The organism is Castellaniella hirudinis (assembly GCF_042651965.1).
In the GTDB taxonomy this organism is placed as follows: Bacteria; Pseudomonadota; Gammaproteobacteria; order Burkholderiales; family Burkholderiaceae_B; genus Castellaniella; species Castellaniella hirudinis.
In genome coordinates, this window is record NZ_JBHSDY010000002.1 from 167,702 (window position 1) to 627,170 (window position 459,469).

The 459,469-nt window shown below is 66.3% G+C and carries 402 protein-coding genes, 7 tRNA genes, 4 pseudogenes and 2 riboswitches (2 of these 415 cut by a window edge); of the genes and pseudogenes, 180 read left to right on the forward strand and 233 right to left on the reverse strand.

The window, feature by feature from the left end; translation table 11 throughout:
* The 3 genes in view from uvrA to ACFO0J_RS03055 are tightly spaced (each overlapping or abutting the next) and all read left to right on the forward strand, a layout consistent with a single transcriptional unit that may run on beyond the window.
* Positions 1-5,545 carry the 3' portion of an excinuclease ABC subunit UvrA gene (gene uvrA / locus ACFO0J_RS03045; RefSeq protein WP_376811582.1) on the forward strand. 146 nt of this gene lie to the left of the window's left edge, so the window shows 5,545 of its 5,691 coding nt (coding positions 147-5,691); the start codon falls outside the window, past its left edge; it ends in the stop codon at positions 5,543-5,545.
* Positions 5,545-6,687, forward strand: coding sequence for an aminodeoxychorismate synthase component I (locus ACFO0J_RS03050; RefSeq protein ID WP_376811583.1), 1,143 nt, complete (start codon positions 5,545-5,547; stop codon positions 6,685-6,687). Before uvrA ends, ACFO0J_RS03050 begins: the two co-directional genes overlap by 1 nt.
* Positions 6,657-7,445 carry an aminotransferase class IV gene (locus ACFO0J_RS03055; RefSeq protein ID WP_376811584.1) on the forward strand — a complete coding sequence of 263 codons (789 nt, stop codon included), beginning with the start codon at positions 6,657-6,659 and terminating at the stop codon, positions 7,443-7,445. The genes ACFO0J_RS03050 and ACFO0J_RS03055 overlap by 31 nt, the downstream gene beginning before the upstream one ends.
* Here the strand turns inward: ACFO0J_RS03055 and ACFO0J_RS03060 are convergent.
* Complete coding sequence (locus tag ACFO0J_RS03060; protein ID WP_376811988.1) at positions 7,442-8,329, reverse strand: tRNA threonylcarbamoyladenosine dehydratase; 888 nt, start codon at positions 8,327-8,329, stop codon at positions 7,442-7,444. The genes ACFO0J_RS03055 and ACFO0J_RS03060 overlap by 4 nt on opposite strands.
* Positions 8,330-8,439: 110 nt before the next feature.
* Here ACFO0J_RS03060 and ACFO0J_RS03065 point away from each other — a divergent pair, with 110 nt between their 5' ends.
* From ACFO0J_RS03065 to purU, 4 genes are read left to right on the forward strand one after another with little or no spacing between them, the layout of a single operon-like run.
* Positions 8,440-9,093 carry a gamma-glutamylcyclotransferase gene (locus tag ACFO0J_RS03065; RefSeq protein ID WP_376811585.1) on the forward strand — a complete coding sequence of 218 codons (654 nt, stop codon included), beginning with the start codon at positions 8,440-8,442 and terminating at the stop codon, positions 9,091-9,093.
* A 36-nt stretch (positions 9,094-9,129) separates the two neighbouring features.
* Positions 9,130-9,762 carry a pyridoxamine 5'-phosphate oxidase gene (gene pdxH, locus ACFO0J_RS03070; RefSeq protein ID WP_376811586.1) on the forward strand — a complete coding sequence of 211 codons (633 nt, stop codon included), beginning with the start codon at positions 9,130-9,132 and terminating at the stop codon, positions 9,760-9,762.
* Between the two features lie 6 nt (positions 9,763-9,768).
* A complete protein-coding gene (locus ACFO0J_RS03075) occupies positions 9,769-10,299 on the forward strand; it encodes a flavin reductase family protein (protein ID WP_376811587.1) in 531 nt (176 codons plus the stop codon).
* A 58-nt stretch (positions 10,300-10,357) separates the two neighbouring features.
* Positions 10,358-11,206, forward strand: coding sequence for a formyltetrahydrofolate deformylase (gene purU, locus ACFO0J_RS03080; protein ID WP_376811588.1), 849 nt, complete (start codon positions 10,358-10,360; stop codon positions 11,204-11,206).
* A 31-nt stretch (positions 11,207-11,237) separates the two neighbouring features.
* Here the strand turns inward: purU and ACFO0J_RS03085 are convergent, their stop codons facing one another.
* From ACFO0J_RS03085 to mog, 7 genes are all read right to left on the reverse strand, one after another.
* Positions 11,238-11,690, reverse strand: a complete 453-nt coding sequence (locus tag ACFO0J_RS03085; RefSeq protein WP_376811589.1) for a MaoC family dehydratase — start codon at positions 11,688-11,690, stop codon at positions 11,238-11,240.
* A gap of 211 nt (positions 11,691-11,901) precedes the next feature.
* Positions 11,902-12,984: an L-threonylcarbamoyladenylate synthase gene (locus ACFO0J_RS03090; protein WP_376811590.1), complete on the reverse strand. Its 1,083-nt coding sequence runs from the start codon at positions 12,982-12,984 to the stop codon at positions 11,902-11,904.
* Entirely contained in the window at positions 12,977-14,152 is a 1,176-nt protein-coding gene (locus tag ACFO0J_RS03095) for a 5-(carboxyamino)imidazole ribonucleotide synthase (protein WP_376811591.1), read from the reverse strand. Before ACFO0J_RS03095 ends, ACFO0J_RS03090 begins: the two co-directional genes overlap by 8 nt.
* Positions 14,149-14,658, reverse strand: coding sequence for a 5-(carboxyamino)imidazole ribonucleotide mutase (gene purE, locus ACFO0J_RS03100; protein ID WP_376811592.1), 510 nt, complete (start codon positions 14,656-14,658; stop codon positions 14,149-14,151). Before purE ends, ACFO0J_RS03095 begins: the two co-directional genes overlap by 4 nt.
* Positions 14,655-15,542, reverse strand: coding sequence for a phosphoribosylaminoimidazolesuccinocarboxamide synthase (locus ACFO0J_RS03105; RefSeq protein ID WP_376811593.1), 888 nt, complete (start codon positions 15,540-15,542; stop codon positions 14,655-14,657). The genes purE and ACFO0J_RS03105 overlap by 4 nt, the downstream gene beginning before the upstream one ends.
* A gap of 6 nt (positions 15,543-15,548) precedes the next feature.
* Positions 15,549-16,613 (reverse strand): class II fructose-bisphosphate aldolase, encoded by a 1,065-nt coding sequence (gene fba / locus ACFO0J_RS03110; RefSeq protein ID WP_376811594.1) that lies wholly within the window; start codon positions 16,611-16,613, stop codon positions 15,549-15,551.
* 121 nt (positions 16,614-16,734) lie between these two features.
* On the reverse strand, positions 16,735-17,361 hold the full coding sequence (mog, locus tag ACFO0J_RS03115; protein ID WP_376811595.1) for a molybdopterin adenylyltransferase: 627 nt from the start codon (positions 17,359-17,361) through the stop codon (positions 16,735-16,737).
* Positions 17,362-17,406: 45 nt separating this feature from the next.
* Here mog and ACFO0J_RS03120 point away from each other — a divergent pair, with 45 nt between their 5' ends.
* Together ACFO0J_RS03120 and ACFO0J_RS03125 are read left to right on the forward strand one after the other, a co-directional pair.
* On the forward strand, positions 17,407-18,321 hold the full coding sequence (locus ACFO0J_RS03120) for a Rossmann-fold NAD(P)-binding domain-containing protein (RefSeq protein ID WP_376811596.1): 915 nt from the start codon (positions 17,407-17,409) through the stop codon (positions 18,319-18,321).
* Positions 18,322-18,325: 4 nt separating this feature from the next.
* Positions 18,326-19,135 carry a TOBE domain-containing protein gene (locus ACFO0J_RS03125; protein WP_376811597.1) on the forward strand — a complete coding sequence of 270 codons (810 nt, stop codon included), beginning with the start codon at positions 18,326-18,328 and terminating at the stop codon, positions 19,133-19,135.
* Positions 19,136-19,144: 9 nt separating this feature from the next.
* Here ACFO0J_RS03125 and ACFO0J_RS03130 read toward each other — a convergent pair whose 3' ends face one another.
* The 3 genes from ACFO0J_RS03130 to modA are packed head-to-tail and all read right to left on the reverse strand — an operon-like array spanning position 19,145 to position 21,332.
* The gene (locus ACFO0J_RS03130; RefSeq protein WP_376811598.1) at positions 19,145-19,843 is read right to left on the reverse strand and encodes an ABC transporter ATP-binding protein; all 699 of its coding nucleotides are present in this window, start codon (positions 19,841-19,843) and stop codon (positions 19,145-19,147) included.
* The gene (modB, locus tag ACFO0J_RS03135; RefSeq protein WP_376811599.1) at positions 19,840-20,538 is read right to left on the reverse strand and encodes a molybdate ABC transporter permease subunit; all 699 of its coding nucleotides are present in this window, start codon (positions 20,536-20,538) and stop codon (positions 19,840-19,842) included. The genes ACFO0J_RS03130 and modB overlap by 4 nt, the downstream gene beginning before the upstream one ends.
* 44 nt (positions 20,539-20,582) lie before the next feature.
* Positions 20,583-21,332 (reverse strand): molybdate ABC transporter substrate-binding protein, encoded by a 750-nt coding sequence (gene modA / locus ACFO0J_RS03140; RefSeq protein ID WP_376811600.1) that lies wholly within the window; start codon positions 21,330-21,332, stop codon positions 20,583-20,585.
* 206 nt (positions 21,333-21,538) lie between these two features.
* Between modA and xerD the strand changes: the two genes are divergently transcribed.
* Together xerD and ACFO0J_RS03150 are read left to right on the forward strand one after the other, a co-directional pair.
* Positions 21,539-22,468 carry a site-specific tyrosine recombinase XerD gene (xerD, locus tag ACFO0J_RS03145; RefSeq protein ID WP_376811601.1) on the forward strand — a complete coding sequence of 310 codons (930 nt, stop codon included), beginning with the start codon at positions 21,539-21,541 and terminating at the stop codon, positions 22,466-22,468.
* Positions 22,469-22,493: 25 nt separating this feature from the next.
* On the forward strand, positions 22,494-23,006 hold the full coding sequence (locus tag ACFO0J_RS03150; RefSeq protein ID WP_376811602.1) for an aminoacyl-tRNA deacylase: 513 nt from the start codon (positions 22,494-22,496) through the stop codon (positions 23,004-23,006).
* On the opposite strand, the gene ACFO0J_RS03155 is transcribed toward ACFO0J_RS03150, so the two are convergent.
* The 7 genes from ACFO0J_RS03155 to ACFO0J_RS03185 form a co-directional block, all read right to left on the reverse strand.
* Complete coding sequence (locus ACFO0J_RS03155; RefSeq protein WP_376811603.1) at positions 23,003-24,292, reverse strand: amidase; 1,290 nt, start codon at positions 24,290-24,292, stop codon at positions 23,003-23,005. The genes ACFO0J_RS03150 and ACFO0J_RS03155 overlap by 4 nt on opposite strands.
* 13 nt (positions 24,293-24,305) lie before the next feature.
* Complete coding sequence (locus ACFO0J_RS03160) at positions 24,306-25,205, reverse strand: allantoinase PuuE (protein WP_376811604.1); 900 nt, start codon at positions 25,203-25,205, stop codon at positions 24,306-24,308.
* The gene (locus ACFO0J_RS03165) at positions 25,202-26,641 is read right to left on the reverse strand and encodes an ABC transporter substrate-binding protein (RefSeq protein ID WP_376811605.1); all 1,440 of its coding nucleotides are present in this window, start codon (positions 26,639-26,641) and stop codon (positions 25,202-25,204) included. The genes ACFO0J_RS03160 and ACFO0J_RS03165 overlap by 4 nt, the downstream gene beginning before the upstream one ends.
* The gene (locus ACFO0J_RS03170) at positions 26,628-27,128 is read right to left on the reverse strand and encodes an ureidoglycolate lyase (RefSeq protein WP_376811606.1); all 501 of its coding nucleotides are present in this window, start codon (positions 27,126-27,128) and stop codon (positions 26,628-26,630) included. Before ACFO0J_RS03170 ends, ACFO0J_RS03165 begins: the two co-directional genes overlap by 14 nt.
* Positions 27,129-27,156: 28 nt before the next feature.
* Positions 27,157-28,452, reverse strand: coding sequence for a TRAP transporter large permease (locus ACFO0J_RS03175; RefSeq protein WP_376811607.1), 1,296 nt, complete (start codon positions 28,450-28,452; stop codon positions 27,157-27,159).
* The gene (locus ACFO0J_RS03180) at positions 28,449-29,063 is read right to left on the reverse strand and encodes a TRAP transporter small permease subunit (RefSeq protein ID WP_376811608.1); all 615 of its coding nucleotides are present in this window, start codon (positions 29,061-29,063) and stop codon (positions 28,449-28,451) included. Before ACFO0J_RS03180 ends, ACFO0J_RS03175 begins: the two co-directional genes overlap by 4 nt.
* A 72-nt stretch (positions 29,064-29,135) precedes the next feature.
* Positions 29,136-30,182, reverse strand: coding sequence for a TRAP transporter substrate-binding protein (locus ACFO0J_RS03185; protein WP_376811609.1), 1,047 nt, complete (start codon positions 30,180-30,182; stop codon positions 29,136-29,138).
* A 135-nt stretch (positions 30,183-30,317) separates the two neighbouring features.
* Here ACFO0J_RS03185 and ACFO0J_RS03190 point away from each other — a divergent pair, with 135 nt between their 5' ends.
* Positions 30,318-31,247: a LysR substrate-binding domain-containing protein gene (locus ACFO0J_RS03190; RefSeq protein WP_376811610.1), complete on the forward strand. Its 930-nt coding sequence runs from the start codon at positions 30,318-30,320 to the stop codon at positions 31,245-31,247.
* A 10-nt stretch (positions 31,248-31,257) separates the two neighbouring features.
* Here the strand turns inward: ACFO0J_RS03190 and ACFO0J_RS03195 are convergent, their stop codons facing one another.
* The 6 genes from ACFO0J_RS03195 to ACFO0J_RS03220 all read right to left on the reverse strand — a co-directional run bounded on the left by ACFO0J_RS03195 (position 31,258) and on the right by ACFO0J_RS03220 (position 51,175).
* Positions 31,258-32,796, reverse strand: a complete 1,539-nt coding sequence (locus tag ACFO0J_RS03195) for a cyclic nucleotide-binding domain-containing protein (RefSeq protein ID WP_376811611.1) — start codon at positions 32,794-32,796, stop codon at positions 31,258-31,260.
* A 59-nt stretch (positions 32,797-32,855) separates the two neighbouring features.
* Positions 32,856-32,930 (reverse strand) — tRNA-Arg (locus ACFO0J_RS03200).
* Positions 32,931-33,041: 111 nt separating this feature from the next.
* Entirely contained in the window at positions 33,042-34,940 is a 1,899-nt protein-coding gene (locus ACFO0J_RS03205) for a bifunctional diguanylate cyclase/phosphodiesterase (RefSeq protein WP_376811612.1), read from the reverse strand.
* An 18-nt stretch (positions 34,941-34,958) separates the two neighbouring features.
* On the reverse strand, positions 34,959-35,642 hold the full coding sequence (locus tag ACFO0J_RS03210; protein ID WP_376811613.1) for a transglutaminase-like cysteine peptidase: 684 nt from the start codon (positions 35,640-35,642) through the stop codon (positions 34,959-34,961).
* A gap of 349 nt (positions 35,643-35,991) precedes the next feature.
* Positions 35,992-41,454: a retention module-containing protein gene (locus tag ACFO0J_RS03215; protein WP_376811614.1), complete on the reverse strand. Its 5,463-nt coding sequence runs from the start codon at positions 41,452-41,454 to the stop codon at positions 35,992-35,994.
* A gap of 250 nt (positions 41,455-41,704) precedes the next feature.
* Positions 41,705-51,175 carry a retention module-containing protein gene (locus ACFO0J_RS03220; protein WP_376811615.1) on the reverse strand — a complete coding sequence of 3,157 codons (9,471 nt, stop codon included), beginning with the start codon at positions 51,173-51,175 and terminating at the stop codon, positions 41,705-41,707.
* A gap of 465 nt (positions 51,176-51,640) precedes the next feature.
* On the opposite strand from ACFO0J_RS03220, the gene ACFO0J_RS03225 reads away from it, so the two are divergent.
* Both ACFO0J_RS03225 and ACFO0J_RS03230 read left to right on the forward strand, forming a co-directional pair.
* Positions 51,641-53,551 carry a hypothetical protein gene (locus ACFO0J_RS03225; protein ID WP_376811616.1) on the forward strand — a complete coding sequence of 637 codons (1,911 nt, stop codon included), beginning with the start codon at positions 51,641-51,643 and terminating at the stop codon, positions 53,549-53,551.
* 59 nt (positions 53,552-53,610) lie between these two features.
* Complete coding sequence (locus ACFO0J_RS03230; RefSeq protein ID WP_376811617.1) at positions 53,611-54,498, forward strand: hypothetical protein; 888 nt, start codon at positions 53,611-53,613, stop codon at positions 54,496-54,498.
* Positions 54,499-54,631: 133 nt separating this feature from the next.
* Here ACFO0J_RS03230 and ACFO0J_RS03235 read toward each other — a convergent pair whose 3' ends face one another.
* From ACFO0J_RS03235 to ACFO0J_RS03260, 6 genes are all read right to left on the reverse strand, one after another.
* Positions 54,632-56,419 (reverse strand): retention module-containing protein, encoded by a 1,788-nt coding sequence (locus tag ACFO0J_RS03235; RefSeq protein WP_376811618.1) that lies wholly within the window; start codon positions 56,417-56,419, stop codon positions 54,632-54,634.
* A 200-nt stretch (positions 56,420-56,619) separates the two neighbouring features.
* Complete coding sequence (locus tag ACFO0J_RS03240; RefSeq protein WP_376811619.1) at positions 56,620-57,267, reverse strand: response regulator transcription factor; 648 nt, start codon at positions 57,265-57,267, stop codon at positions 56,620-56,622.
* 11 nt (positions 57,268-57,278) lie between these two features.
* Positions 57,279-58,565, reverse strand: a complete 1,287-nt coding sequence (locus tag ACFO0J_RS03245) for an HlyD family type I secretion periplasmic adaptor subunit (protein WP_376811989.1) — start codon at positions 58,563-58,565, stop codon at positions 57,279-57,281.
* A 77-nt stretch (positions 58,566-58,642) separates the two neighbouring features.
* Positions 58,643-60,835 (reverse strand): type I secretion system permease/ATPase, encoded by a 2,193-nt coding sequence (locus tag ACFO0J_RS03250; protein ID WP_376811990.1) that lies wholly within the window; start codon positions 60,833-60,835, stop codon positions 58,643-58,645.
* A gap of 13 nt (positions 60,836-60,848) precedes the next feature.
* Positions 60,849-61,070, reverse strand: a complete 222-nt coding sequence (locus ACFO0J_RS03255; RefSeq protein WP_376811620.1) for a hypothetical protein — start codon at positions 61,068-61,070, stop codon at positions 60,849-60,851.
* A gap of 128 nt (positions 61,071-61,198) precedes the next feature.
* On the reverse strand, positions 61,199-62,683 hold the full coding sequence (locus tag ACFO0J_RS03260) for a TolC family outer membrane protein (RefSeq protein ID WP_376811621.1): 1,485 nt from the start codon (positions 62,681-62,683) through the stop codon (positions 61,199-61,201).
* 588 nt (positions 62,684-63,271) lie between these two features.
* On the opposite strand from ACFO0J_RS03260, the gene ACFO0J_RS03265 reads away from it, so the two are divergent.
* From ACFO0J_RS03265 to ACFO0J_RS03275, 3 genes are read left to right on the forward strand one after another with little or no spacing between them, the layout of a single operon-like run.
* On the forward strand, positions 63,272-64,165 hold the full coding sequence (locus ACFO0J_RS03265; RefSeq protein ID WP_376811622.1) for an AEC family transporter: 894 nt from the start codon (positions 63,272-63,274) through the stop codon (positions 64,163-64,165).
* A gap of 20 nt (positions 64,166-64,185) precedes the next feature.
* Complete coding sequence (gene tsaE, locus ACFO0J_RS03270; protein WP_376811623.1) at positions 64,186-64,692, forward strand: tRNA (adenosine(37)-N6)-threonylcarbamoyltransferase complex ATPase subunit type 1 TsaE; 507 nt, start codon at positions 64,186-64,188, stop codon at positions 64,690-64,692.
* Positions 64,659-66,029 (forward strand): N-acetylmuramoyl-L-alanine amidase, encoded by a 1,371-nt coding sequence (locus tag ACFO0J_RS03275; protein WP_376811624.1) that lies wholly within the window; start codon positions 64,659-64,661, stop codon positions 66,027-66,029. Before tsaE ends, ACFO0J_RS03275 begins: the two co-directional genes overlap by 34 nt.
* Positions 66,030-66,038: 9 nt before the next feature.
* On the opposite strand, the gene ACFO0J_RS03280 is transcribed toward ACFO0J_RS03275, so the two are convergent.
* Positions 66,039-66,683, reverse strand: coding sequence for a VTT domain-containing protein (locus ACFO0J_RS03280; RefSeq protein WP_376811625.1), 645 nt, complete (start codon positions 66,681-66,683; stop codon positions 66,039-66,041).
* Between the two features lie 27 nt (positions 66,684-66,710).
* On the opposite strand from ACFO0J_RS03280, the gene mutL reads away from it, so the two are divergent.
* Both mutL and miaA read left to right on the forward strand, forming a co-directional pair.
* Entirely contained in the window at positions 66,711-68,660 is a 1,950-nt protein-coding gene (gene mutL, locus ACFO0J_RS03285) for a DNA mismatch repair endonuclease MutL (RefSeq protein ID WP_376811626.1), read from the forward strand.
* Positions 68,661-69,596: a tRNA (adenosine(37)-N6)-dimethylallyltransferase MiaA gene (miaA, locus tag ACFO0J_RS03290; RefSeq protein WP_376811627.1), complete on the forward strand. Its 936-nt coding sequence runs from the start codon at positions 68,661-68,663 to the stop codon at positions 69,594-69,596.
* Between the two features lie 29 nt (positions 69,597-69,625).
* On the opposite strand, the gene ACFO0J_RS03295 is transcribed toward miaA, so the two are convergent.
* The 3 genes from ACFO0J_RS03295 to purM form a co-directional block, all read right to left on the reverse strand.
* Positions 69,626-70,114, reverse strand: coding sequence for an NfeD family protein (locus tag ACFO0J_RS03295; RefSeq protein WP_376811628.1), 489 nt, complete (start codon positions 70,112-70,114; stop codon positions 69,626-69,628).
* 18 nt (positions 70,115-70,132) lie between these two features.
* Positions 70,133-71,044 (reverse strand): SPFH domain-containing protein, encoded by a 912-nt coding sequence (locus ACFO0J_RS03300; RefSeq protein ID WP_376811629.1) that lies wholly within the window; start codon positions 71,042-71,044, stop codon positions 70,133-70,135.
* An 87-nt stretch (positions 71,045-71,131) separates the two neighbouring features.
* Positions 71,132-72,181 (reverse strand): phosphoribosylformylglycinamidine cyclo-ligase, encoded by a 1,050-nt coding sequence (gene purM, locus ACFO0J_RS03305; RefSeq protein WP_376811630.1) that lies wholly within the window; start codon positions 72,179-72,181, stop codon positions 71,132-71,134.
* Positions 72,182-72,261: 80 nt separating this feature from the next.
* Here purM and hda point away from each other — a divergent pair, with 80 nt between their 5' ends.
* From hda to ACFO0J_RS03330, 5 genes are all read left to right on the forward strand, one after another.
* A complete protein-coding gene (gene hda / locus ACFO0J_RS03310; RefSeq protein WP_376811631.1) occupies positions 72,262-72,963 on the forward strand; it encodes a DnaA regulatory inactivator Hda in 702 nt (233 codons plus the stop codon).
* Positions 72,960-73,664 carry an HAD family hydrolase gene (locus ACFO0J_RS03315; RefSeq protein ID WP_376811632.1) on the forward strand — a complete coding sequence of 235 codons (705 nt, stop codon included), beginning with the start codon at positions 72,960-72,962 and terminating at the stop codon, positions 73,662-73,664. Before hda ends, ACFO0J_RS03315 begins: the two co-directional genes overlap by 4 nt.
* 222 nt (positions 73,665-73,886) lie before the next feature.
* On the forward strand, positions 73,887-75,251 hold the full coding sequence (gene pcnB / locus ACFO0J_RS03320; RefSeq protein ID WP_376811991.1) for a polynucleotide adenylyltransferase PcnB: 1,365 nt from the start codon (positions 73,887-73,889) through the stop codon (positions 75,249-75,251).
* Entirely contained in the window at positions 75,248-75,724 is a 477-nt protein-coding gene (locus ACFO0J_RS03325) for a 2-amino-4-hydroxy-6-hydroxymethyldihydropteridine diphosphokinase (RefSeq protein WP_376811633.1), read from the forward strand. Before pcnB ends, ACFO0J_RS03325 begins: the two co-directional genes overlap by 4 nt.
* A 67-nt stretch (positions 75,725-75,791) precedes the next feature.
* On the forward strand, positions 75,792-76,301 hold the full coding sequence (locus ACFO0J_RS03330) for a dihydrofolate reductase (RefSeq protein WP_376811634.1): 510 nt from the start codon (positions 75,792-75,794) through the stop codon (positions 76,299-76,301).
* Between the two features lie 16 nt (positions 76,302-76,317).
* On the opposite strand, the gene ACFO0J_RS03335 is transcribed toward ACFO0J_RS03330, so the two are convergent.
* From ACFO0J_RS03335 to apbC, 12 genes are all read right to left on the reverse strand, one after another.
* Positions 76,318-76,536 carry a tautomerase family protein gene (locus ACFO0J_RS03335; protein WP_376811635.1) on the reverse strand — a complete coding sequence of 73 codons (219 nt, stop codon included), beginning with the start codon at positions 76,534-76,536 and terminating at the stop codon, positions 76,318-76,320.
* Positions 76,537-76,623: 87 nt separating this feature from the next.
* On the reverse strand, positions 76,624-77,700 hold the full coding sequence (locus ACFO0J_RS03340) for a PDDEXK nuclease domain-containing protein (RefSeq protein WP_376811636.1): 1,077 nt from the start codon (positions 77,698-77,700) through the stop codon (positions 76,624-76,626).
* A gap of 241 nt (positions 77,701-77,941) precedes the next feature.
* Positions 77,942-80,821 (reverse strand): aminomethyl-transferring glycine dehydrogenase, encoded by a 2,880-nt coding sequence (gcvP, locus tag ACFO0J_RS03345; RefSeq protein ID WP_376811637.1) that lies wholly within the window; start codon positions 80,819-80,821, stop codon positions 77,942-77,944.
* A 54-nt stretch (positions 80,822-80,875) separates the two neighbouring features.
* Positions 80,876-81,247, reverse strand: a complete 372-nt coding sequence (gcvH, locus tag ACFO0J_RS03350) for a glycine cleavage system protein GcvH (RefSeq protein ID WP_376811638.1) — start codon at positions 81,245-81,247, stop codon at positions 80,876-80,878.
* A 62-nt stretch (positions 81,248-81,309) separates the two neighbouring features.
* Positions 81,310-82,392 (reverse strand): glycine cleavage system aminomethyltransferase GcvT, encoded by a 1,083-nt coding sequence (gene gcvT, locus ACFO0J_RS03355; protein ID WP_376811639.1) that lies wholly within the window; start codon positions 82,390-82,392, stop codon positions 81,310-81,312.
* 42 nt (positions 82,393-82,434) lie between these two features.
* Positions 82,435-82,539: riboswitch (glycine riboswitch) on the reverse strand.
* 12 nt (positions 82,540-82,551) lie between these two features.
* A riboswitch (glycine riboswitch) is annotated at positions 82,552-82,647 on the reverse strand.
* A gap of 107 nt (positions 82,648-82,754) precedes the next feature.
* The gene (locus ACFO0J_RS03360; protein ID WP_376811640.1) at positions 82,755-83,939 is read right to left on the reverse strand and encodes a CaiB/BaiF CoA transferase family protein; all 1,185 of its coding nucleotides are present in this window, start codon (positions 83,937-83,939) and stop codon (positions 82,755-82,757) included.
* 22 nt (positions 83,940-83,961) lie between these two features.
* Positions 83,962-85,308 carry a BaiN/RdsA family NAD(P)/FAD-dependent oxidoreductase gene (locus tag ACFO0J_RS03365; RefSeq protein WP_376811641.1) on the reverse strand — a complete coding sequence of 449 codons (1,347 nt, stop codon included), beginning with the start codon at positions 85,306-85,308 and terminating at the stop codon, positions 83,962-83,964.
* Positions 85,309-85,369: 61 nt separating this feature from the next.
* Positions 85,370-87,634, reverse strand: coding sequence for an Orn/Lys/Arg family decarboxylase (locus tag ACFO0J_RS03370; protein ID WP_376811642.1), 2,265 nt, complete (start codon positions 87,632-87,634; stop codon positions 85,370-85,372).
* A gap of 15 nt (positions 87,635-87,649) precedes the next feature.
* Positions 87,650-88,213 carry a dCTP deaminase gene (gene dcd / locus ACFO0J_RS03375; protein WP_376811643.1) on the reverse strand — a complete coding sequence of 188 codons (564 nt, stop codon included), beginning with the start codon at positions 88,211-88,213 and terminating at the stop codon, positions 87,650-87,652.
* Positions 88,214-88,293: 80 nt separating this feature from the next.
* Positions 88,294-91,890: a translocation/assembly module TamB domain-containing protein gene (locus ACFO0J_RS03380; protein ID WP_376811644.1), complete on the reverse strand. Its 3,597-nt coding sequence runs from the start codon at positions 91,888-91,890 to the stop codon at positions 88,294-88,296.
* On the reverse strand, positions 91,887-93,743 hold the full coding sequence (locus ACFO0J_RS03385) for an autotransporter assembly complex protein TamA (RefSeq protein ID WP_376811645.1): 1,857 nt from the start codon (positions 93,741-93,743) through the stop codon (positions 91,887-91,889). The genes ACFO0J_RS03380 and ACFO0J_RS03385 overlap by 4 nt, the downstream gene beginning before the upstream one ends.
* Positions 93,744-93,817: 74 nt before the next feature.
* Positions 93,818-94,903, reverse strand: a complete 1,086-nt coding sequence (gene apbC, locus ACFO0J_RS03390) for an iron-sulfur cluster carrier protein ApbC (protein ID WP_376811646.1) — start codon at positions 94,901-94,903, stop codon at positions 93,818-93,820.
* Positions 94,904-95,086: 183 nt separating this feature from the next.
* Between apbC and ACFO0J_RS03395 the strand changes: the two genes are divergently transcribed.
* Complete coding sequence (locus tag ACFO0J_RS03395; protein ID WP_376811647.1) at positions 95,087-95,356, forward strand: hypothetical protein; 270 nt, start codon at positions 95,087-95,089, stop codon at positions 95,354-95,356.
* Between the two features lie 174 nt (positions 95,357-95,530).
* Here ACFO0J_RS03395 and ACFO0J_RS03400 read toward each other — a convergent pair whose 3' ends face one another.
* Complete coding sequence (locus tag ACFO0J_RS03400; protein WP_376811648.1) at positions 95,531-95,668, reverse strand: hypothetical protein; 138 nt, start codon at positions 95,666-95,668, stop codon at positions 95,531-95,533.
* Between the two features lie 313 nt (positions 95,669-95,981).
* Between ACFO0J_RS03400 and ACFO0J_RS03405 the strand changes: the two genes are divergently transcribed.
* From ACFO0J_RS03405 to ACFO0J_RS03415, 3 genes are all read left to right on the forward strand, one after another.
* Positions 95,982-96,851: an Nmad3 family putative nucleotide modification protein gene (locus tag ACFO0J_RS03405; RefSeq protein WP_376811649.1), complete on the forward strand. Its 870-nt coding sequence runs from the start codon at positions 95,982-95,984 to the stop codon at positions 96,849-96,851.
* On the forward strand, positions 96,851-97,558 hold the full coding sequence (locus ACFO0J_RS03410) for a hypothetical protein (protein WP_376811650.1): 708 nt from the start codon (positions 96,851-96,853) through the stop codon (positions 97,556-97,558). The genes ACFO0J_RS03405 and ACFO0J_RS03410 overlap by 1 nt, the downstream gene beginning before the upstream one ends.
* A 113-nt stretch (positions 97,559-97,671) precedes the next feature.
* Positions 97,672-99,606, forward strand: a complete 1,935-nt coding sequence (locus ACFO0J_RS03415) for a tetratricopeptide repeat protein (protein ID WP_376811651.1) — start codon at positions 97,672-97,674, stop codon at positions 99,604-99,606.
* Positions 99,607-100,057: 451 nt separating this feature from the next.
* On the opposite strand, the gene ACFO0J_RS03420 is transcribed toward ACFO0J_RS03415, so the two are convergent.
* Positions 100,058-103,834, reverse strand: coding sequence for a hypothetical protein (locus tag ACFO0J_RS03420; RefSeq protein WP_376811652.1), 3,777 nt, complete (start codon positions 103,832-103,834; stop codon positions 100,058-100,060).
* Positions 103,835-104,030: 196 nt separating this feature from the next.
* Positions 104,031-104,346 (reverse strand): annotated as a pseudogene (locus ACFO0J_RS03425) (helix-turn-helix domain-containing transcriptional regulator).
* Between the two features lie 49 nt (positions 104,347-104,395).
* On the opposite strand from ACFO0J_RS03425, the gene metG reads away from it, so the two are divergent.
* A complete protein-coding gene (gene metG / locus ACFO0J_RS03430) occupies positions 104,396-106,465 on the forward strand; it encodes a methionine--tRNA ligase (RefSeq protein WP_376811653.1) in 2,070 nt (689 codons plus the stop codon).
* Positions 106,466-106,490: 25 nt separating this feature from the next.
* Here the strand turns inward: metG and kch are convergent, their stop codons facing one another.
* Positions 106,491-107,702, reverse strand: a complete 1,212-nt coding sequence (gene kch / locus ACFO0J_RS03435; protein ID WP_376811654.1) for a voltage-gated potassium channel protein — start codon at positions 107,700-107,702, stop codon at positions 106,491-106,493.
* 81 nt (positions 107,703-107,783) lie between these two features.
* Between kch and ACFO0J_RS03440 the strand changes: the two genes are divergently transcribed.
* Positions 107,784-108,677, forward strand: coding sequence for a cation diffusion facilitator family transporter (locus ACFO0J_RS03440; protein ID WP_376811655.1), 894 nt, complete (start codon positions 107,784-107,786; stop codon positions 108,675-108,677).
* On the opposite strand, the gene fhuF is transcribed toward ACFO0J_RS03440, so the two are convergent.
* Both fhuF and cadR read right to left on the reverse strand, forming a co-directional pair.
* Positions 108,625-109,404 (reverse strand): siderophore-iron reductase FhuF, encoded by a 780-nt coding sequence (fhuF, locus tag ACFO0J_RS03445; protein ID WP_376811656.1) that lies wholly within the window; start codon positions 109,402-109,404, stop codon positions 108,625-108,627. The genes ACFO0J_RS03440 and fhuF overlap by 53 nt on opposite strands.
* A 127-nt stretch (positions 109,405-109,531) precedes the next feature.
* On the reverse strand, positions 109,532-109,963 hold the full coding sequence (cadR, locus tag ACFO0J_RS03450; RefSeq protein WP_376811657.1) for a Cd(II)/Pb(II)-responsive transcriptional regulator: 432 nt from the start codon (positions 109,961-109,963) through the stop codon (positions 109,532-109,534).
* 135 nt (positions 109,964-110,098) lie between these two features.
* Here cadR and ACFO0J_RS03455 point away from each other — a divergent pair, with 135 nt between their 5' ends.
* The gene (locus tag ACFO0J_RS03455; protein WP_376811658.1) at positions 110,099-112,321 is read left to right on the forward strand and encodes a heavy metal translocating P-type ATPase; all 2,223 of its coding nucleotides are present in this window, start codon (positions 110,099-110,101) and stop codon (positions 112,319-112,321) included.
* 9 nt (positions 112,322-112,330) lie between these two features.
* Positions 112,331-113,230 (forward strand): LysR substrate-binding domain-containing protein, encoded by a 900-nt coding sequence (locus tag ACFO0J_RS03460; RefSeq protein WP_376811659.1) that lies wholly within the window; start codon positions 112,331-112,333, stop codon positions 113,228-113,230.
* A gap of 95 nt (positions 113,231-113,325) precedes the next feature.
* On the opposite strand, the gene ACFO0J_RS03465 is transcribed toward ACFO0J_RS03460, so the two are convergent.
* From ACFO0J_RS03465 to tkt, 5 genes are all read right to left on the reverse strand, one after another.
* The gene (locus ACFO0J_RS03465) at positions 113,326-114,168 is read right to left on the reverse strand and encodes a bifunctional allantoicase/(S)-ureidoglycine aminohydrolase (RefSeq protein WP_376811660.1); all 843 of its coding nucleotides are present in this window, start codon (positions 114,166-114,168) and stop codon (positions 113,326-113,328) included.
* A gap of 226 nt (positions 114,169-114,394) precedes the next feature.
* Entirely contained in the window at positions 114,395-115,198 is an 804-nt protein-coding gene (locus ACFO0J_RS03470; protein ID WP_376811661.1) for an META domain-containing protein, read from the reverse strand.
* 97 nt (positions 115,199-115,295) lie between these two features.
* Positions 115,296-116,483, reverse strand: a complete 1,188-nt coding sequence (locus tag ACFO0J_RS03475) for a phosphoglycerate kinase (protein ID WP_376811662.1) — start codon at positions 116,481-116,483, stop codon at positions 115,296-115,298.
* A gap of 120 nt (positions 116,484-116,603) precedes the next feature.
* A complete protein-coding gene (gap, locus tag ACFO0J_RS03480) occupies positions 116,604-117,614 on the reverse strand; it encodes a type I glyceraldehyde-3-phosphate dehydrogenase (RefSeq protein ID WP_376811663.1) in 1,011 nt (336 codons plus the stop codon).
* A gap of 15 nt (positions 117,615-117,629) precedes the next feature.
* Complete coding sequence (gene tkt / locus ACFO0J_RS03485) at positions 117,630-119,675, reverse strand: transketolase (protein WP_376811664.1); 2,046 nt, start codon at positions 119,673-119,675, stop codon at positions 117,630-117,632.
* A 130-nt stretch (positions 119,676-119,805) separates the two neighbouring features.
* Here tkt and ACFO0J_RS03490 point away from each other — a divergent pair, with 130 nt between their 5' ends.
* Positions 119,806-120,528, forward strand: coding sequence for a 16S rRNA (uracil(1498)-N(3))-methyltransferase (locus ACFO0J_RS03490; RefSeq protein WP_376811665.1), 723 nt, complete (start codon positions 119,806-119,808; stop codon positions 120,526-120,528).
* 4 nt (positions 120,529-120,532) lie between these two features.
* Here the strand turns inward: ACFO0J_RS03490 and ACFO0J_RS03495 are convergent, their stop codons facing one another.
* From ACFO0J_RS03495 to ACFO0J_RS03510, 4 genes are all read right to left on the reverse strand, one after another.
* On the reverse strand, positions 120,533-121,000 hold the full coding sequence (locus tag ACFO0J_RS03495; RefSeq protein WP_376811666.1) for a barstar family protein: 468 nt from the start codon (positions 120,998-121,000) through the stop codon (positions 120,533-120,535).
* Entirely contained in the window at positions 120,997-122,271 is a 1,275-nt protein-coding gene (locus ACFO0J_RS03500) for a patatin-like phospholipase family protein (RefSeq protein ID WP_376811667.1), read from the reverse strand. Before ACFO0J_RS03500 ends, ACFO0J_RS03495 begins: the two co-directional genes overlap by 4 nt.
* Positions 122,246-124,540, reverse strand: coding sequence for an NADP-dependent malic enzyme (locus tag ACFO0J_RS03505; RefSeq protein ID WP_376811668.1), 2,295 nt, complete (start codon positions 124,538-124,540; stop codon positions 122,246-122,248). The genes ACFO0J_RS03500 and ACFO0J_RS03505 overlap by 26 nt, the downstream gene beginning before the upstream one ends.
* 150 nt (positions 124,541-124,690) lie before the next feature.
* Positions 124,691-125,596: a hypothetical protein gene (locus ACFO0J_RS03510; RefSeq protein WP_376811669.1), complete on the reverse strand. Its 906-nt coding sequence runs from the start codon at positions 125,594-125,596 to the stop codon at positions 124,691-124,693.
* A gap of 67 nt (positions 125,597-125,663) precedes the next feature.
* Here ACFO0J_RS03510 and ACFO0J_RS03515 point away from each other — a divergent pair, with 67 nt between their 5' ends.
* Complete coding sequence (locus ACFO0J_RS03515) at positions 125,664-126,827, forward strand: pyridoxal phosphate-dependent aminotransferase (RefSeq protein WP_376811670.1); 1,164 nt, start codon at positions 125,664-125,666, stop codon at positions 126,825-126,827.
* 44 nt (positions 126,828-126,871) lie between these two features.
* Here the strand turns inward: ACFO0J_RS03515 and ACFO0J_RS03520 are convergent, their stop codons facing one another.
* On the reverse strand, positions 126,872-127,777 hold the full coding sequence (locus ACFO0J_RS03520; RefSeq protein WP_376811671.1) for a lytic transglycosylase domain-containing protein: 906 nt from the start codon (positions 127,775-127,777) through the stop codon (positions 126,872-126,874).
* A gap of 80 nt (positions 127,778-127,857) precedes the next feature.
* Between ACFO0J_RS03520 and ACFO0J_RS03525 the strand changes: the two genes are divergently transcribed.
* On the forward strand, positions 127,858-129,402 hold the full coding sequence (locus tag ACFO0J_RS03525) for a UbiD family decarboxylase (protein WP_376811672.1): 1,545 nt from the start codon (positions 127,858-127,860) through the stop codon (positions 129,400-129,402).
* Between the two features lies 1 nt (position 129,403).
* Here the strand turns inward: ACFO0J_RS03525 and ACFO0J_RS03530 are convergent, their stop codons facing one another.
* From ACFO0J_RS03530 to ACFO0J_RS03645, 24 genes and pseudogenes are all read right to left on the reverse strand, one after another.
* Positions 129,404-129,763, reverse strand: coding sequence for a hypothetical protein (locus tag ACFO0J_RS03530; protein WP_376811673.1), 360 nt, complete (start codon positions 129,761-129,763; stop codon positions 129,404-129,406).
* Entirely contained in the window at positions 129,760-130,188 is a 429-nt protein-coding gene (locus ACFO0J_RS03535; RefSeq protein WP_376811674.1) for a phage holin family protein, read from the reverse strand. The genes ACFO0J_RS03530 and ACFO0J_RS03535 overlap by 4 nt, the downstream gene beginning before the upstream one ends.
* Positions 130,189-130,204: 16 nt before the next feature.
* Positions 130,205-130,528, reverse strand: coding sequence for an ElaB/YgaM/YqjD family protein (locus ACFO0J_RS03540; RefSeq protein ID WP_376811675.1), 324 nt, complete (start codon positions 130,526-130,528; stop codon positions 130,205-130,207).
* 130 nt (positions 130,529-130,658) lie between these two features.
* On the reverse strand, positions 130,659-131,297 hold the full coding sequence (upp, locus tag ACFO0J_RS03545) for a uracil phosphoribosyltransferase (protein WP_376811676.1): 639 nt from the start codon (positions 131,295-131,297) through the stop codon (positions 130,659-130,661).
* A gap of 64 nt (positions 131,298-131,361) precedes the next feature.
* A complete protein-coding gene (locus tag ACFO0J_RS03550; RefSeq protein WP_376811677.1) occupies positions 131,362-132,546 on the reverse strand; it encodes an acetyl-CoA C-acyltransferase in 1,185 nt (394 codons plus the stop codon).
* Positions 132,547-132,557: 11 nt separating this feature from the next.
* Positions 132,558-133,874, reverse strand: a pseudogene (locus ACFO0J_RS03555) (3-hydroxyacyl-CoA dehydrogenase); the annotation flags it as partial.
* 35 nt (positions 133,875-133,909) lie between these two features.
* Entirely contained in the window at positions 133,910-134,302 is a 393-nt protein-coding gene (locus ACFO0J_RS03560; protein ID WP_376811678.1) for a RidA family protein, read from the reverse strand.
* Positions 134,303-134,367: 65 nt separating this feature from the next.
* Positions 134,368-134,841: an acyl-CoA thioesterase gene (locus ACFO0J_RS03565; RefSeq protein WP_376811679.1), complete on the reverse strand. Its 474-nt coding sequence runs from the start codon at positions 134,839-134,841 to the stop codon at positions 134,368-134,370.
* A complete protein-coding gene (locus ACFO0J_RS03570) occupies positions 134,838-137,171 on the reverse strand; it encodes a bifunctional salicylyl-CoA 5-hydroxylase/oxidoreductase (RefSeq protein WP_376811680.1) in 2,334 nt (777 codons plus the stop codon). The genes ACFO0J_RS03565 and ACFO0J_RS03570 overlap by 4 nt, the downstream gene beginning before the upstream one ends.
* Before the next feature lie 144 nt (positions 137,172-137,315).
* Positions 137,316-137,828 carry a flavin reductase gene (locus tag ACFO0J_RS03575; protein WP_376811681.1) on the reverse strand — a complete coding sequence of 171 codons (513 nt, stop codon included), beginning with the start codon at positions 137,826-137,828 and terminating at the stop codon, positions 137,316-137,318.
* 30 nt (positions 137,829-137,858) lie between these two features.
* Positions 137,859-138,602 (reverse strand): SDR family NAD(P)-dependent oxidoreductase, encoded by a 744-nt coding sequence (locus ACFO0J_RS03580; RefSeq protein ID WP_376811992.1) that lies wholly within the window; start codon positions 138,600-138,602, stop codon positions 137,859-137,861.
* A gap of 28 nt (positions 138,603-138,630) precedes the next feature.
* Positions 138,631-138,987: an IacB protein gene (locus tag ACFO0J_RS03585; RefSeq protein WP_376811682.1), complete on the reverse strand. Its 357-nt coding sequence runs from the start codon at positions 138,985-138,987 to the stop codon at positions 138,631-138,633.
* A 50-nt stretch (positions 138,988-139,037) separates the two neighbouring features.
* A complete protein-coding gene (locus tag ACFO0J_RS03590; protein WP_376811683.1) occupies positions 139,038-140,198 on the reverse strand; it encodes an acyl-CoA dehydrogenase family protein in 1,161 nt (386 codons plus the stop codon).
* Positions 140,199-140,541: 343 nt separating this feature from the next.
* Positions 140,542-142,134: an ATP-dependent acyl-CoA ligase gene (locus tag ACFO0J_RS03595; RefSeq protein ID WP_376811684.1), complete on the reverse strand. Its 1,593-nt coding sequence runs from the start codon at positions 142,132-142,134 to the stop codon at positions 140,542-140,544.
* Positions 142,121-142,864 carry an ABC transporter ATP-binding protein gene (locus tag ACFO0J_RS03600; protein ID WP_376811685.1) on the reverse strand — a complete coding sequence of 248 codons (744 nt, stop codon included), beginning with the start codon at positions 142,862-142,864 and terminating at the stop codon, positions 142,121-142,123. The genes ACFO0J_RS03595 and ACFO0J_RS03600 overlap by 14 nt, the downstream gene beginning before the upstream one ends.
* Positions 142,861-144,642: a branched-chain amino acid ABC transporter ATP-binding protein/permease gene (locus tag ACFO0J_RS03605; RefSeq protein WP_376811686.1), complete on the reverse strand. Its 1,782-nt coding sequence runs from the start codon at positions 144,640-144,642 to the stop codon at positions 142,861-142,863. The genes ACFO0J_RS03600 and ACFO0J_RS03605 overlap by 4 nt, the downstream gene beginning before the upstream one ends.
* The gene (locus ACFO0J_RS03610; RefSeq protein ID WP_376811687.1) at positions 144,639-145,694 is read right to left on the reverse strand and encodes a branched-chain amino acid ABC transporter permease; all 1,056 of its coding nucleotides are present in this window, start codon (positions 145,692-145,694) and stop codon (positions 144,639-144,641) included. Before ACFO0J_RS03610 ends, ACFO0J_RS03605 begins: the two co-directional genes overlap by 4 nt.
* 39 nt (positions 145,695-145,733) lie before the next feature.
* Entirely contained in the window at positions 145,734-146,918 is a 1,185-nt protein-coding gene (locus ACFO0J_RS03615; protein ID WP_376811993.1) for an ABC transporter substrate-binding protein, read from the reverse strand.
* A 78-nt stretch (positions 146,919-146,996) separates the two neighbouring features.
* The gene (locus ACFO0J_RS03620; protein WP_376811688.1) at positions 146,997-148,163 is read right to left on the reverse strand and encodes an ABC transporter substrate-binding protein; all 1,167 of its coding nucleotides are present in this window, start codon (positions 148,161-148,163) and stop codon (positions 146,997-146,999) included.
* Positions 148,164-148,191: 28 nt separating this feature from the next.
* Complete coding sequence (locus ACFO0J_RS03625) at positions 148,192-149,019, reverse strand: cyclase family protein (RefSeq protein ID WP_376811689.1); 828 nt, start codon at positions 149,017-149,019, stop codon at positions 148,192-148,194.
* Between the two features lie 20 nt (positions 149,020-149,039).
* Positions 149,040-150,293, reverse strand: coding sequence for an SDR family NAD(P)-dependent oxidoreductase (locus ACFO0J_RS03630; RefSeq protein WP_376811690.1), 1,254 nt, complete (start codon positions 150,291-150,293; stop codon positions 149,040-149,042).
* On the reverse strand, positions 150,290-151,456 hold the full coding sequence (locus tag ACFO0J_RS03635; protein ID WP_376811691.1) for a thiolase family protein: 1,167 nt from the start codon (positions 151,454-151,456) through the stop codon (positions 150,290-150,292). The genes ACFO0J_RS03630 and ACFO0J_RS03635 overlap by 4 nt, the downstream gene beginning before the upstream one ends.
* Before the next feature lie 46 nt (positions 151,457-151,502).
* Positions 151,503-153,065, reverse strand: coding sequence for an indolepyruvate oxidoreductase subunit beta family protein (locus ACFO0J_RS03640; protein ID WP_376811692.1), 1,563 nt, complete (start codon positions 153,063-153,065; stop codon positions 151,503-151,505).
* A gap of 28 nt (positions 153,066-153,093) precedes the next feature.
* Positions 153,094-155,343 carry a thiamine pyrophosphate-dependent enzyme gene (locus tag ACFO0J_RS03645; protein WP_376811693.1) on the reverse strand — a complete coding sequence of 750 codons (2,250 nt, stop codon included), beginning with the start codon at positions 155,341-155,343 and terminating at the stop codon, positions 153,094-153,096.
* A 188-nt stretch (positions 155,344-155,531) separates the two neighbouring features.
* Here ACFO0J_RS03645 and ACFO0J_RS03650 point away from each other — a divergent pair, with 188 nt between their 5' ends.
* Positions 155,532-156,017, forward strand: coding sequence for a MarR family winged helix-turn-helix transcriptional regulator (locus ACFO0J_RS03650; RefSeq protein WP_376811994.1), 486 nt, complete (start codon positions 155,532-155,534; stop codon positions 156,015-156,017).
* 7 nt (positions 156,018-156,024) lie between these two features.
* On the opposite strand, the gene ACFO0J_RS03655 is transcribed toward ACFO0J_RS03650, so the two are convergent.
* The 7 genes from ACFO0J_RS03655 to dacB all read right to left on the reverse strand — a co-directional run bounded on the left by ACFO0J_RS03655 (position 156,025) and on the right by dacB (position 163,507).
* Positions 156,025-156,495, reverse strand: a complete 471-nt coding sequence (locus ACFO0J_RS03655) for a MarR family winged helix-turn-helix transcriptional regulator (RefSeq protein WP_376811694.1) — start codon at positions 156,493-156,495, stop codon at positions 156,025-156,027.
* A gap of 97 nt (positions 156,496-156,592) precedes the next feature.
* Positions 156,593-158,203, reverse strand: a complete 1,611-nt coding sequence (locus ACFO0J_RS03660; protein ID WP_376811695.1) for a benzoate-CoA ligase family protein — start codon at positions 158,201-158,203, stop codon at positions 156,593-156,595.
* 172 nt (positions 158,204-158,375) lie between these two features.
* The gene (locus ACFO0J_RS03665) at positions 158,376-159,542 is read right to left on the reverse strand and encodes an acyl-CoA dehydrogenase family protein (protein WP_376811696.1); all 1,167 of its coding nucleotides are present in this window, start codon (positions 159,540-159,542) and stop codon (positions 158,376-158,378) included.
* A gap of 1 nt (position 159,543) precedes the next feature.
* The gene (locus tag ACFO0J_RS03670; protein WP_376811697.1) at positions 159,544-160,398 is read right to left on the reverse strand and encodes an enoyl-CoA hydratase family protein; all 855 of its coding nucleotides are present in this window, start codon (positions 160,396-160,398) and stop codon (positions 159,544-159,546) included.
* Positions 160,391-160,972 (reverse strand): MarR family winged helix-turn-helix transcriptional regulator, encoded by a 582-nt coding sequence (locus ACFO0J_RS03675; RefSeq protein ID WP_376811698.1) that lies wholly within the window; start codon positions 160,970-160,972, stop codon positions 160,391-160,393. The genes ACFO0J_RS03670 and ACFO0J_RS03675 overlap by 8 nt, the downstream gene beginning before the upstream one ends.
* A 64-nt stretch (positions 160,973-161,036) precedes the next feature.
* Entirely contained in the window at positions 161,037-161,807 is a 771-nt protein-coding gene (locus ACFO0J_RS03680) for an SDR family NAD(P)-dependent oxidoreductase (protein ID WP_376811699.1), read from the reverse strand.
* Between the two features lie 245 nt (positions 161,808-162,052).
* Complete coding sequence (gene dacB / locus ACFO0J_RS03685) at positions 162,053-163,507, reverse strand: D-alanyl-D-alanine carboxypeptidase/D-alanyl-D-alanine endopeptidase (RefSeq protein WP_376811700.1); 1,455 nt, start codon at positions 163,505-163,507, stop codon at positions 162,053-162,055.
* A gap of 184 nt (positions 163,508-163,691) precedes the next feature.
* On the opposite strand from dacB, the gene queA reads away from it, so the two are divergent.
* The 5 genes from queA (at position 163,692) to secF (ending at position 169,277) form a co-directional block, all read left to right on the forward strand.
* On the forward strand, positions 163,692-164,765 hold the full coding sequence (queA, locus tag ACFO0J_RS03690) for a tRNA preQ1(34) S-adenosylmethionine ribosyltransferase-isomerase QueA (protein ID WP_376811701.1): 1,074 nt from the start codon (positions 163,692-163,694) through the stop codon (positions 164,763-164,765).
* A complete protein-coding gene (gene tgt / locus ACFO0J_RS03695) occupies positions 164,762-165,898 on the forward strand; it encodes a tRNA guanosine(34) transglycosylase Tgt (RefSeq protein ID WP_376811702.1) in 1,137 nt (378 codons plus the stop codon). The genes queA and tgt overlap by 4 nt, the downstream gene beginning before the upstream one ends.
* A gap of 120 nt (positions 165,899-166,018) precedes the next feature.
* Positions 166,019-166,360, forward strand: coding sequence for a preprotein translocase subunit YajC (gene yajC, locus ACFO0J_RS03700; RefSeq protein ID WP_376811703.1), 342 nt, complete (start codon positions 166,019-166,021; stop codon positions 166,358-166,360).
* A gap of 64 nt (positions 166,361-166,424) precedes the next feature.
* On the forward strand, positions 166,425-168,296 hold the full coding sequence (gene secD / locus ACFO0J_RS03705; RefSeq protein WP_376811704.1) for a protein translocase subunit SecD: 1,872 nt from the start codon (positions 166,425-166,427) through the stop codon (positions 168,294-168,296).
* Between the two features lie 45 nt (positions 168,297-168,341).
* A complete protein-coding gene (secF, locus tag ACFO0J_RS03710) occupies positions 168,342-169,277 on the forward strand; it encodes a protein translocase subunit SecF (protein WP_376811705.1) in 936 nt (311 codons plus the stop codon).
* A 137-nt stretch (positions 169,278-169,414) separates the two neighbouring features.
* Here the strand turns inward: secF and sorU are convergent, their stop codons facing one another.
* Together sorU and sorT are read right to left on the reverse strand one after the other, a co-directional pair.
* Positions 169,415-169,756 carry a SorU family sulfite dehydrogenase c-type cytochrome subunit gene (gene sorU, locus ACFO0J_RS03715; protein ID WP_376811706.1) on the reverse strand — a complete coding sequence of 114 codons (342 nt, stop codon included), beginning with the start codon at positions 169,754-169,756 and terminating at the stop codon, positions 169,415-169,417.
* 30 nt (positions 169,757-169,786) lie between these two features.
* Entirely contained in the window at positions 169,787-171,022 is a 1,236-nt protein-coding gene (gene sorT / locus ACFO0J_RS03720) for a SorT family sulfite dehydrogenase catalytic subunit (RefSeq protein WP_376811707.1), read from the reverse strand.
* A 262-nt stretch (positions 171,023-171,284) separates the two neighbouring features.
* Here sorT and miaB point away from each other — a divergent pair, with 262 nt between their 5' ends.
* Genes miaB through lnt form a run of 5 tightly spaced genes read left to right on the forward strand, consistent with a single transcriptional unit; the run spans position 171,285 to position 176,896 of the window.
* Entirely contained in the window at positions 171,285-172,754 is a 1,470-nt protein-coding gene (gene miaB, locus ACFO0J_RS03725; RefSeq protein ID WP_376811708.1) for a tRNA (N6-isopentenyl adenosine(37)-C2)-methylthiotransferase MiaB, read from the forward strand.
* A complete protein-coding gene (locus ACFO0J_RS03730) occupies positions 172,751-173,815 on the forward strand; it encodes a PhoH family protein (protein WP_376811709.1) in 1,065 nt (354 codons plus the stop codon). Before miaB ends, ACFO0J_RS03730 begins: the two co-directional genes overlap by 4 nt.
* The gene (ybeY, locus tag ACFO0J_RS03735) at positions 173,805-174,290 is read left to right on the forward strand and encodes an rRNA maturation RNase YbeY (RefSeq protein ID WP_376811710.1); all 486 of its coding nucleotides are present in this window, start codon (positions 173,805-173,807) and stop codon (positions 174,288-174,290) included. Before ACFO0J_RS03730 ends, ybeY begins: the two co-directional genes overlap by 11 nt.
* 52 nt (positions 174,291-174,342) lie before the next feature.
* Positions 174,343-175,224: an HlyC/CorC family transporter gene (locus ACFO0J_RS03740; RefSeq protein ID WP_376811711.1), complete on the forward strand. Its 882-nt coding sequence runs from the start codon at positions 174,343-174,345 to the stop codon at positions 175,222-175,224.
* Positions 175,214-176,896, forward strand: coding sequence for an apolipoprotein N-acyltransferase (gene lnt / locus ACFO0J_RS03745; protein ID WP_376811712.1), 1,683 nt, complete (start codon positions 175,214-175,216; stop codon positions 176,894-176,896). The genes ACFO0J_RS03740 and lnt overlap by 11 nt, the downstream gene beginning before the upstream one ends.
* Here lnt and ACFO0J_RS03750 read toward each other — a convergent pair.
* From ACFO0J_RS03750 to ACFO0J_RS03765, 4 genes are all read right to left on the reverse strand, one after another.
* Positions 176,851-179,730 (reverse strand): EAL domain-containing protein, encoded by a 2,880-nt coding sequence (locus tag ACFO0J_RS03750; RefSeq protein ID WP_376811713.1) that lies wholly within the window; start codon positions 179,728-179,730, stop codon positions 176,851-176,853. The two genes, lnt and ACFO0J_RS03750, sit on opposite strands and share 46 nt — an antisense overlap.
* Before the next feature lie 227 nt (positions 179,731-179,957).
* Positions 179,958-180,034: transfer RNA gene (locus ACFO0J_RS03755), tRNA-Asp, on the reverse strand.
* A 20-nt stretch (positions 180,035-180,054) separates the two neighbouring features.
* Positions 180,055-180,130, reverse strand: a tRNA-Glu gene (locus ACFO0J_RS03760).
* A 25-nt stretch (positions 180,131-180,155) separates the two neighbouring features.
* Positions 180,156-180,231, reverse strand: a tRNA-Ala gene (locus tag ACFO0J_RS03765).
* 376 nt (positions 180,232-180,607) lie between these two features.
* Here ACFO0J_RS03765 and bioB point away from each other — a divergent pair.
* From bioB to ACFO0J_RS03780, 3 genes are all read left to right on the forward strand, one after another.
* The gene (bioB, locus tag ACFO0J_RS03770; protein WP_376811714.1) at positions 180,608-181,594 is read left to right on the forward strand and encodes a biotin synthase BioB; all 987 of its coding nucleotides are present in this window, start codon (positions 180,608-180,610) and stop codon (positions 181,592-181,594) included.
* Complete coding sequence (locus tag ACFO0J_RS03775) at positions 181,582-182,508, forward strand: EamA family transporter (protein ID WP_376811715.1); 927 nt, start codon at positions 181,582-181,584, stop codon at positions 182,506-182,508. The genes bioB and ACFO0J_RS03775 overlap by 13 nt, the downstream gene beginning before the upstream one ends.
* 189 nt (positions 182,509-182,697) lie before the next feature.
* Positions 182,698-183,717, forward strand: a complete 1,020-nt coding sequence (locus tag ACFO0J_RS03780; RefSeq protein ID WP_376811716.1) for a BMP family protein — start codon at positions 182,698-182,700, stop codon at positions 183,715-183,717.
* Between the two features lie 5 nt (positions 183,718-183,722).
* Here the strand turns inward: ACFO0J_RS03780 and ACFO0J_RS03785 are convergent, their stop codons facing one another.
* Positions 183,723-185,114 carry an MFS transporter gene (locus ACFO0J_RS03785; RefSeq protein WP_376811717.1) on the reverse strand — a complete coding sequence of 464 codons (1,392 nt, stop codon included), beginning with the start codon at positions 185,112-185,114 and terminating at the stop codon, positions 183,723-183,725.
* Positions 185,115-185,195: 81 nt separating this feature from the next.
* Here ACFO0J_RS03785 and moaC point away from each other — a divergent pair, with 81 nt between their 5' ends.
* From moaC to ACFO0J_RS03810, 5 genes are read left to right on the forward strand one after another with little or no spacing between them, the layout of a single operon-like run.
* Entirely contained in the window at positions 185,196-185,690 is a 495-nt protein-coding gene (gene moaC, locus ACFO0J_RS03790) for a cyclic pyranopterin monophosphate synthase MoaC (protein ID WP_376811718.1), read from the forward strand.
* Complete coding sequence (locus ACFO0J_RS03795) at positions 185,668-185,922, forward strand: MoaD/ThiS family protein (RefSeq protein WP_376811719.1); 255 nt, start codon at positions 185,668-185,670, stop codon at positions 185,920-185,922. The genes moaC and ACFO0J_RS03795 overlap by 23 nt, the downstream gene beginning before the upstream one ends.
* Before the next feature lie 18 nt (positions 185,923-185,940).
* Positions 185,941-186,411, forward strand: coding sequence for a molybdenum cofactor biosynthesis protein MoaE (locus ACFO0J_RS03800; protein WP_376811720.1), 471 nt, complete (start codon positions 185,941-185,943; stop codon positions 186,409-186,411).
* Positions 186,408-186,944, forward strand: coding sequence for a molybdenum cofactor biosynthesis protein B (gene moaB / locus ACFO0J_RS03805; RefSeq protein ID WP_376811721.1), 537 nt, complete (start codon positions 186,408-186,410; stop codon positions 186,942-186,944). The genes ACFO0J_RS03800 and moaB overlap by 4 nt, the downstream gene beginning before the upstream one ends.
* 2 nt (positions 186,945-186,946) lie before the next feature.
* Positions 186,947-188,155 carry a molybdopterin molybdotransferase MoeA gene (locus ACFO0J_RS03810; protein WP_376811722.1) on the forward strand — a complete coding sequence of 403 codons (1,209 nt, stop codon included), beginning with the start codon at positions 186,947-186,949 and terminating at the stop codon, positions 188,153-188,155.
* On the opposite strand, the gene mobA is transcribed toward ACFO0J_RS03810, so the two are convergent.
* The 5 genes from mobA to ACFO0J_RS03835 form a co-directional block, all read right to left on the reverse strand.
* Positions 188,152-188,727: a molybdenum cofactor guanylyltransferase MobA gene (gene mobA / locus ACFO0J_RS03815; protein ID WP_376811723.1), complete on the reverse strand. Its 576-nt coding sequence runs from the start codon at positions 188,725-188,727 to the stop codon at positions 188,152-188,154. The genes ACFO0J_RS03810 and mobA overlap by 4 nt on opposite strands.
* 190 nt (positions 188,728-188,917) lie before the next feature.
* Positions 188,918-190,003 carry a GTP 3',8-cyclase MoaA gene (gene moaA, locus ACFO0J_RS03820; protein ID WP_376811724.1) on the reverse strand — a complete coding sequence of 362 codons (1,086 nt, stop codon included), beginning with the start codon at positions 190,001-190,003 and terminating at the stop codon, positions 188,918-188,920.
* Between the two features lie 42 nt (positions 190,004-190,045).
* Complete coding sequence (locus ACFO0J_RS03825) at positions 190,046-190,507, reverse strand: universal stress protein (protein ID WP_376811725.1); 462 nt, start codon at positions 190,505-190,507, stop codon at positions 190,046-190,048.
* A gap of 71 nt (positions 190,508-190,578) precedes the next feature.
* The gene (locus ACFO0J_RS03830; RefSeq protein ID WP_376811726.1) at positions 190,579-190,941 is read right to left on the reverse strand and encodes a protein tyrosine phosphatase family protein; all 363 of its coding nucleotides are present in this window, start codon (positions 190,939-190,941) and stop codon (positions 190,579-190,581) included.
* Between the two features lie 8 nt (positions 190,942-190,949).
* Complete coding sequence (locus ACFO0J_RS03835; protein ID WP_376811727.1) at positions 190,950-191,825, reverse strand: ChbG/HpnK family deacetylase; 876 nt, start codon at positions 191,823-191,825, stop codon at positions 190,950-190,952.
* Between ACFO0J_RS03835 and ACFO0J_RS03840 the strand changes: the two genes are divergently transcribed.
* Positions 191,785-192,177: a GtrA family protein gene (locus tag ACFO0J_RS03840; RefSeq protein WP_376811728.1), complete on the forward strand. Its 393-nt coding sequence runs from the start codon at positions 191,785-191,787 to the stop codon at positions 192,175-192,177. The genes ACFO0J_RS03835 and ACFO0J_RS03840 overlap by 41 nt on opposite strands.
* On the opposite strand, the gene ACFO0J_RS03845 is transcribed toward ACFO0J_RS03840, so the two are convergent.
* Together ACFO0J_RS03845 and ACFO0J_RS03850 are read right to left on the reverse strand one after the other, a co-directional pair.
* Complete coding sequence (locus tag ACFO0J_RS03845) at positions 192,137-193,783, reverse strand: ArnT family glycosyltransferase (RefSeq protein ID WP_376811729.1); 1,647 nt, start codon at positions 193,781-193,783, stop codon at positions 192,137-192,139. The genes ACFO0J_RS03840 and ACFO0J_RS03845 overlap by 41 nt on opposite strands.
* Complete coding sequence (locus ACFO0J_RS03850; protein ID WP_376811995.1) at positions 193,780-194,865, reverse strand: glycosyltransferase family 2 protein; 1,086 nt, start codon at positions 194,863-194,865, stop codon at positions 193,780-193,782. The genes ACFO0J_RS03845 and ACFO0J_RS03850 overlap by 4 nt, the downstream gene beginning before the upstream one ends.
* 185 nt (positions 194,866-195,050) lie before the next feature.
* Here ACFO0J_RS03850 and ACFO0J_RS03855 point away from each other — a divergent pair, with 185 nt between their 5' ends.
* The 3 genes from ACFO0J_RS03855 to ACFO0J_RS03865 are packed head-to-tail and all read left to right on the forward strand — an operon-like array spanning position 195,051 to position 197,242.
* Positions 195,051-195,473 carry a group III truncated hemoglobin gene (locus ACFO0J_RS03855; RefSeq protein ID WP_376811730.1) on the forward strand — a complete coding sequence of 141 codons (423 nt, stop codon included), beginning with the start codon at positions 195,051-195,053 and terminating at the stop codon, positions 195,471-195,473.
* Positions 195,451-196,755 (forward strand): NnrS family protein, encoded by a 1,305-nt coding sequence (locus ACFO0J_RS03860; protein ID WP_376811731.1) that lies wholly within the window; start codon positions 195,451-195,453, stop codon positions 196,753-196,755. The genes ACFO0J_RS03855 and ACFO0J_RS03860 overlap by 23 nt, the downstream gene beginning before the upstream one ends.
* 25 nt (positions 196,756-196,780) lie before the next feature.
* Positions 196,781-197,242, forward strand: a complete 462-nt coding sequence (locus tag ACFO0J_RS03865; RefSeq protein WP_376811732.1) for an RrF2 family transcriptional regulator — start codon at positions 196,781-196,783, stop codon at positions 197,240-197,242.
* 187 nt (positions 197,243-197,429) lie between these two features.
* Here the strand turns inward: ACFO0J_RS03865 and ACFO0J_RS03870 are convergent, their stop codons facing one another.
* The 7 genes from ACFO0J_RS03870 to serA form a co-directional block, all read right to left on the reverse strand.
* Positions 197,430-198,176, reverse strand: coding sequence for a peptidylprolyl isomerase (locus ACFO0J_RS03870; RefSeq protein ID WP_376811733.1), 747 nt, complete (start codon positions 198,174-198,176; stop codon positions 197,430-197,432).
* Positions 198,177-198,192: 16 nt separating this feature from the next.
* Positions 198,193-198,879 (reverse strand): respiratory nitrate reductase subunit gamma, encoded by a 687-nt coding sequence (gene narI / locus ACFO0J_RS03875; protein ID WP_376811734.1) that lies wholly within the window; start codon positions 198,877-198,879, stop codon positions 198,193-198,195.
* A gap of 10 nt (positions 198,880-198,889) precedes the next feature.
* Positions 198,890-199,588 carry a nitrate reductase molybdenum cofactor assembly chaperone gene (gene narJ, locus ACFO0J_RS03880; RefSeq protein WP_376811735.1) on the reverse strand — a complete coding sequence of 233 codons (699 nt, stop codon included), beginning with the start codon at positions 199,586-199,588 and terminating at the stop codon, positions 198,890-198,892.
* 13 nt (positions 199,589-199,601) lie between these two features.
* Entirely contained in the window at positions 199,602-201,143 is a 1,542-nt protein-coding gene (gene narH, locus ACFO0J_RS03885; RefSeq protein ID WP_376811736.1) for a nitrate reductase subunit beta, read from the reverse strand.
* 11 nt (positions 201,144-201,154) lie between these two features.
* A complete protein-coding gene (locus tag ACFO0J_RS03890) occupies positions 201,155-204,910 on the reverse strand; it encodes a nitrate reductase subunit alpha (RefSeq protein ID WP_376811737.1) in 3,756 nt (1,251 codons plus the stop codon).
* Positions 204,911-204,965: 55 nt separating this feature from the next.
* Complete coding sequence (locus tag ACFO0J_RS03895; RefSeq protein ID WP_376811738.1) at positions 204,966-206,396, reverse strand: NarK family nitrate/nitrite MFS transporter; 1,431 nt, start codon at positions 206,394-206,396, stop codon at positions 204,966-204,968.
* Between the two features lie 107 nt (positions 206,397-206,503).
* Entirely contained in the window at positions 206,504-207,703 is a 1,200-nt protein-coding gene (gene serA / locus ACFO0J_RS03900; RefSeq protein WP_376811739.1) for a phosphoglycerate dehydrogenase, read from the reverse strand.
* 200 nt (positions 207,704-207,903) lie between these two features.
* On the opposite strand from serA, the gene ACFO0J_RS03905 reads away from it, so the two are divergent.
* The 8 genes from ACFO0J_RS03905 (at position 207,904) to ACFO0J_RS03940 (ending at position 217,569) form a co-directional block, all read left to right on the forward strand.
* Complete coding sequence (locus tag ACFO0J_RS03905) at positions 207,904-208,842, forward strand: helix-turn-helix domain-containing protein (protein ID WP_376811740.1); 939 nt, start codon at positions 207,904-207,906, stop codon at positions 208,840-208,842.
* 183 nt (positions 208,843-209,025) lie between these two features.
* On the forward strand, positions 209,026-209,571 hold the full coding sequence (locus tag ACFO0J_RS03910) for a TRAP transporter small permease subunit (RefSeq protein WP_376811741.1): 546 nt from the start codon (positions 209,026-209,028) through the stop codon (positions 209,569-209,571).
* A complete protein-coding gene (locus tag ACFO0J_RS03915) occupies positions 209,568-210,896 on the forward strand; it encodes a TRAP transporter large permease (RefSeq protein WP_376811742.1) in 1,329 nt (442 codons plus the stop codon). The genes ACFO0J_RS03910 and ACFO0J_RS03915 overlap by 4 nt, the downstream gene beginning before the upstream one ends.
* A 76-nt stretch (positions 210,897-210,972) precedes the next feature.
* Positions 210,973-212,019, forward strand: coding sequence for a TRAP transporter substrate-binding protein (locus tag ACFO0J_RS03920; protein WP_376811743.1), 1,047 nt, complete (start codon positions 210,973-210,975; stop codon positions 212,017-212,019).
* Between the two features lie 74 nt (positions 212,020-212,093).
* Positions 212,094-213,476 (forward strand): glutamine synthetase family protein, encoded by a 1,383-nt coding sequence (locus ACFO0J_RS03925; RefSeq protein WP_376811744.1) that lies wholly within the window; start codon positions 212,094-212,096, stop codon positions 213,474-213,476.
* Between the two features lie 39 nt (positions 213,477-213,515).
* Positions 213,516-214,901 (forward strand): aldehyde dehydrogenase family protein, encoded by a 1,386-nt coding sequence (locus ACFO0J_RS03930; RefSeq protein ID WP_376811745.1) that lies wholly within the window; start codon positions 213,516-213,518, stop codon positions 214,899-214,901.
* Positions 214,902-214,913: 12 nt separating this feature from the next.
* Positions 214,914-216,089, forward strand: a complete 1,176-nt coding sequence (locus tag ACFO0J_RS03935) for an iron-containing alcohol dehydrogenase (RefSeq protein WP_376811746.1) — start codon at positions 214,914-214,916, stop codon at positions 216,087-216,089.
* Between the two features lie 19 nt (positions 216,090-216,108).
* Positions 216,109-217,569, forward strand: coding sequence for a M81 family metallopeptidase (locus tag ACFO0J_RS03940; protein ID WP_376811747.1), 1,461 nt, complete (start codon positions 216,109-216,111; stop codon positions 217,567-217,569).
* 39 nt (positions 217,570-217,608) lie between these two features.
* Here the strand turns inward: ACFO0J_RS03940 and hisN are convergent, their stop codons facing one another.
* Positions 217,609-218,409 (reverse strand): histidinol-phosphatase, encoded by an 801-nt coding sequence (hisN, locus tag ACFO0J_RS03945; protein WP_376811748.1) that lies wholly within the window; start codon positions 218,407-218,409, stop codon positions 217,609-217,611.
* Positions 218,410-218,629: 220 nt separating this feature from the next.
* Between hisN and ACFO0J_RS03950 the strand changes: the two genes are divergently transcribed.
* The 4 genes from ACFO0J_RS03950 to ACFO0J_RS03965 are packed head-to-tail and all read left to right on the forward strand — an operon-like array spanning position 218,630 to position 223,187.
* Entirely contained in the window at positions 218,630-219,649 is a 1,020-nt protein-coding gene (locus ACFO0J_RS03950; RefSeq protein ID WP_376811749.1) for an ABC transporter substrate-binding protein, read from the forward strand.
* Between the two features lie 51 nt (positions 219,650-219,700).
* Positions 219,701-220,711 carry an ABC transporter ATP-binding protein gene (locus tag ACFO0J_RS03955; RefSeq protein WP_376811750.1) on the forward strand — a complete coding sequence of 337 codons (1,011 nt, stop codon included), beginning with the start codon at positions 219,701-219,703 and terminating at the stop codon, positions 220,709-220,711.
* 15 nt (positions 220,712-220,726) lie between these two features.
* Positions 220,727-222,421, forward strand: a complete 1,695-nt coding sequence (locus ACFO0J_RS03960; RefSeq protein WP_376811751.1) for an ABC transporter permease subunit — start codon at positions 220,727-220,729, stop codon at positions 222,419-222,421.
* Between the two features lies 1 nt (position 222,422).
* The gene (locus ACFO0J_RS03965) at positions 222,423-223,187 is read left to right on the forward strand and encodes a DeoR/GlpR family DNA-binding transcription regulator (protein ID WP_376811752.1); all 765 of its coding nucleotides are present in this window, start codon (positions 222,423-222,425) and stop codon (positions 223,185-223,187) included.
* A 57-nt stretch (positions 223,188-223,244) separates the two neighbouring features.
* Here ACFO0J_RS03965 and ACFO0J_RS03970 read toward each other — a convergent pair whose 3' ends face one another.
* Both ACFO0J_RS03970 and ACFO0J_RS03975 read right to left on the reverse strand, forming a co-directional pair.
* Positions 223,245-223,889 carry a GGDEF domain-containing protein gene (locus ACFO0J_RS03970; RefSeq protein WP_376811996.1) on the reverse strand — a complete coding sequence of 215 codons (645 nt, stop codon included), beginning with the start codon at positions 223,887-223,889 and terminating at the stop codon, positions 223,245-223,247.
* Between the two features lie 18 nt (positions 223,890-223,907).
* Positions 223,908-225,062, reverse strand: a pseudogene (locus tag ACFO0J_RS03975) (7TMR-DISM family protein); the annotation flags it as partial.
* 272 nt (positions 225,063-225,334) lie between these two features.
* Between ACFO0J_RS03975 and ACFO0J_RS03980 the strand changes: the two are divergent.
* Positions 225,335-226,048 (forward strand): ferredoxin--NADP reductase, encoded by a 714-nt coding sequence (locus tag ACFO0J_RS03980; RefSeq protein WP_376811753.1) that lies wholly within the window; start codon positions 225,335-225,337, stop codon positions 226,046-226,048.
* Between the two features lie 112 nt (positions 226,049-226,160).
* Positions 226,161-228,320, forward strand: coding sequence for a 5-histidylcysteine sulfoxide synthase (gene ovoA / locus ACFO0J_RS03985; protein ID WP_376811754.1), 2,160 nt, complete (start codon positions 226,161-226,163; stop codon positions 228,318-228,320).
* On the opposite strand, the gene ACFO0J_RS03990 is transcribed toward ovoA, so the two are convergent.
* From ACFO0J_RS03990 to ACFO0J_RS04010, 5 genes are all read right to left on the reverse strand, one after another.
* Positions 228,317-231,154: a bifunctional diguanylate cyclase/phosphodiesterase gene (locus ACFO0J_RS03990; RefSeq protein ID WP_376811755.1), complete on the reverse strand. Its 2,838-nt coding sequence runs from the start codon at positions 231,152-231,154 to the stop codon at positions 228,317-228,319. The two genes, ovoA and ACFO0J_RS03990, sit on opposite strands and share 4 nt — an antisense overlap.
* A gap of 90 nt (positions 231,155-231,244) precedes the next feature.
* Positions 231,245-231,904: a GntR family transcriptional regulator gene (locus ACFO0J_RS03995; RefSeq protein WP_376811756.1), complete on the reverse strand. Its 660-nt coding sequence runs from the start codon at positions 231,902-231,904 to the stop codon at positions 231,245-231,247.
* Positions 231,904-233,211 carry a C4-dicarboxylate transporter DctA gene (gene dctA, locus ACFO0J_RS04000; RefSeq protein ID WP_376811757.1) on the reverse strand — a complete coding sequence of 436 codons (1,308 nt, stop codon included), beginning with the start codon at positions 233,209-233,211 and terminating at the stop codon, positions 231,904-231,906. Before dctA ends, ACFO0J_RS03995 begins: the two co-directional genes overlap by 1 nt.
* 247 nt (positions 233,212-233,458) lie before the next feature.
* The gene (locus ACFO0J_RS04005; protein WP_376811758.1) at positions 233,459-235,486 is read right to left on the reverse strand and encodes a TonB-dependent copper receptor; all 2,028 of its coding nucleotides are present in this window, start codon (positions 235,484-235,486) and stop codon (positions 233,459-233,461) included.
* Positions 235,487-235,591: 105 nt separating this feature from the next.
* A complete protein-coding gene (locus ACFO0J_RS04010; protein ID WP_376811759.1) occupies positions 235,592-236,002 on the reverse strand; it encodes a DUF2946 family protein in 411 nt (136 codons plus the stop codon).
* A 232-nt stretch (positions 236,003-236,234) separates the two neighbouring features.
* Between ACFO0J_RS04010 and ACFO0J_RS04015 the strand changes: the two genes are divergently transcribed.
* From ACFO0J_RS04015 to ACFO0J_RS04025, 3 genes are read left to right on the forward strand one after another with little or no spacing between them, the layout of a single operon-like run.
* Entirely contained in the window at positions 236,235-237,035 is an 801-nt protein-coding gene (locus ACFO0J_RS04015; protein WP_376811760.1) for an amino acid ABC transporter substrate-binding protein, read from the forward strand.
* Between the two features lie 37 nt (positions 237,036-237,072).
* Positions 237,073-237,753 carry an amino acid ABC transporter permease gene (locus ACFO0J_RS04020; RefSeq protein WP_376811761.1) on the forward strand — a complete coding sequence of 227 codons (681 nt, stop codon included), beginning with the start codon at positions 237,073-237,075 and terminating at the stop codon, positions 237,751-237,753.
* Positions 237,750-238,505, forward strand: a complete 756-nt coding sequence (locus ACFO0J_RS04025) for an amino acid ABC transporter ATP-binding protein (RefSeq protein WP_376811762.1) — start codon at positions 237,750-237,752, stop codon at positions 238,503-238,505. The genes ACFO0J_RS04020 and ACFO0J_RS04025 overlap by 4 nt, the downstream gene beginning before the upstream one ends.
* Positions 238,506-238,519: 14 nt before the next feature.
* Here ACFO0J_RS04025 and ACFO0J_RS04030 read toward each other — a convergent pair whose 3' ends face one another.
* Positions 238,520-239,413: a DMT family transporter gene (locus tag ACFO0J_RS04030; protein WP_376811763.1), complete on the reverse strand. Its 894-nt coding sequence runs from the start codon at positions 239,411-239,413 to the stop codon at positions 238,520-238,522.
* A 151-nt stretch (positions 239,414-239,564) separates the two neighbouring features.
* On the opposite strand from ACFO0J_RS04030, the gene ACFO0J_RS04035 reads away from it, so the two are divergent.
* Together ACFO0J_RS04035 and ACFO0J_RS04040 are read left to right on the forward strand one after the other, a co-directional pair.
* Positions 239,565-240,959 (forward strand): aminotransferase-like domain-containing protein, encoded by a 1,395-nt coding sequence (locus tag ACFO0J_RS04035; protein WP_376811764.1) that lies wholly within the window; start codon positions 239,565-239,567, stop codon positions 240,957-240,959.
* Positions 240,960-240,984: 25 nt separating this feature from the next.
* Positions 240,985-241,767 carry a uracil-DNA glycosylase gene (locus ACFO0J_RS04040; RefSeq protein ID WP_376811765.1) on the forward strand — a complete coding sequence of 261 codons (783 nt, stop codon included), beginning with the start codon at positions 240,985-240,987 and terminating at the stop codon, positions 241,765-241,767.
* Here the strand turns inward: ACFO0J_RS04040 and ACFO0J_RS04045 are convergent.
* Together ACFO0J_RS04045 and ACFO0J_RS04050 are read right to left on the reverse strand one after the other, a co-directional pair.
* The gene (locus ACFO0J_RS04045) at positions 241,708-242,922 is read right to left on the reverse strand and encodes a GGDEF domain-containing protein (protein WP_376811766.1); all 1,215 of its coding nucleotides are present in this window, start codon (positions 242,920-242,922) and stop codon (positions 241,708-241,710) included. The two genes, ACFO0J_RS04040 and ACFO0J_RS04045, sit on opposite strands and share 60 nt — an antisense overlap.
* A gap of 3 nt (positions 242,923-242,925) precedes the next feature.
* Complete coding sequence (locus ACFO0J_RS04050) at positions 242,926-244,164, reverse strand: GGDEF domain-containing protein (protein ID WP_376811767.1); 1,239 nt, start codon at positions 244,162-244,164, stop codon at positions 242,926-242,928.
* Positions 244,165-244,268: 104 nt separating this feature from the next.
* Between ACFO0J_RS04050 and ACFO0J_RS04055 the strand changes: the two genes are divergently transcribed.
* The 6 genes from ACFO0J_RS04055 (at position 244,269) to ACFO0J_RS04080 (ending at position 247,697) form a co-directional block, all read left to right on the forward strand.
* A complete protein-coding gene (locus ACFO0J_RS04055; RefSeq protein ID WP_376811768.1) occupies positions 244,269-244,748 on the forward strand; it encodes a YbaK/EbsC family protein in 480 nt (159 codons plus the stop codon).
* Positions 244,749-244,818: 70 nt separating this feature from the next.
* On the forward strand, positions 244,819-245,514 hold the full coding sequence (locus tag ACFO0J_RS04060) for an AzlC family ABC transporter permease (protein ID WP_376811769.1): 696 nt from the start codon (positions 244,819-244,821) through the stop codon (positions 245,512-245,514).
* Positions 245,507-245,836, forward strand: coding sequence for a branched-chain amino acid transporter permease (locus tag ACFO0J_RS04065; RefSeq protein WP_376811770.1), 330 nt, complete (start codon positions 245,507-245,509; stop codon positions 245,834-245,836). Before ACFO0J_RS04060 ends, ACFO0J_RS04065 begins: the two co-directional genes overlap by 8 nt.
* A 57-nt stretch (positions 245,837-245,893) precedes the next feature.
* The gene (locus ACFO0J_RS04070) at positions 245,894-246,376 is read left to right on the forward strand and encodes a YajQ family cyclic di-GMP-binding protein (protein WP_376811771.1); all 483 of its coding nucleotides are present in this window, start codon (positions 245,894-245,896) and stop codon (positions 246,374-246,376) included.
* Between the two features lie 149 nt (positions 246,377-246,525).
* Positions 246,526-246,903 carry an MbcA/ParS/Xre antitoxin family protein gene (locus ACFO0J_RS04075; protein WP_376811772.1) on the forward strand — a complete coding sequence of 126 codons (378 nt, stop codon included), beginning with the start codon at positions 246,526-246,528 and terminating at the stop codon, positions 246,901-246,903.
* The gene (locus ACFO0J_RS04080) at positions 246,900-247,697 is read left to right on the forward strand and encodes an RES family NAD+ phosphorylase (protein WP_376811773.1); all 798 of its coding nucleotides are present in this window, start codon (positions 246,900-246,902) and stop codon (positions 247,695-247,697) included. The genes ACFO0J_RS04075 and ACFO0J_RS04080 overlap by 4 nt, the downstream gene beginning before the upstream one ends.
* Here the strand turns inward: ACFO0J_RS04080 and ACFO0J_RS04085 are convergent.
* Entirely contained in the window at positions 247,694-248,308 is a 615-nt protein-coding gene (locus tag ACFO0J_RS04085; protein ID WP_376811774.1) for an FMN-dependent NADH-azoreductase, read from the reverse strand. The genes ACFO0J_RS04080 and ACFO0J_RS04085 overlap by 4 nt on opposite strands.
* A gap of 117 nt (positions 248,309-248,425) precedes the next feature.
* Between ACFO0J_RS04085 and ACFO0J_RS04090 the strand changes: the two genes are divergently transcribed.
* Together ACFO0J_RS04090 and ACFO0J_RS04095 are read left to right on the forward strand one after the other, a co-directional pair.
* A complete protein-coding gene (locus ACFO0J_RS04090; protein ID WP_376811775.1) occupies positions 248,426-249,409 on the forward strand; it encodes a LysR family transcriptional regulator in 984 nt (327 codons plus the stop codon).
* A gap of 83 nt (positions 249,410-249,492) precedes the next feature.
* The gene (locus ACFO0J_RS04095) at positions 249,493-249,843 is read left to right on the forward strand and encodes a GFA family protein (RefSeq protein WP_376811776.1); all 351 of its coding nucleotides are present in this window, start codon (positions 249,493-249,495) and stop codon (positions 249,841-249,843) included.
* Positions 249,844-249,859: 16 nt separating this feature from the next.
* On the opposite strand, the gene ACFO0J_RS04100 is transcribed toward ACFO0J_RS04095, so the two are convergent.
* From ACFO0J_RS04100 to ACFO0J_RS04110, 3 genes are all read right to left on the reverse strand, one after another.
* Complete coding sequence (locus tag ACFO0J_RS04100) at positions 249,860-252,577, reverse strand: AAA family ATPase (protein WP_376811777.1); 2,718 nt, start codon at positions 252,575-252,577, stop codon at positions 249,860-249,862.
* Positions 252,574-253,698, reverse strand: a complete 1,125-nt coding sequence (locus ACFO0J_RS04105; RefSeq protein ID WP_376811778.1) for a metallophosphoesterase family protein — start codon at positions 253,696-253,698, stop codon at positions 252,574-252,576. Before ACFO0J_RS04105 ends, ACFO0J_RS04100 begins: the two co-directional genes overlap by 4 nt.
* Before the next feature lie 76 nt (positions 253,699-253,774).
* Positions 253,775-254,200: a VOC family protein gene (locus ACFO0J_RS04110; protein ID WP_376811779.1), complete on the reverse strand. Its 426-nt coding sequence runs from the start codon at positions 254,198-254,200 to the stop codon at positions 253,775-253,777.
* Between the two features lie 230 nt (positions 254,201-254,430).
* On the opposite strand from ACFO0J_RS04110, the gene ACFO0J_RS04115 reads away from it, so the two are divergent.
* A complete protein-coding gene (locus ACFO0J_RS04115; protein WP_376811780.1) occupies positions 254,431-255,507 on the forward strand; it encodes a permease in 1,077 nt (358 codons plus the stop codon).
* Between the two features lie 34 nt (positions 255,508-255,541).
* Here ACFO0J_RS04115 and ACFO0J_RS04120 read toward each other — a convergent pair whose 3' ends face one another.
* A complete protein-coding gene (locus ACFO0J_RS04120; RefSeq protein ID WP_376811781.1) occupies positions 255,542-256,453 on the reverse strand; it encodes a LysR family transcriptional regulator in 912 nt (303 codons plus the stop codon).
* A gap of 133 nt (positions 256,454-256,586) precedes the next feature.
* On the opposite strand from ACFO0J_RS04120, the gene ACFO0J_RS04125 reads away from it, so the two are divergent.
* The 4 genes from ACFO0J_RS04125 (at position 256,587) to ACFO0J_RS04140 (ending at position 259,933) form a co-directional block, all read left to right on the forward strand.
* Positions 256,587-257,474, forward strand: coding sequence for a pirin family protein (locus tag ACFO0J_RS04125; RefSeq protein WP_376811997.1), 888 nt, complete (start codon positions 256,587-256,589; stop codon positions 257,472-257,474).
* 109 nt (positions 257,475-257,583) lie between these two features.
* Positions 257,584-258,213, forward strand: a complete 630-nt coding sequence (ycaC, locus tag ACFO0J_RS04130) for an isochorismate family cysteine hydrolase YcaC (RefSeq protein ID WP_376811782.1) — start codon at positions 257,584-257,586, stop codon at positions 258,211-258,213.
* A 137-nt stretch (positions 258,214-258,350) separates the two neighbouring features.
* A complete protein-coding gene (locus ACFO0J_RS04135) occupies positions 258,351-258,884 on the forward strand; it encodes a DUF2165 family protein (protein ID WP_376811783.1) in 534 nt (177 codons plus the stop codon).
* Positions 258,881-259,933 carry a CobW family GTP-binding protein gene (locus ACFO0J_RS04140; protein WP_376811784.1) on the forward strand — a complete coding sequence of 351 codons (1,053 nt, stop codon included), beginning with the start codon at positions 258,881-258,883 and terminating at the stop codon, positions 259,931-259,933. Before ACFO0J_RS04135 ends, ACFO0J_RS04140 begins: the two co-directional genes overlap by 4 nt.
* On the opposite strand, the gene ACFO0J_RS04145 is transcribed toward ACFO0J_RS04140, so the two are convergent.
* From ACFO0J_RS04145 to ACFO0J_RS04155, 3 genes are all read right to left on the reverse strand, one after another.
* A complete protein-coding gene (locus tag ACFO0J_RS04145) occupies positions 259,930-260,973 on the reverse strand; it encodes a DUF72 domain-containing protein (protein ID WP_376811785.1) in 1,044 nt (347 codons plus the stop codon). The genes ACFO0J_RS04140 and ACFO0J_RS04145 overlap by 4 nt on opposite strands.
* 75 nt (positions 260,974-261,048) lie before the next feature.
* Positions 261,049-262,260, reverse strand: coding sequence for an MFS transporter (locus ACFO0J_RS04150; protein WP_376811786.1), 1,212 nt, complete (start codon positions 262,258-262,260; stop codon positions 261,049-261,051).
* Positions 262,261-262,297: 37 nt separating this feature from the next.
* Entirely contained in the window at positions 262,298-262,750 is a 453-nt protein-coding gene (locus ACFO0J_RS04155) for a VOC family protein (protein WP_376811787.1), read from the reverse strand.
* A gap of 141 nt (positions 262,751-262,891) precedes the next feature.
* Here ACFO0J_RS04155 and ACFO0J_RS04160 point away from each other — a divergent pair, with 141 nt between their 5' ends.
* Positions 262,892-263,557, forward strand: coding sequence for a TetR/AcrR family transcriptional regulator (locus tag ACFO0J_RS04160; RefSeq protein ID WP_376811788.1), 666 nt, complete (start codon positions 262,892-262,894; stop codon positions 263,555-263,557).
* Positions 263,558-263,630: 73 nt separating this feature from the next.
* Positions 263,631-264,158: a GNAT family N-acetyltransferase gene (locus ACFO0J_RS04165; RefSeq protein WP_376811789.1), complete on the forward strand. Its 528-nt coding sequence runs from the start codon at positions 263,631-263,633 to the stop codon at positions 264,156-264,158.
* Between the two features lie 29 nt (positions 264,159-264,187).
* Here ACFO0J_RS04165 and ACFO0J_RS04170 read toward each other — a convergent pair whose 3' ends face one another.
* Together ACFO0J_RS04170 and ACFO0J_RS04175 are read right to left on the reverse strand one after the other, a co-directional pair.
* Positions 264,188-265,228 (reverse strand): zinc-dependent alcohol dehydrogenase family protein, encoded by a 1,041-nt coding sequence (locus tag ACFO0J_RS04170; RefSeq protein WP_376811790.1) that lies wholly within the window; start codon positions 265,226-265,228, stop codon positions 264,188-264,190.
* Between the two features lie 106 nt (positions 265,229-265,334).
* Positions 265,335-265,754, reverse strand: a complete 420-nt coding sequence (locus ACFO0J_RS04175) for a helix-turn-helix domain-containing protein (protein ID WP_376811791.1) — start codon at positions 265,752-265,754, stop codon at positions 265,335-265,337.
* Positions 265,755-266,293: 539 nt separating this feature from the next.
* Here ACFO0J_RS04175 and ACFO0J_RS04180 point away from each other — a divergent pair.
* The 9 genes from ACFO0J_RS04180 to ACFO0J_RS04220 all read left to right on the forward strand — a co-directional run bounded on the left by ACFO0J_RS04180 (position 266,294) and on the right by ACFO0J_RS04220 (position 275,557).
* On the forward strand, positions 266,294-266,722 hold the full coding sequence (locus ACFO0J_RS04180; protein WP_376811998.1) for a DUF2946 family protein: 429 nt from the start codon (positions 266,294-266,296) through the stop codon (positions 266,720-266,722).
* Positions 266,723-266,786: 64 nt separating this feature from the next.
* Positions 266,787-267,323 (forward strand): YcnI family copper-binding membrane protein, encoded by a 537-nt coding sequence (locus tag ACFO0J_RS04185; protein WP_376811792.1) that lies wholly within the window; start codon positions 266,787-266,789, stop codon positions 267,321-267,323.
* Positions 267,324-267,377: 54 nt separating this feature from the next.
* Positions 267,378-269,036: a copper resistance CopC/CopD family protein gene (locus ACFO0J_RS04190; protein ID WP_376811793.1), complete on the forward strand. Its 1,659-nt coding sequence runs from the start codon at positions 267,378-267,380 to the stop codon at positions 269,034-269,036.
* Positions 269,037-269,072: 36 nt separating this feature from the next.
* Positions 269,073-271,175 carry a TonB-dependent receptor family protein gene (locus ACFO0J_RS04195; RefSeq protein ID WP_376811794.1) on the forward strand — a complete coding sequence of 701 codons (2,103 nt, stop codon included), beginning with the start codon at positions 269,073-269,075 and terminating at the stop codon, positions 271,173-271,175.
* Positions 271,176-271,286: 111 nt separating this feature from the next.
* Complete coding sequence (locus tag ACFO0J_RS04200) at positions 271,287-273,401, forward strand: TonB-dependent receptor family protein (RefSeq protein WP_376811795.1); 2,115 nt, start codon at positions 271,287-271,289, stop codon at positions 273,399-273,401.
* A 13-nt stretch (positions 273,402-273,414) separates the two neighbouring features.
* Positions 273,415-274,017 carry an SCO family protein gene (locus ACFO0J_RS04205; RefSeq protein WP_376811796.1) on the forward strand — a complete coding sequence of 201 codons (603 nt, stop codon included), beginning with the start codon at positions 273,415-273,417 and terminating at the stop codon, positions 274,015-274,017.
* Between the two features lie 21 nt (positions 274,018-274,038).
* Positions 274,039-274,527, forward strand: coding sequence for a copper chaperone PCu(A)C (locus tag ACFO0J_RS04210; RefSeq protein WP_376811797.1), 489 nt, complete (start codon positions 274,039-274,041; stop codon positions 274,525-274,527).
* 14 nt (positions 274,528-274,541) lie between these two features.
* Complete coding sequence (locus tag ACFO0J_RS04215; RefSeq protein ID WP_376811798.1) at positions 274,542-275,060, forward strand: copper chaperone PCu(A)C; 519 nt, start codon at positions 274,542-274,544, stop codon at positions 275,058-275,060.
* Between the two features lie 20 nt (positions 275,061-275,080).
* Complete coding sequence (locus tag ACFO0J_RS04220) at positions 275,081-275,557, forward strand: copper uptake system-associated protein (RefSeq protein WP_376811799.1); 477 nt, start codon at positions 275,081-275,083, stop codon at positions 275,555-275,557.
* Between the two features lie 592 nt (positions 275,558-276,149).
* Here the strand turns inward: ACFO0J_RS04220 and ACFO0J_RS04225 are convergent.
* Together ACFO0J_RS04225 and ACFO0J_RS04230 are read right to left on the reverse strand one after the other, a co-directional pair.
* Entirely contained in the window at positions 276,150-277,055 is a 906-nt protein-coding gene (locus tag ACFO0J_RS04225; RefSeq protein ID WP_376811800.1) for an NAD(P)/FAD-dependent oxidoreductase, read from the reverse strand.
* Between the two features lie 24 nt (positions 277,056-277,079).
* Positions 277,080-277,298: a hypothetical protein gene (locus tag ACFO0J_RS04230; protein ID WP_376811801.1), complete on the reverse strand. Its 219-nt coding sequence runs from the start codon at positions 277,296-277,298 to the stop codon at positions 277,080-277,082.
* A 107-nt stretch (positions 277,299-277,405) separates the two neighbouring features.
* Between ACFO0J_RS04230 and ACFO0J_RS04235 the strand changes: the two genes are divergently transcribed.
* The 12 genes from ACFO0J_RS04235 to hisI all read left to right on the forward strand — a co-directional run bounded on the left by ACFO0J_RS04235 (position 277,406) and on the right by hisI (position 286,581).
* Positions 277,406-277,807, forward strand: coding sequence for a Fur family transcriptional regulator (locus ACFO0J_RS04235; protein ID WP_376811802.1), 402 nt, complete (start codon positions 277,406-277,408; stop codon positions 277,805-277,807).
* 48 nt (positions 277,808-277,855) lie between these two features.
* Positions 277,856-279,085, forward strand: a complete 1,230-nt coding sequence (zigA, locus tag ACFO0J_RS04240) for a zinc metallochaperone GTPase ZigA (RefSeq protein ID WP_376811803.1) — start codon at positions 277,856-277,858, stop codon at positions 279,083-279,085.
* A gap of 15 nt (positions 279,086-279,100) precedes the next feature.
* Positions 279,101-279,592 carry a SufE family protein gene (locus tag ACFO0J_RS04245; RefSeq protein ID WP_376811804.1) on the forward strand — a complete coding sequence of 164 codons (492 nt, stop codon included), beginning with the start codon at positions 279,101-279,103 and terminating at the stop codon, positions 279,590-279,592.
* Between the two features lie 11 nt (positions 279,593-279,603).
* On the forward strand, positions 279,604-280,527 hold the full coding sequence (gene folE2, locus ACFO0J_RS04250; protein ID WP_376811805.1) for a GTP cyclohydrolase FolE2: 924 nt from the start codon (positions 279,604-279,606) through the stop codon (positions 280,525-280,527).
* A complete protein-coding gene (locus ACFO0J_RS04255) occupies positions 280,524-281,660 on the forward strand; it encodes a CobW family GTP-binding protein (RefSeq protein ID WP_376811806.1) in 1,137 nt (378 codons plus the stop codon). The genes folE2 and ACFO0J_RS04255 overlap by 4 nt, the downstream gene beginning before the upstream one ends.
* A 64-nt stretch (positions 281,661-281,724) precedes the next feature.
* The gene (locus ACFO0J_RS04260) at positions 281,725-282,669 is read left to right on the forward strand and encodes a DALR domain-containing protein (protein ID WP_376811807.1); all 945 of its coding nucleotides are present in this window, start codon (positions 281,725-281,727) and stop codon (positions 282,667-282,669) included.
* The gene (gene yidD / locus ACFO0J_RS04265; RefSeq protein ID WP_376811808.1) at positions 282,666-282,911 is read left to right on the forward strand and encodes a membrane protein insertion efficiency factor YidD; all 246 of its coding nucleotides are present in this window, start codon (positions 282,666-282,668) and stop codon (positions 282,909-282,911) included. Before ACFO0J_RS04260 ends, yidD begins: the two co-directional genes overlap by 4 nt.
* A gap of 95 nt (positions 282,912-283,006) precedes the next feature.
* Entirely contained in the window at positions 283,007-283,153 is a 147-nt protein-coding gene (ykgO, locus tag ACFO0J_RS04270; protein ID WP_043548342.1) for a type B 50S ribosomal protein L36, read from the forward strand.
* Positions 283,153-284,274, forward strand: a complete 1,122-nt coding sequence (locus ACFO0J_RS04275) for an NAD(P)/FAD-dependent oxidoreductase (RefSeq protein WP_376811809.1) — start codon at positions 283,153-283,155, stop codon at positions 284,272-284,274. The genes ykgO and ACFO0J_RS04275 overlap by 1 nt, the downstream gene beginning before the upstream one ends.
* Positions 284,268-285,302 carry an arsenic resistance protein gene (locus ACFO0J_RS04280; RefSeq protein WP_376811810.1) on the forward strand — a complete coding sequence of 345 codons (1,035 nt, stop codon included), beginning with the start codon at positions 284,268-284,270 and terminating at the stop codon, positions 285,300-285,302. The genes ACFO0J_RS04275 and ACFO0J_RS04280 overlap by 7 nt, the downstream gene beginning before the upstream one ends.
* On the forward strand, positions 285,299-285,859 hold the full coding sequence (locus tag ACFO0J_RS04285; protein ID WP_376811811.1) for a gamma carbonic anhydrase family protein: 561 nt from the start codon (positions 285,299-285,301) through the stop codon (positions 285,857-285,859). Before ACFO0J_RS04280 ends, ACFO0J_RS04285 begins: the two co-directional genes overlap by 4 nt.
* A 182-nt stretch (positions 285,860-286,041) precedes the next feature.
* The gene (gene hisI / locus ACFO0J_RS04290; RefSeq protein ID WP_376811812.1) at positions 286,042-286,581 is read left to right on the forward strand and encodes a phosphoribosyl-AMP cyclohydrolase; all 540 of its coding nucleotides are present in this window, start codon (positions 286,042-286,044) and stop codon (positions 286,579-286,581) included.
* 437 nt (positions 286,582-287,018) lie between these two features.
* Here hisI and ACFO0J_RS04295 read toward each other — a convergent pair whose 3' ends face one another.
* The 4 genes from ACFO0J_RS04295 to ACFO0J_RS04310 are packed head-to-tail and all read right to left on the reverse strand — an operon-like array spanning position 287,019 to position 293,233.
* A complete protein-coding gene (locus tag ACFO0J_RS04295; RefSeq protein ID WP_376811813.1) occupies positions 287,019-287,381 on the reverse strand; it encodes a DUF2149 domain-containing protein in 363 nt (120 codons plus the stop codon).
* The gene (locus tag ACFO0J_RS04300) at positions 287,378-287,980 is read right to left on the reverse strand and encodes a MotA/TolQ/ExbB proton channel family protein (protein WP_376811814.1); all 603 of its coding nucleotides are present in this window, start codon (positions 287,978-287,980) and stop codon (positions 287,378-287,380) included. The genes ACFO0J_RS04295 and ACFO0J_RS04300 overlap by 4 nt, the downstream gene beginning before the upstream one ends.
* 1 nt (position 287,981) lies before the next feature.
* Positions 287,982-288,650 carry a hypothetical protein gene (locus ACFO0J_RS04305; protein WP_376811815.1) on the reverse strand — a complete coding sequence of 223 codons (669 nt, stop codon included), beginning with the start codon at positions 288,648-288,650 and terminating at the stop codon, positions 287,982-287,984.
* Positions 288,647-293,233 carry a cobaltochelatase subunit CobN gene (locus tag ACFO0J_RS04310; protein ID WP_376811816.1) on the reverse strand — a complete coding sequence of 1,529 codons (4,587 nt, stop codon included), beginning with the start codon at positions 293,231-293,233 and terminating at the stop codon, positions 288,647-288,649. The genes ACFO0J_RS04305 and ACFO0J_RS04310 overlap by 4 nt, the downstream gene beginning before the upstream one ends.
* 270 nt (positions 293,234-293,503) lie before the next feature.
* On the opposite strand from ACFO0J_RS04310, the gene ACFO0J_RS04315 reads away from it, so the two are divergent.
* Positions 293,504-295,786, forward strand: coding sequence for a TonB-dependent hemoglobin/transferrin/lactoferrin family receptor (locus tag ACFO0J_RS04315; RefSeq protein WP_376811817.1), 2,283 nt, complete (start codon positions 293,504-293,506; stop codon positions 295,784-295,786).
* Positions 295,787-295,879: 93 nt separating this feature from the next.
* Here ACFO0J_RS04315 and ACFO0J_RS04320 read toward each other — a convergent pair whose 3' ends face one another.
* A complete protein-coding gene (locus tag ACFO0J_RS04320) occupies positions 295,880-296,326 on the reverse strand; it encodes a Fur family transcriptional regulator (protein WP_376811818.1) in 447 nt (148 codons plus the stop codon).
* 259 nt (positions 296,327-296,585) lie between these two features.
* On the opposite strand from ACFO0J_RS04320, the gene ACFO0J_RS04325 reads away from it, so the two are divergent.
* The 3 genes from ACFO0J_RS04325 (at position 296,586) to ACFO0J_RS04335 (ending at position 299,406) form a co-directional block, all read left to right on the forward strand.
* Positions 296,586-297,623 (forward strand): metal ABC transporter solute-binding protein, Zn/Mn family, encoded by a 1,038-nt coding sequence (locus tag ACFO0J_RS04325; RefSeq protein ID WP_376811819.1) that lies wholly within the window; start codon positions 296,586-296,588, stop codon positions 297,621-297,623.
* 182 nt (positions 297,624-297,805) lie between these two features.
* Positions 297,806-298,432: a DUF1007 family protein gene (locus tag ACFO0J_RS04330; RefSeq protein WP_376811820.1), complete on the forward strand. Its 627-nt coding sequence runs from the start codon at positions 297,806-297,808 to the stop codon at positions 298,430-298,432.
* Positions 298,433-298,452: 20 nt separating this feature from the next.
* Positions 298,453-299,406 carry a nickel/cobalt transporter gene (locus tag ACFO0J_RS04335; protein WP_376811821.1) on the forward strand — a complete coding sequence of 318 codons (954 nt, stop codon included), beginning with the start codon at positions 298,453-298,455 and terminating at the stop codon, positions 299,404-299,406.
* A gap of 169 nt (positions 299,407-299,575) precedes the next feature.
* Here the strand turns inward: ACFO0J_RS04335 and ACFO0J_RS04340 are convergent.
* Positions 299,576-299,649 (reverse strand) — tRNA-Gly (locus ACFO0J_RS04340).
* 84 nt (positions 299,650-299,733) lie between these two features.
* On the opposite strand from ACFO0J_RS04340, the gene trmB reads away from it, so the two are divergent.
* The 4 genes from trmB to bfr are packed head-to-tail and all read left to right on the forward strand — an operon-like array spanning position 299,734 to position 302,152.
* Positions 299,734-300,486: a tRNA (guanosine(46)-N7)-methyltransferase TrmB gene (gene trmB, locus ACFO0J_RS04345; RefSeq protein ID WP_376811822.1), complete on the forward strand. Its 753-nt coding sequence runs from the start codon at positions 299,734-299,736 to the stop codon at positions 300,484-300,486.
* Positions 300,483-301,424: a prolyl aminopeptidase gene (pip, locus tag ACFO0J_RS04350; protein ID WP_376811999.1), complete on the forward strand. Its 942-nt coding sequence runs from the start codon at positions 300,483-300,485 to the stop codon at positions 301,422-301,424. Before trmB ends, pip begins: the two co-directional genes overlap by 4 nt.
* Positions 301,425-301,443: 19 nt before the next feature.
* Positions 301,444-301,644 (forward strand): sulfur carrier protein ThiS, encoded by a 201-nt coding sequence (gene thiS / locus ACFO0J_RS04355; protein ID WP_376812000.1) that lies wholly within the window; start codon positions 301,444-301,446, stop codon positions 301,642-301,644.
* 43 nt (positions 301,645-301,687) lie between these two features.
* Positions 301,688-302,152, forward strand: coding sequence for a bacterioferritin (gene bfr, locus ACFO0J_RS04360; protein WP_376811823.1), 465 nt, complete (start codon positions 301,688-301,690; stop codon positions 302,150-302,152).
* Here bfr and ffh read toward each other — a convergent pair whose 3' ends face one another.
* On the reverse strand, positions 302,153-303,568 hold the full coding sequence (gene ffh, locus ACFO0J_RS04365; protein WP_376811824.1) for a signal recognition particle protein: 1,416 nt from the start codon (positions 303,566-303,568) through the stop codon (positions 302,153-302,155).
* Positions 303,569-303,663: 95 nt separating this feature from the next.
* On the opposite strand from ffh, the gene ACFO0J_RS04370 reads away from it, so the two are divergent.
* The 5 genes from ACFO0J_RS04370 to ACFO0J_RS04390 are packed head-to-tail and all read left to right on the forward strand — an operon-like array spanning position 303,664 to position 306,648.
* Positions 303,664-304,515: a cytochrome C assembly family protein gene (locus tag ACFO0J_RS04370; protein WP_376811825.1), complete on the forward strand. Its 852-nt coding sequence runs from the start codon at positions 303,664-303,666 to the stop codon at positions 304,513-304,515.
* Positions 304,508-304,756, forward strand: a complete 249-nt coding sequence (locus ACFO0J_RS04375; protein WP_376811826.1) for a PP0621 family protein — start codon at positions 304,508-304,510, stop codon at positions 304,754-304,756. The genes ACFO0J_RS04370 and ACFO0J_RS04375 overlap by 8 nt, the downstream gene beginning before the upstream one ends.
* Complete coding sequence (ampD, locus tag ACFO0J_RS04380) at positions 304,753-305,415, forward strand: 1,6-anhydro-N-acetylmuramyl-L-alanine amidase AmpD (RefSeq protein WP_376811827.1); 663 nt, start codon at positions 304,753-304,755, stop codon at positions 305,413-305,415. Before ACFO0J_RS04375 ends, ampD begins: the two co-directional genes overlap by 4 nt.
* Entirely contained in the window at positions 305,375-305,797 is a 423-nt protein-coding gene (locus ACFO0J_RS04385) for a VOC family protein (protein WP_376811828.1), read from the forward strand. Before ampD ends, ACFO0J_RS04385 begins: the two co-directional genes overlap by 41 nt.
* 26 nt (positions 305,798-305,823) lie before the next feature.
* Positions 305,824-306,648: an isocitrate lyase/PEP mutase family protein gene (locus ACFO0J_RS04390; RefSeq protein ID WP_376811829.1), complete on the forward strand. Its 825-nt coding sequence runs from the start codon at positions 305,824-305,826 to the stop codon at positions 306,646-306,648.
* Between the two features lie 79 nt (positions 306,649-306,727).
* Here the strand turns inward: ACFO0J_RS04390 and ACFO0J_RS04395 are convergent, their stop codons facing one another.
* From ACFO0J_RS04395 to ACFO0J_RS04445, 11 genes are all read right to left on the reverse strand, one after another.
* Positions 306,728-306,871 (reverse strand): hypothetical protein, encoded by a 144-nt coding sequence (locus ACFO0J_RS04395; protein ID WP_376811830.1) that lies wholly within the window; start codon positions 306,869-306,871, stop codon positions 306,728-306,730.
* 25 nt (positions 306,872-306,896) lie between these two features.
* The gene (locus tag ACFO0J_RS04400) at positions 306,897-307,526 is read right to left on the reverse strand and encodes a Fic/DOC family protein (protein ID WP_376811831.1); all 630 of its coding nucleotides are present in this window, start codon (positions 307,524-307,526) and stop codon (positions 306,897-306,899) included.
* Between the two features lie 103 nt (positions 307,527-307,629).
* On the reverse strand, positions 307,630-308,865 hold the full coding sequence (locus ACFO0J_RS04405; RefSeq protein ID WP_376811832.1) for a cyanate transporter: 1,236 nt from the start codon (positions 308,863-308,865) through the stop codon (positions 307,630-307,632).
* A gap of 2 nt (positions 308,866-308,867) precedes the next feature.
* A complete protein-coding gene (locus tag ACFO0J_RS04410; RefSeq protein ID WP_376811833.1) occupies positions 308,868-309,341 on the reverse strand; it encodes a nucleoside deaminase in 474 nt (157 codons plus the stop codon).
* Positions 309,342-309,374: 33 nt separating this feature from the next.
* A complete protein-coding gene (locus tag ACFO0J_RS04415; protein ID WP_376811834.1) occupies positions 309,375-310,043 on the reverse strand; it encodes an ankyrin repeat domain-containing protein in 669 nt (222 codons plus the stop codon).
* A gap of 221 nt (positions 310,044-310,264) precedes the next feature.
* The gene (locus tag ACFO0J_RS04420) at positions 310,265-311,542 is read right to left on the reverse strand and encodes a TRAP transporter large permease (protein ID WP_376811835.1); all 1,278 of its coding nucleotides are present in this window, start codon (positions 311,540-311,542) and stop codon (positions 310,265-310,267) included.
* Positions 311,539-311,994 carry a TRAP transporter small permease gene (locus ACFO0J_RS04425; protein WP_376811836.1) on the reverse strand — a complete coding sequence of 152 codons (456 nt, stop codon included), beginning with the start codon at positions 311,992-311,994 and terminating at the stop codon, positions 311,539-311,541. Before ACFO0J_RS04425 ends, ACFO0J_RS04420 begins: the two co-directional genes overlap by 4 nt.
* Before the next feature lie 146 nt (positions 311,995-312,140).
* Positions 312,141-313,115 carry a 2-hydroxyacid dehydrogenase gene (locus ACFO0J_RS04430; protein ID WP_376811837.1) on the reverse strand — a complete coding sequence of 325 codons (975 nt, stop codon included), beginning with the start codon at positions 313,113-313,115 and terminating at the stop codon, positions 312,141-312,143.
* 53 nt (positions 313,116-313,168) lie between these two features.
* A complete protein-coding gene (gene ilvD, locus ACFO0J_RS04435; RefSeq protein WP_376811838.1) occupies positions 313,169-314,854 on the reverse strand; it encodes a dihydroxy-acid dehydratase in 1,686 nt (561 codons plus the stop codon).
* A 71-nt stretch (positions 314,855-314,925) separates the two neighbouring features.
* Complete coding sequence (locus ACFO0J_RS04440) at positions 314,926-315,951, reverse strand: TRAP transporter substrate-binding protein (protein ID WP_376811839.1); 1,026 nt, start codon at positions 315,949-315,951, stop codon at positions 314,926-314,928.
* Between the two features lie 147 nt (positions 315,952-316,098).
* The gene (locus ACFO0J_RS04445; protein ID WP_376811840.1) at positions 316,099-317,229 is read right to left on the reverse strand and encodes a CaiB/BaiF CoA transferase family protein; all 1,131 of its coding nucleotides are present in this window, start codon (positions 317,227-317,229) and stop codon (positions 316,099-316,101) included.
* Between the two features lie 304 nt (positions 317,230-317,533).
* Here ACFO0J_RS04445 and ACFO0J_RS04450 point away from each other — a divergent pair, with 304 nt between their 5' ends.
* From ACFO0J_RS04450 to ACFO0J_RS04470, 5 genes are all read left to right on the forward strand, one after another.
* Entirely contained in the window at positions 317,534-318,148 is a 615-nt protein-coding gene (locus ACFO0J_RS04450; protein ID WP_376811841.1) for a cysteine dioxygenase family protein, read from the forward strand.
* Positions 318,149-318,161: 13 nt separating this feature from the next.
* Entirely contained in the window at positions 318,162-318,893 is a 732-nt protein-coding gene (locus ACFO0J_RS04455) for an enoyl-CoA hydratase/isomerase family protein (RefSeq protein ID WP_376811842.1), read from the forward strand.
* 148 nt (positions 318,894-319,041) lie between these two features.
* Positions 319,042-319,869, forward strand: coding sequence for an IclR family transcriptional regulator (locus ACFO0J_RS04460; protein WP_376811843.1), 828 nt, complete (start codon positions 319,042-319,044; stop codon positions 319,867-319,869).
* Between the two features lie 39 nt (positions 319,870-319,908).
* Positions 319,909-320,781: a fumarylacetoacetate hydrolase family protein gene (locus ACFO0J_RS04465; RefSeq protein ID WP_376811844.1), complete on the forward strand. Its 873-nt coding sequence runs from the start codon at positions 319,909-319,911 to the stop codon at positions 320,779-320,781.
* Between the two features lie 30 nt (positions 320,782-320,811).
* Entirely contained in the window at positions 320,812-321,579 is a 768-nt protein-coding gene (locus ACFO0J_RS04470) for an SDR family NAD(P)-dependent oxidoreductase (RefSeq protein ID WP_376811845.1), read from the forward strand.
* A 19-nt stretch (positions 321,580-321,598) separates the two neighbouring features.
* Here the strand turns inward: ACFO0J_RS04470 and fghA are convergent, their stop codons facing one another.
* Both fghA and ACFO0J_RS04480 read right to left on the reverse strand, forming a co-directional pair.
* The gene (fghA, locus tag ACFO0J_RS04475) at positions 321,599-322,438 is read right to left on the reverse strand and encodes an S-formylglutathione hydrolase (protein WP_376811846.1); all 840 of its coding nucleotides are present in this window, start codon (positions 322,436-322,438) and stop codon (positions 321,599-321,601) included.
* Positions 322,425-323,543 (reverse strand): S-(hydroxymethyl)glutathione dehydrogenase/class III alcohol dehydrogenase, encoded by a 1,119-nt coding sequence (locus tag ACFO0J_RS04480; RefSeq protein ID WP_376811847.1) that lies wholly within the window; start codon positions 323,541-323,543, stop codon positions 322,425-322,427. Before ACFO0J_RS04480 ends, fghA begins: the two co-directional genes overlap by 14 nt.
* Positions 323,544-323,954: 411 nt before the next feature.
* On the opposite strand from ACFO0J_RS04480, the gene ACFO0J_RS04485 reads away from it, so the two are divergent.
* Complete coding sequence (locus ACFO0J_RS04485; protein WP_376811848.1) at positions 323,955-325,016, forward strand: tetratricopeptide repeat protein; 1,062 nt, start codon at positions 323,955-323,957, stop codon at positions 325,014-325,016.
* 16 nt (positions 325,017-325,032) lie between these two features.
* On the opposite strand, the gene ACFO0J_RS04490 is transcribed toward ACFO0J_RS04485, so the two are convergent.
* Positions 325,033-325,836, reverse strand: coding sequence for a DeoR/GlpR family DNA-binding transcription regulator (locus ACFO0J_RS04490; protein ID WP_376811849.1), 804 nt, complete (start codon positions 325,834-325,836; stop codon positions 325,033-325,035).
* Positions 325,837-325,927: 91 nt separating this feature from the next.
* On the opposite strand from ACFO0J_RS04490, the gene ACFO0J_RS04495 reads away from it, so the two are divergent.
* The 5 genes from ACFO0J_RS04495 (at position 325,928) to ACFO0J_RS04515 (ending at position 330,450) form a co-directional block, all read left to right on the forward strand.
* Positions 325,928-326,569 carry a TIGR00725 family protein gene (locus tag ACFO0J_RS04495; protein ID WP_376811850.1) on the forward strand — a complete coding sequence of 214 codons (642 nt, stop codon included), beginning with the start codon at positions 325,928-325,930 and terminating at the stop codon, positions 326,567-326,569.
* A 97-nt stretch (positions 326,570-326,666) separates the two neighbouring features.
* The gene (locus ACFO0J_RS04500; RefSeq protein ID WP_376811851.1) at positions 326,667-327,440 is read left to right on the forward strand and encodes an ABC transporter permease; all 774 of its coding nucleotides are present in this window, start codon (positions 326,667-326,669) and stop codon (positions 327,438-327,440) included.
* A gap of 21 nt (positions 327,441-327,461) precedes the next feature.
* On the forward strand, positions 327,462-328,526 hold the full coding sequence (locus tag ACFO0J_RS04505; protein WP_376811852.1) for an ABC transporter ATP-binding protein: 1,065 nt from the start codon (positions 327,462-327,464) through the stop codon (positions 328,524-328,526).
* 4 nt (positions 328,527-328,530) lie between these two features.
* The gene (locus tag ACFO0J_RS04510) at positions 328,531-329,613 is read left to right on the forward strand and encodes an extracellular solute-binding protein (protein ID WP_376811853.1); all 1,083 of its coding nucleotides are present in this window, start codon (positions 328,531-328,533) and stop codon (positions 329,611-329,613) included.
* Between the two features lie 9 nt (positions 329,614-329,622).
* Positions 329,623-330,450, forward strand: a complete 828-nt coding sequence (locus ACFO0J_RS04515; protein WP_376811854.1) for an ABC transporter permease — start codon at positions 329,623-329,625, stop codon at positions 330,448-330,450.
* Between the two features lie 18 nt (positions 330,451-330,468).
* On the opposite strand, the gene htpG is transcribed toward ACFO0J_RS04515, so the two are convergent.
* Both htpG and ACFO0J_RS04525 read right to left on the reverse strand, forming a co-directional pair.
* Positions 330,469-332,373 carry a molecular chaperone HtpG gene (gene htpG, locus ACFO0J_RS04520; RefSeq protein WP_376811855.1) on the reverse strand — a complete coding sequence of 635 codons (1,905 nt, stop codon included), beginning with the start codon at positions 332,371-332,373 and terminating at the stop codon, positions 330,469-330,471.
* A gap of 150 nt (positions 332,374-332,523) precedes the next feature.
* Positions 332,524-333,438 (reverse strand): LysR family transcriptional regulator, encoded by a 915-nt coding sequence (locus ACFO0J_RS04525; protein ID WP_376811856.1) that lies wholly within the window; start codon positions 333,436-333,438, stop codon positions 332,524-332,526.
* A gap of 98 nt (positions 333,439-333,536) precedes the next feature.
* Between ACFO0J_RS04525 and ACFO0J_RS04530 the strand changes: the two genes are divergently transcribed.
* Positions 333,537-334,898: a nucleobase:cation symporter-2 family protein gene (locus ACFO0J_RS04530; protein ID WP_376811857.1), complete on the forward strand. Its 1,362-nt coding sequence runs from the start codon at positions 333,537-333,539 to the stop codon at positions 334,896-334,898.
* Between the two features lie 65 nt (positions 334,899-334,963).
* Positions 334,964-335,491, forward strand: a complete 528-nt coding sequence (locus ACFO0J_RS04535) for a nucleoside deaminase (protein ID WP_376811858.1) — start codon at positions 334,964-334,966, stop codon at positions 335,489-335,491.
* Between the two features lie 39 nt (positions 335,492-335,530).
* On the opposite strand, the gene ACFO0J_RS04540 is transcribed toward ACFO0J_RS04535, so the two are convergent.
* Complete coding sequence (locus ACFO0J_RS04540; protein ID WP_376811859.1) at positions 335,531-336,703, reverse strand: mechanosensitive ion channel family protein; 1,173 nt, start codon at positions 336,701-336,703, stop codon at positions 335,531-335,533.
* Between the two features lie 185 nt (positions 336,704-336,888).
* On the opposite strand from ACFO0J_RS04540, the gene ACFO0J_RS04545 reads away from it, so the two are divergent.
* Entirely contained in the window at positions 336,889-338,895 is a 2,007-nt protein-coding gene (locus ACFO0J_RS04545) for a methyl-accepting chemotaxis protein (protein WP_376811860.1), read from the forward strand.
* Here ACFO0J_RS04545 and ACFO0J_RS04550 read toward each other — a convergent pair.
* On the reverse strand, positions 338,892-339,524 hold the full coding sequence (locus ACFO0J_RS04550) for a LysE/ArgO family amino acid transporter (protein WP_376812001.1): 633 nt from the start codon (positions 339,522-339,524) through the stop codon (positions 338,892-338,894). The two genes, ACFO0J_RS04545 and ACFO0J_RS04550, sit on opposite strands and share 4 nt — an antisense overlap.
* A 115-nt stretch (positions 339,525-339,639) precedes the next feature.
* Between ACFO0J_RS04550 and ACFO0J_RS04555 the strand changes: the two genes are divergently transcribed.
* Positions 339,640-340,587 carry a LysR family transcriptional regulator ArgP gene (locus ACFO0J_RS04555; RefSeq protein WP_376811861.1) on the forward strand — a complete coding sequence of 316 codons (948 nt, stop codon included), beginning with the start codon at positions 339,640-339,642 and terminating at the stop codon, positions 340,585-340,587.
* Here ACFO0J_RS04555 and ACFO0J_RS04560 read toward each other — a convergent pair.
* Both ACFO0J_RS04560 and ACFO0J_RS04565 read right to left on the reverse strand, forming a co-directional pair.
* Complete coding sequence (locus ACFO0J_RS04560) at positions 340,544-342,190, reverse strand: thiamine pyrophosphate-binding protein (protein ID WP_376811862.1); 1,647 nt, start codon at positions 342,188-342,190, stop codon at positions 340,544-340,546. The two genes, ACFO0J_RS04555 and ACFO0J_RS04560, sit on opposite strands and share 44 nt — an antisense overlap.
* Positions 342,191-342,334: 144 nt before the next feature.
* Positions 342,335-343,516 carry an NAD(P)/FAD-dependent oxidoreductase gene (locus ACFO0J_RS04565; RefSeq protein WP_376811863.1) on the reverse strand — a complete coding sequence of 394 codons (1,182 nt, stop codon included), beginning with the start codon at positions 343,514-343,516 and terminating at the stop codon, positions 342,335-342,337.
* Positions 343,517-343,732: 216 nt separating this feature from the next.
* Here ACFO0J_RS04565 and amaB point away from each other — a divergent pair, with 216 nt between their 5' ends.
* The 6 genes from amaB to ACFO0J_RS04595 all read left to right on the forward strand — a co-directional run bounded on the left by amaB (position 343,733) and on the right by ACFO0J_RS04595 (position 349,652).
* On the forward strand, positions 343,733-345,235 hold the full coding sequence (gene amaB / locus ACFO0J_RS04570) for an L-piperidine-6-carboxylate dehydrogenase (protein ID WP_376811864.1): 1,503 nt from the start codon (positions 343,733-343,735) through the stop codon (positions 345,233-345,235).
* 204 nt (positions 345,236-345,439) lie between these two features.
* The gene (locus ACFO0J_RS04575; RefSeq protein ID WP_376811865.1) at positions 345,440-346,378 is read left to right on the forward strand and encodes an arginase family protein; all 939 of its coding nucleotides are present in this window, start codon (positions 345,440-345,442) and stop codon (positions 346,376-346,378) included.
* A 53-nt stretch (positions 346,379-346,431) separates the two neighbouring features.
* Positions 346,432-347,217 (forward strand): ABC transporter substrate-binding protein, encoded by a 786-nt coding sequence (locus ACFO0J_RS04580; protein ID WP_376812002.1) that lies wholly within the window; start codon positions 346,432-346,434, stop codon positions 347,215-347,217.
* A 43-nt stretch (positions 347,218-347,260) separates the two neighbouring features.
* Entirely contained in the window at positions 347,261-347,953 is a 693-nt protein-coding gene (locus ACFO0J_RS04585) for an amino acid ABC transporter permease (RefSeq protein WP_376811866.1), read from the forward strand.
* A 13-nt stretch (positions 347,954-347,966) separates the two neighbouring features.
* The gene (locus tag ACFO0J_RS04590; RefSeq protein WP_376811867.1) at positions 347,967-348,722 is read left to right on the forward strand and encodes an amino acid ABC transporter ATP-binding protein; all 756 of its coding nucleotides are present in this window, start codon (positions 347,967-347,969) and stop codon (positions 348,720-348,722) included.
* A gap of 84 nt (positions 348,723-348,806) precedes the next feature.
* Positions 348,807-349,652 carry an IclR family transcriptional regulator gene (locus ACFO0J_RS04595; RefSeq protein ID WP_376811868.1) on the forward strand — a complete coding sequence of 282 codons (846 nt, stop codon included), beginning with the start codon at positions 348,807-348,809 and terminating at the stop codon, positions 349,650-349,652.
* Between the two features lie 20 nt (positions 349,653-349,672).
* Here the strand turns inward: ACFO0J_RS04595 and mgtA are convergent, their stop codons facing one another.
* Entirely contained in the window at positions 349,673-352,438 is a 2,766-nt protein-coding gene (gene mgtA, locus ACFO0J_RS04600) for a magnesium-translocating P-type ATPase (protein ID WP_376811869.1), read from the reverse strand.
* 732 nt (positions 352,439-353,170) lie between these two features.
* On the opposite strand from mgtA, the gene ACFO0J_RS04605 reads away from it, so the two are divergent.
* Genes ACFO0J_RS04605 through ACFO0J_RS04620 form a run of 4 tightly spaced genes read left to right on the forward strand, consistent with a single transcriptional unit; the run spans position 353,171 to position 357,468 of the window.
* On the forward strand, positions 353,171-354,202 hold the full coding sequence (locus ACFO0J_RS04605) for an iron ABC transporter substrate-binding protein (RefSeq protein ID WP_376811870.1): 1,032 nt from the start codon (positions 353,171-353,173) through the stop codon (positions 354,200-354,202).
* A 50-nt stretch (positions 354,203-354,252) separates the two neighbouring features.
* Complete coding sequence (locus ACFO0J_RS04610; RefSeq protein WP_376811871.1) at positions 354,253-355,749, forward strand: ABC transporter permease; 1,497 nt, start codon at positions 354,253-354,255, stop codon at positions 355,747-355,749.
* Between the two features lie 7 nt (positions 355,750-355,756).
* Positions 355,757-356,791, forward strand: a complete 1,035-nt coding sequence (locus ACFO0J_RS04615; protein WP_376811872.1) for an ABC transporter ATP-binding protein — start codon at positions 355,757-355,759, stop codon at positions 356,789-356,791.
* Between the two features lie 35 nt (positions 356,792-356,826).
* Positions 356,827-357,468 (forward strand): trimeric intracellular cation channel family protein, encoded by a 642-nt coding sequence (locus ACFO0J_RS04620; protein WP_376811873.1) that lies wholly within the window; start codon positions 356,827-356,829, stop codon positions 357,466-357,468.
* A gap of 60 nt (positions 357,469-357,528) precedes the next feature.
* Here the strand turns inward: ACFO0J_RS04620 and ACFO0J_RS04625 are convergent, their stop codons facing one another.
* Complete coding sequence (locus ACFO0J_RS04625; protein ID WP_376811874.1) at positions 357,529-358,158, reverse strand: MiaE family protein; 630 nt, start codon at positions 358,156-358,158, stop codon at positions 357,529-357,531.
* Positions 358,155-359,405 (reverse strand): MFS transporter, encoded by a 1,251-nt coding sequence (locus tag ACFO0J_RS04630; RefSeq protein ID WP_376811875.1) that lies wholly within the window; start codon positions 359,403-359,405, stop codon positions 358,155-358,157. The genes ACFO0J_RS04625 and ACFO0J_RS04630 overlap by 4 nt, the downstream gene beginning before the upstream one ends.
* A 134-nt stretch (positions 359,406-359,539) precedes the next feature.
* On the opposite strand from ACFO0J_RS04630, the gene ACFO0J_RS04635 reads away from it, so the two are divergent.
* The gene (locus tag ACFO0J_RS04635; protein WP_376811876.1) at positions 359,540-359,914 is read left to right on the forward strand and encodes a hypothetical protein; all 375 of its coding nucleotides are present in this window, start codon (positions 359,540-359,542) and stop codon (positions 359,912-359,914) included.
* Between the two features lie 10 nt (positions 359,915-359,924).
* Here the strand turns inward: ACFO0J_RS04635 and ychF are convergent, their stop codons facing one another.
* The gene (gene ychF, locus ACFO0J_RS04640; RefSeq protein WP_376811877.1) at positions 359,925-361,016 is read right to left on the reverse strand and encodes a redox-regulated ATPase YchF; all 1,092 of its coding nucleotides are present in this window, start codon (positions 361,014-361,016) and stop codon (positions 359,925-359,927) included.
* Between the two features lie 125 nt (positions 361,017-361,141).
* Positions 361,142-361,678 (reverse strand): isochorismatase family protein, encoded by a 537-nt coding sequence (locus ACFO0J_RS04645; RefSeq protein ID WP_376811878.1) that lies wholly within the window; start codon positions 361,676-361,678, stop codon positions 361,142-361,144.
* A gap of 214 nt (positions 361,679-361,892) precedes the next feature.
* Here ACFO0J_RS04645 and ACFO0J_RS04650 point away from each other — a divergent pair, with 214 nt between their 5' ends.
* The 6 genes from ACFO0J_RS04650 (at position 361,893) to ACFO0J_RS04675 (ending at position 368,139) form a co-directional block, all read left to right on the forward strand.
* Positions 361,893-362,795: a LysR family transcriptional regulator gene (locus tag ACFO0J_RS04650; RefSeq protein WP_376811879.1), complete on the forward strand. Its 903-nt coding sequence runs from the start codon at positions 361,893-361,895 to the stop codon at positions 362,793-362,795.
* A gap of 207 nt (positions 362,796-363,002) precedes the next feature.
* A complete protein-coding gene (locus tag ACFO0J_RS04655) occupies positions 363,003-364,061 on the forward strand; it encodes a TRAP transporter substrate-binding protein (protein ID WP_376811880.1) in 1,059 nt (352 codons plus the stop codon).
* A gap of 76 nt (positions 364,062-364,137) precedes the next feature.
* A complete protein-coding gene (locus tag ACFO0J_RS04660; protein ID WP_376811881.1) occupies positions 364,138-364,758 on the forward strand; it encodes a TRAP transporter small permease subunit in 621 nt (206 codons plus the stop codon).
* Positions 364,755-366,038 (forward strand): TRAP transporter large permease, encoded by a 1,284-nt coding sequence (locus tag ACFO0J_RS04665; RefSeq protein WP_376811882.1) that lies wholly within the window; start codon positions 364,755-364,757, stop codon positions 366,036-366,038. Before ACFO0J_RS04660 ends, ACFO0J_RS04665 begins: the two co-directional genes overlap by 4 nt.
* A gap of 29 nt (positions 366,039-366,067) precedes the next feature.
* Complete coding sequence (locus ACFO0J_RS04670) at positions 366,068-366,754, forward strand: DUF2848 domain-containing protein (RefSeq protein WP_376811883.1); 687 nt, start codon at positions 366,068-366,070, stop codon at positions 366,752-366,754.
* 32 nt (positions 366,755-366,786) lie between these two features.
* A complete protein-coding gene (locus ACFO0J_RS04675) occupies positions 366,787-368,139 on the forward strand; it encodes an amidase (protein ID WP_376811884.1) in 1,353 nt (450 codons plus the stop codon).
* A 32-nt stretch (positions 368,140-368,171) separates the two neighbouring features.
* Here the strand turns inward: ACFO0J_RS04675 and ACFO0J_RS04680 are convergent, their stop codons facing one another.
* From ACFO0J_RS04680 to ACFO0J_RS04715, 8 genes are all read right to left on the reverse strand, one after another.
* Positions 368,172-368,960 carry a CPBP family glutamic-type intramembrane protease gene (locus ACFO0J_RS04680; protein WP_376811885.1) on the reverse strand — a complete coding sequence of 263 codons (789 nt, stop codon included), beginning with the start codon at positions 368,958-368,960 and terminating at the stop codon, positions 368,172-368,174.
* A gap of 10 nt (positions 368,961-368,970) precedes the next feature.
* On the reverse strand, positions 368,971-369,570 hold the full coding sequence (gene pth, locus ACFO0J_RS04685; RefSeq protein ID WP_376811886.1) for an aminoacyl-tRNA hydrolase: 600 nt from the start codon (positions 369,568-369,570) through the stop codon (positions 368,971-368,973).
* Positions 369,571-369,669: 99 nt separating this feature from the next.
* The gene (locus ACFO0J_RS04690; RefSeq protein ID WP_376811887.1) at positions 369,670-370,275 is read right to left on the reverse strand and encodes a 50S ribosomal protein L25/general stress protein Ctc; all 606 of its coding nucleotides are present in this window, start codon (positions 370,273-370,275) and stop codon (positions 369,670-369,672) included.
* A 112-nt stretch (positions 370,276-370,387) separates the two neighbouring features.
* Complete coding sequence (locus ACFO0J_RS04695) at positions 370,388-371,338, reverse strand: ribose-phosphate pyrophosphokinase (protein ID WP_376811888.1); 951 nt, start codon at positions 371,336-371,338, stop codon at positions 370,388-370,390.
* A gap of 102 nt (positions 371,339-371,440) precedes the next feature.
* Positions 371,441-371,517 (reverse strand) — tRNA-Gln (locus ACFO0J_RS04700).
* A 5-nt stretch (positions 371,518-371,522) separates the two neighbouring features.
* Positions 371,523-372,425, reverse strand: a complete 903-nt coding sequence (gene ispE / locus ACFO0J_RS04705) for a 4-(cytidine 5'-diphospho)-2-C-methyl-D-erythritol kinase (RefSeq protein ID WP_376811889.1) — start codon at positions 372,423-372,425, stop codon at positions 371,523-371,525.
* 19 nt (positions 372,426-372,444) lie between these two features.
* The gene (locus ACFO0J_RS04710) at positions 372,445-373,101 is read right to left on the reverse strand and encodes an outer membrane lipoprotein LolB (RefSeq protein ID WP_376811890.1); all 657 of its coding nucleotides are present in this window, start codon (positions 373,099-373,101) and stop codon (positions 372,445-372,447) included.
* Entirely contained in the window at positions 373,098-374,873 is a 1,776-nt protein-coding gene (locus ACFO0J_RS04715; RefSeq protein WP_376811891.1) for a tetratricopeptide repeat protein, read from the reverse strand. The genes ACFO0J_RS04710 and ACFO0J_RS04715 overlap by 4 nt, the downstream gene beginning before the upstream one ends.
* 84 nt (positions 374,874-374,957) lie before the next feature.
* On the opposite strand from ACFO0J_RS04715, the gene mutM reads away from it, so the two are divergent.
* Positions 374,958-375,785: a bifunctional DNA-formamidopyrimidine glycosylase/DNA-(apurinic or apyrimidinic site) lyase gene (mutM, locus tag ACFO0J_RS04720; protein WP_376811892.1), complete on the forward strand. Its 828-nt coding sequence runs from the start codon at positions 374,958-374,960 to the stop codon at positions 375,783-375,785.
* A 41-nt stretch (positions 375,786-375,826) separates the two neighbouring features.
* On the opposite strand, the gene ACFO0J_RS04725 is transcribed toward mutM, so the two are convergent.
* Complete coding sequence (locus tag ACFO0J_RS04725) at positions 375,827-376,177, reverse strand: RidA family protein (protein WP_376811893.1); 351 nt, start codon at positions 376,175-376,177, stop codon at positions 375,827-375,829.
* A 45-nt stretch (positions 376,178-376,222) separates the two neighbouring features.
* Positions 376,223-377,635: an FAD-binding oxidoreductase gene (locus ACFO0J_RS04730; RefSeq protein ID WP_376811894.1), complete on the reverse strand. Its 1,413-nt coding sequence runs from the start codon at positions 377,633-377,635 to the stop codon at positions 376,223-376,225.
* 121 nt (positions 377,636-377,756) lie between these two features.
* Between ACFO0J_RS04730 and ACFO0J_RS04735 the strand changes: the two genes are divergently transcribed.
* Entirely contained in the window at positions 377,757-379,142 is a 1,386-nt protein-coding gene (locus ACFO0J_RS04735) for a phosphomannomutase/phosphoglucomutase (protein ID WP_376811895.1), read from the forward strand.
* 55 nt (positions 379,143-379,197) lie between these two features.
* Here the strand turns inward: ACFO0J_RS04735 and ACFO0J_RS04740 are convergent, their stop codons facing one another.
* From ACFO0J_RS04740 to ACFO0J_RS04785, 10 genes are all read right to left on the reverse strand, one after another.
* Positions 379,198-379,998 carry an HpcH/HpaI aldolase family protein gene (locus ACFO0J_RS04740; RefSeq protein WP_376811896.1) on the reverse strand — a complete coding sequence of 267 codons (801 nt, stop codon included), beginning with the start codon at positions 379,996-379,998 and terminating at the stop codon, positions 379,198-379,200.
* Between the two features lie 19 nt (positions 379,999-380,017).
* Complete coding sequence (gene hpaH, locus ACFO0J_RS04745) at positions 380,018-380,872, reverse strand: 2-oxo-hept-4-ene-1,7-dioate hydratase (RefSeq protein WP_376811897.1); 855 nt, start codon at positions 380,870-380,872, stop codon at positions 380,018-380,020.
* Positions 380,859-381,245, reverse strand: a complete 387-nt coding sequence (locus ACFO0J_RS04750) for a 5-carboxymethyl-2-hydroxymuconate Delta-isomerase (RefSeq protein ID WP_376811898.1) — start codon at positions 381,243-381,245, stop codon at positions 380,859-380,861. The genes hpaH and ACFO0J_RS04750 overlap by 14 nt, the downstream gene beginning before the upstream one ends.
* A 103-nt stretch (positions 381,246-381,348) precedes the next feature.
* The gene (gene hpaD, locus ACFO0J_RS04755; RefSeq protein WP_376811899.1) at positions 381,349-382,200 is read right to left on the reverse strand and encodes a 3,4-dihydroxyphenylacetate 2,3-dioxygenase; all 852 of its coding nucleotides are present in this window, start codon (positions 382,198-382,200) and stop codon (positions 381,349-381,351) included.
* A 44-nt stretch (positions 382,201-382,244) separates the two neighbouring features.
* The gene (gene hpaE / locus ACFO0J_RS04760) at positions 382,245-383,699 is read right to left on the reverse strand and encodes a 5-carboxymethyl-2-hydroxymuconate semialdehyde dehydrogenase (protein WP_376811900.1); all 1,455 of its coding nucleotides are present in this window, start codon (positions 383,697-383,699) and stop codon (positions 382,245-382,247) included.
* 12 nt (positions 383,700-383,711) lie between these two features.
* Positions 383,712-384,482 carry a fumarylacetoacetate hydrolase family protein gene (locus tag ACFO0J_RS04765; RefSeq protein WP_376811901.1) on the reverse strand — a complete coding sequence of 257 codons (771 nt, stop codon included), beginning with the start codon at positions 384,480-384,482 and terminating at the stop codon, positions 383,712-383,714.
* Positions 384,479-385,144 (reverse strand): fumarylacetoacetate hydrolase family protein, encoded by a 666-nt coding sequence (locus ACFO0J_RS04770; protein WP_376811902.1) that lies wholly within the window; start codon positions 385,142-385,144, stop codon positions 384,479-384,481. Before ACFO0J_RS04770 ends, ACFO0J_RS04765 begins: the two co-directional genes overlap by 4 nt.
* A 32-nt stretch (positions 385,145-385,176) precedes the next feature.
* Positions 385,177-386,502, reverse strand: a complete 1,326-nt coding sequence (locus tag ACFO0J_RS04775) for a TRAP transporter large permease (RefSeq protein WP_376811903.1) — start codon at positions 386,500-386,502, stop codon at positions 385,177-385,179.
* The gene (locus ACFO0J_RS04780) at positions 386,499-387,059 is read right to left on the reverse strand and encodes a TRAP transporter small permease (protein ID WP_376811904.1); all 561 of its coding nucleotides are present in this window, start codon (positions 387,057-387,059) and stop codon (positions 386,499-386,501) included. The genes ACFO0J_RS04775 and ACFO0J_RS04780 overlap by 4 nt, the downstream gene beginning before the upstream one ends.
* Positions 387,060-387,077: 18 nt before the next feature.
* Complete coding sequence (locus tag ACFO0J_RS04785) at positions 387,078-388,097, reverse strand: TRAP transporter substrate-binding protein (RefSeq protein ID WP_376811905.1); 1,020 nt, start codon at positions 388,095-388,097, stop codon at positions 387,078-387,080.
* 133 nt (positions 388,098-388,230) lie between these two features.
* Here ACFO0J_RS04785 and hpaR point away from each other — a divergent pair, with 133 nt between their 5' ends.
* Positions 388,231-388,698 carry a homoprotocatechuate degradation operon regulator HpaR gene (hpaR, locus tag ACFO0J_RS04790; RefSeq protein ID WP_376811906.1) on the forward strand — a complete coding sequence of 156 codons (468 nt, stop codon included), beginning with the start codon at positions 388,231-388,233 and terminating at the stop codon, positions 388,696-388,698.
* Between the two features lie 14 nt (positions 388,699-388,712).
* On the opposite strand, the gene ACFO0J_RS04795 is transcribed toward hpaR, so the two are convergent.
* From ACFO0J_RS04795 to gabD, 9 genes and pseudogenes are all read right to left on the reverse strand, one after another.
* On the reverse strand, positions 388,713-389,828 hold the full coding sequence (locus ACFO0J_RS04795; RefSeq protein WP_376812003.1) for a glycosyltransferase family 4 protein: 1,116 nt from the start codon (positions 389,826-389,828) through the stop codon (positions 388,713-388,715).
* 255 nt (positions 389,829-390,083) lie between these two features.
* Positions 390,084-391,109, reverse strand: a pseudogene (locus ACFO0J_RS04800) (glycosyltransferase); the annotation flags it as partial.
* Positions 391,106-392,230 (reverse strand): glycosyltransferase family 4 protein, encoded by a 1,125-nt coding sequence (locus ACFO0J_RS04805; protein WP_376811907.1) that lies wholly within the window; start codon positions 392,228-392,230, stop codon positions 391,106-391,108. The pseudogene ACFO0J_RS04800 and the gene ACFO0J_RS04805, both read right to left, overlap by 4 nt.
* Positions 392,231-392,292: 62 nt before the next feature.
* Positions 392,293-393,420 (reverse strand): glycosyltransferase family 4 protein, encoded by a 1,128-nt coding sequence (locus ACFO0J_RS04810; RefSeq protein ID WP_376811908.1) that lies wholly within the window; start codon positions 393,418-393,420, stop codon positions 392,293-392,295.
* A 45-nt stretch (positions 393,421-393,465) separates the two neighbouring features.
* Entirely contained in the window at positions 393,466-394,809 is a 1,344-nt protein-coding gene (gene murJ / locus ACFO0J_RS04815; RefSeq protein WP_376811909.1) for a murein biosynthesis integral membrane protein MurJ, read from the reverse strand.
* A gap of 38 nt (positions 394,810-394,847) precedes the next feature.
* Entirely contained in the window at positions 394,848-395,873 is a 1,026-nt protein-coding gene (locus ACFO0J_RS04820; protein WP_376811910.1) for an SDR family oxidoreductase, read from the reverse strand.
* A gap of 9 nt (positions 395,874-395,882) precedes the next feature.
* A complete protein-coding gene (gene tviB, locus ACFO0J_RS04825; protein ID WP_376811911.1) occupies positions 395,883-397,157 on the reverse strand; it encodes a Vi polysaccharide biosynthesis UDP-N-acetylglucosamine C-6 dehydrogenase TviB in 1,275 nt (424 codons plus the stop codon).
* A gap of 43 nt (positions 397,158-397,200) precedes the next feature.
* Positions 397,201-398,283 (reverse strand): MraY family glycosyltransferase, encoded by a 1,083-nt coding sequence (locus ACFO0J_RS04830; protein WP_376812004.1) that lies wholly within the window; start codon positions 398,281-398,283, stop codon positions 397,201-397,203.
* A 241-nt stretch (positions 398,284-398,524) separates the two neighbouring features.
* Complete coding sequence (gabD, locus tag ACFO0J_RS04835; RefSeq protein ID WP_376811912.1) at positions 398,525-399,979, reverse strand: NADP-dependent succinate-semialdehyde dehydrogenase; 1,455 nt, start codon at positions 399,977-399,979, stop codon at positions 398,525-398,527.
* 111 nt (positions 399,980-400,090) lie between these two features.
* Here gabD and ACFO0J_RS04840 point away from each other — a divergent pair, with 111 nt between their 5' ends.
* Both ACFO0J_RS04840 and gltS read left to right on the forward strand, forming a co-directional pair.
* Positions 400,091-400,876 (forward strand): IclR family transcriptional regulator, encoded by a 786-nt coding sequence (locus ACFO0J_RS04840; RefSeq protein WP_376811913.1) that lies wholly within the window; start codon positions 400,091-400,093, stop codon positions 400,874-400,876.
* Between the two features lie 27 nt (positions 400,877-400,903).
* Positions 400,904-402,172 (forward strand): sodium/glutamate symporter, encoded by a 1,269-nt coding sequence (gltS, locus tag ACFO0J_RS04845; RefSeq protein WP_376811914.1) that lies wholly within the window; start codon positions 400,904-400,906, stop codon positions 402,170-402,172.
* Between the two features lie 310 nt (positions 402,173-402,482).
* On the opposite strand, the gene coq7 is transcribed toward gltS, so the two are convergent.
* From coq7 to ACFO0J_RS04875, 6 genes are read right to left on the reverse strand one after another with little or no spacing between them, the layout of a single operon-like run.
* Positions 402,483-403,190 carry a 2-polyprenyl-3-methyl-6-methoxy-1,4-benzoquinone monooxygenase gene (gene coq7, locus ACFO0J_RS04850; RefSeq protein ID WP_376812005.1) on the reverse strand — a complete coding sequence of 236 codons (708 nt, stop codon included), beginning with the start codon at positions 403,188-403,190 and terminating at the stop codon, positions 402,483-402,485.
* A 24-nt stretch (positions 403,191-403,214) separates the two neighbouring features.
* On the reverse strand, positions 403,215-403,811 hold the full coding sequence (locus tag ACFO0J_RS04855; RefSeq protein WP_376811915.1) for a hypothetical protein: 597 nt from the start codon (positions 403,809-403,811) through the stop codon (positions 403,215-403,217).
* The gene (locus ACFO0J_RS04860) at positions 403,804-404,439 is read right to left on the reverse strand and encodes an SCO family protein (RefSeq protein ID WP_376811916.1); all 636 of its coding nucleotides are present in this window, start codon (positions 404,437-404,439) and stop codon (positions 403,804-403,806) included. Before ACFO0J_RS04860 ends, ACFO0J_RS04855 begins: the two co-directional genes overlap by 8 nt.
* A gap of 18 nt (positions 404,440-404,457) precedes the next feature.
* Positions 404,458-405,039 carry a c-type cytochrome gene (locus tag ACFO0J_RS04865; RefSeq protein ID WP_376811917.1) on the reverse strand — a complete coding sequence of 194 codons (582 nt, stop codon included), beginning with the start codon at positions 405,037-405,039 and terminating at the stop codon, positions 404,458-404,460.
* Positions 405,036-405,668, reverse strand: coding sequence for a cbb3-type cytochrome c oxidase subunit II (locus ACFO0J_RS04870; RefSeq protein ID WP_376811918.1), 633 nt, complete (start codon positions 405,666-405,668; stop codon positions 405,036-405,038). The genes ACFO0J_RS04865 and ACFO0J_RS04870 overlap by 4 nt, the downstream gene beginning before the upstream one ends.
* 2 nt (positions 405,669-405,670) lie before the next feature.
* Positions 405,671-407,344, reverse strand: a complete 1,674-nt coding sequence (locus tag ACFO0J_RS04875; RefSeq protein ID WP_376811919.1) for a cbb3-type cytochrome c oxidase subunit I — start codon at positions 407,342-407,344, stop codon at positions 405,671-405,673.
* 226 nt (positions 407,345-407,570) lie between these two features.
* On the opposite strand from ACFO0J_RS04875, the gene ACFO0J_RS04880 reads away from it, so the two are divergent.
* Positions 407,571-407,993: an OsmC family protein gene (locus ACFO0J_RS04880; protein ID WP_376811920.1), complete on the forward strand. Its 423-nt coding sequence runs from the start codon at positions 407,571-407,573 to the stop codon at positions 407,991-407,993.
* 3 nt (positions 407,994-407,996) lie between these two features.
* On the opposite strand, the gene ACFO0J_RS04885 is transcribed toward ACFO0J_RS04880, so the two are convergent.
* From ACFO0J_RS04885 to ACFO0J_RS04900, 4 genes are read right to left on the reverse strand one after another with little or no spacing between them, the layout of a single operon-like run.
* A complete protein-coding gene (locus ACFO0J_RS04885; protein WP_376811921.1) occupies positions 407,997-408,968 on the reverse strand; it encodes a thymidylate synthase in 972 nt (323 codons plus the stop codon).
* Complete coding sequence (locus ACFO0J_RS04890) at positions 408,965-409,783, reverse strand: HpcH/HpaI aldolase/citrate lyase family protein (protein WP_376811922.1); 819 nt, start codon at positions 409,781-409,783, stop codon at positions 408,965-408,967. Before ACFO0J_RS04890 ends, ACFO0J_RS04885 begins: the two co-directional genes overlap by 4 nt.
* A gap of 29 nt (positions 409,784-409,812) precedes the next feature.
* Positions 409,813-411,339, reverse strand: coding sequence for a fumarate hydratase (locus tag ACFO0J_RS04895; RefSeq protein WP_376811923.1), 1,527 nt, complete (start codon positions 411,337-411,339; stop codon positions 409,813-409,815).
* Positions 411,336-412,103 carry a crotonase/enoyl-CoA hydratase family protein gene (locus ACFO0J_RS04900; protein WP_376811924.1) on the reverse strand — a complete coding sequence of 256 codons (768 nt, stop codon included), beginning with the start codon at positions 412,101-412,103 and terminating at the stop codon, positions 411,336-411,338. The genes ACFO0J_RS04895 and ACFO0J_RS04900 overlap by 4 nt, the downstream gene beginning before the upstream one ends.
* A gap of 104 nt (positions 412,104-412,207) precedes the next feature.
* On the opposite strand from ACFO0J_RS04900, the gene glyQ reads away from it, so the two are divergent.
* From glyQ to gloA, 7 genes are all read left to right on the forward strand, one after another.
* The gene (glyQ, locus tag ACFO0J_RS04905; RefSeq protein WP_376811925.1) at positions 412,208-413,101 is read left to right on the forward strand and encodes a glycine--tRNA ligase subunit alpha; all 894 of its coding nucleotides are present in this window, start codon (positions 412,208-412,210) and stop codon (positions 413,099-413,101) included.
* Positions 413,102-415,243 (forward strand): glycine--tRNA ligase subunit beta, encoded by a 2,142-nt coding sequence (gene glyS, locus ACFO0J_RS04910; RefSeq protein ID WP_376811926.1) that lies wholly within the window; start codon positions 413,102-413,104, stop codon positions 415,241-415,243. It abuts the gene before it with no gap.
* On the forward strand, positions 415,240-415,794 hold the full coding sequence (gmhB, locus tag ACFO0J_RS04915; protein WP_376811927.1) for a D-glycero-beta-D-manno-heptose 1,7-bisphosphate 7-phosphatase: 555 nt from the start codon (positions 415,240-415,242) through the stop codon (positions 415,792-415,794). Before glyS ends, gmhB begins: the two co-directional genes overlap by 4 nt.
* Positions 415,791-416,522 carry a lysophospholipid acyltransferase family protein gene (locus ACFO0J_RS04920; RefSeq protein ID WP_376811928.1) on the forward strand — a complete coding sequence of 244 codons (732 nt, stop codon included), beginning with the start codon at positions 415,791-415,793 and terminating at the stop codon, positions 416,520-416,522. Before gmhB ends, ACFO0J_RS04920 begins: the two co-directional genes overlap by 4 nt.
* On the forward strand, positions 416,509-417,360 hold the full coding sequence (locus ACFO0J_RS04925) for a M48 family metallopeptidase (protein ID WP_376811929.1): 852 nt from the start codon (positions 416,509-416,511) through the stop codon (positions 417,358-417,360). The genes ACFO0J_RS04920 and ACFO0J_RS04925 overlap by 14 nt, the downstream gene beginning before the upstream one ends.
* 115 nt (positions 417,361-417,475) lie before the next feature.
* Positions 417,476-418,420, forward strand: coding sequence for a universal stress protein (locus tag ACFO0J_RS04930; RefSeq protein WP_376811930.1), 945 nt, complete (start codon positions 417,476-417,478; stop codon positions 418,418-418,420).
* A gap of 39 nt (positions 418,421-418,459) precedes the next feature.
* Positions 418,460-418,855, forward strand: coding sequence for a lactoylglutathione lyase (gene gloA / locus ACFO0J_RS04935; RefSeq protein ID WP_376811931.1), 396 nt, complete (start codon positions 418,460-418,462; stop codon positions 418,853-418,855).
* A 38-nt stretch (positions 418,856-418,893) separates the two neighbouring features.
* Here gloA and rsmA read toward each other — a convergent pair whose 3' ends face one another.
* Genes rsmA through ACFO0J_RS04950 form a run of 3 tightly spaced genes read right to left on the reverse strand, consistent with a single transcriptional unit; the run spans position 418,894 to position 423,619 of the window.
* A complete protein-coding gene (gene rsmA, locus ACFO0J_RS04940) occupies positions 418,894-419,727 on the reverse strand; it encodes a 16S rRNA (adenine(1518)-N(6)/adenine(1519)-N(6))-dimethyltransferase RsmA (RefSeq protein ID WP_376811932.1) in 834 nt (277 codons plus the stop codon).
* On the reverse strand, positions 419,727-421,250 hold the full coding sequence (locus ACFO0J_RS04945) for a peptidylprolyl isomerase (RefSeq protein ID WP_376811933.1): 1,524 nt from the start codon (positions 421,248-421,250) through the stop codon (positions 419,727-419,729). The genes rsmA and ACFO0J_RS04945 overlap by 1 nt, the downstream gene beginning before the upstream one ends.
* Positions 421,247-423,619, reverse strand: coding sequence for an LPS-assembly protein LptD (locus ACFO0J_RS04950; RefSeq protein ID WP_376811934.1), 2,373 nt, complete (start codon positions 423,617-423,619; stop codon positions 421,247-421,249). The genes ACFO0J_RS04945 and ACFO0J_RS04950 overlap by 4 nt, the downstream gene beginning before the upstream one ends.
* 164 nt (positions 423,620-423,783) lie before the next feature.
* On the opposite strand from ACFO0J_RS04950, the gene ACFO0J_RS04955 reads away from it, so the two are divergent.
* The 3 genes from ACFO0J_RS04955 to ACFO0J_RS04965 all read left to right on the forward strand — a co-directional run bounded on the left by ACFO0J_RS04955 (position 423,784) and on the right by ACFO0J_RS04965 (position 426,471).
* Positions 423,784-424,833, forward strand: a complete 1,050-nt coding sequence (locus ACFO0J_RS04955; RefSeq protein WP_376811935.1) for an aminoglycoside phosphotransferase family protein — start codon at positions 423,784-423,786, stop codon at positions 424,831-424,833.
* Positions 424,833-425,600 carry a nucleotidyltransferase family protein gene (locus ACFO0J_RS04960; RefSeq protein WP_376811936.1) on the forward strand — a complete coding sequence of 256 codons (768 nt, stop codon included), beginning with the start codon at positions 424,833-424,835 and terminating at the stop codon, positions 425,598-425,600. Before ACFO0J_RS04955 ends, ACFO0J_RS04960 begins: the two co-directional genes overlap by 1 nt.
* Before the next feature lie 148 nt (positions 425,601-425,748).
* A complete protein-coding gene (locus ACFO0J_RS04965; protein WP_376811937.1) occupies positions 425,749-426,471 on the forward strand; it encodes a hypothetical protein in 723 nt (240 codons plus the stop codon).
* Positions 426,472-426,525: 54 nt separating this feature from the next.
* Here ACFO0J_RS04965 and glnQ read toward each other — a convergent pair whose 3' ends face one another.
* The 7 genes from glnQ to ACFO0J_RS05000 form a co-directional block, all read right to left on the reverse strand.
* Entirely contained in the window at positions 426,526-427,254 is a 729-nt protein-coding gene (glnQ, locus tag ACFO0J_RS04970; RefSeq protein WP_376811938.1) for a glutamine ABC transporter ATP-binding protein GlnQ, read from the reverse strand.
* Entirely contained in the window at positions 427,251-428,090 is an 840-nt protein-coding gene (locus ACFO0J_RS04975) for an ABC transporter permease subunit (protein ID WP_376811939.1), read from the reverse strand. The genes glnQ and ACFO0J_RS04975 overlap by 4 nt, the downstream gene beginning before the upstream one ends.
* A 105-nt stretch (positions 428,091-428,195) precedes the next feature.
* A complete protein-coding gene (glnH, locus tag ACFO0J_RS04980) occupies positions 428,196-428,951 on the reverse strand; it encodes a glutamine ABC transporter substrate-binding protein GlnH (RefSeq protein WP_376812006.1) in 756 nt (251 codons plus the stop codon).
* Between the two features lie 190 nt (positions 428,952-429,141).
* Positions 429,142-429,927: a MetQ/NlpA family ABC transporter substrate-binding protein gene (locus tag ACFO0J_RS04985; RefSeq protein WP_376811940.1), complete on the reverse strand. Its 786-nt coding sequence runs from the start codon at positions 429,925-429,927 to the stop codon at positions 429,142-429,144.
* 28 nt (positions 429,928-429,955) lie between these two features.
* Positions 429,956-430,612 carry a methionine ABC transporter permease gene (locus tag ACFO0J_RS04990; protein WP_376811941.1) on the reverse strand — a complete coding sequence of 219 codons (657 nt, stop codon included), beginning with the start codon at positions 430,610-430,612 and terminating at the stop codon, positions 429,956-429,958.
* The gene (locus ACFO0J_RS04995; protein WP_376811942.1) at positions 430,609-431,622 is read right to left on the reverse strand and encodes a methionine ABC transporter ATP-binding protein; all 1,014 of its coding nucleotides are present in this window, start codon (positions 431,620-431,622) and stop codon (positions 430,609-430,611) included. Before ACFO0J_RS04995 ends, ACFO0J_RS04990 begins: the two co-directional genes overlap by 4 nt.
* 332 nt (positions 431,623-431,954) lie before the next feature.
* Positions 431,955-432,030 (reverse strand) — tRNA-Lys (locus ACFO0J_RS05000).
* A gap of 122 nt (positions 432,031-432,152) precedes the next feature.
* Between ACFO0J_RS05000 and ACFO0J_RS05005 the strand changes: the two genes are divergently transcribed.
* Positions 432,153-432,986, forward strand: a complete 834-nt coding sequence (locus ACFO0J_RS05005; protein WP_376811943.1) for a metallophosphoesterase — start codon at positions 432,153-432,155, stop codon at positions 432,984-432,986.
* Here the strand turns inward: ACFO0J_RS05005 and ACFO0J_RS05010 are convergent.
* Positions 432,964-435,099 (reverse strand): glycoside hydrolase family 31 protein, encoded by a 2,136-nt coding sequence (locus tag ACFO0J_RS05010; protein WP_376812007.1) that lies wholly within the window; start codon positions 435,097-435,099, stop codon positions 432,964-432,966. The two genes, ACFO0J_RS05005 and ACFO0J_RS05010, sit on opposite strands and share 23 nt — an antisense overlap.
* Positions 435,100-435,287: 188 nt before the next feature.
* Positions 435,288-437,126: a bifunctional tRNA (5-methylaminomethyl-2-thiouridine)(34)-methyltransferase MnmC2/FAD-dependent 5-carboxymethylaminomethyl-2-thiouridine(34) oxidoreductase MnmC1 gene (gene mnmC, locus ACFO0J_RS05015; protein ID WP_376811944.1), complete on the reverse strand. Its 1,839-nt coding sequence runs from the start codon at positions 437,124-437,126 to the stop codon at positions 435,288-435,290.
* Between the two features lie 107 nt (positions 437,127-437,233).
* Between mnmC and ACFO0J_RS05020 the strand changes: the two genes are divergently transcribed.
* The 4 genes from ACFO0J_RS05020 to mgtE all read left to right on the forward strand — a co-directional run bounded on the left by ACFO0J_RS05020 (position 437,234) and on the right by mgtE (position 441,321).
* Positions 437,234-438,073, forward strand: a complete 840-nt coding sequence (locus ACFO0J_RS05020; protein ID WP_376811945.1) for an inositol monophosphatase family protein — start codon at positions 437,234-437,236, stop codon at positions 438,071-438,073.
* Positions 438,070-439,272, forward strand: coding sequence for a M20 aminoacylase family protein (locus tag ACFO0J_RS05025; protein WP_376811946.1), 1,203 nt, complete (start codon positions 438,070-438,072; stop codon positions 439,270-439,272). The genes ACFO0J_RS05020 and ACFO0J_RS05025 overlap by 4 nt, the downstream gene beginning before the upstream one ends.
* Positions 439,273-439,427: 155 nt before the next feature.
* Positions 439,428-439,820 (forward strand): acyl-CoA thioesterase, encoded by a 393-nt coding sequence (locus ACFO0J_RS05030; RefSeq protein WP_376811947.1) that lies wholly within the window; start codon positions 439,428-439,430, stop codon positions 439,818-439,820.
* 13 nt (positions 439,821-439,833) lie between these two features.
* Positions 439,834-441,321, forward strand: a complete 1,488-nt coding sequence (gene mgtE / locus ACFO0J_RS05035) for a magnesium transporter (RefSeq protein ID WP_376811948.1) — start codon at positions 439,834-439,836, stop codon at positions 441,319-441,321.
* Between the two features lie 442 nt (positions 441,322-441,763).
* Here mgtE and secA read toward each other — a convergent pair whose 3' ends face one another.
* Complete coding sequence (gene secA, locus ACFO0J_RS05040; RefSeq protein ID WP_376811949.1) at positions 441,764-444,526, reverse strand: preprotein translocase subunit SecA; 2,763 nt, start codon at positions 444,524-444,526, stop codon at positions 441,764-441,766.
* A gap of 92 nt (positions 444,527-444,618) precedes the next feature.
* Positions 444,619-445,707 (reverse strand): M23 family metallopeptidase, encoded by a 1,089-nt coding sequence (locus ACFO0J_RS05045; RefSeq protein ID WP_376811950.1) that lies wholly within the window; start codon positions 445,705-445,707, stop codon positions 444,619-444,621.
* Positions 445,708-445,731: 24 nt separating this feature from the next.
* Between ACFO0J_RS05045 and ACFO0J_RS05050 the strand changes: the two genes are divergently transcribed.
* Positions 445,732-446,190, forward strand: a complete 459-nt coding sequence (locus ACFO0J_RS05050; protein ID WP_376812008.1) for a DciA family protein — start codon at positions 445,732-445,734, stop codon at positions 446,188-446,190.
* A 172-nt stretch (positions 446,191-446,362) separates the two neighbouring features.
* Here the strand turns inward: ACFO0J_RS05050 and lpxC are convergent, their stop codons facing one another.
* The 11 genes from lpxC to murF all read right to left on the reverse strand — a co-directional run.
* The gene (gene lpxC, locus ACFO0J_RS05055) at positions 446,363-447,286 is read right to left on the reverse strand and encodes a UDP-3-O-acyl-N-acetylglucosamine deacetylase (protein WP_376811951.1); all 924 of its coding nucleotides are present in this window, start codon (positions 447,284-447,286) and stop codon (positions 446,363-446,365) included.
* 260 nt (positions 447,287-447,546) lie between these two features.
* Entirely contained in the window at positions 447,547-448,716 is a 1,170-nt protein-coding gene (gene ftsZ, locus ACFO0J_RS05060) for a cell division protein FtsZ (RefSeq protein ID WP_376811952.1), read from the reverse strand.
* Between the two features lie 76 nt (positions 448,717-448,792).
* Positions 448,793-450,019 carry a cell division protein FtsA gene (ftsA, locus tag ACFO0J_RS05065; RefSeq protein ID WP_376811953.1) on the reverse strand — a complete coding sequence of 409 codons (1,227 nt, stop codon included), beginning with the start codon at positions 450,017-450,019 and terminating at the stop codon, positions 448,793-448,795.
* Positions 450,016-450,819, reverse strand: a complete 804-nt coding sequence (locus ACFO0J_RS05070) for a cell division protein FtsQ/DivIB (protein WP_376811954.1) — start codon at positions 450,817-450,819, stop codon at positions 450,016-450,018. The genes ftsA and ACFO0J_RS05070 overlap by 4 nt, the downstream gene beginning before the upstream one ends.
* 15 nt (positions 450,820-450,834) lie before the next feature.
* Positions 450,835-451,776 (reverse strand): D-alanine--D-alanine ligase, encoded by a 942-nt coding sequence (locus ACFO0J_RS05075; RefSeq protein ID WP_376811955.1) that lies wholly within the window; start codon positions 451,774-451,776, stop codon positions 450,835-450,837.
* On the reverse strand, positions 451,773-453,179 hold the full coding sequence (gene murC / locus ACFO0J_RS05080; protein WP_376811956.1) for a UDP-N-acetylmuramate--L-alanine ligase: 1,407 nt from the start codon (positions 453,177-453,179) through the stop codon (positions 451,773-451,775). Before murC ends, ACFO0J_RS05075 begins: the two co-directional genes overlap by 4 nt.
* Positions 453,176-454,249, reverse strand: coding sequence for an undecaprenyldiphospho-muramoylpentapeptide beta-N-acetylglucosaminyltransferase (gene murG / locus ACFO0J_RS05085; RefSeq protein WP_376811957.1), 1,074 nt, complete (start codon positions 454,247-454,249; stop codon positions 453,176-453,178). The genes murC and murG overlap by 4 nt, the downstream gene beginning before the upstream one ends.
* The gene (ftsW, locus tag ACFO0J_RS05090; RefSeq protein WP_376811958.1) at positions 454,246-455,454 is read right to left on the reverse strand and encodes a putative lipid II flippase FtsW; all 1,209 of its coding nucleotides are present in this window, start codon (positions 455,452-455,454) and stop codon (positions 454,246-454,248) included. The genes murG and ftsW overlap by 4 nt, the downstream gene beginning before the upstream one ends.
* Entirely contained in the window at positions 455,454-456,992 is a 1,539-nt protein-coding gene (gene murD, locus ACFO0J_RS05095; RefSeq protein ID WP_376811959.1) for a UDP-N-acetylmuramoyl-L-alanine--D-glutamate ligase, read from the reverse strand. The genes ftsW and murD overlap by 1 nt, the downstream gene beginning before the upstream one ends.
* Positions 456,989-458,161: a phospho-N-acetylmuramoyl-pentapeptide-transferase gene (gene mraY / locus ACFO0J_RS05100; RefSeq protein WP_376811960.1), complete on the reverse strand. Its 1,173-nt coding sequence runs from the start codon at positions 458,159-458,161 to the stop codon at positions 456,989-456,991. The genes murD and mraY overlap by 4 nt, the downstream gene beginning before the upstream one ends.
* Positions 458,151-459,469, reverse strand: the 3' end of a protein-coding gene (gene murF / locus ACFO0J_RS05105; protein ID WP_376811961.1) for a bifunctional UDP-N-acetylmuramoyl-L-alanyl-D-glutamate--2,6-diaminopimelate ligase MurE/UDP-N-acetylmuramoyl-tripeptide--D-alanyl-D-alanine ligase MurF. Its footprint extends 1,468 nt past the window's final position; 1,319 of the gene's 2,787 nt are visible here — the last part of the coding sequence; its start codon lies beyond the right edge, outside the window — the gene reads right to left on this strand; its stop codon occupies positions 458,151-458,153. Before murF ends, mraY begins: the two co-directional genes overlap by 11 nt.

The following is a 459,469-nucleotide window of genomic DNA, read 5'->3' on the forward strand; positions in this document are numbered from 1 at the left end:
AGGCCAGCGCCGCTACGTCGAGACCTTTTCACCCTATGCGCGTCAATTCCTGGACCGCATGGACAAGCCCCAGGTGGACCGCATCGAAGGCATCCTGCCGGCCATCGCCATCGATCAGGTCAACCCGGTGCGCAATTCGCGCAGCACCGTGGGCACGATGACGGAGTTGAATGACCACCTGAAGCTGCTCTACGCCCGTGCCGGCCACCTGCCTTGCCGCAACTGCGCCCGGCCGGTCATATCCGACGACCCGGCCGGCATCCGGCGTCAACTGGACGGCCTGTGCGCCGCCCGCGATCCCCGCCTGGTGATCACCTTCCCGGTTTCGGTGCCCGCCAATTTCACCGAGGACGAGGTGCGCGGCTTCCTGGAGCAGCAGGGCTACACGCGCATCCACCGCCAGGACGAACCCGCGCCCGGAGCCGATGCGGCCGCCGGAAAAACGACCGTGAAAGCCGCCGGCAAATCCACCGGCAAGCGCAAGGCAAGCGATCCCGGCCGGCGCGTGCTGCACGTCGTGCAGGACCGCTTCCGCCTGGGCAATGCGGAGTCCGCACGGGTGGACGAAGCGCTGGAAACGGCGCTGCGCCAAGGCAACGGCAAACTCGCCGTCCACGCCCTGTTCGACGAAGGCGAGGAAGAATGGCGCTTCAGCGCCGGCCTGCACTGCGCGCAATGCGACATCGACTACAGCACGCCGCTGCCCAGCACCTTTTCCTTCAATTCCCCGCTGGGCGCCTGCGAGCACTGCCGGGGGTTCGGCCGGGTGATGGGCATCGACTACGGCCTAGTGGTGCCCGACGAGACCCGCAGCCTGCGCGACGGCGCGATCAAGCCCTGGCAGACCGCCAGCTACAAGGAATGCCAGGTCGAGATGGAACGCTACGCCCCCCAGGCGGGCGCGCGCCTGGACGTGCCCTGGCGCGACCTGACGGACGCAGAACGCGGCTGGGTGATCGGCGGCGCGCCCGACTGGAAGGGCGGGATGTCCGCCTGGAAACACCAGTGGTACGGCGCGCAACGTTTCTTCGACTGGCTGGAATCGCGCGCCTACAAGATGCACGTGCGCGTGCTGCTGTCGAAATACCGCAGCTACACGCCCTGCCCCCACTGCAAGGGCGCGCGGCTCAAGCCCGACGCCACGCTGTGGCGCCTGGGCCGGGACCAGTCCCCGATCCCCGGCACGGCCCGTTTCCTGCCGGTGCATGCCCACTGGACGCCCGAACAACTGGCCGCCCTGCCCGGCCTGGGCCTGCACGATCTGATGCGCCTGCCCCTCTCGCGGGTGCGCGACTGGTTCGACCGCATCGAACTCGGCCGTTCGCTGGACGACGCCCTGACCGAACTGCTGGACGAGGTCCGCGCCCGCCTGCGTTTTCTGTGCGACGTCGGCCTGGGCTATCTGTCGCTGGACCGCCAGAGCCGCACCCTGTCGGGCGGCGAGGTCCAGCGCATCAACCTGACCACCGCGCTGGGCACGTCCCTGGTGAACACGCTGTTCGTGCTGGACGAGCCGTCCATCGGCCTGCACCCGCGCGACATCCACCGCATCGTCCAGGTCATGCACCGGCTGCGCGACCACGGCAACACCCTGGTGGTGGTGGAACACGATCCCCAGGTCATGATCGCCGCCGACCGCATCCTGGACGTCGGTCCGGGGCCGGGCGAACGCGGCGGGCACATCGTCTTCGACGGCACGCCGGCCGAACTGTCCGTCGCCGACACACTGACGGGCCGCTACTTCGGCGGCCGGATGCGCATCGAATCGCCGCGCCCCCTGCCGGTGCAGGACAACACCCCGCGCCTGCTGCTGCAAGGCGCCCGCGCCAACAATCTGCAAGGCGTGGACTTTTCCCTGCCGCTGGGCCGGCTGGTGTGCCTGACCGGCGTGTCCGGCTCGGGCAAGTCCACCCTGGTGCAGGACGTGCTCTATCCCGCCCTGCTCAAGCGCCTGGGCCGCGCCACCGAGGCCCCCGGCGAATACGCCGCCCTGCTGGGCGCGGAACGCATCGCCGACGTGGTGATGGTGGACCAGACGCCCATCGGCAAGACGGCGCGCTCCAACCCCGCCAGCTACGTCGGCGCCTTCGACGCCATCCGCAAGCTGTTCGCCGCCGCCGCGCTGTCGCAGGAACGCGGCTATACGGCCGGCACCTTCAGCTTCAACACCGGCGACGGCCGCTGCCCCGGCTGCGGCGGCACCGGCTTCGAACACGTGGAAATGCAGTTCCTGTCGGACGTGTACCTGCGCTGCCCGGACTGCGACGGCCACCGCTTCCGCCCCCAGGTCCTGGAAGTCCGCATCGAACACCTGGGCCGCAGCGCCTCGATCGACGAGGTCCTGGACATGACCGTGAGCGAGGCGCTGGACTTCTTCAAGGGCCTGCGCGACGTGCAGTGGGGCCTGGCGCCCCTGGCCGACGTGGGCCTGGAATACGTGCGCCTGGGCCAGCCGGTGCCCACGTTGTCGGGCGGCGAGGCGCAGCGCCTAAAGCTGGCCGGACACCTGGCCGAGGCGGCGCGTTCGCGCGCGCCCCAGGGGGCGTTGAAGGGCAGCCTGCTGCTGTTCGACGAGCCCACCACCGGCCTGCACTTCGACGACATCGCCCGCCTGATGCGGGCCTTCCGCAAGCTGCTGGCCGCCGGCCATTCGCTGCTGATCATCGAGCACAATCTGGACGTGATCCGCGCCGCCGACTGGATCGTGGACCTGGGGCCGGAAGGCGGCGACCAGGGCGGCCGCATCATCGCCCAAGGCACGCCGGACGAGCTGATGCGCCATCCGGATTCGCACACGGGGCAGGCGCTGGCGGATTATGCGAAGCAGATCGACAGCCCTGCACTGGTCCTGAACGAGCCGGCCCCGCGCCTGCCGTCGGCATCGGCCAGCCCCGACATCCACATCCTCAACGCCCGCGAGCACAATCTGAAGGGCATCGACGTGCATATCCCGCGCGACGCCTTCACGGTCATCACCGGGGTGTCGGGCTCGGGCAAGTCCACGCTGGCCTTCGACATCCTGTTCAACGAGGGCCAGCGGCGCTACCTGGAATCCCTGAACGCCTACGCGCGCGCCATCGTGCAGCCGGCCGGCAAGCCGGACGTGGACGCGATCTACGGCATCCCGCCCACAGTCGCCATCGAGCAGCGCACCAGCCGGGGCGGACGCAAGTCCACCGTCGCCACCATGACGGAGATCCACCATTTCCTGCGCCTGCTGTACGTGCGCCTGGGCACCCAGATGTGCCCGGACTGCGACGTGCCCGTGGCGCCGCAGACGCCGGAGCAGATCGTCGCGCAACTGCTGCGCGACCACACGGGCGAGCACATCGGCCTGCTGGCGCCGCTGGTGGTGGCGCGCAAGGGCTATTACACCGACCTGGCGAAATGGGCGGCCTCGCACGGCCACACCCATCTGCGCGTGGATGGTGAATTCATCCCGGTCAGCCCCTGGCCGCGCCTGGATCGCTACCAGGAACACACCATCGAACTGCCCGTCAGCGACCTGATCGTGGACGTGCGCGACGAAGCCGGCCTGCGCGAGGCCGTGCGCGCCGCGCTGGCGCTGGGCCACGGCAGCTTCCGCGTGCTGGCCGGCCTGACCGCGCCCGGCCCGTCGTCCCTCGAAGCGCGCCGCGCCGCCGGCCTGGCGCCGGATCCGCGCCTGCTGACTTTTTCCATCAAGCGCGCCTGCCCGAACTGCGGCACCAGCTTCCCGGAACCCGATCCGCGCCTGTTTTCCTACAACTCGCGCCACGGCTGGTGCCCGGGCTGCTTCGGCACCGGCCTGCAACTGAGCGGCTTCACCGAGGATCAGACCGGCGAGGAATCCGTCTGGCTGGACGAGGCCACCGGCCTGCCGCAGCCCTGCTCCCAATGCCAGGGCCAGCGTCTGAACCGCGTGGCGCGGGCCTTCCGCTGGCGCGACCGCTCGATCGCCGAACTGGCCTCGATGCCCGTCAGCGACGCCCAGCGCTTCTTCCTGGGCCTGGGCGCCCAGGGCCGCGAGGCCGAGATCGCCCGCGACATCCTCACCGAAATCCGCGGCCGCCTGAACTTCATGATGGACGTGGGCCTGGGCTATCTGGCCCTGGACCGCGCCGCCCCCACCCTGTCGGGCGGCGAGGCCCAGCGCATCCGCCTGGCCGCGCAGCTCGGCTCGAACCTGCAGGGCGTGTGCTACGTGCTGGACGAGCCCACCATCGGCCTGCACCCGCGCGACAACCGCATCCTGCTGGACGCGCTGACGCGCCTGGAAGGCAACGGCAATACCCTGGTGGTGGTCGAACACGACGAGGACACCATCCGCCGCGCCGGCCACGTGATCGACATCGGCCCGGGCGCCGGGGTGCGCGGCGGCATGGTGGTCGCCCAGGGCACGGTCGAGGAAATCACCCGCAATCCGGCCTCGGTCACCGGGCGCTATCTGCGCGAACCGCTGGTCCACCCCATGAACGGCCGGCGCGCCGTGGACGCCGCCACGCCCAGCCTGGACATCGAGGACGCCACGCTGCACAACCTGCGCCAGGCCAACGCGCGCATCCCGCTGGGACGGCTGAACGTCGTCACCGGGGTGTCGGGCTCGGGCAAGTCCACGCTGGCGCGCGACGTGCTGCTGGACAATCTGGCCCGCCGCGTCGGCCAGCGCCAGACCGGCCCCTGGCAAGGCTGCCGGACGATCCACGGCTGGGAAGCCATCGACCGCGTGCTGGAGGTCGACCAGACCCCCATCGGCAAGACGCCCCGTTCCTGCCCGGCCACCTACGTGGGTTTCTGGGACGACATCCGCAAGCTCTACGCGGGCACGCGTGAATCGCGGCTGCGCGGCTGGACAGGTTCGCGCTTTTCCTTCAACACCGGCGACGGCCGCTGCCCGGAATGCGAAGGCCAGGGCATGCGCACCATCGAAATGAGTTTCCTGCCGGACGTGAAGGTGCCTTGCGACGCCTGCCACGGCGCGCGCTTCAACCAGGAAACCCTGGGCGTGCAATGGAACGGCCGCAGCGCGGGCGACGTGCTGCGCATGGAAGTCGATGACGCCATCGGCCAGTTCTCCGCCCACCGCCGCATCGCCCGCGCGCTGCAACTGATGCAGGACGTGGGCCTGGGCTACCTGACGCTGGGCCAGCCCTCGCCCACGCTGTCCGGCGGCGAGGCCCAGCGCATCAAGCTGGTCACCGAACTGACCAAGGCGCATCTGGACGAAGGCGTGATCCGGACCGGCCGCGCCTCGCGCGTGCCGCACACCCTGTACGTGCTGGACGAGCCCACCGTGGGCCTGTCCACGGCGGACGTGGAAAAGCTGATCCGCGTGCTGCACCGGCTGGTGGACGCCGGCCATACGGTGGTCGTCATCGAACACAATCTGGACGTGATCGCCGAAGCCGACTGGATCGTGGACCTGGGCCCCGAGGGCGGCGACCAGGGCGGCCGGGTGGTCGCCCAGGGCAGCCCCGAAAAACTCTGCGCGGGCGAAACGCACACGGGACGGATCCTGGCGGAGTTCCTGGCCTCCGGAGGCACGCGCCGCGCCGGAGAGTCCTGATGTCCTGCCTGTTCGAAGACCGGCTGGCGGGCCGGTCGCTGCGCCTGTCGGACCCGGTGGACCGGATCGCCGTCCACCGCCGGGAGGACCTGCCCGCCGCCTGGGACGCCATCGAAGCCGCCCGGCAGGCGGGCCATTGGGTCGCCCTGCTGCTGGACTACGAGTTGGGCGAGTGGCTGGAACCGGAGGCTGCCGGCGCGGCCGGTGACGGGGCGCGCGACGCCCTGCCCCGCCTGACAGCGCTGGTGCATGCCCGGGGCGAGTGGGGGCCCTGCGCGGGGACGGATGCGGCGGACGGCCTGGCCGACGCCCAAGGCCGGCCATGGCGGCCGAATCCGCAGCCGGGCACATCCCGCGAACGCCACGCGCAGGCCATCGAGGCCATCCGCGCCGGCATCGCCCGGGGCGACTACTACCAGATCAACTACACCCTGCCGCTGCACCTGGACTGGCCGCCGGGCCTGGACCCCGCGCAGGTCTACGGCTATCTGGCCGAACGCCATCCCGTGGCCCACGCCGCCTGCATCCAGGACGGCGAACGCTGGATCCTGTCGCTGTCGCCCGAGCTGTTCGTCGCCCGCGAAGGCGCGCGCCTGCGCGTGCGGCCGATGAAGGGCACCGCCCCGCGCCACGCCGATCCGGCCTGGGACCGGCAGGCCGCCGAGGCGCTGCAGCGCAGCGCCAAGAATCGCGCGGAAAACCTGATGATCGTGGACCTGCTGCGCAACGACCTGGGCCGCATCGCCGTGCCCGGCAGCGTGCACGTGCCGGCCCTGTTCAGCCTGGAGGCCTATCCCTCGGTCTGGACCTTGACCTCGACCGTCGAGGCCGAGGCGCCGGACGTGCCGCTGGCCGAAGTGATGCGCGCCCTGTTCCCCTGCGGCTCCATCACCGGGGCGCCGAAGATCGCCGCCATGCAGGCCATCCGGTCGCTGGAAGCGCGCCGGCGCGGCATTTATTGCGGCAGTGCGGGCTGGCTGGCGCCGGACGGGGACTTCTCCCTCAACGTCGCCATCCGCACCATCGAACTGCGCGGCGGCCGGGCCGGGTTCGGCGTAGGCGGCGGCATCGTCTACGATTCCCAGGCCGACGAAGAATGGGAGGAATGCCTGTGGAAAGCCCGCGTCCTGAATCCGGAGTGAGCCGGGCCGGTCCAGCCGGGCAGCCCGGTTCGGCCCCGCCCGCGCCCCCCGCCGCCGAGATCCGGCGCCTCGCGCCCGATCTCATCGAAACCCTGCGCCTGGAACAAGGCCGCATCGCGCTCTGGCCCGGACATCGGGCGCGGCTGCTGGCTTCGGCCCAGGCCCTGGGCTATCCGCTGGATGCCGCCACGCTGGAGGGCTGGATGGCCGGGCGGATCCGGGACCTGGATGCGGGCGAAGCGGCCGTCTCGCGCCCCGACACGGACACGCCCCCCGCCAGCGCGCCGCAACGCCTGCGCCTGCTGCTGGCCGCCGACGGCCGCTTGTCCCTGGAGTCCGCCCCCCTGCCGCCGACCGCCGAACCGGTCCGTCTCGCCTGGGCGGCGGACGTTCTGGGGCCGGATGCCGTGCTGGACGCACGCGATCCCTGGCTGCGGCACAAGACCACCCACCGCCCCCGATTCGCGGCGGCGCAGGCATGGCTGCACGCCCGTCCCGAGTATTTCGACCTGATTTTCTGCAACACCGCCGGAGACGTGTGCGAAGGCAGCCGCAGCACGATCTACGTCCGGGACGTGGACGGCGCCTGGCTGACTCCGCCCCTGGCCAGCGGCCTGCTGCCCGGCGTGCGCCGCCAGGCCTTGCTGGACGCAGGCGCCGCGCGCGAAGCCCGGCTCAGTCCGGCCGACCTGCGTCAGGCCACGGCGTTGCAGGTGTCGAACGCCTTGCGCGGTTGTCTGGACGCGCGATTGAGCTAACGCCCCGCCGCCAGCCCCTGGCGCAAGGCCCAATCGGCCGCCGCCATGCCCATGGTGGCGGTGATCGCCACGGCCGAGCCATAGCCTGCGCAGGACAGGCCTTGCGGCGCGGCAATGGGCGTGACGGAACCCTGGTCCGCCGCCGCGTCAGCCGTGCCCCCCGCCGGCGCCGCCCCGCGCGCCCAGGCCGAAGGCAACACCACCGGCTGATCGAACCACAGGCAGTGCACCCCCATGCGCGGCACGCGGTGGCGCGGCTTGCCGCCCGCCGCCCCGCCCTTGGGGTAGCCGTGGCGCTGGCGCAGTTCCTGGCGCACCCGGCCCAGCAGCGCGTCGTGCGTCACGACGGACAGATCCCCGGCCCGCAAGGCCAGCGGGTCCGTTTTGCCGCCTGCACCGCCGCACACCAGCACCGGCCAGCCCGCCGCGCGGGCGCGCAGGATCATGGCGATCTTGGCCGCCACCTGGTCGGTGCAATCCAGCAGCACGCCGGGCGGCCCCGACAGGATCGCGTCCACATTGTCCGGACCGATGAAGTCATCGACGCATTCGACGCAGCAGCCGGGGTTGATGTCGCGGATACGGTCCGCCATCGCGGCGACCTTGGCCTGCCCCAGCGTGCTGCCCAGGGCGTGGACCTGGCGGTTGATGTTGGATTCGGCCACATGGTCCAGATCCACCAGCGTCAGCGCCCCCACGCCCGAACGGGCCAGGGCTTCCGCGCACCAGGCGCCCACGCCGCCGATGCCGGCCACGATCACGCGCAGGTCCGCCAACGCCAGACGGGCGCCCTCGCCATACAGGCGATCCAGACCGCCAAAACGGCGCGCGGCGTCCGTCTCGGCGGCGGCATCGGTGGAATCGGCAAGCAAGGGATCGTGCATCACGGCGGCGCGGAAAACGCGTGGAGAAAAGGAATCCTCCATTTTAGCCAGGGACGTCCCCCAGCAAGTCCGCTACAGTCCTCTACAATAGGCCAGTCTCTTCTCCATCCATGCCGCCCACCCCCGTGAACATGCCCGCCGCCCGCGCCAGCCAGCTTCCGCCCCCGCCGGAAGCCTTTCACTTGCGAGACACGGCCTGGCACCGGGCATCCATCAAACAGCACCTGCAACACTGGGACGGCCATTCCGACCTATGGGTGTTCGGCTACGGGTCCCTGATCTGGCGGCCGGAATTCGATCATCTGGAAGCCCGCCGCGCGCGCATCCACGGCTATCACCGCGCCCTGTGCCTGTGGTCGCGCATCAATCGCGGCACCCCGGAGCAGCCCGGCCTGGTCTTCGGCCTGGATCTGGGCGGCTCCTGCGAAGGCACCGTCTACCGCATCGCCGCCGCCCGGGCCTACGACATTCTGCTGCCTCTGTGGCAGCGAGAAATGCCCAGCGCGTCCTACGTGCCGCGTTGGCTGAACTGCCAGACCGCAGCCGGTCCGGTCTCCGGCCTGGTCTTCACCATGGACCGCCGCGACGAGGGCTACGTGACGGGCCTGTCCGTCGACGAGATCGTCGCCATCGTGCGCCAGGGGCGCGGACGCTACGGCCCCTGCACCGAATACGTGCTGCAAACCGCCGACGCCCTGGAGGCCGCCGACATCACCGACCACCGCCTGCGCACCATTGCGCAGGCGCTGCGCCGCCCCCTTTGATACGCTTTCCTTGACGCCTTTTTCGACCGAAACACCATGTCCATCGCCGATATCCGCCAGACCTACCAGAAATTCGAACTGCTCGAATCCGCCGCGGCCGCCGACCCCTACGCCCAGTTCGACCAGTGGTTCCAGCAGGCCCTGCACAGCGAGGTACGCGAGCCGACCGCGATGACGCTGGCGACGGCGGACGTGGCCGGCCGCCCCTCGGCGCGCATCGTGCTGCTGAAAGGCTTCGACGCCCAGGGTTTTGTGTTCTACACCAACTACCAGTCCCGCAAGGGCTCGGAGCTGAGCGCCAACCCTCAGGCGGCGCTGCTGTTCTTCTGGCCGGAACTGGAACGCCAGGTCCGCATCGAAGGTCCCGTCAGCCCCGTCTCGGCGGAAGAGTCCGACGCCTACTACGCCAGCCGCCCGCTGGGTTCGCGCATCGGCGCCTGGGCCTCGCCCCAGAGCCGGCCCATGACCCACGAAGCCCTGGCCGAACGCGTCGCCGAACTGAGCCGCACGCTGGGCGACGATCCGGCCCGCCCGCCGCATTGGGGCGGCTACCGGCTGCAGGCGACCCGCGTCGAATTCTGGCAGGGCCGGCCTTCCCGCCTGCACGACCGCCTGGTCTACGCGCGCGACGCCGAAGGCGACTGGGCGCTCGACCGCATCGCCCCCTGAAGCCCCATGCGCTCTCCCCCCAAGTCCGCCGATTTCCCGGCCCTGTTCTTCCGCTCGGCCCTGGGCCGGTTTCCGACCGGCGTCACCGTCGTCACGGCGCAGCATCCCGGCACCGGCGCCCCGCTGGGGCTGACGATCAGTTCTTTCAGCTCGGTCTCGCTGGAACCGCCGATGGTGCTGTGGACGCTGACGCACACGGCCGCGTCCCTGGCGGCCTTCAAGGCGCTGGACCGCTACGTCATCCACGTGCTGTCCGCCGGACAGGTCGATCTGGCCCGGCGCTTTGCCAAGGGGCCGCAAGACGAACGTTTTGCCGGGCTGGAGCTGGATCACGCGCCCAACGGCACGCTGATGCTGGCGGACACCCGCTGCGCCGCCTGGTTCGAATGCCACAACACCCAGCGCCATGAGGCCGGCGACCACACCATCTTCGTCGGCCAGGTGGAACACTGCCACCGCCAGTTGCTGTCGCCGCTGATCTATCACGCGGGCGACTTCGAACTGACCCCCGGCAGTGAACCGCTGTCCCGCAACTGAAGCCCGACCCGCCCCTGACCGCAGCCCGGGCCGACCCCGCGCTGCCCCGACACCCATCATGCACGACTACATCCTGACTCTTTCCTGCCCCGACCGCATGGGCATCGTCCATACCGTCAGCGGCTGGCTGCTGACGCATCACGGCAATATCGTGCATGCTCAACAATTCGGCGACCCGGATTCGTCACGCTTCTTCCTGCGCGTGCATTTCGCCCTGCCGGCCGCCGAGCCGGTCGAGTCCCTGGCGGCCGATTTCGCCGGCATCGCCGAGCGCTTTGAAATGCAATACAAGTTCCACGACGCGGCCCGCAAGACCCGCCTGCTGGTGCTGGTCAGCCGCCAGGGGCATTGCCTGAACGACCTGCTGTTCCGGGTGAGCGGCGGGCAGATGCCTGCCGAAGTGGCCGGCGTGGTGTCGAATCATGCGGATTTCCGCGCGCTGGCCGCATCCCACGGCCTGCCCTTCCATCATCTGCCCGTGACGGCGGACACACGCGCCGCGCAAGAAGCGCAGATCCTGGACCTGATCGAGCGCGAACAGGTCGACCTGGTGGTGCTGGCGCGCTATATGCAGATCCTGTCGCCGGCGCTGTGCCGCGCCCTGGAAGGCCGCGCCATCAACATCCATCACAGTTTCCTGCCCGGCTTCAAGGGCGCGCGGCCCTATTACCAGGCGCATGCGCGCGGCGTGAAGCTGATCGGGGCGACGGCGCACTACGTGACCGAGGACCTGGACGAAGGCCCCATCATCGAGCAGGACATCGAACGCGTCGACCACGCCATGGGTCCGGCGGATCTGACGCACATCGGCAGCGACATCGAATCCGTGGTGCTGTCGCGCGCGGTGCGCTGGCACGTCGAGCACCGCATCCTGCTGAACGGCCACCGCACGGTGGTGTTTCGCTAGGGAGCCTCGTCCCGAAGCGACCCGGCCTGGCTCAAGCCGAGCCGGACGTCGTTTCCAGCTCGAACAAGTTGGTCACTTCGACCTCAAACACCTGGGCCTCGTCCTGGTTGAACAGGCGCCAGGTCCAACGGATGATGCCCAGGTCAGAGCGCGTGGACGACACGCGCTTGGAATCCACCGTCGCTTCCAGCCGCAGCCGGTCGCCCGGGCGCACCGGGTGCATCCAGCGCAGGCGATCCAGGCCCGGCGAGGCAAAGCATTCGGAATCGTGCAGGACGGCCTCGACGGCCATGCGCATGGCCAGCCCGCAGGTCATCCAGCCGCTGGCGATCAGGCCGCCCCAGCGACCCTCGCGCGCACGTTCGGCGTCGGTGTGAAACCACTGGGGGTCGTAGGCGCGGGAAAAAGCCAGCATCTCGGCCTCGTCCACGGTGACCGGGCCGTGATGAATCACCAGGCCAGGTTCGAAATCCTTGAATTTCATCGAAAAATGCTCCGGAAAGCGGAAAGAAATGCCCCCACGCTGCGCCCTTCGGGCTTGCTGCCCCCCGAGGGGGTGCTTTTTGCCTTAGGGCGGCCTGGCGGCAAAAAATGCCCCCACGCTGCGCCCTTCGGGCTTGCTGCCCCCCAAGGGGGCACTTTTTGCCTTGGGGCGGCCCGGCGGCAAACGATATAACCAGCCGTTGAGTGTAGCCTCAATCGAAGGCGGCCGACGCGCGCGTGATCCGATCGTTGATGCCCTGCCAGTCAGGCCCGGCCGGCGGCCGCTGCAGCAGGATGCGGTCGTAGCCGGCCTCGTCCAGTTCGCGCAGCAGCGCATACAGGCGGCGCGCATACACGACGGGATCGGCGGGCAGCACGACCCACTCGGCCCCGGCGGGCGCTGCACCCGGCGCGGCGCCCAGCACCACAGCCGCCACGCGGCGGCTGCCGGCCCCCGGAATGCGCGCACCTCCGACCCAGGCAGCCAGATCGCCCGCCGTCACCAGGGACACCGGCGTGCGCGGCGCATAGTGCGCCTTGAGCGAACCCGACACCCGGGGCGCCGCCGCATCCGGCAAGGCCGGCGCCACGCCCAGCACCTCGGCGATCTGCGCAGCCGTCACGTGTCCGGGGCGCAGCAGCACGGGGCCGACGCCCTGATCGAGACGCGACAGGTCCAGAATGGTGGATTCGATGCCGACGTCCGAGGCGCCGCCTTCCAGGATCATCAGCGCATGGCTGTCCAGGTCCGGGAATTCGCCGCGCACGTGATCGGCGCGCGTGGGCGAGACCTGGCCGAACTGATTGGCCGAGGGCGCCGCCACCCCGCCGAAGCCATGCGGCTTGAGCGCGGCAAACGCATGCAGCAAGCGCTGCGCCACCGGATGCGAAGGGCAGCGCAGGCCGATGCTGTCCTGACCCCCGCTGACGGCATCCGGGATGCGGGCCGCGCGCGGCAGGATCAGGGTCAGCGGCCCCGGCCAGAAGGCCGCCATCAGCAGCCGGGCCTGAGGCGAAATCGAAGCCGCCCAATAGCCCGGATCGGTGTCCGGCGACAGATGGACGATGACGGGATGGTTGGCCGGCCGCTGCTTGGCGGCGTAGATGCGCGCGATGGCTTCGGGGTTTTCGGCGTCGGCGCCCAGGCCGTAGACGGTCTCGGTCGGGAAGGCCACCAGCCGGCCCTGGGCCAGCCGCTGGGCGGCTTCCAGGATCTGATCAGGGCCGGCTTCGGCCGGAGGCGCATCCGAACGCGGCGCGGCCGCGTCTCCCGCGTCCGAGCGCGGATCAGGCATCGGGCAGCCCCAGCACGGCCGACACCCGGGCGATGCGCTCGCGCAGTTGCGCGGCGTCCGCCCCGAGAATGTTCACATGGCCCATTTTCCGGGCGCGGCGCGCCTGGGATTTGGCGTACAGGTGCAGGCGCGTGCCGGGCACCGCCAGCACGCCCGCCCAGTCCGGCTCGCACTGCCGGTCCTGCGCGTCAAACCACAGATCGCCCAGCAGATTGAGCATCGCAGCCGGCCGCAGCGACTCGGTATCGCCCAGCGGCAGACCGGCCATGATGCGCGCCTGCTGCTCGAACTGGCTGACCAGGCAGCCGTCCTGGGTGTAGTGGCCGCTGTTATGGGGGCGCGGCGCCATTTCATTGGCCAGCACACGGCCGTCGCGCAGCACGAAGAATTCCACGCACAGCACGCCGTGGTAATCCAGGTGCCGGGCCAGGGACAGGGCATGGCTGCGCGCTTGACCGGCGACGTCGGACGGCACGGAACCATCCGCGACCGACAGCGCCAGAATGCCGTCACGGTGGGCATTGCGCGAAGGCGGATAGCTGACGGCGCGGCCCTGCAGGTCACGCGCCACCACCACCGAAATTTCATAATCCAGCGGCTGCAAGGCTTCCAGCACGCAGGGCACGCCGTGCAGCGCCTGGAAGGCCTCGTTGGCCTCGCCGCGCGAGGCCACGCGGACCTGGCCTTTGCCGTCGTAGCCCAGGCGAGCGGTCTTGAGAATGCCCGGGAACAGCGCGTCGGGACAGGCGTCTACGTCGGCTGCGGACTGGATGGCCGCATGCGGCGCCACCGGCACGCCGGCGGCCTGGATGTAGGCTTTTTCCGCCAAACGGTCCTGGGCCACCGCCACCGCGTCGCCTGAAGGCGTCGTGATGCGCGACTGCGCCAGACGGCGCAGGCTGTCGGCCGGGACGTTCTCGAATTCCGTGGTCACGGCGGCGCAGCGCTGCGCCAGGCGGTCCAGCCCGGCCGCATCGTCATAGGCGGCGCGGATGTGCTCATCGGCCACCATGCCCGCCGGACAGGTCGCGTCGGGGTCCAGCACGGCCACCCGGTAACCCAGGGCCTGAGCCGCCTGGCAGAACATGCGGCCCAACTGGCCGCCGCCCAGCACGCCCAGCCAGGCGCCCGGAGACAGCGACGTCGCCGTGTCCACAGCCCCGCTCATGACGCCTCCGGCGGCACGGCCATGGCGCGCGCGACACCGGTCTGGCGCGCGCGGTAGTCTTGCAGTTTCTGCAGCAGGGCCGCGTCCGTCATGGCCAGGTTGGCCACCACATGCAGGGCGGCGTTGGCCGCGCCCGCCTCGCCGATAGCGAAGGTGCCGACCGGCACGCCGCGCGGCATCTGCACGATGGACAGCAGGGAATCCTCGCCGCGCAGGTAGCGCGAAGGCACGGGCACGCCGAACACCGGCACCGGCGTCAGCGCCGCCATCATGCCGGGCAGGTGGGCCGCGCCGCCCGCCCCCGCGACGATGGCGCGCAGACCGCGCGCCACCGCCTGGGCGCCATAGTCGACCATGTCCAGCGGCATGCGATGCGCGGACACGACCCGGGACTCATAGACGATGCCGAATTCGTCGAACACCGCCGCTGCGTGGCGCATCACGTCCCAGTCGCTGGACGAGCCCATGATGAGGCCGACCGCCGGGGCCTGGGCGCCCTCGCTCATTTCACCCCCTGGGTCAGCCGGTCCAGGGCTTCGCGGTACTTGGCCGCCGTGCGTTCCAGCACGTCGGCGGGCAGGCGCGGCGCCGGGGCGGTCTTGTCCCAGTCCTGGGTTTCCAGCCAGTCGCGCACGAACTGCTTGTCGAAGGACGGCGGGCTGATGCCCACGGCGTAGCCGTCGGCCGGCCAGAAGCGCGAGGAGTCCGGCGTCAGCACTTCGTCCATCAGGTGCAGCGTGCCGCGCGCGTCCAGGCCGAACTCGAACTTGGTGTCGGCGATCAGAATGCCCTGGCTGCGCGCGTATTCGGAGGCCTCGGCGTACAAGGCCAGTGTGACGCGGCGCAGTTCCGCGGCCAGGTCGGCGCCCACCTGGGCGACCACGTAGTTGAAATCGACGTTCTCGTCATGCTGGCCGAATTCGGCCTTGGCCGCAGGCGTGAAGATCGGTTCCGGCAGGCGTTCGGCCTGACGCAGCCCCGGCGGCAGCGCGATGCCGCAGACTGCGCCGGAGGCCTGGTAGTCCTTCCAGCCCGAACCGATGATATAGCCGCGCGCGACGGCTTCGACCAGAATCGGTTCCAGGCGCTTGACCACCATGGCGCGCCCGGTCACCTGGTCCCGTTCACCGGGGGCGACCACGTCTTCCGGGGCGATACCGGTGACGTGCGTGGGAATCAGGTGCCCCAGGCGCCCCAGCCAGAATCCGGTCAGGGCCGTCAGGACCTGGCCCTTGCCGGGGATGGGGTCGTCGAGAATCACGTCGAAGGCCGAGATCCGGTCGGTGGCGACGATGAGCAGCTTGTCTTCGCCCACGGCGTACATGTCGCGGACCTTGCCGCGCCCCAGCAGGGGCAGCGACTCGATGTTGGATTGGAGCAAGGCCTTCATGGGGATTTATTTCACCAATTGCTGGAGTTCGCCGGACGCGTAGCGCGCGGCCATGTCGGACAGCGGGATCGCCTTGATCTTGGAGGCGTTGCCGGCGGTGCCGAACTGCTCATAGCGGGCCAGGCAGACCTTTTTGGCGGCCTCGCGGGCCGGCTTCAGGTATTCGCGCGGGTCGAACTTGGCGGGGTTTTCCGCCATGAAGCGGCGGATGGCGCCCGTCATGGCCAGGCGGATGTCGGTGTCGATGTTGACCTTGCGCACGCCGAACTTGATGGCTTCCTGGAGTTCTTCCACGGGCACGCCGTAGGTTTCCTTCATGTCGCCGCCGAACTGGCGGATCTCGGCCAGCAGTTCCTGGGGCACGCTGGAGCTGCCGTGCATCACCAGGTGGGTGTTGGGCAGGCGGGCGTGGATTTCCTTGATGCGCTGCACCGACAGGATGTCGCCGGTGGGCTTGCGCGTGAACTTGTAGGCGCCGTGGCTGGTGCCCACCGCGATGGCCAGGGCGTCCAGCTGGGAACGCTTGACGAAGTCGGCGGCCTGCTCGGGATCGGTCAGCAGTTGCTCGCGGGTCATGGTGCCCTCGGCGCCGTGGCCGTCTTCCTTGTCGCCCTTCATGGTTTCCAGGGAGCCCAGGCAGCCCAGTTCGCCTTCGACGGTGATGCCCAGCTTGTGGGCCATCTTGACGACCTGCTGGGTCACGTCCAGGTTGTATTCGTAAGAGGCGATCGTCTTGCCGTCGGCCATCAGCGAGCCGTCCATCATGACGCTGGAGAAACCCAGGTTGATGGCGCCCTGGCACACCTCGGGCGACTGGCCGTGGTCCTGGTGCATGACCACGGGGATGTGCGGATAGGAATCGACCGCAGCCTGGATCAGGAGCTTGAGGAAACCCTCGCCCGCGTATTTGCGCGCACCGGCCGACGCCTGCATGATCACGGGGCTGTCGGTCTGGGCGGCGGCCTCCATGATGGCCTGGACCTGCTCCAGGTTGTTGACGTTGAACGCGGGGATCCCGTAGCCGTGCTCGGCCGCGTGATCGAGGAGTTGACGCATGGAAACCAGGGCCATGGCTGGACCTCCAGAAAGAGTGGATAGTGAAAAAACCGGATTCCGGGATTTTAAGGCGGAACGGGAATCAGTGCTGGCGCACGGGACGCCGCCGGCGAACGCCCCGTCCAACGGATCCGGATCAGCCTGAACGCCGCGCGGCCTTGGGCCGGAACGCCCGCACCACGGCGTCATGCGTCTCGACATAGGGGCCGCCGATCAGATCCAGGCAGTACGGCACGGCGGCGAAAATGCCGGGCACCTGGACGGCGCCGTCCTCATCGCGCAGGCCTTCCAGGGTTTCCCGGATGGCCTTGGGCTGGCCGGGCAGATTGATGATCAACGCGGCGTGGTCGGCCAATTCACGGATCACCGCCACCTGACGCGACAGAATCGCCGTGGGAACGAATTTCAGGCTGACCTGGCGCATCTGCTCGCCAAAGCCGGGCATCTCGCGCGTTGCCACGTCCAGCGTCGCCTCGGGCGTGACGTCGCGCCGCGCCGGACCGGTCCCGCCGGTGGTCAGCACCAGATCGCAACGCGCTTCATCCACCAATTCGCGCAGCGTGGCGGCAATGCCGGCCCGCTCGTCCGGGATCAGCCGGGCGATCACTTGCGGCGGCCGCGTCAGGGCGGACGCCAGCCAGTCCTGCAAGGCGGGAATGCCCTGATCCTGATAGACGCCGGACGAGGCCCGGTCGGACACGGACACCAGCCCCACGATCAGTTCATCGGGGTGGCTGCGGCGCAGCGGGAAGGAATCGCTCATGGGATAGACTGTCTGAAGATGGAAACCCATACATTCTATTAGGCAGTGAACACAAACACTCTGCTGCTCGTCGGCGGCGACCTGTGCGCCCGCACCGCAAACGTCCTGGACCCGGACGCCTGGACCTGCATCGGCCTGCGGCGACGGGCCATGGCGGCCGCGCCCGGCGCCCGCATCCGCTGGCTGCGCGCCGATCTGGCCGATCGCGCCGTCCTGGCCGGGACGCTCACGGCCACCCCCATCACCCATCTGCTGTACGCCCCTGCGCCCGATGCGCGCACGCCCGAAGCCTACGCCCGCGCCTATCCCCTGGGCCTGCGGGCGCTGCTGGACGCCCTGCCCGGCCTCGACCGGCTGCAACGCTGCGTGCTGGTCGATTCGACCGCCGTCTGGGGGCCGGACACGGCGGGCATCCATCCCAGCCGCGATTCGGCGCGGGCCGATCCGCCTGCCGGCCCGTGGGTGGATGAGGACACACCCGCGACGCCGGCCGATTTTCGCGGCGCGGCCATGCTGGAAGCCGAATCCCTGCTGCACGCCCGGCTGCCCGGGCGCGGCGTCGCCCTGCGCCTGTCGGGCCTGTACGGCCCCGGGCGGCTGCGCCTGATCGACGGCCTGCGCGCCGGACGGATCGCCGCGCCGGACGGCCCGGGCCACTGGGCCAATCGCATCCACGTCGACGACGCGGCGCGGGCCTGCGCCCATCTGCTGAGCCTGGACGCGCCCCGGTCCTGCTACATCGGCACCGACGACCGCCCGATGCCCACGGCGGACCTGTACGACGCGCTGGCACGGATGGCAGGCGGACCGTCCCCCGCCCGGGAACCCCGCCCGCCCGAAGGCAAGCGCCTGTCGAACGCGCGGCTGCGGGCCAGCGGCTGGACGCCCGCCTGGCCCGACATGCTCGACGGCTATGCGGCCTGCCTGGCTGACGAGCGCCCCGGACCTGAAATACACTGACCTCATGCCGAACATGCCCTCTACGTCATCACTCGAACTCAGCACGACTCTCAGCCTGCGCAGCGGCGACCAAAGCTGGGGCACGGAACGGCGCATGGCCCTGCTGGCGGCCATCGGCACCGAAGGCTCGATCAGCGCGGCGGCGCGCAAAGTCGGACTCAGCTACAAGGCGGCCTGGGACGCAGTGGACCTGATGAACAGCCTGGCCGGCGATCTGCTGGTCGAGCGCGTCACGGGCGGCAAACGCGGCGGCGGCGCGCATCTGACCGAGCGGGCGCGCGAACTGATCGCCTGGTATCAGGCGGCGCAGGCGGAACATCAGCGCTTCATGGAAAACCTGACGCGTGTGGGCCCCAACGGCGCCCGCCATCTGGATCTGCTGCATCACATGACGCTGCAGACTTCGGCCCGCAACTGCTACGAGGGCACCATCGGCGCCATCGAGTCCGGCCGCATCAATGACCGCATCCGGCTGGACCTGGGCGAAGGCGTGTCCCTGAATGCCACGCTGACCCACGCCAGCACCGAACGGCTGGGCCTGGCCGAAGGCCGGCGCGCCCTGGCATTCCTGAAAGCCCAGGCCGTACGCATCCGCCCGCAGGCGGCCAGCGCCGCGGATCTGAACCTCTGGACCGGTCTCATCGACCATCGCACGGATGACGACACGCTGGCGGAGATCAGCCTGGACATCAACGCCAAGGTCCGCATCACCGGGCTGGCCGCCCCCGGCGCCCCTCGCGGCAGCCTGCTGGCCGGCACCACCGCCACGGCCTGTTTCCAGGCCGCCGACGTGCTGATCGGGACGCTGGATTGAGGCGACGCCTCAGGCCCCTACGACCCGCTCAACCTGCTCCGCACTCCCCTGAATTTCCCCGTGGGCGATGTGGAACACCTCATCCGCCAGCGCCTGGACATCGGCCTGGTCATGCGTGATCAGCACGGTCGGGATGTCGATGTCACGCTGCAGTTGCGCCAGTTCTTCCCGCATCCGCACCCGCAGGCCGGTGTCCAGGGCCGACAGGGGCTCGTCCAGCAGCAACAGGCCCGGATCGGTCGATAGCGCGCGCGCCAGAGCCACGCGCTGACGCTGGCCGCCCGACAATTCGGCCGGATAACGGTCCAGCAGCGTGGTCAGGCCGAAGGCCCGCACCCAGCGCTGCGCCGGCTCCGGCAGATCGCGGCGGCCGTGCAGGTTCAACCACCCCCGCCGCAGGCCAAAGCCGATGTTCTGCCGCACCGTCAGGTGGGGAAACAGCGCATAGTCCTGGAACAGATAGGCCAGCCGCCGGGCGCGCGGCGGCACGTCCACCCCCGCCCCGGCATCGAACAGGACACGGCCGGCGACCTCGATCCGGCCCCGGTCCGGGCGCAACAGCCCCGCAATGGCCTGCATCGTCAGACTCTTGCCCGACCCCGACGGGCCGAACAGCGCCACGCGCCGGGCATCGGTGCGCCAGCGCGGCCGCAGCAGGAAACCCTCATCGCCGCCGACGCGGCATTCGATCTCGACGGACAGACTCATGACGCACTCCGGCGCGCGGACCGTCCCTGGCGACCGCCGCGCCCGCCGGGCATCAGCCAGGACGCCAGGCACAGGATCACGACGCAGGTCACCGACGTGACCAGCACCAGGACGTTGGCCGTGTCGTCATTGCCGGCCTGGACCGCCTCGTAGATGGCGATCGACAGGGTCTGCGTGCGCCCTGGAATATTGCCGGCCACCATCAGCGTTGCGCCGAATTCGCCCAGCGCGCGCGCAAAGGCCAGCAAGACCCCGGCCAGAATGCCGCGCATCGCCAGCGGCAGGCTGACGCGGAAGAACACGGCGGCCGGCGACACCCCCAGCACGGCAGCAGCCTGCTCCAGGCGGTGGTCCACGTCCAGAAACGCCGCGCGCGCAGCCTTCAGCACCATCGGAAACGCCACCACGGCGGCGGCCACCACCGCGCCCTGCCAGGTAAAGACCAGCTCGATCCCATACGACTGCAGCCACTCACCCAGCCAGCCGCGGCGGCCGAACAGCACCAGCAGGTAATAGCCGGTCACCGTGGGCGGCAGCACCATGGGCAGGGTCAGAAAGGCGTCGACCACGTCGCACCAGTGCGAAGACCAGCGCGACAGCCCCCAGGCCACCGCAATCCCGCCGATCGTCGCCAGCACGGTCGCCCAGCCGGCGACTTTCAGCGACAGCAGCAAGGGGACCCAGATACCGTCCATTGAAACGACCCGCCCTGTTTCAGATCAGACTGAGGCCGGCCTGCTTACGGCTTGGCGAAGCCATAGCGGGCCAGCACGGCCTGGCCGTCGGCCGACATCACGAACTTCAGGAAATCCGCGGCCTCCGGCGCACGGCCGTCGCGCTGGACCAGGGCGATCGGGTAGACCACCGGCGTGGGCGTCTCGATGGCCTGGACGACCTTGACCTTGTCCTTCATGATCGCGGCGTCGGTGGCGAAGACGAAGCCGGCATCGACCTCGCCGCGCTCCACATAGCTGAGCACCTGGCGCACGTTCTCGCCCAGGATCTCATGCGCCTTGACCGTGTCCCAGGCGCCGGCCTTTTCCAGGGCGGCCTGGGTGTAGCGGCCCACCGGCACAGAGGCCGGATTGCCCAGCGCGATGCGCGTCACGCCGTCCTTCTTCAGGTCGGCCAGCGACGCGATGCCGCGCGGATTGTCGGCCGGCACCACCAGCACGACTTCGTTGCGCACGAAATTCACCCGGGTCGCGGGATCCACGGCCTTGGCGGCCTCGGCCTTGTCCATGGCCTTCTGGTCCGCCGAAGCGAACACGTCGGCGGGCGCGCCTTCGGTGATCTGGCGCAACACCACATCCGACGCGCCGAAGGTCGTCAGCACCTTGGTCCCCGGGTGGGCGGTTTCGTATTGCGTCGCCAGTTCCTTGAACGCATTGGTCAGGCTGGCAGCCGCCGACACCAGGACTTCACCGGCGAAGGCCGGCATCACCATGCTGGTCAGGGCGCACGCGGCCACCCAGGTACGAATCTTCATGCAGAGCTCCTTTGGTTTCGATCTTCGTCATCGTCACAGTCCGCCCGGTCCCGGGATCCGGGAAGACACCGGGCAGGCAAGGCGTTCATCGTAATATATATAGGTATATTCCGCTATTCAGTCTGCGTGATGATTGATATTGGACAAGCGCGCCCGCCTCGCGGCCTGCGTGCCGCCCGGATCCGTCAGGCGGGTAAAATCCCTCCATGCCCAAGACGGACGCCCTTGCAAAACGGGCGCAGCCCTCCCCCTTCCCGACGATCGACACTTTCCTGGACGCCTTGTGGCTGGAGGACGGTCTGGCGGACAACACCCTCGCCGCCTACCGGCGTGACCTGAGCGCCTTCGGCACGTGGCTGCGCACCGCGCATGGCCGTCCGCCCGAAGCCGCTCGGCAGGAAGACATCCAGGCCTGGCTGGCCGCCCAGCACCGGCAGACCAAGGCCAGCACCGCCAACCGTCGCCTGGCGGCCCTGCGGCGCTTCTTTCTATGGGCGATGCGGCGCGGCCTGTGCGCCGAAGACCCCTGCCTGGGCCTGCGCAGCGCCCGGCAGCCCGCCCGCTTCCCCAAGACCCTGTCCGAAGCCCAGGTCGAAGCCCTGCTGGCCGCGCCGGACGTGGACGCCACGCTGGGCCTGCGCGACCGCGCCATGCTGGAAACCCTGTACGCCACCGGCCTGCGCGTCAGCGAACTGGTCGGCCTGGCCGTCCAGGACCTGAGCCTGAGCGACGGCGTGGTGCGCGTCGTCATGGGCAAGGGAGGCAAAGACCGCCTGGTGCCCCTGGGCGCCGAGGCCCTGCACTGGATCGAGCGCCACCTGCGCGAAAGCCGGCCCGCCATCCTGGGCGCGCGCCCCTGCGACGCCCTGTTCGTCACCGCCCGGGGCGCCGCCATGACGCGCCAGGCCTTCTGGCTGCTGATCAAGAAATACGCCCTGCAGGCCGATATCCGCGTGCCCCTGTCGCCCCACGTCCTGCGCCACGCCTTCGCCACCCACCTGCTGAACCACGGCGCCGACCTGCGCGTCGTGCAAATGCTGCTGGGCCATGCGGACATCTCCACCACCCAGATCTACACCCACGTCGCCCGCGAACGCCTCAAGACCCTGCACGCGCAACACCATCCGCGCGCGTGAGAGGCCGCACCCGCAAGGATTCCCCATGTCCAAGATCAAACACACCTCCGAGACCCCTGCGACCCACTGGCTACGGCAGCAGAAGATCCCCTTTGGCGAGCACCCTTACGATTACGTCGATCACGGCGGCGCGCGCGAGGCCGCCAGCCAGTTGGGGGTGCCGCTGCATCAGGTCGCCAAGACGCTGATCATGGAAGACGAGCAGGCCCGGCCGCTGGTCGTGCTGATGCACGGCGACTGCGAGGTGTCCACCAAGAACCTGGCCCGCCAGACCGGGGCCAAGAAGATCGCGCCCTGCTCGCCCGACACGGCGCAGCGGCATTCGGGCTATCAGGTCGGCGGCACCTCGCCCTTTGCGACGCGCAAGCGCATGCCCGTCTGGGTCGAGGCCGGCCTGCTGGATTACGACACGGTGTACCTGAACGGCGGACGGCGGGGCTACCTGATCAGCGTGGCGTCCAGTGTGCTCAGCGGGGCGCTGGGCGCCAAGCCCGTGACGGTGGCTTTGGGCGACGAAGGGCAAGCGCCCGGGGCCTAAGCGCCGCCCGACAGGCGCCGCTCGGCCCAGCGGGCCAGACCCAGCAGTTGCTCGTCCCGACCCGGCGCGCCCACCCACTGGATGCCCAGGGGCAGGCCCGAAGCCCCCATGGCCGTGGGCAATGCCAGACACGGCAGCCCCAGCAAGGTCCAGGCGCGGTTCATGACGGAATCGCCCGCATGGCTCAACGTCGCCGGCGCCTGTCCGCAGGCGCTGTAGGTCAGGATGGCATCGTACTGGGCGAATACCCGGTCCAATTGCCGGCGGCCCCAGGCCGCCCGGTCCAGGGCCTGACGATAATCCGCCCAGGCATGCGACCAGCCGCGCGCCAGGCGCCCTCTCAGGGCGGGACTGAGCAGATCCGGATGAGCGTGCTGCTCCGGCAGCAGGGCGCGGGCCGCCTCGAACTCCATCACCAAGGCCTGGTCGCTCGCCAGATGCTCCAGTGCCTCGGGCAGCTCGACCCTGGACAGGCGCGCGCCGGCCGCCGCCAGCCGCTCGGCCGCCTCGTGCAGGTGCGCGACGGCGTCGGCCTGGGCATGAGCTTGCAGAAACCCAGGACAGAAGGCTATCCTCGGACCATGCACCGACACTGCCGACGCCGCCGGCATCGACAAGGGACGGTAGGCCAGGACACCGGCCAGCAAGGCCACGTCATCGACGCTGCGGGCCATCAGGCCGATGGTATCCAGGGATTCGGCCACGGACTTCAGGCCGGCGCGATTGATCAGGCCAAACGAAGGCTTGAAACCGACGATGCCGCAATAGGCCGCGGGACGGATCGTGGAACCGCCGGTTTGCGTGGCCAGGGCCAGGGGCACCATCTGCGCGGCCACGGCGGCGGCCGAACCGCTGGACGAGCCTCCGGGCGTGTGATCCGGGTGGTGCGGGTTGCGCGTGGACGCGGGCGTGACGTAGGCGAACTCCGAGGTCGCGGTCTTGCCCAGAATGATGGCGCCCGCCCGGCGGGCGGCCGCCACGCAGGCGGCGTCCAGCCCGGGACGCGCACCGGCATGGATGGGGGACTGGCAGCGCGTGGGGAAACCCTGGACGTCCAGCACGTCCTTCACCCCCAGCGGCAGGCCATGCAAGGGACGCGTGGCGGGCAGGCGGTCGCAGGCGCGGGCCTGTTCCAGGGCCTGGCTCGCCTGGACCTCGACCCAGGCATGCAGATGCGGCTCCCGCTCGGCGATGCGCTCCAGGCACGCGGACACCAGGCGTTCGCTGGTCAGGGTTCCGGCGCGCAAGGCCGCCAGGGCCTGCGTGGCCGTCAATGCGATCGGCATGGCGGACTCCCGGTCAGGCAGGCGGATGCAGGCGATGCCAGTGCCGGGCGATATCGATGCGCCGGCAGATCCAGACATGCTCATGCTGACGGACATAGTCCAGGAACCGGGCGAGGCCGGCCGCCCGGCCCGGATGGCCGACCAGCCGCATGTGCAGCCCCACCGACATCATGCGAGGCTGCTCCCGGCCTTCTTCGTAGAGCATGTCGAAGGAATCGCGCAGGAACGTGAAGAAGTCCTCGGCGGTGGCGATGCCGCTGCGCACGAACTTGCCGTCGTTGTGCGCCTGGGTATAGGGGATGACCAGCCGGTGCTCGCCGTCCGCCATCCGGACCCAATACGGCAGTTCGTCCGCATAGCTGTCCGAGTCGTACAGAAACCCGCCGTGCTCGGCCAGCAGGCTGCGGGTATGTTCCGTCGGCGCATAGCGGCAGTACCAGCCCGCCGGTCGCTCCCCCAGGCTTTTTTCCAGCGAGGCGACCGCGCGGGCGATGTCATGCGCTTCCTGTTCCCGGGTCCGGCCCTGGGGCGGCGTCCAGCGCCAGCCATGGCTGCACACGTCGTAGCCGGCCTCGCGGATGGCCTGCGCCACGGCGGGATTGCGCTCCAGCGCCAGGGCGCAGGCAAACACGGTGGCAGGCATCCGGCGTTCGCGCAGCAGGCGCAGGATGCGCCAGATGCCGACGCGGCTGCCGTACTCGAACATCGATTCGGCGGCCATGTCCCGTCCCGGCAGGCCGCTGCTGCTGACTTCCGTCAGGCCCAGCTCGGATCGCGCGTCGCCGTCGGGATACGAGGCTTCCGAACCCTCTTCGTAATTCAGGACGATGTTCAGTGCCAGGCGCGCGTCGCCCGGCCAGCGGGGATCGGGCGGCTTGCCGGCGTATCCCACGAAATCGCGTTGGTTCGTCATGTCTTCCTTGTGGCAGAAAGGCCGGCGTCGTCCACACGGACGCCGGCCAGGTCCCAGTAGCTCAGCGGGTGCGCCCGGAAGCCGCTCACGCCAGGCCGCGTTCCCGCCAGCGTATCCGATCCGTAGAGCACGATCACCGGCACGTCCCTGGCCAGAATCTCTTGCGCAGCGGCATACAGGCGGTCCCGCTCTACGGGGTCGACGGCATGCCGTGCCTGCGCGACCAGTTCGTCCAGCGCCGGATTGCTGTAGCCCGTGCTGTTGAAACTGCCCCCGGTGCAGAACTCACGGGAAAACAGCATGTCCGCATGGGCGCGCGTGCCCATGCCCTGGAAGGCGATCTGCCAGTCCGTGTCGCAATAGACCATCGGCCACCAGGGCGGATCGTCGTAGCCGCGCATGTCCAGGCGCAGGCCCAGGGGTTCCAGCATGGCGCCCACGTCGCCCGCCACAGCGGGCATGGGCGACACCCGGGTCATGACGCCTTGCAGGATCTCGCTCCCGCCCGCCGCCGAAGACCGATCACCCGCCGGACGGGCCGCCTCCGCCGGCACGGGCGCATGATCCTCGCCCCAGACCGCCGACGTGGCCCGGCCGTGGGGGCCCGCATACCGCTCGACCAAGGCCTGGCGGTCCAGGGCGCGCGCCACTGCGCGGCGACGTTCCGGGTCATCGAAAGGCGGGCGGCGGCAATTCATGGCCAGCGTCAGCCGCGTGCTGGAACGCGCGTGCGTGATGGCCGCCAGGCCCGCATCGCGCAGACGCCCGGCCTCGGCCGCGGGCACGACCTCCATGACGTCGAAGTCGCCGGATTCGATCAGCCGGGTGCGCGCGCCCCCGTCCGGCGCCCAGGTGACGAGCAGTTCGTCCACGTGGATGTCGTCGGCGTTCCAGTAATCCGCAAAGCGCTGCAGACGCAGATGGCTGCCGCGCACCCATTCGACCAGACGGAAGGCGCCCGCGCCGCAGGGTTGCAATGCAGTGTCCGCCACGAGATGGCAGCGGCCCGCCAGGTGGTGCAGAAAGGCGGGCCAGGGCCGGTGCAGTTCGAACACCACCTCGTGGTCGTTCAGGGCGCGCACGGCGCGCAGCGGCTCGAAATCCCGGGGCAGCACCGACCCCGTGCGCGAATCGAGGATCCGCTCGAAATTCCAGACGACGCTCCGGGCATCCACGGCGCTGCCGTCGTGGAAACGCAGGCCCTCGCGCAAGATGAAGCGGTAGACGCACTGATCATCCGACACGCGCCAGGCACTCGCCAGTTCCGGCTGGATCTGCATCTCGTGATCGAGACGGACCAGATTGGGGCAGATCAGCTTGAGCACCGGCGTGGCGGCGCTGGAATCGGACAGGCGGGTGTTCGGATCCAGCGACACCATCTCGTGCAGGCTGACGAGGCGCAGGCGCCGCGCGTCCCCCACGTCACTCTTGAGCACGGCGGACCTCCTGCAGCATCACTTCCACCGGCACTTGCAGGCGGGTGTATTCCGTGTCGTCCCCCTGATGCGTGCGGCCCAGGATCACCGCCACCTCCGTGTGGCTGTCGATGCTGGTGAAGGCATAGTGCCACACCGCCAGGCGGTAGACGACGCCCTGGTTCGGCGCGCAGATGAAGGCGCGCAGCGTGGATAGATCCAGCGCGCCGTCCGGCGTGGAGCAGGCCACCACGACCAGACTGCGGGTGACGCCGCCCAGCGGGATGAAGGTCTGGGGAGAATGCGGATGCCGCTCCAGCAGGTCCACGTGGATCACGGGCTCGTCGACATGCGGGAGCCGGTTGACCGTCATGCCGAAGCGGACGTCGGCACGCGGCGCGTCGAACGGCACGGCCATGGGACGCCGGGGCGCGTCGCCCGCATGCTCGATGACTTCTCCATAGGGCGCGAAGGCGCCGTCGGACAACAGTTGGGGTTGCAGGCGCATGGCCTGGTTCGAAAGATGTCTCATGCGTTTAGGTGAACAGTTGATGGGGCAGCCACAGCACGATGCCCGGGAAATAAATCAGCAGGGCCACCAGCAGCAGCATGGCCAGGACAAAGGGCAAGGCACCGATGTAGACGTCGGTGATGTGCCCCCTGCTGAGGCGAATGTTCTGAACCACGAACAGGTTCAGCCCGACCGGCGGGGTGATCAGGGCCATCTCCATCATCAGGACCATGAAGATGCCGAACCACAGGGGATCGAAGCCCAGGCTGACGACCAGCGGCACCACCACGCCGACGGTGGTGACCATCATGGCGATGGCCTCCAGGAAGCAGCCCAGCAGCAGGTAGAAGACGACCAGCGCCCAGATGGTGACCATGGGCGACAGGTGCAGGTCGCGCACGTACTCGGACAACATCTGGGGCACGCCCGCCATGCTGAGCGCGAAGTTCAGCACGAAGGCGGCCATCACCACCAGGATGACCATGGCCGTGGTGCGCAACGCCGCCAGGAACGCGCCGTGCAGCATGGCGATGGACAGCGTGCGATTGGCGGCGGCGATCACCAGGGAGCCGACGACGCCGGCGGCGGCGGCCTCGGTCGGCGTGGCCCAGCCCAGGTAGATGCTGCCCATGATCAGGCAGAAGATCAGCGCCACCGGCAGGATGTCCAGCAGCAGTTTCAGGCGCTGCGCCAACGCCAGCGCCTTGCGCTCGTCCTTGGGGGCGACGTTCTTGAGCAGCGACATCACCACGATGATGCCCATCATGATCAGCGTCAGGACGAGCCCCGGCACGATCCCGGCGGCAAAGAGCTTGCCGACCGAGGTTTCGGTCAAGGCGCCGTAGACCACCATATTGATGCTGGGCGGAATCAGGATGCCCAGGGTGCCCCCGGCCGCGATCGACCCCAGGACCAGGCGTTCCTGGTAGCCCAGCGACTTGAGCGTAGGCAGCGCCACCGTGCCGACGGTGGCCGCGGTCGCCACGCTGGAGCCCGACGTGGCGGCGAACAGGGCCGAGGTCACGATATTGGTGTGCAGCAAGCCGCCGGGCAGCCAGCGCAGCCAGGCGGCCAGCGCCCCGTACATCCGGTCCGCCACCCCGCTGCGCGTCAGGATCTCGCCCAACAGGATGAACAGCGGAATCGCCACCAGCAGGAACTCGTTCATCGTGTTCCAGAGGATGTTGCCCATCATATTGGGCAGGATCTGCAGGGTGAAATAGTCGCTGACCAGCGCCGTCATGAGGATGGCGCTGGCGACGTGAATCCCCGTCATCAGGAACAGGGTCAGGCCGACCAGATAGAACAGTCCGAGGATCATGGCTGGCCTCCCGTCCGGGCGCTCATGCGCGCTTGCGCCAGGGCCACTTCCTGCTCGATTTCTTCATCGAGGTTGGCCGACCCGAATTCACGGACCACCGTCTGCCAGTCGCCGGCCAGCAGCTTGAGCAGCGCACGCAGGGCATGCACCCCCAGCGTGAAGCAGAACCACGTCAGCGCGCCGGCCCACACGCCCTGAGGCACCGCCAGCGGCGTGCGCAGCGGGCTGATGGCCAGGGCCCGCATCTGGTGCGAGGTCTGGACCACCTCGATCGCCTTGAGCATCAGCAGCACGGCGACCAGCAGCAGGAGAATCTGGGTGACGACGTCGAAAAAGGCGCGCAGCTTCAGGGGGAAGACCTGGGTCAGCACGTCGATGCGGATGTGCGCGCGATCGTACATGGCCTGGGCGAAACCGATGGAGGCGCAGATGGCCAGGCAATAGCCGCCATATTCGTCCACGCCCTGGAAGGAATAGTTGAACAGTTTGCGCAGCAGCACATTGACTGTGATGGCCACGGACAAGGCCAGCAAGGCCCAGCCGGCGACCAGGCTGACGCGGCCGGTCAAGGCATTCAAAGCCTGATCCAGCCGATCAATGAATAAACGCATGAGAACTTCCTGGTGAAAAAGGCGGCGCCCGCGGACCGGCCGACGGCAGGCTTGCAGGCGCCGCGCAGTGGACTACGGCTGGATGCCGGCGGCGGCGCCGATCGTCTTGAACCAGTCGTCGCCGCAGGTGCTTGAAGCGGCATTGCAATCCTGCAGCCACAGCGGGATCAGGTCGCTCTTGAGCAGATCGTTCACCCGTTGCTGGTCAGCCGGCGTGCTTTTGACCAGGGTCATCTTGCCGAGCTTGCCGTCGCACGGCGTGCGGCCGATATTGCAATTGATGCCGTTTTCATGGCTTTCGCGGCCCATGGCCCACAGATCACCTTCCAGCTTCTTCAGTTCCCCGGCCAGCGAGGCCTGCTGTTCGGCCGACAGCTTGTCCCAGAACGCCTTGCGGGCCACGTGCAGCACCGCGCCCGCGCCCCCCACGGGAATCGGCAGCAGGCTGTCGGACACCTCGAACCAGTCGTTGCTATTGCCGTACTGGCTGCCCGTGACGGCGCAATCCACCACGCCCTGCATCAGCCCCTGATAGACCTCGGGGCCGGCCAGGGTGACGCTCGCGCCGCCCAGGCTTTCGACCAGCTTGGCGCTGAGCGCGCCGCTGACCCGCACCTTCTTGCCGCGCAAGTCGTCCAGGCTTTTGACCTGGCCCTTGCAATACAGGATCTGGAACGGAAAGGACCAGGTCGTCAGCAGCTTGGCGTTGAAGCGGGTGTCGAGTTCCTTTTCCAGCACGGGCTGGTAGGCTGTCAGGTTGCGCTGCAGGTCACCGAAGGTAAAGGCCGCCCCCGGCAGATCGGCGCCCATGAGCACCGGCGCCTCGCCGCTGACGAAGGAAATCTGGAACGACACGATGTCGAAGGCGCCGCTTTGCAAGGTCCGCAGGGACTCGAAGCCTTTCAGGCCCAATTCGTCGATGGTGCGGAAATTGGCCTTGAACTGCCCTTGCGTGCGTTCGCCGATCTTTTCCCAGAAGGGGCGTTCCAGCTTCTGTGACTGGGGCTGATTGCCGTACCAGCCGAGGACGCGGACGTTCGTGACGTCGGCGGCCCAGGAGGCGCTGGCGAAGAGGGCTCCGCACGCCAAAGCGGTCAGGGCTTTTCCAAAGAACTGCATGATTCTGTCTCCTCGTGGCTGCGTGGTGGTGAATGAAAAAACGTAGGGATACCGCAGCGATCACGGCCATTTTATGGATGCTGATAAAATAAACAAGTATTAATTTTTTCCAATTCAGAATAGGTTTTACTTATAGTGAATCTGCGACTTCTGGAAATCTTCAGGGCGGTCATGCAAAGCCACACCACCCTGGGCGCCGCCCGCGTGCTGCAAATCTCGCAACCGGCGGTCAGCACGGCCATCCGCCAGCTCGAGGCGCAGCTGGGCCTGGCGCTGTTCGATCGCCGGGCCAACAGGCTGGTGGCCCGCGACGAGGCCAAGATCCTCTACGAGCAATCGGATTCCATTTTCCTCATGCTCCATACGCTGTCGCAGACGGCTGAAGAACTGAAGGAAAACCGATACGGTCACGTGCGCGTGGTCGCGACGCCGCAACTGGGGCATACCGTCCTGCCGATCGCGATCCAGGACCTGCTGGCGCAACGCCCGAACGTCAAAGTGTTCTTCGACGTGCGACGCTCGTACACCGTGGTCGAGAAGGTGGAATCCGGCGCCGCCGACCTGGGCCTGGCCATCGCCCTGGAGCCCGAGCTGAGCAGCAGCGTCCAGATGATCCCCATCGCCTCGATCGGCATGGTGTGCGTCATGCGCGACACGCATCCCCTGAGCCAGGCGTCCGTCCTGCGGCCCGCCCAACTGGCGGAGCACGCCTTGATCGGCCTGGAGATGGGGTCACGACTGGGTCCGCTGGTGCGGGGGGCTTTCAAATCCGAGCAGACCCCCTACCGCGTCAACGTGGAAGTGCGCTATTCCGAGACCGCCTGCCTGCTGGCTAAAGCGGGGGCCGGCATCGCCATCGTGGATACCTTCTCGGCCCTTGCGCACGCGCAGCCCGGCTCCGACCTGAAGATCATCCCCTTCCAGCCGGACATCCGGCTGGATACCTGGGCCATTCTGGCGAAACATCGGACGGCATCCCGGCTGACGATGGCGCTGGTGGATTCGATCCAGCAATGCACCCGCCAGTTCCTGGATCAGGCCGTCAGCCGGCATCTGCTGACGTGACCCGCCCCCCTCAGGCGATCCCGAAAAAATGGCGGATACGGGCCAGGATCGCCGCCCCTTCGGCGCGCTCGGCGGGGGCGGCCGCAGGCGCTTCGTTGCGCAAGGCCTCCAGTTCGAGACTGCGGCGGGCCAGCAGTTGCGCGAACATCTCGGCCAGCGCCGGCCGCGATTCCAGGATGCTTTGGAAATCCGCCTTGAACAGGGCATAGCAGACCATGGGGCTGAGCGCCCTCAGGGACGCCCTGCGGGGATCGCCCGTCATCAGGCTCATCTCGCCGATCACGTGACCCGGCCCCACCTCGGCCAGCAAACGCTGCCGCCCCTGCGTCTCCAGCCAGACCGCCGCCCGCCCTTTGAGCACGATATACAGGCAATCGCCCTGCTCTCCCTGGCGGACCACCAGCCCTCCCGGGACGAAAGGCATGGTCTTCAGCCGGCGGGCCAGATCGAGCCGTTCACCGTCGGTCAGGGGCTGGAACAGGTCGACGTCCCGCAGGCATTGCACGCGCGCGTCCAGTTCGTCCGGCGCGCGGCCGGCTTCAGTCGAGGCGGATGCCCGGGCCGTCCCATTCAGGGTCCTGACAGGCGCCGCCAGCGACCAGCCCCGGCGCACAAAGACGGCCTGCACATGCTGCCGCACCCATGAATCGGTGCCGGCCGGGGCACGGGGATCGGTCAAGCCATACCGGACGGCATACGTGATCCGCCCATCGGTCAAATCGGCGATCTGGCATCGGGGCGCGGGATCACGGGCGACCGCGGCGGATTCGGCCTCACGCAGGACGCGCTCCACCTCGGTGATCACCTCGGAGGCCAGGACAGACGCCTCCGCATGGAACATGATCATGCGCTGGCGCACAGGCACCGATGGCCCCCCCACCAGCTTGACGTGTCCCTTCATGAGCTGACTGTTGGGGATCAGCAGCATCTCGCCCGCGATGGTGCGCACCGCCGTGTGGCGCCACTGGACCTGGACGACCTCGCCCGCGATCACCTCGCCTTCGAAGTCCGCCAGTTCGAGCCAATCACCGATATGCAGGGAATGATCCAGTTGCAAGGCCACCCCGGACAGGATATTGCCCAGCGTGTCCTGCATGGCAAAAGCCACCACCGCGGTCAGCACGGCCGTGCCGGCCACCAGCCCGCCCAGGTCCAGCCCGGCCTGCGACAGCCGAAGCAGTCCCCAGCCCACATACGCGAACAGGATCAGCAGTTCTTCGAGAATGCGCGGCGGGTGGACGTGCAGCCGGGGCAGCAAACCGCGAAAAATGGTCAGCCCCATTTGCCGGATCAGCCACAAACCCAGCAGCAAGACGGCAGTTCCCTGCAAGGCCCGCGCCAGCGGGGCGTCCTGCGCGGTCAGTGCCACCGCACTGCCCAGCAACAGCAGCACCACCAGCAGCAGCACCAGCACGGTCCACGACGGCATGCGCCGCGCGACCCGGCCCAAAGCCAGACCGAGCACGAGGGAAAGCGCGAGCAACCAGAGGTCGGAGGGCGCCCAGAGCGTGGAAAAATGATGCGCGACGGCAGACACAAAAGCCATCATCCACGGGCTCCCTGAAATGTCTGCCGACCGCCGAGAAGCCGGCGCCTGCGGCAGAAATTTGGCGCCTCCGGCAGGAATCGAACCTGCAATCTTCCCTTAGGAGGGGAAAGTTATATCCATTTAACTACAGAGGCTGCAGAGACTCGGCGCCGAATGCCCAAGAAGCGCAACCGCCCGGAAAGACAGCCGCATCGGCGCAAGCTGCGCGATTATAGTCTACGCCCCAGCCCCCAGGACATCACGCCCTACGACCCCGCGGCCAGATCCACCACCGCGCCGATCTCGCGGGCGGTTTCCTGGACGGCCTCCAGCAGGCGGCGGGCGCCCGGACTGGCGGCCTGCGCGGCCAGCAGATTGCCCGACACGCGGATGTATTCGGGCCGGATCTCGTGCAGATACAGCAGCGCCTCGGGCTGCTCGGCAAAGCGCCGCAGGCCCAGGCGCACGCCGTGTTCGCGCAGCATCGCGGCAAACGCCACCACCTGGGCGCGATGCGCCACCAGGCCGTAGGAATCCAGATCCATCAGCAGGCGGGCGCTCTGGTCGGGCGCCTCGACCAGCAGGCCGGCGACCTCGCCGCGGAATTCCTCGTTCAGGATCGAGGCCAGCGACACGCGCAGCACCAGATCGCCCGGATGCGTGCGCAACCAGCCCAGGCCCAGGCTGACGGCCCGGGCATCGCAGTCCGCAGACAGCCCCAGGCGCACGGCCGGCGGCATGAACAGATAGCCCGACAAAGGCTCGGACGCCCCCGGCTCATGCAAAGTCAGCAGGCCCTGCACGCGGTCATCGGAGATCGTGGACACATCGCGCTGGGTCACCAGCGCAAACCAGCCCTCGTCCAGCGCATTGCGCAGCAAGACGCGCCAGGCCTGCTCGCCGCCGCCCCGGGCGCCCGTCACGCTGCGCAGGTCTTCGCCCGGCACGTATTCCACATTCGTATGGCCGGCGCTTTCGGCACGCATCAAGGCCTCGTCCAGGCGCGACAGCACATCGCTGAGCCCTTCACCTGACTCGAAATCCGTCAGCACCATGCGCCAGCGGCACAGCCCCGCCTGACCCAACTGGATGCGCTGGGCCTGCAGGATCTCGCCCACGGTCTGCGCCACGCGCACCGCCACCGGACCCGGCATCATCGGCATGATGAAGGCGAAGTCCGACCCGTTCAGACGCGCCAGCCAGGCCTGCTGCCCCAGCCGTTCGCGCAGCACCTCCAGCACCAACTGGCCCATATTGCGCAGCCACTGGTCCACCACCTGGCGGCTCATGGTCTGGTTGATCGACTGCAGATCGCACTGGCGGAACAGCATCACGTGGCCGCCCTCGCCCTGCCCGGGCGTGGACTGCTCCAGCAAGCGGCGCAGCTCGTTGATGAAATACTTGCGATTGGCCAGGCCCGTCACCGTGTCCTGGTTCAGCTCGAGTTCCAGCGATTCGATGCGCGACTGATGTTCGGCCGCCGTCGCCCGCACCTGTTCGTGCGTGCGGGCGATGATCTGGGAGACCTCGCGCAATTCCAGCATCGCAGGGTGGCGCACCGGCGGCAGCTCGTCGCCCGTCGATGCCTGCGCCATGGCCTGGACCCGCGCCGTCACATCATCCTGCAGCGCCCGGCGCAGCCAGCGCATCAGCATGACCACGAACAGCCCCCACAGAATGCCGGCCCCGACCGTCAGGGTCACGATCCGCGCAGTGCTGTCCCACAAGGCATTGCGCGCGTAGGCATCGTTCGCCTGCAGCCGGATCACGCCCAGTTGAGACCAGCCATTGGTCACCTGGCGCTGGGCCTCGTGCCGTTCCAGGGGCAACAGATGGCTGAACCAGTCCGGCGCCGTGACTCGGTCGTCGCGACCGTCCTCGATCTCGCGACGGATCAGGATCCGGCCCGTGGGATCCAGAAATTCCACCACCCGGAACTGGCCGCTGTCGAACAACACGGAAATCAGCAGTTCACGCACCGTCGGGTCCTGGTTGGACGGCTGCGACAAGGTCAGCGCCAAAGAGGTCGCGGTGGCATCGCTCTGTCCCTGGAGCTGAGCGTCCAGATACTGGCGCGCCGAACCGATACTGAACAAGGTCGCCCCGACCAGGATCACCAGAATCGCCAGGGTCACACTCAACAGCAGTTGTCTCAACAGGGACATGACATTCCTTTCATTCCATCACGGCTGAAAACCTTCGGTCCGCATGCGGGACAACAGATCCCGCCACCGGCCGATGCCATCCACCGAAGACCGCTTCCCACCGGGCATGTACACCCCCTGGGCATTGAAACTGAACACCGGCGTCAAGTCCGGCCGATTGTGTGCGGGCTGCATCCGATCCACCAGACTGTCGAGCACCAGGGGCTCGGCCTGAGGCTGTGGATAATAGCCCAGCACCATGTGGGCGATGCTCTGGCTGCCGATCTGGGCGCGCACATAGACGAAGCGCAGCTTTTCGGGCGCCACGCCCAGGTACAGCAGAGAAAAATATTTGCCGATCACGTAGTCCTCGCAGTCCCCCGCGCCCTTGGACAGCGATTGCAGCGGCGTGGCCCAGTAATCCACCTGGCCCCAGACCGTAATGTCCTCGCTGCCGATCAGGGTGTTGTTCCAGAAGCTGTTGACCATGCGCAGCTTTTCCTGCTCGTCCAGCCCTGCGGCCTGGGCCAGCATGGCTTGCCAGGACTCCACCGCGCGGCTGGCCTTGGCGCCGTAGTGCTGGCGTGCATAGGACACCAGCGCCCCCGGGTCGAACGTCACCGCCGGCGCCGGCCCCCAGGCCAGCGCCAGGAACAGGACCAGTACCGTCAACCCCCAGGACAGGGCACGGACCCTGGCAGCGGTCGGCTGGCAATAGGACATGCACGGATTTTGATACAAATAGGTGCAATAGAAAAGAGGCGATGCAACAATTCCACGTTTGTCGCAAGGATACTACCGGTGCAACGGGGGGCTTGACATTGTCGTTGACGACAATGGAGGGATGGGACGCGAGCCCGGCGTGGTCCGACGGGTGGGGTTAGAACGGCATCTCCAGCGAGATGCCTGCGCAATTCGCCCGAGGAGCCAATTGCCGTCCTGCCCCCTTCTCGAAGCGAGATCAAGCCATGGTGGAAACGGATGTGCCCGCATGAAGCGCCGGGCCCACATGTAAAACGCCCGCTCTCCGGGAGAATCCGGAAAACGGGCGAAAGAGTGACGGAATAACGATTTAGCCCTGATCGACCTTCAGCTTGCCGTCATTGATCAGGCTGTTGATGAGCTGGGCCTGCGTATCACCGCCATGGCCGACCGTCAGGTCGATGTTATCGATGACGATCTGCTGGGTCACGTGATCGGCCGCCGTCCCGTCCGCGTTGACCTTCACGTCGATGACGGTCTTGCTGCCGTCGCCGCTGATGTGCAGGTACTGCGTCAGGTCGCCATGATCGCCCGGCGCAGCGCCGTCGGTGTGGCCCTGCAGCAGATCGCTGAGATCCAGCAGATCCTTGCCATTGGCGCTGGCCGCATCCACGCCGAAATCCTTGACGCGGTCCACTGCCATCGGCTGCCCGGCCTCGGCCTGGTCGCCCAGCTTCCACACGAACACATCGTCGCCCGCGCCGCCATAGAGCGTGTCGTTGCCGGCCCCGCCGATCAGGGTGTCGTTGCCACCCTGGCCATAGAGGGTGTCGTTGCCCGCGCCTCCATCGAGGGTGTCGTTCCCGCCTCGGATGTCGCCCGGCACGTTGAACTGATCGGAATGATCCTTGATGTAGTCATAGATGTCCTGGTTCGTCGCATCGTGACCCAGATCGGCCTTCAGGTACGCCTTCAGCGCATCCAGGCCCGAGCCGTCCGGCAGGTTGTCCGGACGGCCCGCCCACGACAGATTGTCGGTGTTGATGACGTCGCCGAACAGGATGTCGTTGCCGTCGCCGCCCGACAGGGTGTCGTTGCTGACCGGCAGCGGATCGGTGCTCGAAGACCCTCCCTGCAATGCAGCCTCAAGTTGAGCGGCGTTATCAACAATATCCACCTGACCGGTGTTGGCCTGAATCCACTGACCATCGTCAAGTTGAACCCACTGCTTTTGCCCAGTCGAATCCGTATTATCGAAGAACTTGAGCAGATCCTCATTGATCCCAGAGCCAATGCCGATCGCATGAATCTCACCGTAGTTGGAGACCCTCTGGAAATCATCCAAGGCATTATTGACGTCGGAATAATCAGTGTAGTTCCCACCCCAGTTCCCCGAGCCGCTATTGCTGGACGTCGGATTGCCATCCGTCAAGAAGAACGTCAGATTTTTGTAGCTGGGGTCCGAAGGCAGCGACTGAAACCAGTCTCCAGCCTCCTTGAAAGCATCCTCATAGTTGGTTGCTCCATTAGCCGCCAAAGCATCAATCTTGGCAATCAACGCAGCCAGAGACGTAGAGTCCAGATCCTTAAACACATAGCCCGACTGCCCATAGCTCGGCGTAACATCCCTCGCGTCACTGTTAAAGTCAATCAGAGCGACATTAACCTTGCCATCATGATTTACAAGCTGCGCAGCGAGGTTCTTCAGAGCATCCTGGACGAGTTCCATCCGGGAAATAGGCTGGTCTTCATAGTGGCTGGTATCGACCCAGGTCTTATTCTTCCCCTTGCCACTCCAATATCCATCCTCCACCCAGACTGGCTTAGTCTGGCCGGAATCGCTACTCATCGACCCAGAAGTATCCACCACTAGCGCGATGTTGTAGTTCTGACCTGGTTGGACCGTCGTCTTAACACCACCAGCATCGCCCAGCAGGATATCGGCGCCAATACTCCCATTCAGCGTGTTCTGCTCATTGGTACCAGTCACCAGCTTGTCGCCGACCAGGTGGATATCCACCGTCGCGGTATCCATGCCACCCTTGCCGTCGGAGACCTGCACCGTCAACGTGTCGGTCTGCTCCTTGCCGAACAGGTCACCCACCTTCGAACCATCGACCCGGACTTCTCCGGTCGCAGCATCGATGCTATAGGCGCCACTCCCGTTTCCACCGGTGATCTGGTAGCTCAACGCATCCCCATCGACATCGTGCGCCTGCACCGCGCCCACGGTCGCCGAGCCGTCATGCGGATCCACCCCCGTGAAGGCGTAGGCGTCGCTGTTCGGCGGCGTATCGGTCGTGTCGGCACCGCTGAGGAATTCCGGCGCAGTATTGACGGCAATCGACACATGCCCCTGCGCGCCATCACCATCCGCATCGGTGATCTGGTAGTTGAAGTCGATATGACCGTCCGCAGTCCGATCCATGGCCTGGTATTGGTAGAACTCCCATTGGCCGGTCGCGGGCGTGAGCTTGATCTCATAAACCAGGTGCCCGTCCGCGTCCTTCCCAACGATGGTATTTCCATCGGCGGAAACCGTGCTGAACACAGCACGGCCATCGGCTGTTTTCAGCCCTGTTTCCGCGCTCGTCAGGTTCAGATCGCCCGGACCATCCGCACCATAGCTGAGCGCGATGTGGCCGGTTGCGTAGGCGATGGGATGCGTGTCCTCGGAGCCGAGGAACGTAATGCTCTTGACCGCAAAATCGCTATTGTCCTTGTGAGCCGCGGACTCACCATTATCCAGGGCCTTGAAGACGATCTTGTCGAATCCGCCGTCCTGCACCTGGAAATTGGCGGCATAGTCCCCACTGCTCGTATCAGAGGAAAATTCCTGGCTGGAGACCAAGACGCCATCCCGATAGAACAATGCAACACCGCGTTCAAGTTCACCACCGAACATCTGGGAGAACTCGACCGTGACACCATAGGCCACCTTGTTGCCAGACAACTCAACCGTCAATTCCTCGGAAGCGCCTTGATCACCCACCTTGCGATAATCGACCTCGCCATCAAGGGCAAAATACGGTTCGTTGCTGCTCTTGACACCCAGGCCATTGCTGTTTTGATAAACATTCGCGGCGCCCAACGTCAGATTAGTGCTGGACGTAAAACCCACCGCCGACACCGTGACGGCACCATTATCAAAGCTATAACCAGTCTTGGAGCCTCCATACCCGGAAAAATCGACTTTCCCAGTGTAGATATCGGGAATGTCCACATTCGTGGTCTGCACGGGAGCCGGGTTTTCCACCACAGCCGGCATATCGTCCTCAATGCGCACCGTGATCGTCGTGCCTGCACTCAGATCCCCATCGGATACCGTCACCGGAATCTTCAGGTCAATCACATCCTCCACGCTGTTCTCAGGATGATCCAGCGTATCGTGCAGCGTCACCGTGTAGCCGCGGGACGCGCCTGTGTCGCCGGCGGTCAACTGGACCGTAAGCACCTCATGGTAATCGCCGCCATTGAGCGTGCCGGTGTAGCCGACCAGCTTGCCGCCCACGTTGGTCCAATGCACCGGGAGGCCATGCGAGGTCAGGTCCGCAATCGCCGCGCCGCCCGAACCCGGGCCTTGCGCCGCGGCCACCGCCGTGCCGAGGCTGAGCGTCAGGCTCGAGACCGGCGTATCCGGATCGCCCACGGTGATCGTGCCCGCGAAGGTCGCCGAACTGGCATGATCCCCATCGGGGCTGCCCGTGCCGTCGGCGATGCCGCGCGGCAGCGATTCCTCGGTCACGACTGCATGGACGCCCTGCAGATCCGGCGCATTCGGCACCACGATCGTGGGCGCGTCGTTGGCACCCTTGATCGAGAAGCTGACATCCTTGGTGACGGTGTCGCCGTCGCCGTCCTCCAGCGTGTAGCTGAATTTCACGTTGATCGTATCGCCGTCATTGAGCGCCTGCGTGGCCGGCTTGGTGTTGTCCAGCGTGAACTTCCACGTCCCGTCCGCGTTCTGATCCAGATGGCCGTAGTCCGACAGGTTCACCGTCGCACCGCCCTTGGTCGCCACCGCCGTGCCCCAGGCCAGCGCACCGCTGGCCGCCGCGCCGTCGGCGCCGTAATGACTGCCACTGCCCGCGCCCAGGACGCTGCCCTCGACATGGTCGGTCGCGGCATTCTCCGTGACCGTGCCGACGTTCAGGTGATTCTCCGCCGTGGGCACATCGTCCGTAATCTCGACCGTCAGGCCCGCCGTGGCTGCATCGCCATCGCTGTCGGTGACCTTCACCGTGAAGTCGTCGCTCTCCACCGCACCGTCGACGTCGGTCGTCGCCGAGGTCAGCGTGTAGCTGTAGCTGTACACGCCGCCAGACAACGTCACCGTCAGCGTGCCGTGCGCACCCTGCACCGTGCCGCCAGCGGTCACGTCCACCGGACCGTCCTTGCCCGTGATCTCGACCTTGCCGATCGCGTCGTTGCCCGTGTTGATGTTCAGCGTGCCGCTCGTCGTCTTGCTGTCGCCAGGCGCGGAACCATCGGCCAGGCCCGATTCGAGCACCGTGCCCGTGCCGGGCTGCGCAGCCGGATCGCTCGGCGTGACCTCGATCTCCGGCTTGGAGTCCGCCACCAGATTGATCGTCACCTCCGCCACCGACGGATCCCCGTCAGCGTCCGTGATCTCGTACTTGAACGTGACCTTGCCTTCCTCGCCCGCCGCAGGCGTATACGTGAAGGTGCCGTTGTCGTTGTAGACCAGTTCGCCCTTGCCGCTCAGGCTGCCGTCCACCAGCTTCACACCCGTTGCCAGGTCCACGTCATCGGCGCCACCCTTGTCGTTGGCAAACACGTCGACATCGACCGCCGTATTCTCAGCCCCCTGATCCACCTCATCGGCAACCGCCTGAGGCACCGTATCCGTAATGTTCGCCACCAGATCAGACGACACGGTCCGGCCCTGGGTATCCACCACAGTGATCCCGATGGTATCCAGGACCGACTCGCCATCTCCCTGGCGATGATCCTGCCAGCCGTCGGAAGTATAGCGATAGCTGACTTCGCCCGTGCTGGGGTTATAACCGGTGATCACCAGCAAGCCACGGTCAGTGTCGATTTCGATCGGGGAGCCGGATGCGGCCAGCAACTGAGCCAGAGTGACCGTCAGGGTGGTACCTGCCGGAGCAACTGCACCGCCATCCGTTCCGGTTTCAGCGGAAAAATTGAATATCAAGGCCTGCAGGCCGCCAGCAGCACTGAAGCTAAACGAGCCGACCACCCCGTCTACTGCTTCAGTCTTGTCTTCAGAGATCGTGAAATTACCCGGAGTCGCGGTCGGCTCGTTGTTCGCATCAGGAATCTCGATAGTCGGAGCGGGAAGCAACGCCGCCGCAACACCATCGTCCCCCGCAGCCGCCCCGCCCAGCAGCACGAATTCAGGCGTTTCCACGCCCGGTCGCGGATAGGCCAGGCCCAGGGGCGTGGTGGCCTCGACCACGCTGGACAAGCGGGTGAAGCTGTCGCCGCCGCCACCGCCGCCGGTCAGCACCGCGGCGGTCGGATCCAGGAGGGCGAACGGGTCCTGGCCCGCGTCCAGCGCGGCCAGAATCTGGTCGGCCACAGTGTCGGCTGGCGGCGTCACCGCATTGTCAGCCGGCTGCGGCTGCGCGGCAGCCAGATCGTCGGTGACCAGCATGTCGGCATTCTGACCGACGATGACCGGCGGCACGCCGTTGGCCTGCAGGGTCACGCTGGCGCCCTCGTTCGTCAGGATGTGCGCGTTGACCGGCACGCGCATGCCTTCGTGCAGCGCAATCATGGTGCCATCGGATGCGCGCATCCAGGCTTGGCCGGTGACGTGGGTGATCAGAACGGTATCGGTTGCCATTTTTATTGAGTTCCCAGTGGTGAATTCGGTTGCGCCTGCCTATCCGCGAAACGTGTACTGGCGGCGAGCATGAATCTGGATGTTACGCATGTGCCCACGCACTTTATATTGGCGGGAAAGACAATACAGGGCAGGACTTGACTGCAGAAAAGCAAAGATATGTCAAAACTGCGGCCAGGGAGAGGGCAGAAAAATCGCCCGCACCCCGGGGCTGGCCGGAATGCGGGCGAAGGACTGACTGTAGAGTGGTTTAGCTGTTGTGATCCACGTTCAGTTTGCCCTGCTGGATCAGGCTGTTGATCAAGCTGGCTTGCCCTTCAGGCGAAGCCAGGTCATGGCCTGTCGTCAAATCAGCGCGGCCCTCCAGCACAATTTGCTGGTCATAGCCATTTCCCGCAGCGTTCAGGGTGCCGTGTGAACTGACGTTAATGACCGCGTTATCGCCATCCTTGGAGATATGCAGATACTGGGTCAGATCTCCTGAGACCGTGCCATCGACACCTACCGTCAGATGGGCCTGTTCGCCTTGCAGCAGTTGACTCAGATCCAGCACGTCCTGGTGGGACTTATCGGTATCGCCCTGGATGCCATACGTATCGCCCTTGCCGAAATCCGTGATCGTATCGACCGGAATCGGGCCGGTGACCGGGCCATGGCCGCCATCCGCCCACTGATCCCCCAAGGTCCAGACGAAGGTATCGTGGCCATCGCCGCCGATCAGGGTGTCGTTGCCGGCACCACCATGCAGCACGTCGTTGCCGGAGCCGCCATACAGGACATCGTGGCCGGCGCCGCCATGCAGCTCGTCGTTGCCGCCCTGCCCGAACAGGACGTCATCACCGTCACCGCCGAACAGTTTGTCGTTGTGATCCGACGGGTCAGATGCACCGAATTTTTCCAGATTCGCCTGGATAAACTCGTAAACCTGAGCGTTGCTGGGGGCCACTCCGTCATGCGCCTGAGTCAGGTAGTCCTTCAAGACATCCAGGTTGTTCAGGGTTTCGTCCGCAGGCTTGTCCTTGCCGGCCCAATCGAGCCAGGCCACATTCAGTTCGTCGCCGAACAGGATGTCGTTGCCGTTGCCTCCGTACAGCGTGTCGGCGCCCGCACCGGCATGCGTGCTGTCCTGGAAGCCCTTGTCCAGGGCATTCAGGAGGGCCTGCATGCTGTCGTCCTTGGAGTCATCGACGATGGTGACTTCGCCGACTTGGCCAGTCAGCGTCGTTTTGCTTCCGCTATTGGGATTACCGCTATCGTCCATGACGATGCTGCCCAGCGTCGTGCTGCCGGACTCGGTTGTGTTGTCGAAGAACCGCAGTTGATTTTCGGAAACCCCGGCGCCGATGCCGATGGCATATACATCGGTCCCGGTGTGCGTCAGCAAGGACTTATAGGCATCGATACCAGCTTTCATATCGTGCGTATACGTTTCCGTTTCGTAGGAGCCGTGGCCGGGATGCGGACTATTCGTCATCGTCGGATCGCCGTCCGTCAGGAAGAAGGTCAGGTTTCCGTAGCCGTCCTTGGCATGAACACCAGCGCCTGTCGTCTTGCCGAACCACTGTTCCGCCGCCTGGAACGCCGCTTCGTAGTTGGTGTAATAGCCAGGATTGACGCTGCTCACAGTCAGATTATCGATAGCGTGCTTCAACTTGGCCAGATTGCCGGCTTCATCGTCCCCATTGAGGACGACCGTCACGGGCGTGGCGGCCCTGCTGCCGAACCCGATCAGCGTCACGATCAGTTCGCCGTCGTGCGCCGCCAGTTTGTCGGCAAAGCCTTCCAGCGCCTGTTTGGCGATTGCCAGACGATCGATGTCCTTGCCGTTTTTGCCGGCGTTGTTTTCCTGCATGCTATAGGACAGGTCGACCAGCAGAGCGACGTTGTAATTGCCCCCCGGCACCGGTTCGCCCGGCACCATGCCGCCGGGATCGCCGATCAGGACATCGTGAGAATCCGCCCCGCTGCCGGAACTCGGCAAGGTATCGTTGCCCGACGTGCCGACTGTCTCGGTGTAGTGATCGATCGTGGCGGGGACGGTCGTGGTCGCCTCATCGCTGTTGGCGGACTCGACCGACGTGACGCTGGCGGTGAGGCCGGACAAATCGGGCGCGCCGCCACCTGATCCGGTGGGCGCCGTCAGGTGCAGATCGCTGAGATCCGTACCGGCAGGGAACGTCCAGGTGTGTCCAGCACCAGCCGTACCGACAAGCTGCCCATCCCCATCGACAAACGAAGCACCGTCCGGCAGGCCCTTGATGGTGATCGGCGTCAGATGTTCACTGCCGTCCGTATCGGACAGCGCGGCGGACAGGTTGACGTCGTAGGTGGCGTGGCCGTCGGTGGTGTGGGTTGTGGTTTTGATGTCATCACCAATCGTTTTCCCATCACCGAAGACAAGCGCCTCGATGCTTTTCAGCTCGATATATGCGCCGGTACTCCTGTCAGTGACTTTGTAATCCCACTGATCATTCTTATGGGGATAGTCGATCTCGTACTGATCACGATCCTTGGTGAAATAAACGACGTCGTAGCCTTTCTTGCCATCGATTTTTCCATCGGCACCATTACTGGCTTCTTTGATGTCCCCATCGACGACAAAGATATTGCTGTACTTGGTGCCTTGAATCGTATTTGTGCCCTGGTTCTGATCACTGTTCGGATAATCAATGGTCGGCATATCGTCCACGATGTTTCCGTCAGGGCCGATACTGAATGATTTGTCTCCGAACTCAACCAAGGTCGTCTTGCTGCCCTCCGTGATCACCGGCTCGCTCAGCGAGAAGTGCAGTACGGGCGCATCCGCCACCGGGGTGATGTCGATGGACAGCGTGGCGGTGTCGCCCACGGGGTTGCCGTCCGAACCAACCGCCCGATAGCCCAGTTGGGCATAATCGTTGGCCGAATCACCGGTTACGCCGCCGGACTGGTTGGGTTCAGGCACGAAGCGCAGGCTCGTGCCGCTGGACAGATCGCTTTCCTTGAACTGATCGCCGGCCTTCACATTGAACCAGTCCGTGCCATTCGTGGAATACTGCAGCACGCCATGCTCAGGCAACGATGTGATGCTGACGGCCGGATCGTCGCCGCCGTTGGCGACGTGGAAGCTGTCCCAATTCAGCCCGATGATCGTGTCTTCGTTCGCACTGATTTCGCTGCTTTCGACGGTGGGCGGCTGCTCGGTCAGACCCTTCAGATTGATCTCGATCCCCGTGTTCACCGAATCACCGTCGCCATCGGTCACCACGGCGCCCAGGTCGAGGGTGATGTCGGTATCCGTGCTGGAGCCCGAAGTGACGGTTTCATAACCGACACTCATGCCCGTAATGGCATAGACCGTCGCATTATTGGCCCCGCTCAGCGTCACGGACGTGATTTCCGTCGCATTCATCCCGGCTGGGAGATCCTTCACATCAATAACGATCGAAGCGCCGTCGGCAGACGGAATGATGGTGATCGGATGCGCCGTGTCTCCATTGACAATGACGCTGACCCGCTCACCCGCTTGCAGATCAAACGTGGTGAACTCCACGTGCGTGATCTGGTTTCCACCATTGGGATTGAACGTGAAGGTCAGGCTTTCAGCAGAGCCTCCATCATGATTAATGAAGTTATTCCCGTCGCCATGCACGGTGACGCCCAATTTCCCATAGGCGATATAAGGATCAATCGTCTGGCCCGGCCTGTTGGCGTCCGCAGCACTCAAATTCACCGTGAACGGGCCATCCGCGCCAAGAGTGATCTGGTTATACACCCCGTCGGCAATGCCACTGAAAGTGAAGTCCTGCGTGTGCGACTCGGAGGCGGCCGCGGCCGGCAGCGGATCGATGACCCCCTGCACCGTCACGGTATAACTGCCATGATCACCCGCCCCGCCCGTCAGGCTCGGGGTGATGGTCAGCACCGCAGTCTGGCTGGCATCGCCTTCCTTGACGGCGATGACGCTGCCGTCATCCTTTGCAACCCAGACCAGATTCGTGCCGTCAGAGGTCAACTGCACATCGGCGTCACCGACATGCGCCGTGACAGGCTGGCCATTCAGTGACGCGCCATCCTTGCCTGTGATCGCCACGGTGGCGTTTTCAAAGTCGGCGCCGACGGAAATGCCCAGGTCGCCGGTGGCTGCGCCCTCTCCGTTCTGCACATCCACGATGGTGCTGCGATCGAAGTCGGCATCATTCGGCCCCTTGAGCAAGATCGGGCTGTCGTCCTCGATACGCACGATGATGTCGGCCGTGTCTGACTTGCCCGACGTCGGATCGAAGACCGAAACCGGGATTTTCAGGTCGATGATGTCTTCCTGGTCATGGCCCTGGTGATCCAGGGGCTGGAGTTGCGTGACTTCGTAGCCAGTCACCACGCCATCGGTCTTCGTCAGTTCGACCTTGATGACCCAAGAGGATTCGTTCGTCTCGTCGTTGCCCGTATAGGCGACCAGCGTGCCTCCCACCAGCGCCCACGAAACCGGCTGGCCGTGGGACTGCAGCGGATTCCCCGCAGAGAAGTCGCCCGTATTGATGCCACTCGACTGAGTCGCGTCGGCATAGCCCCAGGAGGCGGTCACATTCGCGCCCAAAGAGACGACCAGGCTCGATACGGGGGTATCTGGATCCCCCAGAATGAGCGACCCCGTGGCGGTTTGCTCGCTGGCCTGGTCCGGATAGGGATACGGCGAGGGCGTCGGATACTGGCCATTCGTGTCGTCGGGGTTGCCATGGGCCAGGGCCTCGTCCGTGACCATGGAGTCCGTGACGCTGATGGTCGGCGCCGCGACCGGCATGCCGATGGTGACCGTACCCGGCGTTGGATCGCCGTCGGCATCCTTGACGATATAACCGAACGGCAAGGTTTCGACCGGTTTCCCATCCGCGCCGCGCAGGGTCTGGTAGCCGAAATATTCCCAGGAACCGTTTTGCGTCAAGATCAGTTGGAAGGCAACCGTACCGGCATCGCCGTAAGTGCCGGTCAGAACGGTACCGCCTTCATTGGGCGTCAGGATCAGTTGCGTCAAATGGGCGGCATCTGCCCCCACGTAAAGGGCCTGCGCGGCAGCAGCCCAGGCCAGGCCACCGGCGCCATCGGCACCATAGGCGAAGTTGAGGTCGCCCCCCGCATGCACAACGGCCCCCGGCGGCGGCCCGTCGAAGGTGATGGTCTTGATGCCGAAGTCGCTGTTGTCGCCCCGGTTGTCCTTGCCATTGCCGTTGTCGGTGGCCTTGAATACCAGCGTGTCGAATGCACCGAACGTGTCGGTATGCAGCAGGCCGGAAACATAGTTGCCGTCCGGATCCGTCGAGCTGAACGACTGTTCACCGACCTTCTCGCCGCCCCGCCAGAACTCGACCACGCCGGACTCTTTTTCGCCGCCGAAGAACATGGAAAATTCAACTTGGGCGCTGTAAGCGACCTTGCCGTCGGGCAGCCTGACCGTCAGGGTTTCGGAATTCGCAGTGCCGTTCTCCAGGACACGATAATCAATCTCGCCCGGCAGGGTGTGGTAGGGGTCGGCCGTACTTGCCACCCCCACGCCGTTGCCGTCCTGAAAGACTTTGGCGTCTTCAAGACCCACATCCGCCGCAGACTTGAATCCCTGGGCCGACACCGTGATCTCGGCATCACCAGTGCCCGTGAATTTCATGCCGAGGTCGCTATCCCCGTCACGAGTACCATTCGTGGTGAAATCGACGGTCCCCACATAGACATTGGGGATATTCGCAGACGAGGCCTGGGCAACATCGCTGTCATAGGTTTGCGGGCTGTCGTCCTCGACGCGGACGGTGATGGCAGACTCCGTCACGCCGCCCTGGCCGTCGCTGACCGTGATCGGGATGTTCAGGTTCAGGACGTCTTCGGCCGCACCCTCCGTGATCGGGTGGTCGATGGCGCCCTTCAGATCCACGGTATAGGTGTAATGGCCGTTCGGCTGCCCGTCAGTCGCCCCCTGAACCAGCGTGATTTCGATGATGTCCTGACGCACGCCATCGATCATGACGTAACCGCTCAGGGTATGACCGTCGGCAGCGGATTCCCACTGAAGGGGCTGTCCGTGGGAGGTCAGGGCTTGCACGGCCCCGCCCACATCACGTGTTGCCACGACACCGGAACCGTCTCCCAGGGAGACCGACACATTCGACAATGCCGTATCGACGTCCGCGACGGTGAACGTGCCGGACGCCGTCGGGCTATCGGTCTTGTCGCCGCTCAGCGTATCGTTGCCGATGGCGTCATCAGGGCCATCCTTGATGCCGTTGTCGTAGTTGCCGGCATCCCGCGTCAGGCCTTCTTCGGACACGACCGCCTTCGCATCGTCACCGTCATTGCCGAAGGTAATTGTCGGCTTGTCGTTGGTGCCCTCGATCTTGATGGTCAAATGGGCGGTCGAGGTATCACCGTCGGAATCCGTCAACGTGTAGTCGATGGTGAAGGTCCTGGTTTCCCCCTGGGCCAGCGCCTGGGTCGCACCCAGGCTGTTGTCCAGATTGAAGGACCAGGTACCATTGGGGTTGACCTGCAGCGTACCGTAGTTTGAAAGCAGATCGCCGCCATCATCCGCCGCTGCGGCGGGATCGCCCCAGGTCACCAAATGGCCGGAGAGGATGCTGGACAAGCCGCCCTTCGGGCCGTCCGCGCCCCAGCCGGCGGAATCCACATCGTTAAAGACCTTGCCTGCCAGCAGATTGGCAATGACATTGCCCTCCAGGTGCGTACCGTGGATGCTGCCCTCGGAGCTTTCGATCAGGGTGCCGCCGTCCACGTTCACGGCCTTGGGACTGTCGTCCTCGACATGGACGTTCAGATAGCCGGTGGTCGAATTCGTGGCGGTCCCGGAACTGTCGGTGACGATGACGGGGACTTTCAGGTCCAGCACATCTTCACCGGCGGCACCTTCGCCTGCGATCGGGTGCTTGACCGGAGCCAGCAGATCGACGGTATAGGAGTAGTTGCCATCGCCATCGGGGCCGCTCAGCTTGACCTCGATCACGGGTATGCGGGGGAGGTGCAGGAATCCCATGGGATCCAAGGGGTTCGGCACACTGCCCACCAGGGTGTGATCGCCGTCCAGAGCCCAGGATATCTTCTGCCCGCCCGAGTACAGATCATCCGGCAGACCAGCCGTGGACAGTTTCACCGTCAGGGTGTCGTGCGCGTCCGCATCGCGAACCTGGAAGGAGCCGGAGGTGTGAGCACTGTCAGAGTGGTCGCCCGGGGTGCCCTGCTCGTCCGGCAGGCCATTGCCATGCAGCGGCAGCAGCCCCGCGCCCAGGCCTTCTTCAGAAACGAAAGCGTTGCCTTCGGCCTTGCCCGTGTCGTCAAAGGTAATCGTCGGCCGGTCGTTGCGGCCCTCGATCTTGACAGTCAGGGTCGAGGTGGAGGTGTCGCCGTCGTTGTCGGTAATCGTGTACGAGACCGTGAAGGTCTTGACCTCGCCTTCGCCCAGGCCCTGGGTATGCGCACTGGTGTTGTCCAGTTGGAAAGACCAGATTCCTGCAGGCCCCAGTATCAACTGCCCGTACTGCGACAGCGTGTCGCCGCCATCCACCGGCTCGCCCTGTGCGTTGACCTCGGACGCATCATTGCTATTCCAGGCAAATGCATGCCCATGGCTGTCGCCGCCGTCCGCGCCGAAGCGATCATTGAGCAGCACATCGCCGCCCCGGAGACCCGCCCAGCCTTCATCCCCCTGAACCAGCAGACGGCTGAAGTCGGCCGCAGCCTGCGGCGAATCGTCCTCGATGCTGACTTTGAGTTCGCCCTTCGTCGTGTCGTGGCCATCGTACACATTGATGGGCACAACCAGGCCCAGCGCATCCTCGCCCTGAAGCGGATGATCGACCGGTTCGAGGAGTTTGACGTCGTATTGATAGTGACCGTCGGATTCCTTGGTCAGCGTGATCTTGATCACGTCGCGCGCACCAAAGCCATGGCCGATGTGTCCCGTCAGGATCTGCCCATCAGGCGACAGCGACCACCGAACCGTCTGGCCGTCCGATGTCAGGCCCGGATCGGGATTCAGCAAACCCAGGGTGACCGTCAGAGGATCACCGTCCACGTCGGCCACGGTAAAGTGGCCGGACGACTTGGCATCGTCGGTGGTATCCGTGGAACCGGGGGCATGGTGATCGTCCGGCAGGCCCGCGCCATGCGGATTACCCGCACCAATGATGTGGCCCAGCGGGTGAGCGGGGAGTCCTTCTTCGGAAACGGCCGTACTGGCGTCGGCACCGTCATTGCCGAACGTGATCGTCGGTGCGTCGTTGGTGCCGGTGACCTTGATCGTCAGGGTCGTCGTCGACGTATCACCGTCGGCATCGGTCAGGGTGTAGGAGAAGACGTCGCTTTCTTTCTGACCCTCGCCCAGCTTCTGAACGTCAGCGTGACGCTCATCGGCAGGATCAGTGACCAGCTTGTAGGTATAGGAACCATCGTCGTTCAGGGTCAGGTCGCCATACGTGCCCTTGATGACAGTCCCCTCACCGCCACTGACATCTGCGCCAGATGTATCGCCATGCGTGACGCCCGTCACACTCACCGCATCGGCGCCCCGCGTATCGGCGCCTTCATGACCGGCGCCCGTGCCCTCGATGACATTGCCTTCGACCGACGTCACACCATCCTCGGTCACGCTGGCCTCGTCGGGCTGCGCGACGGGCGCGGTGTCGACGATGGCGGCGTCGATCTGGCCGGTGGCCGTACGCGGCGGATCGTAGTTGTCCACCACCGTAATGCCGATGGAATCCAGCACGTACTGCTGGCCCGTCCCGGGGAAGATGAGGGCGTCTTCGGGATGCGTCACAGCACCGTCGGACCAGTAGGTGTAATCGATCGTTCCGGTGTCCGGGTGGTATGCGGTCAGATGCAGCAGACCGAGGTCGGTGTCGATCACGATGGGCTCAGCGCCCGGAAGCGCCAGCGCCGCCAGTTGTGCAGCCGTGACGACCTGCGTCGGTGCTTCTCCTGCCTCGGGGGCAAAGGAGAACTCCAGCCGATTCAGTCCGGCGGCGGCGGAAAAGGAGAAATGCCCCTGAGCGCCCGTATGGTCGCCCGCATCGCTTGCCACAGCCATGGCGAACGGCGCCGGATTCCCGCCGGGTTGCGGCTGGTAGGTGTTGTTTTCGAACAAGCTGACGGTGCCCGGGCGGACGCCGGGCCCGTCGCCCTCAGGCTGATCATTCTGGTCCGGGATGTTCAGCGTCGGACCAGCAGGAATCAGCGGCGCCGAAACAGCAACCGCATCATCCCCCGCCGCTGCGCCGCCCAGCAGCACGAATTCCGGCGTCTCCAGACCCAGGCGCGGATAGGCCAGGGCCAAAGGTGTGGTCGCTTCCGTGATGCCTGCCAGGCGCGTGAAGCTGTCGCCGCCGCCACCGCCACCGGTCAAGGTCGCGGCGGTCGGGTCCAGGATGGCGAACGGGTCCTGACCGGCGTCCAGCGCGGCCAGCACCTGATCGGCCACGGTGTCGGCCGGCGGCGTCACGGCGTTGTCGGCCGGTTGCGGCTGCGCGGCAGCCAGATCGTCGGTGACCAGCATGTCGGTGTTCTGGCCGATGATGACCGGCGGCACGCCGTTGGCCTGCAGGGTCACGCTGGCGCCTTCGTTCGTCAGGATGTGCGCGTTGACCGGCACGCGCATGCCTTCGTGCAGCGCAATCATCGTGCCATCGGATGCGCGCATCCAGGCCTGGCCGGTGACGTGAGTGATCAAGACGGTATCGGTAGCCATGGTGAAGTCCTCTGTATGAATCCGTAGGGCCAGTCAGTGCGCGATATGCGCAGATGCGGCGAGCATATGTTCGAATCCTACGCGGGAGCCAGGGGGCTTCGTATTGGCGGAAAAGACAATAAACGTCAAGGAACGGCTCAGTAGAAACCCTGGTCGTTCATGGTCGGAGTCCAAGCGCAGAAACCTGGCTGTGCGGTCAGGTTTCCTACGATCAATGGCAGGCGGAACATTCGGAAAAGGTCTTGAACATCATGCCTGCGCAGGCCGCCGTTCAGCGCATGGGGGATCAATCCCGAAACACGTCTTCCAGCGTCGCGGCGTCCAAAATATTCAGCGGGTTAATCCTAAATAGCTTTTATGTATCAAAACGAAAAAAATAAGACTTTGTGAAATTGAATTCCCACTCTTGTCTGCCGCTCATCCACAGGCGGGCCACGCGTCAGCGCACCGTCAAGGAGATGAACCATGAAATGGACTACCGCCCTTGGGTATGCAGGACTGTTCGCGATCGGCCAGGCTCATGCCGACGTCACATGGGAAGTGCAGAACCGTTTTCCGCTGTTATCGAATACAGCATTCAGTGATCTGGTGGCATTGACGCAGGCAAATCCCGACCAGATCGCCCGCACGATCGCAACGGCTGATCGGTCCGACTTTAAATTTGCACGAAACACCGCATGGTTTCCCGAAGTTCAAACCTATATCACCCGGCAGGTATTGGCTGAAACTGCGCATATCAACGCCAAAACCAGTCTGAGCGGCCCCTCCTGCCAGTGGGAGCTGAGGGCGCAGAATGGCGATCTCGTCGCTCACGTCCAGGCTGCCTGTGCAGCAGAGATCAACATCCCTCAGCCCCTCCGGCTCAGCCAGCCCTACACCCTGCGGGTCACCCAGGACGAGTCCAAAGCAAGCGAATCCGCCGATATCCAGATCAACCCCAAACTGATCATCGCTCTCGGCGACTCATTCGCATCCGGCGAGGGCAATCCTGATCTACCCGCCAAACTCAACAGAACCTCGAAGGTGCCGAACCACGACTGGGCGATCGTCAAAGAACACAATGTGATGCCCACTTCATTGATCAAGCGCTCGGCAGAATGGTGGGACACGAACTGTCATCGATCGCTACGATCATGGCCCGCTCTAGCCGCCCTGCGCCAAGCGATCATTGATCCCCATACCGTCGTTCAGTTCGCATCCTTCGCGTGTTCCGGCGCCGAGGTCATCGACGGATTTCTGCTACCGCAGAAAAACCCGCCCGGCATGGAGCCGATGAAACCGATCGAGGGGGAACGCAACAGAAACCAGTGGCTGCGCAGCTCCCAGCAAAACGCACTGGCCCGGTTCCTATGCCAGGGACAAGAACTGCAATCAACCCTCGTGGCACAGCCCAAGGTACTGGGCGGCTATTTTGATACTTACTACGAGCGGCGCGCTGGCGCCGCCGCTGAAAACACCACGACCCGAATCACGTGCCTCGATCCCCGCCCCGTCGACACCCTCATGGTCCAATTCGGGGGAAACGACACCGGATTCTCCGGCATCGTGAAGTGGATTCTATACAGCGAAATAAACTATCGCGGCATCGCACGTATCTTGGAAGGCAGGGTGAACAAAAGCATTCGAGATGAACTCCGTCCGATCGAGCCGAAAACCACACTCGAACACATCCGGCTGCTCGATCCTCTGTATCGGCAGCTAGCCAATGAGTTGGAGGTATTGAAGATTCCGTGCTCGGCCGTCCACGTCATGGGATACACGACTCCCCTGCCCGGTATCCCTCTACCGGTGCCGGACAGCCAAAAACCGGCTCTGACAACATTATTGAAAGCGTGTAACGCACGCACACGAGACGGTAATCTGCCACTTCAGGCCCTGATCGCAGAAAAACTGGACAACCACCTGATCGCCCCACGGCATGATGGCGCCTATATGGGCATCAGCCCCAGCCGATTGATCACTGCGGTCCAGGATTACGTGAATCCCCTGATCAAAGCCCAACAGACTGCCGCGAGAAACCACGGGTGGAACTTCCATCTTCCAGAAACCGATCTGCCGGAACAAGACTGGGGTTTCTGCGCGGGCAGCCTCGAATGCCGGCAGGCGGGCGACCAGTGTCCGTTCGGCGACCGTGTCCGCTGGGCCTATCCTGAAAAGGAAGAACCTTGGGACAAGCAATCCCTCCCGCTGCCGCACCCTGCCGATTTCAAACCCTACGATCCCGATCGGCGGCGCGGCTTCCGGTACGGGATTGACGCAATGCTGACCTCGATCCGGTTACGCCAGACAGACCATACGGTCCTTGAGGACTGGCTCTACGGCATCGCTCACCCAACAGCAAGCCTGCACGCCAAATTGGCGGATCTCATCGAATAAAGATCCGCACTACCCAGCCCCTGCTGGTTCAAAGATGCTTCACCCAGAAGGAGATCACCATGATCCGTCCAGCCCTGGTCATCGCAATGTCATGTTTCCTGCTTACCGGCTGCGGCACCGCCCGCAAGCATCTTTCCGAGGGCTATGGCGTGCCGGATCTGGCCTCGGCCGACTTGAATCTGCAAGACACCCTGGTCCAGAAATTGACCACGCAAGGGGAAGGAGGCCAAGCCGCTTTGGTCGACAAAGGCTGTTTTGGCACCCCGGCCGCTCCGGATCAAAACCGCGGCACCTGCACGGCGCAAAGAAACCAGGCGATTGCGACGCTGATGCTGGCTTCGGACCAGATCTGCATGACACACCGCAGAAGCATTTACGGCAATGACGCCATTGCCAATACCGCGCTGGGCACATTGACCAATCTGTTTGCCGGAGCGGCGACCATCGCCACCGGCGAAAACCCCAAGACCATTTATGCCGCGCTGGCGCTGTTCTTCAATTCCGAGCGATCCCTGGTCAACGAGACGGTCTATAAACAGATGCTGGCTACGGCCATCGATCAGAAAATTGAGGACACCCGCAAAACCAAACGTGATGCGCTGAAGCTCTCTTTGGTCAAAGATATCTCGGACTATCCCATGCAAAGCGCGCTCACGGACATGATTGATCTGCACAACTCGTGTTCTTTCATGGAGGGCCTGAGACTTGCCCTGCAAGACGGCACAAGAACCCCGACCAAGGGAGAAAGAATTCTGGCCTTGAAACAGACGCTTGCCAGCATCGCCAACGAAATGACGGCCGCCTGCAAAGGGCAAGCTCCGGCAGCCGATCCCGGCGCACAAGCAAACCAGAGAGCCGATCAAACGCTCTGCACGGCGGCCGAGAAACGCTATAACACTGCCTCAAACGCCCTGAGCACGCTGGAGTCTTCGGCTGCGACGCCTTGATGCCTAGGTCTCGCCTGGCATCGGAGGCATGGGGAAAGGCGAGAGACAGGGTGCCAGGCGCGTCACAAGAAAATCCGCCCGCGCCCGGGAACCCAGGGACGGGCGGATGGCCAGCGCGGGATCGTCACTCCGATCAGTTGCTGTCGACCTTCAGTTTGCCGTCGTTGATGAGGCTGTTGATGAGCTGGGCTTGCGTGTCGTCGCCGTGACCCGCCGTCAGATCGACATCGTCGATGACGATACGCTGGTCGTGACTATCCACCACATGCCCCGTTGTACTGACGTCAATGACGGTGGAATGCCCGTCCTCTCCCTTGGAGATATTCAGGTACTGGGTCAGGTCAGCGTCATCCGTATGGCCTTTCAGCAAGTCGCTGAGATCCAGCGTATTCGTACCTTGGGCGCCATCGCCTGTGCCGAAATGCACGACACGGTCCTGGGTGGGATCGGTGTGGCGATTCTGGTCGCCCAGGGTCCAGGCGAGGACATCGTCCGTGCTGCTGCCTTCACGGCCCCGGGATGCCAGGAGACCCGCATCGCGGTGATCACCGGCATCGTCAGGAACGGCCGCGTCCAGACTCGCCAAAGAGGCTTCATGAGGCTCAGCCGCAGGGGACGGATTCGCATGACTGCCGTGCTGCACGATGGAAACATCATTGCCGATGGAGAAGCTGTCACCGACATTGCCCGCACCGACGACGATCCGCGTGATGGAGTGCCCCTCTTCAGCATCGATCTGCAGGCGACCGTTGATCAGGTCCTCCAGTGTGTAATGCTTCACGGCCGCAGGCAGGTCATCCCCGTCATAAAAGACGGCGATCCGCACGGATTCTGCAGCATCCAGACCAATTATGCTGAAACTCACCTGGGTGATATTCAGCGTGTCGCCGTCCGCCTCCGGCAGAAATTCCAGTGCCAGTTTTTCACCATACTGGCCGTCATCGTCGGTCCCGGGCGAGTCAGGGGTGTTCTCGATCGACAGGTCATTGAACCAGTCGCCACGCCCCTGGTTCATGACGCCGATGCTCCGCAGGTCCTGGCTGATATGAACCATGGCCTGCAAGTCGTCGCCGGGCTGATTATTGACATCGTTCGGTTTGTCCCAGTAGGAATGGCCTTTGTTGAAGACATCCTCCGGTCCATCGGAACGATCCTTGAACGCCATCAACCGCAACACGACGCCGTCTTGCGGTTTGGTTTTCAATACATAGTCGTACAGGGTCGTGCCTTTCTCGAAGGTCAGATCGGTCGATGTGCCGCCTTCGTTGCCGCCGCCTTCGTTGCCGCCGCCTTCGTTGCCGCCGCCTTCGTTGCCGCCGCCTTCGTTGCCGCCGCCTTCGTTGCCGCCGCCTTCGTTGCCGCCGCCTTCGTTGCCGCCGCCTTCGTTGCCGCCTGGAGCGCCGTCGCTGTCACCAGCGCCGGCCGCAACCGCTTCCGCGCCCGCGACGGCTCCGCCCAACAGGGTGAATTCCGGCGTGTCCACACCCGGACGCGGGTAGGCCAGGTCCAACGGGGTTACAGGCTCGATGAGGCTGGTCAGGCGCGCGACGGAAGATCCGCCGCCGCCACCGCCGGTCAACACGGCAGCGGTCGGGTCCAGAACCGCGAAAGGATCCTGGCCGGCGTCCAGTGCGGCCAGGACTTGAGCCGCGACCGCATCAGCCGGCGCCGCCACGGCATGATCGACCGGCACGGGATCAGCCTGCGCCAGATCCGCCGTCACCAGCATGTCCGTGTTCTGCCCCAGGATGACCGCCGGAATACCGTCAGCCTGAAGGATGATGGACGCGCCCTCGTCCGTCAGAATGCGGGCGTCGACGGGCACGCGCATGCCTTCCCGCAACGCGATCAGCGTGCCATCGGAGGTGCGCATCCAGGCTTTGCCTGTGACGTGGAGGATCTGAATCGTATCGGTAGCCAAAGAAATTCCCTGCAAAATGAATGCTTGGTAAACCACCGGGTTGTACCCGACCGTACCGTTTTATAAGGGTTAATACTAATAACCTCAGGAAAAACTGCCTATTGGCTGAAACGACAGGGTAGAAAGCACGATCTCGCGCGCAAAATGAGAAGCGCGGGACAAGCCCGCGCTCCGCATTCCGTTCACATCCGACACCAAGCCTAAACCCCCACGCCCTTCGCCGCTCCCTGGGTTGCAGTCTGGTCGATGCCGTGCACCCGCAGGGCCAGCATCAGGCGGTCGGTGACGCCCAGTTTCTCGAAGATGGCGGAGATGTGCGCGCGCACGGTGCGTTCGGTGATGCCCAGGACATCGGCGATGGACTGGTTGGAGTGGCCCAGGGCGACGTAGCGGGCGACGTCGCGTTCGCGCACGGTCAGGTCGCGCGCCCAGTCCTGGTTGGGTTCGGGCACTGCCTGGCCGATCTGGCTGAGCATGCGCGACAGCATGCTCTTGCCGACCCAGATCTCGCCGCCCATGACGTGGCGCAGGACGCGGTCCAGGCCGGTGAGCGGCATGTAGGCGTGCACATAGCCGGCTGCGCCGGCGACCAGGGCGCGCCGGCCCTCGGGGTCGCCGGGGTGGCTGCTGGCGACGACGACCTGCAGGCCGGTCGGCACGTCCGGGATGTCGGAACCGGCCTTGGGCAGCAGGCGGGCGTCCATGACGACCAGCACGCCGCGCCGTCCCCAGGGCGCCAGGTCGGTCAGGCGGTAGCCGCGCGCGGGCGCCCAACCCAGCCCATCCAGCCCGGCCCAGTGCTGGTACAGCGCATCATCGGCGGTCAACAACAGAACCGGTATCGTCATTGCGTATCCTCTCAGCGTTCGCGGAAGGCGTTGGAGTGCGCGCGCAGCACGGGTTTGAGCAGGTACTGCATCAGTGTGCGCTTGCCCGTCAGGATGTGGACTTCGGCCATCATCCCGGGGATGATGGGCCGTTCGTCACTGCCGACGTAGGCGGTTTCCGTACGGACCTTCACGATGTAATAGGAATTTCCCTTTTCATCGGTGATGGAGTCGGCGCCGATTTCCTCGACGTGGCCTTGCAGGCCGCCGTAGATGGAGAAATCGTAGGCCGTGAATTTGACCTCGGCCTTTTGTCCCGGATACAGGAAACCGATGTCGCGCGGATTGACCCGCACTTCGAGCAGCAGGGTGTCGTCCGACGGGACGATTTCCATGATGTCCTTGCCAGGCGTCACCACGCCGCCCACCGTGTTGGCCGTCAGGGTCTTGACGGTGCCGTTGACCGGCGAACGGATGTTGGACAGGGTCACGCGATCGACCAGGGCGACCTGGCTTTCCAGCAGGGCGGACAGTTTGGCGCGGGCGTCGGACAGGTCGGTGCGCGCCTGGTTGCGGAAGGTGACCTCGGTTTCGTTCAGCTTGGCCTCGGCCTCTTGGATCGAAGCATGGATCTTGTCGATCTGGGCGGCGGCGGATTTTTCTTCGCCGCAGAAGCGCGCGACGTCGCGCTGCAGGCGCAGCAAGTCCACCTGGGACACGGCGCCGCTGGACAGCAGCGGCTTGGTCATGGAGTACTCGCGCGAGGCCAGGGCGCAACTGGTGGCGGCCTGGTCGCGGTTGGCGATGGTGGAGCGCAGTTCCTGCTGGCGCTGATTGAGCTGTTCGCGGGCGACTTCCAGGTTGGCCTGCAGTTCTCGGACGCGGGCCTGCCAGACGTTGCGTTCCTGTTCGGCCAGGGCCGGCGCCTGGGCCTGGACGTCCTCGGGCGCCTGGTAGGGCGTGTCGGTGGCGATGGCTTCGAGGCGGGCGACCTTGGCCTTCAAGGCCAGGGACTCGGCGCGGTTTTCCCCCAGCGACGAGGAATAGCGCGTGGGGTCGATGCGCAGCAGGACCTGCTCTTTGGCGACCTTGTCACCGGGACGCACCAGGATTTCCTGGACGACGCCGCCGTCCAGGCTCTGGATGACCTGGACCTGGCGCGAGGGCACGACCTTGCCTTCGCCGCGCACGACCTCATCGATGTCGGCGGTCGAGGCCCAGGCGATCAGCACGCCCACGGTCAGCAGCGACATCCAGATCAGCATGCGCGAGCCGCGCGTGCGCTGCTGGCTGAGCGCCCAGGTGGCGTCGCCGATCATGTCGGCGCGGCCGCCCTCGTGCTTGGGGGCGAAGGACCGGCGCAGGCTGGAGAGAAAATCGGGCAGCATTCCCATCATCAGCTCCTGCGGGCGCCGCCGATGCGGCCCTGGCGCAGGGCCTCGACCACCTGGGCCTTGGGACCGTCGGCCACGATACGGCCATGGTCGATGACCATCAGGCGGTCGACCAGGTCCAGCAGAGACGTGCGGTGCGTGACCAGGATCAGGGTCTTGCCCTCGCTGGCGGCCCGCAGGCGGGTCTTGAGCTGGGCTTCGCTCTGGTGGTCCATATTGCTGCTGGGTTCATCGAGCAGCAGGATCTGTGGATCGTTGACCAGGGCGCGAGCGATGGCGATGGACTGGCGCTGGCCACCCGACAGGGAATCGCCGCGCTCGCCGACGATCATGTCGTAGCCTTCGGGATGACTGGCGGCGAACTCGTCCACGCCGGCCAGTTGGGACGCGCGCAGGACATCTTCGTCCGTGGCGAACGGCGAAGCAATCGTCAGGTTGTGCTTGAGCGTGCCGTAGAACAGCACCGGGTCCTGGGGCACGTAGCCGACGGCGCGGCGCACGTCGGCCGGGTCGATCTGGTTCAGGTCGATGCCGTCGATCAGGACGGCGCCGGACGTGGGCGCATAAAGCTTCAGGATCAGTTTTTCAAGCGTCGTCTTGCCCGAACCGATGCGGCCGATGATGCCGATCTTTTCACCGGGCTGGAAGCGGAAGCTGACGTTGTCCAGCGCCGCAAGCGAACTGTTGGGATAGGCGAAGGTGACGCCCTGGAATTCGATGCCGCCCTTGAGCACGGGTCGCGGCATGAAGGAGCGATCCGCCGGGCGCTCGACCGGCATGCCCATGTAGTTGTCGATGGACTTCAGGGATGCCTTGGCATTGTGGTACTGCATCATCAGGCCGACGACCTGCCCCAGCGGCGCCAGGCAGCGCCCGGAAATCATCGAGGCCGCGATGATGCCGCCCATGGTCATGCCTTCCTGGACCAGGTAGACGCCCACCACGACCACGGAAATATTGACCAGTTGCTGGCAGGTCTGCACGAAGCTGACGGTGACCGAGGAGGTCAGCTTGATGTGCGCGCCCAGTTCGGCCAGCCAGCGGGTGGATTCTTCCCACATGCGCTGGGTATGGCTCTGGGCGTTCAGGGCCTTGACGGTTTCCATGCCGTTCAGGGCCTCGATCAGGCCGGCGTTGCGCTGCGCCCCGGCCTGGAAGGTTTCGAGGGTCATTTTCTCGACCCGTGCCAGGGAGAACAGCGACACGGCCAGGATCACGACGATGGCCACCAGGGGCGGCAGCACCATCCAGGGCGAGATCCAGGCCAGCACGGCCAGGAACAGCAGCACGAAGGGCAGGTCCACCAGCGTGGTCAGGCTGGCCGAGGCGATGAAGTCGCGCACGGATTCAAAGGAGCGCAGGTTCGAGGCAAAGGACCCCACGGACACGGGCCGGCTTTCCATGCGCAGGTCCAGGACCTGTTCCATGATGCGCGAGGACAGCTCGACGTCCACCCGCTTGCTGGCGATGTCCACGACATAGGCGCGGATCGCGGTCAGCACCAGGTTGAAGACCATGGCCAGGGCGATGCCGATGGTCAGCGCCCACAGCGTTTCGACGGCGCTGTTGGGGATGACGCGGTCGTAGATGTTCATCGTGTACAGCGGCATGACCAACGCGAAGATGTTGATCAGCACGGCGGCGGCCACGGCGTCGCGGTAGAGCTTCCAGTTGCCCAGCATCGCGGCCCAGAACCAGTGGCCGCTGCGCGCCTTCATATGGGCGTCCTGGGTGCGGTCTTCGGTGCGATAGCGCGGCTGCACGAAACAGGCCAGGCCGGCATATTCGGCTTCCAGTTCGGCGCGCGGGACTTCGACGGGTTCGGCCGCCTCGGGGTAATGCACCAGGTAGTGGTCGCCGCGCTCCAGGATCAGCACGCAGGCGCGCTGGTTCTTGAGAAACAGGATGGCCGGCATGACGCTGCGCGACCAGTTGCCCAGGGCGCGGCGCACGATGCGGGCGCTGCACTGGGCGCGGCCGGCGGCGCGGCCCAGCAGGGACGGCGTCAGGCGCTGGTCGACCAGCGGCAGCCCCGAGGACAGTTGCTGGGCGGTGCAGGGCCGCCCCAGCAGCCGGGTGATCAGGGCCAGGCTGGCCAGCAGGGAATCATCATGCAACTGATGCGGCGTGGCGCCCGGCAGTTCAGGCGCCGGGGCAGCGCCCAACGGTTGGGAAGCTTCGGGTTGAGCAGCCATGGCGGCAGCGGCATCAGAAGAGGGCATCGTCGTCGGAAATCAGGTTCAGCGCGCCTTGCAGCCGCTGGCGGGTGCGCTTGCGTTCGGCAAGCTTTTCCAGCGCCTGGGGCGGCAGGTCGGTCAGGCGCAGGGCCCCGTTGGCGATCAATGCGTCGATCAGATCTTCCAGGACGCGGATGAATCCAGCGTCCAGGTCTGAGAGATCCTGTTTGAAACGATCCTGATCGGAGGCCATCGGCGTTCCCCTATGCGGCAGGGAAAGCCGGGCCGCCGCGACTGCGGCGGGCGACCGGACCTTCACCTTCTGTCCGGGCTGCGAGGCCCGGGCATTGCTTGCTATGACAAAGACAAAGTCTTTGAAACTTAGTTCCAGCCACTGGCCTTGCCGGGCTTGCCCGCGGGGGCCAGCACGGGCGGCTTGAGGCCGGACTGGTAGTTGACCTGGACGGGCTGCAGGTTGCGGAGGTCGGACAGCGGCGTCACGCAGGCCTTGAGGATCTCGTCCGGGAATTCGAGCTTGGCGGCTTCGTCAGGCTTTTCCTGGTAGGGGTCGGCCAGACCCAGCGCCGGCAGCACCTGGTTGGACAGCGCCAGCCAGCGGTATTCGGCCGTACGCAGATCGTAGATCCCGTTGGTGAGCGCGCGCCGGGCATCGAACAGTTCGTTTTCGGTGTCGAGCAGGTCCAGCAAGGTGCGCTGGCCGATCTTGAATTGTTGCATGTAGGCAACGCGCACTTGGGCGATGTCGCGTTCATGCTGTTGCAGGAAGGGCATCTGCTGGCGCAGGCGCACGACGTTGTTCCAGGAGATGGCGAGTTCCTGCTGGACGTTGCGGCAGGTGTAATCGCGCACGTCCCGGGCCGCATAGGTCTGGGCCGCGGTCTGGCGCACGCGCGCCGTGTCCGCGCCGCCGCGGAACAGGTTGAACGACGCCATCAACTGGACGTTGGAGCTGCGCGTGCTCTCGTCGTTGGTGTAGGGCGGATCGGAGCGGTCGCGGCCGGTCGCGGCGCGCAATTCCAGCGTGGGGGAGAAGCGGCCCTGCGCCGAAGCCTTGCCGCGTTCGGCCGCCTGGACCAGCGCCTGTTTCGCCAGCACGGTGGGGCTGACGCGCACGGACTGGGTGAAATCGGTCGGGTTCGTGGGCAGCGAGCCGGCGACGTCAGGCGCCTCGGCCAGGGTCTCGGCCGGGACCTGTCCGACGACGCGCTGGTAGCGCTGGGTGACGTCGTTCAGGTTGCCCGCGGCCGTCATGAGATTGGTCTGCGCCAGAGCCAGGCGGGCCTGGGCCTGGACCTCGTCCACCCCACGGCCGACGCCCGAAGAACTGCGCTCGGAGATCTGGCCCAGGATGTCTTTGTGCAGGTTGTAGTTCTGCTGCGCCAGGTTGACCTGTTCGCGATAGCGCTGGACGTCCAGGTAGGCCTGGACCGCCTGCTGGGCCAGATCGTCGACCGTGGCCTTCAGGGTGTAGTAGTCGGCCAGCTTTTCAAAGCCCAACTGGCGCACGTCGTTGATCGTGGAAAAACCGTCGAACAGCAACTGGCGCAGGGACAGGCTGTAGCCGTTGCGGTTCCAGTCGGTGGAGCCGTTGTTGCTGGTGCTGCCCCGGTATTCACGACCCGTCCAGCCCTGCAGATTGACTTCGGGCAGCAAGGCGCCGCGGCGGACCTTCTGGCCTTCGAGGCCGGACTGGAAGTTGTGGAATTGCGCGCCGACCTCGGGATTGTGGAGGACGGCCGTCTCGACCGCCTGGGTCAGCGTGGCATTGTCGGCAAAGGCTGCGGGGGCGAATACAACGGCAAGCGCCGTCCAAAGGACAGACAACGTCGTTTTATGGCTGGTCATGTTCAATGCTCCTGAACTCGGGAACCAGGACGGCCCTGGGGCCGCCGCGTCTTGTTTGAGAATTACGCACCCGGATCGCTCACAAAGGAGAGCGCCTGGAATCGGTACGGGTGCTGGCACCATGATCGACGGATTGAGGGCGTCGAAGACCGATGATGCCGTGCCTATGGGAAGACGGTGCAACCGCCGCAACGCATCAGTATCGGATATGCATGGGAGTAGACATGACTCGATCCAATGGCAAGTCGGAGCCCCTGGCTTCCGGCCAGAGTTCTTGAAGCATGAACTTGCGTCTTGGTACGTTTCAGAATCAAAACGTAGGGACATTGTACGAATCTGAGGCAAGTGTGACTAGTATTGACTTCGATCAAAACCGCGTAATTGACATTATTTAAGGGTATATCCCATGCCGAGTGCCTGGAATTAAAGGGTTCAGGCGCGGTTTCAAAGACTCACGCCGTGTCCAGGGCAGCCGTCCCGGCCGGCGGCGCCTCCGCGCACGGATGCCGCGCAAGCCACGTACAATCGTGTCAGTCCTCCCGGCATGCCGGCCTCGTCCGACACGCCGGTCCCGCCCTGCCGCCGCCCATGTCCGTCATCCTGCTCATCCTGCCCGATTTCCTGCTGATCGCCCTGGGCTGGGTCCTGCTGCACCGCCTGGGATTCGACCGGGCTTTCTTCGCCGGGGCGGAAAAGCTGGTCTATTTCATCCTGTTCCCCGCCCTGCTGTTCCATTCGATCACCCGCACGCCGTTGGATCTGGGCAACACTACGGTGTTGCTGGCCGCCACGGTCGGCGTGATGCTCGGCGGCATCGCCCTGGCCTGGCTGGGCCGCCTGGTCGTGCGCCCGGACCCGGCGGCGCACGCCTCGGTCGCCCAGTGCGGCTTTCGCTTCAACACCTATCTGGCCCTGTCCCTGGCGGGCGGCCTGCCCTGGCCGGGCGCGCAGACGACCATGGCCGTGTTCGTGGGCTTTGCCGTGCCGATCAGCAATATCGGCGCGGTGCACGCCCTGGCCACCCGGCACGGCGGGGGCGCGCTGCGGGAAATCGTCCGCAACCCCTTCATCCTGGCCACGCTGGCCGCGCTGGCCTGCAATTTCCTGCGCGTGCCCATCCCCCACGTCCTGGACGTCGCGCTGGGACGGCTGGGGGCCTGCGCCCTGGCCATCGGCCTGCTGTGCGTGGGCGCCACCCTGTCCCTGCAGGGCGGACGCGCCCATGCGCCGCTGATGACCTGGATGGTGACGGCCAAGCTGGTCCTGCTGCCGCCGATTGCGCTGGCGCTGGCCTGGGCGCTGGACCTGTCGGCCGGCGAGCGGCTGGTGCTGGTCCTGTTCAGCGCCCTGCCCACGGCTTCCTCGGCCCACGTGCTGGCCGCCCGCATGGGCGGCGACGGCCGGCTGGTGGCGGTCACCATGTCGATCGGCACGCTGCTGTCGGCCGTGACCCTGCCGCTGTGGCTGGACGCCGTGTCTTGAAACCTGGAAGGCTCATCCCGATGACGACCCCGTTCTCCTCGATTGACTGGTCCCTGCCGGACGAAGACGCCACCGTCGCCCTGGCGCAACGCTTGGCTGAACAGGTCTGCGGCCGGACGCCGGACGGCCCCGCCGCCGGAGGCCGCATCCATCTGCGCGGCGAGCTGGGCGCGGGCAAAACCAGCCTGGCGCGCGCCCTGCTGCGGGCCGGCGGAGTGACCGGCCGAATCAAGAGTCCCAGCTACGCGCTCCTTGAAAGCTATAACGTTTCTAACTTATACTTCTATCACTTTGATTTCTATAGATTTAGCGATGCGCATGAATGGCGGGACGCGGGTTTCGACGAACTGCTGGCCGAAAACGCGGTCGTCCTGATCGAATGGCCCGAGCAAGCCGGCACGCGTCTGCCGCCCCCGGACCTGGACATCCGCCTGGAATACGCCGGCACCGGTCGACACGCCCGCTTGACCGCCTGCAGTGAAAAAGGACAACAATGGCTGACGCATCTGGACACGCCACGCCGATGAATACCCCCGCCGTCCCCCTGCGGCGCAAGATGATCGCGGGCGGCGCCGCCCTGTTGCTGCTGCCTGTCGTGCCGCGCCTGGCGCGGGCCGCCACCATCCTGGCGGTGCGGACCTGGCCGGCCGACGAATACACGCGCGTGACCCTGGAAATGGACACCGAGCTGAAGGCCGAGCACTTCACGCTCGACAACCCGCATCGCCTGGTGGTGGACATCGAGGGCCTGCGGCTGAACCCCGCCCTGAACGATCTGGTGTCCAAGATCCGGCCCAACGATCCCTACATCAGCACCGTGCGCGCGGGCCAGAACCGCCCCGACGTGGTGCGCCTGGTGTTCGACCTGAAGCAGGACGTGGCGCCGCAGGTCTTCACCCTGAAGCCGATCGGTGAATACAAGTACCGCCTGGTGCTGGACCTGTACCCGAAGGTCGCGCAGGACCCCTTGATGGCCCTGCTGAAGGACGCGGACAACGACCCGCTGGCCGGCATCCTGGAAAGCCTCGCCCAGAACAGCCCCACCGAGGCCCCCATCCCCTCGGTCGAAGGGCAGAAGCTGCCGCCGGTCGTCGCGCGCAAGCAGCCCGACGAGCCCACGCCGCCGCCCCAGCCGCGCGCAGCGCCCGGCGTGCGCACCGGCCGGCCGATCCTGATCGCGCTGGATCCCGGCCACGGCGGCGAAGACCCGGGCGCCATCGGCAAGCGCGGCACGCGCGAAAAAGACGTCGTCCTGCAGATCGCGCACCGGCTGAAAAAACTGATCGACGCCCAGCCGAACATGCGCGCCTACCTGACCCGCGACCGCGATTATTTCGTGCCGCTGAACGTGCGGGTGCAAAAGGCCCGCCGCGTACAGGCGGACCTGTTCATCTCCATCCACGCGGACGCCTGGATCAAGCCCTCCGCACGCGGCTCATCGGTCTGGGCGCTGTCGCAAAACGGCGCCACCAGTTCCGCCGCCCGCTGGCTGGCGAAAAAGGAAAACGACGCCGACCTGATCGGCGGAGTGAACCTGGGCGCGCACAACGCCCAGGTGGCCAAGGTGCTGCTGGACCTGTCCACGGGCGCGCAGATCAACGATTCGATCCGGGTCGGCACCCAGGTCCTGGGCGAGATCGGCAAGATCAACCAGTTGCACAAGAACCGCATCGAACGCGCCGGTTTCGCCGTGCTGAAGGCGCCGGACATCCCCTCGATCCTGATCGAGACCGCCTTCATCAGCAACCCCCAGGAAGAACAGCTGCTGCGCACCGCAGCGCACCAGCAGCGCATTGCCAATGCCGTGCTCAGCGGGGTCAAGGATTATTTTTCGGCGCAGCCCGCGCTGGCGCGGCGAGACTGAGGCGGGTGTTCAAGCCTCTCCGGTCTTCTTGCTGCGCAGCAGCTTCCATAGCACGCCACCGACCGCCGGGACGGCGGCCGCCCCCACGCCGATCAGCACGATGGTGTTGAGGTGCTCCTTGATGATGGGCACGTTGCCGAAGAAATACCCCAGGGTGATCAGGCCGGCGACCCAGATGACGGCGCCCAGGGCGTTGTAGAACTGGAAAGTCAGCCAGCGCATGGCCGCGACCCCGGCCACAAAGGGCGCAAAAGTCCGGAACAGCGGCAAAAACCGTGACAGCACGATGGTCTTGCCGCCGTGCTTTTCATAGAAGGCGTGGGTTTTGATCAGGGCCTTGCGGTCCAGAAAGCGATAGTCGCGTGAAAAAACCTTGGGACCGATGAAACGCCCCACCTGGTAATTGACGGTATTGCCCAGGATCGCGGCCGCGATCAGGATGCCGCCCATCAGGACCGGGTCCAGCAGGCCGGAGGCGCCAAAGGCCCCGGCGATGAACAACAGCGAATCCCCAGGCAGGAACGGCAGCACGACCAGCCCCGTTTCGCCAAAGATGATGCAGGCCAGAATCAGGTAGATCCAGGCGCCGTATTCGGCCACCCAGACGCCCAGGTGCTGGTCGATGTGCAGGATGAGTTGGAACAGTTCAGCCATTTGGACTTGCTCACTATAATCGTTTTCATGATACGAACCATTGCCGCCCTGCCCGACGTCCTGATCAGCCAGATTGCTGCGGGCGAAGTCATCGAACGCCCCGCCTCCGTGCTGAAGGAACTGCTGGAAAACGCCTTGGATGCGGGCGCCCGGGCCGTGGAAATCCGCCTGGACGGCGGCGGCATCCGCCGTATTTTAGTCGCCGACGACGGCCACGGGATTCCGCCCGATCAAATGCACCTGGCGCTGCAACAACACGCGACCAGCAAGATCACGTCCCTGGCGGAACTGGAATCGGTCGCCACCATGGGATTCCGGGGCGAGGCCCTGGCCTCGATCGCCTCGGTCGCCCAGTTGACCCTGACGTCCCGCACCGATGGGGATACGCAGGCCTGGCAGATCACCGCAGGCCAGACGGAACCGACCCCGGCGGCGGGGCCCGTGGGCACGCGCGTGGACGTGCGCCAGTTGTTCGATCACATCCCCGCGCGGCGCAAGTTCCTGCGCAGCGATCAGACCGAATACGGCCACTGCCTGGGCGCCGTCGAGCGCATCGCGCTGGCGCACCCCCAGGTGGCCCTGCGCCTGTTCCACAACGACAAGCCGCAGCGCAACTGGCCGGCCACCGACATCCACGGTCGCATCCGCGACGTGCTGGGCGAGGAATTCACGACCCAGAGCCTGCCGGTGTCCGCTGAACAAGGACTGGTCGCACTGGAAGGCTGCATCACGCGCCCGACCTTCGCCCGCAACCGCGCCGACCGGCAATACCTGTATGTCAACGGCCGCTTCGTGCGCGACCGCACGGTGTCGCACGCGGTGCGCCAGGCCTACGCCGATGTGCTGCACGGCGACCGCCAGCCGGCTTTCGTGCTGTTCCTGACGCTGGACCCGGCCGGGGTGGATGTGAACGTGCATCCGGCCAAGCACGAGGTGCGCTTTCGCGACAGCGGGGCGGTGCACCGCTATGTCTCCCAGACCCTGGGCGAGGCCCTGGCCGGGCGCGGCGGCGCCGCCGTGGACGGTCCGGTCGATGCGCCGCCTGCGCCGACGGATGGGGATGGGGATGCGGCTGTCGAACGGGCGCCGGACGAACGGGCGCCGAACGATTCAGCGCCGCGCACCGCGCCGCCCGCAGCAGATGCGGCCTGGGCGCCTGCCGCGCCCGCCCGGTCCGGCACGACTTTTTCCAGTGCTTCGGGTGCTGCCCGCCCCGCATCCCCCTACCCCGCCCGGATCCCGGTTCAACAGCGTTTTCCGCTGAACGACCGGATCTCGGCCCAGGACTGGCGCAAGCTGTACCAGCCGCTGGACGGGGCGGACGCGGCGGACGCGAAGCAAGAAGCCCCTGCTCCGAACCGTGCGACACCGACTGATCCGGCCCGGGAAGACGATCACCCCCTGGGCATGGCCCTGGGCCAATTGCACGGCATCTACATCCTGGCCCAGAACGCGCGCGGCCTGATTCTGGTGGACATGCACGCCGCGCACGAGCGCGTCGTCTACGAATCGCTGAAGCTGGCCCTGGATCAGGCGCCCCTGCCGGCGCAGGAACTGCTGGTGCCGGTGGTGTTCACCGCCTCGGAAGTCCAGGTGGCCACCGCCCAGGCGCACCAGGACACGCTGGATGCCCTGGGCCTGCGGATCCGCGCCACCGGCCCGGCCTCGCTGGCCGTGCGCGCCGTGCCGGCCCTGCTGGCGCGAGGCGACATCGAATCCCTGGCGCGCGGCGTGCTGGCCGACGTCGAGCGCATCGGCCATTCGGCCCGGCTGACCGAGCAGCGCAACGAACTGCTGTCCACCATGGCCTGCCACGGCGCGGTGCGCGCCCACCGGCGGCTGACGATCGACGAGATGAACGCCTTGCTGCGCCAGATGGAACACACCGAACGCGCCGACCAGTGCAACCACGGCCGTCCGACCTGGTTCCAATGGAGCCTGGGCGATCTGGACAAGCTGTTCATGCGGGGGCAGTAGGTGCCCCCTGTCCTGATCTGCCTGGCCGGTCCGACGGCCTCCGGCAAGTCCGCCGCCGCCCTGGCCCTGGCCGAACGCCGGCCCATCGAACTCATCGTGATGGACTCGGCGACGATCTATCGCGGCATGGACATCGGCACGGCCAAGCCCACGGCCGAGGAACAGGCGCGGGTGCCGCACCACCTGCTGGACATCCGCGACCCGGTGCAAGCCTATTCCGCCGCCGAATTCGCCCGGGACGCCGCCGCGCTGGCGCAAGACATCCGCGCGCGCGGCCGCATCCCCCTGCTATGCGGCGGCACCATGCTGTACTACAAGGCCCTGCGCGAAGGCTTGAACGACCTGCCCGAGGCCGACCCGGCCATCCGCCGCCGACTGGACGAAGAAGCGCTCGAACGCGGCTGGCCCGCCCTGCACGCCGAGCTGGCGGGCGTAGACCCCGTCACGGCCGCCCGGCTGGCGCCCAATGACAGCCAGCGCCTGCAACGCGCGCTGGAGGTCTGGCGCGGCAGCGGCCGGACCCTGAGCGACTGGCTGACCGAACCGCCGCGCCCCGCCCTGCCCGGCTGGCGCTTCGAAACCATCAGCCTGGAACCTTCCGACCGATCCGTCCTGCACGCGCGCATCGCACAGCGCTACCAGGCCATGATAGTCGCGGGCCTGCTGGACGAAGTCCGCGCCCTGCGCACGCGCCCGGACCTGCATCCGGGCCTGCCCTCGATCCGCTGCGTGGGCTACCGCCAGCTCTGGGACCACCTGGACGGTCGCGCAAGCCTGGACGAAGCGGTCGAACAGGCCATCGCCGCCACCCGCCAACTGGCCAAACGGCAGATCACCTGGCTGCGCTCGCTGCCGGAACGCAAGACCGTTGATTGCCTGTCGGATCGGGCGGCGGCTGAAGTCGCACGGCACTGCGCCCGGATACTGGGCGACTGATCGCCGGGCGACTGATCAAGTGAGACTGATCAGTTGCTTGTCGGCTCAACCAGGAACTTGCCGTCCTGGTAAGCCAGAATCACCACGAACTGGCCTTCCTTCAAGGGATGCCGGGAAATGACCCCATAGGTCGTATCCTCCAGCCGGATCCTGCCGAGACAGCCGGGCTGCGATGCTTGATGCGCATCTGCAAACACCTGAACAACCTGAACGTGTCGCCCTGCGTACTGCGAGAGACCGGCATTCAGTGCGGAGGGAGCCGCTTGCCGCGCACGATTCTGCAGATAGATGCCGGCCAGCACCCAGCCGAACAGGGCGACCACGAAAATAATGATCTGGACCGCCAGCGGAACACCGGGAAGGTCGGCGAATGCAACGACGGAAACGCCGGTTGTGATCAGCCCGCCGCCGACCCAGAACAAATAGACCCCGGGGACGATGAGCTCGAGGCCCATGACAATCACGCCCAGGATCAGCCAGATCCACGGATTGTTGAAAATCACGTTCAAGAATTCCATGAATCTGATTCCGTCCGCTTATTTTCCGGCGGTCTTCAGCATTTCCGCCACCCCGGCAATGGCGCCCGTGACACCGCCGGCCTCCAGGGGCATGAGCACCAGCTTGCTATTGGGCGAAGAGCCGATCTCCTGGAGGGCGGCCACATATTTCTGGCCCAGGAAATAGTTGATGGCCTGCTGATTGCCTTCTTGCAAGGCTTTCGAGACGACTTCGGTTGCCCGGGCTTCGGCCTCGGCCTCGCGCTCACGGGCCTCGGCATTGAGCACGGCGGCCTCTTTCTCGCCCTCGGCGCGCAGCACGGCGGCTTGCTTTTCACCCTCGGCCTTCAGCACCTCGGCCTCTTTGCGGCCATTGGCTTCCGTCACCAGGGCGCGGCGCTTGCGCTCGGCCGTCATCTGCAAATTCATGGCTTCCTGCAACTCGGACGACATGCTCAGATCGCGGATTTCGATGCGGGTGATCTTCACCCCCCACGGCGCGGTCGCTTCGTCCACGGCTTCCAGCAGCCTGGCATTGATCATTTCACGATTGCTGAGCATGTCATCGAGCTGCATCGAGCCCAGGACGGAGCGCAGGTTGGTCGTCGTCAGATTGACGATGGCGGTGGTCAGGTTGTCGATCTGGTAGGCCGCTTTCGCAACTTCGTCGATTCGATAGAACACGACCCCGTCAGCCGTCACGGCGACGTTGTCCTTCGAGATGACGCTTTGAGAAGGCACGTCCAGCACGGATTCCATGACGGTCAGCCTTTTGCCGATCACGTCGATGAACGGCACGATCAGGCCCAGGCCGGGATCCAGGGTCCGGGTGTAGCGGCCGAAACGCTCGACCGTCCATTTCTGCCCCTGGGGAACGACCTTGATACCGGCGGAAAACGTCGCCATGACCACGATGGCCAGGACGACGAGAAAAATAAGGGAACCGCTCATGGATGACTCCAAAGTTCAAAACGACACGCCGGGATACGGCAGTGCAGTAAACGGCGGTGCAGATGACCGCCGTCCAGCGACGTCCTGTCAATCGACGATCGTCTGCGCGCCGCCTTCGGCGCGGGGCTTGATTTCACCCAGCGTGTAGACGGTTTCGCCCTGGGCGCGCAGGGTGGCGGCGACAGCGTCGGCCTGGGCCGGGTCCACCACCAGCACCATGCCGATGCCGCAGTTGAAGACGCGCGCCATTTCCTGGTCGGCCACGCCGCCCTGGGCCTGCAGCCACTGGAACAGGGCCGGCCATTGCCAGGCGTCGCGGTGCAGGTGGGCGCACAGGTCGGCCTTGAGGATGCGCGGCACGTTTTCCAGCAGGCCGCCGCCGGTGATGTGGGCCAATCCCTTGATCCCCGCGCCGTGGGCCGCCAGCGCAGCCAGCACGGACTTGACGTAGATGCGGGTGGGTTCCATGACCACGTCGCCCAGGGGGCGGCCGCCCAGGTCCTGGTCGGGACGCGCGCCAGCATGCTGCAGGATCTTGCGCACCAGGGAATAGCCGTTAGAATGCGCGCCGCTGGAAGCCAGGCCCAGCACCGTGTCGCCGGCCCGGATACCCGCGCCGTCGATGATCGCGGATTTTTCGACCGCGCCGACCGCGAAACCCGCCAGGTCGTATTCGCCGTCCGGGTACATGCCCGGCATTTCGGCCGTCTCGCCGCCGATCAGGGCGCAGCCGGCCAGTTCGCAGCCGCGCGCGATGCCGCCCACGACGCTGGCCGCCGTGTCCACGGACAGCTTGCCGCAGGCGAAGTAATCCAGGAAGTACAGGGGCTCGGCGCCCTGGACCAGGATATCGTTGACGCTCATGGCGACCAGATCGATGCCGACGGTGTCATGGCGCTGCCATTCGAAGGCCAGGCGCAGCTTGGTGCCCACGCCGTCGGTGCCGGACACCAGCACCGGTTCGCGCAGGTGGCGCGGAATCTCGAACAGGGCGCCGAAGCCGCCGATCCCCGCCATCACGCCGGGGCGCATGGTGCGGGCGGCCAGGGGCTTGATACGGTCGACCAGCGCGTCGCCGGCATCGATATCGACCCCGGCATCGCGGTAGGTCATGGAGGGAGAGGTGCCTTGTGTCATGAGAAAAACCGCCGAATGTGCAAGAATTGCAGGTTTGGATGCCTGAAAACCTCTGATTTTACGATGAAGTGCCATTGTGTATGACACAGCAACTGTTGCTCGACATTCTGCCCGGCACGATGCCGTCGCTGGACGGTTTCGTGGCCGGCGCGAATCAGGCCGCGCTGGGGGCCGTGCGGGGGCTTGAGCCCGGCCGCGCCGTGTACCTGTGGGGCGGCGTCGGCTCGGGACGCAGCCACCTGCTGCGCGCCCGCGCGCAGGGCGAAGGCTGCCATTACCTGGACGCGCGCGCCCCGGCGCAACGGCTGCACGCCCTGGCCACCGACGAAGACCAGACCCTGTCCCTGGTGGCGGTGGACGACGTCGCCGACCTGAACCCCGCCGCCCAGGCGGCGCTGTTCGCCCTGTTCAACCGCTGGCGCACCGCCGCCGGCACGCCGGGCGCCTTCGCCCTGCTGACGGCGGGCGACCGCGCGCCCCTGACCATGCCGCTGCGCGAGGATCTGCGCACGCGCCTGGGCTGGGATCTGGTCTATCGCCTGGAGCAATTGTCCGACGAGGATCGCGCCCAGGCCTTGCGCGACCGCGCCCAGCAACGCGGGCTGCAGTTGTCCGACGAAGTGCTGCACTGGATCCTGACCCGCTGCGACCGCGACATGGAACGCCTGACGGCGCTGATCGACAGCCTGGACCAGTATTCCCTGGCCCGCCACCGCCCCATCACCCTGCCCCTGCTGAAAGACCTGCTGGCCGACGCGCCGGCCACCCCGAGGAACCCATGACTGCGCCGACCCACCTGGCCCTGTTCGACCTGGACCACACCCTGCTGCCCTTCGACAGCGACTATCAATGGGCCGAATTCCTGGCCCGCACCGGCCGCGCCGGCGATCCGGAAGCCGCCCGCCGCCGCAACGACGACCTGATGCGCCGCTACAACGAGGGCACGCTGTCCGCCGAAGAAGCCGCCGACTTCATGCTGGGCCTGCTGCGCCTGGGCCGGCCCGACGAACTCGACCGCTGGCACCTGGACTACATGGCCGAGGTCGTCGAACCGGGCATCCTGCCCGCCGCACGCGCGCTGGTGGCGGAACACCAGGATCGCGGCGGACTGTGCGCCATCGTCACGGCGACCAACGCCTTCGTCACCTCCCCCATCGCCCGGGCGCTGGGCTTCGACCACCTGATCGCCACCCTCCCGCAGCGCGACGCGCAGGGCGGCTACACCGGCCGTATCGAGGGTACGCCCAGCTTCAAGGCGGGCAAGGTGCTGCGTGTGCGCCAGTGGCTCCAGGACCTGGGGCTGCAGTTGGAAGACTTCGACGAATCCTGGTTCTACAGCGATTCCATGAACGATCTGCCCCTGCTGGAAGCCGTGACCCATCCAGTGGCCACCAATCCCAGCCCGGCGCTGCGCGAAACCGCCGCCGGCCGGGGCTGGCGCGTCCTGGATCTGTTCGGCGATCTGCAAGACGCGAAATCCTGACACAAAAAGCCCCCACGCTGCGCAGGCTACGCCCGCTTGCATCCACCTCGCGGCCTGCATGCCGCTCGGATTCGCCAGGCGCAGGCCAGTCCGCAGGGGCTGCCCTGCGTCCCGGCTCATCCCCCCGAGGGGGCGCGTTTTACCTTGGGGCGGCCCGGCGGTAACCCCCCCCACGCTGCGCCGGCGAGGACATGGGTGCAACAAAGCCTTAAAATACGCGCCATGCTCAAGCAGACCATCAAGAATTTCGTCTCGCGCCTGTTCGCGACCCCGCCCAGCGGCCCGGTGCGCCTGTCGCGCGACACGCACGGCATCGACCGGCGCCTGGTGTCGCGCCATGCCATCAAAGTCTGCGAAGTCCTGAACCAGCACGGCTTCGACGCCTACATCGTCGGCGGCGCGGTGCGCGACCTGATCGTCGGCCTGGAACCCAAGGACTTCGACGTCGCCACCAACGCCACGCCCAATCAGGTGCGGCCGCTGTTCCGGCGCGCCCGCATCATCGGCCGGCGCTTCCAGCTGGTGCACGTGGTGTTCGGCCAGGAAATCATCGAGACCTCGACCTTCCGCGCGCCGTCTTCCGGCAACCAGAAGACCGACGAGCACGGCCGCATCCTGAGCGACAACGAATTCGGCACCCACGAAGAAGACGCCGCGCGGCGCGACTTCACCATCAACGCCCTGTACTACGATCCCCTGAAGGAAGAAGTCATCGACTTCCACCAGGGCGTGGCGGACCTGAAGAACCGCGTGGTGCGGATGATCGGCGACCCGGAAACGCGCTACCGCGAAGACCCGGTGCGGATGCTGCGGGCGCTGCGCTTCCAGGCGAAACTGGGCGCGCGCATCGACCCGGCCACCGACGCCCCGATCAGCCGGCTGGCGGCGCTCATCGAACACGTCCCGGCCTCGCGCCTGTTCGACGAAACGCTCAAGCTGCTGACCTGCGGCCACGCCATGGACTGCCTGCGCGAACTGCGCCGCTCGGGCCTGACGAAAAGCCTGATCCCGCTGATCGACCGCATCTTCGAAGAAGACGGCGGCGAAGCCTTTGTCGAAATCGCCCTGTCGCGCACCGACGCGCGGGTGCGCGCGGGCAAACCCATCAGCCCCAGCTTCCTGTTCGCCGCCCTGCTGTGGCGGCTGGTGCAAAAACGCTGGACCGCCCTGGTCGCCCAGGGGATGCAGCGCAACGAGGCCCTGATCAACGCCGCCGATTCGGTGATCGAGGCCCAGATGGACAAGCTCGCCATCCAGCGCCGCCACCAGGCCGACATGCGCGAGATCTGGCTGATGCAGGCCCGCTTCGAGCGCGCCACAGTGCGCTCGATCTGGCGCATGATGGAACAGCCGCGCTTCCGCGCCTCCGTGGACTTCCTGCAATTGCGGGCCGAGGCCCGTGAGGTCGACAGCGTCCTGGCCCAATGGTGGATGGACCTGTCCGACAGCAGCGACGATCGCCGTTCGCAGATGATCGACACCTGGCAAGCCGGCCACGCAGGCGCCCGCCGCGCCGGTTCCGGCACACGCAAGCGCCGCCGCCGTCGCAGTCCCTCTGCAGACGCCGGCGCCCAGCCCGCGGAATGACCGCCTCGGCCTATATCGGCCTGGGCGCCAATCTGGGCGAAGCCGCCGCCACGGTGCAACGGGCCGCGGCTGAACTGGCCGCCGTGCCGGGCGTATCCGACCTGCAGCTTTCGTCCCTGTACGGCACCGCGCCGGTGGATTCCTCCGGCCCGGACTACGTCAACGCCGTGGCCCGCCTGGACACGACGCTGCCGCCGCTGGCGCTGCTGGCGGCGCTGCAGGCCATCGAACAGCGCCACGGCCGGGAACGCCCCTACCGCAATGCCCCGCGCACCCTGGACCTGGACCTGCTGCTGTACGGCGACCAGACCATCGCCCTGCCCGAACTGACCGTCCCTCACCCGCGCATGCACGAACGCGCCTTCGTCCTGCGGCCGCTGATGGACCTGGCGCCCGGTCTGGTGCTGGCCCAGGGTGGCCTGGCCGATCTGCTCGAGCAATGCGCGGACCAGGCCGTCCGGCGCCTGGATTGAGGCCGCGCCGGGCCGCAGGCGTGCGTGGTTTACACTGGCGCGCATGTTTCCCCGGAGAGCACCTGCCATGCCGTCCCATCCCCTCCTGCGCCTGATCGTCGCCTACACCGACGCCCGCGTCATCGGCCGCGACGGCGGCATGCCCTGGCATCTGCCAGCCGATCTGGCGCACTTCAAGCGCAGCACGCTGGGCCATCCCATCATCATGGGGCGCAAGACCTGGCTGTCCCTGGGACGCCCCCTGCCCGGCCGGCGCAATCTGGTGCTGAGCCGCGATCCGGCCTTTGCCGCATCCGGCGCCGAATGCTACGACACCCTGGACGCCGCCCTGACCGGTTGCGCGCAGGCCGATCTCGTCTGCGTCATCGGCGGCGAGCAGATCTTCCGCCTGGCCCTGCCGCTGGCCGACGAACTGATCGCCACGGAAATCCACGCCGACCTGGAAGGCGACACCTGGTTTCCCGAACTGCCCGCCGGACACTGGCAGGAAGCCGAACGCCTGCCGCAGCCGCCCGAAAACAGCCTGGCCTACGATTTCGTCACGTACCGGCGCGTGCCGGGAACGAAAGCCGCCTGAACGCGGCGGCGAGCCTTCAACCGCCCGACGACGCCTTGGCGCGCGCCCGGATCACCGTCACCGGTTCACCCGCGATCCCCCAGTTGTCGGTATCGACTTCGTCAATGACCACAAACGTGGTCTTGGGGTTCTTGCCCAGCACGTCCACCAGCAACTGAGTGGCCCCCTCGATCAGACGGGTCTTCTGTTCGGCGGTGACGCCTTCGCGGGTGATCTTGATGTTGACGTAAGGCATGGGGCCGGTCTCTGTGGTGAATTGAAAAGGGGTGGTATCGAGCCATACACGCGGATCGCGCAAGGCCCGGACCTATCGCATGGTAGGTTAGCGCGTTTCTGAGTCAATATCTTTCTTCCGCTGCTCAATTCGCACACGCGCCCGCTCGGTCGCCTGCTGCAACCGTTTACCCATCACTGCACGAGGCGGCAAGGTCGTCAGATACTCGGCAACGTGGATACCTGATTTGTCCAGCTCCAGCAATTCGATCTGCTCGCGTTTCTTGCCAGTGCAAAGGATGATCCCCAACGGCGAAGCTTCTTCGGGCTCGCGTTCGTGCTTGTCCAGCCAACGCAGATAAAGCTCCATCTGCCCTTTGTAGGCCGCCTTGAACTCGCCAATTTTCAACTCCACCGCCACCAGTCGCCGCAGCTTTCGGTTGTAGAACAACAGATCAAGGTGGAAATCCTCGTCGTCGATCTGAATACGCTTTTGCCGTGCAACGAAGGAAAACCCCGCGCCCAACTCCAGCAGGAAAGCTTCCATTTCGCGGATGATGGCCGCCTCAAGGTCGGTTTCCTGCCAGCTATCCCGCAGGCCCAAGAAATCGAGGATGTACGGATCGCGCATCACCAGTACCGGCGTCATGCGCTGTGCGTCGCGCAGGGTCGCCAGCTCCTGCGCTATGGTCGCTTCCGGCTTTTGGGACAGCGCCGTGCGCTCGTACAGCATCGAGTCGATGCGCTCACGCAGCGTCCGCACACTCCAGCGTTCGGCGCTCGCCATCTGTGCATAGTAGTCCCGCTGGAGTGGTTCCTTGAGCGCCAGCAGCATGACGAAATGGGACCAGCTCAATTGTCGCGACAGTGTCGCGACAATTGGCTCCTCCGGGAAAGTAATGGCGAACTTGACCATCCGGCGCAGGTTCTTCTCTCCAAATCCACGTCCATAGTCCAGGGAAAGTTGCGTAGCCAGGGTCGGCAGGATTTCTTCGCCGTACCCGGCACGCTGCCCCGCCAACACTTCCGTATGGATCCGGTGCCCGATGCGCCAGAACAGCAGGGTCAGTTCCGCATTGATCATCGAGACGGCACGTTGCCGTGAGGCCTCGATCAGTGTCCGGATGTCGCTCAGCAGCGCCGACGACGCTACTGGTGACGTCATGGATTCCTTGCGCTTGCTCATACCTGTACCCCCAGTGCTCGTACGCTCGTGTTTGCGATCTGACCAACCAAATCATCCCAAACATGAACTTACTGCACGAACCCAGATGCGGTGTTGTGGGGTGAGACAAAACAGTCTCCAGGCCGCATGCTCGCTTACTGCCAGCCCAATAAAAAAACCCGGCGGTCCGCGCAATACGGAACTCGCCGGGTGGGGGAATGCGATCGGCCCGGGCCTGTGAAGGCCGGGCCGGGGACAGCGGTCAGGCCGTGACGGGCTCGGAGGTGTAGGCCTCGATCGGCGGGCAGGCGCAACTGAGGTTGCGGTCGCCCCAGGCGTTGTCTACACGCGCGACGGGCGGCCAGTACTTGCGCGCCGCCATGCCGGGCAGCGGGAAGGCGGCCTGTTCACGGGAGTACGGGTGCGTCCAGTCCTGCACCAGCAGCGTGGCCGCCGGGTGCGGGGCGTTGACCAGCACATTGTCGTCAACCGGCTGCTCGCCGCGTTCGACGGCGGCGATTTCCTGGCGGATGGCGATCATCGCGTCCACGAAGCGGTCCAGTTCCTCCAGGCCTTCGGACTCGGTCGGTTCGACCATCAGCGTGCCGGCCACCGGGAAGCTCATGGTGGGGGCATGGAAACCGTAGTCCATCAGGCGCTTGGCGATGTCCTCGGCGCCGATGCCGCTGCTGTCCTTGATCGGGCGGATGTCCAGGATGCACTCGTGCGCCACCCGGCCGTTGGCCCCTGCGTACAGGATCGGGTAGTGCGGCGCCAGGCGCGTGGCCAGGTAGTTGGCGTTCAGGATCGCCACCTGGGTCGCACGACGCAGGCCTTCGGCCCCCATCATCATGATATACAGGGTCGAGATCGGCAGGATGCTGGCCGAACCGAAGGGTGCGGCCGACACCGGGCCGGACTGGCCCGCCGGCAGACGGCCGTCCTCGCCCACGACACCGGGCAGGAACGGCGCCAGGTGCGCGCGCACGGCCACCGGGCCGACGCCCGGACCGCCGCCGCCGTGCGGGATGCAGAAGGTCTTGTGCAGGTTCAGGTGCGACACGTCGGAACCGAAGCGGCCCGGCTGGGCGACACCCACCATGGCATTCATGTTGGCGCCGTCCAGGTAGACCTGGCCGCCGGCTTCGTGGATCAGGTCGCAGATTTCCGTGACCGTGGTCTCGAACACGCCGTGCGTGGACGGGTAGGTGATCATCAGCGCGGCCAGGCGATCGCCGACCTGGGCGATTTTCGCGCGCAGATCCGTCATGTCGATGTTGCCGTTGTCGTCCGACGCCACGACCACCACGTCCATGCCCGCCAGATTGGCCGAGGCCGGATTGGTGCCGTGCGCCGAGGCCGGGATCAGGCAGATGTTGCGCTGGTGCTCGCCGTTGGCCTGATGATAGCCACGGATCGCCAGCAGACCGGCGAATTCGCCCTGGGCCCCGGAATTGGGCTGCAGGCTGACGCGGTCGTAGCCGGTGATTTCGCACAGCGCGGCGCACAGGCGCTCGATCATTTCCTGGTAGCCCTGCGCCTGACCGGCCGGGGCGAAGGGGTGCATATGGCCGAATTCGGGCCAGGTCACCGGGATCATTTCCGCCGTCGCGTTGAGCTTCATGGTGCAGGAGCCCAGCGGGATCATGGTGCGATCCAGCGCCAGATCCTTGTCGGCCAGCATGCGCAGGTAGCGCAGCATGTCGGTTTCGGACTTGACGCGCGAGAAGGCCGGGTGCGTCAGGATGGCGCCCTGGCGGCGCAGGGCCGCCGGGATGCCGTCGGTCTCGGCCGAGAAATCGGGCACGACACGCGCCACGCCCAGGCCGGTCGCCAAGGCGCCGACCAGGGTCTCGATGTCCTGAGCGCTGACGGTCTCGTCCAGCGACAGGGCGACGTGCGTATCGTCCACGCGGCGCAGGTTCATGCCGCCGTCCACCGCCGCATCCAGCACCGCCTGGGTGCGGGCGCCGGTTTCCAGGTGCAGGGTGTCGAAGAAGGTGTCGTTGACGACCTTGACGCCCATGGCGCGCAGCGCGCCGGCCAGTTGACCGGTGTGACCGGCCACGCGGCGGGCGATGCGGGCGATGCCCTGGGGACCGTGCCACACCGCATACATGGCGGCCATCACGGCCAGCAGCACCTGCGCGGTGCAGATGTTGGAGGTGGCCTTTTCACGGCGGATGTGCTGTTCGCGGGTCTGCAGCGCCAGACGCAGGGCCTGTTCGCCGCGCGCGTCCTGGGACACGCCCACCAGGCGGCCCGGCAGGTTGCGCTTGTAGGCGTCCTTGCAGGCCATGAAACCGGCGTGCGGGCCGCCGTAGCCCATGGGCACGCCAAAGCGCTGGGCCGAGCCCACCGCGATGTCGGCGCCCCATTCACCCGGCGGCGTCAGCAGCGCCAGGGCCAGCAGGTCCGTGGCCACGGCGACGATGGCGCCGGCGGCATGGGCCTTTTCGGTCAGGGCGCGGTAATCCGCCACGCCGCCCAGGCTGTGCGGATACTGCAGCAGCACGCCGTAGCAGTCCGGCAGGCCGTCGGCTTCGTCGCCCACCACCAGTTCGATCCCCAGGCCGGCCGCGCGCGTGCGCAGGACTTCGAGGGTCTGGGGATGGATATGGGACGACACGAAGAAGCGGTCGGACTTGGCGCGCGAAACGCGGCGCGCCAGCGTCATGGCCTCGGCGGCCGCCGTGGCTTCGTCCAGCAGCGACGAGTTGGCGATGTCCAGCCCCGTGAGATCGGCAATCATGGTCTGGTAGATCAGCAGGGCTTCGAGGCGGCCCTGGGAGATCTCCGGCTGGTACGGCGTGTAGGCCGTGTACCAGGCGGGATTTTCCAGAATGTTGCGCAGGATCACGTGCGGCACATAGGTGCCGTAGTAACCCTGGCCGATGTAGCTGCGCAGGACCTGATTGCGGCCGGCGACGGCCTTCAGGTCCGCCAGCGCCTCGACCTCGCTCAAGGGACCGGGCAGGTCCAGATACGGGGCTTCGGACAGGATGTTTTCCGGCACGACCTCGCCGATCAGGGCGTCCAGGCTGGTGGTGCCGATGGCCGCCAGCATGGCGCGCTGGTCGGCTTCGGACGGCCCGATGTGGCGGGCGATGAATTCGGAATGCGTGGCGGAATCGCGCGGCATGGAGATCTCCGGGGTGAAACCGAGTGAATCAGAAAATGAAGGGCGCGACGGGGATCAGGCCTGGGCCTCGTAGGCGGCGGCGTCCATCAGGGCGTCGGCGTCGGCGGCGTTGTCGGGCTTGATCTTGAAGATCCACTGCTCATAGGCGGCTTCGTTGATCAGCGCGGGCTGGTCATTCAGGGCCTCGTTGAAGGCGACGATCTCGCCGGCCACCGGCGCGTAGATGTCGGAAGCGGCCTTGACGGATTCGACCACGGCGGCGGTGTCGCCGGCAGCCAGATGCGCGCCGACCTGGACGTCGCCGACGAAGACCAGGTCACCGAGTTGATCCTGAGCGTCGTCGGTGATGCCGACCAGGAAGCAATCGCCGTCAGCCTTGACCCATTCGTGGGAGGCCGTGTATTTGCGGTCGTTGGGAATGGACATGATGTACCCCGTTGTCAGTGATGGAGAATGGAATGGAAGAAAAAAGTGCGATCAGATTTCGATCAGACCAGGGCCTGGCCGTTGCGCACGAACGGCGGGCGCACGATTTCGGCGGGCAGCCACTTGCCGCGGATTTCGACCTCGGCTCGGTCGCCCGGCGCAGAACCGGCCGGCACGCGGGCCAGGGCAATCGAAAAGCCCAGCGTGGGCGCCATGGTGCCGCTGGTGAGTTCGCCTTCGCCTTGGGCGGTGCGGATCTTCATGTGACCGCGCATGATGCCCCGGTCGAGCAGCTTCAGGCCGACCAGTTCGCGGGCCTTCGAGGCGGCCTGCAAGGCGGCGCGGCCGATGAAGTCGCGGGACTCGTCTTTCATCGAAACAGTCCAGGCCAGGCCGGATTCCAGGGGGTGGACGGTCTCGTCCATGTCCTGTCCGTACAGATTCATGCCGGCTTCCAGGCGCAGCGTGTCGCGCGCGCCCAGGCCGCAGGGGCGCACGCCGGCTTGCGCCAGGGCGTCCCAGAAGGCCTTGACGGCAGTGGCGGACAGGACGATCTCGAAGCCGTCCTCGCCGGTATAGCCGGTACGCGCCACCAGGGTGTTTTCATCGATCAGGGTGCCGGTGAAAGGCTTGAGGTCCTGGGTGGCGGGCTTCCAGTCGGGATGCACGGACCAGACGGCCTCGCGGGCGGCGGGGCCCTGCACGGCCACCATGGCCAGGTCACGCCGGGCGGCGACGGTCACGCCGAAATCGGCGGCCTGTTCGCGCATCCAGGCGAGGTCCTTGTCCGCCGTGCCGGCGTTGACGACCACGCGCCAGCGCTCCGGGGCGAAGAAATAGACGATCAGGTCGTCGATCACCCCGCCGTCGGGACGCAGCATGCAGGAATAGATGGCCTTGCCGGGCTGGCCGGCGATGCGCGACACGTCATTGGCCAGCAGATGGCGCAGGTAGTCCTGGGCGCGTTCGCCGGTGACGTCCACGTTGAGCATGTGGGACACGTCGAACATGCCGGCCGCTTTGCGCACGGCGTGGTGCTCTTCGAGCTGGGACCCGTAGGCCAGGGGCATGTCCCAGCCGCCGAAGTCGACGATCTTGGCGCCCAGGGCGACGTGGGTTTCGTACAGGGGGGTTTGCGCGGGCATGAAAACTCCGGACGAGAAAAAAGGGCGGCAAGGCAATGCCGGCAACGCCCTTCTGTCCTTTTGCCTGAGAGTTGCCCCAAACCGCAGGGGGTTCACCTTCGGCGCCCGCCCCCGGTCAGGGGAACGGATCTCTCCAGAATGCTGCGATGCGATGACGGCATCATGCGGATGGTACGGGGTGCCTGAGCGATTCTGGGCGAATTGCGCCTTCGGCGGCCGCCCGATGGACAGGCGGCGCTCTCCCACCCGCATCGGGTGACAGCAAGGAGGAAGCATACTCTGAAACCGGGGGATTCAACAATCGCCCCGACACCTTGGAAAACCCTGTGGAGTCCGGGCGACACTGCGCCCCGGAAAGGCGGTTAAGCGAAGCCCTGTTCCCGCCAGCGTGCCCGCGTGTCCGCGTCCACGCCCAGCCGCTCCAGCACGGCATCGGTGTGTTCGCCCAGCGCCGGCGCCGGCCGGTCGATGCCGCCCGGGGTGGCGGACAGTTTGGGCACGATGCCGGGCACCTGGCAAGGCGTGCCGTCGGGCAGCGGCTGGTCCAGGATCATGTCGCGGGCGCGGTAGTGCGGGTCGGCGGCGATGTCGGCAATGTCGTAGATGCGCCCGGCGGGGATGCGCGCAGTGTTCAGGATCTCCAGCACTTCGTCCTGGGTGCGGGACGCCGCCCAGTCGCCGATGGCGCCGTCGATGACGGCCACCCGGGCCACGCGCCCGGCGTTGTGCGCCAGGGCCGGATCGTCGCCCAGGTCCATCCGGCCGATGGCCTGCATCAGGCGGCGGAAGATGCTGTCGCCGTTGCCGGCGATCAGCACGTAGCCGTCGCGGCAGGCGTAGGCGTTGCTGGGGGCGATGCCCGGCAGGCTGCTGCCGGCCGGCTGGCGGACCTCGCCGAACACGGCGTATTCGGGCAGCAGGCTCTCCATCATGTTGAAGACCGATTCATACAGCGCCACGTCGATCATCTGGCCCGTGCCGTCGCGGTCGCGGGCGCGCAGCGCCAGCAGCACGCCGATGACGCCGTGCAGGGCCGACAGGGAATCGCCGATGGACACGCCCACGCGCACCGGCGTGCGGCCCGGTTCGCCGCTGAGATGCCGCAGGCCGCCCATGGCCTCGGCGACCACGCCGAAGCCGGGCCGGTCGCGGTAAGGGCCGGTCTGGCCGTAGCCCGAGACACGCAGCATGATCAGGCGCGGGTTAATCGCGTGCAGTTCGTCCCAGCCCAGGCCCCAGGATTCCAGGGTGCCGGGCTTGAAATTCTCGACCACCACGTCGCATTCGGCCGCCAGGCGGCGCACCACATCCTGGATTTCCGGCTGGCGCAGGTCCAGGGTCACGGACTGTTTGTTGCGCGACTGCACCTGCCACCAGACCGAGGTGCCCTCGTGCAACAGGCGCCAGTTGCGCAAGGGATCGCCCTGCCCCGGCGGCTCGATCTTGATGACCTCGGCGCCGAATTCACCCAGCATCTTGGCGGCGAACGGTCCGGCGATGAGCTGGCCCATTTCCAGCACCCGGATGCCGTGCAGGGGTTTGTGCATGTCCGTCCTCCGATGACGATGGCTATGTCACGGACGATTCTAGCGCCCGCCCGCAGGCCGCGCCCGAGGCCCAGGCCCACTGGAAGTTGTAGCCGCCCAGCCAGCCGGTGACGTCCACCGCCTCGCCCACCACGTGCAGGCCCGGGCAGCGGCGCGATTCCAGGCTGCGCTGGTCCAGTTCGTCGGTGTCCACGCCGCCGCTCATGACCTCGGCTTTTTTGTAGCCGGCGGTGCCCGTGGGCCACAGCGTCCAGCCGTGGATGCGTTCGGCCAAGGCGCGCAGGCGGCGGTCGGGCGCGTCGGCCAGCCGCAGGCCGGCCAGGCCGGACAGGTCCTGCGCGTCCATCGGCGCCAAGGCCGCGTCCCCTGCCCCGCCATCGGTCGGATGGCCCGCGGCCTCCAGCCAGGTCTCGGCCAGCCGCCGGGGCCAGGATTGGGCCAGCGCGGCGGCCACGGTCTGGCGGCCGCCCGACTTGGCCGCCACCAGGGCGTCCCCCATGTCCAGGCCGGGCGACAGGTCGATGCGGATCGGGTCGCCCGGACGCCAATGGCTGGAAATCTGCAGGATGCCCGGCCCCGACAGGCCGCGATGGGTGAACAGCAGGTCTTCGAGGAATTCGGCGCGGGGCGGGCGGCGGGACCGCTTTGCCCGGCCCGAGGACGCGGCCGAACCCGCGCCGGGCGTACTGCCTTGCGGTGCAGCGTCCTCGTGCGACAGACGCACCTCCAGGGACACCCCGGCCAGGGCCGCGTAGGGCCGCCACTGGTCCGCGTCAAACATCAGCGGCACCAGCGCCGGGCGCGGCTCGATGATGCGCAAGCCGAATTGGCGTGCGATCCGCAGGCTGAAATCGGTGGCGCCCAGTTGCGGAATCGCCAGACCGCCGGTGGCCAGCACCAGCCGCGCGGCCCGGATCGGCCCCGCGTCCGTATCCAGGCGGAAGCCGTCCGTTTCCCGCGCCACGGCCTGGACCGTGCAGGGCATGCGCCACTGCACCCCGCCCGCGTCGCATTCGCGGCGCAGTACCTGGATGATGGACTCGCTGGAGTCGTCGCAGAACAACTGGCCCCGGTGCTTTTCATGCCAGGACACGCCATGTGCGCGCAGCAGGTCCAGGAAGTCGCCCGGCCCGTAGGCCCGCAGGGCGGAACGGCAGAAATCGGGATTGCGCGACAGGAATTGCGCCGGGGAGGCGCCCAGGTTGGTGAAATTGCAGCGCCCGCCCCCGGAAATGCGGATCTTTTCCGCCAGCCGTTCGGCGTGGTCGATCAGCACCACCCGCAGGCCGCGCTGGGCCGCCACGGCGGCGGTCATCATGCCGGCGGCGCCGGCCCCGATGACGGCGACATCGAAAGGGGCGCGGCTCATGCGGCCGCCCCGGCTGTCACCGCACCGACCGCCGGCGCGTCAAATCCGGTACGCACAGGAATCAGGCGCCTTCGCGGATGCAGTCCACGTAGTAATGCCGCTTGCCCTGCTCGTCAGTCTCGTAGGCCAGCCCGTGCACGTCGGTCTCGAAGCCCGGGAACTGCTGATTGAATTCCTGGGTGAACTTCAGGTAATCGACGATGTCGCGGTTGAAGCGCTCGCCCGGAATCAGCAGGGGGATGCCCGGCGGATAGGGGGTCAGCAGCACGCCGGTGACGCGGCCTTCCAGTTGGTCGACCGGCACGCGCTCGACCTCGCGGTGGGCCATGCGCGCATAGGCGTCGGCCGGCCGCATGGCCGGCACCATGTCGCTGAGATACACGCGCGTGGTCAGGCGCGCGAAATCGTAGTGGCGATAGGCCTCGTGGATTTCCTGGCACAGGTCGCGCAGCCCCATGCGTTCGTAGCGCTTGTGCGAGCGGCTGAATTCCGGCAGCACCCGCCACAGAGGCTGGTTGCGGTCGTAGTCGTCCTTGAACTGCTGCAGGGCGGTCAGCAGCGTGTTCCAACGGCCCTTGGTGATGCCGATGGTGAACAGGATGAAGAAGGAATACAGGCCGGTCTTTTCCACCACCACGCCATGCTCGACCAGGTAGCGCGAGACCAGCGCCGCCGGGATGCCGGAATCGGCAAAAGTGCCCGAGATGTCCAGCCCCGGCGTCACCACCGTGGCCTTGATCGGGTCGAGCATATTGAAGCCTTCGGCCAGATCGCCGAAGCCGTGCCACTCGTCGCCCGAGCCCAGCACCCAGTCTTCGCGGTTGCCGATGCCTTCGGCCACCAGGCGGTTGGGCCCCCAGACCTTGAACCACCAGTCGTTCTTGCCGAATTCGGACTCGACCTTGCGCATGGCGCGGCGGAAATCCAGGGCCTCGCGGATGGATTCCTCGACCAGCGCCGTGCCGCCCGGGGGTTCCATCATGGCCGCCGCCACGTCGCAGGACGCAATGATGGCGTACTGCGGCGAGGTCGAGGTGTGCATCAGGAACGCCTCGTTGAACAGATTGCGGTCCAGCTTGCGGTCCTCGGAATCCTGGACGACGATCTGCGACGCCTGCGACAGGCCCGCCAGCAGCTTGTGCGTGGAGTGCGTCGCATAGATCATCGTGTCCTTGCTGCGCGGCCGGTTCGGGCCGATGGCGTGCATGTCCTCGTAGAACTCGTGGAAGGCCGCATGCGGCAGCCAGGCCTCGTCGAAATGCAGGGTGTCGATTTCCGAGCCGAGCTTTTCCTTGATCATCTCGACGTTGTAGATCACGCCGTCGTAGGTGCTCTGGGTCAGCGTCAGGATGCGCGGGCGCTTGTTGGCGGCCTCGCGGGCGAAGGGATTGGCCTCGATCTTCTTGCGGATGTTCTCGGGGTCGAATTCTTCCAGAGGGATCGGGCCGATGATGCCCAGGTGGTTGCGCGTGGGGCGCAGGAACACCGGGATGGCGCCGGTCATGGTGATGGCGTGCAGAATCGACTTGTGGCAGTTGCGGTCCACCACCACCACGTCGCCCGCCGCCACGTTGGCGTGCCAGACGATCTTGTTGGACGTGGACGTGCCGTTGGTGACGAAATAGCAGTGGTCGGCGTGGAAGATGCGCGCCGCATTGCGTTCGGATTCGGCCACCGGGCCGGTGTGGTCCAGCAACTGGCCCAGTTCGTCCACCGCGTTGCAGACGTCGGCGCGCAGCATGTTCTCGCCGAAGAACTGGTGGAACATCTGGCCCACGGGGCTTTTCAGGAAGGCGACCCCGCCCGAGTGGCCGGGGCAGTGCCAGGAATAGGAGCCGTCCGAGGCGTATTCCAGCAGTTCGCGGAAGAACGGCGGCGGCAGGCTGTCCAGGTAGGCGCGGGCCTCGCGGATGATGTGGCGCGCGACGAATTCCGGCGTGTCCTCGAACATGTGGATGAAGCCGTGCAGTTCGCGCAGGATGTCGTTGGGGATGTGCTGCGAAGTGCGCGTTTCCCCGTACAGGTAGATGGGGATGTCCTCGTTGCGGAACCGCAGTTCGCCGATGAAGGCGCGCAGGTTCTTGATCGCGTTGGCGACGTCTTCGGGGGAATCCTCGTCGAATTCCTCGTCGTCGATCGACAGAATGAAGGCGCTGGCGCGGCTTTGCTGCTGCGCGAACGAGCTGAGGTCGCCGTAACTGGTGACCCCCAGGACCTCGACGCCCTCGGCCTCGATGGCCGACGCCAGGGCGCGGATACCGAAGCCCGAGGCATTCTCGGAGCGATAGTCTTCGTCGATGATGACGATGGGAAAACGAAATTTCATGTCAGCAAGCGACCGCTAGGTGCGCGGCAGGGTGACCCCCTGCTGGCCCTGATATTTGCCGCCTCGGTCGGCGTACGAGGTCTCGCAGACCTCGTCGCTTTCGAAGAACAGCATCTGGGCGCAGCCCTCGCCCGCGTAGATCTTCGCCGGCAGGGGGGTGGTGTTGGAAAATTCCAGCGTCACGTGGCCTTCCCATTCGGGTTCCAGCGGCGTGACGTTGACGATGATGCCGCAGCGGGCATAGGTGCTTTTGCCCAGGCACACGGTCAGGATCGTGCGCGGAATGCGGAAATATTCGACCGTGCGGGCCAGGGCGAAGGAATTGGGCGGAATGATGCACACGTCGCCCTTGAAGTCCACGAACGACTTTTCATCGAAGGCCTTGGGGTCGACGATGGTGGAGTTGATGTTCGTGAAGATCTTGAATTCGTCGGCGCAGCGCACGTCGTAGCCATAGCTGCTGGTGCCGTAGCTGACGATCCGCTGGCCGTTGACCGAGCGCACCTGGCCGGGTTCGAAAGGTTCGATCATGCCGGCCTGCGCAGCGCGCTGGATCCAGCGGTCGTTTTTGATGCTCATGGACGCCCTCTGCTCAAAGTTGCGGTATTTTAAGGCACATCCACGGCGTGCGGCGCGCGCGGGCCGTGCCAGGTCCACGCTTAATCCATCGAGAACCAGCGATAGACCAGCGCCAGGCCGCTGACGGTGCCCGTGGTGACCTCAGCCTGCAGGCCGCGCATCAGCCGATAGCTGAGCCGCGCCACCGTGCCGGTCTGCGCCATCGCCTGCTCCATGCTCAGCCGCAGGTCGTCGGTCAGGCGCTTGCCGGCCAGGACGAAACGCTGCTCGATGGGGCTGGCGCCCGCGTCCAGGCCGCTGACCACGTTCTCGACCGGCAGAATGCTGCCGGTGCTGCCCAGTTCGCCCGATCGCATGCTCAGTTCGTCCAGGCCAAAGCGTTTATAGAACGGCTCGCCGCCCGACAGGAAAGAACTGCCGACCGAGAAGAGCAGCGACATGTCCGCGCCGCCCTGGTCCGGGCCGTGGCCCAGCAGCAGCCAGGACAGTTTTTCGGTTTCGCTGACCTCGGGGATCGACATCAGGTCGATGCGCGGACGCCGGGCGGTGCCGGCCACCCGGACGCCGGCCTGGACCGCCACGTCGGTGCGCAGAGCCTGGATGTCGAGCACGGGATTGGCCACGTCGCCCTGAAAGGTGATGGTGCCGCGCCGCAACTGCAGGTGCTGGCCGTAGGTATTGATCGCGCCGCCCCGGGTCCGCAACTGGCCCAGCGCCGTGAGCTTGCCGGCTTTCATGTGCAGGTCCATGCTGCCGATCAGCCCCGAATCCAGGCCGAAGCCGGTCAGGTAGAAACGCGGCCCCAGATCGACCGTCAGGTCGGCCCGCAGGTCCATCGGCGGCGATTCGGGCGGCGCCGCGTCCTTGGCCCCCGGTTTCAGGATCACCACGTCGCCGTCCAGGGACGGGATGGCGTTGAGCATGTCCAGGTCGAACCAGCCGGCGTCGGCCGTGATCTTTCCGCCCAGCTGGATTTCAGGCAGGGTCGCCTCGATCTGGAGGTCGCCGCTGATCATGGCGTAGCGGTCGGACCGCTGCAGGATCGGATAGCGCCGGAAGGCGATGTTCACCCGGCCCTGACTTTCGAGCAGATCCCAGTCGCCCGACAGATCCAGGGCGCCGTTCTGGGCGTCGGGATTTTCCGCAACCCAGGTGGCGGTCCGCCACTCCTTGGGGGCCACCCGGCGCACCGCCGGGAAGCGCAGGTGCTCCAGCAGCACCTGCGTCCCGTCGAAACGGGCCTGCAGGGTGCCGTCCAGCAGCCGCACGCCCTGGTCGGCGATCAGCAGGCGCAGCCCGTCGCCGCGCACCGGACCGGACAGTGTCCAGCGGCCGTTGGGCAGGCTGCGGCCCTGCACGTCGGCCTGCAAGGTCCCGCCGACTTCCATCTCGCCGCCCAGCAGCAGGTTCAGCCAGGCCAGGTCCTGGGACTCGGCCTCGAAACGCAGATGCTGCTCGTCCTGCTGCCGCAGCGCCAGCCCCCCGCCCGGGGTGGCATGGATCGGCGTATCGGCCCGCAGGCGCATGCGGCCCATTTTGCGGGTGCTGACCTGGAGGTCGGCATCGGCGCGGCTCAGGCCCTCGCCGATGCGCCGGATGACGATGTCCAGGCGGGCGTCCTGCAGGCCCAGCTGAATGGGCACGTCGCCGGGCACGATCAGATCGCCGCTGCGGCGGATCAGATGCAGTTCGCCGGCCAGGGCGCCGTCGAATTTCAGGTTCCAGTCCAGGCTGGCGTCCAGGCGGCTGCGGCGCGCCTGTTCGGACAGCTCGGTGCGCACCCCGCCCGGCTGCGTACCGCCCTGGCCCAGCCAGGCCTGCAGCCGGGTGATGCGATCCGGGGTGAGGGTCAGGGGATCGATCGCGCCGCGCGTTTCCCAATGGCCGGGGCCGCCGGCCGAGGCCTGGTGGCGCAGGCTGAGCAGGGATTCGCCGTCCAGCGCCAGCCCGAGGACCGCCTGGCCGACCTGCCAGCCGCCTTCGGCGTCGAGCGCCAGCGGCACCGCCGCCCGGCTGTCCAGGACCAGGCCGGCATGCTCGGCCCGCAGCGTGCCGATCTGGCCGCGCCAGCCCTGCGCCTGCGTCCAGCCGCCGCCAAAAGCCAGGTCCAGGCTCATGGGCGCCTGGCCGGGCACGCCGGCGCGGGCGTCCGGCGGGGTGTAACGGGCCTTCAAGCGCCCCCGGTGATCGGTCAAGGGGCCGGCCACGTCGAAATCCAGGTCCGCGCCGCCCGGCAGGCCGGGCCACAGCGCCGCCAGGGCCGGCAGCCTGGCCTGCAAGGTCAGCTTGCTTGTCTGTGCCGATGCATCCCCTGCGGCGCGGATGCGATCCGGTCCGAGCGCCAGATCGGCATCCAGGCCTGCCGCCTGAATCCCCAGCACATCCACCGGACCCGCCGCATTCGCGTCGAACAGCACGCCGCCCACGCGCGACAGGCGATCCAGCCGGATCTTGCCCGACAAGGGCTGGCCGTTCCAGCGATTGGGGCCGTCGAACGCCAGGCTCAGCCCCAGGTCATGCAGCCGCTGCCCGGCATCCAGGCGGGCGCGCAGCTCGCCTTGCAGATTGAGCAGCGACGGCCCCAGGTCCGATGGCAGCCAGGGATCCGGGCGCAAATCGCGCACCGCCCACCGGGCCTGGATCGACCTCAGGCCGTCCGCATCCGGCGCTTCGGGGGTGACCGCGAGCGTCACCCGGGTGTCGCCCGGCAGGCTCACCTCCACCTGCGCCGCGCCCAGCGGGAAGGACTGGCCGGGCTGGATGTCGGCCGAGGCCTGCAAGCTCATGCCCTCGCCCTGCCCGCTGGCCTGCAGATGCAGGGCCTGCAAGGTCCCGGCCAGGCGCAGGTCCAGATCGACGCGGCAGGTTTCTTCGGCGGGATCGTTGATTTGCTGGCTGCCGGTTTGCTTGCCGTTGGTTTGCTTGCCGTCCGCTTTGGCGCTTCCGGCTTTATCGCCATGGGCCGCCGCACCGCCGGCCGCCAGCAAGCGCCGCAGGCAGACCGGCGATTGCGCGCTGCGATCCTGGGCGGAACCATGCAGATTGAGCTCGAAGGGCCAGGGCGCCGCCAATCCGCGCAAGGCCAGGTTGCCGTCCAGCTTCAGCAGCGTGTTCTCGTGCGCGGCCTGCAACTGGTCCAGCGTCACGGTCGCCGTGTCGGCGTCCAGCGTCAGGGCGGTCGAGACGGACAACAGATCGACGGGCAGCGGCTCGCCATCGATGCGCAGGCCCAGCCCCCCCAGCGCCAGCCGGTCCACCCGCAGGCCCAGCGGCAGCGCCGGCATCCGGAAAGGTTCGGCGGAGGCATCGGGCGCGTCGGCAGCCGGCGTGGTGCGCACGTCCACGTCCACACGCACGGCCGACAGGTCGTTGATGTGCAGGCGGCGATCCAGCAGTTCCGGCCAGAGCGCCTTGAGATGCAGCCCGACCACGCGCACGTCCACGTCGGGCAGCGCGATCGACAGGCCCTCGACGTACAAGCCGTTCACCAGCGTGCCGCGCACGCCGTAGGCCTCGCCGCCCAGTTGACTGGCCGCCGTACGCAACAGCCAGCGGGTGCCGGTGGCGCTGGACACGCACCAGGCGGCGAAACCGATGGCCAGCAGCAGCGCCAGCACGATAGGCGGCAGCCCCCAGAGTCCAAAGGCCCGCAGGCCGCGCCCGATACGCCCCTTCAAAACGCGATCCCCAGGGAGAATTGCAGCCGCAGGCGGCGGTCTTTCTGCGCCCAGGCCAGGTCGACATAGAACGGCCCGGCCGGCGTGCGCACCGCCAGGCCGGCCCCATAGCCCAGATGCCAGTCGAACTGGCCGAAGGATTCGGCCGCGTCCCCCGCGTCGATGAACAGATTGGCGCCCAGCACGTCGGCGAAATAGTGCGTGTATTCGATGCTGGCCACGCCCAGCACGGGCGCGCCGATGATGGCATCGCCGCGTTCCAGCCCGATGCTCTGATACCGGTAGCCGCGGATGCTGCGCGACCCGCCGGTGCGCCAGGAAAAATCCTGGGGCAGACGATTGGTGTGCGACCAGACCTTGCCGATTTCGCCGCGCACGGTCAGCACGTCGCGCTCGCCGATCGGCCACCACTGCTGGGCGCGCAGACTGCTGCGGTAGAACTCCTTGCCATCGTCCAGGGTGGTGCCCACGCCCAGGCCGAACTCGACCAGATTGCCTTCACGGGGGTCGTATTTGGAATCCACGTCACGGCGCAGCCACTGCCAGGTGGCCGCCCAACTGGGGACCTCATAGCGCGAATAGCCGGAAATACGGGTCTTGTCGTAGGCGACCAGCCCGCCCCAGCGCACCTCGTATTCGACGCGGCTGCTGCCGGCCGCCTTGCGCGTCTGGCTGCGTTTCCAGCCCAGGCCGGTGCGGCTGGTCTCCAGGCCCTCGATGTCCGAATGTTCGTACAGCACGCCGAAACTGTCTTGATTGCCGTCCATGCTTGGCGGCAAATGCACGTCGAAAAAGGCGCGCTGCCGGTTCTTGTCCACCCCGGCGCCGGTCTCGATCCAGACCGGCAGGCCATAGACCACGTTCTGGCGGTACAGCCCCTCGACCCGCACGCCGTGGTCGCTGTCCACGCCCAGCGAGCCGCTGGCGTAACGGGCGGGGCCTTCGGTCACCTGGACGCGCACGGGCAGCGTGACGGGATCGGTGCCTGTGGGCCGTACGGGTTCCGGCGCTGCGGCGGGCGCGGCCGCGCCTTTTTGCGCGTCCTTTTGCGAGCCCGGCGGCGTGTCGTCCGCGCCCTGCATCGGCGCCGTGCCATCGTTCAGGGTGACGAAGGCGCCGCGAAAAAAGGTGGTGGACTGCAGGGCCTGCTGCCAGTCCTCCAGGCGCGTCTGGTCGTAGGCCTCGCCCGGATCGTAATTCACATAGCGCCGGATCAGGGATTCGGGCACCCGCTTCAGGCCGACGATCTGGAGCTCGCCCAGCCGCACCGGCGGCCCGCTGTCGAGTTCGACGTCCAGGTCGGCCTTGGCCGCCTCGGGATCGACCGCCGCCCGGGTGTGCGCGTAGCGCGCATAGTAAAAATCCTGGCGCGAGGCTTCGTCCAGCAGTTCGGTCTTGGCCCGGCTCCAGTCGTCGTTGATGAAGGGCATGCCCTGCTTCAGCAACCAGTCGTCCCGCAAGGCCTGGCGGCGGGATGCGTAGGCATCCCCGGCCAGCGCGCCGTCAAAGCGCAGCCCGAGCTGGCGCACCCGGGCGCGTTCGCCGACATCGATCGTGATGTCCCAGAATTCACCGCCGTTCGCCGCGCCCGGCGTGACGTCCAGCGTCACGGTCGCGCCGAAATAACCCTGGGTCTGCAAAGCGGCCTGGGCGGCTTCCCAGGCGCGCCGCCGCAGGCGCGAGACCTCGCGCACGTCCTGATCCTCGGTCAGACGCGTGATGGCGCCGACCGCATTGGTAATGGCCTGTAACACCTTGGGCGGCGCACCGCCCGGATCGATGATGACTTCCGGCGGCGCCGCCAGCGCGGGGGCGCAGGCGGCGATCCCCAGGCCGAGCAACGCCCGTCGCATCCCGGGGAGGCGCCGGCCGGACCCGCCCGGCCGATGCTCCCTCCTGACGAATCTGGTCAGCGCCCCCTGAAGCATCAGCTCGTGCGCGCCACGACCCGGGGCCGCGAACCGGAATCGTCCAGCGGCTGTCCGGCCACGTGGATGGCCAACTGGCGGGCGATCTCCTGGTAGCGGCGCGCGGCCTCGCCGTCGGGCGAAGCGACGACGCTGGGCCGGCCGGAGTCGGTTTCCTGGCGGATGTCGAGCTGCAGCGGCAAGGCGCCCAGCCAAGGCAGGTGATAGGTCGACGCCAACTGACGGCCGCCGTCCTGGCCGAAGATCGGCTCGGCATGCCCGCAGTTGGAGCACACATGAACGGACATGTTTTCGACGATCCCCAACACCGGGACATCCACCTTCTGGAACATGATCAGGCCCTTGCGGGCATCGGCCAGGGCCAGGTCCTGGGGGGTGGTGACGATGACCGCCCCCGTGAGCGGAACCTTTTGGGCCATGGTGAGGGCAATATCGCCCGTTCCCGGAGGCATGTCCACGATCAGATAATCCAGATCGTTCCAATTCGTAAGCGACAGCAACTGCGTCAGCGCCTGCGTGACCATGGGGCCGCGCCAGATCGCCGGTCCGTCGTCGTCCATCAGAAAACCGATGGAATTGGCCTGCAAGCCGTGGCCCATCATGGGCTCCATGCTCTTGCCGTCCGCGCTTTTCGGCTTGCCCGACAGGCCCAGCATGATGGGCACGCTGGGGCCGTAGATGTCGGCGTCCAGCAGGCCGACGCGCGCGCCCTGGCTGTGCAGCGCCAGCGCCAGATTGACGGCTGTGGTGCTCTTGCCGACCCCGCCCTTGCCCGAGGCCACGGCGATGATGTTGCGGACATTGTCCAGGGGGCGCAGCCCGCGCTGCACCGCGTGCGCGGCGATCCTGGCCTGGAAGGCCAGCTTGCCCAAGCGCGCACCGCCCGCGTCCAACGCGGTCCGGATGGCGGCCCCCAGGGCCTGCTCGCCATTGAACAAGGGATAGCCCAGGGTTACAGTGATATCAAAGGCATCGCCCGCAGCGACGATCTGCAGATCGGGCTCGGTCACCGCCAGCGTTTTCCGGGTATCGGGGTTGATGACCCTGGACAGGATCGCGCGGATGTCCTGTATCGTGGTAGCCATAGCAATTCGGGTGAAAACAGTCGAAACCAGAAGCATAGCGGATTCCCCTGGAAATCCGCCGATTGACCCCAATATGGATAGGCATGGAGTATCTTCCGGAACCGGCCGGATGCTGCGCCCGCCCGTCCGGCGCCCGCTCGTGCCTCACGCGCAACTTTTTCCGGCCACAGGAGTCCAAGCCTTATGAACCTGATCCAACAAATCCTGCGCGCCATCCTGTTCCTGGTCCTGGCCTTCTTCGGCCTGGTGATGGCGTTTGTCTTCATGGCCTCGACCGCCCTGGCGATCGGCGTGCTGTACATCGTCGCCCGGCTGAAGGGCCGGCCTTTTGGAGTGAAAGCGTATTGGGCGGAGCGCCGTCGTCCGACCATGCCGCCTGGCGCCTGGTCCCGGACGGCTCAACCGGCACGGGAGCGGGACGTGACGGATATTGAGATGCGGGAGATTCCGTGATCGACGGGTGTCTCTCTTTTAGACGCTTTGGCTGCGTTAGCTGCTTACGCCACTGAGGCGACCGCTACCGTCCACTGAAACGGCCCCTGCAGAAGCAATCTGCAGGGGCCGTTCGTTTAATCCGAGCTTGGGGCGGTGCTGCTCAAACGCGCCCGCAAGCAAGACGACAGAATGTTACTTGTCGGAGCCTTGCTCTTTCTTGTCTTGCTGATTTTCGCTGGATTCGGAGTCTTGATCGGATATCTTTGGGGCCGCCCAGTTCAGCGGCGGCGCGACGATATCTTTCCAGGCAACACGTTTAGGTGCGGTCATGGTTTTCTCCCAAAGCAACGTGGCAGCACACTGTGTGCCGCCACTATTGCTGTATAAAATATCAGTATTTTTGGGTTATGTCAAATTGGAGAGCGGATTGGGGAGATTACCAGGAGCTCATTTCATCATGCACGATGGCTGCTATCGGCCAGGAGGGGTCATTCAAAGAAAAAGAGTTGCACCGCTAGAACGGCTATATCGATTCCAAAAGCGGACAGACGAGTACGCCGGACATCCGGCATACTGCAATGGTCCCGGACTGCTGATGCCCGTTCGGTGGAGGTTTCCATTTCTCTTTATCTTCTGATTGACGATGAAAATTTGCTTTTCCCGGAAAGGCTTCGATTCGCAATACGGGCGGATTGCTAGTCCGATTCTTCCTGATGGCCGTCTAGTGCCTCTCCCGATCCCGGCCGCACATGACGATCTCACGATGAAAGACATCAAACTGACCAGCGTGGACATAGACGTGGACGGCCTGCTCCATGACCTGTCGGGCGGCCGCTTGTCTATGGAGACCCACATACATCTGGATCCCGATCTTTCTCGGGCATCAGACCAGCGACTGCCTGGGTGGCGGCCGGCGCTCGGTCAGACCGGTGCGGCGCACGGACATCTAGCCCGTCAAAAATTCGGTGCGGGAGACGTATTCCTATTCTTCGGGTGGTTCCGAAAAGTCGAACGAGTCGGTGGTCGCTGGCGATATGCGGCTTCAGCGCCGAACCTTCACGTAATGTTTGGCTGGCTCGAAGTCGCAGAAGTGCTTCCCATTGTGACTCAACGCGAAGATTGCCTGAGGCGGCATCCGTGGATTGCGGCCCATCCTCACGTGGCAAAACCCGACCATTACGACAGCGATTTGAACAATTTGTATGTCGCCGGTACAGCTTCAAGATATGTAAATCGTGCCTCGTTCGGTGCGGGGCAGTTCCCGTATTTCAAGGATGCTCTTCGTCTTACGGCAGCCGGAGGCTCACGGACGCTGTGGCGCCTACCGGGTTGGTTCCTGCCTGACAGCACTCGGCCTCCGCTGTCATACCACCCTGCGGGTTCACGATGGGGGCATGATGACCAAGGCGTGCTGTTGCGCTCCGCCGCAAAAGGGCAGGAGTTTGTGCTCGACGCCGACCATTATCCCGAGGCAGAGCCCTGGTTAAGGAACCTGCTGGAGGAAGCTATCTGATGCTCTACTTCGTCTATCTACGTCGACCCTCTGGCGATAGCGATCTGCGCCGAGATCCGTTCTGGGAGTTTGGCAGCTTCGGGCAGACCGGCTGTCATCGAACTAACCTGATGCACCCCACCAGCAGTCCGCTGACGATTGGCGATAGGCTCGTCTTTTTGCAGGGGGGCAGTAGCGAAATACGTGTTGTAGGGCTGACGCCACCGATTGCGGTCAAGCGCGGCCAGAAACCGCTCAACGTGACGTGGGACCGGGCCTATAGGCCGTTACCTTATGCGATGGCGCCGGTGCTCATGGACAACAGTGGGTATACGGACTTTCCAGCTGTCGCGCGCATTCTCGAAAATACCAATCGAACCACCAATTGTGCGAAAGTGGCGAGTCGCCTTCGTAGCCGCAGCTCCCCAGTCAATTGGGACCTGCAGGAGCAACTGCTGAAGTGGTTCTCTCAAGACTCGCTACCAACGATCTCTCACTACCTGGAGGCGATAGATATGGTCGAGTCGAAATGGGTACAGAACGGTCTTGCTGCCGGATGGGCCTCCCCACAGGAAAGGGCACTTCGATTTGCTGAAGCAAGTGGTGTCTATTCAGACTTCATCGAGAGCGACGAACAAGCACTTCCTACCGCAAGAATCGGCGCTACCCGAAATAGTTGCGAGTTGGCAGATCCACAACGCAAAAAATTGCGAACTCGGTGCAGGTGAGCAGTTCCGGCGCAGTATCCGAGCCTGGCTACGGCTGATGCAATCATGCTTTTGACAATGACGATCGATGGGGCTGGAACGCATCGCCAGCCGCCCACAATAGACAGACACTTATGAATCCGTTCGACGAACTGCCGCGCCGTGATCAGAACCATGAAATAGAGGACCAAGCTCTCGCTGCCTTCCAAAAGCGGCTGGCCGACAGCGGTTGTTTTATCCTTCAGGCGTCTGACCGCAAGGACTACGGCACAGACTGCCAGATTGAGGTCGTCGCGAGCGGTCTGGCGACAAACGTCCGGGTGCATGTTCAGGTGAAAGGTACAGCCCGGAACCTAAATGCTGACGGGTCGCTCAGCGTTTCCGTCGAGCGCGCGAACCTGAACTACCTGCTGATGCAGCCCTACAGTTTCTACGCCTGCTACCACGTTCCGACGGGTACGTTGCGCATCTGCCTAGCCGACGCTGTCCTGCAGCAATACGAGCACAACGGGCGTTCATGGACGGACCAAAGCTCGGTCACCGTCACCTTCACGCGCGAGATGACGATCGATCGATTGTGTAAGGTGGCCGCGCTCGCGCGGTCCGGCGCCAAGTCTTCGAGGGACCGTCGAGTCGCTCAAACCTCCGCCGGTCCTAAAGACTTACAAAACGCCATCCTGGACGCCGCACCGGAGGTCCACGTCCCGGAGGATCAGCTCCAAGCGGCGACGCTACTGCAGCAGCTTTATGACCAGAATGCAGACGACGTGATCAGCGCAAACTTCGAGCGGTTCGCCGCAGCGCTCGGCGCTGATCACGACTTCATGAGCATCCCCTATATGTCGGAGATCAATCTCGGCATGGCGCGCCGAGATTGGCATCCTGAGCGGATCGTCGAAGGCATCGCGTTTTTCCAGCGGCAACTCGCAAGTGGCCGCTTTCTGGCTGCCAGCCTGCATTACACCATTGGAAATGCGTATTCGGCGGTTCCTGACGATGAGCAGGCCAAGTTGGCCTATCAAACCGCCCTTGCAGATCCGGGACTTATAGACGACTCCGAGTTGGCGGCCCTGATCCACAAGAATCTAGGCTCAAGCTTCGAGCGACTCGGCGATCAAGATTCGGCCATTGAGCACTATTGTGAAGCGCTGCGGCTAGATTCGAATCTGGCCGAGGCCCACTATGCCATGGGCAACCATCTCGTTCGGATCGGCCATTACAAGGACGCTTTGAATCACTTCGATCAAGTCGTATTCGTAGATCGCAATCAGGGGCGGATGACGGCGGTTTCCGGATGGCGCGTCAACGTCTTGTTCAACCTCGACCAGGGAGCAGCAGCATTCCGCGAGATCAATGCCCTAATCGGTCAGGCCGACCACTACGAATGGATTTGGCCGTGGTGCCTGCGACTGGTAGCGAGTTTCGGCCGCACCACGATCAACAACGCAGTGCAAGCTCGTGCCTTCTGGCAGCGCTACGTCCAAATCCATCCTGACAGCTCGCAAGGGCGATGGGAGCTGTTAATGAGTAACTTATACTTGCGAGGGCAGGGTTATGACCTCAAGAAAACCTACGCCGAATTCAGGAATGAATTCGACCGTCATATCGCTCACGTCAGCGCGGATGACGCCGCATTGCCGTGGGATCGCCTGGGCCATTGGGCGCAGGAGAATGGGGACTGGGCGGAGGCTGAACGCTGTTTCCGCAAGGCCTACGATCTCGAAGGCGGCCACTATGGCTATTGCCTTGGAACAGCGCTGAACTTTTTAAACCGCTTTGACGAAAGTCTACCGGTTCTCTTGGAACAGGCCAAAACGCTCCAGCCGGACGCAATGAGTTGGTTTCAGGTCGGAGTGGCATACGCGCATCTTGGGCAGGCGGAACAGGCGATCGACGCCTTACATCGGGCGGTCACCCTAGATCCCGAATATGCTGTGGCAATGTTCGAGCTCGGCGGTGTGCATTGGAACAGTGGCGACCATGCAAAGGCGAAGCAGATTTGGTCAGTGGCCTGTGAACGCTTTCCTGACCACGAGCTCGTCTCTCAAGTGAAGACACTTTTGCAGTGAGCAGACTCTATCGCTCGCGAGCAGGTGGCGAAAAGCGACGTTCTTGGAAACGGAATTCGCAGCAGGATGTGGCGTTATGTCACGGAACACCATGCCCCGGCGTGCGGACCAGTGTCAAAGTATCTGCATAGCGGTCGCTACATCGGATTGGCTCGGGAACGCTTTTCCCGGCAAGCGCGGGAACAATACTAGCCTCAGCGCACAGGCCCATCCAGTGCTGACGCCGACACACCATCATTTGTCAGATTCACAGGCTCGCCACCAACGGCCGTTTGGCTCCAGAAAGCGGTCATCTCTACAACCGTGGTGAGGGGCGGCTATGGGTCGAAACCGGCTATTCGCCCAGCGCGAAGCTGTGAGGAAGAAATGCAAAGGGCGGCGGGCCTGGCCTAAGCCTGCGCGAAAGCCGCGATCGGCGTCAGAGCCTCGCTGGGGACGCACGGATCAGCAGCTATTCGAAACTCTGCTCGCCTTCCAGATCGCGCTTGCTCTCATGTTCGATCCAGCGTTCGAGTTCAGGCAGCATGTCAGTAACCCATTGCCGAACTTCACCTCCAAAATTGTCACCCAGCGTTGTGATAGCCGCGCGACGCTGAACCAGGATATCGGCGAGCGAGCCGCTCCAGCCGCGCGGATGTAGCCGTGACCAAATATCACCGAGGAACGCCCGCTTGTCTGGCGCGTGGCCCAATATTTCCAGGAAGAGCGTGGAGACACCATTCTCCTCTTCGCCCTGCTGCCGCTTGAACATGGGGATGCATTCGCCGAGCAGCGGATAGCGCCGATCCGGATCGATATTCGCCCACTGAACAAGGGTCTCGGAGCCGACATCTTCCACAGGCGTGCCAAACTCGTGGTCCCTCTCAAGCAGCCTCCGATTTCTCGGCCCGAGTTCGGGGAGCAGGAATTCGTCGAGTGCTATCAGGGGATTGGTCTCGAAGATCGCCTTCAGGACATAACCAAGATCGTAGGATGAGAGATAGGCAGTCTCCAGTCGGGCCCGTACGCGAGCGCAGATTTCCCGTAATGTCGCCTCTCCATCAGGTCCGGCGCAGCAGACCTGAATAACGGTATGCAACCCAAAATAGCGTAACGACGGCTGCTTTCCGAAGTCAGCGCGCAGTAGCAGCTCACGGCCAACAGCGATCAAGGATGGCGCGCGTTGATGGCCTTCTTCTCGATCGCGGTAGAAGTGCATTTGCAATATGTCGAGCGCGATCTCGACGCCGTCGGCTAGATTGCCGATGTCGGTGAGCAGCGGGCCAAGTGCGTCGGGTGGAGACTCTACGACACTGCCATTGGCGATGCTTTGAAAATTCTGCGCCGAAAGGACGCCACGTTTGATCGCACGCCGAAGCCGCGCTATGCCTTGGGTATCGATAGCAACACGTGCCTGAAGATACGGCAGACTCGCGGCGAGATCGGGATTCTGGATCACATTCTCTAGCGTAGTGTTGGCAAAGGCCGAATCCTTGGCGTGCGCGCCATGGATAAACCCGCCCAGCACCGTCGCATTCCGGCTGTCCGCCTCGGCGGCGGAGAAGAGGTCCAGCAGTTCCCGCCACATCGCATCAAGATCGGCGGCACCATCCGACAGGCCAATGCCGCATTCATAGGTGCGCTGCGGATTTTGTTCGACTAGCAATTCGGCGATGAAGACAGAGCGCGTCTCCGGGTCGTGCGCGAGTGCGGTACCGATCTCTTTCGCTAGCTGAGAGGCGCGCTCATAGGGTTTCATGACGTCGCCTTCATCCGTATCGCCATCAGCGACATCCCAACCGAAACTGCTGCGCCCAAGTACGACCGCACGGGCCTGATGGAGAAGATCGGTGGGTTTCAGGCGTTCGATGAGCGCCACGAGACGGGTGCGCACCTCATCCGGCATCGCGTCGCCCTCGAAGCGCAGCGCTGTGCGAAAGCCGATCCACCCCTCAATCCAAGGTCGCTCGGAAGAAAAGTGGGTCGCTGCCCGTTCGAGCGCATCGTGACAGGCGCTGAAGCGCCACAGCCCTCTTACGCTGTGGGCAAGGTGGTCCCTTGCGTTATCGATCATTGGCGAGAGCTCGACCGCCAGGTTGACCGCGCTGTTGTACCAGGCCCAGATGTCACCATAGGTCGGCGGGTGCCAGCCATAGTCCCGTGACCGGGCGCCGAAGTCGAAGTCGCTGGATGAACTGAAATGGTGCGCCTTCAGCAGCGCATCGAGGGCGACGCCGGCGCAGCGCGCCAAAGCCGGATCACCCGATTGCGCGAACCGGCGGACGAGCGCTCGCCGCTGATCTGGCAAAGCTTTGGTGCCGGACAGGTGCAGGTGAAACAGCTCGGCGAACATGTCCAATGCCGAGTTGTTGTGGTGGTCGGGCGATTCAGCGGAAAGGAACAGCGCAAGCAAGGTTGCCGCGCGGTCAAACAGCGGCGGATCGTAAGCGAGGAGCTTTATCAACCGTATCCATTGCCACCGGTTGCTCGACTGCGGATCAAGTATCTCGCCGCCATTTGGGCTGGCAATATCTCGCTCGATCCTCGCGAGCACGGCATCGGGCGCGACTGGGGCAATGTTGGCGATGATCTGAACGCCGTCTTCTCCCAATGCCGCAAGATCGCCGAGTGGCCCGTCGGCACGGAGCCAGCGCTCGACCGCGGCCCGCGCCTCGGCGCTGTCGTGCAGATAGCCAAGGCGGCGCGAAAGGGACTTTTGCATCCGCGCTGTAAGCGACGCACAGAAGCGATCGAAATTGGCTGGCGGTATGCGTTCAAGGGCGAACCCGGCGAGTGGATTGGCGATCGCATGCGGCAGGATGGCGCGCCACCGTCCCCGCAACTGCGCGATCCCTCGCTGTCGAAGCGCGTTCAGCGCCGCATATATCGCCGCCACAGGAACACCGCGAATGGAGGCGACCCGCGCAAGTTCACCGCCCTCCGAAGTGTCCTCGCCATCGATCGAATAGAGCAGGGCAAGATCTTCGGCAGTGGAAAGCAGATCCCGGTCAGGCTCGTTGCGCTGATGAAAAATCCGCTCGAAGAGGTCGCGACTCTTGAGTTTTCCCAGAGTTTCGCCTTTTCCGAGCGTTTCGGCGAGCGCGCGCGCCACGCGGAAGTTGCCGTCGCTAAACTCCGATATGGTTCGCCGGTCGACCTGCGTCACATTGGGGAAGGTCTTTTCTAGCCACAGCTCTACCATCTCGGGTGATGCTGATTGCAGGCGAAACACCTCGGTATGCTCGGGCTCGTCGTCGCGAACATCATATTCGACAGTTAAGAGACTGACTTGGCTCCCAGCTTCAGAACAGATGCGGGCTAGTTCACTGTGCGTCGCAGGGTTACAGTTGTCGACGATCAGAATCGCGCGTTGCCGTGCGATTACCAACTGGCGCGCCATGTCTCGTGCGGTCGGGTAAGTCTCCGCCGAATAGTCGGTATAGACGGCAAGCCCAGGATCGAGCGGCGCCTCGCCCACACCATCCTCGAACAGTGCCTGCACGAGACGTGTCTTTCCAAGGCCGGACAAGCCGATCAGCCGGATACATTGGCGAGCTTTGGTCAGAGAGACGCGAAGTCGGGCGATACCTTCGCCGATGGTGAGTTGCTCGCGGTCGCTCGTTCTCTCATCGGTTAGGCAGGCCTTGTCGTTGAAGAGGTAGGGCGTCTCTTCGCTCACACCGACGCCGCACCAATCGCCGATGTTGCTCCAGCCCGACATACCGATGCCGAGTCGCGTGCGGACCCAAGCGGCGATTCCGGGATAGTGATTGACCCAGGTCGCCAGCCGCTCACGATCGTAGAAGTCGCTATGCAACTGTCCGGCCTCAGGTAGATCGTCGAGCTGCGCCCGGATCGCATCGCGACGATCGTTCAGCGGCTTGTCTGCGACCGATCCTTGCGCGCTGACGATGATGTAAGCGCCGGAGCGAGCGGCGAGTTCAGCGATGACCGGCCGTAATACGCCGCGAGGACGCATCTCATCGCGGATTGCGCCCGCCGGCATGTCGGGCTTTTTTACCTGAAACCCTGTGTGCTGGCGCGGCACGAAATCAGGCCTCGGCAGTACGGACGGGCACTCAACCCGGACATCAAGCCCGCCATCGGCCGCATCCTGATTGCCGCCAGAGGTTACCGACGAACTGGGGCAATCCTGAGCCCGCAATTCTGCCAAGGCGAGACGTGCGACGAGTGTTCGCAGATCGGCATCATTGAGGTCGGCAACTTGTGCGCCAGTAATTTCGAACATCGTCCTTCAATCCCCGTTCATCAAGTATAGGAGAGCATGTGGGAGAACAAAGAGCGGTCAAGCGATAGTTGGCCCGCCACGGCCGAAACCGAACTGCCAGTTGATCTGTCGCCACGCATGATACCTGCGACTGGCTTGCTGAGCTGACGTAGGTCGCCTTGGTGGTCGCCGAATGTCAGCTCCTGGCCGATTCGAGTCATCCCCCACACTCAGACTCAGCAAACCCCGCCGGTCGTACCGCCAACCGCAGCTCTCTCGCCTTCAAAATCGCAGTCAAGCTGCTCAGCACAGGATTCCCCTTGGCGAACAACGTCCGACAAAGCTGCGTTAGATTCAAATGTGCCTGCTCTGCCACCGCCAAACGCCTGAGCAAGCTGACGCAACACGGTCAGCAATTCCGCCTGATCGCCATCCTCCAGGATACAGATGGTCACATCCAAGGTCAGCGCCGGATCGTCACGGCACAACTCAGCATCGCTTCGGTCCCTCGGCCACCCACCCGCCCACCCCACACCCCGCCTGATAGAATCAACCCTTTGCCCTTTTCCCTCTTCCCACCCCATGTCGCGCACGATCTTCGTCACCACTGCCCTGCCCTACGCCAACGGTTCTTTCCACATTGGCCACATCATGGAATACATCCAGGCGGATACCTGGGTGCGGTCCATGCGCATGGCGGGGCACACCGTGCATTTCGTGGGGGCGGACGACGCGCACGGCGCGCCGATCATGCTCAAGGCCGAGGCCGAGGGCATCACGCCGCAGGCGCTGGTGGGCCGTTACGCGGCCGAGCGGCCGAAATACCTGAACGGTTTCCACATCCGGTTCGACCACTGGCACAGCACCGACACGCAGGAAAACATCGAGTTGTCGCAGGACATCTACCGCGCGCTGAAATCCGCCGGTTTCATCGACACCCGCGAGATCGAGCAGTTCTATGATCCGGTCAAGGGCATGTTCCTGCCGGACCGCTACATCAAGGGCGAATGCCCGCGCTGCCATGCCAAGGACCAGTACGGCGATGCCTGCGAGGTCTGCAGCGCGGTCTACAGCCCGACCGAGCTGATCGAACCCTATTCGACGCTGACCAAGGCGCGGCCGGTGCTGCGCACTTCGGAACATTTCTTCTTTCGCCTGTCCGATCCGCGCTGTGCCGCCTTTCTGCAGCAATGGACGACGGGCACGCGCAAGGACGGCACCGCCCGGCTGCAATCCGAGGTGCTGGGGAAGACGCGCGAGTGGCTGGGGACGGCCGAAGGCGCCGAGGCCAATCTGGCCGACTGGGACATTTCCCGCGATGAGCCGTACTTCGGCATTCCCATCCCGGACGCGCCGGGCAAGTATTTCTACGTCTGGCTGGACGCGCCGGTGGGCTATCTGGCCTCGCTGAAGGCCTACTGCCAGAAGCAGGGCCTGGACTTCGACGCGCTGCTGGCGCCGGACGGCGACACCGAGCAGGTGCACTTCATCGGCAAGGACATCATTTATTTCCACGCGCTGTTCTGGCCCGCGATGCTGAAGTTCTCCGGCCGCAAGATTCCGGACATGCTGCACGTGCACGGTTTCATCACCGTCAGCGGCGAGAAAATGTCCAAGAGCCGGGGCACGGGGATTTCCCCGCTGCGCTATCTGGAAATCGGCATGGACGCGGAATGGCTGCGCTATTACATCGCCGCCAAACTGAACGCCCATGTCGAGGATCTGGACTTCAACCCGGACGACTTTGTCGCGCGCGTCAACAGCGATCTGATCGGCAAGTACGTCAACATCGCCAGCCGGGCGGCGACCTTCATCACGCGCCATTTTGACGGCGCCCTGGCCTACACGGGCGACACCGATGCGCTGCGGGCCGAACTGCGCGACTGCGCCGAACAGGTCCGCGCCGACTTCGAGGCGCGCGAGTACGGCCGCGCCATCCGCCGCATCATGGCGCAGGCCGACAAGATCAATCAGGCCTTCGACGCGGCCCAGCCCTGGGTGCTGGCCAAGGGCTTCGCCCAGGCCGAACCCGCGCAGCAGGCGGCACTGCAGGACATCTGCTCACGCGCGCTGGCCGGCTTCGAAGCCCTGTCGGTGATGCTGACGCCGGTGCTGCCGGCCCTGACAGAACGCGTCGCCCGCGAACTGTTCGGCCATGACCGCACCTACGTCTGGACCGACGCGGGCGAACTGCCCGCGCGCATCGCCGCGTTCAAGCACCTGATGCAGCGCGTCGATCCGGCCCTGCTGGACGATCTGTTCGAACCGCCCCAGGCCCCGGCCACGATCCCGGGCGGCGAACCCATCGCAGAAACCATCGACATCAAGGATTTCGGCCGCATCGACCTGCGCATCGCGCGCATCGTCGAATGCACGGAAGTCGACGGCTCCGACAAGCTGCTGCGCCTGTCCCTGGACGTGGGCGAAGGCCGCCTGCGTCAGGTTTTTTCAGGCATCAAGTCCATGTACAAGCCCGAGGACCTGACCGGCAAGCTGACCGTGCTGGTGGCCAATCTGGCGCCGCGCAAGATGCGCTTCGGCGTGTCCGAAGGCATGGTGCTGGCGGCCAGCCACGCTGACGAAAAGGCGAACCCCGGCATTTACGTGCTGGAACCCTGGGAAGGCGCCCAGCCGGGCATGCGGATCCACTAAAGCCTGTTCACCAACCTCGATCCGGTCACACCGGATCGGGCGTCTTCTCCCCAAACAGCAGGCGGGTGATCAGGGCTTCGTCGATGGGTTCGCCGCTCAGCGTGCGCGCCAGGATCTCGCTGCCGAGCGCCTGCAGGGAAATCACGATATCGGGATTGACGCGGCGGATCTTGCTCAGGTGCAGGGGCGAATTCACCAGCGCCACCAGCTTGGTATCCGTCCCGCCCGCTTCGCGGCCCGCCATGACGATGAAGGCGTTTTCCGAGTCATCCTGGCGCAGCGCCAGGATGTAGCGGGCATGGGCTGCGCCCGCCTTCAGCAGGACGGCGGTCTCCGACGCGTCGCCTTCCAGCAGATCGGCGTCCTGGGGATACGGATGCCCCTCCATGGACGGCACGATCACCGTCACTTCGTGGCCGCGCTGGCGCAAGGCGGCATGCAGGCTTTGGGCCAGAGGACTGCCCCCGGCCAGAATGATGTGATTTTTACGCATGCTGTGTGAAACCCTTTCGCGCATCAGCCGCCGGACGTTGCCCCCGATCAAAGGTCCGACCACGGCGCTGATGGAGGTGGCGAAGACCGTGATCCCCAGAATGATGATGGAAACCGTGAACAGCCGCGCGGCATCGGTATGCGGGCTGATGTCTCCATAGCCGACCGTCGACATGGAGACGATGGAAAAATACAGCGCCGTCACCGGGTCGCGCACCGGCGGCGAAAACTCTTCACCCAGATACAGGACGCCGAACACGGCATAGACCAGCAGGCTGGCGACGCTCAACACCGCGAACAGGCTGCCCGCCGTCAGGCTGGCCCGATCGAAATACCGCCAATACCCGATCAGCGTCGCCGCCAGCACGACGGTATAGGCCACCAGGCCGACGTGGCCCTGGCCGTACCACATCGCATAGCTGCCCATCAGGGCCAGCAGGAGCAGGCTCATGGTCCAGGCGATCCGCGCCCGGTACAGGAGACCGACCGCCATCACCTGCACCCCGGCGCCCAGCACCAGCCGCGCCATCTGCGCGATCCCTCCCGAATCGAGGAACGCGGTCACGCCGGCGCCGTCGCGGACCTGTAATGCCTGGAGCACGCCCTGCGTGCCGACGGTGCGCCAGAACGGCTGCAGGAACAGATAGCCGTCGAACGCAACCAGCGCGGCGACCAGCCAATGCCAGGGAAACCGGCGCATCAGGCGCACGCCGCGCGCCAGGGCAGGACGAAAAGAAAGCCGCATGCGGACCGCGAATCCATAGGGCTGATCGGGCACTCAGTGTACTGCACACTTTTTCCAGAGCCGCCCTTTATACTGCCAGGCATGTCCCCTCTTCCCAACAGCCACATCGAGACGCCGGACCGCCAGGCGGCCGCCCGGCGCAGCACCTGGGTCAGCGTCTGGGTCAATCTGGTGCTGACGGCCGCCCAGTTGGTCGTCGGCCTGTTCGCCCATTCCCAGGCCCTGGTCGCCGACGCGATCCACTCCTTGTCCGATCTGGTGTCCGACGGCATCGTGCTGATCGCCAACAAGCACAGCGCCAAGGCGCCCGATGCCGACCACCCCTACGGGCACCTGCGTTTCGAGACAGCGGCGACCCTGGCGATCGGCGTGATCCTCATCGCAGTCGGCCTGGGCATGCTGTGGGGCAGTTTCGAACGCCTGCAGAATCCGTCGCTGATCCCCACCGTCCATTCCGTCGCGCTCTACACGGCGCTGTTTGCGCTGCTGGCCAAGGAAGGGCTGTTCCGCTATCTGTTGCAGGTCGCGCACCGCGTGCGCTCCACGCTACTGGTGGCCAATGCCTGGCATGCCCGCTCGGACGCGGCCTCGTCCCTGGTGGTGGCGCTGGGGGTGGGCGCCAATCTGGCGGGCCTGCCGCTGGCCGACCCCCTGGCCGCCCTGGTGGTGGGCCTGATGATCGCCCGCATGGGCTGGAAGTTCTCCTGGCAGGCCTTCAATGACCTGGTGGATCGGGCGGCCGACGACGACACCGAGCGCGCCATCCGCGAACGCATCCTGGGCACGCCCGGCGTGCGCGGCATCCACGATCTGCGCACCCGCAAGATGGGCGACATGATCTGGGTGGAGGTGGACATCGAAATGGACGGCCGACTGACGATCGAGGCCGGCCACGCCATCGCCGTCGAAGCCCGGCAGCGCGTCATGTCCGATCTGCCGGTGCTGGATGTGATGACGCACTTCGACCCTGTCTAGGACGGGCCGGGCTGGGGCAGTTTTCGCACAACTCGGCGCCCGGCAGCAGATAGTAGAGACAGCAGATCTTGCGCACGCGACGAGCGCCCTCCCCGCCCGGCGCGGGACCGGGCTCGTAGCGCACGGGCCGCTCCACGGGGTTCGGGCTGCCATCGGCCAGCAAGGGGGACTCCAGCAGCGCATCGAACGCCCGCAGCATCTGTGCGCACACGCCGGGATGCGGGCGCAACTGCGTCACCAGGTATTCAAGCAGATTGCCCAGATTGCTCCAGAACACCCGGGGCGACGCACCGGATAGATCGGCCAGCGCGTCGATCAGCGGACGCGCCTGCCACACGACGCGCTCGCAGGCGGCGCGGGCCGCCTCGGGTGAAAACGCCGGCACCGGCGTCTCCCAGGCCAGCCCGCAGGTTCTGTGGATCGGCGACAACTGCACGGCCCGCAGTCCCGGCGCGCACCGATGCAACAGCAGGGCCGCCACCAGGGGCGGCAGCACAGCCCAGAAATGCCAGCGCGACCAGAGCGAAGCGATGGCGCGGCCATCCCCGCCGGGGTGGCCCTCGGCGGCGGCGAAATCATCCAGCAAGGCCGCCAGCGTGTCCGGGCGCAGCAATTCGCACGCGGGCAGCCAGCGGCCATCATCCCGACGGCCGCTGGCCAGGAAAGGCAACAGGGGGGCGAGCGCCCCGTCCTGTTGCAGCTTGTGGATCAATTCGCTCGTCTGCATCAAAACTGATCATTCATACTGAGCGCGACGCTGCGCCCCGCGCCAAAGTAGCAGAACTCCAGCGAATTGCACGCAGCGACGTATTTCTTGTCGAAGACGCTCATACCCGAAGCCGCCCGGCGAAGCGTCAGCCCAGATGCGTACTCCGCACAGGCCCCTCCACCGTCTCCATGCGCGTCAATCCCTGCACAATCCCGCAGGCGTCGACCGGCTGCTCGGCGCGGCATTGTTCCCGCAGCCCGACCAGTTGCTGCTGCAGATCCTGCAGTTCGCGCAGACGTACGTCGACGTGCGCGATGTGCTCGTCCAGCAGGTGATTGATGGGGCCGCAGTCGTGCGCCGGATGATCGATCATGTCCAGCAGCGCGCGGATTTCATCGTGCGCCATGTCCAGCCCCCGGCAGTTGCGGATGAAACGCAACCGTTCCAGATGCGCCGGGCCGTACTGCCGGTAGTTGCCTTCGCTGCGAGCGGGCGCGGGCAGCAGGCCGGCTTTTTCATAGAAACGGATGGTCTCGGCGGAACAGCGGGCGGCCTGGGCCAATTCACCGATTTTCATGGTCATTTCCTGTGTGATGCGCATCCGGATGCGGAGGCCGGAACCGAACCGTGGGCACCCCGCGCATCGAACGCTTGACCTTGTAGCAACTACAAGGTGTGTACTGCCATCATAGATCGCAGCCAGAAACCTGTCATGCCACACGACCACGCACATCACCATCCCCCGGACACCGCCTGCTGCCACGGCCATGACGCAGGTCATGCCCACCCGCACGGCGCACAAAACGCAGACGCGCCCCCCCTGGCGCCCGCCGTCGCGCAAGGCGCCGATCTGCGCACCGAACTGCGCATCCTGCAGATGGACTGCCCCACCGAAGAAGCGCTGATCCGCCAATCGCTGGGCGCCCTGCCCGACGTGCGTTCGCTGGACTTCAACCTGATGCGGCGCGTGCTGACCGTGGTCCACGCGCCCGAGGCGCTGGACACCATCCTGCAGGCGATCCGCGCGCTGGGCTTCACGCCCGAACAGGCCGGCGAGGCCGGACCGACGGCCGAAGCGGCCGAAACACCCGAATCCTGGTGGCCGCTGGCGGCCTCGGGTGCGGCGGCGCTGGCCGCCGAGGCCGCCCACTGGGTCGACGCCCCCTGGGCCGTCCCCGCCGTCCTGGCGCTCCTGGCCATTGCGGGCTGCGGCCTGGTCACCTATCGCAAGGGCTGGACCGCGCTGCGCCACGGCCAGTTGAACATCAACGCCTTGATGAGCATCGCCGTCACCGGCGCGCTGATCCTGGGTCAATGGGCCGAGGCCGCCATGGTGATGGTGCTGTTCACCCTGGCCGAACGCATCGAGGCGCGCTCGCTGGACCGCGCCCGCCGCGCCGTGCAGGGCCTGATGCAGCTTGCCCCGGACCAGGCCTCCGTGCAGCAGGCCGACGGCAGTTGGCGCGACATCCCTGCCAAATCCGTGTCCCCGGGCGACCTGGTGCGCACCCGCCCCGGTGAACGCATTGCGCTGGACGGACAGATCGAATCGGGCCGTTCGGCCGTGGACCAGTCCCCCATCACCGGTGAAAGCCTGCCCGTGGACAAGACGACCGGCGACCCGGTCTACGCCGGCACCATCAACGGCACGGGAGAACTGCACTACCGCGTCCTGGCGACTGCGGGCGAATCCACCCTGGCGCGCATCATCCGGGCCATCGAGTCGGCGCAATCGGCGCGCGCGCCCACGCAGCGCTTCGTGGACCGTTTCGCCCGCATCTACACCCCGCTGGTGGTGCTGCTGGCCATCGCCATCGCCGTCCTACCGCCCCTGCTGGGCCTGGGCGGCTGGTACGAATGGGTCTACAAGGCGCTGGTCCTGCTGGTGATCGCCTGCCCCTGCGCCCTGGTGATCTCGACCCCGGTGTCCATCGTCAGCGGCCTGGCGGCCGCGGCCCGCCACGGGGTGCTGGTCAAGGGCGGCGTCCACCTGGAACAGGGGCGACTGCTGCGCTGGATCGCGCTGGACAAGACCGGCACCGTCACGCACGGCCGGCCGGCGCTGACCGACGTGGTGGCGCTGGATACGGCCGACCCCGTACGCAGCCATGCCCTGGCCGCCGCATTGGCGGGCCGATCCGACCACCCCGTGTCCCGGGCCGTGGCGCAAGGCCTGGACGCCGGCCCCGGCACGCCGGTCGAGGCCTTCGAGGCGCTGGCCGGGCGCGGCACCCGCGGCCTGGTCGACGGCCGCCCGCACCTGCTGGGCAACCACCGGCTGATCCACGAACGCGGCCTGTGCTCGCCCGAACTGGAGGCCCGCCTGGAAGCCCTGGAACGCCAGGGCAAGACCGTCGTGCTGCTGGCCGACGAGCATCGCGCCCTGGCGCTCTACGCCGTCGCCGACACGGTCAAGCCCGACAGCGCCGCCGCGATCCAGGACCTGCACGCGCTGGGCGTGCGCACCGCCATGCTGTCGGGCGACAACCCGCACACCGTCGCCGCCATCGCGGCCCAGGTCGGCATCGACCGCGCCGAAGGCAATCTGCTGCCCGAGGACAAGCTGCGGATCGTCGGCGGCCTGGCCGTGCCGGGCGCGGCCGTGGGCATGGTGGGCGACGGCATCAACGACGCGCCCGCCCTGGCGCGCGCCGACGTCGGCTTCGCCATGGGCGCGATGGGCACGGACGCCGCGATCGAGACCGCCGACGTGGCCCTGATGGACGACGACCTGCGCAAGATCCCCTGGTTCATCCGGCTGTCGCGCGACACGCACCGCATCCTGGTGCAGAACATCGTCGTCGCCCTGGGCATCAAGGCGGCGTTCCTGATCCTGACGGTCGTCGGCCTGGGCACCCTGTGGATGGCGGTCTTCGCCGACGTGGGCGCCAGCCTGCTGGTGGTGGGCAACGGGCTGCGGCTGTTGCGGCGCTAAGATGGCGCTATGGAATCCAGCACAAAACCCAATGGGCCGAACCGGCCGCTCCTCGATCCGGACCTGCTGAAGGCGATCATCGCCGTGGTGGACTGCGGCGGCTTCACCGCCGCGGCGGCCCGCCTGCATTCCACCCAGTCCACCGTCAGCCAGAAAATCCGCAGGCTGGAGGATCTGGTCGGCCACCGCCTGCTGGACCGCAGCGGCCGCGAAATCCTGCCGACCGACGCCGGCCATGCATTGCTCGGCCACGCCCGCCACCTGCTGGCGCTGAATGAGCAGATTCTGGACGTGATGGCCGGCGCCACTGTCGGCGCCACCGTGCGGCTGGGGGTGCCGGAGGATTTCGTCGCCAGCCGCGCGACGCAGGTCCTGGCGGATTTCAGCCGACGCCACCCCCAGGTCAAGCTGGAAATCACCAGCGGCCTGTGCTCCGGGCTGATCGCCAGCTATGACCGGGGCGAACTGGACCTGGTCCTGACCAAGCAGCGCCGCCACAGCCGCTCGGCCGTCGCCTGCCGGCCGGAAACCCTGGCCTGGATCGACAGCGCGCAGCATCCGTGCTTCCAGATCGACCCGGTGCCGCTGGTGACCTTTCCCCCGCGGGGCCTGTACCGCGAGGACATCATCCGCGCCCTCGAAGCCATGGGCCGGAACTGGCGCATCGCCTACACCTGTTCCAGCCTGAACGGCATCCAGCACGCGGTGGCCGCCGGCCTGGGCATCAGCCTGCTGCCCTTGCGGACCGTGACGCCGGACCACGCCCTGCTCGGCCCCCGCGAGGGCCTGCCGACCGTCGATGACTACGAGATCGGCCTCTTTCACCGCCCCACGGCGGATGCCACCGTCCAGGCGCTGGCGCAGGCCCTGGCCGGCATGCTGGCCGACGAACCGCCGGCCAAGCGTTAGCGTCCATATGCGACGAAGGGGCGCCTCAGCGCCCCTTCGGAAAAGCCTGCAAACGGGTCTGCCTCAAGGACAAACCCGCCTGTCGTGCGGCGCGATCAGCGCACGCCGCCCAGACCGCCCAGCGTCAGGGGCGCGTGGCGGTTGACGTCCTTGTACAGCAGGTAGCGGAAGGGCGCCGGGCCGCCGGCGTAGCAGGCCTGCGGGCAGAACGCGCGCAGCCACATGAAGTCGCCGGCCTGGACTTCGACCCAGTCCTGGTTCAGGCGGTAGACCGCCTGGCCTTCCAGCACGTACAGGCCGTGCTCCATCACGTGGGTCTCGGCGAAGGGGATGATGCCGCCGGGCTGGAAGGTGACGATGTTGACGTGCATGTCATGGCGCATGTCGGACATGTCCACGAAACGCGTGGTGACCCAGCGGCCCTCGGTGCCCGGCATCTCGATGGGCTTGATGTCCTGTTCGTTGGTGACGAAGGCTTCCGGATGGGGCACACCGTCCACGGCCTGGTAGCGCTTGCGGATCCAGTGGAAACGGGCGGCTTCGCCGCTGCGGTTGCGCAGGGACCAGTCCGAGGCGGGCGGGATGAAGGCATAGCCGCCCGGCTTCAGGACGTGCTTCGTGCCGGCCAGGGTCAGTTCGATCTCGCCTTCGACGACGAACAGCACGCCTTCGGCTTCGGGGTCCTGCTCGGGACGCTCGCTGCCGCCGCCCGCGCCGACTTCGACGATGTACTGGGCGAAGGTTTCGGCAAAGCCGGTCAGCGGACGCGCCAGCACCCACAGCCGGGTGTTGTCCCAGAACGGCAGGTGGCTGGTGACGATGTCACGGATCACGCCTTTCGGAATGACGGCGTAGGCTTCGGTGAACATCGCACGATCGGTCAGCAGATCGGTCTGCGGGGGATGGCCGCCGTGCGGCGCATAGTAAGTCCTGGACATGGGAACTCCACGGGTCGTGCGTTGCGGCCGCCGTGCGGGGGCCGGGAATGAGGTATCCGGAAACGGATACCCCACCATACCGGGAGACCATGATATTTACCAATTAAATATTGGAATCAATATCATCCATTTTTCAAATGGCTGCCGCCCATCCACCTCGCGGCCTGCATGCCGCTCGGATTCGTCAGGCACGGAATAGCCCGCAGGGGCTATTCCGTGTCCTGGCTCATCCTCGCTGGACGACCAGGTCCAGGATGTAGACCCGGGACGAGCGATCGACCGGGGGATGCGGGTCCGTGAACTGCTTGACCCGCACAATGGTGTGTTCACCCTCCTGATGCTCGTAGCCCTCGATCGGCTGATACAGCAACTGCCAATCGGCAGCGGGCCGCTGGATCACCCCCGAGGCGTCATAGCGGCGCTCACGCACACGCAAGCACCGGTGATTCGGCATCAGGGGATGGTTGCACGCCGCGCGCTCGGGCGCGATCTCCAGGAACACGATCTCTCCCGGACCGCCGTAGCGCGTCTCGGGTGTGGGCGTACCAGTGAACGTCAGCACGTCCCCGCCGGCCGTGGTCAGGCGCAGCCGGGGCGCGTCCGCCCCGCCCCGGACCTCGGCCGCCAGACGGCCCTTCAGGCGCGCAGCGATCTCGGTGTCCAGTTGCATGAGCGCCGGCGCGCAGGCTTTCATCGTGCCTGCCAGCCCCTGGACCGTCAGCGCGCCCGATGCCAGGGTGTAGCCGCCGAACTGGCTGTTGCAGCCCCCCGACACATTCAGCGACGTGTCGGAGAACGACAGGCGCAGCGGCTGTTCCAGCCCCGCGCGCAAGGCGGCGACGGGCCGGCCCTGGCTGTCCGCGGCGTCGCTCAGGCGCCAGTCATAGGCGGACAGGGTGGTCCCGTCCAGGGCGGGCGCGGCGCGGTTGGCCGTCATGGCGGCGTGTCCTGTGGTGGCGGGTTCATTCGGCGCCTGGGCGCAGGCGCCCAGCGCCAGGGCCAGGACGGAAACGGCAAGCATCTTCTTCATAGGGTAAACACCTAGGTGAAGCAAAACCCCATGATAACAACAAGATGCGCCCGTTTCGCTGCCGAAGCGTCAAAAAAGGTCAATCCGGGCAGACCGATCAGGCCCCGCGCGCCTGCAAGGCAGCCACCGCCGGCAGCGTCTTGCCTTCCAGGAACTCCAGGAAAGCGCCGCCGCCGGTCGAGATGTAGCCGACCCGGTCCGCAATATTGAACTTGGCGATTGCCGCCAACGTGTCACCGCCCCCGGCGATGGAAAAACCATCGGATTCGGCAATCGCCTGGGCGATGACCCGGGTGCCGCCGGCAAAGGCTTCGAACTCGAACACCCCCACCGGACCGTTCCAGACGATGGTGCCGGCCTGGCGCAGTTGATCCGCCAGCGCGGCGGCGGTGCGCGGGCCGATGTCCAGGATCAGGTCATCGGGTCCCACGTCGGCGGCATTCTTCACGGTGGCCGGCGCATCGGCGGCAAAGGTCGTCGCCACCACCACGTCCACGGGGATGGGGACTTCGACGCCGCGCGCGCGCATCGCATCCATGACGGCCTTGGCCTGATCGACCTGATCGGGTTCAGCCAGCGACTTGCCGATGGGCAGACCGGCGGCCAGCATGAAGGTGTTGGCGATGCCGCCGCCCACGATCAGTTGATCGACCTTGTCGGCCAGGGATTGCAGGATGGACAGCTTGGTGGAGACTTTCGAGCCGCCGACGATGGCGGCCATCGGACGACGGGGGGACTGCAAAGCCCGGCCCAGGGCGTCCAGTTCGGCTTCCAGCAGCGGACCGGCGCAGGCCGCCGGCGCGTAACGGGCAATGCCTTCGGTGGTGGCCTCGGCGCGGTGCGCCGTGCCAAAGGCATCGTTGACGTAGACGTCGCACAGCGCGGCCATGCGGCGCGCCAGTTCGGGATCGTTCTTCTTTTCGCCGGGATTGCAGCGGCAGTTTTCCAGCAGCACGACCTCGCCGGACGCCACGGCGACGCCGTTGACCCAGTCAGCGGCCAGCCGCACCGGCCGTCCCAGCAGCTCGGCCAGGCGTTCCGCCACCGGTTGCAGGGTGTCTTCCGGGCCGACCGTGCCTTCCTTGGGACGGCCCAGGTGCGAGGTCACCATCACGGCCGCGCCCGCATCCAGCGCCAGCCGGATGGCCGGCACCGAGGCCCGGATGCGGGTGTCTTCCGTGATGCGGCCCTGATCCAGGGGCACGTTCAGGTCGGAGCGGATGAAAACGCGCTTGCCCGCCAGGGCGCCGGACTGCGCCAGGCCGGTCAAAGTCTGTATGGTCATGGACGGATTTCCTCGGGAATCGGTTCGGGGGTCGCGCACCGGCGGAAACATGCGCCGTGCGCCTGCGCCGGATATGACGAGGGCGGGTTGCCCCGCCCTGCGTCATCGTGCGTCGAATGCTTATTTGGCGGCCATCAGGGCCACGGTGGTGTCGAGCATGCGGTTGGAGAAGCCCCACTCGTTGTCGTACCAGGAGCCGACCTTGACCAGGGTGCCGGACACCTTGGTCAGCCCGGCGTCCACGGTGCTGGAAGCCGGGTCGTGGTTGAAGTCGACCGACACCAGGGGTTCGGTGGTGTAGGCCAGAATGCCCTTCAGCGGGCCTTCGGCGGCGGCCTTGAGGATGCCGTTGACTTCTTCGACCGTGGTCTCGCGCGCCGCCACGAAGGACAGGTCGACGATGGACACGTTGATCGTCGGCACGCGGATGGCGTAGCCGTCGAGCTTGCCGTTCAGTTCCGGCAGCACCAGGCCCACGGCGGAAGCCGCGCCGGTCTTGGTGGGGATCATGCTGTGCGTGGCCGAACGCGCGCGGCGCAGGTCGGAGTGATAGACGTCGGTCAGCACCTGGTCGTTGGTGTAGGCGTGCACCGTGGTCATCAGGCCGTTGACGATGCCCAGTTGCTGGTGCAGCGGGTGGACCAGCGGCGCCAGGCAGTTGGTGGTGCACGACGCGTTGGAGATCACCGTGTCGGTGGCCTTCAGGACCTGGTGGTTGACGCCGTAGACGATGGTGGCGTCCACGTCCTTGCCGCCCGGGGCGGAGATGATGACTTTCTTGGCGCCGCCCTTCAGGTGGGCCGAGGCCTTTTCCTTGGTGGTGAAGAAGCCCGTGCATTCCAGCACCACGTCCACGCCCAGCTCGCCCCAGGGCAGCTTGGACGGATCGCGGTCGGCCAGCACGCGGATGCGGTCGCCGTTGACGACCATGTAGTCGCCGTCGACCTCGACCTTGCCGGGGAAACGGCCGTGCGCCGTGTCGTACTGGGTCAGGTGGGCGTTGGTCTTGGGATCGCCCAGGTCGTTGATGGCGACGATTTCGATGTCGTGCTTCTTGCCGTCTTCGTAGTGAGCACGCAGGATGTTACGGCCGATGCGGCCGTAGCCGTTGATGGCGACGCGAATGGTCATGCAAAATCTCCTTGATTACAAAACCTGTTCGACAGCAGCGGCCACATGGTCGGCCGTCAGCCCGAAATGTTTGAACAGCACGCCCGCAGGAGCGGATTCACCGTAGGTATCAATGCCCACGACGGCGCCCGTCGTGCCCACGTATTTGTACCAGGTCGTCGTGCCGCCGGCCTCGACGGCCACGCGCGGCAGGCCCGCCGGCAGCACCGAAGCGCGCCATTCGGCATCCTGGGCGTCGAAGATCTGGGTGCAGGGCATGGACACCACACGGGTCGCCACGCCGCGCTCGGCCAGGCGATCCTGGGCCTGCAGGGCCAGTTCGATTTCGGATCCCGTGGCGATCAGCACGGCGCGCGCGCCCACCATGTCGCGCAGCACATAGCCGCCCCGGGCGATCGCGTCCGTCGTGGCGGCGTCGCGGGCGACGAAAGGCAGGTTCTGGCGCGACAGCAGCAGCGCCGAAGGTCCGCCGTCGTGGACGGCCATGCCCAGGCTGGCGGGGCGCGCCAGGGCGCATTGCCAGGCGACGGCCGTTTCGGTCGTGTCGCAGGGCCGCCAGACATGCAGGTTGGGAATCAGGCGCAGGCTGCCCGCATGCTCGATCGACTGGTGGGTGGGGCCGTCTTCGCCCAGGCCGATGGAATCGTGGGTGAACACATGCACCACGCGCTGCTTCATCAGCGCCGCCATGCGCAGGGCATTGCGGGAATAGTCGGAGAAGGTCAGGAAGGTGCCGCCAAAGGGCAGGTAGCCGCCGTGCAGGGCCATGCCGTTCATGATGGCGGCCATGCCGAATTCACGCACCCCGTAATTGATGTGGCGTCCGGCGCGGGGGCCGCCCTCGGCGCGGCGCACGGGCTCGACGCCCTTCCAGTCGGTGAAGTTGGAACCGGTCAGGTCGGCCGAGCCGCCCAGCAGTTCCGGCAGGATGTCCGCGAAGGCCGCGATGGCCTGCTGGGACGCCTTGCGCGACGCGATGGATTCGGCCTTGTCCTGGGTGGACAGGACGTAGGCCCGGGCGCGTGCCGCGAAATCGGCCGGCAGCTCGCCCGCCATCCGGCGGCACAGCGCGGCGGCCAGTTCCGGGTGGGCTTCGGCGTAGCGGTCGAAGCGCGACTGCCATTCGGATTGCAGGTCTGCGCCGCGCGTGCGGCCGTCCCAGTATTGATAGACCTCGCGCGGGATCTCGAAGGGCGGGTGGTTCCACCCCATGGCCTTGCGCGCGGCGGCGATTTCTTCGGCGCCCAGGGGCGCGCCGTGGACCTTTTCGGAGCCGGCCTTGTTCGGGGCGCCGCGGCCGATGACGGTGCGGCAGCAGATCAGGGTCGGGCCCCGGCCGGCGGCGGCATGCGCGCGGGCCTGGACGATGGCGGCGTCGATCGAGTTCATGTCATGGCCGTCGACGCCGCGCAGGACATTCCAGCCGTAGGCCTCGAAGCGCGCCGGGGTATCGTCGGCGAACCAGGACTGGACCTCGCCGTCGATGGAGATGCCGTTGTCGTCGTAGAACACGATCAGGCGCGACAGGCCCAGGGTACCGGCCAGCGAGCAGGCCTCGTGCGAGATGCCTTCCATCAGGCAGCCGTCACCGACGAAAGCGTAGGTGTCGTGGCCGATCAGTTCGTGCCCGGGACGGTTGAATTCGCCCGCCAGCAGCGATTCGGCGAGCGCCATGCCGACGGCGTTGGCCAGGCCCTGGCCCAACGGACCGGTGGTGGTTTCGACGCCCGGCGTGATGCCGACCTCGGGGTGGCCCGGGGTGCGTGAATGCAGTTGGCGGAACTGGCGCAGTTCTTCGATCGGCAGGTCGTAACCCGACAGATGCAGCAGCGCGTAGATCAGCATCGAGCCGTGGCCGTTGGACAGCACGAAGCGGTCGCGGTCGATCCAGGCCGGATCGGCCGGGTTATGGCGCAGATGCCGCGTCCACAGCACGTGGGCGATGTCAGCCATGCCCATGGGCGCCCCGGGGTGCCCGGAATTGGCTTGTTGGACGGCATCCATGGCCAGGACGCGAATGGCATCGGCCATGGACGGATCAGGGGCGGGCAAAGCGCTCATAGGGTCTCGGAGGGCAAGCGCCGCACGACCGAAGCCATGGCCTCACCGCATACAGAATCACAAAGCCATGGATTTTACCACCCCACCCGATCCGGTTTATAGTCCACGGCACCCGCCCAATGGTCATGCCATGTCCCCTCCCCGTTTCTTCTGCGAAACCCCGCTGAATGCCGGCGAGCGCATCGAGCTGCCGGACGCCCTGGCGCATCATGCGCTGCGCGTGCTGCGGCTCGCAGACGGCGCCCCCATCGTCCTGTTCGACGGCCGGGGCGGCCAGTATCCCGCCGTGCTGCGCGTCGAAGGCCGGCGCGCCCTGGCCGAGCTGGGCGCGCACGAAGCCGCCGACAGCGAACTGCGCGGGCGGCTGGTCCTGATCCAGGGACTGGCTTCGGGCGACAAGATGGACTGGATCGTGGAAAAGGCGGTCGAACTGGGCGTGACCGAACTGCGCCCCGTCGCCGCCGAACGCAGCGTCCTGCGCCTGTCCGGCCCCCGCCTGGACAAGCGCCTGGCGCATTGGCGCGCCATCGCCCGGGCGGCCGGCGAGCAGTGCGGCCGCAACCGGCTGATGCACGTCCACCCGCCCGCGCCCTTGGCGGCCTGCCTGGAAGCGGTGGACGGCCCGGCCTTGTTCTGCCACCCGGAAGGCCGGATGGATTTCCGCACCGCCCTGGCGGACGTGCGCGACCGCCTGACGCTGATGGTCGGCCCCGAGGGCGGCTGGTCGCCGGAAGAACTGGCCCTGGCGCAACGCCGGGGCCTGACGGGGGTGAGATTCGGCCCCCGGGTGCTGCGCACCGAAACGGCGGGCCTGGCGCTGGCTGCAGCGGCGACGGCGCTGCTGGACTGGTAAAAAACTACGTCTCGGATTCCTCGCGCCCCGAGTACGGCGTGGGATCGACGCCCGGTTCGGGGTCGGGATGCGCGCCGGCATGCTGGATGGCGTAGGCGAAGCGGCGTTCGTTGTTCTGGCCGAATTCCACCACGTCGTCGCACACAGCCTGGATGGCCTGGGCGTCCTCGCTCAGGGCCGGATCGCCGGAATGCAGATGCCGGAACCACAGGAACAGGCCTTCCTTCTGGTCCGTCAGGGTGTCGCACAGACCGTCGTACAAGGCGTCCAGATTGCCGCCGAAGTATTCCGGGTAGTCGATGGCCTTGACCACGGCCCGCAGCACGGCGGAACGGTTGCGCGCCCGGTCGCAATCGACGACGAAGGCGGCCAGACCGGCCTCGGTCGCGGCCTCCAGGGCTTCTTGTTCGCTCACCGCCTGGGCATCCACGATGCCCTGCGTCAGCATTTTTTTGATCTGGGCCGGACTCATGCGGACCACTCCTTGAAAAAAGCGATGACTTTTTCAGCCTGATTCAAACTGTCTGCCCTGCCCAGCGCAATCAGGCTTCGGGTGTAGCCGGATTCAAACAATAGGTAGGACGCCAATGCGCCACCCCCTGCCTCGATCCTGCGCGGCGAAACGCCCAGTACGCGAAACAAGGTGCGCACAGCGCCCGGCAATTCATCCAGATGCTCCAACGCCAGCTCGTCCAGGGAACGGCTGGGCGCGATCATCAGGGTGTGGATGGGTCGCAGTGACTCGCTTTTTAAACGATTTGCAGGGATTCGTGCAAGCAGGGCATTGATCCGCTCCATGCGCTCCATGTCCATGGACACGCCGTCGAGAAAAATGTTCGACAGTGTGTGCCCCGCGATCTGGGCCAGATTGGGATACGGCGGGTCCAGATCATGCACGTCGGGACTGGTTTCGTCGCTGTAATTGGTGCCGATGACGAAGATGCGCTCGGCCCCCAGGTGGATGGCCGGGCTGATCGGCGCCAGTTGCCGCATCGAGCCGTCGCCGCACCAGAGCGTGCGCCCGCCCATCAGGATGGCGCGGGCGGGAAAGACGAAGGGAATGGCGCTGGAGGCCATCAGGTGATCCACGCCGATGGCGCACGCCACGGCGCGCCGCAGGGTGCGCGACCAGGGCTGGATGCTCTGCCGGGCCTGGTAGAAGGTCAGGTGCTCGCCCGTGGTGTAGGCCGTGGCCGTGATCGCCAGGGCGCTCAGGTGGCCGCGATCCAGATTGGTCTGCAGGCGGGGAAAACTCAGGGCGCGGCTCAGCAGGCCGGCCAGGGGCTGGTTGTCCAGCAGGGAATGCGGTGCGTAGCGGGACAGTTGCGGCCTGATCCAGCCCAGGCCCAGCATGCCCAGCCATTGCAGGCCGGTGCGCATCAGCCGCGCCGCGTCCGAATAATAAATGTCGTGCGTGCGCAGCGCCTGCCACAGATCGCACAGGTGATCGACGGCGCGATGCGGCTGGTGGGCGCGGCAGGCCAGGGCGGCCGCGTTGATGGCCCCCGCCGAGGTGCCGCAAATGATGTCGAAAGGGTTGCGAAAACCCGGCCTGCGGTCCGGGTCCAGCAATTCCAGGACGCCCGAGAGCACACCGGCCTGGTAGGCGGCGCGGGCGCCGCCCCCGGTCATGACCAGGCCGACCCGGGGCCGCCCGCCCGCCCCCGCCTCAGGGGCGCCGGACGCCACCGCGGATGCGGGTCCGTCCAGCGGTTCCTCAGGCGTGACGCGGCTTGTTGGCATCGACCACGGTCAGCGCGGTCATGTTGACGATCCGGCGCACGGTGGAGCTGGAGGTCAGGATGTGCACCGGCGCACTGGCGCCCAGCAGGAACGGGCCGACGGCCACATTGCCGCCCGCCGCCGTCTTGAGCAGGTTGTAGGCGATGTTGCCGGCATCCACGCTGGGGCAGACCAGCAGATTGGCCTCGCCGTGCAGCGTGGTGGACGGCAGGATGCGTTCGCGCAGCGCCGGATCCAGGGCGCAGTCGCCATGCATTTCGCCGTCGATCTCGAGACTGGGGTCGCGCTCACGCACCAGCGCCAGGGCCTGGCGCATTTTTTCGCCGGAGGACGAGCTGCCGGTGCCGAAATTGGAACGCGACAGCAGCGCGGCCTTGGGCACGATGTTGAGGCGGCGCATTTCTTCCGCCGCCATCAGGGTGATCTCGGCGATCTGTTCCGCATCGGGATTGTCGTTGACGTGCGTGTCCGCCAACGCCAGGGTGCGCTCTTCCAGGAGCAGGATGTTCATGGCCGCGTAGGTGCGGGCGCCGGGCTGCTGGCCCAGGACCTCGTCGATGAAGCGCAGGTGGTTGCCATAGGACCCCACCGTGCCGCAGATCATGCCGTCGGCGTCGCCCAGGCGCACCATCATGGCGCCGATCAGGGTCAGGCGGCGGCGCATCTCGACCCGCGCCATTTCCTTGGTGATGCCGCGGCGGCACATCAGCTCCCAGTACGTGTTCCAGTACTGGTGGAAGCGTTCGTCGTGCTCGGGGTTGGTGACCTCGACATCGACCCCCAGGCGGATCCGCAGCCCGTATTTTTCGATCCGGTCGGCCAGCACGGCGGGCCGGCCGATGAGAATGGGCTTGGCCAGGCGTTCGTCCACCACGATCTGCACGGCGCGCAGCACGCGTTCGTCCTCGCCCTCGGCAAAGACGATGCGCGATTTGCCGCCTTCGCGGATCATGGCGCGCGCCGCCGAGAACAGCGGCTTCATGAAGGCGCCGGAGTGGTAGACGAACTGCTCGAGCTGGCCCGCGTAGCTTTCCAGGTCCACCAGGGGCCGGGTGGCGACGCCGTCTTCCATGGCGGCCTGCGCCACGGCGGGAGAGATGCGCGCGATCAAGCGCGGATCGAAAGGCTTGGGAATGAAGTAGCTGGGCCCGAAGGACACGTCGTACAGGCCGTAGGCGGCCGCCACGATGTCGTTCTGTTCTTCCCGGGCCAGTTTGCAGATCGCCATGACGGCGGCTTTTTCCATGCCGCGCGTGATGGTGGTCGCCCCCACGTCCAGCGCCCCGCGGAAGATGTACGGGAAGCACAGCACGTTGTTGACCTGATTGGGGAAGTCGGACCGGCCGGTGGCGATCACGGCGTCGGGCCGCACCGCCAGCGCGTCGGCCGGCAGGATTTCAGGATTGGGGTTGGCCAGCGCCAGCACCAGCGGGCGCTCGGCCATTTTTTCGACCATATGGGGCTTGAGCACCCCGCCGGCCGACAGCCCCAGGAACACGTCGGCGTCGCCGATGATGTCATCCAGCGTGCGCGCGTCGGTCTTCTGGGCGAAGCGGGACTTCTTTTCGTCCATCAGGACGGTGCGGCCTTCGTAGACCACGCCTTCGATGTCGGACACCCAGATGTGCTCCAGCGGCAGGCCCATGTCCATCATCAGGTCCAGGCAGCCCAGGGCGGCCGCGCCGGCGCCGGACACCACGACCTTGACCTTGGAGACGTCCTTGCCCACGACCTCCAGGCCGTTGATGAAGGCCGCGGTCACGCAGATGGCGGTGCCATGCTGGTCATCGTGGAAGACGGGGATGTTCATGCGCTCGCGCAGCTTCTGTTCGACGTAGAAGCATTCCGGCGCCTTGATGTCTTCGAGGTTGATGCCGCCGAAGGTGGGTTCCAGGCCGGCGATGATGTCCACCAGCTTGTCCGGGTCCTGCTCGTTGATCTCGATGTCGAAGACGTCCAGGCCGGAGAATTTCTTGAACAGCACGGCCTTGCCTTCCATCACCGGCTTGGATGCCAGGGGGCCGATATTGCCCAGCCCCAGGACGGCGGTGCCGTTGGTGATGACGCCGACCAGATTGCCGCGCCCGGTATAGCGGAAGGCGTTATGGCTGTCGGCGACGATTTCCTCGCACGCGGCGGCGACCCCGGGCGAATAGGCCAACGCGAGGTCCCGCTGGTTGGAAAGCTGTTTGGTGGGGGTGACCGAGATTTTCCCGGGACGGCCGTGCTCGTGATATTCGAGCGCCGCGGCGCGCAAGGATTCGTCCATGGTAGAAGCAGCCTTGATACGTGAGGGTAATAAGCAGATGTGCTGCCAGCCATTCTAGCCGCTTGCGCAGGCCTGCGGTATGGCGCGGGCCGCATGCGGATCATATGGGGCGATGTACGCCCCGGGCGTGCGCACGGCGCGGGTCCGGGATCAGAACCGCTGGCCCTGTTCCGGGAAGACGCCGTCGGGGTCGAACAGGGCGCGCACGGCCTGGTCCATGTCCCCTGCCGCCGCGTCGGTGCCCGGGCGGCGGCCATAGCGCAGTTCATAGGGGCGTTCAATCGGAAACCCGGCGCGTTCGTCGAACACCAGCCATTCGACCCAGCCCAGTTCGCCGCCGTGGCCCAGCAGCAGATGCGCCAGGTTGATGGTGCCGCCGGCCGCCGGCTGCAGCGCGTCCAGCCGGTAGCGCCCGTTCCACAGGCCATCGACCCGCAGCGCGTCGGACGCGGACACCGAGGCGAGTTCGAACAGCCGGGGGATCATGCCCTGGACGCGCAGATTGTCCAGCGGTTTGCGATTGTCCACCCCGAAAGCGCCGAGGTTGGCCTGGGTGCCGTCGGCCAGCAGCACCATCGCATGCGCCAGGCCGCTGGCGGCCGTGCCGCCGCCATCCCAGTCGCAACCGCGCCGGTCGGCCAGCCAGGCCGCCACCGTCAGATGCGGCGGCTGATCGCGAAACTGCGGCAGCCCGGCCTGTTCCAGTTCGCCGATCAGGCAGCCGGGCTGCACGAACCAGCGCGGATCGTCCGGCCCCAGGCGCTCGCAACGGGCCATTGCGGCCCCCGGCTCGACCCACAGCACGGGGCTGTCGTCCAGCCGGTCGGCCAGGGGGATGCCGTCCAGGGCCAGCGTGACGCCGTGCTCCACGCACAAGGAGCGGGCGTGATAAACGTCCTGCATATGCCCCGGCACCAGCCGGGCGCTGCCCGCTTCCGAGGCGAAGTCGTACACCGTGCCCTGCGCGACGCGGCGCAGGCGCGCCAGAAAAGTTTCCCAGGGGGATCGTTCCGTACGGCGGCCGACCAGAAAGGCGCGGCGCGAGGAAGACTGCATGGCGGGACTCCGAGGGCGAAGGTCTACAATCGGGCTTTCATTCCGAACAGCACTGCAGGGTTGCACGATGGTCCGACTGGCCGACAGAACCGAACGCACGGCGCCATTTTACGCCGTGGAAGTCCTGAAACAGGCCCAGGCCCTCGCGGCCCAGGGGCGCGACATCATCAGTCTGGGCATTGGCGAGCCCGACTTCACCGCCCCCGCGCGCGTGCTGGAAACCCTGAACCGGGCGGCCGACGCAGGACTCAGCGGCTACACCGCGCCCGCCGGCATCCCGGCGCTGCGCGAAGCCATCGCCCACTATTACGGCACCCATTTCGGCGCATCCGTGGACCCGGCCCGCGTCCTGATCACGTCAGGCGCCTCAGGCGCCCTGATGCTGGCGGCGATGGCCCTGATCGATCCGGGCGATGAAGTCCTGATGCCCGATCCGTCCTACCCCGCCAACCGCAATTTCATCACGGCCGCCGGCGGGATCACGCGCCTGGTGCCGACCACGGCGGCGCATCGCTATCAATTGAGTCCGGAAGACATCGCCGCCCACTGGGGACCGGCGACACGCGGCGTGCTGATCGCCTCGCCCAGCAATCCCACCGGCACCTCGATGCCGCGCGAGGCCCTGCGCGACCTGATCGCCGCCGTGCGTGCGCGCGGCGGCTTCGTCATCCTGGACGAGATCTACCTGGGCCTGTATTACGACGAGCCCCCGCGCAGCGGCCTGACGCTGGACGACGACCTGCTGGTCATCAACAGCTTCTCAAAATACTTTCACATGACGGGCTGGCGGCTGGGCTGGCTGATCGCGCCCGAAGCCATGATGCCCGCCCTGGAACGGCTGGGCGCCAGCCTGGCGATCTGCGCCCCGGCGCTGGCCCAGCACGCGGCGCTCAGTTGCTTCGAACCCGAGGTCATGCAGATCTACGAACACCGGCGGCTGTCGTTCAAGGAGCGACGCGATTTTCTGCTGCCCGCCTTCGAACGCCTGGGCCTGCGCGTGCCCGCCGCCCCGGACGGCGCCTTCTACATTTTTTCCGACATCCGCGAACTGGGGATGGACAGCACGGCATTCTGCCGCCGCCTGCTGGACGAAGCCGGGGTCGCCGCCGTGCCGGGACTGGACTTCGGCCAGGCCCACGCGCAGCATACCGTGCGCTTTTCCTACGCCACCGGCCTGGACCGCCTGAGCGAGGCCGTCGACCGGATGGCGGCGTTCCTGGGGCGCCGCTAGCGCCACGCAACTTCTCGCCCGGCCGGCCCGGAACGCGGCCCCGCTCAGTCCTTGGGCGGCAGCCCCGAGGCCAGGGCGATGCGGCGGCGTTCCGCCAGCACCCGGGCGCCGTAGCCGCCGTCGCTGGGGCCGGTCGCGCCGACATAACAGGCCAGGCCGCCCTCGATGCCGCCCCGCCGGCGGATGCAATCCGCCAGGATCTGCGCCCCGACGCGCATGTTGACCACCGGATCAAAAACCGCCGCCGACCCGCCGCTGGGCCGCAGCTTGTCCCGGTGCACGCTGGTCATGACCTGCATCAGGCCCTGGGCGCCCACGGCGCTCTCGACGAACGGGTTGTAGCGCGACTCGATGGCGATCACGGCCAGCAGCAACTGCGGGTCCAGCTTCTGCTCGCGCCCGACCTCGAAGGCCGTGCGGATCAGGGCGCCCGCCACGCTATTGGCGATCCGGTATTTGCGCGCCAGGTAGCTGCGCAGCGCATGCGACTGGGATTGGGTCACGCCCTGGATCGGCTGATCGCGCAGGCTGGCCGCCAAGGCGCCGGCAAAGGTCGTGCGCCCGGGTTCGATCGGAACCGCCGGGCCGGTCTGCGCCGTCTGTCCCGCCTGCCCGGACGGCTCTGCCGACCCCGCCTCCGTGCCGCCGGCGGCGGTGTCGGCGGTCGATGCCGCGCCCGGCTCCGGCGCCTGGGCCGTCGGCGGCAGCGCCCAATCCGACACCTCGCCCTCATCGTCCGAGGTATAGCCGGCGCCGTCCGCCTGGAACATCGTCAGGACGACCTCGTGCAACTGCTGCGACTGCTGGCGCATGGACGGCAGCACCAGGCTCAAGCCCAGCGTGGTGAGCACGGCCAGCCCCAGGTAGATGGCGCTGACGTGGACGAATTCGCCGACAGGCCGCAGCACGGCATGCACGCCGCGCCACAGATGTTCAGGCACGGAGCGCATGAGCACCTCCGGAAACCGCCTGGGCTGGGGGAGTGGTAATCTTGGGCACGACGCCACTGTAACCGATCAACGACACGACCGTGAAATATCGCGACCTCCGGGACTTCATCACCCAACTGGAACGCCAGGGCCAGCTCAAGCGCATCGCGCACCCCGTTTCCACTGACCTGGAGATGACCGAAATCAGCGACCGGGTCCTGCGGGCCGCCGGCCCCGCCCTGCTGTTCGAACACCCGACCCACGCCGGCCGGGCCTGCGGCACCCCGGTGCTGACCAATCTGTTCGGCACGCCGCAACGCGTCGCCTGGGGCATGGGCGCCGAGGACGTCTCCGCCCTGCGCGAGACCGGCGAACTGCTGGCCTCGCTGCGCGAGCCCACGCCGCCCCAGGGGATGCGCGATGCGCTGTCCAAGGTTTCCATGCTGAAGGCTGCCCTGTGGGACATGAACCCCCGGCAACTGCGCAGCCCGCCCTGCCAGGAAGTGGTGATCGAGGCCGGGGACGTGGACCTGAACGCCCTGCCCCTGCAAAGCTGCTGGCCGGGTGATGTGGCCCCGCTGCTGACCTGGGGCCTGGTGATCACGCGCGGGCCGCGCGCGCGCCGCCAGAATCTGGGCATCTACCGCCAGCAACTGATCGGCCGCAACAAGCTCATCATGCGCTGGCTGTCGCATCGCGGCGGCGCGCTGGATTTCCGCGACCACGCGCTGGCCCATCCCGGCGAGCCGTTCCCGATCGCCGTGGCGCTGGGCGCCGACCCCGCCACCACGCTGGCGGCCGTCACCCCCATCCCCGACAGCCTGTCGGAATACCAGTTTGCCGGCCTGCTGCGCGGTTCGCGCACCGAACTGGCGCCCGCGCTGGGCAGCGGCCTGTCGGTGCCGGCCCACGCCGAAATCATTCTCGAAGGCCACATCCTGCCGGCCTCCGACCCGCGCGCGCGCCGCCCCGAAGTGCCAGAAGGCGTCACCCCGCCGCCGGACACCGGCTACGAGATGGCGCTGGAAGGCCCTTACGGCGACCACACCGGCTATTACAACGAACAGGACTGGTTCCCGGTCTTCACGGTGGAACGCATCACCCACCGGCGCAACCCCCTCTATCACAGCACCTATACCGGCAAGCCGCCCGACGAACCCGCCGTCCTGGGCGTGGCCCTGAACGAGGTCTTCGTGCCCCTGCTCAAGCGCCAGTTCCCGGAAATCGTCGACTTCCACCTGCCGCCCGAAGGCTGCAGCTACCGCCTGGCCGTGGTGTCGATCCGCAAGCAGTATCCGGGCCACGCCAAGCGCATCCTGTTCGGCCTGTGGAGCGTGCTGCGGCAGTTCATGTACACCAAGTTCATCGTGGTCGTGGACGAGGACATCGATCCCCGGCAATGGCCCGAGGTCATCTGGGCCATGACCACGCGCATGGACCCGGTGCGCGACACCCTGCTGGTGGACAACACCCCGATCGACTACCTGGACTTCGCCTCGCCCGTCTCGGGCCTGGGCGGCAAGATGGGGATGGACGCGACCAATAAATGGCCGGGCGAAACCCAGCGCGAATGGGGCCGCCCGATCCAGATGACGACCGAGGTCAAGCAGCGGGTGGACGCGATGTGGGGAGATCTGGGGCTATAGCTCAGGCGTCGGTGTCGCAGTTCCGGCGCTTGCCGAGCCACACCAGACCGGCGATCAGCGCCGTCTTCAGGGCGATGCCGCGCCGCTGGCGGTTGGATATCACCGAAGTCAACAAGGACAGCAGCACGGGATAGCGGCGCAGGGCCTGCAATCCGCCGCCCAGCCAGCCCAGGCCGAACGATCCCAGGCGGTCGCGCGCCTGGGCCGCCAGGGCCTCCGGCCGCAATTCGCCGGCCAGTTGGCAGGCGCTGCGCCGGACGGCCAGGCGTTCGTAGCCGGCACGCATGCGCAGCAGTTCGATCCGCATGCGGCGGTCCGCAGCCGTCGAAGACGCGGCGCGGTCCGCAGATGACGTCTTCATGGCTCGTCTCCCGGGATCGGATCGTCTGGCACGAGACGCGCCGTGGGGCGGTCCTGAACACCATCACCCAGCGCCCGGGCGTCTTCACGCAGCACTTCGGCCGTCACGGAGAACGGGTCCGGGTCATGTTTCAGGCGATGGACCAGCCAGCCGGCCAGACCCGCGCCCGACACGGCATACAGCAGCGCCAGCAAGCCCAGGGCCAGGAAGCGGTATTCGGTCGGCCAGAAGGCCAGGGCCACAGCCAAGGTGGCCACCAGCAGCGCCAACAGAAAAAAGACGGCGGCGGCCAGCAGCGCCGCCAGGCGGCACAGCAGGCGGTCGCCGGCGTCCCGGGCCTCCAGGCCGAACAGTTCCAGGCGCGTGCCGGCCAGGGCCGCCAACTGAGCGGCCAGGTCGGAAAACGCGCGGCTGATCGGTCCCATGAGGCGTCCGAACAGATCAGCGGCGGGACAGCAACGCGCCCAGCAGCAGGCCGGCCACGCCGGCGATCCCGACTGCCTTCCAGGGATTGGCCTGGACGTACTCGTCGGTGTCATGAGCGACCTTGCGCCCTTGCTCCATCAGGCTGGCCTGGGTTTCGGACAGGGCCTCGCGGCCCTGGTCCAGCGCCTTCAAGGCCCGGGCGCGCAGATCGGCGGCCTTTTCTCCCGTCGCATCGGCGGCCTCGCGCAAGAGTTTTTCAGCCTGGTCCAGGCTGGACTTCAGGTCTTCAATCAAGGCATCTCCGGGGGATTGCGTAGCGATTTGCTTGCGAGTGGCCATGAACAGCTCCTGTGTAAGACATGATGACACCCCATCCTACACGACACGGGAAAACCCTGATGTATCAAAACATGAATGTTCTGAGGCTAATCAAAGGCGACCCTGCTTCCGGCAACCGGCCCGGCCGCGCTCAGTCGGTCTTCTGCCGCGTGCCGAAAATACGGTCCCCGGCGTCGCCCAGGCCGGGAATGATGTAGCCGTTCTCGTTCAGGTGGTCGTCGATGGACGCGGTGTAGATATGCACGTCCGGGTGGGCGCGTTCGACGGCGGCGATGCCCTCGGGCGCAGCCACCAGCACCAAAGCGCGCACGGTGCGGGCGCCGGCCTGCTTGAGCATGTCGATGGCGGCCACCATGGACCCGCCCGTGGCGAGCATGGGATCGACGATCAAGGCCAGGCGCTGGTCCAGTTGGCCGACAAGCTTTTCCAGGTAGGGCTGGGCCTGCAGGGTTTCTTCATTGCGCGCGATGCCCACTGCGCTGACCTTGGCGCCCGGAATCAAGGTCAGCACACCGTCCAGCATGCCGATGCCGGCGCGCAGGATGGGCACCACGGTGACCTTTTTCCCGGCCAGCTTCTCGACGTCGATCTCACCCGCCCAGCCGGTGATGCGCGCAGGCTCCAGCGGCAGGTCCTTGGTGGCCTCGTAGGTCAGCAGCGCGCCGACCTCCTGGGCCATTTCACGGAAATTCTTGGTGCTGAGGTCCGCGCGCCGCATCAAGCCCAGCTTGTGACGGATCAGGGGGTGGCGGATTTCATGGATGGGCATGGCGGCTCGATCGTCAGGGACAGGTTGCCCAGAGTGTAACTCGCCGCGACGTGGAGGCAGGACACTAGAAAACCTCGAACAACCCCGCCGCCCCCATGCCGCCGGCGATGCACATCGTCACGACGGCGTAGCGCGCCTTGCGGCGGCGGCCTTCCAGCAGCACGTGGCCGGCCAGCCGGGCGCCGGTCATGCCGAAGGGGTGACCGAGCGCAATCGCCCCGCCGTTGACGTTCAGCCGTTCCGAGGGAATGCCCAGACGCCGCTGGCAATAGAGCGACTGGGACGCGAAGGCCTCGTTGAGCTCCCACAGGTCGATGTCCTCGACCTTCAGCCCGTGCCGCTCCAGCAGGCGCGGCACGGCGTAGACAGGGCCGATGCCCATCTCGTCCGCCTCGCAGCCCGCGATGGCGAAGCCCCGGAAGGCCCCCAGCGGCGACAGGCCCAGGCGTTCGGCCTCACGGGCCTCCATCAGCACGCAGGCCGAGGCGCCGTCCGACAACTGGGACGCATTGCCCGCCGTGACGAACTGATCCGGTCCCCGCACCGGAGCCAGGGCCGCCAGCGCTTCGTAAGTCGTGCCGGGCCGGTTGCAGGTATCGGCCGAGACCGTGACTTCCCGGCGGCTGACCGCCCCGGTCGCCTTGTCGACGACGGCCATGGTCGTCGCGCAGGGCACGATTTCCTCGGCATACCGGCCCGCCTGCTGGGCTTCGTGCGCGCGGCGCTGGCTTTCGACGGCAAAGCGGTCCTGGTCTTCGCGGCCGATGCCGTAGCGCGCCGCCACGATGTCGGCGGTTTCCAGCATGCTCATGTACAGCGTCGGGTAATGTGCTTCGATCCAGGGGTCCAGCGTCGGGTCCGCCGCGCCCTGCGCGGGCCGGCGCAGCAGCGAGATGCTTTCGGCGCCGCCGGCGACCACCGCCTGGGCGCCGCCGACGACGGCCCCGGCTGCAGCGGCAACGGCCTGCAGGCCCGAGGCGCAGAACCGGCTCACGGTCTGCCCCGCCGCCGAGACGGGCAATCCGGCCCGGACGGCGGTCTGGCGGCCCAGATTGCGGCCCGTGGCGCCTTCGGGATAACCGGTGCCCAGGATCACATCCTCGATCAGTCCCGGATCGATCCCGGCGCGCTCCACGGCCGCCCGCACGGCAAAGGCCGCCAGCGTCGGCCCCGGAGTCAGGTTGAACTCGCCCCGATGCGACTTGGTGAGCGGCGTACGCGCGATGGAAACGATGACGGCTTCACGCATGGAGACTTCCTTCAGATCCGGTTCAGGCTGGCAAAATCGCGGTTCTGCTCGACCAGTTGCACCAGCAAGGGCGAGGGCTGCCAGAACAGCGGGTCGTCCTGGGCGTACGACCGGATGTCGGCCAGGATCGCCGCCAGCCCCACGGTATCGCCGTAATGCATCGGTCCGCCCAGGTGACGCGGGAAGCCATAGCCGTGCAACAGCACGGCATCGACGTCCAGCGGGCGCAGCGCAATGCCTTCGTGCACCACGTTGGCGCCCTCGTTCACCATGGCCGCCATATAGCGGCGCACGATTTCCTGTTCGCCGAAAGCGCGCGGCGTCACGCCCACACGGGCGCGCTCGGCCTCGACGATGGCCAGCACCTCGGGATCTTCGGTCCCGACGCGCGCGCCCGGCTCGTACAGATACCAGCCGCGACCGGTCTTCTGCCCGAACCAGCCGCGTTCGCACAGGCGGTCGGCGATCTGCACATAGCGCGCGCGAGGATCGCGCGTCGGCGCCTGGCGTTTGCGCATGGCCCAGTTGATGTCGCCGCCGGCCAGGTCATAGACCTGGAACGGCCCCATGGGAAAGCCCAGGCCGCGCACGGCGGCGTCGATGGCGTAGGGCGAGGCGCCGTCCTCCATCATGACGTTGGCCGCCTGGCGATAAGCGGCCAGCATCCGGTTGCCGATGAAGCCGTCGCAGATCCCGGCGCGCACCGGAATCTTGCCCAGCCGCTTGGCCAGGTCAAAGGCGCTGGCGACCACGTCGGCGGCGACCTTCGCGGGCACGACGATCTCCAGCAGCTTCATGATGTGGGCGGGTGAAAAGAAATGCAGGCCGATGACGTCCGCAGGCCGGGAGGTGCCGGCCGCAATGACGTCCACATCCAGGTAGGACGTGTTGGTCGCCAGGATGGCGCCCGGCCGGCAGACGCGGTCCAGTTCGGCGAAGACGGCCTGCTTGACCGCCATGTCCTCGAACGCGGCCTCGATCACCAGATCGACGTCCCGCAGCGCGGCATAGTCCGCCGAACCGTCGAAGCGCGCCAGCACGGCGTCCCGGTCTTCGGCCGACAGGCGCTTGCGCGCCACCAGCCCGTCCAGGATCGATTCGACGTTGGCGCGGCCCCGGGCGACCCCGGCGGCATCGCGCTCGACCATCGTGACCTGGCAGCCGGCGCGCAGGGCCGACACGGCAATGCCCGCCCCCATGGTGCCGCCGCCGACCACACCGATGGCCTGGATGGCGCGGGGCGCGGCGGCTGCAGCCTCCGGCACCCGGGCCGCCTCACTCTCGACGAACAGCGCGTGGGCCAGCCCGGCGCGCCGCGATTCGTCCATTTCTTCCGGGATCGTCGGATCGGACATGCGCGGCCTCAGTCGGGAATGACGGCGGTGACTTCGATCTCGACCTTGGCGCGGTCTTCGATCAGCGCAGCGACTTCAATGGCGGTCATGGAGGCATTGAAGCTGCCGATGAGTTCGCGGAACGCCTTGCCGATTTCGGGATAGGCGGCGATGTATTCGTGCTTGTCGGTCACGTACCAGGTCATGCGCACGATGTGCTCGGGCCGGGCGCCGCCCTCTTGCAGGACTTCCACGATATTCTGCAGCGCCTGGCGCACCTGGCCCGCCATATCGTCTGTATGGAACACGCCTTGGGCGTCCCAGCCGATCATGCCCGCCACGAACACCATGCGGCCGCGCACGGCGACGCCGTTGGAGTAGCCCTTGGGACGCGGCCAGCCGGGAGGAAGCAGGATTTGCATGAAAATTCTCCTTATTGAAACAACGAAATCAACGCAACGAAAGCGGGAAAAGCGATGCGGCTGCGCTAGGCCGCCGATACGCACGCCGCCAGCGCGGCGCGCACGTCGTCGGGCAAGGCGATGGCGCGGTGGGTGTTCAGGTCCGTAAACACCAGGATCTGACGCGAAGCGACCCGCAGGACCCCGTCTCCGCGGGCCTCCAGCGCCAGCGTCAGCGACTTGCCGCCGATCCGCTCGACGGCCACGCTGAAGGCCAGGGTCTCGCCCATTCGGGCGATGGCGCGGAAATCGCACTCCAGGTGCACGATGGGCAGGCCGACGCGGCGCGACCCCAGCATCTCCGCATAGGAAATGCCCAGCCCTTCGGTGAACCAGTCCTCGACCAGTTGATTGAACAGCACCAGATACTGGGGAAAGAACACGATGCCGGCCGGATCGCAATGCGAAAACCGGATCGGAAAGGCGCGCTCGAAGCAGACGGAGCGGCTCCCGCCCCCCGCCTGCGGACGGGCCCCGCCGGCGACGTCGCCGGAGCTCATGCGGCGCCCGCCTCTCGGAGCGCCTTTTCCCGTGCGAAATTGCTTTCCATCTGCTGCTTGCCCGAACGATACTGCTTCGGCCACGCCACCTCGGCAAAGCCGATCTTGGCGGCTTCGGTCAGCGTCCAGGCCGGATTGGCCAGGTGCGGACGCGCCACCGCGCACAAGTCGGCCCGGCCCGCGGCCAGGATGCTGTTGACGTGGTCGGCCTCGCTGATCGCGCCCACCGCGATCGTGGCGATGCCGACTTCCTGGCGGATCCGGTCGGCAAACGGCGTCTGGAACATGCGTCCGTAGGTCGGTTTTTCCTGCTTGCTCACCTGCCCGGAGGACACGTCGATCATGTCGGCGCCGGCCTGCTTGAAGGCGCGCGCGATCTCCACGGCGTCCGCAGGCGTGATGCCGCCCTCGACCCAGTCGTGCGCGGAAATCCGCACCGACATCGGCTTGTCCTGGGGCCAGACCGCGCGCACCGCCTCGAAGACTTCCAGCGGATAACGCAGCCGGTTGGCCAGCGAGCCGCCGTACGCGTCCGTGCGCTGGTTGGTCAGCGGCGAAATGAACGCCGACAGCAGGTAGCCGTGCGCGCAGTGCAGTTCCAGCCAGTCGGCGCCGGCCTCGTCGGCCGCGCGCGCCGAGGCCACGAACTGCGCCTTGATCGTCGCCATTTCGTCCGGCGTCAGCGCCCGCGAAATCTGGCTGACGCCGTCCAGGTACTGCTGCGGCGAGGCCGAGACCACGGGCCAGTTGCCTTCGGCCAGGGGCTGGTCGATGCCTTCCCAGGCCCGGCGCGTGGAGGCCTTGGCGCCCGCGTGGCCGATCTGGATGCCGAACTTGGCATCGGTATTGTCGTGGATCCAGTCGGCGATGCGCTTGAACGCCGCCGTATGTTCCGGCTTGTACAGGCCCGGGCAGCCCGGGGTGATGCGACCCTCGGGGCTGACGCAGGTCATTTCGGCGAACACCAGGCCCGCGCCGCCCTGGGAGCGCGCGCCCAGGTGCACCAGGTGGTAATCGCCCACCAGGCCGTCTTCGGCCGAATACTGCGCCATGGGCGAGACCACGACGCGGTTCTTCAGCGTCAGGCCGCGCACCGTCCAGGGCGTGAACATCGGCGGCGGGACATGGCCCGCGACCGCCGGCACGCTGGCGCGCTCGGCGAACCAGCGCTCGTAGCCCTCCAGCCATGCCTTGTCGCGCAGCCGCAGGTTTTCGTGGCTGATGCGCTGGCTGCGCGTCAGCATGGAATACATGAATTGTTCAGGCTCGAACTGGTCGCAATAGCGTTCGCCGCAGACCTCGAACCATTCCATCGCGTTCCAGGCCGCGTTCTGCAGACGCAGGGTCTCGATGCGGCGCGCCTCCTGGTAGGCCGTCAACACCTCGGAGATGCGCGCGGGGTCGTCGCCCAGCAACTGGAACTGGCGCGTGAGTTCGATCGCATCTTCGATCGCCAGCTTGGTGCCCGAACCGATCGCGAAGTGCGCCGTGTGCACCGCGTCGCCCATCAGCACCACATGGCTGCCATGCCGGTTCTTCAGCCACCAGTGCCCGCACACCACGCGCTGGAAATTCAGCCACGCCGCGCCGCGCTGGTGGCGCGCGTTGGTCATCAGCTTGGCGCCTTCGAGATTGCCCTCGTTGAACAACTGTTCGCAGAAAGCGATCGACTGCTCCTGGTCGGCCTTGTCCAGGCCGTGGGCCTGCCAGACGTGCTCGGGGCACTCGACGATGAAGGTCGTGGTCCTGTCGTCGAACTTGTAGATGTGCGCCTGGAACCAGCCGTGCTCGGTCTTGCGGAAATCGAAGGTGAAGGCGTCGTAGAGCTTGTTCGTGCCCAGCCAGATGTAGCGGTTGGGCCGCGTGATGATGTCCGGCTGGAAGGTCTCGGCGTACTTGTTGCGCATCTTGGAGAAGATGCCGTCGCTGGCGATGATCAGGTCGGCGTCCGGGTAGTCCTCGTCGGAGTCCACCTCGGTCTCGAAGACCAGCTTGACCCCCAGCCGCTCGCAGCGCGCCTGCAGGATGTTCAGCAGCTTTTTACGGCCGATCCCCACGAAACCGTGGCCGCCCGAGCGGATGGTGCGGCCCTTGAACAGCAGTTCGATGTCGTCCCAGTGATTGAAGGCTTCCTGGATCTCGTCGGCCGTCTCGCGGTCCCACTGGCGCATATTGTCCATGGTGGCGTCGGAGAACACCACGCCCCAGCCAAACGTGTCATAAGGCCGGTTGCGCTCGACGACGGTCACGTCGTGCCGCGCGTCCAGTTTCTTCATGAGCAAGGCCAGATACAGGCCTGCGGGCCCACCACCGATGCAAACGATCTTCATCTCATCTCTCCTGCTGTCGTAGAAAGAACCCCGGACGCCGATACCGCTGCCGGCTCGGCCGGAACTCTGGAATTTTGTTTATTTCTATTTAATTTACTTGTAAAGCAATTGCCTGTCAATCTGGAATTCCCAGGGACGCGGCCGTCAGTCCTTGGCCGGCGGAACCGGCGGCTCGCCGAAACCCACCTGGTGGTAATCGCGGTTGAAATACACCAGGCCGCCCCGCCCCGCCCCGCGCTGGACGCCCTGGACCTCGCAGAGAAAGATGCTGTGCGAACCGACCGTGCTGGTGTTGGTGATGCGGCAATCGAAGCTGACGATGGCGCAGTCGAGCAGCGGGCTGCCCGTGGCCAGCCGCGTCCACTGCACGCGGTCGAAGCGTTCGCTCATCGAGAATTCCCGGTTCGCGAACAGGGCCGGCGCATCCTTGTTGCCCGCGCCCAGGACATTGACGCACAACACCTCGTTGCCCTCGAAGAACCGGTGCGCAAAGGACGAGCGGTTCATGCAGACCAGCAGCGTGGGCGGCTGGTCCGTGACGCTGCAGACGGCTGTCGCGGTAAAGCCGGCCAGGCCGCTGGGGCCGTCGGTGGTGATGATGTTGACCGCGCCGGCCAGCATGGCCATTGCGTTGCGAAAGGCGTTGACGTCTGCCACGGCGTTCTCCTTGGGGCGACCTGAGCGCGGTCAGCGCATGAAGAGGCCGCCGTTGACGTCCCACGTGGCGCCGTTGACGAAACCGGCGTCCCGGGCGGCGAGCCGGACGACCAGATCGGCCACGAAATGCGGATCGCCCAGGCGCCGCACGGGAATGCCCTGGACGATCTGTTCGAGTTTTTCCGGCGGAACCAGCGCATGCACCGAGGGCAGATCCATGGGGCCGGGCGAGATCGCGTTGGCGGTCACGCCGCGAGGCCCCAGTTCCCGCGCGAAAATCTTGGTGAGGGTAACGATCGCCCCCTTGGAGCACGCGTAATGCGCCCCGGTGGCGGTGCCGCCGTTCTGGCCGGCCAGCGAACCCATGTTGATCAGGCGTCCATAGCCTGCCCGGGCCATGTGGGCCCCCACGACCTGGCAGCCGAACAGCGTGCCGCGCAGATTGGTGGCCAGCACCGCGTCGAACTCTTCGGGGCTGATGTCCATCACCGGCGTGGCCTTGGTCATGGCGGCGTTGTTGACCAGGACGTGCAACTGGCCCCAGCGATCCAGGGTGGCGGCCAGGGCCGCCTCGAAGTCCGGCTTGCGCATGACGTCGAGCTGCAGCGGCAGCACGCGCTCGCCGCCGGCGTCGAGGCCCGCCGCCGCCTGCTCCGCCAGGTCCAGACGATGGTCGGTGAGAACCACCTTGAACCCGGCCGCATGCAGACTTTGCGCGATGACCAATCCCAGCCCCTGGGCGGCGCCGGTCACGAGGGCGATCTGATCCATGATGTCTCTCCTGTGGGCTCGCGGCCCGGTATCAATCGATGACCAGTTCCCGGCCGATGCGGGCCTCGACGCGCATGTACTTCCACAGCTTGTGCGCGCCGTCGCCCACGGGCGTGACGCGGAACAGGTTGCAGGCGGCGGTCACGGTGTCGTAGTCCGGCACGTCCGCCAGCACATAGGTGGTCCAGGGAAACTGGACCGACGGACCGACCATGATCTGGTCATCGTCCAGATTGCCCAGCACGCGCACGCCGGGCAGATCCCGGATGCCGCGCATCATGGTCAGAAAGGCCACCCACACGTCTTTCATGTCCTGCGCGCTGCCGTCCATGAAATTCTGATTGACGCCGATGCAGAACAGCACGCGCAGCGATTTTTTGTTTTCCATGACATTCTCCTGGAGAGGGGTTGAAGCGGGTGACGATCAGAAACAAGCGATCAGAGATAACCGGGCAGCGGCGACAGGCCGAAGAGCATGGCGCCCGCGTTCTGATACGTAATATCGCCCATGAAGGCGTGCTGCGTCACCATCTGGGCGTCGCGCACTTGCTGGGCCAGCGGACTGTTCTCGTACACCCCGGTCATGCCGCTGAGCATCTGGGCGCGGCGGGCCACGTCGGCCCCCACCCGCGAGGCATGCGTCGTCGACAGGCGCAGCATGCTGATCAGATGGTCGTCGGGCTTGCCGCCGGCCGCGAGGACCTGCCAGGCATCGTCGATCGCTTCGTAGAACCAGCACCGCGCGGCGCGCAGTTCGGCCTCGATCTTGGCGATTTCGAGCTGCACGTAGACGCGGTCCCCCAGATTGGGGGCGCCCGTCACGGACTTGCGGTTGCCGGCCATGCGCAGGACCTCGTTGATGGCCCCGCGCCCGATGCCCAGTCCGACCACGGCCAGCACCTGCGCCGCAAACGCCAAGGCCGGATAGCGGTACAGCGGCGTGTCCAGGGACGAAGCGCCGCCGCGCACGAAGGTCCATTCATCGGGCACCACGACGCCGTCGACCACGAGATCATTGCTGCCGGTCGCCTTCAGGCCCATGACGTCCCAGTTCAGCTCGATGCGCGCCTGCTTGCGCATCATGACGGCCATGCGCGGCAAGGGCGCCTGGTCCTTGACGGCCGGGATGATGCCGACCCCGACCACATCCGCCCCCATGCTGCCGCTGGAGAACTGCCAGCGGCCGGAGACCTTGTGCCCGCCTTCGACCGCCTGGGCCGGCTGCGGCGGAAAGATCCCGCCGGCGAAGACCTGGTCCACGCCGCCGTCCGCATACAGTTTTTCCAGCGTGGCGACCGGCAGGGCCGACAGATAGACGGCGCCGATGCCGAAGCTGGCGACCCAGCCCGCGGAGCCGTCGGCTTCGGAAATCAGTTCGATCAGGCGGCAGAATTCGGCGGGCGTGCTCTCGTCCCCGCCGAAGCGCTCGGCCACCAGCGAGCGGTAGACGCCCAGCGCCTTGAAGCGGTCGATGATCTCCTGGGGGAGATGGCCCTGCGCCTCGAATTCCCGGCGGCGCGCATGGACGTCCCGCAACAGCTCCTCGAGCGCGGCCTGCTGCGGACGGACGCTTACAGGCAAAGAAGTCATGTCAGTCATCGTGTTGTCTCCATCAATCGGTTTTGCTTCGTGGGATGGCGGCGGGACCGTTGCGCGGGGCCACTCGGTTCAATTACTTCGAATTTCAATTGAATTCTGAATTAAATGCCCAAAAAAAACGCTGAAAGACCGTGGGGTGACGCTGGCGGTGTTTCGAGTCTTCTCTTTGACTTTCTTTCTATGCTTCTAAATCAATCCAAAATCATATATTTAGTTGTAATGCTATTGAGCGGCACGCGGCCCATCAATAGGGACTATCCCGAATCGGGGGACGGCCAAGGCGCGCCGGGGCGCACGCCCCGACCGGACCGGAACGCGCGCCGCCAGGCGGATGACCGAACCCTCAGGCCTTGCGCCTGCGGCCCGCCTGTGGGTTTTCCCAGGTCGTCGCAGTGACGCCGCGCTCACGCAGCTTGTACTTCTGGATCTTGCCGTTCTCGGTGCGCGGCAGGTCTTCCAGCACGTCGACATAGCGCGGCACGGCGAAATGCGGCATGCGGTCCTCGCACCAGGCGATCAGCCCGGGCAGGTCCAGGGTCCGGCCGGGCCGCGCGACCAGAGCCGCCATGACCTCGTCCTCGGCCAGCTCAGAACCCACCGGATAGACCGCCACCGCCGCCACCTCGGGATGGCTGGACAGGACCTGCTCGACCTCGAAAGACGAAATGTTCTCGCCGCGCCGGCGGATCGCATCCTTGATCCGGTCCACGAAGCGGAACGCCCCGTCAGCCTCTTGCAGCACCCGGTCGCCGGTATGGAACCACAGGTTGCGCCACGCCTCGACCGTCTTCTCGGGCATGTTGAAATAGCCCGAGGCGAAGGCATAGGGTTCCTGCGCGCGCAGCAGCAGTTCACCCGCCTGGCCGCGCGGCACTTCGACGTCGTGCTCGTCGGCCACACGCGCCTCGAAACCCGGCAGCACCCAGCCCATCACCCCGCGCCGAGGCGAATCCAGCGCCGTGCCGATCACGAAGTTCGTCTCCGTCGAGCCAAAGCCTTCGAGCAGCCGCACGCCGGTGCGCGCCCGGAACGCCTCGTTGGACTGCTCCGGCACCCCCGGGCCGAGGCCGATGCGCACGCGATGGCTGCGTTCAGCCGGGCCTTCGGGCTGGGCCAGCAGGATCGGCACCATGGCGCCCAGCAGGTAGACGACGGTCGCACCGCAGGCGCCCATCGAGGCCCAGAAACCCGAGGCCGAGAATTTCGTCTCGTAGACCACCTCGCAGCCGGCCAGCGCGGCCTGGGCATAGGTATTGAGGGCGTTGATGTGGAACAGGGGCAGCGTCGTGCACAGCACGTCGTCGCGCCGCACCCCCAGGACGCGCAGGGTGTTCATCCCCCACCAGTAATAGTGCGCGTGCGGACAGAGCACGCCTTTGGACGGCCCGGTAGTGCCGGACGTGTACAGGATCGCCAGGGTGTCGCCGGGGCCCACGTTTTCGGCCTCCAGGGCCGGCCCGTCGGACGGCCACGGCACGGCCGGAATCGAGCCGACCGCGCCCGCTGCGTCAATGCCGTCCAGCACCCAGATCTGCCGCAGCGAGGTCTTGTCCAGATCGGCCGTGGCCAGCCGATCCAGATACTGCGATTCGATCACCAGCAGCTGCGCCTGGCTGTTGCTCAGGAAATACTCGATCTGCGGTCCCCGCGAGGCGGTGTTGATCGGCACGGACACCGACCCTGCCCAGCCGCAGCCCAGGAACGTCTCCAGCACTTCGACCCGGTTCGAACTCATGATCGCCACGCGATCGCCCCGGTTCACGCCCGCCGCGCGCAAGGCCCCTGCCCGGCGCGCCGCAGCCGGCGCGGCATCCGCGTGCGTCCAGCGCGTGTCGCCCAGCTTCAGCGCCGGGCGATCGGCGAACAGCGCGGCCTGCCGCAGCAGCATCTGCGGGACCGTCCGGTGTTCGGGCGGCAGCTCTTCATTGGGCGTCATCGGCGCCTCCTCCCAGATAGGTCGCCCGCACCCGAGCATCCTCGGCGAGCGAGGCCGAGTCGCCCGACAGGGCGATCTCCCCCGTTTCGAGCACATAGCCAAAATCGGAACTTTCCAGCGCGGCGCGGGCATTCTGCTCGATCAGCAGAATCGAGACGCCGTCTTCGCGCAACGCACGGACGATAGCCAGGATCTCGCGCACGATCAGCGGCGCCAGGCCCAGGCTCGGTTCGTCGAGCATCAGCAGGCGCGGGGCCGACATCAGCGCGCGCCCCACGGCCAGCATCTGGCGTTCACCCCCGGACAAGGTATCTGCGCGCTGAGCGCGGCGTTCGGCCAGGCGCGGGAAACGCGCATACACCGAATCCAGGCGGTCGCGCAGCGCCTGCGGCCGCAGCCGGCGCGAATACGCCCCCAGGCGCAGATTGTCCAGCACCGACAGTTCGCCGAACAGTTCGCGCGTCTCGGGCACCAGGCACAGGCCGCGCTCCACGCGCGCTTCGACGTCCAGGCCGCGCAAGTCCTCGCCTTCGAAACGCAAGGTGCCGCGTGAAGGCAGCAGGCCCATCGCCGCCGCCAGCAGCGTCGTCTTGCCCGCGCCATTGGGACCGATGACCGAGACGATCCGGCCCGGGTCCAGGGTGACCGACACCCCGCGCACCGCCTCGACTCGCCCATAGGCGACGTGCAGGTCGCCGATTTCCAGCATCGGGGTATTGCTGCTGCTCATGTCGTCCCTCCCAGATAAGCCGCCTGCACACGCTCGTCCGCACGCACGGCGGCCGGCACGCCCTCGACGAGCTTGGAGCCGAAATTCATCACCACCAGCCGGTCCACCAGGTTCATCACAAAGTCCATATCGTGTTCCACGATCAGAATGGTCACCCCTTCTTCGCGCAGCTTGCGCAGCAGGTCCCCGAGCGCCATTTTTTCGTTGCGCCGCAGACCCGCGGCCGGCTCGTCCAGCACCAGCAGCACGGGATCGGAGGCCAGGGCACGCGCAATCTCCAGGATGCGCTGGGTGCCCAAGGGCAGGCTGCCGGCCATTTCATGGGCGCGGTCGGCCAGCCCGATCCGTTCGAGCTGATGCCGCGCCTCGTGCAGGATCTGGCGTTCTTCTTCGCGGTCCAGGCGCAGTCCTGCGCGCAGCATGCTGGGCCGCGTCCTGGCATGCACGCCCAGCGCGACGTTGTCCAGCAAGCTCATGTGCGGGCGCAGCTTCACGTGCTGGAAGGTGCGGCCCAGCCCCAGGCGGGCGATTTCAAGCTGCAGCATGCCGGTGATGTCGCGGCCCAGGAACCGGACCCGGCCGGACGTCATGGGGGCCGTGCCGGTCAGCAGGTTGAACATGGTCGATTTACCCGCGCCGTTCGGCCCGATCAGGCCCAGGATCTCGCCTGCGTTCAGATCGAAGCTGACGTCGTTGACGGCCGTCAGGCCGCCGAAGCGCTTGACCGCCCCCTGGACGGACAGCACGGGCGTGCCCCGGGCCGGCATGGTGCGGTTCGGCAGCGGCCGGGCCGGCGCCTCCATCACGGCCGCTTTCCGGCCGAGGCCATGGCGACGGCCCCAACGGCGCACGAAGGCCATCAGGCCGCCCCGGGCGAAATGCAGCAGCGCGATGAACAGGGCGGAAAACACGATGGCGTCGAGCTGGCCGGACCGCTGCGTCAGCAAGGGCAGGATGTCCTGCAGCGCGTTCTTGAGGGCCAGCACCAGGCCCGAACCCACCAGAGCGCCCGCCAGGCTGCCCAGGCCGCCCGACACCGCCATCAACAGATATTCGATGCTGGCATGCACGCTGAACGGCGAGGGACTGACGAAACGATTCATGTGGGCGTACAGCCAGCCCGCCAGACCGGCCAGCAGCGCGGCCGTCACGAACAGGGACAGCCGCAGCCGGTAGGCATCCGCCCCGACGCTGGCCAGCAGGGTCGAACCGCCGCGCAAGCCCCGGATGGCGCGGCCCGGGCGGGAATCGAGCAGGTTGCGGCTGAACAGGAACGCCAGGCCCACGACCACCCAGACGAGGTAGTACATGGCTTGCGGCTCCAGCAGCGACCAGCCGCCGACGTGCACCGGCGGGATGCCCGACAGGCCGGTATGCCGGCCCAGGGCATCGATATTGCCGAACAGCAGGGAAATGGACAGGCCCCAGGCGATCGTCGACAAGGCCAGGAAATGGCCGCCCAGACGCAGGGTCAGCGCGCCGATGGCCAGGGCGGACAGCCCCGTCAGCAGCAGCGCAAACGGCAGGCCCAGCCACGGCGACAAGCCGTGGACCGTCGTCAGCCAGGCGCTGGCGTAGGCGGCGATGCCCACGAAGGCCGCCTGACCGAACGAGGTCGCGCCGCCGACCCCGGTCAGCAGGACCAGGCCCAGCGCGACCAGCGCGCCGATGCCGATCTCGTTGAACAACGAGACCGTGAAACTGCCCACGAAGAGCGGGAGCACCGCCAGGACGGCGATCAGGACCGCGAGCAGGATGCGGGGAGTGGACGGCTTCATTGATCGATCTCCTCGACTTCTTCCTCATGGTGGCGCGCCATATAGGAACGCACCATCAGCACGGGGATCAGCAGGCTGAACACGATCGCGTCCTTGAGCGCGCCGCTCCAGAAAGACGCGAAACTCTCGAACACCCCGACGGCCAGCGCCCCCAGGGCGGTGGCCGGATAGCTCACCAGTCCGCCGATGATGGCGGCCACGAAGGCCTTCAGGCCGATGAGGAAGCCGGAGTCGTAGTAGATGGTGGTGACGGGCGCGATCAACACGCCGATGAACCCCGCCAGCAGGGACGCAGCGCCATAGGCCAGCATGGCGGTACGGGCGGGGCGGATGCCCACCAGCCGCGCGCCTACGCGGTTGACGGCCGTCGCGCGCAGCGCCTTGCCCGTCGACGTCCGCTCGAAGACGAGGTAGAACAAGCCGCTGAGCACGATCGCCGTGCCCACCATCAGGGCCACCTGGCCGCTGACGTTGATGCCGTCGCCCAGCGTGAAGCCGCCCGAGGCCAGGGCCGCCGTACGCGAACCCTCGGGACCGAAGAACAGCAGGCCCAGGCCGGACAGGAGAAAGCTCAGGGCGAGGGACACGATCAGCAGCACCAGCACCGAGGCATCGGCGATGGGCTGGAACACCACGCGCGCCAGCAGCGGCGCCATCGGCACCACCAGCAGCACCGACGCGGCGACCCGGACGAATGCCGAGGTCTCGGGACCTGCAGCCATCCAGGCGATCAGGCAAGGCGCCAGCGGCAGCACGCCCCACAACAGCACGGCGCGGGGGATGCGGCGCGCTTCGCCCTTGCGGATCAGGCTGCCCAGTTCGGTCAGCAAGGCCACCGCGGCCAGCACGGCCACCAGGCCGATGGTCGGCGGCACCAGGCCCGCCTCGAAGGCCGCCAGGCTCAGGGCGGCGAAAGCCGCAATGTCGCCGAACGGTACGAAGACGACCCGCGTGACCGAAAAGATCAGCACCAACCCCAAGCCCGCAAGCAGGTAGATGGCGCCATTGGCCAGGCCGTCGATCCCCAGAATGAGGGCGATGTCCCATGTCATGATGTGAAGTTCCTTTGTCTCGTTGCCGCAGACGGCTTTTTATTGGCCCGACGGCGCCGGCTGCGCAGCCAGCTTCCACCGCCCGCCCTCCATGCGCACCATGACGACCGCACGCTCGTCCAGACCGTAGCGGCTGCCGGGCGTGAAGGTGTAGATGCCGTGCGTGCCCGCCAGGTCCCGGGTGGACACGATGGCCTCCTTGAGCGCCTGCCGATAGGCAGGGGTCCCCGGCTGCTCGTCCTTCACCCGCGCGGCGGCATCGGCGAGCACGAGCAAGGCGTCGTAGGTATAGGCCGAGAACGCATCCACCGGCGGCGCGCCGTAGAGCTTCTCGTAGGACGCGCGAAACGCCATCGACGCCTCGCGCACCGGATCGCCGGCCGGCAGTTGTTCGGCGACCAGCACGGGGCCGCTGGGCACCTCGAGCCCTTCGATCGAACGGCCGCCCACCCGCACGAAATCGGCGTTGATCAGGCCGTGCGTGCCGTAGATCCGCCCGGCGTACTGGCGGTTTGCAAGTTCCAGGTACGGCAGCGCGCCCGGCGTGCCGCTGTTGCCCGCGAAGACGGCGTCCGGCCGCTTGGCGACGATCTTCAGCACCTGCCCGGCCACCGACATGTCGCCGCGCGCATACCGCTCGTTGGCGACCACCTGGATGCCCAGTTCGCCCGCGCTGCGCACCAGCGAGTCATAGGCCAGGTCTCCCAGGGCGTCCGAAAAACCGATGAACGCTACGGTCTTGACCCCCTCGGCCTTCATGCGCTTGACCACGGCCGACACCATCAGTTCGAACGGCTGCGAGGTCGCCACCGTCCAGTCGTGCTCGGGCCCGGGCAGCGAGACCGGCGTGGGCGAAATCAACGGGGTCTTCAGTTCCTGGGCGACGGCGGCGATCGCCATCGCGCCCGGCACGCCCGAGGTCCCGATGAGGACGTCCACCTTGTCCTCGTTGACCAGCTTGCGCGCATTGCGTCCCGCCGTGGTCGGGTCGGAAGCATCGTCCAGCACGATGAGCTCCACCCGATGTCCGGCAATCTCGGGGAACCGGGCATGGGCGGCGCGGACCCCTTTTTCATAAGGGATGCCCAGCGCCGACACCGGACCCGACAGGGAGCTGATCACGCCCACCTTCAGGTCCGCCCCCCAGGCGCCGGCCGCCATGCAGGACACGCCCGCCAGGAGCAGGCCGCGCAGCAGGCGCGGCAGCGCGCCCATTTTCAGCATCGGAATCATGTCTCTCTCCGTCAATCAGCAAGTACGCGCCCAGGCGGGCACGGCGGCCGGGCCGCCGTCTCAGGGGTCTCAGGGGACCAGCTTCCAGCGGCCCTTTTCGAGCCGCACCACCACGCGGGAACGTTCGTCCGTGCCGTAGGTCGTGTCTTCATGGAAGTTGTAGACCGCATGGGTCCCCACCAGCTCCTTGGTGCTCTTGATCGCATCGCGCAGCGCCTGGCGGAATTCCGGCGTGCCCGGCTCGGCCTTGGCCGAAGCGCGCTTGGCGGCATCCAGGAAGATCAGCCAGGCGTCGAAGGAGTAGGCGGAAAACGCGTCTTCGGCAGGGGCGTTGTTGGCCTTCTGGTAGGCGTCGCGATAGGCCAGGGCCACCTTGCGGATCGGGTTGCTCTCGGGCAACTGCTCGGCGACGATGACCGGTCCGGTCGGGGCCAGCAGGCCTTCGACGGAACTGCGCGCCACGTTGATGAAGGCCGGGTTGATCAAGGCGTGCGTGCCGTAGAGCTTGCCCTTGTAGCCGCGGTCGGCCAGCGCCAGGTACGGCAGCGCGCCCGGCGTGCCCGAATTGCCCGTGATCACGGCATCGGGATGCTGGGACACGATCTTCAGGACCTGGCCGGCCACCGAGGTGTCGCCGCGCGCGTAGCGTTCGTTGGAGACGACCTTGATGCCCGCGTCAGGCGTCGTTTTCTGCAGCGCCTCGTAGACCTGGTCGCCCCAGGCATCCGAAAAGCCGATGTAGCCCAGCGTCTTCACGCCTTCTTTCTTCATGTGGTCGACCACGGCGCTGATCATCAGCGTGGCAGGCTGCGGCACCGTCACCACCCATTCGGCTTCCGCGCCCGACAGGCTGGCGTGGGCGATGGAGATCAGCGGCGTCTTGGATTCACGCGCCACCGCGGCGATCGCCAGGGCGCCGGGCGAACCGGCCGTCCCGATGATGGCGTCCACCTTGTCTTCTTCGATCAGCTTGCGGGCGTTGCGCGCCGCCGTGCTGGGGTCCGAAGCATCATCCAGCTGGATCAGCCGGACCTTGCGCCCATCGATCTCGGACTGGTAGGCCTGTCCCGCCTGGATGCCCTTCTGGTAGGGAATGCCCAGCGAGGACACCGGCCCCACCAGCGAGGTGACGAAGCCGACGGTGTAGTCAGCCGCGTAGGCTGCCGGCAATGCGGCCATCAGAGCCGCCGTGGTAACAGTCGCAGCCAGGCCGCGCAGGGTACGGAGAGACTTCATGGTGAACTCCTTGAGAGAGAGGACTACATCAGGCGCCAGGCACGAGAGCCAGCACGCGCAGGGGGCTGCCGCTGCCCTTTTCGATCTTCAGCGGCGGGCAGATCAGCACCGCGCCGGAGGCGGGCAGCCGATCCAGATTGCACAGACACTGCAGGCCGTAACGCCCGGCGCCGTGCATGAAGTAGTGGCAGGGATACGGCGGACGCAGGTGATACCCCTGGCCCGCATCCGTACCGATGGCCTCGGAGCCGAAGCCCAGCACATCGCGCTGCTCGATCAGGAAGCGCACCGCCTCGGCGCTCGGCCCCGGCGTGTGCTGGCCGGTTTCATCGAAGTTCTGATAGGCCTCGGGGTCCTGCCGTTTGGACCAGTCGGTGCGCATCAGCACCCAGGAACCGGCGGGAATGCGGCCATACGCCGCCTCCCAGTCCTGGATGTCCTCGATCGTCAGCAGGTAGTCCGGGTCGTCCTTGACCTGGGGCGAACAATCGATGACGCAGGCCGGCGCCACGAAATGCTGCACCGGGATGGTGTCGACGGAATTGTTCGGCAGATCGCGGCCCGAGATCCAGTGGATCGGCGCATCGAAGTGCGTCCCCGTGTGTTCGCCGCAGGAAAAGTTGTTCCAGTACCAGCCCGGTCCGCGCTCGTCGTACTTCGAGACTTCCTCGATGCGGAAAGGCCAGCACTGCCCCATTTCGGGCGGCAGCGCGATCTGCGGAAACTCGGGCGTCAGGGTCTGGGTCAGGTCGATGACCTGGATGCCGCCGCCGGCCAGGGCCTGGGCCAGGCCCATCAGGGCCTGGGCGCCGGTCAGCGCCCCGGTCTTGCCGGTCTCGTGCTCGTGATTGCTCATTTGATGCTCTCCACAGGCGATCAGCCGCCGTTCGTCGCCAGTTCGCGTTCCAGAACCTTGGGGTTGTCGCGCCAGCGCTCCAGCCATTCCTGGGCCACGTCGCCCGGATAGACGTCTTCCACGCCGTCGCGCAGCGCATTCACGATGGCCTTGGCCAGCGCATCCGGCGCCAGCTTGGGCGGCGGCATGAGCTGGTTCCATTCGTCGTCCACCGGACCGGGGAAGACGTTGATCACCCGGATCCCCGCCGGGCGCATCTCGGCGCGCAGGCACTGCGCCAGCGAATACGCGGCGGCCTTGCTGGCGCTGAACGTGCCTTGCGGCGGGAAGTTGGACAAGGCGTAGATGGACAGCAGGTTGACCCAGGCGGTGGCGGTCACCGTTCCGTCGGCCGAGCGGCCCTTGAGCGCGGGACCGAACTCCTGCGCCAGCCGCAGCAGGCCGAAATAATTGATGTCCATTTCGGCGCGGGCCACGTCCGTGCCCCGGCGCGAGCCGATGCCGTAAGTGCGATGCACTTCGGCGTTGTTGATGACGATATCGACCTTGCCGCCGATCGCGCCGGCCAGTTCCGTGACGCTGCGGCCATCCGTCAGGTCCAGCGACACCAGCGACACCTGGGGCAGCGCGGTGATCTCGTCCAGCCCGCCCAGCTTTTTCCAGGGCTCGGCATGGCCGACCCAGACGATCTCGGCGCCCGCCTTGACGAGCGCCCGGACGATGGCCTGCCCGACCTCGGACTTGCCGTCCGTCACCAGGACTTTGCGAAACTTGGGGTCGCTGGTCATTTCACGCAGCATTTTGTCGTCCGCCATATGCGCACTTCCTTCCAGAGGGAAACCAATCAGTACGGCCTGTCCCGCGCGGTCCAGGCGCGCGCCCACCTTCACGCGCCGGGGCGCCGGGCCGACCTCGCCATGCAGGTGCACCATCACGGTCGGGCCGGCATCCAGGCGCACAAAGCCCAGCCGCCAGGGCAGCCGTTCACGAAAGAACAAGTCATTGCTGTGATGCAGGGTGGTGTCGCTCAGCAGCTCGCCTTCGCCGCTCTGCTCACGCCAGCTCATCTGCGACGACAGGCACTGGACGCAGGCCGAACGCGGCGGGTACTGGGTGGTTCCGCACGCATCGCAGACCTGCAGCTCGAACCGGCCCTCGGCTGCTGCTGCGGTGATGCCCAGCGCCACGCGGCCGCGCGCCCAGGGCGGCAGGTTCATCTGCCGTGTGCGCAGGACCGGATTCTTGCGCTTGGGCTTCATCAGAGGCATGGTCATTCGCTGCTCCCGAGAATCACCGCGCCCGTGCACAGGCAGCGGTCGTACGTCACCATGCCGAACCCGGTGACCAGGCCCAGGCGGGCGTCCTGCACGGCGCGTTCGCCGGCCTGCCCCGTCAGTTGCCGGATCGACTCCGTCATCCCCATGAACCCGCCGGCCGCGCCGGGCTGGCCGCTGGAAAGCTGTCCGCCGCTGGTGTTGTTGGGGAAACTGCCGTCATACGTGAGGGTGTGGCTGCGGACGAAGTCCGGGCCCTCGCCCTTGGCGCAAAAGCCCAGGTCCTCGAACTGCATCATCACGATGACGGGGTAGTCGTCATAGGTGTGCACGAAATCGAGGTCATTCGGGCCGGCGTCGGCCTGCGCGTACAGTTCGTCGCGGTCCCGGAGCCAGCCGCCGCGCACCATGACGGGGTCCTCGGCAAAGGCGTTGTGGCGCTCGATCGCGCCCCGCACCAGCGCATGCGGCAGTCCCAGATCGCGCGCACGCTCGGCGCTCATCACCAGGAAGGCTTCGGCGCCCGCGCACGGCATGACGCAGTCGAACAGGTGCAGGGGATCGGCAATGGGGCGCGCCGCCATGTATTCTTCGAGCGTCAGCGGCTTCTTGAACAAGGCGTTGGGGTTGCGCAGCGCATTGTGCCGCTGCGCAACCGCGATGCGGCCGAAGTCCTCGCGCCGGGCGCCGAACTGGCGCATGTAGTGCGCGGTGATCAGGGCGAAGACGGAATTCGGCCCGCCCGAACCGTAGGGGTAGGTGGCGTCGCGCGAAAAATCACTGAAAGCGCCCAGCGTCTGCCGGAACGAATCCACGTGATTGGTGTCCGCCGCCACGCACGCCACCACGTCGGCGTCGCCCGACTGCACGGCGCGCGCGGCACGGCGCAAGCACATCACGCCCGCCGCACCGCCGGTCGGCACGTGATCGAGCCAGCGCGGCGACAGCCCCAGGTGCTGGGTGACGCCGACCGCCGTATCCGGCACGAGCGAAAAGCTCGACAGGCACAGCCCGTCGATGGCGTCTTTGTCGATGCCGCTCTGCTCGACCAGCGCCCGCACGGCCCGGCCGAGAAACCAGTGCGCGCCTTCGGTGGAAAAGCGCTGATAGGGCACGGTGACGGGCACGGCCACGGCCACGCCGGCATAATCCCGGCGCGCCATCAGCCCTGCCCTCCGCGCCCCGACGGCGTGAGAATGATCCAATTTTTCATGAGAACAGGCCCTCGGTGGAAAATCCATGTCGCGCCAGGCTGTCGCGCAGCCGGCGGCCATGTTCGTCGGCCAGCGCCGCGTCGCGCAAATCCCGCAACGTGGCCGGCGCCATCACGCGGGCATCACGATCCAGCACGGTCATCAGCACCTCGTAATTGCGCAGGCCGCGCGCATGCGTGTCGCTGTAGCCCTTGACCAGGGTCTGGCATTTCGCCACTTCCAGCGCCAGCAGCGGATTCACGGCGGCGGCGGCTTTCAGATGCCGCAGCCAGGTTTCGATGCGCCCGGTTTCCAGCGCGTAGCGCAGCGTCGTGCGGCGCCAGCGGCCCCAGCGCGCCAGCACATACAGCAGCAGATAGCCCCGCAGCGAGCTGGTCTTGACGACCCGGCCCTCGCGGGTGAAATGCGCCACCAGCCGGTGCACGGCGTGCGGCCGGGCGAGCCAGCGCCCCAGGCCCGCAGGCAGCGTCTCGCAGATTTCCTCGATGCGCGGGTGCATGAATTCAGCGATGTCCAGGACCTGCGCGTCGCCGGCGCGGACTTCGTCGCGGACCCGCTCGAAGCGGCTGCCCCGGATCTTCAGATCGGCGACCCGGATCGTGTCCTCATAGGACATCCAGAGCGCCAGATGGCGCGCGGCCTCGCGCAGCAATCCGGTGTGATCGCCCCCCGGGGCGCCCGCCAGGGCCTCCAGACGGTCCAGATACAGCCCGGCATAGTCCGGGTCCTGATAATCGACGAGCCGGCGGATGCCCGCGACGACGATTTCCCGGACGGGCTCCGGGTAGCCCTGCGCGCGATTCACCAGCGCGGCGACCTTGGGGTGCTTCGGCGCGGGCTGCACGGCGGCGGGCGCCGCGGCGGCCGGCGGGCGTGCAGCGCCCTCTTCCCCGCGCGCCCGGACGGTCGGACGCCCGGCGCTTTCGGAGCGCGTGTCCTGCGCGTGATCATGGCCGGTGGCAAAGGCCTGGAGACTTTGCTTGACGCCGACGCCGCCGCGCTCGATGGCTTCTTCGAACTGGCGGCGGCTGAACGGCAGGACGCCGGCGCCGCTCAGGGCGCCGAACAGCACCGCGCTGACCACGCTGCCTGCGCGCTCGGCGGCCTCGGCCATGTCGAAGCTCACGAAACGGCGCGCCGCGCGCCGCGTCTGACGCAGCAGCACGTCGCTGTCGACGCGGCCGTCGCCCAGCGCGGATTTCTCGGTGATGGAATAGACGCGGTGGGATGACGTGACCAGCGTCGTGCGATCCGGGGTGACGAGACCGCGCTGCACCGCGCGGCCGGCCTCCATCAGCTCGGATGCCAGCACCACGTCCACGTCGCCCGGCATCGGCGCCTGGGCCAGCACCGGGGGACGGGCGTCCGGCGCACCGGCGCCGGGGAACAGTTCGACGTAGTAAATCGTGGCGCCGGTGCGCTGCGCGACCCCGGGCACCGAAGTGGTCTGGGCGAACCAGCCGTTTTCCTCGCCCAGATCCACGACCCAGTCGGCGAGCACGCCGCCGCCCTCGCCGCCCATGGCGAGAATGGCGATCTTGATAGGCTCGGAATACACGGCAGCGCCTCCGGGAGTGGTCAGGGATTCAGAACGCATACTTGGCCCGACGCTTGGCTTCGCCGCGCTGCAGCCAGGCGATCACGCGGGTGCGCAGCCGATGCCGCAGCCGGTCCCAGCGCGTGGGATTGCTGATGATGCTGGCGCGGAAGAACGACGGGCACAGCACCGCCGCATGCGCGACCTCGCCGCAATGGCCGCAGCCCACGCAACTGTCCATCACGGCGGTCACCGGGTCCTGGCGCAAGGGGTCGGGATTGTCCCGGATCGTGAGCGACGGACAACCCGACAGCCGGATACAGGAGTGATCCCCGGTGCAGGTATCGGGGTCCACCCCGAAGCGTTCGCGCACCACGCGCCGGCCCGCGGCGACCGCCTTGCGCGCCAGCGGCTTTTCGCGCCGCTGCTTGTTGAGCATGCATTCGCTCTGCGCGATCAGGACCTTGGGTCCCGGCTTCGTGGTGGTCAGGGCTTCGCGCAGCGCGCCGGTCATCGCCTTGAGGTCGTAGGTGCGCCGCAGGGTGCGGACCCACTCGACGCCCACGCCCCGGACGGCCGATTCGATCGCATGGCCCGTGCTGCGGGTGGGGTTGTGCGCATGGCTGGACAGAATGTCCTGGCCGCCGGTCGCCGCGGTGTAGTTGTTGTCGACAATGATGGTCAGGTTGTCGCTCTGGTTGAAGACGGCATTGGCGACGCCGCTGGTCAGGCCGTTGTGCCAGAAGCCGCCGTCGCCCATGATGGAAATGGCGCGCCGGGCCGCCGGGGCGCCGCCCGGCGCCACATTGAAGGCCGAGGCGCTGGCGGCTCCCAGGCCATAGCCCATGGTCGTGCTGCCCAGATTGAAGGGCGGCAGGATCGAGAACAACTGGCAGCCGATGTCGGCGCTGATGTGGTGCGCGCCCAGTTCGCGCTCGACCAGCTTGATCGCCGTGAAGACCGGCCGCTCGGGGCATCCCGTGCACAGGCCGGGCGGGCGCGGATACACCGTCTGTTCGAGCGGCGGCAAGACCTCGTCCGGCACGTCAACGGCGGATCCGGCGGTTGCAAGCCGGGTTGGCGCGGCCTCGGCCGACGCGGATTCAAGCGCCGCAGCCTGCGCTGACGCCGATGCCGGACCCGCCTCGGTCTGCGCGGGCTCGGCCTGAATCAGGCCGTACTGCTCCAGGAATGCGCGCACCCCGCCGTACACGACGGCGGTGTTGTATTCACCGGCCAGCGGCAGCACGTCCTTGCCGTGCAACGCGGTCGGCAGGCCGAGCCGGCGCAGAATGTCCGCCACGTTCTGCTCGATGAAATTGGGCTGCCCCTCTTCCAGGACCAGCACCGCGCGCCGGCCCCGGCAGAAACGCTCGAATTCGGCGTCCACCAGCGGGTAGGCCACGTTCATCACGTACAGCGGAATCCTGGAGTCGCCGTGGACGTTGGCCAGGCCCAGGCGCTGCAAGGCCCGGATCAGGGCGTTGTAGAGTCCGCCCTGGAGGGCGATGCCGACGTCGGCCGCGTCCTCGAAGAAGAATTCATTCAAGCCGCGCTCCTGGATGAAGCGCACGGCGGCAGGCCAGCGGTCCTGCACTTTTTCACGTTCATGCAGAAAGCTGGCGGGCGGCAATACGATCCGGTCCACGTCGCGCGCCGGGTTTTCGAGGGCATCCTTGACCGTGAAAGACGGCGCGCGGTTATCCGCGGCAATGAACTGCCCGTGCAAGTGGCAGGAACGGATGCGCACCTGCAGCATGACCGGCGTGTGGCTGGCCTCGGACAGGTCGAAACCGTCCTTGACCGCCTGCACGATGCAGGGCAGGTTCGGGCGCGGGTCCAGCAGCCACATCTGGGATTTCATCGCAAACGCGTGGCTGCGCTCCTGCATGATCGAAGAGCCTTCGCCGTAGTCCTCGCCCACGATCACCAGCGCGCCGCCGGTCACGCCGCCCGAGGCCAGATTCGCCAGCGCGTCCGAGGCCACATTGGTGCCCACCGTGGCCTTGAACGTGACCGCGCCGCGCAGCGGATAGTTCACCGACGCGGACAGCGTCGCGGCGGCCGTGGCCTCGCTGGCGCTGTTTTCGAAACGGATCCCGTATTCGGCCAGGATGTCCTGGGCATCGGCGAGCACGTCCATCAGGTGCGAGATAGGCGCCCCCTGATAGCCTGCAATATAGGCCACCCCCGATTCCAGCAAGGCCTTGGTGACGGCGAGTATGCCCTCGCCCCGGAAGACCTCTCCTTCCGACAACCGCAGTTTCTCGACTTCAGCGACGAACGATCGTTCCGCCATGGCGTGCTCCAGAACCGTGGATCCGCCGCCCCACGGGGGAAGCGTTTGAGGAAATTATAATTTAGAAGTGAATATATTCATTATCATGATTTACCCTAGGTCCAGGGTCGATCGCGGTCCGTGGGGCTTAGAATTGAGGCCGCCCGCCACCGAGCGCCTCACGCTTCAGGAAACAGATGTCGAATCTCATGGAACCCAGCCCGCCCACAGCGCCCAGCTTCGTCGAAGGCTATCTGCCTGCCCTGCTGGCGCGGGCCAGCCAGCTCATTTCGGGGGAATTCCATCTCGTCGCGCGCCAGCACGGCTTTTCCATTTCCGAATGGCGTGTGATGGCCTCGCTGGCCGACGGCCATCTGATCAGCATCGGCGACCTGGCCCAGCTCACCGTGACCAAGCAGCCCACCGTCACCCGCCTGCTGGACCGCATGGAAGCCAAAGGCCAGGTCGAACGGGTGCCCCATCCGAGCGATCGGCGCATCACGCTGGTGCACATCACTCCTGAAGGCTCGCGGACGATCCAGCACCTCATCGAACTGGCCCGGGAACACGAACGCCGGGTCCTGGAACCCTTCGGGCTCGCCCGCGCCGAGGAACTGAAGAAGACGCTGCGGCAGATCATCCAGTTGCACGCCGTCCAGCCGGACGGGGACGCGGCCGCAGCGGCCGACGACTAGGGCCTGTTCAATGCTCGGATAGATTCGTGGCCATGTGCCGGAGCGTCTCCATCAGACGCTCCAGATCGTCGGCGCTCAGGCCCTGATAGCCACGGACGAATATCCGGTGGGTGGCCTGCTCGATCCGGGTGGCCAGCGCCTCGCCCTCGGCCGTGATCAGCACGTCGGTGACCCGCCCGTCCTCGGCATTGGTGCGCATCTCGATCAGGCCGTCTTCGCGCATCCGCTGAAGGATACGCGTCAAGGTCGAAGGCTTGATGATCACATGGGTGGCCAGCGTGGAGACGCTGACGATCCCGTGCCGGCGCAGAATGAGCAGCACGCGCCGCTGGGGAATGCCGGTATTCAGGCGCTTGAGCACCCGCTCCAGCTCCTGCGTGTACAGGGCATGGAGGCGGACCAGCCAATAGAATGGAAACTCGTCGTAGTGGAAGTCCGTGCCTTCCGGAATGAACCGCTGCGGATCAGTGCCAGCCATGACTCCTGCCTAAACCAGACGAGCCCCGCCCCCGGATGCGGGCGGCACGCTCTTGTGCGCATCATACTTGACAAGAACGGGCCGCTCCGAGGGCGGTTCAGGCGGACGGATGCAGCTTGAAGCGCTGCAGCTTGCCGGTCTGGGTACGCGGCAGGGCGTCCACGAACTCGACCGCGCGCGGATACTTGTAGGGCGCGACCGTCGCTTTGACGAAATCCTGCAAGGTCTTGACCATCGCCTCATCCCGCGCCTGGCCGGGCCGCAGGACCACGAAGGCCTTGACGATCTGACCGCGCTGCTCGTCGGGCACGCCGATCACGGCGCACTCCGCCACGGCGGGATGCTGCATCAGCGCCTCCTCGACCTCGGGCGCGGCGATGTTGTAGCCCGACGAGATGATCATGTCATCCGTGCGCGCCTGATAGAAGAAATAGCCGTCGGCATCCATCAGGTAGGCGTCGCCCGTCAGGTTCCAGCCATCCCGCACGTAGGCTTTCTGGCGCGGGTCGGCCAGGTAGCGGCACCCCGTGGGACCTTGCACCGCCAGCTTGCCGATGGTGCCGGGGGGCACTTCCCGCCCTTCGTCGTCCACCACCTTGGCGCGGTAGCCGGGCACCGGCTTGCCGGTGGCGCCGGGACGGGCGTTGCTTTCGTCGTGCGAAATGAAGATGTGCAGCATCTCGGTCGCGCCGATCCCGTCGATCAGTTCGATGCCCGTCGCTTCCTTCCACAGCGCGCGCGTCGCGGCCGGCAAGGCCTCGCCTGCCGACACGCACTTGCGCAAGGGAGACTGCCGCAGCTCGGCGCCATGCGCCGCCAGCGCCCGGTAGGACGTGGGCGCCGTGAATACCACGGTGGCACCGAATTCGCGGATGCCCTCGAGCAGCAGCGGCGGACCGGCCTTTTCCAGCAGGACCGCAGTCGCGCCCACGCGCAGGGGAAACAGCAGCAGCCCCCCCAGGCCGAAAGTGAAGGCCAGCGGCGGGCTGCCGATGAACACGTCGTCCGCCGCAGGCCGCAGCACGTACTTGGGCCAGCAATCGCAGATCGCCATGACGTCGCGGTGGAAATGCATGGTGGCCTTGGGCACGCCCGTGGTCCCGGACGTGAAGCCCAGGATGCAGGTATCGTCGGCGGCCGTCTCGACGTTCCGGAAATCGGCCGGCATCCGCGCCATGGCGGCCTCCAGGCCTTCCGGCCCGTCCTCATGGAAGAAGCGCAATTGCCGCAAGCCCGGCTGCTGCCGCGCCGCGAGGTTCATTTCCTCGGCCAGCGCGGCATCGCACAAGGCGTGGGTGACCTGTCCGATTTCCAGGATGGCGTTCAATTCCTTGGCACGCAGCAGCGGCATCGTCGCCACGGCGACGCCGCCCGCCTTCATGACGGCGAACCAGCAGGCCGCCAGCATGGGATTGTTGGGCGCGCGCAGCAGCACGCGGTTGCCCGGCGCCAGGCCCATGTCCCGTACCAGCACGTGGGCGATGCGATTGGCCCGCTCCTGCAGGTCGGCGTACGTCCAGGTCACGCCCGGCGCACGGATGCAGGTCCGATCACCCCGCCCTTCGGCGACGTGGCGGTCGAGCAGCTCGGTGGCGCAATTCAGGCGCTCGGGAAACTGCAGTTCGGGCAGATCGAACAGGAATTCGGGCTGCTGCTCCGGCGGCGGCAGATGGTCGCGGGCGAAAGTATCGATGTGGGCGCTGTACACGATGGATTGTCTCCCCGGCGTGATGGCCGCCGGGCGGGTGCGCGGAAACAAGTCACGAGCACACCCGGCGGATGTTAATTTAGTTATTATTAATTTATATATGAAATAAATAGCTGTCAATGCGGGATGACCACATGCCTGCTGCTTTCGGCATGCGGCCACCCGGCCGGGCTCACCCCTGCAAGGGCTTCAACAGTTCCCGGGCAATGATGAGCTGCTGCACTTCGGTCGCGCCTTCGTAGATTCTCAGCGCCCGGACGTCCCGGTACAGGCGCTCGACCGGTTGTTCGCTGACGACCCCCAGGCCGCCGAACATCTGCACGGCCGCATCGATCACCTGCTGGGCGTTTTCGGTGGCCGTCATCTTGGCCATGGCGGCCTCGCGCGTCACCGTCCGCCCCTGGTCCCGCAGCCAGGCGGCCCGGTACGTCAGCAGGGCCGCGCTGTCGATCGCGGTCGCCATCTGGGCGAGCTTGGACTGGGTCAGTTGGAAGTCCGCCAGCACGCCCTTGAACATGCGCCGGGTCACGGCGCGCTGCAAGGCCTCGTCCAGGGCGCGGCGGGCAAAGCCCAGCGCCGCGGCGGCCACGGAAGTCCGGAACACGTCCAGCGTCCGCATGGCGACCTTGAAGCCCTCGCCGGGCGCGCCCAGGCGCCGGCTCGCCGGGATCCGGCATTGATTGAAGCGCAGGCGGGCCAGCGGGTGCGGCGCGATCACTTCGATGCGCTCGGCGATTTCGAAACCCGGCGTCCCGGCGTCCACGATGAAGGCCGAAAGACCGCGCGCGCCCGGCGCCTCGCCGGTGCGTGCGAAGACAACGTAGAAGTCGGCGATGCCGCCGTTGGAGATCCAGGTTTTCTCGCCGTCGAGGATGTAATCGTCCCCGTCCGCACGCGCGGCGCAGGCCATGGCGGCCACATCGGAACCCGCATCGGGTTCGGACAAGGCAAAGGCGGCGATCGCCTGGCCGGCGGCCACGCGCGTCAGGTAGTCCTGGCGCTGGGCCTCGGTGCCGTGCAGGGAAATCGCCCCCGAACCCAGGCCCTGCATGGCAAAGGCAAAGTCGGCCAGCCCGGAATGACGGGCCAGCGTTTCACGGATCAGGCAGACGGCGCGCGTGTCGATCGCCGGCCCGAAGCCGCCGTGCGCCGTCCCCGCGACTGCGTGGCGCAGCCAGCCGCCGGCGCCCAGCGAACGCACCAGGGCCTTGCAGGCGTCGTCGACGTCCCGGCCATGTTCCTGGGACACGTTCGCCGTCGCCCACGCATCCAGCGCCGCCGCCAGTTCGCGGTGACGATCCTCGAAGAACGGCCATTCCAGGTATGCGGTGTCTGCCATCTCAGTCTCCCTCGAAACGAGGCTTCTGTTTGTCGACGAAGGCGTGATAGGCCCGCGCGAAATCCTGGGTCATCATGCAGATCGCCTGCGCCTGGGCCTCGGCCTCGATGGCTTGTTCGATCGTCATGGCCCATTCCTGGTGCAGCATGGTCTTGGTGATGCCATTGGCGAAACTCGGCCCCTGGCACAGTTGCGCCGCCAGCGCCTGGGCCTCGGACAGCAGTTCTTCCGGCGCGCAGAGACGGTTGAAATAGCCCCAGCGCTCGCCTTCGGCGCCGCCCAGGCTGCGGCCCGTATACAGCAGTTCACTGGCCCGGCCCTGCCCGATCAGGCGCGGCAGGATGGCGCAGGCCCCCATGTCGCACCCCGCCAGGCCGACACGGTTGAACAGGAACGCGGTCTTGCTGCGTTCGGTGCCCAGCCGCAGGTCGGACGCCATGGCCATGATGGCCCCCGCGCCGGCGCACACGCCGTCGACCGCCGCCACGATCGGCTGCGGGCAGGCCCGCATGGTCTGGACCAGTTCGCCGGTCATGCGCGTGAACATCAGCAGTTCCGGCGCCTTGAGCCGGATCAGCGGGCCGATGATTTCATGCACGTCCCCGCCGGAACAGAAATTGCCGCCCGCGCCCGTCACCACGACCGCCTTGACGTCGTCCGCCCATTTGAGGCGATGGAACAGGTCCCGCAGCTCGGCATAGCTTTCGAAGGTCAGCGGATTCTTGCGCTCGGGCCGGTTCAGGGTGATGGTCGCCACCCCCTCGTCGACGGCCCATAGAAAGTGCTCCGGCTGTTCACCCGCCATGGGCCGGCGGTTGCCCGCCAGCAAACCCGGGTCGATCCGATCATCAGTCATGCGTTTTTCTCCTGGAAGTGGCGCGCCCCGCCTTGTGGGCGCTCGCCTCGATTTCCTCCTGGCGCTGCGCGAGCCGCACGCGCAGATGCCCCAAATGCTCGTACAGGGCTTCCTTGTTCTCCAAGGGCAGATCCCTGAACATGTCGGTCAGCCATTGTTCGTGCTCGACCGCCATGCGGGCGAATTCCGCCCGGCCTTTCTCACTCAGCAGCACCCGCCAGGAACGCCGGTCCTCCGGGTCCTCGATGCGCTGCACCATGCCGTCCTTGACCAGTTGATCCGTCAGCCCGGTGACATTGCCCCCCGTCACCATCAGGTGACGGGACAGCACGCTCATGCGCAGGCCGTCCGGGTGGCGATCGAGCTGGGCCAGGTAGTCGAAGCGCGGCAGGGAGGTGGCAAAGCGCACCCGCAGCAGCAGACGGATCTGCCGCTCGATCTGGGCGGAGCAGGCCAGCAGGCGCAGCCACATCCGCACGTCCAGATGGTCGTCCATCTGCGCGCGCGCCTCCAGCCCGATGTGTTCCTCGCCCAGCGACTCGACGAGACGGAAGTTTTTGGCTAGTTTGGCCATCGACGGCTTTCCTTTCAGACGTTCAGACTCAGGTTCGGACACTCGTTCGGACGCATGTCCGGGCTCACATGACCTCGCCGCCGCTGACCGAAACCGCCTGGCCGGTCACGGCGGCCGCACGCGTCCCGCACAGCCAGACGACGGCATCCGCCACTTCGTCCGGATCGACCAGCCGCCCCTGCGGGTTGACCTTGGTGAACTCGTTGCGCGCGGACTGCGCGCTGCGGCCGGTCTTGGCCGCGACCCGTTCGACGCTGGTGCGCACGATGTCGGTATCGGTGTAGCCCGGACAGACGGCGTTGACCGTCACTCCCTTGGCGGCCAGCTCCAGCGCCAGCGACCGGGTCAGCCCGATCACGCCGTGCTTGGCCGCGCAATAGGCCGACACGTAGGCGTAGCCTTTCCGGCCCGCCGTGCTGGCGACGTTGACGATCCGCCCCCAACCGGCGGCCAGCATGTCCGGCAGCACCGCCTGGGTGCACACCATCGTCCCCGTCAGATTGACGTGCAGCATGCGCTGCCACAGGTCGATGTCCATTTTCAGAAACGGCGCGCTTTCCGCCTGGCCGGCATTATTGACCAGCACGGTGATCGGCCCGAAGCGGGCGCGGGCATCCGCCAGGGCAGCGGTCATCTGAGCGGCGTCGGCCACGTCGGCCGCCACCGCATGCAGATGCCCGGGGTCTTGCGCCGCCAGCGCCTGGGCGGCCTGCAAGCCGCGGCCCAGGACCGTCACGTGATGCCCTTCGGCCGCCAGGCGCCGGACGATGGCCGCGCCGATGCCCCGGCTGCCGCCCGTGACCAGGGCATGGCGAGGCGCCTGCCCGCCGCTCATGACCGGCCTCCGGCCGGCACAGGCGGCCGATGCGAGCCGGCGAGGCCGCCGATGGGGATGGTCTTCATCTCACGCTTCCTCCTGGGCCACACGGATGCATCCGCTCCGGTCGCCGCTCATGGCTTCATTTAGTTTATTTCTTATTAATTTATAAATGAATTAGTTGCCTGTCAAGACATCCATGATTTTTCATGGACCGGCGCGGTCACGGCAACAGCCGATCGCGCGCCGGACGGGCGGCCGCCTCAGCGCGCCGCCAGCCACTCGACGAGCGCGTCATCGAATGGCCGGACTGCGGCCGCGCCCGGGTTGTTGACCAGGCTGACCAGGATGTAGCGCTTGCCGCTGGCGCCGCGCACGTAGCCGGCCAGCGCGCGCGAATCGCGCAGAGTGCCGGTTTTCAGGTGCGCCTGGCCGCGCGTGTCCTCGGAACGCAAGCGGCGGCGCACGGTGCCGTCCACCCCCGAAATCGCCAGCGAAGAGACGAATTCGGGCATCATCGGCGAACGCCAGGCCACGTCCAGCATCTGCGCCAGGCCGCGCGCCGTGATCCGGCCCTGGCGCGACAGGCCCGAGCCATTGTCCAGCGTCCAGCCCGTCGTGTCCACCCCCTGATTCTTCAGGACTTGCCGGACCGCCTGACCGCCGCTTTCCGGGGTGGCGCCCGAACCGTTCAGCTCCGCGCCCAGGGTCAGCAAGGTCATGCGGGCCATGACATTGTTGCTGTGCTTGTTGATCTGGCGGATCACGTCGGCCAGGGACGGCGAGTCGTGCCAGGCCAGCACCGCGCCCTTTGCGGGCGCGCGCCCCTCGCGCACGCCGCGCGACAGCGTGCCGCCCAGCTCGCGCCAGAGCAGGCGGAACAGGGCCTCGAAATGGTCGCCCTGCTTGCCGGCCAGCCGGTATACGCTGAACTCGCCGCACGAGCCGACGGCCTTGCCGGACACCCGGATAACGGATTGCGGGCCTTCGGGCCGCACGTCGGCCGCCACGATGGGCGAGCCCTTGCACACGCCGTCCAGCCATTCGAGCTTGCCGTCGACGCGCACGTCACGGGTCGGCGGATCGAGCACGGGAATCCACTGGCGCGCCTTGGCATCGGGCAGGAACACCAGCCGGGTCGCGCCGAAATTGACCATCATCGCGTCGGGGCTGGCGTTATAGGGACGATCCGGCGCGTCGTCGAAACTGCCCGGATCGATGGCCACATCACCGAACAGGCCGCGATCCACCACGACCTCGGACAGGTTCTTCACCCCCCTCAGGCGCAATTCGCGCAGCATGTTCCAGAGGTCTTCCTGGCGGAACCAGGGGTCGCCGGCCGCCTGAACGTAAAGCGGCCCTTGCAGCGTGCCCTGGTCATCGACGCGGGCGCCCGGGTCGGACAGAAAGCGGGTGCGCCAGGTGTAGTCCGGCCCCAGGGCCGACAGTGCGGTCCAGGTCGTCACGGTCTTCATCACCGAAGCCGGATTGCGCGGCTCGTCGGCCTGGATCCGGACGAGGACCGGGCCGCCGGCCTCGCGGACTTCCAGCGACAGGGAGGACATCGGCAGTTTCGTGGCCGTCCAGGCCTTTTGCAGTTCCGGCGGCAGCGCCTGCGCGCCCGCGCCCAACGACACCCCCGCGAGCAGGCATGCCGCCAGCCCCGCGCCCAGGCGCCGCCGCCATGACTTCCACCTCATCCGTCCCGCCAATTGCATACCATCACCTGATCAAGCGGCAAAAAAACAAAATAGCAGCATAATCTAAAGTCGCCGGCCCGGATGCGGCCAGATGCAACGGCCGATACGCGTCCCGGGGCGCGCCGGTGACATCAGACTAAAATACGCCTCCATCCCCAAACTGTTTCCTCCCCGGGTGTCCTCGCAGGCATTCGGACCGCCCGTGACTGATTCCCTCGATATTGCCCAGTTCGACTACGAACTGCCCCCCGAACTGATCGCCCAGCATCCCGCCGCGCGGCGCGACGCCAGCCGGCTGCTGCATCTAGACGGTGCCGGCGGCCTGCACGACCGGCAGTTCACCGACCTGCCCGGCCTGCTGCGCGCCGGCGACCTGCTGGTCTTCAACGACACCCGCGTCATCAAGGCCCGGCTGCGCGGCCGCAAGGACAGCGGCGGCCAGGTCGAAGTCCTGGTCGAACGCATCACCGAACCCCGGCGCGCCCTGGCGCACGTGCGCGCCAGCAAGTCGCCTCGTCCCGGCACGCGGCTGATCCTGGCCGACGGCGCCATCGAGGCCACTGTCCTGGGCCGCCAGGACGAACTGTTCGAACTGGCCTTCCCGGCCCCCGTGCTGGCATTGCTGGACCGCCACGGCAGCGTGCCCTTGCCGCCCTACATCACGCACGGCGCCGATGGCGAGGACGAGGCGCGCTACCAGACTGTCTACGCCGACAAGCCCGGCGCAGTCGCTGCGCCGACCGCCGGCCTGCACTTCGACCAGGCCATGCTCGACCGCCTGGAGGCCCTGGGCGTGGCACGGGCCTTCGTCACCCTGCACGTGGGCGCGGGCACCTTCCAGCCGGTGCGCGTCACGCGCATCAGCGAGCACATCATGCACGCGGAACGCTACGCCGTGCCGGCTGAAACCCTGCGCCGCATCCGCGAGACCCGCGCGCGCGGCGGGCGCGTGATCGCGGTCGGCACCACCAGCGTGCGCTCGCTGGAAGCCGCCGCCCGCGACGGCGACGGCGAGCACGCCTGCGAAGGCGACACCCGGATCTTCATCACGCCCGGCCACCGCTTCGCCAACGTCGATGCCCTGATCACCAATTTCCACCTGCCGCAATCGACGCTGCTGATGCTGGTGTCCGCCCTCGCGGGCATGGACCCGATCCGCCGCGCCTACGCCCACGCCGTGCAGGCGCGCTACCGCTTCTTCAGCTACGGCGACGCCATGTTCATCGAGGCCGCCCAGGACCTCGCCGCCGCTCTCTCCCAGAACCAGACCTCATGACCGGACTCCGATTCGAACTGCTGCACACCGACGGCGCCGCCCGGCGCGGCCGCCTGACGCTGAACCACGGCGTCGTCCAGACCCCGATCTTCATGCCCGTGGGCACCTACGGCAGCGTCAAGGCCATGCTGCCGCACGAACTGAAAGAGATCGGCTCCCAGATCGTGCTGGGCAATACCTTTCACCTGTGGCTGCGCCCCGGCACCGACATCCTGGACCGCCACGGCGGCCTGCACGGTTTCATGCAGTGGGACCGGCCGATCCTGACGGACTCCGGCGGCTTCCAGGTCTTCAGCCTGGACGGCATGCGCAAGATCACCGAAGAAGGCGTGCGTTTCGCCTCGCCCATCGATGGTTCGCGCCTGTTCCTGACGCCCGAGGAATCGATGCGCATCCAGCGCAGCCTGAATTCCGACATCGCCATGGTGCTGGACGAATGCACGCCCTACCGCATCGGCGACCGCCCCGCCACCCACGAAGAAGCCGCGGCCTCGATGCGCATGTCGCTGCGCTGGGCGCGCCGTTCGCGCCAGGCCTTCCAGGACCTGGATAATCCCAACGCCCTGTTCGGCATCATCCAGGGCGGCATGTACGAGGATCTGCGCGACGAATCCCTGGCCGGCCTGACGGAGATCGGCTTCGAGGGCTATGCCATCGGCGGCCTGTCGGTGGGCGAACCCAAGGAAGACATGATGCGCGTGCTGGCCCACGTGACCCCGCGCATGCCGGCCCAGGCGCCGCGCTACCTGATGGGCGTGGGCACGCCCGAGGACCTGGTCGAAGGCGTGAGCCGGGGCGTGGACATGTTCGACTGCGTCATGCCGACCCGCAACGCGCGCAACGGCTGGCTGTTCACCCGCTACGGCGACATCAAGATCCGCAACGCCCGCTACCGCGACGACACCCGCCCGCTGGAACCGGGATGCGCCTGCCACACCTGCAGTCATTTCTCGCGCGCCTACCTGCACCATCTGCAGCGCGCCGGGGAAATCACCGGCGCCCGCCTGAACACCCTGCACAATCTGCATTTCTACCTGCACCTGATGGCGGAGATGCGCACGGCCATCGAAGAAGACCGCTTCGAGTCCTGGCGCGCGGCCTTCCATCGCGACCGGGCGCGCGGCATCGAATGAAGACAGAAACGCGGGCGGTGCCATATCCCGCTACAATCAAGAGTTAATTTCGTTCACGAGTCGGCCGATTGACCGCCTCGTACCCATCCATCGAACCCCATAGCCCCCGCAGGAGCCTCCATGTCCCTCGTCGACACCCTGACCCTGATCCCGGCCCAAGCCGCCGGCGAAGCGAACCCGCTGATGAGCATGCTGCCCATCATCCTGATGTTCGTCATCCTGTACTTCCTGATGATCCGTCCGCAGATGAAGCGCCAGAAGGATCACAAGAAGATGGTCGAGGCGCTGGCCAAGGGCGATGAAGTCATTATGTCGGGCGGCGTGCTGGGCAAGATCAGCAAGGTCAGCGACAACTACCTGACCATCGAAATCTCCCAGGCAGGCGACAAGGCCGTGGAAATCATCGTGCAACGCAGCGCCGTCACCACCGTGCTGCCCAAGGGCACGATCAAGTCGCTCTGATCCGCCCGGCGGGCGCCGGCGTCCGGCGCCCCGTCCCATTCAGACCTGCCTCACCTGATCGACCATGAACCGCTATCCCCTCTGGAAATACCTCATCGTTCTGGCCGCCGTCCTGATCGGCGTGCTCTACACGCTGCCCAATCTCTACGGTGAGTCCCCGGCAGTCCAGATCGCGGGGGCGAAAACGGCCGTCAAGGTCGATCAGAACACCCTGGCCCGGGCCGAACAGGCGCTGAACCAGGCCGGCATCCACCCGACCGCCGGCTCGTTCGAGATGAACGGCCCGGTCGGCACGGTGCGGCTGCGCTTCGACTCCACCGATACGCAGCTCAAGGCCAAGGACCAGATCGAAAAGGCCCTGAACCCGGACCCGCAGAACCCCGATTACACGGTCGCGCTGAACCTGATGTCGGCCTCGCCGAACTGGCTGACGTCCCTGGGCGCCCACCCCATGTACCTGGGCCTGGACCTGCGCGGCGGCGTGCACTTCCTGCTCCAGGTGGACATGCAGGGCGCCCTGACCAGCCGCTACGACTCCATGGCCGGCGAAGCCCGCACCACCCTGCGCGACGCCAAGCTCAAGGCCGAGGACGTCGAGCGCAACCAGCAGTCGGTGCGCGCGACCTTCGCCACCCAGGCCGACCGCGACGCCGCCGTCGACACGCTGCGCCGCGCCATGCCTGAAATGGTCTTCACCACCGGCCAGTCCGGCGACCAGTGGCTGGTGGACGGCACGCTCAGCCCGGCCTCCATCACCCAGGTCCAGGACAACGCCCTGAAGCAGAACATCCAGACGCTGCACAACCGGATCAACGAACTCGGCGTGGCCGAGCCCGTGATCCAGCAGCAGGGCGGCGACCGCATCGTGGTGCAGTTGCCCGGCGTCCAGGACGTGGCCAAGGCCAAGGACATCCTGGGCCGCACCGCCACCCTGGAAATCCACATGGTGGACGATTCGCCCACCGCCACGGCCGCCCTGGCCTCGGGCCGCGTGCCCTTCGGCCTGGTGCGCTACGAGGACCGCGACGGCCGCCCCCTGCTGCTGCGCCGCCAGGTGATCCTGACCGGCGAAAACCTGCAGGACGCCCAGCCCGGCCGCGACCAGCAGACCCAGCAGCCCACCGTCAACCTGACGCTGGACTCCAAGGGTGCGCGCATCTTCCGCGACGTGACGCGCGACAACATCGGCAAGCGCATGGCCATCGTGCTGTTCGAAAACGGCAAGGGCGAGGTCGTCACCGCCCCGGTGATCCGTTCCGAAATCCCCGGCGGCCAGGTGCAGATTTCCGGCAGCATGAACGCCCAGGAAGCCGCCGACGTGGCCCTGCTGCTGCGCGCCGGCTCGCTGGCCGCGCCGATGCACATCATCGAGGAACGCACCATCGGCCCCAGCCTGGGCGCCGCCAACATCAAGCAGGGCTTTGATTCGACGCTGTACGGCTTCATCGCCATCGCGATCTTCATCATCCTGTACTACCACTTGTTCGGCCTGTTCTCCACGCTGGGCCTGAGCTTCAACGTGCTGCTGCTGCTGGCCGTCCTGTCCATGCTGCAGGCCACGCTGACCCTGCCCGGCATCGCCGCCGTCGCCCTGACCCTGGGCATGGCCATCGACGCCAACGTGCTGATCAACGAGCGCATCCGCGAAGAACTGCGCGAGGGACTGCCGCCGCAGCAGGCGATCCACCTGGGCTTCGACCGCGCCTGGGCGACGATTTTCGACTCCAACCTGACCAGCCTGATCGTGGGCGTGGCCCTGCTGGCCTTCGGCTCCGGCCCGGTGCGCGGCTTTGCCGTGGTGCACTGCATCGGCATCCTGACCTCGATGTTCTCGTCGGTGGTCGGCGTGCGCGCCCTGGCGAACCTGTGGTACGGCCGCCAGCGCAAGCTGAAGACGATCTCCATCGGCCAGATCTGGAAACCCAAGCAGGACTGACGGGCTCACGCCCCAGCCCGTCCACCCCGCACCCCAGGACACATCATGGAATTTTTCCGCATCCACCGCACCATCCCGTTCATGCGGCATGCGCTGATCCTGAACATCATCAGCCTGCTGACCTTTCTGGCCGCCGTCTTCTTCATCGCCACCCGGGGCTTCCACCTGTCGATCGAGTTCACCGGCGGCACGGTGATGGAAGTCCACTACGAGCAGACCGCGCCGGTGGCCGACATCCGCACGGCCATCGACGCGCTGGGCTATACCGACTTCCAGGTGCAGAATTTCGGCACCTCGCAGGACGTGATGATCCGCCTGCCGGTGCGCCCCGATGAAGACACCGCCACCCAGAGCCGCACCGTGCTGTCGGCCCTGCAGGCCCAGCACGCCGACGTGCAGTTGCGCCGGGTGGAATTCGTCGGGCCGCAGGTCGGCCAGGAACTGCTGCACAACGGCCTGATGGCGCTGCTGTTCGTGGTGGTGGGCATCATGGTCTACCTGGCGATCCGATTCGAATGGAAGCTGGCCGCCTCGTGCGCGCTGGCGAACCTGCACGACGTGGTGATCATCCTGGGCTTCTTCGCCTGCTTCCAGTGGGAATTCTCGCTATCGGTGCTGGCCGGGGTGCTGGCGGTGCTGGGCTATTCGGTCAACGAATCCGTGGTGGTGATGGACCGGATCCGCGAAAACTTCCGCAAGCAGCGCAAGGCTTCGGTGCGCGAAATCATCAACACCTCGATCACGCAGAACATTTCCCGGACGATCATCACGCACGGTTCGACGCAGATGATGGTGCTGTCGATGTTCTTCTTCGGCGGCCCCACGCTGCACAACTTCTCGCTGGCCCTGACGATCGGGATCTGGTTCGGGATCTACTCGTCCGTGTTCGTGGCCGCCGCCCTGGCCATGTGGATGGGCATCAAGCGCGAAGACCTGGTCAAGCCGATCAAGAAGGACGGGCCGGAAGTGGAACTCGGGTAAATCCGTTTCCTTTCCGCCTGATTCCAGGGCCGGCGTCTTCGGACAGCCGGCCCTGTTTTTTTGGTTCTTGATCCGCACGCGGCGACGGGCGATTCCCCGCCGCCGCGCGCTCCGTCAGGACAGCGACAACGTCCCTTTTAGTGCGGATGCGTGGCCCAGACCACATAATCCGCCACGGTCTCGCGCTGTTCCTGGGTCAGGGTTTCAGCGAAGGACGGCATGGCGCCGCCGCCGTCCCGCAGCGCCGCCAGCACCTGGTCCCGATCGGGCTGCAGTTCGTCCAGATTCGGTCCGATGGGCCCCGTCGCCTGTGCGTCCTCCAGCGTATGGCAGACCGCGCAGGCCGGGGTCGCGTTCTTCTGGAACAGCACCCGCCCCTCTTCCAGCCGCGCCGCATCAGGCGTACCAGCCCATGCGGCGCCGCCGGCCGCCAGGCCCAGCGCGCCGCACAGCGCGGCGCGGCCAGGCCAGACCTTCAAAAGCAATTTCCAGTTCATCGCCCCGCGCACTCAGACCACCTCCAGTTCGATGCTGTGATCCAGCCAGCTATTGTTGTTGTAGCCCCGGTTGTTGTCCTGCCGTTCCTTGGGCTGGGCGTCGCCCTTGTCATTGGTCGCCCGGGTAGCGATCTGGTATTTGCCGGGTTTCAGGTCCACGGCCAGCGCGAAGGTGCGCCAGGCGTAGCGCCCCATGTCGGGACCGAACGAGTCGGCGGCTTTCCAGGTCTGGCCGCCGTCGAGGGAAACCTCCACTTCCTTGAGCGCATGGAACCCGCCCATCGCGACGCCCGACAGCACCACGCGGCCGGCCGGCTGCGGCTTGCCCGGCTCGTAGGGCGAGGTGATCCAGGAATTGACCGGCATTTCCCAGATCGAGGGGTATTTGTCCGAACCCTTTTCCCCCACCGGATAGAAGCGGTAGCTGCTCTGCTGGATCTTGGCCGGCGACTGTTCCGCCGTGAAGGCCAGGTGCCGGATGTACTTGATGTTGTTCACGCCCATATAGCCGGGCACGATCAGGCGCAGCGGGCCGCCATGCGCCAGCGGCAAGGCGGCGCCATTCAGTTCCCAGGCCAGGACGGCGTCTTCCATCGCCTCGACCGGTACGGAACGCTCGACTCTCACGGTATTGGGATCCACGCCTTCCGGCAGGATCTCGCCGCCCGTGCTGGTCATGTATTTCATGCCGCCCGCGACGCCGCCCAGGGCCTTGACGACGTCCTTGACCGGCACGCCGGCGAACACGACGCAGCCGGCGGCGCCGACCGTCCATTGAGTGCCGCTCGGCTTGTGCGGAAACCAGGCCCGTCCGTTGCCCGAGCATTGCAGCACCATGGTGACGGCCGTCAGGCCCAGGCGCTTGAGGTCGGCCACGGTCAGGCTGCCCGGCCGGGCGACGCCTGAGACCTCCAGCGACCAGGCATCAGGGTCTTTGACGATGTCGGCCGAAGGCGGATTCAGGTTGTTGCGCACGTACAGGCGGTTGCTGGGCGTGATGGTGCTGTGGCCAAAGTCCTCGCGCCGCAATTCGATGGTGTTGGCGCTGTGCACGACCATGGCGTCCGCGTCTTTCCACGCGGCATATTCCGGCAGGGCTTTGCCACCGCCCGCTGCGGCTTTGGCGGGCGGGTCCTGACGCACGCCGTCGGCCAGCACGGCCCCCGGCAAGCCCGCCAGGGCGGCAAACCCTCCACCGACGGCCAGGGCGCGGCGGCGCCCGGGATTCACGAGATACGGATTGCTCATGCCTGTCTCCCTTGTCATCCGGCCGGCCTGCGATACCTACCCATCTGGATCGCGGCGGTCGAATCGTTGGTTTTTCTACTGATCCTGCTTTGGGTAATTTCCTTATAACCCATGGTTTGTTGAATCTTCAACCATAGCGGAGTCCGAGCGCGCCCCGTGATCCCAAGCCGCTGCCGCACGTCATTGCCATATGACCGTCCACGGTACAATTCAGGGTTTCCATCCTTCGCCCCCGGGATATAAACCCGTCACGGCCCCCACCATGCAAGAAACCTCTCTGCGCCGCCCGGGCGTCACGCCCGCGCCTGCCGCCGCCGCTCCCGCCGACACCGCCCAGGACCAGGCCCTGGCCGCCCTGCTGCAACCCGCCGAACCGGGACGCACCAAAAAACTGTTCATCCGCACCTTCGGCTGTCAGATGAACGAATACGACTCCGAAAAAATGGCTGACGTGCTGCACGCGGCCAAGGGGGTCGAGCTGACCCAGACCCCGGACGATGCCGACATCATTCTGTTCAACACCTGTTCGGTGCGCGAAAAGGCTCAGGAAAAGGTCTTTTCCGACCTGGGCCGCGTACAGCACCTGAAAAAGCAGAACCCCGACCTGGTGATCGGCGTGGGGGGCTGCGTGGCCAGCCAGGAAGGCGAGGCCATCGTGCGCCGCGCGCCCTATGTGGACGTGGTGTTCGGCCCCCAGACCCTGCACCGCCTGCCGGACCTGATCGACAAGCGCCGCGCCACCGGCCAGTCGCAGGTGGACATTTCCTTTCCGGAAATCGAAAAGTTCGACGCCCTGCCCCCCGCCCGGATCGACGGGCCGTCAGCCTTTGTCTCCATCATGGAAGGCTGCAGCAAATACTGCAGCTTCTGTGTCGTGCCCTACACCCGGGGCGCCGAGGTTTCGCGGCCGTTCGATGACGTGCTGGTCGAAATCGCCGACCTGGCCGACCAGGGCGTGCGTGAAGTCACGCTGCTGGGCCAGAACGTCAACGCCTATCGGGGGCCGGCCGGCGACGGTGGCGAGATCGCCGACTTTGCCATGCTGCTGGACTATGTCCATGACATCCCCGGCATCGAGCGCATCCGCTACACCACGTCCCACCCCAAGGAAATGACCGCGCGGCTGATCGAGGCCCACGGCCGCCTGCCCAAGCTCGTCCCCTTCCTGCATCTGCCGGTCCAGGCCGGCAGCGACCGGGTGCTGGCGGCCATGAAGCGCGGCTACACGGCGCTGGAATACAAGTCCATCATCCGCCGCCTGAAGGCCGCCAGGCCCGACATGACACTGTCCTCGGACTTCATCATCGGCTTTCCCGGCGAGACCGAGGCCGACTTCCAGAAGACCATGGATCTGGTGCGCCACGTGGGCTTCGACCAGTCCTTCTCCTTCGTGTATTCGCGCCGTCCGGGCACCCCGGCGGCCGACCTGCCCGACGACACCCCCGAAGCCGAAAAGCTCGACCGTCTGTACCGCCTGCAGGCCCTGATCAACGACCAGGCCGCCGCCATCAGCCGTTCCATGGTGGGCGGCGTCCAGCGTCTGCTGGTCGAAGGCCCCTCGAAAAAGGATCCTCGCGACATGAAAGGCCGCACGGAAAACAACCGCATCGTCAACTTCGCCGGCCAGCCGCGCCTGATCGGCCGGATGGTGGACGTGCGCATCACCGAGGCGCTGACCAACACGCTGCGCGGCGAAATCGTCACGACCGACAGCGCGCAGGTGAGCGCATGAGCATAAAAAGCCACCCGACCGCCGCCGCCCGACGCGCCCCCGGATCAGCCCCGGCTCCCGCCCGGCCCTCCGCCGCCAAAGCCCGGCCGCTCTCGCTGCAACTGGACGCGGACAACACCCATCTGGCCAATCTGTGCGGACCGCTGGACGAAAACCTGCGCCAGATCGCCCAGGCCTACGGCGTGGAAATCAGCCGGCGCGGCACCCGCTTCGCGATCCGGGGCGCCCAGGCGCGTCCGGCCGCCGGGGCGCTGCGCTGGTTCCACGAACGCGCCGCCTCGGCGCCGTTGTCCCTGGACACCCTGCAGCTCGGCCTGGTGGAACTGGGCGCCCGCGCGGGCGAAGTCCTCAGTGACACGCCTGCGCTGCCCGAACTGCCGCCGGTGGACGACGCCAGCCTGAGCCTGCGCACCCGCAAGACCGATCTGCGGCCGCGCACCCCGCGCCAGCGCGACTATCTGAACGCCATCCTGAAGCACGACGTGACCTTCGGCGTCGGCCCCGCCGGCACCGGCAAGACCTGGCTGGCGGTGGCCTGCGCCATCGACGCGCTGGAGCGCGAATCGGTGTCCCGGCTGGTGCTGACGCGCCCGGCCGTGGAAGCGGGCGAACGCCTGGGTTTCCTGCCCGGAGATCTGGTCCAGAAGGTCGATCCCTATCTGCGACCGCTCTACGATGCGCTGTATGACCTGCTGGGCTTTGAAAAGACCCAACGCCTGTTCGAAAAGCAGACCATCGAGATCGCGCCGCTGGCCTACATGCGCGGGCGCACGCTGAACCACGCCTTCATCATCCTCGACGAGGCGCAGAACACCACGCCGGAACAGATGAAGATGTTCCTGACGCGGATCGGCTTCGGCAGCAAGGCCGTGATCAACGGCGACCCGTCCCAGGTCGATCTGCCCAAGGGCCAGCAGAGCGGCCTGCTGCACGCGCTGGACGTGCTCGACGACGTGGCGGGCATCGCCCAGACGCGCTTCACCAGCCGCGACGTGGTGCGCCACCCGCTGGTGGGCCGTATCGTCGAGGCCTACGAAAAAGCGGGCGACCATGTATCCTGACTTCAATCTGTCGATCCAGTACGCGGTCGAAGCCCCGGCGCTGCCGCGCTGGCGCCTGCGGCGCTGGGTGGGGCGCGCGCTGGCCTTTGCCCTGGCGCCCCCGGAGCCGCGCGCCGGCAGCCCGGTGGTCCTGACCCTGCGCCTGGTCGACGCCGAAGAAGGCCGCGCACTGAACGCCGCCTGGCGCCAGCGCGATTACGCCACCAACGTGCTCACCTTTGAATACGGCGCGGACCCCAGCGGCCTGATCATGGGCGACATCGTGCTGTGCCTGCCGGTGCTGGAACGCGAGGCGGCCGAACAGGGCAAGCCCCTGCTGCATCACGCCGCCCACCTGGTCACGCACGGCGTGCTGCACGCCCTGGGCCATGACCACATCGAGGCCGACGAGGCCGAGCGCATGGAAGCGCTGGAGACCCGCATCCTGGCGGCCCAAGGCATCCCGAACCCTTACGCCGACGACGAACGCGCCTGAAACCGATCGTTTATCGGTTATGCTACAAGATCCTCTACTCGTCCCCAGGACAATGCCAGACCCCCACGCCCCCGACCCGGAGCCTCGAACGCCCCGGCCCGCGCGTTCCCTGCTTTCCCGCTTCAAGGCCCTGCTGCGCCCCGCACCGCCCGCTGACCGCGACAGCATCCGCGCCGTCCTCGAAGCCGCCCACGACCACTCCGTTCTCGACGGAGAATCGTATGCGATGATTTCCGGAGCCCTGGCGGTCGCAGACAAGACCGTGGCCGACATCATGGTGTCGCGCGCGCGCATGGACCTGCTCGACATCTCCCGGCCGCTGCCGGAACTGATGCCGACCATCACTGAAACCGGCCATTCGCGCTTTCCCGTCTACGAGGGCGACCGCGACAATATCGTCGGCGTGCTGCTCGCCAAGGACCTGCTGCTGGCGCTGGCCGATCACGCGCTGGACATCCGCGCGCTGGTGCGCCCGCCCGTCTTCATCCCCGAATCCAAACGCCTGAACGAACTGCTGCACGAATTCCGCGTCAGCCGCAACCACCTGGCCATCGTCATCGACGAGCACGGCGGCATCTGCGGCCTGGTGACCATGGAAGACGTGCTGGAGCAGATCGTCGGCGACATCGAGGACGAATTCGACGACGAGGACGAAAAGACCTTCTTCCGCACCGGCGAAAACAGCTGGCGCGCGATGGGCATCGCCGAAATCGAAGACTTCAACGAAGCCTTCGGCGTCGAACTGTCCGATGAGGACGCCGATACGCTCAACGGCTGGCTGGCGGCCGAACTGGGCCACATCCCCCGGCGCGGCGAACGGCTCGAACGCCACGGACTGGTCTTTACCGTCGTCAGCGCCGACGGCAAGCGGGCGCGCTGGCTGCACATCCAGCGCCTGGACCCGCACCCCCCTCCCACGGAACATGCCGCCTGAATCCACGCCCGCGGCAGAAGTCAGTCTGCCGGCCGCGCGGCGCTCCCGGCGCGCGCCCCTGGCGGCGCTGCTGGCCGGCGGCCTGCAAGCGCTCTGCTTCGCGCCCGGCCCTCTGCCGGCCTGGTGTCTGCCTTTCGTCCAGATCGCCACACTGGCCGTCCTGGCCGCCCTGACCTTCGGCGCCGACCGCCCGCGCCAGGCGGCAGGCCTGGGCTGGTTGTTCGGCCTGGCCCAGTTCGGCATCGGCGTCTACTGGCTGACCATCAGCATGCACACATTCGGCGGCCTGCCCCTGCCGCTGGCCATCGCCGCCCTGCTGCTGTTCGCGGCGGCCATGGCCGCCTACGCGGCAGGCGCCTGCGCCCTGACCGCCTGGCTGTGCGCCGGTCACGGCCGACCTGAACAGCGCGCGCCGCGCCAGATCCTGAACGCCGTCGCCTGGGCTTCGGCCTGGACGCTGGCCGAATGGCTGCGCGGCACGCTGTTCACCGGCTTCACCTGGCTGAACGCCGGCTATGCCCATGCCGAGGGCATGTTCGCGGCCTGGGCGCCCTTCGCGGGAGTCTACGGCCTGGCCTGGCTGTCGGCATTCGCCGCCGCCGCCGTCGCCCTGATGGCCCGCGCCAAGGACACCGCCTACGACCGCAGCGCCGCCGCTGTGGTGGGCCTGGCGCTGCTGACCGGACTGCTGGGCATTGTGTGGGGCTACATCCCCTGGGCCCGCCCGCTGGGCGAGCCCCTGATGGTGCGGCTGGTCCAGCCGGCCACGCCTCAGTCCGAAAAATTCCAGCCCGAGCTGTTTCTGCCTACACAGACGCGCATCCGGCAACTGGCCGCGCTGGCGCCCAAGAGCGAGGCGGACCGCCCCGCCGTGGTCATCCTGCCGGAAACCGTGCTGCCGATCTTCCAGGATCAGGTGCCCGAGTCCGTCTGGCAGCCCTGGCGGGCCGCCGCCGAAACGATGCAGGCCACCTTCGTGCTGGGCGTGCCGCTGCACCTCGCCGCCCCGACCGGTGACCGCTATACCAACGGCGCCATCGCCCTGCGTCCGCAGCGCGCGGACGCATCGGCAGCCGGCCCCGCCTGGCATTACGACAAGCATCATCTGGTGCCCTTTGGCGAATTCATTCCGCCCGGCTTTCATTGGTTCGTGCGCGCGCTGAACATCCCCCTGGGCGACTTCGATCGCGGTCCGGCGCGCCAGCCGCCGCTGGCCGTCGGCGGCCAGTTCCTGGCCCTCAACATCTGCTACGAAGACGCCTTCGGTGAGGAAATCGCCGCCACGGTGGCCCCGGACGGCCCCGACGCACCGGGCGCCAGCATCCTGGTCAACCTGAGCAATCTGGCCTGGTTCGGCAATAGCTGGGCGCTGCGCCAGCATCTGTGGATCGCCCGCATGCGCGCCCTGGAAACGGCGCGCCCCATGGTGCGCGCCACCAATACCGGCGCGACCGCCGTCATCGACGCCCGCGGCCAGGTGCTGGGCGCGCTCGATCCGGGCCGCCCGGGCGTGCTGGACGCCGAAGTCCAGGGCGCCCAGGGACTGACGCCCTACGTGCGCTGGGGCAATCTGCCGATCCTGATCTGGACACTGCTGGGCCTGCTGCTGGCAGCCCGGGCGCGGCGCTACCCCCCGGCCTGCCCCCGCAGCCGCTGCTCGAACGCCGCCTGATCCAGCGGCTCGTCGAACCAGTAGCCCTGGCCCTCGTCGCAGCCTGCCGCACGCAGCAGTTCATATTGGGCCTGGCGGGTGATGCCTTCGGCCGTCACCCGCAAGCCCAGCCGATGGGCCAGCGTGATGATGGCTTCGCTGATCATGGGGGCGGATTCGCCGTCCAGCAGCCGTTCGGTCGTCGCGCGCTCGAGCTTGAGCGTCTCGAACGGCAGCTCGTGCACCGCCAGCAGCGCCGGCATGCCGATCGACACGGCCCCGACACTGAAGCGCAGCCCGGAATCATGCAGCCGCCGCAGGCGGTCCTGCACCTGGGGATCCTCGGTCATCAGCATCTGCTCGCTGAGTTCCAGCACCAGGCAGTCCGGTGACAGGCCCAGCGCATCGAACATCCCGAACAGCGCATCCAGGCCGGTATCCTCCAGCCCGAGCTGGCCGGGCGAGACATTGATCGTCAGGCGCAGATCCGGCGCCAGTTCCCGGCGCCAGCGGGCCAACTGACGGATGGCCTCGCGGAAGACCCAGTCGCCCAGCGGCCGGATCAGCAGGCGTTCCTCGGCGAAGGGAATGAAGTCTGCGGGCGCGATCACACCGAATTCCGGATGCCGCCAGCGCAGCAGGACCTCGGCCTGGACGATACGCCCCGTCCGGAAGGCATGGATGGGCTGGAACAGCAGGAAGAACTGTTCGTCCTCGATGGCCTGCGGCAGGGCGTACATCAGGTCACGCTGCATGCGCGCGCGTTCACGCATGCTGCGGTCGAAATAGTGGAAGCAGTTCCGGCCGGAGTCCTTGGCGACGTACATCGCCATGTCCACGTGGCGCATCAAAGCCTCGGCGTCCTCGGCGTCCTGGGGATACAGCGCCACCCCCAGGCTGGCCGAGACCCGCAGGGGATCACCGCCCAGGCGGTAGGGCTCGGTGATCCGGTCGAGAATGGCGGCGCACAGCGCGTCGATCTGCGCCTTGTCGGGCGTCCCCCCCAGAATGACGACGAACTCGTCCCCGCCCAGGCGCGCCACGAAACTGGTCTCCGGGGTCGCGCAGGCCTGCAGGCGCCGGGCGACCTCGACCAGCAGGCGGTCGCCGGTCGCATGGCCCATGGAATCGTTGATTTCCTTGAACAGGTCCAGATCCAGAAACATCAGCGCCAGGGACTGCCCCGACTGATCGGCGGACTGGACGGCGGCCTGCAGACGCTCGTTGAAATATTGCCGGTTCGGCAGGCCGGTCAGGGGATCGTGGTGCGCCTGGTTCCAGATCTGGGTCTCGACCTGCTTCTTCTGGGTCACGTCGCTGAGCATCGCCACCCGGCAATTGACCGAACCGTCGTGATTCCAGGCGGTGTCCATGACCACACGCTCGGCGTAATCCTCGCCCGACTTGCGCTGGCTCCAGTATTCGCCTTCCCAGCGCCCCTGGGTATTGATGGCGTGCCACATCTCGTCGTAGAAATCACGATTGTGGCGGCCGGGCCGCAGCAGGGGCAGCAGCTCGCCGGCGATCTCGTCGGGCCAGAAGCCCGTCATCCGCGAATAGGCGGGATTGACGTCGATGACCACACCGGCCGAATCGGTGATGACGATGGCCTCGCTGCTGTTCTCGTAGGCGATGGCGGCGAGCTGGGCCGAAGATTCGGCCTGCTTGCGCTCGGTGATGTCCTGGACGATCCCGATGATGGAGACTTGTTCGCCCACCCGCACGGTCGAGCTGAATACCTCGATGTCGATCTCCGAACCGTTCTTGCGGCGGCCGTGGCGCTCGAAGCGCAGCGTGCCGTCCCGCCGGTTCTGGCTGGCCTTGATCGATTCGGCCATCAGGAAACGCTCACGCGGCACCACGATGCTCAGCAGCGTCATGCTGTCGATCATCTCGCGCGGCTCGTAGCCGAAGATCTCGGCCATCTTGTGGCTGACGAACGTGAAGCGCTCGTTCTCGACCAGGAAGATCCCCACGATCGAATTCGACGTGAGGCCCTGGAAAATGGTGTCGGCCCGCAGCAGCCCGGCCTGGTCCTCGCGCATCTTGGCCAGCAAGTCATGGACCTGCCGGATGCCGTCGTTGAAATCCCGTGCCACCTGGCCGAGCTCGCCCCGCCCCCGATACGCAATCCGGGTGTCGTAATGTCCCCGGACCAGTTCACGGCTGGCGACCCGCAGTTCGCGCAGCGGCTGGACCAGATGGCGGCGCAGCAGCAGGTACAGGCCCAGCAGCAGAATCAGGTCCAGCAAGGCCAGTCCGCCGCCGATCAGCAGCGCGCGGTCTTTGCCCTGACGCAGCAGGGGCAGCAGGACGTCGGCGCAGGCGTCCAGCGTGCCGAGCATGGTTTCGGCATCGTCGGCCAGCCACTGGCGCTGGACGGCCTGCGGCAGTTCCTGCGCCTCGGACGGGTGTTCGTCGCGCACATAGGTGCCCAGCAGCGCGGACTGCAAGCGGCCACGCAACGTAGCCCAATCCCGCCGGATCCGGGGCAGGAAGTCACGCGCGGCCGATTGCGCCAGCGCAGGAATCTCGCGGCCGTCGATGACGCCGCCCTGGTCCAGGGCCTGCAAGGCCCGGTCCATGATGTCCATTTCCTGGCTGAGCTGGCCGGCTTGCACCACGGCGCCGTCGGACATGCGCATCGCCCGCACCGCCAGTTGCTGGCTGGTGGCCCGCATGCGATCCAGCGTGGCGACCTGATCGAGCGCGCCTTCGTAACGCGACAGCAGGGAATTGACGGTAATGGCGTTGCCCAGCACGAAGGCCAGCATGAGCAGGGAAAAAACGGCCACCACCGTCCCCGCCCCAAAAAGGCTCTGGGCCGTCGGCCAGACCGCACGCGATGTATTCATGCCTTCCCTGTGAGATGAATGACGGCGGTAGCCTATGTGCGGCCAGGGTCGCCATCCTCCGCCATGTTACTGGATGCGGGGGAAAGAACAATCCGCTAACAAACGGAATCCTCAGGCGGATATCGGGGTTTTGACCCCAAGGGACGGGCTTGTGGGCGGGCCGAGTCCGGCGGCAAAAGAAAAAAGCCTGACAGCTCATTGAGCGATCAGGCTTTTTTTGAATTCTTTGGCGGAGCGGACGGGGCTCGAACCCGCGACCCCCGGCGTGACAGGCCGGTATTCTAACCAACTGAACTACCGCTCCGCAGCGGTGCCAGAAAATCCTGGCGTCCCCTAGGGGATTCGAACCCCTGTACTCACCGTGAAAGGGTGATGTCCTAGGCCTCTAGACGAAGGGGACAGGACATTCGACAACGAAAGTTTTTTGGTGGAGGTAAGCGGGATCGAACCGCTGACCTCTTGCATGCCATGCAAGCGCTCTCCCAGCTGAGCTATACCCCCAAAAACTGGCTTCGTTAACGAAGAAACGAGATTATGCACGAGTTTTTTGAGGCGTGCAAGTCGCGGGAAGATTTTTTTGTTTTGGCCTCAATTTTTTGATTTCGAGTCCACAGATGAGTCCGCAGAGGCGCACAGCGCAAGGCTGAGTTCAGAGCCTCCCCAGCCATCCGCCCCCTCCTAAATCACAATCTATTACACCTTCATCCCCGAGCCAAGATCGCACCCAAAGCCCGGGACGCCGACGCCGTGACTCTGGAGTACGCGCCAAGATCGTCTTATTCCCTTCAATTTCCGCGCCGATTGCCGGACGTTCGCGCTTGCCGGACGGCGGCCCGAACGCCTACGATCCGGGCTGTTTTCCCTTTCGGAGCCTGCCATGCATGCCCGCGTCCTTCACGAAACCCTGGCGCCCGCCTGGCCGGTCCAGGCGATCCTGGACCTGTTCGACCTGCCCTTCAACGATCTGCTGCTGCGGGCGCAGACCGTGCACCGGGAGCACCACCCGGCCAACGCCGTGCAGCAATCCAGCCTGCTGTCGATCAAGACCGGCGCCTGCCCCGAGGATTGCGCCTACTGTCCGCAGTCCGCACGCTACCAGACTGAAGTCGAGGCGGCGCCGCTGATGCCGCTGGATCAGGTGCTGGCGGCGGCGCGCAAGGCGCGGGACGCGGGCGCGCAGCGCTTTTGCATGGGCGCCGCCTGGCGCTCGCCGACCGAGCGCCAACTGGACCAGGTGATCGAGCACGTGCAAGCCGTCAAGGCGCTGGGCCTGGAGACCTGCGTCACCCTGGGCATGCTGAAGGACGGCCAGGCCGACCGCCTGAAAGCCGCCGGCCTGGACTACTACAACCACAACCTGGACACCGCGCCGGAACACTACGGCGAGATCATCCGCACCCGCACCTACCAGGACCGGCTGGATACGCTGCAGCGCGTGCGCGACGCCGGGTTGAAAGTCTGCTGCGGCGGCATCGTCGGCATGGGCGAATCGCGCGAGATCCGCGCCGGCCTGATCGCCGCCCTGGCCCGCCTGGACCCCTACCCGGAATCCGTGCCCGTCAATCAATTGGTGAAAGCGCCGGGCACGCCCCTGGCCGATGCGCCCGACCTGGACCCCATCGAATTCGTGCGCACGATCGCGGTCACCCGCATCGTCATGCCCCGCGCCGTGGTGCGGCTGTCGGCAGGCCGCGAAAGCATGCACGACAGCACCCAGGCCCTGTGCTTCATGGCCGGCGCCAACTCGATCTTCCACGGCGAGCGTCTGCTGACCACGCCGAACCCGCAAGCGCAGGCCGACGCCCGGCTGTTCGAGCGCCTGGGACTGGTGCCTATGCCGGAGGCCGAAGCATGTACACCCTGATTCTCAGCATTGCCTTCAGCGTCGCCGTCTCGATCTTCCTGAAGCTGGCCCGTCGCGGCGACATCCGCGTCGACCAGGCCATCGCGGTCAACTACGTCACGGCAGTGGTGCTCAGCCTGTGGCTGCTGCGCCCGCCTCTGGACACCTTGTTCGAGCGCCCGCCTGCCGCCTGGCTGATTCTGGGCTTGCTGGGCATTCTGCTGCCCAGCGTGTTCCTGGTGATGGCGGCCGCCGTGCGCCGGGCGGGGATCGTGCGCAGCGACACGGCCCAGCGGCTGTCGCTGATTCTGCCGATTCTGGCGGCCTTTCTGGTGTTTCACGAAGCCGTGTCGGGCCGCAAGGCCCTGGGCATCGTGCTGGCGCTGTGCGCCCTGGCCTGCCTGCTGGCGCGCCCCCGGCACACCGGAAACGGCGCACCCTCATCGGACGCACCCGCGCCGGACACGGCTGCGGCGGCATCCACAGACGTGTCCGACGACGAAGCGCACGGATCGGCGGCGCGCGGCTGGCTGACGCTGCTGGGCGTCTGGGCGGGCTACGGCTGCATCGACATCCTGTTCAAGCAGATGGCGCGCCTCGGCGCGGGTTTCACCGGCAGCCTGCTGCTGAGCTTCATCCTGGCCGGCCTGCTGATGGGCCTGTGGCTGCTGGCGCGGCGCACCCGCTGGCACGCCCGCAGCCTGGCGTCCGGCATCCTGCTGGGCGGGCTGAACTTCAGCAACATCTACTTTTACATCCGCGCCCATCAGACGTTTCCGGACAATCCCACCCTGGTGTTCGCCGCCATGAACATCGGCGTGATCTCGATCGGGACGCTGGTGGGCGCAGGCCTGTTCCGCGAACGCCTGAGCGCGCTGAACGTCCTGGGCATCGCCCTGGCCCTGGGCGCGATCGTGCTGCTGTTCCCCCGCTGAGGCCGCGGCCGGCATGCCGGCCGGCTGCGGGGCGGACCCGGCATCTCATCAGGCGCCGGGTCCGCCGCTTATCGCTCACGGCATATACGTATTATTTGAAGGCTAAATAAATATTCAATCGGTCTCCTGTAGCCTGTTGATCAGAAAAGATCTTTATGGCGCATGCCTTCAAACCACAGGAGACAACACATGACTGGACTCACCCGCCGCCAATGGCTGCTGGCCGCCGCATCCGCCGGCACCGGCGCCCTGGCCCTTCCCTGGCTGGCGCGCGGCGCCTTCGCCGCCGGCAAACCCGTGGTGGCCGCCTTGTTCTGCGGCCACATCGACGACCACGGTTTCATGCAGGCCGGCTACCAAGGCTTCAAGAAGGCGCAGGACACCCTGCCCATCGTGGCGCACTATAAAGACAAGGTCGCCAACGAAACCCAGGCCCAGATCGCGGCCCTGCGGGAACTGGCCGCCACCCACAAGCCTGCCCTGATCATCGCCCACGGCGGCCAGAACACGGATGCAGCCCTGACCGTGGCCAAGGAATTTCCCGACATCCGCTTCGTCATCACGCAAGGCGCCGTCACCGCCGACAACCTCAGCAGCTACGACGTGCGCCAGGAGGAATCCGCCTGGCTCGCCGGCGCCTACGCCGCCCTGCGGACCCGAACCGGCATCGTGGCCCATCAATCGGGCATCCGCGTGCCGCCCGGCTTGCGCGCCCGCGCCTCGTACGCGGCCGGCGTCCGGCACGCCAACCCGGACGTGAAGCTGCTGACCAACTTCTCGGGCAACCAGGACGATACGGCGCTCGCCGCCCGCGTCACCCAGGCTCAGGCCAAAGCGGGGGCGGACATCATCTACACCATGCTGAACAAAGGCCGCAGCGGCACCACCCAGGCCTGCCGTGAACTGGGGATCAAGGAAATCGGCAACGTGATCGACTGGGTGGCGCGCGAACCGGACGTCTTCATCGGCTCTGCCTGGGCCGACGTGGGCATCGGCGTCTTCCGGGCCTGCCAGGACTTGAGCGAAGGCCGGTTCCAGGCCGGCCGGATCTCCAAGGTGGGTCTGCAACAGCCCGAGGCCGTGCGCCTGATCGTGGCCTCGGACACGCCCGAGCCGATCCGCCGACAGCTCGCCGCGCTGCGGGAAGACATCCTGAAAGGCACGATCCAGGTCGAGGCCGAATACACCGGCCCCGAATTCCAGCTATAAAGCCGTCAGGCCGGCGGCCCGGCCTCGGGACGGCCGCCAGCGCCGACCGTTGCGACGGAAGGCCCCGCATCGTGCGCAGCATCCGGCCGCGCACCCTCTGCCGAGTCTGAAGCCGGCTCCGCGAGCGGGTCGTCGATGACTGGATCGTGCGAAATGTCACGCTGCGGATCGACGCGCGGGTCCAGCACCGCCATCACGTTGGAATTCTGCAAGGTGTCGGCCATGGGCACGAACTGCGTGGGCGCGTCCTCGCTGCGGTGCGTACCCTTGACGCTGCGTTCGCGGATGAAAATCACCAGCAGCGCAGCGCAAGCCGACACGAAGACGAAATAGATGTCCGACCCCCAGACCCGCATCAGGCCGCCCGCCGCCAGCGGCCCCAGACAGGCCCCCAGGCCATAGACCATGTACAGCAGGGCGCTCAGGCCCACCCGGCGTTCGGGATCGACGTTGTCGTTGGCAAAAGCCGCGCCCATGGGATAGAGCGTGAACTGGACGATGCCCAGCAGACCGGAGAAAGCCACCAGGGCCGGATAGGGAAAGTCGAACCAGCCCCACAGTGGCACCCCCAGGCACAGCAGGAGCAGCGCGCCGATCCGGATCAGGCGCACCCGGCTCATGTGATCGGCCAGCCAGCCCAGGGGCCACTGGCACACCAGGCCGGCAGCCACGGACACGGCCAGAAACACCCCGACCTGGCGGTTGTCCATGCCATGCTGCAGGCCATAGACGGGAGCCAGGCCGTAGAACGCGCCCGTCAGCATACCGGCCAGAAACAGCACCGTCAGCGACAAGGGCACGCGCGCCACATAGTATTTCAGCGCCAGGGGCGCCGGCACTTGCAGCGCCGGGTGCAGGCGCCGCGTCAGCGTCACCGGGATCAGGCTGAGCACGCTGCAGATCGCCACGAACACCAGCGGCCGGGAATCCAGTTCCGGGAACTGCCCCAGGGCCAGCTGGCCCAGCACTGTGCCCAGGCAGGATGCCACCATGTAGAAACCGAACACGGTCCCCCGCGAGGTGTTCTCGGTCTGCTCGTTGAGCCAGCTTTCGATGGCGATGAACAGGCTGACCATGGCAACGCCCGCGACAAAGCGCAGTCCCAGCCAGACCCAGAGTTCATCGACCAGGATCATGATCAGCACGGTGACGGTGACCATCGCCGCGCAGGCCGCGTAGGCGCGGATGTGGCCTACGCCGATGATCAGGCGGTGCCCGATCCGCGCACCCAGCACCAGCCCCAGGTAGTACGCGGCGATCATCGCCCCGACCCAGACCTCGGACACGGACAGCGCCGTCAGTCGCAAGCCTAAGTAAGTATTGAACAGCCCCGAACTGAGCAACAGGATCAGAGTCGCCAGATACAGGGAGAAGAATGCGCCGATCGTCTTGGCCATGCGAAATTCCGGACGGAGGCACCCATCATAGCAGCGGCGCCGCGCATGCCGCCTGCCGGCGTCCTCGTTTATCATAGGCCCATGAGCCAAACAGACCTCTCCCCCACCCTCAGCCACCTGGATGAAAACGGCCAGGTCCGCATGGTCGACGTCGGCGCCAAAGCCTCGACCGACCGCACCGCCGTGGCCGAAGGCCGGGTGCGCCTGAACGCCCATGCCTGGGGTCTGCTGTCCGCCCAGGCCAACGCCAAAGGCGAGGTCCTGAACACCGCCCGCATCGCCGGCATTCTGGCGGCCAAGCGCTGCGCCGAACTCATTCCTCTGTGCCACAGCCTGCCGCTCAGCTTCGTCGGGGTGGACTTTTCGGCCGACGACGCCAGCCGCACGCTGACCATCCGCGCCACCAGCCGCACCCATCATCAGACCGGCGTCGAAATGGAGGCCATGATGGCCTGCTCCGTCGCCGCCCTGACGGTCTACGACATGTGCAAGGCCGCCGACAAGGGCATCATCATCGAGCAGGTCCGCCTGCGCAGCAAAACCGGAGGCAAAAGTGGCGACTGGCACAACGATTGAAGTCCTGTATTTCGCCCAGGTCGCGGAACACATGGGTCTGCGGCGCGAGACCCTGCCCCTGGACGCGCCCGTCCAGGCGGGTGCCTGGCTGGACGCCCTGGCGGCGCGCTGCCCCGCGCTGGGGTCCGCCGCCCGCCTGAAACTCGCCATCAACCAGGAACACGCCGGGCGCGCCGCCACGATCCGCCCGGGCGACGAGGTCGCCGTGTTCGAACCCGTCACCGGCGGCTAGCGCCGGGCCGCACGCATCATGATCCGCATCCAGACCGAACGCTTCGATACCGCCGAATTGACCGCCCTGCTGCAGGACCGCGCGGGCAGCCGCGCCGGCGCCCTGGTGCATTTCCTGGGCATGGTGCGCGACTACAGCCCCGAGGCCGGATCGCGCAGCCTGTTCCTGGAACACTATCCGGGCATGTGCGAACGCGAGATCCAGACGCTGTGCGACTACGCGCAACAACGCTGGGACATTCTCGACACCGTAGTGGTCCACCGGGTCGGCGAACTGCCGCTGGGCGACCCCATCGTCTTCGTCGGCGTGGCGGCCGCCCATCGGGGCCAGGCCTTCCAGGCCTGCGAATACATCATCGACGCCCTGAAGACCCGCGCGCCTTTCTGGAAACGCGAGACGCTGGCCGACGGCCAGGCCTTCTGGGTCGAACAGCGGGCCGCCGACGCCGAAAAAACCGCCCAGTGGGACACCTCCCGGGACACACCATGAAAGCCGACCCCACCCTGCCGCCCGTCACGCTGCGCTGCGCGGTATTGACGATCTCCAGTCGCCGCACGGCGGCCGAAGACACCACCGGCGACTATCTGGCCGCCGTCCTGGGCGAAGCCGGCCACACCCTGCACGCCCGCGCACTGTGCCCGGATGACCGCTACCAGATCCGCAGGATACTCAGCGACTGGATCGCCGACCCGGCCGTCCAGGTCATTCTGTGCAACGGCGGCACGGGGTTCTCCCACGGCAAGTCCACCATCCCCGCCGTCACACCGCTGCTGGACCAGGTCGTGCCCGGCTTCGGCGAGCTGTTCCGCCATCTGTCCTGGCTGGACATCGGCGCCTCCGCGCTGCAATCCGACGCGCTGGGCGGTACCGCCAACGACACCCTGGTGTTCTGCCTGCCCGGCTCCACCGGCGCCTGCCGGCTGGCCTGGGAAAAGATCCTGCTGTCCCAGCTCGACAGCCGCCAGCGCCCCTGCAACTTCGCCAGCGCCTACCGCGCCCCTACGGCCTCTACGGAACCCTGATCATGCTTGACTTCGATACCGCCCAGGCCCGCCTGGCGGCGCGCGGACGCGGCCCCGCCGGCCGTGAAACCGTGCCGCTCGACGCCCTGCCCGGCCGTGTGCTGGCCGCCGACATCCACGCCGTCCTGGATCTGCCGCCGGCTGACAACAGCGCCATGGACGGCTACGCGCTGCGCGCGGCCGACGCGGCGACCCCCGGCGCGACGCTGCCGGTCCAGCAACGCTGCTTTGCCGGCCAGACCCCCGATCCCCTGCTGCCGGGCCAGGCCATCCGGCTGTTCACTGGCAGCGTGATTCCGGCGGGCGCGGACACCGTCGTCATGCAGGAAGACTGCCGTGAAGAAGACGGCCGGGTCACCATCCTGACGTCACCCCCGCCCGGACAGCACATCCGTCGCCGGGGCGAGGACATGAGCGCGGAGCGGCTGATCCTCAGTCAGGGCACCCTGCTGGGAGCCGGCCACATCGCCGTCCTGGCATCCCAGGGCTACGATCGGGCGCCCGTCTTTCCGCGCCTGAAAATCGGCATCCTGACCACGGGGGACGAACTCGTCCCCCCAGGCCAGCCCCTGCCGCCGGCCGCCATCCACAACTCCAACGCGCCGATGCTTGCCAGCCTGTGCATCGGATTGGGCGCCGCTGCGCCCCTCCTGCGCCATGCCCGCGACGACGCCGACGCCACCTGCCAGGCGCTGGCCGAACTGAACGAAACCTGCGATCTGGTGCTCAGCGTGGGCGGCGCCTCGGTCGGCGAAAAGGATCTGGTCAAACCCGCCATCGAGACTCTGGGCGGCACGCTGGACCTGTGGCGGGTGCGCATGAAGCCGGGCAAACCGGTGGCGCTGGCCGAACTCAAGGGCCGTCCGCTGGTTTGCCTGCCCGGCAACCCGTCTTCGGCCTTCGCCGTGTTCACGCTGCTGGTCAGCCCGCTGATCCGAAGCCTGCAAGGCCGCCGCGACGTGCTGCCGCCGATCCGGCGCGGCATCCTGGACATCACACGCCCCGTCGGCGGCGATCGTGACGATTTCCTGCGCATTCAGGCCGCCCAGGGCGCCGCCGGACTACCCCGCCTGACGCCGCATACGCAGCAAAGCTCGGGCGCGATGAGCAGCCTGGCCTGGGCGCACGGCCTAGCCCGCATCCCGGCGGGCGCGCGGCTGGAGGCCGGTGCGGAAGTGGACTGGATGGCGTTGTCGGACTGGTTGGTCTAAGGCCAACGTGCCCAGTCCTCGGGCGTATTCAAATTGACCAGCGCGTCGGCGTCGGGAAAATCGACGGCAACCGCGCCGCAGGACCGCAGCCAGCCCTGGACCTGACGGCCGCCCGCGTCCAGGAACGCCCGCAGCCCCTCCGCCAGGCTGCGATGCAGCATCAGGCACAGCGGGTGCGGGCCGCCGGGCGTGCGCGCATAGGCGGGACGATCGGGCCGGGCTGCGTCGCCCAACCGCGCGCCCAGGTTGTCGGGCCAGCGCAGCACGTCCACCGGCAGCACGAACAGCCAGGGGGTCTGCGCCCGCTGCAGGCCCGCCAGCACCCCGGCCAACGGCCCGCAGTCGGTGTATTCAGGGTCGTCGCCCACGACGGCGCCATAGGCGGCATAGTCGTCAGGGTGGCGGTTGGCGCTGATCCACAGGCGGTTCGCCCCCTGGGCGCGCAGGTAGCGGCCGGCATGGGCCGCCAGGGGCTCGCCGCGCCAAGGCATCAAGCCCTTGTCGGCCTCGGGCGTATCAGCCGAGCGCATGCGCCGGGATTGCCCGCCTGCCAGGATCAGGCCGTCGAACACTTTAGTTTGTTCCTCACGTCGCGGGCGCTCCGACTCGGCAAGCACTGGGCCATTTTCAAATTGTGGCATCTCTCCACGTCGCGGCCTGCAGGCCGATCTTGAATTGAGGCATCTCTCCACCTCGCCGCTTGCAAGCGGCTCGGATTCGGCAGGCACGAAATAGTCCGCAGGGACTATTTCGTGTCCTGCCTCATCCACCTATATAACTCATCTCGATCTTGTGGTCGCGATGGGCCTCGCCGCGCAATTCTGAATAGCGGTCATCGCGCGCCTGCCAGACGCCCGCCAGCCGCTGCGCCAGCGCGGCATCGTCGGCCCCGGTGCGCAGCAGGCCGCGAATGTCGTGGCCCTGTTCGGCGAACAGACAGGTGAACAGCCGGCCTTCGGGCGACAAGCGCATCCGCGTACAGTCCCCGCAAAAAGGCTGGGACACGCTGGTGATCAGGCCGATCTCGCCGGCGCCATCGGCATAGGCCCAGCGGGCGGCGACCTCGCCCCGATAGCGGGCCTGGACCGGCCGCAGCGGGAATTCATCGCCGATGATCCGGACGATTTCGGCGCCGGTGACGACCTCGTCCATGCGCCAGCCGTTGGTACTGCCGACGTCCATGTATTCAATGAAGCGCAGGATGTGGCCCGTGCCCCGGAAGTGGCGCGCCATCGGCAGGATCTGGGCGTCGTTCATGCCCCGGCGCACGACCATATTGACCTTGACGGGGGCCAGCCCCGCCGCAGCAGCGGCCTCGATGCCGTTCAGCACGGTGGCCACCGGAACGCCGCTGTCGCTCATGCGTTCGAACAGGGCATCGTCCAGCGCATCCAGGCTGACCGTGACCCGCGTCAGGCCGGCGTCGGCCAACACACGGGCCTTGCGGGCCAGCAGCGTGCCGTTGGTGGTCAGGGTCAGGTCAGGCGCTTCGCCGTCCGGCGTGCGCAGGGCGGCCAGCATCCCGACCAGGGTTTCGATCTGCTTGCGCAACAGCGGTTCGCCGCCGGTCAGGCGGATTTTGCGCACCCCGCCCGCCACCGCAATCCGGGCGACCCGGGTGATTTCCTCGAAAGTCAGCAGGTCGCCATGGGGCAGAAAAGCATGATCCGCGCCGAATAGTTCACGCGGCATGCAGTAAGTACAGCGGAAATTGCAGCGGTCCGTGACGGAAATCCGCAGGTCGCGCAAAGGCCGTCCGAGACCGTCGCGCACCGGACCGCCCGGCGCGGCAGCCAAATCGCTGCCCGCCGGCGCCGGATCGGGCCGGTGATGAATCACGCGGGGCATGGCGTCAGGACCTGTCCATGCGCATCAAACAATCGCACAAACCTAGTCGTTTTCCTTGACCCGGTAGACCAGCGTGGCGACCTTGGCCAGCCCCAGGACCTTGACCGTGACGCTGCCCAGCAGCAGACGCGACAGACCGCTGCGGCCGTGGCTGCCGATGAAGATCAAGTCGCAGCCTTCGGATTGGGCGGCATGCACGATGCCATCGGCGACGTTGAAGTTGGACACCGCCAGCGGGGTGGCTTTGACACCTGCAGTCTCGGCCCGGTCAAGCACGGCCTGGAGGTATTTCTTGGACTGCTCGGAGGCGGTGCGGTCGTAGTCTTCGTCCGTGATGGCGTAGGCGGCGGCCATGCCGTCAAAGCCGACCGTAGCGGCAAACGGCTGGGTGACGTGCAGTGCGACGACTTCGGCGCCAATGGTCCGGGCGAAGCAGACGCCTTTGTTGGCTGCCTGGGCGGAAAGCTTGGAGCCGTCCGTGGGAATCAGGATTTTCTTGAACATGCTCGGATCATCCAAAAACACTAACAGGAAACCCCAGCATAACCGCTGGCCCCCCGAAAGGACAGTCGGGATCAGCCCTGGGTTTGATCTGCGCCATACTCCTGGGCGGCCAGGAACAGATTCGTGCAGCGCGCGCCCGAACGGCAGAAGGCCAGGACCGGCGCGGGCAGGTCCCGCAGCAGGCCGGCGAACTCGGCCACGTCGGCCGCCGTCATGGCGCCGCTGACCACGGGCTGGTAGCGCGCCTGCAGACCGGCATCCCGGGCGGCCTGCAGCACGTCGTCGGAGCGGGGCTGCTCGGGGCCGCCCTCGCCGTCCGGGCGGTTGATGATGACGGACTTGAAGCCCGCATCCGCCAGCGCCTGCATGTCGGCAGGCTGCAACTGGGGGGCGACGGAGAAATCCGGGGTCAGGGTCTGATAAGTCGGGTTCATGAGGACTCCTAGGGGCGGTCAACCGCGCCTTCGATGGTCAGGTGATGCTCCGCCAGCAGCCGCCCCATCAGGGGGCCCGCCAGCACTTCGTATTCGGCCTGGCGCTGCGCCGACAGGCTGTCGGCGCCCTCCGCGCCCAGCGCGGGATGGCACATCAGCACGTCACCGTCGCAGCACGACGCCAGCCAGCGGCGCATCCAGCCCTCGTAGGCCGGGACGCCACCCTGGAAATCATACACGCCCAGAAAGCCGGGATTGAAGGCATGGCCGCGCGCACGCGCACGCTGCCGCAGACCGGCGGCGCCCAGCCCGGCGATGACGGCGGCCTTGAAGCGCAAACGCGGCGGCAGGCCCTCCATGCGGGGCCGCCCGACGTCGCGGACCCAGGGCCGGCCGTCGCGGGGTTCAGGCAGGGATTCGAGCAGCGCGTCGCGGATGCACGGCAATTGGTGCACGTGCTGATGGCCGTCCACGTAATCGGGCGCCCGGCCCATGATGTCCTGGAACAGCGCCAACTGCCGCCGCACGGTCTCGCGCACAGCGTCGCCGGGCAGGCGCCCCAGCCAGGCCGTGCGGATCAGCGTCCCCAGGGGCAGGCACAGGCCGGGCTGGCCAAAGGATTCGGTGAAGTTCAGGTGCAGGCCGACCTGCAGCCCGGACGCCTGCAAGGCCGCCGTGTCCCGGCGCGCGGCCGGACCGTCGACCAGCAGGCTGGTGGCCGACAAGCGGCCGCGCCCGGCCAGCGACAGAATACCGGCGTTCACCGCCGGGTTCATCCCGAAATCATCGGCGCACAATACAATGCGCCGGTACTGATGCCCTGATGCGTGTGAATCCGGATCCATGTTCAAAAAACTCGCTGCCCAGATCGGCTGGTTCGTCATTGTAGGCTGCGCGGCGGCGGCCACCCACTGGGCGGTCGCCGTGGCCTGCGTCGCCTGGGGAGGCCTGGCGCCGCTGATCGCCAACGTCATCGGCTGGCTGGTGGCGTTCGGCGTGTCCTTTGCAGGCCACTACCGCCTGACCTTCCGCCACCAGCACGCGCCGCTGCGGCGCGCGGCGGTGCGGTTCTTCCTGGTGTCGGCGCTGGGTTTCGCCGTCAACGAGGCGGCCTACGCCACGCTGCTGCGCCTGACGGCGATCCGCTACGACGTGCTGCTGGCCCTGGTGCTGATCGGCATCGCCGGGATGACCTTCATTCTGGGGCGCTACTGGGCGTTTCGCCACAGCCATTGACGGTTTCAGCGGCCGGGACGCGCCACAGGCCCATCCTGGGCGTGCGCGCCAGGGGCTCGCGGTCCATCAGCGCCGGATAACGGTCGGCCTCGTCCAGCCAGGCCAGCATCCAGGTCGTCGCATGGCCCGGATCGCACAGATAGGTTTGCAATTGTGACGGCAGCCACAGCCGGTCGGCCCCCTTGTCGGGCGTGAACGTGGCCGCATCGGCCAATTCGCGGCGCCAGTCATCGCCTTGCATGACAGCCGGATCATCCCAATGCGAGACGGCCACGACCGGGCCGCGCCAGCCGGCGTACATCGGTACGTCGTAGGCATACTGGTCCAGCATCACCAACTGGTCGCCGGGCGTCGCCTCGGCGGCCAGGACCTGGGCCAGGCTTTTCGTGCTGCGCTGCGGGAACAGCACCAGCGCCGCCACGGCCAGCAGGCACAAGCCGCCCGCAATCAGAGCGTGACGCACCAGGCTGCGGCCCGCCCCCGGGGCGGTGGACTCTTCGCGCTGCTCGAAGGTTTCCTGGATGAACCAGGCCAGCGGCGGCAGCACGGCGATCACATAACCCACCAGTTTCGAGGTGGGAATCGAAAAGAACACCAGCACCACGGCCAGCCAGGACAGCATCAGGCCGCGCAGCACCCGGCGGTCGACCTGCTCGGGCCGGTGGGCGGGCGGCACGAAGGCCGTCTGCAAGGGTCCCCGGGGCTGGCACCAGCGCCACAACTGGATCGACCAGGGCAGCGTCAGCCCCAGCACGACCGGCACGTAGAACCAGAAGGGATGCGGATTATTGAAGCCCGATTCCAGGAAACGCTGGAAATGCTGGTAGACGATGTAATAGTCGAAGAAACCGGGATGGCGCGTTTCCATGACGACCATCCAGGGCAGGGTCAGCGCCAGGAACAGCAGGATGCCCGGCCACCACAGCAGGCGCCCCATCGCGCGGAAGCGGCGACGGCCCAGCAGCCAGAAGAACAGCACCCCGCCCGGCAGCACGACGCCGATCAGGCCCTTGGCCAGAAAGCCGGCCGCGGCCGCCACGTACATGGCGGTCAGCGCCCCCGCATCCGGGCGCTGCTGTTCGCGGCGAAATACGGCATCGGCGCCCGCCATCACGGTCAGCCCCATCAGGGCGGCCACCAGCATGTCCAGGTTGGCGTAGTGCGCCGCGCCGAACAGAAAGGGCTGCACGGCCAGGATCAGGGCCGTGCGGCCCGCCGTGCGGCCGCTGACATAGCGGCGCAGAAACACGTAAAAAACCGTCACCAACGCCGTGGCGGCCAGCACCGAGCACAACCGCCCGGCCCAGGCGTTGTCGCCGAACACCGCCAGGGACGCCGACGTCAGCCAGTAGAACAGCGGCGGCTTGTGAAAGAAAGGCATGCCGTCCAGGCGCGGCGTCAGGTAGTCCCCCGAAGCCAGCATGTGCCAGGCCACCCCGACGTAACGGCCTTCGTCGGGCAGCAGCAGCGGATACGCCCAGGTCGTGGCCGCCAGCCAGAGAAAGACGCACAACGCCACCCAGGGCCAGGCGCGCCGCGCCTGCAAGCGCCGCCAGACGGATTCACCGGCATCCACCAGCCGCGTGCAGAATACCGGCGCCTTCATGCCTGCCGTCCTTCTGACGGCAGCGACTCATCGGTCGCCGGAGCGGCGGCCGTGTCGGACTGCGCATAGCGCGGCGGCGGGACTGCCAGGCCGGGACGGGGGCCGGGCTCGGCGCCCCGGCCGGGCACTGAACGGGCGCCGTCCAGTCCCGCGCCCGCGCGTTCGCGCAGCAGATAGACGGGCCGGCCCTTGACCTCGGTGAAGATGCGGGCGATGTATTCGCCCACCACCCCCAGCGACATCAGATTGACCCCGGCAAAGAACAGGATCACGGTAATCAGCGTGGCCCAGCCGCGCACCGCATCGCCATAGAGCAGATGCGACACGATGATGAGCAAGCCGTACAGGAACGCCAGCAGTGCGATGCAGGCGCCCATCAGGCTCAACAGGCGCAGCGGCCAGGTGGTGAAGGCCGTCAGCCCGTCCACGGCGAAACGCAGCAGTTTCAAGGGCCGGAAGCGGCTGACGCCATGCAGCCGCTGGGGCGGCGTATAGGTCATGGCCTCGGACTGAAAGCCGACCCAGGCGAACAGCCCCTTCATGAAGCGGTCGCGTTCCGGCAGTTGTTTCAGGGCGTCGACCACGGCCCGGTCCATCAGGCGGAAGTCCCCCGCGTTGGGCGGCACGCCCAGGCCGTCGGACGTCCGCATCAGGGCGTAGAACAGCCGGGTGCCGATGCGCTTGAACCAGGTCTCGTCGTCGCGCGTGGCGCGCACGGCGTAAATCATGTGCACCCCGGCGCGCCAACGCGCCAGCATCGCGGGAATCATGTCCGGCGGATGCTGCATGTCGGCGTCCAGGCAGACCACGGCATCGCCGCGCGCGGCCTCCAGGCCGGCGGTCAGGGCGGCTTCTTTGCCAAAGTTGCGCGACAGGCGCAGATAGACGATTTCCGGGTGCAGGCTGGCCCAATGGCGCATCAGGTCCGGCGTGCCGTCGGTGCTGCCATCATCCACGACGATGATTTCCGGCGTGCAATCCTGGTCGGCCAGCATGGCCAGCAATTGTGGCAGCAGCACGCCCAGATTGGCCTGCTCGTTCAGGCAAGGGATGACGCAGGACAGGGTGACAGGTTCGGACATGATGGGCCAGGCCAGCGGCGCCGCGAGGGGCGCGATCCAGGAAGAATGGTGACGGATGAAGACTCTGATCATAACTGAACGCCGCGCCCGGCGGCCCCGCCTACCCTGCCGTTCCCTGACTAATTTTGCGATTCCCTATGAAGATATCTATAATATGAATCTTTGGAATCCAACCTGGCCGCCGCATGGAAGACCCGCCCGTCTGCACCGAAGACGAGATCACGACCCTCGTCCACCATTTCTACCGCCGCGTCCGCCAGGACGCGGTCCTGGGGCCGATCTTCGACGCCCATATCGACGACTGGGACGAACACCTGGAACGCATGGTGCGCTTCTGGTCGTCGCTGCTGCGGCGCACCGGCACCTACAGCGGCACGCCGATGCCGCGCCACGTCGCCCTGCCGGATCTGGAAGGCCCGATGTTCGTGCGCTGGCTGGACCTGTTTCGCGACACGCTGGACGAATTCGACAACCCGGCCTTCGTCGCCCAGGCCGAGGATTTCGCCCGGCGGATCGCCCGCAGCCTGTGGTACGGCTATCAGATCAGCCGCCAGCCCGACCAACCCGTGACGGAGTTCGACGCCCATGTCCCGCCTGCTCAACATTGAGGAACCGGCCGCCGCCCCGGCGCGGCCGTCCATGACCGCCTTCCTGGCCCTGGGATTCCGGCCGCTGTACCTGGCCGGCGCCGCCTGGGCGCTGATCTCCATCGCCTTGTGGATCTTCGCCCCGCAGGTGCTGGATGGCCCCCTGCCCCAGGTCTACTGGCACGCCCACGAAATGCTGTGGGGCTTCATCATCACCATCGCGGTCGGCTTCCTGCTGACCGCCAGCGCCACCTGGACCGGCTTCAACCCCCTGTCCGGCCGGCCCCTGGGCCTGCTGTGCCTGCTCTGGCTCGTCGCGCGCGCCGGCTTCCTGACGGGCGGGCTGACGGGCTTCTGGATCGCCACGGCGGCCGAACTGCTGTTCTTCCTGACCGCCGCCGTCAGCCTGATGCGCGTCATGGTCAAGGGCCGCAGCCGCCGCAACTATGGCCTGCCGGTGCTCATGCTGGCGCTGGGCGCAGCCGACCTGCTGTATCTGCTGGCAGCCCTGCGCGGCGATTACGCGCTGCTGATGCAGCGCTTCGACCTGGGCCTGATCGGCATGGCCGTGATCGCCCTGCTGATCGCCCGCCGCGTCATCCCTTTCTTTGCCATGCGCATGGTCCAAGGCCTGCAGATCCCCATGCTGACCCGCTCCGGCCATGTCCAGATGGTCTTCAGCGCCCTGGCGCTGGCGGCCGGCGTGCTGATGCAGATCGTGCCGCCCGCCGCCGGCGGACCGGCCTTCCTGCCGCTGTTCATGGCCTTCAGCCTGGCGCTGACCGGCCTGATCAGCCTGGGCCAGTTGCTGGCCTGGAAACCGCTGGCGGTGCTGCCCAAGCCCATGCTGTGGATTCTGTACCTGGGCTACGCCTGCATCGGTCTCGGCCTGCTGTTCGCAGCGGTCCAGATCAGCGGCCTGTTCGATCCAACGCTGCTGCGCGGCCTGCTGGCGCGCAGCGCCACGCACGTCCACCTGATCGGCATGGCCGGCTTCTGCATCCTGATCATCGGCATGCTGACCCGCACGGCCCTGGGCCACCTGGGGCGCCCGCTGGCCCTGGACCGCAGCATGCTGGCCAGCTACTGGCTGATGATTGCCGCCGTCGTCTTCCGGCTGGCCGCGCTGTGGCCTTCGACCGCCAGCCAGGCCCTGCTGCACCTGGCCGCCTGCGCCTGGATCCTGTGCATGGTCCTCTACCTGTGGCGTTTCGCCCCGATGCTGATCCGACCCCGGCCGGACAAGCCCGCCCCCGCCGTCGCGCCGCCCCGGCCCGCCGCCCAGCCGGCCCAGGCGCGCTGATGCCCGCCCCGATCCAGGACACGCCATGCGCCTGACCAATATGAGCGACTACGCGGTGCGGCTGCTGATCCATCTGGGCCGCCACCGCGACCGCCTCTGCACGATCGCCGAGATCGCCCAGGTCTACGGCATTTCCGAACCGCACCTGATGAAGATCACCCACCGCCTGGCCCAGCGCGGCTGGATCCGCACAGTGCGCGGCAAGAACGGCGGCATGGAACTGGCCCACGAACCGGAAGACATCCGCCTGGGCGCGCTGATCCGCGACATGGAAAACGATCTGGCCCTGGTCGAGTGCATGGGCGCCGACAACCACTGCATCCTGAGCGGCTGCTGCGGCCTGACCCCGATCGTGGCGGGTGCGCTGAAGGCCTTCATGGACCACCTGGACGCCCATACATTAGCGGATGTCATCCCGCCAGCGATACCGCCCGGCCGCATCACACCAACCCGCACGGAAGCGGCCGGTTCCCCGACAACCGCGTGAGGCGCCGGCCGCTTCCGAAGGGAAGCCGGGAACAAGGCGTGCACTGTCTGAGGCCGTAGGCCGAGTTTGCCCGCCGCCCGGCTGTACGAGGAAGGGCCGGGCAGTCCGACCGCAGGGAGGACCGCCGAACAGGGCGGAGGGGAACCGGCCGCCTCCGTGCGCAACAGCAACCGGCTACAGCAACCGGTTACTGCACCAGCGGCGATTCCGCCCCCGACATCGGGATGCCCTCGATCCTGGCCGCCCCCACCAATTGCTGCAGGTACTGGTGCACCGCCCGCCGCCGGCTGGCTTCTTCCAGCCAGCCCGCCAGCCGCGCATGCACCGCCTCGAACGGCAGCGCATGACCCTCGACCTTGAGGCCGGTGCGTACGATATGAAAACCGAAGCGGGTCTCGACCAGCTCGCCGCCCAAGGTGTATTCCGGCAGGGCGAAGACCGCCCGCTCGAATTCCGGCACCATCTCGCCGCGGCCCAGTTCGCCCAGGGCGCCGCCCTTGGCCCCGGACGGGCAATTGGAATAGCGCTGGGCGCAGGCGGCAAAAGCGCCCAGGCCGTCGCGGTGCAGTTCGGCCAGGACGCCATTGGCCCGGGTCCGCAGTTTCTGCACGTCCAGCCCCGAGGTCGCCTGGAACAGGATGTGCCAGGCCTCGACCCGGTCGCCTTCGCGGAACTCGTCGGGATGCTGCTCGTAGTAGCGGCGGCAACTGGCCTCATCGGCCTGCGGCGTACGCACCTCGTGGGCCAGCACGGATTCCAGCAGGGCCTCGTCGTCCTCGGCCGACAGGTCCAGTTCGGCGGCACGCTGGCGGCACAGGGCGCGCAGCACCAGTTCCTGGCCGGCGGCCAGGCGGGGATTGGCTTCGCGCTGGTGGCGCGGCACCTCGGCCAGGATCTCGTCCTCGGTGATGAGCGTGTCGTTGACGGTGATCATGCAGTTCCCCCTCGTGTCAGCGCGACCGCACGATCTGCCAGGCCCGGACCAGATAGGTGACCGAGGCAAAGCCCGACCACACATGCACCAGGCGGGTAAAGGGGAAGATCACGAACAGCGTCATGCCCAGCACCATGTGCAGGCGATAGACCGCAGGGACGCCCTCCATGGCGCCCACCGCGCCGCCGCGGAAGGTGACGATGCGCTGGGCCCATTCGCCCAACTGGATCATCACCGCGCCGTCGGTGTGGTGCACGGACGTGAAGATCGAGGCAATGCCCACCACCAGCACCAGCAGCACCCACAGCAGCGTCACCCAGTCGGACGTGCTGCTGTTGTGCAACAGGCGGATTTCCACCCAGCGGCGATGGATCAGCAGCAGCAGGCCGATCAGGCACATGACCCCCAGGATCGCGCCGACCACGATGGCCATCAACTGCTTGAACTGCGTCGTCACGCCGAAGGCGTGGTAGACGGCCGGCGGCGTCAGCAGCCCCACCAGGTGGGTGAAGAACAGGGCAATGATCCCGATGTGGAACAGATTGCTGCCCCAGCGCAGCGACCCCCGGCGCAGCAATTGGCTGGAGTCGCTTTTCCAGGTGTACTGCTCGCGCTCGAAGCGCAGCAGGCTGCCCAGGAGGAACACGGTCAGGGCGATGTAGGGATACACCCCGAAGAAGAACAGATCGAGTGTGGCTTTCATCGGAATCTCCTCAGGCCTGGCCGCCGGCCGGGCCGGCCTTGCGGGCACGGGGCGGATGGAACACGATGGGCTGCGCGCCGTCCCCGCCGCCCGGACGCCGCATCAGCAGCGGTTCAGTGCCGTCGGCCTGCGGGCCGAAGGTGATCAGGGTTTCTTCCATGTCCCCTTCGGGGGGATCGGGCAGGACCTCGGGCTCGACGTCGGTCATCGTGCGCAACTGGGCAAACAGGCAGGCGTAGGGGCTGTCCGATTCCGCCAGCTTGTCGCCCAGCCTGGCCAGCACGTGGATGGCGTCGCCCAGCAGGTCTTCGGCCGCCTCGGCGGGAATCTGACCGAGAAATTCCAGGAACAGCGGCACATAATCCGGCAGCTCGATGCTGGCGGGTTCCAGCCCGTGCTTCAGGTATTCGTTGCGCAGGTCCACCATGGCCTGGCCCCGGTCGCGTGATTCGCCATGCACGTGCTCGAACAGGTGCAGGGAATGAGCGGTCCGGCGGTCGAAGGTGGCGACGTACTGTTCCTGCAGGTCGATCAGATCGTCGCTCTGATCCAGAAAGTCGAACAGCGGCGCCAGCCGGGTGCGCGCCTCGGCCGGCAGGGTCGCATGCAGCTCCGGCAAGGCATCCAGCCAGTCCCGCTCGGGATAGCCGAGCAGCACGGACAGGACGGAAAACACCGGCGCCTGGCGGGTCATCGTGACGGTATCCATGTCATGCCTCCTGTCAGGCCGTGCGGGCCGGGTCGAGGAACACCACGCTCGGCTTGCGCTTGTTGCGCGGTTTGCCGAACAGCGAGCCCCCGGACGTGCCGCCCGAACAGCCGTTGCCAAAGGTGAAGCCGCAGCCGCCGCGCATCTCGAAAGCGTTCTCGGCGCTTTCACGGTGCGCGGTCGGCACCACGAAACGGTCCTCGAAGTTGGCGATGGCCAGGTAGCGGTGCATGTCCTCGACTTGGTGCAGGCTCAGGCCGACCTGATCGAGAATGTCGTGGCGTTCCTGGCGGTCCACCGAGCGCGCCCGCATGAAGGCGCGCATGCCCAACAGGCGTTCCAGCGCCGTGGCGATCGGGGCCTCGTCGCCGGCCGTCAGCAGATTGGCCAGGTAGCGCAGGGGGATGCGCAGCGACTGCACATCGGGGATTTCGCCAAAGGCGCCGATCTGACCGCTGTTGGCGGCGGACTGGATCGGCGAGAGCGGCGGCACATACCAGACCATGGGCAGGGTGCGGTATTCCGGGTGCAGGGGGAAGGCGATCTTCCAGTCGACGGCCATCTTGTAGACCGGAGAATTGCAGGCCGCATCCAGCCAGTTTTCCGGGATGCCGTCGGCCAGGGCCTGGCGGCGGACTTCCGGGTCGTTCGGGTCCAGGAACAGGTCCAGTTGCGCCTGGTACAGGTCCTTTTCATGAAGCGTGCCGGCGGCGGCCTCGATGCCGTCGGCGTCATACAGCAGCACGCCCAGGTAGCGGATCCGGCCCACACAGGTCTCGGAGCAGACCGTGGGCATGCCGGCCTCGATGCGCGGATAGCAGAAGATGCACTTTTCCGCCTTGCCGGACTTCCAGTTGTAGTAGATCTTTTTATAGGGACAGCCGGACACGCACATGCGCCAGCCGCGGCACTTGTCCTGGTCGATCAGGACGATCCCGTCCTCGGCGCGCTTGTAGATCGAACCGGACGGACAACTGGCCACACAGGTGGGGTTCAGGCAGTGCTCGCACAAGCGCGGCAGGTACATCATGAAGGTGTTCTCGAACTGCCCGTAGATGTCCTTTTGCACCGCCTCGAAGTTGTAGTCCTGCGAGCGCTTGGAAAACTCGCCGCCCAGGATTTCTTCCCAGTTGGGACCCCACTCGATCTTTTCCATGCGCTGGCCGGTGATCAGGGAACGCGGCCGCGCCGTGGGCGGCGTGGTGCGTTCCGGGGCCTTTTGCAGGTAGTCGTAATCGTAGGTAAAGGGCTCGTAGTAGTCGTCGATCTCAGGCAGGTTCGGGTTCGAGAAGATGCGCGACAGCAGGCGCAGCTTGCCGCCCTGGCGCGGCTCGATGCGGCCGTCGTTGCGGCGGCGCCAACCGCCGTTCCAGCGGTCCTGGTTTTCCCAGTCCTTGGGGTAACCCACGCCGGGCTTGGTCTCGACGTTGTTGAACCAGGCGTATTCCATGCCTTCGCGGGACGTCCAGACGTTCTTGCAGGTGATCGAACAGGTATGGCAGCCGATGCATTTGTCCAGATTCAGGACCATGGCGACTTGCGCGCGGATTTTCATGGGACGACTCCTCAGGCCTGCGTCTGGGCGGAAACCTCGTGGGTCTCGTCCATCCAGTCGACATTTTTCAGTTTGCGCACGACCACGAACTCGTCGCGGTTCGACCCCACCGTGCCGTAGTAGTTGAAGCCGTAGGACAGTTGGGCGTAGCCGCCGATCATGTGCGTGGGCTTGAGCACGGTGCGGGTCACGGAATTGTGGATCCCGCCGCGCTTGCCGGTGATTTCCGAACCCGGCACGTTCACGATCTTTTCCTGGGCGTGGTACATCATGGTCATGCCCTCGGGCACGCGCTGGCTGACCACGGCGCGGGCGACCAGCGCCCCGTTGACGTTGAAGACCTCGATCCAGTCGTTATCCACGATGCCGACCTTGGCCGCGTCGATCTCCGACATCCAGACGATCGGGCCGCCGCGCGAAAGCGTCAGCATGATCAGGTTGTCGGAATACGTGGAGTGAATCCCCCATTTCTGGTGCGGCGTGAGGAAGTTCAGCACCACGTGCGGCTCGCCGTTGCTGTAGCGCTCGTCCAGCATGGGCGCGATGGTCTTGGTATCCACCGGCGGCCGGTACACGCACAGGGATTCGCCGAAATCGCGCATCCAGGGGTGGTCCTGATACAGCTCCTGGCGGCCGGTCAGCGTGCGCCAGGGGATCAGTTCGTGCACATTGGTGTAGCCGGCGCTGTAGCTGACCTTGTCGGACTCGATCCCCGACCAGGTGGGCGACGTCAGGATCTTGCGCGGCTGCGCCTGGATGTCGCGGAAGCGGATCTTTTCGTGCTCGCTGGACTTGACCAGGTGCGAGTGATCCCGGCCGGTGATTTTCGACAGGGCCTCCCAGGCCTTCAAGGCCACGTGGCCGTTGGTCTCGGGCGCCAGGGTCAGGATGGTCTCGCAGGCCTCGATATCGGTGACGATGCGCGGCTGGCCCTGGCCGACGCCGGGATCGCGCTCGCGGCCGTTCAGTTTGCCCAGGAATTCGACTTCTTCCTTGGTGTCCCAGGCAATGCCCTTGCCGCCGTTGCCCAGTTTTTCCGCCAGCGGCCCGAGCGTGGTGAAACGCTCGTAGACGTGCTTGTAGTCCCGGTTCACGACCATCAGGTTCGGCATCGTCTTGCCGGGCGTCAGATCGCATTCACCCTTGCGCCATTCGCGTACGTCGTAGGGATCGCTGAGTTCGCCCGGAGAGTCGTGCTGCAGGGGCTGCAGCACCAGGTCCTCGTCGGGCAGATCCGCATCGGCCGCCAGCTCGGAGAATTTCTTTGCCAGGCCCTTGTAGATTTCCCAGTCGCTGCGCGATTCCCAGACCGGATCCACGGCCGCCGACAGCGGGTGGATGAAGGGATGCATGTCGGACGTGTTCAGGTCGTTCTTTTCGTACCAGGTGGCCGTCGGCAGCACCACGTCCGAATAGACACAGGTCGTGGACATGCGGAAATCCAGGGTCACCAGCAGGTCGAGCTTGCCCTGCGGCGCATCGTCGCGCCAGGTGACTTCCAGCGGTTTGGCCTCGCCCGTTTCGCCCAGGTCCTTGCCCTGCACGCCGTGCTGGGTGCCCAGCAGGTGCTTGAGGAAATACTCGTGCCCCTTGCCCGAGGACCCCAGGATATTGGAGCGCCAGATGAACAGGTTGCGCGGGAAGTTGTCGGGATGGTCCGGGTCTTCGCAGGAGAATTTCAGCGAACCGTCGCGCAGGCTGTTGACGGCGTAGTCCTTGGGATCCTGACCGGCCGCCCGGGCGGCGCGCGCCACTTGCAAGGGATTGGTCTGCAACTGCGGCGCCGTGGGCAGCCAGCCCATGCGCTCGGCGCGCACGTTCATGTCGATCAGGCTGCCCTGGTATTTCGAGGCATCCGCCAGCGGCGAAAGCAGTTCCGGCACCTGCAGCTTTTCATAGCGCCATTGATCGCTGTGCGCGTAGAAAAAGGACGTGCCGTTCATGTGGCGCGGCGGGCGCAGCCAGTCCAGCGCGAAGGTCAGCATGGTCCAGCCGGTCTGCGGGCGCAGTTTTTCCTGGCCCACGTAGTGACACCAGCCGCCGCCGGACTGGCCGACGCAACCGCACATGGACACCAGGTTGATGATGCCCCGGTAGGCCATGTCCATGTGATACCAGTGATTCAGGCCGGCGCCCAGAATGACCATGGACTTGCCTTCGGTCTTGTCGGCATTGTCGGCAAACTGGCGCGCCACCGTAATGACCTGTTCGCGCGGAACCCCGGTGATGCGTTCCTGCCAGGCCGGGGTGTAGGGCACGTCGTCGTCATAGGACGCCGCCGCGTTGTCGCCGCCCAGGCCCCGGTCGATGCCGTAGTTGGCCACGAACAGATCGAACACCGTGGCGACCAGGACCTCGCCTTCGGCGGTCTGGATGCGCTTGACGGGCAGGTTGCGCACCAGCACTTCGTCGTGGTCCGTACCCTTGAAGTGATCATGCGGGATGCCGCCGAAATACGGGAAGGCCACCGGCGCGACCTCGTCGCAGGCATCGATCAGGGACAGGCGCGGGCGCACCTCATGGCCCCGGGCGTCCTTCAATTCCAGGTTCCATTTGCCGGCGTCCCCGCCCTCCTGCTGCCCCCAGCGGAAACCGATGGAGCCCTGGGGCACGATCAGTTCGCCCGTGTCCTCGTCGCAGGCGACGGTCTTCCATTCGGGGTTGTTGTCCTGGCCCAGCCGGTCGGCGAAATCGTCCGCCCGCAGCTTGCGGTCGGGCACGTAGCGGTCGCCCTGGCGCACCAGGCGCACCAGGAAGGGCATGTCGGTGTACTGGCGGCAGTAGCGGTCGAAATAGGCGCTCTTGCCCGCGAGGTGGAATTCCTTGAGGATGACGTGGCCCATGGCCAGGGCCAGGGCCGCGTCGGTGCCCTGCTTGGGATGCAGCCAGATGTCGCCGAACTTGGCGCCTTCGGCGTAGTCCGGGAACACGGACACGACCTTGGCGCCCCGGTAGCGGGCCTCGACCATGAAGTGGGCGTCGGGCGTGCGGGTCTGGGGCACGTTCGAGCCCCACAACATGATGAAGGTCGAGTTGTACCAATCGGCCGATTCGCTGACGTCGGTCTGCTCGCCCCAGGTCTGGGGGCTGGAGGGCGGCAGGTCGCAATACCAGTCGTAGAAGCTGAGCAGCGATCCGCCCAGCAACGACAGATAGCGGCTGCCCGAGGCGTAGGACACCATGGACATGGCCGGGATCGGCGAGAAGCCCGCGATGCGGTCCGGGCCGTGGCGCTTGATGGTGTGGATGTTGGCCGCCGCGACGATCTCGTTGACCTCGTCCCAATTTGAGCGGACGAAGCCGCCCAGGCCGCGCGCGGACTTGTAGCTGGCGGCCTTGTCCGGATCGGAGACGATGGCCTCCCAGGCCTGGACGGCGCCCATGGTCTTGCGCTGCTCGCGCCACAGCCGGGCCAGGCGGCCGCGCAGCATCGGATATTTGACGCGATTGGCGCTGTACAGGTACCACGAGAACGTGGCCCCGCGCGGACAGCCGCGCGGTTCGTGGTTGGGCATGTCCGGGCGGGTGCGCGGATAGTCGGTCTGCTGGGTCTCCCAGGTGACCAGGCCGCCCTTGACGTAGATTTTCCAGGAACAGGACCCGGTGCAGTTCACGCCGTGCGTGGAGCGCACGATCTTGTCGTGCTGCCAGCGGTTGCGGTAGGCGTCTTCCCAGGTGCGGTCTTCGTGGACCACGGCGCCGTGGCCGTCGGAAAAGGTTTCCTTCGGGCGAGAGAAATATTTCAGGCGATCGATGAAATGGCTCACGATGGGCGCTCCATTAAGAAAAGGTTCGGCCGCATACCGACGGCGCCGCCGCGCGTCAGCACGGGATCTCGGCACGGCGCCGCGAGTAGTACCACCAGGTTACGGCAATCGATACGGCATAGAAAATCACGAAAAACACCAAGGCGGCATACGGGGTGCCGGTGAGTTCGAAGGACGTGCCGAAGCTCTTGGGAATGAAGAAGCCGCCATAGGCCCCCATGGCGCCGCTGAAGCCCAGCACGGCCGCGGATTCCTTGGCGCCCTCGGTGTCGGCCCGGATCTGGCCGTCCGGCCCATCGGCCGCATGGCGGCGCTGCGCCAGCGTATTGAAGATCACCGGAATCATGGCAAAGGTGGAGCCATTGCCGATGCCGGTCAGGAAGAACAGGAACAGGAAGGACAGCAGAAAACCGTAAAAGCTGCCCGGGGACTGCCCGGACGGCAGCGAGGCCATGACCCCCAGCACCCCCAGGGTCATCCAGAAAAAGGTCCAGAACGTCACTCGCGCGCCGCCCATCCGGTCGGACAGCCAGCCGCCGAAGGGCCGCGCCATCGCCCCGACCAGCGGCCCCAGCCAGGCGTACTGCAGCGGGCGGATGTCGGGGTACAGGTATTTGATCAGCAGCGGAAAACCGGCGGAAAAGCCGATGAAAGAGCCGAACGTGCCCAGATACAGGAAGCACATGATCCAGTTGTGCTTACGCTGAAAGATCACCGCCTGTTCACGGAAAGACGCCTTGGCATCCGCGATGTCGTGCATGCCGGCCCAGGCCAGCATCGACACGATGATGATGAACGGCACCCAGATGAAAGCCGCGTTCTGCGCCCAGATTTCCGTCGGACCGCCGTGGGCGCCGGACAACTGCGCCGTCTGCGGACCACCCGCCCAGGGGCCGAGAATGCCCAGGGTGATGACCAGCGGCGCCAGAAACTGCACCGAGGACACCCCCAGATTGCCCAGGCCGGCGTTCAGGCCCAGGGCCGAGCCCTTGCGTTCCTTGGGAAAGAAAAAGCTGATGTTGGACATGGACGAGGAGAAATTCCCGCCCCCCAGCCCGCACAGCAGGGCCAGGATCAGCATGGTGGAATACGGCGTGTCCGGATCCTGGACCGCCAGCCCTACCCCGATCGTGGGCAGCAGCAGGCTGGCCGTGGTCAGCGCCGTCCAGCGCCGCCCGCCGAACACAGGCACCATGAAGGAATAAAAGATGCGCAGCGTGGCGCCGGACAAGGCCGGCAGCGCCGCCAGCCAGAACAGCTCGTTTTCGGTGTACTTGAAGCCGAGATTGGGCAGGTTGACCGCCACCACGCTCCACATCTGCCAGACGGCAAAGGCCAGGAACAGGGCCGGAACCGAAATCCAGAGATTGACGTTGGCGATGGCGCTGCCTTCGCGGACCCAGAACGCCTTGTCTTCAGGTGTCCAGACAGTCAGCAGGCGACCGCGGCGGGCCTTGGGTGCAGCATCAGGGGACGTGAGGCTCATGCAAGGGCTCCTTTCAGGGACCCCCTACCATAAACCCCCGCGTCCGATATGGCTACTGATCTGGATCAATCAGCAGCCGATTTCTGCGCCGGGCGCCAGGACAACCCTCACACCCGATCGCAACGAATCGTGATCGGATGGCGCCGCAGGCCCTCGATGACCTGGTCGGTGGCCTCGCCGTCGACGTCGGTGATGGCGTAGCCGATCTTGCCGCGCGTCTGCAGTTGCTGGCTGACGATGTTCAGGCCGTATTCGCCCATCAGGTTGCTGAGCGCGCCCATGGCGCCCGGCACGTTCTGGTGGATGTGGATGATGCGCGCCGCGCCTGCCTGCTCGTGGTAGGCGATTTCCGGGAAATTGACGGCGCCCTTGGTCGTGCCGCTGCTGATAAAGCGCTTGAGCTTTTCTGCGACCTCGCGGCCGATGTTTTCCTGGGATTCCTGGGTGCTGCCGCCGATGTGCGGGGTCAGGATCACGTTGTGCAGGCCGCGCAGGGGGCTGTCCAGGGCCTCGTCGCGGCTCTTGGGTTCGGTGGGGAACACGTCGATGGCGGCGCCCGACAGATGGCCGGATTTCAGCGCGCGCTGCAGCGCGGGGATGTCCACCACCGTGCCGCGCGAGGCGTTGATCAGGATGCTGCCCGGGCGCATGGCGGCGATGGCATCGGCATCGAGCAGATTGGTCGTGTCCTTGCCGCCGGGCACGTGCAGGGTGACCACGTCGGCCTGGGCCAGGAATTTCTTCAGCGAGGAGGTGGCGTGGGCGTTGCCCAGGGGCAGCTTGGCCTCGATGTCGTGGTAGATCACGCGCATGCCGAAGGATTCGGCCAGGATGCCGACCTGGGAACCGATGTTGCCATAGCCGACGATGCCCAGCGTCTTGCCGCGCGCCTCGTAGGCGCCGTCGGCGGTCTTGTCCCAGAAGCCCTCGTGCACGCGGGCGTTCTTTTCGGGGATGCGGCGCAGCAGCAGGATGGCCTCGCCCAGCACCAGCTCGGCCACCGAGCGGGTGTTCGAGAACGGCGCATTGAACACCGGAACCCCGTGCAAAGCCGCGGTTTCCAGATCCACCTGGTTGGTGCCGATGCAGAAGCAGCCGATGACGCGCAGGTCCGGCAGATCATTCAGCACGGCCTGATCGAGATGGGTCCGGGAGCGGATGCCGACCGCATACGCGCCCTGAAGGGCCTCGCGCAGGGCGTCGCCCGAGAGCGCCCCCGCGTGCGTGACGACATCGTCGAACCCCGCCGCGACGAAGACTTCCCGGGCGCTGGCGTGTATGTTTTCGAACAGGACTATGCGTGGCATCTTGACCCTTTCCCTAACGATGAAAAACCTTCATTGTGCGATATTTCAAGCATCACGTCAGGGTCATCCCTAATGGAAGCAGGGTCAAAGCCCCCGATTTTTCCAGGTATGCTCTTCAGGTTCGGTCTGTGTCTTTCCAGGAGAACCCGGTGGCGCTCTCGTCCTCTGAGCCTGCTGTCCCGCCCAGAAAACCGCGCCTGTTGCGGCGGGAACGCGTTGCGCACGACGCCGAGGACCATGCGCGCAACCTGAGCCAATGGGAACAAAGCTACAGCCAGTTCTCGTCCGGGCGCTTCGAGGGGCGCCTGACCGAACTCTGGCTGCCCGGCCTGCAAATCTTCCAGGAAACGGCCAACCAGGCCCTGCGCCAGTCCTGCGCCGCCTGGAATGATGCGCTGTGGTTCGGCCTGCCCGCCCCCGGCGTACCGGCCTCGCGCCTGGACGCCCAGCCGGTCCAGGGCGACACGCTGCTGTTCCGCCAGGGCGGCTGTGAATTCGAACTGAGCACCCCCGAACGCTGCCAGCTCTTCGGCATCGTCATCGACAAGACGCTGTTCGACGAACATTTCCCCTATGCGGACGCCCTGGGACTGCCCGGTCCGGGCGGCACCCTGGCCGTGCCGCCCGAACATTTCCGGCGCATCCTCGGCACGCTGCGCCAGGCGCTGTTTCCGCCCGACGGGCGGCCCGCCGCCACGCCCGAGCACATCCTCGATCTGCAGGAAACCGTGCTGGATCAACTGGGCGCCGCACTGGCGCACGGCAGCGCCCCGCCCCGGGGGGCGCATTATTCACGCATCCGCCACAGCCACCAGGTGGTCGGCCAGGCCTGCGAACTGGTGCTGGCGCAGCCCAGCCAGCGTCTGTCGATCGCCGACCTCTGCCGCCAGATGCACGTCAGCCGCCGCACGCTGCAATACTGTTTCCAAGAGGTGGCCGGCCTGTCGCCGCTCACCTACCTGCGCATCCTCAAGCTGAACCAGGTCCGCCGCCGGCTGCGCAGCACCGACGACCCGGCCAACCGGGTCACCCAGGCCGCCACGACCTGGGGCTTCGAACACCTGGGCCAGTTCTCCCGCGACTACCGCCGGCTGTTCGGCGAACTGCCGTCCAGCACCCTGCGCGACCCGGCCGACTGAGCCCGGCCCTCCACGTCGCGCCTTGCAAGGCGCTCCGATCCGTCCCGACTCGCACTAGGGTCATCCCTGATTTTGCCGAAATCCGATAAAGCGGTGCCGAAATCCGATGCCCGGCTGCCGTTTCGGGATAGCCGCGCGCGCACCGCCGGTCCACCATCTTCCTGAAGAAACCCGGCGGGGTCCATGCACCGGACCGACGCCGACCAGGAGGAGCGCGTGCCCCACATCATCAGGCTCTACGTGCGCTGGGTGGACCGGATCAACCGGTTCATCGGGCGTTTCGCCATGTACTTCGTGCTGATCATGATGGTCGGCTTTCTCTATGCAGCCGTCGTCCGTGTGGGTTTCAACCTCTACACCAACTGGATGATGGAAAGCGCCCAGTTCCTGCTGTCGGCCTATTACCTGCTGGGCGGGGGCTATTCGATGCAGCTCAACGCCCACGTCCGCATGGACCTGTTCTATTCGCGCTGGTCGCCGCGCACGCGGGCCGCCGTGGACATGGTCACGATCTGGATGGTGGTCGCCTTCTTGGTCTTCCTGCTGCTGGGCGGCATTTCCAGTTCCCAATATGCGCTGGAATATAACCAGCGCAACTACACCGCCTGGGCGCCGCCGCTGGCCCCCATCAAGATCATCATGACCTTCGGCATCTTCATGATGCTGCTGCAAACCATCGCCACGTTCTTCCGAGACCTGGCCGCCGCCTGCGGCAAGGAGATCGAATGAGCCACGAACTGATCACCCTGACCATGTTCGCCTCGTTGCTGATCCTGATGTCCACGGGGCAGCGGGTCTACGGCGTGGTGGGTTTCATCGGCGCCACGGCGGCCTATTTCCTGTGGGGCGGCAACGACATCGAGATGCCGTTCAACGCCACCTTTACCGTCCTGAACTGGTTTGCCCTGCTGACCCTGCCCCTGTTCGTCTTCATGGGCTTCATGCTGTCGGAATCGGGCCTGGCCGACCGGCTCTACCGCATGTTCCACGTATGGATGGGTTCCATGCCCGGCGGCCTGGGCATCGGCACCATCGGCCTGATGGTGATGATTTCCGCCATGAACGGGCTGAGCGTGGCCGGCATGGCCATCGGCGCCAGCGTGGCCCTGCCCCAGATGATGCGGCGCGGCTATGACAAGGTCATGATCACCGGCGTGATCCAGGCCGGCAGTTCGCTGGGCATCCTGATCCCGCCCAGCATCGTGCTGGTGCTGTACGCCATGATCGCCCGCCAGCCGGTGCTGCAACTGTGGCTGGGCGGCATTCTGCCCGGCCTGCTGATGGCGCTGCTGTTCACGGTGTACATCTACGTGCGCTGCCGGATGAACCCGGAACTGGGCCCGCCGCTGTCCGAGGAAGAACGCCGCGCCGCCGAACCCGAAAAATGGAAGCTGCTGGCCGAAGGCATCCTGCCGCTGGTGATCTTCGCCATCATGATGGGCTGCTTCATCACCGGCGTCACCAGCCTGGTGGAAACCTCGGCCCTGGGCGCCGGGCTGGCCACGCTGGCGGCCGCCCTCAAGCGCCGCCTGACCAAGGCCGTCATGGAGTCCTGCCTGCGCCAGACGCTGAGCGTGAGCTGCATGTTCATGTGGATCATTCTGGCGGCGCTGTGCTTCGGCGCGGTCTACGACGGCCTGGGCGCCATCAAGGCCATCGAGAAACTGCTGCTGAACGACCTGGAGCTGAGCCGCTGGACCATCCTGATCATCATGATGCTGTCCTTCATCGTGCTGGGCATGTTCCTGGACGACACGGCCATGCTGGTGATCGTGGCGCCGCTCTACATCCCGCTGATCAAGGTCCTGGGCTTCAGCCCGATCTGGTTCGGCATCCTGTACACCATCACCTGCCAACTGGCCTACATCATCCCGCCCTTTGGCTACAACCTGTTCCTGATGCGGGCCATGGCGCCGCCGGAAATCACCATTGTCGACATCTACAAATCCATCGTGCCCTTTGCGCTGCTGATGATGATCACCCTGGCGATCATCATGATCTTCCCGCAGATCGCACTGTGGCTGCCTGACCTGTATTCCAACCGCGCCCGATAGGCCCCAACACCCATCGGATCACACAACACGGGCAGCGGCGCGCGGGCCGCCCGCCCGACACCGGAGGACAGCACCCATGACACAACGACGACAGTTTCTGAAACTGGCCGGAGGCGCAGCCCTGGGGGCCGGCGCGATCGCCGCGCCCGCGATCGGACGCGCCCAGGCGCCCATCAAGTGGCGCCTGCAAACCTACGCGGGCCCGGCGCTGGCCGACCACGTGATCAAACCGTCCATCGACGCCTTCAACAAGGCCGCCAACGGCCAGATGGAAATCGAACTCTACACGGCCGACCAGCTGGTGCCGCAGGGCGAACTGTTCCGCGCCGTGCAGAAAGGCACGATCGACGCCGCGCAAAGCGACGACGATTCCATGGCCGCACCGGTGGACGTCGCCATCTTCGCGGCCTACTTTCCGCTGGCCTCGCGCTACAGCCTGGACGTGCCCGCCCTGTGGAACTGGTACGGCCTGAACAAGATCTGGGAAGAAGCCTACGCCGAGGTCAAGGGGGTCACCTGGCTCGGCACCGGGGCCTGGGACCCCTGCAACATGGCCACCACCAAGCCCATCCGTTCGCTGGACGACCTGAAGGGCCTGCGGCTGTACACCTTCCCCACCGGCGGACGATTCCTGTCGCGCCTGGGCGTGGTCCCCGTCACCCTGCCCTACGAGGACGTGCAGGTCGCCCTGCAAACGGGTGAACTGGACGGCGTGTGCTGGTCGGGCATCACCGAGGTCTACACGGTCGGCTGGGCGGACGTCACCAAATACTATCTGACCAACAACATCTCGGGCGCCTGGGCGGGCTCCTACATCGCCAACACCGAAAAGTGGCAGGCCGTGCCCGAACACCTGAAGACCCTGTTCCGTCTGTGCATGGACAGTTCCCACTACTACCGCCAGCACTGGTACTGGTGGGGCGAGGCCCACTACCGCACCCAGGGCGGCAAGCTGGAACTGACCAGCATCCCCGACGCCGAATGGAAGCAGGTCGAGACCGAAGCCCAGAAGTTCTGGGACGAGATCGCGACGCAGAGCCCGCGCAGCGCCAAGGTCGTGGAAATCCTGAAGCAATACGCAGGAATCATGGAAAAGGCCGGGCCTCCGTACCGCAACGCCTGACGCTGATCTGACTGCAACAAACCGGGCCCGACGGGCCCGGCTCCACACTCAATCCCGTGCCCCATAGGTGCATCATGCAAGAACGATCCATCCAGACCATCGACGAGGCCATCGCCCTGGTCGAGCAAAGCAGTCTGACCCACATCAAGCTGGGGCTGTCCGACATCGACGGCATCATCCGCGGCAAGTACATGCGCAAGGACAAGTTCATCAGCTCGCTGAAGAACGGTTTTGCCTTCTGCGACGTCGTGATGGGCTGGGATTCCAACGACGAACTCTACGACAACACCACCTTCACCGGCTGGCACACCGCCTACCCCGACGCGCAGGTCCGCATCGACCCCACGTCCTGCCGCCGCCTGCCGCTGGAGCGCAACGCCCAAGGCGAGGACATGCTGTTCTTCATCGCCGACCTGGACGGCCCGGCGGCCGAGGTCTGCCCGCGCCGCCTGCTGCACCGCATGATCGACCGCGCCGCCACGATGGGCTTCGACGCCCACGCCGCACTGGAATATGAATTCTTCATGTTCGACGAGACGCCCGATACCGTGCGCGAAAAGCAGTACCGCAACCTGAAGAGCTGGACGCCCGGCAATTGCGGCTATTCGGTGCTGCGCAGCACCGTGCACTCGGACTTCTACCAGGAATTGCTGGATCTGTGCGAACGCATGGACATGCCCATCGAAAGCCTGCACAATGAAACCGGCCCCGGTGTGATGGAGGCCGCCCTGGCGGTGGACGGCATCAGCCAGGCCGCCGACAAGGCCTTTCTGTTCAAGACCTTCACCAAAGCCCTGGCCGAGCAGCAAGGCCTGATGGCGACCTTCATGGCCAAGTGGTCGCACCACCATTCCGGCCAGAGCGGCCACATCCACCTGTCCCTGACGGATCGGAAAACCGGCGCCAACGTCTTCCACGACCCCAAGGCCGAGCACACCATGAGCGCGACCCTGCGCCATTTCGCCGCCGGCCAGCAGCGCTACATGCCTGAATTCATGGCGATGTACGCGCAAACCGTCAACAGCTACACGCGTCTGGTGCCGGGCTACTGGGCGCCGCTGGAAGCCAGCCTGGGCATCGAGAACCGCACCACGGCGCTGCGCATCATTCCGGGCGGCCCGAAGTCCCAGCGCGTCGAGGTCCGCATCGGCTCGGCCGACGCCAATCCCTACATCGCGCTGGCGGCGGCCCTGGGCTCGGGGCTGCTGGGCATCGAGCAGAAACTGGAACCGACCTTCACCTCGGGCAATGCCTACACGCAGGCATTTCCAGACGACATCAAATTCCCCTCCACGCTCTGGGATTCCGCCCAGCGCCTGCGCCGTTCGCAAGCCGCGCGCGGGCTGTTCGGCGACGCTTTCGTGAACCATATGGCGGCCACCCGCGAATGGGAAGAACGCAAGTTCCGCGAATACGTCACCGACTGGGAACTCCAGCGCTATTTCGAACTCATCTGAACCTGAACATCATCCGAACCGCAGCAGCGAGCGATCACCATGAGCGAACTCATCACCATCAGTCCCATCGACGGCCGGGAACTCCTGCGCCGCCCCCACGCCACCCAGGCGGACGCCGGGCGCATCGCGCAGGCCGCGCGGCAGGCCCAGCAAGCCTGGGCGCAGCGCCCGCTGAGCGAGCGCGTCACCATCCTCTCCGCCGCCATCGACCTCGTGCTGTCGCGCACGGACGCCTTTGCCGACGCCATCACGCGCCAGATGGGCCGCCCCATCAGCCAGGCGCCGGGCGAATTGCGCGGCTTTGCCGAGCGCGGCCGCTACATGCTGTCGATCGCCGAAGAAGCCCTGGCGCCCATCGTGCCGCCCGCCAAGGAATCGTTCGAACGCTCGATCGAGCGCGAGCCGGTCGGCGTGGTCCTGACCGTCGCCCCCTGGAACTATCCCCTGCTGACGGCGGTCAACAGCATCATCCCCGCGCTGGCGGCGGGCAACGCCATGATCCTGAAGCACTCCGACCAGACGCCGCTGTGCGCCGAGCAACTGGTGGCGGCCTTCACGGACGCGGGGGTGCCGGCCGGCGTGTTCCAGTACCTCCACGCCACCCATGACATCATCCGCGACCTGATCCAGTCGCCCGCCATCGACCACGTGGTCTTCACGGGCTCGGTGCGCGGCGGCGGCGCCATGGAAGAAGCCGCCGTCGGCCGCTTCATCGGCCGCGGCCTGGAACTGGGCGGCAGCGATCCGGCCTATGTGCGCGCCGACGCCGACCTGGCCCACGCGGTGGAAACGCTGGTGGACGGCGCGTTCTTCAACTCCGGACAATCCTGCTGCGGCATCCAGCGCATCTACGTGCACGAATCGCTGTACCAGGCCTTCGTGGATCAGGCCGTCGAGCTGACCCGACAGTATCGCCTGGGCGACCCCCTGGACCCCGAGACCAACCTGGGGCCGGTCGTGCGCGCCCGGGCCGCCGACGAAGTCCGCGCCGTCATCGCCGAATCCGTCCGCATGGGCGCGCGCAACTGCATCGACCCGGCGCACTTTCCCCAGGCGCGCGCCGAAGGCACCTACCTGGCGCCCGCGATCCTGACGAACGTCGACCACACCATGCCCGTCATGAACGAGGAATGTTTCGGTCCCGTCGTCGGCATCATGCCCGTCGCCTCGGACGAAGAAGCCGTGGCGCTGATGAACGATTCCAACTACGGCCTGACGGCCTCGGTCTTCACGCGCGACCTGGAGGCCGCGCGCGCGCTGGGCCGCCGGATCCAGACCGGCACCTTCTTCATGAACCGCTGCGACTACCTGGATCCGGCCCTGGCCTGGACCGGCGTCAAGAACACCGGGCACGGTATTTCCCTGTCCATCCTGGGCTACCACTCGCTGACCCGGGTCAAGTCCTATCACCTCCGTCTTCTGTAGGAACTCTGCGCCATGAACGCACCCATCGCCTCGCTTACCGCCAACTGGAACTACCCGACCGCCGTCAAGGCCGGCCCCGGGCGCATCCGCGAACTGCCGCAGCATTGCCGGGACATGGGCATGAAGCGCCCGCTGCTGGTGACCGATCCCGGGCTGGCGCCGCTGCCCATCGTCACCGGCGCGGTCCAGGCCTGCCGGGACGCCGGTCTGGACTGCGGCCTGTTTTCCGGCATCAAGGGCAACCCGACCGGCCGCAATGTCGAGGACGGTGTAGCCGCCTACCAGGCCGGCCGGCACGACGGCGTGATCGCCTTCGGCGGCGGCTCGGCGCTGGACGCGGCCAAGGCCATCGCCCTGATGGTCGGCCAGTCGCGTCCGCTCTGGGACTTCGAGGACATCGGCGACAACTACCTGCGCGTCAACGTGCAGGGCATGGCCCCGGTGATCGCGGTGCCGACCACGGCCGGGACCGGCTCTGAGGTCGGCCGCGCCTCGGTCATCACGGACGACGAGGCCCACGTCAAGCGCATCATCTTCCACGCCCGCATGCTGCCCGCCCTGGTGATCCTGGACGCCGAGCTGACCACGGCCCTGCCGGCCCGCCTGACGGCGGCGACCGGCATGGACGCCCTGTCGCACAATCTGGAGGCCCTGTGCTCGCCCTTCCATCACCCGATGGCCACCGGCATCGGCATGGAAGGCAGCCGCCTGGTGCATCAGTACCTGCGCCGCGCCGTCGAGGACGGCCAGGACATCGAAGCGCGCCACCAGATGCTGGTCGCCTCCAGCATGGGCGCCACGGCCTTCCAGAAGGGCCTGGGCGCCATGCACGCCCTGGCCCACCCGCTGGGCGCGCTCTATGACGCGCACCACGGCATGCTGAACGCCATCCTCATGCCCTATGTGCTGAAGGCCAATGAATCCGTGATCTCCGACACGATGACGCGCCTGGCGCGCTACCTGGACCTGCCCAAGCCCGGCTTCGGCGCGGTGCTGGACTGGGTGCTGGCGCTGCGCGAATCGATCGGCATCCCGCACACCCTGGCCGCCATCCATATCCCGGAAGCCGCCGTGGGCGTCGTCGGGGCGCTGGCCGTGCAGGACGGATCGTCGGCCACCAACCCGATCCCCTTCACCGCGCAGGAATACGACCGCATCCTGGGCCACGCGATCAGCGGCACGCTGTAACCCTGTCGGGAGAAACGTCATGGCCCGGATCGGCGTGCTCGGCTTTCTGCACGAAACCAATACCTTCGCCCCGGACGTCACCGGGCTGGACCGTTTCGAGGAGGCCGACGCCTGGCCGGGCCTGACCGAGGGCGAGGCGATCTTCGAGGCCACCCGGGACATGAACCTGGCGGTCAGCGGCTTCATCTCCGCCATGCAGGCCGCCGGGCATGAGATCGTCCCGTTGCTCTGGTGCTCGGCCAATCCGTCCGGCCCGGTCGCGGACGCGGCCTTCGAGACCATCACCGCCCGCATCGAGACGCATCTGCAGGGCCTGTCCCTGGACGGCCTGTTCCTGGATCTGCACGGTTCGATGGTCACCCAGAGCCTGGACGACGCCGAGGGCGAACTGCTGCGGCGCCTGCGTGCGGTCACGGGACCGGAACTGCCTTATGTGGCCGCACTGGATTTCCACGCCATCGTCACCCAGGCCATGGTGGACCGGACCCAGGCCATGGTCGCCTATCACAGCTACCCGCACGTGGACATGGCCGACACCGGCGCGCGGGCGGCGCGCATGATGCAGCGCCTGCTCGCCGGCGAGGCCTTTTTCGCCGCCTGGCGCAAACTGGACTTCCTGGTGTCCATGCCCTGGCAAAGCACACTGGGCGACGAACCGGCCGGCGCGCTGATGGCGGCCGCCCGCGCCCTGGAAACCGAGGACTGCCCGGAAGTCCAGTTCATCCCCGGTTTTCCCCTGTCGGACACGCCCGAATCCGGGCCCGCCGTGCTGGTTTACGCCCGCGTGCCCGCGCGCGCCAATCATGCCGTCCAGACCCTGGTCCAGGCCATCGAGGCCCGCCGGACCGCGTTCAACGGCCGTTTGTACGCCCCGGACGAAGCCCTGGACGCCCTGGCGGGCCGGGATGCGGGACGCTACATTCTGGCGGACACCCAGGACAATCCGGGCGGCGGCGCGGCCGGCGACACCACCGGCGTGCTGCGCGCCTTGCTGGACCGCAAGGTGCGGCAGGCCTGCGTGGCCGTGCTGTGCGATGCGGACTTTGCCCGCGCGGCCCACGCGCTGGGGGTGGGCGCCTCTATTGACCTGCCCCTGGGGGGCCGCGGCTTTCCGGGGGACGAGCCCGCCACGGGACCGTTTGAAATCCTGGCCCTGGGCGACGGCCGCCTGGTGGGGACCGGCCCGTTCTATCTGGGCTGCCGCATGGATCTGGGCCCCATGGTGCGCGTGCGCCGCGACGGCGTGGATATTCTGGTGTCCAGCCGCAAGCAGCAGGCCGCCGACCAGGCGATGTTCCGCCACCTGGGCGCCGATCCCCGGGACTACCGGATGCTGGTGTTGAAAAGTTCGGTCCACTTCCGCGCCGACTTCGCGGCGCTGGCCGACGAGATCCTGATGATCAAGGCGCCCGGCGCCAATACGGCCGATCTGCACGACCTGAGGTTCAAACGCCTGCGGCCCGGCGTCGAGATCCGGTGAGCGGCCTTGACGGCCGGCCACCTTTCAAGACCCGCGCCCTCAGGCCTGCGCCGCCAGGACTTCCAGGGCCTGGCGATGCAGCTCGGCGTTGGCCGCCGCCAGCACCCGGCCGTCGGACTTCGGGCTCAGGGCCCGACCCTGCCAGTCCGTGATGACGCCGCCCGCCTCCTCGATCACCGGCGCCAGCGCCAGGTAGTCATATGGCATCAGGCCGGCTTCGGCCACCAGATCGATCATGCCGCTGGCCAGCAAGGCATAGGCATAGCAGTCGCCGCCGAAACGCCGCAGGTGGACCGCCGCGCTCAGGCGCTCGAAGGCGCGGGCGTCCTCGCCCTCGAAGATGTCCGGCGTGGTGGCCTGGAGAATGGCTTCCTGCAGGCTCGTCACCGTGCGCGTGCGGCAGCGTTCGCCGTTCAGCCAACTGCCGCGTCCGCGCACCCCGACCCAGCGTTCCCCCGTACTGGGGATGTCGATGATGCCGAACAGGGGGCGCTGTTCGTGCAGCACGGCCAGCAGGCAGCCCCACAAGGGATTGCCGGTGATGAAGCTGCGGGTGCCGTCGATCGGATCGATCGACCAGACGATGGGCGCCTCGCCCGCCTGGATGCCGAATTCTTCGCCCAGCAGGCCGTGATCCGGATAGCGGCGGGCGATTTCGGCGCGCAGGAATTCCTCGACCCCGCGATCGGCCACGGTGACCGGACTGGCGTCCGCCTTGGTTTCGATCGGCGGCCGATGGCGGAACCATCGCAGGGCGATCGAGCGGGCTTGGCCGACCAGATCCTGAGCAAAATCGAGGACCTCGTCGGTCCAGGCCGGTACGGTATGTGGAATCGACATCGCGCGCTCCCGTGGCGATTGACTGGGGATCTGAACCTGATGCACTGAATCTGATGGAAAAGTATTCTGAATGCTCTTGCATGATTTTGCAAATTTCCACAAAATAACAACTCAAGGCGCCTCGGATCACTGGCACGACCACAACACGCCATCCCTGCGGCTGCCGCGAATTCACTTCATCCGGCACAGACCGGCTTCCACACGACAGCAGGAGACACGCATGCAACATTCCACACAAAAGGCTTTTGCCGCAGCGTTCGCGCTGGCCGGTGCCGGCCTGATCCACAGCGCCGTCCAGGCCAAACCCCTGACCATCTACACCGCCCTGGAAGACGACGAAGTCACCGAATACATGGCCGCCGCCAAGACCGCCATGCCCGACGTCGAATTCCACGTGCTGCGCCTGTCCACCGGCGACATGGCCGCCCGGCTGCTGGCCGAGGCCAAGAACCCGCGCACCGACGTGGTCTGGGGCTTCGCCGTCACCAATATGCTGGACCCCCGCATCCACGACGCGCTGATGAAGTACCAACCCGCGGCGGCCCAGCAACTGGCGCCGATCTACCGCGGCAAGGACGGCACCTGGTTCGCCGCCACCGGCTACATGGCGGCGTTCTGCGTCAACACCGACCGCCTCAAGGCCAAGAACCTGCCGATGCCCGCCTCCTGGGAAGACCTGACCAAGCCGGAATACAAGGGCGAGCTCGTCATGCCCAGCCCGGCCGCCTCGGGCACGGGCTGGCTGCAGATCGCCGCCATCCTGCAGGGACTGGGCCAGGACAAGGGCTGGGATCTGATCAAGCGCCTGAACGTCAACATGGCGCAGTACACCAGCTCGGGCTCCAAGCCCTGCAAGATGGCGCGCACCGGCGAATACGCCATCGGCATCTCCTTCGCCTTCCCGGCCATGCAATCCATCGAAGCCGGCTTCCCGGTCAAGATGGTGATCCCGTCCGACTGGGAAGGCTATGAGCTGGAGGCCTCCGGCATCCTGTCGAGCACCAAGAACCCGGACGACGCCAAGCGCTTCCTGGACTGGACGCTGTCCCCGGAAGCCGCCGCCCTGTACAAGAAGTACAAGGAAATCGTCACCATCCCCGGTGTCGAGCCTTCCGAGCAACTGAGGAAGGCCGGCCTGCCGCAGGACGTGTCCAAGCTCCTGTTCCCGATCGACTTTGAAAAATCGGCCGCCGACCGGGCGGAAACGCTCAAGACCTGGCAGCAGGTCACCGCCCGTTAATCTCTTTGGGGGCCGTGCCGCGCGGCCGGCCCCGCCGCACCCGGAGGCTGCATGAGTCTGGAACTCTCCCACGTCCGCAAATCGTTCGACAGTTTTCAGGCGCTCAAGGACATCAACCTGAGCGTCGGGCCGCACGATTTCGTCTGTCTGCTCGGCCCCAGCGGCTGCGGCAAGACGACCCTGCTGAGAATCATCGCGGGGCTCCTGCAAGCCGACGAGGGCGAAATCCTGTTCGCGGGCCAGGACCTCAGCCAGATGCCGCCGCGCAGCCGCAATTTCGGCATCGTCTTCCAGTCCTATTCGCTGTTCCCCAACATGACCGTGCGCGAGAACATCGGCTACGGGCTGCGCATCCGCCGCGAGCCCGCCGACCGCATCGCCGCACGCGTCGACGAATTGCTGCACCTGATCCGCATCCCGGACATGGCCGAGCGCTTCCCCTGGCAGCTCTCGGGCGGCCAGCAGCAGCGCGTGGCCATCGCCCGCGCCCTGGCCGTCAATCCGCGCCTGATCCTGCTGGACGAACCGCTTTCGGCCCTGGACGCGCGGGTGCGCAACGAAATGCGCCATGAAATCCGCGAGGTCCAGCGCCGCCTGAAGATCCCGACCATCATGGTGACGCACGACCAGGAAGAAGCCCTGATGCTGGCCGACACCATCGTTTGCATGAACAACGGCGTCATCGAACAAGTGGGTTCTCCGCAAGCGCTCTACCACGCGCCCAAGACCCGCTTCGTGGCCGACTTCATCGGCCTGAGCAATCTGCTGCCGCCGGACTGGGTGCGTCCGCATGCGCCCGAGGTGCTGGAGGCGAATCCGCCGCCCGCCGACGCATCGGACTGGCTGCTGTGCGTGCGCCCCGAACACATCCGCCTCGAAGCCGACGCCGACGGCCCGGCCATCGTCCGCTCCGCGACCTTCCTGGGCAATCTGTGCCGCATGACGCTGCACTGGGGCGGCATGGACCTGCAGGTCGAACAGCACGCCGCGTCCGCGTACCACGAAGGCGACCGGGTCCGCCCGGTGATCAACCCCGCGCACGGCTGCTGGGTCGCGGCGTAACACAAGGAGACCGGCATGTCCCAGTCCCCCACGGCGGCTTCATCTTCCGGCCCCTGGTTCCCCAGCCTGTCCGGCAGCCCCGAACAATGGCTGACCCGGATCTGCGTCGCCGTCCCGACGCTGGCGCTGATTCTGTTCTTCGGCTATCCCCTGCTGACGATCTTCTGGCAAAGCTTCGTCCAATGGGACGGCACGCTGGGCCTGGGCAACTACGCCGACATTCCCTCCACGCCGGGACTGGTGACGGCCGGGCTCAACAGCCTGTCGATCAGCCTGAGCACCACCCTGGTCTGCATCCTGCTGGGCTTTCCCATCGCCTACGCGCTGGAACGCAGCCGCATCCGCTTCAAGGGCTGGATCCGGCTCAGCCTGCTGCTGCCGCTGCTGGCCCCCTCGCTGGTGCAGGGCCTGGGATTGCTGTTCCTGCTGGGGCGCAACGGCCTGGTCTTCCAATGGACGGGCATCGAGCAGAACATCTACGGCTACTGGGGGCTGCTGCTCTCGGACGTGTTCTACGCCCTGCCGCAAGCCATCATGATCATCCAGGCGGCCCTGCGCAACGCCGACGCCCGCTACTACGACGCCGCCACCGTAATGGGCGCGACGCCCAGCCAGCAGTTCTTCCACATCACGCTGCCCAACTGCAAGTTCGGCCTGCTGAGCGCGGCCTTCGTGGTCTTTACCATCACGATCACCGACTTCGGCAACGCCGCCGTGATCGCCGGAGACTACCGCGTGCTGGCGACGGAGATCTTCAGCCAGGTCTCGGGGCAGCAGAACTTCGGCATGGGTTCGGTGGTGGGCATCATCCTGCTGCTGCCCGCCCTGGCGTCGGTCTACATCGAACGGGTGGCGTCCCAGAAGCAGTTCGGCGGCAGTTCCGACAGCCGGATTCCGCTGCAGCCGGTCCCGTCGCGCTGGCGCGACGCCGGCCTGGGGCTGATCACTCATGCCACGGCCCTGTCCATCTGGGCGATCATCGTCGTCGTCATCTTCGCCAGCTTCGTCAAGCTGTGGCCCTACAACATGACCCTGACGCTGGCGAACTTCCACGTCAACATCGCCAGCGGCTACCAGCCGATCTGGACCACGCTGTACGTCTCCGTGGCGGCCGCCCTGATCGGCATCGTGCTGCTGTTCCTGCTGGCCTACGGCGTGCGCAATCTGCAGGGCCGGGTGGCCAAGGCCATCTACCTGATGGCCGTCCTGCCCGTCGGCGTGCCGGGGCTGGTGCTGGGCCTGTCGTACATTTTCACCTTCAACGACCCGATGTACCCCCTGCACTGGCTGTACGGCAGCGCGCTGCTGATCGCCCTGTGCAACTTCTACCACTATCACACCCAGGGATTCCTGACGATGGCCACCGGCATGCGCATGGTGCCCCAGGCCCTGGAAGAAGCCGCCGCCTGCCTGGGCGGCAAGGTCCGCCACGTCATGGGCGACGCCATCCTGCCGGTGATCGCGCCGACCGTGCTGGCGGTCTTCTTCTTTCTGTTCATGCGCTCGATGGTGACCCTGTCGGCGGTCATCTTCCTGGTCACCCCGCAGCTCAACGTCGCGGCCGTGTCCGTGATGCACCTGAACGAGGCGGGTTTCGTGTCCCAGGCGGCGGCCTTTTCCACGATCATCATTGCTGTCGTCGCGGTTGCCATGCTGCTGATGCGGGCGCTGGTTTACTATTTCCGCCCCAATCTTTCCGTCGAGACCTGACATGTGGTCCGAAGCGCGCCATCAGAAAATCCGCCTGCTGCTGCAACGCCACGGACGGATCACGACCGAGGACACCATCCGCGAACTGGGCGTCTCGCGGGAAACGGTCCGACGGGATTTCCTGGAACTGGAGGCCCTGGGCCTGCTGCAGCGCGTGCACGGCGGGGCGGTTCATCTCAGTGACGAGCCCCCCATCGACAAGCGCAACACCATCCACATCGCGGCCAAAAAAGCCATCGTCCGCGCGGTCGCCCAACGGCTGCGCACGCCGGTCACCCTGTTCATGGATGCCGGCAGCACCACCACGCTCCTGGCCCGCGAATTGTCACAGCTCAGCGGCCTGACCCTGATCACCAATTCATTGAGCGCGGCGGCCTGCTTCACCGAACTGCCCGGCAACCCGGACAACCAGATCATCATCCTGCCGGGGGTGCTGAACACCGCCTTGTCCTCGACCTCGGGCGCTTCGACCATTCTGCAGATCCAGACCTTCCACGCCGACATCGCCCTGTTGTCGCCGGTCGCGGTCAACGCCCGCCAGGGCGCGGCCAGTTTCCTGCACGACGAGGCGCTGATCGCCCGCGCCATGTCCGAGGGCGCCGACCAGACCTGGATCCTGGCCGATCACAGCAAGATCGGCGCCGCCAGCCGGGAAACCTACTGCCCGGCCGAGCGCATCGACCGGTTGTTCTGCAACAGCCAGGCCCGTCAGACCGAAGGGTTCGAGGCCCTGCAAGCCAAGGTCGGCGAGGTCGTACTGGCCTGAGCCCGGGCGGCCGTTCTCGTTGAACGCAATCGCCGGCGTCGTTTCCCGTCGCCGACTCTACGCGTCGCCCGCCACCAGCCGGTCCCGGCCGTCGGCCTTGGCGCGGTACAGGCTTTCGTCTGCACGGCGGAACACCGTCTGGGACGTTTCGCCCGCCCGCCATTGGGCGGCACCCGCACTCAGGGTCAGCTTGATCACCCGGCCGCCCCCCAGGTCAATCGGATTGCGCCGCACGTGATCCAGCACGCCGGCGGCCAGCACGACCGCATCGTCCAGGGCAGTGGCCGGCAGCAGGGCCACGAACTCTTCGCCGCCGAAACGCGCCAGCACGTCCGAGCGGCGCCGCAGCAGGTTCAGCAGCACCTCGGCAACCCAGCGCAGCACCGCATCGCCCGCATCGTGCCCGTACACGTCATTGACCTGTTTGAAATGGTCCAGGTCGAAGATGACCAGCGTGCCTCCGAGCTCGGCCGCGCCTTCCGCTTCAGCGCCCCGTGCCAGCGCCTCGTCCAGGCCGCGCCGGTTGAGCAGCCCCGTCAGCGGGTCGTGCAGGGTCAATTCGCGCAACTGCCGGTTGGCTTGCTCCAGCGCCCCCATGGTGGCGCGCAGGTCCGCCGTACGCGACTGAACCTCGTGCTGCAAGGAGCTGCGCGCGTCGGCTTCGATCTCCAGCGCCCGGTGCATCAGGTCATGCAGTTGCATGACTTCGGCGTAGGTCAGCAGGAATATCTGGCTGCCCAGGGCGATCTGCATCCAGCGCTCCTGGGCCATGAAACCGGGAATGTAGCCGAAGGCCGCCAGCCCGTAGGCCAGGTAACCGGCGAAGAACAGCAGCCAGGACAGCACGTACCAGCGCGCGGCGCGCTCGCCCCGCCGCAGATGGCGCAGGCCCAGGCCGAACATCGCCACCATGCAGACCAGCGCATAGGCCGTATTGATCTTGATGATGAGTTCGTAGGGCACGATCAGGCTGGCCGCGAACAGCGCCGCGCCGATCCCGGCCAGAATGCGGACCAGCCAGGCCTGGCGCGGCCAGCGGGCGGGCCCGATGCCCAGGAAGTGTCGCGTGAACAAGAGCAGGCTGAGGATGGCCAGGGTCTCGGTCAGCGGCACCGAGCGGTTCGCCAGCCAGGGTCAGTCCGGCCATAGGTATTGAAACGACAGGCCGGACATGGAGGTCAGGAACAGCCCGGCGCAGACAACGTAGGCGGCGTTGTAGAGAGACTGGCGGATCCGCAGCCGCAGATAGAGGGCGGCATTGAACAGGGCCAGCATGATCAGGGTCCCCAGGAACATGCCCTGGCTCAGGCCCTGGTCCTGGGTCTCGCCGATGGCCGAGGCGCCCGAGCGCAGTGACAGGGGCACATTGATCGCCCCGCTGCTGCGCACCCGGAGGATGACCGCAAGCGACTGTCCGGGCCTGAAATCCAGCGGCAGCAGAAACAGGCGGTGGCGCACCGGCCGCAGGCCGAAGGGCCGGGCATCCCCCATGCGCTCTGCGCTCAGAAGCTGGGGCGAGGCCCGGGGATCGATGCCGGTCCCCAGGTCGTAGATCCAGGCGTCGACTTCGTCGAGCAGCGGATAGTCGAGCTGCAGAAACCAGACGCGGCCCGCACCTTCCAGGTTGCGCAAGGGGATATAGATCCAGTAGTCGGCCTGATTCTGGCGGAACACGAACTGGTCTGCATCCCTGCGATCCATCATCAGACGGCCGCCCAGGATGTCGTCCGGACCGAGGGTCCGGGCCTCGTCCCGCAAAAAGCACAATTGCGGCAGCGAGGGGACCTCGGTCTTTTCGAGAGACAGCGCAAACATGGGACAGGCGGTCTCGGACACGGCGGCAGCCGCGCGCGCCGGCATGAGCAGGCACAGCATCAGGCTGATCAAGAATATGAGCCAGCCCCCACGCTTCCATGCTGACGCATGGTGCGCTGCCCCCCGAGGGGGCGTTTTTTGCCTTGGGGCGGCCCGGCGGCAAAAAAAGCCCCCGCGCTGCCGTGCCGGCGCATCGCACGCTATTCCCCGGTCGAGATCCGACAGATCAGCCTCCCAGTGACCTCAGATGTGAAACGGACTATCGTTTTTGTGCATCGAAGAGGATTATGGAACAAAACGCGCCCATCGGGGGCGAACCAAGGGAGAACATCATGGCGATCCTGCCCAGCGCATTGCTGCACATCGACGACATCGCGCGCGACACCGTCGCGGTCCATTTTCGCAAGCCCGACGATTTCCAGTTCCAGCCCGGACAGACGATTTCGCTGACGCTGCCGTCCGAGGCGCCGGACGCCCCGCCCCTGCGGCACACCTTTTCACTGGTCAGCGCCCCGCACGAGAACGAGCTGTGCATCGCCACCCGCGTGCGCGCCAGCCCGTACAAGCAGGCCCTGACGCGGCTGCGACCCGGCGCCGAGCTGAAGTTCAGCGGTCCCTATGGCAAGCTGACGCCGCCTGCGGACACGAGCCGTCCCCTGGTCCTGGTCGCCGGCGGCATCGGCATCACACCCTGCGTCAGCCTGCTGCGCGACGCCACGCACCAAGGCTCGGACCGGCCCATCCGGCTGCTCTATTCCAATCGTTCTCCGGCGCAAGCCGCCTTTCTGGAGGAACTGCGCACGCTCGCGCAGCGCAATCCGCATCTGCGCCTGCTGGTCACCCTGACCGGTCCGGCCGACGGCGCCTGGGACGGGCTGCGCGGCCGGATTGACGCGGCCATGCTGCGGCAGGCCCTCCAGGGGCTGGATGCGCCCCAGTGCTACGTCACCGGCGCGCCCGCCATGGTAGAGGAGATCCGCGCGCGCCTGGCCGAAGCCGGCGTCCCCGACGATGCCGTCCTCGACGAGAGCTTCCACGGCTATTGAATGCCCCCCCGGCGCCCACGCCACCGGCCTCGCGTGCCACGAGGCCGTGGTAGTCTAAATGGTTGATCCGTCCAGGCCATGCCCGCCGCATGGCCGAATCCGCAGGAATCCGATGATGCATGCTCCCGCCTCGCCCCTGTCCCCTTCCGATGACGCCCGTACCGCGCCCGACGCGCTGTTCGCACGCACCCCCGACCTGGCCGAGCCGGACACCGACCGCCTGCGCGCCTCGATCCGGCGCTATTTCCTGGACACCTTCGACCGCTACGAATCCCTGTTCCAGTGCCTGGCCAACGACGAGGCTTATATCGTCAAGCCGATCCCCCTGCGCCATCCGCTGATCTTCTACTTCGGCCACACCGCGACCTTCTTCGTCAACAAGCTGCTGCTCACTCGCCTGATCGACGGACGCCTGGACCACCGGCTGGAATCGACCTTCGCCGTCGGCGTGGACGAGATGAGCTGGGACGATCTGGACGAAGCCCACTACGACTGGCCCTCCGTGGCCGAGGTCCGCGCCTACCGCGACCGCGTGCGCGCCCTGGTCCTGGACCTGATCGACCATGCCCCGCTGCAATCGCCGATCGACTGGCAGAACCCCTGGTGGGCCATCATCATGGGCATCGAGCACGAACGCATCCACCTGGAAACGTCTTCGGTCCTGATCCGCCAGCACGCGCTGAAATACGTGCGCGCCGTACCGGACTGGGCGCCCATCCCCGCCACCGGCGGCGAGCCGCCCGAAAACGGTCTGGCGCGCGTGCCCGCCGGCACCGTCCGTGTGGGCAAGGCCTTCGACGATCCGCAATACGGCTGGGACAATGAATACGGCGAGCACACGGCCCAGGTGGAATCCTTCGAGGCCGGACGCTTCCTGGTCAGCAACCGCGAATTCCTGGCCTTCGTCGAGGCCGGCGGCTACCGCAATCACCGCGACTGGACCGAAGAAGGCCGCCAGTGGCTGGCCTACAGCCAGGCGGAACACCCGACCTTCTGGGTCAAGAAGACCCAGGGCTGGTCGCTGCGCCTGATGACCCACGAAATCCCCATGCCCTGGTCCTGGCCGGTCGAGGTCAACTACCTGGAAGCCAAAGCCTTCTGCAACTGGAAGGCCGCCGAAACCGGCCAGCCGGTGCGCCTGCCCACCGAGGATGAATGGTACCGGCTGTACGACGCGGCCGGCCTGAGCGACCCCGGCGACGCGCCCTGCGCGGCCAATCTGCACCTGGACCACGGCGCCTCGTCCTGCCCGGTGGACACTTGGCGCCACGGCGACTGGTACGACGTGGTGGGCAATGTCTGGCAGTGGACCGAAACCCCCACCTACCCCTTCGACGGCTTCGACGTCCACCCGATCTACGACGACTTCACGACGCCGACGTTCGACGGACGCCACAACCTGATCAAGGGCGGCTCCTGGATCGCCTGCGGCAACGAGGCCGTGCGCGCCTCGCGCTACGCCTTCCGGCGGCATTTCTTCCAGCACGCGGGCTTTCGCTATATCACGTCCCACGCGCCCGCCGAGGCCCCGGCCGCCTACTACGAAACCGACAAGCTGATGTCGGAATACGCCGAGTTCCACTACGGCGACTCGTATTTCGACGTCCCCAATTTCTCGCAGGCCCTGGCGCAACGGGCCATCAAGGCCCTGGGCGACCGGCCGCGCCGCCGCGCGCTGGACCTGGGCTGCGCCTCCGGGCGGGCCACGTTCGAACTGGCCCGCGCCTTCGAACACGTCACCGGGGTGGATTTCTCGGCGCGCTTCATCAACCAGGGCGTGCAACTGATCCAGACGGGCCAGTTGCGCTACACCCTGGCCGACGAGGGCGAACTGGTGTCCTACAAGACCCGCACGCTGGCCGAACTAGGCCTGGGCGACGCCCTCGAACGGGTGGAGTTCTTCCAGGGCGACGCCTGCAATCTGAAGCCGCAGTACACGGACTACGACCTGGTCCTGGCCGCCAACCTGATCGACCGCCTGTACGACCCGGCCCGCTTCCTGGACCGGATCCACGAGCGCATCGTCCCGGGCGGCCTGCTGCTGATCGCCTCGCCCTATACCTGGCTGGAAGAACATACGCCGCGCGCCGCCTGGCTGGGCGGCTTCAAGCGGGACGCGGAAAACCACACCACGCTGGACGGCCTGAAGGAACACCTGGCGCCGCATTTCCGCCTGCTGACCGAGCCGCAGGACGTACCCTTCGTCATCCGCGAGACACGACGCAAGTTCCAGCACACGCTGTCGCAACTGACGATCTGGGAACGGCTTTAGGATGGGTGGCCCAGGACGAAGCGCTCGAAGGCGTCGGGGTCCAGCGGCCGGCTGAAGTGATAACCCTGGATGTCGTCGCAGCCGCTGGCCTTGAGAAAGGCCAGTTGCTCGGCGGTTTCCACGCCTTCGGCGATGGTGCTCATGCTCAGGCTGCGGGCCATCTGGATGATGGCCGATGCAATCGCCTGATCGTCCATATCCGAATCGATGTCGCGCACGAAGCTCTGGTCGATCTTGAGCTTGTGGATCTTGAAGCGCTTGAGGTAACTGAGCGATGAATAGCCCGTGCCGAAATCATCGATCGCCAGGCGGATGCCGCGCTGGTGCAGTTCCTGGATTTTCTGCGCGGCGGTTTCCGGGGTCTTCATGGCGGCCGCCTCGGTCAGTTCCAGTTCCAGGCATGGCGGCGGCACGCCCGCCTCGTCCAGCATCCGGCTGATCCGGTCGGGCAGGTCGGGCTGGTCGAACTGCACGGCGGACAGGTTCACGGCGATGACCAGATCGGTCAGGCCGCGATCCAGCCAGGTCCGGATCTGCCGCAAGGCGGTGCGCAGCACCCAGTCGCCGATGGAGCCGATCAGGCCGGTCGATTCGGCGATCGGAATGAACTCGGCCGGGCTGACGTTCCCCCATTGAGGGGACTCCCAGCGCAGCAGCGCCTCGGCGCCAAAAATACGGTGTTCCGACAGGCGCAGTTGCGGCTGGTAGACCAGGCGCAGTTCGCCGCGCTGCTGCGCCTGTTTCAAGGCGTGGCCCAACGCGATCAGGCGGACGGTGCGCACCTGCATTTCGGGCGTGAAGAAGCAACTGCCGTTGCGGCCGTCGGCCTTGATCCGATACATGGCGGTTTCGGCGTGTTTGAGCAGCACGTCGAGCTGGTCGGCGTCGGCCGGATACAGGGCAATGCCGATGGACGCCGTCACGAAGATTTCCTGATCGCCCAGTTGCAGCGGCCGCGCCACGACGTCCAGCAGCGCCTGCGCCCCACGGGCGGCGTCCTGCTGGTTGGCGCCCGGCAGCAGGGCCAGGAAATCGTCGCCCGACAAGCGCGACAGAATATCCTGCCCACGCAGCGCCGTGCGCAGGCGATGGGCCATTTCCCGCAGCAGGATGTCGCCCGCCTGATGGCCCAAGGTGTCGTTGATGTCCTTGAACCGGTCCAGGTCGATCCACAAAACGGCCAGCACGTGGAATTGCCGGCTGGCATATTGAAAATGCTCGTGCAGCAAGGCGCGGTTGGGCAGCCCGGTCAACTGGTCGTAGTTCGACAGTTGCTGGATCCGGGCGGCGGCCTGCTGCTTTTCGGTGATGTCTTCCTTCAGTGACAGGTAGTTGGTGATGTCCCCCGCGGCGTTGCGCACCGGATAGACCAGCACGGATTCAGTGAACTCCTGGCCGGCCTTGCCCAGGCTGATCAGTTCCCCCTGCCAGGGCTCGCCCCGGGCGACCTGGGTGGTCATGTCGAGCACGGTCGATGCCGGCACGCGGGGGGACCATAGATCGGCCGGGTTGCGGCCCAGCAATTCCTGGTTGGTGTAGCCGCTCAAGCGGCTGTAGGATTCGTTGACGTATTCGATGCGGTAAGCCGCGTCCAGAATCATGATGGACACCGGGCTCTGCGCCACCGCCAGGGAAAACTTGCGCAGCATCTGCTCGGTTTCGTGGCGCTGGGTGACATCCCGGGAAATGACGACGTAACTGTCGTCCAGCCCCGTCCGGGCCGGCTTGCGCGCGACGGACAGTTCGAACCAGCGGGTCTCTCCACCGACCTTCAGGCTCAGGACCCGGCCATGCGAAGTGCCTTGCCGGCCGGCCTCTTCAAGCGCGGCGTACACCGTATCGGCGGCCTGCGGCGGCAGCACGTCCGACACCAGCCGGTTCGGCAGGCCGGCGCCGCGCCGGCGCCCCTCCGTCCCGGCCGCGGCATGCACGGCCAGATAGCGGCCCCGGGCATTCATCTCGACCACCAGGTCGGGCAATGCATCCAGGGTTGCCTGCAGGCGCTGGCGGGACTCGTCCATCATGGCATAAGGACGCTGGACGGTTTCCACGAAAACCGCCCGGTACAGGTACAGATAGGCCAGCACTTTGTAGCAGTGCCCGAACAGGTTATAGACGTCCGCCGTACCCAGGTAGTGCGTCAGAAAGAATTCGCTCTGGGCCATGATGCAGGCGGCGGCAAACAGCGCGCCGACGTTGAAGTGGCGCGGCCGGCGCATGAGCCACAGCAGCCGGACCGCCGCCAGCAGGTTCAGGGCAAGAATCCCGTATTCGGCGCCGATCGTGAACGTGGTCAGCCCCCAGCCCCGGATATAGACGGCAGGGAGCCACGCCGGCGCACGGAAGATCAGCACCGTCACCCCGAAGACCAGCGCCAGGACGAGCAGTTGCCGGCCGCCCAAGGGAATCCAGATCGGACGGATCCGCCAGGGCAGCCAGACCGCGACCAACAGGCCCAAGGCCCCCACCAGCCGGGCCGCCAGCCAGAAATAGGTGCTGCGCGCATGCGAACCCGGCCCGATGAAATCCGGCATCCCATCCAGGGACAGCACATGCAGGCAATCCAGCAGCGCCACCGCCAGAAAGGCGCTCGCCAGCCACAGGAGATTGGCCGGCAGGGTTTCGTGTCGCGAGCTCCAGATGATCCCGAAAATGAGGGATGCCACCACGATGGACAGCATTTCCAGCGCCATGTGCAGCGGCAGAAAATGGCTGACATCGCTGGCGGCGGCCGGCAGGCGCAGGGTCATGACCACGATCAGGATCACCAGCAGCGCGCTGGTGGCGCCGAACGCGCGGCGAGATTCCGCAAGGTGGGCCGGATGAAGGATCATGGACACAGTTCAGGGAATGTGATTCCCAATGTAACTTCCAAGCCTCCCATCAGCAAGCCCTGTCCAGGCCGGATCACGGCGCGGGCGGGGTCAGTCTCCGTACAGCCCGATGCCCCACCAGCGCAGAGTGCCCGACAAATGGGTGCGCACGGCCTGCGCGGCGTCCTCCTCGCGCCCGGCCAGCACGGCGTCGATGATGCGCAGGTGCTCGTCCATGGCGGGAATGATGCGTTCAGGCAGCAGCCGGCGCGATTGCTGCAGCACCGTGATGCGATCGTAGTTGCTGGCATAGACACCCGCCGCCAGCGGATTGTCCAGCGCTTCGGACAACGCCAGGTGCAGCTTCCAGTCGACCGCCATGGCCCATTGCTGCAGTTCCAGCGTGATGCCGCTGAACGCCTGGTCCCGGACGGCGGCGTGTTCCTCGCGCAAGGCCCGTATCGGGGCCTCCTCCAGCCGCGCGGCCAGGAGCCGGGCGCCTTCCTGGTCGAGCATGCAGCGCAAGTGGAAACAGGACCGGATCGTGTCGGACGTGGGCTCGATGACCAGCACCCCGCGCTTGGGCAGGATCCGCACCAGGCCGGTGGACTCTGCGTGCTTCACGGCTTCCCGCACGGGGGCCAGCGGAAGGCCGGTTCTTTCCACCAGTTCCGCGATCGAAACCAGTTGGCCGGCCCGGACCTCGCCCCGAAACAACAGATCCCGGAAAGCCAGGAAAGCCTGGTCGGCCAGCAGCAGGTCTCCCGCCATCACGCCTGTCCCGAAGCGGCGGACGTGTCCTCGGCGTCACGCAGATCAACCTCGATCCTGCCATCCAGCACGTCGTGGGCGCGCTGGCGATCCACGTCCCCTTCCCAGGCGCCGATGACGACGGTGCCGACACAATTGCCGATCATGTTGGTGAGCGCGCGCGCCATGCCCATGAACCAGTCGACCGACAGCACCAGCACCAGGCCGATCGCGGGAATGTCGGGGATCACGCTGAGCGTGGCCGCCAGGATCACGATGGCCGAACCGGGGACGCCGTGAGCCCCCTTGGAGGTCAGCAGGGACACGCCCAGGATCAGCAGCAGGTGGGAGAATTCCAGCGGCGTGTCCGTGGCCTGGGCGATGAAGACGGCGGCCAGCGTCAGGTAGATCGAGAACCCGTCCAGGTTGAACGAGTAGCCGGTCGGCACCACCAGGCCGACGGTCGAGCCGCGCACCCCCATGAGCTCCAGCTTGCGCATGACCTGCGGCAGGACCGCGTCGGACGAGGCCGTGCCCAGCACCACCAGCAGTTCTTCACGCAGGTAGCGCAACAGCTTCAGGATGTTGAAACCCGCCAGGCGCAGGATGATGCCCAGCACGACCAGCACGAAAATCACGCAGGTCACGTAGAACAGGGCCACCAGCAGGCCCAGGGATCCCAGCGTGCCCACGCCGTATTTGCCCACCGTGAAGGCGATGGCCCCCAGCACGCCCAGCGGGGCCAGCTTGACGATGAAGCCGATGATCTTGAAGAACACGTGCGACAGGCAGTCGACCAGATGGACCACGGGACGGCCGCGTTCCCCCAGCAGGGCCACCGCGACGCCGAACAGGATGGAGATCAGCAACACCTGCAGGATGTCGCCCGAGGCGAAGGCGTCGACGAGCGTGGTGGGAATGATGCGCATCAGGAAGCCGACCGTGTCGGTGGCGCCGCCCACGCGCGACGTGTAGGCGGACAGGGCGCTGGCATCCAGCGTGCCCGGATCGACGTGCATGCCGTGCCCGGGCGTGAACAGATAGGCCAGCCCGATCCCCAGGGCCAGCGCGAAAGTCGTCACGACCTCGAAATACACCAGGGCCTTGACCCCGACGCGGCCCACCTTGCGGATGTCGCTGGTGCCGCAGATGCCGTGCACCACCACGCAGAAGACCAGCGGCGCGATGATCATCTTGATCAGCTTGATGAAGCCGTCGCCCAGCGGCTTGAGCGATGTTGCGAATTCCGGCCACGCCACGCCCACGATGATCCCCAGCACCAGGGCGATCACCACCTGACCAAACAAAGTCCTATGAAAACGCTTCATTGTCTCACTCCTTGTCCTCGAGGGTTCGCTGTCGGTCCGACAGTCGATATGTCAGCATGAATTTCTACATATATTTGATCTGACATGTTAGTTATAACACCAGAATGCTTGACAGAAAATAAAATCGGAATAAGGAGAAACACCAAGACAGCGCGAGCCGGACGGCCCCGATCCCGGGCGCGGGATGGCGCGGTCGGCACCATCCCCGGCATCCCGCGCGGCAGTCGCGGAATGCCGCCCGGCCCGGTCAATCCAATGCGATCTGCGCCTTCAGCCAGAAGACCCGGCCCGGCTCGTTGATCCGGGTGTCCACGAAAGACGTGCTGCCCGGGATGTCCACGCCCGACTTCGACAAATGCTCGGCATAGGTCTTGTTCAGGACGTTGTCCACGCCGGCGGTCAGCAGCACGGTCTTGTTCGGACGCCAGCCGGCGTTCAACGACAGCACGCCGAAACCGCCGGTGGGGCCGAGATCCCTGCCGGCGATGCCGCCCATGCCTTCATCGTAGCGACCCTGCGCGGCCACCAGGCGCCAGAGGATGCCCGCGGAATACGGCCCCTGCGTATAGTTCAGCCCCAGGCGGGCTTCCAGCGGCGGCTGCTGCGCCAGGGCCGCGCCGTCCGTGCGGTTCTTGCCGTACACGTAGGACAGGCCGGCCACACCCTGCCAGGACGGGTGGAACTGCCAGGAGGCGTCCAGCTCGCCGCCCATGACCGTGGCGTTGATGTTGCGGGTCTGATTGCGGTTCCAGTCGATGAGGATGTAGTCGTCCACCCGGCTGTAGAAAGCCGAGGCCGACAGCGCAAAGGGGCCGCTGCGCCAGTTGGTGCCGATGTCGATCTGGTTCAGCTTTTCCGGCCGGGTGGACAGGAAGGCGCTGTTGGCGCCGTCGGGGCCGCCTTTCATCAATTCCCAGTAATCGGGGAAGCGTTCCGAATGGCCGAACCCGGCGTACCAGGTGCTGCTCTCGCCATAATCGCGCTCATAGCGCAGGAAACCGCTGTTCAAGACGCGGTCGCTCTTGCGGCCGGCGGTGGCCGACTTGGCGGGCAGGCGCTTGTCGCGGGCCTCGACCCAGTCGACCCGCAGGCCGCCGACCACGCGATCGGCATCGGTGAGGAACCAGGTGCTTTCGCCGAAGACGCCCTGTTGTTCGAAGCGCATGTCCTCGACCCGGGCCGCCGCGCGATAGGCGGCATCGGCGGCATCGGCCGAGGCCTGCATCCCGCTGCCCCGCGCGCGGTGCACGTCCTGCTTGGCGTCGGCGCCGACGACCAGTTTCCAGGACTCGGCCGGACGCAGCGTGGCGCTCAGCCGCCCGCCCGTGGTGCGGCGGTCCGGATTGCTGGCCATGTAGGGTTTCATCTTGCCCGCCGGCACGTCGCGCAGGGTGTAGTTGTCCATGACGTGGTCCACGTTGTTGTAGTAGACCCGCCCCTCGATCTCATCGACCAGGCCGCCCATGCGCTTGCGCTCGAACATCAGGGACACGTTCTCGCGCTTGAACTTCGAGCCGTCCATGCCGCGGTCGGCATAGGCGGCGCGCCCGTCGCTCAGGGCGGCGGACAGCTCGATGCGCGTCCGGTCGTCCGGCGTCAGCCCGACGGCGGCGTAGCTGCTCCAGCGCAGGTATTCGGAATGCACGCGGTTGCCGTCGCCGTCCTCATAATCATCGGCCTGGGCGCGCGTGCCGCCGGCGCGCACGTACCCCTGCGGTCCGCCGACCAGGACATCGGCCATCTGGTCGTTGCGTCCGAAGCTGCCCAGCGTCAGGCTGCCGTCGGCCCTCCAGCCGAAGGACGCCATGCGCTTCACGTCGCGCTCGAACAGCACCACGCCGGCCGATTGGCCCGCGCCGTAACGCACGCTCTGCGGCCCCTTGAGGACGGTGACGCGGTCGTAGGATTCGGGATAGACGTAGGCCGTGGGCGGATCCATGCGTCCGCCGCAGCCGCCGTAGATTTCCTGGCCGTCGAGCAGGATGCCCAGGCGCGAACCGGAAAAACCGCGCAACACCGGATCGCCGTCCGTGCCGCCCTTGCGGATCACGGAGAACCCGGGGATGCTCTTGAGAAAATCCGCGCCGTCATGGGCGGGCACTGGCTGGCGCGGGGCCTTCGGGTCCGTACGCACCACCAGGGGCTCGTCCATGGCGGGCGCGGTGACGACTACGGGGGACAGCGCCCGCACGGGCTGGGACAGCGCGGCCTGCGGCAGGCCGAGCGACATCAGGGCGGCCGGGATCCCGGCCACCCACAAGGTTTCCTTCTTCATTGAAGTCTCGATATGCGAAAAAACTGAAAAGATCCAGGGCCGCCCGCGACCGGTATGCCGACGGCATACCGGGCCGGGGCGGCCCGGCGTCAAAAAATCAGGGTTTCAGCACGAACGAGACGGAGGACAACGCGCGGGCGGCCATGCCCAGGTCCCGGCGATCCGGGCGGCACAGGGAGTTTCGTCGAACCCTGCCGCGGGCTGGACCCAGGGCGCGGCCGGCACGGCGGTGCCGGCCATGGCGGCCGTCGGTGGAGCGGGGGTGGTGGCGCACAGCGGACAATGGCCGGTCCGGAGCATGCGCGACGATCCGGAACCGTCCGGGTCGTCCGAGCCGGACGCCAGGTCCATGACCACCATGCCGGCCGGCGTGCAGGCCACGATCTGCACGCCCCGCAAGGGATCGGCCGGCGGAATGCCGGCGAACACAGGCCCGATGACCTGGAGCCAGAGCCCCAGGATCAGCAGCCAGTGGATGACGATGCATCCGCGTGTACGCCTGTCCGCATATCGCATGCAAAGATTCTATGCGGCGCGCCCCGCATCCCGGTTGACGCCGGTCAAGCCGCGCGACAGTGCAGGATCGCGCGACGGCGGCCTCCCTGCCCGGCGCAGATTCATATTTCCAAAAGCGATATGCAGATAGGCCGAAAACCTTTGCAGCTTGAAAGGCACCTCATTAGAATGAAAACCCATAAGACACGGCTTTCATATAACCGTCTGAATTAACCCATCTCCACTCCCCATCATGAAGAAAAAACTCTCTGCCCTGCTGTTTGCCTCCCTGCTTCCCCTGCTGGCCGCCGCGCCCGCCGCCCAGGCGGCCGCCGACGACCTCGCCGCCATCCAGAAGGCGGGCGTGCTGCGGATCGGCACCGAAGGCACCTACGCGCCGTTCTCCTTTCACGACCCCAAGAGCAACAAACTGGTCGGCTTCGACGTGGACATCGCCCGCGCCATCGCCCAGCAACTGGGCGTCAAAGCGGAGTTCGTCGAAGGCAAGTGGGACGGCCTGATCGCCGGCCTGGACGTCAACCGCTACGACGTGGTCATCAACCAGGTCGGCATCAGCCCCGAGCGGCAGGCCAAGTTCGACTTTTCCAAGCCCTACATCGCCTCGGCTGCGGCGCTGATCGTGCGCTCGGACAACGACACGATCCACAGCTTCGCTGACCTGAAGGGCAAGCGTTCGGCCAACACCATCACCAGCAATTTCGGCAAGCTCGCGCAGCGCAGCGGCGCGGAAGTGGTGCCGGTGCAGGGCTTCAATGACGCCATCGCCCTGCTGACCTCGGGCCGTGTGGACGCGACCGTCAACGACGAACTGTCCTTCCTGGATTTCAAGCACCAGCAGCCCAAGGCCAAGGTCAAAGTCGTCGCCACCGACAACAGCGCCGAATTCGGCCAGTCCGGCGTGCTGATGCGCAAGGACCAGCCGGCCCTGAAGGCCGCCGTCGACAAGGCGCTGGATGCCCTGCGCGACGACGGCACCTACAAGCAAATCTCCGAACGCTATTTCGGCGAGGACCTGTCCTCCAAGGTCAAGTAAGCCCGCCCCGCGACACGATCCATAAGGAATCCCGACCGTGCCGGACTGGCTTCATTTGATGGTGGATTCCCTCTGGCCGCTGCTGGTCGGGGGCATCCAGTTCACCGTGCCGCTGGCGCTCCTGTCCTTTGCGGCCGGGCTGCTGCTGGCGTTTCTCGCCGCCATCGCGCGGCTGTTCGGCCCGCCGCCGCTGGTGGCGCTGGTCCGCTTCTACATCTGGCTGATACGCGGCACGCCGCTGCTGGTGCAGTTGTTCGTGATCTTCTACGGCCTGCCCAGCGCCGGACTCGTGCTCGACCCTTTGACAGCCGCCCTGATCGGCTTCTCGCTGAACGTGGGCGCCTACAACGCCGAGGTCATCCGCAGCGCCATCGAGGCCATCCCCAAGGGCCAGTGGGATGCGGCTTATTCGCTGAGCATGACGCGCGCCCAGGCGCTGCGGCGCACGGTGCTGCCCCAGGCGGCGCGCGTGGCCGTGCCGCCGCTGGCGAATTCCTTCATCGCCCTGGTCAAGGACACCTCGCTGGCCGCCGTGATCACCGTGCCTGAAATCTTTCAGGCCGCACAGCGCATCGCCTCCGTGACGTATGAACCGCTGATTCTGTATATCGAGGCCGCCCTGATCTACCTGGTGCTCTGCTCTTTCCTGTCGGCGGCCCAGACCCGCCTGGAGCGCTATTTCGGCCAGCATGCCGTCTTTACCGAGGGGCAGCGATGATCGAGCTGCATGATATCCGCAAGTCCTTTGCCGGCCACGAAGTGCTGCACGGCGTCGACGTGCTCGTCTCCGAAGGCCAGGTGACCGCCCTGATCGGCCCCTCGGGCAGCGGCAAGAGCACCCTGCTGCGCTGCGTGAACCTGCTGGACGTCCCCGATGCAGGCCGGCTGACGCTGGGCGAAGAGACGCTGGAATTCCAGCCCGGCCGCCACCCGGCGCGCCCGGCGGTACAGCGCATCCGCCAGCAGACCGGCATGGTGTTTCAGAACTTCCAGCTCTTCCCCCACCAGACCGCCGTGCAGAACGTGATGGAAGGCCTGGTGACGGTGAAAGGCTGGAACCGCGAACGCGCCCGCGAACGCGCCCTTGGGCTGCTGGACAAGGTCGGCCTGCGGGAAAAGGCCGACGCCTGGCCGTCCAGCCTGTCGGGCGGCCAGCAACAGCGCGTGGCCATTGCCCGCGCGCTGGCGCCCGAACCGCGCGTGCTGCTGTGCGACGAACCCACCTCGGCCCTGGACCCGGGCCTGGCGGCCGAAGTGGTCGCGGTCCTGGGCGATCTGGCGGCCGAAGGCATGACCATGCTGATGGCCACCCACGACCTGCGCCTGGCGGCGCAGATCGCCCGCCGGACCGTGTTCCTGCAGGACGGCAGGGTCGTCGAATCCGGGCCGTCCGCCGACCTGTTCCGACATCCGCAAGACCCGCGCACGCAGCGCTTCGTGGCGACGCTGAAGGCGGACACGGCCGTGTAGGACGGCCGCGGCGGTCAGCGCGCGGCGCCTGAGACCGGCACCGGCGCGGCAGCCGTGTATTTGGCGCCGGCCACGCAGGCCACGACAAAGACCGTGACCGCCAGCATGACGGGCGTGACGGGTTCGCCCAGCAGCCAGGCCGCCAGCATCAGGCCCATGAAAGGCTGCAGCAACTGCAATTGGCCGACGGCGGCGATGCCGCCCTGGGACAGTCCCCGATACCAGAAGATGAAGCCCACCAGCATGCTGAAGACCGTCACATAGGCCAGGCCGCCCCAGGCGGACGCGGCGACGCCGGTCCATACGGTCGGTCGCAGCACCACGGCCAGGGGCAGGCTGACCGGCAGCGACAAGACCAGCACCCAGCAGATGACCTGCCAGCCGCCCAGCCGGCGCGACAAACGGCCGCCCTCGGCGTAGCCGTAGCCGCAGGTGACGATGGCGCCCATCATCAGGGCGTCCGCGCCCAGCGAACCGGAGCCGTCCTGGCTGAATGCGAACCCGGCCACCGAGGCCGCACCCAGGATGGCAAATGCCCAGAAGGCGCGCGAGGGCCGTTCGCCGCCCAGCCAGGTGCCGAAGATCGCCGTCGCCAGCGGCAGCAGGCCGATGAAGACCAGGGAATGCGCCGAGGTGATGGTCTGCAACGCCAGCGCGGAAAACAGCGGAAAGCCGACCACCACGCCGAAAGCCACCAGCAGCAGGGTGCGCAGATCGGATCTTTCGGGCCGGGGGCTGCGCGTCGCAACCAGCACGGCCAGCGCCAGCAGGCCGGCCAGGGCGGCGCGCGCCGCCGTGACGAACAGGGGATCGAGCCCCAGGACGGCCAGCCGCGTCGCCGGCAGCGAGCCGCTGAAGATCGCAACGCCGATCATGCCGTTGATCCAGCCGCGCGTGGTGGTGTTCATGCGTATTCCTCTGCCCGTCCGGGCGATGTCTGTGACTTTGCAAGGCCTCCAGATTGCCTTGCCCCCTGGATGGAATCCAGATACAGTGCAGTACAGTATCAATGAACTGTACTGATCACGACGGGCCTGATTGCACGCACGGATTTGACGCATGGACACCCTGCCCTCCCCGCCGCCGGGCCGCACCGCCGGCCTGATGCAATTCGTGCGCCGGCGCATCGCGGCCCGCGAATGGCCGCCCGGCACACGCCTGCCGTCCCTGCGGGGCATGGCGCTGCAGCAGGGCGTCTCCAAATCCACCGTCGTCGAAGCCTATGACCGCCTGGCGGCCGAGGGCGCCATCCAGGCCCGCGCGGGCGCCGGCTTCTACGTCGCCGGGCCTCTGGCCCCGCTGGCGCTGGCGGAGATCGGCCCCCGCCTGAACCGCCAGATCGATCCGTTGTGGGTGTCGCGCCAGTCGCTGGACCTGGGCGCCCAGGCCTCGAAGCCTGGCTGCGGCTGGCTGCCGGATAGCTGGATGCCCCAGGACGCCATCCGCCGCGCCCTGCGCCAGGTCGCGCGCGACCCGGACGCCCCGCTGACGGACTACGCCCCTGCCCTGGGCCTGCCGACGCTGCGCAGCGAGATCGCCCGGCACCTGGGCACCCGCGGCCTCGCAGTCGATCCCCGGCACATCCTGCTGACCGACTCCGGGACCCAGGCCATGGATCTGCTGTGCCGCTTCCTGATCCAGCCGGGCGACGCCGTTCTGGTCGACGATCCCTGCTATTTCAATTTCCTGGCGCTGCTGCGCGCGCACCGGGCCCACATCATCGGCGTGCCCCACGACCCCGACGGCCCGGACATGGACCGCTTCGAGGCCGCCCTGCGGGAACACCGCCCGCGCTTCTATCTCAGCAACACCGGGCCGCACAACCCGACGGGCGCCCGGCTGTCGGCCGACAAGGCCCGACGCATCCGGGCGCTGGCGCAGGCCCACGACCTGATCCTGATCGAAGACGACATCTTCGGCGATTTCGAATCCAGCCCCTCGGCCCGGCTGACGGCGGACGACAGCCGCGACCGGGTGGCGCAAGTCGGCAGTTTTTCCAAGACGCTGTCGGCCAGCCTGCGCTGCGGCTATCTGATCGCGCGCGAAGACTGGCTGGACGCGCTGGCCGACCTGCGTACCGCGACCACATTTTCCGGCGCCGGCCTGACCCAGGCCGTCATCGCCCGGCTGCTGCGCGACGGCGCCTGGCAGCAGCACACGCGGCGGCTGCGCCAGCGGCTGGCGCGCGCCCGGCCCCGCGCGGTCCGCCTGCTGAACGCCTTGGACGTGCGCCCCTGGCACGAACCCGAGGACGGCATGTTCCTGTGGTGCCGGTTGCCGGCCGGCATCGACGGCGCCCGCCTGGCGCAGGCAGGCCTGCAGCAAGGCCTGATGCTGGCGCCCGGCAATGTCTTCAGTCAGTCGCAATCGGCCGGCGGCATGATGCGCTTCAATGTGTCGCAAATGGACGATCCCCGCCTGCCCGATCGTCTGGCTACACTGTTGAAAAGTTAAGAACCCGCCTCTCCAGAAAAAGACCATGCCGCCTCCCTCCGACACCGCAATCCAAAATGCCTTCCAGGGTTCTCTGCGGGCCCAGATCGACACCCTGCCGACCGCCTGGAAATCAGCGCTGGAGGCCCCGCATCTGCAAGGCATCCTGGACCGGCTCGACACGATGCTGGCCGAACGGCTGGCGGCCGGAGCCTGCATTTTCCCCCTGCGGCCCTTTCGCGCCCTGATCGAAGTCCCGCCGGAGGCGGTGCAGGTGGTGATCGTCGGCCAGGATCCCTATCACGGCCCCAATCAGGCCCAGGGCCTGGCATTCTCGGTACCGGACTTCTGCCCCGCGCCGCCCAGCCTGCGCAATATGTTCAAGGAACTGGCCCAGGAATACGGTGAACCCGAACAGCCGCCGCGCAACAGCCTGATGCGCTGGGCGCGCCAGGGCGTGCTGCTGCTGAACACGTCGCTGACCGTCGAGGCCCACCAGCCGGCCTCGCATGCCAAAAAGGGCTGGGAGCACATCACCGACGCCCTGATCATGCGGGTGCTGCGCGAGACCCGCCCCAAAGTGCTGCTGCTCTGGGGTTCGCACGCCCAGGCGCGGCGCGCGCTGCTGGACATGCAGCCCCCGGCCGGCCCGGTCGAGGTGCTGACGGCCAACCACCCCTCGCCCCTGTCGGCCCTGCGCCCGCCGCGCCCCTTCATCGGCTGCGGCCATTTCCGCCAGGCCAATGACTGGCTGCAGGGGCACGGGGAATCAGGCATCGACTGGATGCTGGCTCGCACACCTGCCGCCGCCCCGGGCTACGGCGGCTAAAGTCGCGTCTTCCGCACTCCCGGCCCACAGGCGGGCGCAGTCGCGGCCCGCATCCTTGGCCCGGTACATCGCCTGATCCGCCCGGGCCAGCAGGATGCCCAGATCGTCGCCGTCCTGCGGCGCGCAGACGATGCCGATGCTCGCGCTCAAGGGCTCGCACACCCGGCACTCGCATTGCCGCAACTGGTCCCGGATGCGCTCCGCCAGCCCCAGGGCGCCTTCAGCATCCATGTTCGGCGCCAACACCACGAATTCCTCGCCGCCGATGCGCGCGCACAGATCGCCCGTCCGCACCGCGCGGCGCAGCACTCCCGCAAAGGCGGCCAGCACCCGGTCGCCGGTCTCGTGCCCATGTTCATCGTTGATACGCTTGAAGCGATCCAGATCGCACATCAGCAGGACGAGGGGCCGCCGCTGAGCCAGGACGTCCCGCAGCAGATCACCGCCCTGCTCGAACAGGGCGCGGCGATTGGCCAGACCGGTCAGAGCGTCGTGCAAGGCCGCATGCCGGTAGCGGCGCTCGGCGCGCGCGCCCACCATCATCAGGATGGCGAAGGCCACGCCGATGAAAAACAGCATGCCTTCGAACACCGCCATCGGAAAATCAAAACGCAAGCGGCCCGGCTCCGGCCCCAGCAGGATGGTCACCAGCATGCGCATGAAAGTCAGCAGGCCGTGCAGCAGCAGAATACCGAACGGCAAGACGGCCAGCCGCGTCTTCCCGCGCGGCTCGACCCCCAGCTCCCACAGGGTCGCCCCCGTATAGGCCAGAACCAGCAGGCCGTACGTGATCACGCGCGCCACGCCCGAGAGCACGAATCCGGGCCATTGGCACGCCGCGCACCAGGCCAGCGGGCCGACCGCGATCCACAGCCATCGCACCGGCTTGCCGGAAAATGCCCGCACGCCGGTCCAGATGCAGGCATGGGCCAGGATCAGCAGCGCACCGAAACGGGTCACCGACTGCTGCCAGGCGCTGCCCGGTGCATCCACGCCCAGCAAAAAGCCCAGGCCCACGAGCAACAGCGAGACGCCGGTCCACCCCAGCGTCCGGTCGCGGCGACCCAGCAGGGCCGCCGCCAGAATCAAACCGCCCACCAGCAGCAAGACCGGAATTTCGGCGATCAGCAGTGTGCGCGCGTCCAGATGGCCCATCGATCAGGATTCCGTGAGGGATGCGGCGAGCCCGGCGTCCGCCCCGGCCTCAGTCGCGCGTGTCCGCACCGCCGGCGCAGACGGCCGGCCCGATGCGGTCAGGCCATCCGACCGGCGGACGCAGTCCCGTCCCGAGGCCTTGGCTTCGTACAAGGCCCGATCCGCGCAAGCCAGCAGACGGTCCAGATCATAGCCATCCGCCGACGCGCACGCAATGCCGATGCTGACGCTCAGGCGGCCGATCGGCGGAGGCGATTGCCCGGCCAGGGCTCGACGAATCCGGTCCGCCAGCTCCAGGGTGCCCAGAGGCCCCAGGTCCGGCACCAGGACCACGAATTCCTCGCCGCCGATGCGCGCGCACAGATCCCCCGCACGCACCCGGCCGCGCAGCACGTCGGCGAACAGGGCCAGGACCCGGTCGCCCGCCTCGTGTCCATGCTCGTCATTGATGCGCTTGAACCAGTCCAGGTCGCACATCAGCAGAGCCATGTCCCGGCCTTCCCGGCTCGCCCGCTCCAGGCTGGCCACGCCCTGCTCGAACAAGGCGCGGCGATTGGGCAGCCGGGTCAGCGCATCATGCAGAGCGGCATGCCGGTAGCGCCGTTCAGCCTGCCCGCGCACCAGAATCAGAACGCCGAAGGACAGGCTGATGGCGAACAGGATGCCTTCCAGCATGGTCAGGGTGAAATCCGACCAGTGCAGCCAACTAGCATCCGGCACCACCTGGTGGATGGCCATGCGGTATGAGTAGAACAGGCCGTGCCCCGCCAGAATGACCAGCAGCGGCATCACCGATCCGATGTCCTCGCGGCGCTCGGGCCAGATTTCACGGCCCGCCGCCACCAGATAGGCAATCGCGATCAGGGAAAAACACAGCATCCGCACCTTGTCCGCCGTCATGAACCACGGCCACTGGCACAGCGCGAACCAGACCGCCGCCCCCGCCAGCAGAACCGGCCCACGGACGCGCTTTTCGGCAAAAACCCGCAGTCCCGCCCAGACGCAGGCATGCCCGGTGATCAGCAGCATGTTGGCCCCCGTGATCGCCCAGGCCCACCAGCGCGGCTCGCTGCGCGCCAGGCTGAGCAAAAAGCCCACACCGCCCATCAGCAGGGCGGCCGACATCCAGATCAGGGGACGGTCGCGCCGGCCCTGCAATCCGGCCAGCAGCATCAGCCCGCCGACGAGGAACAGCACGAAGGCTTCGACGAGCAGCAGGGTGCGGGCATCCAGGTTCAACATCGAGCCATCGCCTTTATGATTCAGTCCGGAGAGCCCGGAGTGTTGCAAAGCATTTCATGCCTGAAGTGCCTATGATGCCAGACGGAATAACCCTGGAATTTTAAATGACGATTGAATCCGTCCGACAGTTCTTCGCCGAGCACGCGCCCGATCTGGACATCATCGAACTGGCACAAAGCACGGCCACCGTCGCCCTGGCGGCCGAAGCCCACGGCGTGGCCCCCGGACAGATCGCCAAGACCCTGTCCCTGCGGGCGGGTGAAACGGCTGTGCTGGTCGTGGCGCGGGGCGACGCGCGCCTGGACAACCGCAAGCTGCGGCAAGTCTTCGGCAGCCGCACGAAAATGCTGCCTGCCGACGAGGTCGCGGACCTGACAGGCCACCCGGTGGGCGGCGTCTGCCCCTTCGGCCTGGCCCGGCCTCTGCCGGTCTATTGCGACGTCAGCCTGCGCGACTTCGACATCGTCATGCCCGCGGCCGGCTCCATCCATAGCGCGGTGCGCATCACCCCCGAGCGCCTGGCCTTGCTGACCGGCGCATTCTGGGTGGATGTGTGCCAGGCGGCCGTTCCTGCGGGCGGCTGAACGCCGCCAGTCCTTATAATGACAGGCTTGCGCGTCGGGAAGCCCCGCCGCCCCGACCCGTTTCCCATTCATGTCCCGGCCTGCTTCCAATCCACTGTCCATTCCCAGCCTGACCGCGCCGGTCGCCATGGGCTACGTGCCGCTGGGCGCGGTCTTCGGCTTTCTATTCGTGCAGTCCGGCGGTTCCGGCTGGCTGGCCGTGGCCTCCAGCCTGCTGATCTACGCCGGCGCCGCACAATTCATGATGGTGCCGATGCTGTATGCCGGCCTGCCGATCAGCGCCATAGTCCTGGCGACCCTGGTGCTCAACCTGCGCCATGTGTTCTACGGCCTGTCGCTGCTGAACACCCTGCCGGCCAGGCGCCTGGCACGCTGGTACAGCATTTTCGCCTTGACCGACGAGACCTATGCCGTCCTGACGGCACTGCCCGCGCAGGCACGGGCGCCGAACATGGCCTTGATCAGCGCCCTGAACCAAGGCTGGTGGGTGCTGGGCACCACGCTGGGCGCGGTGCTGGGCTCCATGGCCCAGGTCGGCCTGACCGGCCTGGATTTCGTGCTGGCCGCCCTGTTCGCCGTCCTGGCCGTCGAGCAATGGCGCGCACGGCGCGATGCGGTGCCGATCTGGATCGCGCTGGCCGCTTATGCCATCGGCTGCGTGCTGATGCCGTCCCAGGCGCTGGCCATCGCCATTGCGCTCTGCCTGCTGGCGGCCGCCCTGCGGCCCGCCCGGCCCGTGCCGACCACCGGAGCCGCCCATGATTGACATCTCTGACTCCGGCTACGTGCTGATCACCATCGCGCTGATGGCCCTGGTCACGATCCTGCTGCGCGCCCTGCCCTTCATCGCCGGCCACTGGCTGCGCCGCCACCCCATCGTCCACAAGCTCGGCGATTCGCTGCCCCTGTCGATCATGGTGCTGCTGCTGGTCGACAGCGCCGCCGGCCAGGCGCGCAGCCACGACGGCCTGCCGTGGCAGGAGCTGGTCGCCGTGGCCCTGGTGGTCCTGCTGCAATGGCGCACGCGCCAGACGCTGCTGAGCATCGCCGCCGGAACTGCGCTGTACGTGGGGCTGCGGGCGCTGTAGACCCTGCCGCCACAGGCCCTACAATCGGAAGATCGTCCCCTTCTTCCAGGAGCCCTCATGCCCAGCTTTGACGTCGTCTCCGAAGTCGACAAGCACGAACTGACCAACGCCGTCGACCAGGCCAACCGCGAACTCGCCACCCGCTTCGATTTCAAGGGCACGGCCGCGAGCTTCGAACTGGAAGGCTACGTCGTCACCCAGGTGGCGCCCAGCGCCTTCCAGCTCAAGCAGATGATCGACATCCTGCGCGGCCGCCTGTCGGCGCGCGGCATCGACGTGCGCTGCATGGAGGAAGACGATCCGCTGGAAAACCTGGGCGGCGCCCGCCAGAAGATCACCATCCGGCAAGGCATCGAACAGGCCGTGTCGAAAAAACTGATCGCCGCCGTGAAGCAGGCCAAGATCAAGGTCGAGACCCAGATCAACGGCGACAAGCTGCGCGTGTCCGGTAAAAAACGCGACGATCTGCAGCAGGTCATCGCCCTGCTGCGCAAGACGGACGTGGAACTGCCGCTGCAGTTCCAGAATTTCCGCGACTGAGTCCAACCCCGCCGCCAACGACCGGAGCCCCGCCCTGCGCAGGCGGCCCTTGACAGCCGTTTCTCGCGGCTCCCTCATGACTCAATCATTGTGCAATTCGCACCAATGAACCATAATATGTGCATGATGAACATTTTATGGACATCGCCATGACCGCCCTGCCGAACACCGTGTCCGTACCCGCACCCGACGCCGTGCTGGCCAAGGCCGTCCTGCGCGCGGCCGAACAGCTCGGCCTGCGTCAGGCGGGGCTGGCCGACGTGCTGGGCATGCATCGCACCGCCATCAGCCGGATGAAGACCGCGCAGTCGCTGGATCCCGCGTCCAAACAGGGCGAACTGGCCCTGCTGCTGGTGCGGCTGGCCCGCGCCCTCTACGCGCTCACGGGCGGCGACGTCGAATGGATCCGGCATTTCATGCACGCCCCGAACCGCGTCACGGGCGGCGTGCCGGCCGAACAGATCGCCACGATCCAGGGGCTGGTCACGGTGCTGCGCTTCGTGGACGCGATGCGGGGCAAGATTTGACCTCGGACCGCCACGGCACGGGCAGCGAGGCACCGGCCGGGGCCGGCGGGTTGTGGCGGGACTGCGCGGGCGAAGACCACATCGGCCCGATCCAGGGCTTGCTGCATCGGCTGGTCGAAAGCCAGGAGCACATCGCCACCCTGGGCTACGTCGATACGCTGGAGGAACAGGCCGTCCTGGAAGCCCTGCTGGACGCGGCCAAGCCGCCCTGGCCCGCCGAGGGCGCGCGCCTGCACTACCTGCTGCGCACGCCGTTTCGCTACCCGCCGCTGCCCTGGGGGTCGCGCTTCGGACGGCCTCACGAGCCCAGCCTGTTCTACGGCGGCCGGGATCCGGGCGCGACGCTGGCCGAATCCGCCTACTACCGCTTCGTTTTCTGGTTTTCCATGGACGCGCCCCCCGCCGGGGACGCCATCCAGAGCCAGCACACCCTGTTTTCCGTCGGCTACCGCACCGAACACGGTCTGCGGCTGCAAGAGCCGCCCTTTGACGCGCACCGGGCGGTGCTGACGGATCCCGCGCACTATCAGGCGACCCACACACTGGGCACCGACATGCGCGCGGCGGGCATCGAGGCCTTTGAATACCGCTCGGCGCGCGACCCCGCGCAGGGGCTGTGCGTCGGCCTGTTCACCCCGCGCGCCCTGACCGGCAAAGCCCCTCGGGACATGCATCCCTGGCTATGCCAACTGAGCGCCCGCGAAGTCGCGTTCAAGCCGGTCGGCGAGCGCGCCGTCCACACCTACCCGCTCGACGCGTTTCTGGTGGACGGACGGCTGCCGATGCCGGCTTAAGCCGCCAACGCGAGGATGTCTTCCTGAGCCTGAGCCAGACCGCGCTCGCGGCTTTCGGGACCCATGTCCATGCCTTCTGCGCGCACGACACGGAAATCAGTCACGCCCATGAAGCCGAAGATCGTCTTCAGGTAGCTTTCCTGGTGCTCCATGGCGTTGCCGGCGTCGCTGGTCGAATACACGCCGCCGCGGCTGAGCGCCAGGATCACGGTCTTTTCGCCCAGCAGACCGACCGGGCCGTTCTCGGTGTACTTGAAGGTGCGGCCGCCCTGGGCCACGCGGTCCAGCCAGGCCTTCAGTTGGGCCGGGATGGTGAAGTTGTACAGCGGCGCACCGATCACCACCACGTCGGCCGAGATCAACTGGGTGACCAGCGCTTCGGAGACTTCGTTCTCGCGCCGCTGCACGTCGGTCAGGGATTCAGCCGAAGGCGGCAGACGGAAGCCCAGCGCGTCCAGCGACAGAGGACCGGGAGCCTGCGAGGCCAGATCCAGATACTCGACCTGCAGGTCGGGGTGCGCAGCGCGCTGCTGCTCGACGATCTGACGCGTCAGGCTGCGCGTGACGGAGTTCGGGCCGGAGATGCTGGAATCGATGTGCAACAGTTTCATGATGAGTGTCTCGTGCGGATGTCCAAGTGACGATGGACGTCATTGTCCATTAAGCTTGAATCATTGATAAGATGTCTTGAACAAGATAGATTGTTCTATTTTTGGTGTGAATCCATCATGCACGACCTGAACGACATGCGCTATTTCGCCGAAGTCGTGGATCACGGCAGCTTCGCAGGCGCGGCCCGGACACTGGGCCTGCCGACCTCGCGGCTGTCGCGGCGCATCGCCCGGCTGGAAGCCGAGCTGGGCGTGCGACTCCTGCACCGGACCACCCGCAAACTGTCCCTGACGGCAGCGGGCGAGCAATATCACCACCACTGCGTCGCCGTGCGCGATCAGGCGGACCAGGCCCAGGCGGAACTCGCCCGGATCCTGACCGAACCGCGCGGCCCGCTGCGGGTGTCCTGCCCCGTCACCCTGGCCCAGTCCACCCTCGGCCCCCTGATCCCCGACTATCTGGCGCGCCACCCCAAGGTGCGTCTGGAAATACTGGTCAGCAACCGGGTGGTTGATCTGGCTGAAGAAGGCGTGGACCTCGCCCTGCGGGTCCGTCCGACCCTGGACGACAGCGGCAGCGCGATCATCAAGCAATTCGGCCTGAGCCACGGCCTGCTGGTCGCCAGCCCGGAGCTGCTGCAACGCCACGGCCGGCCGGCCCAGCCTGCCGATCTGGAGCGCTTTGACGCGGTCAGCATGTCGGCGGCGGGCGGCAAGGTGCGCCTGCGTCTGCTCGGTCCGCAGGGCGCGCGGCATGAGGCGGCCTGCCGCCCCGCCTGCGTCATCGACGATCTGATGACGCTGCGCTTCGCCATTCTGGGCGGGGTGGGGATCGGCGTGCTGCCCGACTATATGTGCCACGAGGACATCACCCAGGGGCGGCTGGAACGCATCCTGCCCGACTGGTCGCTGGCCTCCGGCATCGTGCACGCCGCCTACCTGTCGCGGCGCGGCATGTCCCCGGCGCTGAGATCGTTCCTGGATTACCTGGGCGAAAAGCTGGTGCAGGACCCGAGCGGCGATCTGGTGGGGGTGTCGCCGCTGCGACCAGCCGGCGGAACGCCGGCCCCGCCTCCGGCCAAACCCACGGCGACGGACTGACCTGGCGTTTCCTCCACCCAGTGGTTTATCCTGCCTTCTTGACCGACTGCCATCCCGGCCCCGGTCGCACCAGGAGCCTGCTGATGTCATTCCAAGGAAGCTGCCATTGCGGCGCCGTCCGATTCACCATCGACGCCGCCCTCCCCACCCAGGCCATCGAATGCAACTGCTCGCATTGCCGCATCAAGGGCATGCTGCTGGCGTTCTTTCCCGTCGACCAGTTCCATCTGGACCAGGGCGAGGACGCATTGCAATCCTACCGCTTCAACACGCACAAGATCGAGCACCAGTTCTGCCGGACCTGCGGCACCCAGCCCATGGCGCTGGGCGCACTGCCCGACGGGACTCTCTCTCGCGGCATCAACCTGCGCTGCGTCCCCGAGGCCGATCTGGACACCCTGAAACGCACCCCCTACGACGGCGCCAGCCGCTGACCCGGCGCAAGCCGGCCTACGCCGCCCCCAGCATCCCCATCTCCACGACTCGCGCGCCCAGGTCGCGCCAGCGGTCGGGATGGCAGGTGAACAACAGCACCTGGTGGCGTTGCGCCGCGTCGAACAGGATGCGCTTCATGCCGTCCAGGCGCGCGTGGTCGCTATGCACCAGCGCATCGTCCAGGATGATGAGGGTGGGCCGGCCCGCCTCGCGCAGCAGGTCGGCGTAGGCCAGGCGGCTGATCAGGCCCATCTGCTCGCGCGCGCCAAAGCTCAGGGCGTCCACCGCCTCGTGCACCGCGCCGTCCGCCCCCGTGCGGACCAGCCGCTCAGGCAGCAGGTCCTCGTCCACGTCCAGTTGCGCCTGCGGAAACAGCAGGTGCAGATAATGGTTCAGATGGCGTTGCAAGGGCGCCTGGATGCGGCGGGTCAACGCCTGGCGGCCGGTTCTCAACATCTCCAGCAGCAAGTCCAGGGCTTCGGCCCGGCGCTGCAGTTCGTCGCGGCGCCGGGCGATGAATTCCGCCTCGCGGGCCAGATCGGCGCGCTGTTCTTCCAGGCCATGCGCGCCCAGCGCTTCCAGCCCGCTTTGCACCCGGATGGTTTCTTCGCGGCGTTCCTTGGCGGCCTGCTCCATCTGGGCGGCGGTGCGGGTGAACCGTTGCACGTCCTGTTCCAGAATCTCCGGACGGGCCTCGGCGATCCGCGCGTCCAGTGCGTCCAGCGATTGCCGCACCGCCGTTTCCCGTGCCTGAAGCGCCGCCAGCCGGGCGGTGAGCTCCTGTTCCTGCCGCTGGCGCTCCGGCGCCTGGATCGCGTCCCGGAGCCGCTGCCATTCAGCCACGGCCGTGCGGCCGGCCTGCTCCGCCAGGCCCAGTGCCTGGGCATGCTGGGCCGCCTGGCGTTCGGCGGCCTGCAGCCTTTCGCGCGCGGCGGCCAGCTCGCGTTCGGCCTGGGCCTCGGCGAGAGGCTCAGGAGCAGCCTCGGTGATGGCCTGCGCAGTGCCGCTTTGATCGGTGCCGGTGCCGGCGCCGGTCCCGGCATCCGCCCCGGCCGGGTCCTGCGGCAGGGCCGCCAGCGATTCGGACCGGGTCCGCCGCTCTTGCTCGACCAGCGCCAGCCGGTTCGACACCGCATCCACGCCCTGCGGCGCCAGCCCGTCCAGGCGGGATTCATGCAGCTCGATCTCTTGTTTCAGGGCGCGGGCCTGTTCGGCCTGATCCTCGGCCTGCCGCAGGTCCGCCGCTCCCAGGCCGGCCAGCAGCGTGTCAAACCGGGCACGGGTCTCCTGGCGGCGACGGGCCAAATCGGCCAGATCCTCGCCTCCGGGCCGGATGTGCAGGCGGCCGATGCCCGGCACGTCCAGCGCGACGGGTTCCAGCAGCAGGCGTTCGCCCCGGCCCGTCAGAGACTCGTCCCCCGCCTGGATATGCTGCTGCGGCAGCAGGTCGTAGGCCAGTCGTGTGGCGGCGGACTGCCGGACCGCATCGAGTTCGGCCAGCCCTCGGTCCAGCGAGCGCAACTGCTTCAATACCGTCTCGTCCGGCCGGATGCCCTGCAAACGGGTCCGCAAGGCCTGCACGCGCGCCTGCAAGGTCCGCGCCTGTTCCAGGTCGGCCGCCAGCCGGGCCTGTTCAGCCGTCAAGCGGCGCAGATCGGCCGCCAGCACGGCGCGCTTGGCTTGCCCACGCGCCGTCGCCAGGCGGGCCTCGGCCATCCGATAGGCCGCCTGCGCCTGCTCGACCTGCGCGTCGATCCGCGGCCGGTCGGCCAGCAATTCGCTGACCTGAAGCCCGGTCGCGTCCCGGTCCCGGGCGCGCTGCTCCAGTTCCTGGTGCTGGCGGGCATAGGCCGCCTGCTGATCCCGACCGTGCTGCAGGCTGGCGACGCAATGCTCGAGATCCTGCGCCTCGCGCGCCCGGGCCTGGCGCCAGCCCCGGACCTCGGCCAGCTTCGCCTGGGCGTCCGCGGCCTGCCGGCGGTAGGCTTCCCAAGGCCGGCCCTCATCCTCGGCGCGCAGGCGGCGCAGTTCGGCCAGACGGTCCACCTGCTGGCGATACGCGGCGATATCCCGGTCGAGCGCCGTCAGACGCGCCCCGGCGTCCTCGTGCTGCCGCAGGACCTCCGCGTATTCCCCCGTGGGGCGCCCGGCGGACGCCGTCAGCAGCCTGGCGCGTTCGGCCTCGACCCGGGCGATCAGCGCATCCCCCGCGCTGCTGGCGAGATCCCCCAGACTCTCGCCCAGGGCGGATTTCAGGTAAGCGCCCGCGTGGGCCACCGATTCGCGCAAGACCTGGCCTTCACCCTGCTCGATCCACAGCAGGCCGGGCACGCCCCAATGCTGGGCCTTGCTCGGCCCTTTTCCGGGGAATTGATAGCCCAGCAGTTCCGCCAGTTTTTCCTCGGCCTCGTCGCCGTTGAAGCGCCGGGCGCCGATCTCCAGGTCGCAGCGTTTCTGCTTCAGGAAGCGTTTGCTGAGCTTCCAGTGCGCGCCCTGCCATTCGAATTCCAGTTCCACGCTGGGCGCGGCGGACGTATCGCCCCAGGGCTGCAGGTCTTCCGCGGCATTGGACTTGAAACGCTCGAAGAACGCTGCGCGGATCGCCCGCACCAGCGTGCTCTTGCCGGATTCATTCGGGCCGGCGAACAGATTGATGCCGGGCTCCAGATCGCGGATTTCCACCGGCGCGCGGAAACGCCGCAGGTGTTCGACGCGCAGGCGCAAGAGTCTCATGATGCCGCTCCCGCGTCCTGGCTCAGCAGGCCCGCCAGAATCGCCAGCGCCTCGCGCGCGGTGTCCGCGCCATCCGCGTCGGCATCCTGCTGTTGGCGCAATTGGGCGATCACCTCGCCCACGTAGCCGTCGGCCCGCAACGCAGCCATGTCCTCGTCGGTGGGCTCCAGCCGCAGGCCGGCCCGATGGACCTGCAGGCTGCGGCAGCGGCCCTGCACCACGGACAGCGCCTGATCCAGGCGCTGCGCGCCCGCCAGGTCGATGGCCCCGACCAGGGTCAAATCCAGCACGGTCTCAGGCGGCAGGCCGTCCAGGCGTTCGACGAGCAGATCCAGGTCGGAGGCGACCGACAGGGCCTCGTTCCAGGCCAGCCAGCGATACTGGCCGATGTCCAGGGGCGCCACGGCCGGCGCCTGGCCCGGACCCGGCACGTCCACCCGCACGACCTGGCCAGAACCATTGTCGCGGAAGCGTTCCGGCTCCGGCGTGCCGCTGTACACGGTGCGCGCGTCGATCTGCTTGAAGCCGTGCCAGTCGCCCAGCGCCAGATAATCCAGCCGCGCGCGCTGCGCCCGGTCGGCGGCGATCGGGTTGGGGGAATCGATATCCTCGGCCAGGATGCCCTGGACACTGCCGTGCGCCAGGCCGATGCGCGCCAGGCCCTCGCCGGTTTCCGCTGCGTCGAACCACGTGGTCAGATCGTCATGCGTCTGCCGCTGCGTCAGGGGCGCCGCCAGCACCGCGAAGCCCAGTTCTGGAAATGCGCGCACGCCCGGTTCCAACAGCAGATGCGCATGCGCGGGCACCGCGCCCAGCCGCTGCGCGCGGGTCCAGACGCTTTCCGCCAAGGCGGCGTCGTGATTGCCGGGGATCAGGATCCAGGGGCCTGCGTAGCCCTGCAACGCATTGAACAGGCGCCGGATGGTGCGGTCCGACACCGCCTGGGCGTCGAACACGTCGCCCGCCACCAGGACGGCATCGACGCGTTCACGCGCCGCCAGCGCGGCGATGCGCTCGACCACGGCGAAACGGGCCTCGGCCAGGACCGTGGCGTCCTCGGGGGCGAAACGGCCGTACTGGCGGCCTATCTGCCAATCGGCAGTGTGCAGGAATCGGGGCATGGCCGGGATATTGACACCGACCCCGGCCCCGCGTCAAAGCCGGGCGTGACGATCCGAGTCACGCAGGGCAGGACGTTTATTTGGCGAACAACTGGCCCAGGTCCTTGAACGCCTTGAATTCCAGCGCGTTGCCACAGGGGTCCAGCAGGAACATGGTGGCCTGCTCGCCCACCTGGCCCTTGAAGCGGACGTAGGGTTCGATGACGAACTTCGTGCCGAAGGACTTCAGGCGTTCCGCCAGGGCTTCCCACTGCGCCCACTCCAGGACGATGCCGAAGTGCGGCACCGGCACCTCGTGCCCGTCCACCGGATTGGTATGGGCGCTTTCCTGGGACGCCGTCCGGGGATGCTCGTGGATCACCAGTTGATGACCGTAAAAGTTGAAGTCCACCCACTGCGCGCTGGAACGGCCTTCTTCCAGGCCGAAGACCTCGCCATAGAAGCGGCGGGCGGCGGGCAGGTCGTACACGGGAATGGCCAGGTGGAAGGGGGACAGGCTCATGGAGGGCTCCAGGAAACAAAAGTGGATGTTTGAAGATTGTAGAAGCGGACGCGGAAACGCACCATCCCGCAGGCATACCATGGCGTGGACCGTCGGCGGCCATGTGCCTGTCGTCATTGCGCTTTGACGCGAAACGGTAGTTTATGATTCCAGCTTCGCACCCTCCCATTCATCTCCATGATCCGCCTTTCCCCTTCGTCCATCCGCCGTCATGCCTTGCGGAGGCTGCGTTGAGCCCGTCCGCCCCCGCCCGCCATCCCGCCTGGGGCATCGCCCTGGTGGTGCTGATCGCCTTGATCGGCCTGTTCTACGTCAAATGGTCGCCGTACTACGACCGCGCTTTCACGGCCGCCGAGACGCACTCCATCGGCGCCTCCATCCTGACGGGAGGCCAGGACGCCCCGCCCGCGCCTTCTCTGAACGCCGCGCTCGGCTACGCCAAGGCCTACGGCCTGGCCATCTGGAAAGCCATGCTGCTGGGCCTGCTGCTGGGTTCCGCCCTGCAGACGCTGTTGCCGCCGCGCTGGATCGAGCGCTGGCTGGGCCGGCCGGACGCCGGCGGCGTCGTCACGGGCGGCCTGCTGTCCATCCCCAGCATGATGTGCACCTGCTGCGCCACGCCGGTCATCAATGGCCTGCGCCATTGCCGCGCCGCCCCGGGCAACGCGGCCGCCTACTGGCTGGGCAATACCATGCTCAACCCCGCCACCCTGATTTTCATGGGCTTCGTCCTGGGCTGGCACTGGGTGGGCCTGCGCCTGGCGCTGGGCCTGGTCATGGTGCTGGGCCTGGGTTGGGCGCTGAACCGCATGAGCCGGGCGGGCGGCCCTTCCAACGCATCGGCCGACTCCACGGCGACCGCCGTTGAAACCGACCCGGCCTATTTCCAGCCCGGCCGGATTCTACGGCGCTGGGCCCGGGCCTTCACCGGCATGGCGCTGCGGCTGCTGCCCGAATACCTGGTCCTGGTGCTGCTGCTGGGCGCCGCCCGCGCCTGGCTGTTTCCCGTGCTGGACTTCAGCATCGACAACGGCCTGCTGTGGATTCTGGGCGCCGCGCTGGTCGGCACCCTGTTCGTCATCCCCACCGCAGGCGAAGTGCCCATCGTCCAGGCCCTGCTGGCGCTGGGCGTGGGCGTCGGGCCGGCCGCCGCGCTGCTCGTCACCCTGCCGCCCGTCAGCCTGCCGTCCCTGGTCATGGTCAGCCGCTCGTTCAGCCGGTCCGAACGGGTCGTCCTGGCGCTGGGCGTCGCGGGGTTGGGGGTGATGGGCGGCGGACTGGCGATCGGGTTGGGGTTTGGGGCCTAGGGCCGGCGCGCGGGCGGAAAGGCCGGCGCCAGCGCTACTCCTCCTGCAACGCCCCAAACCGCTCAGCCAAGTGATCCAGCAAGGCGCGCACGGCGGGCAACTGTCCGCGCCGAGAGGCATAGACGGCGTGGATGATCTCGGGCCGAGGCTCCCAGCCCGGTAGCACCCGCACCAGCGCACCGCTGCGGATATCCTCCTGGATGAACATATTCGGCAGTTGCACCACCCCGGCGCCCAACAGAGCGGCGTCGCGCAGCGCCGGCATGGATTGCGTCACCAGCTTCGGTTGATGGCGCACCTCGGTGCGCACCGCATCGGGTCCGTACAACACCCAGCGGTGGGTTTCCTGCGGCCGGCCCATGTCCAGGCTGGGCCACTCGGACAAATCCATCGGCCCGGTGGGCGTGCCCATGCGCCGCAGCAGCGCGGGACCGGCCACCAGGCACTGACGGCGCTCGGCCAGGGTGCGCAGCACCAGTTCGCTGTCCTGCAGCGGCGGCGGGCGCACGCGGATCGCCAGGTCCAGTCCCTCGCCCACCACATCCACGCGCCGATTGGTTTCATCCACCCGCAGCTCCACGCGCGGATAGCGCTGCATGAACTCGCCCAGCATGCCGCCCACCCGCGCCGCCAGCAGCGCCACGGGGCAGCTCATGCGCACCACGCCGCAAGGTTCGGCGTGCGCCAGCGCGGCGGATTCCTCGGCCGCTTCGGCCTCGATCAGCATGGCGCGGCAATGCTGGTAATAACGCTGTCCCACCTCGGTCACGGCGAAACTGCGCGTGGAGCGCAGCAAGAGCTGCGTCCCCAGGCGTTCTTCCAGCAGCGCCACGCGGCGGCTGAGTTTGGACTTTGGAATACCGAGGGCCCGGCCCGCAGGTGCAAAGCCGCCGTGTTCCACCACCTGGGCAAAGTAGTACAGCTCGTTCAGATCCGGCAGTTTCATCGTTTTATAAATAGAACGCTGAGACTGAATATTATGGACTACTCAGCTCATCGTTCCAAATCCATAATCTCCCTATGTTCAACGCCTGCCTCGTCCGCCCGGACCGCAGGCCTGTCTCAGGAGAAACACCATGCTGAAGAAAATCCTCGGTGTCTACGAAGCCCCGCGTCCCCACTGGGTGGGCAATGGCTTTCCCGTGCGCTCGCTGTTCAGCTATGACAACCACGGCAAAGCCCTGAGCCCCTTCCTGCTGCTGGATCACGCAGGTCCCCAGACCTTCGCGCCCACCACGACGCGACGCGGCGTGGGCGAACACCCGCATCGCGGCTTCGAGACCGTGACCATCGTCTACGAGGGCGAAGTGGCTCACCGCGACTCCACCGGCGCGGGCGGCACCATCGGCCCCGGCGACGTGCAGTGGATGACGGCGGCCTCGGGCATCCTGCACGAGGAATACCATTCCGAAGCCTTCGCCCAAAGCGGCGGCCCGCTGGAAATGGTGCAGCTCTGGGTCAATCTGCCGGCCCGGGACAAGATGTCCGCGCCCGGCTACCAGACCCTGCTGAACGCCGACATCCCGCAGGTCACGCTGCCTGACGACGCCGGCCGCCTGCGCGTCATCGCCGGCGACTACGCGGGCAGCCGCGGCCCGGCGCGGACCTTCACGCCCATCGACGTCTGGGACGTGCGGCTGCGGGCCGGCGCCACGGCGGAACTCCAGTCCCCGCCGGGCCGCACGCTGGCGCTGGTGGTGCTGCACGGCACGCTGCAGGTCAACGGACAGGAGATCGTCCGCGCCGGCCAACTGGTGCACATGGACCGTGCGGCCGACACGGTGCACCTGGAGGCCAACAACGAGGTCACGCTGCTGTGGCTGTCGGGCGAACCGATCGACGAAGCCGTCGTCGGCTACGGCCCGTTCGTCATGAACAGCGAGGCAGAAATCCGGCAGGCGCTGGAAGACTTCCGCAGCGGCCGCTTCGGCGGCATCCCGGCAACTGAAGCGGTGCCGGTTCACTGAGCGACCAGCCTGCCGCCCCGCGTTGTGTTGCGGGCCGGCAGGCCCGCCGCCTCGCGCCGCCCCGGCCTGCGCAAATTCCCCTTTCCCCCACGCTCCCAAGGAGATCATCATGAGCAAGAAGCCTTACATCCGTCTCGACAAGGACAACGCCGCCGTGCTGCTGGTGGACCACCAGACCGGCCTGCTGTCCCTGGTGCGCGACATCGACCCGGACAAGTTCAAGAACAACGTACTGGCCCTGGCCGACATGGCCGAATACTTCAAGCTGCCCACCATCCTGACCACCAGCTTCGAAAACGGCCCCAACGGTCCGCTGGTGCCTGAGCTGAAGGAAAAATTCCCCGACGCCCCCTACATCGCCCGCCCCGGCCAGATCAACGCCTGGGACAACGAGGACTTCGTCAAGGCGGTCAAGGCCACCGGCAAGAAGCAGCTCATCGTCGCCGGCGTCGTGACCGAGGTCTGCGTGGCCTTCCCGGTGCTGGCGGCCCTGGAGGAAGGCTTCGAAGTCTTCGTCATCGCCGACGCCTCGGGCACCTTCAACGCCATGACGCAGCAGGCGGCCTGGAGCCGCATGGAACAGGCCGGCGCCCAGCTCATGACCTGGTTCGGCGCCGCATGCGAACTGCACCGCGACTGGCGCAACGACATCGAAGGCCTGGGCACGCTGTTCTCCAACCACATCCCGGACTACCGGAACCTGATCAACAGCTTCAATACGCTGACGGCCGGGAAATAAATCCGGCGTGTCATGTGTGCAAGCCTGCGGGGCCCGTACCCGCAGGCACGGCGGGTCCTACCCTGCGCCGCTCTCGTCTTGCCAGCGCCTCGACCCGGTCGGTATAGTGCTTGCGGTTCACTTCATGACCACACGATATGCCCAGCCCCAACCGCGAGCCCTGGAACGAACAGACGACGATCCGCCTGCTCAAGGCCGGGATGGTGCTCGCCGTCGGCCTGTGGGCGCTGCTCATCGCCTTCAACAACATCGTCGACTACGACGCCAACTGGCAGTTCGTGCAGCACGTGCTGGCCATGGACACGGTGTTTCCGGACAATGCGCTGAAGCACCGCGCCATCACCGATCCCAGGCTGCAGGCCCTCGCCTACTGGCTGATCATCGCCGCAGAATGGACGATGGGCGCGCTCTGCACGTTCGGCGCGCTCCGGCTGTTCCGTGCCTGGCGTTCACGCGCCCGGTTCATCCGCGCCAAGGCCGCCGCGGCCTGCGGACTGACCTTGATCTTCCTGACCTACTTCGTCGGCTTCGTGATCATCGGCGGCGAATGGTTCTGCATGTGGCAGTCCCCCATCTGGGACGGACAGGCCAAGGCGGTGATGTTCCTGAGCTGCGCCATGCTGGTGCTGATCGTGCTGTTGATGGATGAGCAGCGGGTGCTGCCCTCATGAGCCCTGCGTCCTCCTCTCCCATCCCCGTCACGCTCCTGACGGGCTTTCTGGGCAGCGGCAAGACCACAGTCCTGAATCACCTGGTGCGCCAGCCCGAACTGGCCGATGCCCTGGTCATCATCAACGAATTCGGGGACATGCCGCTGGACCACATGCTGGTGGCGCACAGCACCGAAAACGCCGTCACGGAGATGAGCAGCGGCTGCCTGTGCTGCACCATCCGCACCGATCTGGTCCGGACGCTGCGCGACATCACGTGGCGCTTCTCGCGCAACGGCCGGCGGCAGTTCCGCCGCGTGCTGATCGAAACCACCGGTCTGGCCGATCCGGCGCCGATCATGCATACGTTGATGACCCATCCGCAACTTGCCCAGCAGTATCGCCTGGACGGCATCGTCGTCGCCCTGGACCTGGCCGCCGGCAACGCCACGCTGGACCGCCACCCCGAGGCCGTGCGCCAGGCCGCGATCGCCGATTGCCTGCTGCTCACCAAAGGCGACCTGGCCGATGCCGAGGCACGCCGGATGCTGCTGCAGCGGCTCGCCGCGATCAACCCGGCCGCGCCGCGTCACGAGGTCCGGCACGGCGCCCTTGCCGCCGACGCGGTGCTGCACCTGGGCCTGTTCTCGGCCGAGGGCAAGGCCCCGGACGTCGCGCGCTGGCTGCACGAGGCAGCCTATGCGGACGACGCGCAGCACCAAGCGCATGGCCACACGCACGATCACCACCACGACGTCAATCGACATGACGACCACATCCGGGCGTTCTGCTTTGCCGTCGATGATCCGATCCCTGCCGACAGATTGACCGCCTGGCTGGACGTGCTGCGGGGCCTCGCCGGACCGGACATCCTGCGCGTCAAGGGCATCCTGAACATCGCGGGCCAGGACCAGCCGCTGGTGATCCACAGCGTGCAGCACATCATCCACCCGCCCATCACCCTGCCCGCCTGGCCGAGCGCAGACCGTCGATCGCGCCTGGTCTTCATCACGCGCGACATCGGCCGCGAGACGATCGAGGCGGCGTTCCAGGGTTTTTTGCGGGACTAGCCTGGCACCGCCTGCGCCAGCCTCTGAATGGACAACGGCGCGCAGCCCTCGGCATCGTTGCTGACGATCACGTAGGCCGGCTGCCCCGCACCCGTGATCCCCTGGATCGTGCGCGCCAGCGCGGCGCGCGTATGCAGGTCTTCGCTGACGATGGCATCAAAGGGCGCGTGCTTTTTCTGCGCATCGGCATAGCCATAGGCGCCAAAGACACGATTCAAGGTCCAGCGGCAGACCAGCGGGCCCGGCCACAAGGCCCGCAGCATGGGCAATTGATCCTGGATCGGCGGCATCTTGCCATGCAGGCCCAGGCAGAACGTGGCGCCCTGCGCCTGCAGCGTGTCGACCAAGGCCTGACTCAATAATTCAGGATCCCGGACTTCCACGGCAACGATCACGGCCGGGGACTCGGCCAGGGCCTGCCGGACCGCCGCCAGCATGCGCTCCAAACCCTCCAGCAGGGCGGCGGGACGGCCGAGCCAATGCAGGGACAGCGGACTCAATTGAAAGACCAGCACGCCCAGTTTGGCGCCCAGCCCCGCGAGCGTCGGCTGCACGAAGTGCTCGACGGCCAGGCGTGGATCGAGAAAGTCCGGATTGGCCTTGAGCGCCTTGCCCTCGTCGCCGCGCACCTGGGCGTCCGTGACCAAGGCCGGACATTTGACGACGAAGCGGAAATCATCGTCGACCTGGCCCGCATACGCGGCATACTGAGCCACCGTCAAAGGACGCCAGAAGGTACGGTCCACGCACACCGTGCGCAGCAGCGGATGCCGATGATAGGCTCCCAGGCCATGCTTCGACAACGTGCCCGGATCGTACTCACCGTCCCAGATCAGGCCGTCCCAACCCGGATAGGACCAGGTCGAAACCCCGAACCGCAACGATGCCGGCAGCCGCTGCGCCGGTCCGAGCCAATCCTCCATGGAGGACGCGGGCCGGACTTTGGGCGCATTCCGGCGGGCGGCGGGCGTCGGCTTCGCAGCAGAGGCCGCTTTGGCCGGCGGCGGGGCAACGGCTTCTCCGAAAAGATCGCTTTGCATGCGGTCGTACAGGCATTGGGACAATGCTCAAGGGTACTGCATTCAATGTCGCACGAACCGGGAAACAGCGGACGCTCAACCGGCACGCGCCACGAGAGCGCCTTTATCGGGAAACGGCCGGAACGCCATCAGGATCAGCATCGCCACCAGCCCCAGGCCGGCCGAACCCACGTACATCAGCGCGTAACTGCCCATGTGATCGTAGATCCAGCCGCCCAGCAAAGGCCCCGAAGACATGCCGAGACTGCCTGCCATGGCCGACGCGCCGATCAAGGTCCCCATCATGCCCAAGGGAAAATTCTCGCGGATGAGCACGGCATACAGCGGCATCGTCCCGGCGTAGATAAAGCCGGTCATGGTAGCCACGGCATAAAAGCCTCCCAGGCTGCTGACGGACACATAGGCCAACACGGCAAACGCCTGCGCCAGCAGCCCCAGGACCAGCACGCGATGGGCGCCGAACCGGTCGCCCGCGAGGCCGAAGCCCAGGCGGCCGAACATCCCGGCCAGCCCCTCGACGCCGTAGATCGACACCGCCGCGATCGTCGAGATACCGCAGGTCATGGCATAGCTGACCGTATGGAAGATCGGCCCCGAGTGCGTCGCGCAGCAGAAGACATTCGCCGCCATCAGCAGGATGAACGGCCGCGAACGCACGGCCTGATCGACCGTCATGTCCACCGGAGCGGCCCCTGCGGCCTCGCCGACAGGTCCGGCCTCCAGCGCCGGCGGCCGGCGCACCAGCAGCGCGGCCGGGATCATCAGCACGGCTACGATGCACGCAATCACCAGCATGGCGGTCCGCCAGCCGTGATGCTCGACCAGCCAGCCCGCAAGCGGGGCCATGGTCATGGGGGCGATGCCCATGCCGGCAGAGACCAGCGAGACGGCCAGGCTGCGCTGCGTGTCGAACCAGCCGGTCACGCACGCCATCATCGGCGCAAAGATCGCCGCCGTCGCGCCCCCGACCAGCAGGCCGTACACCCATTGGAATTCACCCAGCGACGAGGCCCCGCTGGCCAGCGCCAGACTGGCCGCCAGCACCACCGATCCCCCAAACACGACGGGACGCGCGCCATAGCGGTCGGACAGGCCGCCCCACCCCAGGCTTGCCACGCCCATGGCAAGAAACGCGATGGTCATCGCGGCGGAAATGCCCGTCACCGACCAGCCCGTATCCTGCGCCATCGGCCGCAGGAAAACCGGCAGGGAGAACATCGCGCCGAAAGCGACGCAACCCAGCAAGCCGCCGACGGCGACGATGACCCAGCGATAGGAGTGACTCATGCAGGTTCTCCAAGCGTGGAAGCAGACGCCTGCGCCTTCAGGCTGCGCTGGGGATGTTGACCATCCAGGGCGTGCCGAAACGGTCGGTCACCATCCCGAAACCCGCCGACCAGAACGTGGCCTGAAACGGCATGGTCACCTGACCGCCCCGGGCCAGGCCGTCGAACACGCGCTGTCCCTCGGCTGTATTCTCCACCTGGATGGCGACCCACAGGCCTTGCGGTTTCCGGTAGCCGCCCCCGCAGGCTTCATCCGCCTGTCCCGGCATCTCCGGCATCGCGTCCGAGGCCATGATGGACTGCGCCCCCACCTGCAGGTGGACGTGCATGAGCCGGCTCTTGGCGGCCTCCGGCAGCGGCGGCATGCCTGCGTCAGGCGGCATCTCGCCGAAGGTGGACTGGTACAGGATGCGGCCGCCGAACAGTTCCGCATAGAACGCCATGGCTTCGGCAGCGTTGCCATCGAAGTTCAGATAAGGCACGAATTGCATGGATGTCTCCTGGTGTGGATGAATGCGTAGGGGAGTCGATGCTCCGATGTCACGCCGATGTCACGTTTGTGAACACCGTCCACATATATTGAAGGCTAAAATGAACAGCGTCCACATTCAAAATGTACGTTTTTGTAAACAATGCCCTCGAACACAGATCGCCCGTCCTCGTCCGCCGCGCCCAAGCCGCGCAAGACCTATCGCCACGGCGACCTGCGCGCCGCCTTGATCGAAGCAGGCCTGGCGCTGGCGCGCGAAGGCGGTCCGCAGGCGGTGGTGCTGCGCGAAGCCACGCGCCGCGCCGGCGTCGCGCCGAATGCGGCCTACCGCCATTTCGCCAACCATCAGGCCTTGTTCGAAGCCGTGCGCGCCGCAACCCTGGGCGCGCTGGCGCGCGCGATGGAGATCGAACTGCACACCGCCGAGGCCCTGCCCGATCCGACCGAACGCGCCCGCGCCATGCTGGCGGCCATCGGGCGCGGCTATCTGGGTTTCGCGCAGGCGGAAACCGGCTGGTTCCGCACCGCTTTCGCGTTCGGCGCCTTCGATGTCGAAGTCCCGCCGGACCCTGCGCGTGCCGCCGACAAAGGCCTGAATCCGTTCGAACTCTTGAGTTACGCCCTCGACACCCTGGTGCAGTCAGGCGTCTTGCCCGCCGAGCGGCGGCCCGGCGCCGAATTCCTGGCCTGGTCCTCGGTCCACGGCCTGGCCCTGCTCATCATTGACGGCCCCTTGCGTCATGCGCCCCAAGACATGCGGATGGCGCTCAGCCTGCGGCTGCTGCGGATGGTGGAGAATGGCTTGTGAGGCCCGGGGATTTCGGCCATGATGGCCGGAATCGCAGTGATCGCCCCCTCAAGACCCCTCACAGGAGCCTGCCATGGCGGCACGCTATCAAATCCGCACGATGCGGCGGGACGAACTGAATTTCGCCATGGATCTCGCCGCCCGAGAAGGCTGGAATCCAGGCCTGCATGATGCGGCCAGCTTTTATGCGGCGGACCCGGGCGGTTTTCTGATCAGCCTGCTGGATGACGTGCCCATCGGCTGCATCTCGGCCGTGCGCTACGGGGACGGCTTCGGTTTCCTGGGCTTTTACATCGTCGTCCCGGAACATCGCGGACGCGGCTACGGCGCCATTCGCCGCTGCCGCGAAGGCTGGAAGATCGGCCCCCTGTTTGCCGATCACCGCGGCATTGCAGAGCCCCTGCTGCTGGCCTTATGCCACGGCATCGCGGACGACGAACCCGTTTACCTGGACGTCCCCGAAGTGAACACCGAAGCCGTCCGCCTGGCCGCCGATCTGGGGATGCACGAAGTGTTCGGCACCGCGCGCATGTATCGCCGCGATCCGCCAGAAATCGCCACGGACCGCATCTTTGGCGTGACGAGTTTCGAGTTGGGCTAGCAGGGGCCAAGGCCGGGCTGGGGAACCCCTTAGAACCGGGTCACGACGGTGGTTCCGGTTCCCGGGAACCGGTCCATGGTCATCAGCGCATCGATCGACTCTTCCAGGCTGATCTCCTGGCCGACCAGCAGCTCAGGCTTCAGTTTGCCGGACAGAATCATGGACATCATCACATCATAGCGATGCGCCTGCATGCCATGGCTGCCCAGGATTTCCAGCTCATGCGCAATGATCCGGCTCATCGGCACGGCGGGCGTGCTGTGATCGCCCAGCATCAGGCCGACCTGCACGTGCTTGCCGCGCCGCCGCAAACTCAGGATGGAATTGCAGCAGGTCTCGGGGTGGCCCAGCGCATCCAGCGAGACATGCGCCCCGCCGCCCGTCACCTCCATCACGGCTTCGGGCACACTGGCGACCGAACGGGCATTGAGCGTGACGGCCGCACCCAGGCTTTTGGCCAGCGCCAGCTTGTCTTCCGCGATATCGATCGCCACGACATTGGCGCCCAGTGCGTTGGCGATCATGATCGCGGACAGGCCCACGCCGCCGCAGCCATGCACCGCCACCCACTGCCCCGCCACGACCTTGCCCTGATCCACGACAGCGCGAAACGAAGTCACGAAACGGCAGCCCAGGCTGGCCGCCGTGGCGAATCCGACGCTTTCCGGCAAGGCCACCAGATTGAGGTCCGCCTGATGCAGCGAGACGTACTCGGCAAACGATCCCCAGTGGGTGAAGCCGGGCTGGAATTGGTGATGACAGACCTGCTGGTGTCCCGCATGGCATTCGGGACAGGCGCCGCATCCGCCGACGAAGGGTACGGTGACGCGGTCGCCGGTCTTCCAGCGGGTCACATCCTTGCCCACGGCCTTGACCACCCCCGCCAGCTCATGCCCCGGCACGTGCGGCAAGGTGATATCCGTGTCGTGCCCCACCCATCCATGCCAGTCGCTGCGGCACACGCCGGTAGCCTCCACCTTGAGCACGACCCCATGCGGTTCGGGGGCAGGGTCCGGCAGATTGACCAGCTTCGGGCGTTGATTGAAGGCTTCGAACAGCACGGCTTTCATGGTGGGTTCCTTGTGAGGCGGACGGCTTGTAGAGGGACGAGGGCTGATCAGCGTCCAGTGCTGATTGACTGCTTGGTTCAGGGTTTTGGGGATGACCGGCTCACCATCAGAAACCCTCGAGCTCGTCTGTATACGAGCCGGCGCTGCTGTCATCTTTGGCCACGGCGCCGCGCCGCGACCGTGGGGTGTTGCCACGGGCCATCCGTATCCGCTGAGGCAACTGCTCGCGCACCAATTCCATGCCCAACGCGTCATTTTCCATGGCCATCACCTTGACCATGTCCTCGAGACGGCCCAGCACGTGCAACGCGCGCAGAAAGGTATGCAGCGCCGTACCGGGATAGCCGTCTTCCATGCGCCGCACGGTGCTGAGCGACGTGCCGATACGCTGCGCCAAGTCTTCCTGGCTCAGACGGCGCAGGCGGCGCGCCGCCGAGATGTCCTGCCCCAGACCACGCAAAGCCCGGCCCACGGGCATGGGGAGGGCCACCTGTGTGCCGGAACGTTTCTGCGGAGAAGTACCCATCTGCTCACCTGTTCAGATATGAATTGATTCCTGCTTCAGGCATTCATATTTGAATATATGCGCAAATAAACCCTGATTCAATATCCAAAGTATTAAAAGCTCAAATATGATTTATTAATAATAATTTTCGTTCAAATTTGAATGCATCGGCAGCAACCTTCCCGAGAAAGGATCATGCGAGAGGTCGCATGGCTCACAGACACAAAAATGAGGGGATTCCGGAGCGGGTGATGGGTATCACAAGACCCATACATCTCCTTGATTAACAAGGAATAATTCCAGTTCGAGAAACGGGAATGGACACCATTATTTACACATTCCCCCGGGCTTTGCAAGACTGATCGGCCAATAGTCGTCAGCCATCGAAGAGTCCAACGTGCATGTGCATGCGTAAGGCGTGCGCCCCATCCTGATTGATAGGCCTCAATCCGGGGGATGCCATTTAACATCCCGGGAGTCTCGGCTTCCAATTTCGTACACGAACCATCATGGCAGCCAGATCGGGTAGAAAAGACTTCATTTGTAATATACTTCGAAACATGTCCGCCCATAGGCAACCACTTCGGCATAGGAGTACGAGAATCTGGCAAGTTTTATTTTGCCTGACGGTTCTGTCGTTCCTGTGTCGGGCGGTGATCCCCATGGGCTATATGCCCGACCTGTCTGGTGGGCGCGACGGCAAGTTTTCAATTACCTTCTGCACGATGGGCGGCGGCATCAGCACCCTGCTGGTGGATCTGGACGGACAACCAAACCAGCCTTCTCCCGCCGACCACTTCGATAAGCAGGACTGCCCTTTCGGCATGGTCGCGTCGCAGGCGCTGATACCCGGCCAGGACGCCCCCGCGCTAGTAGGCGTCATCACGCATCATCCTGTATCGCTGTCGCACCGCAACCAAGCCCAGCCGCCACTGCCCGCGCTGGGCCCGCCGCTAGGTTCGCGCGCCCCTCCTTCAAACCTCGGTTAATACCTCTTCGGCGATCCTGCTTGGCTCGGTCGCTTCCCGGTAATCTGCATTCCGAGGTTTTTTCATGTCTGTTCTTCGTGCTCACGCACGCGCCGCCGCTCTGTTGGCCGCGTTCGTTTTTATTCCATCCGCCCACGCGCACGTCACGCTTCAAGTCAAAGAAGCCCCCATCGACAGCGGCTACAAAGCCATTTTCAGCGTCCCGCACGGCTGCAAAGGCTCCGCCACCACAAAAATCCGCATCCGCATTCCGGAAGGTGTCGTGGGCGTCAAGCCCCAGCCCAAAGCTGGGTGGTCGCTCGAAACCATCAAGGGCGACTATGCCCAGCCGCACATGCGATACGGCACCAAGGTCCGCTCAGGCGTCAAGGAAGTAATCTGGACCGGCGGCCCGCTGCCAGACGATTACTACGATGAGTTTGTTTTCGTCGGGTACCTGAGCGGCGAGTTGACGCCCAACAGCACGCTCTACTTTCCTGTCGTCCAGGAATGCGAGCAAGGCGTGGCGCGCTGGATAGATTTGCCTTCCGCGGATAAAAAGGCGCCCGACGATCATTCCGACTCTCCCGCACCGGGACTCAAGCTGCTGCCCAAACGGTAAACGCTACCGGAGACCGGCGCCTCATAGCGCGCGCCGCCCGCAAGGAGAGAGAGAATGTCTACGCACCGTGTGCGCCGCATCGGCGCGCCCGCGTCCTTGGCCGGCCTGTCGTTGGCGCTGCTCAGGTGGCTTTGCGCCTTGGCGATGCTCGCCTGGGCGCCGGGCGCATTGGCCCATGCTTCGCTGATCGCCAGCCTGCCTGCGACAGGCACGGTCTTGCCGCAGGCGCCAGCGGCCATGCGCTTGACCTTCAATGAGCCTGTCTCGCCGCTGCTGATCAGGTTCATCCAACCGGATGGCTCGACCAAGGACATAACACAAACCGAGGTGCTGCCCACCGGGCTGGAGATGGCCCTGCCGACCTTGGATCAGCAAGGCACGTATGCCTTGAGTTGGCACGTTGTCTCGGCGGACGGCCATCCTGTGGGCGGCACGGTGACGTTTTCGATCGGTGTCGAGGGAACGCGCCGCGTACAGGAGTCGTCTCGCCACCCGGCCAGAGTCTTTCTGATCTGGCTGTCCCGTTTGGGCGGATACATCGGCCTGTTTGCCGGCATTGGCATGGCGCTGTGCCATGCCTTCTGCGCAGCGCGCACCGACAAGCGCCGCTTGGCGTTCGGGTTTTTGGCATTGGGGGCGGTTGCCACGCTGCTCAATGTGGGTCTGCTGGGCCTGGATGCGCTGGATGAGCCAGCCTCGGCCCTATTCAGCCCCGGCCCCTGGCGCACGGCATTTTCCACCTCATTCGGCCTGGCCGCCACGCTCGCGCTGGCTGCGCTTGGAGCCGCCGCCCTAGCCTGGCTGCAAGCCGCCCCGATTCCCCGCAGGCTGGTGGTGGCCGCCGCGTTGCTGTTGCTGGGCACATCTCTGGCGGCCAGCGGCCACGCCAGCAGCGCGCCACCCGCCTGGCTGGCCCGGCCCGCCGTCTGGCTGCATGTACTGGCTATCACATTGTGGATCGGCTCGCTGCTGCCGCTGGCGCACTCCTTGCAAGACATGTGGCAAACGAATCTATTGAAGCGTTTTTCCAAGCTGATTCCTGCCGTTCTGCTCATCCTGTTTGCCAGCGGGGGAGCCCTTGTCTACCTGCAGTTCGACAAACCGTCATCGCTATGGCAAACCGGGTACGGGCAGATTCTGGCGCTCAAGCTCGCCTTATTGATCGTGCTTTTGGTCCTTGGGACCTATAACCGCCTTCGCCTGACGGATGCCGTCCTGGGCGGGCAGTTGCCCGCCCGCCGCGTCATGCGGCGCGTCATCTACGCGGAATGCGCCGTCGCCCTGTTGATCCTGGCCACCGTGGCGCTCTGGCGTTTTACGCCGCCGCCGCGTGCGCTGCACAGCCTGCCGCCCGCCCCGGCCGAACTCACCGCCCATATCCACGACACTGCGGCCATGGCGGATCTGGCGCTGACGCTGCCGGCTCCTGACCAGTCAGGGCACTTAACACTGTATTTATCCAACGCCGACTTGACTCCTCTGGCCGCGCAAGAGGTGGATGTCGCGTTCTCCAACCCGCAAGCGGGCATCGAACCCATCGTTCTTCCAGCCAGCAGGGCGAATGACGGCACTTGGCAGGTAGGCGACCTCGAACTGCCCGGCGTGCCGGCCTGGCATATCCGCATCGATGCGCTGATCTCGGATTTCGACAGCATCCGCCTGGAGACGACGTTGGAGACCGGACAGTCATGGCGCACCAATGATCCGAATTAAGAATCTGAAAAAAGATACTGCATGGGAGAAGCTTCAGTGAACCACTACCTCGAAAAATTCGCCGATATGTCGGCAAAAACCAGCCGCCCAACCCTATTGACGGCCGCCTTGGCCTGCGCCTGGGGTTTGGCAGGTATGGCGCCGGCGATCGCACAGACCACCTTGCCGGCCATTACCGTCACGGGCTCAAGCAGCGCGCAGGCCGCCTCGCTGACTGTACCCGACACCGAGCAGGCGACCGAGGACATTCAACGCATTCCAGGAGCGGTCACCGTGATACCCGATACCGCCTTCAAGGATGGCCCGGCGCAGACCGTCAAGGACGTTCTCGGATGGGTGCCCGGCATTTTCGCGCAACCCCGGTATGGCGACGACGCCCGCATTTCGATACGCGGTTCGGGCCTGTCGCGCAACTACGGCAATCGCGGCGTGAACATGTACATGGACGGCATACCGATCAATACTTCGGACGGCCTGGTGGACAACTTCGAGATCGATCCGACCGCCTATCGCTATGTCGAGGTGTACAAGGGCGCCAACGCCCTGCGTTACGGCGGCAATGCGCTGGGCGGGGCGATCAACTTCGTGACGCCCACGGGGCGCGATGCCTCCCGCCTGGAAGGACGGCTCGACGTCGGCAGCTTTGGCTATGCCAGAGCACAGGCGAGCACCGGCGGAGAGGCTGGCGACTGGGACTACTTCGTAACCGCCTCAGCCCAGCGCTTTGACGGCTATCGCGATCACAGCGACGGACATCAAACCCGCCTGAGCGCCAACACCGGATACCGGTTTTCCGCGGATGCCGAGACGCGCTTCTACCTGAATGTGAATTCAATACGGCAACGGCTGCCCGGCGAGGTGACCAAGGACGTGGCACTGAATTCCCCCAGGCAGGCCGCGCCTGAGTTCATCGAGCTCGACCAGCAGCGCAATATCGATTCCGTGCGCATCGCCAACAAAACAACACTGCGCTTTAGCGATACCACGTTCGACTTCGGGGTGTTTGGCGTTCATCGCCATGTCATGCATCCCATCTACCAGTGGCTTGATTATCGCGTCAACGACTACGGCGGTTTCGCGCGCGCCACGGATGACCGGCAGATCGGAGGCTTTCGTAACCGCCTAGTCGCGGGAGTCAATCTGCATAACGGATCGATCGACAATAAACAGTACATCAACCTTGACGGCTCCAAGGGAAGCCTGGCCGCTTCGAACGTCGATGACTCAAAGACCCTCTCCGCGTATGTCGAAAACAGCTTCTACGTCAGGCCGGATATTTCCCTGATCGTGGGGGCCACACTTCAGCATGCCACGCGCGAACGCCGCGATCGATACTCCATCGACGGCGATCAGTCGGGGCGACGAACTTATGAGCACTTCAGCCCCAAAGTGGGCGTGCTCTGGGACATCGACCCCACATGGCAGGCCTTCGCCAACGTGTCGCGCAGCGCTGAAGTCCCCACGTTCGATGCGAACTCCTTTTCGTCCCCGATCAGTTCGAACGTCGATGCTCAGACGGCAACCACCTATGAAATCGGAACGCGAGGCAAGAGCCCTGAAAGCTGGTGGGAGCTGGCGCTGTATCGCGCCGAACTCAAGAACGAACTGCAATGCCTGACCACCGCGCCCTGGAGCCCTTGCACGGTCGTCAACGCCGACCGGACCGTGCACCAGGGAATCGAAGCGGGCATCGGCTTTGTCTTCTTGCAATCGGGCCTGGTTCCCGGCGACCGCTTCTGGTTCAACGCCGCCTACACCTACAACGATTTCTTCTTCGACAACGATTCGCGCTACGGCAACAATCGCCTGCCCGGCGTGCCGCCGCACTATCTTCGCGCCGAAGTGCTCTACAAGCATCCGAGCGGATTCTATGCCGGCCCGAACATTGAGTGGATGCCCAGATCCTATTTCGCCGACAACGCCAATCAAGTCAAAGTCGATCCCTATGCCTTGCTGAACCTCAGGGTCGGCTACAACGCCCCGAATTCAAAAACCTCCTTCTATCTGGAGGGGCGCAACCTGCTGGACAAGCGCTACATCGCCAATGTGGCGATCGCGGGAAGCGCGGACGCTTCCTCGGCCATCTTCAATCCAGGCACCGGCATCGCGGTCTACGGCGGGGTGCAATTCCAATGGTGACGCAAGCATTGATGAGCGCGCTGGCCCAGAGGGCGGCATCGCAATAATGAAGCCGCACGACATTCACACAAAAACACATCCGTTGAATTCTTATCAATGAGGACGAAGCTCATGAGCCGTAACCCCGCAACCCTTTCAACATGGCCGCTTCCGGACCGGCCCTATCACGCACCGGCGATCAGCGCATTGCTGCTGGCGCTGGGCCTTCCCTTCGCTTGGACGACCGTACAGGCGCAAACTCAAACGCTCGCTCCGATCCAGGTCATGCCGGAAGAACGCCCCAGTCTGACGGTGCCGAACACGCAAGAGGCCAAGGCGGTGATCGAGCAAACGGCGGGAGGCGTGGCCCTGGTGCCGGACACGGCATGGCGCGATACGCAGGCAGCCACCATCAAGGATGTCCTGGACTACACGCCGGGCGTGTTCGCCCAGCCCAAATGGGGTGAGGATTCGCGCCTGTCCATACGAGGGTCAGGGCTGTCGCGCTACTACCACATGCGCGGCATCAGTCTCTATCAGGACGGCATGCCGCTGAACAACGCCGACGGCAGCACGGATTTCCAATGGATCGATCCGACGGCGTACCGCTACACCGAGGTGTACAAGGGTGCCAATGCCCTGCGCTATGGTTCCGGCACGCTGGGAGGCGCCGTCAACTTCGTGACGCCGACAGGCTACGACGCCGGCCCCTTTCAGGGGCGCCTGGATGCGGGCAGCTTCGGCTGGCGGCGTCTGCAGTTAAGCAGTGGCTTTGCCGACCAGGGTCTCGATGGCTTCATCACCGGCTCCTGGCAGCGTCAGGACGGGTTTCGCGATCACAGCGCCGGCGATTCGCTGCGCGCGAGCGCGAACCTTGGCTGGAAACTGTCGGAGACCGCCGAGACCCGTTTTTACTTGACCGGCGTACGCGTCCGCCAGGAAATCCCGGGGTCAGTCACTCGCGAGCAGGCATTGAACGACCCGCGCAAGGCGGCGGCCAGCAACGAAGCAGACGGCTGGCAGCGCAACATCGACGGCGGCCGTCTCGCCAACCGCACCGTATTCGTATCGGGCGACACCACGTACGAGCTGGGCGGCTGGTATGCGCAAAGCCACCTGCGACACCCCATCTATCAGTACCTGGACAACGACTACACCGACTACGGCGCTTACGGCCGTCTGGTGAACACCACGCCGCTGGCCGGACACGACAACCGCCTGACCCTGGGCGCCACATGGTCGGCCGGCAAGGTGGACGCGGGCAACTACGTCAACTCGGGCGGGCATCGCGGCGCCAAGCTGTCGCAAACCGATGACAAGTCGAACAACATCACACTCTACGGCGAAAATGCCTTCGACGTCGTGCCGGGGGTCTCACTGATCACGGGACTCCAATACCTGCATGCCGAGCGCAAGCGCAGCGACCGCTTCAACGGCGGACAGCCCACCACCCGTTCGGGCGAGAAAAGTTACGACTTCTTCAATCCCAAGCTGGGCCTGCTCTGGCAGGTCTCGGAGCAGTGGCAAGTGTTTGGAAACGTGTCGCGCAGCGCCGAGCCGCCGACTTTCGGCGACATGAACTTCGCAACCGCCAATGACCTGGACCGTCTCCAGCCTCAGCGCGCCACGACCTTCGAGATCGGCACACGCGGCCAATCGGGCGGCGTGGCCTGGGACGTGGCGCTCTACCATGCCCGGATCAGCAATGAATTCCAATGCGTGAGCAGCATGTGGAACATCTGCGACCAGACCGTCAACCTGGACCGCACGATTCACCAGGGCATCGAGCTCGGCCTGCAATGGACCGCCATGCGAGGGCTGTTTTCAGGCGGCCAGCAAGCCGACAGCCTGCAGGTGAACGCCTCCTACACCTTCAGCGACTTCAAGTTCGACGATGACCGTGACTGGGGCAGCAATCAGATTCCGGGCGTTCCCCGCCACTACATTCGCGCCGAGGTGCTGTACAAGCACCCGGCCGGGTTTTATATCGGGCCCAATGTCGAGTGGGTGCCTCAAGCCTACTACGCAGACAATGCAAACAGTCTCAAGACAAACGCCTACGCCTTGCTCGGCCTGCGGGCGGGATGGGAAAAAGGGCCTTATTCCTTCTATATCGATGGACGCAACCTGACGGACCGCCGTTACATCGCCAGCACCAGCATCACCGACAGGGCCAATGCTGACTCCGCGTTGTTCGAGCCAGGAACCGGCCGGGCGGTGTTCGCGGGACTGCAGGTTCGCTACTGAATACGGAAATGCCATGACTTCATCCATGCCACGACGCGGCTTTCTCGCCGCCCTGATCGCCGCGGGTTTATCGCTCTATGGCTGCTCACGCACCGAAGAGCTGAAAGACCTTAACGGCATAGACATGTCCGGCACCGATATCGGACGGGATTTCCTGCTGACCGGTACGGACGGCCGGCGACACCGCCTTGCCGATTTCAAGGGCAAGGCAGTGTTGGTTTTCTTTGGTTTTACCCAATGCCCGGACGTCTGCCCCACCGCGCTGTTTCGCGCCGCCGAGGTCAAGAGGCTGCTCGGCACGGACGGCGACCAATTGCAGGTCCTATTCATCACCGTCGATCCGGAGCGCGATACACCCGAAGTGCTCAAGGCCTATGTAAGTGCTTTCGATCCGAGCTTCATGGGGCTTTACGGCGACCTGGATCAAACGGCCAAGACCGCCAAAGACTTCAAGGTGTACTACGCGAAGGTTCCGACAGGCGCTTCCTACACCATGGACCACAGTGCCATTACCTATGTGTATGACCGTTCCGGCCGCCTGCGGCTGGGCTTGCGCCACACCCAGACCGCGGAAGAATACGCAGCAGACATCCGCCAAGTTTTAGCCCTTGATTGACCACTCACCCAGGAGATTGTCATGTTCACGACACACAAACCATCCATATGGGCCATTGCGACAGCTTGCACTCTATTCGTTGCCGCAACCGCTCAAGCCCAAGTCACTGTCCAAGAACCGTGGGTGCGCGCCACCGTTGCACAGCAACAGGCCACGGGCGCCTTCATGCGGCTTTCTTCAGCTACGGACAGCGCACTCGTACAGGCCGATTCGCCTGTTGCCAAACATGTCGAAATACATGAAATGACGATGGAACACGACGTCATGAAAATGCGCCAGGTCGACCGACTGACGCTGCCCGCCGGCCATGCCGTCGAACTCAAGCCCGGCGGCTACCACATCATGCTGATCGACCTGAAGGAGCAAGTGCAGGAAGGCAGCCACGTGCCTTTGACGTTAACCTTCGAAAATGCCGACGGCAAGCGCGAAACGGTTGATGTCTCGGCGCCCGTGCGCGCACTGGCCGGCGGCGCCATGAGCGGCCGGCATGGTCAGCGCGGCAAGCACTGAAGCGGGGACACGCGATGAACCATTCACTCAAATGTCTGATGGTCGCCGTATTGGCGGCGGCCGCTTCCTTTTCCGTGCAGGCGCGATCCGGCCATGAGGGCCATGGCAACTCACATGCCAGCCACGACGGCTTCGGCGATCCGGCCAAGGCCGTGGCGCCCGAGGGCGTCACCGTAACCGACTGCTGGATACGCGCGCTGCCTAATCGCTTGCCTTCAGCCGCTTATTTCACGTTGAACAATGCAGGTACTCAAGATGCTGTGCTCATTGGCGCGCAATCGAGCGCCTTCGGCAAAGTGATGCTGCATGCCAACAAGACCGTGAACGGCATGGCCGCCATGGTCCACGCCGACAAGGTCGTAGTCCCTGCGGGCGGCCATTTCGAGTTTTCGCCTGGTGGTCATCATGTCATGCTGGAACAGCCCACTGCGGACCTGCAGATAGGCAAGCGCCTGCCTATTACATTCTGGTTCGAGTCGGATCAGGCCATCACCAGTGATTGCGACATCCGATCTCCGGCGGGCCTGAAGTGAGCAAAAGGAGCCAAACACTTATGACACAGATCTCAATCAAGCGAGGCCCCGTCAAAACGGTCACACTGGTTGCAAGGGCAGCCGCAGCGCTGGTGCTTTACGCCGCTCTTGGCGCAGGCGCGGCTCATGCCGCGTCCACCGACGCGGACAAAGTGGCGCAATCCATGCGTGCCATTTGGGATCAACCCGATGCGCCATTGTCAGTCGGCCCCATAGTGGTGGTGGAGGGCTATGCGCTTGCCGGATGGGTACAGCAAGCGCGAGGCGGTCGAGCGCTGCTCGTGAACCACGATGGTAGCTGGCAGGTCCATATCTGCGGCGGAGACGGCCTCAAGGACATGGATGCGCTGCAAATGGCGGGCATAAAAGAGGCAACCGCGCGCCGCCTTGTGCAAGCGGCAAACGAGGCCGAGGAGAAGGTGCCCGAGGAAACACGAAGAAAATTCGCATCTTTTGGCGAAAATATTATGGTCGACGACACGCATGCGCCGCGTTGACGATACCTCGAGTGCGATCCGCATGGCCGCCTTGGCGCCCGGCGCGTGCATACCGGCGCAAAGCAGCAGGAGCAGGACTCGCATGAGACAGGATGCATGAGACAGTTCTACCGGTCCCAAGGAACGAGGCGTGGTCTTTCCTCGTTGCGCACTTTCTGGCCGGATGGCGTGACTGAGCGCTGGTGTCTATGCAGCGCGCTCAAGCCCGCACGGAGGCGAAGAAATGTGCTCACGAAGCGATTTCGCAGTCCTGAAGCTGCCTGGCCTTCAATTAGGGACACGCTGAACTTCGAAATAGACCTCCCCGGCATCAACGCAACGCCCTCAATGCCACCCAGTGCCGACTCCAAGGCTTGCCGGTATCTCAATTCGGCCTCTTGGCTCACACTGAGCGAGAGTGCAGGATGGTGAAGGTGAAGGTGACTGTATAGGCGTACTGCATAGTGATATCCTCAATTACTGGGTTTTTATGCAGTAATACTGAGAAGTATGCAATTGCAGCACGCCCCAGTTGGACGTTCTGTAAAAGTGGACGGAATCTAGTGCCCTTCAACTGATAAGTCGGAGCTCCGATTCAATAGAGCGCGGATCTTCAGCGAAATATCAATGCCTGATGCGCGGCCGTGCCCGCCTGCGCGCCATCGCCAACGGCGAACGAGACGCTGCCCGCCATGCGCGCGGCATCGCCGCAGGCAAACACCCCCGGCACCGACGTTTCCTTGAATTCGTTGGTATGAATGTACCGACCGAGGAGTCCCTCCTCCATGGCGCACCCCAGTTCCTCGGCGATTGGACTGGCCACACGCGTTCGGCTAGCGACAAACAAGCCATCGAATGCGAGAAGCCTGTCGTCTACAAGTTCGACCGTCGCCGATTCAATGATGCGCCGAATGGCTGTGGGTTCGAGGATAACGCCGCGACGCTGCAGACCGCTCCGCTGGGTCTCATCGGGAATGGCGCTGCCATTGATCAGCAGCGTCACCCGTCCCCAATCAGGCAGCATCATCGCCTGATGCAGCGAAACGTCGCCCACGCCGATCACGCCGATGCGGCCCTGCGCCAACTCATAGCCGTGGCAGTACGGGCAGTGAAATATGCTACGGCCCCATCTATCCGACAAACCATCGATTTCCGGCAGATCGTCAACGACACCCAAGGCAAGGACCAGAACCCTAGCATGGAAATCCTGGCCTCGCTCATCCTGCACGGTGAACCTATCTTGCGTCCGTCGTGCATGAGTCGCCTTGCCTTCAAGCCACTGGACTGTTAGATAGGCTTGAACTTGCTCACGACCAACCGCGGCGATCGCATCCGGTGACCGGCCATCCTGGCCCAGAAAGCCGTGCGACGTGGCCGCAAAACGGTTGCGGCGCACGCCGGCATCGATCACCAGCACGCGCCGCCTCGCCCGGGCGAGCTGCATGGCCGCCGCCTGGCCGGCATAGCTGCCGCCGATCACGATCACATCGAAGTGCTCCTGGGTGCTTGCAATAGACATATTTAAATCTCCAATGGCAATTGGTCACATGCCGGCCAGTTCACGCGAGGCACGCTCGAACCATTTCCGCACCGCCCGCCAGTGTGGATCGCCATACCGGCGGCGAAACCGCTGGGTTTCGGTTTCCTCCAACGCCTCGTTGCGCCAGACGCTCAAGCGCTGTTCCACATACTGCGGCGTGAGCGCAATACCGCATTCGACGGTGATGCAATGGCGCCATTGCTCATACGACTGGGGAATCATGGTATTCCACTTCCTACTTCGGCGACGATTATCAACGACATTCTTTCATCCAATAATGTTATGTTATAACATAACGTTTATTAGCCCATGAACCCTACGGGCATGACATGAACAGGCACGCAAAACTGACGGGTAATCAGCGTCGAATACTGCAGGCGTTGTCGCGGGCTGACAGCCCGTTGGGCGCCTATGCCCTGCTGGAGCGTGTCGGGCTCAGCGGGCCAGCCCAGGTCTACCGCGCGCTGGACAAGTTGATGGCGCTGGGGCTGGTGCGGCGACTGGAAAGCTTGAACGCCTATGTGCGCTCATCGGAACGGGACGCATCGCGCCCCACCGCATTCGCGATCTGCGATCAGTGTGGGCATATCGACCAATTGGTCGACGGTTCGCTCGCCCAGTGCCTGCAACGTTTGGCGAACGGCCGTGCCTTCGAGTTCCGCCGTGCGGTCATCGAGGTGCATGGCAAGTGCTCCGCATGCTGTGCCAGCGAACAGGCAGGACACGATTGACGCGCATGGGCGCCAACAGACCCATTTTTATGACATGAGATATCGAACATGAGCCCAGCGACTTCCCACCTTGATCCGCGCTTGCCCGTCACCGTCCTGTCAGGCTTTCTTGGCGCCGGCAAGACAACCCTGCTCAACCACATTCTCAACAATCGCGAGGGCCGCCGCGTGGCGGTCATCGTCAACGACATGAGCGAGGTCAACATCGACGCCGCGCTGGTGCGCGAGGGCGGCGCCGAACTGTCCCGCACCGACGAGAAGCTGGTGGAGATGAGCAACGGCTGCATCTGCTGCACGCTGCGCGAGGATCTTCTGCTCGAAGTGGACTGCTTGGCCAAAGAAGGCAGGTTCGATCAGCTCGTCATCGAATCCACCGGCATTTCCGAACCTCTGCCGGTGGCGGAAACCTTCACCTTCGAAGGCGAGGACGGCCGCAGCCTGGGCGAGGTGGCCCGCCTGGACACCATGGTGACGGTGGTCGATGCCTGCAACTTCCTGCGCGACTATGGTTCGCGCGACAGCCTGCAGGCACGTGGCGAGTCGATGGGCGAAGAAGACGAACGCACCGTGGTGGACCTGCTGATCGAGCAAATCGAGTTCTGCGATGTCCTCGTGCTCAACAAGGTGGATCTCATCGATGAGCATGAGCGCGAACGGTTGATGGCCATCCTGCACAAACTGAATCCGCGGGCACGAATCGAAGTCGCCGAATTCGGCAAAGTGCCGCTGGATCGTGTGCTGGACACGGGCCTGTTCGACTTCCAGGAAGCATCCAAGGCGCCGGGGTGGCTGCAGGAACTGCGTGGCACCCACACCCCCGAGACCGAGGAGTACGGCATCCGCAGCTTCGTCTACCAGGCGCGCCGGCCGTTCCATCCGCAGCGCTTCCAAGCATTCTTACAAAGCGAATGGCCAGGCGTCGTGCGTTCCAAGGGCTTCTACTGGCTGGCCAGCCACCCGACGATGGCAGGCTCCTGGTCGCAGGCGGGTGCCGTGGTGCGGCACGGTCCGGCCGGCACCTGGTGGGCGGCCATGCCGCCGGAGCGCTGGCCGCAGGATCCAGAAACCGTCCGTCTGATCCGCAGCAAATGGGATGAGCGCGTAGGCGATGCCCGCCAGGAACTCGTGCTGATCGGCATGGATATGGACGAGCGCGCGCTGCGGGAGGGACTGGATGCCTGTCTGCTGACCGATGAGGAAATGGGCCTGGGCCCGGATGTCTGGCAGCAGTGGCCGACGCCCTTTGAAGAATGGCCTGAACGTCAACCCGCATTCTAGGTGGTATTTACGCGCATGACGACACCCTCGCAACCACATGTCGATCAAGAAGAGATCCAGGCGCAATTGGTTCAGGACTTCGTTTGCTTGCCGGATTGGCCGCAACGCTACCAGTACTTGATCGATCTTGGGAGAAAGCTGCAGCAGTTTCCGCAAGAGTTTCGAGTCGAACAGAACGAAGTGCATGGCTGCCAAGCCAGTGTCTGGCTAAAGCCGGATTGCCGTGGTGGCCGTATTTATTTCACGGGCACCAGCGACTCGCTGATCGTTGCTGGCTTGATGGCGCTCCTGTTTCGCATCTACTCAGGCAGAACCTTCTGCGACGTATTGACGACATCTCCCTGGTCCCTCAAGGAAATGGGGCTGCACCACCATCTATCGCCACAACGGGCAACGGGCTTGGCCGGCATGGTCGAGCGCATGCGCGAATTCGCTCTGGGATGCAGCCAGCAATCACCTTCGAGCAATACCTGCACACATGGCAACTTGGACCATGCCGCCAACTAATCGAGCATAAATTGGATACTGTACTGACCGACCTTCCCGACGTTTCCATCACTGAATCCTCGCCCAACCTGAGCGGTTTGCAATGGGTGGGGATGCAAGGCATGGACTTGCCGATCCAGATCGCGGAGGCGGACTACCGGCGCGAGGTCCATGCGCGCGCCGATGTCCAAGTCAATCTGCCGGCGCCACAGATGAAGGGCATACACATGTCCCGCCTGTATCGGTTGATGGATGGGTTGGACACAGTAGAAGCGGTCACGCCCGCTTTATTGCACCAGGTGTTGCATGCGATGGTGGAAAGCCACCAGGATTGCGAAACGACCAGTGCGCGATTGCGCCTGTCATTCGATCTGCTGGTTCGCCGCCCTGCCCTGGTGAGCGCAGAACTGGCGGGCTGGAAAGCCTACCCCATCGAGCTGCGTGCCACCCTCCAACAGGGGCAGTACACGCTCGAAGCACAGGCTACGGTCGCGTACTCCTCCACCTGCCCATGCTCGGCGGCGCTGGCCCGACAACTGGTCGAGCAGGCGTTCCTGGATGCTTTCTCTGAACGCGACAACGTCACGCCTGCCAGGGTGGCAGACTGGCTGCGCCAGCATGCCACCCTGGCCACGCCCCACAGCCAGCGCAGCGAAGCCCGCGTCACGGTAACGCTCGCGCCGCAGGCGCCTACCCTGGGCCTGATCGCCTTGATCGATGGTGTCGAACAAGCGGTGGGCACGCCCGTACAGACCGCGGTCAAGCGCGCCGACGAACAGGCCTTCGCCGCCCTGAACGGCCAGAACCTGATGTTCGTCGAGGACGCCGCGCGCCGCATCCAGGCCGGCCTGCGTGGCCGGTTCCATCGCCCGCGCGTCCATGTGCGCCATCTCGAAAGCCTGCATCCCCATGATGCGGTCGCCTGGGCGAACGACGAATTAAGCGAGAATCTATGAGCCCTTCCGCCTCCCCTCTGATACCCGTGACGCTGCTGACCGGCTTTCTAGGCAGCGGCAAGACCACGGTGCTAAACCACCTGGTACGCCAGCCCGAATTGGCCGATGCGCTCGTCATCATCAATGAGTTCGGCGAGATGTCGCTGGATCATATGCTGGTGGCGCACAGTACCGAGAACCTCATCATGGAGATGAGCAGCGGCTGCCTGTGCTGCACCATCCGGGGCGATCTGGTTCAGACGCTTCGAGATGTGGCATGGCGGTTCTCTCGCGAGGGCCAGCGACAGTTCCGCCGCGTGGTCATCGAGACCACCGGTCTGGCCGATCCGGCACCGATCGTGCACACGCTGATGACGCACCCGCAGGTCGCCAACCGGTATCGGCTGGACGGCATCGTTGTCACCCTGGACTTGGCCACAGGCGATGCCACCCTGGACCTCCACCCGGAGGCCGTGCGCCAGGCGGCCATCGCCGATTGTCTGCTGCTCACCAAGGCGGACGTGGCCGATACCGAGACGCGCGATGCGCTCATGCGCCGGCTTGCGGCGATTAACCCGGCCGCGCCGCGCTGGGAGGTTCTGCACGGGGAGGTCAGCGCATCGAAGGTGCTGGCTCTGGGGCTGTTCTCGACCCAGGGCAAAGCGCCCGATGTCGAGCGATGGCTGCGCGAGGAAGCCTACACGGACGATGCGCACAGCCACGGCCATACCCACGTTCACCATCATGGAAACGAAGACGGGCATGGCCATGATGACTCGGTTGCCCATCACCACCACGGTCATCATCATGACATCAATCGTCATGACGACCACATCCGTGCGTTCTGCTTCGCGGTGGACGAGCCGATTCCCGCAGAGATCCTTGCCGCCTGGCTGGACGTGCTACTGGGCTTCATCGGCGCCGACATCCTGCGTGTCAAGGGCATCCTGAACATCGAAGGCAGCGACAAGCCGATGGTCATCCACGGGGTGCAGCATATTTTTCATCCTCCTGCGACGCTCCCGGCCTGGCCCAGCGAGGACAGGCGCTCGCGCCTGGTGTTCATCACCCGGGACGTCAGCCGCGAAGCCATCGAAGAGACCTTTCGCGCCTTTCACAATGTCTTGCCCCAAGCGTGGGAGGCCGCCGCATGATGCCCGATACCCAGCGCAGGGCCATGTCCTGTTCGACGTCGCCTCCTTCGCGGAATACGGCCGGTTGTCCCGGCGCAAGCCCCAGGACATGATCGCCGGCGCGCGCGTGAAGGTTGCACCCTATAAATGCAACCCGCTGGATTTCGTCTTGTGGAAGCCCTCCACCCCGGACTTGCCGGGCTGGGACAGCCCTTGGGGCCGAGGACGCCCCGGCTGGCACATCGAATGTTCAGCGATGATCGGCCAGCACTTGGGCCATCCGCTGGATATCCACGGCGGCGGCCAGGATCTGATCTTCCCTCATCACGAGAACGAAATTGCCCAGGGTACCTGCGCCCACGGCGCGCTCTACTGCCGCACCTGGGTACACAACAGCTTCGTCACCGTGGACGGCCAGAAAATGCCCAAGTCGCTGGGCAACGTGCTGCTGGTGCGCGACCTGCTCAGGCAGGCGCCCGGCGAGGCAATCCGGCTGGCGCTGCTATCCAGCCATTACCGCCACCCCCTGGACTGGAACAGCCAGCGCCTGGCTTGTGCCCGGCATACCCTGCGCCGCCTCTACCAGGCGCTGGAAGGGCCCGATACCTCCGAAACCATCCAGGATATCGGCCCGGATGAGGGCGTTCTGGATGCCTTGGCCAACGATCTGAATACCCCGGCCGCCCTGGCGCGACTGCACCGGCTGGCAACCGAACTCGAACACGCGCAAACCGATGCCGAACGCATGCGCCTCAAAGCCCGCTTACGCGCCTCGGGCGCCCCGCTGGGCTTGCTGCAGCGGCCCGCCAGCCAGGCGCTGGCCGAGCTGCACGATGGTCATGGGGATCTACCTGACACCATCGATGCCGTTCGGATCGAGCAGTGGGTAGCCGAACGGACACAGGCCCGCGCTCGCCGCGACTTCACGCGCGCCGATGCCATCCGCCGAGAGCTGGAACAGGCAGGCATCCTCGTGGAGGACACGCCCGCAGGCACCACTTGGCGCGTGTCTGTGGAGGAAGTGCTATGACGCCGGCCCGCCTCTTGATCGGCCTGGTTCGCGTCTACCAGCTCGGCATCAGTCCGCTTCTGGGCCGCAATTGCCGCTTCCATCCCTCCTGCTCTCAGTACGCCGTCGAGGCGCTGCGCACGCATGGGGCATTGCGGGGCATATGGCTCACCCTCTGCCGACTCGGGCGCTGCCATCCCCGGCACCCCGGCGGCTACGACCCAGTGCCGCAGCCAGACAAGGCAAAGCGGTTGACTGGCTGATCCAGGGGCCAACGCAGTTCATCTTCACATAGGGGCCGATGCGCCATGAAACCATCCTGTTGATTTCTTCCACTTTACTCACAAAGGAACCCTGCATGAAAGTCCTCTCCTCTCTGAAAGACGCCAAGACGCGCCACCGCGATTGCCAAGTGGTACGCCGTCGGGGGCGGATCTACGTCATTTGCAAGTCCAATCCGCGTTTCAAGGCCCGGCAAGGCGGCGCCAAGAACCGGAACGCCTGATGCATCGCCTGGATGTCGCCATCGTCGGCGCGGGTGCGGCCGGCATCGGCATGGCGCTGGCCTTGCAGAAAGTGCCGGGGCTCAAGTTCGGCGTGCTGGAGGCGGGCCGGGTGGGCGAGTCCTTCCGGCGCTGGCCGAAGCAGACGTGCTTCATCACGCCGTCTTTTCATAGCAATCCCTTTGGATTGGCTGATCTGAATGCCGTGAACGAACCGAGTTCGCCCGCGATACACAGCGGCGCGGAGCATCTGAGCGGTGTGCAATACGCGGAGTATCTGGCTTTCATCGCCAAGGGGCATGAATTGCCCATCGCTGTTGACTGCAAGGTCGAAGCGGTGGGAGCCGTGCCAGGTGGCAGCTTCATCCTGGATACGCCCAAGGGAAAACTGCAGGCCCGCTTCCTCATCTGGGCCACGGGGGAATTCCAGTTCCCCGACCTGGCGCCCTTCTCCGGCGCACAATGGTGCCCGCACTATGCACAGGTGGCTGACTGGACGCGCTTCAAGGCCCGCCGCTACACGGTGATCGGCGGCTACGAAAGCGGCGTGGATTCGGCCGTCAATCTGGTCAAGCTCGGGCGCACGGTTCGGCTGCTCGCGCGCAAGTCGACCTGGGACCCACAAGCGCCACACGATCCCAGCTTGTCGCTCTCGCCCTACAGCCGCCAGCGGCTCTATGAAGCGGTCGATACCGGCCGGCTGGAGATCGTCTTCGGCGTGGACGTCATCGGTGTGACGCAAAACGAAGGCGGCGGCTTTCGCATCCATGCGGGCGACGGCCGGTACTGGGACGAGCGGAAGGCCCCCATCCTGGGAACAGGGTTCGTCAAGGGCGGCGGCGCGCAGCAAATCTCCGAGCTCTGGGACTGGGATGAAGACGGACGCGTGCTGCTCTCCGAGGCCGACGAATCGACCATCACGCCGGGCCTCTTCCTGGTCGGTCCGCAGGTGCGCCACGATAAACGTATTTACTGCTTCATCTATAAGTTCCGCCAGCGCTTCGGCTTGATTGCCGAAAGCATCGGACTGTGCCTGGACTTGGAGACGAGCGCCTTGAAGTCGAGCGGCAACGCCTGGGGGCCGTTCGGCAATAGTGAATGCTGCGAGGGTTGTGAATGCTGAACACCCTCAAAAGCATTATCGGCGCCTCCTGGATTTCCCTGTTGCTCATCGCCAGCATCCTGATCGGCGCCGTTCTCGGCGGGCGTTGGCCTGACGCCGCAGGGCTGCTGGGCGACCAGGTGGACCGCACCCTGCTGGCCCTGATCGGGCTGCTTTTTTTCGGCGTGCGCTTCGAGGCCATCGCTCGTGTCCGGGGCCGACTGCGCACCGTCGGCCTGATCCTCATCGCGAACTTCCTGTTCGTCCCCACGATCGGCTACGCCATTGCGTCCATGCTGTTACCCGCGCAGCCACTGTTCATGGTCGGCCTGATGATTTATTTCATGTCGCCTTGCACGGACTGGTTCCTCGGGTTCACGCGATTGGCCCAGGGCAACGTCGCCCTGGGCACGGCGCTCATTCCCATCAACATGGCGGTGCAGTTGCTGCTGTATCCGATCTACTTGCAGTTGTTCACCCGCAGCCTCGTTCAGGTTCAGGCCGGCATGATCGGCGACACCCTGTTGCACTGGTTTCTCGTGCCCTTCGTCATCGCCGTCACGGCCCATTACGGCCTGCGTTGGCTGGTGGGCGCCGAGCGATTCCACAGCCTGCTGATCCGCATCGACCAGGCCATCCCCTGGGTCATCGCGCTACTTGTCATGGAGATCTTTGCCGCCCACATTGCCGTCATTCTGGAACACCGCTCCGTCTTCGCCTGGATTTTGCTGGCCGTCTTCGTTTTCTTCGTCCTCACCTTTTTCCTGGGCGAAGGCATCAGCCGGGGCGCCCGCCTTGCCTACACCGACCATGCCCTGCTCACGATGAGCATCGCCGCGCGCAATGCGCCGCTCATGCTGGCGGTGACCATGGCTGCGCTTCCCGGCCAGCCACTGATCTATGCGGCACTCATCATCGGCATGCTGGTCGAGTTTCCCCACCTGACCGCGCTGCAGCGCGTGCTGCTCGGCCAGCGTCAGCGTAACGCAGCGTCCGGAATGACATTTGCCGGCCCCCGCTCATCCCATCCATTCTCGAGGCGCCCATGATCCGAAAGAATCCCCACGGCGATCTGCCACGCGTCCATCCGAGCGCCTTCGTCGATCCTACCGCCATCCTGTGCGGCAAAGTCGTCATCGAAGAAAACGTCTTCATCGGCCCGTATGCCGTCATCCGGGCCGATGAGGTGGACGCCGAAGGGAATCTGGCGCCGATTGTCATCGGTGCGCATTCGAACATCCAGGACGGCGTGGTCATCCACGCCAAGTCCGGCTCGCCGGTGACCATCGGCCAGCACACCTCGATTGCGCACCGGGCCATCGTGCATGGGCCTTGTCATGTTGGAAACGGCGCCTTCATCGGCTTTAACAGCGTACTGTTTAATTGCACCATCGACGACGGTTGCTTGATCCGCTACAACGCCGTGGTCGACGGCTGTCACCTGCCGGCCGGCTTCTACGTGCCGTCCACCGAGCGCATCGGCGCGATGACCAACCTGGACGCGCTGCCGCGAATCACGGCGGATGCGAGCGAATTTTCTGAGGACGTGGCCCACACCAACAATAGCCTTGTGCTCGGCTACAAGGCCATCCAAAACGAACTCTAGAACATGAACGACATCACAGCAAAAGAGCTATCCAGTGCCCCCGCCCTCAGGGCCGCCTTTCAGATCCTTAAAGAGACTGTGCCGTATCGACTGAAGACCATCGTGGCAGCACGCGTATGGACGCTGTACGAAGGTCGATTGCGAGCATCGGCACCATATGGAATCACGACAAGGACGCAAGTATGAACACATCAGATAACCCTCTGGACAGCGCAACAGATCGCGGTGGGCCTCGCAGCACACCTCAGCCTCTGCATTTCGCTGCTCGTACCTCGATCGAACAGGTCGAGGAAGGCAGTGAGTTGGCCCCCAAGTTCGATCGTGACGGGTTGATTCCTTGCGTGACGACCGATGCGCAGACCGGCGACGTACTGATGCTGGGCTACATGAACGCCGAAGCCCTGCGCTTGACCGTCCAGACGGGTGAAGCCCACTACTGGAGCCGGTCACGCCAAACGGTATGGCACAAAGGCGCCACCAGTGGCCTGGTGCAGATGGTCGAAGAACTACGGATTGATGACGATCAGGATTCGGTCTGGCTGCGCGTGCACGTCGCGGGCTCTGGCGCAAGCTGTCATGTGGGTTACCGGTCCTGCTTTTATCGGCGCGTTCCGGTCGGCAAGGAGCACGGCCAAGGTGATAGCTTGATCTTCACCGAGACTGAGAGAACTTTCGACCCGACCCAAGTCTACGGTGATGCGCCCAATCCCACCATTCTGTAGAAAACAGCCCCCAGTTTTTAAGAGATTTCCCCATGAGACAACCTGCCACAGGCGCCGCTGACCCAGGACCGTTCCATCACTGACTACGCCAAGGCGTTCAAGGCTGCCGGGTTCCTGGTCACGGCAAAGAAGTTCGCTTTTGACGGTTTCCTGCCCTATACCCCGGAAGGCTGGATGCCGGATTTTCAAGGCACGCTGGACTACTACACCGACACCAAGATCATGTTCTGTCTGGTCAAGGCATGATCTTGCACCGTGGGCAACCGACAGGAGAGGATGCGCAATGGCTTACGACCCCGACAACATTTTCGCCAGGATCCTAAGGGGCGAAGCGCCGGTTACCCTGCTTCTTCGCCATGAAGTCGATTTTTCTGCTTCCGGCGGAAGGTGGCTTTGTTGCATCGACGTGAAGGCGTGTCAGGGCTTACGCCGTAGGTCTATTGCGCCTCGGATGGCGATGGGTTATCCGGCACGTAGATGATCTCCCCGCTTTGCAAGCGGTACGCGGTGCCCACGCGCTCGCCCTGGCGCGAGCCGGCCTGGGCGTCACCGGCCACATAGCGCGATACCTTGCCTGCTTCGCGCGTGATGATCTCCATGTCGGGCTTGCCCGGATTCTTGACCATCGTGAAGTCCTTGGCCGTCAGCAGGTCGGCCATCTTCAGGTTCGAAACCAGCGCGATCATAAGAGCCAGCGCAAAGACCAGTGCCACATCGAAGAGGTTGATCAGGAAACCCAGCGGATCCATGTCATCGCTGTTTGCGCTCGTGCCGCGCAGTATGGAACGGCGCCGGCTCATGGCTTGTCCCGCAGCTTGCTGCTCAAAAACTCCAGCAGCGACAGGTCATCGAGCGCCCAGCGGCCGGCGCTCTGGTGCAGCAGGAATCCAATCGCGCCGATCACCAGGCCCACCACGGTCGTGGCAAAGGCGACCTCCATCTTGCGTGCGAGCAGGCTGATGTCGCCCGCGGCCAGGCCGACGAGCGCCGGGCCCAGTGGAATCAAGGTGCCCATGAGCCCCAGCAAAGGGCCGATCCGGGTCATCGTCCGATACAGCGCCAGTTGCCGATCCGAGTTCAGCTCGAATTCGGTGATCACCCGCTCGTGCCAGGCCGCATCGGCGGGCGCCTGGCGCAGGGCGGCTACCGCGCGCTGCAGCGGCTGGTCCGCGCCGCGCCCGACATCGAGTGCTTCGATCAGCGTATCGATGTCCGCCTCGGGCAGATGGCCATTTCGATCCACACCAATGCGTCGACGCCGGCGCACTCGATCAGACCAGCGGCCATAATAGCCGCCGGCGGCCAGCAGGCCGCGCACAAGCAGATAGAGGATGGCGACCACGACGGGCACCTGCAACGCGGCGGCGATCCAGCTCAGGATTTGTATCAGTTGTTCCAATTCATCGATTCCAAGTAGAGCGGCGCAGCCAAAGCCAGCCCAGCGCCATGAAGACAAAGACGATAATCGCCAGCACACCCAGCCGCGCCCACATGGCGGGCGTCGGGTCCGCCGGCAGCGCCTGGGCGGGCCTGGCCAGCCAGAGCCCGATGGCCGCCTGCACGATATACAGGGCGACACGCAGGCCCGAGCGCATGAGCGGGTCCGGCAACAACACGCGCAGCAGGCAGGCGGCCGCGACAAACAAGCCGGCAAACACGACCACGCACGCCCACGACACCAGGGCGTAGTCCAGGCCTTCGGTGGTCAGCATGGCCGCCACCTGCCCGAAGAACAGGATGGCCAGCAGAGTCGGCGGCGGGCAAGCGCCCACGATGCGCCACTTCAGGCCCGCCCTGCCCTGGGCAGCCGCGACCGCCTGGCCGCCAAAGACCAGCGCTTCGAGCAGCAAGAGCGCGGATAAGTCCAGCCGCCTTTGCGGGTCGGATACCCAACTGGCCACTTGCGCCAAGCTGGTTCTGCTCGCCACATCGCCTGCCATCAGTATCCCTGCGCCCAGGACGATCGCCAGCACAGCCAGGCCGCGCAGGCGCAGGGCCGACATTTGCGCCGCGGCCAACGCGATGCACACGGCCGCCAGCACGAACACGAGAAGCTGGACCAGATTCAAGCGCGTCTCCCGCCATCGGCATGGCGCCAGCGCACCCAGGCAATGACCGCAGCCAGCATCAGCAACAGGCCCAGCACCGCGCTCGCGGGTATGGCCAGCGCGCGCCAGGAGGACGGAGCGCCAGTCCGGTTCGTCTCGGGCGTTGGGCGAGGCTGCTGTCCAGGGTCCGAACCGGAACGCGAAGGCTCGGCAGCGCCGCCGGCCTTGCTCAAGACCATGCCCTTGTCGATGTCGATCAAGGTTCCTTCATTGGCCTGCTGCAAGCGGTCCTCGTAGGGCCGGCGCTGCGCCGCATCGAGCCGCTGCGCGATGAAAGTGCGCAAGGCCTGGTTATCGTTGACGAACTCGGTGCCGCTCGCGCCAAAGCGCGCCACCAGTTCGGCATGCAGGTCTGCCACCGACTGCAGCACCTGCTCGCCGGGCTGCCAGTACCCTTTGCGCGCAGTCTCCAACATGACCGCTGTCATCTCCTGCAAGGCGTAGGGGCTGGTTTTCTCGAAAAACGCCCGTAGGCCCAGGTTCTGCGCATCCTGCACGTAAGTCTCGTACAGGGCGTCCCACAGCGCGGGCCGGATGACTGAGGGCTTCATCACGTTCCAGCCGTACACATTCCTGAAGGTTTCGGCAAATGTTTCGGCCGAGGACGCGCCGCCCTGCGTCATGGCTTCGATATACGCGGGATTGAGCAGGGTCGAGCGCGCTTCGACGGCGATCGCGGCGCCCGCCTCGCGCATGGTCGGGCGCGAGGGATTTCGCAGGTCGCTGAAGTATGCCGCCGGATCCTTGCCGGTGACCTCGCGCACCGCGAGGTTCAGTCCACCCATGAACTCGTAGACGTGGTCCAGCGAGATCGGTCCCCAGGTATTGGACTGCAGCGGCTGGACCACCAGGTCGGTGCCGGCCAGGGCGGCGGCAAACACACCGGGCTGAAAGGCGCCCCACAAGTCGCCTTCACCATAGGCCGCACCCATGTTGTTCAGGTAGGTGCCGGCCACCTGCGAGTCATCCTGCCAGCGGTCGCCGGCTTCCACCATCCCCATGATGCCGGTGCCGTAGTTGCCATTGACGCCGCCAAAGACCCGAACCGAGGCAAAACGCCGGGCGTCCAGCGGCGACAGGCCCTGGTCCTTCAGTTCACGCTCCACAGCCCGCACGCCTTGCGCCACTGTGTTGTCCTCATCGCGCGCGCCGGCAGCCAGCGCCACGGCCTGGTTGATCAGATACAGGCGCGAGGCCGCCAGGTCGCGCAGCTGGCCGGAGGTCTGCACGACGACGTCGATGCGCGGGCGCCCGAGCTCAGATTTCGGAGTCAGGCGCAGGCTGGCGATACGCCCGAAGGGGTCGCGCACAGGCTCCACCCCCAGCAGATAGAGGATTTGTGCGAGCGCCACGCCCTCGGTCTGGATGAAGTCGCCCGCCCACAGCGTGAAAGCGACCTTGCGTGGCCAAGCGCCCTCGTGCGCGGCCCGATGCTCGGCCAGCAACTGGTCGGCCAGGCGCGCGCCCACACGCCAGGCTTGCTCGGACGGCGTCTTCTCGGCGTCGATGGAAAACAGATTGCGGCCGGTGGGCAGCGCAGCGGGATTGGCGATGGGGTCGCCCCCTGAAGAAGGCGGGGTGAACCCGCCGGCCAGCGCGTTACCCAATGCGGACAGCTCGTGCGCCGGGCTGGCGGCCAGCAACTTCCTGTAGTTCGGGATGGCCAGCAGCCGGTCACGCAAGCTCAACACCGCCTGGGCAAACGCGCGTTCACGATCCTCGCGCCGCAGCGCCTCACGCTCCAGTGCGCGCTGCAGTCGTTCCAGGCCAGGCTGCGCCGCGGCCAGGCGTGCTCCCAGGTCCCCAGGCAGCGCCGGTGCCTCGGCCCAGAAGCGCACACTCTCAAGCGTATCGCGCAGTTGCGCCTCGTCCAGCGCGGCCACCTGTTGATCGTCCGCCTGCCCGCTCATGCGCTCCAGCTCGGGCAGTTCGGTGCGTGCGCGCTCGGCCAAGGCCTGGCGCTTTTGCTCCGCTTGCTCTTGCGCTCGTGCCAGCACAGCCGGATCGTCCAGCAGATCCAGGACTGTGACGCGCACCGGCTCGGCCTGCATGGCCAGCAGCAACGCCCGTACATCCTTGTCGGCGGCGATATCCAGCCCCTTGGCCATCGCCGGGATGGCGCGCGCCACGCTACGCGCTTTCTCCAGCGCCTGTGGGTCGAGCGTGCGCACAGCCTGCTTGAATTTCTGATCAGAGCGTAAAGACTGGAGGAAGTCCCGTTTTTCCGGGTCGGACGCGGCACGCACCACGTGATCCAGAAAAGCACTATTGTCCGGCGTCGCCTGGCCAGGCGGCAACGCACCATCGGAGGAACGCGCGGCGCCCAGCGCGATGAAGCCCTTGATCAGATCCTCGTCGCTCGGTTGTTGTTGCGTCCGCTCCCAGGCTTGGGCCCGTTGCAGTTCAGCGTCGCTGACAACGCGTGCCAGCACCTGCCTTGGATCCGCGCCCACCGCGCTGGCCTCGGTGATCAATGCATCGGCCCGGCCCCGATAGTGCTCGGCCAGCCATGCGGGACTATCAAGCTGCGTGCGCGCCACTGTCCCGCGCGCCACATCCAGCTCGGCCAGCGCCTGGATCAGCGCGTCCCGCCCCATGAGCCGCGCCGAGCCGCGCAGGTCTTGCGCGGAATACGGCGTGCCCAGCGTATAGAGCCCGGCTGTGATCTTGGCATGCTCCAGGGTCTCCATATGGTCGGCCAGTTGATGCAGCTGATCCGGGCCCCAGACCGCCTCCGCAGACAAGTCCAGGTCCTCGTTCAGCTTGAGTGCGACTGCCTGGCGCTGGATATCCCTGGCGTACTCGGCTTTCAACGCGGGACTTTCGGTACTGCCCCAGGCTTGCAACCGATCTCCCAGCTGTTTGGCATCGGCTTGTGCCCCGCCCTCGCGAAAGGGCGGTGTCAGGTGCGAGACGATGGTGGTGTAGCTGCGCCGCTTGGCGATGATGGCCTCGCCCACATTGCCCATGGTGTACAGATAGACGTGCGGCGTTTCTCCGATCAGCGCATCGGGCCAGTCATGATCGGACAGGCCCACCTGCTTCCAGGGCGTGAACTCCAGGCTGCCGTGCGTGCCAAAGTGCATGACGGCATCGGCCTGGAACACCTTGCGCGTCCAGAGATAGGAAGCCACATAAGGCCAGGGCGGCGCCAGATTCGTGCCATGCACCAGTTTGAACGTGTCCTCGCCAATGCCGGGCAAGGGCTGCGGCAAGAGCACGATATTGCCCAGAGGCACACGCGCCACCGCCACCTTGTCATCGATGCGCAGATAACTGCCTGGCGCTGGCCCGAACTGCTTGACGACCTGATCACATAGCGGCTGCGGGATACCCGCGCCGCACCACTTGTTCAACTGCCCGGCGGACACCAGGGCCGGATGCGCATCGCGCGCGAAGGCCGCGAAATCGCCCTTGGCATAAGGGCCGATGTTCGGTCCGCGCTGCTGCAGCAATTGGGCAAACCCCTGAACCGTATCGGGCAGCCCCTCGACCCGATAGCCCTGCGCTTTCAAGTGTGTGAGCAGTGCATACAGGGATGGCACGACCTCCAGATCGCCGGCGGTCAGCGCGCTTTGGCCCGGACCTTTGTAATAGTAAATGGCCAGCTTCTTGTCCGCGTTGGCGGTATGCTTGAGCGCCACCGTGCGCTGCACGAGACTGGCAAAGCGCGCCAGTCGCTCGGGCAAGGCCCGAAAAACCTTCAAGCCGGTCGCATCGCGCGCCTGCGCCGCGATCACCATGGGGGCAATCGCCCCATCCAGCTCGGGCAGCGTCACCGACATGGTCAACAGCCCGCCGTCGTAGCTGCGCTGGTCGCCCTCCCAGTCGCTTTGCTCATCGAATATGGTCAAGGGCGCAAAAAGCGGGATATTGCGCGCGGCAAGCCAGGCCTGGGCTTCGTCGGCCTGCCCCATCGTCAGCCGCCCATGCGGCATGTACACGACCGCCGCCGGATCCACCTGCCGCAGCAGCGCCAGGCGCCGGCCCACCGCCGAGATCGGCACGACATTAAAGCCTTTGGCTTCGAATGCCCGGATTACCGCGTCGACGTGCTCGCGATTGGCGTTGAAGGGGCCTGGCACGCTGGTCAGCAGCGCCAGGCGTGGCCGGCCCTCTTCCCAGCCCGGCTGTTGGCGGCGCCACGCCTGAAACGCCGCGAAATCGGTGAAGACCGCCTCCTCATCCAGGCCGAAGAACACATCCCTGGGCATTTCCTCCGCCGCATGTACGTCGGAGGAAAAGAAGCGCTTGCCGTCGAACGCGCGGCGCGCGTAGTTCAGCAGTTGCGCATAGTTGCGCCGCCCGCCGTTGCGCAGGTAGCCCGAAACCGCATCCAGGTCGACGCCCTTGAGATTGGTCACATCGTGACGCGGGTCGGTCGCGCCATCCACATACACGGGAGTGCCCGCGGCGGCCATGGCCTGTAAACGCGCCAGCTGCGCCTCATCGAGCTTGAGGCCCCGGCCAAAGACCAGCGCCAGATCATAGTCCCCGATGCTATCCAACTGCTCGGTTTTCAGGGCCTGAACGCCGATTAGCACGTTCGGGCGCGCCTGGATGATGCGAGCGGCCTGAAAGTCTGGATAGTTGACCAATGCCACGCGCGTGGGCGCAAGCCAGTAGTGCCACGCGGCCCCCAAAAGACCTAGAAATAGCACTGCAGCCACCCCATACCGGAGCACACGACGTGAGCGCAGCCATAGCACCGCCCATCGATCAAGCCATCTTGTTCGATTCATGCGTTCTTCTTTTCATCATCAGAAATGTGATGTTATAACATAGCACTTCTTAACGTTCTCTTACGGCCTCACATGACTCGACCTCACCACTGGACGCCTCTGGCTCTTGCACTTGCCGCTGCCTTTTCGGGCTGCGCGTACGCGCAGCAAAACGGCGCCTCCGACCAAACACCAGCATCGGTCACGCACACTGTGCAACTGGCCCCCGTGGTGGTCACCGCCACCCGCCAGGCAACCGATGCCCTGACCACGCCGGCTACCATCAGCGTCATTGATCAGGCGCAGATGCAGGAAAACCTCGTCACGGATTTCCGCGAACTGTTCCGTTACGAGCCGGGCATTGCCGTCAAGCATGAGCCGCGCGGCCGGGGGTCGGAAGCGGGAATCGAAGTGCGCGGCATCGGCGGACAACGCCTGGTGATGCTGGTCGATGGCGTGCGCCTGCCCAACGGCTACGTGGCCGCCGGGGCCAACCTGGGTCAGCTCAAGCTGGACCCGGCATCACTGTCGCGGGTGGAGGTCTTGCGCGGCCCCGCATCGAGTCTTTACGGCAGCGATGCGCTGGCAGGGGTCGTCCTGTTTCACACCTTGTCGCCCACCGACTTTCTGGATGACTCGCGCAACTTCGCAGGCGGGGCATCGATCGGTTACGACGGTGCCGATAACAGCCGCTCTGCCACGGCGAACCTCGCGTTTCGGGCTGGCCCAACGCAAAACCTGATCTCGGTGACTACGCGTCAAGGCCATGAGCTGGAGAATAACGACAGCAGTGTGGGACCCAACCCGCAAACGATCAAGCAGCAAAATGTCCTGCTCAAATCCATCTTCGATCTGGGCTCGGCGCAAACCCTCACACTGACGGGCGAGTACTACAACCAGAGTGTCAAGACCGATCAGGACTCACTGGCCGGGCCGATCGCCGGGGGCACGCGCATCCTGCGCAGCACCGCGGACGATGACAGCACACGCTCGCGCCTCGGTCTGGCCTACCAATGGGACGCCGATGCCGGATGGTTTGATACGCTCAAGGCGCAGATCGACTACCAGCACAGCACCAGCAAAGAACGCACGGCCGAGCAGCGCAAGCCGCCGGGCGCAGCGCCCGTGCTGCTGCGCGACACCCTGCTCTCGTACCGTGAGCCGCAGTGGTCCGGCTCGTTCCAACTGAACGGCCACGCGAGTGCCGGCGCCACCACCCATCGCTGGGTGGCCGGCGTTGACCTGCTGTCCAAATCGATCAGTTCCTATAACGACGCCAGCCAGCGCGCGGCCGCCGGTGGCCCCTCCACCAACGTGATCGATGGCGAGATCTATCCGCGCAAGATCGCGCCGGACACCGATGTACGCAACATCGGGCTGTTCTTCCAGGACGAGATCGCGTTCGGCGACGGTCGCTTCAAACTCACTCCCAGCTTGCGCTACGACTACTTCAAGCTTTCCCCGAAACCGGATGACGAGTTTGCCAATTCCAATGTGGCCAACAGCCAACCGGTGGGCCTGTCGGAAAGCGCGTTTACGCCGCGCCTTGGCCTCAGCTACGAATGGCTCCCCAAGCAAGTGATCTACGCCAATTATGTTACGGGCTTCAGGATGCCGACATACGATCAGTTGAACCGGATCGGACAGGTGCCCGTGGCCACCTTCATCCACGACTTCATCCCTGCGCCCGACCTGAAACCCGAGCGCAGCCGCGGCGTGGAACTGGGCATTCGTGGCGAATCCGAGCTCGGCACGTACGAACTGACCGGATACTACAACCGGTACAAAGACTTCATTGACACGCAGATGATCGCCTACATTCCGCCTGGAGCCAGCGGCGGTCCGCGCGCCATCCGGCGCTTTCAATCGCGCAACATCGGCGAGGTCGAAATCTACGGCATCGAAGCCAAAGGTTCGCTGTCTCTAAACCAGTGGATTGACAGCCAAGACCGGTGGCGCCTGATTGGCGCGGCCCAATGGTCGATGGGCAACGACCTCACGAATGATCAGCCCCTCAACAGCGTGCAGCCCTTCAAACTGGTCGCAGGCCTTGCTTGGGACGCTGCGGGCGGTCACTACGGCGGCCAGTTGATCGGCAATTTCGTTTCGGCCAAAAAACGGGTCAATGAGGATCTGACGCAAACCGGCCCCACCGCCCCCGTGCCGCTGACCACCGCCGGCTACGCGACGGTGGACGTGACGGGCTACGTGCGCCTGGGCAAACAGGCCACGCTCAACCTTGCGGTATTCAACCTCTTTGATCGCAAATATTACGACTGGTCCAGGGTTAGCGGCCTGACCGGCAATGATCCACGCCTGGCGGCCTACACATCGCCCGGGCGGACGGTCTCGGCAAATCTACGGTTGGCGTTCTAAGCCGCGATGAGGTCGCGGGCTGAACAGAGATCCGTCCGCGCTCTTGTTGCGAAAGGCAAGCCGTGCACAGGGTAAGGGGTACGCCCGAGCGCGTCAGCCTTTCGCCGTGGCGGCGGTTTCCCGCTCGGCGCCGGGCTTCTGTGAGCGGCACTTGCCACAGGTGCCCTTTACCTCAATCTCGGACTCTACAAAGCCGGCGCCCGCCTGGCGCAAGGTTTTTTGCACAGCTTCGTAGGCTTTGTCGTCGTGCAGTTCAGTGACCGCTTCGCAGTTGGAGCACACCAGCAGCAGCGGATGATGCGCCGCGTGCTCGGCATTGCATACGATGAAGGTGTTCAAGGCGTCCACCCGATGCACCAGATGCTGGTCCATCAGAAATTCCAGCGCGCGGTACACCGTCGAGGGCGCCACACGCCCGTGGCGCGCGCGCATATCGTCCTGCAAATCGTAGGCTTTGGCCGATCCGCCCCGGCGCAGCAGCAGTTCGAGTACCTCTTTGCGCTGGGCCGTCAGCCTGACGCCCAGGGCGCGGCAGTGCACCTGAGCCGCCTCAAGATGTGAGGCAATCGCCGAAGCCGTTGTTTTGGCGGAGGATTTAGGCAGTTTGACCATTGCCATAGTTTACAACGCAGCACGCTTCTTTACGTCTCAATCACCCGTAAAGGACCTGCGCGCGACACGCCATCTGAAAAGGCCCGCACCAAGCGTTCATCCATCCTCTACTGGCTGAACTCAGCATAAATGCTATGTTATAACGTAGCAATTATTTATTTTACTCTTTGTGATCGAAAGGCCCATCATGTTCAAATCCGCAAAATTCATTTCGATGGCCGGGGCGGCCGCACTGGCATTACTGGCCTGGCCGCAGGCCAACGCCCACGAACTGCAGGTCGTGTCCACGTTTTCCATCATCAGTGATTTCGCGCGCAACGTGGGCGGCGAGCGGATCAAGCTGACCACGTTGGTTCCCCCAAATGGAGACACCCATTCCTATGAGCCCAAGCCGACCGATGCGGTTGCCGTAGGCCGCGCCGACGTGGTGCTGGCCAATGGCCTGCATCTGGAAGGCTTTCTGGACCGGCTTGTCCAAGCTTCGGGTGCCACCGCACCGATAATCTCACTCACCGAAGGCGTCGAATTGCTGCGCAGTACCGAGGATGAACAGGACCATCAAGATGAGCATGATGATCACCATCACGATGACGACCATGGGCATAGCGAGCATGACCATCATCACGCAAAGAAACATACTGACTCTCATGATCATGACCAGGCCACGGCCCACGCGCACCATCACCACCACGGGGAGTATGACCCTCATGCCTGGCAGTCTGTGCGTAATGCGCAGACTTACGTGAACAACATCGCCAAGGCTTTTTGCGCCGCCGACGCGGCCGGTTGCCCAAGCTATCAGGCCAATGCCAAAGCCTATGACGAGAAACTGCAGGCACTGGACGCCGAACTCAAGACCTCGGTGGCCCAAATTCCAGCCACCCAGCGCACGATCATCACCACCCACGACGCTTTCGGCTATTTGGGACGCGAATACGGTCTGCACTTTCTGGCTCCGCAAGGCATGAGCACCGGGTCGGAGGCCTCGGCGGCGGGCGTGGCCGCATTGATACAGCAGATCAAGGACCAGAAAGCATCGGCCATCTTCATTGAAAACGTCAGCAATCCTCGGCTGATCCAGCAAATCGCCAATGAAACAGGCATGAAGATCGGCGGTGAGCTGTATTCCGATGCCCTGTCAACGGCAGTCGGCCCGGCTTCAACCTATATCGACATGATGCGGCATAATGTCAATACCATCCGAGATGCCACACTGGGACGATAGGCATCCAGTGCGCCATGATCTGCGCCGCTGTGCCAGCGACGCAGGCAGCCGCGCAATGAACGGAGCGAACTCGCGTTAGCCGAGTCGCTTTGATATCTTTTTGTCACACTGAGCCATTGACCCGGGACCCACTCAATGATTTGGGCCATGCGCAGTTCAGGCTGGTTGTAAGGCCTAAATACGTGAATCGATCTTTCGCTGTGCTGGCTTTAGCCCTTGCGCCATTCAGCCTGCATGCCCACCCGCATGCCTGGATCGACGTGCAAAGCACGATCATCCTGTCAGCAGAGGGGTTGATCTCGTCCATTGAGGAGCAATGGCTGTTCGATGATCTATACAGTGCGGCCATACTCGAAGGCTTGAAGGAAGACAGCCCCGAGAAGAAAGCTGTGGTAAGCGACTTTGCCGCTGAAGTGATCAAAAATTTAGGCCCGTACGGCTACTTCATGCGCATCACCGCCAATGGCCGGCCGGTCAAGCTGAATACCGTTACCCAGTTCAAAAGTGAGATGAAGGGATCGCAGCTGCTGCTGTCTTTCACCGCTCCGCTTGCCAAGCCAGTAGACCCCGCGCATGACGACGTCAGCTTCTCTGTGTACGACCCGACTTATTTCATTCAAATGACGCATCGCCCGCAGGACCCTCCTACCATCAAAGGCGCGCAAAATCATTCCTGCCGGACGCAGGTAGTGCCACCCAATCCTACTCCCGAAGACATTGCGCGGGCGTTCGCGCTTGATCGCGGCGCGACACCCGAAGAAGGACTAGGCGACTTATTCGCGGAAAAGGTGCATATCCAATGCAAATAAGGCGCGGACTATCGGCGCGCATGCTGGCAACCGCGACGCTTGTAGGCACACTGTTGTTCGCAGTGTGGGAATTGTTCAATCACTACGCCGTATGGAGTCGGTTTCTGGTCTGGATCATGACCACGCAAGCCGCGTTGCACCAACAGCTGGCCTCCACCCTCCGTGTGGTCGCCGAGCAAGGCTGGACGGCAACGTGGCCGCTCATCGGCGTCAGCCTGCTCTACGGCATCTTCCATGCCGCAGGGCCCGGCCACGGCAAAGCGGTGATCACGACCTACCTGGGCACCAGCAAAACACGGTTGCGGCGCGGCCTGCTCTTGTCGATCTCATCGGCCATCGCCCAGGGCCTCGCAGCGGTGCTCCTTGTCGAAGTGGCGGCGAACGTGCTGGACTACTCACTGCGGCGCACCCAGGGCGCCGCCGTCCATCTGGAAAATATCAGCTTTGCTCTGGTTGCGGTGTTGGGCGCGGTGCTCGTTTTGCGCAGCGCTAGAAGACTGTATCACCACTGGCGCCAACCCAAAGGTAACAAGGGTTCCTTGTTTTCAAACGGCGGGAAGTTGCAACCCTACTGCGCCGACTGCGGCGGCCCGCACCAATTGACTCGCGATCACCTGAATCAGCCCCTGACGTGGCGTACCGCGCTGCCCATCATCCTGGCGATAGGGATGCGCCCCTGCACAGGAGCCGTCCTCGTGCTGCTTGTCGCCTACTCGCTCGGCTTGCGTTGGGTGGGCATGGCCGCCGTGCTGGCCATGTCGGTTGGCACTGCGGCAACCGTGAGCCTGTTGGCCACCGCTACCGTATCGTTTCGGCATGTCGCGCTGCGATTCGTCCAGTCTGGTCGCACCGCTACACACCATACAGGCCTGCTTTTTGACTTGCTGGGCCTACTCGGCGGAATGGTAATTGGCCTAATGGGCATCGGGCTGCTCCAGCAAGGCTTGGGCGCTGCTTCACACCCGCTTCTGTAGCCGGTTAAGCCCGGTGTCGGAATTGCCCAGTAATGGTGTCATCCACCAGTCGACCCACGACAAGATGCTGCCCACCGTTTTGGGACTGCCAGGTATTACATGTCCCTGGTTCGGCGCAGCCTGAAGGAGCGTTCAGTAGACGCCAGTGGAACACCGTGGAAAGTCAGTGTGGAGCGGGTGATGGGAATCGAACCCACGCTTGAGGCTTGGGAAGCCGCCGTTCTACCATTGAACTACACCCGCATCGAGGAAGGTCGATGACAGCAAGGATCGTTGGTAAAATCGAGGCTTACCGAGTCCCTTGCAGCCCAACATTTTAACAGCATTTTGAACCTGCCCAAATCCCCCCCGCCCGTCGTGACCGCCCAGACCCCGTCGGGCAGCACGCACATCCGCAGCTTCGTCCACCGCCGCGCCCACATCACCCCCAGCCAGGAACAGGCGATCGCCGAATGGCTGCCACGCTGGTCGATCCGCTACCAGGACACGCCCCTCGATCTGGCGGCCGCCTTCGGCCGCCCGGCGCCGGTGATCCTGGAGATCGGCTTCGGCATGGGCGAAACCACCCAGAAGATCGCTCAGGCCCGGCCCGGTGACAACTTCCTGGGAGTAGAGGTCTTCAACGCCGGGGTGGGCGCGCTGCTCAAGCGCATCCACGAAAACGCGCTGGACAACGTCCGCATCATCCAGCACGACGCGGTCGAGGTGCTGCGCGACATGATCGCGCCGGGATCGCTGGCCGGCGTGCACATCTATTTCCCCGACCCTTGGCCGAAAAAGCGTCACCACAAGCGCCGCCTGATCCAGCCGGCGTTCATCGAACTGCTGAGCAGCCGCATGGCGCCGGGCGCATACTTGCACTGCGCCACGGACTGGGAGCACTACGCCCAGCAGATGCTGGAGGTCCTGTCGGCCGCGCCGTCCCTACAAAACACCTGCGCGGACTACGCGCCGCGTCCCGACTACCGTCCGCTGACGAAATTCGAGAACCGCGGCCTGCGGCTGGGCCACGGAGTCTGGGATCTGATCTTCACGCGCCGCGCCCCGACGGACGCCGCGTCCGCACCGGAGGCCACCTGATGTATCCCGAAATCGAGCCCTACGCGCAAGGCTTCATGGACGCCGGCCACGGCCACCGCGTCTACTGGGAACTGTGCGGCAATCCCCAGGGCCGGCCGGCGGTGTTCCTGCACGGCGGGCCGGGCGCAGGCTGTTCGCCCGCCCACCGACGCCTGTTCGACCCCGAACGCTACAACGTCCTGTTGTTCGACCAGCGCGGCTGCGGCCGCTCGGTGCCGTCGGCCGACATCGAGCACAACACGACCTGGGACCTGGTCGCCGACATCGAACGCCTGCGCACCGAAGTCCTGCATGCCGAGCAGATGGTGGTGTTCGGCGGCTCCTGGGGCTCGACCCTGGCGCTGGCCTACGCCGAGACCCACCCGGCACGCGTGCATGCCCTGATCGTGCGCGGCATCTTCCTGCTGCGCCAGGCGGAACTGCGCTGGTTCTACCAGGAAGGCGCGTCCTGGCTGTTCCCCGACCTGTGGGAAGGCTATCTGGCCCCGATCCCCGAAGCCGAGCGCGACGACCTGATGGCCGCCTACCGCCGCCGCCTGACCAGCGACGACCCCCAGGTGCAGTTGCAGGCGGCGCACGCCTGGACGCAGTGGGAAAGCCACACCATCAGCCTGCTGCCCAATCCGGCGCACCATCGCGCGCACGCGGCCGACCAGGCGGCGCTGGCCTTCGCCCGCATCGAAAACCATTATTTCGTGAACCGGGGCTTCATGGAAGAAGGCCAGTTGCTGCGCGACGCGCACAAGCTGGCCGACATCCCCGGGGTCATCATCCAGGGCCGCTACGACGCCTGTACGCCGGCCAGATCGGCCTGGGACCTGCACCGCGCCTGGCCGCAGGCGGAATTCCACATGATCCCGGACGCCGGCCACGCCTTCGACGAGCCCGGCATCCTGACGCAATTGCTGGCCGCCACCGACCGCTACGCGGGCGATTGAGGAGACCGACACCATGAGCTTGAACATCCTGCTGAACGGCGCCGCCACCGCGCTGAACGACGTGCGCACCGTCCACGATCTGGTGGTTCACCTGGGCTACGAGGGCAAGCGCATCGCGGTGGAACGCAACGGCGACATCGTGCCCCGCAGCCAGCACGCCCAGGCCCCGCTGGCCGAGGGCGACCGGATCGAGATCGTGGTTGCAGTCGGTGGAGGCTGATATGGCATACTTCACCAGTCACTGAATTTCCCCAAGGCGCACCATGCAAGGCCACCCTGAAGTCATTGCCTATCTCACCAAGCAACTGCGGGGCGAACTCGCAGCGCGCGACCAGTACTTCCTGCATTCGCGCCGCTACCAGGACCTGGGCCTGAGCAAACTCCACGCCCGCAGCGACCATGAAATGCAGGAAGAAACGCAGCACGCCGATGCCTTGCTGCAACGCCTGCTGATGCTGGAAGCCGAGCCCGACATGCGCCCCGACGCCTTCACGCCGGGCAAGGACGTGCCCGGCATGCTGCGCGCCGACCTGGACCTGGAATATGAAGTGCGCGCCTCGCTGCGCGAGGGCATCTCGATCTGCGAGACCCACGGGGACTACGTCACCCGCGACCTGCTGTTGCTGCAGTTGCAGGACACCGAGGCCGACCACGCCTACTGGCTGGAAAAGCAGCTCGGCCTGATCGAAAAGATCGGCCTGCAGAACTACCTGCAATCGCAGGTCTGATCAGCGGAAACCGCCTCGGCCCAAACCGCCCAGGCCCTTCATCCCGCCCATGGCGCGCATCATCTTCGCCATGCCGCCCTTCTTCATCTGCTTCATCATGCCCTGCATCTGCTCGAACTGCTTGAGCAGGCGGTTGACCTCCTGGACCGGCACGCCCGAGCCCGTGGCGATGCGGCGCTTGCGCGAGGCCTTGATGAGTTCAGGCTTGGCGCGCTCCAGCGGCGTCATGGAATTCAGGATGCCCTCGGTGCGGGCAAGCTGCTTTTCCGCCTGACCGCCCTGCACCTGGGATGCGGCCTGGGCGAACTGCGCCGGCAGCTTTTCCAGCAGCGAGCCCATGTCGCCCAGTTTTTTCACCTGCTGCAACTGGTCGCGGAAGTCGTTCAGGTCGAAGCGGTCGCCGGACTTCATGCGCGCGGCGAGCTTCTGCGCCTCGGCGATGTCGATGTTCTTCTGGGCCTGCTCGACCAGCGACACGATGTCGCCCATGCCCAGGATGCGCTGGGCCATGCGTTCAGGGTGGAAGGGCTCCAGCCCGTCCAGCTTTTCCGACACCCCGACGAACTTCAGCGGTTTGCCGGTGATCTGGCGCACCGACAGCGCCGCGCCGCCGCGCGCGTCGCCGTCCAGCTTGGTCATCACCACGCCGGTCAGCGGCAGTGCGTCGGAGAAGGCGCGCGCCACGTTGACGGCGTCCTGGCCCTGCATGGCGTCCACCACGAACAGCGTCTCGATCGGCGAGAGCAGTTCGTGCAGCGCGCGGATCTCGTCCATCATGGCCTGGTCGATGCCCAGGCGGCCCGCCGTGTCGACGATCAGCACGTCGTAATGGTGGCGCTTGGCGTGATCCAGGGCGTCGCGGGCGATGTCCTGCGGCTTCTGCGTCGGCTCGGTCGGCAGGAAATCGACCTCGACCTGGGCGGCCACGGTCTTCAACTGGTCGATGGCGGCCGGGCGATAGACGTCGGCGCTGACCACCAGGACCTTCTTGCGGCCGGTCTTGCGGCCGTACTGGATGTGGTTGCCCTCGGACAGCCATTTGGCCAGCTTGCCGGTGGTGGTCGTTTTACCTGCGCCCTGCAGGCCGGCCATCAGGATCACCGCCGGCGGCTGGGCCGCCAGGGACAGTTCACCCGCCGCCGCACCCAGGTCGCCGCCCATCAGCGCGGTCAGTTCCTTGTGCACCACCCCGACCAGGGCCTGGCCCGGGTTCAGGCTGCCGGCGACCTCCTGGCCCAGGGCGGATTCCTTGACCCGCGCCACGAAATCGCGCACCACCGGCAGCGCCACGTCGGCCTCCAGCAGCGCCATGCGGACTTCGCGCAGCATCTCCTGGGTGTTGGCTTCGGTCAGGCGGGCCTCGCCGCGCATGGTCTTGACGACGCGCGACAGGCGGGATGTGAGGTTATCAAGCATGATGCCGTATCCGTAAAACTGGTTGATCCGTCGGCCAGCGCATAAAATGGATGCTTTTGGCGGCGCAGCCCTGCGCGCCGGATACCGATAGGACTATGTCAGTCAGCATTGTATTTCACTTGCTCGCCGCGCTGGCTTATGCCGTATTGGGCATCGCCCTATGGCGCCCCATCGCGCGGGCCAGCGACGTCCGTCCCACCGGCACCCTCGGCCGTAGCTGCCTGCTGGGCGCCATCGCCCTGCACGGCATCGGCCTGGCCGCCGCCGTCATCGTCCCCACCGGCCTGCACCTGAGCTGGGCGCTGGCCCTGTCCACCGCCATGTGGCTGGGCATGATCGTCTTCTGGATCGAGAATTTCCTGCTGCGCCTGGACAGCCTGCTGCTCCTGCTGCTGCCCATCGCCGCCCTGGTCAGCCTGCTGGCCGTCCTGTTCCCTCATAGCACGCTGGTGCCCCACGCCAGCAACGACTGGCTGCGCGTACACCTGCTGATCGCCATGACGGCCTACGGCCTGATCACCGTCGCCGCGCTGCACGCCATGCTGATGACCGTGCTGGACCGCCACCTGCATCGCCCCATCGAATCCGCCGGCGAACAAGGTGTCATCGGCCGCGCCATGAGCGCCATGCCGCCGCTGCTGACCCTGGAATCACTGCTGTTCCGCCTGATCTGGATCGGCTTCGGCGTACTGACGCTGACCGTCCTGACCGGCATCGCCGTGTCCCTGCGCCTCACCGGCCACGCGCTGCCCATGGACCACAAGACCGTCTTCACCCTGCTGTCCTGGGCCACCTTCGGCGTGCTGCTGGCGGGGCGTCACGTCCAGGGCTGGCGCGGCCGCATCGCCCTGCGCTGGACGCTGGCCGGCTTCGCCTTCCTGCTCCTGTCCTACACCGGCAGCCGGTTCGTCCTGGAAGTCATTCTGCAACGAGGCACTCTTGGGTAAATTCCTGCTCTGGGCGATCATCATCCTGGCCGTCCTGTTCGTCTCCCGCGTCCTGAGCCACCAAAAGGCCCAGGCCCGCCAGGCCGCCGCGCGGCGCCAGGCCGACGACGCGCAAGCCGCGTCCGAAACCATGGTGCGCTGCGCCCACTGCCGCATCTACCTGCCCCGCTCCGAGGCCTACCAAAGCCAGGGCAGGACCTGGTGCAGCCCGGAGCACGCCAGGCTGGGCCTGAGGAAATGAAGGCGGGCGGGGCTTCCGGGCCCGGGCCGAGGCGTACGCCGGCCATCGGCCCGGATGGCTGGTTGATCGGCAGCGCCGAAGATGCGCCGTCCACACAGGGCACCGTCCCCGAGATCCTGCGCCGCCCTTCACCCAACCATGATCAACGGCCCGGCGACGAAGAGCCCTACCTGCTGGTGATCCACAACATCAGCCTGCCGCCCGGCGTGTTCACGGGCGACGCCGTCATCGATTTCTTCCAGAACCGCCTGGATATCGCATCCCACCCCTGGTTCGAGAACATCCGCGACATGCGGGTCTCCGCCCATTTCCTGATCCGCCGCGACGGCACGATCGTGCAGTTCGTACCGACCATTTTGCGCGCCTGGCATGCGGGTGTATCGTCTTTCGAAGGCCGCGAACGCTGCAACGACTTTTCCATCGGCATCGAATTGGAAGGCACGGATACCCTGGCGTATACGGATGCGCAATATGCGCGGCTGGACGCGCTGGCGGCAGCGATCCGCGCACGGCATCCGATCCGGGCGGTGCAAGGGCACGAGCACATCGCCCCGGGAAGAAAAACGGATCCCGGCCCATCCTTCGACTGGGGCCGATTCGAGCACACGCGAGGCGACCATGAAACCACGCATCACCGTCATCACCCTGGGCGTCGATGATCTGCAACGATCCTTGACGTTCTACCGCGACGGCATGGGCCTGCCCACCGAGGGCATCATCGGCGAAGCATTCGAAAACGGCGCGGTTGCGTTTTTCGACCTGCAACCGGGGCTGAAACTGGCTGTCTGGCCGCGCCGAAGTCTTTCAAAGGACTCAGGTTTACCGCCAGGACAAGCCAGCGCCACGGAACTCAGCCTTGGACATAATGTGTCGTCCCGGAATGAGGTGGACGAGGTCATGGCCCAGGCGGCAGCGGCCGGGGCCGTGATCGTGAAATCCGCGCAGGAGACGTTCTGGGGCGGGTATGCAGGGTATTTCCAGGACCCGGACGGGCATCTTTGGGAAGCGGTCTGGAATCCGGAAATACTGCCTGAAGACTAAAGAGCCGACTGACAACGGGAGCACGCATGTCTCACCCAAAAGCTCAATCCTTCCGCGCGCTGCACCACACCCCGCGCGCCTTCATCATCCCCAACCCCTGGGACATCGGCACGGCCAGGCTGCTGGCGGACATGGGGTTCCAGGCACTGGCGACCACCAGCGCGGGCTACGCCTACACCCAGGGCCTCTCCGACAACCAGGTCGATCGGGACCGGATGCTGAAACACGTGGCGGAGCTGGCGGCGGCCACCGATCTGCCCATCAGCGCAGACATGGAAAATGGTTATGCGGAAACGCTGGAAGGGGTCGCGGAAACCTACCGCCTGACGGCGCAGGCGGGTGCAGTGGGGGCCTCCATCGAGGATGCCACAGGCCGGGCCGACGATCCGGTCTACGGACTGGCCGAGGCCGTGGACCGCGTGACGGCGGCGGTCGAAGCCGTGCGCGCATTGCCCGACCCCTTCACGCTGACGGCGCGGGCGGAAAACCATCTGCATGGGCGTACCGATCTGAACGACACGATCCGCCGCCTGCAGGCCTATCAAGAGGCCGGCGCCGACGTGCTCTACGCGCCGGGGCTGCGCACGCGCGAGGAAATTCTGGCCGTGGTGCGCTCGGTGGACCGGCCGGTGAACGTGTTGATGGGCGCGCCGGGCATGAACCTCTCGGCCGATGATCTCTCGGACATGGGCGTGAAGCGCATCAGCATAGGCAGCGCGCTCAGCCGTGCCGCATTCGGCGCATTCCTGCGCGCCGGCCGCGAGATGCTGGAGCGCGGCACCTTCACCTTCGGGGAAGACGCCGTCAGCTACGCAGAGATGGCGCGATTGCTCGATCCCCGCAGTTCGTAGCACGGGCAGCGTAGGACGGGCACCACAGCGAGATGGCTGCTTTCAGGCCCAGGCAGTAAAATAGAACATTCCTTCTGAATCAGGCATATTCATGTCCAGTCAGCGCATGTATCAACACCCAAGCCAGGAAGCCATCCTGCGTGCCGTAGCCAGTTCCACGGCCATCGAAACGGGTCAACGCATCGCTGATATCGAAGCAAAACTGCGTGGCGGGGATAGCCATCTTCCCCAGGTCTCCCTGGCGGCGCTCAGCCGCCCCGTCCAGCCAACGCAACGCTGACCAATGCGCGCATGGGCGCGTAGTCCATGCCCACACCGCGTTGAATGGCAGTGAAATAGGCGTTTTTGTCCGCATCCCATTGGCTATAGTCCAACGGACCGCGACCGGCCTGCACCGCCATCACGTCAGCCAGCAGGCGAGACAGGCGTCCGTTGCCTTCACGGAACGCATGGATAAGAATGAGTTCGACATGGCAGACGGCGATGGCCTCGACCAGGGCGCTGTCATCGATACCATGGCATGGCGTGTAGCGATGCAGGAATTTTCGCTCGAACTCATCCAGCAATCGGGAAATCTGCAGGGCGGCAGCGAAATGGAAGCCGTCCTTGCTCATGTTGACGGATCGCGGCTGCCCGGCCCAGTCGTACACATTGCCCAGCCACTGGTAATGCCATCCCATCAGGTCGGCCACATCCAGCCGCCGATCGGGAAACTGCTCCCGCAGCATCCGTTCATAGAGCCGCAGCAACAGCCTCGTCTCGAGTTCGGCCATCACGGCCGGATCCGTGATGCCTTGTCGATTCCGCAGCACCAGCTCGTTCGATCCAGGCTGGCACTCGACCTGCGAGCCGGTGGCTTGGTAACGGTTGGCGACCATACCATTCTCAATGAGTTGAGGGTTGCGGCCAAGCGCAGCCGCTGGATGTCAGTATGCCTTCATGGGCTCGCAACCACCAGTGCGGGCCACGCCCGCACCGCCGTCAGCTGCGCGGACACGATGCCGTGGCAACAAAGGCCAGCCCGCCCCCGACCTCCGGCATCACCCGGGCATACCCCCCAGGCGCGAACCGGACCACCAGCCCGGCGACGAGGGTGACGCAGGCCAGGTGCCAGAGCCACCCGGCGGCATAGCCGCCCGTAGCATCGTGCAGCGCAGCGACGAGCCACGCCGGGACCGCCGCCAGGATGAACCCGCCCCCCTGCATCAGGGCCGACAGCGCCCCCGCCTGCGCCGGATCGGGCAAATGGTCCAGCGCCACGATCATGATCAAGGCAAAACAGCCTCCCAGGCCGGCGCCCAGGATGACCGCCAGGGTAAAAGGCGCCAGGGCGGGCATGAACGCCAGGCCGGCGAAACCCACGGCCTGCATGGCCAGCGTCAACCACAGCCATGGCCGCCGGTCGGGTGTTTTCCTGGCCAGAATGGGCAGCGTCAGGGCCGTCGCGGCCTGGCTGATCGACAGGATGGCCAGCAGGCTTCCGCTGGCGGAAGCGCCCCAGCCATATTCCTGATAAGCAGGCGCGAGCCAGGCCACGACTGAAGAATAACCGCCGTTCACCAGTCCGAAACAGCCCATCAGCAGCCAGGTCCGGGGCCTGGACAGCAGGATGCGCGTGATGTCGCCCATCTGGCGCGCCCTGTCGTCGCCCGGCAGGAAAGCGCCCGCCAGGATGACGGCCGCCAGGGCGGGCAGCGCGAAGCACGCCAGCCCCACCGCCCAGCTCCCCGTCGCATGAGCGACCATCGGGGACACCACGGCGCCCAGAGCGCCGCCGCCCATCAGCGTCGCGGAATACAGGCCCATCATGGGTCCCACATGATGCGGGAACTCTCGTTTCACAATGCCCGGGAACACGGCCTGGACAACCGCAACGCCCAGGCCGACGATCGCCGCCGTGACGACCATGAGCCAGCCGGTCGAAGCCAGCCAGCGCAGGGCAATGCCGAAGCAGATCACCAGCAAGGCGCCGATCATGGCCCGGCGCGCACCGACCAGGCTTTGCAGGGCCGGACCGGCGAATGCCACCGAGCCCATCAACAGCATGGGAATCAGCGTCAGCAGGGCCATGCCCTGCAGACTCAGCGCCGTGCTGTCCTGGATGCCGGCCGCCAAAGGCCCGATGCTGGTGATGAACGGCCGCAGATTCAGCCCGATGAGCGCCACGGTGGCGATCAGGGCGAAGCGCCCGAGCTTCGATTCGACGCCCGTCGTCATGCTCAGGCTCCCGTCCGCTTCCCGTCCTTCCAGCGCGCGTAGAGATCCGGCCGGTCGTCGATCCGGACCGGGACGTAGCGGATCTTCATCGACTGCTGATCGAAAGGCTTGGCGAGATCGGCGTAGATGGCGGCGGTCGACATGCCGAAGGGCTCGCCGTCATCGTTGGAATAGGCGTAAGTGACTTCCTGGATGCCCGCCAGGCGCATCGCCCCCATGCACATCGGGCAGGGATGCCCGCTGGCATAGACCGCGCAGCCGTCAAGGCGGGGAGAGCCGAGATGCTGACTGGCCGCGCGGATCGCCAGCAGTTCCGCATGCGCGGTGGGATCGTTGGTGCCGACGATCTCGTTGACCGCCCGGGCAATGATCTTGCCGTCCTTGACCACCACGGCCCCAAAGGGGCGACCGCCCTGCTCGTCATTGGCGTAGGCCAGTTCGATGGCCTGGCGCAGATACTCTTTATGCTGTTCCATTTGAATGATTTCCTCTGAATGTGCGGTTGACGGTCAGCGCCCGCCCGCAGCCAGCAGTGATTGTTCGATCTCGCGGTAGCCGCGCGACCGCGCATGCTGCAACGGCGTCACGCCCGAACCGTCGGCCAGATCGGGATCGGCGCCGGCCTGGAGCAACAGATCCACGATCTGCTGATGCCGCTCGCCTCCATCCCCCAGGATGATGGCTTCGAGCAAGGCGGTCCAGTCCAGGCGGTTGACGTGATCGACGTCGACGCCCGCTTCGATCAGGGTCCGCACCGTCTCGACATGGCCGCGCTCGGCGGCGGGAATCAAGGCGGTCCCGCCATAGCGGTTGGTGCTCTTGAGGTCGGCGCCATGCGCCAGGGTCATCTTCAGGATGTCCAGATGCCCGCGCGCGCCGGCATACAGATAGGCGCTGTCCTTGATCGCGTCCTTGGCGTTCACGTCGGCGCCGGCCTCGATCAGCGCCCGGGCGGCACGCACCTGATTCGCACGCGTCGCCACCAGCAGAGCGGTCGAGCCCGAGTCGTCACGCCGGTCCAGTTCCGCCCCGCCGGACAACAGTCGGCCGATGGCGGCGACGTCGTCCTGCGCAGCCGCGGCATGCAAGGGATATGAGCCCATGGATTCTCCGGAGATGGCTCGCACGCACACGAACAAGGCGAATGCGCAGGCCATCATGGCAAACGGTCTGGCCATGCGGCCTCCAAGGTGGTTCCTGATCAGCCATCAGGATAATTCCGCCGCGGCGCATTTGGAAATTAAATTATCGCATTCCAACTATCGGAATCATGCATGACACCGGACGACAAGGTCCGGGGGCTGCGCAGAACTGGGCAGCCCCCGATCCCCCGGCCTGTCAAAGCCGCCGCATGCGGCGCCTCATGCCCGCCGAGGAAGCCGGCACAAGGCCGGTCGCGTCACTTCATCAGTCCGGGAAGCCAGGTGCTGACGGCCGGGAGATAAGTGACGATGGCCAGATTGATCACCAGGGTCGCAAAGAATGGAATCAAGCCCTTTGATATTTCCTCCAGGGACAGCTTTGCGATCTGGCAGGACACGAACAAATTGACCCCGACGGGCGGCGTCACCATGCCGATTGCCAGATTGACGATCATGATCATCCCGAAATGGACGGGATCGACGCCGAACTGGGCCGCGACCGGTACAAAGATCGGGGCCAGGATGAGGATCGCGGAGGTGGACTCGAAAAACATGCCGACCACCAGCAGGATCACATTGACGATCAACAGGAAAACCACGACGTTGGTGGATATGTCGACCAGCACCTCGGCCGCTGACTGAGGAATCATATTGACGGTCAGGAACCAGCTCATCAAGCCCGCACCCGCAACGATGATCATGATCACCGCCGTGGTCAGTGCAGCGTCACCGAAGACCCGCCCCAAGGATTTGAGGCTCAATTCCTTGTAGACGAACACACTGACGACAAACGAGTAGACGACGGCGACCGCAGCGGCCTCCGTCGGTGTGAAAATACCGGAATAGATCCCTCCGAGAATGATCACCGGCATGAGCAGCGCAAGGAGCGCGTCATACACGGCGTCAATTTTTTCCTTCCAGGTGGATTTTCTCGCGCCCTCGTCGAAACCCTTGATCTTCGCAATCACGTACACCGTGAACATCAGGCTGAGTCCCAGCAGAACGCCAGGCACGATGCCCGCGATGAACAGAGTGCCGATGGACACCTTGGCGACGACGCCATAGACGATCAACGGGATGCTCGGCGGAATGATCGCACTCAGTTCCCCCGAGACCGCGATGGAAGCCGCCGCGAACCTCGGCGAATAGCCCTTGGCCACCATCGCGGGGATCAGGATGGCGCCAATCGCGGCCACGGATGCCGCGCTGGAACCTGATATCGCCCCAAAGAACATACAGGCGACGACACCGGATGCGGCATACCCCCCGCTGATATGTCCGCAATAGGCGCTGGCCAGCTTGATCAGCCTGGAGGATATCCCCCCGGTTTCCATCAGCTTCCCGGCAAGAATGAAAAGCGGGATCGCCAACAGCGGGAAAGAGTCCAATGCCGAAAACATCTTCTGGCCGACCACCAGGGCGGACATGTCCGTAAAGAAAAATATCGCAAAAAGGGTCGCGCCGGCCAGGGAGAAGGCGACAGGCACGCCGAGGAAGAGCAGCGCCAACAGGGCGATTACGAGCGCCAGCGTCATATTTTCACACTCCTTTCCCCGATCATTTCAATGAATACGACGATGGCATTCATCAAGGTCAGGAATGAACCCACCGGTATCGCTGCATAGACAATCGACATCGGCAATTCCAACGATGCGAAATCCTGGTCAGCCGCACCGGAAGTCAGTCCTATCCCTATGTAGGCAAGGTAGCCGACAAACACCATGACCAGCCCCAATGACAGCAGCCTCATGGCATGGCCGATTCTCTCGGGTACGCTTTGAACCACGGCCTCGACGGCGATCAACAGCATTCTCCGCATCGCAACCGCCATCCCAAGAAACACGATCCATATCGAAAGATACTTGGCGACCTCTTCGGACCAGGTCAAAGGCGCATGCAACACATAACGGAGAAAAACCTGCACGAACAATATCAACGCCACAGCCCCTATGAGAAGGGCGATGGTGTTGAATACCACCTGATTCATCCTGTCCATGATTCTTATATAAGATCGTATCAATCGCACTTTATCCGTACCCCTTGAGTCAAAGCACTTCCCGCCGACCTCATCACCGGCGCAACAATCCGGGAAGCGCCGGGCGTGAGCAGACAGATACACTATCCAGCCAGTGCCTACATCCTGGCCTTCATGTCCGCCACCACATTGATGGCATCCCCGCGAATCAGGTAGCTCACCAGGCTTTCCGCCGCCACCATCGCCATCCTGTCGCGCGTCTCCGCCGTGGCGGACCCGATGTGAGGCACCAGGACCGTGTTGTCCAGCTTCAGGAGCGGGTTATCCGGGGAAACGGGCTCCTGATCGAAGACATCCAGGCCCGCGCCGTGGATCTTCCGTTTTTCCAGGACCTCGATCAGCGCCTGTTCATCGATCGTGCCACCTCTGGAGGCATTGATGAAAACAGCCGTTTTCTTCATCAAACCGAACTCACGCTTGCCGAGCATGCGGGACGTCTGCTGGTTCAGCGGCACCAGCAGCACGATGAAGTCCGACGTCGCCAATAACTCGTCCAGCGATGCGTGGGCAATCGACAGGCGGTTTTCCACCTCGGGCTTTCGGGTACGGCTGCTGTAGACGACATCCATGTTGAAACATCCGGCCCGCTTTGCGACGGTCTCGCCCAGTTGGCCCAAGCCGATGATGCCCAGTTTCTTGCCGAAGACATCCAGCCCGAACAAAGGCGTGTCATCGCCGTGCAGCCATTTTCCGGCCCGGGTATACCGGTCGAGCTCGGCGAATCTTCTGGCCGTCGCGATCATCAGGCCGAAGACGAGATCGGCTACCGTCTCGTTCATCTGGCCCGGCGCATGGGTGCCAATCACCCCCCCCGCGATCATGTCGCCCACATTGAAATTGTCGTAACCCGCCGACATGTTGCTGACGATTCTCAATCGACCGGCATGCGAAATCAATTCCTTATTGATGGGAACGCCATGTCCGAAAAGGCCGTCGACCTCTCTGATTTTCTCGAAAAGAATATCTTTCGGGATCCACTCGCTGCGTTCCCACACATCCAGATCGAAGTGTTCTTCCAGATACTCTCTTACACGGGCCGACATGGTGTTTGTCGCATAGATTTTGTGTTTCATCGGATTTTCCACGATAGGCTTGCATCAATCGGACAGGCGATTCCCGCCATCACTCAACGATCCTGGTCCGTATGTGCGCCGACCGAGGCGCAAGACACGTTGTGAGCAAATTTCCCCAGCACGCCCCTCTTGACGGTCTGGGGCCTCAAAACAAACGCGGCCTTTCTGCGTGCGAGTTCCTCGTCCGCAACATGCATCATCATGCTTTGCGCTGCGGCATCGATCGTCACGACGTCGCCTTCGGCCAGAAGCGCGATAGGTCCTCCGGACTGGGCTTCCGGCGCAATGTGCCCCACCACCAGTCCATGTGTGCCCCCGGAAAACCGGCCATCCGTGATCAGGGCGACCTTCTCGCCCAGGCCCTTGCCCACCAGAATGGACGACGCCGAGAGCATCTCCGGCATTCCCGGTCCGCCCTTGGGACCGACGTACCGGATGACGACCACATCGCCTTCGTTGATCCTGTTGTGCGTGATCGCATCAACGGCATCCGCCTCGGTGTCAAACACACGCGCAGGACCGGTATGTGTTTTCACCGCGACCCCGGACATCTTGGCGATGGCCCCCTCGGGGGCCAAATTCCCCCTCAAGACGATCAGCGGCCCTTGCCGGCTGAAAGCCTGCTCAAAGCCTCGAATGACATCCTGCCCTTCCGGAAGATCAGGGCAGGCTTCCAGATTGGCGGCAACGGTCCTGCCCGTCACGGTCAGGCATTCCCCATGCAGCAGCCCTTCCGCCAGCAATCGCTTCATGACAGCCTGCACGCCACCCACGCGATACAGGTCTTCCATCACATATTTGCCGCTGGGCTTCAAATTTCCAATGTAAGGCACACGCTTCTGGATCTGGTCAAAATCATCCAGGGCCAGATCCACGCCGATGGCATGCGCCATGGCCAGCAGGTGCAGGACTGCATTCGTGGACCCCCCCAATGCCATGACGACCACGATCGCATTTTCGAACGCCTGTTTCGTCATGATGTCTTTGGGGCGGATTCCTTGCTGGATCAATGCATAGAGGGCTTCGCCCGATTTGATGCATTCTTCCCTTTTATGCACCGACTCCGCCGGGGTCGACGCATTGCCGGGCAGGCACATCCCCATCGCCTCGATCGCAGCGGCCATGGTATTGGCCGTGTACATCCCGCCGCACGCACCCGCGCCCGGACACGCGGCACATTCAAGCGCCTTCAGGCGCGACTCGTCGATCAGGCCTTGATTGAGTTGCCCCACGCCTTCGAATACGGAAAGCAGATCGATGGTCTCGCCATCGACCTTGCCGGAAGCAATCGTGCCGCCATAGACAAAAATGGCCGGAACCGCCGCATTCGCCATCCCGATCATGCAGCCCGGCATGTTTTTGTCACACCCGCCGATCGCCAGCACTGCATCCAGGTTTTCTCCGCCGATGACGGTCTCGATGGAGTCCGCGATCAGATCGCGGCTCGGCAGCGAATAACGCATGCCCTGTGTGCCCATCGCGATCGAATCGGAAACCGTGATGGTATTGAATATGAACCCCACGGCGCCCGCCTGCTGGAGCCCCTGCTTTGCCGCCCTGGCAAGTTCATCGATGTGAATATTGCAAGGCGCCACTTCACTCCAGGTGCTGGCCACCCCCACCATCGGCTTGTCAAAGTCCCGGTCCTTCAACCCGACGGCCCGCAGCATCGCGCGATTCGGAGCCCGTATCGAGCCCTCGCTGAAGACCTTGCTATTGGTTCTCGGTTCAATCTTCATTCATTCGACCTTCTGATTCAATTGGAAATCCCTGCGGGAGGCCATACGGCCCGATGACCTCCCGCAAAACATCATTTACTTTCAAGCGCCTTGATCTTCTCGAACAGCCCGGGCGCCAGCTTGTCCTTGAACTCATCCATGACGCCGCTCGCACTCAGCCTGCTCTGGAAGAGCGCGCGATCGGGTTCGATGAACTCCATGCCCTTTTCCTTCAGCTTGCGGACATAAAGCTCGTCGCTCTGATCCACCAGTTCGTTCTGATACTTGCCGGCGGCCTTGAAGGCCTCATCGAACTTCGCCCGGACATCTTCGGGGAACTTCTGATAGAGCCTGTCGCTGACGATGAAGGCCCAGGGCGTATACGTATCCTTGGTCAGGATCACGTATTTCTGGACTTCATAGAAGTTGGCGGAATAGATGAGATCCAGCGGATTGTCCTGAGCATCCACGGTCTTAAGCTGCAAGGCCACGAAAAGCTCTTCGAAGTTCATCGGCGTCGTAGATGCTCCCAGCGCCTTCCATGCCGCCACGACCAGCGGAGTGGGCACGGTCCTCAGCTTGAGACCCTCGAGATCCTTCGGCTCTTTGATCAGCTTGTTCGCCGTCAGGCTTTTAGGCCCTCGATGCCAATACCCCAGGACGCGTCCCTCGACCTTCTGCATCAGCACATCGTTGATCTCTTTACCCACTTCTCCGCCATACACCCGATCCATGTGCCCAAAATCCTTGATCAGGAAGGGCAGAACCAGTCCCTGGTACTTGGGGAGGAACGGAGCCAGGATCCCATCTCCGGCAATCACGACGTCGATGACCCCTTCTTTCAGGCCCTTGAGCATGTCCACCTCGCCGCCGAGCTGGGCGTTCGGGAACAGATTGACCTTCACCCGGCCGTCCGTGGATGACTCAAGGATCTCCTTGAATTTCTTCGCGCCCTTGTCGACTTCAGTGTCAACGCTCACGATATAGCCGACCTTCAGGCTTTTCGTGTATTTGTCCTGGGAACTTTCAGCAGCCTGCGCACTGAAAACCCCGCCCATCATCCAGGCCGACACAGCCAGGGCAAGTGGCATCTTGAGCCACGACTTGCTATTGATCATGATGTCCGTCTCCATTTGATAATCTATTTTTCTCAAAACCCGAACCTGCAAAAACCGCTTTTTGCAGGCGCTAAACCGCGAACTGATCAATAGGCGCCTCCTGCGTGATGTTCGGGAGCTTCCGGAGATCTCGGCATATCCGCCACGCTACGTACCAAAAATCTCATCGTTATGCTCTCCCAATGCGGGCGGGCGATGGTAATCCTCCATCCCCTTGCCATTGAAACGCAGCGGGGAAACGAAGGTTTTCGTTTCATGCCCTCCAGGCAGAGTCAGAGGACGCACCCACTGCATGTGCACCACCTGCGGATCGCTCAAGGCCTGCGAATAGCTATTGATCGGCGCGCACGGAACCCCCTGCTCCCTGAACATCGCAAGCACCGTTTCGACACCCTTATCGGCCAGGGCGCCCTCGATGATTTCTTTCAGTTCCGCCTGGTGCTCGGCACGCGACAGGTTTGACGAGAATCGCGCCTGGCCGACCAGATCTTCACGGCCGATCCCCTGGCAGGTGCGGGAGAACAAGGCATTGTTGCCGGCAGCCACGGCGACATACCCATCCGCCACCCGGAATGCTTCGTAAGGCGCATTCCTCGGATGCGCGGACCCCAGCTTGACCGGATCCTCTCCGGTACCGAAATAATGGCTGGTCTGCAAGGCGCTGACCGCCAAGGACGCCCCCAGCATCGACACATCGACATGAGCGCCCTGGCCGGTGGCGGCAACCTCACGCAAAGCGCTCACGATCGCAAAGGCGCCGTATAAGCCGGTCGCGAAATCGGCAAGCGGCACGCCGCACTTGACCGGAGCGCCTCCAGGCTCGCCGGTGACGCTCATGACACCGCTCATGGCCTGCAAGGTCAGGTCGTAACCCGCCTCCTCCGAGCGCGGCCCGTCCTGGCCAAAGGCCGATATGGAGCAATACACGAGCCGGGGATGATTTTCACTGACCGCCGCATAGGCCAGGCCCAACCGCTCCATGACGCCGGGACGATTGTTCTCCAGCACCACATCGGCCGAATCGATCAATGCCTTGGCACGCACCAGGTCGCCGGCATCCTTCAGGTTCAGAGTGACCGACCGCTTGTTGCGATTGATCGAAGCAAAGTTTTCGCTATAGCCGCCGCTGATGGGAGGCCAGGCCCGCATGTTGTCACCCCCGTCGGGGTGCTCGACCTTGATGACATCAGCCCCCATATCGGCAAGCAGCATGCCGCAGTATGGTCCTGCGGCCACATTGCAGAATTCGATGACACGTACGTTTTTCAAAGGTTGCATATCGCCTCTTGTCGCTGAAGGGGTTGCGCGCCCGAGCAGTGCCCGTACTCGGTACGCCTCCCCGAAATCAATCTTTTCTAATGTTCTAATATATGGAACATCAATCCAACATTCGGTACATGCGAATATAACCACAGCTCCGACAACGAAAGCAACCTTTTTTTTCGGACACAGGGTTTCCCATGAATGGACGGTTGACGCTCCCCATTCATGGGTTTATATTATTGAATATTGGAACAATGTTCTATATATTAGAAAATCAAAAACAATCGAATGCGGCACGAATCCAGCAGGAGACTTCTAAATGCAATCGGAATCCATCGCACCGCTCCGTTCTTTCGTCATCCGTATGACGCAGTTGATCGACGCAACCTCAAACGAAGCCCGGCTGCTCCAGGAAGGCAAAGCGCTGCTTCGGGACCTGATATCCACGGACGACTGGCTGCCGTCATTCTGCGCACAGCCGCATGCGGAGCATTACCAGCAATACCTGCTCCACGCCGATCCCCTCGAACGATTTTCCATCGTCAGCTTCGTCTGGGGCCCCGGCCAGAAAACGCCCATCCACGACCACACGACCTGGGGGTTGATCGGGGTGCTGCGCGGCGCCGAACAGAGCGTGCGCTACGAACGGCTGGCGGACGGCACGCTGTCGATACTGGGCGAACCAGCCATCCTGCGCGCCGGCCAGATCGACGCGGTGAGTCCTTCGATCGGGGACATTCATATGGTTTCCAATGCCGAACAGGACATGGCGTCCATCAGCATCCATGTCTACGGCGCCAACATCGGCGCCACACCCAGGCATGTCTTTGACCCGCGCAGCGGCCAGTCCAAAGATTTCATATCCGGCTATGCGGCGGACATCGTGCCCAATCTCTGGGATCGATCCACGGCGCTCCGGGCACAGCCGACCTGACCAGGAACGAACCATGCATGCCGCCACACCCGGTGTCGTCACATTGACGCTCGACCATCCCGAGAAGGGCAACGCGCTTTCCGCGCCCCTGGTGGAAAGACTATCGGAAGGCATCCAGGGCGCGATTGCCGATCCTTCCGTACATACGCTCGTCATCCAGGGGGCGGGCAGACATTTCTGTACCGGCTTCGATCTGTCAGACCTGGAACAGGAAACCGAAGGCGACCTGCTGTATCGGTTCATTCAGATCGAACGACTGCTTTCCACCCTCTGGCACGCGCCGATCCGCACCGTCGCGATCGGACAAGGCCACGTGCTTGGCGCGGGCGCAGACCTTTTCACTGCCTGCGACATCCGCCTGGCCAGGCCCGACACTGCCTTCCGCTTCCCCGGAGCCTCTTTCGGCCTGGTCCTGGGAACCCGCCGGCTGGCCGAAAGAGTCGGCGCGGATCGGGCTCTGGCGTGGACCAGCTCGGGCGCCTCCATCAAGCAAGAAGAAGCCATTGCCTGCGGGCTGGCCAGCCAGTCAGGCGACGCCTTCGCGGCTCAGCCCCCGGCGCCACACCGCACGGACCGCGAGACATTTTCCGCGTTGCGCGCCGCCACGCGCGCCGACAGGCGGGACCAGGACCTGGCCGCCCTGGTGGCATCGATCATGAACAGCAGTCTCAAGGCACGCCTGCTGGCGCACCGGGACCGGGCCAGGGCGGCAGCCGCGCAAAGGAAAAAAGCCGCTTCTCCCTGATACCATCTTCGCGCACCCCTACGCACAGGATCCGGGCGCTTGCGTCTCTTCCAACCCCGGATCACGAGCACCGTGGCGCGCCCATACAGAACCCCGGCCGAACGCTCCGGACTCCTGGTATTCAACGAGACTCAAGGCTTGCCACATTATGGACTCGACTTCGATCAAAGCACTCCGGGCATTGGAATGGATATGCCGCCATGACTCCCCCGTCGGGGTCACCGAAATGTCTTTGGCGCTGGATCTGGGGAAAAGCAACGTCCATCGGATCCTGGCCACGCTCAAGACAATGGGATACGTCCATTCCCTGGATGACGGCCGTTATGCCGCGACATTGAAAACATGGGAGCTTGGATGCGCCGTCATCGAGCGTCTCGATTTCAAACGCCTCGCCCGGCCGGTCATGGAGGCGCTGTCCGATGAAACCATGGAAACCGTCCATTTATCGGTCCTCGACGGGCTGGACGTCGTCTATGTCGACAAAGTCGAAAGCAGCCAACCCGTCCGCGCCTACTCGCGCGTGGGCGGCCGCGCCCCTGCCTATACCGTTGCAACCGGAAAAGCGCTGCTGGCGTTCCAACGCGATCTCGAAGAGACCATCCCGATGGACCTGGAGCAATACACGCCCGCGACCCTCACCGACCACGAGGCCTTGCTGCAAGAGCTCTCGAACGTGAGGAGTTCCGGCTTCGCCATCAATCGCGGGGAATGGCGGGAGGGCATCCGCGGCGTGGCCGCCCCCATCAGAAACGAACGCGCCGAGGTCATCTGCGCAATCGGCATATCCGGCCCCGAGAACCGGCTGTCCTTGAAGAAGATGAACGCGCTGGCGCCCTGCGTCATCGAGAGCGCACGGAAAATCTCCCTCCAGCTCGGATACAGGCTCTCCAGTTTCGACCGCCGTCCCGAACGGAATGACGGCATCGAAAAGACAACCCTCTCTCCCGCTTCCCGTTCGGCGCGCAAGCAGTCATAAGCCGCGCGGGGGCTTTTTCTCAAACAACTGGAATCCAAGATGAAACTTGTGACATTCGATCATGCGGGCAAAACCCAACCGGGCGTTTTGAAAGGCGATTCGATCGTGAGCCTCGCCCCGGCGGGATTGCCCACGGGCCGGCATGGCGACCTGCTGGAAATCCTGCACGGCGGAAAACAGGCGATGGACGCGGTCCGCGCGGCGGCCAGCGCACCGGACGCCGTCACGATACCGCTCGACGCCGTCAGATTGCGGGCGCCGGTCCTCCAGCCCGGAAAGATCATCGGCATCGGGCTGAACTATATCGACCACTGCAGGGAAGCGAACCTTCAGGTCCCCGAAGTGCCCGTGCTGTTCGCCAAATTCCCCAGTTCCGTCGTCGGACCGGACGACGATATCGTGTTCAGCCGCAAGATCTGCAGCGAAGTCGACTACGAGGTCGAACTGGGCGTGGTCATCGGGACGAAGGCCCACAAGATCGGAGAGGCGGAAGCGCTCGACCACGTCGCGGGATACAGCATCGCCCATGACGTGTCCGCCCGCGACCTGCAATTCCGGGAGGCCAAACAGTGGGACCACGGCAAGTCGATCGACACCTTCTGCCCCTGGGGCCCCTACCTGGCGACCCCCGAAGACATTCCCGACCCTCAGAATCTGGATCTCCGGCTCTTTCTGAACGGCCAGGAGCTTCAGACGTCCAATACGAAGAACATGATTTTCTCCGTCGCCCGCCTGGTGTCCTTTATTTCCCAGTCCATCACCCTTGAGCCAGGCGACCTGATCGTCACGGGGACGCCATTCGGTGTCGGTTTCAGCCGCAACCCGCCCATCTATCTGAAAGACGGCGACGAATGCGTGCTCGAGATCTCCGGGCTCGGCCGCCTGCGCAACAAGGTCCGGGAAATCGATTAATCACTCATCATCCAGAAAGGAGGAAGCAGTATGAGACTCAACGGTAAAACAGCGCTGATCACAGGCGCGGCAACCGGGATTGGTTTTGCCATCGCCACGGCATTCCTGCGGGAAGGCGCCCGGGTCGTGCTGGCCGATCTCGATCTCGACCGGGCGCGCGACCAGGCCCGGACACTTCAGGCCGACGATTCGGTACTCGCCGTCAAGATGGACGTCTCGAATCCCGACAGCGTCGCGACCGCCGCCGAAGCGTGCCGCCGCGCTGGTTTCAACATCGATGTGCTCGTCAACAATGCCGGCGTCATCCACGTCGGCACCATCCTGGAAACCACGCTGGAAGACCTGCAGCGCGTCTACCGCGTCAATGTGGAAGGCGTGTTCAATGTGACGCGCGCCTTCCTCCCCGGCATGATCGAAGGCGGTGGCGGCGTTCTCCTCAACATGGCGTCCCTGGCGTCCCTGACGGCCATGCACGATCGTTTCGCCTATAGCTCCTCAAAGGCCGCGGTCATGATGATGACGCGCTCGGTGGCGTTGGATTTCGTCAAGCAGAACATCCGCGCAAACTGCATCTGCCCCGCCCGGGTCCATACGGACATGGTCGACAACTATCTGAAAACCGCCTATGCGGGACGAGAAGAGGAAACCTTCCGGCAGTTTTCCGAATACCAACCCGTGGGGCGCATGATCCGGCCGGATGAAATCGCCCAGATGGCCATCTACCTGTGCTCGGACGAATCTCAGATGGTCACCGGCTCATCCTTCCTGATTGACGGCGGCGTGCTCATGGGAGTCTGAGCCGGAACCCTCCGATCCCCTACCCCTTCAACGCCGCCGCATGAAACGCCACATGCTCATCGATGAAACTGGCGATGAAGTAATAGCTGTGGTCATACCCGGCCTGCCGGCGCACGGTCGACAGATACCCTGCATCCAGACAGGCCGCCTCCAGCAGTTCGGGCCGCAACTGTCCTTCCAGGAATTCGTCGTCCAGCCCTTGATCCACCAGCATGGGCAGATGATCCGCAGGCGAGGCCGCGCGGATCAGTTCCACCGCATCCCACTGCGCCCATGCACTGCGGTCATCGCCCAGGTAGGCAGTGAAGGCCTTTTGACCCCAAGGCACCTGCGTCGGCGCAACGATGGGTGAAAACGCCGACACGCTGCGGTAGCGTCCGGGATGGCGCAAGGCCGTGACCAGTGCGCCGTGCCCGCCCATGGAATGGCCGGCGATGGCGCGCGCGGACGTGGCGGGGAAATGCTGCTCGATCAGCGCGGGCAGTTCTTCGGCCACGTAGTCCTGCATGCGGTAATGGGCCGCCCAGGGCGCCTGGGTGGCGTTCAGGTAAAAGCCCGCCCCCTGGCCCAGGTCGTAGGCCGGGTCATCGGCCACGTCCTCGCCGCGCGGGCTGGTGTCCGGCGCGACCAGGATCAGGCTATGGCGTTCGGCATACGCCTGGGCGCCGGCCTTGGTGATGAAATTCTGCTCGCTGCACGTCAGGCCGGACAGCCAGTACAGCACCGGGCACGATTCACCGCGCAGGGCGGCCGAGGGCAGGTAGACCCCGACCCGCATGGCGCAGCCCAATGCGGCGGACTCGTGCCGCCAGACTTCCTGGCGGCCGCCGAAGCAGGCGTGTCGTTCAATCCGTTCCATAGTGCACCACCGAACGGATCGACTTGCCTTCGTGCATCAGATCGAAGGCTTCGTTGATGCCGTCCAGGCCCATGGTGTGGGTGACGAAGGGTTCCAGGTCGATGTCGCCGCGCATGGCTTCCTGGACCATGCCGGGCAACTGCGAGCGGCCCTTGACGCCGCCGAAGGCGGTCCCGCGCCAGGAACGGCCGGTGACCAGTTGGAACGGCCGGGTGGAGATTTCCTGGCCGGCGCCCGCGACGCCGATGATGATGGACTGGCCCCAGCCCCGGTGGGCGCATTCCAGCGCGGCGCGCATGACGTTGACGTTGCCGATGCACTCGAAGCTATGGTCCACGCCCCAGCCGGTCATGCCGACGATGACCTGCTGGACGGGCTCGGCGTGATCCTTGGGGTTGACGCAGTCGGTGGCGCCGAAGACCTTCGCCAGCGCGAACTTGTCGGGATTGGTGTCCACGGCGATGATGCGCCCGGCCCCCGCCTGGCGCGCGCCCTGGACCACGGCCAGGCCGATGCCGCCCAGGCCGAACACGGCCACGGTATCGCCGGGCTGGACCTTGGCGGTGTTGCGCACGGCGCCGATGCCGGTGGTCACGCCGCAGCCCAGCAGGCAGACCTGCTCGGGATTGGCCTTCGGGTCGATCCTGGCCAGCGAGACTTCCGCAACGACGGTGTATTCGCTGAAGGTCGAACACCCCATGTAGTGGTAGATGGGTTTGCCCTGATAGGAAAAGCGCGTGGTGCCGTCGGGCATCACACCCTTGCCCTGGGTGGCGCGCACGGCCACGCACAGATTGGTCTTGCCCGAGGTGCAGAACAGGCATTCGCCGCACTCGGCGGTGTACAGGGGGATGACGTGGTCGCCCGGCACGACGCTGGTCACGCCCTCGCCGACTTCGACGACGATGCCCGCGCCTTCATGGCCGAGCACGGCGGGGAACACGCCCTCGGGGTCGTCGCCGCTCAGGGTGAAGGCGTCGGTGTGGCAGACACCGGTGTGGGTGATGCGGATCAGGACTTCGCCCTTGCGGGGCGGTTCGACGTCGATTTCGACGATTTGCAGGGGTTTGCCGGCCTCAAAGGCCACGGCGGCGCGGGATTTCATCAACAATACTCCGGTTCTATCCGATTCGACGGGAATCAGGAGCCTCTGAATAAGTCGAGCGGAAAGCGGACGCTGCGGATCGGGATGGGGTGCAAGGCGCGAACCGCAGCCATAGCCATCGCTATGGCGAGGATGAGCAACGCAGCAGACCGCCCGAGACCGCAGATGTACGCGGCGCGAGGACTTGTTTAGAGGTTCCTGAAGGGCCGATTATGGCCAGAAGCGGGCCGGATGACAAACCGGCCTGCGGCGGGCGACCGCTCAATCACAGCCCCATCCTCTCTCCATCCACGACCCCGAACATTCATTCAAACGAAGGATGCGAGCCTCGACACCGGCTGCTACTGTGAACAGACCTGTCCGGCAACGAAACCCCGGTCCCCGACATCCCACGCCTCACAGGAGGCTCACATGCATACGCGCTTCCCTCTGCTGTCCCTGGCCTTCGCCCTGACGATGATGATGCCCGGCTCCCCGGCTTACGCCGGCTACGAGGAAGGCGTGCAGGCCGCCGACCGGGGGGACTACGCCACGGCCATCAAGGAATGGCGGCCATTGGCCGATCAGGGCGATCCCCGGGCCCAGTTCCGCATCGGCCTGTCCTATGACAACGGCGAAGGCGTCGCCGAAGACCCCGTCGCGGCAGCCCGTTGGTATCAACTGGCGGCGGCGCAAGGCCACGCCGAGGCGCAGAACAACCTGGCCTGGGCCTACAGCCATGGCGCGGGCGTGCCGCAAGACGACAAGAAGGCGCTGGAATGGTATGAAAAGTCCGCCATCGGCGGCAATGCCTGGGCGCAATACAACCTGGGGGTGCGCTACCAGGAGGGCCGGGGCGTGCCGCAGCGGTACGGCGAAGCGGCACGCTGGTACAAGCTGGCCGCCGACCAGGGCCATCCGCTCGCCATGGCCAACCTCGGCCTGCTGCTGACCGAAGGCGCCGGCGTCACCCAGGACGATGCGACGGCGGTGACCCTGTTCCGCCTCTCCGCCGAACGCGGCGCCGCCATCGGCCAGCACAACCTGGGACTGGCCTACCGCCTGGGTCGCGGCATCGCGCAGGATTTCCAGCAGGCCCGGCTCTGGTATCTGAAAGCGGCCGATCAGGGATACGCGCCCGCGGAACACAATCTGGGGGCGCTGTACGAGCAAGGACTGGGCGTGGACAAGAACCTCGACACGGCGCGGCAGTGGTACCGGCGCGCGGCCGCGCGCGACTTCGCCTTGAGCCAGAACGCGCTGGGCATTCTGTACGTGCGGGGCGCGGGGGTGCCGCAGGACAAGGTGCTGGCCGCCGCCCTGTTCCTGCTGGCGGCCGCCGACGGCAACACCCAAGCCCAGAAAAATGCGCAGCACGTCCGCACCGAACTGGATCAGGCCCAGCAAGACCAGGCGATGGCGCTGGCGAAAGAACTCGCCCACACGGACGATTTCCTGAAGGTGCTGGACCAGCGCGTGAACAACCCGACGTAAGCCGCGCACCCTGCGGTCATGGATTTGACCGCTCGCACGACTCGACCGCAGACAACGCGGCTCGGCGGGCAAGGATGATTTCCACGCCCGCACCGCTCAAGGCGTCCGCCAGCGCGGCGGGTGGCCGGGCGTCCGAAAGTATCTGGTCAAGCGCAACCGCCTCCGCCAGCCGGATGCTGGCTTGGCGCCGATACTTGCTGGCATCGATGATCCCCACGGCCGTCGCGGCGCGACCAATCGCGGCCCGCTTCACCAGCACCTTGTCCAGATCGAAATCCATGGGTGCGCCATCCGTGTCGAACCCCGAGAACCCGATGAAGGCATAGTCGAAGCTGAACTGCTCGACGAGCGCGATCGCCAGCGGGCCGACCAGGGCGCCGTCGCGGGTGCGCGCCGTGCCGCCCGCGACGACCGTCTCGATCGTCGGATGTCCGGCCAGGGCCAGACCCACATTGAGGTTCGACGTGACGACGCGGCAGCCGACGCGCAGGGGCAGCAGGCATTGCGCCAGGGCTTCGGCGGTGGTGCCGACGTCGATGAAAACAGTCATTTTTTCACCGACCCGGCGCGCGGCCTCGGCGGCAATGGCGTGCTTGGCGTCGAGGGCGAGGGCACGCTTGTCATCGTAGCGGGGGCGCACCCGGCCGTCGACGGCACCTGCGCCACCGTGAAAACGCTGGAGGAGACCCGCATGATCCATGAAGATGATGTCGCGCCGGATCGTCTGGTGCGAGGTGTCGAACCGGCCGGCCAGGGCATCGATGGTGGCGTAGCCCTGCCGGGTGACGATCCGCAGGATTTCGGCCTGGCGTTTGTTCAATCGAGCGGGTTCCGCAGAAACAGTTGTCATCGGCATGTAGGATAACTTACATTACGTGAATTCGTTCATCCTACCTCGTTTGGCGGTCTCCATGAGTCATCCCTCCTTTTCCTGGTCACAGCAAGCCCGCGCCCTGTACGCCGACGGCGCCTTGCGCTTCGACCCCTGGGCCTGGCACTGGGCCCCCGCAACAGAAACCGCGCCTGCGGACCTGCAGCCCGTGAACGCCTGCGAAGCCCTGCGAGCACTCACGGGATCGCTGCGCCTGGTGCCGATCGCAGTGATCGGCCCGCGCGAAGCGTCCGAAACCGAACGCCGGATCGCCGAAGACCTGGGTGCGGAACTGGCACGGCACGGGCTGCAACTCTTGTGCGGCGGCCGCAACGGGGTCATGGAAGCCAGCGCCAAGGGCCACCTGGAGGCCGGCGGCCAGCCGATCGGCCTCTTGCCGGACGGCGACTGGCGCTCGGCCAATCCGTACGTGCGCATTCCAATCGCCACCGGTATCGGCAAATCGCGCAACGCCATCATCGCCCAGTCCTGCCCGGTACTGATCGCGGTCGGCGGGGGCTACGGCACCATGTCCGAGATCGCCTTCGGCCTGCACTTCGACCACAAGGTGCTGTCCCTGGGCGATGCGCCCAAGATGCCCGGCGTCATTCCTTGCGCATCCGTCGAAGAAGCGATGCGGCTCACGGCTGAACATCTGCTGCGCGTCGAAAACCAAGCCTAGGACACCACTCTGTTTGTCATAAAAATGACTTACGGGTCTGCGATAATGTAAGTAATATGACAAATCCTCCGCGACGCACCTGCCCGGGCCTCATGCAATGCTGCTGATCACCCTCGCTTATCTGCTGTTCCTGGCCACGCCGATCGCACTGCTGTTCGTCGGTTCGTTCGGCGAGTCCTGGAGCAACACGATTCTGCCTCACGGCTTCACCGGCCGCTGGTATCTCGACGTTGCGGCGGACCCCAGCTTTCAGCGCGCCTTCCTCTCCAGCATCAAAGTCGTAGTCGCCACCTGCGTGCTGAACATGCTGATCGGCCTGCCGCTGGCCTATGCCATTTATTCCAGCGCGCGGCGCGGGGTACGGCTGGCGGCCAAGGTCATGGCCCTGCTGCCGATCGCCGTGCCCGATCTGGTGCTGGGCTTTGGCTTCATCCTGGTGTTTTCGTCGGACACGGCGCCCTGGCTGGGCAGCACGGGCCTGCTGATCGCGGCCCATCTGATCCTCACGCTGCCCTATACCGTCAACACCGTGCTGGCCGACATGCAGCAGTTGCGGCTGCACGACTACGAGCAGGTCGCGGCCACCCTCAGCGCCTCATTCTGGACGCGCCTCAAGGACATCGTGCTGCCGCTGCTGGGCACCAGCATGCTGTCTTCGCTGCTCATCGTCGCCGCGCTGTCGATCGGCGAATTCCAGATTTCCAATCTCATCTCGGGTTTTCTGTCCCGCACCTATCCGGTCGTGCTGCTGCAGGCTTTCTACGGCGCCACCGGCTTCGCCTGCGCGGCGACGGTGGTGCTGCTGTTATTGGCGATCCTGGCCTCCTGCGCCAGTTCGCTGACCGCAGCGGCCTCCAGCCGGCGCGCCTGATTCCAGACCCGGAAGCCTTTCATGTCCATCCAGTTCCAGTCCATCGATTACCGCTATCCGGGCAGTCCCAACGGGGTTTCCGGCGTCGATCTGACCATCGCCGACGGAGAATTCCTGGCCGTCATCGGCCCCTCGGGCTCGGGCAAGACCACGCTGCTCAAGCTGCTGGCGGGATTCGCCCGTCCCTCGTCCGGACGCATTATCGTGGACGACCGGGACATCACCGACCTGCCGCCCGAGAAGCGCCAGCTCGGCGTGGTGTTCCAGTCCTACGGTCTGTTCCCGCACATGTCCGCCCTGGACAACGTCGCCTACCCCCTGAAAATCCGCAGGGTGGCGCGTGCCGAACGCCGCGCGCGGGCGGCCGAGGCCCTCGAACGCGTCGGCCTGACTCAATGGACGCACAGCATGCCCACGGCCCTGTCGGGCGGGCAGCAGCAGCGGGTCGCCCTGGCGCGCGCATTGGTGTTCTCGCCCAGCGCCCTCCTGCTGGACGAACCCCTGTCGGCCCTGGACGCCGCCCTGCGGGTCGAGATGCGCGAAGAGATTCTGCGCGTGCAGCGCGCGGCCAACATCGCCACGCTGCACATCACGCACGACCAGGAAGAGGCCCTGTCCATCGCGGACCGCATCGCCATCATGCAGGCCGGCCGGATCGTCCAGCTCGGCACGCCCAAGGACCTCTACGACCGGCCGGTCAACCGCTGGGTTGCGTCCTTCATCGGTCAGGCCAATCTGTGGGAAGGCCGTGTCGGCGCCGACCGGCGCAGCGTACACACGCCCATCGGTGTGCTGGCCTGCGACGACGCCGGCAGCCATGCCGCTCACGCCCCGGTGACCGTGCTGATCCGGCCCGAGGCCATCCAGCCCGGCGGCACGGCCCCGGCCGGGGTCAACGCGCTGGGCGGCACCGTGCATGCCGACCGTTTCCTGGGTTCGGCCCGCCGCATCGACCTCGCCATCGGCGAGGGCCTGGTGCGCATCGACACCCTGTCCCGGGCGCCCTTCGACACCGTCGTGGTGCCGCCCGAATCGATTCGACTGCTTCCCCCCGAGCATCCCTCGGATTCCTCCCCCGCCCCTTAGGAGAATGAACGTGAGAACCCTCAAGCTTGCCGGCGCTGTCGCAACCGCCGTGCTGTGCCTGGCCGCAGGCGCGGCCCAGGCCTTTGACGGCCCCGAACTCTATCAAGGCGAACAGGCCTTGTACGAGGCGGCCAAGAAAGAAGGCATGGTCGTGTCCTTCGACACCGGCCCCACCTGGGCAAACTGGAACGCGCAGTTCAACGCCTTCAAGAAACGCTACCCCGGCGTCGAACTGGTCTACAACGACCTGGGTTCCGCCGCCACCGTGGTCGCGCTGGACAAGGCGCGCAACCGCCCTCAGGCCGACACGGCCTACTACTTCGCCGCCTCGGCCCTGGACGCAATCGCCAAGGATGTGGTCACGGGCTTCAAACCGGTACAGTTCGACAAACTGCCCGAGACCTTGCGCGACCCGGACGGCAAGTGGTTCACCATCCACACGCTGAACGTGGCCTTCCTGGTGAACAAGAAGCTGGTCAAGGACGTGCCGCAGTCCTGGCAGGACCTGCTCAAGCCTGAATACAAAGGCTCGATCGTCTATCTCGACCCGCGCTCGACCGGCCAGGGACAGGTCATCGTCCTGGCGGCGAACTTCGCCAACCAGGGCTCCATGGACGACGTCAAGCCCGGCATCGACTATCTGGGCAAGCTGCAGAGCACCGGCAACGTGCTGCGCGTGGTGGGCACCACCCCGTACGCCCAGTTTCTCAAGGGCGAAATCCCCATCTGGATCGGCTACGAGAACGACGGCCTGAAAGCCCAGTATCTCGACGGCATGGGCGATGACATCGACGTGGTCATCCCCAAGGACGGCTCGGCCGCCGCACCCTATGCGATCAGCCTGGTCAAGAACGGCCCCAACCCGAACGCCGGCAAGCTGTGGCTGAACTACATCATGACCACGCCGGGCCAGGTGACCTTCGCACAAGGATTCGTACGGCCCTCCGTGCCCGGCACCGAACTGCCCAAGGACATCGCCGAAAAACTGCCCGCGGCGCCCCAGATCCAAGCCATCGACATCGCCAAGGCGACCGCCCGGAAGGCGGCGATCGACCAGGGCTGGGCGCGCGCGGTGCTGAACCAGTAGGCCGTCGCCATGCAGCTCTCGCGACAACGCTTCGCGCTGTTCACCCTGCCGGCACTGGCGCTGTTCTGCCTGTTCTTCGTGGTGCCGGTCGCCCTGATCCTGGGCGAAGCCTTGTCTGACGAGGGCGCCTTCCCGAGGGCGCTGTCCGATCCGCTGTTCCAGCGCGGACTGTGGGGGACGATCGTCCTCGGGACCTTGACGCCCCTGGCCTCGGTGCTCGTCGGATTCTGCGTCACCCTGGGCCTGAACCGCATGCGGCCGGGCATGCGCACGGCGTCGCTGTTCGCGATCTCCCTGCCGCTGACCTTCTCGGGCCTGATCGTGGCCTACGGTTTCATCCTCGGGTTCGGGCGCGCGGGATTCGTCACCCAACTGCTGGCCCAGATCGGCTTCGATCCCGCCCAGGTCGGCGCGCTGATCTATACCCCTGCAGGCCTGGGATTCGCCTATTCCTATTACCTGATTCCCCGGGTCGTCATGATCCTGCTGCCCGCCGTGCGCAATTTCGACATGGTGCAGCTCTCGGTGGCGCAGTCGCTGGGCGCCGGCCGCCTGCGCACCATCGCGGGGATCATGCTGCCGCAGATTTTCCCCAGCCTGGTGGCCGCCTTCTGTCTGACGGCAGCCGTGGCGATGGGCGCCTACGGGACCGCGCTGGCCCTGGTCGGCACCCAGCTCAACATCCTGCCCCTGTTGCTCTACAGCAAGATCTCCGAAGCCGGTTCCGACCTGCCGGCCGCTGCGGCGATCTCGCTGGTGCTCATGGCCCTGTGCTGCATTGTCATCACGCTGGGCGAATGGTTCGTGTCCTCGCGGGAAAAGCACGCCACGAGGTAAGCCCACACGCCCCCGCGATCACGCCTGCAGCAACAGCGCGTTCACCCGCTTCACGAACGCTGCGGGATCCTTCAGGGCCGCGCCTTCGGCCAGCATGGCCTGGTCCAGCAACAGTTCAGCCCAGTCACCGAACGATGCGTCGGGCTGCGCCTCCAGGCGCTTGACCAGGGCGTGCTGCGGGTTCACTTCCAGGATGGGCTTGACTTCGGGCGCGTCCTGGCCGGCGGCCTTGAGCATGCGCAGCAGGTGCGGGCTCAACTCGTTCTCGTCCACGACCACGCAGGCGGGCGAATCGACCAGGCGGGCCGTGGCCCGGACTTCCTTGACGCGCTCGCCCAGGGCAGCCGTCAAGCGCTCGATCGTCGGCTTGAAGGCCTCGGCGGCTTCGGCCTGCTGCTTCTTTTCTTCCTCATCGGCCAGCGCGTCCAGGTCCAGGCCGCCCTTGGCGACCGAGGCCAGGGACTTGCCTTCGAATTCACGCAAATAGGACAGCATCCATTCGTCCACGCGGTCGGACAGCAGCAGGACTTCCAGGCCCTTGCGGCGGAAGACTTCCAGGTGCGGGCTGTGCGCGGCGGCGGCGTAGGAATCGGCGCTCAGGTAGTAGATCTTGTCCTGGCCTTCCTTCATGCGGCCGATGTAGTCGGCCAGGGACACGGTCTGCGCCGGGCTGTCGGACTGGGTGGACGCGAAACGCAGCAGGCCGGCGATGCGGTCCTTGTTGGCGGGGTCCTCGCCCGCGCCTTCCTTCAGCACCTGGCCGAACTGGGTCCAGAATTCGGCGTATTCCTCGGGCTTGTCCTTGGCCAGGTCTTCGAGCAGGCCCAGGATGCGCTTGGCGGAGCCTTCGCGGATGGCGCGCACGTCGCGGCTTTCCTGCAGGATTTCCCGCGAGACGTTCAGCGGCAGGTCGGCGGAATCGACCACGCCGCGCACGAAGCGCAGGTAGGTCGGGAGCAACTGGTCGGCGTCGTCCATGATGAAGACGCGCTTGACGTACAGCTTCACGCCCCGGCGGGCATCCCGGTCGTACAGGTCGAAGGGCGCGCGCTTCGGGACGAACAGCAACTGGGTGTATTCGCTGCGGCCCTCGACACGATTGTGCGTCCAGGCCAGCGGGTCCTCAAAATCGTGCGAAACGTGCTTGTAGAACTCTTTGTACTGTTCGTCGGTGATGTCGGACTTGGACCGGGTCCACAAGGCATTGGCCTGGTTGACGGTTTCCCAGGCGTCCTTGACGACTTGCTCGGACTTTTCCGCGTCCCATTCTTCCTGCTTCATTTCGACGGGCAGGGAGATGTGGTCGGAGTAGCGGCGCAGGACCTCACGCAGCTTCCAGCTCGACAGGAATTCGTCCTCGTCGGCACGCAGGGTCAGCGTGACGGAGGTGCCGCGCGCTTCCTGGTCGATGGCAGCCACGGAGAATTCGCCCTGGCCGTCGGATTCCCACAGCACGCCTTCGGATGCCGGCAGGCCGGCGCGGCGGCTGCGCACCGCAACCTTTTCCGCGACGATGAAAGACGAATAGAAACCGACGCCGAACTGGCCGATCAACTGGGCGTCCTTCTGCTTGTCGCCGGTCAGTTGGGAGAAGAATTCGCGCGTGCCGGAACGGGCGATGGTGCCCAGGTTGGCGATCGCCTCGTCACGCGACAGGCCGATGCCGTTGTCGGTGATGGTGATGGTGCGGGCGTCCTTGTCGAATTCGACGCGAATGCGCAGATCGGCGCCGCCTTCGAGCAGTTCCGGGTGATCGATGGCCTCGAAGCGCAGCTTGTCGCAGGCGTCGGACGCGTTGGACACGAGTTCGCGCAGAAAGATTTCTTTGTTGCTGTACAGGGAATGGATCATCAGGTGCAGCAACTGCTTGACCTCGGCCTGGAAGCCCAGGGTTTCGGCCGGCTTGGTATCGGTTTGGCTCATGATTCGGGTGAGTTCGAAGGTTCAGGCGGGATCGCGGGGCGCCCCGGGGAGCGCACGCACGGCAGCCCCCAGGGCGGATTGCTCCATCAGATGGGGCCGGCAGCGGACATTTTCAAGACACGCCGCCCAAAGGCGGCGCACGGCGCGGACCTACCAGGTCGTCGGGCGCCCCATGCGGTCGGTCTCGTAGATCTTGTGGTCGCGCAGGCGCCGCAACAGCCAGGCCCCGGCCCGGCCCAGGGTGTGGGATTTCTGCCAGACCAGATCGATGCCGACCACCCAGTCAGTGTGCGGGTAGGCCGTCAAGGGCAGTTCGACCAGTTCGCCGGCCTCCAGTTCGCGCAGGACGAGCTGGCGCGGCAAGGTGGACCAGCCCAGGCCGGCGCGCGTCATTTCCAGCAAGGCCAGATAGTTTTCCGCCCGCCAGCACTGCGTGGCCTCCAGGTATTCCGTCGACGGCAGACGCTCGTTGTGCGCCAGGAACATCAGGCGCCGGTGCCCGCGCAGTTCCGCGAAGTCGATCTTCGGCAGCTTCGCCAGAGGGTGGTCGTGGCGCACGACGTGCAACAGGATCAGCTTGCCCATCTGGGCAAAGGCCAGCTCCCGGGGATAGTCCCGCTGCGCGAACGCAATGCCCATGGCGACCTCGCCCCGCCGCACCAGGCCGGACACATCGCCGTCGAAAGAATGGCGGATGTCCAGGTCCACATACGGAAAATGCGCCGCGAAATCCGCCAGCGGCGTCATGAGGGTGTTGTGGGGCGCTTCGATCGCCAGGCGCAGGCGGGTCTCGGTGGCCTCGGACAAGTCCCGCGCATGGGCCTCCAGATCCAGGCAGCGTTCCAGCACCAGTTCCGCCTGGCGCAGCAGCCGCGCGCCGGCCTCGGTCGGCACCGGCCACTTGCGGCTGCGGTCGAACAGTTCCACCCCCAGGTCGATCTCCAGATTGGAAATCGCCGCGCTGACGGTGGACTGGGTCTTGCCCAGATGCCGGGCCGCGGCAGAAAACGAGCCGGCCCGCACCACGGCGGCAAAGGTCTCCAGTTGATCCAGTGTGTAGCGCATGTCCGTCCAATATATCGATCAAATCGATGGATGATCATTTGTTTCAATGATAAATCAAGTGGATCATGGCGCCACGAACTAAAACCAAGGAGACACACATGGCCCGGCCAGAATCCGTCCATCCCGTGGACGAAATACTCCCCCTGAAACAGCTTTTCACCTTCGGACTGCAGCACGTGCTGGTCATGTACGCGGGCGCCGTCGCCGTGCCGCTGATCCTGGGCAGCGCCCTGGGGCTGAGCCAGCACGACATGGTGCTGCTGATCAACGCCAATCTGCTGACCTCGGGCATCGCCACCCTGATCCAGACCATCGGCTGCTGGAAATTCGGGGCGCGCCTGCCGCTGATCCAGGGCTGCTCGTTCATCGCCATCGCGCCGATGATCATGATCGGCAAGCAGTACGGCATCAGCCACCTGTTCGGCTCGGTCATCGCCTGCGGCTTCATCACCATCCTGATCGCACCGATCTTCAGCCGCCTGCTGAAGTTCTTTCCGCCGGTGGTGATCGGCAGCCTAATCACCATCATCGGCGTCTCCCTGATGCCCGCCGCCGCCATCTGGCTGGGCGGCGGCAACCCGGACGCGGCCGACTTCGGCTCGGTCCCCAACCTGCTGCTGGGCCTGGCGACCATCGCCATCACCCTGTTCATCTACGCCCGCTACAAGGGCTTCGTCGGCAATCTGTCGGTCCTGATCGGACTGATCGCGGGCACGGCCATCGCCGCCGCCTTCGGCATGACCAGTTTCGGCCACGTGGGCGAGGCCGCCTGGTTCGAGATCAGCGCGCCTTTCGCCTTCGGCCTGCCCGAATTTTCCGTGGCGCCGATCCTGATCATGACCCTGGCCATGCTGGTCATCATGGCCGAGACCACCGGCAACGTGCTGGCGATCGGCACCATCGTCGGCCGCCCCTCGTCCCAGGAAACCCTGGGCAACGCCTTCCGCTCGGACGGTCTGTCGACCATGCTGGGCGGCATGTTCAACAGCTTCCCCTACAACGCCTTCACCCAGAACACCGGCCTGATCGCCCTGTCGAACGTCAAGAGCCGCTACGTCGTGGCCGCCTCGGGCGTGATCATGATGCTCATGGGCATGTTCCCCACGCTGGGCGCGATCATCGCCTCGATTCCGCGCCCGGTCCTGGGCGGCTGCGCCATCGTGATGTTCGGCATGACCACCGTGGCCGGCATCCAGGAACTGTCCCGTGTGCAATTCGAAGGCACCCGCAACGGCATCATCGTGGCGGTCTCGGTCAGCATCGGCGTCCTGCCCATGTCCTTCCCCGCCCTGTTCGGCCACGTCGAAGGCCCGCTGCGCCTGATCCTCGACAGCGGCATCTTCCTGGGCGCCATCACGGCCGTCCTGCTGAACGTCCTGCTCAACGGCACGGGCGCGCAGCCCGCCCAGGTGCAGAGCCTGCCGGCCGAGGCCCCGCACAGCGGCGCCCTGGAAGCCTGAAGCATCCCTCTCTTTCCCGGCCGCCGGGCGCCCGGCGGCCCCATTCCATCACCAAGGAATTTCTGATGAATACCACCACCCACTCCGAATCGTCCGGCCTCTCGAAGCTCGACAGGGACCTGCTGCAAGAGGCCATCGCGCTGGCCGACCGGTCCCGGGCCAACGGCCACCACCCCTTCGCCGCCCTGGTGGCGGACCGCGAGGGCAACATCATCGCCATCGCGGAAAACAATTCCCTGCCGCCGGCAGGCGACCCGACCCAGCACGCCGAACTCGCCGCGGCCGCAGCGGCAGCCCGCAAGCTGTCGCCCGAGGAGTTACTGGATTGCACGCTCTACACCAGCGCCGAGCCTTGCTGCATGTGCGCCGGGGCGATCTACTGGTGCAACATCGGCCGGGTCGTCTACGCGCTGTCGGAACACCGCCTGCTGACGCTGACGGGCGATCACCCGGAAAACCCGACTTTCTCGCTGCCCTGCCGTGAAGTGTTCCTGCGCGGCCAGCGCCGCATCGAGGTCCACGGCCCGCTGATGGAAGACGAGGCCGCCGAGTCCCATCGCGGTTTCTGGAACGCGGAACCCGAGCACGCCTGACCGGGCTGCACGCCGGGCCTGATCAGGCCCGGCGCCGCCTCAGCCTGCCGACGGCAGAGGCGGCGGCATCGGCGGCAGCGTGCCGCCCGTCTCCGACCCGCCCGGCCCGCGAGCCGGCGCCCCAAGCTGCGGCATCTCGACGGTGGACACCGGCCCGGCCAACTGGGCGCCGTGGCGGCGGATGATGTCGGCGATTTTCAGCAGCACGTCCTCCTGGACGTTCATGTAGTCGTTGTAATCGGTGCTGACCGTAAAGGCGTACAAGGACAGTTTCAGGGAAAACGTCCCGCAACTGCTGAAGTTGAACGCAAAGAAATCATGCTTCACCCCCGGATGCTGGCGCAGCATGTCCCGCGTGTCGGCGACGATGGCCGGCACGGCGCCGATGTCGGCGTAGCGGAGGTGGATGTCCTCCATGATGCGGCGGCTGGTCATGCGGGTGTGGTTGATGACCGGCTGGGTATTGAACATCGCGTTGGGCACGTAGAAGGGCTTGCAGTCAAAGCCGATCAGCCGCGTGGCGCGCCAGCCGATGTGCTCGACCCCGCCCATCAAATCCGTGCCGGGGATGATGATGTATTCGCCGACCTTGAATGGACGGCTGGCGAAGATCGTCAGCCCGCCCAGCAGATTGGCCACCAGACTTTGCGCCGCAAAGCCCACGGCGATGCCGCCCATGCCGCCAAAGGCCAGCAGCCCGGCGATGGAAAAGCCCAGCGCCTGCATCATCATCAGGATGGCCGTGATGACGACGGACGCCTTGGTCAGCTTGCCGATGGCGTCGGCCGCCGTCGGGTCCAGTTCGCGGCCATGTTCACGCGCCCGCAACAGCAGATTGTCCTGGATGCGATTGATCGCGCGCAGCAGCAGCCACATCACCGCCAGGATCACCCCCACGTCGCGAATCGGCGCCAGGCCATGCGACAGCAAAGAATCCTTGGCCAAGTCCCCGTCGGCGTCCCGCAGCAGGATCTGGCCGGCCAGCGCAATGCCCTGCACCCAGACCAGCATCTGCACCGGCAGAGAAGCGCCCGCCAGCAGGCCGTGCCCCCAGGCATGCCGCACGGGATGCAGGCGGCGGGCGATGCGCTCCAGCGCGAAACGCAGCAGACCGCCCGCCAGCAAGGAACCCAGGACGACGGCAAAGACCTGAATGACGGTCCGCCATTCGTGGTAGATCACCGTCAATTGTGTGAGAAAAGAAGAAATCAAACCAGGAAGCTCCGGTTGCGATGGTTGAATGTTCCAGTGTATCGATCGACCGGAGGGTTCTCCAAACTTCGTCGTCCACGAATAGTCCTCATTTATTTCCAGACATTTCGAAACTGAAAACAATCCGCTAAGGTTACTGTTCAAAGCATAAGAAACTTCCCGCATTTCCTTGCAGGAGACATACCATGTCCGGACGACACCCAGGCACCGGCGCGGGCCGCATGGCGCGCGCCACGCTCGGCACCCAACTGTTCATCGCCGCCACCCTGATCACGATTCTGGTGATGGCGATCCTGGCCTCCATCATCACCTGGCAAAATCGGCAGACGGCCATCGCCAACGTCAGCGAGGCCAACCAGAGCGGGCTGCAAGACTACGACCGCACCCTGCAGCTGATCTACAACATCGCCCGCCAGCGCAGCGAATCCCTGTACCCGGTGTTGATCCGCTACATGAACGGCGAGCCCAAGCCCTCCGGCGAACTCGAAAGCGGCCTGCCGGTTTTTACGTCCTCGGGCAAGCCCATCAACGGCGACCAGAAACTGATGCGCAGCGTCACCGGCATGACGGCCGAGGTCTACGCCCGCACCGACAAAGGCTGGCAGCGGATCGCCAGCGCCTACCAGGACCGGCAGGACCACGCCCTGGGCCAGACGCTGGACGGGACCGATCCCATCGCCCAGGCCCTGGAAAAGGGCGAGAGCGCGCATTTCCCCGGCCAGGTCGACGACAAATGGCACCTGATCACGGTCAATCCGCTCAAGGAAGGCGGCAAGACCTACGGCGGGATCGTCGACTACCTGGACATCAGCGCCCAGATCGACCCCGTGCTGAAGGACCTGACCGGCACCAAGCTGGCCCGCTACGGCCAGTTGTTCGTGCTGCGGCCCGCAGCCGACGGCAAGGACTGGATCCGCGTCGCAGGCAATTTCGGCAAGCCCGGCGACCTGTTCAGCGCCGACAACCCGCCCGCCGATTTCGCCGCCATGGACGGCGCGTTCCAATCAGCGCCGGCGGGCGTGACGCGCATCTCCGTCCGGGGGCAGGAGATTTTCCTGGCCTGGCAGAGGGCGCCCAACTGGGGCTGGCTGATGTATGGCTTCGGCCCCGTCGACGACTATCTGGCCGAGAGCACCCGCGCCATGTGGATCCAGTTGGGCGTGATGCTGGCAGGCACGCTGCTGATTTCCCTGCTGATCCGCTGGCTGGCCCGCCGCACGCTGGGACCCGTGCGCGACGTGGTGGCCGGCATGCAGCGGCTGGGCGCCGGCGACCTGACGCATGAAATCCCGGCCAGCCCGGCCGGCAGCCGCAACGAGGTCCACCAGTTGCTGGACAGCCTGCGCGGCACCCAGGACGCCCTGCGGCACATGATCCGCCAGGTGCGCCGCAGCGTGGGTGAAATCCATACCGGCGCGCGCGAGATCGCCGTCGGCAACACGGACCTGTCCAGCCGTACCGAGGAACAAGCCGCCTCACTGCAGGAAACGGCCGCCAGCATGGAAGAACTGGCCTCCACCGTGCGCCAGAATGCCGACAACGCCCGTCAGGCGGACCAGTTGGCGGCAGGCGCCTCGCAGACCGCCCACCAGGGCGAGCAGGCCGTCCACGGCATGGTCGACACCATGAAGCGGATTGCCGACAGCTCGGCCCGCATCACCGACATCATCGGCGTGATCGACAGCATCGCCTTCCAGACCAACATCCTGGCCTTGAACGCGGCGGTGGAAGCCGCGCGCGCCGGCGAGGAAGGCCGCGGCTTTGCCGTGGTGGCCGGCGAGGTCCGCGCCCTGGCCCAGCGTTCCGCCGAGGCCGCGCGCGAAATCAAGGCGCTGATCGAAACCTCGTCCCAGGAAGTCGCGTCCGGCACCCGCCAGGCAAGCGACGCAGGCACCACCATGCAGGCAGTTCTGGCGGCGGTCGACCGGGTGACGCACATCATGGGGGAAATCGCCTCGGCCTCCAACGAGCAGTCCACCGGCATCGATCAGGTGAACCTGGCCGTCACCCAGATGGACCAGGTGACGCAGCAGAACGCCGCGCTGGTCGAGCAGGCGGCGGCCGCCGCCGATTCCCTCAGCGAGCAGGCCGACCGGCTGGCGGACACCGTGGCGGTCTTCCGCACCGGCGCTGACGAAGCAGCAGCATCACCCGCACTCGGTCAGGCGAACGTGCCGCGCCTGCCGGCTTAGAAAGGCAACAAACGCCAGGCTAATAGAAACATGACGGCGGCAATGCCGCCGTCCAGCCAGCGCCAGGCCCTGGGGTCCCGGAACAGGGGCGCGCACAGCCGCGACCCCAGGCCCAGCGCCATCAGCCACAGCACGCTGGCGGTCAAGGCCCCGGCGGCGAAGCCAAAGCGGTCATCGGCAAAACCGTGGGCGATCGAGCCCAGCACCATCATGTCCAGCCAGAAATGCGGATTGAGCAGCGTGAAGCCCACCGCGCTCAGCAAGGCGGCGCGGCGTGAGGACACCGCCGCTTGATCGGCCTGCGGGCCGGATGCCGGACGCCAGGCCCGGCGCGCCGACTGGATGCCGTACCACGACAGGAACACGACCCCGCACCACAGCACGGCATCCGCCAGCCCGGGCAGCCAGTCCGTCAGCGCCTGCAAGCCCGAGACGCTGCCGAAGATGAAGCAGGCGTCGATCAGGGCGCACACCAGCAGGACGGCGCTCAGGTGCGCCCGGGCGATGCCCTGGCGCAGGATGAAAGCGCTTTGCGCCCCTACCACGGCGAACATGCCCAGGCCCGTCAGCGTCCCGCTGGTCCAGGCGGCGACCAGGGGGGAAACGGCAGGGACGGTGGCGGCGAACATCATGCAACTCCAGGCGCGGGACAAAGGGTGTAAAGGCGCCCATTGTGCGCAAGCCCGGATATAAAATACAGCTAATTTATTTAAATCTGATTAAGCAAAACTTAATTTACGCATCATGCAACTGGACCACGACAATCTGCGCGCGCTGGCGGCCGTGGTGCGCGAAGGCAGCTTCGAGCGGGCCGCCGCCGCCCTGCACGTCACGCCCTCGGCGGTGTCCCAGCGCATCAAGACATTGGAATCCCGCATGGGACGGCTGCTGGTCCTGCGCACCATCCCGGTCCAGCCCACGGACGACGGCCGCATCCTGGTGCGCCTGGCCGAACAGGCCGCCCTGCTGGAACACGAAGCCCTGGACCGCCTGGGCATGGGCGACGACCGCCCCGCCCCCAGCCTGCGCATCGCCGTCAATCACGACAGCCTGGAAACCTGGTTCATCGACGCCGCCACCCGCTACGCGGAACAGACCCGCACCACGCTGGACCTGATCTCCGAGGATCAGGACCACACGGCCGCCCTGCTGCGCAACGGCAGCGTGCTGGCCGCCGTCACCACGCTGAGCGATCCGGTCCAGGGCTGCCGGGTCCACGCGCTGGGCCGCATGCGCTACGTCGCCACCTGCGCTCCCGCCTTCCACGCCCGGCATTTCGCCCGAGGCGTCACGCCCGAGGCGCTGGCGCAGGCCCCGGTGCTGGTCTTCAACCGCAAGGACGATCTGCAAGCGCAGTTCGCACGCGGGGTGATGGGCGATACGCCCTGGCAACCGCCGACCTGGTGGGTGCCCTCGTCCCACGCCTTCGTCTCGGCCACGCTGGCCGGACTGGGCTGGACGATGAACCCGCTGCCCATGGTCCGCGAGGCGCTGGACGCGGGCCTCCTGGTGCCCCTGCGGGCGCGGGCCTGGCACGACGTGCCTCTGTACTGGCAGCACTGGCGCACCGGATCGCACACCATGGAACGCTTGACTTCGGCCGTGTTGCGGGCCGCCCGCGCCCTGGTGCGGCCGGCCCGCGCGCCGCTCAGTTCCCCTGGCGCAGACGGCTCAGCGTCGTCGTCGGCGTGATGGCCTCAGGGTCCAGCAGGCAGTGCAGAATGGCCGGCAGGCCGCTCTCCAGGGCGCGCTGCAGCGCGGGCGCGAATTCCGCCGTCGTCTCGACCCGCTCGCCATGGCCGCCGAAGGCGCGCGCATAGGCCGCAAAATCGGGATTGCGCAGCGCAGTCGCCGACACCCGGCCGGGATAGCGCCGTTCCTGGTGCATGCGGATGGTGCCGAACATGCCGTTGTCGATCAGAATCACCAGGATCGGCAGGCCGTACTGGACCGCTGTGGCAAATTCCTGGCCGTGCATCATGAAGCAGCCGTCGCCCGCGAAGCACACCACCCGGCGGTCCGGGTACAGCCGCTGGGCGGATACCGCCGCAGGCAGGCCATACCCCATCGAACCGGACGTCGGCGCCAACTGGGTGCCGTAGGCGCGAAAACGGTAAAAGCGATGCAGCCAGGTGGCGTAATTGCCGGCGCCGTTGGTCAGGATGGCGTCCTCGGGCAGCACGGCGTTCAGGTGCGCCATCACCTGGCCCATCTGCAAGGCCCCGGGATGTTCGATGCCGGACGGATCGCTCCAGGCCTGACGCCGCGCATGCAACTGTTCACAGCGCCGGCGGCGCGCGGCCGTCGCCGTGGGCGCCAGGGGCTCGATGGCACGCACCCAGGTGCCGGGCGTGCAGGCCATGGCGATGTCCGCCTGATAGACACGGTTCAGCTCGCCCACGTCGGGATGCACGTGGACCAGCGTCTGGGACGGATTCGGCACATCGAACAGCGTGTAGCTCTGGCTGGGGACTTCGGACAGACGTCCGCCCACGGCCAGGATCAGATCGGACTCGCGGATCGCAGACAGCAATTGGGGATCCGAGCCCAACCCCAGGTCGCCGATAAAGCAGGGATGGTCCACGGGACACAGCATCTGGCGGCGGAACTGCACCGCCACCGGCAGCGCATGACGCTCGGCAAAAGCGCCGAAAGCCTGCACCGAGCGGGCGTCCCAGCAGCTGCCGCCGAGGATGGCCAAAGGCCGTTCGGCGTCCGCCAGGCGGTCGGCCAAGGCCTGGGTCTGCCCGGTTGAAGGCAGGGTTTCGGGGGCCTGGCAGGGCCGTGCGTCGGCCACCGCCACGGTTTCACTCAACATGTCTTCCGGCAGGGCCAGCACCACCGGTCCCGGCCGCCCGGACAGCGCCACGTGAAAGGCGCGCGACAGATATTCCGGAATGCGCTCGGCCTGATCGATCTCGGCAGCCCATTTGACCTGGGAGCCGAACACCGCGCGGTAGTCCATTTCCTGGAACGCCTCGCGGTCGCGCATCGCCCGGTCGATCTGCCCGACCAGCAGGATCAGCGGCGTGGAATCCTGGGACGCCACGTGCACCCCCGCGAATGCGTTGGTCGCCCCCGGCGCACGGGTCACCAGACACACGCCGGGCCGGCCGGTCAGCTTGCCGTAGGCCTCGGCCATGATCGCCGCCCCGCCCTCCTGGCGGCAGACCGTGACCTGGATGTCGGCGTCGACCAGCCCGTCGAGCACGGGCAGATAGCTTTCTCCCGGCACGCAAAACACATGCTCCGTGCCGTGCAGGCGCAACTGGTCCACCAGGACATGCCCCGCCATGCGGGGCGCCGGACGGCCGGCGGCCCTCCGGGCGGCGGGTCCTTGTCCAGCCCTGTCACGCGGCGCCTGTGCCGTCTCGCTCATCACCACTCTCCTCGTGTCTGGATGTTCGTGCCTGGATGTGTCATTGGCCCCGGCCCCACTCTACACCACGTTGTGCTCGATGATCGGCCGGCCTTCCAGGATGCGCCGCCAGCCCAGCCGGCTCAGATCCAGGGTGCAATACCGGCCATGCGCGATCAGCTCGGCCAGCGCACGGCCGACGGCCGGCGCCTGCTGCATCCCATGGCCGCTGAAGCCATTGGCGAAATACAGATTGTCCAGCGCGGGGTGCAGACCCAGGATCACGTTCTGATCAATCACATTCATGTCGTAATGCCCCGCCCAACTGCGCACACAGCGCAAGGCCTCGAAGGCCGGCACGCGCCGGGCCAGCAGGGGCCAGAGCACGTCCTCGAACAGGGCATGCTGCACGTCGAAATCAAAGCACTCCGGGTCCTGGTCCGGCGGCGGCGCGATGCCGGTGATGAATCCCTGGCCCTCGGGACGGAAATACGCCCCGCTGGGGTCGACCACCAGGGGGCAGTCCGGCAGGCTTTCGGGGCATTGCACATAGAAGATACTGCGCTTGCGGGCCTGCACCGGCAGCTCGATGCCCGCCAGACGCGCCAGGGCCGGCGCACCGACCCCGGCGGCATTGACCAGGGCGCCGCATGCCAGCGTCTGCCCGTCGTCCAGGCGCACCCCCGCCACCCGGGCGCCGGCACGCTCGATCCCGGCCACCCGACGCGGCAGATACGTAACGCCCTGGGCGACGGCCTTGTGCCGCAGGCCCTGCAGCAGGCTGTAGGCGTCCAGCCAGCCCTCGCCGCTCAGTCCCAACGACCCCGCAGCCAGATCATCCACGCGCAGCCAGGGGAACCGCGCCTGCAGGGCGGCGGCATCCAGCAGGGCGATGTCCGCCCCTTCACGGCGCTGCACGGCGTGATTGTCCCGCAGGACGGGCAGCCCGGCCGGCGTGGCCAGGAACAGGTAGCCGCCTTCGTGAAAGGCCGGATCGGGCCGGACACCGTCCACGGCCAGCGTGTCGGCGAAGGCGCGCAGAAACGCCGTGCCGAAGCGCGACATGCGGATGTTTTCTTCGGTGGAGAACTGGTGGCGAATCGAAGCGGCCGACAGGGCGGTGGCGCAATACTGATACGTGGGATCGGGTTCGATCACGGCGACCGATCCCCGGAAGCCGCTGTCCGCCGTCAGAAAATACGCGACGGCGCTGCCGACGGCCGCGCCCCCGGCGATCACGACATCGAACTGCGTCTGCGGCATCCTGCGGCACTCCCGCAGCCCGCGACAGGCGGGCCATCGGAACCTATTCTGGAAGCAATCGTGCCGTCCTTCCCTAGGCATTTTCCCTAGAAATTCCCGCACTGCGCCTCCGGTGGGCAAGCCCTGCGGTACCACGCCGTCCCTCGAAACATGCGTGATATTCTGGTTTGAACCCGCAGCGCGCCCGTCGCGACGCGCCCAACCCGGAGCCACGCCATGAATCATCAGGATCTTCTGCGTACGCTCGGCCTGGATGCCGACACGCTTTCGGCCGGCGGCCTGCCGGTCCATTCCCCCATCGACGGCGCCCTGTTGGCGGACCTGCGTCCGCACGGCGCGGCCGACGCCCGGCGGATGATCGCCCGGGCCCATGACGCTTTCCTGGCCTGGCGCCAGGTGCCCGCGCCCCGGCGCGGCGAACTGGTGCGCCTGCTGGGCGAAGAACTGCGCGCCCACAAGCAGGCGCTGGGCCGCCTGGTGTCCCTCGAAGCCGGCAAGATCACCGCCGAAGGCGAGGGCGAGGTCCAGGAGATGATCGACATCTGCGACTTCGCCGTCGGCCTGTCACGGCAGTTGCACGGCCTGACCATCGCCTCCGAGCGGCCCGGCCACCGCATGATGGAAACCTGGCATCCGCTGGGCGTGGTGGGCGTGATTTCCGCCTTCAACTTTCCGGTGGCCGTCTGGTCCTGGAACACGGCGCTGGCCCTGGTCTGCGGCGATCCGGTCGTCTGGAAGCCTTCGGAGAAAACCCCGCTGACGGCGCTTGCCTGCCAGGCCCTGTTCCGGCGCGCCCTGGCCCGCTTCGGCGACGCGCCCGAGGGCCTGTTGCAAGTGCTGGTGGGCGCCCGGGAGCCAGGCGAGGCACTGGCCGACGATCCCCGGGTGGCGCTGGTTTCAGCCACCGGGTCCACGCGCATGGGCCGCGAAGTCGGGCCGCGCGTGGCGCAGCGCTTTGGCCGCTGCCTGCTGGAACTGGGCGGCAATAACGCCATCATCGTGGCCCCCTCGGCCGATCTGGACATGGCTGCGCGCGGCATTCTGTTCGGCGCCATCGGCACGGCCGGGCAGCGCTGCACCACCACGCGCCGCCTGATCGTCCACGAATCGGTCGCCGACGCCCTGTCGGCACGCCTGAAGACCGCCTACGCCGGCGCCACGGTGGGCAACCCGCTGGATGCCGGCACCCTGGTCGGACCGCTGATCGACCGGGCCGCCTTCGATGCCATGCAGGCATCACTGGACCAGGCCCGCGCCCAGGGCGGCACGGTCACGGGCGGCGAACGCCTGCTGGCCGACCGCTACCCGGACGCCTGGTACGTGCGCCCCGCCCTGGCGGCCATGCCCGGCCAGACGGACGTCGTACGCCACGAGACCTTTGCCCCGATCCTGTACCTCCTGCGCTACCGTGATTTCGACGAGGCCCTGGCCCTGCACAACGACGTCCCGCAAGGCCTGTCCTCGGCGATCTTCACCACGGACCTGCGTGAAGCCGAGACCTTTCTGGGCGCCACGGGATCGGACTGCGGCATCGCCAACGTCAATATCGGCACCTCGGGCGCCGAGATCGGCGGTGCATTCGGCGGCGAAAAGGAAACCGGCGGCGGACGCGAATCCGGGTCCGACGCCTGGAAAGCCTATATGCGCCGCGCGACGAATACCGTCAACTATTCGCGGGAGCTGCCGCTGGCGCAGGGGATCCGGTTCGGGGACGCCTGAGCCGGGAATCCTGCAGCGCCCGCAGTGCCCAGGACGCCTTCCGGCTGCTAAGCGACGTTCAATCCCAGCCATATAAAACGATAAACATAGGTGAAAATACGGATCAATAATATCGCATAGCGATTTAATTTTATTGAAAACAGAGCATAAGTCCATAAACTGGCATCAAGAATTCTTTGCATGGACACACCAGGAGCCTCTCTTATGCTCAAGAACGCCGATCTGGACACCTCCGTCTCCGGCTCTTTCATGAACCTCCCCTCGATGCGTGCGCCCGGCGCCGGTCTCGCTCGGGCCTGCATCGTCGGCATCCCCTTCGATTGCGGCACGCATCCGTTCCGGGTGGGTTCACGCGAAGGCCCCGCCGCCATCCGGCAGCAATCACGCCTGGTGCGTCATTTCCATATCGGGGCGACAGGCGCGGCGGCCAATCCGACGGAGTTTCTGGGCGCCATCGACGTCGGTGACGTCCCGTGCCGCCCCGGGGACATTGAATACTCCTACCCCAGGATCGAACACACCATCTCTGCGATTCTGGCCTCCGGCGCCATCCCCATTTCCATGGGCGGCGACGGTGCCGTCACCCTGCCGCAGCTTCGCGCAGTCTCGAAGCAGCACCCCGGCGTCGTGGTGCTGCACATCGACGCCCACACGGATACCTACGAGATGGAAGGCTTCAACACCGCCACCACATTCACCCGCGCCGCCGAAGAAAAACTGATCGACGTCGAGAACAGCTTCCACATCGGCGCACGTGGAGGCACCTTCGTCGGGGGTGTCCTCGAGTTCGGGCGATCCGTCGGCTACCACGTCATCCCCTTCGACGAATTTGACCAGGACCCTGATGCCTGCATGCGGCACGTCTTCCAGACCATCGGCGACAAACCGGTCTACCTCTGCTTCGACATGGACGTTTTCGACCCCTCCTGCGCACCGGGCGTCTGCACCCCCGAATGGGGCGGGCTCAGCGCCAAAGAAGGCCTGAAGCTGCTGAAGTCCCTGCACGGGCTCAACTTCGTCGCCTTCGACGTCAACACAGTCTCGCCCCCCCAAGACGTCGGCGGGGCCACTGCTTTCCTGGCCGCGACGGTGATATGGGAATGCTGCTCCCTGGCCGCAGCCTCGATCCAGCGTTCGGCCTAGCGGCCGCCCACCAGCCTTTCTCATCAAACCGCCACGGAGACACCATGAAACACCTGAAAAAAGCCTGCATCCTCGGCTCAGTGCTGTCGCTCGGCCTGTTTCTGAATTCAGCCCAGGCTCGTCCACTGAACGAGGTTCTCGCCACCAAAACACTGAATGTCGTCACCACCGCTTCCAATCCGCCCCACGGATTCCTCGACCCGGGCACCAACACGCTGCAGGGCATCATGGTCGACATCGCCAAGGGCATCGCACAGCATCTCGGGGTCTCGATTTCGTTCACCAATGTGCCATTCGCCGGACTCATCCCGACGCTCACCTCGGGCCGCGCCGACCTCATGGCCGCGCCGCTGTTCATCACCGAAGAACGGGCCAAGGTGGTCGACTTCACGACGCCGGTCTACGGTTGGGGCGAAGGCATCATCATGACCGCCGACTCGAAACAGCACTACCCCGATTTCGAGTCTCTGAAGGGACACAAGATCGGCACCCTGGTCGACAGTGTCCAGTACCGCATGCTGAAGGACATGCCGGGCACAACCGTCTCGACCTACCAGGACTACCCCACGCTGCTGGCCGACGTCCGCGCCCGCCGCATTGAAATCGGCCTGATCGATCCGCCCAGCATCACCTATCAGATCCAGTCCAAATCGATCCCCGGGCTCAAGCTCGACGAACAGTACAAGCCCCAAAATGACTGGAAGATCGGCGGTGCGGTGGAAAAAGGCAACGCCGATCTGCTGGCCGCGGTGAACAAGGCCCTGGAGCAGATGAAGCAGAACGGCGAACTGCACGCCATCCTCGACAAGTGGGGCCTGAGCCAGCTCATGGTCAAGTAACCACGACACATCGGACTCACGACTGAACGGACGGACGGGCACCATGGATTTCGACACTATCAGGCTCTATCTCACACCGCTGCTCGAAGGCTCGGTCTGGACACTGGCCTTGTTCTTTTCTTCCGCCTTCCTGGCGGTGGCCGTGGGCCTGATCACCTGCTTTGCCCGTCTGTCCTCCAGGCGGGCGATCCGCACGGCAGCCAAGTTCTACATTGAAGTGATCCGCGGCACGCCCCTGCTGGTGCAACTGTTCTTCATCTACTACGGACTCGCCGAGGTCGGCATCGTGATGTCGGGCTTCGTCGCCGGCACGCTCGGCCTGACCCTGAACTTCGGCGCCTATCTCGCGGAGCTGTTCCGCAGCGGCATCCAGTCGATCGACTCAGGACAGTACGAGGCCTCGCGCGCGCTGGGCATCCGCACCCTGCAACGCCTGCGGGTGATCATCATCCCGCAGGCATTGCGCAACATCTTCCCGGCGCTGGGCAACTACGCCCTGGTGCTCATCAAGGACTCGTCGCTGGTCGCCGTGATCAGCGTGTCGGAACTGATGCGCTCAGGCGAAATGCTGGCGGCCTCGACCTTCCAGTCGCTGCTGGTCTATACCCTCGTCGGCGCCATCTACTTCCTGATGTGCAGTGTCATTTCGTACGCTTTCCGGCGCGGCGAAAAGAACCTGTCCATCCCCGGTTATTGGGACGGCGCCTCTGAAAGCAGCGATTTCTCGAAAGCGTAGGCAGGATATGGACATGGAGACACGCACGATGGATCCCATCATCGCCATGAATGGCGTCTCGAAATGGTTCGGAGACTTTCAGGTGCTCAAGAACCTGGATTTCAGTGTCGACCCGGGTGAACGCGTCATCCTCTGCGGTCCCTCGGGTTCCGGAAAATCGACGCTCATCCGACTCATCAACCGGCTGGAGGAGCACCAGGAAGGCACCATCGCCGTCAACGGCATCGAACTTGACGACGATCCCCACAAGATCGAACAGGTCCGGGCCGATGTCGGCATGGTGTTCCAGCATTTCAACCTCTTTCCGCATCTGACGGTGCTCGAGAACTGCTCGATCCCGCTGCGCCTGGTCCAGAAAAAGAGCGCCCGCGAGGCAGAGGAACTGGCGATGAAATACCTCTCCCGCGTCAGGATTCCCGACCAGGCGGGGAAATATCCGGGCCAGCTCTCGGGCGGCCAGAAACAGCGGGTCGCCATCGCCAGAAGCCTCAGCATGTGTCCCAGGATCATGCTGTTCGACGAGCCCACTTCGGCCCTGGATCCTGAAATGGTCAAGGAAGTTCTTGATACAATGGTCGAACTTGCCCGGGACGGGATGACGATGGTCTGCGTCACGCACGAAATGGGGTTCGCCAAAGAAGTCGGGGACCGCATCGTGTTCATGGACTGCGGCCAGATCATCGAATCCGCGCCACCCGCCGAGTTCTTCGGTGCTCCCCGCACGGATCGCGCCCGGGAATTCCTCGGACAGGTGCTGTCCCAACACTGAGACGTCCTGCATCCCGAAAATCCCGTTGCACGCCTGGATGCGGCGGCGCCCGCCCCTCCGCCGTTCAGACAGGCTGACCCGTTCTTGAATACCCACAACGCCGTGCCGGACGAATCCCGGCTGTTCGTCACCTCGCTGGCCCGGGGCCTGCAGGTCCTGACCGCCTTCTGGGAAGGCAGCCCGTCCATGAAACTGGCGGATCTGGCGCACGCATCGGGGCTCTCGAAAAGCGCGACGCAACGCTTCTCGCACACCCTGGTCGCGCTGGGTTACCTGCGCAAGGACCCCGTCACGAAAGAATTCTCCCTCGCGCCGCGGTCCCTGGAGATCGGCCTGCGCTATTTGCAGACCAGCACGCTGATCGTCGGCGCCAATCCGTACCTGCATGCACTGAACCGCACGTGCCAGGAAACCTGCAGCCTCGCTGAACCGGACGCCCTCGACATGGTGTATGTGGCCCGCTTTCCGGCCCACAAGGAAATGTTCGTCAATATGCCGATCGGCAAACGGATACCGATGTACTGCACGGCATCGGGCCGCGCCGTCCTGTCACGGATCGACCGCGATCTGGCCATGGACATGCTCTCGCGCTGCGATCGCAAACCGTACACGACCAACACCATCACCGCCCTCGACCGCCTCCAGGATCTGCTCGAAGAAGCCCATACGAACGGCTACGCATGGTCCCACAGCGAATACTACAGCGGCGACATCAACATCAGCGCCCCCATCCTCGATCCGACCGGGGTGCCCGTCGCCGCCGTCAACATTTCAGCGGCCTCCAGCCGCTTCACCCTGGCACGGGCCCAGGCCGAACTCGCGCCCCAAGTGATCGAAACCGCGCGCGCCATCAGCGGATCGAGCGCCGTGCGGCACCTGCGAGACGCGCATGAATTCCGGGGAGCGACCAGCGCCCCACCCAGGCGCTGAGGTCGGCGGGCACCCGAACCTTACTGCCAGCCCCAGCGGCGGACGTAAAACCCCTTCATCCACTGCGTCAGCACCATATAGCCCAGCAGGATCAGGGGCAGCAGCGCGAAGTACAGCGGCGGCAGCGCCTGCAGCCGCAGCCCTTCCGCCAGCGGACCCATCGGCAGGAACAGGCCCGCCGCCATGACGGCCGCCGTCATCATCAACAACGGCCAGGCCGCCCGGCTCTGCACGAAAGGCACTTTGGACGTGCGGATCATGTGCACGATCAGGGTCTGGGTCAGCAGGCCCACCACGAACCAGCCCGACTGGAACAGGGTCTGCCGCTCCGGCGTATTCGCGCCGAACACGAACCACATCATGGCAAAGGTCAGGATGTCGAACACCGAGCTGATCGGACCGAAGAACAGCATGAAGCGGCCGATTTCACCGGGCTGCCAGCGCTGCGGACGCCGCACCTGCTCCTCGTCCACGCGATCGAACGGGATCGCGGCCTGCGACACGTCGTACATCAGGTTCTGCACCAGCAGATGAATCGGCAGCATGGGCAGAAAAGGAATGAAGGCGCTGGCGACCAGCACCGAAAAGACGTTGCCGAAGTTCGAGCTGGCCGTCATCTTGATGTACTTCAGCATATTGGCAAAGGTGCGACGGCCTTCGATCACGCCTTCCTCCAGCACCATCAGGCTCTTTTCCAGCAGGATGACGTCGGCGGCCTCGCGGGCGATGTCCACCGCCGTGTCCACCGAAATCCCGACATCGGCGGCGCGCAGCGCGGGCGCGTCGTTGATCCCGTCGCCCAGGAAACCGACGACGCGGCCGTTGTCCTTCAGCAGCCGCACGATGCGCTCCTTGTGCATGGGCGTCAGCCGGGCGAACACCTGGTGCGATTCCACCGCCCGCGCCAGCGCGGCATCGTCCATCACCTCCACGTCCCCGCCCAGCAGCACGCTGCCGGGCGCCAGTCCGACGTCGCGGCAGACCTTGGCCGCGACCCGCTCGTTGTCGCCCGTCAGCACCTTGACCGACACGCCATGCTCGGCCAGCGCCGCCAGGGCAGCCGCCGTGGATTCCTTCGGCGGATCCAGGAAGGCAATGGTGCCCGCCAGGACCAGCCCCCGCTCGTCGGCCACGCCGTAAGCGCCACGGGGAGGTTCCGGCATCCGATAGGCCACCGCGACCACCCGCAGGCCCTCGTCGTTCAGCGATGAGGCCACCGCCCGGATACGCTCCAGCCGCACCGGCGTCAGCGGCGTCTCCACCCCATCGTGAAGCACGCGATCGCAGACCCGCAGGACTTCTTCCACCGCGCCCTTGGTGATCAGCACGTGCCGGCCTTCCTCATCAGCCACCACCACCGACATGCGGCGACGCTCGAAATCAAAGGGGATCTCGTCGATTTTGAGATAGGACGCGGCCTGGCCGGGCGGCCCCTCGGTCCCCGCCCGCTCCAGGACGGCTTCGTCCAGCAGGTTCTTCAGCCCGGTCTGGTGACGGCTGTTGAGCCAGGCCAGCTCCAGCACCCGGTCCGACTGTTCGCCCCAGGCGTCCGTATGCCGCTCCAGCACGATCCGGTCCTGCGTCAGCGTGCCGGTCTTGTCGGTGCACAGCACGTCCATGGCGCCCAGGTTCTGGATCGCGTCCAGGCGCTTGACCACGACCTTGCGGCGCGACAGCACGACCGCCCCCTTGGCCAGGGTGGAGGTGGCGATCATGGGCAGCATCTCGGGCGTCAGGCCCACCGCGACGGACAGCGCGAACAACAGGGCCTCGGTCCAATCGCCCTTGGTGAAGCCGTTGAGCAGCAGCACCACCGGGGCCATCACCAGCATGAAGCGGATCAGCAGCCAGCTCACCTGGTTCACCCCCGCCTGGAACGAGGTCGGCCCCCGGTCCACGGCCTGCACGCGGCCGGCCAGCGCCCCGAAATACGTGCGGTCGCCGGTGTTCAGCACCACGGCCGTCGCCGCCCCCGACAGCACATTCGTGCCCATGAACAGGATGTTGTCCAGTTCGAGCACATTGGCGGTCGCGGCATCCGCGTGCTCGGCGAATTTTTCCACCGGCAGGGATTCGCCCGTCATCGCGGCCTGCGCCACGAACAGATCCTTGGCCGACAACACCCGGCAATCCGCCGGGATCATGTCGCCCGCAGCCAGGCGCACGATGTCGCCCGGCACCAGCATCCGCACCGGCACCTCGACGCCGCGCGCCGGCGCCACCGCCAGATGCACGCCGAAATAGGCCTCGGCCTGCGGCGCGGCATCGGCCGACACCGCGCGCCGCGTGACGGTGGCGGTATTGCTCACCAACGCTTTCAGCGCATCGGCCGCCCGGTTGGAGCGGGCCTCCTGCCAGAAGCGCAGCAGCGTGGACAGCACCACCATCGTCCCGATGACGGCGACGGCCTCCAGGTCCTCGGTCCACCCCGAAATCGCGGCCAGCAGGGTCAGCAGCAGATTGAAGGGATTGCGGTAGCAGTGCCACAGATGCCGCCACCACGGCAGCGGTTTTTCACGGCCCACTTCGTTCAAGCCGACCCGTTCGCGGATCGCCTCGGCCTGCTGTTCAGTCAGACCGTCGACGTGGCTGCCGAGCCGATCGAGCAGCGCGTCCCGGTCGTCCAGGGCGGCGACGGCCAGGGTCCGGGAAAGCGCGTCCGGCGCGTCGCGGCCGACGCCCGTGCGGACGACGGAATCGAGCATGTCCCGGCGGCCGAAATGCCGGGTCATGCGCCGGGCATGCAAAAAGCCGGCGAAAAGATTCTTCAGGATGGTGATGTGCATTGTTATTCTCCTTGGAATGCAATCGACGCCACCATCCCTTTAGAGTCAGGACGGTGGCGCAGGGGACCTCTGAATGAGTCGAGCGGAAAGCGGGCGCTGCGGATCGGGATGGGATGCAAGGCGCGAACCGCAGCGATAGCGGGTGCTATCGCGAGGATGAGCAACGCCGCAGACCGCCCGAGCCCGCAGATGCGCGCGGCGCGGTGACTTGTTCAGAGGTTCCCTTCTGGGTAATGGGTCTGGGTTCATGGTTTTTTAAGGTTCAAGAATCAGGAAAATGCGCGGGACGGACGCACGCACGCCGCTCGCCCGGATGCACGGCATCCAGGACGATTGCCCGGCGGAACGCACGCCGCCCTGGACGAGCCCATGGCGAACGGACGCCCCCACGGGGGCGGTACGAATTCAGGGGTGGAAGACCGGAGGCCCGAAAAGGCCGTCCGGGCTGCCGCCCTGCCCTGCAGGCAAGGCGGCGAGAAGACTCGCGGTTACCTTGCCTGCGGAAAGCCGATCAAGGATCGACAACTGGGTAAGTCCACAGGAGGAACTCCGGAAAATGAAGACGGCGGGATTTTAATCCCAGGCCTGGAGCGAAGCAAGAAAAAACGCCTGAAATGAACGACAGATCACGCACGACCGCATCAATCCTCCTTACTCACTTAGTAACAAGAAAGATAATCGTTATTGTTTGCCCTACAATAAAAAACGTTGATTTTTCTCCAGGCCAGTCTCATGAAGCACACCTCACGCCGCATCTTCCTGCGCAACGGGCTCCTGCTGGGCGCCGGGGCGCTGCTCGGCGCACCCGCATTGCGCGGCGCCTACGCAGCGGACGCCGCCCCCCTGACGCTGTACAACGGCCAGCACGCCAAGACCACGCAAAAGCTGGTGGCCGCGTTCACTCAGGCCACCGGCATCCGGGTCGACATCCGCAAGGGCAGCAGCACCCAACTGGCCAACCAGATCATCGAAGAAGGCAGCCGTTCGCCTGCCGACGTGTTCTACGCCGAGGAAAGCCCCCCGGTCGCGGCCCTGGCCGAAAAAAACCTGCTGGCGCCACTGCCCAAGGACACCCTGGACCAGGTCATCCCCGGCTACACGGCCGCCGACGGGACCTGGACCGGCGTGACCGCGCGTTGCCGCGTCACGGTCTACAACCGCGAGATGGTCCAGGCGTCGGAGCTGCCCTCCTCGGTGCTGGACATGGCCACGGCCGCCTGGAAGGACCGGGTCGGCTTCGTGCCCACCAGCGGCGCTTTCCAGGAACAACTCATCGCCATCAAACTGCTCAAGGGCCGCGACGCCGCACTGAACTGGCTCAAGGGCCTGAAGCAGTACGGCCGCATCTACAACGGCAATATGGCCGCCATGCGCGCCGTGGAACGCGGCGAGATCGCCACGGCCCTGGTGAACAACTACTACTGGTACATCGTGGCCAACGAAGTCGGCGCCGACCAGATGAAATCCGGCCTGCACTACGCCGGCCCCCAGGATCCGGGCGGCCTGATCACGGTCTCTGCGGCCGGCATCCTGAAAACCTCGCGCAACCCGGACGCGGCCCGCAAGCTGCTGGCCTTCATGGTCAGCCGGGCAGGCCAGGAAGCCATCGCCGACACCGTGGCCGAATACCCGCTGCGCCCGGGGGTGGCCTCGCCTTTCGACCTCAAGCCCTTTGACGCGTTGAACCCGCCGCCGGTCAGCCCGGCCGATCTGGGCGACGCTGCCGACGCGCTGGCCCTGCGCCGCGAAGCCGGCCTGGCGTGATCGTCCTCGGCCGGACCATGGGCCGGCGAGGCTTCCCGAGGACCGGCTGGATGGCGGGCGCCGCCCTGGCGCCCGTCGCCCTGGTGGCGCTCCCCCTGCTGTACGTCGCCCTGCGGGCCTGGCAATCCGGCCTGTCCGGCATTCTCGACGAGCTGTTCCGCAGCCGCACGGCCGAACTCCTGGCCAATACCGTGATCCTGGCCGTCGGCGTCATGGTGCTGGCCGCCGCGCTGGGGCTGGCCGTGGCCTGGTGCGTGGAACGCAGCGACCTGCCCGGCCGGCGCTGGTGGCGGGTCGCGGCCGGACTGCCGCTGGCCGTGCCCGCGTTTGTCTCCAGCTATGCCTGGTCCTCGCTGGGCCTCGCCTTCCAGAACCTGGGCGGCGCGATCTTCATCCTGGCCCTGTCCACTTATCCGCTGGTCTACCTGCCCGTGACCGCCGCCCTGCGCGGCACCGATCCGGGCTGCGAAGACGTGGCCCGCTCGCTGGGCCACGGCCCCTGGCGGACCTTTACCCACGCCCTGCTGCCCCAACTGCTGCCGGCCCTGGGCGGCGGATCGCTGCTGGTGCTGACGCACATGTTCGCCGAGTTCGGCGCCCTCGCGCTGCTGCGCGTGCAGACCTTCACCACCGCCATCTTCGAATCCTACGAACTGCAGTTCGACAGCGCCTCGGCCGCCTTGCAGTCCATCGTGCTGATGCTGCTCTGCATTCCGGCCGCCTGGGCGGAAATGCGCCTGCGCGGCCGCCGGCGCCTGGCCCGGACGGGCCGGGGCAGCGCACGCACCGCGCGGCCCGCCCGCCTGGGCCGCGCCACCCTGCCCATTCTGGCGGCCTTCGGCCTGCTGGGCCTGCTGTCCCTGGGGATCCCCCTGACGACCCTGGCCTATTGGCTGGCGCAAGGGCGGTCCGCCGGCGCCGGGTACGAACAGATCATGCCCGCCATCCAGGGCACGCTGGGCCTGGCGCTCTCGGGCGCGGTCCTGACCAGCCTGCTGGCCATTCCCCTGGTGCTGCTGTCCGTGCGCCACCGGGGCCGCCTGGCCCAGTTCGCCGAACGGCTGCCCTACATCGTCCATGGCCTGCCCGGCGTCGTCGTGGCCCTGGCGCTGGTCTTCCTGTCCATCCGCCTGGTCCCCGCGCTGTACCAGGGGATGGGCGTGCTGCTGGCCGCCTACGCAATCCTGTTCCTGCCCCTGGCGCAATCGTCGCTGCGCGCTTCGGCCGAACTGGTGCCGCCGCAGTTCGAGGCCGTCGCCCGCAGCCTGGGGCGGCGGCCCTTCCACGTCTTCGTCTCCGTCGTGCTGCCCGCCATGGCCCCCGGCATCGGCGCCGCCCTGGCCCTGATGATGCTGGAGATCGTGCGCGAACTGACCGCCACCCTGATGCTGGCTCCCACCGGAACGGTCACCCTGGCCACCGAGGTCTGGTCCTACACGGCGGACGCCGAATACGCGGCGGCAGCGCCCTTCGCCGCCCTGCTGGTGCTGGTCTCCGTCCTGCCGGTCTGGATCTTTACCCGCCGCATGCTGCATCACAGAAGCTGAGCCCGCCATGAGCCACATCGTCATTGCCGACCTGCACAAGCGCTACGACGCCGTCGAAGTCCTGCGCGGCATCGAACTGAGCATCCCCCAGGGATCCGTGCTGGCCCTGCTGGGGCCGTCCGGCTGCGGCAAGACCACGCTGCTGCGCCTGATCGCCGGCTTCGAACCGCTGGAGCAGGGCCGCATCGCCTTTGGCGCGCACGTCATGGCCTCACCGACCGTCTTCGTGCCGCCCGAGCGCCGGGGCATCGGCTACGTCCCGCAGGAAGGCACCCTGTTTCCCCACCTGACCGTGGAGGGCAATATCCGCTTCGGCCTGCCCCGCCACGCCGACCGGCGGCGCCGGATCGATGAAGTCCTGGCCCTGACAGGCCTGGACGGCCTGGGCCGGCGCTATCCGCACGAGTTGTCCGGCGGCCAGCAACAGCGCGTCGCCCTGGCCCGGGCCCTGGCGCCGAACCCCGCCCTGGTGCTGCTGGACGAGCCCTTCAACGCACTGGATCTGGACCTGCGCCGCAGCATGTGCGAAGACGTGATCGGCGTGCTGCGCAATACGGGCACCACATCGATCCTGGTGACCCACGACCCGGGCGAGGCCTTTGCCGTCTCCGACCAACTGGCCGTCATGCAAAGCGGCGTCATCATGCAATGCGCCCGCCCGGAAACCGTCTACTGGCAGCCGGCCAGCCCCGCCGTGGCCCGCCTGACAGGCGCTGCGATCTTCCTGCCCGGCCATGGACTGGGCCGCACGGCGACCTGCGCGCTGGGCGCCCTGCCGCTGCACGACGGCGACGAAGCCCCGGGCGGCGCGGCCATGGTCATGGTGCGTCCCGAACAAGTCCAGTGGCAGGCAGACGGCCCCGGCGTCCCCGCCCGGGTGGTCCGCCACTCCTTTCGCGGTGACCACACCCTGGTCGGCCTGGCCCTGGGGGACATGCGCCTGGACCTGCGCATGCCCTCGCTCGCCGCGCCGCCGCTGGACGCCCAGGGCCACGTGTATATTCTGGGCGCCTGCATGGCCTGGCCGGAACCGACGGCCTGAGCCGTCCCAATTGTCATCTTCCCGGGAGTCTTCCTTTGCTCAGCAGCCAGATCACCAACGAGCTCCTGCACGTGTTGTTCATCATCGCCATCGCCGCCGAAGCCATGACCGCCGCACTCGCGGCCGGGCGGCGGGAAATGGACTGGCTGGGCGTGTGCCTGCTGGGCTGCATCACCGCACTGGGCGGCGGCTCAGTGCGCGACCTGCTGCTGAATCACCACCCGCTGTCCTGGATCGCCCACCCGTCCTATCTGCTGATCACCGGCGGCGCAGCCCTGGTCACCATCGCGCTGGCCCGCTTCATCCACTCGCTGCGGCACCTGTTTCTGTTCCTGGACGCGGTCGGGCTGGTGGTCTTCACCGTGATCGGCTGCGACATCGCCCTGAACCTGGGCCTGCCCTGGAGCATTGCCATCGTCTCGGGCATGATCACCGGCTGCGTGGGCGGCGTGCTGCGTGACGTGCTGTGCAACGAAGTCCCGCTGCTGTTCCGCGCCGAACTCTACGCCACGGTCTCCATCGTCGCGGGCGCCCTGTACGTGGGCGGCCTGGCGCTCGACCTGCACCAGGAAGCCGTCACCGGCGGCGCGCTGGCGATCGGTCTTGGGCTGCGGCTGCTGGCCCTGCGCTTCGGCTGGAGCATGCCCAAATTCGTCTATACGCGGGACCTGCACTGAGGCGGATGCGCCGTCAGTGCCGTACGGATCAGGCCGGGGCCGGGCTGAACAGCTTCTGATTCAGGCTGCGGCACCGTCGGCCGGACAGCCGCTGTGAAAGCGGAACTCCGCGTCCGGCGACTCGATCAGTTCCTGTTCCACCTGACGGATCCGGGCCACCGCGCGTTCCACATCACGCGCCTCGCCAAAACGGTGCGCGAAGCGCAGATAACCTTGATAGTGGCGGCTTTCCGATTGCAGCAGCCCGGCGTAGAACGTGGCCAGTTCTTCATCCAGGTGCGGCACCAGCGCGGCGAAACGCTCGCAGGAACGGGCCTCGATAAAAGCGCCCACGATCAGCGTATCAACAAGCTTCGCCGGCTCGTGGGTACGGACCGCCGCCCGCAGCCCGGACGCATAGCGGCCGGCCGTCAAAGGCCGCAGCGCGATGCCGCGCCGCTTCATCAGGCGCAGCACCTGCTCGTGGTGCACCAGTTCCTCACGCGCCAGCTTGGACAGCGCCGCTGACAATTCGGCGTCCTGACCGTAGCGCGCAATCAGGCTCATCGCAGTCGCGGCCGCCTTCAGTTCGCAGTTGCGATGATCGAGCAAGAGCACGTCCTGCTGCGCCAACGCGGCGCGCACCCAGGCCTCGGGCGTGGGACACGGCAGGAAATCGAGCAGTTCGGCGGGCAATGCGGGTGCAATCATTCAGAAATCCGAGGTCGTTGGACAGGCGGCGATCCGCCCGTCGTATCGGGGGACGGCGCAGGCCCGGGCATGAAACGCCAGGCGACCAGCCATCCCAGCACCTGCACGGCACACAGCGTGGCCACGGTGCCGGGCCATCCCCCCAGGGTATAGGCGATCCCGCAGCCCCAGGCGCCCGCAAAGCCGCCGCAATAATACGCCCCGTAGTACAGGCCGCTGGCCAGCGACCGGCCGCTGGTGACCCGGTGGGCGATAAAACTCATCGTCACTGACTGCGTCACGAACACCCCGCAGGCCGCCACGGCCAACGCGACGACGATGCCCGAGGCCCAGGGCGCCAACGCCCCCAGCACCCCCAGCGCCGAGATCGCGACGGCCGTCAGCACCGTGCGCCGCGAGCCGACGCGTGAAATGAAGCGTCCCGCCAGCGGCGTCACCACCACCCCCAGCAGATAGACGCTGAAAATATTGGCCAGATCGCCCGAACTGAAGCGATACGGCTCCGCCGCCAGGTGCAGGTTGACGAAGGTGAACAAGCCGACCAGCGCGAACAGCACCGTAAAGCCCAGGGCGCACGCCGCCTGCAGCGCAGGATTGCGCAGCACCCGGCCCAGCGTCGACAGGCTGTCGGCAAAACGGACGTTGGCCGTGAAATGGCGCGAAGGCGGCAAGCCGCGCCACACCAGCCAGGCCCCCGCCAGGTTCAGCACGGCCATCAGGCCGAACGCGGTGCGCCAGGCCATGAATTCGGTCAGGTGCCCCATCAGGAAACGCCCCAGAAAGCCGCCCAGCACCGTGCCCGCCACGTACCCCGTCATGACCCGCACCATCGAGGCGCCACGGAATTCCTCGCCGACGTAAGCGATCATCACCACCGACACGCCCGGCACCGCCAGCCCCTGCAGGAAGCGCAGCACCAGCAGGCCATGCACAGACTGCACCTGCGACATCAGCGCCGTGGGTACGGCCAGCGCAAACACCGACACCGTGATCAGCCACTTGCGCCCCAAGGCGTCGGACAGCATGCCGATGAACGGCGAGATCAACGCCACCGCCAGCACCGTCATCCCCACGGCATTGCCGATCTCGACCACCGACGCGTTCAGGTCCCGCTGCAGTTCCGGCAGGATCGACTGCACCGAATACACCTGGATAAAAGCGAACACACCCACCAGCGCCACGGTCAGCAGCAGCGGGACGGTCAGGCGGTAATAGTCGTCGGGGGTGGCAGGCGGGGGGGCTGACATGGGCAAGGGCCGGAACGGGTGCGTGGGCCCAGCGGGTCCGTGGTGCTAGATTAACAGGTGGAGGGACAATCACCGCGACTCATGCGGTGATTACGGACGGATTCACCGCAGGATGTGCGGGAATTAGGAGATGATTGATCCCAGGCGTATCGAGCGATCATCACACCATCTGGATCACCAGCTTCTTCCCGCAAGCATGGGGTCAGACCGGCATCCTTGCACGCGGCCAGCAATGCCGCCAACACGGCGAATTCATCTTCGAGCGCATCGCAGGCGTCTCTGAAAGCCGGATCCGCCCCATCGGGAATCACATCGCTGGGGCGGTTTCCAGCCGGCAAGCATCATTTGCAGGCTTGATCAGGCGCAGCCATGGAGAAAACGGTCCTCAGGGATTTGCGATGAGAGGCAAGGCCCAGGCTGCGGATCACACAAAGAAAAACCCCGAAAAATCGGGGTTCGAGCACACCTTCAGAGAGCTTCACGCGACCTTGCGAAGCGCCCTGAAATGACTTGATTGAATCACACGTTAAACAAAAAATTCATCACGTCCCCGTCCTTCACCACATAGTCCTTGCCTTCCGCCCGCATCTTCCCGGCTTCCTTGGCGCCCTGCTCGCCCTTGCAGGCGATGAAGTCGTCGAAAGCAATGGTCTGGGCGCGGATGAAGCCGCGTTCGAAGTCGGTGTGGATGACGCCGGCGGCCTGGGGACCGGTGGCGCCGACGGGGATGGTCCAGGCGCGGACTTCCTTGACGCCGGCGGTGAAGTAGGTCTGCAGGCCCAGCAACTGGTAGCCGGCGCGGATGACGCGGTCCAGGCCGGGCTCGGTCATGCCCATGTCTTCCAGGAAGACGGTCTTGTCTTCATCGTCCAGGTCGGCGATCTCGGCCTCGATGGCGGCGCAGACGGCGACCACGGGGGCGTGTTCGGCCGCCGCGTAGTCCTGCACGGCCTTCAGGTGCGGGTTGTCGGTGAAGCCGTCGTCCTTGACGTTGGCGACGTACATGGCGCGCTTGGCGGTGATGAAGCAGTAGCTTTTGATCACGGCCTGCTCGTCTTCGTCCAGGCCCAGGCTGCGCACGGACTTGCCCTGATCCAGGACGGCCACGATGCGCTCCAGCAGGGCGACCAGGCGGATGGCGTCCTTGTCGCCGGAATTGGCCAGCTTGCGGTTCTTCTGCAGAGCCTTTTCGGCGGCGGCCATGTCGGCCAGGGCCAGTTCGGTATTGATGACCTCGATGTCCGAAATCGGATCGATGCGGCCGGCGACGTGGACGACGTTCTCGTCCTCGAAGCAGCGCACGACGTGAACGATGGCGTCGGTCTCGCGGATGTTGGCCAGGAACTGGTTGCCCAGGCCTTCGCCCTTGGACGCGCCCGCCACCAGGCCGGCGATGTCGACGAATTCGACCACGGCGGGCACGACGCGCTCAGGCTTGACGATGGCCGACAACTGCGCCAGGCGCGGGTCCGGGACCTCGACCACGCCGACGTTGGGCTCGATGGTGCAGAACGGGTAGTTTTCCGCCGCGATGCCGGCCTTGGTCAGGGCGTTGAACAGGGTGGATTTGCCGACGTTGGGCAGGCCAACGATGCCGCATTGCAGTGCCATGGGGAACCTGAGAGAAAAAGAGGGATGGAAATCAAGGCGCTATTGTACCCGCAGACCCCGGCGAAGCCCCCTGCGCAAGGCGCCGCCATGCTTCAGGTGAACGGCCCCGGCAGGATCGCGCGCCGTCAGGAGGACAGGATCGACGCTGTATCCACGACTTCCGCGAAATCAGCTTCCAGGAGCGCCAGCGTTACGTCGAGCACGGTGCGTGCGGACAGATGATCGGACGGCAGATCGAACCCGAGCACCGCATCACGAACCACCGTCATCCGGAATCCCAGGTCCGCGCCCGCGCGCACAGTGGAATTGACGCAGAAACCGGCCACGGCTCCCGTCACGACCAGATCGGTGATACCCTGCCCGCGCAGATGGGCCTGCAGATCCGTCGAGGCGAACGCCGACGAGGTCCGTTTGAGGAACACCGGCTCGCCATCCAGGGCCCGCGCGCACGGCATGGGAGGATACCCGGACGCCAGCGGATGAAAGGGCGATGCCGGATCTTCGGCCTGATGCCGGATGTGAATGACCGGCAGCCCCTGTCCGCGGAAAGCGGCCGCAAGCGCCGCGATCCTGGCCGGCGCTGCAGGGTCGACGTGATCCCGCCCGGCATCCACCCGATCCTGCATCGCTTGTTGCATGTCAATGATGAGCAAGGCTTTCATGATGACTCCGTAGCGGGTGGCGGCCTGCCCTTCACCCACCCAGCCTCCAGGCTGCGCACCGACCGGCCGGCGGCCGGCGACGCGCATCGCAGCGCCTTGAATTCGATTATCCTTGTGAAACGACAGGCAAGGCCCGGTCCGAAAGACCGCAGCCATTGTACTTGCCCACTGACATCCCACTGGCCGCAGGCCCTGAGGCTTCCGACGCATCGCCATGGATTTCAAGCACATCGAAGCGTTTGTCTGGGTCGCCGAGGTCGAGAGCTTCCGGATCGCCGCGGAAAAGCTCCACACCACGCAGCCGGCCATCTCGCAGCGCATCGCGGCGCTGGAATCGTCCTTGTCCGTGCGGCTGTTCGAGCGCAACACGCGCGGCATCAGGCTGACGGAAAAAGGTCAGGAACTGCTGTCCCACGCCCGCCGCATCATCGACATGCGCACCGAGATGCTGACGGCCGCCCAACAGGCCTGCCCGATCGGGGGGCTCTTCCGGCTGGGCGTGGCCGAAACCCTGGTGCACACCTGGCTGCCGGAACTGCTCGAACGGCTGCACCAGCGGCATCCGGCGCTGGTGGTGGAATTGCAGGTGGACACCAGCCACGTGCTGCGCGCGCAACTGCTGTCGCACCAGATCGACCTGGCCATGCTGGTGGGGACCTCGCAGGACCCGCGCGAACACAGCCTGCACCTCTGGGATTATTCCCTGGCCTGGATCGCCAGCCCCAGCCTGCGGCTGCACAACCGCACCGTCACGGTCAGAGAACTGGCAGCCTACCCCATCATCACCTACCTGCCGGCCAGTGTGCCGCACCACGCGGTCAAGCGCATTCTGCAGGACGCGGGGATCAAGGAGCCCCGCCTGTACGGCAGCGCGTCGCTCAGCACCATCGTCCACATGACGCGCCACGGGATGGGTCCCTGCGTGATCGCGCCTGCCGTGATCACCGAGGAACTGGAACAGGGCAAGCTGCGTCTTCTGCGAACTGACAGCACCCTGCCCGACATCGACTTCCATGCCTGCTGGCTGGATACGCCCGACAGCCACACGGCCCAGACCGTCGCGCGGCTGGCGCAGGAAATCGCGCATCAGGTCGAGACCAAAGGGGATCGGGGATAACCCTGGCCCGGCTCGCTGAACCGTCAATAAAAACGCCTGAAAATTCATACGAATCAGTTTAAAAACAACACGTTATGATTGATTAATAAAGATTCGTTATGACCAGGCATACCGATTGATAATTGGACGCAATAGGGGTTGCCAAGCTGCAATCGAGGGGTGTCATCCACTCCATACACTCTGCACTCGACACCCCGAGGAGACTCCATGAAGCACCTGGCCACCATCACGCTCACCGCAGGCGCTGTCCTGCTCGCCTCCGCCGCCGTTGCACAAGACAAGGTGGACGGCCTGCCCAAGACCCAGATCCAGGTCGCGGGCGCGCTCAGCAACCTGACGCTCTACCAGAACTTCGAACAACCCTTCTGGACCAAGACCGTTCCCGAACTGTCGAACGGCCAGGTCACGGCCACCATCAAGGGTTTCAATGAAATGGGCCTGAAGGGCCCGGAAATGCTGCGCCTGATGTCCCAGGGCGTGATCCCGGTCGGCACCTCGACCCTGGCCTATTTCGCCAGCGACAACCCCATCAACGAAGCCATCGACCTGGCCGGCCTGGCGCCCACCGCCGCCATCGCCAAGCAGGTGACCGATGCCTTCAAGCCGGTCTACGAGGCCTTCTACGACAAGCAGAACATCAAGGTGCTCGGCTTTTCGTCCTATCCCGCGCAAGTGCTGTTCTGCAATGGCGCGATGAACGGCCTGGCCGACCTCAAGGGCAAGAAGGTGCGCACCAGCAGCCGCACCCAGGCCGAGTTCGTCGAGGCCTTCGGCGGCAGCAGCGTGACCCTGCCCTTCGGCGAAGTCGTGCCGGCCCTGCAGAACGGCGTGGTCAACTGCGCCATCACGGGCTCGATGTCGGGCTACTCGGCCAAGTGGTACGAGGTCAGCACGCACCTGTACGCCCTGCCGATCAACTGGAACCAGCAGATCCACGCCGCCAACAAGGCGTTCTGGAACAAGCTCGACCCCAAGGTCCAGGACTTCCTGCAGAAGAACCTGAACGTGATGTTCGAGAAAATCTGGGCCGACGCCGCCGCTGAAACGCAGCAGGGCTATGACTGCAACACCGGCGCCGCCGAGTGCAAGCAAGCGGTCAAGGGCAAGATGACGCTGGTTCAGCCCTCCGAGGCCGATCAGGCGCTGCTCAAGAAGGTCCTGTCCGAAACCATCGTGCCGAAGTGGGCCGCGCGCTGCTCCGCGCAATGCGTCACGGACTTCAACGACACGGTCGGCAAGATCGTGGGCATCACCGCGTCCAAGTAGGCGGTCGCGGCGTGCGCCGCGTCCTCTGACCCGCGGCCGGCGGCACACCGCCGGCCGCTTCGACCCCGGACTCATCATGAACTCATCCGACCGCTACCGCGTGCTCGACAGCCTGCTGCGCCGGGCGAACGCGCTCTCCCGCGTCGCCATCTGGGTGGCCGGCGGCCTGACCCTGGCCAGCGCCCTCTACATCACACTCGACGTGCTGGTGCGCTATTTCGTGGGCAGACCCCTGGGCGCCGCCGACGAACTGTCCGGCTACGCCTTCGCCATCAGCATCTCCTGGGCGCTGTCGTTCGCCACCCTGCAGCGCGCCAACATCCGCATCGACGCGCTGTACCAGTACCTGCCGCCGCGCATCGGCGCGCTCTTCGACTGGCTGGCGCTGGTCGTCCTGGGTGTGTTCATCGTGTACTGGACACGCTATGCCGCCACGGTCGCCGGCCTGTCCTGGGACAACCAATCGACCGCCAACACGACCTTCGCCACACCGCTGTGGATTCCGCAGTCCCTGTGGGTCGCGGGCCTGATCTGGCTGTGCGTCGTGCTGGCCCTCATGCTGCTGCGTTCGACCCTGGCCCTGGTGACGGGCGACCTGCGCACCGTGCGCGACATCTGCGGCGTGCGCAGCACCAAAGAAGAAGCCGACGCCGAAGCCGAAGCCGGCAAGCGGCTGGTCGAAGGAGACGCCTCATGATCGGCACCGCCCTCATCCTCCTGCTCGCCCTGCTGGGCCTGAGCATCCCGGTCGGCGCCGCGCTCGGCGTGCTCGGCCTGATCCTGGACCCCCTGTATTCGATGTTGCCGCTCACCCAGGCCATGGGTGAAGTGTCCTGGGGCACCAGCAACGAATTCCTGATGGTCGCCATCCCGCTGTTCATCCTGCTGGGCGAAATCCTGCTGCGCTCGGGCATGGCCGAAAGCATGTACAGCGCCATGAGCCTGTGGCTGTCGTGGCTGCCGGGCGGCCTGATGCACGCCAACATCGGCGCCAGCGCGCTGTTCGCCGCCACGTCCGGCTCCAGCGTGGCCACGGCGGCCACGGTCGGCACGGTCGCCATCCCGCAGATCAAGAAGCAGGGCTACAACCCTTCGCTGTTTCTCGGCAGCATCGCGGCCGGCGGCACGCTGGGCATCCTGATCCCGCCGTCCATCAATCTGGTGATCTACGGCGTGCTCACCAACACGTCGGTGCCCAAGCTCTACCTGGCCGGCATCGTCCCGGGGCTGGCGCTGGCCGGGCTGTTCATGCTCGCCATTGCGATCGCCTGCCTCGTGCGCCCGCAATGGGGCGGCCAGCGGATCACGGCGTCCTGGGGCGCGCGGATTCGCAGCCTGGCCCAGCTCGTGCCGCCGATCGGCATTTTCCTGCTGGTGGTGGGCTCGATCTACGCCGGCGTCGCCACGCCGACGGAAGCCGCGGCGCTGGGCGTGGTCGGTGCGCTGTGCCTCGCCCTGTTCCAGGGCCGTCTGAACTGGCCGATGCTGCGCGACGCCCTGGAAGGCACCATGAAGTCCTCGGCCATGATCATGCTCATCGTGATCGGCGCGGCCTTCCTGAACTTCATCATGTCGGCTGTCGGCCTGACCAATGCGCTGATCGACACCATCAGCGGCCTGGGCGTCTCGCCCACGGTCATGCTGCTGATCCTGGTGCTGTTCTATCTGGTGCTGGGCTGCTTCATGGAAACCCTGGCGATGATGATCACCACCATCCCCATCGTCGCGCCCATCATGTTCGCCCTGGGCTTCGACCCGGTCTGGCTGGGCATCGTCATCATCATCCTGGTCGAATGCGCGCTGATCACCCCGCCGGTCGGCCTGAACCTGTTCGTGGTCCAGAGCCTGCGCACCACGGGCAGCATGAATGACGTCATCGTCGGCGCCGCCCCCTTTGTCCTCATGATGCTGCTCATGGTCGCCCTGCTGGCGATCGCGCCCGACATCGCGCTCTGGGTCCCCCGCGTCTTCGGCTGACCCTCCATCCACCTCCACCGGAATATCGTATGAAGCTGTTTTTCGACCTGATCTCCACCCGGGCGGCCACGCAACTCGTGACCGTCAACCTCCAGCAGTGCATCGTGGCCGGCTGGGCCGGCCGCGATCTGGCCGCCATCGAGCACCACATCGAGGAACTGGCCGAACTGGGCGTGCCGCGCCCCAGCGCGGTGCCCCTGTACTACCGCATCGCCGCCAACCAGGTCAGCCAGGACGACGCGCTGCAGGCCGTGGGCCCGCATTCCTCGGGCGAAGCCGAAGTCTTCGTCTTCATGCACGACGGGCAACTGATGGTCAGCCTCGCCTCCGATCACACCGACCGCAAGCTCGAATCGATCAGCGTGGCCCTGTCCAAGCAGATCTGCGTCAAGCCCGTCGCGCGGGAAGCCTGGCCGTTCGCCGAGGTGGCCGCGCACTGGGACTCGCTGATCCTGCGCTCATGGATCGAGGAAGACGGCCGGCGCGTGCTCTATCAGGAAGGCACGCTGGCCTCGCTGCGGCCGCCCACCGAGCTGATCGAGGGCTGCTTCGGCGCGGCAGGCATGCCGCCCGACGCGGGAATGACCTGCGGTACCATGGCCGCCATCGGCGGCATCCGCCCCTCCACGAACCTGGAGATGGAACTGTTCGATCCGATCCTGGGCCGCCGCATCCATCACGCCTACCGCATCGAAGTCCTGCCCGAAATCGCCTGACCCGTCCCCCCACACTCACGCCCGGAACCGCCATGTTGCCCACCCTGACCGCACTGCAAGCCGCCCTGGACAAGGGCGAGACCACGTCCGTCGACCTGACCCAAGCCGCGCTGGCCCGCATCGCCGATCCGCAGGGTGAAGGCGCGCGGGTCTTCACCGCGGTCTGGGCGGAACAGGCGCTGGCCGCCGCCCGGGCGTCCGACGCCCTGCGCGCCGCCGGCCAGGCCCGCTCGCCCCTGGACGGCCTGCCCGTCTCGATCAAGGACTTGTTCGACGTCGCCGGACACGTCACAAAATCAGGCTCCAAGGTGCGCCGGGGCGACGCGCCCGCCGCGCGCCACGCCGATCCGGTGCAGCGCCTGGCGCGCGCCGGCGCGGTGCTGATCGGGCACACCAACATGACGGAATTCGCCTTCTCCGGGCTGGGCATCAATCCGCACTATGGCACGCCCAGCAGCCCCTGGGACCGCGCCGGCGGCCGGATTCCGGGCGGTTCGTCCTCGGGCGCGGGCGTCTCGGTGGCGGACGGCATGGCGGTGGCCGCCCTGGGCACGGACACGGGCGGCTCGGTCCGCATCCCGTCGGCCTTCTGCGGCTTGACGGGCTTCAAGCCCACGGCGGCGCGCGTGCCCTCCGGCGGCACCTTCCCCCTGGCGACCAGCCTGGATTCCGTGGGGCCGCTGGCGGCCTCGGTGACGTGCTGCGCGATCCTGGACGGCATTCTCTCGGGCGACGAGGCCCGCCGGCTGCCGACCGCCCTGCCGCTGTCCCGGCTGCGGCTCGCCGTGGCGAACACGCTGGTCCTGGACGGCGCCGACGACATCGTCCGCAACACCTTCAACGCTGCGATCGCGCGGCTGCGCGCCGCAGGCGTCGCCATCGACACACTGGATCTGCCGGAATTCGAGGAACTGGCGCAGATCAACCGCAAGGGCGGACTGGTCTGCGCGGAAGCCTACGCGGTCCACCGCGACGCGCTGGATGCGCACGGCGACCAATACGACCCCCGGGTGTCCTCGCGCATCCTGCGCGGCCGCGACATCGACGCCGCCGACTACATCGAGCTGCACGCCAAACGCGCGCGCTGGATCGCCGCCGTCGAAGCCCGGCTGCAAGGCTACGACGCATTGCTGCTGCCCACCGTGCCGGTGATCGCGCCGACCATCGAGTCCCTGCGGGCCTCGGACGAGGCCTATTTCGCCGCGAACGGCCTGATCCTGCGCAATCCCACGCTGATCAATTTCCTGGACGGCTGCGCCCTGAGCCTGCCCTGCCATGCGCAGGGCGAGGCGCCGGTCGGCCTGATGGTCGCAGGCCCGGCCCACGCCGACGCGCACATCCTGGACGTCGGCCTCAGCATCGAACAGATCCTGGGCGCGCGCTGAACGGAGCGGGGTGCGGCCCGTTATTTAGGGCCTCATCCCAGCGCCAGCTCCGGGGCCAGCCACAGGATCAGTCCGATCAGCAGCAGCGGTCCGCCGTTGAAGATCGCGTGCAGGGCGATCGAGGCGCCCAGGCCCCGGCGCACGCGCATCCAGCCCAGCACCAGGCCGGTGACCCATTGCGGCAGCACCAGCAGCGGCAGCAGCACCAGCGCCATGGCGTTGAGACGGAAATTGAACAGGTGCACGGCGGCGAAGGCCAGCGCGGCGACGTGGAACAGCAGCGGATAGGCGCGCCGCATCAGCCGCCGGCCGCGCCAGGACAGCCGCCAGCCGGCCTGCCAACGGTGGCCGGCCGGATACCAGGCCGGCGCCAGAGCCAGCAGCACGGCGGCGGCGGCCATCAGGCCCGAGGCCACGCCGGCGCCCTGGACCAGAATGGACACCATCAGGGGCACGAACCACCACAACATGGCCGGACGGCGCAACGCGTGACGAAAGGTCAGCTCCTCGACGATCGGCGCCCAGATCAGGGCGGTCATCCAGGGCAGGTTGTGGATGTCCAGCCGATGCTGCGCCCCGCCCGCATCCGCCGCCGACAGGGCCAGCGGGGCGAACACGAACAGATTCAAGGTCCACAGCAGCACGGCCCAATGGACCAGGCGCCACCAGGGCGCGTTCAGGCCCAGGTCCGCCCGCATGCCGGAACCGGCGCGCCGGCCGCCCAGCCGGGGGCCGGGACGCGGCCGGACGACGAAGCGCAGGAAATCAACGATTTCCTGACCCATGGTGGGCAGTCCGGCGGGGCGTCGAAAAAGAGGCATGGATGCCGTCTCAGGCGTGATTGGCCTGGTGCAGGCGTTCGGTGGCGCGCTCGAAGGCGCCGTCCAGCAGTTGCGGCAGGACGATGCGACAGCGGTTGATGACGTCGTCGATACCGGGCATATCGTCCTTGCGCGGCGGATGCAGCACGAAATTGACCACCTGCTGGGCCAGGCCCAGGCTGCGCGGATGACCGATGCCGATGCGCAGGCGCCAGAAGTTCGGCGAGCCCAGCGCGGACTGGATGTCGCGCAGGCCGTTGTGGCCTGCATGACCGCCGCCCAGCTTGAGTTTGACGGCCCCCGGCAGCAGATCGAGTTCATCGTGCAGGACCAGGATTTCCTCGGGCTGCAGTTTGTAGAAGCGCGCCAGCGCACCGACCGCCTGACCGGACTTGTTCATGAAGGTGATCGGCTTGGCCAAGACCACGGCCTGTCCCGCATGACGCGCACGCGCGACCCAGGCGAAGAACGGTTTTTCGAGGGTGAAATCGGCCCGCAGGTCGTCGGCGAAATGGTCCGCCAGCCAGAATCCGGCGTTATGGCGCGTGGCTTCGTATTCGGGGCCGGGGTTGCCCAGCCCCACGATGAGGCGGATGGGCGCTGTCGTCATTGGAGGAAATCCGAAAAGCACTTATCATACGACAAAACCCCCGCCCGCCTTGCGGCGGACGGGGGTTTTGCAGGGTCTTGCGAACTGCGCCTGAGACGCTTATTCGGCAGCCGGAGCAGCAGCGGCGTCATCCGCCGTCGTGCCCTTGGGCGCGGAAGCCTGAGCCAGCAGCGGGTTGGTGTCCTCGCCGTGGGGCACGAACTTCACCCCCATCGGCAGGGTGATGTCGGCCAGGTGCAGACGGGCGCCGCCGATCAGGTTGCCCAGATCCACTTCGATGAACTGCGGCAGGTTGGCCGGCAGGCAGGTGATGTCCAGTTCGGCCGGGCCGTGGGTGACGACCTGGCCGGCCAGCTTGACGGCCGGGCTGATGTCGGCGTTCAGGTAGTGCACCGGAACCTTGGTGGTGACGGCCTGAGAGGCGTCCACGCGCTGGAAGTCCACGTGCAGGACCAGGGCCTTGTAGGGGTGCCATTGGGCGGCACGCACCAGGACCGGCTCGGTCTTGCCGTCCAGGACCATGTCCAGGATGGAGGCGTGGAAGGCTTCCTTGTTCAGGGCGTGGTAGATCTCGTTGTGGTCGAGCTCGATGTTGGCCGGCGCGGACTTGCCGCCGTAGACAATGGCGGGCACCCGACCGGCGCGGCGCAGGCGGCGGCTCGCACTCGAACCCTGAACGCTACGCGAAGTGGCGGTGAATTTCATGGAAAACTCCAAAATAAGGCCTTGAAAGACCTCTGACAACACAGCAGCCTGGGCTGCAAAAACGCCCCGCGCCGCGACCAGCGCGAGGCCACAAGATGAAACGCGTCCGCCCTCAGTCGGCGAACAGGGAGCTGACCGATTCCGCCGTCGAAATGCGCAAAATGGTTTCCCCCAGCAGGGACGCGCAAGACAGTTGGCGGATTTTCGCGCAGGCGCGCGCGGCTTCGTTCAGCGGAATGGTGTCGGTGACGACGAGTTCGTCCAGCGCGGATTCCTGGATGCGCTTGATGGCCTCGCCCGACAGCACGGGGTGCGTGCAATAGGCGTACACCGCGCCCGCGCCCCGGTCCTTCAGGGCCTGGGCGGCCTTGCACAGCGTGCCGGCGGTATCGACCATATCGTCCATGATCAGGCAGGTGCGCCCGCTCACGTCGCCGATGATGTTCATGACCTCGGACACATTGGCGCGCGGACGGCGCTTGTCGATGATGGCCAGGTCGGATTCGAGCTGCTTGGCCAGGGCCCGGGCGCGCACCACACCGCCGATGTCGGGGGACACGACCACCAGGTTCTGGAAATTGCGGCTCCAGATGTCGCCCAGCAGGATCGGCCCGGCGTAGATGTTGTCCACGGGGATGTCGAAGAAGCCCTGGATCTGGTCGGCGTGCAGGTCCATGGTCAGGACCCGGTCCACGCCCACGACCTGCAGCATGTTGGCCACGACCTTGGCCGAGATCGACACGCGGGCCGAACGCGGCCGGCGATCCTGGCGGGCATAGCCGAAATACGGGATGGCGGCGGTGATGTTGCGCGCGGAAGCGCGGCGCAGGGCATCGACCATCACCATGATTTCCATCAGGTTGTCATTGGTCGGCGCACAGGTGGGCTGCAGCACGAAGACGTCCTTGCCGCGAACGTTTTCGTTGATTTCCACCATGACTTCGCCGTCGGAGAAGCGACCGACGGTCATCTTGCCCAGGGACATGTCCAGGTGATTCACGACGTCGACGGCCAGACGAGGATTGGCCGTGCCGGTGAAAATCATGAATCTGTCTTGTGCCATGGTGTCGAACCAATGTGTCAAATGACAAGGCTGTTGACAGCCTTTCCGCAGGAGGCGGACCGGTTCAACAGCCTGATAGCATGCGCTCTGGCGCGGAAAGGATGGCTGGGGAAGAAGGATTCGAACCTTCGCATGCCGGAATCAAAATCCGGTGCCTTAACCAGCTTGGCGATTCCCCAATAAGTCAATCTGCGACCCATCCCAGCAAAGGATGATCATCCAGTCCCTGGCAGATCCAGGATCCTTCGACCACCCTATCGGGTGAGTTTTCTATTTTACTGATTATTCGATCCCGGTGCATCCTGGCCCTGGCTGCGTCCGGGAATTCCACAAACAGGCACGAACCGGAACCTGTCATGCGGACTTCGACCCCCGTGTCCTGCATCGTCCGCGCAAGCGCGGCGATCTCTGGATGCTGCCGAAAGACCACGGCTTCCAGGTCGTTGCGCCCGAAGAAATTCCCCGCGTCGCGCCCTGTCTGCCAATCAGTAAAGACCGCAATTTTTACCGATTCAGAATTTCTTGTCAAATCGGGATCGCGAAAGATGTCTGCCGTCGTCACGTGCGCGGGCGGGCGCACGATCCAATAGGCCCGTTCAGGCAGGTCCACGGCGCTCAGATCCTCGCCCACGCCCTGGGCGAACGCCGCCCGGCCGAAGACGAAGACCGGCACGTCCGCCCCCAGCGGCAGGGCCAGGCGCATCAGTTCGGCGCGCGTCAGGCCGGCACCCCACAGGCGGTTCAGGGCGATCAGGGTCGTGGCCGCATCGCTGGATCCGCCGCCCAGGCCGCCGCCGGCCGGAATGCGTTTGTCATAGCGGATGCGCGCGCCCTGCCGCACGCCCGCGGCCCGCTGCAGATCGCGGGCGGCGCGCAGCACCAGATCCTGGTCGGCCGGCAAGCCCGCCAGGCCCGCGCCTTCGCGCACGATCGAGCCGTCGGCCGTGGTTTCGAAATCGAGGGTGTCGCACAGATCCACGAAACGGAACACCGTCTGCAGCAGGTGATAGCCGTCCGGGCGGCGGCCCACCACGTGCAGGAACAGATTGAGCTTGGCCGGAGCCGGGACGTCGTACAGGGCCGCCATGCGTGTCAGCGCCGGCGCGCTAGGGCCGGTCCACGATCAGCTGCAGGCGCCATTGTCCCTGCTCGTCCAGGCGCGACAGGCGCACGCGCCCGGGGCCCTGATCGTCGTAGGCCGACAGGGCCACGTCCCAGCCGTCCTGATGCAGCGACGTCAACCGATCCTGATCATCCCGTTTGGCATCGACGACCAGACCGGGCGCGGCCTCGCCGCGTATCCAGTGGCGCAGCCCGGACACGGGCATGGGATGGCCCCAGACCAGAGCCAGCAGATCGTCCGGCGTAGGCGCCGATTCACGGCTGCCGTCGGCGCGTTCCAGCACGGACCGCCCCGGTTCGACCCGTATCCGCGCCAGGACGCTGCCCAGCGGCGAAACCAGGTCCAGGCGCAGGACCTGGTCGTCATCGCGCCAGGAAAAACCGCCCTGGGCCGCATAGGGCGCGGCGCCCGCCGGCTGCAGGTTGACGGCGAAACGGCCCTGCCGTTCGAAGGCAGGCCCCTGGCCGACAATGCGCTGGGGCGTGGCGCAGGCGGCCAGCAGACCGGCCAGCGCCAGCGCCAGCCAGATGGGCCGCAGGCGTCCGGCCGCCGAGGCGATGGCGCGCAGAAAACGCAGCTTATGCAGGACGGCGTGGCGCGCCCCCAGGCGCGTGATCCCGGCAGTCACGGCACCGGTCATGGCAGCTCGACCCCCAGACGGTGCAGCGTCTCCTTCAGGGACGCGCTCTCAGGATCGGCCTTGCGGCCCTCGGCCCAGATGCGGCGGGCCTCGTCGCGGCGGCCCAGCGCCCACAAGGTCTCGCCCAGGTGCGCGGCCACGTCGGCGGCAGGCATCTGGTCGTAGGAACGGCGCAGGTATTCCAGCGCCCCCTGGTAGTCGCGGATGCGGAACAGATACCAGCCCACGCTGTCCAGGATGTAGGCGCTGTCGGGGTTGAGATCGAGCGCCCGTTCCAGCAGATCGCGCGCCTCGTCCAGGTTGCGGTTCTGTTCGACGTAGGTGTAGCCCAGCGAGTTGTAGGCATTGGCGTTGTCGGGATCGAGTTCGATCACGCGGCGCATCAAGGCCTCGAATTCAGCCGTCTTGCCCTGCTGGTGCAGCAGCATGCCCAGGTCGTACTTGATTTCCGGGGTGTCGGGCATTTCCAGGTCGGCGGCCTTGAGCAGCTCGACCGCCTGATCGGTGCGCCCCGCGTCCCGGTAGATCGAGGCCAGCGTCAGGCGCACGACGGCCCGTTCGCGGCGGTCGGCGGGTTTGATGTCGTCCAGGATCGCCCGCGCCTGGTTCAGGTCGCCCAGCTTGCCGTACAGTACGGCTTCGTGCGTGCGCGCCTGGAAGACCAGCGTCGGCTCGTCGATGGTGTGCAACTGGCGAATGGCCTCGCGCAGGTCGTTCTGGCGCTCGGCGATCTGCACCAGCAGCAGCCGCGCGTCGGACACATCGGCCTGGGCGTTGGTGGCGTCGTCGCGCACGGACTGGCGCCGCTGCTGCTGGATCGTGATGTACTGGTTCAGCAGGGACTTGGCCGCATCGTAGCGGCCGGCCCGGGCGTTGACCTCGGCCTCGGTGTAGAGCAGATCGAAATCCTCCGGCGCGCGCCGGCGCATGCGGCCCAGCAGGCCCAGGGCCTCGTCAAACGACCCCAGCCCGGTCAGGCGGCTGACCAGCAGTAGTTGCAGGCCGCGCCGATCCGGGTGGCTGTCCAGAAAGGCATAGGTGTCTTTGATGGCCCGGGTGGAGTCAACCCGCAAGCCGTATTCCAGCACCCGCTGGGCGGCGTCCTGGGAATCCGGGTCCAGCGCCTGGGCGTGACGGGCCTCGTCGACGGCGCGCGCAGGCTCGCCCGCCGCCCAGGCCGCATCGGCCAGGGCCAGGCGGGCCAGCGCCGAGGTCTTGGAGACCCCCGCCAGCGCCTTGTCCAGCACGTCCAGGGCCAGGCGCTTGTCCGTCATCTTGGAAACAATGCCGGCCGCCTGGACGACGGCCTGATCCTGGTCATCGGCCGTGGCGATGCGGCGCGACAGCGTCTGGGCCAGGCCGTCCGTCTGGCCGCTGGAGGCCGACAGGGCCAGAGACGCCGCCACGGCTTCGGGATTGGACGGATCCAGGACGGCCCATTCACGGGCCGAACGCAGCGCCAGCGCCAGATTGCGGCCGGTCATGGACATCTGGAAGGCACGGCGCGCCAGCCGGGAATCCAGCGTGTCACGCGACAAGGACAGGAGTTCCTGGGCCGCGTCATCGAACTCCCCGCGCTGGGCGGACAGTTCGGCCACCAGCAGGCGGTACAGTAGTTCGGGGGTGAGATTGACGACCGGCGGCTCGCCGCTGCGCAAATGAATGGTCTCGACCGGATCGGCCGGTGCGGCTGCGGGAGGCGCAGCCCACGCCGCCTCGTGTGCGGCGGCCAGCGCCAGCACCACGGGTATCACGGAAGCTGGGAATCTCATTTGCGGTAACCTGGCCGGAACGCAGGAAGAAACCGCGTCTGGTGGCAAAATTGCGTCATCAAAAGTGGATGTTATCACCCCGCCATGCCCGAACTGCCAGAAGTCGAAACAACCCGTCGTGGAATTGCCACGGTCATGCCCGGACGCGTCCTGCGCCGCCTGATCGTGCACGAGCCTCGCCTGCGCTGGCCCGTGCCGGCCGATCTGCCCGACCAGGTCCGTGACGCCGAGGTCCTGGCCTGCGAACGCCGGGGAAAATACCTGCTGATCCGCTTTGCGCAAGGCATCCAGATCGTGCACCTGGGCATGTCGGGTTCTTTGCGGCGGGTGCCGATGGACGAGCCGCTGCGCAAGCACGATCACGTGGAATGGCTGTTCGATGAAGCCCGTTTTCTGTTACACGATCCGCGCCGCTTTGGCGCCGTGTTGTGGCATCCGGCCGAGGCCGGCCCGATCGAGGCCCACCCGCTGCTGGCCGGCCTGGGCGTCGAGCCCTTTGCCCCGGCCTTCACGCCCGAGGCCCTGCACGCGGGCTTGCAGGGGCGCCGCCAGTCGGTCAAGCAATTGCTGCTGGGCGGAAAAATCGTCGTCGGCGTGGGGAATATTTACGCGTCTGAATCGCTGTTCCTGGCCGGCATCGATCCGCGCCTGCCGGGCGACCGCGTCTCGCGCCCGCGCAGCGCCAAACTGCACGCGGCGATCCTGCAAACCCTGAGCCAGGCGCTGGAATCAGGCGGCAGCACGCTGCGCGATTACGTCAACGCCCAGGGCTCGCCCGGGGCGTATTTCACGCTGCACGCGGCCGTCTACGAACGCGACGGCCGGCCCTGCCCGCGCTGCGCGACGCCGATCCGCCGCATCGTCCAGGGCCAGCGGGCGACGTATTTTTGCCCGGGGTGTCAGAAGCGTTGATGCGTCATCGGCAACGCGGCATGGCGACCCCGGGCACCGCATCAATTCAGTGCAGCAACGATGATCACCTCAAACTTCAGCCCCGGCGCGGCCAGGCGGGCTTCGCCCGTGGCGCGGGCCGGCGGGTTGGCCGGATCGATCCAGGCTTCCCAGACCGGGTTCATGGCCTTGAAATCCGCCATGTCGGCCAGCCAGATCGTGGCCTGCAGGATGCGGGATTTGTGGCTGCCGGCCTGGGCCAGCAGGCGGTCGACTTCGGCCAGCGCCGTGCGCGCCTGGGCCTGTACGTCGTCGCCGTCATGGCCGACCTGGCCCGACAGATAGACGATATTGCCGTGGACGACGGCTCCGCTCATGCGGGCGCCGGGTTCGATACGCTGGATGGTGGTCATGGTGTTTGATCCTTATTGGAGGGAGAAAGAAGAGGCGGCGCCGGATCAGCCCAGCACCTTGCCCGGGTTCATGAGGCCCTGGGGGTCCAGGGCCGATTTGATGCGATGCATCAACGCCATTTCCACAGGGTCCTTGTAGCGCGGCAGCACGTCGCGCTTGAGCTGCCCCACCCCGTGTTCCGCGCTGATCGAGCCGCCCACGGCGTGCACGCGATCATGCACCAGTTCGTAGACCGCGTCCTGGCACGACAAGAGCCGGCCTTCGGCCCATTGCGGCCCGCGCGCGACGTTGTAGTGCAGATTGCCGTCGCCCAGGTGACCGAAGATCACGTTTCTGATCCCCGGGAACGCCGCCTGCAAGGCGGCGTTGGTGCCCAGCACGAATTCGGCCATGCGCGACACCGGAATCGAGACGTCGTGCTTGATGCTCTTGCCGGATTCTTTTTCGGCCAGGGGGATGCTTTCGCGCAGATGCCAGAGCGCGTGGCTTTGCGCCATGGATTCGGCGATCACCGCGTCCAGCACGATGCCGGCCTCGATGGCCTCGCCGATGACCACCTCGAAACGCTCGCGGGCGTGGGCCTCGGATTCGCTGTCCGACAATTCCAGCAGCGCGTACCAGGGCATGGCCGCCGACGGGCCTTCGAAAGGCAGGCGCTGCTGCGGAAAACAGCGCACCACGTCCTGCAGGCAATCGCCGGCCATCAACTCGAAGCCGGTCAGCGACGCGCCCAGGCCTGCGCGGGCGCGGCCCAGCATGGCGATGGCCGATTCGATCGAATCCAGGGCCAGCAGCGCGGTGCAGCGCGCCACCGGCAGCGGATGCAGCTTCAGTGTCGCGGCCGTGATCACGCCCAGCGTGCCCTCGCTGCCGATGAACAGGTCGCGCAGGTCGTAGCCGGTATTGTCCTTGCGCAGGCCGCGCAGGCCGTGCCAGATGTCGCCCTGGGCGGTGACGACCTCCAGCCCCAGGGCCAGTTCGCGCATGTTGCCGTAGCGCAGCACCTGGGTGCCGCCCGCGTTGGTGGCCAGGTTGCCGCCGATCGTGCAACTGCCCTCGGCCGCCAGACTGAGCGGAAACAGCCGGCCGGCTTCGCGCGCCGCCTGCTGGACGGACTGCAGGATGCAGCCGGCCTCGACTTCCATGGTGTCGTTGTCGGTGTCGATGCTGCGGACCCGGTTCAGGCGCTGCAGCGACAGGATCACCGCCCGGCCGGAATCGTCGGGCGTCGCCCCGCCGCACAGTCCCGTGTTGCCCCCCTGAGGAATCACCGGCAGACCGGCCTGCGCGCACAGGCGCACGACGGCCGCAACCTCGTCGGTCGAGCCGGGCCGCACCACAGCCAGCGAGCGGCCGCGATAGCGCTCGCGCCAGTCGGTTTCCCAGGGCAGCGCATCCGCGCCGGTCAACACCTGCGCGGCGCCAACCGTCGCGCGCAAAGCATCCAGATGATCCATGATTTTCGTAATCCAGCGGCCCGGCGACGAGGTCCGGGCCTTTCGATGACAAGAACCTTCTATTCTAATCGGCGATAATGGCGCCAATGGCGATCAGCCGATCTTTCCGCCGGAATACCCCATGAGCGACCCCTTGCCTTCCGCCGTTTTCAAGGCCTATGACATCCGCGGCACTGTGCCCGGACAGATCAACGAGCCCTTCGCGCACCGCCTGGGGCTGGCCCTGGCGGCCCAGGCCCGGCGCGAGGGCGTGCGCAGCCTGGCGGTCGGCTACGACGGGCGCCTGAGCAGCCGCGGGCTGGCCCACGCCGTCAAGACCGGCCTGCACGCGGGCGGGATCGACACGGTGGACCTGGGCCTGGCGCACACGCCCCTGGTGTATTACGCCGCCTGCCGCGACGGCAGCGGTTCGGGGGTCGCCGTCACCGGCAGCCACAACCCGCCCGACTACAACGGCTTCAAGATGATGATGGCGGGGCGCACCCTGCACGGCGACGACATCCAGGCCCTGCGTCGAGCCATGGACGGCATCCAGGCGCCCACGGGCGTACAGCCGGGCCTGAGCGTCGCCACCGACCTGGCGGACACGTACATCCGCGAAATCGCCGGCCACGTGCGCCTGGCGCGTCCCATGCACATCGCCATCGACTGCGGCAACGGCGTGGGCGGCGTGACCGCCGCGCGCCTGTTCCGGGCGCTGGGCTGCACGGTGGACGAGCTGTACTGCGAGGTCGACGGCCTGTTCCCCAACCATCACCCTGATCCGGCCGACCCGGCCAATCTCCAGGACCTGATCGCCCATCTGCAGCGCACCGACTGCGAACTGGGCCTGGCCTTCGACGGCGACGCCGACCGCCTGGGCGTGGTCACCCGCTCCGGCCAGATCATCTGGCCCGACCGCCAGATGATCCTGTTCGCGCGCGACATTCTGCAGCGCCGGCCGGGCGCGGACATCATTTTCGACGTCAAGTGCAGCCGCCACCTGGGCCGGGCCGTCGTCGAGGCCGGCGGCACGCCGCTGATGTCGCAGACAGGGCATTCTCTGATCAAGGCGCGCCTGGCCGAGACCGGCGCGCCCCTGGCCGGCGAGATGAGCGGCCATATTTTCTTCAAGGAACGCTGGTACGGTTTCGACGACGGCCTCTACGCCGGCGCGCGCCTGCTGGAAATCCTGTCGAACAGCGACGACCCGGGCCGAACGCTGGAAGCCCTGCCCCAGGGGATCTCCACCCCCGAGCTGAAACTGCCCATGGCCGAAGGCGAACCGCACGCGTTCATCCAGCGCCTGCAGACCGAAGGCCGCTTTCCCGGCGCCACGGACCGCGTCACGATCGACGGCATCCGCGCCGAATACCCGGACGGCTTCGGTCTGGCGCGGGCGTCGAACACCACGCCGGTGGTGGTGCTGCGCTTCGAAGGCGACACGCCCGAAGCCCTGGCGCGCATCCAGGCTGAATTCCGCGCCGCCATCACGGCGCTGCTGCCGGGACGGACCCTGCCGTTCTAGGCCCTGCGCGCCCAGCGCGCCGGGGGCCGGTTCCAGGTCCCGGAACCGGCCTCGTTCAGTACCCGGTCCCGGTCGCCTGATCGGCGCCGGCGCGAAAAGCCTGGACCAGGCCGGCGGCCGACTGCCGCAACAGCAAGGTGTCCGTGCCCAGCGCAATGAACCGGGCGCCCGCCCGGGCATAGTCGCGGGCGGCTTCCAGTTGGGTGGCGAACACGCCGGCAGCCTTGCCGCTGCGGGCGATCTTCTCGATCGAATCGAGCACGGCGGTCCGGACTTCGGGATGATCCGAGCGCCCCAGGTGCCCCATCGAAGCCGCCAGATCCGACGGGCCGATGAACACCGCGTCCACGCCTTCCACCGCCAGAATGTCATCCAGGGATTCGAGAGCGGCGCGGGATTCCGCCTGGACGATCAGGCAGATCTCGTCATTGGCCTGCCGCACATAGTCGGGCACCCCGTTCCAGCGCGCCGCGCGCGCCATCGCCGTACCCACCCCGCGGATGCCGGCGGGCGGATAGCGGGTGGCCCGCACCAGGGCGCGGGCCTGTTCGGCCGACTCCACCATCGGCACCAGCAGGGACTGGACGCCGATGTCCAGCATCTGCTTGATGAGCGCCGGATCATGGTCGACGATGCGCACCAGCACGTCGGACGCGCCGCCCTGGAGCGCCCGCAACTGCGCCAGTACGGACCGCAGGTCGTTGGGGCCGTGCTCGCCATCGATCAGCAGCCAGTCGAAACCGGCGCCGCCGAGCAGTTCGGCCGTGCCGGGATCGCCCAGCCCCATGAACAGGCCGACGCGCGGGTTCCCTTCGCCGCGCAGCGCGGCCTTGAACGAGTTGTGGAGCGCGGACATGGAGAGTCCTCCAGAAGGTTCAGACGAAGCGGTTGGAGATACAGCCCAGCGGACCGTAATCGACGTGGAAGGTGTCCCCCGGCTGCGCCGCCACCGGCCGCGTAAAGGAGCCCGACAGAATCAACTGCCCGGCCTCCAGGCCGACCCCATGCGGGGCCAGCTTGCGCGCCAGCCAGACGATGCCGTTGGCCGGGTGATTCAGCACCCCGGCGGCCACGCCGGTTTCCTCGATCACGCCGTTGCGCAGCAAGAGCGCGCCGGCCCAGCGCAGGTCCTGATCCAGGGGGCGAATGGCCCGCCCGCCCAGCACCAGCCCGGCGTCGGCGGCATTGTCCGAGATCGTGTCCATCACCAGGCGCGGCCGTCGGCTGTCCGGATCGACGCGGTGGCAGCGCGCGTCGATGATTTCGATGGCGGGCATGACGTAGTCGGTGGCGTCCAGCACGTCGAACAGCGTCACGTCCGGCCCGATCAGGTCGCGGGTCAGGTGGAACACCAGCTCGACCTCGACCATGGGGGCGATGAAGCGATCAAACGGAATGTCCTGGCCGTTCTCGAACAACATGTCGTCGAGCAGCACCCCGTAGTCGGGCTCCGTGATCTGCGAGGATCGCTGCATGGCGCGCGAGGTCAGGCCGATCTTGCGGCCGATGACGCGACGGCCTTCCTGGAGTTTCAGGCGGATGCCCTCGCTCTGGATGGCGTAGGCATCCTCGATGGTGATGCCGGGATGGTCCAGAGAGGGCGCGCGCACCTGGGTTCGCGTGCGTTCGGCCTCGCGCAGGGAGGCGGCGACGCGGGCGATGGCGTCCCGGGACAGCGTCCCCGAAGCCGGTGCCCGCGCATGATCGGCGGCGGTGTCAGTGTTTAGCATAGCGGGCATGGATGTTGTTGTGCTTGAGCGTACCCGCCTCGGAAAATTCGGACAGTTCCAGGGACAGGGCCAGGGTGCGGCGCTGGAAGATCGGGTCGAAATGCCGCTTCATGACGTCGAACAAGGCCTGGGCGGTGTCGCGCACGGCCTGGGGATCGCGGCCCGCGCCGATCTTGACGGTGGCATGCACGAAGGCGTCGTCGTGATCGCCCTCGGCCACGCAGTATTCGTCCAGGCGCAGGGCGCGCGAACGGATGCCGCCCGGCGGGAACAGTCCGGTGTCGATCAGGACGCGGTTGACCTGGCGCAGCAGGCCGGGCAGGTCGCCGTCTTGAGCGAGATTGCCTGAATATTCGAAGATCAGATGTGCCATGGTAGGTGACCCAGGATGCGAAAGTCGGCCCCCGGCCCGCTGGCCGGGAGCGCCCCGCGCCGCCGTCCCTGAGAGCGCCGCGCGGGGTTCAAAGAACAGGAACTTACTGAACCGGCAGAATGGCGTTCAACTGGCCGGTACCCGAACTGCCGAAATACGGGGTGACGATTTCGGCCCGGCCCCGGTACTGGTCCCAGCCCAGAGCGCCCAGCAGCATGGCGGTGTCATGCATATTGCCCTCGCCGTGGCACTTGGCGTTGTATTCAGGCAGCATCTCGCAGAACGTCGCCCAGTCGCCGCGCTTCCACATGTCGATCACGGCATGGTCCACGGTTTCCAGGAACGGACTCCAGACCTTGAACAGATAGTCCTCCGCCACGCCGTTCTGGGCAAAGCGGTGCGACAGCGAACCGCTGGCGAGGAAAGCAACCGTCCCATCGTACTGCTCTTCGACCGCGCGACGCATGGCGGCGCCGATCTTGGCCGAGTCCGCCATATCGTGGACGGTGCACAGCGAAGCCACCGACACCACTTTGAAATGCCGGTCTTCGTTCATGTAGCGCATCGGCACCAGCGTGCCGTATTCCAGATTCAGGCTGGCGATTTCGTGCGCACGCGTACGCACGCCGGCCGCCGTGCTGGCGTCGGCCAGCAGTTTGCCCAGCGCCGGATTGCCGTCGTATTCATAGGCCATGTCGCGGATGAAGTGCGGCAGTTCATGGCTGGTGTAGACGCCCTTGAAATGCGGCGCGCAATTGACGTGATACCCGGAATTCACCAGCCAGTGCGTGTCGAACACCACAATCGTGTCCACACCCAGTTCGCGACAGCGGCGGCCGATTTCCTTGTGGCCGTCGATGGCGGCCTGGCGGCAGCCTTTGTGCGGCCCGTCCAATTCGGACAGGTACATCGACGGCACGTGCGTGATCTTCGCAGTCAAAGCAAGCTTACCCATGGTGTCTCCTCCGTAGGGGGATGATGAGGCAATGTTGGCCGGGTTCAAACGCCCCAGCGAGGGATCGGATGATCCCCGTATGAGATGCAGATGTTCTTGGCTTCGCAGAACACCTCGTAGCTGTAATGGCCGCCCTCGCGCCCGGTCCCCGAGGCCTTGACGCCGCCAAAGGGCTGGCGCAGGTCGCGCACGTTCTGGCTGTTGACGAACACCATGCCGGCCTCGACGCCGCGCGCCATGCGCAGGGCCCGCCCGGTGCTTTCGGTCCAGACGTAGGACGACAGCCCGTAGGGCGTGTCGTTGGCGATGGCCAGCGCCTGGGCCTCGTCGTCGAAGGGGATCAGGCAGGCGACCGGGCCGAAGATCTCGTCCTGGGCGATGCTCATGCGGTTGTCCACGTCGGCGAAGACCGTGGGCTGGACCCAGTTGCCGCGCTGGAAGGCCGCGCCCACGTCCGGCGTGCCGCCCCCGCACAGCAGGCGCGCGCCTTCGCGCCGGCCCGCCTCGATGTAGCCCGTGACCTTGCGCAAGTGATCGGCCGAGATCATCGGGCCGATGATGGTCTTGGGGTCCAGCGGATCGCCCACCGCCAGGCGTTGCGCCCGGGCGGCGAAATCCGCCTGGAAGCGCTCGTAGATGCCGCGCTGGACCAGGATGCGGCTGCCCGCCGTGCAGCGTTCGCCGTTGTTCGAGAAGATCATGAAGACGGCGGCGTCCAACGCCCGCTCGTAATCGGCATCGTCGAACACGATGAACGGCGATTTGCCGCCCAGTTCCATGGAAAATTTCTTCAGGCCGGCAGCGCGCACGATGCGGTGGCCGGTGGCGGTCGAACCGGTGAAGGACACCGCGCGCACACCGTCGTGCGACACCAGCGATTCGCCGGCCGTGGCGCCGTAGCCGTGGACGATGTTGAACACCCCCGGCGGCACACCGGCCTCCAGGGCCAACTGCCCCAGGCGGTCCGCAGTCAAGGGCGACAGTTCGCTCATCTTCATCACGGCCGTGTTGCCGAACGCCAGGCAGGGCGCCAGTTTCCAGGTCGCCGTCATGAAAGGCACGTTCCAGGGCGAGATCAGGGCGCAGACGCCGACCGGCTGCCACATCGTGACGTTCAGGTGGCCGGTGTCCGAGGGGTAGCTTTCCCCGTCCAGCCGCTGGATCTGCTCGGCAAAGAAATGGAAGTTGTTGGCCGCGCGCGGCACCAGCGCCTTGCCGGTCTGGCCGATGACCTGGCCGGTGTCCTGGGTTTCCAGGCGGGACAGCTCCGGCACGTCGCGCGTGATCAGTTCGCCCAGGCGATGCAGGATGGCGGCGCGGTCGGCGGCCGTCCGGGCGGCCCAGGCCGGAAAGGCCTCCTGGGCGGCCCGCACCGCCTGATCGACCTCGGCCGCGCCGCCGCCGGCGACCTCGGCCAGGACTTCACCCGTGGCGGGGTTCAGGGTTTGAAACACATCGGCGCTCTCGACTTCGCGCCCGGCGATCAGATGCTTGATCATGGAAGGCTCTCCCTAGTCAGCGATTTGGGTATGGGTCGCCTCGTCACCCACGATGGTGTTGACCAGGCAGCCCACGGATTCGATTTCGGTTTCGACCACGTCCCCGGGCCGGGTTTCGGCCAGCCCCTGCGGCGTGCCCGTCAGGATCACGTCGCCCGGCGACAAGGTCATGAAAGACGACAGATATTCGATCAGGAACGGGATATCGAAGATCATGTCGGCGGTCGTGCCCTGCTGCACGACCTGGCCGTTGATGCGCGTGCACAGCGCCAGGGCCATGGGATCGGGCACGTCGTCGCGGTCCACCATCCAGGGGCCGATGGGCGTGCAGCCGTCGCGGTTCTTGACCCGCAGATTCGGCCGGTACCAGTTTTCCAGGTAGTCGCGGATGGCATAGTCGTTGGCCACGGTGTAGCCGGCGACGTGCTCGTAGGCGCGTTCGCGGCGGATGCCGCGCCCGCCCCGGCCGATGACGACGGCGAGCTCGCATTCATAGTGCATGCTGCGCACCCCGTCCGGACGATGGGTGATGGCCCGGTGGCCGATGAAGGTATTGGGCCCCTTCAGAAAGACCAGCGGAACCTCGGGCGCCTTGAAGGCCAATTCCGCCGCGTGGTCCGCATAATTCAACCCCAGCGCGAAGGCCGTAGCGATCCGCACCGGCGGCAGCCAGATGACTTCCTCGGCAGGCGCTGCACGGCCATCGGCCAGACGCAGAACGCCGTCGTCCTCGACCGTGACCGGGCGGACCGCCCCCTGCCAAGCGATGCGTGCGTGCCTCATGCTGATGCCTCCTCGGTTTCTACGGTGAATGCCAGCCGGGCCAGACCCGGCACCTCGACACGCACGTGAGCGCCCGCCTGGGCCACGGGCGATTGGTAGACGACCCCTGTCAGCAGCACATCGCCCTGGCGCAAGGTCATGAATTCGGTCACGTCGGCCAGCAGCCGGGCCGGCGCGCGCAACAGATCGGCCAGGCGGCGCTCGTCCGAGGGGACGTCGTTGATCCAGGTCCGCAGCACCAGGGACGACAGTTCGCCGATCGCGCGCGACGGCAGCAGCCGCATGGGCAGGGATCCGTCGAAGCATTTCTGGCGGATGGCCGGCCGGTAGTAGTCGGCATGCGGCAGGCTCAGGTCGGCGGCCAGCAGGCAGGCGTCAACGGCCTCCAGGGCCGATCCGGGCCGCAGCCGGGCGGCATCCCGCCCCATCCGCAAGCCGATGACGGCGCCGATCTCGACCGCGTGTTCGCCGGCCGGCAGCCGCACGACGCCGCCGTCCGGCGCCCAGGTGTTGCGCGGCTTGAGATACAGGGCCGGGGCCGCCGGCAGTCCCTTGTACGGCGGCTGCTGCGCGGCCTCGCCCAGGCGCGACACGCTGGCGGGATCGTTCATGATGACGCCGTACACGGCGGCGTCCGGAGTCAGAATGGGGTCGGTATGCATCTTGTTTCAACGACAGTTGCCGGGTATGGGCGTCAGCCCAGGACGTGGATCAGCCACAGCGTAATGCCGGGGAAGAAGGCCAGCACGATGATCCGCAGGAAATCGGACGCCAGGAAGGGCATCACCCCCAGCGCCGTTTCCTTCATGGAAACATCCTTGGCCAGCTTGTTGATGATGTACAGGTTCATCCCGACCGGCGGGTGCACCAGGCCGATCTCGACCACCATCAGCGTCATGATGCCGAACCAGACGGACTTGTCGCCCGCCGACAAACCGAAGAAATCCAGCCCCATGATCATGGGATAGAAGATCGGGATCGTCAGCAGGATCATGGCCAGCGAATCCATGACGCAGCCCAGCAGGATGTAGATCAGCAGGATGGCGAACAGCACCATCATGGGCGACAACCCGCTGTCGATGACCCACTGCGCCAGTTGATGCGGCATCTGCGACAGCGCCAGGGACGAATTCAGCAGGTCCGCGCCGATCAGCACCATGAAGATCATGCCGGTGACCCGCGCCGTGCCCAGCAGGCTTTGGCGGGAGCCTTCCCAGCGCATGCCGTTGGCCAGCGCGATCAGGCCGCAGGCCCCCGCCCCGATGGACGCCGCCTCGGTCGGGTTCGCCCAGCCGCCGTAGATGCCCACGACCACGACCACGAATACCAGCATGATGGGCACGGTCCGCATCAGCGCCGCCATCGCCTCGGCCCTGGGGGCCTTGGTGCCGGTGGGCCCGGATTCGGGATTGCGCGTGACGAGAATGCGGATCACGATCAGGTAGCCCAGCGCGGCCAGGATGCCGGGGATCACGGCGGCCATGAACAGCTTGCCGATGGAATCCTGGACCAGCACCGCGTAGATGATCAGCGGCACCGAGGGCGGGATCAGGATGCCCAGCGTGCCGCTGGCCGCCAGCGTGCCCGTGGCCAGGCGCCCCGAATAGCCGTGCGCGCGCAATTCGGGCAGGGCCACCTGGCCCATCGTGGCGGCAGTCGCCAGCGAGGATCCGCAGATGGCGCCGAAGGACGCGCAGGCCGCCACCGAGGCCATGGCCATGCCGCCGCGCCAGTGGCCGATCAGCTTGCCGGCGGCGTCGAACAGCGCCTTGGACAGACCGCCATGGGTGGCGAACTGCCCCATCAGGATGAACAGCGGCACCACCGCCAGATCGTAGTTCGACAGACGCGCATAGACCAGGTCGCTGAGCGTGTACAGCAGCCCGTTCCAGGCCCAATCGCTGGAAACCACGTAGATGGCCGCACCGGCCAGCAGCATCGCCACGGCGATCTGCACCCGGAACACCAGCAATACCAGCAGTCCCGCAAGGCCGCTCAGGCCCACCAGAATTCCACTCATGCCGACACCCCATGATCCACAGCCATCTGTTCACGACGCCCCAGATACCGGGCATGACCCAACGCCGCCCGGACGCGCCAGAGCGCGCACACGGACGTCAGCAGCAGGCTGGGCACGATGGCCGCCACCGGGATCCAGATCGGCAGCCCCAGCAAGGTGGTGAAATCGCCCGTCTCATGCAGATGCAGGGCCGACAGCGCCGTGCGCCAGGCCAGCACCAGCATGACCGCCACCAGCAGGCACTCGCAGCACGCGTCGAGGCGGCTCTTGGCGGTCACCGAGAGCCGCTCGGTGAACAGATCGACCCGCAGGTGGTCGCCCACCAGCGTGCAATACGGCAGGAAGGCCGCGGCGGCCACCGCCGTCCCCACCTGCATCATCTCGACGTCACCGGTGACCGAGCCGAAACCCAGCTTGCGTCCGATGATCGAGACCAGCGACATGCCGACCAACAGGATGAACAGCACCCCGCCCCCCAGGGCCAGCCCCGTGGACAGCCGATTCAGGATCGGCCAGCCCCGGCTGCAGCGGGCCTGTTCGGTTCCGGTGTAATCCATGATCTGCGCCCGGACCGGTTATTGACGCGCCAGCGCGTGCGCGGCTTCGGACAGTTTGGTGCCGTCCAGGCCCTTCTTGTCCATTTCAGCGCGCCACTCGGCGTCGACCGTGCGGGCGGCGTTCTTCATGGCGCTGAGATCGGCTTCGCTGAGGTCGACCACCTGGCCGCCGGCGCTGCGCACCTTTTCCTGGGTCTTCACGGCCACCTCATCCCAGACCTTGCCGAAGCGCTCGACCAGCGCCGCACCGCTATGGCGGTCGATGATGGCCTTCAGGTCGGGGGCCAGACCGTCGTATTTCTGCTGGTTCATCAACAGCACCAGCACCGTGGCGGCCGGATAGGCCTGGCCGGCAGCGGGTTGCGTATGGTATTGGGTGACCTCGTCGAGCTTGGTCGGCAGCACGACTTCCCAGGCGCCCATGGCGCCGTCCACCACCCCCTTGGAAATGGCTTCGGTGACCTGGCCCGGCGGCATGGAGACCGGTTCACCGCCCAGCGCGGCCAGGGTCTTGGAGGCCATGCGCGTGGGCGTGCGCAGCTTCAGGCCCTTGATGTCTGCGAGCGTGGCGATCGCCCGCTTGGACGTGTGCAGGGCCACGCCGCCGTCCACGTGCACGGCCAGGACCTTGTATTTGGAAAATTCCTGCCGGGCATATTGTTCGTAGAAATTCCAGGCCGCCCGGCTGCCGCTGGCGGCATCGCGGACGACGAAAGGCAATTCCATGGCTTCGATCGCGGGGAAGCGCCCCGCCGAATAACCGGGCGCCGTCCAGACGATGTCGGCCACGCCGCGCAGGGCCTGGTCGGCCAACTGGCCCGGCGTGCCGCCCAACTGCATGGCGGGGTAGAACTGGCAGGCGATGCGCCCGGACGACTCCTGGGCCAGCGTGGCGCACCAGGGTTCGAGTACCATGCGTTGAGAGGGGGCGGCCGACGGCAGGAAATGCGCAATCTTCAAGGTGACTTCTTCCGCGGCGGCGGGATTGCCGATGAAAGCGGCCAGGGCCAGGGCCAATGCGGCGTAGCGTCGTTGCATGTGTCTTCTCCGGATGAGTATGGGTTCCATGAACATGAGCTGGATTCAGCTATTATTCACTAACATGTTATTGTTATTTGCAGGCACTATAAAGCTAACATATTAGTAAGTCAAGCACAGCAACCGGACCACCATGAGCAAAACGAAAATCCACCGCAACCTGCCGCAACTTCTGCTGAGAGCGCGCGACGTCCTGCTGAGCCACTTCCGGGGCATCCTGACGCACTACGGCCTGACGGAACAACAATGGCGGATCGTCCGCACCCTGCGCGAACAGGGCCCCCTGGAGCCCAATCAGTTATGTGATGCCTGCCAGATCCTCAGCCCGAGCATGGTCGGGGTCCTGAGCCGGATGCAGACCCAGGCGTTGATCGTGCGCGAACGCGCCGCGCACGATCAACGCCGCATCATCATCAGCCTGACGCCGCAGGGCCAGGCGATCTATGAACGCGTCGCGCCGCTGGTCGAGGCCCAATACCGCCTGATCGAAGACACCATCGGCCACGACCTCATCGACCAGACCTATGCCCAGATCGACCGCCTGCTGAGCGCGCCGCTGGATCAGGTCCCGGCCGTCGAGCTGCCGCCCGTGGAGGATTGAAGGCGCGTATCCGGCTATCGCCCGGCCAGCGACCGGTATACGTCCAGGTGAGCCTGGACGATGCTGCCCAGGCCGAAATCGCGTTCCGCCAGCGCCCGTCCCGCCGCGCCCATGCGGCCCCGCAAGTCCTCGTCCGCAGCCAGCGCCGCGACGACGTCGGCCAGGGCGCGGGCATCCCGGGGCGGCACCAGCATGCCGCTGATTCCGGGTTCGATCGCGTCCCGGCATCCCGGCACGTCCGTGGTCACCACCGGCCGGCCGCAGGCCGCCGCTTCGATCAGGGACTTGGGCAGGCCCTCGCGGTAGGACGGCAGCGTCACGATGTGGGCTTGCGCATAGAAACCCGCCACGTCGTCGCATTCGCCCACGTAATCGATGGCGCCTTCGGCCTGCCAGCGCAGCAGCTCGTCGGTCTGCACGGACGCGGGGTTTTCCAGGTCGAGGCTGCCGGCCAGACGCCAGCGCAGGCCCTCGCCCCGACTGGCCGACAGGCGGGCCGCCTCGACGAACTCGCCCACCCCTTTATCGCGCAACAGGCGCGCGGCCAGGGCCACCGTCACCGGTCCCTCCGGCCAGGGCGTCGGCGCAAAGCGATCCAGATCGACACCCGAGCCGCGCAGCAGCACGGCCTGGCCGGGGCGCACGGCGCCGGCCCGTTCCAGCACGTCACGATCGGCGGTGTTCTGGAAGATCACCCGGCTGTTCGGATGCCCCAGGGCCAGGCGGTACAGGATCAGGGCCAGGCGCTTGAGGAGGCCCCGGAGACCCGATCCCTGGATGAATACGTAGCCCAGGCCGGAAATCGCCGCGACGTAGGCCGGCACCCCGGCCAGTCGGGCGGCGATGCCGCCGTAGAGCACGGACTTGAGCGTGACGGCGTGCACCAGATCGGGGCGCACCCGGCGGAACAGACGCCAGATCGCCCACAGGCTGCGGGCCTCGGTCCAGGGCCGCATGCTGGTGCGCGACAGAGGCAGGACGTGGTGCGTCAAGCCCAGGGCCTCGAGCTGCGCCACGGCCGGGCCGCCCATGGAGGCGACGTGGACTTCGTAGCCCGCATCGCGGGCGGCCAGGGCGACCGGCAGCCGGTGCGACACCAGGAACGCCGGATTGGTGATGAAGAACAGCAGGCGCGGGGCCGAGGCGGCCTCGCCCGTTGAAGCGACGCCCGACGCCGAGGCCGCTGCGGCGCAAGCCGCCGCAGCATTCGGACCGTCCTTCGCCCGCCCCGCCCCGGCCGCCGGGAAATCGGCGGCCAGCCTGCGCCAGACGGTTTCGTAGCGATCCACCATGGCCTGCAGACTGTAGCGCTGCTCGACAGACACCCGTGCCGCGTCGCGGCGCGCCGGCCAGTGCGGATCGCGCACGGCGGCCACCGCCTGGTCGATGGCGCCCGCCAGGGCCGAGGCATCCCCCGGCGGCGCCACCCAGCCGTGTTCGCCCACGATGTCGGCCGCGTCGCCCACGTCGGTCACGACGCAGGCCACGCCGGAGGCCATCGCCTCGGACACCACGTTGGGAAAGCCTTCGGCCTTGCTCGACAGCACATGGATGTCCAGCGCCCGCATCAGCGCCGGCACATCGTCGCGCCGCCCCAGGAAGATCAGGTGATCCAGCAGACCGTAATGCCGCGCCAGGGCGATCAGCTCGGCGTTGTCGCGCGACATGCCCAGGCCGATCAGCACGCAACGCAGGTCCGGATGGGCGCGCACGCACAGGGCCAGCGCCGCCAGCAGGTTTTCATGGTCCTTCAGCGGATTCCAGCGCGCCACGCTGCCCAGCAGCGGCGCGCCCTCGGGCACGCCCCAGCGGGCGCGCAGTTCGGCGGCGCCCGCCGCGTCCGGATGCCAGACGCCCAGGTCGTAGCCATTGGGCACCACCAGCACCCGGTCGGCGCGATAGCCCCAGCCCCGGTGGACCTCGGCCGCCTTGCGGGCGCAGGCGACGATGACGCCCGGCACCCAGCCCGAGACGCGGGCGCAGGCCCAGGCGGCCAGGCGGGAGGAGCGGCTGCTTTCACCCAGGCTGACGCCCGAATTGCGCACGCCCCAGGCCACGGCGCGGATACCGGCCAGGCGCGCCGCCAGGCCGGCGATCAGGTCGGCGTGGTACATCCAGGTCTGCACCACATCGGGACGGCGTTCGCGCAACAAGCGGAACAGCCGCCACAGGCCTCGCACATTCCCGCCCAGACCCTGCATGTCCAGGCAGATCACCTCGACGCCGGCCTCGCGCAGCCGCGCGCCCATGACGCCTTCGCCCCGCATGGACACCACCGTATGCCGCACCGTGCCGCCGGGCGCCGTGGCCAGGCGGAACAAGACGGTCTCGGCGCCGCCGTGCAGCAGGCCCGAAATCACGTGCATCACCTGCAAGGGATGGTCAGGCTGCCCTGCCTCGTGTTCATTCATGAAGTTTCCTTGTCCTCGCCGCACTGCGTGCCGTCCGTGTCCGTCCAGGCATCATCCCAGGCCCGCAAGACGGCGTCCAGCCCATAGCGGGACCGCACCGACTCGGCGGCCGCCCGGCCTCGGGCCTCGCGCTCGGCCGGGTCGGCGCCCATGACCCGCAGCAAGGCCTGCCGCAGGGCCGCCTCGTCGTCCAGAGGGACCAATTCCGCCAAGCGGCCGTTCCGCGTCAGTTCCGACGGCCCCGAGGGGCAGTCCGTCGCCACGCAGGGCAAGCCCAAGGCCATGGCTTCGAGCAGCGCGTTCGGAAAACCTTCGACGCGGGAATTCAGCACAAAGGCATGGGCCGTGGCCAGGTCTTCCCAGGGCGTCCGGCTGAAGCCGGGCAGCCGGACGCGGGATTCCAGCCCCAATGCGCGGACACGCTGCAGACAGGCCTCGCGTTGCGCGCCGTCGCCCCAGATGCATAAATCCCAGTCCGGGCACTGCGGCGCAATCGTGGCGAAACATTCGATCAAGCGGTCGAACTGCTTGACGGGATTGAAGCGTCCCAGCGCAGCCAGGGTATAGCGCGGTCCCGGAGGCTCCTGGTCCCGGCGCTGCGGCAACCCGTCGGGCAGCGGATTGGGAATCACCGCGAGACGGCGCACGCCCGGCGCGACCTGCAGCAGATGCTGCGCGCTGCGACGTGTCTGTACGGCGACGCGACGCGCCCAGGGATAGGTCCAGCGCCGCAGGCGGCGCAGGCTGGCTTCCAGATTGACGCTATGCGCCGGGTCGGTGCGTTCACCCACGACGATCGGCAGGCCCAGGCCGCGCAGGGCCAGCAGCGCCGTCACGTTGACGTTGGTCAGAAAGGACAGCACCCGGTCGGGACGGGATTCCCGCGCCAGGCGCCGCAAGGCGGCGAGCTTGGCCGCCGGACGCAACCAGGCCGGGCCCCGCATCAAGTCGGCCAGCCACAGCAGGCGCACGCCCGGGTCCAGCGCCTGATCGCAGCGCCCGCGGCCGGAATAGCAGCACACCAGGGTGACCTCGTCGCCGCGCCGCGCCCAGGCATTGGCCAGGGTGGCGGCCACGCGCTCGGCGCCGCCCCCGTGCATGGAGCTGACGAGGAACAGCATCCGCCGCGGCCGACCGGCCCGGGCATCGCCAGCAACCGCATGCGGATCGCCCGGCGCCGTCATCAGTTGACCCTTTCGCCCTGGAACACCTGTTCCCACAGCGCCATGATGCGGGCGGTGCCGAAGCGATCCCGCGCATCGACGGCGCGGCCCGCCAGGCGCGACCGCAGCCCGGCGTCCGCCATCAATTCGGCCAGGCCGGCCGCCAGGGCGTCCGGATCGTCGATCGGCCGGACCAGCCGGCCGTCCAGGCCTTCACGGATGATTTCCCGCGGGCCGGTGTCGCAATCGGTCGCCACGCACGGCAGGCCGCAGGCCATGGCTTCGATCAAGGTATTGGACAAGCCTTCGGCCTGGGAACTGAGCACGTACAGGTCCGCCGCGCCGTACCAGGCCGCCATATTGCCGACACGCCCGGGCAGGCTGACGCGCTCGCCCAGGCCCAGTTCGTCGCGCAGGGACTCCAGCGCCTCGCGCTGCTCGCCCTCGCCCAGAATGGTCAGGTCCCAGTCGGGGAACGGCGCCGCCAGTTGGGCGAAGGCCCGCAACAGGCCGTCGAACCCCTTGACCGGATGCAGGCGGCCCACGGCCAGCAGACGACGGCGGCCGGGCACGCACGGCGGTTCCAGCAGCGGCTCGCCGTCGACCAGCGGCCAGCGCACGGCATTGGGGATGACCTGGGCGCGCACGCCGGGCAGATGCTCGTCCAGCCACTGCGCCGTGCCCCGGGTCAGGGCGACGACCGCGTCAGCGCGCGGATAAGTCGAGCGGCGCAGCCGTTCCCAGAAAGCCGGCAGCGACAGGCTGGGCGGATGCGCGTGCTCGGTGGCGATCACGCGGGCGCGCCCGCGCGCGGCCAGCACCGCCAGCACCGAGCCGCGGGTCATCATACCCAGCACCACCGCCGGACGATGGCGGCGCACCAGCCGGCGCAGCGCCCATACCCGCAGCAGATTGCCCCACAAGGCGCCCACCGGGCCCGCGCTGTCGCCCGCCAGCCCCAGCGCATGACGCTGCACGCCGTCCGGCAGCGGATAGGCGTCCTCGCGGCCATCGGTCTGGGTCACGATCATCACCCGGCAGCCGCGTTCCCGCCAGCCGGCGGCCAGATCCACCGCCACGCGCTCGGCGCCGCCGCCTCGCAGCGAATGGATCACGATCATCAGGTCGATCCGTTCCACGTTCATCATGTCCCCTTGACGCTGCGCTTGGGACAGCCCGGCACGCTCACGACTTCACTCCTTTGACGGCGGCACACGCCAGGCCAGGCCCAGGTAGCACACATAAGACAAGGCGTACATGCAGGCGGTCGCCAGCATGATGCCCGCCGCGCCCATGGACGGCGCCAGCACGGTATTCATCCAGGCCTTGATGCCGAAATTCAGGACGGCGATGGCCGCCATCCAACTGTAGCGGTTCTGGCTGGCCAGCAACTGCACCAGGATCAGCACGCCGAAATAAAACGGCAACTGCAACATCCCCCAGCGCAGCACGTGCGCCACGGCGACCGTATCCTGCGCCGTGAAGGCGCCGCGCTCGAACAGCAGCGACACCAGCCAGGGCGCCAGCCACCAGCCGATCAGCACCACGAGGGCGCCCAGCCCCAGCAGCACAAACGACCATTTCAGCGCCATGGCACGGGCGTGCCCCGCGTCGCCCCGGGCCTGGATGTCGGCCAGCACCGGCAGGGCCGCGCGGCCGACCGAGGCCGCCCCCAGGCCGATCATCAGCGACAGCAGCCGCGCCGCATAGCCCAGGGTCGCGTTGGCGTTGGCGCCCAGCTTGGCCGCCGTGTACTGGTCGATCGGACCGACGAAGCTCATGGCCAACTGGCCGACCAGCATGATCCCGGCGGCAACCGCCAGACTGGACCACTGCGGCGCGCGCCGGCTCAGGCGCGGCCGCACCGGCACACCATCCGCGCGCCGCGCCAGAATATCCTGCCACACGGCCTGGACGGCATAGCCCAGCAGCGTGCCCCAGAGCAGCGGCAGCACCCCGGCGTCGGCCGGCGCCGCCAGCACACAGACCAGGATCGCCACCGCCGGCACGCTGTCGAGCAGGGTGTTGATGTGACGTTCGTGCGCCCGCAGGCGCGCCGCGCCCAGGCCCATCCAGACCGTGAAGAAGGCGGCCGGCGCAAAGCCCAGGATCAGCAGCAGGCTCATGTCGCGCACGGTGGGCGACAGCCCCTGCCCCGCCACGTCCAGGACCATCGGCCAGGCCAGGCCCAGCAGGACGGCCGTCACGGCCCCCAGCACCCAGGCCCAGCCTTGCAGTTCGCCCAGGAAGCGCCCGTGCTCGGCGGGATCGTCCTGACGGCTGCGCACCAGGGCCGGGATCAGCACCACGGAACAGGCGCCGACCAGCGTCACCGGCAGCCAACTGGAGATCGTCAGCGTGAACTGGTAGGCGTCCACGGCGTCGCTGACGCCGTAGCGGTAGGCCACCGCCATTTCCTTGAACGCGCCCACGGCCTTGCCCATCAACAGGAAGAAGGCCACGCGTGCCGCCCCCAGGGCGATGCGGCGATGATCGTCGTGCAACTCCGCCAGCCGGCGTTTCAGCAGCGCGAACACGTCAACAAGCCCTCACACGTCGATCCCGCACACCCGGGTCAGCTCAGGAACTGGACGTACCAGGGCATGGCGACTTCCAGGCCCTGCAGGATGTTGAATTGCGGCTCGTAACCCAGCAGGCCGCGCGCCTTGGCGATGTCGGCCTGGGAATGGCGCACGTCGCCCGCACGGAAATCGGCATGGCGCGGCGCGCGCGCATAGGCCACGCCGTTGCGCCCCAGAATGCCGCGCAGGTGCTCGAACAATTCGTTCAGCGAAGTGCGGGCATTGAAGGCGACGTTGTAGACCTGGTTCGTGCCCTCAGGGCCGGCCAGGGACGCCAGCACATTGGCCTGGACGACGTTGTCGATGTAGCAGAAATCGCGGCTGGTCTCGCCGTCGCCGTTGATCACGACCTCCTGGTCGCGGATCATGGACGACACCCACTTCGGGATCACGGCCGCGTAGGCGCCGTCCGGGTCCTGGCGCTGGCCGAAGACGTTGAAATAGCGCAGGCCCACGGCCTTGAAGCCATAGGCGCGGGCGAAGACGTCGGCGTAGAGCTCGTTGACGTACTTGGTGACCGCGTAGGGCGACAGCGGCTTGCCGATCAGGTCCTCGACCTTGGGCAGGCCGGGGTGATCGCCGTACGTCGAACTGGAGGCCGCGTAGACGAAGGATTCGACCTGGGCGTCGCGCGCCGCCACCAGCATGTTGAGCTGACCGCCGACGTTGACCGCATTGGTGGTCAAGGGATCGTTCAGCGAACGCGGCACCGAGCCCAGCGCGGCCTGGTGCAGCACGTGGCGCACGCCCTTGACCGCCTGCTGGCAGGTCTCCAGGTCGCGGATGTCGCCCTCGATGAAGCGAAAGCGCGCCCATTGCGCGGGACTGACGCGGGACTCGACCTCGTCCAGGTTGTGCTGGTAGCCGGTTGAAAAATTGTCCAGGCCGACGACCGTCTGGTCCAGCCCCAACAGGGCTTCGAGCAGATTGGAGCCGATGAAGCCGGCGCAGCCCGTCACCAGCCAGGTGCGGGGCTGCGCCTGGAGTTCAGCCCGGACGGTTTCGTAGCGAGAAGTCATGCAAAAGCCTCAGAGACGCAGGTCGGACTCGCCGGCGGCGAGTACGTATTTCAGGTCGTACAGCACGTGCTCGGGCTTGCCCAGCGCGCGCAGCGCGGCGGCCCCCATGGCGGCGAACTGCTCGTGCGCCACCGCCAGGATGATGCCGTCATAGGCGCCTTCGGCCGGCTTGGAGACCGGCTTCAGGCCGTATTCGTGCTGCGCCTCGGCCGCGTCGACCCAGGGGTCGTAGACGTCCACGTCGATACTGTATTCGCCCAGTTCGCGCACGATGTCCACCACGCGGGTGTTGCGCAGATCGGGGCAGTTTTCCTTGAAGGTCAGGCCCATCACCAGCACGCGCGAACCCTGCACCTGGATGCGGCGCTTGGTCATGGTCTTGACCAGTTGGGACACCACGTAGCCGCCCATGGAATCGTTCAGTCGGCGGCCGGCCAGGATGATTTCCGGGTGATAGCCGATGGACTGCGCCTTGTGGGTCAGGTAGTACGGATCGACGCCGATGCAGTGGCCGCCGACCAGGCCCGGCCGGAACGGCAGGAAGTTCCATTTGGTGCCGGCGGCCTGCAACACGTCCAGCGTGTCGATGCCCAGGCGGTTGAAGATCAGGGCCAGTTCGTTGATCAGGGCGATGTTCACGTCGCGCTGGGTGTTCTCGATGACCTTGGCGGCCTCGGCGACCTTGATCGAGGGGGCCTTGTGCGTGCCCGCCGTGATGATCTGGCGGTACAGCGCATCGACCAGTTCGGCGACTTCGGGCGTCGAGCCCGAGGTGACCTTGCGGATGGTGGACACGCGGTGCTGCTTGTCGCCCGGGTTGATGCGCTCGGGGCTGTAGCCTGCGTAGAAATCGACGTTGAACTTCAGGCCGGAAATGCGCTCCAGCACCGGCACGCAGACTTCTTCGGTCGCGCCGGGGTAGACCGTGGATTCGTAGATCACGATGTCGCCGCGCTTGAGGATGCGGCCGATGGTCTCGCTGGCGCGCTCCAGCGGCGTCAGGTCTGGCTGCTTGAACTCGTCGATGGGCGTGGGGACGGTGACGATGAACACATTGGCGGCGGCCAGTTCGGTGGGTTCGGCCGAATAGCGCAGTTGCCTGGCCTCGGCCAGTTCAGGGCCGTCGACTTCCAGCGTATGGTCACGGCCGGCGCGCAGTTCCTCGATGCGCCGCGTGTTGATGTCAAAGCCCAACACGTCGCGGTGCTTGCCGAATTCAACGGCCAGCGGCAGGCCCACGTATCCCAGGCCGACAACAGCCAGACGGACGTCCTGAATGTTCATTTGGTTCTCCCCGGCATCAGCGCCGATTTGACGATATGAAATTTTAATCGCGCCGCACGCCCCGGCCCAGGGACGGCAGCAGCAGCCAGCGCGGCCGCTTCCAGGTCACCAGGCGGATGTACAGCCAGATGTAGGCTGCCGCGAAGGCCCCCATGCTCAGGCACAGCAGCCAGGCGTTGTCCCACCAGAGCGTGGCGGGCACCAGCCCGATCAGCGCCAGCACCCACAGATAGGGCGAGGTCATGGCGTTGCACAGCGCCGGCAGCGCATGGCGGCGGTCGCGGCTGAAGGTGATGCGGACCAGGCGGCGGAACACCAGTTGATGCAGGTGCAGCGCGTCGGGCTGGTCGACCGGCACACCGCGCTTGAACTTGCGGCGCCAGATGGAAAACAGGGTTTCGAAGACCGGGTAGAACAGCACGGCCAGCGCATAAAAGGGCGACACCCCGGGATTGCGCACCACCAGTTGCACCGCCAGCTCGGCCAGCATGAAGCCGACGAAATACGCCCCACCATCGCCCAGGAAGACCCGGCCGAAGGGAAAATTCCAGACCAGGAAGCCCAGCGTCGCGGAGGCCAGGGACGTGGCAATCAGGAAGATGGGCATGTCCTGGACTTGCCAGGCGACCAGGGCGAGCGACACCGCCATCAGGGTGGCGATCATGCCGGCCAGGCCGTTCATGCCGTCGATGATGTTCAACGCGTGGGTGCAGCCGCCGACCGCCACCATGGTGAACAGCAGTGAAATGATCGGCCAGGCCGACAGCAGCGAATCGGCCCATGACAGGCCCACGCGCGACACGCCGCCCAGCAGCCACCAGGCGATGGCGGCCGATACGAAGGCCGCCAGCAGGCGCTTGCCGGAACCGATGTCTTTGGTGATGTCTTCGAGCAGGCCGGCGACGAACACCGGCAGCGCCGACACGAACAGGGCCGGCCACAGCCAGGTCAGGGTCATATTGCTGGGACCCAGCACCAGCAGGCCCGCCAGACTGCCGGCCACCACCGCCAGCCCGCCCACCCGGGGCGCCGCGTGGGCATGCATGGCCTGGGGCTTGTGCATATCCGTGTCGCCCGTCAGGCGACCGTGCCAGCGTTCCGATACAACGATCAGGCCGCCGACCATGAAGGCGACAATTCCGATAATGGGCCAGCCGAGCGTCGCGGACAGATTGGAGGCGTTCAAGTCAGACCTATTTAGGCAAAACGAGATTATCGGCCAATTTTGTAACTTGTGGTGCGGCGCAGCGGATACAGATGCAACAAAAGGGTCCCGCAGACGTGAGGCGTCCGCGGGACCCGGCCTGGTGCTCCCCGCCGGCCGGCGCCGGCCGGACGGCGGATCAAACAGTCACAGGATCACAAGATTACAGCCCGCCCATGCACAGGTATTTGACGACCAGATAATCGTCCAGCCCGTAATGCGAGCCTTCGCGCCCCAGGCCGGACTGCTTGACCCCGCCGAAGGGCACGGCTTCGTTGGAGATCAGCCCGGTGTTGATGCCCACCATGCCGTATTCCAGCGCCTCGGCCACGCGCCACACCCGGCCGAGGTCGCGGCTGTAGAAATAGGCGGCCAGGCCATATTCCGTATCGTTCGCCATGCGGACCACGTCCGCGTCGTCGCTGAAGCGGAACAGCGGCGCCAGCGGGCCGAAGGTTTCCTCGCGGGCGAATTTCATCGTCGGCAAAGCGTCAGCCACCACCGTCGGCTGGAAGAAGGTATGCCCCAGAGCATGGGGTTCCCCGCCGATCAGGACGCGCCCGCCCTGGGCCACGGCATCCGCGATGTGCTCCTGGACCTTGGCCACGGCGGCCTCGTCGATCAGGGGCCCCTGGGTGACGCCGTCCTCCAGGCCATTGCCCACACGCAGCTTGCCGACGGCCTCGACCAGCTTGCGGCTGAAGGCGTCGTACACCGAATCCTGCACGTAGAAACGGTTGGTGCACACGCAGGTCTGCCCGGCGTTGCGGTATTTGCTGGCGATGGCGCCTTCCACGGCGGCATCCAGGTCCGCGTCGTCGAACACGATGAAGGGCGCGTTGCCGCCCAGTTCCAGGGACAGCTTCTTGATCGAGGGGGCGCACTGGCGCATCAGCAGGCGCCCGACCTCGGTCGAGCCGGTGAAGGACAGCTTGCGCACGATCGGGCTGGACGTCATCTCGCCGCCGATGGCGGGGGCATCCCCGGTCAGGACGGAGAACACGCCGGCCGGCACGCCGGCCTGTTCCGCCAGCACCGCCAGCGCCAGCGCTGAAAACGGCGTCTGTTCGGCGGGCTTGACGACCAGCGGACAACCGGCCGCCAGCGCGGCGCCGGCCTTGCGGGTGATCATGGAAGACGGGAAATTCCAGGGCGTGATGGCGGCGCACACCCCGATGGGTTCCCGGGTGACGACGACCCGGCGGTCCCGGGCGAACGAGGGGATCACGTCGCCATAGGCGCGCTTGCCTTCTTCGGCAAACCATTCCAGGAACGCGGCGCCGTAGGCGATTTCGCCCTTGGATTCGGCCAGCGGCTTGCCCTGTTCGGCCGTCATGATCAGGGCCAGGTCCTGGGCGTGTTCGGTCATCAGCTCGAACCAGCGCCGCAGGATGGCTGCGCGCTCCTTGGCGGTCATCGCGCGCCAGGCGCCCCAGGCGGTCTGGGCCCCCTCGATGGCCCGACGCGTTTCGGCCGCGCCCATGCAGGGCACGGTGCCCAGCAGTTCGCCCGTCGCCGGGTTATGGACGGCGATGGTCTGGGCGGAATCCGCATCGCACCACTGGCCATTGAGATAGGCCTGCTGGCGCAGCAGGTCCGGTTTTTTCAGTGTCAGCATGGGTGTATTTGTGCCTCGGTTGATCGTTCACTATAATGAACGACGTTTATTGGAATGAACAATCTGATATTAACGGCCCGGCCCTTCGGGCGTCAATCCGACCTGGCTTGCATGCAAACCGACAAAATCCTGGCGCCTGCCGTGACCCGCGCCTCTGCCGTGCTGGACCTGCTGGCCCGCACCGGCCGCCCCGTGGCGCTGGCCGAACTGGCCAAGACCTTGCAACTGCCCAAGAGCAGCCTGCACGTTCTGTGCACGACGCTGGAACACCTGAATCTGATCACGCGGCTGGACGGCGGCCAGATGACCCTGGGGCCGCACGTGATGATGTGGGCCAACGCCTTCATGGCGCGGCTGGACATCACGCAGGAATTTTTCGCGTCCTGGGATGACATGCGCGTCCTGCCGGAAGAAACCATCACGCTGTCGGTGCGCGACGGCGCAGAGGTCGTGTACATCGCCTGCCGCAACGGCAAGCATCCCCTGGGACTGCAATTCCACGCCGGCATGCGGCTGCCGGCGGTCTATACCGCGACGGGCCTGGCCATGCTCAGCACCCTGCCGGACGCCAGCGCACGCAAGCTGCTGGACGGCCAGGCCGGCGGCTGGCCCGCGCCGCTGACCGAGCACGGCCTGCGCGACACCGCCTCGGCCATCACCGAACTGCAGCGCATCCGCCAACAACGCTATTCGACCGACCGCGAGGGGGTGCGCGACGGCATGTATTGCTTCGGCGCGCCGGTCTTCGATTCGCGCAATCCCGAAGCCGTGGCGGGGGTGGCGGTCAGCATCCGCTCGCTGGAAGCCAACCCGGCGCTCGAAGCACGGGCCGGGCACGCCATCCGCAAACTGGCGGATCGGCTGTCGGAACGGCTGGGGGCCGTACAAGCGTTTTAAAATAGGGCCGTTGCACCCGGAGAGCCCATGGAAATCACCCTCAACGGCCACCACACGCTGATCGTCGCCGCCCTCGTGATGCTGGCGGGACATTGGCTGGTCTTCCGCATCAGATTCCTGTCCGCCTTCAATATCCCCGAACCTGTCGCCGGCGGCCTGCTGGCCGCGTTCATCATCACGCTGCTGAACGCCGCCACGGGCCTGACCCTCAGGCTCGACACCGATCTGCAGACGACGTTCATGCTGATGTTCTTCGCCTCGATCGGCCTGAGCGCGGACTTCACGCGGCTGAAGGAAGGCGGCAAGCCGCTCGTCATGCTGCTGGCGCTGGTCTCCGTCTTCATCGTGGTGCAGAACGCCATCGGCGTGGGCCTGGCAGCGCTGCTGGGCCTCAAGCCCCTGATCGGCCTGGTGGTCGGCTCGATCACGCTGACCGGCGGCCACGGCACGGCGGGCGCCTGGGGGCCGGTGCTGGAGGCGAAATACGGCATCGCCGGCGCCACCACGCTGGGGATCGCCACGGCGACCTTCGGCCTGGTGTTCGGCGGCCTGATCGGCGGGCCGGTGGCGCGCCACCTGATCCGCAAGCAAAAGCGCGCGCCCCTGCCTCAGACGCACGCGCGCACCGGCATCGACGCCATTTCGGGCTCGCCGCGCCACGAACAGGCCGGCGCGAACGAAGAAGACAAGCGCCTGACCTTCGAGCTCTTCGATCAGCCGCGCCTGATCACGGCCTATGCCGCGATCGAGACCCTGGCCATGTTCGCCGCCTGCCTGAGCAGCGCCGACCTGCTCGGCCGCTGGACCCACGGCACGGCCGTCGAACTGCCCACCTTCATCTGGGCGCTGGCCAGCGGCGTGGTGATCCGCAACGTGCTGACCCACGTCTTCCACTTCCAGATGTTCGACCGCGCAATCGACGTGCTCGGCAATACTTCGCTGTCGCTGTTTCTGGCCATCGCGCTGGTCAGCCTGCGCCTCTGGGAACTGGCCGACCTGGCCGGCCCGGTGTCCATCATTCTGGCCGTGCAGGTCGTGACGATCATGCTGTACGCAACCTACATCACGTACCATTTCATGGGCTCGGACTACGACGCCGCCGTCGTCGCCGCCGGCCACTGCGGCTTCGGCCTGGGCGCCACGCCTACGGCCATCGCCAATATGCAAGCCGTGACCGACCGTTTCGGCCCCTCGTACAAGGCCTATCTGGTCGTGCCCCTGGTCGGCGCGTTCTTCGTGGACCTGGTCAACGCAGCCATCCTGCAGGTGTTTACCCAGATTCCTTTCTTCCAATAAAAAAGGAAAATGCCCCCACGCTGCGCCCGCTTGCAGACAAAAAAAAGCCCAAGATCCGAAGATCCTGGGCTAAATCCACCAAAGGAGGAGGGTGGAGGAGACAACCGGGGCATGTCGGGCTACCAGGAACCTGGGTTCCGAGCCGCCGTGATTAGGGGTTTTCCCTCTGCAATCACGTTTCGACATCCGATAAGCAAAGTATATAGGCAAAACTTGCTGCGATGCAAGATCAATTTGTTGTCAATAGACAATACCGAGCGTTTTGTCGTTTTTAGATCACAAACAAGGGTAAGTCCCTAGGATGATCCACCTAAATCCGGTAGGCCGTGGTGGTCATGAGCTTGGACATCAGGCGCATGGCGCCCCGCACCGGGGCAGGCAGCGGCGCCGCGCCGTGGTCCTCGGCCGTGGTCCGGTGACCGATCTCGTCGTCACGCATCTGCGTCACGATCCGCCGCGAGCGCCGGTCCTGATCCGGCAAGGCGCTCAGGTGGCCGTCCAGGTGTTCCTCGACCTGGCGCTCCGTTTCGGCCATGAAACCCAGGTTGTAGGGAATCCCGGCGCGGCTGGCCGCCAGCCCGAGGCCGAAGGATCCGGCGTACCACAAAGGATTGAGCAGGCTCGGGCGGCTATGCAGTTCGTCCAGGCGCTGGCGGCACCAGGCCAGGTGATCGACTTCTTCTTCGGCGGCCTGCAGCAGGACACGGCGTATGCCCTCGTCCCGGCACAGCAGCGCCTGGCCCCGGTACAGGGCCTGGGCGCAGATTTCACCCACGTGGTTGACCCGCATCAGGCCGGCGGCATGGCGGGACTCGGCGTCGGACAGCACGGGATCGTCGGCAGCCGCGGGCCCGGCGGGGTTGCCTCGTGCGTGGGAGACCGTGCCGTCCAGGACACGCAAGGCGCGGCCGGCCTCGGCCAGGATCGCATCCAGCCGGCCGGTCCGACGGCGCCAGGCCGGCGCCGCGCCACGGGCGCCCGATCCGTCCGCCGACCCCGCGTGCCCCGCTGCATGCATGACCTGTTCCATGAGAAATCCTTTTCAACGATTGAGAAAGCGCCAGACCGGCTTGAGTTCGGCCAGCAGCCAGCACGACGGCAGGACGATGGCCAGGGCGATCAGGCCCCGGCCGGCCCAGTCCTGGTCATCCTGGAGGTAGGCGTTGCACAGACGGATGGGCTGATCCAGATAGACCATGCCCACGATCGCGCTCATCCAGCAGAAATTGCCCAGGAAGAAGAGCTTGATGACCACGTTGGAGCAGCGCAAAGACGCCCGCAGCACCCAGCCGCACAGCGGCAAGCCCAGGTATTTGAACGCCGCCACGCGCCAGTCGGTCAGGGCGTCGTCCAGCGCCTTGGGAATCATCCAGCCCGCACCGACCAGGCTGACCAGCAGCAGGCCGGGAACGCCGTATTCATTATAGGACCAGCCCGCACGCCGCCCCGCCTGCGCCTCGACCGGCACGGCGGGCGGACGCGCCCCGGCACGCCAGGCCTGCTCGGCAAAGAGCCCCGCCAGCACCAGCAAGGGGATCTGGACCAGCATGTGCAGGCTCATCAGCGCCGTCAGCGGGGCGCGCAGCCCTGCCGCGATCCCCAGGCAGATCAGGGCCGCAGCCCACCAGAGCCTAGCCATGACGCTCCTTCCCGGACGGCTCGGCCAGCGACTCCGCAGCCGATAGCGCCAGGCCCGGGTCGTCCAGGTCCAGAATGCGCGCCAGGCGGCCGTCGGGCGTCACCACGTGGAAAGCGGCGTTGTGTTCGAATTCGCCCAGCGGCGCCGGCACGACCGTGATGCCGAACAGGGCCAGCGCGGCGTCACGCTGCGCGGCTTGGGTGAAGGACAGGAATTGCCAGACGCCGGGCTCGGCGCCCATGCGCGCCGCGTAGCGGGCCAGGTCCGGCGCCCGGTCGCGGGCATCGAAGCTGATGCTGATCAGCCGGATGCGATCCTGCAGTCCGCGCGCCTCGATGGCCTGCTGCAGGCGTTCCGTCAGGGAACCCTGGGCCAGGCACAGCGACAGACAGCGGGTGTAGAAGAAATTGATGATGGCGACGCGCCCGTCGCGGCGCAGGTCCTGGTCCAGATCCAGGACCCGGCCGTCTTCGGCCAACGCCTCGATGGCGGGAATCGCCCGGGGCTGCCGCGCCACGTCCTGGCGGCGCGCATCCTCGGCCGTCAGGACGGCAAAGCCGTCCGTCAGGCCGTACAGCGATCCGATGCCGGCCGCCAGGGCCAGCGTCAGCGCAAGAATCCAGCGCACGCCGGCACCCGATCCAGGCTATTTGCCCAGCAAGGGGCGCAGGTCCTCGTCGCCCTTCCAGGGGGTCTGCTGGTCCTTGGTTTCCTCGCGGACCTGGGCGACCGTCTTGGCATCCGTGGCCGAAGCGCTGTTGCCGAAGCTGGTGCGCACGTGGGTCACCAGGGCGGCGACCTCCTCGTCGGAGAACTTGGCGAAGCTCGGCATTTCGCCGTTGTACTGCGCCCCCTCGACCGTGAGCGGGCCGTGGATGCCATGCAGCACGATACGGATCATGACGCCCGGATCGCCCGCATCCACCCACTCGGACTTGGACAGCGGCGGGAACACGCCCGGCACCCCGGCGCCGCTGGCCTGGTGACAGGCCACGCAGTTGGCCGTGTAGAGCTGGCCGCCGTCCGCCGTCGCCGGAACGGCGAAGTCGGCCGCGACGCGGTCATCCCCCAGGGACGCGGGCATCGGGCTGAAGCTGGTGTACAGGTGATACACCGCCCACAGCAACAGCAGGCCGATGACCGTCAGCACGAGCTTGGGAACCGGCCGGCTGCCCTCGTGCGGCTCGGGCTGTTCGCGGCGCTGCTGGTTGAATCGGGGATTGCTCATTGCTTGGCTCCTTCTTCACCGGCCTGCCGGGGCAGTTCCGGCAACAGCGCACCCGGCTTGATCGGATAGGTGTGATCCAGGCCGATCAGGTAGGCCACCAGGTCCAGGGCCTCGGGCGTGGCGACCACGACCTTGCCGTCCGCCGGCGCGAAGCTGGGCGGCAGGTTGACGACCTTGTCCCCGGGCTCGGCCTTGTCCTTCAAGCGGAACATGAAGGGGAAGGACGGCATATTGCTGCCCGGCGTGTAGGCGCGCGGTTGGTACAGGTGGCCCAGATTCCAGTCCACACTGGGCTGGCGGGCGCCGATGTTGAACAGATCCGGCCCGGTGCGCATGGTGCCCAGCAGGTGCGGATGATCGTAGTAGTAGTCGCCCGCGACCGGGGCGCGGCCCCAGCCGCGCTGGAAGTCAGGCGCCTGGGACTGGCTGCGCGGCTGCTGCGAGTGGCAGTAGACGCACCCCATCTCGATGTAGACCTGGCGCCCGCGCAACTGCTGTTCCGTATAGGGCTTCAGGCCTTCCGGAGGCTGCACGTCGGAGAGCTGCATGTAAGGCAGCACGACCAGGGTGGCGGTGGCCAGCGCGAGCGTCACCATCGCGCCGCTAAGGAGTTTGTATTCGCTTTCCATGATCAGGCACCTGCAATCGCCTGACGCTCAGGCAGTGATTTACGTTTGTGCAACAACGCGGGACCCACGCGGCTCGTGCCGTAGCGCAGGGCCATCTGCACGAAGTGGACGGCAAACACCAGGTGACCCAGGGTCATCATGGCGCCGCCCACCGTGCGCGCTTCGAGCCAGGGCATCGTGACGTGCACCGAGTCCATGAAGGGCTTGGCCGCGTCCAGCATCGCCAGACCCTGCAGCCAGCCGCCGATCGACAGGCCGACGACATAGATGCCGATCCCCAGGGTCACCAGCCAGAAGTGCACGATGATGAGCTTCGGATGCGGCCATTCCCAGGACATGACGCGCGGCATCACGAAATAGATGGCGCCGAACATCACGATGGAGAAGAAGGCGTACAGGCCCAGGTGGGCGTGGGCCACCGTAAAGTGGGTGAAGTGCGCCACCGTGCTGACGCTGCGCAACGCCTCGAGAGACCCCTCGAAGGAGCTGACGGTGTACATCATCGCGCCCAGCACGATGAAGCGCAGCGTGGGCGAGTAGTACATGGTCTTGAAGTGGCCGCGCATCGTCAGGTGCTGGTTCACGGAGAACGCCATCACCGGGATGATCATCATCATGGACTGGACGATCGACAGCGTGATCAGCCAGTGCGGCACCGGGCCGCCCACCAGGTGGTGGCCGCCGACCTGGCCGTAGAAGAAGGCCAGCGCCCAGAAACCGATCAGCGACAGGTTGTAGGACTGGATCGGACGGCCGACGATCTTGGGCAGGAAGTAGTACACCGAAGCCAGGGCGATCGGGGTGTAGTACAGACCCAGCACGTTGTGGCCGAACCACCAGTTCATCGTGGCCTGTTCGACGCCGAAGTGCACGCCGGGCATCTTGCCCACCAGGTACAGCACCGGGAACCAGAACAACGCCGCGCCCATGTACCAGATCGACACGTACAAATGCTCGACCTTGCGGTTGCGCAGGGTGAACACCAGCGGCAACGCGATCAGGGCGCCGCCCAGCACCAGCAGGATGCTGATCTGCCAGGGGATTTCCAGCCATTCCAGGCCGTCATTGATACCCACGGCGATGCTGCCCAGGCCGGCGATCAGGCCGGCGTTCCACAGCATGCAGCCCAGCAGCGCGAAGCGGCCGCCGTACAGGCGCGTCTTCAGCAGGCGCGGCAGCATCCAGATCGCCACGCCGAAGGCCGCCATCGGACACCAGCCATAGGCCACCATGTTCAGGTGCAGCGTGCGCGTGCGCCCGAAGGTCAGCCAGGCGTATTCCGTCAGGAATTCGGGATTGTGCAGCTTGATCGAGCTGATCAGGCCGAAAGTCGAGGCAAACACCAGCCAGACGATGGCACAGCACAGAAAGGTGAAGGTGACGTAGGCGGTCGACTGGTCGGCCTCCAGGCGGTCGACGAGCTCTTTCTTCAGCTCGCTGGCCAAGGACGGGTCCACGACGGCCTTGCCGCCGTCCGTGACGACCTGCTGCAGACCGGCCCGCTGTTCCGGGGTGGCGGAGGGATCTTCGACATGGCCGATTTCGCCGGTCGAGAAGATCACCGAAGCGGCTTCGGGGTTTTCGTCGAACATGTTCCGCCTGAGCGACCAGATGAAAACACCCAGCCCGGTGACGGATAATATGAAGGTCAGGAGTAATACGGTGATGGTATCCACGGCACTTCCGATGAATGACAAGAAACGCGCGAAGCCTGATAAACGGGCCTCGGCAGCCCGCTATTGTAGGCATAGATTTGATCTATGATAAATCTATGCGAGATTTACAAGCCTGAATTACCCTAATCCTGGTACGGGCATCGTGCCCGTCCAGCGCACCGTCGCCCCGCCCGCCCTCCGGCGACGCGGCGTCGATTTTCCCAGCCCTCCACAGGAAAGATCCACCATGGAATGCACCATCGACTGGCAAGGCCCCGAGGGCATGCTGTTCATCACCCGCACCGGCAGCGGCCATGTCATCGCCATGGACGGCGCGCCCGAAGGCGGCGGCCGCAATCTGGCCGCCCGGCCGATGGAAACCGTGCTGGCCGGCGCCGGCGGCTGCGCGGCCTATGACGTGGTGCTGATCCTGAAGCGCGGCCGCCATGCCGTGACGGGCTGCCAGGCGGTCCTGACGGCCGAACGCGCCGACACCGAACCCAAGGTCTTCACCAAGATCCACTACGCCTTCCGGATCACGGGCCGCGACCTGCCCGCCGCCGCGGTGGAACGGGCGGTGGAGCTGTCGCACACGAAATACTGCTCGGCCATCGCCATGCTGGAAAAGACGGCCGAGATCACGCACTCGATCGAGCTCGTCGAGGGCTGACCGCTACACCGCCATCGGCGCCGTCAGCGGCGCATGATGGCGGTAATCCTCCAGCACGAAATCCGTCGGCTCCAGGCGTTCCAGCCATTCCGGTTCGTAGCGGCCGGTGTCCGCGTAGGCCGGGATGCGGTCCGACAGGCGCAGCCGGGGCGCCGGCAGCGGATCGCGCGTCAGTTGTTCGCGCAGCATGTCCACATGGGTTTCGTAGATGTGCGCATCGCCGATGAAATACGTGAACCAGCGGGGCTCGTAGCCCGTCAGGCGCGCCACCAGATGCGTCAGGGCCGCGCCTTCGGCCAGATTGAACGGCGTGCCCAGACCTACGTCATTGCTGCGGATGTACAGGCACAGCGACAGCTCGCGCGTCGACGGATTCGCCAGGAACTGGTACAGCAGGTGGCAGGGCGGCAGCGCCATTTCTTCGAGCTGGGCCCAGTTCCAGCCATGGAACAGGATGCGCCGGCTGCCCGGATCGCGCATCAGCGTGTCCAGGCAGGCGCGCAACTGGTCCACGGCCTTGTAGAGCAGCACATGCGGCTGCCCCTGGTCCTGGACCGGACCGACCACGCGGTAGCCCTGCCCCTGCGCGGCCTCGATGCGCGCGACCGCATCGGCCGGCAGCAGCTTGTAGGCCGGCCACTGACGCCACTGAACGCCATAGACCGGCCCCAGATCGTCGGGGCCGTCGCGCCAGGGGCTGTCCAGCCAGGCGCGGTTTTCGTTGGCATTCTGATCCCAGACCCGGCAGCCCAGCGCGCGGAAATCCGCCGCGCTGTCGGCCGCCCGCAGAAAACCGACCAGTTCGCCCATGGCCGACTTGAAGGCCAGACGCTTGGTGGTGACGGCGGGAAAGCCTTGTCGCAGGTCGAAGCGCAGGCACGCGCCCGGCAGGCTGAGCGTCCGCACGCCGGTGCGGTTGTCCTGCCAGGCGCCCTGGTCAAAGATCGATTGGACCAGGTCCAGATAAGCCTTCATGCGGACTGCTCCAGGATGCGCCGGGCCCGTTCGATCAGGGGCAGATCGACCATGCGGCCGTCCAGGCGGAAGGCGTATTCGCCGGTCGAATCGGCATGGTCCACCACCCGGCGCGCCCAGTCGATTTCCTCGGCCAGCGGCTGGTAGACGCGATGCGCCACGGGGACCTGCGCGGGGTGGATGCACATCATCCCGCCAAACCCCATGTCACGCGCCATCAGGCAGTCCGCCTCCAGCGCAGCCAGATCGGTGAATTCCGGATGGACGCAGTCCAGGGGCGCGGCCAGCCCGTGCATGCGGCTGGCCTTCAGGATGTCGAAGCGGATCTGCCCGAGCACGAAGCGGGCTGCGTCCGTCATCAGCCGCGTCCCCATCTCGACCAGCAGATCCAGGCTGCCAAAGGACAGCCGCGCCACGCCGTGGGCCTCGGCGATGCGGTCCAGCGCCCGCAGGCCGGCGGCGGACTCGATCACCGGCATCAGGGGCTTGCCCGCCCCCGAGACGATGTAGACGTGTTCCGCCGTCTGCGCCTTGGGCAGGACGATGCCGGTCACCGAGGACAGCGACCGGCACAAGGCCAGGTCGTCCTCGAACCAGGAGGTGGTGCCATCGTTGATGCGCACCCACAGGCGATCCCCGGGATGCGCGGCCGCGTGTCGCGCCAGCGCGTCGCGCGCAGCAGCCTTGGCCTCGGGCGCGACGGAGTCCTCCAGATCGACGATCACGACGTCCGCGCCGCTGGCGACCGCCTTGGGTATGCGCTCCGGCCGGCTGGCCGGTACGAACAGCGCCGATCGCATCGATGTATCACGCATGGCAATCCCCTTTCTGCTTTATTTGCCGTTCAGGCCTGCACCGGCACGATGCGCGCGGCGATGCGTTCACGCCATTCGCGCGGCCCGGTCTGGTGGACCGAGGTGCCCTGGGCGTCGACCGCCACCGTCACCGGCATGTCGCGCACCTCGAACTCGTAGATGGCCTCCATGCCCAGGTCCTCGAAGCCCAGCACCCGCGCGGAGCGGATGGCCTTGGACACCAGGTAGGCGGAGCCGCCCACGGCCATCAGGTAGGCCGAGCCATGTTGACGGATGGCCTCGATGGCCGCAGGACCGCGCTCGGCCTTGCCGATCATGGCCAGCAGACCCGTCTGTCCCAACATCATATCGGTAAACGCATCCATCCGCGTCGAAGTGGTGGGGCCTGCCGGACCGACGACCTCGTCGCGCACCGGATCGACCGGGCCGACGTAGTAGATGACGCGCCCACGGAAATCCACCGGCAGGGATTCGTCGCGGGCCAGCATGTCCTGGATGCGCTTGTGGGCCGCGTCACGCCCGGTCAGGATGCGCCCCGACAGCAGCAGGCGCTCGCCCGGTTTCCAGGAAGCGACTTGCTCGCGGGTCAACGTGTCCAGGTTCACCTGGCGCGAGGCCTTGTAATCGGGCTTCCAGTGGACTTCCGGCCATTCGGACAAGGCGGGCGGCTGCAGCGCGGCCGGGCCGTTGCCGTCCAGTGTGAAATGCACGTGGCGCGTGGCGGCGCAGTTCGGGATCATGGCGACCGGCTTGGAGGCCGCGTGCGTCGGACAGGTGAGGATCTTGACGTCCAGCACCGTGGTCAGCCCGCCCAGGCCCTGGGCGCCGATGCCCAGCGCGTTGACCTTCTGGTACAGGTCGATGCGCAGTTCTTCGAGCTTGTTCTGCGGGCCGCGCTGCAGCAGCTCATACATATCGATGTCCTGCATCAGGGACTGCTTGGCCATGAGCATGGCCTTTTCGGCCGTGCCGCCCACGCCGATCCCCAGCATGCCCGGCGGGCACCAGCCCGCGCCCATCAGCGGCACGGTCTTGAGCACCCAGTCCACCAGCGACTCGCTGGGGTTGAGCATGGCGAACTTGGTCTTGTTTTCCGAGCCGCCGCCCTTGGCCGCGACCTGCACGTCCACCGTGTCCCCGGGGACCAGCTCGACCTGCAGCACACAGGGCGTGTTGTCGCGCGTATTGCGGCGCGTGAACAAAGGATCGTCCAGCACCGAGGCGCGCAGCGGATTGTCGGGATTGGTGTAGCCCCGGCGCACGCCCTCGTCACACAGTTCCTGCAGGCTGCGGCGCGTGTCGAAGCGCACGTCCATGCCGATCTTCAGGAAGACGTTGACGATGCCCGTGTCCTGGCAGATCGGGCGGTGGCCTTCGGCGCACAGGCGCGAATTGGTCAGGATCTGGGCGATGGCGTCGCGCGCCGCCGGGCTTTCTTCCAGTTCGTAGGCGCGCGCCAGATGCTGGATGTAATCCAGCGGGTGATAGATGCTGATGAATTGGACAGCGTCCTCGATCGACTGGATCAGGTCGTGTTCGGTAATCGTGGTCATCATTTTCCTTTCCAGACCGGGGGGCGTTTCTCGGCAAATGCGGTTGCGCCTTCGCGCGCGTCTTCCGAGGTGAAGATATGGGCGACCAGGGGCCGCTGGCGCTCGAACATTTCTTCCGGGCGCCAGTTGCGCGATTGCGCGATGACGGACTTGGCCGTGCGCACCGCCAGCGGGCCGTTGGCGGCGATGGTCCGCGCCATCGCCAGGGCCTCGTCCAGCGCCGCGCCGGGCTCGGACAGGCGGTTGACCAGGCCCAGCTGGTGCAGGCGCTCGGCGCTGAATGCCTCGCCCGTCAGCACGGCTTCCATGGCCACATGGTAGGGAATGCGCGAGGGCAGGCGCAACATGCCGCCCGACCCCGGCACCAGGCCGCGCCGGACTTCAGGCAGGCCGAAGCGGGCGTCGCGCGCGGCCACGACCAGGTCGCAGGCCAGCACCAGTTCGCACCCGCCGGCCAGGGCATAGCCCTCGACGGCGGCGATCAGCGGCTTGGCGGGCGGCTGTTCGCACAGACCAGCGAAACCGCGCTTGCCCACGTAAGGGCGCTGGCCGGTCGCGGCAAAGGCCTTCAGGTCCATGCCGGAACAGAAATTTCCCCCGGACCCGGTCAGCACGCCCAGACGCAGGTCCGGATCGCTGTCCAGGGCGTCCATGGCGGCGGCCAAAGCCTGGGCGGTTTCCAGGTTGATGGCGTTACGCGCCTGGGGCCGGTTGAGTTGCATCACCAGCACCCCGTCCAGGCGCTGCACGTCAAGGCAATCACTCATGTTTTCTCCGAAAAAAGAGAAGTGGATAAAATGGCCGTTCCGGATGCGGCCCAAGCCGTGTCCGCCGGACGACACAAACCATCGCGGGCCTGGCCCGCCACGCCATGCTCACATTCCAACAACTGATTTTATCGCTCCAGCAATATTGGGATCGCCAGGGGTGCGCCCTGCTGCAACCCTACGATATGGAAGTCGGGGCCGGCACCTCTCACACCGCCACGTTTCTGCGCGCCATCGGCCCGGAACCCTGGCGCGCCGCCTACGTGCAGCCCTCGCGCCGCCCCAAGGACGGGCGCTATGGCGAAAACCCCAACCGGCTGCAGCATTATTACCAGTTCCAGGTCGTGCTCAAGCCCGCGCCGCTCGACATCCTGGACCTGTACATCGGTTCCCTGCGCGCGCTGGGCATCGATCCGCAGCAGCACGACATCCGCTTCGTCGAGGACGACTGGGAAAACCCCACCCTGGGCGCCTGGGGCCTGGGTTGGGAAGTCTGGCTGAACGGCATGGAAGTCACCCAGTTCACCTACTTCCAGCAGGTGGGCGGGCTGGACTGCGATCCGACCATGGGTGAAATCACCTACGGCCTGGAACGCCTGGCCATGTACCTGCAGGGGGTGGAATCGGTCTATGACCTGGTCTGGACCCAGGGGCCCGACGGCGCGCCCGTGTACTACCGCGACGTGTTCCACCAGAACGAGGTCGAACAGTCCACCTACAACTTCGAGATTGCCTCCACCGCCATGCTGTTCGCCCACTTCAACGACTACGAGGCCGAGGCCAAACGCCTGATCGAAGTCCCGCTCGCCCTGCCCGCCTACGAGGCGACGCTGAAGGCCGCCCACACCTTCAACCTGCTGGACGCGCGCGGCGCCATCAGCGTCACCGAACGCGCCACCTACATTGGCCGCATCCGCGCCCTGTCCCGTGCCGTGGCGCAGGCCTACTACGATGCGCGCGAACGCCTGGGCTTCCCCATGCTGCGGGAGGTCGCGTAAATGAGCACGAACCCGAACGCGCGCCCGCTGATCGTCGAGCTGGTCACCGAAGAACTCCCTCCCAAGGCGCTGGACGCCCTGGGCCAGGCCTTTGCCGAAGGCATCCGCAAGACGCTGGACACGCTCGGCCTGCTGGCCGGCCCCGGCGCCGCCGCCTACGCCACGCCCCGGCGCCTGGCCGTGCGGCTGGACGCCGTCCTGGGCCAGGCTCCCGACCAGGCCTACGCCGAAAAGCTCATGCCTGCGGCCATCGGCCTGAACGAAGCGGGTGAGCCCACCCCCGCGCTGCTGAAAAAGCTCCAGGCCAAAGGCCTGGGGCACCTGGGCGCTGCCGATCTCAGCCGCCGGCACGACGGCAAGCAGGACGTGCTCTACGCCGAGGGCACCGCCCCCGGCGCGCGGCTGGCCGACGGCCTGCAGCAGGCCCTGGACTACGCCGTCACCCACCTGCCCATCCCCAAGGTCATGCAATACCAGTTGGCCGACGGCCGCACCAACGTCAAGTTCGTGCGCCCGGCCCAGCGCCTGCTGGCCCTGTGGGGCGCGGACATCGTGCCGGTGCGCACGCTGGGCCTGGAAGCCGACCGGCTCACCCTGGGCCACCGCTTCCAGAGCAGCGGCCCGCTGTCCATCGGCTCCGCCGAGACCTGGGCCGAGCGCCTGTCCGGCGAGGGCCGTGTGGTGCCGTCCTTTGCCGAGCGGCGCGCGCTGATCGCCAGCCAGTTGGCGGAATCTTCTGCCGCCCTGGGCGCGACCATCGGCCAGGAGCCGGAGGTCGAGGCCCTGCTGGACGAAGTCACCGCCCTGGTCGAATACCCGACGGTCTACGTCGGCGCCTTCGAGGAAGAATTCCTGGCCGTGCCGCCGGAATGCCTGATCCTGACGATGCGGCTGAACCAGAAATATTTCCCCCTGTTCGACCCGGCCACGGGCGCGCTGACCCACCGCTTCCTGATCGTCAGCAATTCGCAGCCCGCCGATCCGACCCACATCATCCAGGGCAATCAGCGCGTGGTGCGCCCGCGCCTGGCCGACGCGCAGTTCTTCTACCAGACCGACCTGAAGACGCCGCTGATCGACCGGGTGGCCGAACTGGCCAACAGCGTCTACCACAACAAGCTCGGCACCCAGTTGCAGCGCACCGAGCGCGTGCGCAAGCTGGCCCGCTGGCTGGCGCCGCTGCTGGGCGGACCATTCGAGCCCGCCGCCCGCGCCGCCATGCTGGCGCACGCCGACCTGAGCACCCAGATGGTGGGCGAGTTCCCCGAACTGCAAGGCATCATGGGGGCCTACTACGCGGCCCACGACGGCGAACCGCCCGTCGTCGCGCGCGCCCTGCGCGATCAATATCGCGTCCGCCTGGACGAGCCGGTCACCGATGCCACGCTCACGTCCGCCGTGCTGTACATGGCGGAACGCGCCGAGACCCTGATCGGGATCTGGGGCATCGGCCTGGCCCCCACGGGCGAACGCGACCCCTACGGCCTGCGCCGCGCGGCCCTGGGCCTGATCAGCGCCTACGAACAACTCACGGCCGGCGGCCAGTTGCAGGCCAGCCAGGACTCCCCGGCGCGCCTGTCGGCCCTGCTGGAACAGGCCGCGGCCAACTTCGCGCCCGGCCAGCTCGCCGAGGGCACGGTCGAGGCCGTGCTGGACTTCGTCTACGAGCGCTGCCGCAATCAATTGGCGGCCCACTACGAGCGCTCGGCCATCGACGCGGTGCTGGCCCTGCGCCCGCCGCTGCATCAGGTTGCGGCACGCGTCCAGGCCTGCGAACGATTCGCCGCGCTGCCCGAGGCCGAATCCCTGGCCGCCGCCAACAAGCGCGTCAGCAATCTGCTGAAAAAGGCCGACGACGCGCAGCCGGACTTCGACCCGGCTCTGCTGGCCGAACCGGCCGAGCGCCAACTGGCCGAGACCATCGCCCGCCTGGAACCCCAGGCCACCGCCCAGCTGCAGGCCGGTGACTTCACCGCCAGCCTGGCCACGCTGGCCCAGGCCCGCGCCGCCGTCGACGCCTTCTTCACCGACGTCATGGTCATGGCCGAAGATCCTCGCGTGCGGGCCAACCGCCTGGCCCTGCTGCGCTCCCTGCACGGCCTGATGAACCAGGTGGCCGACCTGTCGAGGCTCGCCCGGTGAAACTCATCATCCTGGACCGCGACGGGGTCATCAACCACGACAGCGACGCGTTCATCAAGTCGCCGGACGAATGGGTGCCGATCCCCGGCAGCCCGGAAGCCATCGGCCGGCTCAGCCAGGCCGGCTGGCGCGTGGTGGTGGCCACCAACCAGTCCGGCGTCGCCCGGGGCCTGTTCACCATGGAAACCCTGGGCGCGATCCACGCCCGGATGCGCCAGGTGGTGGCCGACGCGGGCGGGCGCATCGACGCCATCTTCTGCTGCCCCCACGGCCCGGACGACGCCTGCGCCTGCCGCAAGCCCCTGCCCGGCATGCTGCACGACATCGCCCAGCGCCTGGACGTGCGCCTGGACGGCGTCCCGCTGGTGGGCGACAGCCTGCGCGACCTGCGCGCCGCCGCCGCCGCCCGCTGCGCCCCCTGGCTGGTCCTGACCGGCAAGGGCAAAAAAACCTGGGAAACCTCGGGCACCAGCGGCGAGCTGCCTGCCGGCACCCTGGTCCGCGACGATCTGGCCGCCGTGGCCGATACCCTGCTCAAGGCCGCACCATGACCCACCTGCGCTCCGCACTCTACATGGCCTACCTGGTCGTGACGGTGATCCCCTACGCCCTGTGCTGCGTGCTGTGGGCGCCCCTGCCCCTGTCGTGGCGCTATCGCCTGACCCTGGGCTGGCCGCGCATGGCGCTGTGGGGCGCCCGCTGGATCCTGGGCATGCGCTACCAGGCCCAAGGCTGGGAGCACCTGCCCGCCTCGGGTCCGGCCATCATTCTGTCCAAGCACCAGTCCGCCTGGGAAACCCTGTATTTCGCGGTCAAGCTGCCGCGCGACGTGGTCTTCGTCTACAAAAAAGAACTGCATCGCGTGCCCTTCTTCGGCTGGGGCCTGGCGCTGCTCAGCATGATCCCCATCGACCGCACCAAGGGCAAGGAATCCTTCGACCAGGTGGTCAAGATCGGCAGCCAGCGCCTGGACGAAGGCCGCTGGCCGGTGCTGTTTCCCGAAGGCACCCGCGTCGCGCCCGGCAAGATCGGCCGCTACAAGCAAGGCGGTGCGCTGCTGGCCTGCCACACCGGGGTGCCGGTGATCCCGGTCGCCCACAACGCGGGCGAATGCTGGCCGCGCAACGCCTTCCTGAAGACACCCGGCCTGGTGACCGTGTCCTTCGGCCCCGCCATCGATCCTGCCGGCCACACGCCGACTTCCCTGAACGACGCCGTGCGCGACTGGATCGAGGCCGAGATGCGGCGCCTCAATCCCGAGCGCTATGCGAACCGCTGACCCCAGGCAACTGGACCTGTTCAGCGCCGGCTTGCGCGCCAGTGACGGGCCAGCCGATCCTCGGCTACCGCCCATCCCGCCGGCCGACCTGCCCCCGGGCGCTCGCCGGCGGACCCTGGCGCTGGACGACGGCATGCTGGATTACGTGCTGCGCCGGGCGCGCCGCAAGACCATCGGGCTGCACATCCGCGACACCGGCCTGATGATCCAGGCCCCTGCCTGGGCGACGCGCGCGCAGATCGAGGACGCCATCCGGCACAAGGCCGCCTGGATACGGGAAAAACTCCGGGACCGCGACCGGCGGCTGGAGCTGCTGGCCTTGCAGGCCGGCCAATGGCGCGCGGGCGGCCGCATCCCCTATCTGGGCGTCGCCATCGAACTGCAACTGGACGGCGCCCGGTCGGCCCGCTACGAGGGCGATCCCGCCGCGCCGGCGACAGGCGACCGCCTGTTTCTGCCCCTGCCCGACACGGCCGACACCGGCCGCATCCAGGAACGCGCCCAGGCCTGGCTGCAGGCGCGCGCACGGATCGATTTCGAGGGTCGGCTGCAGCGTTGCCTGGATCAGGCGGGTCAATCCATCGCCGGCTGGGGACTGTCCTCCGCCCAGGGCCGCTGGGGTTCGTGCACCAGCCAGCGGCGCATCCGCCTGAACTGGCGCCTGATCCATTTCGCCCCGGCCCTGATCGACTACGTGGTGGCCCATGAAGTCGCGCATCTGAAAGAAATGAACCACAGCCCGGCGTTCTGGCGCGAGGTCGAACGCCTGTGCCCGGACTTCTGGACGGCGCGCGACACGCTGCGCCGCCAGCCCCCGGACACGCTGCCGTTGATCTGAGGCCGGCGTCATCACACCGGTTTACGCTATCCAGAATGTCGGTTAAGGTGCTGCTGCGCTTGAACCGACCTGCTTTGACAGGCCTCTTACCGACTCATCTCAGACAGGTAACGACATGAATGAAAACCACACGAACCTTCCAGTGATCGTGGGTTACGACGCCTCACAGGAAAGCACGTTCGCGCTGGAATGGGCTGCCCGCGTCGCGCAACAGCGGGGTTGTGGCTTGCGAGTCATTTCCGCCGCCGACCTTGATCCGTCCAGCATCGAACTGGCGCACACCGACATCCAGGACATGTATCTGCGTCAGGCGCGACAACAGGCCCAGGCAGGCGCGGACCTGGCCAAAACCTTTGCCGCCGGGATCGGAATCACGTCCGAAGGACAGCCCGGCAGCGCCGCCGGCGCCCTGGTCAATGCCTCGCGCCAAGGCGCTCTGCTGGTCGTCGGCCACCGTGCCCTGGGCGCCCGGCCCGACACCTTGCTGGGCTCGGTCGCCTTCAAGGCGACCCACCACGCGGCCTGCCCGGTCGCCATCGTGCGCCAATCGCCGCGCCCCCTGCCCTGCGCGACGCACCCTGTGGTCGTGGGCGCCGACGGCTCTGAAAACGGCACCCGCGCCTTACTGGAGGCCGCCAGACTGGCTGCGGATACCGGCTCGTTCCTGCGGATTGTCGTCGCCTGGCAACGCCCAAGCCAGACGCGCTGGGCGCTGGTGATTTCACAGCGTACCTTGCCCAACGAGGACGGCTCCCGGCGGGGCTACACCGATGCAGAGATTGCACTGCTCTACGACAAAATCATCGCAGAACTCGAACAACGGGCGCAGCGGGTCGCGCAACAAGCGACCGATGCGGTCCGCCAACGCCATCCGGATCTCAAGACGGAACTGCACCTCAGCGAAGGCGAGGCCGACCACGTCATCCTCGCAGCAGCCGCCGATGCCAGCATGATCGCCGTGGGCGCCCGGGGCCTGGGCGACCTGCAAAGCCTGGACCTGGGGTCGATCAGCCGCAAAGTCATGCAAAAGGCCGAATGCGCAGTCTACGTCGTGCGCTAAGATGAGCGCAGGCACACTGCTTTTCGATAGGATTTCGCCATGAGATTACTGCACACCATGCTGCGCGTCGGCAACCTGGACCGTTCCCTGATGTTCTACACGGAGACCCTGGGCATGCGGCTGCTGCGCCGCAAGGATTACCCGGAAGGCCGTTTCACCCTGGCCTTCGTCGGCTATCAGGACGAGGCCGACGGCGCCGCCATCGAGCTGACCCATAACTGGGACACCGACCGCTACGAGATCGGCACCGGCTACGGGCACATCGCCATCGAGGTCGAGGACGCCTACGACACCTGCGCCACCATCAAATCGCGCGGCGGCCTGGTCGTGCGCGAAGCCGGCCCGATGAAGCACGGCACCACCGTGATCGCCTTCGTCGAAGACCCCGACGGCTACAAGATCGAACTGATCCAGCGCGCGGGTCGCGAAGATTAAAAGGGCCCCCACGCTGCGCAGCCTGCGGCTGCTAGCGCTCACGCCGTCGGCGTCACGCCGGCCGCCGACAGGGCGTCGGCCATGTCCATGAACTGGGCCACCGTCAATTCCTGGGGCCGCGCCGTGGGCGCGACCCCCAGGGCGTCCCAGTCCAGCCATTCCGACCAGGCGCCCAGGCTGCCCCGGATCATCTTGCGGCGCTGCTCGAAGACCCGCGCCACCAGCCGTTCGAACACCCGCGCATCGCGGGGCTGACGCAGCGTGTCGGCCGCCAGCGGGCGCATGCGCACCACGGCGGACATCACGCGCGGCGGCGGATCGAACGCCTCCGGCGGCACGTCGAACAGGTGCGTCATGCGATAGCGCGCCTGCAGCATGACGGACAGGCGTCCATACTGGCTGTCGCCGGGGCGGGCCACCATCCGGTCGATGACTTCGCGCTGCAGCATGAAATGCTGATCGCGGACCTGGCCGGCCCAGCGCAGCAGATGGAACAGCAGCGGACTGGAGATGTTGTAGGGCAGATTGCCCACCACACGCAGCCGGGCGGCGGCCGCCCCGGCCGGTTCTGCACCGGCGTCGGGCGCCAGATCGCCGAAATCCACGGTCAAGGCATCGGCCTCGACCACCCGCAGGCGGTCCTCGCCCCAGCGGCCGCGCAGGCGCCGGGCCAGGTCGCGGTCCAGTTCGACCACGGCCAGCCGGTCCAACCGGTCCAGCAGCGGCGCCGTCAGCGCCGACAGGCCCGGACCGATCTCGACCATGGCGTCGCCGGGCTGCGGGTCGATGGCGCGCACGATGGCGTCCACCACGGACTCGTCGGCCAGAAAGTGCTGGCCGAAGCGTTTACGCGCCTGATGTGCCCCCGCCATCAACGGCTACCGCTGGCCGCCTTGTCCAGGCGGTTGTCGATATAGGCCTGGCCGCGCAACTGGTCGAGCCAGTCTTCGTAGGCCGGCCCGATGCGGCGTTCCATCAGCTCGCGGCGCGCCTGCATGCGGCGGAATTCCTGCTCCATGTTCTTGGTCTGGCGGCCTTCGACCTGGATCAGGTGCCAGCCGAACGGCGACTTGACCGGTTCGCTGACCTGGCCGTCCTGCAGCGCGTTCATGGCCTGCTCGAAGGCCGGCACGGTCTCGCCCGGATTCAGCCAACCCAGATCGCCGCCCTGGGGCGCGGACGCGTCCTCGGAATAGCGCTTGGCCAGCTCGGCGAAGGATTCGCCGTGCTCGATGCGGTTCCGCAGGCTTTCGAGCGTGGCGCGGGCCTTGTCGTCGCTCACGACCTTGGAGGTCTTGATCAGGATGTGGCGGGCATGGGTCTGCGTGACCATCATGGGGCCCGAGGGCATCGGTGCGCGCGTGGGCTGGGCCTGGGCCTGCTGCGCCTGCGCCTGCGCGGGCTTCGCCGCCCCCTTGGGCGCCGGACGCTGGGCATAGCCGCGGCGCAGGACCTTCAGGATGTGGAAGCCGCGGCCGCTTTGCACGATCCCGCTGATGCCGCCCGGCGGCGTGTTGGCGATCGCCTGCGAGAACAGATCGGGCCAGTCGTGCAGGGGTCGGATGCCCATATTGCCGCCTTCCAGGGCCTGGGGACCGTTCGACGAGGCAGCCGCGACGCCGGCAAAGTCGGCGCCCGACTTCAGTTTGCGCAGAATGGCCTCGGCCTGCTTGCGCTTTTCCTGGACGGTGCTTTCGGCGGCGTAGTCCGGGACCTCGATCAGAATCTGCGCCAGTTCGATCAGTTCGGGGCCGGTCGGCTTCGGAGCCGGTTCGGGCTCCGGCTCCGGCGCAGGCGCGGCAGCCTGCGTGACCATCGGCTTGCCGTCGTTCATGGACAGGAAGGCATCGACGTCGCTGTCACTGATGGTGATGCGATCCTCGACGAAGCGTTGGCGCAGCATGTCATCCTGGATCTGCGAGCGCAGATCGACGCGGTAGTCGTCCCACTTCAGGCCGCTGCTGGTGATTTCATTGCGCAACTGATCGACCGTGATGCGGTTGCGCTGGGCGATGGTCTGCACCGCATGATCGACCTGGGCGTCGGACACCCGGATGCCGACGCGCTTGGCCTCGTGATCCTGCAGGGCGGCATTGATCATCTGTTGCAGCACCTGGCGCCGCAGCACGGCCGCCTCGGGCACGGGAATGCGCTGCTGTTCCATCTGGCGACGCACCTGGACCGCCTTGGCATCGACCTGGGCCAGCGTGATGACTTCTTTGTCGACGATGGCGGCGATGCCGTCCACGAATTGCTCGGACGCCGCCGGCGCGGCCGCGGCCTGGGCCGGACGGTGGGCCGGCTTGCCGGCTGCCAGCGCGGACGCCGACACCCAGGCCCCCAGCACGATGGCCAGCGACAGGGCGCGGGCGGGATGACGCAAGCCAGACATCATTCGTACCTCTCAAAAACAGTTTTTTCAGGCGTGGGGGGAGTCACGGGCCGGTAGCCGATGACGCGATCGGTCAGCAGGGACATGGGGTCGGTGCCCAAAGAACCCAGACCGGTGAGTTCCAGTTGCAGGAACATCGCGGTATTGGTCTTCTGGGCGGACACGGCGTAGCGTTGCATCACCACGCGCGCGGCCCAGCCGCCGTCGCCCCGGTACTCCAGGCCCATGATGGACTGGGTGCTGCGCTTTTCGGCCAGGGAATAGTCGTAGCGGCCCACCCCGTACCAGCGCCGGGACAGCGGCCACTGGCCGCTCAGGCTGACCTGCTCGCGGGACTCGGGCACGGTGCCGGCAGGCAGCACCCCGTAAGGATCGGCATAGCTGTTGACGTCGCGCTCGTAGCGGTAGGACAGCGACACCGTCGCCAGGCGCTTCGGCGTCCAGCGCACCCCGCTGCTGAGCCGGTTGCGCCTCTGGGTATCGTAGTCGAACTGTCCGTCGAAATACACCGAGAACTGGTCGGTCAGCGCGGCCTTGGCGCCGACCAGATAATCCGACTGGGTGCCGTTGCGCGGCGTTTCGCTGGACAAGGTCACCTTCTGCTTGTCGAAGTAGAAACGCTGGGCGAAGGACAGGGACAGGCGCTCGAATCCGGTGTCGGCGTCCAGCCAGCGGCTGGTCAGGCCGGCGGTCAACTGATTGGCGTTGGAGATCCGATCCCAGCCGCCGCTGAAGATATTTTCATCGAACGCCTGCTGATAATTGAAGGTCGCCAGCCCGGTATCGAACACCGGCAGATTCGACTGATCGCGGTACGGCACGTAGAGGTAATACAGGCGCGGTTCCAGCGTCTGGATGGCCGCATTGCCGAACAGCGAGGCATTGCGCTCGAACGTCAGGCCGGCGTCCACCGAGGTGATCGGCAGCACCCGCGACTGGCTGGTGGGACGCCCGGCGAACTGCTCCATGCCCGGCGTGCTGGCGAACCATTCGGTCTCGTACTGGCTCATGTGCAGGCCGACCTTCGGCGTCAGGTAGGCGCCGGGCAGCACGAAGGGCCGCGCGATCGAGGTATAGGACGTCAGGCGCGTGCCATTGGGCATCAGGCGCTTGCCGGACCGATCAGGAAAGGCGTCGCCGTGATAGATCGGCGCGATGAAGCGGGTCGCCGTGTTCTCGGACACCACATCCAGCCCGTGCCAGCCGTAGCGCTGCGCGGTGAAGGTCAACTGGGGCAGCATGTCGTAGGGCGGCGCCAGGAAGGACCCGGTGCTGTCCTGCAGAGTCTGGTAGCGGTAGAACTGCAGCGAGCCGGACAGGTAGCGGCTGTCGGACCAGGACAGCAGCGCCTGGCTGGGCATGTAGGTGATGGCCGCGTCCGTCAGCCCGAAGGACGAGAAGTCGCGGAAGTAATTGTCGTCCGAGACCTTGCGCGCGTCCAGGTAGGCGCTGAAACCCTTGCCCAGCGTGTGGGTGTGCTGCACGGAATACATCCAGCGCTTGTCGCCCGTCTGCTGGTCGCGCATGATGTAGGTGCCGAACAGTTCAGAATGGGAATCGGCGCTCAGGTGGCGGAACTCGGTCCCCAGCAGCAGCCCGCGCTTGCTGAGATAACGGGGAAACAGCGTGGCGTCGTAATCCGGCGCCAGGTTCAGATAATACGGGGTGGTCAGCTCGATCCCGCCGTTGCTGGACGTCCCGTAGGTCGGCAGCAGAAAACCGGACTTGCGGTCCTTGCCCAGCGGGAACGTCAGATAGGGCGAATACAGGATCGGCGCGCCCTTGAAATACAGCACGCCGTTGCGCGCCACGCCTTCGTTTTCATCCAGGTACAGATCGACGCGGCTGGAATCGATGTACCAGGCCGGGTCCGGCCCTGTCCAGCCGCTGTAGCGCATGTCTTTCAGGCGCATGTGCTGGCGGCTGATGATGTCGGCTTCTTCGGCCCGCCCCGCCCCGCCCTTGCCGCCCAGCCAGAAGCGCGGCTGCTCGACCAGGCCCTGTTCGGTATTGACGTTGTAGCGCAGATGCGGCCCGCGCACGATATTGCCATCGCGGACAATCAGGCCGTTGCCGCGGACGTCGGCCTCGCCCGTGGACTGCAGATAGTCGATGCGATCGCCCTTGATCACCGCATCCAGACGGCGGACCTGGGCGTTGCCTTGCAGGATCACCCGTCCATCCGCGTCGCGCTTGATGTCGTCGCCGATCAGGAATGACGGCAGGGCGTCGTCCTTGAGGCCCGGATGCAGCCTCAGGCTGCCGACCATCCGCATGCCGCCGCCCGCATCCGGCGCGGCGGGCTGCGCCGCCAGGACCGGTGCCGACAAGCACAGGCCCAGGAAGATGATGCGACCGATCCAATGCGCCAAGACCCGGTTCCCAGAAATGGTTGAAAGAGATGACAGCCGATCGGTCTACCCGCGACGACCAGCGACCCAGTATTATAGAGAAGCCGGGCCGTATCGTGTCCGCCCGTTCGTCCGGCCGATCCATCTCGTTTCCTTTCCTCTCGAAACCTCCTCGAATCCCGCGCATGACCCCTACCTCCACCCCGGATCTCCGCCTGGACGCCCTGCGCCATTGGCTGAGCCAGCACGCCGACCGGCTGGGCCTGGCCCTGGACAGCCTGGCGCCTGTTTCCGGCGACGCCAGTTTCCGCCGCTATTTCCGCCTGCAGGCCGCGAGCGGCACCGTGATCGTCATGGACGCCCCGCCGCCCCACGAGGACTGCGCGCCTTTCGTCCGCATCGCCGGGCTGCTGGCGCAAGGCGGGCTGCGCGTCCCCGGGATCCTGGCCCAGGATCTCGCCCAGGGTTTCCTGCTGCTCACCGACCTGGGCGAGCGCACTTTTTACGAGGCCCTGCGCGACGGCCTGGCACGGGACGAGGCCGCCCTGCAGCGGCATTACCGGGGCGCCCTGCGCGCGCTGGTCGCGTTGCAGCAATGCCCGGCGGACGGCCTGCCCCCCTATGACGAAGCCCGCCTGCTCGAAGAACTGGCCGTCTTTCCGCAATGGTATCTGCGCACGCATCTGGGCCACACGCCCGATGCCGCTGCCGAGGCCGCGCTGGCGAACATCTTCAACCTGCTGGCGCAGCGGGCGGCGGCCCAGCCGCGCGTCCTGGTCCACCGGGACTTCCATTCGCCCAACCTGATGCTCGGCGCCGACACGCCGGACACCACGCCCGGCGTCATCGACTTCCAGGACGCCCTGAGCGGCCCGATCAGCTACGACATCGCCTCGCTGGCCATGGATGCCCGCACCACCTGGGACGAGGCCCGCCAGCTCGACTGGGCCATCCGCTACTGGGAATACGCCCGGGCGGCCGGGCTGCCGGTTCCGGATGACTTCGCCGACTTCCACGTCGACTACGAATGGATGGGGCTGCAGCGCAACCTGCGCATCCTGGGCGTCTTCGCCCGCCTGTCGCACCGCGACGGCAAGCACCACTACCTGGACCACATGCCCCGGGTACGGGCCTACGTGAACCAGGTCGCAGGGCGCTACGCCGTCTTCCGCCCCCTGCTGCGTCTGCTGGACCAGGCCGAACAGACGCCAAAGACCGAAGGGTTCTCGTTCTGATGCGGGCCATGATCCTGGCCGCCGGGCGCGGCGAACGCATGCGCCCGCTGACGGACACCTGCCCCAAACCCCTGCTGCCCGCGGGAGGCCGCCCCCTGATCGCCTGGCACCTGGCGCACCTGGCCCGCGCCGGCATCACCGACATCCTGGTGAACCACGCCTGGCTGGGCGAACGCATCGAGGCGGCGCTGGGCGACGGCCGCGCATATGGTGTGCGGCTGCGCTATTCGGCCGAATCCCCCGCCCTGGAAACGGCGGGCGGGATCGCGCGCGCCCTGTCGTTCTTCCAGGACCGGCCCTTTCTGGTCCTGAACGGCGACATCTGGTGCGACTGGGACCCCGCACGCGCGCCGCGCCTGGCGGCCGCATGGCCGGCCGACCGCCTGGCCCATCTGGTCCTGGTCGACAATCCCGACCATCACCCCGAAGGCGACTTCGTGCTGCGGGCCGACGGCGGGGTCACGCCGCGTACGGACGCCGACGCTGGCCGCCACGATGGCCCCGGACGCGCGCCGACGACGCAGGCCCCGACCGCGCCGGACACCGCGCTGACTTTCGCCGGCATCGGCCTGTACCGCCCGGCCCTGTTCGCCCGCACCGACCCGGACCAGCCCGCGCCGCTGGCGCCCCTGCTGCGCCAGGCGATGGCGGCCCACGCCGTGAGCGGCGAGCGGCACGCGGGACGCTGGATCGACGTCGGCACGCCCGCACGCCTGGCGGCGCTGGACGCCGAGCTGGCGGCGCGCACGGCGGGGCCGGATACCTGACCGAGGTTCCCTAACCCATCAAATCGCAACCGGATGTAGGTCCGGCCCCAGGAAAACCACGAAACCGTTTATCCTATTTGGTTTCGCACCCGCACGCCCAAGCGGCGCGGCGCTTTATACAAGCTTCAAGCAATTCAGGAATTTCGTCATGTCGCTCGGCCCCAAACGCCCCACCTTCAAGCCCACGCCCTACGGCTATACCCGGCGCAGCCGCGGCATCCCCCGCTGGCTGATGCTGCTGATCACCGGCGTGGTCCTGGGCGCCGGGGGCGTGCTGTTCCTGCAGCGCAGCTACGGCCCGCAGCGCCTCACGGTCGAACAATCCGAGCAATTGCGCTCGGACCTGAACACCTCCAACATGGAAAGCCAGCGCCTGTCGATCGAGTCTGAAAAGATCAAGGCCGAGATCAAGCAGGCGCGCCAGGACCAGCAGGAACAGAAGACTCGCGCCGAACAGGCGCGCAAGCAGACCGCCGACATGGAAGCCGGCCTCGAAAGCCTGATCCAGGCCATCCCCCCTGATCCGCGCGGCACCTCGCCGGGCATCCGCGGCGCCGACATGGTCGCGCGCGATGCCGGCGTGGACTACCGCATCCTGCTGATCCAGGATCTGCCGGAGGGCCAATCCGCAGTCCCCGCCCTGCGCGGCCGGATCAAGCTGATCGCCCAGGGGTCCTACCCCAACGGCAACGCGGGCTATGTCGATCTGGCCGAGCAGCCCCTGGACATGGGCCGCTACATTGTCATCGACGGCCGCGCCGACCTGCCGAACAAGTCCTTCCGCCCGCGCCAGGTCACCATCCAGATCATGGGCGAAGGGTCCGACAAGGTCATCGCCACGCGGACGTTCCACGTGACGGCTGGACGCTGAACCACACGCCCCCATCCAAACGTTCAAATGCCCAGTCAACCTGGGCATTTGAACTTATGAGACGTGCTGCAGGAAGTCGCGCAAGCGCTGACTCGGCGGCTGGCTGAGCAGGGTCGCGGGATCGCCGTCCTCGGCGATCTTGCCACCGTCCATGAAGATCAGCCGGCTGCCGACCTTGCGGGCGAATTCCATTTCGTGGGTCACCACGATCATGGTCATGCCTTCCTCGGCCACGTCCTGCATCACCGTCAGGACCTCGTGGCGCAGTTCCGGGTCCAGCGCCGACGTCGGCTCGTCGAACAACATCAGCAGCGGCTTGATGGCCAATGCGCGGGCAATCGCCACGCGCTGCTGCTGGCCGCCGGACAACTGGCCGGGATAATGGCCGGCGCGTTCGGCCAGCCCTACCTTGGACAGCAGTTCCAAGGCCTGCGCGCGGGCCTGCTCACGCGGCGCGCCGCGGGTGTGGAGCGGTCCGAACATGACGTTCTCCAGCGCCGTGAGCTGGGGGAACAGATTGAACTGCTGGAACACCATGCCGGCCTCGCGGCGCAGTTCACGCACCTGGGCCGGCGGCCCCAGGACACTGTGGCCGTTGACGATGATGTCCCCGCCCTGGATGGTTTCCAGCACGTTGATGCAGCGCAGGAAGGTGGATTTGCCCGAGCCGGACGGCCCCACCACGACCACGACTTCGCCCGCGTCGATGCTCAGGTCAATGCCATCGAGGACGACGTTGTCGCCAAAACACTTGGTGACGTTCTTGAATTCGACGATGCTCATACGATGCGCGTCCTGTGTTCGATGTATTTCAGCGCCAGCGCGATGCAGCCCGTCATGATCAGGTAGATCACCGCCACCGCGCCCCAGATTTCCACGGCACGGAAGTTGCCGGCAATGATTTCCTGGCCCTGGCGGGTGAGTTCAGCCACCCCGATCACGATGAACAGGGACGAGTCCTTGAGACTGATGATGCACTGGTTGCCCATGGTGGGAATCATGCGTCGCAGCGCCACCGGGCCGATGATGCGGGCCAGGATCTTGTGAAACGGCAGGCCCATGGCCTGGCCGGCCTCGTACAGGCCCTTGGGCACCGACTGCAGGCCGGCGCGCACGATCTCGGCGATGTAGGCGCCCGAGTTGATCATCAGCGTCACCGTCGCGGCCGTGAAGCCGTCGATCCGCCAATTCACCAGCAGCGGCAGCGCAAAATAGATGAACATCACCTGGACCACGATCGGCGTGCCGCGGATCACCAGGATGTAGACCTGGGCCAGGAAGGACAGCACCAGCGGCACCCAGGACAGAAAACGCCAGACCAGCAGGGCCAGCACCGCCAGCCGCAGCACCCACCAGACGCCGTCGGGCACACCAGCCAGGGGCCCGGCGCCCAGCCGGAACGCCAGCCGCAGCAGGATCACGGCAGCCGCCAGGATCACCAGGCTCCAGGCCAGGGATCGGCGCGTCACGCGCACCGGCACGTACGTCACCACGACCCCGGACAGCGCGCCGATCAGCGTACCGCCGACCAGGCCCAGCAGGGTGATCTGGATCGTCATCCACGAACCAGCCATCAAGTCGGGCCAGGCGGCCCAAATGGCGGACCATTCAAAAGTCATGGTCTTTCCCCATCAAAACAGGCATCCGCGCAGCGCATGCCAAAAATACGGAAACGGCGGCCGGACGCAAGCATCCGGCCGCCGTTGGTTCAGTCAGCCGTGCGATCAGTTCACCGCGCTGGCTTTCTGGCCGAACCAGGTTTCATACAGCTTGTCGTAGGTGCCGTTGGACTTCAGTTCCGACAGGGCCTTGTTGACGACGGGCACCAGCTCGCTGCCCTTGGGGAAAGCGATGCCGTAGAAGTCGCCGCTCTTGAGCGAACCGACGACCTTGACCTTGCCGTTGCCGGCGGTCTTGGCGTAGTACTGCACGTTGGGCGTATCGTGCACCACGGCATCCACGCGGCCGGTGGCCAGTTCCAGGAAGGCGTTGTCGATGTTCGGGAAGAGCTTGAGCTTGGCCGAGGGCACGTTGGCCTTCATGTAGTCCACCGTGGCGGTGCCGATCTTCACGGCCACCGTCTTGCCTTCCAGGTCCTTCGCGGTCTTGATCGGGCTGTCGTTGGCCACCAGAATGGCCAGGCCGGACTCATAGTACGGCTCGGAGAAGTCGATGACCTTGGCGCGGTCCTCGCGGATGGTGATCCCGGCCAGGGCCACGTCCACATTGCGCGTCTGCAGGCCCGGGATGATGCCGTTGAAATCCATCGGCTGCAGCTTGTAGGCCAGGCCGGCCTGCTTGGCGATGGCGTCCCACAACTGGATGTCAAAGCCGGTGTATTTACCGTTCTGCTTGAATTCGAAGGGCACGAAGGCCGTATCGGTGGCGACGATCAGGTCCTTGGCGGAAGCCTGGGTCATCGGCAGGGCCAGGGTCAGGGCCAGCCCCGCCAGGGCGGCTTTGAGGGTCTTGGACAGCATCATGGTGGAGTGTCTCCTTGTGAGATTCATCTGCTGCGGCCGATACGCCGCGTTCTCGTTCATGTTAACTGAAATGCCCGTGATCCCCGCACCTCAAAAGGCCGGAATCACGGGCATGAGCCGCAATTTTCGGGAAATCCCCTAAACGCTTAAAGGACTTCTCCGTCACCGGGTTTGCTTTTCAACCAGATCAGAATGCGGGGACGATGGCGCCCTTGTAATGCTCCAGGATGTAGTCGCGGACCTTGGCGGTGTGCAAGGCGGCGATCAGTTTCTGGACCGAGGGATCGTCCTTGTTGTCGGCGCGGGCCGCCACCAGGTTGGCGTAGGGGGAATCCTTGTCCTCGATGAACAGGGCGTCCTTGACCGGGTTCAGGCCGGCTTCCAGCGCGTAGTTGGTGTTGATCAGGGCCACGTCCACGTCAGGCAGCACGCGCGGCAGGGTGGCGGCTTCCAGTTCGCGGAACTTGATGTGCTTGGGGTTTTCCGACACGTCGCGGGCGGTCGCCAGGATGTTGCTCGGATCCTTCAGCTTGATCAGGCCTTGCTTTTGCAGCAACAGCAGGGCGCGGGCGCCGTTCGAGGGGTCGTTCGGGATGGCGATCTGGGCGCCGTCCTTCAGGTCCTTGATGTCCTTGATCTTCTGCGAGTAGGCGCCGAAGGGCTCGACGTGGACCAGGCCCACCGACTCCAGCTTCGTGCCGTGTTCCTTGTTGAAGGAATCCAGGTAGGGCTGGTGCTGGAAGAAGTTGACGTCGATCTGCTTGTCGGAGACCTGCAGGTTGGGCTGGACGTAGTCGGTGAAGACCTTGATGTCCAGATCCACGCCTTCCTTGGCCAGATCGGGCTTGACGAATTCCAGCAGCTCGGCGTGCGGCACGGGGGTGGCCGCCACAGTCAGCTTGGCCGCCTGCGCCGGAGCGGCGAAGGCCAGGGGCAATGCCAGCGCCAGGACCGGCGCGAATTTCTTGAACATGAAAGCTCTCCTAAAAATCCAGAAACAACTACCGTCTGTTGAGCTTGGCCACCCAGCGGTCGCCCAGCACTTGAAAAACCTGAACCATGATCACCAGGACCACGACCGTGACCGCCATGACGTCGCCCTGGTAGCGTTGATAGCCGTAGCGCACCGCCAGGTCGCCCAGGCCGCCGCCGCCGATCACGCCCGACATGGCGGAATAGCCGACCAGGGTGATGGCCGTGACCACAATGGCCGCCAGAATGCCGGTGGTCGCCTCCGGCAGCAGCGCCCACAGCACCGTCTGGCGGGACGTCGCGCCCATGGCGCGGCAGGCTTCGTTCACCCCCGGATCCAGTTCACGCAGCACGTTTTCCACCAGCCGGGCGAAGAACGGCGCGGCGCTGGCCACCAGCGGCGGAATCGAGCCCTGAACCCCCAGCGCCGTCCCCACCACCAGGCGGGAAAACGGGATCATCACGATCAGCAGGATCAGGAACGGCACCGAGCGCATCACGTTCACGATGAACGCGACCGTCTGGTATACGGCGCGGTTGTCCGCGGCCTGGCCCGGACTGGACAGGAACAGCAGCACCCCGACCGGCAAACCGATCAGCACGGTGAACAGCAGAGAAAAGCCCGTCATCAGCAAGGTGTCGATCGTGGCTTCGCCGATCATCCACCAATCCACATTCGCCATCATGGCCGCAATACCTCGTAATCGACGCCCGCTGCATCCAGCGCGGGGGTGAGCCCCTCCAGACCGGTCTCGGCCCCTTCGACCGCCACGACCAACTGGCCGTAGGGCGTGTCCTTGATCCGCCCCACCGAGCCCTGCAGGATGCTCAGATCCAGGCCCAGGTCGCGGCTCAGGCGGCTGAGCAGCGGGCTGGCCGTGTTGTCGCCCCGGAAGCTCAGTCGCAGCAGGCGGCCCGGCACGCCCTGAGCCAGCGCACGCCAGCCCTCGCCGCCGTCCAGGCCGCTTTCGGACAGCAGCGCGCGCGTCGCATCGTGTTTGGGATGCAGGAAAACGTCCAGCACCTGGCCGGCCTCGACGATACGGCCGCCCTCGATCACCGCCACCCGGTCGCAGACCGCACGGATCACGTCCATGCCGTGCGTGATCAGCACGATGGTCAGCCCCAGGCGCTGATTGATGTCGCCCAACAGGCGCAGGATGGATTGGGTGGTTTCCGGGTCCAGCGCCGAGGTCGCCTCGTCGCACAGCAGCAGGCGCGGCTTGCTGGCCAGCGCCCGGGCGATGCCCACGCGCTGCTGCTGGCCGCCGGACAACTGCCCCGGATATTTATGCGCCTGATCGGCCAGGCCGACCAGATTCAGGACCTCGCGGGCACGCGCCTCGCGGTCCGCGCGCGGCATGCCCGACAGGCGCAGCGGAAAGCAGACATTGTCCATCACCGTGCGCGAACGCAGCAGATTGAAGTGCTGGAACACCATGCCCACCGAGCGCCGGTATTCGCGCAACTGGGCATCGGAAAACGCCGTGATGTCGCGCCCATCCACCCGCACGCTGCCCTCGGTGGGGCGCTCCAGCAGATTGAGCATGCGGATCAGGGTGCTCTTGCCCGCACCCGAACGCCCGATGATGCCAAAGACCTCGCCCTCGCGGATGTTCAGGTTGACGTCGATGAGCGCGTTCACCGCCCGGCCGGCGGATTCGTACGTCTTACGGATGTTCTCGAGATCGATCAAGATGCGTGGCCACTGAAAAAAAAACGATCCCGGATCAACAGGATTCGAAACAGGAATTTACCATGCCGATTTGGCTGTTTATGCCGATAGCATATTACTAAAAATAATGATCGCAGAAGGTGAAGGCGGACTGGCAAGAGCCCCCGGACGAGGATCACCCGCGGCCCGGGCGGGACATACGCGGAAGTACGGATACACATCCCCCGAGGCTGGTCGCACAATGACCTCAGCTCGACGCGCTTTTACGTCAAGATTTCGTCAGATTGGACTGGGGAGAAAGCAGAACGCCTCCCGATGGGAGGCGCCAAGCAGTTGATATCACTAAGAAATTCTGGTGGGTCGTGCGCGGTTCGAACGCGCGACCAACGGATTAAAAGTCCGGTGCTCTACCGACTGAGCTAACGACCCACGAAGCCCTAGATTCTCGCATTACATAAAGACAGCGTCAAGCCTGCAAGGGCTTTTTCAACAATCTTTTGTTTTCAAAGGCTTTTTACCGCCTGATTCCGGAGACCGCGAGAGACCGCACCATGCCCGACCCGAACACCCACCCGCACCTGCGGCTGCACATCCTTTCCGACCTGCATCTCGGCCAGCAAGGCCTGGACCTGCCTGATGTCGAAGCGGACGTCACCATCCTGGCGGGTGATATCGCCCGGCCCCGGGCGGCCATGGACTGGGCCGGCCGGATCACCCGCCCCGTGCTGTACGTGCCGGGCAACCACGAGTTCTACGGCGGCACCATCCCCGCCGTCCGCGCGGAACTGTCCGACCAGGCGCGGGCGCACGGGATCGAACTGCTGGACCAGCGGGCCATGGTGATCGGCGGGGTGCGCTTTCTGGGTGCCACGCTATGGACGGATTTCGAGCTGTTCGGCGCCGAACTGCGCGACCTGGCGATGGAGCGCACGGCGGAATTCATGCGCGACTTCCAGGTCATCAGCAACGGCGACGGCTCACGTTTCACCCCCCAGGACGCCGCCTCGCTGTTCCACGCCCAATACGACTGGCTGGACGCCCAATTGGACCAGCCCCACCCAGGGCCGACGGTGGTCATCACCCACCACGCGCCGAATATGCGCAGCGTCCATCCGCGCTTCGCCGAGTCCCTGATCAGTGCAGGTTTCGTGTCCGAATGCGCCAGCCTGCTGGGCCGGGCCGATCTCTGGATCCACGGCCACACGCACGACAGTTTCGACTATTCGGTGTACGGCGCGCGCGTCATCTGCAACCCGCGCGGCTACTGCCGCGACGGGGTCAATGAAAACTCGGATTTCGATCCGGGATTCTGCATCGACGTCCCCCGCCGCGCCGAGGCGCTGCAGGAGGCGGACAACAAACTCACCGCGCTCGGGAAATTCTGACCTCGGCCCCGCGGCGCTTGACCTCCAGGCCCTCGGACGGCAGGATGCGCAGGCCTTCCAGGCCCTTGATGTAGCTGGACCCCTGCATCTGCATCACGCGGATCTTGTTGCGCATCACGACCGGGTTGTGTTCCGGCATGCCGAACATCCAGACTTCTTCCAGGATGCGGGCCGAATTGATTTCGCCCGTGTGCTGGGCGGTCGGCCCCAGGCACAGCATGTGGCCCTCGCGGCCGAACACCGGCAGCGTGTCCAGGCCCGGGCGCACCGTCCAGCGGGTACCGCCTTCGTAGCGCCAACCCGTGCTCAAGTCCCACCAGGCATCGCCCTTGGGCAGATAGACCTCGGTCACGCCCCCGGACTGCATGACGGGGGCCACCAGCAGCGCCGGCCCCAGCAGGTACTGGGTATCCCAGACATGCGCGTCGGCGTCGGCCGGATAGGCCTGGGCCATGGACCGCTGCACCGGCAGACCGGTGCGTACGGCGTCATCGATGATGCCGGCCACGTAAGGCAGCAGGCGGTAGCGCCATTGCAGCCAGTGCGCGATCAGCGCGCGCGTGTCGGCGTCGAAGGCGTCCGGCATCAGCGCCGGCAAGCCCTGGAAACTGAAATTGGCGGAAAACACGCCCATCGCCAGCCAACGCAGATAGAGTTCAGGCGTCAGCGCGTCGGTCGGCCGTCCGGAATTGCCCAGGCGGTGGGTCTGCACCGCCACGCCGCTGTTGCCGACCGACAGAGCGGCCCGCAAGGTGGCGGCATAGCCGTCCCAGCCGTTGCTCACATCCGGCCCCTGCTGCCAGGCGAAACGCTGCACCCCGGGGAACAGGTCGCGGCTGAGCATGACGCCCTCCTGGGGCGTGCGCGGGCCGGCCACGGCATCGAACAAGGCGCGACGCGCCAGATGGGGATAGGCCGTGCGCAGCACCGCGCCGGTTTCGCCGCCGCGCGCCTCGACCTCGTCGGGCAAGGCGAACTGCGCCTGGCAGACGGGCGCATCCAGGCCTTCTTCGACGGCCTGCAGATGGCGTTCGGTCCACAGGCGGGCCGCGTCCCGGTGCGTCAGATCCAACAGCCCGAACGGCCGGCCGCCGGAGGCCGGCGTGCCGGAACAGATCCAGGGATTGCCATCGGCATCGCACAACAGCCAGCCCCGATCCTCCCATTCCTCGAACAGCGGCGTGCCTTGCAGGACGCCGGGAATGCAGGACCCGGCCAGATGCACGTCGAGCGCAGCGGCGGCGGCCGCAAAACCACGCCAGTTGGGCACGCGGTCCGACCATTCGAAGACGGGTTTGTCGGCCTGAAAGCCCAGGATGGCCGGATCGGCCAGCACCAGCGCATCCAGCGCCATGCCCTGGCTGCGCAGGCTGCGGATCTGCTGCAGGCTGGATTCGGCGGACTGACCCGGCGCCTGGTCCAGCCAGACGCCCATGGGCCAGAGATTGGGTTGCCCGGCGCGTCCGGTGAGCGCCGTGTATTGATTCAGGATTTCGGACGGCTCGCCGACGAACAGGAACAGGTCCAGGCCTTCGCCCCGCGTCCGGACGGCATAGCTGCCGTCGGCCGCCAGATCGTGCTCCACACGATCCAGTGTATTGACATGTGCGCCCCAGCCGCGCGGGCTCCAGGCCAGCGGCAGACTGCGGTCCTCCGGCGCATCGGAAACCAGGCGTTCCCCCCGGCGATCCAGGCTGCCCTGGGTCTCACCCAGGCCGTACAGGCCTTCGTCCGGTTCCAGCGCCCAGGCCAGCGGCCACACGGCCCCGGCACCCTCGCCGGAAGGCTGGACCGGCAGATGGGCGCGGGCCACGCACTGGTCGCCCCGGAATAGCCTCAGGTTGGCATCGGCCCCGCCGATTTCCAGGGCGGCGTCACCTTGGGTCAGACGCCAGCCGCCGGCCGCAGCCGCCTGGCATTCCATTTCCCCGACGGCTTCCTGGCGCGCCAGCAGCATGTCGGCCTGGCGCTGCGCACGCAGCGTCGGCTTGCCGGGCTCCAGCCAGGCGCCAGGTCCGCAGCGCAGGCGGAACACGCCGGGCGCGTGGGCCTCGATCCGCAGGCGCCATCCGCCAGCGCGCAGCGCCCATTCGACGCAGGAAAGCGTCGTCACGACCGGGCCGGTCTCGAAAACTTGGTCCGCCAATTCGATGGTGGGTGACACAGCGTGATCCTCAGGGCACTCGATCCGCAAGCGAGTTGCGGGGATGCTTCTTGCAAAAGACGTTATTCTGACGGATTTGCGCCATAAAATAAAATCCCGGCCTAAAGAACCCCTGGAACCCCCGATCCAGAGGTTCCTCAGCGCAAACCAATCCGCCTGACCAATTCGCGCTCGGCGGGCACAGGTTCACCGTCCAGCCACGCGCCGATCAGATCGCCCGCCAAGGCGGACCAGCTCAGGCCGCGCGACCCATAGGCGCACGCCAGCCACAGGCCCGGCTGATCCGGCACCGCGCCGATCAGGGGCAGATGGTCGCGTGTCGCGGCGCGCCAGCCGGCCCAGCCGACGGCCTCGCCCCGCCCCAGCCAGGGGATGTCCCGCGCCTCGACCCAGCCTTGTACGTGCGCCAGGATCTCCTGGCGGCCGGCCTCGTCCGCCACGGCCTCGTCCGCGTTGGGCCGATAAGTGCTGCCGACCACGCCCCAACCGCCCCGAGGCGGCAGACAATAGCCATGTCCCGACAGGACACAGCGCGGCAGGTCGGACGCCCCCGCCGGATACAGACTGACCTGCCCCGCCAGCGGCGTAAGCCCCGACAGCACCGGCAGGCGCTCGACCGGCGCCTGATCCGCCAACAAGGTCCGCGCCTGCACGGCATTGGCCACCACGACCTGGTCCGCCCGGCCCGCCTCCCGCCCCTCGGCGTCCCGCAGCAACCAGCCGCCGTCCGCCGCCCGGACCAGCCCGCCGACGGCGGCAGCCCGGCGCGTCACGCCCGGCAAACCCAGCAATGCGGCGATCAGTTCGCCCGGACACACGCGCAGGGCGCCAGGAAGCCAGAGGCCGCCCCAGGGCACTCCGACCCCGGCCCGCAGCCCCGCCTGCCCGGGATCGAGCCAACGCACCCAGCCTTCCGGAAAGCCCAGGCGCACCAAAGCCTGACGCTGCACGTGTGCCTGCGCCTCCGACTGCGCGCAGATCAGGGCGCCGCAGGCCTGCGGCCGGGCCGCCTCGTCCAATGCCAGCCAACGGGCGCGCGCCCGGGCCAGGCCGGCGCGGCTCAGTCGCGAACGCGTATCGTCGTCCGGGCTCAGGGCGGGCACCAGGGCGGCAGCCCCTCGGCGGCGCAGCGCCGGATCGACGTCCAGGGCGCATTGCGGGTCCCAGACCTCGACGGCGTGGCCACGGCCGGCCAGGGCCTGCGCCACACCGGCGCCCGCCAGGCCGCCGCCCACCACCGCCACCCGAAGACGGGCCGGATCGGGCGAGGCGGCGCCCAGGCCGGGACGCAGGACGGCCGTGGTGATCTCGCGCTTGCCGGCGACCCCCGGAGCCTTGTCGACCAGGAATCCGGCGTCACGCAGATCGCGCCGCACCTGCCCGGCCGAACACCAGGTGGCGACCGTGGCCCCGGCCACCGCCAGGCGCCGCAACTGGCCGAAGACCGCGGGCGACCACATATCGGGATTGACCCGGGGCGCGAAGCCATCCAGGAAAAAGGCGTCGACGCGGGCGTCCGCCTGACGCGCCAGGCGGCGGATGTCCCCAAACAGCAGGGTCAGGGTGACGCGGCCGCCTTGCAGTTCCAGGCGATGGACGCCCGGCAACAGATCGGGCCAGCAATCCGCCAGTTCCCGGGCCAGGCCTTGATGATCGTCCGGCAGCCGGCGCCAGGCCCGCCGCAGATCGGCCACGGCAAAGGGATGCGCCTCGAACGCCAGATAATGCAGCCGGCCGCTGCGCTGCGTATCGTCCAGCCAGGCCCGCCAGACCGCCAGAAAATTGTGCCCCAGGCCAAAGCCGGTCTCGGCAATCGTGAACGCCGCCCGCCCGCGCCAGCGACCGGGCAAGCCGCTGCCCTTCAGGAACACATGCCGCGCCTGCGGCAAGGCCCCGGCTTCGCCGTGGTAGGAATCCCCGTATGCCAGGCTGCGCGGCACGCCCCGCGCATCCTCGTGCCAGATGGCGGGTTGCAAGATTTGGTAGGAGTCCGACATGGTTCCGGGGGTCACGTACAATGGGATGAACACGCCACGCGGGCCGGCTGGCGGCCACGCGGGCGCATCACGGGAATCAGCGCGTCATGTCCAGTTCGCATTTCCTGTCGGCAGACTGCCTGGATGCCGCCGTCACGGCGGCGCATGCTGCAGCCGCCATTCTACAAACTCACGCCCTGCACCGCGCAGACCTGGTGGTCGACCACAAGATGCGCAACGATCTGGTGTCCCAGGCCGACCGCGAGGCCGAACAGGCCATCATCGACATCCTGCGTGTCCGCACCCCAGACATCGGCATCATCGCCGAAGAATCCGGCGGCGAACCCGGCGCCCAGGCGACCTGGTGCATCGACCCGCTGGACGGCACCACCAACTTCATCAGCGGCATTCCTCATTACGCGGTATCCATCGCCCTGATCGGCCATGCCGGCTGCCGCACGAACGGCGGCAGCCCGCTGCCCCAGGACACGCCGCTGATCGGCGTGATCTACGACCCCAACCGCGAGGAACTGTTCTCCTCACTGTATGGCCTGGGCGCCTGGCTCAACGGCCGCCGCATCCGATGCTCGGCCACGCCGTCGCTGGACCAGGCGGTGCTGGCCACGGGCTTTCCCTTCCGTGATTTTTCCTTCGAATCGCGCTACATGCCGACCCTGCACGACGCCATCCACGCCACGCGCGGCATCCGCCGCCAGGGCTCGGCGGCCCTGGACCTGGCCTGGACGGCCTGCGGGCGTTACGATGGCTACTGGGAAATGGGCCTGGCCCCCTGGGATGTGGCCGCCGGCACGGCGCTGGTCCGCGCAGCAGGCGGGGTCTGCGAAGACATCCGCCACCAGGAACCCTGGCCCGAAGGCGGCTACGTCTACGCCGCCAACCCGCACATCGCCACCGCGCTGGACGATCTGATCAATCGACAGTCATGACACAAAAGCTCCTCGACACCCTGGGCGACTGGCTGCCCGACCTGACCGACATCCGCCGCGCCATCCACGCCTGGCCCGAACTCGCCTTCCAGGAAGTCCGCACGGCCGACACTGTGGCGCGCCTGCTGGAGTCCTGGGGGATCGAGGTCCACCGCGGCCTGGGCGAAACCGGCGTCGTGGGCCGCATCGCCGGGCGCGGCGCGGGCCGGTCCATCGGCCTGCGGGCCGACATGGACGCCCTGCCCATGCCGGAAACCAACACCTTCGCGCACGCCAGCCGCAACCCGGGGGTCATGCACGCCTGCGGCCACGACGGCCACACCACCATGCTGCTGGCCGCCGCCCGCTACCTGGCCGGACACCGGGACTTTGACGGCGTCGTGCACGTGATCTTCCAGCCCGCCGAAGAAGGCGGCGGCGGCGCGCGCCGCATGATCGAAGACGGCCTGTTCGAACTGTTTCCCATGGACGCCGTGTTCGGCATGCACAACTGGCCCGGCCTGCCCGCCGGCACCTTCGGCCTGACCGACGGCCCCATCATGGCCTCCAGCAGCACCTTCGAGATCACGCTGCGGGGCAAGGGCGCCCACGGCGCCATGCCCCATCTGGGCGTGGACCCGGTGGTCACCGCCGCCCAGCTCACCCTGGCCTTCCAGACCATCCTGACCCGCGATCTGGACCCGCTGGAACCCGGCGTCATCAGCGTGACCCAGATCCATACCGGATCGGCCGACAACGTCATCCCCGACCTGGCCGTGATGCGCGGCACGGTGCGCACGCTGTCGAACACCGCGCTGGATCTGATCGAGTCCCGCATGCGGGACCTGACCGGACCGCTCGCCCAGGCGCTGCGCTGCGAGGCAGACTTCCACTTCCATCGCGAATACCCGGCCACCATCAATCATCCTGAACAAGCCGCCCTCAGCGCCCAGGTCCTGACCGAACTGGTCGGCGCCGACCAGGTCAACGCCCAGGTGCGGCCCTCCATGGGGGCGGAAGATTTCGCCTTCATGCTGCAGGCCCGCCCCGGGTGCTACATCTGGATCGGCAACGGCACGGGCGATCACCGCACCGCAGGCCACGGCCTGGGGCCCTGCACCCTGCACAACGGCAGCTACGACTTCAACGACGCCATCACCCCGCTGGGCGCCGCCTACTGGGTGCTGCTGACCCGGCGCTTTCTCGACCCGACTGCCTGAACCCCGGCGCAGCGCGCCCCATCACCCGACCATCCCCTGCCGCCAGACCACGCAGCATCACAAACCGTTCATGCTGAACGGTTAAAATACGCGTTTTGCCGAAAGCCGCGCCTGCCTTCCCGGACGCGGCGCGCGACATCCACTCCGAGGCCGCCATGTCCACTACCCTGCCCTCATCCGACCACCCGGTCACGCTGCGCGTCATGCCCATGCCGGCCGACGCCAACATCCATGGCGACGTGTTCGGAGGCTGGATCATGTCCCAGGTGGACATCGCCGGCTCCATCCCGGCCACGCGGCGCGCGGGCGGGCGGGTCGCTACCGTGGCCGTCAATGCTTTCACCTTCAAGCAGCCCGTGTTCGTCGGCGATCTGCTCAGCTTCTACGCCGAAATCACCCACACGGGACGGACCTCCGTCACCGTCTCGGTCGAAGTCTACGCCGAACGCCAGCGCCTGGAAGCCGAAGTCGTGAAGGTCACCGAGGCCACCCTCACCTACGTCGCCACCGACGAGGACCGCCACAGCCGCCCTTTGCCCCCGATCTGAGGAGCCTGCACCCATGGCCGATCAGCCCGTCGTCAACGAGACCCCCGTCCCGGTCGTCATCCCGCGCCGCCTGGACCCGGAGGACGCCCAGCTCGCACTGCAGGAGCTGCAGTCCATCCTGAAGCGCCAGGAGGTCGTGGACGCGCTCGCCCAGCGCCAGCACGAAGACGAGGACGAGGACGGCTCGAACCTGCTGGAAGGCATGCTGCAGCGCCAGCACGAAGACGAGATCCGCCAGATCGTCAATACGCTGCACCCGGCCGACATCGCCTTCATCCTGGAATCCCTGCCGGTGCAACAGCGCCAGGCGGTCTGGCAACTGGTCAGCCAGGAACACGACGCCGACGTGCTGCTGGAAGTCGAGGATTGGGTCCGCGAGTCGCTGATCGAGTCCATGGACCACGAGGATCTGCTCGCGGCCACGGGCACGATGGACGCCGACGAGATCGCCGACCTCGCGCCCGACCTGCCCGCCGGCATCATCGCCGAAGTCCAGAAAGGCCTGACCGACGCCGAACGCGCCCAGCTGATCGCCGCCATGGGCTACCCGGAAGACACCGTCGGCGCCATCATGGACTTCGACATGGTGCGGGTGCGCGAGGACGTGACGCTGGAGGTCGTGCTGCGCTATCTGCGCCGCCTGCACGAACTGCCCGACCATACGGACCAGATTTTCGTGGTGGACCGCGACGACCAGCTGCGCGGCACGCTGTCGCTGTCGCGCCTGCTGCTGAGCGAACCCGAGACCCTGGTCAACGCGGTCATGGAGCCCGACGTCCTCAGCCTGAACCCGATGGACCCGGACACCGACGCCGCCAGCGCCTTCGAGCGCTACGACCTGGTGTCGGCCCCGGTGGTGGACGAACAGGGCCGCCTGATCGGCCGCGTCACCATCGACGAGGTCGTGGACGTGCTGCAGGAAGACTCCCAGGAACAGGAGCTGTCGCGCGCCGGCCTGCAGGAAGAAGACATCTTCGCCCCCGTCCAGGCCGCCCTGCGCAACCGCGCCCCCTGGCTGCTGGTCAATCTGTGCACGGCGTCCATCGCGTCTTTCGTGGCATCCCGCTTCGAAGACACGGTCAGCCACATCGTGATCCTGGCCTTCCTGATGTCCATCGTCGCCGGGATCGGCGGCAATTCCGGCAATCAGACGATGACGATGATCATCCGCGCCATGGCGACGGGCCGCGTGACCGGCGCCAACATCGCGCAACTGGTGAAGCGCGAACTGCAGGTGACGTTCCTGGTGGGCGCCTGCGGCAGCCTGGTGGCGGCGACGTTCGCCTGGATGATCTCGGATTCCTATGCGGTCGCCGGGGTGATGATGGCGGCCATGGTCGGCAATATGCTGATCGGCGCGGCGCTGGGGGTGATGATCCCGCTGCTGCGCGACCGCTTCGGCAAAGACCCTGCGGTGGGCTCATCGGTGCTGCTGACCTTCGCCACGGACTCGCTGGGATTCTTTTTGTTCCTGGGGCTGGCGACGGTGTTCTTGCTGTAGCAGCACCTCGACTGCACGGCACATCGTCGGCATGTCTTTCATCGGGGGCAGGTTCTTGTGAGGCACCTCGACCGTACCACCCCCTTCGTCAGGCGGCGCCCTGTGGCCGCACCGGGCGCTGTTGGAGTCCGCCGGTGAGAGGCCTGCCAGCGGGGATGCAAGTGAGCCACTGTCTGAGCGGGACGCTTGTGGTCAGTCCGGGGGACTGACCACCCCGCGAGTTTGGCGAACGCCCCGATGGCAGGCCTCTGACCGGGCAGTTCCGGCGCAGCCGGAACCGGACGACCTGCGACCGGGGCGGGCATAGGGCGACGCCGAGGCCTTACAAAAGAACACCACTGGCCAGCGCCCTACAAAAGCGTGATCAAACACCACACCAACGCACCAGCAATGAAAAAGGCCGGAACGCAATGTCCGGCCCTTTCATCATCGGCAGAAAGACTTACTTCAACTGCCCGTGGCAGTGCTTGTACTTCTTCCCGCTGCCGCACGGGCAGGGATCGTTGCGCCCCACGCGCGGCACCGCGCCGGCCGGGGTCGCGGCCTTCTGGCCTGCCGCACCAGCCGCAGCCGCCTCGTCCAGGCCCAGGTCCTCACCGCGCAGGGCTGCATCATAGTCCGCGTGGTGGTAGCGCACGTTTTCCAGCGCCGGGGACGCCGGTTCCTCGACCTCCACCTGCTCGCGCGACTGGATGCGCACCGTCATCAGCACCCGGATCGTCTCATTGCGGACGCGATCCAGCATGTCAGAGAACAGCGTGAACGCCTCGCGCTTGTAGGCCTGCTTCGGATCCTGCTGCGCGTAACCGCGCAGATGGATGCCCTGCCGCAGATGGTCCAGGGCCGCCAAGTGGGCGCGCCAGTTCGTGTCCAGCGACTGCAGCAGCACCGAGCGCTCGAAGGGCCGCCAGCCGTCTTCGCTGACCAGGGCGATTTTCTCGTCGTACAGCCGCTTGGCCTCGGCCAGCACCCGCTCCAGCAGATCGTCGTCCGTCAGATTGGGTTCCTTTTCCAGCATCTCGGCCAGCGGCATCGCGATCGACCAGTCGGACTCCAGGGAGGACTGCAGGCCCGGGATGTCCCACTGCTCTTCCATCGTCTCTTCGGGCACGTAGCGGCGGAACACCGATGTGATCTCCGCGTCGCGCAGATTCGCGATCGTATCCGCCACCGACTCGACTTCCAGGACCTCATTGCGCTGGGAGTAGAGCACCTTGCGCTGGTCGTTGGCCACGTCGTCATATTCCAGCAACTGCTTGCGGATGTCGAAGTTGCGGCCTTCAACCTTGCGCTGCGCGGATTCGATCGAGCGCGACACCATGCGCGCCTCGATCGGTTCGCCTTCGGGCAGGCGCAGGCGGTCCATGATGGCGCGCACCCGGTCACCCGCGAAGATCCGCATCAGCGAATCGTCCAGCGACAGATAGAAGCGCGAGGAACCCGGGTCGCCCTGGCGGCCGGCGCGGCCGCGCAACTGGTTGTCGATACGCCGCGATTCGTGGCGTTCCGTGCCGATGATGCGCAGGCCGCCGGCCTGCTTCACGGCCTCGTTGGCGGGCGCCCATTCGGCACGGATCGTGGCGATGCGGGCCTCCTTGTCCTCGGGCGACAGATCGGGATCGGCGCGCACCAGATCGATCTGCTTTTCCACGCTGCCGCCCAGCACGATGTCCGTGCCCCGGCCGGCCATATTGGTGGCGATGGTGATGTGGCCCGGCTTGCCGGCCTCGGCGACGATCTCGGCCTCGCGGGCGTGCTGCTTGGCGTTCAGCACCTCGTGGGGCAGACCGTCCTTTTTCAGGGCGTTGGACAGCAGTTCGGAGTTTTCGATGCTGGTGGTGCCCACCAGAACCGGCTGGCCGCGCTTGTGGCAATCGACGATGTCGGCCAGGATCGCCTGGTATTTTTCCGCGTCCGTCTTGAAGACCTGGTCGTTCTGATCCTGACGCGCCATCGGCCGGTTGGTCGGGATGATGACCGTTTCCAGACCGTAGATTTCCTGGAATTCGTAGGCCTCGGTATCGGCCGTCCCGGTCATGCCCGACAGCTTGTCGTACATGCGGAAATAGTTCTGGAAGGTGATCGAAGCCAGCGTCTGGTTCTCGTTCTGGATGCGCACGCCTTCCTTGGCCTCGACGGCCTGGTGCAGGCCGTCGGACCAGCGGCGGCCCGCCATCAGGCGGCCCGTGAATTCGTCGACGATGACGACCTCGCCGTCCTGGACGACGTACTGCTGGTCGCGGTGGAACAGATTGTGCGCCCGCAGAGCAACCAGCAAGTGGTGCATCAGCGAGATATGGCGCGGGTCGTACAGCGATTCGCCCTCGGGCAGGATGCCCTGGCCCGCCATGATCTGCTCGGCCTTGATCTGACCGGCCTCGGACAGGTGCACCTGCTGGGCTTTTTCGTCCACCCAGAAGTCGCCCTCGGGTTCGGGTTCGTGGGGCTTGGGCTCTTCCGCCATGCGCGTCAGCAGCGGCGGCACCGCGTTCATGCGGATGTAGAGTTCGGTGTTGTCCTCGGCCTGGCCGGAAATGATCAGCGGCGTGCGCGCTTCGTCGATCAGGATCGAGTCCACTTCGTCGACGATGGCGTAGGCCAGGCTGCGCTGGCGACGGTCTTCCGGGCGGAATTCCATGTTGTCGCGCAGATAGTCGAAGCCGTATTCGTTGTTCGTGCCGTAGGTGATGTCAGCCTGATAGGCGGCGCGCTTTTCTTCGTTTTCCTGCTGCGGCACCACCACGCCGACCGTCATGCCCAGGAAGCCGTAGAGCCGGCCCATCCATTCGGCGTCCCGGCGGGCCAGGTAGTCGTTGACCGTCACCACGTGGACCCCGCGGCTTTCCAGGGCATTCAGGTAGACCGCCAGCGTCGCCATCAGGGTCTTGCCCTCGCCGGTGCGCATTTCAGCGATCTTGCCGTTATGCAAGGCGATCGCGCCCAGCATCTGGACGTCGAAGTGGCGCATGCCGAACACACGCCGGCTGGCCTCGCGCACCACGGCAAAGGCCTCGGGCAGCAGTGAATTCAGGGATTTTCCGTCCGCGATCCGCTGGCGGAATTCGTCGGTCTTGGCCTTCAGCTCGTCGTCGGACAGGGCTTGCACGGAAGGTTCGAGCGCATTGATCTGCGCGACCTGCTTGCGATACTGCTTCAACAGCCGGTCGTTGCGGCTGCCGAGGATTTTTTTGAGCAGAGAAACCATATCGTATCGTCGCTGCGGGCCCAACGGAAATCGGACGCCGGAAAATTGTGAGACGCGGGCACCGAATGGTGACCGCAGGTAAACGCTGCAGTTTAACGCAGCACGGAAGCCCCCGCATCGGCGGGGGACCCGGCAGCAGCCTGCGCGATCCGGTCGCCCCCCTGCGCCAGGCGCGTGCGGGCGTCATCCTGGATGAACAGGGTCGGGTCCAGGGGATAGTCCGCCATCCGCACCTCGAAATGCAGATGCGAACCGGTGGATCGGCCGGTGCTGCCCACCCGCGCGATCAACTGGCCCTGGCGGACGATGTCCCCCGTCTTCACCAGCACGCTGGAAGCATGGGCATAACGGGTCCGCAGGCCGTTGCCATGGTCGATTTCCACCATCCGCCCGTAGCCGTGCCAACTGCCCGCCCGCGTCACCAGCCCGCCGGAGGCCGCCCGGATCGGCGCGCCGCGCGGTGCGACGAAATCCAGACCCTCGTGCATGGTGTGACGGCCGCTGACCGGATTGCGGCGCCAACCGAACGAGGAGCTGAGGGCAGGATAATCGACCGGCGACAGGGTCGGCAGACTGGCCTGGAAGCCCGCCTGGCGGGACAGGGCCGCATCCACCAGCGCGTACGCGTCCTCCTGGGTTTCCAACTGCCGCCCCAGCGCGTCGATGTGCCGTCCCAGCAATTCCGCCGAGCCGATCGAGGGCGCCGGCAGCGACTGGGCGGGAATATCGTCCATGACCTGGGCATCGCCCGCGTCGTCCTGCAAGCTGGCCAGCCCCTCGGCGGACCCCGCAGGAGAGGCGGACTCAGCCGACGCAGGAGAGGCGGCAGCCGCGACGGTTGCGGCCGCGCGGGGCGCGAGTTCCGGCGCCGTATAGTTCAGACCGGCCGCCTGGGCGACCCGCGTGCGCACGGACTCCATGGCCAGCACACGGCCCTGCAATTCGCCCAGCTTGCCCGCCAGGCCTGCGATACTGCCCTGCAGCGCCGCCGAATCCTGCCGCAGGCGGGAGTCGATCGCCTCGCGCTGGCCGGGGTCCATGGCCGGCGCGCGCCAGGCTTGCCATTGGGCGCCGCCCCAGGCCGCCAGCGCCAGGGCGCACACCCCGCCCAGCCCCCGCAGGAGCCGCGCGTTAGAATGCAGCCAGAGCGCTGCGCGAGCAGTTTGTTTCGATTTCGTCACTCAAAATTCCTTATGTCCATGGCGATGCCGCCTCGGCGGAACCGATCCTCCGGCACTCCGGCCCTGGAATGGCTGGACCGCAATCCGCAAGGCGCGCACATGATGCGCGCAGTGCGCGAACTGCTGGCCGTCCAGGCGGTGGTGGCAGGCACCTTGCCGCCCGCCCTGGCACGCCACATCCGGGTCGCCAGCATGGATGGACCGCACATCACCGTGATGGTTCCCGGCCCCGCGCACGCCGCCCGGCTGCGCCAACTGACCGAAGCCGCCGCCCGCAGGGTCCGGGAGGCAGGCTGGCCCGTCGAACGGATTGTCGTCCGGATCGACGCCGCCATGGGCCGGACCTGGACACAAAAGCCCCGGCGGGAAGCCGAACCCCTGGGGGAAAACGCCCTGCAGTCCTTCGAGGACCTGGGGCGTCACGTGGCGCCGGGCCCGCTGGCCGACGCCATCGGCCGGCTGCTGCGCCACCACCGCTCGTAGGATGAGTCCGGACACAGGACAGTCCCCGCGGACTGTCCTGTGCCTGACGAATCGGAGCGGCTTGCAAGCCGCGACGTGGAGAGCTGTCGCGGCTGAAGATGCCTCGTGCCTGACGAATCGGAGCGGCATACCAGCCGCGACGTGGACGAGCAGCGCAGCGGACCGGCCGGAATCAGGCGAGCTGCCAGTCGCGGGTGAAGGCGGCGGGTGCGGTGTCGCGCGATTCGTAGCTGACCAGTTCCCAGCAATCCTGCCGGGCCAGCAGGGCGCGCACCAGTTGGTTGTTCAAGGCGTGACCGGACTTGCAGGCGACGTAACGCGCCACCAGCGGCTTGCCGGCCAGATACAGGTCCCCGATGGCGTCAAGGATCTTGTGTTTCACGAATTCGTCGTCGTAGCGCAGCCCGTCGGCGTTCAGGACGCGGTATTCGTCCATGACGATGGCGTTGTCCAGGCTGCCGCCGCGCGCCAGGCCCATGGAACGCAGGGCCTCGACCTCGCTGGCGAAACCGAAGGTGCGCGCGCGGGCGATGGTCTTGACGTAGGAATCCTTGGCGAAGTCGATTTCAGCCGCGTTGGCCGTGGAATCGATGGCGGGATGCCGGAAATCGATCGAGAAGGACAGCGCAAAGCCGTCGTACGGCTCCAGCCGCGCCCATTTGGCGGCCGGGCCTTCGCCTTCGCGGACTTCGACGGGCTTGAGCACCCGCAGGAAGCGTTTGGGCGCGCTCTGTTCCAGCAGGCCGGCGCTGCGCAGCAGGTAGACGAACGTCCCCGCGCTGCCGTCCATGATGGGCACTTCTTCGGCGTCGAGATCGACGTGCAGATTGTCCACGCCCAAGCCGGCCAAGGCCGACATCAGGTGCTCGACGGTGGAGACGCGCACCGAACCCTGCTGCAGGACCGAAGCCATGCGGGTGTCGCCCACAGCGTCGGCGCGCGCGGGCAGATCCACGACTTCAGGCAGGTCCACGCGATGGAACACGATGCCGGTATTGGGCTCGGCCGGGCGCAACGTGATTTCCACGCGGCGGCCGGAGTGCAGGCCCACCCCAGTGGTGGACACGGCTTGTTTGATGGTGCGCTGCAGGAGCATGGGAGTCTTCGTCAAAGAAAAAAACGGCACGGCGGAGCGCGCCCCGCATTGCCTGACTGCTTGCATTGTAATCAATATTCGGGTTTTCCACGATAGTCGAATGCAACACGGGAGGATGCATGTGCAAGGAAATCCCCGGGATGACCGGATAAAACCAATGCGAAGGCGCGCCTTCCCCCAGGGGCAGGGGAAGACGCGCCAGGCGCCGCGAACTGCTGTACGACAGCCGCGATGTGAGGTTGCGCGCGAAGCGGGCCGGGTCAGTCGGCCTGCTTGCGCAGGAAGGCCGGGATGTCGAAGTGATCCATGCCGGCCGTCTCCAGGGCCCGGACCTGGGCCGAGGCATGGCTGCGCGGATTGCGGATCACCGACGGCACGTCCGTACCGGAAAAGTCATGGCCGGCGCCCACCGGCATATTGTCCGTGCCGGTGCGCTGGGCTTCGACGTTGGTCGACACCAGTTGCGGACGCGACGACGTCGCGCCCAGGCCGGTGGCGACCACCGTGACGCGCAGGTTCTCGCCCATGGACTCGTCGTAGGCCGTACCGAAGATCACCGTGGCATCGGACGAGGCATAGCTGCCGATGGTGTCCATGATCTCGCGGGTCTCGCGCATCTTCAGCGTCCGGCTGGCGGTGATGTTGACCAGCACGCCGCGTGCGCCGTGCAGGTCCACGCCTTCCAGCAGCGGGCAGGCGATCGCCTGTTCGGCTGCGATGCGGGCACGATCCACGCCGGAGGCCACGGCCGTGCCCATCATGGCCTGGCCCTGCTCGCCCATGATGGTCTTCACGTCCTCGAAGTCGACGTTGACGTTGCCTTCGACGTTGATGATCTCGGCGATCCCGGCGCAGGCGTTGTGCAGCACGTCGTCGGCCGCGCGGAAGCAGTCTTCCTGCGTGGCGTCCTCGTCCATCAGTTCATACAGGTTTTCGTTCAGCACGACCACCAGCGAATGGACATGGCGCGACAGTTCGCGAATGCCTTCCTCGGCCATGCGCATGCGCTTGGCGCCCTCGAAAACGAAGGGCTTGGTGACCACGCCCACCGTCAGGATGCCCAGCTCCTTGGCGACCTCGGCCACCACGGGGCCGGCCCCCGTCCCGGTGCCCCCGCCCATGCCGGCGGTGATGAACACCATGTGTGCGCCATTCAGCGCCGCGCGGATTTCCTCGCGGGCGGTCTCGGCAGCGGCACGACCCTGTTCGGGTTTCGCGCCGGCGCCCAGTCCGGTACGGCCCAGACGGATCTGGACCGGCGCCTCACTGGTCAGAAGCGCCTGGGAATCGGTATTCGCGCAAACGAAATCCACACCCTGCACGCCCGAACGGATCATGTGGGCCACGGCGTTGCCGCCTGCCCCGCCGACGCCCACGACTTTGATCATGGTGCCGGTTCTGCTGGTATCCAGCATTTCAAAATTCATCATGGTTGACTCCCTCACATACGGAAAAACGAACAACTTCCCCTGAAAAGCCCATGGCCCTGGCCGCTTTGACGCCGCCTCAGTTCATGAACCATTCCTTCATGCGCGCCAGAATGGATTTGACCGTTCCCTTCTGTTGCGCCACCTTGCGGCCGCGGGCGCGCTGCACGCGCGCCTCGGTCAACAAGCCCATCACCGTCGAGAAGCGCGGATTGCGCATCACGTCGGCCAAACTGCCCTCATACATGGGCACGGCGACACGCACCGGCTTGAGGAACACGTCCTCGGCCAGTTCCACCATGCCCGGCATGAGCGCCGTCCCGCCGGTCAGCACGACCCCGGACGACAGCAATTCCTCGTAGCCGGATTCGCGCACCACCTGCTGCACGAAACCAAACAATTCCTCCATGCGCGGCTCGATCACCGCGCCCAGGGCCTGGCGCTTGACGCTGCGGTTGGGGCGATCCCCCAGGCCCGGCACTTCGATCATTTCCTCGGCATCGACCAGCGTCTGCTTGGCCACGCCGTGGCGCAGCTTGATTTCCTCGGCGTCCGGCGTCGGCGTGCGCAGCATGGCGGCGATGTCGCTGGTGACCTGGTCGCCCGCGATCGGGATCACCGAGGTATGGCGGATCGCGCCGCCGGTGTAGATGGCGATGTCGGTGGTGCCTCCGCCGATGTCCACCAGCACCACGCCCAGTTCTTTCTCGTCGACCGTCAGGCACGACAGGCTGGAAGCGAGCGGCTGCAGAATCAGGTCCTGGACTTCCAGGCCGCAGCGGCGCACGCACTTGACGATGTTCTGGGCCGCGCTGACCGCGCCCGTGACGATGTGCACGCGCACCTCCAGGCGCATGCCGCTCATGCCGATCGGCTCGCGGATGTCCTCTTGCGCGTCGACGATGAACTCCTGCGTCAATACGTGCAGCACCTGCTGATCGGTCGGGATGTTGACCGCCTTGGCCGTCTCGATCACACGCGCCACGTCGGTGGCGGTGACTTCCTTGTCCTTGACCGCCACCATGCCGCTGGAATTGAAGCTGGTGATGTGGCTGCCCGCGATGCCGGTGTAGACCTCGCGGATCTTGCAGTCGGCCATCAGCTCGGCTTCCTCCAGTGCGCGCTGGATGGAGTTCACGGTGGACTCGATGTTGACCACCACGCCTTTGCGCATGCCTTCGGACTCGTGCTGTCCCAGGCCCAGCACCTCGAACCCGCCGTCGGGCAGGATTTCGGCAACGACGGCGGCCACCTTGCTGGTGCCGATGTCGAGTGCAACGATCAGGTCTTTGATGTCACGGGTCATGGTTTGGTCGATCGGGAGGATGCAGAAGTTTCGGGAGACAGCGTGATGGCGAATCCATTCGGATAACGCAGGTCGGCACTGGCGATCATGCGGCCGCCCAGGCGGCGGGTCAGTTCCGGCCAGGCCTGGACAAAGCGTTCAATACGGGCGGCGAAGGGCAGCGCGCCGGAGCGTCCGTGGGGGTCGGCCACGTCAGCGGCCGGATCCCGGCCCAACGCCAGGCGCACGTCATCGGACAGGGTGACTTCCCAGGCGTAGCGAGGGGTCAGCGTGGCCTCGCGCACGCTCAGGCCCAGCGGCGCGAACCAGCGCGCGATCTCGGCGTAGCGCTGCACCACCAGCCGCTCGGAATTCACCGGACCGTTCAACTGGGGCAGGTCCAGTTCGTCGGGCAGCTCGCCCTGGTTGGCCGTGAAGGCCTCACCCCAGGTATTGATCATCTGGTTCTCGTTCCAGTAAGCCAGCGGCTGCTGCTCTTCGATATTCACCTGCAGCGTCGCCGGCCACACCCGCCGGACGATGGCGTGGCGCACCCAGGGCGCGGACTCGATGCGGCGCCGCGCCGCGTCCAGGTCCATCAGGAAGAAATTGCCCCGCACCTGCCCCGCCAGCGCGGTCTGCAAGTTCAGGGGCGTGACGTATTGCAGGGTCGAACCGCCCGCCGGGGCCAGCTCGATCTTGGAAATCGCGAAATACGGCCGCCGGATGGTCCAGACCACGGCCCCGACCACGATCGCCAACACCGCCAGCAAAGCCAGCAGGTTGGCGATCAGATTGGTCAGTCGGGCTTCGGCGAACACGTCCGGCTCCTTTCCTCAGGCTGCCTGGCGCAGCTTGCAGCGCGCCGTCGACAGGATTTCCACACACAGCCGGCCGTAGCTCATGCCGGCGGCCTTGGCGCCCATGGGCACGAGCGAATGGCTCGTCATGCCCGGCGAGGTGTTCATTTCCAGCAGCCAGGGCTGGTTCTGCTCATCGAGCATCACGTCGGCCCGGCCCCAGCCTTCGCAGCCCAGGACCCGGTAGGCCTGCACGACGATCTCCTGGATCCGATGCGTCAACGCGTCCGGCAGCGGCGCCGGGCACACGTAGCGGGTGTCGTTGGACACGTATTTGTGTTCGTAGTCGTAATTGCCCTGGGGCGCGATGATCTCGATGACGGGCAGCGCGCGCGCTTGCGCCCCCGAACCCAGCACCGGGATGGTCAGTTCGCGCCCGCGGATGAACTGCTCGACCAGGGCCAGATCGTCGAAACGGCAGGCCAGCGCCTGCGCGTCGTGCAACTGGTCCGCCGACTCGACCCGGGTCAGGCCCAGCGTCGAACCTTCGTGCGGCGGCTTGACGATCAGCGGCAGGCCCAAGTCCCGGGCCAGACCCGACGGATCGGCGTCGCAGGCCAGTTCGGCGAAGCGCGGCGTGGGCAGCCCGTGCTGCAGCCACAGGCGCTTGGTGGCGATCTTGTCCATCGCCAGGCAAGAGGCCAGCGGGCCGCTGCCGGTATAGGGAATCTTCAACAGTTCCAGCGCGCCTTGCAGCGTGCCGTCCTCGCCGTAGCGTCCGTGCAGGGCGATGAAGACGCGGTCGAAGCCCGCCGCCGCCAGGTCCGCCAGGCTGCGTTCCCCGGTGTCGAACAGATGGGCGTCGACGCCTTCTTCGCACAGCGCGGCGCAGACCCCGGCGCCCGACATCAGAGACACTTCACGCTCGGCGGAACTGCCGCCGTACAACACGCCCACGCGGCCGAATGCCTGGCTCATAGAGGACTCCCCAGTTGCGCGGGGACGCGGCTGATGGAACCGGCCCCCATGATGATCACGACGTCTCCGTCGCGGGCGAAGTCCCCGATGGCGGCCGCCATATCGGCCACGTCCTCGACGAACACCGGCTCGACCCGGCCGGCCACCCGCAGGCCGCGCGCCAGGGCGCGCCCGTCGGCGGCGATCAGCGGCGCCTCGCCGGCCGGATAGACCTCGGTCAGCAGCACGGCATCGGCCGAGCTCAGCACACGCACGAAATCCTCGAAGCAATCGCGGGTGCGCGTATAGCGGTGCGGCTGGAAGGCCAGCACGATACGGCGGTCCGGCCAGGCGCCACGTGCGGCCGCCAGGGTGGCCGCCATCTCGACCGGGTGGTGGCCGTAGTCATCGACCACGGCATACGAGCCGCCGCCGTTCTTCTCCGGCACCGGAAAGCGGCCCACCTGGGTAAAGCGCCGGCCCACGCCGCGAAACTGCGACAGCGACTCGGCGATGATCCCGTCGGGCACGCCCAGCTCAGTGGCGACGGCGATCGTGGCCAGCGCGTTGAGCACGTTGTGCCGGCCCGGCAGATTGAGGCGCACGGACAGGGGGGCCAGATCGCCCCGGACGCCCTGCCGATCGACCTCGAAGCACATGACGGTGCCGTCGGCGCGCAAGTCGCGCGCGCGCACCTGGGCCGGCGTGTCGATGCCGTACGTCGTCACGGGCCGCGACACGAAGGGAATGATCTCGCGCACATTGGCATCGTCCACGCACAGCACCGCGCTGCCGTAGAACGGCAGGCGCTGGGTGAACTCGACGAAGGCGCTCTTGAGACGCGCCACGTCGTGCCCGTAGGTGTCCATGTGGTCGAGGTCGATGTTGGTGATGATGGCCATCACCGGCAGCAGGTTCAGGAACGAGGCATCGGACTCGTCGGCTTCGACCACGATGTAGTCGCCCTGCCCCAGCCGCGCGTTGGCGTCGGCCGCGTTCAGCCGCCCGCCGATGACGAAGGTGGGATCCAGCCCGCCAGCCGCCAGCACGCTGGCCACGAGACTGGTGGTGGTGGTCTTGCCGTGCGTGCCGGCAATGGCGATGCCGCGCTTCAGGCGCATCAGCTCGGCCAGCATCAGGGCGCGGGGCACCACCGGGATGCGCGCGGCGCGGGCCGCCAGGACTTCGGGATTGTCGGCGTGGATGGCGGTGGACGTGACCAGGGCGCCGGCGCCGCGAATGTGCTCGGCGGCGTGGCCGATCAGGATGCGCGCGCCCAGCGACGCCAGCCGCCGCGTCACGGCGGTTTCCTGGACGTCGGAGCCGCTGATGGAATAGCCCAGGTTCAGCAGCACCTCGGCGATGCCGCTCATGCCCGAGCCGCCGATGCCGACGAAGTGAATATTACGGATGCGGTGCTTCATGCCGATTCCTCCAGACTATGGACGCAGGCATCGGCAATCTGCTGCGCGGCGTTCAAACTTGCATGTTCGCGGGCATGGGCGGCCACGGCGGCCAGTTCGGGCCGCCGGCGGGCAGCCAGCCAGGCCGACAGCCCGGCCGCGTCCAGATCGGCCTGACGCATCATCCAGCCGCCCCCGCACTCCGACAGATAGCGGGCGTTGGCCGTCTGGTGGTCGTCGATGGCATGCGGCAACGGGATGAACAGGGCCGCCACGCCGACGGCCGCGACCTCGGCCACGGTCATCGCGCCGGCCCGGCAGACGATCAGGTCGGCCCAGCCCAGGGCTTCGGCCATGTCGTCGATGAAGGCCGCGACCTCGCCTGCGACACCCAGCCGCCCGTAATGCTGGCGCACGCTCTCGGCGTGACGCTCGCCCGCCTGGTGGCGCACCTGGGGCCGGGCATCCTCCGGCAACAACGCCAGGGCCTCGGGCACCAGTTCGTTCAAACGCGCCGCCCCCAGGCTGCCGCCCACCACCAGCAGGCGCAGCGGCCCCTGACGGCCGGCGTAGCGCTCATTCGCAGGCGCCATCGTCTCCAGGGCAGCGCGCACCGGGTTGCCCACCATCAGGGCATTGGGCAACGCCCCGGGAAAGCCGCACAGCACCCGGCGGGCAAAGCGGGCCAGGACGCGGTTGGCCGTGCCTGCAATGGCATTCTGTTCGTGTACGACCAGCGGGATGCCGGACAGGCGCGCCATCAGGCCGCCCGGGAAGGCGGCGTAGCCGCCCATGCCCAGCACCACGTCGGGGCGTTGCGCGCGCAGCAGCTTGCGCGCGCGCAGGCAGGCGGAGCCCAGGGTGAAGGGCAGCTTCAACAAGGCGGCGGCGCCCTTGCCGCGCACGCCGCCGAAACGCAGCGGCAGCAGTTCGATGCCGCGCGCCGGCACCAGCCGGCCTTCCATGCGGTCGGGATCGCCCAGCCACAGCACCCGCCAGCCGGCGGCGCTCAGGACTTCGGCCACGGCCAGCCCCGGCATGATGTGCCCGCCCGTGCCGCCCGCCATGATGAGGATCGTGCGCGCGCTCATCGCCGTTTCCCCCGCATCATGCAACGAGTCTCGTAATCGACGCGCAGCAGCAGCGCCATGGCTGCCAGGTTCATGACGATGCCTGAACCGCCGTAGCTGACCAGCGGCAGCGTCAGGCCCTTGGTGGGCAGCAGGCCCAGGCAGACGCCCACATTGATGAAGGCCTGCACGCCCATCCACAGCGCCACGCCCTGGGCGACCAGGCCGTCGAAGACCCGTTCCAGCACCATGGCCTGGCGGGCGATGTCGAAGCCGCGTATCACCACGTAGACGAACACGGCGATCAGGGACAGCACCCCGACCAGGCCCAGTTCTTCGCCGATGACGGCGACGATGAAGTCGGTATGCGCCTCGGGCAGATAATGCAGTTTCTCGATGCTGGAGCCCAGGCCGACGCCGAACCATTCACCCCGCCCCAGGGCGATCAGCGAATGGGACAACTGGTAGGCGCTGCCATAGGCATTGTCCGGGTTCCAGGGGTCCAGATAGACGAACAGACGCTCACGGCGCCAGGGCGACAGCCAGATCAGCATCAGGAAACTGGACATCACCCCGCCCAGCAGCAGGGTGAACAGCTTGAGATTGATCCCGCCGATGAACAGGATGCCGACGGCGATGGCGCCGATGACGATGAACGCCCCCAGATCGGGTTCCAGCAACAGCAGCACCCCGACCAGCATCAGCGCCAGCGCCATGGGCGCAAAGCCGCGCACGAAGCCGCGCACAAAGCCTTGCAAGTGCGCCTGCTTGCGCACCACGTAATCAGCCGCGTACAGCAGGATGGCGGCCTTCATCAGCTCGGAGGGCTGGAAATTCACCGGCCCCAGAGGCAGCCAGCGCCGCGCGCCGTTGACCTCGCGGCCGATGCCGGGCACCAGCACCACCACCAGCAGGGCCAGCGACAGGGCAAACAGCGGCAGGGCGATCTTTTGCCAGATGCGCATCGGGATGCTGGCGGTGAACAGCGCGGCCAGCAGACCGATGACGATGAAAGCGGCATGGCGGCCGACGAAATAGAAGCGGCCGTAGCTTTCGTAGCGCGGCCCGTCGGCCAGGGCGATCGAGGCTGAATACACCATGAGCAGGCCGAACAGGATCAGGGTGGTGACCGCCACGATCAGTCCCACGTCCACGCTGGGCATGGCCGTGCGGCCCGACCGCGCCGTCGCGTTCACACCGCCGCTCAGGGAACCCAGCATGCTCATCACGCCACCTCCCCACGTTCAGCAGCCAGCTCGTTCACCGCCTCGACGAAGCAGGCGCTGCGGTGGGCGTAGTTGCGGAACATGTCCATGCTGGCGCAGGCCGGCGACAGCAGCACGGCATCACCCGGCTGCGCCAGTTCCAGGCCCTGGGCCACGGCGTCTTCCAGCGTCGCGCAGGACCGCATCGGCACCTCGCAGCCCGCCAGCGCCTGGCCGATCAACGGACCGTCCTGGCCGATCAGCAGCACGGCGCGCGCATGGGCGCGCACGACCGGCGCCAGAGGCGTGAAATCCTGCCCCTTGCCCAGGCCGCCGGCAATCAGCACCACCGGCCGGCCCAGCCCTTTCAGGGCGGCCAGCGTAGCGCCCACATTGGTGCCCTTGCTGTCGTCGATGAAATCCACCCCGGCGATCGCGCGCACGAATTCCGTGCGGTGCGCCTCGCCCCGGTAGTCGCGCAGGGCGTGCAGCATCGGCGCCCAATCCAGGCCGATGGCGCGGCCCAGGGCCAGCGCGGCCAACGCGTTGAGCGCATTGTGCGTGCCCTGGATCCGCAGCGCCTCGGCCGGCATCAGCGCCTGGGCGGGCACGGAGGGCCGCCGGGCGGGGGCTTCTTCGCGCGCCGCACGGCGTCGGCGCGCCGGCGTCTGGGCGGTCGGATCCGCCTCGACCTCGGGCGCGGCCGCTAACCAGGCCAGGCCCTGCTGGTTCAACAGGCCGAAATCGCCCGCCAAGGCCGGCGCATCGACCCCGAAACTGCGCACCCGTTCGTCAGCCATGTCGCGGACCATGTCCCGCACCAGCAGATCATCCCGGTTGACGACGGCGATCCGCGCCATCTCCAGCAGCCGCGCCTTGGCCGCTGCATAGGCCCGCATCGAGCCGTGCCAGTCCAGATGATCCTGCGTGACATTGAGCACGGTCGCCGCATCCGGCGCCAGCGTGGTCGTGGCCTCCAACTGGAAACTGGACAGCTCCAGCACCCAGACCTCGGGCAGGTCGTCCTGGTCCAGGGCATTTTTCAAACTGGTCAACGCGGCCGGGCTGATATTGCCGGCCGCACGCACGCGACGGTCGCCGGCCTCGACCAGATGGCGCGTCAGCGAGGTGACCGTGGTCTTGCCGTTGGTGCCCGTCACCGCCAGCAGCGCGGGCGCGTAGCCCTGCGCGCGCAGGTCCGTCAGGGCGCGGGCGAACAGTTCGATCTCGCCCAGAATGTCCACGCCCCGTTCGCGCGCCGCCGCCAGCAAGCCGGCCACGGGCGCCTCATGGGGATTCAGCCCGGGGCTGAGCACCAGCGTGTGAACGCCATCCAGCGCCTCGACCGCCAGGGCCCCGTCGCCCAGACGCAGATCGACCTCCACCCCCTCTGCCTTCAAGGCATCCAGCCCGCCCGGCTGCGCGCGCGTGTCCAGCACCCGCAAGCGGGCGCCGTGCGCAGCGCACCAGCGCGCCGCCGCCACGCCGGTCTCCCCCAATCCCAGGATCAGGGTCAGGCCGTCGCGGCGGATAGAGGGGAAGTCGTACACGGTCGTCATCGCAGCTTCAGGCTCGCCAGGCCGATCATGACCAGCATCATGGTGATGATCCAGAACCGGACCACCACCTGGGTTTCCTTCCAGCCGCTCACTTCGAAATGGTGGTGCAGCGGAGCCATGCGGAAGATCCGGCGGCCTTCCCCATAGCGTTTCTTGGTGTATTTGAACCAGGTGACCTGCAGCATCACCGACAGGGTCTCGACCACGAACACCCCGCCCATGATGAACAGGACGATCTCCTGGCGCACGATGACGGCGATGGTGCCCAGCGCGCCGCCCAGCGCCAGGGCGCCCACGTCGCCCATGAAGACCTGGGCGGGATAGGTGTTGAACCACAGGAAGGCCAGGCCCGCGCCGGCGATGGCCGCGCAGATCACCATCAGCTCGGAAGCGCCCGGGATATAGGGGAACAGCAAATACTTGGAATAGTCCACCCGCCCGACCACGTAGGCGAAGATGCCCAGGGCCGAGCCGATCATCACCGTGGGCATGATGGCCAGGCCGTCCAGGCCGTCGGTCAGGTTGACGGCATTGCTGGTGCCCACGATCACCAGCCAGGTCAGCGCGCCGAAGCCGAACACGCCCAGCGGGTAGCTGACGGTCTTGAAGAACGGCACGATCAGGTCGGCACGCGCCGGCAGCGCCATGGTGAAGCCGCTCAGGACCCATTCGCGGAACAGCGGCCAGAGCTCCGTATTGGCCGGCACCGACACGGCAAAGCTGAGATACACAGCAGCCACGGCGCCGATCAGCGCCTGCCAGAAGAACTTCTGCCGCGCCGGCATGCCTTCCGGATCGTGGTGCACGACCTTGCGGTAGTCGTCGGCCCAGCCGATCCAGCCAAAACCGAAGGTCACCAGCAGCACCACCCAGACGAAACGGTTGGTCCAGTCCGCCCACAGCAGGGTGCTGATACCGATGCCGATCAGGATCAGCGCGCCGCCCATGGTGGGCGTGCCGTTCTTCTGCAAGTGCGTCTGCGGGCCGTAGCTGCGCACCGCCTGGCCGATCTTCAGCGCCGTCAGGCGGCGGATCAGCCAGGGGCCGGCCAGCAGGCCGATGGCCAGCGCCGTGGCGCACGCCAACAGCGCGCGGAAGGTGATGTATTCCACCACGCCGAAGGCGCGGAAATGGGCATCGGACAGCCAGCGCGCCAGTTCAAGCAGCATGTTCGCCCCCCTGCGCGGATGCGTCCGCATCGAGCGCCTGCACCACACGCTCCATGCGCATGCTGCGCGAACCCTTGACCAGGATGTGGCCCGGACGCGCCGCCAGCAGATGCGGCAACAGCTCGTCAAAGGCGTCGAAGGCCTGGGCCTGCGGGCCGAAAGCCTGCGCGGCCCCCCGGGCTGCCGGCCCCAGCGTCAGCAAGGCATCCACGCCGCACTGGCGGGCATAGGCGCCGACCTCGGCGTGCATGGCCGGCCCTTGGTCACCGACCTCGGCCATGTCGCCCAGCACCAGGATGCGCCGGCCATCCAGTCCGGACAGCACGTCGATGGCGGCGCGCACGGAATCCGGGTTGGCGTTGTAGCTGTCGTCGATCAACTGGAAGCCGTCAGCCAGCCGCCGGGGCTGCATCCGCCCGCCCACCGGCGCGAAAGCCGCCAGACCGGCGGCAATGGCGGCCGCAGGCGCGCCCGCCGCCCAGGCGCAGGCTGCCGCCGCCAGGGCGTTGCGCAAGTTGTGGCGCCCCGGCGCGTGCAGGACGACCGGAACGGTTTCCGCACCCAGGTGCAGGCGGAATTCCGTCTGCGCCGTCCCGGCGCGGATCTGCGAAGCGTACGCGTCAGCCGTGTCGGCAAAGCCGAAGCGCCGCGTCCGCCGGTCGCCGGCCAGTTCCTGCCACAGCCCGCTGTAGTCCTCGTCGGCCGGGAACACCGCCACGCCGTCGGCGGGCAGGGCCTGCAGCACGGCGCCGTTCTCGCGCGCCACGGCCTCGACCGTGTTCATGAATTCCTGGTGCTCGCGCTGCGCATTGTTGACCAGCGCCACGGTGGCCTGGGCGATGGCGGCCAGCACGGGGATTTCCCCCGGGTGGTTCATGCCCAGTTCCAGCACGGCGGCGCGATGCGCCGGGCGCAGGCGCAGCACCGTCAACGGCAGGCCGATGTCGTTGTTCAGATTGCCGCGCGTGGCCAGACGGCCATCCTCGCCGCACCAGGCCGCCAGGATGGCGCTGATCATTTCCTTGGTCGTGGTCTTGCCGTTGCTGCCGGTGACCGCGATGACCGGCATCTGGAACTGACGCCGCCAGGCCGTGGCGGCGCGCCGCAGCGCCAGGCGGGTGTCGCCCAGCACGATCTGGGGCAGCCCGGCGCCCGGCACCCGGTGGGCGACGATGGCCGCGCGCGCACCGGCCTGGGCCGCCGTACTCAAGTAGGCATGACCGTCGAAGCGCTCGCCTTCCAGTGCCAGGAACAGGGCGCCGGCCGGCAGCGAGCGGGTGTCGGTGGACAGCTCTGCGCCCTGTTGCC

Coding starts and splice junctions, on each gene's coding strand:
- ACFO0J_RS03050 (WP_376811583.1), top strand. CDS start 5,545: ATGTCCTGCCTGTTCGAAGACCGGCTGGCGGGCCGGTCGCTGCGCCTG.
- ACFO0J_RS03060 (WP_376811988.1), bottom strand. CDS start 8,329: ATGCACGATCCCTTGCTTGCCGATTCCACCGATGCCGCCGCCGAGACG.
- ACFO0J_RS03065 (WP_376811585.1), top strand. CDS start 8,440: ATGCCGCCCACCCCCGTGAACATGCCCGCCGCCCGCGCCAGCCAGCTT.
- pdxH (WP_376811586.1), top strand. CDS start 9,130: ATGTCCATCGCCGATATCCGCCAGACCTACCAGAAATTCGAACTGCTC.
- ACFO0J_RS03075 (WP_376811587.1), top strand. CDS start 9,769: ATGCGCTCTCCCCCCAAGTCCGCCGATTTCCCGGCCCTGTTCTTCCGC.
- purU (WP_376811588.1), top strand. CDS start 10,358: ATGCACGACTACATCCTGACTCTTTCCTGCCCCGACCGCATGGGCATC.
- ACFO0J_RS03085 (WP_376811589.1), bottom strand. CDS start 11,690: ATGAAATTCAAGGATTTCGAACCTGGCCTGGTGATTCATCACGGCCCG.
- ACFO0J_RS03090 (WP_376811590.1), bottom strand. CDS start 12,984: ATGCCTGATCCGCGCTCGGACGCGGGAGACGCGGCCGCGCCGCGTTCG.
- ACFO0J_RS03095 (WP_376811591.1), bottom strand. CDS start 14,152: ATGAGCGGGGCTGTGGACACGGCGACGTCGCTGTCTCCGGGCGCCTGG.
- purE (WP_376811592.1), bottom strand. CDS start 14,658: ATGAGCGAGGGCGCCCAGGCCCCGGCGGTCGGCCTCATCATGGGCTCG.
- ACFO0J_RS03105 (WP_376811593.1), bottom strand. CDS start 15,542: ATGAAGGCCTTGCTCCAATCCAACATCGAGTCGCTGCCCCTGCTGGGG.
- fba (WP_376811594.1), bottom strand. CDS start 16,613: ATGGCCCTGGTTTCCATGCGTCAACTCCTCGATCACGCGGCCGAGCAC.
- mog (WP_376811595.1), bottom strand. CDS start 17,361: ATGAGCGATTCCTTCCCGCTGCGCCGCAGCCACCCCGATGAACTGATC.
- ACFO0J_RS03125 (WP_376811597.1), top strand. CDS start 18,326: ATGCCGAACATGCCCTCTACGTCATCACTCGAACTCAGCACGACTCTC.
- ACFO0J_RS03130 (WP_376811598.1), bottom strand. CDS start 19,843: ATGAGTCTGTCCGTCGAGATCGAATGCCGCGTCGGCGGCGATGAGGGT.
- modB (WP_376811599.1), bottom strand. CDS start 20,538: ATGGACGGTATCTGGGTCCCCTTGCTGCTGTCGCTGAAAGTCGCCGGC.
- modA (WP_376811600.1), bottom strand. CDS start 21,332: ATGAAGATTCGTACCTGGGTGGCCGCGTGCGCCCTGACCAGCATGGTG.
- xerD (WP_376811601.1), top strand. CDS start 21,539: ATGCCCAAGACGGACGCCCTTGCAAAACGGGCGCAGCCCTCCCCCTTC.
- ACFO0J_RS03150 (WP_376811602.1), top strand. CDS start 22,494: ATGTCCAAGATCAAACACACCTCCGAGACCCCTGCGACCCACTGGCTA.
- ACFO0J_RS03155 (WP_376811603.1), bottom strand. CDS start 24,292: ATGCCGATCGCATTGACGGCCACGCAGGCCCTGGCGGCCTTGCGCGCC.
- ACFO0J_RS03160 (WP_376811604.1), bottom strand. CDS start 25,205: ATGACGAACCAACGCGATTTCGTGGGATACGCCGGCAAGCCGCCCGAT.
- ACFO0J_RS03170 (WP_376811606.1), bottom strand. CDS start 27,128: ATGCGCCTGCAACCCCAACTGTTGTCCGACGGCGCCTTCGCGCCCTAT.
- ACFO0J_RS03175 (WP_376811607.1), bottom strand. CDS start 28,452: ATGATCCTCGGACTGTTCTATCTGGTCGGCCTGACCCTGTTCCTGATG.
- ACFO0J_RS03180 (WP_376811608.1), bottom strand. CDS start 29,063: ATGCGTTTATTCATTGATCGGCTGGATCAGGCTTTGAATGCCTTGACC.
- ACFO0J_RS03185 (WP_376811609.1), bottom strand. CDS start 30,182: ATGCAGTTCTTTGGAAAAGCCCTGACCGCTTTGGCGTGCGGAGCCCTC.
- ACFO0J_RS03195 (WP_376811611.1), bottom strand. CDS start 32,796: ATGATGGCTTTTGTGTCTGCCGTCGCGCATCATTTTTCCACGCTCTGG.
- ACFO0J_RS03205 (WP_376811612.1), bottom strand. CDS start 34,940: ATGTCCCTGTTGAGACAACTGCTGTTGAGTGTGACCCTGGCGATTCTG.
- ACFO0J_RS03210 (WP_376811613.1), bottom strand. CDS start 35,642: ATGTCCTATTGCCAGCCGACCGCTGCCAGGGTCCGTGCCCTGTCCTGG.
- ACFO0J_RS03215 (WP_376811614.1), bottom strand. CDS start 41,454: ATGGCAACCGATACCGTTCTGATCACCCACGTCACCGGCCAAGCCTGG.
- ACFO0J_RS03220 (WP_376811615.1), bottom strand. CDS start 51,175: ATGGCTACCGATACCGTCTTGATCACTCACGTCACCGGCCAGGCCTGG.
- ACFO0J_RS03225 (WP_376811616.1), top strand. CDS start 51,641: ATGAAATGGACTACCGCCCTTGGGTATGCAGGACTGTTCGCGATCGGC.
- ACFO0J_RS03230 (WP_376811617.1), top strand. CDS start 53,611: ATGATCCGTCCAGCCCTGGTCATCGCAATGTCATGTTTCCTGCTTACC.
- ACFO0J_RS03240 (WP_376811619.1), bottom strand. CDS start 57,267: ATGACGATACCGGTTCTGTTGTTGACCGCCGATGATGCGCTGTACCAG.
- ACFO0J_RS03245 (WP_376811989.1), bottom strand. CDS start 58,565: ATGATCGGCGACGCCACCTGGGCGCTCAGCCAGCAGCGCACGCGCGGC.
- ACFO0J_RS03250 (WP_376811990.1), bottom strand. CDS start 60,835: ATGGCTGCTCAACCCGAAGCTTCCCAACCGTTGGGCGCTGCCCCGGCG.
- ACFO0J_RS03255 (WP_376811620.1), bottom strand. CDS start 61,070: ATGGCCTCCGATCAGGATCGTTTCAAACAGGATCTCTCAGACCTGGAC.
- ACFO0J_RS03260 (WP_376811621.1), bottom strand. CDS start 62,683: ATGACCAGCCATAAAACGACGTTGTCTGTCCTTTGGACGGCGCTTGCC.
- ACFO0J_RS03265 (WP_376811622.1), top strand. CDS start 63,272: ATGTCCGTCATCCTGCTCATCCTGCCCGATTTCCTGCTGATCGCCCTG.
- tsaE (WP_376811623.1), top strand. CDS start 64,186: ATGACGACCCCGTTCTCCTCGATTGACTGGTCCCTGCCGGACGAAGAC.
- ACFO0J_RS03275 (WP_376811624.1), top strand. CDS start 64,659: ATGGCTGACGCATCTGGACACGCCACGCCGATGAATACCCCCGCCGTC.
- ACFO0J_RS03280 (WP_376811625.1), bottom strand. CDS start 66,683: ATGGCTGAACTGTTCCAACTCATCCTGCACATCGACCAGCACCTGGGC.
- mutL (WP_376811626.1), top strand. CDS start 66,711: ATGATACGAACCATTGCCGCCCTGCCCGACGTCCTGATCAGCCAGATT.
- ACFO0J_RS03295 (WP_376811628.1), bottom strand. CDS start 70,114: ATGGAATTCTTGAACGTGATTTTCAACAATCCGTGGATCTGGCTGATC.
- ACFO0J_RS03300 (WP_376811629.1), bottom strand. CDS start 71,044: ATGAGCGGTTCCCTTATTTTTCTCGTCGTCCTGGCCATCGTGGTCATG.
- purM (WP_376811630.1), bottom strand. CDS start 72,181: ATGACACAAGGCACCTCTCCCTCCATGACCTACCGCGATGCCGGGGTC.
- hda (WP_376811631.1), top strand. CDS start 72,262: ATGACACAGCAACTGTTGCTCGACATTCTGCCCGGCACGATGCCGTCG.
- ACFO0J_RS03315 (WP_376811632.1), top strand. CDS start 72,960: ATGACTGCGCCGACCCACCTGGCCCTGTTCGACCTGGACCACACCCTG.
- pcnB (WP_376811991.1), top strand. CDS start 73,887: ATGCTCAAGCAGACCATCAAGAATTTCGTCTCGCGCCTGTTCGCGACC.
- ACFO0J_RS03325 (WP_376811633.1), top strand. CDS start 75,248: ATGACCGCCTCGGCCTATATCGGCCTGGGCGCCAATCTGGGCGAAGCC.
- ACFO0J_RS03330 (WP_376811634.1), top strand. CDS start 75,792: ATGCCGTCCCATCCCCTCCTGCGCCTGATCGTCGCCTACACCGACGCC.
- ACFO0J_RS03335 (WP_376811635.1), bottom strand. CDS start 76,536: ATGCCTTACGTCAACATCAAGATCACCCGCGAAGGCGTCACCGCCGAA.
- ACFO0J_RS03340 (WP_376811636.1), bottom strand. CDS start 77,700: ATGAGCAAGCGCAAGGAATCCATGACGTCACCAGTAGCGTCGTCGGCG.
- gcvP (WP_376811637.1), bottom strand. CDS start 80,821: ATGCCGCGCGATTCCGCCACGCATTCCGAATTCATCGCCCGCCACATC.
- gcvH (WP_376811638.1), bottom strand. CDS start 81,247: ATGTCCATTCCCAACGACCGCAAATACACGGCCTCCCACGAATGGGTC.
- gcvT (WP_376811639.1), bottom strand. CDS start 82,392: ATGCCCGCGCAAACCCCCCTGTACGAAACCCACGTCGCCCTGGGCGCC.
- ACFO0J_RS03360 (WP_376811640.1), bottom strand. CDS start 83,939: ATGCACAAACCCCTGCACGGCATCCGGGTGCTGGAAATGGGCCAGCTC.
- ACFO0J_RS03365 (WP_376811641.1), bottom strand. CDS start 85,308: ATGAGCCGCGCCCCTTTCGATGTCGCCGTCATCGGGGCCGGCGCCGCC.
- ACFO0J_RS03370 (WP_376811642.1), bottom strand. CDS start 87,634: ATGAAATTTCGTTTTCCCATCGTCATCATCGACGAAGACTATCGCTCC.
- dcd (WP_376811643.1), bottom strand. CDS start 88,213: ATGAGCATCAAAAACGACCGCTGGATCCAGCGCGCTGCGCAGGCCGGC.
- ACFO0J_RS03385 (WP_376811645.1), bottom strand. CDS start 93,743: ATGCGACGGGCGTTGCTCGGCCTGGGGATCGCCGCCTGCGCCCCCGCG.
- apbC (WP_376811646.1), bottom strand. CDS start 94,903: ATGGCTACCACGATACAGGACATCCGCGCGATCCTGTCCAGGGTCATC.
- ACFO0J_RS03395 (WP_376811647.1), top strand. CDS start 95,087: ATGAACCTGATCCAACAAATCCTGCGCGCCATCCTGTTCCTGGTCCTG.
- ACFO0J_RS03400 (WP_376811648.1), bottom strand. CDS start 95,668: ATGACCGCACCTAAACGTGTTGCCTGGAAAGATATCGTCGCGCCGCCG.
- ACFO0J_RS03405 (WP_376811649.1), top strand. CDS start 95,982: ATGAAAATTTGCTTTTCCCGGAAAGGCTTCGATTCGCAATACGGGCGG.
- ACFO0J_RS03410 (WP_376811650.1), top strand. CDS start 96,851: ATGCTCTACTTCGTCTATCTACGTCGACCCTCTGGCGATAGCGATCTG.
- ACFO0J_RS03415 (WP_376811651.1), top strand. CDS start 97,672: ATGAATCCGTTCGACGAACTGCCGCGCCGTGATCAGAACCATGAAATA.
- ACFO0J_RS03420 (WP_376811652.1), bottom strand. CDS start 103,834: ATGTTCGAAATTACTGGCGCACAAGTTGCCGACCTCAATGATGCCGAT.
- metG (WP_376811653.1), top strand. CDS start 104,396: ATGTCGCGCACGATCTTCGTCACCACTGCCCTGCCCTACGCCAACGGT.
- kch (WP_376811654.1), bottom strand. CDS start 107,702: ATGCGGCTTTCTTTTCGTCCTGCCCTGGCGCGCGGCGTGCGCCTGATG.
- ACFO0J_RS03440 (WP_376811655.1), top strand. CDS start 107,784: ATGTCCCCTCTTCCCAACAGCCACATCGAGACGCCGGACCGCCAGGCG.
- fhuF (WP_376811656.1), bottom strand. CDS start 109,404: ATGCAGACGAGCGAATTGATCCACAAGCTGCAACAGGACGGGGCGCTC.
- cadR (WP_376811657.1), bottom strand. CDS start 109,963: ATGAAAATCGGTGAATTGGCCCAGGCCGCCCGCTGTTCCGCCGAGACC.
- ACFO0J_RS03455 (WP_376811658.1), top strand. CDS start 110,099: ATGCCACACGACCACGCACATCACCATCCCCCGGACACCGCCTGCTGC.
- ACFO0J_RS03460 (WP_376811659.1), top strand. CDS start 112,331: ATGGAATCCAGCACAAAACCCAATGGGCCGAACCGGCCGCTCCTCGAT.
- ACFO0J_RS03465 (WP_376811660.1), bottom strand. CDS start 114,168: ATGTCCAGGACTTACTATGCGCCGCACGGCGGCCATCCCCCGCAGACC.
- ACFO0J_RS03470 (WP_376811661.1), bottom strand. CDS start 115,198: ATGAAGAAGATGCTTGCCGTTTCCGTCCTGGCCCTGGCGCTGGGCGCC.
- ACFO0J_RS03475 (WP_376811662.1), bottom strand. CDS start 116,483: ATGACCATACAGACTTTGACCGGCCTGGCGCAGTCCGGCGCCCTGGCG.
- gap (WP_376811663.1), bottom strand. CDS start 117,614: ATGACCATTCGCGTCGCCATCAACGGCTACGGCCGCATCGGCCGTAAC.
- tkt (WP_376811664.1), bottom strand. CDS start 119,675: ATGAGCGCTTTGCCCGCCCCTGATCCGTCCATGGCCGATGCCATTCGC.
- ACFO0J_RS03490 (WP_376811665.1), top strand. CDS start 119,806: ATGTCCCCTCCCCGTTTCTTCTGCGAAACCCCGCTGAATGCCGGCGAG.
- ACFO0J_RS03495 (WP_376811666.1), bottom strand. CDS start 121,000: ATGAGTCCGGCCCAGATCAAAAAAATGCTGACGCAGGGCATCGTGGAT.
- ACFO0J_RS03500 (WP_376811667.1), bottom strand. CDS start 122,271: ATGCCAACAAGCCGCGTCACGCCTGAGGAACCGCTGGACGGACCCGCA.
- ACFO0J_RS03505 (WP_376811668.1), bottom strand. CDS start 124,540: ATGGACGAATCCTTGCGCGCCGCGGCGCTCGAATATCACGAGCACGGC.
- ACFO0J_RS03510 (WP_376811669.1), bottom strand. CDS start 125,596: ATGCAGTCTTCCTCGCGCCGCGCCTTTCTGGTCGGCCGCCGTACGGAA.
- ACFO0J_RS03515 (WP_376811670.1), top strand. CDS start 125,664: ATGGTCCGACTGGCCGACAGAACCGAACGCACGGCGCCATTTTACGCC.
- ACFO0J_RS03520 (WP_376811671.1), bottom strand. CDS start 127,777: ATGCGCTCCGTGCCTGAACATCTGTGGCGCGGCGTGCATGCCGTGCTG.
- ACFO0J_RS03530 (WP_376811673.1), bottom strand. CDS start 129,763: ATGAAGACGTCATCTGCGGACCGCGCCGCGTCTTCGACGGCTGCGGAC.
- ACFO0J_RS03535 (WP_376811674.1), bottom strand. CDS start 130,188: ATGGGACCGATCAGCCGCGCGTTTTCCGACCTGGCCGCTCAGTTGGCG.
- ACFO0J_RS03540 (WP_376811675.1), bottom strand. CDS start 130,528: ATGGCCACTCGCAAGCAAATCGCTACGCAATCCCCCGGAGATGCCTTG.
- upp (WP_376811676.1), bottom strand. CDS start 131,297: ATGCCCATCCATGAAATCCGCCACCCCCTGATCCGTCACAAGCTGGGC.
- ACFO0J_RS03550 (WP_376811677.1), bottom strand. CDS start 132,546: ATGCGTGAAGCCGTCATCGTTTCCATCGCGCGTACGCCGCTCACCAAG.
- ACFO0J_RS03560 (WP_376811678.1), bottom strand. CDS start 134,302: ATGCAAATCCTGCTTCCTCCCGGCTGGCCGCGTCCCAAGGGCTACTCC.
- ACFO0J_RS03565 (WP_376811679.1), bottom strand. CDS start 134,841: ATGAGCTCCGGCGACGTCGCCGGCGGGGCCCGTCCGCAGGCGGGGGGC.
- ACFO0J_RS03570 (WP_376811680.1), bottom strand. CDS start 137,171: ATGAAGATCGTTTGCATCGGTGGTGGGCCCGCAGGCCTGTATCTGGCC.
- ACFO0J_RS03585 (WP_376811682.1), bottom strand. CDS start 138,987: ATGGAAAACAAAAAATCGCTGCGCGTGCTGTTCTGCATCGGCGTCAAT.
- ACFO0J_RS03590 (WP_376811683.1), bottom strand. CDS start 140,198: ATGACTGACATGACTTCTTTGCCTGTAAGCGTCCGTCCGCAGCAGGCC.
- ACFO0J_RS03595 (WP_376811684.1), bottom strand. CDS start 142,134: ATGACGCCCAATGAAGAGCTGCCGCCCGAACACCGGACGGTCCCGCAG.
- ACFO0J_RS03600 (WP_376811685.1), bottom strand. CDS start 142,864: ATGAGCAGCAGCAATACCCCGATGCTGGAAATCGGCGACCTGCACGTC.
- ACFO0J_RS03605 (WP_376811686.1), bottom strand. CDS start 144,642: ATGAAGCCGTCCACTCCCCGCATCCTGCTCGCGGTCCTGATCGCCGTC.
- ACFO0J_RS03610 (WP_376811687.1), bottom strand. CDS start 145,694: ATGACATGGGACATCGCCCTCATTCTGGGGATCGACGGCCTGGCCAAT.
- ACFO0J_RS03615 (WP_376811993.1), bottom strand. CDS start 146,918: ATGCTGAAAATGGGCGCGCTGCCGCGCCTGCTGCGCGGCCTGCTCCTG.
- ACFO0J_RS03620 (WP_376811688.1), bottom strand. CDS start 148,163: ATGAAGTCTCTCCGTACCCTGCGCGGCCTGGCTGCGACTGTTACCACG.
- ACFO0J_RS03625 (WP_376811689.1), bottom strand. CDS start 149,019: ATGAGCAATCACGAGCACGAGACCGGCAAGACCGGGGCGCTGACCGGC.
- ACFO0J_RS03630 (WP_376811690.1), bottom strand. CDS start 150,293: ATGACCATGCCTCTGATGAAGCCCAAGCGCAAGAATCCGGTCCTGCGC.
- ACFO0J_RS03635 (WP_376811691.1), bottom strand. CDS start 151,456: ATGGCGCGCCGGGATTATGCCGGCGTGGCCGTGGCCGTGCCCGTCACC.
- ACFO0J_RS03645 (WP_376811693.1), bottom strand. CDS start 155,343: ATGGCGGAACGATCGTTCGTCGCTGAAGTCGAGAAACTGCGGTTGTCG.
- ACFO0J_RS03650 (WP_376811994.1), top strand. CDS start 155,532: ATGGAACCCAGCCCGCCCACAGCGCCCAGCTTCGTCGAAGGCTATCTG.
- ACFO0J_RS03655 (WP_376811694.1), bottom strand. CDS start 156,495: ATGGCTGGCACTGATCCGCAGCGGTTCATTCCGGAAGGCACGGACTTC.
- ACFO0J_RS03665 (WP_376811696.1), bottom strand. CDS start 159,542: ATGGCAGACACCGCATACCTGGAATGGCCGTTCTTCGAGGATCGTCAC.
- ACFO0J_RS03670 (WP_376811697.1), bottom strand. CDS start 160,398: ATGACTGATGATCGGATCGACCCGGGTTTGCTGGCGGGCAACCGCCGG.
- ACFO0J_RS03675 (WP_376811698.1), bottom strand. CDS start 160,972: ATGGCCAAACTAGCCAAAAACTTCCGTCTCGTCGAGTCGCTGGGCGAG.
- ACFO0J_RS03680 (WP_376811699.1), bottom strand. CDS start 161,807: ATGAGCGGCGGGCAGGCGCCTCGCCATGCCCTGGTCACGGGCGGCAGC.
- dacB (WP_376811700.1), bottom strand. CDS start 163,507: ATGCAATTGGCGGGACGGATGAGGTGGAAGTCATGGCGGCGGCGCCTG.
- tgt (WP_376811702.1), top strand. CDS start 164,762: ATGACCGGACTCCGATTCGAACTGCTGCACACCGACGGCGCCGCCCGG.
- yajC (WP_376811703.1), top strand. CDS start 166,019: ATGTCCCTCGTCGACACCCTGACCCTGATCCCGGCCCAAGCCGCCGGC.
- secD (WP_376811704.1), top strand. CDS start 166,425: ATGAACCGCTATCCCCTCTGGAAATACCTCATCGTTCTGGCCGCCGTC.
- secF (WP_376811705.1), top strand. CDS start 168,342: ATGGAATTTTTCCGCATCCACCGCACCATCCCGTTCATGCGGCATGCG.
- sorT (WP_376811707.1), bottom strand. CDS start 171,022: ATGAGCAATCCGTATCTCGTGAATCCCGGGCGCCGCCGCGCCCTGGCC.
- miaB (WP_376811708.1), top strand. CDS start 171,285: ATGCAAGAAACCTCTCTGCGCCGCCCGGGCGTCACGCCCGCGCCTGCC.
- ACFO0J_RS03730 (WP_376811709.1), top strand. CDS start 172,751: ATGAGCATAAAAAGCCACCCGACCGCCGCCGCCCGACGCGCCCCCGGA.
- ybeY (WP_376811710.1), top strand. CDS start 173,805: ATGTATCCTGACTTCAATCTGTCGATCCAGTACGCGGTCGAAGCCCCG.
- ACFO0J_RS03740 (WP_376811711.1), top strand. CDS start 174,343: ATGCCAGACCCCCACGCCCCCGACCCGGAGCCTCGAACGCCCCGGCCC.
- lnt (WP_376811712.1), top strand. CDS start 175,214: ATGCCGCCTGAATCCACGCCCGCGGCAGAAGTCAGTCTGCCGGCCGCG.
- ACFO0J_RS03750 (WP_376811713.1), bottom strand. CDS start 179,730: ATGAATACATCGCGTGCGGTCTGGCCGACGGCCCAGAGCCTTTTTGGG.
- bioB (WP_376811714.1), top strand. CDS start 180,608: ATGCATGCCCGCGTCCTTCACGAAACCCTGGCGCCCGCCTGGCCGGTC.
- ACFO0J_RS03775 (WP_376811715.1), top strand. CDS start 181,582: ATGTACACCCTGATTCTCAGCATTGCCTTCAGCGTCGCCGTCTCGATC.
- ACFO0J_RS03780 (WP_376811716.1), top strand. CDS start 182,698: ATGACTGGACTCACCCGCCGCCAATGGCTGCTGGCCGCCGCATCCGCC.
- ACFO0J_RS03785 (WP_376811717.1), bottom strand. CDS start 185,114: ATGGCCAAGACGATCGGCGCATTCTTCTCCCTGTATCTGGCGACTCTG.
- moaC (WP_376811718.1), top strand. CDS start 185,196: ATGAGCCAAACAGACCTCTCCCCCACCCTCAGCCACCTGGATGAAAAC.
- ACFO0J_RS03800 (WP_376811720.1), top strand. CDS start 185,941: ATGATCCGCATCCAGACCGAACGCTTCGATACCGCCGAATTGACCGCC.
- moaB (WP_376811721.1), top strand. CDS start 186,408: ATGAAAGCCGACCCCACCCTGCCGCCCGTCACGCTGCGCTGCGCGGTA.
- ACFO0J_RS03810 (WP_376811722.1), top strand. CDS start 186,947: ATGCTTGACTTCGATACCGCCCAGGCCCGCCTGGCGGCGCGCGGACGC.
- moaA (WP_376811724.1), bottom strand. CDS start 190,003: ATGCCCCGCGTGATTCATCACCGGCCCGATCCGGCGCCGGCGGGCAGC.
- ACFO0J_RS03825 (WP_376811725.1), bottom strand. CDS start 190,507: ATGTTCAAGAAAATCCTGATTCCCACGGACGGCTCCAAGCTTTCCGCC.
- ACFO0J_RS03830 (WP_376811726.1), bottom strand. CDS start 190,941: ATGAACCCGACTTATCAGACCCTGACCCCGGATTTCTCCGTCGCCCCC.
- ACFO0J_RS03840 (WP_376811728.1), top strand. CDS start 191,785: ATGTTCAAAAAACTCGCTGCCCAGATCGGCTGGTTCGTCATTGTAGGC.
- ACFO0J_RS03835 (WP_376811727.1), bottom strand. CDS start 191,825: ATGACGAACCAGCCGATCTGGGCAGCGAGTTTTTTGAACATGGATCCG.
- ACFO0J_RS03845 (WP_376811729.1), bottom strand. CDS start 193,783: ATGAAGGCGCCGGTATTCTGCACGCGGCTGGTGGATGCCGGTGAATCC.
- ACFO0J_RS03850 (WP_376811995.1), bottom strand. CDS start 194,865: ATGTCCGAACCTGTCACCCTGTCCTGCGTCATCCCTTGCCTGAACGAG.
- ACFO0J_RS03855 (WP_376811730.1), top strand. CDS start 195,051: ATGGAAGACCCGCCCGTCTGCACCGAAGACGAGATCACGACCCTCGTC.
- ACFO0J_RS03860 (WP_376811731.1), top strand. CDS start 195,451: ATGTCCCGCCTGCTCAACATTGAGGAACCGGCCGCCGCCCCGGCGCGG.
- ACFO0J_RS03865 (WP_376811732.1), top strand. CDS start 196,781: ATGCGCCTGACCAATATGAGCGACTACGCGGTGCGGCTGCTGATCCAT.
- ACFO0J_RS03870 (WP_376811733.1), bottom strand. CDS start 198,176: ATGATCACCGTCAACGACACGCTCATCACCGAGGACGAGATCCTGGCC.
- narI (WP_376811734.1), bottom strand. CDS start 198,879: ATGAAAGCCACACTCGATCTGTTCTTCTTCGGGGTGTATCCCTACATC.
- narJ (WP_376811735.1), bottom strand. CDS start 199,588: ATGGATACCGTCACGATGACCCGCCAGGCGCCGGTGTTTTCCGTCCTG.
- narH (WP_376811736.1), bottom strand. CDS start 201,143: ATGAAAATCCGCGCGCAAGTCGCCATGGTCCTGAATCTGGACAAATGC.
- ACFO0J_RS03895 (WP_376811738.1), bottom strand. CDS start 206,396: ATGAGCCTCACGTCCCCTGATGCTGCACCCAAGGCCCGCCGCGGTCGC.
- serA (WP_376811739.1), bottom strand. CDS start 207,703: ATGCCACGCATAGTCCTGTTCGAAAACATACACGCCAGCGCCCGGGAA.
- ACFO0J_RS03910 (WP_376811741.1), top strand. CDS start 209,026: ATGCACCGGACCGACGCCGACCAGGAGGAGCGCGTGCCCCACATCATC.
- ACFO0J_RS03915 (WP_376811742.1), top strand. CDS start 209,568: ATGAGCCACGAACTGATCACCCTGACCATGTTCGCCTCGTTGCTGATC.
- ACFO0J_RS03920 (WP_376811743.1), top strand. CDS start 210,973: ATGACACAACGACGACAGTTTCTGAAACTGGCCGGAGGCGCAGCCCTG.
- ACFO0J_RS03925 (WP_376811744.1), top strand. CDS start 212,094: ATGCAAGAACGATCCATCCAGACCATCGACGAGGCCATCGCCCTGGTC.
- ACFO0J_RS03930 (WP_376811745.1), top strand. CDS start 213,516: ATGAGCGAACTCATCACCATCAGTCCCATCGACGGCCGGGAACTCCTG.
- ACFO0J_RS03935 (WP_376811746.1), top strand. CDS start 214,914: ATGAACGCACCCATCGCCTCGCTTACCGCCAACTGGAACTACCCGACC.
- ACFO0J_RS03940 (WP_376811747.1), top strand. CDS start 216,109: ATGGCCCGGATCGGCGTGCTCGGCTTTCTGCACGAAACCAATACCTTC.
- hisN (WP_376811748.1), bottom strand. CDS start 218,409: ATGTCGATTCCACATACCGTACCGGCCTGGACCGACGAGGTCCTCGAT.
- ACFO0J_RS03950 (WP_376811749.1), top strand. CDS start 218,630: ATGCAACATTCCACACAAAAGGCTTTTGCCGCAGCGTTCGCGCTGGCC.
- ACFO0J_RS03955 (WP_376811750.1), top strand. CDS start 219,701: ATGAGTCTGGAACTCTCCCACGTCCGCAAATCGTTCGACAGTTTTCAG.
- ACFO0J_RS03960 (WP_376811751.1), top strand. CDS start 220,727: ATGTCCCAGTCCCCCACGGCGGCTTCATCTTCCGGCCCCTGGTTCCCC.
- ACFO0J_RS03965 (WP_376811752.1), top strand. CDS start 222,423: ATGTGGTCCGAAGCGCGCCATCAGAAAATCCGCCTGCTGCTGCAACGC.
- ACFO0J_RS03970 (WP_376811996.1), bottom strand. CDS start 223,889: ATGCAACTGCATGACCTGATGCACCGGGCGCTGGAGATCGAAGCCGAC.
- ACFO0J_RS03980 (WP_376811753.1), top strand. CDS start 225,335: ATGGCGATCCTGCCCAGCGCATTGCTGCACATCGACGACATCGCGCGC.
- ovoA (WP_376811754.1), top strand. CDS start 226,161: ATGATGCATGCTCCCGCCTCGCCCCTGTCCCCTTCCGATGACGCCCGT.
- ACFO0J_RS03990 (WP_376811755.1), bottom strand. CDS start 231,154: ATGATCCTTCATCCGGCCCACCTTGCGGAATCTCGCCGCGCGTTCGGC.
- ACFO0J_RS03995 (WP_376811756.1), bottom strand. CDS start 231,904: ATGGCGGGAGACCTGCTGCTGGCCGACCAGGCTTTCCTGGCTTTCCGG.
- dctA (WP_376811757.1), bottom strand. CDS start 233,211: ATGAAGCGTTTTCATAGGACTTTGTTTGGTCAGGTGGTGATCGCCCTG.
- ACFO0J_RS04005 (WP_376811758.1), bottom strand. CDS start 235,486: ATGAAGAAGGAAACCTTGTGGGTGGCCGGGATCCCGGCCGCCCTGATG.
- ACFO0J_RS04010 (WP_376811759.1), bottom strand. CDS start 236,002: ATGCGATATGCGGACAGGCGTACACGCGGATGCATCGTCATCCACTGG.
- ACFO0J_RS04015 (WP_376811760.1), top strand. CDS start 236,235: ATGAAGAAAAAACTCTCTGCCCTGCTGTTTGCCTCCCTGCTTCCCCTG.
- ACFO0J_RS04025 (WP_376811762.1), top strand. CDS start 237,750: ATGATCGAGCTGCATGATATCCGCAAGTCCTTTGCCGGCCACGAAGTG.
- ACFO0J_RS04030 (WP_376811763.1), bottom strand. CDS start 239,413: ATGAACACCACCACGCGCGGCTGGATCAACGGCATGATCGGCGTTGCG.
- ACFO0J_RS04035 (WP_376811764.1), top strand. CDS start 239,565: ATGGACACCCTGCCCTCCCCGCCGCCGGGCCGCACCGCCGGCCTGATG.
- ACFO0J_RS04040 (WP_376811765.1), top strand. CDS start 240,985: ATGCCGCCTCCCTCCGACACCGCAATCCAAAATGCCTTCCAGGGTTCT.
- ACFO0J_RS04045 (WP_376811766.1), bottom strand. CDS start 242,922: ATGGGCCATCTGGACGCGCGCACACTGCTGATCGCCGAAATTCCGGTC.
- ACFO0J_RS04050 (WP_376811767.1), bottom strand. CDS start 244,164: ATGTTGAACCTGGATGCCCGCACCCTGCTGCTCGTCGAAGCCTTCGTG.
- ACFO0J_RS04055 (WP_376811768.1), top strand. CDS start 244,269: ATGACGATTGAATCCGTCCGACAGTTCTTCGCCGAGCACGCGCCCGAT.
- ACFO0J_RS04060 (WP_376811769.1), top strand. CDS start 244,819: ATGTCCCGGCCTGCTTCCAATCCACTGTCCATTCCCAGCCTGACCGCG.
- ACFO0J_RS04065 (WP_376811770.1), top strand. CDS start 245,507: ATGATTGACATCTCTGACTCCGGCTACGTGCTGATCACCATCGCGCTG.
- ACFO0J_RS04070 (WP_376811771.1), top strand. CDS start 245,894: ATGCCCAGCTTTGACGTCGTCTCCGAAGTCGACAAGCACGAACTGACC.
- ACFO0J_RS04075 (WP_376811772.1), top strand. CDS start 246,526: ATGACCGCCCTGCCGAACACCGTGTCCGTACCCGCACCCGACGCCGTG.
- ACFO0J_RS04085 (WP_376811774.1), bottom strand. CDS start 248,308: ATGAAACTGTTGCACATCGATTCCAGCATCTCCGGCCCGAACTCCGTC.
- ACFO0J_RS04090 (WP_376811775.1), top strand. CDS start 248,426: ATGCACGACCTGAACGACATGCGCTATTTCGCCGAAGTCGTGGATCAC.
- ACFO0J_RS04095 (WP_376811776.1), top strand. CDS start 249,493: ATGTCATTCCAAGGAAGCTGCCATTGCGGCGCCGTCCGATTCACCATC.
- ACFO0J_RS04100 (WP_376811777.1), bottom strand. CDS start 252,577: ATGAGACTCTTGCGCCTGCGCGTCGAACACCTGCGGCGTTTCCGCGCG.
- ACFO0J_RS04105 (WP_376811778.1), bottom strand. CDS start 253,698: ATGCCCCGATTCCTGCACACTGCCGATTGGCAGATAGGCCGCCAGTAC.
- ACFO0J_RS04110 (WP_376811779.1), bottom strand. CDS start 254,200: ATGAGCCTGTCCCCCTTCCACCTGGCCATTCCCGTGTACGACCTGCCC.
- ACFO0J_RS04120 (WP_376811781.1), bottom strand. CDS start 256,453: ATGAAACTGCCGGATCTGAACGAGCTGTACTACTTTGCCCAGGTGGTG.
- ycaC (WP_376811782.1), top strand. CDS start 257,584: ATGAGCAAGAAGCCTTACATCCGTCTCGACAAGGACAACGCCGCCGTG.
- ACFO0J_RS04135 (WP_376811783.1), top strand. CDS start 258,351: ATGCCCAGCCCCAACCGCGAGCCCTGGAACGAACAGACGACGATCCGC.
- ACFO0J_RS04140 (WP_376811784.1), top strand. CDS start 258,881: ATGAGCCCTGCGTCCTCCTCTCCCATCCCCGTCACGCTCCTGACGGGC.
- ACFO0J_RS04145 (WP_376811785.1), bottom strand. CDS start 260,973: ATGCAAAGCGATCTTTTCGGAGAAGCCGTTGCCCCGCCGCCGGCCAAA.
- ACFO0J_RS04150 (WP_376811786.1), bottom strand. CDS start 262,260: ATGAGTCACTCCTATCGCTGGGTCATCGTCGCCGTCGGCGGCTTGCTG.
- ACFO0J_RS04155 (WP_376811787.1), bottom strand. CDS start 262,750: ATGCAATTCGTGCCTTATCTGAACTTCGATGGCAACGCTGCCGAAGCC.
- ACFO0J_RS04160 (WP_376811788.1), top strand. CDS start 262,892: ATGCCCTCGAACACAGATCGCCCGTCCTCGTCCGCCGCGCCCAAGCCG.
- ACFO0J_RS04165 (WP_376811789.1), top strand. CDS start 263,631: ATGGCGGCACGCTATCAAATCCGCACGATGCGGCGGGACGAACTGAAT.
- ACFO0J_RS04170 (WP_376811790.1), bottom strand. CDS start 265,228: ATGAAAGCCGTGCTGTTCGAAGCCTTCAATCAACGCCCGAAGCTGGTC.
- ACFO0J_RS04175 (WP_376811791.1), bottom strand. CDS start 265,754: ATGGGTACTTCTCCGCAGAAACGTTCCGGCACACAGGTGGCCCTCCCC.
- ACFO0J_RS04180 (WP_376811998.1), top strand. CDS start 266,294: ATGTCCGCCCATAGGCAACCACTTCGGCATAGGAGTACGAGAATCTGG.
- ACFO0J_RS04185 (WP_376811792.1), top strand. CDS start 266,787: ATGTCTGTTCTTCGTGCTCACGCACGCGCCGCCGCTCTGTTGGCCGCG.
- ACFO0J_RS04190 (WP_376811793.1), top strand. CDS start 267,378: ATGTCTACGCACCGTGTGCGCCGCATCGGCGCGCCCGCGTCCTTGGCC.
- ACFO0J_RS04200 (WP_376811795.1), top strand. CDS start 271,287: ATGAGCCGTAACCCCGCAACCCTTTCAACATGGCCGCTTCCGGACCGG.
- ACFO0J_RS04205 (WP_376811796.1), top strand. CDS start 273,415: ATGACTTCATCCATGCCACGACGCGGCTTTCTCGCCGCCCTGATCGCC.
- ACFO0J_RS04210 (WP_376811797.1), top strand. CDS start 274,039: ATGTTCACGACACACAAACCATCCATATGGGCCATTGCGACAGCTTGC.
- ACFO0J_RS04215 (WP_376811798.1), top strand. CDS start 274,542: ATGAACCATTCACTCAAATGTCTGATGGTCGCCGTATTGGCGGCGGCC.
- ACFO0J_RS04220 (WP_376811799.1), top strand. CDS start 275,081: ATGACACAGATCTCAATCAAGCGAGGCCCCGTCAAAACGGTCACACTG.
- ACFO0J_RS04225 (WP_376811800.1), bottom strand. CDS start 277,055: ATGTCTATTGCAAGCACCCAGGAGCACTTCGATGTGATCGTGATCGGC.
- ACFO0J_RS04230 (WP_376811801.1), bottom strand. CDS start 277,298: ATGATTCCCCAGTCGTATGAGCAATGGCGCCATTGCATCACCGTCGAA.
- ACFO0J_RS04235 (WP_376811802.1), top strand. CDS start 277,406: ATGAACAGGCACGCAAAACTGACGGGTAATCAGCGTCGAATACTGCAG.
- zigA (WP_376811803.1), top strand. CDS start 277,856: ATGAGCCCAGCGACTTCCCACCTTGATCCGCGCTTGCCCGTCACCGTC.
- ACFO0J_RS04245 (WP_376811804.1), top strand. CDS start 279,101: ATGACGACACCCTCGCAACCACATGTCGATCAAGAAGAGATCCAGGCG.
- ACFO0J_RS04255 (WP_376811806.1), top strand. CDS start 280,524: ATGAGCCCTTCCGCCTCCCCTCTGATACCCGTGACGCTGCTGACCGGC.
- yidD (WP_376811808.1), top strand. CDS start 282,666: ATGACGCCGGCCCGCCTCTTGATCGGCCTGGTTCGCGTCTACCAGCTC.
- ykgO (WP_043548342.1), top strand. CDS start 283,007: ATGAAAGTCCTCTCCTCTCTGAAAGACGCCAAGACGCGCCACCGCGAT.
- ACFO0J_RS04275 (WP_376811809.1), top strand. CDS start 283,153: ATGCATCGCCTGGATGTCGCCATCGTCGGCGCGGGTGCGGCCGGCATC.
- ACFO0J_RS04280 (WP_376811810.1), top strand. CDS start 284,268: ATGCTGAACACCCTCAAAAGCATTATCGGCGCCTCCTGGATTTCCCTG.
- ACFO0J_RS04285 (WP_376811811.1), top strand. CDS start 285,299: ATGATCCGAAAGAATCCCCACGGCGATCTGCCACGCGTCCATCCGAGC.
- hisI (WP_376811812.1), top strand. CDS start 286,042: ATGAACACATCAGATAACCCTCTGGACAGCGCAACAGATCGCGGTGGG.
- ACFO0J_RS04295 (WP_376811813.1), bottom strand. CDS start 287,381: ATGAGCCGGCGCCGTTCCATACTGCGCGGCACGAGCGCAAACAGCGAT.
- ACFO0J_RS04315 (WP_376811817.1), top strand. CDS start 293,504: ATGACTCGACCTCACCACTGGACGCCTCTGGCTCTTGCACTTGCCGCT.
- ACFO0J_RS04325 (WP_376811819.1), top strand. CDS start 296,586: ATGTTCAAATCCGCAAAATTCATTTCGATGGCCGGGGCGGCCGCACTG.
- ACFO0J_RS04335 (WP_376811821.1), top strand. CDS start 298,453: ATGCTGGCAACCGCGACGCTTGTAGGCACACTGTTGTTCGCAGTGTGG.
- bfr (WP_376811823.1), top strand. CDS start 301,688: ATGCAAGGCCACCCTGAAGTCATTGCCTATCTCACCAAGCAACTGCGG.
- ffh (WP_376811824.1), bottom strand. CDS start 303,568: ATGCTTGATAACCTCACATCCCGCCTGTCGCGCGTCGTCAAGACCATG.
- ACFO0J_RS04370 (WP_376811825.1), top strand. CDS start 303,664: ATGTCAGTCAGCATTGTATTTCACTTGCTCGCCGCGCTGGCTTATGCC.
- ampD (WP_376811827.1), top strand. CDS start 304,753: ATGAAGGCGGGCGGGGCTTCCGGGCCCGGGCCGAGGCGTACGCCGGCC.
- ACFO0J_RS04385 (WP_376811828.1), top strand. CDS start 305,375: ATGAAACCACGCATCACCGTCATCACCCTGGGCGTCGATGATCTGCAA.
- ACFO0J_RS04390 (WP_376811829.1), top strand. CDS start 305,824: ATGTCTCACCCAAAAGCTCAATCCTTCCGCGCGCTGCACCACACCCCG.
- ACFO0J_RS04395 (WP_376811830.1), bottom strand. CDS start 306,871: ATGGCTATCCCCGCCACGCAGTTTTGCTTCGATATCAGCGATGCGTTG.
- ACFO0J_RS04400 (WP_376811831.1), bottom strand. CDS start 307,526: ATGGTCGCCAACCGTTACCAAGCCACCGGCTCGCAGGTCGAGTGCCAG.
- ACFO0J_RS04405 (WP_376811832.1), bottom strand. CDS start 308,865: ATGACGACGGGCGTCGAATCGAAGCTCGGGCGCTTCGCCCTGATCGCC.
- ACFO0J_RS04410 (WP_376811833.1), bottom strand. CDS start 309,341: ATGGAACAGCATAAAGAGTATCTGCGCCAGGCCATCGAACTGGCCTAC.
- ACFO0J_RS04415 (WP_376811834.1), bottom strand. CDS start 310,043: ATGGCCAGACCGTTTGCCATGATGGCCTGCGCATTCGCCTTGTTCGTG.
- ACFO0J_RS04420 (WP_376811835.1), bottom strand. CDS start 311,542: ATGACGCTGGCGCTCGTAATCGCCCTGTTGGCGCTGCTCTTCCTCGGC.
- ACFO0J_RS04425 (WP_376811836.1), bottom strand. CDS start 311,994: ATGAATCAGGTGGTATTCAACACCATCGCCCTTCTCATAGGGGCTGTG.
- ACFO0J_RS04430 (WP_376811837.1), bottom strand. CDS start 313,115: ATGAAACACAAAATCTATGCGACAAACACCATGTCGGCCCGTGTAAGA.
- ilvD (WP_376811838.1), bottom strand. CDS start 314,854: ATGAAGATTGAACCGAGAACCAATAGCAAGGTCTTCAGCGAGGGCTCG.
- ACFO0J_RS04440 (WP_376811839.1), bottom strand. CDS start 315,951: ATGATCAATAGCAAGTCGTGGCTCAAGATGCCACTTGCCCTGGCTGTG.
- ACFO0J_RS04445 (WP_376811840.1), bottom strand. CDS start 317,229: ATGCAACCTTTGAAAAACGTACGTGTCATCGAATTCTGCAATGTGGCC.
- ACFO0J_RS04450 (WP_376811841.1), top strand. CDS start 317,534: ATGCAATCGGAATCCATCGCACCGCTCCGTTCTTTCGTCATCCGTATG.
- ACFO0J_RS04455 (WP_376811842.1), top strand. CDS start 318,162: ATGCATGCCGCCACACCCGGTGTCGTCACATTGACGCTCGACCATCCC.
- ACFO0J_RS04460 (WP_376811843.1), top strand. CDS start 319,042: ATGGACTCGACTTCGATCAAAGCACTCCGGGCATTGGAATGGATATGC.
- ACFO0J_RS04465 (WP_376811844.1), top strand. CDS start 319,909: ATGAAACTTGTGACATTCGATCATGCGGGCAAAACCCAACCGGGCGTT.
- ACFO0J_RS04470 (WP_376811845.1), top strand. CDS start 320,812: ATGAGACTCAACGGTAAAACAGCGCTGATCACAGGCGCGGCAACCGGG.
- fghA (WP_376811846.1), bottom strand. CDS start 322,438: ATGGAACGGATTGAACGACACGCCTGCTTCGGCGGCCGCCAGGAAGTC.
- ACFO0J_RS04480 (WP_376811847.1), bottom strand. CDS start 323,543: ATGAAATCCCGCGCCGCCGTGGCCTTTGAGGCCGGCAAACCCCTGCAA.
- ACFO0J_RS04485 (WP_376811848.1), top strand. CDS start 323,955: ATGCATACGCGCTTCCCTCTGCTGTCCCTGGCCTTCGCCCTGACGATG.
- ACFO0J_RS04495 (WP_376811850.1), top strand. CDS start 325,928: ATGAGTCATCCCTCCTTTTCCTGGTCACAGCAAGCCCGCGCCCTGTAC.
- ACFO0J_RS04500 (WP_376811851.1), top strand. CDS start 326,667: ATGCTGCTGATCACCCTCGCTTATCTGCTGTTCCTGGCCACGCCGATC.
- ACFO0J_RS04505 (WP_376811852.1), top strand. CDS start 327,462: ATGTCCATCCAGTTCCAGTCCATCGATTACCGCTATCCGGGCAGTCCC.
- ACFO0J_RS04510 (WP_376811853.1), top strand. CDS start 328,531: ATGAACGTGAGAACCCTCAAGCTTGCCGGCGCTGTCGCAACCGCCGTG.
- ACFO0J_RS04515 (WP_376811854.1), top strand. CDS start 329,623: ATGCAGCTCTCGCGACAACGCTTCGCGCTGTTCACCCTGCCGGCACTG.
- htpG (WP_376811855.1), bottom strand. CDS start 332,373: ATGAGCCAAACCGATACCAAGCCGGCCGAAACCCTGGGCTTCCAGGCC.
- ACFO0J_RS04525 (WP_376811856.1), bottom strand. CDS start 333,438: ATGCGCTACACACTGGATCAACTGGAGACCTTTGCCGCCGTGGTGCGG.
- ACFO0J_RS04530 (WP_376811857.1), top strand. CDS start 333,537: ATGGCCCGGCCAGAATCCGTCCATCCCGTGGACGAAATACTCCCCCTG.
- ACFO0J_RS04535 (WP_376811858.1), top strand. CDS start 334,964: ATGAATACCACCACCCACTCCGAATCGTCCGGCCTCTCGAAGCTCGAC.
- ACFO0J_RS04545 (WP_376811860.1), top strand. CDS start 336,889: ATGTCCGGACGACACCCAGGCACCGGCGCGGGCCGCATGGCGCGCGCC.
- ACFO0J_RS04550 (WP_376812001.1), bottom strand. CDS start 339,524: ATGTTCGCCGCCACCGTCCCTGCCGTTTCCCCCCTGGTCGCCGCCTGG.
- ACFO0J_RS04555 (WP_376811861.1), top strand. CDS start 339,640: ATGCAACTGGACCACGACAATCTGCGCGCGCTGGCGGCCGTGGTGCGC.
- ACFO0J_RS04560 (WP_376811862.1), bottom strand. CDS start 342,190: ATGGCGGGGCATGTCCTGGTGGACCAGTTGCGCCTGCACGGCACGGAG.
- ACFO0J_RS04565 (WP_376811863.1), bottom strand. CDS start 343,516: ATGCCGCAGACGCAGTTCGATGTCGTGATCGCCGGGGGCGCGGCCGTC.
- amaB (WP_376811864.1), top strand. CDS start 343,733: ATGAATCATCAGGATCTTCTGCGTACGCTCGGCCTGGATGCCGACACG.
- ACFO0J_RS04575 (WP_376811865.1), top strand. CDS start 345,440: ATGCTCAAGAACGCCGATCTGGACACCTCCGTCTCCGGCTCTTTCATG.
- ACFO0J_RS04585 (WP_376811866.1), top strand. CDS start 347,261: ATGGATTTCGACACTATCAGGCTCTATCTCACACCGCTGCTCGAAGGC.
- ACFO0J_RS04590 (WP_376811867.1), top strand. CDS start 347,967: ATGGAGACACGCACGATGGATCCCATCATCGCCATGAATGGCGTCTCG.
- mgtA (WP_376811869.1), bottom strand. CDS start 352,438: ATGCACATCACCATCCTGAAGAATCTTTTCGCCGGCTTTTTGCATGCC.
- ACFO0J_RS04605 (WP_376811870.1), top strand. CDS start 353,171: ATGAAGCACACCTCACGCCGCATCTTCCTGCGCAACGGGCTCCTGCTG.
- ACFO0J_RS04610 (WP_376811871.1), top strand. CDS start 354,253: ATGGCGGGCGCCGCCCTGGCGCCCGTCGCCCTGGTGGCGCTCCCCCTG.
- ACFO0J_RS04615 (WP_376811872.1), top strand. CDS start 355,757: ATGAGCCACATCGTCATTGCCGACCTGCACAAGCGCTACGACGCCGTC.
- ACFO0J_RS04625 (WP_376811874.1), bottom strand. CDS start 358,158: ATGATTGCACCCGCATTGCCCGCCGAACTGCTCGATTTCCTGCCGTGT.
- ACFO0J_RS04630 (WP_376811875.1), bottom strand. CDS start 359,405: ATGTCAGCCCCCCCGCCTGCCACCCCCGACGACTATTACCGCCTGACC.
- ychF (WP_376811877.1), bottom strand. CDS start 361,016: ATGGCACTGCAATGCGGCATCGTTGGCCTGCCCAACGTCGGCAAATCC.
- ACFO0J_RS04645 (WP_376811878.1), bottom strand. CDS start 361,678: ATGAAAGCCTTGCTCATCATTGACATGCAACAAGCGATGCAGGATCGG.
- ACFO0J_RS04650 (WP_376811879.1), top strand. CDS start 361,893: ATGGATTTCAAGCACATCGAAGCGTTTGTCTGGGTCGCCGAGGTCGAG.
- ACFO0J_RS04655 (WP_376811880.1), top strand. CDS start 363,003: ATGAAGCACCTGGCCACCATCACGCTCACCGCAGGCGCTGTCCTGCTC.
- ACFO0J_RS04660 (WP_376811881.1), top strand. CDS start 364,138: ATGAACTCATCCGACCGCTACCGCGTGCTCGACAGCCTGCTGCGCCGG.
- ACFO0J_RS04665 (WP_376811882.1), top strand. CDS start 364,755: ATGATCGGCACCGCCCTCATCCTCCTGCTCGCCCTGCTGGGCCTGAGC.
- ACFO0J_RS04670 (WP_376811883.1), top strand. CDS start 366,068: ATGAAGCTGTTTTTCGACCTGATCTCCACCCGGGCGGCCACGCAACTC.
- ACFO0J_RS04675 (WP_376811884.1), top strand. CDS start 366,787: ATGTTGCCCACCCTGACCGCACTGCAAGCCGCCCTGGACAAGGGCGAG.
- ACFO0J_RS04680 (WP_376811885.1), bottom strand. CDS start 368,960: ATGCCTCTTTTTCGACGCCCCGCCGGACTGCCCACCATGGGTCAGGAA.
- pth (WP_376811886.1), bottom strand. CDS start 369,570: ATGACGACAGCGCCCATCCGCCTCATCGTGGGGCTGGGCAACCCCGGC.
- ACFO0J_RS04690 (WP_376811887.1), bottom strand. CDS start 370,275: ATGAAATTCACCGCCACTTCGCGTAGCGTTCAGGGTTCGAGTGCGAGC.
- ACFO0J_RS04695 (WP_376811888.1), bottom strand. CDS start 371,338: ATGGCACAAGACAGATTCATGATTTTCACCGGCACGGCCAATCCTCGT.
- ispE (WP_376811889.1), bottom strand. CDS start 372,425: ATGGCGGCCCTGTACGACGTCCCGGCTCCGGCCAAGCTCAATCTGTTC.
- ACFO0J_RS04710 (WP_376811890.1), bottom strand. CDS start 373,101: ATGACCGGTGCCGTGACTGCCGGGATCACGCGCCTGGGGGCGCGCCAC.
- ACFO0J_RS04715 (WP_376811891.1), bottom strand. CDS start 374,873: ATGAGATTCCCAGCTTCCGTGATACCCGTGGTGCTGGCGCTGGCCGCC.
- mutM (WP_376811892.1), top strand. CDS start 374,958: ATGCCCGAACTGCCAGAAGTCGAAACAACCCGTCGTGGAATTGCCACG.
- ACFO0J_RS04725 (WP_376811893.1), bottom strand. CDS start 376,177: ATGACCACCATCCAGCGTATCGAACCCGGCGCCCGCATGAGCGGAGCC.
- ACFO0J_RS04730 (WP_376811894.1), bottom strand. CDS start 377,635: ATGGATCATCTGGATGCTTTGCGCGCGACGGTTGGCGCCGCGCAGGTG.
- ACFO0J_RS04735 (WP_376811895.1), top strand. CDS start 377,757: ATGAGCGACCCCTTGCCTTCCGCCGTTTTCAAGGCCTATGACATCCGC.
- ACFO0J_RS04740 (WP_376811896.1), bottom strand. CDS start 379,998: ATGTCCGCGCTCCACAACTCGTTCAAGGCCGCGCTGCGCGGCGAAGGG.
- hpaH (WP_376811897.1), bottom strand. CDS start 380,872: ATGCTAAACACTGACACCGCCGCCGATCATGCGCGGGCACCGGCTTCG.
- ACFO0J_RS04750 (WP_376811898.1), bottom strand. CDS start 381,245: ATGGCACATCTGATCTTCGAATATTCAGGCAATCTCGCTCAAGACGGC.
- hpaD (WP_376811899.1), bottom strand. CDS start 382,200: ATGGGTAAGCTTGCTTTGACTGCGAAGATCACGCACGTGCCGTCGATG.
- hpaE (WP_376811900.1), bottom strand. CDS start 383,699: ATGATCAAGCATCTGATCGCCGGGCGCGAAGTCGAGAGCGCCGATGTG.
- ACFO0J_RS04765 (WP_376811901.1), bottom strand. CDS start 384,482: ATGAGGCACGCACGCATCGCTTGGCAGGGGGCGGTCCGCCCGGTCACG.
- ACFO0J_RS04770 (WP_376811902.1), bottom strand. CDS start 385,144: ATGCATACCGACCCCATTCTGACTCCGGACGCCGCCGTGTACGGCGTC.
- ACFO0J_RS04775 (WP_376811903.1), bottom strand. CDS start 386,502: ATGAGTGGAATTCTGGTGGGCCTGAGCGGCCTTGCGGGACTGCTGGTA.
- ACFO0J_RS04780 (WP_376811904.1), bottom strand. CDS start 387,059: ATGGATTACACCGGAACCGAACAGGCCCGCTGCAGCCGGGGCTGGCCG.
- ACFO0J_RS04785 (WP_376811905.1), bottom strand. CDS start 388,097: ATGCAACGACGCTACGCCGCATTGGCCCTGGCCCTGGCCGCTTTCATC.
- hpaR (WP_376811906.1), top strand. CDS start 388,231: ATGAGCAAAACGAAAATCCACCGCAACCTGCCGCAACTTCTGCTGAGA.
- ACFO0J_RS04805 (WP_376811907.1), bottom strand. CDS start 392,230: ATGCTGTTCCTCGTCAGCTCCATGCACGGGGGCGGCGCCGAGCGCGTG.
- ACFO0J_RS04810 (WP_376811908.1), bottom strand. CDS start 393,420: ATGATGAACGTGGAACGGATCGACCTGATGATCGTGATCCATTCGCTG.
- ACFO0J_RS04820 (WP_376811910.1), bottom strand. CDS start 395,873: ATGACTTCTCGCTACGAAACCGTCCGGGCTGAACTCCAGGCGCAGCCC.
- tviB (WP_376811911.1), bottom strand. CDS start 397,157: ATGAACATTCAGGACGTCCGTCTGGCTGTTGTCGGCCTGGGATACGTG.
- ACFO0J_RS04830 (WP_376812004.1), bottom strand. CDS start 398,283: ATGGTCGGCGGCCTGATCGTTGTATCGGAACGCTGGCACGGTCGCCTG.
- gabD (WP_376811912.1), bottom strand. CDS start 399,979: ATGCTGACACTGAAAAAACCGGACCTGCTGCGCCAGCAGGCCTATCTC.
- ACFO0J_RS04840 (WP_376811913.1), top strand. CDS start 400,091: ATGCAAACCGACAAAATCCTGGCGCCTGCCGTGACCCGCGCCTCTGCC.
- gltS (WP_376811914.1), top strand. CDS start 400,904: ATGGAAATCACCCTCAACGGCCACCACACGCTGATCGTCGCCGCCCTC.
- coq7 (WP_376812005.1), bottom strand. CDS start 403,190: ATGCATGCAGCGGGGCACGCGGGGTCGGCGGACGGATCGGGCGCCCGT.
- ACFO0J_RS04855 (WP_376811915.1), bottom strand. CDS start 403,811: ATGGCTAGGCTCTGGTGGGCTGCGGCCCTGATCTGCCTGGGGATCGCG.
- ACFO0J_RS04865 (WP_376811917.1), bottom strand. CDS start 405,039: ATGAGCAATCCCCGATTCAACCAGCAGCGCCGCGAACAGCCCGAGCCG.
- ACFO0J_RS04870 (WP_376811918.1), bottom strand. CDS start 405,668: ATGGAAAGCGAATACAAACTCCTTAGCGGCGCGATGGTGACGCTCGCG.
- ACFO0J_RS04880 (WP_376811920.1), top strand. CDS start 407,571: ATGGAATGCACCATCGACTGGCAAGGCCCCGAGGGCATGCTGTTCATC.
- ACFO0J_RS04885 (WP_376811921.1), bottom strand. CDS start 408,968: ATGAAGGCTTATCTGGACCTGGTCCAATCGATCTTTGACCAGGGCGCC.
- ACFO0J_RS04890 (WP_376811922.1), bottom strand. CDS start 409,783: ATGCGTGATACATCGATGCGATCGGCGCTGTTCGTACCGGCCAGCCGG.
- ACFO0J_RS04895 (WP_376811923.1), bottom strand. CDS start 411,339: ATGATGACCACGATTACCGAACACGACCTGATCCAGTCGATCGAGGAC.
- ACFO0J_RS04900 (WP_376811924.1), bottom strand. CDS start 412,103: ATGAGTGATTGCCTTGACGTGCAGCGCCTGGACGGGGTGCTGGTGATG.
- glyQ (WP_376811925.1), top strand. CDS start 412,208: ATGCTCACATTCCAACAACTGATTTTATCGCTCCAGCAATATTGGGAT.
- glyS (WP_376811926.1), top strand. CDS start 413,102: ATGAGCACGAACCCGAACGCGCGCCCGCTGATCGTCGAGCTGGTCACC.
- ACFO0J_RS04920 (WP_376811928.1), top strand. CDS start 415,791: ATGACCCACCTGCGCTCCGCACTCTACATGGCCTACCTGGTCGTGACG.
- ACFO0J_RS04925 (WP_376811929.1), top strand. CDS start 416,509: ATGCGAACCGCTGACCCCAGGCAACTGGACCTGTTCAGCGCCGGCTTG.
- ACFO0J_RS04930 (WP_376811930.1), top strand. CDS start 417,476: ATGAATGAAAACCACACGAACCTTCCAGTGATCGTGGGTTACGACGCC.
- gloA (WP_376811931.1), top strand. CDS start 418,460: ATGAGATTACTGCACACCATGCTGCGCGTCGGCAACCTGGACCGTTCC.
- rsmA (WP_376811932.1), bottom strand. CDS start 419,727: ATGGCGGGGGCACATCAGGCGCGTAAACGCTTCGGCCAGCACTTTCTG.
- ACFO0J_RS04945 (WP_376811933.1), bottom strand. CDS start 421,250: ATGATGTCTGGCTTGCGTCATCCCGCCCGCGCCCTGTCGCTGGCCATC.
- ACFO0J_RS04955 (WP_376811935.1), top strand. CDS start 423,784: ATGACCCCTACCTCCACCCCGGATCTCCGCCTGGACGCCCTGCGCCAT.
- ACFO0J_RS04960 (WP_376811936.1), top strand. CDS start 424,833: ATGCGGGCCATGATCCTGGCCGCCGGGCGCGGCGAACGCATGCGCCCG.
- ACFO0J_RS04965 (WP_376811937.1), top strand. CDS start 425,749: ATGTCGCTCGGCCCCAAACGCCCCACCTTCAAGCCCACGCCCTACGGC.
- glnQ (WP_376811938.1), bottom strand. CDS start 427,254: ATGAGCATCGTCGAATTCAAGAACGTCACCAAGTGTTTTGGCGACAAC.
- ACFO0J_RS04975 (WP_376811939.1), bottom strand. CDS start 428,090: ATGACTTTTGAATGGTCCGCCATTTGGGCCGCCTGGCCCGACTTGATG.
- glnH (WP_376812006.1), bottom strand. CDS start 428,951: ATGCTGTCCAAGACCCTCAAAGCCGCCCTGGCGGGGCTGGCCCTGACC.
- ACFO0J_RS04985 (WP_376811940.1), bottom strand. CDS start 429,927: ATGTTCAAGAAATTCGCGCCGGTCCTGGCGCTGGCATTGCCCCTGGCC.
- ACFO0J_RS04990 (WP_376811941.1), bottom strand. CDS start 430,612: ATGATGGCGAATGTGGATTGGTGGATGATCGGCGAAGCCACGATCGAC.
- ACFO0J_RS05005 (WP_376811943.1), top strand. CDS start 432,153: ATGCCCGACCCGAACACCCACCCGCACCTGCGGCTGCACATCCTTTCC.
- ACFO0J_RS05020 (WP_376811945.1), top strand. CDS start 437,234: ATGTCCAGTTCGCATTTCCTGTCGGCAGACTGCCTGGATGCCGCCGTC.
- ACFO0J_RS05025 (WP_376811946.1), top strand. CDS start 438,070: ATGACACAAAAGCTCCTCGACACCCTGGGCGACTGGCTGCCCGACCTG.
- ACFO0J_RS05030 (WP_376811947.1), top strand. CDS start 439,428: ATGTCCACTACCCTGCCCTCATCCGACCACCCGGTCACGCTGCGCGTC.
- mgtE (WP_376811948.1), top strand. CDS start 439,834: ATGGCCGATCAGCCCGTCGTCAACGAGACCCCCGTCCCGGTCGTCATC.
- secA (WP_376811949.1), bottom strand. CDS start 444,526: ATGGTTTCTCTGCTCAAAAAAATCCTCGGCAGCCGCAACGACCGGCTG.
- ACFO0J_RS05050 (WP_376812008.1), top strand. CDS start 445,732: ATGCCGCCTCGGCGGAACCGATCCTCCGGCACTCCGGCCCTGGAATGG.
- lpxC (WP_376811951.1), bottom strand. CDS start 447,286: ATGCTCCTGCAGCGCACCATCAAACAAGCCGTGTCCACCACTGGGGTG.
- ftsZ (WP_376811952.1), bottom strand. CDS start 448,716: ATGATGAATTTTGAAATGCTGGATACCAGCAGAACCGGCACCATGATC.
- ftsA (WP_376811953.1), bottom strand. CDS start 450,019: ATGACCCGTGACATCAAAGACCTGATCGTTGCACTCGACATCGGCACC.
- ACFO0J_RS05075 (WP_376811955.1), bottom strand. CDS start 451,776: ATGAGCCAGGCATTCGGCCGCGTGGGCGTGTTGTACGGCGGCAGTTCC.
- murC (WP_376811956.1), bottom strand. CDS start 453,179: ATGAAGCACCGCATCCGTAATATTCACTTCGTCGGCATCGGCGGCTCG.
- murG (WP_376811957.1), bottom strand. CDS start 454,249: ATGAGCGCGCGCACGATCCTCATCATGGCGGGCGGCACGGGCGGGCAC.
- ftsW (WP_376811958.1), bottom strand. CDS start 455,454: ATGAGCATGCTGGGTTCCCTGAGCGGCGGTGTGAACGCGACGGCGCGG.
- murD (WP_376811959.1), bottom strand. CDS start 456,992: ATGACGACCGTGTACGACTTCCCCTCTATCCGCCGCGACGGCCTGACC.
- mraY (WP_376811960.1), bottom strand. CDS start 458,161: ATGCTGCTTGAACTGGCGCGCTGGCTGTCCGATGCCCATTTCCGCGCC.